Raw genomic sequence first — 461,373 nt, 5'->3', positions numbered from 1 at the left:
GTCTGAACTATTTGCAGCGCGGTGATCAGATTGCCAATACCCAAGGCACCATGGAAATTGAAGATTTAGTGACGAAGTTCATTACTGGCGGTGCCGGTAAATCGTCGGATAGTCAAGAAACTGCCCCAGAACAGGCGACAGTTTCAGAATCGACTGATGCAGAACCTGCATTTGTTGAATAATAGATTGAGGAGATTTCAGTGAAGACTTTAGTAAAACAAACGCTTACAGCAAGCATTCTTTCCACAATGGTTGCTGGTACAGTGTTTGCTGCACCGTCTGAAGCACCACCTGCTTTTATTAAAAAGTGGCAGATGGTTTGATTGAGCGCCTCAAAGCTGATAATGCAAAATTGCAGAACAATCCGGCGCTGGTCAAAGCGATTGTCCGCCAGAATTTGGATCCATACATTGATTCACAGTCTTTCACGCGTATTGTGATGGGGACTTATGCAACGAACCAGTATAGTACGGCTGCACAGCGCGCACAGTTTGAAAAGAATTTCCGTGAAACGCTCATTGAAAATTATGGTTCTGCATTTTCCAAGTTCAGCAATCAGACCTATAGCGTACGTCCATACAAGGCTAGCAATAGCAAAAACCCTGTTGTAACCATCGACTTTAATAATAAAGGCGAAAAAATTCCGGTAGCGTTTCAGCTGGTGGACAAAGGTTCACAATGGAAAATCCGCAACATCAATGTATCGGGTATTGATCTAGGTTTGCAATTCCGTAACCAGTTTGCTGCGACAGTCAAACGTAATGGCGGTAACATAGATAAAGCTATTGCTAACTTCAAACCGGATGCAGAAGCTGCAATCGACAAGAAATAATCAGATAGGTGAGCCGTGATTGTATTCAAGGATCAGGAATTGCAGGTTTCAGGCAAGATTGACTATGCTAATGCGCAGGACTATTACTTAGATGGTCTGCGTGTGGTTCAGTCGCAGAGCAAGTTTCCGCTTGTGGTTAATCTGGCTGGGCTTGAAAGTGGCAGTACTTTGGCTTTGGCAGTATTGGTGCGCTGGTTGCGCCAGACTCCTCAAGCGCAAGGACTACAGTTTAAAGCTGTCCCTGCTAAAATGATGAATATCATTCAGGCCTGTCATTTACAGGATGATTTACAAATCATTCAGTAAATAAAAAAGCACCGAAAGGTGCTTTTTTATTGTTGATACATTTTAAAAGTAAATTCCTTCCTTTATCAAAAGGAGGTTAGGAAGGATTAAAATATGACCTCACCCTAACCCTCTCCTAAAAGGCATAGGTATCTACACATCTATGAGATACCTAATGCCATTGTGGCTATCTCATTGAGTTCATCTATTGAATATTCCGAGAGCAGTTGAAGAGTGTTCAGTAAAATCGAAAGCCCTGCCAATAAGGCAGGTGCACTTTCCAACCTACCTCTTTTCTGCTGCCGACCTGAAAGACGGGTGAGAAATACACGAATTTTCTGATGGTGTTCATCTTCAGAACGCTGGATTCGCCAAGTTAAAACACAAGCCATACAGCTAATCAGTAACCGCCTTAAAATGGCTTCAGGTCTGGTCTGAAGCCATGCTTCAATATCATGACCTGCCTGCTTGAGCAGCTTGAAATAGCATTCAATTGTCCAGCGCCAGTAATACCAGGTCGTCATCTCTACCGTAGTAATCTCTGATGGAACATTGCTGATTAGTGACCATCTTGCGACGGTCTTATCCTGATCATCTTTCACTACGGCAACAATTAATCTGGCTTCAATCGCACTCCCTGGCTGGGGAGCAACCCGTTGGCCTGAATCGTCATTTCTCTTCGGTTTTGCTGCACGTGTTATCCGGATAGCAGTTTCTCCCACATGCAACATATGCCGGTTTCCTTTATAGGCAATCGGCTGGACCTGCTGCGTTTCTACTCGTTCTGCGGCTTCTGCAACTTTGCATGTTTTGCCCTGATGCTCAATTCGATGGCCTTCTTTCGCCCGAATCAGCCATTTAAAACCCTGGCTGCTCATTTCCCTTAGGTGGGCAATGGAGTCACCTTCACGATCAATGATATGAACACATGTTTTCTCAATGGGATATTGTTCAATCACTTTGATTTGTTCGGTAAGTGAATCTAGATGAGATTTGCGCCCAGCAGAGTGTTGACTGAATGTGGAATAGCAGCCTGAGGCATCTGATAGTGTCTGCGCCAGTGGCGCAATAGGTAGTCCCGAGGCTGCATCAACCAGCAGACTGCTTTGCAATTCATAGCCTGAATCATATTGATGGGTTCTTTGCAGGCGCTGAATTTTATGATGGTGTTTCACATACTGTAGCTGAGACCAGTCATGAACAATCAATGCATATTGATGCGGTGATGCCTTGATCTGTTCACATGCAAGATGTTCAATTGGCTGGTTTAACTGACTAAAAGAGATTTTGTCATTATTCAGGAATCGCCAGACCGCTTGTGTGGTTGCGAAACTCGACTTTTGGGCAGAAGCCAGGTCTTTGATTGCCGGAGCAAGTGAAGCAAGAGGGTTCATATTGAGCTTTACAAGGCTGTTATAGCGCTTGACAAGACGCTGATCCAGGCCAGAGATGTTAAATTGAAGAGCATGCTCTTCAATTTAACGCAAAGTTCAGGAATTGTGTAGATACCTATGCCTAAAAGGAGAGGGAACTTCCTCTCTAAATTTATGGAGAGAAATGATATTTTTAAAAACTACTATCTCAATAAATATTGGAAGTGCTCTCTCCCTATGGGAGAGAGTTAGAGAGAGGGTGAAGAAATTAAATCCACTTCTTCCATCTAAAGTAAATCAATGGCCCGATTAAAAAGCCGATCAAAATAATACTGACCATAATGAAGCTCATGGAGCCTTGTGCAAAAGGCAGAACTTCGGTATTCATGCCATAAATACTGGCAATGAGCATCGGCGGTGCAAGCATACTTGGCAGGATCGAGAATCGACGAATCGTATCGTTCTGTTCCGTGTTAATGAATCCGGACGTGGTATCGAGCAGGAAGCGCACTTTCTGAAACAGGAAGGCATCATGTTCAACCAGCGAGCGCACATCTTCACTGAGTTCTCGGATATCCGCATCATAAATATGACTGCCCAAGGCGCGTGGACGAGACAGGAAAGTCAGAACACGACGTAAATCGATCAGACAGAGCTGCGCTTTACCAAGCATATCTTCCAGTTGAGCCAGACGGGTAATCATGTCATCCAGATCGAGAATCTGCTCGCGATGGCGATTATTCAACACTTCAGTTGAATATTTCTCTAAATCTTTATGTACATCTTCCAGAATATCGGCCAGCTCATCCAGTTTGGCTTCGAGCAGGCCCAATAAAATCCAGGTTGGATCTTTATAATCGATTTCATAATCATTGCGGCGCGCACGGGCACGGAAGGCACGAAAGGCCACCAGCTTTTCGCCACGCAAGGTAAACAGACGGTCCTTATGCAGAATGAATGCTACGGTTTGTACCGTCGCCAGCATGCTGGATTCATCTTCGTTTTCGTTCTCGACCTGATAGTTTTTATTTTTGGTTAAAAAATAGGTACTGATATGCAAAATACCGTCATCATCACGGTAAAATCGGGCACTAGAGGAGATATCTTCCAGCGATTTTAAGGTCGGTAAGTTTTGCGCATAGGCATCTAGAATCCATTGCTGCTCTTCTTGTGAAGGTGCAATCAGATCAAGCCATACTAAATCTGGATGCAGGTCGAAATCACCATTAATCGTGATATCTTCTAAGCTACCGCGCTCTGTGGCGTAAAAGGCTTCAAGCATGCTGTCTTTTCTCCCTGGCGCAGTATGTGAATTGGAATGGGTGTATTTTAGACAAGGAATTGAATAAAAACACTGATATTAAGCAGTTATTTTTGGAAAAAACGCGCTTGCAGCGATTTCGTACAATATAGCGTCAATTGGAGAGTGAAATGATGAATTCTATCGCAATTTTTTGTGGTTCAGCACTGGGCTCCGATCCTCTCTATGCCCAGATTGCCGAAAAGGTTGGCCAAACCTTGGCAGCAAGACATCAGACGCTGGTCTATGGCGGTGGTCGTTCTGGTTTGATGGGGATTATCGCTGATAGTGCTTTGGCTGCTGGTGGCAAGGTGATTGGTGTAATTCCAAGACAGTTGGTCAATCGTGAACTGGCGCATCCGCATATTACCGAGCTATTTGTGGTCGATAATATGCACGAACGTAAAACCCGCATGTCGGAACTGGCACAGGGATTTATTGCCATTCCGGGTGGTGCAGGAACGTTGGAAGAAATTTTTGAACAATGGACCTGGGCACAGTTGGGAATTCATAAAAAGCCTTGTGCTTTTTTAAATGTAGATGGTTTCTATGATGATTTACTCAAATTTATCCATATGACGACCGAGAAAGGTTTTACCAAAGCGCGCTTTAGCGATGCTTTAATTGTGAGTGATAATCTGGATGATATTTTGCGCCAGTTTGAAAGTTATCAGCCGCCTGAAGCGAAATGGGGTATGGTCGATCAGACCGATCTTGTAAAATAAGCTGTCCACAGCATGATTTGTAGAAAATAAATGAAAGTGATTACGGTGGCTGCAGCCATTATTTTAAATGAAGCGCAGCAACTGCTGGTGGTTCGTAAAAAAGGGACGTCCTGCTTTATGCAGGTTGGTGGCAAGCTGGAGCCAAATGAAGCACCAGAAGCAACGATGTTGCGTGAAATTCAGGAAGAAATTGGCACACAGGCACAGATTCAGCAATTCATTGGGCGTTTTGAAACCCAGACGGCGAATGAACCAGATCATCAACTGGTGAGTTATGTCTATTGGGTAAGTCTGGATCAAGCACCAAAAATTGAAGCGGAAATTGCCGAAATGAAATGGGTCGATCTGGATGAAAAAGAGCTACGACTCGCACCCTTGACCACTGAAATTGTGATTCCTTGGGTGAAGTCGCAGTTACTCGCCCAAGCTTAAATTTTCAGATTTGAGCACCTGCCAGACAGGCTGCATAAACTTTTTGACAGCCCAGTTGTTCAAGTGTTTGGCTCAGTGCTCGAATCGAGCTGCCGGTCGTCACCACATCATCAATAATCAGCACCCGACGGTAACGCAGCTTGGAAATGGTACTGATCTGGAATTGTGATTGGATGTCTTCAATCCGCTCCAGCCGGCTTAGGCCCTTTTGCGAGTGTTGTTTCATTCGTCGAACAGGTTGCCAGATGGGTACATTCAGCTTTTTCGCCACATGTTTTGCCAGCACCAGAGATTGATTATACCCGCGCTCTGCCAGACGCTCATTCGAGATCGGCATCGGTACAATTGCACTGACTTTAGGCAGGTCTAAACTTAACAGCGCACCTGCCAGTAAATTTTGCAAATGCAGTGTCTGTTCATATTTAAACAGTTGAATCAGCCGGTCCATCGGATAGGCATAGTCGCAGGCAATCTGTAACTGCATTTCCTGCCGTTGAATGGTTTGATGTGCCCAGGGTAATTGTCGCCAGCAATCTTCACAGACTGAATGAATGGACTGATGATCGGTCAGACAGAGCTGGCAGGGCTGTAAGCGGGTCAGCCAGGATTTTCCATGTTGCAGTAATTTAAACATAGGCATAGCGCGGTGCTTCCGGTAGCCAGCGTTGCAATAATGCTTCGGCCTGATCGGGATAATCCTTGAGCATCTGCTGAGCCACATAATGTGCCTGATTGAGCAGGTGATCATCACGTTCAAGTTTGGCCACACGGAAATTCATGTCCCCGGTCTGTTTGGTCCCGAGCAGCTCACCCGGGCCACGTAACTCCAGATCTTTCTCGGCAATCATAAAACCATCATTGGTTTCGCGCATGATTCTTAAACGTTCCTGACCATTTTGCGAAAGTGGATGCTTATACAGCAGGGCACAGAAGCTGGCTTTGGCGCCACGACCGACCCGGCCACGTAGCTGATGCAATTGAGATAGACCCAGACGCTCGGCATTTTCAATCACCATAATGGAGGCATTGGGTACATCGACGCCGACTTCGATCACGGTGGTGGCAATCAGGAGCTGTAATTCATTATTTTTAAACTGCTGCATTACCGCCTGTTTTTCATCGGCTTTCATCTTGCCATGTACCAGTCCGATATTCAGCGCAGGAAAGCGCTCGCGAATTTCGGTAAAAGTCGCTTCGGCAGCTTGAGCATCTAGGGTTTCGGATTGCTCTACCAGGGTGCAGACCCAGTAGGCCTGCTTACCTTCAGCACAGTTGCTGGCAATCCGTTGCAAGACTTCTTCGCGTCGATCTAATGGAATGGTCACGGTCTGAATCGGGGTACGGCCCGGCGGAAGCTCGTCAATCACCGAGGTATCCAGATCACCATAGGCAGACATGGCCAGTGTGCGGGGAATCGGAGTCGCAGTCATCACCAGTTGATGCGGAGACATACCATCTAGCCCTTTATTTCTGAGTGCAAGGCGCTGATCCACACCAAAGCGGTGCTGTTCATCAATAATCACCAGACCCAGTTTGGCAAACTCGACATTTTCCTGAAACAGGGCATGCGTTCCGATCACCAGATGGGCGCTGCCATCCCGAATCACCTGTTCCGCTGCGGCGCGAGCTTTACCTTTTTGCTTGCCGGAAAGCCAGGCCACATTTAAGCCCAAAGGCTCAAACCAGCGTTTAAAATTCAGATAATGCTGCTCGGCCAGAATCTCGGTCGGTGCCATCAAGGCCACTTGCCAGCCTTCCTCTAAGGCATGGCAGGCTGCGACACCGGCCACTAGGGTTTTACCTGCACCAACATCGCCTTGCACCAGACGCAACATCGGTTTATTGCTTTTTAAATCCTGCACGATTTCTCTGGATACACGTTTTTGCGCACCGGTCATTTCAAAAGCCAGACTGGCTAAGAGCTGTTTGGCATAGGTTTTACTGGGCGCAAATGAAGGCGCTTCGACTTGCTGAATAAAGGCCCGACGTGTCAATAAACTGATCTGATGCGCCACCAGCTCTTCAAAGATCAGGCGTTGCTGTGCAGGATGCGAGCCTTGTGCCAGCTGCAGCATATTGGCGTTGACTGGTGGATGATGGATATATTCCAGTGCCTGTTTCAGCGCATAACCGTTACTAAATTTTGCTGGCAGCAATTCAGGCAGATGGTCGCTATACTGAGCCAAGGCCTGCTGAATATAATCCCGTATTTTTGGCTGGGTCAGACCTTCAGTCGCAGGGTAAATCGCCGTGAGCTGGGTTTGAGGTAAAGGTGTGTCCTCAGTAATGACTTGCAGTTCGGGATGATACATTTCCAGACCGCGCGCACCAACCCGCACTTCACCAAAAATTCTTAAACGGTTACCCAGTTTGCAGCGGTCAGTAATGCCTTTATAAATATGATAAAAACGTAAAGTGACTTTGCCAAAATCATCATCTAGCAGCACAGCCATGGATTTGCGTTTGCCAGGGGGGAAATCCACACCTTTAACGATGCCTTCCAGCAGATAGCTGTGTCCCACGCTCAATTGATTCATAGGAATGATCGTGCTACGGTCTTCATAGTCACGTGGTAGATGAAAAAGCAAATCATCAGTATTGAAGATATTTAGTTTTTCGAGTAATGCAGCGGCGGCATTGCCAACGCCTTGTAACTGATGGACTGCAGCCATGTCCCCTCAACCAGATTTGTGATTCGGTGCTCAATGCATATTTTATTTATCGGTTATGGTAAAACATCCCGACGTGTGGCTAAACAACTATTTGAGCAAGGTCATCAAATTAGCACAATTAGCCAGAGTCCCAAAACAGATTCATTCGCAACTCATCTGATTCAGGATGTGCATCAACTGGATTTAACAGCAGTTCCTCCGATTGACTGGGTCTATGTATTACTTAGTCCAAAACAAAGTACGGTTGAAGGCTATCAGCAGACTTATCTGGATTCGGTTCAACCTATTGTGGCTGCCTTGAAACAGCATCCGGTGAAGCGGATTATGGTGGTGTCATCGACACGAGGGTATGGACAAGATTCCGGTGAAATCGTAGATGACGAAACTAAAATTCACCCGAATGATGCTCAGGGCAAAATCTTGCAGCAGATGGAGCAGGCTTATTTCACTGCTTATCCTGAGCAATCTACCATCATTCGTCCGAGCGGCATTTACGGTACTTCAGTTGCGCGTCTGCAAAAAATGGCTGCTTCTATGACGTGCTATCCAAATTTGCACTGGTCCAACCGGATTCATATTGAAGATTTATCACGTTTCTTGTCACATATGATTCATGTGGAACATCCGGAATCTTCTTATATTGTGACCGATAACCAGCCAAAATTATTGCATGAAATATTGCAATGGTTCCAACAGCAGCTGGGACTTCCTTTGTTGCAAGTAGAAAGTGAGCAGGTGACAGGTAAGAAACTTTATGCGACTCGAATGCAGAAAATGGGATTTGAGTTAGAGCATCCAGATTGTTATGAGGATTATTTGGGGGTGATGAGGAAAAATAATCCCTCCTAGCCTCCCTTTTTAAAGGGAGGAATCCCCCCATTGCTGTCCCACAATTTTTCACAAGAGGAAGCTCATTTGAGCTTCCTCTTGTTTTATGGGTATTTTATCGGGTGAAAATAAAGCTTTTAAAGTTCTTCTTTCAAACAAATTCACTTGAATTATTCTGAGTAAACGTTGAACTGTCCAACCTGTTTTCCCTAAATGTTGAGCGAAACTCACCAATAAATAGGCGATCATCGCAATCCAGATTTGTGTCTGAATTGCGTTCCTGCTGCGGCCTAGAAACGCTTTTAATTTGAGATTCTGCTTAATCGCCTTAAAGAACAGCTCAACTTTCCAACGATCTTTATAAATCGCCGCAATGGTGGAGGCGGCTAAATGAAAGTTATTGCTGAGAAAGCTAAAGTGCTTGCCACTTTGCTGATCTCTATATTCAATTCTTCTTAACACTGGGGCTTTTCTTTTTAGGGCATGTGCGCTATTCAGCTGAATGGTTTCATCTTTTAGAATACCTTTGGATTCAAGCACTGGATGTTGCTGGATCACCTGATACACAGATTTAGGCCTAAAACGTGTGACAAATCCAATGTTTTGAGCAGTCAGATTTGCATACCATTGGTAATCGACATAGCCTTTATCAAAAACTACAATGCTGCCAGCAGGAAACTGGAATTTTCGGCCTTGTACCATGTCATTTTCTTTGCCATTTTCAACTGCAACAAACTCAGGAATATCATTGCTGTGATTCAATCCTATGCTGAGTTTCATGCTGGCTTTTGAGTTGTGAACTTTGGCCCATTCACATAAGGAAAGCGACAGGTCAATATGACTGGCATCCAAGGAATACAAGGGATTCTTAAAGCGAAATTTATGAGCTACTTTTGAGTGTTCATAGTATTTAAGCAACTTGTAAAATAGCTGTTGATACAAGGCAGCAGGCTGCTGCTCATTGATTCGTGCCAGCGTGCTTCGGGGAATAGACTTTGCTCCGAGATGACTTAGCTTTTCCTGTTGGCACTCCAAATTGGATTGAATATCTCTCAGACTTTGCCTACAAGAGAATTGAGACATCAATATGGCAATAAACTGATCCCACCGGGAAGCCGCTCTAAATTTCTGTCCAACATGGTGTACTTTAGCAAGTTGTTCAAAATCCTGTCGCACAACAGGTTTAATTAGCTCATGAAATACGGTATTCTGATGTGACAAAACCTGAATCCTAGTCGTTAAAGTGTTTGTTTGCACTCATATTTTAACTGTTAGGACTCAGGTTTTTTTATTTAAAGCAAACTATGGGACAGCAGTGGGAATCCCCCTCCTTTTCAAAGCATAGGTATCTACACATCTATGAGATACCTAATGCCATTGTGGCTATCTCATTGAGTTCATCTATTGAATATTCCGAGAGCAGTTGAAGAGTGTTCAGTAAAATCGAAAGCCCTGCCAATAAGGCAGGTGCACTTTCCAACCTACCTCTTTTCTGCTGCCGACCTGAAAGACGGGTGAGAAATACACGAATTTTCTGATGGTGTTCATCTTCAGAACGCTGGATTCGCCAAGTTAAAACACAAGCCATACAGCTAATCAGTAACCGCCTTAAAATGGCTTCAGGTCTGGTCTGAAGCCATGCTTCAATATCATGACCTGCCTGCTTGAGCAGCTTGAAATAGCATTCAATTGTCCAGCGCCAGTAATACCAGGTCGTCATCTCTACCGTAGTAATCTCTGATGGAACATTGCTGATTAGTGACCATCTTGCGACGGTCTTATCCTGATCATCTTTCACTACGGCAACAATTAATCTGGCTTCAATCGCACTCCCTGGCTGGGGAGCAACCCGTTGGCCTGAATCGTCATTTCTCTTCGGTTTTGCTGCACGTGTTATCCGGATAGCAGTTTCTCCCACATGCAACATATGCCGGTTTCCTTTATAGGCAATCGGCTGGACCTGCTGCGTTTCTACTCGTTCTGCGGCTTCTGCAACTTTGCATGTTTTGCCCTGATGCTCAATTCGATGGCCTTCTTTCGCCCGAATCAGCCATTTAAAACCCTGGCTGCTCATTTCCCTTAGGTGGGCAATGGAGTCACCTTCACGATCAATGATATGAACACATGTTTTCTCAATGGGATATTGTTCAATCACTTTGATTTGTTCGGTAAGTGAATCTAGATGAGATTTGCGCCCAGCAGAGTGTTGACTGAATGTGGAATAGCAGCCTGAGGCATCTGATAGTGTCTGCGCCAGTGGCGCAATAGGTAGTCCCGAGGCTGCATCAACCAGCAGACTGCTTTGCAATTCATAGCCTGAATCATATTGATGGGTTCTTTGCAGGCGCTGAATTTTATGATGGTGTTTCACATACTGTAGCTGAGACCAGTCATGAACAATCAATGCATATTGATGCGGTGATGCCTTGATCTGTTCACATGCAAGATGTTCAATTGGCTGGTTTAACTGACTAAAAGAGATTTTGTCATTATTCAGGAATCGCCAGACCGCTTGTGTGGTTGCGAAACTCGACTTTTGGGCAGAAGCCAGGTCTTTGATTGCCGGAGCAAGTGAAGCAAGAGGGTTCATATTGAGCTTTACAAGGCTGTTATAGCGCTTGACAAGACGCTGATCCAGGCCAGAGATGTTAAATTGAAGAGCATGCTCTTCAATTTAACGCAAAGTTCAGGAATTGTGTAGATACCTATGCTTTTCAAAGGAGGGGTTAGGGGAGGATTTTATTTAAAAGACCTCTCCCTATCCTCACTTGCACTTCGTTTTAAAAGCCGTGCTTTAAAACTCGCTCAGGAGAGGGAATACTCATATTTAAATAATGGCATTAGCTTTCCAATTTTCACTTCTTATAAATTCTTAAATAAAAAGAGAGGCCTTAGCCTCTCTTTTTATTTAATTTAAACTTACTTCTTTTTCCGCTTCGCACGTTTCTTGGCTTGTTCAGCCGCAACTGCATCCAAAGCTTCTTTCAGTTCTTCATCCGTAAAGTCGGTGATGTGATGCAACATCTGCAACTTCACTTCATCCAATACCAAATCTGCATATTGCGCCACATTCGTCAGCTGTTCATCAAAGACAATCGCATTGTCTTCATTGGTACACAGATAACCTTTTTGGGTTAAGACTTTAATAAAGCTCTGGAATAGGGCTTTGTCGAAGAACTCAGGTGAGTTGAACTCATATAGCACAGACAGGCGTTGACCAACCAGGTAACTGAGCTCTTCGACCTGACGGGTCGAGATATTGCCAGAACCACGTTGGGTAATCAGTGCCAAAGTCATGTAATAACGTTCCAGACTTTGAGTTACGGGCGCAGCCAGAATTTCAAGCTGATGATGCGCTTCCGTATTCGGTGCCGGTGCAATCAGGTTTTCACCATCTTGTGTAATCAGTTTCGAGGCAATTAAGCTGTCAATATGCGCATTCACTTGATCCTGAATTTCATCTTCATGCCATTTTAAGAACAGTTCGGCTTTGAGGAATGGATACAGGGTACTACTGATATTCACGACATCATGACGGCGAATGGTACCGTTATGTTCAACTAGGGCGGCTATCAGGGAGGGCAGCACAAAAGTGTGCACAATATTATTGCGGAAATAGGTCAGCAGAACGGCCTGATTGTCTTCAATGGCAATGATATCGCCCAGTACATGCTTGACTCGCTTGATCAGTTTCAGCTTCATTGCATAGGCAATAATTTCCTTGCCAGAAAGTGGCGTCACCTGCATGCGCTCATCATAAGGCAGGGCAGCCAGCAAGGTGCGATAGGTATCTAGCTGTTTGATACAGATCTCTTCATCCAGCGTATGTTTCGGCGTAGCCAGCAAGATTAAAGACAATAACGATACCGGATTGATCACCACCGCACTGTTGATATTTTCCAGAATAGCCTGTGCCGAGCTATTCACCGCATCAGAAACCGCTTGTGGAATCGGATCGTCATTCTTTTCGATTTTGATATTTTCTGCGCCATGCTGTTTCAGAATGTCATCCAGAAATACCGGGTTCCCGAAGTTTAGGTGCACCTTGCCAAAAATACGTTCAATCTTGCGCAGGGTTTTCAAAATACCAAAAATAGACTCGGCTTCTTTTGGCTTGCCACTCATCTCACCGACATAGGTACCACCTTCCATTAGGCGTTCATAGCCGATATAGGTCGGTACAAACACAATCGGTTTGGATTTGCCACGTAAATGACCATGCACGGTCATTGCCAGCATCCCGGTTTTTGGCGGTAGCAAACGACCGGTACGTGAACGGCCCCCTTCAATAAAGTACTCGAGCGGGGTATTACGTGACAGGACGCTATACAGATATTCTTTAAACACCGTGGTATAGAGCGCATTGCCGCGGAAAGTACGGCGAATAAAGAAAGCGCCACCACCGCGCAAAATCTGACCGACAAAAGGCATATTCAGGTTATCGCCCGCAGCGATATACGGCACCATCAAGCCACGACGATAGATCACATAAGACAATAACAAATAGTCAATGTGACTGCGGTGACATGGGGTATAGACAATTTCATAATCCTTGGCCAGTTCACGCACGGTACTGAAATTATGCACTTCCACGCCGTCATAAAGCTGGGTCCATAAGCGGGTCAGGGCCTTGTCGGCAAAACGTACGGTAGAATGAGAATAGTCGGAAACGATTTCGTTCAGATAACCGATGGCGCGACGTTCAGACTCCAGCATCGAGATTTTGCTACGAATACTGTCATTGCGAATCGCTGCCTGTACATCTGGTGACTTGATCAGGCCATGCATGACATTACGGCGGTCGGACAGATCCGGCCCGAGAATGACTTCGCGCTGACCATCCAGGTAATCATTTAAAGTGCTGACAATATAGGTGGCCGGCGCTGAATTTGGATACGTCTCTTTAGCAAAGTTAATCAAGGTGCGTAAAGACTGCGATTCATGGAACTCTAAATAAGACTGGCGACCATGCAGGCCGATATTGACCAGTTGTTTGACCCGGCTTGGCGTAGACCAGGTATCGGTAAATAAAAGCTTAAACCAGGAATCTTCTTTCTCCGGTTCACGTCCCCAAAGTACTGTTACCGGTACCAGTTCGACATCCAGTTCAGGATGCTGTTCCAGGATTTCAATCAGGCGTAACAGGCGCGGCGGGAAAGCATGCGGTGGTGAGCTGAGCAGATTATTTTCATCATGATGCTGTAAAAACAGTACTGATGCTTTTTCCTTACTGTTACCGAGTTGCATTGGATCAAGTGCAGCCGGCAATTTTAAGCGGCGCGTTTCTGCATCGACAACCAGTGCATTACTACGTGAATGGTTCTGTAAAACGTAGCAGACCAGCTTTTGCGATTCTGCTGCAGTCTGATCAGATTTAGGTGCTGTCACTTCACTTGGTACTTCCCCAAGAACATGAGGGGTAACCACAAGATCAAGTAACTTACTTGAAAGCTTGCGATACATTTGACCAAAGCCATTCTTGGACATAGCTGCTCCTAATTTTACTGACCAAAACCACAGGACTTCTGAGGGAATTTATTTTGCGGGTTTCTAAAGCGAAACAATATATCTTTTTTTAACAACTTCAACAGAAGTGCTTCAATTTTAGCGTGAAAGCAGGTGCTTTTCCTAGTCACTTATGACATCAGTATGACAGAACAGTCATGCAAACTTTAGAGTTTCGGTCTGATTTTGTGGCAGAATATTCCAGATCAATTATTTAGATCCGTTTTTCCATTTTGGATATCTCCAATATTAGATAGGTTGCTTATGAATGCCTTAACACAGGAACTGGTCGAGCTGCTCAGCTTAGAAAAGTTAGAAGAAAACATTTTCCGGGGAATCAGCCGGAATCTGGTGGGCAAGCGCGTGTTCGGTGGGCAGGTTTTAGGGCAGGCACTACGCGCCGCGTCTTATACCACAGACCGTCCAGCACATTCATTACATGCCTATTTTCTGTTTGGCGGGGATGTCAATGCACCGATTATTTATGAAGTGGATCGTATCCGTGACGGCAAGAGCTTTGTCAGCCGTCAGGTGCGCGCTATTCAGCATGGCCGTACCATTTTCATGTGTATGGTGTCTTTCGCGCATCAGGAAGAGGGCCTGAATTACCAGATTTCAGAGCCTGAATATCCACCGGCAGAAAGCCTGAAAAATGAAGCAGAGCTGATCAAGCAGATTATTGAGTTTATTCCGGAAAATGTTCGTGCATCTTTCACTCGTGATCGTCATGTGGAAATTCGTCCGGTCAATCCGCAAAATCCATTCCAGCCTCAACCTGAAGCACCGTCTTATGCGCACTATATCCGTACGCATGACCGTATTGCTGCAGAAGTCGATCAGATCTCCTTGCATCAGGCCATTGCTGCTTTCTATTCTGACTTTACCTTGATGACCACGGCGCTTCGTCCACATGGTCTGAGTTATATTTCGCCAAGCTTACAATGTGCCAGTATTGACCATGCCATGTACTTCCATAAACCATTCCGTGCGGATGAATGGATGCTTTACGATATGGATGCCACCCAGAGCGCCAGTTCGCGCGGCCTGAATTTTGGCCGGATGTGGCAGAACGGCGAGCTGGTCTGCAGTACCTCTCAGGAAGGTCTGATCCGCTTACGTGAAATCGAAACACAATAAGTTTGTAGTCTGTCAAAAAGCCGAATCCTAGATTGGGTTTTTTGTTTTTAAGCCGGATGAAAAAGGCCATTTGATGCCATGCCTCAACCATGCGTTTATAAAATATTACTCGATTCTATAGACACTGCATGGCATAGTGCGGCTTAAGATCAATATTAAAAATGCATGAAAAGATGAGCTTAAATACGCAAATTTTAATTGCCGCCGTATTGGGGGTGCTGTTTGGATTTCTATTGACGATATTTCCGCAGACCTCATTTTTTGATATCAGCTTATATGGCATCGGCATCGTCAGCAGTATTTTTATTGGCTTGTTAAAAATGCTGTTAGTGCCGCTGATTTTTAGCTCGATCGTGGTCGGCGTATCCAATCTGCAGGCGGGTGGGCAGCTAAGCCGCACCTGGAAAATTACCCTGATGTGCTGTGTGACCACCACTACCTTGGCACTTATTTTAGGTCTGGCGTGTGCGCATCTGTTTGATGTCGGTAAGGGTGTGGATGTGCTGATGTTCCAGGATGCCATGGCACAACATCAAACACCGGATACGCTGACGCCTTCTTCTTTCTTTACCAACTTTATTCAAAATACCTTGATCAATCCCTTTAAAGCATTTTCGGATGGCAATGTCTTGGCGGTGGTAGTCTTTGCGCTATTTGTTGGTGTGGCACTGGTTGCGGGAGGAGATAAATTTCGTACCGTGCGCAAGCTGAGTCACCAGTTTTTCGAAATCATGATGTTGATGATTGGCTGGGTAATGAAACTGGCACCACTCGGTATTTTTGCCTTATTGGCCAAATTAATTGCCACTGAAGATGTTTCGGTTCTTAGTCGTCTGGCTGAATTCGCTGCGGTAGTCACCGGTACGACGATTTTTCATGGCATCGTGGTCTTGCCTTTATTGCTATGGATTTTCGGCAAGATGGATCCGGTCACGTTCTTTAAAGGCACACGTGCTGCCTTGATTACTGCCTTTGCCACCAGTTCCAGTTCGGCCACCATGCCCCTGTCGATGAAATGCGCACAGGAAAATTTAGGGGTACGCCCACATACCGCAGGCTTTGTAATTCCACTTGGGACCCAGTTAAATATGGATGGTACGGCGCTGTATGAAGCAGCTGCAGCTCTGTTTATTGCCAATTTAATGGGGCTGGATCTGAGTCTGGGGCAGCAACTGGTGGTCTGCGCGACTGCGATGATTGCATCCTTAGGTGCACCGGGGATTCCGAGTGCCGGTATGGTGACTATGATTATGGTCTTGCAATCGGTAGGTTTGCCTGCCGAGGCAATTGCCATTCTGTTGCCGATCGACCGTTTACTGGATACCGTACGTACAGTGGTGAATGTTCAGGGAGATATGATGATCAGCGTGGTGGTGGACCGGCATACGCGTGAACCCGATCTTCAAGCTACAGATAGCTAAAACATTTAAAAAAATAAAAAAAAGCAGGTATTTGACCTGCTTTTTTATTTGTACGTTGAGTTTTAATAAATCAAGAATGATCACAGATCATTTAGGTGATATGGTCTTAATCCGCTGAACGCTTATTCTGATTTAGCTCATCTGCCGCTTTAAGCTCGGATTGATCCTGCTCAAGCAATTCCAGCGGTTCTTCAGCTTCATTTAAATCATGAGTCGATACTTCAGCATGCTCAGAATCAGCTTCACTAAGCTCGAGCTCTTCAAGCGGTTCATCAGATTCATTCAAATCATGCGCTGATGCTTCCGGAATGCTGTCCAGATCATATTCAGATGCTTGATCTAAGGTAAAGTTCAAACGGCCACCCATGACGCTGGCCAGTTCTTCTAAACCTTGTTTGTTCATGGAGGAAAACAGTTGAATCGAGAAATCCAGCTTCATCTTTTTCAATGCCGCTTTGACTTCCTGCAAGGCTTTGGATGCAGGACCACGGTTTAGTTTGTCAGATTTGGTCAATAACACATGCACGAACAACTGGCGGGAATAAGCCCATTCCAGCATCATTACATCAAAGTGTTGCAGGGGATGACGGATATCCATCAACAATACCAGGCCTTGCAAGCTTTGACGGTGAATCAGGTAATTTTCCAGTTCTTTTTGCCAGACCAGTTTCATTTTTTCAGGCACAGCCGCATAACCATAACCGGGTAAGTCGACCAGACGCTGATCCGGATTACCCAGGCTGAAAAAGTTGATCATCTGGGTACGGCCAGGTTTTTTCGATGCACGTGCCAACTGTTTCTGGTTGGTCAGGGCATTAATCGCACTAGACTTACCCGCATTCGAGCGGCCGGCAAAAGCAATTTCATAGCCTGTATCTTCTACACAAAGACTGAGTTTGGGTGCACTCATTAAAAATTCGGCTTTGCGTAGCCAGTTGAGTGCGCGCACAGAATATTCAGTAATGGCAGAATCAACTTTTTTCTCGTAGCTGATCTTTTGCTTAGGCGCATGGGCTGTCTTACTGTTTTTGGATTTTCCTCTGCTGTGGTGCATAACTCAACTTCAATAAATGATCTACAATGAAACATTATAAAGGAAGTCGCACAGGCAAGCGAACTTTGCCGCAAGAATAAGTCACAAGACCTGACCCGGAAGACTTTAAAGATTAATCAGGCCGATCGGAGAATTTGTACTGAAACGCGCATTTCGTGGCCTAATCACATCTTTAAGCACATATTGGTCCAGACTGCTATAAAACTGTTCCACCGCATCATCTAAAATACCTTTTAAACCACAGGTCGGACGTAATACGCAGGGTGGGCTATTGCATTCCACTACATTGCTGTCGCGTTGCAGGATCCGCACAATCTGTCCCAGCTGGAGGTTCAGGCTGGCCGGATTTAAACGTATGCCGCCACCTTTACCACGTGTGGTAATCAGCCACTCCTGTTTCGCCATAAAATGCACGATTTTCATGGCATGATTTTGTGAAACCTGTAATCGCTCGGCAAGTTCTGCAATGGTATAGGGGAGATCACGTGGCTGTGCGACATACATCAGAATCCGAAGCGCATAGTCAGTGAATTTATTGAGTTGCATAACGTCAACAGCTAGAAAATGAAAGAATTGAATGTTAAAAGCTCCACGAATGGAGCTTTTAATCAGAATCTGATGCTAGTCTAAACCGTTTTTGCAATTAAAGCTTGAGCGGGGCAGACACTTCAACTACATCACCAACTTTGTAGTGGTCGATCAGTGTCTGTGCAACCGAGAATGCGGTTGGATTTTCTTCCGCTTTCACAGTAATTTGATATTGCTCGTTTTGCGCCTGATCAAAGCTAAACTGTTGTGGTTGACGAATGTGCTGTTCAGGCACCTGTACACGTACTGAAATATGTTCACCGGCTTCAGCACTTGCAATCGCTGCACCATCTTTAGCTTTAAGTGTAAAGATTTTACCTGCGTCGGTATCATTGACTGCTGCTACTTCAAATTCGCGCCAGCCCGCCCAGCCACCATTTTCAGAAGCTAGGGTGGCATATTTAGATTTTTCCACACCAATCAAAATATCTGCCAGTTGCATATACGCTTCTTTCCAGGCTGCAATCAGGTCTGAGTCCATGGGTACATCTAAAACTTCGCTGATCGAGTGCAACAGATTCTCACCGACAATCGCATATTGATCCGGTTGAATATCCAGGCTGACATGTTTAGTGGTAATGCGTTCGATGGCTTTGGCCAAAACGCCCGGATTGGTAATGTTTTCGGCATAGGCAAGTACTGCGGCAGCCAAGGCACGTGGTTGACGGCCAGTACTTTGATGATCCATGTTGAAGGTGTTTTTCAACTCTGGATGGTTTTTCAGCATGCGGTTATAGAAATACGTGGTAAGTGCTACGCCGTTTTCACGTAAAACAGGAACAGTCGCTTGTACAAGTTCAATATGTTGTGGAGTCATGAGAGCCGTCTACAGGTGTTTTTTAAAAGATGTATTTAAATTACATCTTTTAAAATGGCTTTACAATAGCGCATAGTCATAAAACCATAAAAAAATTATGGGATATAAGAATATCCCATAAAAAGTATGATGATGATCGGAAAAGGAGAGGAATTATTTGCGGCCAAACAGCGAACCCAGTAAGCCGCGCACAATTTTCTGCCCAGTACTCCCGCCCAGGCTGCGGGCAGCACTTTTGGCAAAGGTGCCGACAATATCCTGAGTCAGTTTTTCTCGTTGCTTGGCTGCGCGTTCAGCTTCTTTTTGCTGTTCTCGTGCCAGACGTTCCTGTTCTTTAATTTGCTGCTTGGCAAGAGCTGCTTGTTCCTTGCTTTGTTGTTTGGCAAATTCGGCGGCCTGAGCCTGTTGCTGGCGTTCTGCGACCTTGTTTTGCAGCATTTCGTGGGCGCTGTCCCGATCGACTGGCTGCTCATAAATACCGGCGACAATACTTTGCTGCATGAGAGCCTTGCGTTCTTCAAGCGAGATCGGTGTAAAGGATGAATGCGGCGGCATGACCCAGCCACGCTCTACAATTTGTGGAATGCCCTTTTCATCCAGGCAGCTAATTAGAGCCTCACCTACTGCTAACTCGGTAATCACCTGATCGACTTTAAATTCAGGATTGGCTCGGAAAGTCTCTGCTGCGGTTTTCACTGCTTTTTGATCTTTGGGAGGCTTTGTTGCACAAAGATTTGAAATGCAAAGCGCCCCTAATTGAGCCAAATTTAAGGCGTAACTTGGGTAAGTGGTCGACCTAATTCCGTAAATCTGTTAAGGACTGCTACACGTGCATGAATTTCATTCACCTGACTAGGAAAGCTTCTTGCCATTAATTTATCGCCTAATAATTTGATGCAATGCATCTTGGTTTCCACCAAACTGCGGCGATGATAGCCTGACCATTTTTTCCATAATGTCCTGCCTAAACGTTTAACTGTTCGAAGTAATTCATTTCGCTCTAGCGAGCTACTCTTTGTATCTTTCCATGGTTTCGCATTTTTTCTAGGTGGAATCACCGCATGTGCTTGCCGATCTGCAATGACCTGACGGCATTGCTTGGTGTCATAAGCTCCATCGGTATAAACAGAGTCAATCTGCTCATCTTGTGGAATCTGATTAAGTAAATCACCAAGCACCTGTGAATCACTGACATTATTGGTTGTGAGCTGAATAGCGCGTATTTGTAGGGTTTTGGCATCTATACCAATATGTAGTTTACGCCATTGGCGACGATATTCAGCTCCATGTTTCTTGCGTTTCCATTCGCCCTCACCTAGAAACTTCATGCCTGTAGAGTCTACGAGTAGATGCAGCCCATCGCTACTTTTTTGGTAGCTGATTGCAATATCAATATGCTTTTGTCTTCTACAAAGCGTACTGTAATCTGGTGCGGTCCAATTTAATCCGCAAAGTTTAATCAGACTTTGCACAAAGCCAGTGACCATACGTAAAGATAGACGGAATAAGGATTTAATCATTAAGCAGCATTGGATAGCTGCGTCGGAGTAGGTTTGATTTCGCCCTTGTTTGCCTTTTGATGGAGCATACCATTGCGTAGCAGGATCAAACCAAATGGCAATATTTCCGCGACTCATGAGTGCTCGGTTATATGCGGGCCAATTGGTTGTGCGGTAGATTTTGTGTGTAGGCTTCTTCATTTGAAAATTATATCGCTGAAAAAGCCTTTACAGATAGGTTTGTGCAACAAAGCCTCTTTGGGAGTGAAAGCCCGCAAAGCATGTTGAACCCGATTGCCGAGCTGGCCTAAGACACTTTCAGGCAAGTCCAAAGGATTTTGCGTGACAAAATAAATCCCTACACCTTTCGAGCGAATTAGACGCACCACCTGCTCAATTTTTTCTTTCAGGGCAGGGCTGGCATTATCAAACAAGAGATGGGCTTCATCAAAGAAAAACACCAGTTTAGGTTTGTCCAGATCGCCGACTTCGGGAAGCTGTTCAAACAGCTCAGAGAGCATCCAGAGTAAGAACGTGGCATATAGCTTAGGCGTATTCATCAGCTTGTCAGCCGCCAACAAATTGATATTGCCACGTCCTTGACTATCCGTCTGCAAAAAGTCCATCAGATCCAGCGCCGGCTCGCCAAAAAACTGGTCACCGCCTTGGTCAGCCAGTGCTAACAAATTACGTTGAATCGCACCGAGACTGGCGGGTGAAAGATTGCCATATTCAGCTTTAAAGTCAGCCGCATGCTCAGAGACATAACTCAGCATCGCTTTCAGATCTTTAAAGTCGATCAGCAATAAACCCTGATCATCGGCAATCCGAAACACGGCAGATAAAACGCCTTCCTGGGTGTCATTCAGATTCAGTATTTGCGCCAGCAGCAGCGGGCCAATTTCAGAAATGGTAGTGCGAATCGGATGACCCTGTTCGCCAAATAAATCCCAAAACACCACTGGTGAGGCTGCAAAAGGAATGGACTCGATATTGAGACTTTTAATCCGTTCATCAAACTTGGGGCTGCTTTCACCTGCTTTGGCCAGGCTGGACACATCGCCTTTGGCATCGGCGAGGAATACAGGTACACCAATTCGAGAAAAGCTCTCCGCCAATACTTTTAAAGTCACAGTCTTTCCGGTACCAGTGGCACCTGCAATCAAGCCATGTCGATTGGCAAGTTGGGAATGCAGCACAATATCCTGTGTGGTATCCGCAGTTTTTTTAGCAATAACAATTGGTCTACCCATAGCTTTTCCTGTTATTTATTATTCGTTTTTAAGTTTTTTCATTTGTTCTAGTGCATGCTGAATATCTTGAATCAAATCTTCCGGATATTCCAGTCCAATACAGAAACGAACCAGCAAGCCGTCTTTTAAGTGTGAATGTTCCAGCACACGCATGTCTTTTAAGTTATATAGCATGACCAGACTGACAGGGCCACCCCAACTAAAGCCAAGCTTAAACAGTTTTAAGCTATCACAGAAATTCCGGATATCCTGCATTACGTATGTGCTGTCAAAGATCACGCTGACCAGGCCGGCACTATCACCTTGCTTGCAAATTTCTTTCCAGTACTGATGGCCTGCGCTGTCCGGGTCAGCAGGATGCAGCACCTGTACAAACTCGGCTTGCTGTTGAAGCCATGTCATTAATGCCAGTGCACTTTTCGACTGATGTTCATAGCGAAGTTGCATCGAAGCCAGACTGCGTTGTATCTGTGCCACATCATCACCAGAAACACTAATGCCCTGAATGGCATGTGCGCGGAACAGTTTGTGATGCAGGGCCTTATCTCGCGTAACCACCGAGCCCATCAGAATATCACCCCCGCCGCTTGGATATTTGGTCAGTGCATGTACCGTCATATCTACACTTAAATGCTCTTCACTAAAATCAAAGGCATCAAAAGCCAGACCTGCGCCCCAGGTATTATCCAGCGCAGTAAGAATATTGTGTGCCTGAGCTTTTTTCACTAAACCAGCCAGATCCGGAAATTCCAAGGTGACTGAGCCAGCAGCCTCGAGCCAGATCAGTTTGGCTTTATCTGTAGGCTGAAATGTATCAAGCTCTATGGGATTGTAGACCTTAACCGTAATTCCATAACGCTTTTCCAGATTGCGTAAATGTTCCATGTTTGGACCATAGATATTGTCAGCCACCCAAACCTCATCTCCTTGGCTTAAAAAGCAAGAATTCACGAGATTAATCGCGGATAAACCACTCGGTGCGAGCAGGTGATATAAACCACCTTCGAGCTGTGCGATGTTATCGCCCAGCGTAAAGGTCGTAGGCGTGCCATGCGTGCCATAACTATAGTCATAGTCATCGGTCCAATGGCGATTAAACAGGGCATCGGTATTGTTAAAGATAATCGTCGATGCACGATAGAGGGGAGGCTGAATGGTAGAAATCGCTTGAGGAGCCTTTCGTGGTGCATGAATGAGCGCTGTTTGAGGATTTTTTTTCACGTGAATGCTCTCAAATGTAATCAAATATTACTCTAGCTTAAGAGAATCTGTGACTCACTGCCAGTTACGTTGTGAATTGTTTAAAAACAACAAGTCTTATAAAAAGTTGGCTTCATTTTTGCAAAACCTAAATCTATATAGCTAAAAAAATAGGTTGAGGAGCATGAAGTCGTATTTAAAAGTGCATTATTTTCAGCATATTGCTGGTGAAGGTTTTGGTAGTTGTTATGAATTTTTAAAGCAGCATCAGGCGCACATTACAGCGACTGAATTTTTTGCTTTACCCGTGGATCGACCGCTGGAGATCGAGGCGCTGCCTGCAGTGGAAGAGGTGGATTTGCTGATCATTATGGGGGAACCATGAGTGTGAATGATGAAGCAAATTTCCCTTGGTTAAAAATAGAAAAACGCTGGTTGCGTCGCTATCTTTCGCATGGCAAACCGGCAATTGGCCTGTGTCTGGGTGGGCAGTTGATTGCAAATGCTTTGGGTGCAGGTGTTAGTCGCAATCCAGAACAGGAATTGGGGTGGACCACGGTGCACAGAGTGGCGAATCTACCAGAGACGTGTTTTAGCCTGCCGGAGCAGTTTAATATTCTGCAATGGCACAATGAAACATTTGAATTGCCTAAAGGGGCAGTCCATCTGGCAGAAAATGAAGCCTGTCGTAATCAGATGTACCAGTTGGGTAGAAATGTATTGGGCTTCCAGTTTCATCCGGAAATTACCCCAGAAACACTCGAATTGTTTTTAGAAAATGAAGGAGAGCTTGCACAATTTTCAGGAAAATATGTGCAAAATTTATTTGAATTAAAAAAAACCACGAAGCAAAAATTTATTGAAGGAAATCAGATATTAAATCGTGCTATAGAATATGTTTTGGCAAAAACTGCCTAATATTTACACAATAAACTATTGTTTTAAGTCATAAATTGAAAACTTGGATAAAACCATAAAAGAGATTTGCTTATGCATTAAACAATGGCTATAATAAGCGACCCTTCAATAGGAAGGGGGTTAACTGCGAATAAAGTAGTTAACTATCGTTACAGTCGTGGCATCGATCATGACCTTAGTGATATTTCACTGCTCTTGACACTTGCCCACATAAAGTGGGGTGAGATGCGTCAAGAGTGATTCTTTATATATTTGGCTTGGAGTTTACTGGTATGTCTAACCAGAGAATTCGTATCCGTCTTAAGTCTTTTGATCATCGCCTGATTGATCAATCAGCTCAAGAAATCGTAGAAACCGCAAAACGTACTGGCGCACAAGTGTGTGGTCCAATTCCAATGCCAACACGCATTGAACGTTTTAACGTTTTAACATCACCACACGTAAACAAAGACGCGCGTGACCAGTACGAAATCCGTACTTACAAGCGTTTGATCGACATCGTTCAACCTACAGACAAAACTGTAGATGCATTGATGAAGTTAGATCTTGCAGCTGGTGTTGATGTTCAGATCGCATTGGGTTAAGGCTTTCGGGTTAATTAACACTCTAAGTTAATTAGGCCGCTTTTTTAGAGGTTTATGCACATGGCTATTGGTTTAGTCGGTCGCAAGTGCGGTATGACACGTATCTTTACAGATGCTGGTGTTTCTGTGCCTGTTACAGTGATTGAGGTTGATCCTAACCGCATCACTCAAATCAAAACGCTTGAAACTGATGGTTATCAAGCGATTCAAATCACTACTGGTGAACGTCGCGAATCTCGCGTAACTAACGCTCAGAAAGGCCACTTCGCGAAAGCGGGTGTTGCAGCTGGTCGTCTAGTTCAAGAATTCCGTGCTACAGAAGCTGATCTTGAAGGTCGTGAAGTTGGTGGTACGCTTACCGTTGAATTGTTCCAGGTTGGTCAAGTTGTTGACGTAACTGGTCAATCTAAAGGTAAAGGTTTCCAAGGTGGTGTTAAGCGTTGGAACTTCCGTACGCAAGATGCAACTCACGGTAACTCAGTTTCTCACCGTGTTTTAGGTTCTACTGGTCAAAACCAGACTCCTGGTCGCGTATTCAAAGGCAAAAAAATGGCTGGCCATTTAGGTGCTGAACGCGTAACTACACAGGGTCTTGAGATCGTTGCTATCGACACAGAACGTTCAGTTCTAGTTGTTAAAGGCGCGGTTCCTGGTGCTACTGGTGGCGACGTAATCGTTCGTCCTACGATCAAGGCCTGAGGGGAAATAACGTGAATTTAAATACTGTTTCCGGCTCTGCTGTTGAATTATCAGAAGTTGCGTTCGGTCGTGAATTTAATGAAGCTCTTGTTCACCAAGTGGTTACAGCTTATTTAGCTGGTGGCCGTCAAGGTTCAAAAGCTCAGAAATCACGTGCAGACGTTTCTGGCGGTGGTCGCAAGCCATTCCGTCAAAAAGGTACTGGCCGCGCTCGTGCTGGTTCTATTCGTAGCCCAATCTGGGTTGGCGGTGGTAAAACTTTTGCTGCTCGTCCACAAGACTGGTCTCAAAAAGTAAACCGTAAAATGTACCGCGGTGCTATGCAATGCATCCTGGCTGAACTTGTTCGTCAAGATCGCCTAGTTTTAGTTGAAGAGTTTGCTGTTGCGGCTCCAAAAACTAAAGAATTGCTTGCAAAACTTAACGACTTGAATGCGACTCGCGCATTGATCGTTACTGATGCTGTTGATGAGAACCTGTATCTTGCTGCGCGCAACATTCCACACGTTGATGTGGTTGATGCTGCTGCAATCGATCCGGTTAGCTTGATTGCGTTCGACAAAGTTGTTATGTCTGTAGCTGCTGCTAAGAAAATTGAGGTAGAACTCGGATGAACAACGAACGTATCTATCAAGTCCTGCAAGGACCTGTATTCTCAGAAAAAGCACAAGTTTTAGGTGAAACTGCTGGTGTTCAAGTGTTTAAAGTTGCATTAAATGCAAACAAGCTTGAAATCAAAAAAGCAGTGGAACAACTCTTTGGTGTGGAAGTTGTTAAAGTTAACACGACTATCACTAAAGGTAAGTCTAAACGCTTTGGTAAAACATTAGGACGTCGTTCTGATGTTAAAAAAGCATACGTCACCCTGAAAGCTGGCCAAGATGTTGAAATGGCTGACTTGGGCGATACCGCTGAAAGCACAGCGGAATAAGGACGAGAATTATGCCTATTCAAAAATGTAAGCCAACGTCTCCAGGACGTCGCTTTGTAGAGAAAGTGGTTCACGATCACCTTCACAAAGGCGCACCATACTCTCCGTTGGTTGAAGCTAAAAAACGTACTGGCGGCCGTAATAACAACGGTCACATCACGACTCGTCACGTTGGTGGCGGTCACAAGCAGCACTACCGTCTAGTTGACTTTAAACGTAACAAAGATGGTATTCCTGCAACTGTAGAGCGTATCGAATACGATCCTAACCGTACTGCACACATTGCACTTGTATTGTATGCTGACGGTGAGCGTCGTTATATCATCGCTCCTAAAGGCCTTCGCGCTGGCGATAAAGTACAGTCTGGTAACGATGCTCCAATTCGTCCAGGTAACTGCTTGCCGCTTCGCAACATGCCTATCGGTTCTACTCTTCACAACATCGAACTTAAAATCGGTAAAGGCGCGCAGTTAGCTCGTTCAGCTGGTACTTCAGTTCAGCTGTTGGGTCGTGACGGTTCTTACGCTATCGTTCGTCTGCGTTCAGGCGAGATGCGTAAAATTCACGTTGAATGCCGTGCTGTGTTAGGTGAAGTATCTAACTCAGAAAGCAACCTTCGTTCACTAGGTAAAGCTGGTGCATCACGCTGGCGTGGTGTTCGTCCTACCGTTCGTGGTATGGCGATGAACCCAGTTGACCATCCACATGGTGGTGGTGAAGGGCGTAACAAAGGTATTCAACCTGTAAGCCCATGGGGTCAAAAAGCTAAAGGGTACAAGACACGTACCAATAAGCGTACGACTAAGATGATTATTCGCGACCGTCGCGTTAAGTAACAAGTAAAGGAATCTGACAATGCCTCGTTCTCTGAAAAAAGGCCCATTCGTCGATGCGCACTTGTTCGCTAAGGTTGAAGCGGCTATCGCGGCTAATAACCGTAAGCCGATCAAAACTTGGTCGCGTCGTTCGATGATCCTCCCGGATTTTGTTGGTTTAACAATTTCTGTACACAATGGCCGTAACCACGTTCCTGTGATCGTTTCTGAGCACATGGTTGGTCACAAGCTTGGTGAATTTGCACCAACTCGTACCTATCGCGGTCACGGTGTTGACAAGAAATCTAAACGTTAATGGGTGCTATGATGGAAGTAACTGCTAAATTACGCGGTGCCGCTATCTCGGCACAAAAAGCTCGTTTGGTTGCAGATCTTATCCGCGGCAAATCTGTTGCGCACGCTCTTAACATCCTTAACTTCAGCAACAAAAAAGCTGCAGTTCTAGTTAAGAAAGCGTTGGAATCTGCGATTGCAAACGCTGAACACAATAACAGTTTAGATGTAGACGACCTTAAAGTTTCTACGATCTACGTTGATGAAGGCATGAGCCTGAAACGTATTATGCCACGTGCTAAAGGCCGTGCAGATCGTATTACTAAGCGTACTTGTCACATCACCGTTAAGGTAGGGGTTTGATATGGGTCAGAAGGTTCATCCAATCGGTATCCGCCTAGGTGTTGTGAAACGTCATAACGCTAACTGGTATGCGAATCCGAAACAATACGCTGAATACTTGCTTAAAGATCTTCAAGTTCGTGAGTTTTTGATCAAAAAACTTAAAAACGCGATGATCAGCAACATTCTTATCGAACGCCCTACAGGCGCTGCTAAAGTAACTATTAGCACTGCTCGTCCAGGTATCGTAATCGGTAAAAAAGGCGAAGATATTGAGAAACTACAACGCGAATTGACATCTATCATGGGTGTTCCTGCGCAAGTAAGTATCAATGAAATTGATCGTCCAGACTTAGACGCGCGTCTAGTTGCTGAAGCGATCGCTTCTCAATTAGAAAAACGTGTAATGTTCCGTCGTGCTATGAAGCGTGCGGTACAAAACACAATGCGTGCTGGTGCTAAAGGTATCAAAGTAGAAGTTTCAGGCCGTTTAGGTGGTGCTGAGATTGCTCGTACTGAGTGGTATCGTGAAGGTCGTGTACCTCTACATACGCTTCGTGCAGATATCGACTATGCGACTATGCGTGCTGAGACTACTTACGGTACGATCGGTGTTAAAGTTTGGATCTTCCGTGGTGAGATCTTGGGCGGCATGAAACAAGTCATGAACCCAGCTCCAGCTGAAGAACGTCCAGCTAAACGCGGTCGTGGTCGTGGTGAAGGTCAAGAGCGTCGTGGTCGTCGCAATGATCGTTCTGCTGAAAAAGGAGAATAATCCATGTTGCAACCTAAGCGTACTAAATTCCGTAAAGTGCAGAAAGGCCGTAACACTGGTCTAGCACACCGCGGTAGCACAGTATCTTTCGGTACTATTGCACTTAAATCAGTTGAACGTGGTCAAATGACTGCGCGTCAAATTGAAGCAGCGCGTCGTACAATTAGCCGTCGTATTAAGCGTGGTGGTAAGATCTTTATCCGTGTATTCCCGGACAAACCGATTACTTCTAAGCCTCTTGAAGTGCGTATGGGTAAAGGTAAAGGTTCTGTGGAATATTGGGTTTGCCAAATCAAACCAGGTAAAGTCTTGTACGAAATTGATGGTGTTAACGAAGAATTGGCTCGCGAAGCGTTTACGCTTGCAGCAGCTAAACTTCCGTTTAAAACCGCTATCGTGACTCGGACGGTAATGTAATGAAAACTAAAGATCTACGTGAAAAGTCGGTAGAAGAGTTGACAGCTTTGCTTGATGAGCAACAGCTTAACCAATTCCGTCTTCGTATGGCGAAAGCAACTGGTCAATTGGGTAAATCGCATGAAGTTGCACTTACTCGTCAGACTATTGCTCGTATTAAGACCCTCCTTACCGAAAAACAGGGGAACGGACAATGAGTGATAAAACAGTCCGCACGTTAACTGGCAAAGTTGTAAGCGACAAGATGGATAAATCTATCGTTGTTCTTATTGAACGCCAAGTTCAACACCCGTTGTATGGCAAATTAATCCGCCGTTCAACAAAATTACATGCTCATGATGAGAACAACACAGCTAAAGCTGGTGATGTTGTAACCATTAAAGAAAGCCGCCCAATTTCTAAAACTAAGTCTTGGACTCTAGTTGAAGTTGTTGAAGCAGCTGCTGAGTAATTAACGTTCTTGTTGCATCATCGGTCAATTTCGAGTACTCTTTGAGCCTTTCGAAATTTCGACCGGTGTTGCTCGGTTTTGGAGTAGGGCAATGATTCAGACCGAAACTATGCTCGACGTAGCAGACAACAGTGGTGCACGCCGCGTACAATGTATTAAAGTACTTGGTGGCTCGCATCGTCGTTATGCTTCTGTTGGCGACATTATTAAAGTTACTGTAAAAGAAGCAATTCCACGCGCACGTGTTAAAAAAGGTGACGTGATGAATGCGGTTGTGGTTCGTACAAAATTCGGTATCCGTCGTGCAGACGGTTCAGTGATTCGTTTCGACGATAACGCTGCTGTTATTTTGAACAACAACAAAGCGCCGATTGCAACTCGTATTTTCGGACCAGTGACTCGTGAACTTCGTACTGAACAGTTCATGAAAATTATTTCATTGGCTCCTGAAGTTCTATAAGAGGCGATCATGGCTAAGATTAAAAAAGGCGATCAAGTAATTGTGATCGCAGGTAAAGAAAAAGGCAAACAGGGTACTGTTCTGTCTGTTTCTAATGACCGTGTTAAGGTTGAAGGCCTTAACTTGGTGAAGAAGCATCAGAAGCCGAACCGTGCTACAGGCGCTGAAGGTAGCGTTGTAACTCAGGAAGCTTCGCTTCATATTTCAAACGTGGCAGTTTTTAATGCTACAACCCAAAAGGCTGACCGTGTTGGTTACCAAGTGATTGATGGCGTGAAAACTCGCGTATTCAAATCAAATGGTGAATCAGTGGCGGTAGCGAAGTAATAGGTTGATATAGGCCATGGCCAGACTTAAAACACGTTACAACGACGAACTTAAAGCTCAATTACAAGAAGTATTGGGTGTTAAGAATGTGATGGAGATTCCTCGCATCACTAAAATCACGATCAACATGGGTGTTGGCGCAGCTGCTGCTGACAAAAAACTCCTTGATGGTGCTCTTTCAGATATGCAAGCTATCGCTGGTCAAAAACCAGTACTTACGTTAGCTCGTAAATCAATCGCTGGTTTTAAAATCCGTGATGGTTGGCCGATCGGTTGTAAAGTTACTTTACGCGGCGAACGTATGTACGAATTCTTGGACCGTTTGATCTCGATTGCGATCCCTCGTATCCGTGACTTCCGTGGTTTCTCTGCGAAATCATTCGACGGTCGTGGTAACTACTCAATGGGTCTTAAGGAGCAAATCATGTTCCCTGAAATCGATTTTGACAAGATTGATCGTATTCGTGGTATGGATATTACCATTACTACGACTGCTCGCACCGATGACGAAGGCCGTGCGCTTATGCGTGCATTCGGCTTCCCGTTCAAATAAGAGGTCGATATGGCTAAGAAAGGTATGATTAATCGCGAATTGAAACGCGAAGCTACTGTTGCTAAATACGCTGCAAAACGTGCTGAATTAAAAGCTGTTATTGCAAACGTAAATGCATCAGACGAAGAACGTTTCGAAGCGATGATGAAATTACAAGCATTACCACGTAATGCATCTCCAGTACGTCTACGTAACCGTTGTGGTTTAACTGGTCGTCCTCATGGTTACTTCCGTAAGTTCGGTTTAAGCCGTAACAAATTACGTGAAACAGTAATGCAAGGTGATGTACCTGGCGTTGTTAAGGCAAGCTGGTAAGGAGCACTATAGATGAGTATGCAAGATACCGTTGCCGACATGCTAACACGTGTTCGTAACGCACAAATGGCAAAGAAACAAACTGTTTCTATGCCTAATTCTAAGTTGAAGGTAGCAATTGCTAACTTACTTCAACAAGAAGGTTATATTTCAAACGTAGAAGTTGCGGATGCTGAAGGCAAACCAACTCTTACTTTGACTTTAAAGTATTTCGAAGGCAAACCAGTTATCGAAACTGTGAAGCGCGTAAGCCGTCCAGGTCTACGTCAGTATCGCGGTAAAGATGCACTTCCGAGCGTTAAGCAAGGTTTAGGTATTGCAATTGTTTCTACAAGCAAAGGCATCATGACTGATCGCGCTGCACGTGCTGCAGGCGTTGGTGGTGAAGTTATTGCTTTTGTTTCTTAATAGGTGATTCCTCATGTCTCGTGTGGCTAAAGCCCCAGTAACTGTACCTAACGGTGTAACAGTTACTCAGAACGGCCGGCAGGTCGAAGTGAAAGGCACTAAAGGTACATTGTCTTTCAACCTGCATGCGCTGGTCGAGCTTAAACAGGAAGACGGTATTCTAGCTATTGCTCCAGTACAAGAGTCGAAAGACGCTTGGATGCAAGCTGGTACTGCTCGCGCTGTGCTTAACAACCTTGTAAAAGGTGTTAGCGAAGGTTTCGAACGTAAGTTACAGCTTATCGGTGTTGGTTATAAAGCTGCGGTTAAAGGTGACGTTGTTCATCTTAACCTTGGTTTCTCTCACCCGATCGATTATGCACTTCCTGCAGGTGTAACTGCTGAAACTCCAACTGCAACTGAAATCATTCTTAAGTCTGCTGATAAAGCAGCTTTAGGACAGGTTGCTGCAGATATCCGTGGTTACCGTCCACCAGAGCCATATAAAGGCAAAGGTGTTCGTTATTCTGACGAAGTTGTACTTCGTAAAGAAGCTAAGAAGAAATAAGGCGCGAGGTTCTTATGAACGAAAAGAAACAATCCCGTTTGCGTCGTGCGAAAAGCACACGCTTGCACATCCGTGCATTGGGTGCGACTCGTTTGTGTGTAAACCGCACTCCGCGTCACATCTATGCTCAAGTTATCTCTGCAGATGGTGGCAAAGTATTAGCGCAAGCTTCTACTTTAGACGCTACTCTACGTGCGGGTACAACTGGTAACGTTGAAGCAGCTCAAAAAGTAGGTGCTTTAATCGCAGAACGCGCTAAAGCAGCTGGTGTTACTAAAGTTGCATTTGACCGTTCTGGTTTTAAATATCATGGTCGTATCAAAGCCTTGGCTGATGCTGCTCGTGAAAACGGCTTGGAGTTCTAATCATGGCTAAAGTTGAACAAAACGAAGGTCTTGTTGAAAAGCTGGTTGCCGTTGATCGTGTAGCCAAAGTTGTTAAGGGTGGTCGTATCTTCTCTTTCACAGCATTAACTGTTGTGGGTGATGGTAATGGTCGCGTAGGTTTTGGTCGTGGTAAAGCACGTGAAGTTCCAGCTGCTATCTCTAAAGCACTTGAAGCTGCTCGTCGCAATATGATTACTGTTGACCTTGTTGATGGTACGTTACAGCACCCAATTCATGCACGTCACGGCGCTAGCCGCGTATTCATGCAGCCTGCCTCTGAAGGTACAGGTGTAATTGCTGGTGGCGCTATGCGTGCAGTTCTAGAAGCTGTAGGCGTACGTAACGTGTTGACTAAATGCCGTGGTTCTACTAACGCTGCTAACGTAGTAAACGCAACTTTCAATGGTTTGCGTGATATGACTACTCCTGAAAAGGTTGCTGCGAAACGTGGTCTTTCAGTAGAACAAATTCAAGGGTAATCAATCATGAAAACGATTAAAGTTACCCAGACTAAATCTGCATCGCACCGCTTGAAAAATCACAAGCTTAGCCTGCAAGGTTTAGGTCTGCGTCGTATTGGTCATACTGTAGAAGTGTTAGACACACCTTCTAACCGTGGTATGATCAACCAAGTCTACTATATGGTTAGTGTAGAGGAATAAGCCATGACTCTGCGTTTAAATACAATTGCACCTGCAGAAGGTGCTAAACGTGATAACCTTCGTTTAGGCCGTGGTATCGGTTCTGGCGTTGGTAAGACCGGTGGCCGTGGTGTCAAAGGTCAAAACTCACGTAAGAGCGGTGGTACTCGTCCAGGTTTCGAAGGCGGTCAAACAGCACTTTACCGTCGTTTGCCTAAATTCGGCTTCACTAGCCAATTGGCTTTGAAAACTGCTGAAGTACGTTTATCTGAGCTTGCTAAAGTTGAAGGCGACATCGTGTCTCTTGAAACTTTAAAAGCTGCGAACGTTGTACGTAAAGACATGATCCGTGCTCGTATCGTACTTTCTGGTGAAATTACTCGTGCATTCACTGTTCAAGGTGTTGCATTGACTAAAGGCGCTAAAGCTGCTGTTGAAGCTGCTGGCGGCAAAGTCGAGGAGTAATCCCCAGTGTCTATGACTCCTAGTTCTTCAGGTCATGTCAACATGATGAAAGGCCAACCATTTCATGTGAAATACCGTGAAATTATTCGTCGAATGATGTTTCTCATTGGTGCGTTGTTGGTGTTTCGACTAGGAGCGCATATTCCAGTACCAGGCATCAATAATGCTGCGTTAGAAAACTTGTTTAATGCAAACCAAGGTACCATCCTTGGTTTGTTTAACATGTTTTCTGGTGGTGCATTAGAACGAATGTCTATTCTTGCTCTCGGGATCATGCCATACATCTCTGCGTCGATTATCGTGCAGTTGATGTCAACTGTGGTTCCTTCGCTGGAAGCTTTAAAGAAAGAAGGCGAGCAAGGCAAACGTAAAATTAATCAATACACACGACAAGGTACATTATTCTTAGCGCTGGTACAGGCGATAGGTATGTGTGCAGGCCTGATCAGTCAGGGGATTACCCTGAATACTGGTTTGGCTTTTTATGTTCCTGCAGTAACCTCACTGGTTGCGGGGACCATGTTCTTGATGTGGTTGGGTGAACAGATTACCGAGCGTGGGGTGGGAAATGGTATTTCCATGATCATCTTCGCGGGTATTGTTGCCGGATTGCCTAATCTGATTATGCAATCTTTCTCCTCTGTAGATAATGGCCAGACCAGCCTGATTGGCTTGGTAATTTTTGGTTTGTTATCTCTGGGTGTTTTGGCAGCGATCGTGTTTATTGAGAAAGCGCAGCGTCGTATTCCGGTAAACTATGCTCAAAAACAACAAGGTCGTCGTGTATTTACTGCACAGCAGACACATTTGCCATTAAAAATTAATATGGCGGGTGTGATTCCGGCAATTTTTGCCAGCTCATTACTTTTGTTCCCTGCGAGCTTAGGGCAGTGGGTGGGTAGTGCAGATCCAAATGCTGGATTTATTAAGCGTAGCCTGCAAGATGTAGCATTGGTATTGTCGCCTGGTCAGCCGTTGTATTTGGTGCTCTTTGGTGCGTTAATTATCTTTTTCTGTTACTTCTATACAGCACTGGTATTTAGTCCTAAAGAAGTGTCAGAGAACTTGAAACGCAGCGGAGCTTACGTGCCTGGTATACGTCCAGGTGAGCAAACTGCTCGTTACTTAGATCATATTCTCAATCGTTTGACCTTTATTGGCGCGATTTACATCGCAGTCATTTGTTTGATGCCGATGGTATTGCAAAGTTCATTTGGTATTCCATTCTATTTGGGTGGTACCTCTTTGCTGATTGTTGTGGTGGTAGTGATGGACTTTATGGCTCAGCTGCAATCACACCTCACTTCGCACCAATACGATAATCAAACGTTAATGAGAAAAACGACTGCTCATCCTAAGGGATAAGCGCACTTGAGGTTTCATCATGAAAGTACAAGCTTCTGTTAAGAAAATTTGTGGTAGCTGTAAAGTTATCCGTCGTAATGGGGTTATCCGCGTAATTTGTAGCGCAGAACCTCGTCATAAGCAGCGTCAAGGTTAATCTGATTAAGACCTGTTGATTTCTGTAGGCGAATTAGGTTATTATCCGCCCCTCAAGATTTTTGTGGGGCGGTTGATTATCTACTGCCTTTTTGGAGAAAATTGAATGGCTCGTATTGCCGGTGTAAACATTCCGGATAACAAGCACGCTGTTATCTCTCTAACGTATATCTTTGGTATTGGTCGCCATACTTCAAAAGCTATCTTAGCTGCTGCTGGTATTGCTCCAACTACTAAGATCCGTGAATTAGATGACGCTCAGCTTGATGCGATTCGTGCAGAAGTTGCTAAGGTTCCGACCGAAGGTGATTTACGTCGCGAAATTTCCATGAACATTAAACGTTTAATGGATTTAGGCTGCTACCGCGGTCTTCGTCATCGTCGCAGCTTGCCTGTCCGCGGTCAACGCACCAAAACTAACGCTCGTACCCGTAAAGGTCCGCGCAAACCTATTAAGAAATAAGATTTCTGGAAGCTAAAAGATGGCTAAAGATACTCGCGCACGCAAGAAGGTCACTCGTACCGTCTCTGAAGGTGTCGCACACATTCACGCTTCTTTTAATAACACCATTGTGACTATTACCGATCGTCAAGGTAATGCACTGGCTTGGGCCACTTCAGGTGGACAAGGCTTCCGTGGATCACGTAAATCAACTCCGTTCGCTGCTCAGGTAGCTGCTGAAGTTGCTGGTAAAGCTGCTTTAGACTACGGTTTGAAAAACTTGGACGTCCTTGTAAAAGGTCCTGGTCCTGGTCGTGAATCTGCGGTTCGTGCTTTAGGTGCAGTGGGTTATAAAATTAACAGCATTACCGATGTGACGCCAATCCCGCACAACGGTTGCCGTCCACCTAAAAAACGTCGCGTGTAAGGAGAAACATTCATGGCTCGTTATATTGGTCCAAAATGCAAACTCTCTCGTCGCGAAGGGACAGACCTGCAACTTAAATCAGGCGTTAAACCGTTTGATGTTAAGACAAAAAAACATGCGAAAGTTCCTGGCCAACACGGCGGGGCTCGTGGTGGTAAACAATCTGAGTACTCACTACAATTACGTGAAAAACAAAAAGTACGTCGCATGTACGGTGTTTTAGAGCGTCAATTTAGTAACTACTATAAAGAAGCTGCTCGTGTTAAAGGCGCAACTGGTGAAAACCTGTTGAAGCTACTTGAAAGCCGTCTTGATAACGTTGTTTATCGTATGGGTTTCGGTTCTACTCGTGCAGAAGCTCGTCAGTTAGTATCTCACCGTAGCATCACTTTGAATGGCCGTCGTGTTAACATTGCGTCTATCCAAGTTAAAGCGGGTGATGTGATCGCAGTTCACGAAGGCGCTAAGCAACAATTACGTATCAAAAACGCAATTGAATTAGCTACTCAACGTGGCATGCCTTCTTGGATGGAAATTGACCATTCTAAATTAGAAGGTACGTTCAAAGCTGCACCGGATCGTTCTGATTTACCTGCTGAAATCAACGAAAGCTTGATTGTAGAATTGTATTCTAAATAATCCTTGAGGAAGCAATATGACGCGTACTGCAAATGAGTTTCTAACTCCGCAAGCGATCAAGGTCGAAGCGGCAAGCGGGACCTCGGCAAAAGTTATTCTAGAACCATTAGAGCGTGGCTTTGGTCATACTCTTGGTAATGCTTTACGTCGCATCCTTCTTTCTTCTCTACCTGGCGCAGCTGTGGTAGAAGTTGAGATTGAAGGGGTCGAGCACGAGTACAGTACTTTGGAAGGCTTGCAGCAGGACATCGTCGAGCTCTTGCTGAACCTAAAAGGATTGTCGATTAAGCTGTTCGATCAAAATGAAGCTTATTTAACATTAGAGAAACAAGGTGCAGGCGACGTAACTGCGGCTGACCTTCGTTTACCTCATAATGTTGAAGTGGTTAACCCTGAACATTTGATCGGTACTTTAAGTGCCTCAGGCTCATTGAAAATGCGTCTGAAAGTGGCTCAAGGTCGTGGCTACGAGACTTCTGATTCACGCTTCCCTGAAGGCGAAACTCGCCCAGTGGGTCGCTTGCAGTTAGATGCGTCTTACAGCCCAATCAAACGTGTTTCATACACCGTGGAAAACGCGCGTGTAGAACAACGTACTGACCTTGATAAACTGATCATTGATCTTGAAACTAACGGTACTGTAGATCCTGAAGAAGCGATCCGCAAAGCTGCAACTATTTTGCAGCAACAAATTGCGATCTTCGTTGACCTTCAGAAAGATCAAGCACCTGTTGCTCAAGAGCCTCGTGAAGAAGTTGACCCAATCTTGCTTCGCCCAGTAGATGATCTAGAGCTAACTGTTCGTTCTGCTAACTGTTTGAAAGCAGAAAACATTTACTACATTGGTGATCTTGTACAGCGTACCGAAGTTGAGTTGCTTAAAACTCCTAACTTGGGTAAAAAATCGCTTACTGAGATCAAAGATGTTCTGGCTTCTAAAGGCTTACAACTCGGCATGCGTTTAGAGAACTGGCCACCGGCTAGTCTCCGTATGGACGATCGTTTCGCCTATCGTAGCCGTTAATTAAGTAGGACTATCACCATGCGTCATCGTAATAGTGGTGTGAAATTAGGCCGTACAAGCAGTCATCGTAAAGCGATGTTCCAAAACATGGCTAACTCTTTGTTCGAGCACGAGTTGATCAAAACAACTGTGCCTAAAGCAAAAGAGTTACGTCGTGTAGCTGAGCCTTTAATCACTTTAGCTAAAAACGATACAGTAGCAAACCGTCGTTTGGCGTTTGCTCGTACTCGTTCAGCAGCAACTGTTGGTAAATTATTTACCGTTCTTGGCCCTCGTTACAAAGAGCGTAACGGCGGTTATCTACGTGTTCTTAAAGCGGGCTTCCGTGCAGGTGATGCTGCACCGATGGCTTACGTTGAGCTAGTAGATCGCGAAGTTAACTAATTTCGTGAAGAATAACGTAAGTTGTTCGAAAAGGTCGGTTGAATAAACCGGCCTTTTTTAATGCCTGTATATTTTAATTTAAAGTGATTGAGTTCAACATAACTGATCTGGCCTGAAAAGATAAAAAAATAGTGGCTTTTTAATGAACTTGACATTGTGTATTGTCAGTTTTGTGATTTAATAAAAACAGATAGCATCGCTTAGGTAAAAGAACAACATGGAAAAGCAGGTAGATATTTTAATTGTGGGTGCAGGGATCTCGGGGATTGGTCTAGCAGCACATCTTTCTAAACATTGTCCGCAACGCTCTTTTGAGATTATTGAACGCCGCGAAAGTATTGGTGGAACTTGGGATCTGTTTAAATATCCGGGAATCCGTTCTGATTCGGATATGTCGACTTTTGGTTTTAATTTCAAACCCTGGAAGAAAGAAAGCGTGCTTGCCGATGGCGCATCCATCAAAAATTATCTGGCTGAAGTGGTAGAAGAGTTTAAACTTCAGCCAAAAACCCATTTCCAGCATCGGGTTCTGAGTGCTAATTATGATTCTGCCACCTGCAAATGGTCAGTAGAGATTGTGGACGCACAGGGTAAGACGCAGATCTGGATCGCCAACTTTATACTGGGTTGTACCGGTTATTATAATTATGATCAGGGTTTTCAGCCGGAGTTTCCAAATCAAACTGCATTCAAAGGTGAGTTTATTCATCCGCAACATTGGCCGGAAAATTTAAACTATAAAGGCAAAAAGGTGGTCATTATTGGTAGTGGTGCGACCGCGATTACCTTGGTTCCTGCGATGGTCAAAGGTGGAGCAGGTCATGTGACCATGTTGCAGCGTTCACCGACTTATATTGCCTCTGTGCCTTCGGTCGATTTTATTTATTCAAAAATGCGTAAATATCTGCCTGAGGAGGTCGCCTACAAGCTGACACGTGCGCGTAATATCGGCATGCAGCGCGGGATTTATGCTTTGGCACAGAAACAGCCAAAATTATTAAAATCACTTTTGCTTAAATCGGTGCAATTCCAGCTGAAAGGTAAAGTGGACATGAAGCACTTTACCCCGAATTATGAACCTTGGGATCAGCGTCTCTGTGTGGTGCCGGATGGGGATCTGTTTGAAATTTTACGTGAAGGGCAGGCATCGGTTGCAACGGATCAGATAGAAACCTTGACCGAAACTGGAATTCAGCTGAAATCAGGTCAACATCTGGATGCTGATATTATTGTTTCTGCAACGGGTCTGAATATTCAAATCCTCGGCGGGATTCAGGCGACGATGGATGGTCAGCCTATCGATACCTCACAGCATATGCTGTATAGAGGCATCATGGTCAGTGATATACCAAATATGGCGCTGATTATTGGCTATATTAATGCCTCCTGGACACTTAAAGTCGATATTGCAGCTGAGTATATTTGCCGTTTGTTGAACTATATGGATCAGCAAGGTTATGCGCAGGTGATTCCTCAGGGAGATCAGAGCGAATTGCTTCAGGATACCGTCATGGGTAGTCTCAGTTCGGGTTATATTGCCCGTGCTGCGGATGTGATGCCAAAGCAGGGTAAACATGCTCCGTGGAAAGTCAGCAATAATTATCTCGCAGACCGCAAGGAACTCAAACAGGCTTCCTTTGAAGATGGGGTGCTGAAATTTAGAAAAAACAGCAATGCTTTAAAGCATAAACCGCGTCTGGTTTCTTAAAGTTATATTTTTGCATACAGAAAAAGGAGTCCTAAGAGACTCCTTTTTTATGAATCCATTTTAAAGTGAACGGGCGATGAGTTCTTTCATGATTTCATTGGTACCCGCATAAATCCGATTGGCACGGTTGTCGATATAGGCACGGGCAATCGGATATTCCAGCATATAACCATAGCCGCCATGCAATTGCAGACATTCATCTACGACTTTGCTGTACATTTCTGAAATCTTGTATTTGGCCGCAGCAGCGGCATCTACGCCCAGTTCGTGATTGAGTTGCAGCTGCATACAGCGATCCAGATAAGTGCGGCACACATCGATCTCGGTACGTAGTTCTGCCAGTTTAAAACGGGTATTTTGAAAATGGCTGATGCTCTTGCCAAATGCCTGACGTTCCTTGGTATATTTCACTGTATGGGCAAAAGCGGCTTCAGCGCCTGCCTGACAGATAATCGCCACAATCAGGCGTTCCCAAGCCAGTTCTTTCATCAGCATCATAAAGCCCATGCCTTCCAGACCGAGCAGGTTTTCTGTGGGTACCCGAACATTGTCAAAGAAGAGTTCGCAGGTATCCTGACCTTTCATGCCAATTTTATTCAGCGGCTTGCCTTTACTAAATCCGGCACGCTCTGCTTCGACCATAATCAATGAAAGATTGGCTGAACCTTTGTCATTATTGCCGGTTTTACAGACCACAATCGCCATGTCACAGAGATAGCCATTGGTAATAAAGATTTTGGAACCACTAATCACATAGTCATCGCCATCGAGTACTGCCGAGGTACGCACTGCTTGCAGGTCAGAGCCAGTTCCCGGTTCGGTCATGGCAATCGCGGTGACGACCTCTCCAGACGCCATTTTCGGTAACCATTGTTGTTTTTGAGCTTCATTACCAAAATTCAGCAGATAATTGGCAACAATATCTGAATGCAATGAAAATCCAGTCGCTGAATCTCCGGCATAGGCCTGTTCCTCAATCAAAATCATGCTATACAGCCGGTCTACGCCAGAGCCGCCATATTCTTCGGGCATGGTAGCGCAGAGCAATCCAAGCTCACCGGCTTTATTCCACAGCTCTCGATCTACATGCTGTTGACTTTCATAACGCTCGGTATATGGAATGACTTCTTTCTCATAAAATTTACTTACCGTCTCGCGAAAAGCCTCATGTCCGGTAGTAAAGAGTTGGCGCGGCAGCATCGGGGCAAGTGGACGAATGGCTGCAGATTGCATCTTGTTATTCCTTATTTTGATCTGTTTGGTTTAAAGTTAGGCCAAGCCAGGATCGGCAGCAATGAGCGAAATGTTCAAATGAGCTAAATCTGCTGATGCTTTTGGTCATTTCTCTGAAATCCCTCGAAATTCAGCAGGCGCTTCAGGTAAACTGTCCGGGTTTATAACGAGTTGGGGAAATTCGATGACTGATGACATCAGCTTAGAAGAGCGCAAAGTGATTTATCGTGCGCGTCGTGGTCTAAAAGAACTGGATGTATATTTTGATCCCTACGTAAAAAACCATTACCTGAATGCTGAGCCTTTCGAAAAACAGATGTTTGCAGAACTGGTTGAGCAGGAAGACCCGGATTTGCTGGACTGGTTTATGGAAGTGTCTGAGCCGCCGCGTCCTGAACTAAAAGATTTTATCAAGAAGCTTAAATTTTACGTTCATGGATAATCGTTGCTTCAAGCTGAAACGCAGTCTGTGTGCATTGGCGTTTCAGCTTTTTATTTTTGCACTGCTGATGTATCTGTTGTATCAGTTATTACCGATTGCACTTTGGGCAGTGTGCGCTGTCATAGGCTTGGTGATTTATCAGCTGTTTTACCGCAAGACACCACAGATTGAACAGTTTGAATATCTGGATGGACGTGAATGGTCATTGACCGCTAAAGCACGATCAACCCGTCGGGTATGTATTAGTCACGTGATTGATCATCAGGCGTATATTGTGGTGTATTTCCAGCATGCCAAGGCGCGACCTCTGCTGATCTGGTGTGATCAATTGCCCTTCAAACAATGGAAGTCCTTAAAATTATTGACTAAATTAATTTAGTTGTAAGACAAATACATTTTAATGATTTGATTAAAATGCACATAAAACAAATATTTAGATCAACTTCCTATTTTTATTGTCAGACAAAAATTACGGTTAATCTATGACTTAGAGAAATTGTCTGACAATTTATTCCCTATGTTTTATTTTTAGCCTGTACATTTAACTCACCAACAGCAACTACGGGATACCTTACTGGAATTTCCAGTGTGGATGTTTCTGATCGTAGCGATTGTTTTGGCTCTGGTAATCGGACGACTCGGGACGGTACTGAAGGATAAATTTTCATCTTAATCAAGCAGGGTTTTATCATTTTTCTGCTTGTACAGTTAATAAGTAGCATGTGCTGAACCGTCGCAATGCTACTTTTTTTTGCCCAAAATTTGGGATTCTCCTAAATACAGTCAATTGCAGCGCGGCCATTTAATGGCAAAGTGTCTCGTCTAAATTAGAGTAAATACTCTTTTATTCACAAAATGCTTCTGATATCTTTAGCAGAAAGATGGACATAATCACAATTATAGAGGACAGGAAAATGTCAGGCGTCCGTAAAATATGCCAAGGTATGGCGACCATTGCAATAACAACAACAGTTTTGACAGGGTGTTCTCAGGTCATTAAAACCGGTGCCAATGTTGCACTGGGTTTCACCGAAAACCATATTGTCCCGCCGATTTTAGCGATGGATGATGCTGAAATGGTGTGTAATTCAGGGAATTCTTTAACGCCGGCCATTATGGCGACCAAAGAAATGGGGGCGGATCCAACGCGGGTGGCCGTGCTGATGTATTCGGCTGCCGGTATTTGTGCCGAGCAAAAAGCGCTGGAAGCCGAGTTACGCTATTTACGTGCTTCAAAAACCAATCAGGTGGCAGAAGCCCAAGATGCCCGAATCGAGCAGAAGCGCTGGGCAGCACTGGCGGCACAGCGTCAATATACTGGTTATCAGCTGTTCCAGAGCCGTTATGAAAAGAAATATCAAAAAGCCCTGGGTGAAGAATGCCCACGCATGAACAGTGATATCGAGCAAACGGTTTATCTGTTGGGTATGCTCAGTGGCTTGCAGGCCATGACCAATGATATTAACTCGGGTGGTGCAGTGCATGTACCGAAAGATATTGCTGCCGTGGTCGAGCGTGGCATGGTGTGTCTGGATAACGCGAAATTCTGGGGTGCGCCGAATGCCACCCGTGCGGTGATCTGGACTTTGTTGCCAGGCGCAGGGGAAGGCAAGCCTGACCCTTACCAAACATTAAAACAATCTACACAAATTGGCGAGCAAAAAGGTGTACGTTTATCTCATGCCTTGTATGCCGTAGCGGCTCAGGCCAGTGGGGATGATGCCAAAGTCCGGGATGCCTTAAAAACCTTTGCTCAGGCACGTACCGAGGAAAAACCGGTGAATCCGCAATTCAAGCTGATCGACAGCATGGCTGCAATTATGGTCAGTGGCATATCGGATCGTTACTGGACAGAAAATACCGGTATACGCAGTGGCGATGATGGCATGCAACGTTTCTGGGATGAATCCGACAGTTCTTCCGAGCTCGATGATCTGTTCAGTGCGGATCTGTAATGCAGATACTATACATGAATCTTCAGGGATGAAGTCAAATTAGATGGTCAGGGAGGACAATAGGCCGATGCTAGATCAACATTTTCGACGAAAAATTATTTTTCTAGCGGCTTTTGTCTCTCTCTCTGCATGTCTGCAAATTTTTCAGGATTATTTCATCTATTGGCAAGAGAGCCTGCTGGGTGAATTCTGGCGACTCTGGACAGCGCACTGGGTGCATGTGGGCTGGCTTCATTATTTCCTGAACATTCTTGCCTTTCTCTGTTTGCCTTTCATTTTTCCACGCGCCACCGTCTGGCATTTCTGTGCCATTTTACTGATCTTGCCACCGTTGATCAGTTTAAGTTTTTATTTTTTCTTACCCAATATTGAAGCCTATGCCGGCTTGTCAGGCGTACTGCATGGCGCCTACGTAGCAGTGGCCTGTGTGCATTTGCTGTATAAGCGGGAACGCGGTTTTGCGGCGCTGGTGTTGTTTTTGATCTTTGCCAAACTGGTCTGGGAAAACACCATTGGCAATGTCGGGACGACGCAGCTGATCGGTAGTCCGGTTTTGGTTGAGGCACATTTACTTGGTGTGATTTGGGGCGTTATTCTGGCGCTGATCTATATCGTGAGCAATTATTTTCGGGATAATTAAAGTGCAGAGATAAATCATTTTCTTGGCAGAAAATACAAAAAGAAAATATAAATTGTCATTTTTATTGTGCCAATTTTCATGCAAAGTCAAAACATAGAATAAAGATCCTGACCTTTGAAAAGGAATTTTCGGGGCAGAAGGGAAGATCGGCGTCCTAGACCAAGCATCAGGCCGCTAAAATAAAAATAGGAATACACATGCAAAATGATGATCAAAACAGATCAGGATTAGGTCTGTTGCGTTATATATGGACAGAGTGGATCTCGACCTTCGTCGTGCTGGTTTTACTTTTGCTCACTTTGATTATTGGCACCGGGGAAATGATTCACGGCCAGTTGCTGCGTATGGGCGAGCGTATTTACGGCGATCCGGCAACCGCAATGCAATATTCATTTCTAAGGGCTGAACCGACGCGTCCACAATGTGAACGCAATATCAATGTTGATCAGCGTGTTCAGCAGCAGATGAAAGCCGATGCAGCCGATGAATATGCTGATTTCTTCGGGGTGCGTTCGGAAGCGGATGTCCGTGCTGCGGTGTTACAGGCACAGCAGGTCTGTGAAGAATCCTACCTGTTCTATGATAAAGCCATTCAACATGTGGAAGCTCATCCAAGTATTCGGGCTTATCGGACGTTTGAAACCTCTTTCTTTGGTATCTTCAAGTTTGGTACAGAAAACCGGGCTTTGCTCTTGGTTATCATGGTGGTCTTTGCTGCGATCAGTGCCACCCTAAAAACTCATCATATTGGTTTACGTAGCGCGAGCACACGTATCGACTTTAAAGTTTATTCGGTCGCCATGCTGGTTGCTAATGCTTTCCTGGCATTTTCATCCTATAGCCAATATCAGTCCGTATTGAACTCGGGCGTGCCGATGGGAGAGATGAAATACATCTACTGGTTGTGGATGATTCTGTTCAGCACCCTCACATTGATCAGCTTGTATCAGGTGATCAAACAACCAAAACCAACGCGTGAGGGCGGCAGTTTTGGTCTGGCCTTTCTGAGTGTACCGCTATATGCCTATATGGCCATTACGACCGGAATAAATTTCACTTTCTTTATGGACTATCCAATGGGACAGGGGATTTACCTCGGTCAATTGGTAGAGTTTTCTAGTATCTTCCTGAATCTGGCCTTGTTTATCTGGGCCGGTATGTTGCTGAAACAGACCCGTGTCGTGGACATGTTCCTGAACATTCTGCGTCCCTGGAATTTGGCACCTGAAACCCTGACCTGGCTAATCTTGCTGGCAGCTGCATTACCGACTGCCTATACCGGAGCATCAGGGATTTTTGTAATTGCCGCAGGTGCGATTATTTATAAGGAAGTCTGGAATGCGGGTGGACGCCGTCAGTTTGCACTGGCAGCCACCGCAATGTCCGGCTCAATGGGCGTAGTCTTACGTCCTTGCTTGCTGATTGTCGTCGTGGCATCACTCAATAAAGAAGTGACCACCGACTTGCTCTATCACTACGGGATTTATGTCTTCCTGCTCAGCTCGACTTTATTCCTGGTAATTTCCCTGTTCTTTGCAGAAAACAAATTCCGCATTGCTGCGCCTACTGTGGCTGCTCCTCAATCCGGTCGTGCCTTCATGGCGATTATTCCATATATCGTGATTTTCATTCTGATCTGGTTATTCTATAAATATGCCTTGTCGACTGACCTGAATGAATTTACCGCACCGGTGATGATGCCAGTCATTCTGCTGATGATTGTCCTGTTCGATAAGTTACGCCATGAACCTGCGCCGTTGCCGGCAGTGGGGCATTGGGATGAAACCTTGACCGCAACTTTAAACTCAAGATCGACACCTGAACTGGCGACAGCCGGTGCCGCGGCCAATGCAGAATATCGTGAAGCTGAACATAGCGAACAACCAGGCAAAGAGCTGGTTGTTGATCATGCTGTGCAGCGTTCAAAAGCGACTGAAATTTTGCGTCATGTCGGTTTCTGGAAGTCCATGCATATTTCGACCAGTGAGACCGTGGGACATATTGGTGCTCTGGTCATCCTGATGGCACTTTCGGTGAGTGTCGGTGGCTTGCTAGAACGTATGGAAATTATGGAAGCCTTCCCGACCGATATCAGTAGTACCATTCTGGTGATTTCACTGATTGTCGGCTTAATGATTTTTGTCGGGATGATCATGGATCCATTCGGTGCGGTGATTCTGATCTCGGCGACCGTGGCTCCAGTGGCCTATCAATACGGCATTCATCCAGTACATTTCTGGATGATTACCCTGATTGGTTTTGAGCTGGGTTATGTGACGCCACCGGTTGCGCTGAATCATCTGCTGGCCAGACAGTCGATTGGCGATGCCGAAGTGGCCGAGGCGGATGCAGAAGTACGACACTTGTCTTTCTACTACCGTTATGAACGCTGGATTTTGCCGGTGATAGTATTGCTGCCTGCGATGCTGATCATTGCCTATGTGCCTTATATCTTTAAGCTGTTCGGCTGGTATCAATAAGAGAAATACAATAAAAAAGCACCTACGGGTGCTTTTTTATTGTATTTAATTTGAATTCTTTGATCAGATCTTCGATGAATTCAAGCGCTTTTGCAGGATCGGACTACACAGTAGAATCGCACAGAAAATCAGCCCCAGCCCAATCAGGCTATAAAGGTCTGGAACTTCCTGCCAGAACAGAAAGCCCCACATGCCGGCAAAGAAAATCGCCACATAGTTGACCGGTCCAATCTGTCCTGCCGGAGCCAGCTTGTAGGCATTTGACATAAATAGTTGGCTGAAATTGGCCAGGATGCCGGCAGTAATCAGATAGCTGAGTTCTGTCAGAGTATAAGGCCGCCATAGCCAGAACATCGGAATCACTGAAATCAGGGTGCCAATAAAGCAGAAATAAAATACAATTTTTTCCGGAGACTCGGTTTTAGTCAGTGCCCGAACCGTGACAAATGCCATCGCCGCTAGAAAACTCGCACTCAAACCAATGACCGACATCAGGTTAATTAAACCCGAATCCGGTTTGGCAACACAGAGTACCCCGATGAAACCAATTGCAGCGGCGACTAACATGCTTGCTGTTATTTTTTCCTTGAGAAATAGCCAGGCAATCAAAGGAATAAAAATCGGAGAAGAGTAGGTGAAGACCATGGCATTGGAGAGTTTTAAATGGGCAATGGCATAGAAAAAGCCGTACATGGCAGTCAGTCCGACCACTGCGCGCCAGGTGTGCATCCATAGTTTTTCAGTTTTGAAAAAACCAATGCCTTTATTGAAAATGAAGGGCAGGAAAATAAACAGCCCGACAAAATTGCGAAAGAAGACCACGGTGGCGTTATCAACCGTTGCTGAGGCATAACGGATACACACGCCCATGACTGAAAAGAGAAAAGCAGAGCAGGTCAGTAACAGAATGGCTTTAAGCAGATGCGGAGCGGCTGGGGCAGACATGGAAACAACTGAGCTAGAAGATCTGACGATATTCTAGCTGAAATGCTGCCGAGATTTACTGGCTTTGAGCAAGTTGTGCTTCAAGTAACTTGATCTGTTCCTCTTTCAGTTGGATCAACTGGTCGGCATCGCTATGCTGCGCATCCAGTGTGGCTTTTTGTTCATTGAGCTGAACTTGGATGTCATCTAATTTAGCCACTTCTTCTTTGGCCAAACTGGCATTCTCCGGCACCGGTGCATCTAACAGCTGATCTGATACCAGTGCTTTAGTTTCGATCGCCTCAGCTGCTTTCGCTGCAGCCGTATCTTCTTCAGTTTTCGCCGCAGGTTTTGCTGCCGGAACAGCCACGATATCTTCCTGATGCATGCGTTCCGCTTCACCGGAAGAGGCATTCAACCACTGATATAGCAATACCAATGCAACGACAGTAACTAAAGCCCCCATAATCCCCATTAAAAGTTTGGGGTTATTTCTTTGTTCTACTGACATAGCTTGAACCTTGATTTTTATTTTACTGAACGAGGTTTAAACTGAATCACGCCAACTTCATCTGGAACAGCTGGTGTTTCTGGTTGATCAACATGTGTGGGACGATTTTCTTCATAACCACATTCAATACATTCGATCCATTCATCTTCACCAGAGGTCAGCATGACGACGCGATCTAACGCCTGACATTTTGGACATTTTGCGCCTGCAATGAAACGACGTTTAATGGTCATCATACTCACCTTGTGATCAACTTAAAAAGCTAGTTTAAGCGTTTTTAGAGGGGTTCGTCCAACCTTGATGACGCAGCAACGCATCTATTTTTGGCTCGCGTCCGCGGAAATTGATAAATGCGTCAAGTGCTGTGTCTTTTCCGCCAACTGCGAGGATATTTTCCCGAAACTGCTTTCCGGTAGTGGTATTAAAAATACCTTCATCTTCAAAGCGGTCGAAGGCATCACTGGCCAAAACTTCGGCCCATTTATAGGAATAATATCCTGCTGCATAACCACCGGCAAAAATGTGACTGAAGCTGTGCTGGAAACGGTTATAGTCAGTGGTCGGTAGGACCGCATACTTTTCACGGATCTCATTCAGAGTAGCCTGAACCTGTGTTGCATTTAAAGCCGGATTGGCTCGGTGAATCCTCAGGTCAAACAGGGCAAATTCAAGCTGACGCAGGGTTTGCATGCCAGACTGGAAGAAACGTGCATCGAGCAAGGCCTTGAGCAGTTCAGCCGGCAAAGATTCTTGAGTTTCGATGTGCTCGCTGAGCAGATCCAGACTTTCCTGATCCCATGCCCAGAATTCCATAAACTGGCTTGGCAGCTCAACGGCATCCCAAGCCACGCCATGGGTACCTGCTACCGCAATATTGTCCACTTCTGTCAGCATATGATGCAGGCCATGGCCAAATTCATGGAACAGTGTAATCACTTCATCATGGGTCAGGAGTGCAGGGCGATTGCCTACAGGTGGGGTAAAGTTACCGACCATATAGCAAATCGGTTTTTGCAGGCCATCACTGGTCTGCATACGGGAACGGAAACCACTCATCCAGGCACCGCCACGTTTGCCTTGGCGTGCATACAGGTCAAAATAGAAGCCGCCAATCACCTGACCTTGATCTTCCAGTTCAAAATAACGTGCATCCGGATGCCATACAGGCGCTTCGCGTTCAATGACTTGAATGCCATACAGGCGATTGACAATATTGAACAGGCCTTGCAGAATTTTCGGTGCAGGGAAGTAAGGTTTAAGCGCTTCCTGTGACAAATTAAATTGCTGCATTTTTAGCTTTTCAGAATAATAGCCGCTGTCCCACGGTTGCAGATCACGGATGCCATCTTCAGCGGCAATCGCTTTCAGTTCAGCGATTTCTTGCTCTGCCGGTGCGCGGGCATGCTCTGCCAGAGCACGCAAGAACTCGTCTACAACCTCTACACTCGGTGCCATTTTGCTGGCTAAGGACAATTCCGCATAATTATTAAAGCCAAGCAGTTTTGCCATTTCCAGACGCAGACTCAGGATTTCTTCGATCAATGCAGTATTGTCAAACTCGCTCTGTTCAGCCTGATCTGACGCACGCGTGGTATAGGCTTTATACAGTTCTTCACGCAGAGGACGATTTTCTGAGTGGGTCATGATCGCCAGATAAGACGGGAAATCCAGCGTAGCCACCGGTTGATCCAGCTCGCGTTGCTGACCATATTGTTTTAACAGCTCAATATTACTCGAAGATAGACCCGCTAACTCATCTTCATTCAGCGGTCTGAAATAGGCTTGAGTCGCATCTAGCACATGGTTGGAGAAGTCGGAAGATAATTGGGATAGACGTGCAGAAATTTCCGCATAACGTTTTTTCGCCTCACCCTTTAATGCTACCCCAGATAATTTAAAGTCACGTAAGGCCAGTTTAATTGCGCTTTGCTGTGCTGCCGGGAGTTCATTATAAATCGACGCATCGTAAATATGCTGATAGGTTTGATACAGCGCCGTATGTTGACCCAGTTGCGTATAGTATTCGCTAAGACCCGGTAAGAGTGCTTGATAGACATCACGGGTTTCGGCATTGTTCATGACGGCATTTAAATGCGACAGGATGCCCCAAGACTCACTCATATTATTTTCAAGCGTGTCGACATGTTCCAGTGTAGTTAGCTGCTCCTGTACTGAAGTAGGTGTTTCGGTGAGTTCATTCAGGAACTTTTGCCCTTCAGCGATACAGCTTTCAATTTTTTGTTTTAGCTCAGCCAGCGTAATCTGATCAAATTGTGGAACAGGCAAAGTTGCCTTTTCTAAAGTCATGTCGGTCTGCCGATTTATTTCCTATGATAAATCTAGATGTAGGGGTTATGAGCTAGGAAATCAAGCTATCTACAGTTTTTTCTCGATCTTTTGATTTAAGGTTATTAATGATTTATTGATATTTTTTAATTGTTCTAATAATCCTCCATTGGATGCTGGAAGTGATTCTAATTCATTTATATCAATTGTAGAGATGTCAGTGATTTTTGTTTTCCAAAGATTCAAAGGGTGTTTATACAAATATGTAATAGTGAATGTTATAGGGGAATTATCTAATGAATCTTTTAAGCCCCCATATTTCCCCCAATCGTATATATAGCTCTGATTGGGTGGGAATACTTTGACTCCATTTTTAAAAATTCCAGTTTCAAAATATTGTTTTTCAGAATTTAATTTTTCAATTCCAAATGCTGCACGAGGGATTAGTCGATCACTAGATATTTTCACATTATGAGCGATGGATTTTCCAATATTTTTAACATGAAGTTGGATTACGGATTCTTTCCCATAATGAGGCGTAGCAAAAATAATAATTTGTGGTTGCTGATCGGATTTAAATACTGCGTAGGTTACGAGCAGAGCCATAAGAGAAATGATTAATGTTAGAATATTAATAACTTCCAATTTATAATTCCTTTTTATTTCTAATTAGTATCTTGATTATAAATAAAAAAGAGCGCCGTAGCACTCTCTTTTTGATCATCAAAAATTATTCAGTCTTGGCTTTTGCATTCGACTTTTTCTTTTTGACCTTGGCCTTTTTCTTTACTTTATCTTTAACCTTTGCTTCAGACTTTCCTGCAGATGGTTTAGCAGACTTTTTACCGTAAGAGCTGGGTTTTCCTTTTCCTTTTTTGCGTCGTATGGGCTGTTCTCCATCGGCGCTCAGGTTGGATTTAGATTCACGTTCATTGTTGCCAAACACTTCTTCTGTAGCTGCTGGACGTGATACTGGTTTTTTCTCGCTCACGCGCGGTGCACGGGCACGAACTGCACGGCCGGCATGACTGAGTTGTTGCACCAGTTCAAAGTCGATCTTGCGTTCTTCCAGATTGACACCGGCAACCTTGATTTTGACTTCATCGCCCAGACCAAAGACCTGACCACGGTTCTGGCCGATCAGATTCTGGCTGCTTTGATCAAAGACAAAGAAGTCATCCCCTAGCTGGCTGACATGCACCATACCATCGACATACAGGTCTTTTAGCGTGACAAACAGGCCAAATTCTGCCGTTGCACTAATAATGCCGACAAATTCTTCACCCAGATGCTGCTGCATATAATGGCATTTCAACCAGGTCGTTACCGAGCGTGATGCTTCATCTGCACGACGTTCTGTGGCAGAGAAATGGTCACCAGCTTCATCTAAAGCACCACCTGAAAGTGGAGATGGCTTGTTATTTAAATGTGCTTTGATTGCACGATGCAATAACAGATCCGGATAACGGCGAATTGGTGAAGTGAAATGTGTATAGGCTTCATAAGCCAGACCATAATGGCCTGCATTACTCGCACCATAGTAAGCCTGCATCATGGAGCGTAATAACACCGCATGAATACTTGGTGCATCAATCCGTTCTTTGGTCGCTTCAATCACCGCCTGATAATCTTTCTGAGTCGGCTGTTCCGGGAAATTCAAACCCAGCAGCTTGACGAAGTCACGGACTTTCTGGATACGTGAGAACTCAGGTGGCTCATGCACGCGGTACAACATTGGCATTTCATTTTTCAATGCATATTCTGCGGCTGCCACGTTGGCTAGCAACATACATTCTTCAATCAACTTATGTGCATCATTACGGCTACGCGGCAAAATTTCTTTAATTCCGCCTAGTTCGTCGAAGGTCATGTAAGTTTCAACGGTTTCAAATTCCATGGCATGACGTTCAGCACGTAAACCTTTAAGAACTTGATAGAGTTGGAACAGGGTGTTGATCGACTTGCGAACTTCGCGATCTTCGGTAATCGCCTGGCTGTCGCCTTCCAGATACTGTGCGACCTGATCATAGGTCAAACGTGCCTTGGAATGCATGACAGACGGATAGAACTCAAAACCGGTGACTCGGCCAGCACGTGACAGTTTTAAATCACACACCATACATAGGCGGTCAACGTTCGGATTTAACGAACACAGGCCATTCGACAATGCTTCAGGTAACATCGGTAAAACAAAGTGCGGGAAGTAGACTGACGTCCCGCGTTCCTGCGCTTCATCATCCAGTGGTTTGCCTGGACGTACATAATGACTAACATCAGCAATGGCCACGACCACGCGATAACCACCGCCGGGACGTTTTTCGGCATAAACGGCATCATCAAAGTCACGCGCATCTTCACCGTCAATAGTAACCAATGCTAAATCACGCAGATCAATACGGCCTTCACGGTCTTTGGCCGTTGGCTCTTTAAAGCTTTCGGCCTCTTTAACCACTTCTTCCGGGAATTCATAAGGCAAACCATATTCTAAAATGGTTTGTGGAATGATGATTTCAGTATCGGCCTTGTCCGCCATGGACTGCACAATATGTCCGGTCGCGAATTCTTCACGGGTCGGATAAGTATCAATCGCCACACGAATCGAGTCACCCAGATTGACCTGGGCATGTTCAATCAATTCTTTTTCAAGGGTGATTGGCTGATGTGCATTTGGGTTGGCTGGCTGGATAAAGTATTCACCATCATACTCTGACACTTTACCAATGATCTGTTTGACACGATGCTGCACAACTTCCGTAATATAGCCCCAGGCCTTACCTTTACGGTCTACCGAAGTCTGACGCACTTTAACGCGGTCACCATTAAAGACCAAGCGCAGTTCACGCTCAGCCAATAAGAGGTCGTCCTGGCCGGAAATGTTGGCAGTTCCCATCCCTCGGGAATTGATATAAACCGTCGCTTCGGATTCAGGTTGCTCGACGGCAATCTGAAACTTGTAGCCATCTTTCATCAGTTGCCCGTCACGCACCATCGCAATTAAACGGTGGCTCAGAGCATCAATACTTTTTTGATCTGCAATTTCAAAATGTTCGACCAGGTCTGCATGGGACTGGGCATTGTTCTTTTCGATGGTTTCTAAAATGAGCGTGCGGCTAGGGATAGGGTTGTCATAACGTTCGGCTTCAGCTTTTGCTTCAGGATCGACCCAGTTTTTCATCATGTCTTTAAATTTATCTTAGGAGATAGGTTTAGCATAAAACATGTGTGCGCAGACTGCACGTAAATGATTGCAATAATCCATTTAAGTTTTCAATTTTCTGTTAATTTTCGATAACTGGAAATTTATGCAGTTTTTTTGCCATCAAAATGCACGAAAAATCGAGGAATTGCTTAAAAAGTATTTAAACGAGCAAAAATATGCACTTTTTTTTGATGCTGCGCTTGCAGTGCCATGCCGAAATTTGTATTATGGCCGCACGTTACGGTGAGATGGGTGAGTGGCTGAAACCACGTCCCTGCTAAGGACGCATACGGGTAACTGTATCGAGGGTTCGAATCCCTCTCTCACCGCCACGCTTACTTACATCGCGCGCTCATAGCTCAGCTGGATAGAGCACTTGGCTACGAACTAAGGGGTCGGGAGTTCGAATCTCTCTGAGCGCACCAAGTAGGTTAAGCAGAAAAAACGTATCGCCAACCGAGGCACACAAGTTACGCGCTCATAGCTCAGCTGGATAGAGCACTTGGCTACGAACTAAGGGGTCGGGAGTTCGAATCTCTCTGAGCGCACCAACTTGAACAATTAACCGCACATGTTGCGGTTTTTTTGTGCCTAAAATTTACAGAAATACCAGACATCACGTGCTAAAAATAAGTCTCAGGCGAGTGAATAAAAATAAAGGCAGTCGTGATGAGAAAAATCATTGTCCAGGAATTTTTGACCCTCGATGGTGTGATGCAAGGGCCCGGCGGTCCAAAAGAAGATATATCTGGTGGTTTTCAATATGGTGGCTGGGTGGCGCCGTATTTTAACGCAGAACCAGATCCGGCATTTGATGTCATCATGCAAAAATGGATGCAGCCCTCCGATATTCTTTTAGGGAAACATACTTTTCAGATTTTTGAATCTTACTGGCCCACACATACTGAAGACTGGCCGGGAATCAATGACGTCAATAAATATGTTCTTTCTACCAGTCTGGAGCATTCCGACTGGCAAAATACCCTTTTTCTGAAAAGCATTGATGAGATAATCAAGCTTAAAGCATCAGGAGAGGGAGATATTCGAGTTTATGGCAGTGCTGCAGTGGTACAGGCGCTTTTCAAATATGAACTTGTGGATGAACTCCGTCTGCTGACTTTTCCAATTATACTGGGTGTTGGCAAACGCCTGTTTAGTTATGAAGCAATACCCGCCGCTTTTCAATTGATAGATCATCTGGCCAGCTCAAATGGTATTGTGTTTACGCATTATCAAAGGGCAGGAGAAGTAAAGACTGGAACAATAGGCGAGTGATAAAGTGTACAAGGATGATGGTCGTTTTATATTTGAATTCTATTCTGGCTGAATACCTGGTTAAGAATACTTAAGGCTGACCCATTGCGTAGTGATGGAATTTTTGGAAAATACAAGCCTCTTGATTGAATTAATTAAGTGTTTTTAGCTCTAAATCCGCAGAAATTTTCAGCAGAAAACTATAAATTTTGATACATCGTTTAATTACTGTACATTCAGTTGTGATTTTATTAAAAAACACTTAACAAGACTGAAAAAGCTCGTATAATGCACCCCATCAAGACGTCGCGCTCATAGCTCAGCTGGATAGAGCACTTGGCTACGAACTAAGGGGTCGGGAGTTCGAATCTCTCTGAGCGCACCAATCTTGATAAGAATTCTGAAAAAACCGCACGTTGATGCGGTTTTTTTACGTCTGTGATTTTTAACTATTTTTCATATAAAAAACCAATAACTCTCTGCTTCCTACTCATCTTAATTTCTGCTGCACTTTCAGTGCATAAACGGTATTACCACCCACTGCTGGTAAAATATCATGATAGGGCATGCTACGCATGGCTCTTAATAAGAACGGCGCCTGATCGTGAATTTTCATACTGCTGGTGATTTGAAATAAGGTACCTTGTGACTGCGGCAATAAGCGCATACCACCTTTCACAAACTTCAAGTCACCGCCATTGGCATTGAACTGGTTTTGCAGGGAATCAGGTTGGTAAAAATGCATCTTAAAATTAAACGGGATCTGAATCACGCCCAAACCCACCGACACCTTATAGTTGGCATCTATATTCTGAGTATTGACCGGATTCAGTTCGACTTTCTTGATCTGCCGAGGAAAAAGCTGCTGCGTCGCTTCAGCCGCTAACCACGGTCGCAATTTTTCGACCGGATGCGCAAAATATTGATAGGTGCTGCTAAATCTTAAATTTTCTGAGGCTTTTCCTTCTTTGACCTGATAGCTCGGTAAAATGAAACTGACCGGTTGCCCTGATTTTTGGCTGATCTGGGCAATTTTTTGTAGCTGTTGAGGGTTGAATCTCATCTGCGGAATTGGAGTTGCTAGTGCCGCTGTATGATCGGTTTCAAAGCGCTGTTGTAGTGCTTCCAGTAGAAATGCATTGGTACTCGGCGGAATGCCGAGTTTGGCTTCAGGCAGCGCATTCAGGATTTTACTGAATAAAAAGCCTTTGGGCTGATTCAGGTCGCCCCATTGGGTGACAGTCACCAGCGTTTTATGCGGACCCAGTGCAAACCATTCCAGTTTTCCCGCACCATAGGGAATCGGCGCATCAATAATTAAGGTGCTGATGCTGTTTTCGCCCAGATGATGCTGCATCACTACAGTTTCTTTAAAGTTTAACACCGGAATCGGGGTCGGGATATGAACCTGATATTTAATCTGCTGAATCGAACCCTGCTGCTCTAGCACTTTGGCTGACTTTAAAGTTGGAAACAGACCCACATAATTTGGATAATGGCGCAGCAATTTTTCAACTTGAGCTTCAGCCACAGGCAATACCACAGCTGCACTATAAAACTGTGTCTTGCTGGCTGCATTATTGTTTAAGGTGGGGAGCTGGGTTTTACTGGTTGGATGCGCATAAATCAGAATCCGCTCGCCGGTTAATTCTGCCAGTTGCTGGGCATTGCCCTGATAAGCACTCAGACTGCTCGGCAATTCGGCATTCCAAGGAATAATCTTGGCCAGTGCTGGGACAGAAACTGCCAAACAAACACCGATGAGCATGCATTGCTTTAATCCTTTCATTCAACATCCTGCAACATCCTGTTGCGTATTTTTTGTTTTAATTGCTGTTTATTTAAAACCAAATGCACGTATTTCCAAAGCAAAGTTATGTAATTGATGCGACAGGCCATAAGCGCTATGGATATTTTGGTATAGTATTGGGCAAGATTTTATTTTTGATGTGATGCTATGACTGAGTCAGCACCGACTTTATCGACCCGTTATTTTCTGACTTTAGAAGAATCTCAGGATGGTTTTGCCCTGGCGACGTTTGGTAAAAAGCAGATTTCACGTTTTCTGACGCCTCTGGTCAGTATCGGGATCATCATCTGGGGTTTCTCGATGGGTTTTGATGGCGTCGGACGTTATTACGTGGCTTTGGGCGCATTTTTTCTGCTCCTGCAAGGTATTATGCGTTACTGGTTCCTGCCGATGATGTTTAAACGTCAGTTTGTTAAATATCAGTTTGGTAAAAGCGAACAGGGTATTGATTTGTATCAGGACTATGCGGAAATTTTTAATAATGATCGTAGTAAGTTGGTGCCATATAGCGAAGTGCAGAATTTTGCTGTCGGTAAACTCACTTATATGCTGGAATTAAAAAACCGTACCGTGGTTATTGTGCCGAAGCGTGCATTTAAGGACGGCACTGAACAGAGTATGTTCGAGCATACATTTAAAAAATAATTCAGATATCTATAAAAGGAAAAGGGAAGTTTTGATCATGAGCACACGTCCATCCAAAATCGTTTGCGTGGGTCGCAGTTATGCCGATCATGCCAAAGAACTCGGCAATGCGATCCCTGATCGTCCGGTATTGTTTATCAAGCCACCGAGTGCCTTAAGTTCGCTCGAAGCAGGCATTGAATGGAATCCGGAATGGGGCAATTGTCATTATGAATGTGAACTCAGCTTGCGCATTGACCGGACTTTAAGCAAAGAAAGCGATCCTGTGAAATCACTTGAAGCTGTGGGTGCGGTGACTTTAGGTCTGGACTTAACTTTGCGTGATTTACAGGATGATCTCAAGAAAAAAGGCCAGCCTTGGGAACGTGCCAAAGCCTTTGATGGCTCTTGTCTGTTGTCGGACTGGGTGCCTGTCGCCGATGTAGTCACGGACTGGAAAGATGTGCATTACACACTGCAAGTCAATGATGAGCTACGTCAAAAAGGTGATACCGCTTTATTGATTTTTGATATTGCTACCTTGCTGGCTGACATCAGTCAGGTCTTTACTTTGGAAGAAGGGGATGTGGTGATGACCGGTACCCCGGCAGGTGTTGCAGCATTGCATTCAGGCGATCAACTGAAAATGACCCTCAAAGGGCAGTCTCAGGATTATGTCTGGACGACTTTTGTGAAATAACCAAGATTTTGAATCAAAGGAGCCAATGGGCTCCTTTTTCATATGCATCATTTTATTCATTAACAGTATAACGCTTGCGAAACTGATCTGGGGTGCTTCCCATCCAGCGTTTAAACATGTTGATAAATGCCGAGGCATTGGCATAGCCCAGATCAAAGGCAATGCTTTCAACGCTATGCGCTGCATTTAATAAAGACATGGCCTGCATCACTTTCAGGCGTTGCCGCCATTCATGTAGTGACATTCCCAGTTCTTTCTGGCTATATCGCGCTAGCGTCCGCTCGGTTAAATTGACGCGTTCTGCCAGTTGCTGCAGCGAGCTCTGATCTGCTGGATGCTGATGTAAATAATCTAAAATCTGTTTCAGCAATGCATGTTCTGAATGCGGTAAATAACTGCTGACCAGTTGGGCTTGCTGGAGCTGATCGAGCAGCACCTGTAGCAGACGCTGATATTCAACTGAATTCTCGAGTGCTGGATGGTCTTGCTGATACAGTTGTTTCAGGTGGGTGAATAAAGCGGGGACCAGAGGTGCACTGAGCAGGATGCCGGGTTGGGTGGGCAGTTGGCTGCATAGTGATTCATGCACATACAGGGTGCCATGAGAAACTGCGGTACGGTTCAGACCACGATGTTCTAAATTTGGCGGGAGCCAGATGCCGTGAGGTGAAGGTGTCACATAATTTATATGATTAATATTCACTTCCATCACGCCATGAAAAGCATAGACAAATTCTCCCCAGGCATGGCCATGCAGCGGATAAACAGATTGCGCGGGATCCTCCCTGAAACTGAGCCAGAGCGGTGCTTTAATCAGATCATGGGTCGGAAGTTGCTTGAGCGAAGCTGAATCTGCTTGGATTTTTTTATGCATCACCGAAATTGCCTGAATAACACCATCATTTGTCTACTTTGAAGTATATCTTTTATTTCTGACGCTTTTATAGTGTACCTTCCAAATGAGCAACAGGACCGTATGTGAGCCAGCGTCAGGCATTAGATGCCAAAGCATCTGCCATCATGTTTGTATTGTGTATGTTGTGGGGTTTACAACAGGTGGTATTGAAATGGGCCGCCAGTGATATTTCAGCCCTGATGCAAATTGCCTTGCGTTCAGCCTTATCTGCGCTGATGGTTTATCCCCTGATTCAGCAGAGCGTGCGCCGTCAACTCTGGAATGCACGCTATTTACCTGCAGGATTACTAGTCGTTGTGTTGTTTGCAACCGAATTCTATCTGATTGGTGAGGCACTGCGTTATACCTCAGCCTCGCATACGATTGTTTTACTTTATACCGCGCCGATTTTTGTGGCTTTGGGTTTACACTGGAAATTGCCGGCAGAGCGTTTGTCTTCTGTGCAATGGGGCGGAATATTTCTTGCCTTTAGCGGAATTGTAGTCAGTTTTCTGTTACGTCCACAGACAGAATCAACTTTACAAACTGATGCCTTGTGGGGAGATTTTCTGGCTTTGCTTGGCGGCGTATTCTGGGCAGCCACCACAGGCAGTGTACGTCTGAGCCGGCTGGCTGAAGCACCTTCAACCCAGACTTTGTTCTATCAATTATTGATAGGTGGAATCCTGTTATTGCCTCTGGCTGTTCTGACTGGACAAGCAGCCATTCAATGGACAGTGTTGTCTATTTCCAGTCTGGTTTTTCATACCGTGGTGATTTCCTTTGCCAGTTATCTGATCTGGTTCTGGATGCTGAAACATTATCTGGCATCACGTCTGGGCGTATTTTCCTTTTTGACCCCTGTATTCGGCATGCTGTGCGGCGTGCTGATTCTGGATGAACATATCGAAATCAATTTTATTATCGGCACCTGTATGGTCATGCTGGGTGTGATTCTAGTGAGTTTGCAGGGATGGCTGAAAAAACCGAATATCAATAAAAGCATTCAAGAGCAAGCATGAAAATCTGGTCTGTAAATTTAGCGACCTGGATTGGTCTGTCTTCTATTCTGATCTGGGCCAGTCTGGTCGCCGTAGTGAAACTGATTACTGAATCCACCAGTGCAGTGCAGGGGATTGCTTTAATTTATAGTTTTAGCAGTCTGGCGATTTTTGCGTTCACCGGCTTTCCAAAAATCACGCAAATGTCCAAGCGTTATCTGCTCGGTTGTGGCGCTTTATTTGTGGCTTATGAGATTCTATTTCTGGTTGCTGTGGCATGGTCGGATAATCGTGAACAGGTGATGCTGATTGCCATGATCAATTATCTGTGGCCACCCTTGATGATTGTTTTTTCGATTTTTGCCCGACAGTTGCAGGCCCGCCTCTGGGTGATTCCAGGATTTCTGCTCGCTGTGATGGGACTGATGCTGGTGGTCAATCCAGAAATCACTAATCTGCCGAAGTTCATGCAGGTTTTAGCTGAAAATCCTTGGGCCTATGGCTTTGCCTGCCTCGGCGCTTTGTTATGGCCTTGCTATTGCGTTCTGACCAGAACCTACGGCCGCGGACAAAATGGCGTACCGATTTTCTTTTTGGTCGCTGTAATCAGCTTATGGCTCTTACATTTAGGATTAAATGAACCTTTTATCATGCCCACATTCAAGCTATGGCTGGGAATTGCAGTGGTGGGAAGTCTGATTGGTATCGCCTATAGCAACTGGAATCAGAGTATGCAATTCGGCAATATCAAGGTGCTGATCTTAGCCACTTACTTTATGCCGATTCTTTCTTCGGTCATGTCCATGCTGATTTTGGATGTCAGCCCCGAACTCAGTTTCTGGATCGGGACTACTTTGGTAAGCGTGGGTGCGATTGTTTGCTGGAAATCTACCGCTATCAGTTAAAAAAAATCCTCTCAAGCGAGAGGATTTTTTTATTTATGTCGGAACAGTTCGGACAATGGAAAATTGAGTTTTTCTTCCAGATATTGATCAGTTTCCTGTAATCTAGGTGAGAAATTTTGCATCCAGATGTCATCAGTCTGGGCATTGGTGAGATGGTTTTTGCGTGGCAGTGGATAAGGCAATTGCAGATAAAAATTCCAGAAGCTGACCTGATCCAGATCGCGAACCAGCACATATTCATTCTCATCGGTGCGTTTGATTAGATTCTGCTTTTCAAACATGGCGACATAGCTCGGCCAGCGGCCAATTTCATCCCGGCCCAGCACTTCAAGCGCTTGTGCTTCACTGATGCTTTCACCGGTTTTCTGTTTTTTATAAAAGAGTTCTAACAGATCCAGCAGCATGACGATCGGATGACGTTTATTGTCCTGCCCAGATTCAAACGCCGTCAGGGCATAACTGATTTCAACCCCCAATAATACAATGATCCACGACAGATAAATCCAGAGCAGGAAAATCGGTACGGCGGCGAATGCGCCATAGACAATTTCATAACTGGTGAAGTTTGACATGATATAGCCGAACAGGTTTTTCAACAGCTCAAACACCACGGCACTAAACAGACCGGCAATAAAGGCAGATTTAAGCGGTACACTACGATTCGGGATGGTCCAGTTCAAAATGAAAAATCCGAGTACAGTCAAAGAAAAGGAAATCGCCCAGAGGACAAAGGCGCCGTCCAGCTCATAACCGGCAAAGTTATTGCTGAGAATGCTCATGGATGCCACGGTCGAAGAAATCACAAACGCACTGCCCAGTAAAATCGGCCCTAGCGAAATGATGGTCCAGTAACGCATAAAGCCCATAATCCCGCCTCGCGTTTCAGTCACACGCCAAATGCGGTTAAACACCGTTTCGATACTGCTGAGCATCAATACTGTCGTCACAAACAAGAACAGAATACCAATGATGGTGAGATTGCTGGATTTATCGGTAAAGGCATTCAAGGCTTTATCAAAGGCAATGGTGGTTTTGGGCAAAAAATTACTATAGATGAGCTGCTGTAATTGCTGCCGCGCAGGTTCCAGCGCTTTAATGGAAGAGATAATTACCAGAAAAACCGTCAGCATCGGCACCACCGCAAACAAGGTAGTGTAGGTTAGGGAACCTGCCTGTTCGCGACAGCGGTCTGCTTCAAAGCGTCGAAGTACAAATAAAACAAATTGAAACCAGTGTTTTTCATAGAAAGGTAATTTCTTTAAATACTTAACAATCATCTGCATCCAATCTCAATTTTTTTAATCATCATGAATTTTCATCATCAGCTTAACCAAAAAACTTGCAAAGTATCGTATAGTTTTATTTTTTTAAGTAATGAATAAGAACCATGATGCAACCTTATGTCCTTGTTTTATATTACAGCAAATATGGCTCAACCAAAGAAATGGCGCATCTGATTGCCAATGGAATTGAAGCGGCAGGCGTGGCAGTAAAAATCAGGACAGTTCCAAATATTTCCAGTATGGTAAAAGTTGCTGAACCGAGTATTCCGGCAGAAGGGGATATTTACTGTACTCTGGATGATCTAGCGCAGTGTGCCGGCCTGGCGCTCGGTTCACCGACCCGTTTTGGCAATATGTCCTCTGAAATGAAATATTTTTGGGATCAGACCACGAGTCTGTGGCTGAATGGAGCGCTACACGGTAAACCGGCTTGCGTGTTTACGGCATCAGGTTCCATGCATGGCGGACAGGAAAGTACTTTACTCACCATGCTGCCGCCGTTATTTCATCATGGCATGATGATCATGGGGCTTAGTAACGCAACACCGGCACTATCGAATACCAAAACTGGTGGTACACCTTATGGTGCTAGTCATGTCAGCGGCCCGCGGCATGATCAGGGCCTGAGTCAGGATGAAAAAATTCTATGTGAAGTACAAGGCAAGCGTTTAGGTGAAGTGGTACTGAAACTCAATTGAGTCTGAAAAACACTCACAGGAAATGAAGGATGAACTTCATTTCCTGAATTTTATTAGGCTTTTTTTTGATCTTTTTGATCTTTTTGATCTTTTTGACTAAATCTGTATTTGCATTTCAGACATTGATAATCCTGAAACAGATTACGGTCGACAGAAACCCCGGCCTTTTTCCCCAGAAAATTACCGACCACACCGCCGGTAATCCCGACACTGATTGCACCGACAAAAGTGCCTACGGTTCCGCCGACAATTACACCTAAAGGTCCGGCTACAGTACCAATCGCAGCACCAATCGATGCACCTGAAGCAGCGCCACCTACAGTCCCTGCAGTTGCACCCGCTGAACTCATGAGAATGCCGCCAATTTTCTTTAAATTCTGTTCATGATCGCGCTGTTCGATATCGGCTGAGCCACATTTAGGACATTGCATAGATTGTTCCATTAAGGATTGAGATGTGCTTGTTTTAGGTTTGTCGGGAATAGGATGTGTGCCCTGATCAGCACTTATTCATAACATACAACAACACACTAGATAAGTTTTGAATTCGCAAATCAGAAACATTGCATACTCACTTGATTCTAGTTGAGTTCACGCTAAAACATTGTATTTCAGCTGTAAATATATGCCTTCTTGGTTGATTAACGCAATTCTTAACCTGTCATTGAGGAAATGGCAAATCTCAAGATCATCAGAAATGTTCTTCTCTCATCATTCTAAATATTGTGCTTTTAGCTCTTAGAAAGACTATTTCTGGAGTTGAGATGAAAAAGGAAAGGAAGTCGAAAAATATGTAAACGAGTTCTTATGAGGTCTATTAAAATTTTTCAGACAAAATACACCTGAATATTGGTGTTTCTTTATAAGTCACCTTCATTGTAATTGATTAATTGTATTTTAAACAAAGTGTGACATTTATCGTTATTAAATAGAAGTTCTAATAAAATAAAAATTTACGGTCTTTAAAATGTAAAAAGCATAATAATTCTAATCTTTATTAGATAAATTTTTGATTATTACTAATATAAAAATATATTATTTTAATCAAGTTTTTTATATGAATTTTATATTCAAAATTTTTTATATAATGATTTCTTACAAATCACAAATAATAAACAAATATATATTATTTAAATAAAAACAATAATTTATATTTTTAAATAAAATAAAAAAATATGTGAATAGGGATAAGTTTTACATTTTATAATTTTATGTGATTTAATATTTTTCAGATAAATTTAATCTTATTAAATGAAAAATTAAATAAATATCTTAAATCAGAGGATATTAAGATTATGAGAATGTTAGTTATCAATCTGGGTTTATTATGTTTATGTTTTCTAAGTAACGCTTATGCCACTTCTGATGAGTGGACTCAGCGTTGGAAATCATCCAGTGCCCGTTCCAATGAGAATCTAGTTCAAGCCAATCTAATCGAACTTAAGGAGTCAGACTATTATTCCGGATTAGGTAAAACCACCGTTCATAGCACCTCAACCACTTCCATCGGGACGGTAAATACCCCGACCAACAATATCAATGTAGAGGGTACAGACAACAATATTGATATTACGAGTGAATTGCTGAATGAAGCACCAGTCAATTCAAATACCAACCAAAATCCTCAGCGCTGTCTTAATTTAAGTAACAGACCAGGAGAATCACAATGCTGAATTTCTCCTCGACCAGAAGACATTTATCTTTCGTAAGTGTCACCGTCCTTTTTAGTTCTTTTTTAACAGGCTGCACAGGTTTAGCACCCTCAAACAAGAAGCCAGTTAGCCTGGTGCAAGGTCCCCCAATTACCGATATTTTTACCCCTTTTGATATGGCTTTATCCTGCCTAAAAGGACAATTACGTAGTGATGTGAGTTTCTCCGTGGGGGCAATTCTGGATCAAACCGGTAAGGATGTAGTTACCAATGGTGGTAGCGGAAAAATGGTGACCCAAGGTGCGGGAGATATGGTGCAATCTGCCTTGTTTCAGGCGGGGGTAAGCTTAATGAACCGGCGTGATCCCCGGATTATTGAAAGCGAAGCCAAGTGGGGCATTCGTGATCCAAGACAAATCCAGGCTTCTGATTATTATGTGACAGGCAGTATTAACAGTCTGGATTTTATTCCGGGTGGTGGTTTTGACATGCAGATCGCTGGTGTCGGTCCGAATTATAGTCAAACCCGGATTATGGTCGGTCTGGATTTATCTTTGACTGATACCCGCAGCAGTAAAGTCGTGGGCAATGTTTCATTGCAGAAGCAAATTGCTGCACAGGATTATGGCTTAAGTGCAGGCAGATTCGCTGGTCGTACACTCTTAAATATTCAGATTGGAAAAGGAGAACGAGAGGCAACTAACTTTGCCTTGCGGCAAATGTTGAATCTGGCCACTTTTGAATTGCTGAGTCAGGTTGTCCCACCCGCCGTATTTGAAAGTTGCCGTGCGCAGATACCGCCAGAGTTTGGTCAATTGAACTTAACCCGAAGTTCTGTCGCTCTGCATAAATACAAGAAAAACCAGCAACAAAATAGTACAGCTTCAAGCAGTGTTGTTCAGGAGTCAGTCTCAAGCCAGGCAGACTCATCCAATGAAAAAAATAAGTCAACCAACTCCCCGAGTAAAGATACAAAACCGCCTAAACAGAAAGAGTCCGAGGTGATTCAAAACCCTGAAGCAGAGCCTGAAATGAGTAAACAGGACTTGATTAAATATATCAGCAAGAAGCAGCGTCAACCTTCTTCAAATGAAAAGAATGAAGAAAAAGATACTCAAGAAGAAGCTGCTAAAGAACAAGAAGATGAAAAAACCACAACGCTATGGGAGGTTAATCCTGATGTGGTCGAAAATTACTGGTCTAGCACCCAACGTGATTAAGAATATTTAAAAATGGGCTCGCTCCCATTATAAGAAGGAGTACTTAGCGAGAGGTACTTCAAAACAAAAGTAGGAAGAACAACGATGAAAAATACGATCAAAACAATCGCTTTATCCGTCGCCTTTCTGTCTAGCGCAGGTATGGCATACGCCCAAGATGGTGAAACACCTACTGATGTCACCGTAGATACAGGCTTACAAGCTACCCTGGATTCTATTTCTCAGCAGGTTGAAAATGGTTCTGCTTTGAATCTTGCTGTGAATACAGGTGATGTTGATGCAAGTGTCGATTTAGAAGCAATTGCAGAAGCTACAAGAGAAGCACCAGACGCCATTAGTTCAATTGAAGGTACAATTGAAACTACTGCGATTGGTGCCGCGAATACAGGTAGTATCAGTATTGAGCAGGGTAGCTACAATAAGGTGGTATCAGACATATCAGATGCAACGGATAACTACGACTACAGTGTAGTAACGAGTGCAACTAATAATTCTGAAACTCTAGAGGAGCTATCAGAGGTTGCGGATAGTTCAGATATCTCGGAAGTTGCGAGTTCAACACTAAGTACTGACTATAGTGAGGAAATCAATGAAACCTTAAGCAATTATAGTGTAGCGAACATTGCTTATAATGCGGGTGCTATTGATGCATCTGTCAGTGCCATTGCAGAAGGAACTCAAACTGCTATTAACAACAGCATCACAACTACCGCTATCGGTGCTGTGAATAGCGGTAGTATCACTGTGACTGTTAAATAAACTCTTTTTTCGAGGTGAACATAGGCCTAACTATTGGCAGATAGTTAGGCCTCTTTATTTTATAATAACATCCACATAAATTGTTGTTTATTCATCGGATAAAAAAGTACTTATTTGTTTGACACTCTCTATTTCAGAAATTGAATAGTCTGGAGCTTAAGATTAAATCATTTATCTAGGATCAAATCTGGAAGAATAAATAAGAACTTAGGCTGAGCTATAGTTGAGCTTTGAATATTTTAAATTTATATCATCAGAAAAACGCAATAAAAAAAGAGCGCATCAGCGCTCTTTTAAAATTTATTGGCGAGTTTCTTAGTCGCGAACAAACTCAACAGTGCCATTTGTCAAAGACTTTACGCGTGCCAGTGATTCAACACGATAGCCTTTTTCAAGCAGCAGATCACGACCTGGCTGGAATGATTTTTCAATCACAATGCCAATACCGACTACTTCTGCATTTGCCTGATGAATCAGATCTGCAAGACCTAAAGCTGCTTGACCATTAGCCAAGAAATCATCGATCACTAAAACCTTATCGGTTGAGCTGATGTGTTTATTTGAAATCGCGATTGTGCTTTCAGTTTGTTTAGTAAATGAAAAGACTTTAGAGCGATATAAATCATCTTTCAGGGTCAGAGACTGGTATTTACGTGCAAAGATCACAGGTACGCCAAGCTCTAGGCCGGCCATTACTGCAGGTGCGATACCTGATGCTTCAATCGTAATAATTTTGGTAATACCAGCATCCTTAAACAGACGCGCAAATTCTTGACCAATCAGTTGCATCATGACTGGATCAATCTGATGGTTTAAGAAAGAATCTACTTTCAAAACTTCTTCAGAGAGAACGATGCCTTCAGCCAAGATTTTCTGTTCTAGTGCATGCACGGGAGAATCCTCAAGAGCAGGTGCTTTTTCAAGCAAAAGCGTATTGTAAAAAGCACCCGGAAAAAATCAAGTGAAATTCGCCAAAAACTTAGTTGCTTGCACCTTTATAGTCAGTTAACAGTAAACCATAGGAGGTTTTCTTGTCGACATGCGAAACTTTGACTGGAAGATAGTCAAGTTTTGGTGCCAGCCAGAAAATGGTTTCACGACCTGGTTTGCTATGTTTCATCACCACTTTAATGGTATTAAAAGATCCGTATTTGGTACTTATAGTCTCTGAACCCTGTTTGACAAACTTACGGCCTTCAATTTCTTTGGCATCAGCGATATAGTAATTTGTTTTCAGGCCTGAATTTTTTAAGTCTTCACGAATTTGCAATTCTGCATTCAACTCATCCAGAACATCTGCTCTCCAGGCAAAAGAACGTTTTTCATCGTCTTTCTTGGTACTGATAGTTTTGCTGGAAGGATTAAAATTAATACTCATGGTGTTGTTATGCACCAGTACTTTACTGCTGCGACTGAAACTGCTTGATCCGATCTTGCCATTATTAAAAGTAAAGCGGCTGGTTTCGGTTGCAGAGGCAATACCCCCGGCTTTTGCAGCAAAGACATAAGTCCAGTTATTGCCAGATTTGCTTAAAGTCCGCGTTGCAGAACCCATATTCTTGCCATTATAGCTAAATTGATAACTGGCCTGGAAAGGAGTCATGGCAAAAGCTTGGCTAGAAATACCAGTGAACAGTATCGCGCTGCTCAGACCCGTGGTCATCGCTAAAGTTTTGAATACAGTCTTCGCCATCAGTTATTTTCCTATATTGATTCAACGGGCAAAACATATCACTTATTGCACCCTTTATTATTTGGGCAAAATATGGAAATTGAAGGGATATTTCTGCCAAAAATGTATATTTCATGTAGTTTTATGGAACTTTTGTTCAAAAACTACGTTCGGCATGATTTAAGAAGGATCTTTCTGTTTGATGGGGGTGACCCGGTTGTCATCCATCTCGTCTTCATCCCAGTTCTCCTCCTGATCTTGGGAGAGTTTTCTAAACAGGGCGGCCAGATTGACGTTGCCAATCACCACCAGTTCGGCTTCACGAAGTACTGCGTGATTCACATGAACTTTGCCCAAGGTATCAATGACAGATCGGCTTTTACCTAACCAGCGATTTAAATCCAGATAGAGCAAGTCATCGATGACTTTAATCACGCCCAGTTTTTCCAGAATCATTCCCAACGGATCTTTATGTAAGATACGTTGATAGAAGAACAAGCCAAAACGCACGCCCAGTTTATACAGCATATTTGGATATTTGGCTTCAATCAGCTGAGTATCACTAATTTGCTCGAACACGATCAACTGGGTAGTTTTATTCAGTTCCATCTGTACCAGTTTCAAATCAACCGATAAAGTGACAATCAAGCCTTTATAATCTAGTGTTGCATATAAACGCAGCCAGTCTTCATGTAAATCTGCATGTAAATCTTTCAATGCATCGACATTGTCTGTGACAAAGCGCTGAAAGGTTGCATTCAGGAAGACTTGCGATAAGGGGAATTCACGCTCATCTTCAATAAATCCTTCCGCCCTCTGATACACTTGGCGGATTCGGTTGGAAATATTGGAAATTAGCGTTTGCATACTGAAGCGTCCTGGCAACTTTATTTTTGACTCGGGATGTATCTTGTCGAATTGTATGAAAAATACAAGCGTTCATGCTTGAAGTTTAGCAAAATAAATAGCACCATTTTTATAGTTTTAGTTATGTAACGTTGAAGATTTGATGGATTTGGCATTTTAAAAAGATAAATGACGAATCCGTTTATTTTAAATCTTTCAAATACTTTTTGGGGAGCTGAACTCATTATTGAGTTTGGGCGAATGTGAAAAAACGATGATACTCATGCCTCTGGTCAGAACTTGGTGGAAAGATCCAGTGTTTAGCAGTGCGGTGCTTGCCGCAGGCATTCTGCATTTGATCGTGCTAACTCTGGAATTTGGTATGCCGCAAGATCGGGATACCAGTACCAAAGAAATCGCAGTCAGTTTGCGACAGACTGATGAAAAAATTGAGCATGCCGATTTTTTGGCTCAAACGGACCAGCAGGGTTCCGGCCAGTTTAGAGAGGCGCATCGCATGTCGAGTGATATGCCATCGCCGTTAATGGAGCAACATGCAGGCGAAGAACTGCAAGAAAGTCTGGATATGCTGCAACAGCAACAGGAACTCAGTTTTGAAGAAAAAGTCCTGATGACCACCTTGAGCTGGCAAAAGCAGGCGGAAGAAAATCAGCGTAAAAAAATGCAGGAGCAATTACAGAGCCAGTTTCAGGCCAAAGCGGCCATGGTCGCCAGTCTGGAAGCGCAATATTTACAGCGTCAGCAAAATTTCAGTCGTCAGCAAAAAATTAAGACTGTGGATGGTATTCAGTCCAAGCAGGATGTTTCGGCCGCATATCTGGAAAAGTTCCGTGAAAAAGTGGAATTTTATGGGAACCGCTACTATCCGGAAGCAGCTAAGCAGCAGAATCTGGCAGGGGAAGTACGGCTGATGGTGATCCTGAACCAGAATGGCGGAATTCGTGCCATTCGGCTGATTGACAGTTCAGGACATGCCATGCTGGACGAAGCAGCCAAATCTTCCGTGCGTAAGGCAGCACCATTTGGTGCTTTCGACAGTAAAATGAAAGAAATTTCCGAGCTGCGGGTGATTCGTACCTGGCGATTTGATCCGGCTGAAGCAGAGTTTGAAGTGCGTTAAAATTGATATTTACCAAGACCTCTCCCTAACCCACTCCTAATAAGGAGAGGGAACTATATCTATAATGTTTAACAATCATAGGATTCTAATGAATGTTCTCCCTCCCTCTGGGAGGGAGTTAGAGGGAGGGCAACTTTGAATAAAAAAAGCGAGCCTTGGCCCGCTTTTTTAATGAAAGAATTTTAGTTCTGTTCCAGATAAGGATTTTCAAAACCTAGCTTGGCCAGAATCTCAATTTCAATGCTTTCCATTTCTTCTGCATCTTCATCTGAAGTTTCATGATCATAGCCCATTAGGTGCAAGGTGCCATGAACCAGCATATGGGTAAAGTGAGTCAAAGGCGCTTTGCCCTGTTCATTCGCTTCACGTAATACCACCGGAATACAGATCACCAGATCACCAATGGGAAATGCATCCAGAAACTGCGCCATTTCATCTGGAAGTTCACTCGGGAAAGACAGGACATTGGTCGGTTTGTCTTTGCCGCGATATTCCAGATTCAGTTTATGACTTTCGTCATTGTCGACACAGGCAATTCCGATTTCGCAATCACTTTGAGTGCCGATATGACGTAAAGTGGTTTCTACAACTTTTTTAATATAGGCACGTTTCAGCACCAGTTCAGGCGACTGAAAGTCCTGTTGTAAGGAAAGACTAAGTTTCAACACAAATCCTTAAGTTTAAAGCTTAATGCTGTGCATCTGCAGCAGCATCATTTTCAGCGATCAAGGCATCCTGACGTGCTTTTCGTTCGGCACGTGCTTCAGCACTTAAGCGCTGCTGTTCACTGTCCCAGCCTTCATAGGCTTCGACAATTTTCTGTACCAGCTGATGACGTACCACATCACGCGAATGAAAACGGGTGATATGAATTTCAGGAATTTTATCAATCACGCGCAAAGCATGTGACAGGCCGGATTGCTGACCTCGCGGTAAATCTACCTGAGTTACGTCGCCAGTAATCACCGCTCGTGAGCCAAAACCTAAACGGGTCAGGAACATTTTCATCTGTTCTGGGGTGGTGTTCTGCGCTTCATCCAGAATCACGAAAGAATGATTTAGGGTACGGCCACGCATATAAGCAAGCGGAGCGACTTCAATCACTTGACGTTCGATCAGCTTGGCCACTTTTTCAAAGCCGAGCATTTCATACAGCGCGTCATACAAGGGACGTAAGTACGGATCAATTTTCTGGGTTAAATCCCCCGGCAGGAAACCGAGTTTTTCACCGGCTTCAACCGCAGGACGAACCAGCAGAATACGCTGGATTTCATTGCGCTCCAGCATGTCGACTGCAGCCGCAACGGCGAGATAGGTTTTACCTGTTCCGGCAGGGCCAATACCAAAAGAAATATCACTTTGCAGAATGCGCTGTACATAGCGTTTCTGGTTAGCACCACGCGGATTGATCCGACCCTTACGGGTTTGCAGCCAGACATTGTCCAGCCCCGTATGTTCCTGATCGTCCAGATCTTGCTGAAGTTCACGGTCAGTCTGGCTACCCTGAATCATCAGATGTAAAGTATCTGCACTAATCTGCTGACTATGTTCAGATTCTTCATGAAGACGTTGTAAGAGCATTTCGGCTCTCTCAACGGCATCGATTCCACCATCAATAATAAAACTTTCTCCGCGATGGGAGATTTTGACGTCTAAACGTTGTTCAATTTGCTTCAAATGGCCGTTATAGGCACCTAACATGGCTTGTATACGGTCCATCGAAATTCCAGGAAAAGCTACTGTACGTCGAATCGCTGCAGTCAAGAGTGTTCCTTATGAAGTGTGCGTTATATGCTCTACATTACGCCACGTCAGGCTCAAGATTCAAGAGCTCACCGTAAACTAAATTCAAAGTTTTAATTTCGGTAATTTCAATCTCGGCAAAGCGGCCTACCCAGGCAGGGTCACCAATAAAGTTAACATAACGGGTATTGTCCGCCGTACCAACCAGAATATTCGGATCTTTATCAGAAACTTTTTCGATCAGTACACGCTGGATAGTCCCAAGCATGGCATCCGTCTTGTCAATGCTTGAACGCTTAATCCATTGCTGAACTTTGGCCAGACGTTCTTTTTTCACATCTTCAGAAATCGTATCTTCCAGTTCTGCCGCAGGCGTACCCGGACGTTTTGAATAGATGAAACTATAAGAATGGTCGAAGTCTAAATCCTGAATAAACTGATAAGTTTCTTCGAAATTCTCATCAGTTTCACCCGGGAAACCAATGATAAAGTCTGAAGATAGGTGCATGTCAGGGCGAACTGCACGTAATTTTTTGATTTTCTCGATGTAAACATCAATCGTATGGTTGCGCTTCATGGCTTGCAACACATCATTGGAACCGCTTTGTACCGGCAAATGCAGATGTGAAACCATTTGTGGTAGGTCACGATAACACTGGATCAGGTCGTCATTAAATTCCAGCGGATGCGAGGTGGTATAACGAATCCGGCCAATACCCGGAATATCCGCAACCAAACGTAACAGATCGGCAAAGGTACAGATATTGCCTTCAAAATTTTCACCACGGTAGCCATTTACGTTCTGACCCAAAAGTGAAATTTCACGCACGCCTTTTTCTGCCAAACCCGCAATTTCTGCGAGGACATCATCCAGTGGACGGGACACTTCTTCACCACGCGTATAAGGCACCACACAGAAAGAACAGTATTTAGAACAGCCTTCCATAATCGAAACAAAGGCTTTATAGCCTTCAACACGCGGTTCAGGCAGGAAGTCGAATTTCTCGATGTCCGGGAAGGAAATATCCACCAGTTTGATTTTTTCTTTTTTCGGCTTTTCGATCTGCTCAAAATGCTGATCCAGCATTTGCGGCAAACGGTGCAGGGTTTGCGGGCCAAAGATCATGTCGACATAATTGGCACGTTTCTGGATGTTGTCGCCTTCCTGAGACGCTACACAACCACCGACACCAATAATCAGGTCAGGATTTTTATCCTTTAGTTTGCGCCAGCGGCCCAGCTCGGAGAATACTTTCTCCTGTGCCTTTTCACGGATCGAGCAGGTATTCATCAGCAGAATATCGGCATCTTTAGGATCGGTGGTCAGCACATAGCCATGAGAATCGCCTAACAGGTCTGCCATACGGTGACTGTCGTACTCATTCATCTGACACCCTTGCGTTTCGATGTACAGTTTTTTGACTGAAGCATCGCTGGCTGGGGTATGCGCTGGCTGGGTAACAGTGTTTTCTGAGGCAGCTGGGGCACCATTCGGAATGAAGGTTTGAACCGTCATGTAGGCTCCTACAAGGTAATACGTTGAAAGAGTGAACGAATAGCCTGATTGATGCATCAAACAGGTGAATAAAAATTCAATTCACGGACTGAAATCTTGGAAAGGCGCATATTTTAGCAGGAAAGTCGCTTAAACTTATAGCCCAAATTAACTGTGGAAAAATATTGATTTGTGGGCAAAAATTGTCTGTAGATTAATATTGCTTAATCATAAGGTTACATAACTGAACAATAGAGTGGGTTATAATCTTCAAACTAGCTCTTATTATATGCAACATGGGCTAAGCACAAAATCGATGATAGAAGGCAAAGGGATGTTGAAACACACTAAAACTATGTATAAATACTATAAATTAATTACTTTAAGTGTGGCATGTATCTGTTCAGCGAGTACACAGGCAGCAGAAGAACAATTTAATGATGCCTTGCGTGCAGCCAATGCAGGTAATACTGAACTGTTACAGCAATATCGTCTGTCTATGCAGAATGATGCCTTGGGCTATTATCCGGAATACTGGATTTTAAACCAGAATCTTGCCATGCAGCCTGTCAGCCAGATTATCAGCTTTGCCCAGCGTTACCCTCAATCTGCTATGGCTGAAAAGCTGGCAGCAGACTATGTCGAAGAAAAAGTAAAAATGGCAGACTTTAGCACTGCCCAACCGGTATTGCCTTATGTGACCAATGCCGATCCTGCCGAAGCCTGTGCAGTGGCACAAGTGCGCGCCAAAGCTGGCGATGAACTGGTCTATGCCGAGTTTAAAGAAGTCTGGTTAACCACCAATAGCCAGCCTGATTCTTGTACTGGTCTAGGTCGGATGATGCTATCCAGTCCACTCATGACCTCAGAAGACCGTCAGCAGCGACTCTGGGGGCAACTTCGTGCCGGACAGTCAGGTCAGGCCATTGCGACAGCGCAAGGCATTGGTCTAAATCTGTCTCTGGCACAACTGAATTCGATTCAGGCCAATCCCACCAATTATTTGTGGTCTGCGGCTAAAAGTACTGCGGCAGAGCATGCCTATCTGATTTATGCGCTGGGACGTCTGGCCGATAGCGATTTGGACTCAGCGTTGTCTATTGTCAAACGGACTGCCGAAGGTACACCGGTACAGGTACAACGCGCCTTATATCGTGCTGTCGGTTATATCGGTGGTACTACAGTCATGAAAAACAACTTCAATCGGGAAGTGTTGAATGCGCTAGATGTCAGCTATGGCCTGCCATTTAGCCCGGAAGAAGCCGAGATTTATGCACGTCAGGCAATTCGTTTTAGTGCCTGGGAAAGCCTGATTCGTGCCATTGATAGCATGAGTGTTAACCAAAAGCAGGAAGACCGTTGGCAATATTGGCTGGCGCGTGCCAGCGAACAACGTACTGATCGTGCTTCCAAACAGGCAGCAGAAAGTATTTATCGTAAGCTGGCGACCGGAGATGACTATCACAATCTTCTGGCACGCGACAAGCTGGGGCAGGTGACTGCGAGTACACCAAATCCAGCGCAGCCATCCAATCAGGCTATGCAGCGCTTGAATCAGGATATTCATTTCCGCCGTGCTTTCACCTTACGTAATATCAGCGCCCCGGAGAACTATATTAACCGGGAATGGAACTGGGCAGTGCGTCAGGCTTATCTAAAGAAGGATGATGACCTGTTGCTGGCCGCGGCAAAACGTGCCATGGATATGGGCTGGTATGATCGTGCCATTTATGCCGCTGACCGTACCGCGAACAAACATAATTATAACTATCGTTATCCAATGCCACATCAGAATTACGTGGTCAGCCATAGTCGCAATGCGGGGGTTGATCCGGCCTGGGCCTATGGTTTGATGCGTCAGGAAAGCCGTTTCAATACGGTGGCACGTTCACATGTCGGGGCGGGTGGTCTGATGCAGATTATGCCGGATACGGCCAAGCTGGTGGCGCGTCAAATGGGTGAGGCTTATAACCCGGCGGCACTCACCGATATGAATACCAATATTCGCTATGGAACATTCTATTTATCTACGATTCAGCGTCAGCTTAGCGATAGTCCGGTGCTGGCAACAGCAGGCTATAATGCCGGTCCAAACCGTGCCCGCCGCTGGCAGCCGGAATTTCAGGGGATTGCCGCAGATCAATATACTGAAAGTATTCCTTTACTCGAAACCCGAGATTATGTGAAACATGTCATGACCAATGCCACGCATTACGGTATCTTGTTAGGACAGGGGGCACAGTCAGTGGGTAAACGCATGCAACTGATACCATTACGTAATACACAATAAAATTAAAATTATTGGGGGATGGTAATTTATTCATGAAAATAATGAAGGATCGTCGAGTCTGGGCTGGATCGGTTACGCTTGTGGTTTTGGCCAGTAGTCCGGCAGCGTTTGCTACGCCGACAGACTATGTCATGGATGTACAAATGGTCCCGGCCCTATGTAGCCTGTACCCTGAATATGCCAAGAAACGAAAATGTCTGGAAGGTTATTCGCTGAATATCTCCGGCTTATATCCTCAGACCACATCACAAAATTGTACGACCAATAGCTCTGCGAAACTGTCACCACTGCAGTCCAAGGTAGTGGCCAGGATCATGCCGGATGACAATACCCGGACAATTTTATGGCGCAATATCGGTGGCTGCGTGCCGATGAATGCCAGTCAGTATTTCCGGACGATTATCAATTATGCAGATCGTCTCAAAGTGCCTGCGGAACTGACGGAACAGGAAAATATCACGATTTCTGTCGATACATTGCGGGCCAAATTCCTGAAAATTAATCCACAATTACCGGGCAATGCCTTGCGATTCAACTGCCAGCAGACCCAGTCAGCCAGCGTACTTACCTCGATCAAGGTCTGTTATCGCCCCAATGGCAATTACAAATCCTGTCCTGCCAACATTATTAATACATGCCCAAAAACTGTCACAATAAAAGGAACATACTGAGCTTTTTTGCCGATTTAATTTATATTTCCTATCAGACTTTAGGTGAAATCCGTCCTCTTTTATATGCATCTGACAAAGGATTGGAGTACAATCTTTCGCGTTTACGATTATTAGATTAAATACTAACTATTTAATCGCATTGAATATCCTCAATTGGAGATAATTAGATGAAGCAAGCAGTTCGTGTTGCCGTTACTGGCGCTGCAGGTCAAATTGGTTACAGCCTATTATTCCGTATCGCAAGCGGCGAAATGCTAGGTAAAGATCAACCAGTGATTTTGCAATTGCTCGAAGTTCCTTTTGAGAAAGCTCAACAAGCGCTTAAAGGCGTAATGATGGAGCTTCAAGATTGTGCATTCCCATTACTAGAAGACATGATCGGTACTGATGATCCTAAAGTTGCATTCAAAGATGCTGACTACGCGCTTCTAGTTGGTTCACGTCCACGTGGTCCAGGTATGGAACGTGCTGACCTGCTTAAAGTGAACGGTGAAATCTTCATCGGTCAAGGTCAAGCATTGAACGAAGTGGCGAGCCGTGACGTTAAAGTTCTAGTTGTTGGTAACCCTGCAAACACGAATGCTTACATCGCAATGAAATCTGCTCCAGATCTTCCAGCGAAAAACTTCACTGCAATGTTACGTCTTGACCACAACCGTGCTGCATCTCAAATTGCTGCTAAAACTGGTAAAGCGGTTAAAGACATCAAAAATCTTACAGTTTGGGGTAACCACTCTCCAACCATGTATGCTGACTACCGTTTTGCAACAATTAACGGCGAAAGCGTTAAAGACATGATCAACGACCAAGAATGGAATGCAAATACATTCCTTCCGACTGTTGGTAAACGTGGTGCTGCGATCATCGAAGCACGTGGTTTGTCTTCTGCTGCTTCTGCTGCTAACGCTGCAATCGACCATATGCGCGATTGGGCTCTTGGCACAAACGGCGAATGGGTAACGATGGGTATTCCTTCTGACGGTTCTTACGGTATCCCTGAAGGCGTAATGTTCGGTTTCCCTGTAACGACTGAAAACGGTGAATACAAAATCGTTCAAGGTCTAGAAATCGACGAATTCAGTCAAGAGCGTATCAACTTCACGTTGAACGAACTTGAAGAAGAGCGCGCAGCAATTGCTGACATGCTTAAATAATTTAATCTTCTTAGATTAAGTTGAAAAAAGCACTCCATTTGGGGTGCTTTTTTTATGCCATTCACTTTAATCAACAAAAAATAACAAGCTGTGAAGGAGAGACAACTGAGTTTTCGCTATGAGCCCTCTAAGGTAGAGACAAGATTATAGATAAAAAGATGGAGGTTCAGATGTTAGAGCAACGCGCCACCTTCGAACTTTTCTTTGAACAATTGGGTCTGGATTCGAGTCCGGAAGCGATTGACGAGTTTATTAGCACGCATCAAATTGGTATGGATGTGCCACTGCATAAAGCTCCTTTTTGGAGTAAATCACAGCATGACTTTCTGATCAGTCACTGGAAGAAAGATGATGACTGGGCCATTTTTGTCGATGTGTTAAATGAACAATTACATATTGAGGCAGAGGGTTCAGGTTCCTGTGACATACCCAGCCATAAATCAACCTAAGAATTCGAATCTCAACACGCTCATAATTTAACGCTACGATGGAGTCTATTTATGCTTACGGAACAACAGTTAACTTTAGAATTATTATTTGAACAATTGGGTTTGCCTTCTGATGAAGCCTCAATTACTCAGTTTACCGATACCCATCAATTACCATCTGAAGTCGCATTGCCAGATGCCGAATTCTGGAGTGAGGGGCAAAGTGCCTTCTTGCGTGAACACTGGCACCAAGATGATGAATGGATTGTCATTATTGACAAGTTAAATCAGCTTTTACATGTGGAAAGCGACAAGCAAAGCTCTTAAATGCATTCATACAAAAAGAAACAACAAACCTAGTCAAATGACTAGGTTTTTTTTGCCTTATCTTATAAGTTAGATCTATAAATAATTACAATTTATCTGATATAAGGAGGGCGCGATGCTCGCAAAGAACCAACCATCCTTAGAGCTCTTGTTTTCTCAGCTCGGTCTCGCCAATAGTCCTGCGGCTATTGAATTGTATATACGCACCCATCAACTGCCAGCAGGGCTATCCTTGCACGATGCGCCGTTCTGGAATAAAGCCCAACGTTCTTTATTGATCAGCCATTTGGTACAAGATGATGATTGGGCAATTTGGGTCGATGAACTGAATCAGCAATTGCACATGGACGCTTATAGACGTCAACCTGCTTGATCATTTTTTCCTGAGCCTTTCTAATATTTAGAATAAGACGATATAGCTTGCATTAAAAAAATGCCTCATCTGAGGCGTTTTTGTTCTTTGGCTTAATGCATTTTGCTTTTTAATATTTTGTTAAACCATTCGTGCTGACGATAATCATTAAAAGCGTGATGCTGCTGTAATAATTCCAGCTCAAATTCGGCAGTCATAGTGTATTTACCTAACCAGTGACGGGTCAGGGCCGGCTCATTTTTACTGGCACTGGCATAGGCCAAGAAGAAATAAATATCACCATGTTCATAGCTGGCCATCGGTTTTAGAATTTGCTGGGTAATCAGAGCGAAATGGTGCTCTTTGGTCAGTTCAAAGAACATCATATAGGCCTTGGCCAGATGCAAAGATAGATTGATATACATGCGCAGCGGCATTTCTTCAAATTCTACCCGGCCTTGTTCCAGCAACACTACGGCTTCTTGCAGGAAATGTCGCTGTTCCTGACGCAGTTCACTTAAAGTCACCAGCTGTAAACGAAGATCAGCACGTTCAAGCGTTAATTCTGGCGTATTGCCTTTTAAATACAATTGGTCAGTTTCACCCAGACGTTGAATAATCTGTTTGGTCGTTAATCGCATCAACGCAATCCTCATTTCTCAATAATGGCTATATGAGGCTAAAAATTAAAATTTAAAGCGGCTAGCCGTCTTAGAGTAGTGAGGTATCACTTCTTAGCCAGGCGGTAATGGATAGGCGTTGCTGTTTAGAGATTAAAACTTCATGTAATAAATCGCTCTGGAACAGCGCCATTCGGTTCGGTTTTGGCTGGATAATATGCCACTGGCCATGTTTGTCCTGCAGGCGCAGTTCACCGCCCCAGTCCGCCTGCCATTGTTCATGTAAATAATACACACTGGAAATCATCCGGCCATTTTTATCTTGAGGATTGTCGCGGTGCAGGGCATAGAACTCACCCGCGTGATAGCAAGCGAAATGTGCTTCGACATCTTTGATACCTAAATAAAACGCGCGGTTTAAAATTTGGGAAAATTGTTGAAGGGTTTGGATGTGTAGGTGGGAAATTTGAAATTCAGGTTGTAACCAAAGAATATGATCACTACGGATGTTGTTAACGACACCATTTTGAATGGCTGCATTGCGAAATTTGTTTAAGTGGCTTAAGCATTCTTGACTCACAGCATGTTGATATTCGCTAGAATAAGCATCGTCAACAATACTAAAGCCATGTTGATCTAAATCATCTAAGATTTGATCAACATTCCAATCCCCTGGGATGATAACTGCTTCCATTTTTTCAATTCTCGATAGTGTGGTAAAAAAAGGTCCGCTATTTTAGTGCAATAATCGTTTCTGAACGAAATAGTTTTTCATGTTAAAATAGCAATTGATCTTAGGAATAATTGAAACATGAATTACCGTCACTCTTACCACGCAGGCAACTTTGCCGATGTCATGAAGCACGTTTTATTGCTTCAGTTGTTGACTCGACTGAATGCAAAAGACAAACCTTATCGCTATGTAGATACGCATGGTGGTGCAGGTAAATATGATTTGTCGACTGCCGAAGCGCAAAAATCAGGTGAGTTTTTAAACGGTATTCATCGTCTGGTTAAGCTGGATGATTCAATCAAGCGTAATGCACCTGAAGGCGTACAACAATACTTGAAAATTGTTGAAAACATGCGTGAAAACTTTGGTAAGGGTGCTTATCCGGGTTCACCGTGGTTTGCGCTAGAAGGCATGCGTGAGATTGATAAAGCGACCATTTTTGAAATGCAGCGCGATGTATTTCAGCAACTTCGTCATAATATTTTTGACAAGCGTGCGGGTTTGCATGAGCGTGATGCATACGAAGGTCTTTTAGCAGTCATTCCACCAAAAGAAAAACGTGGCCTGGTGATGATCGATCCGCCATATGAACTGGAACGTAAAGATTTTCCGCAGTTGGTTGAACTGCTGGTTGCCGCGTATAAGAAATGGCCGACAGGTGTATTCGCCGTTTGGTATCCAATTAAAGACCGTGCCATGATCGAACGCTTCGAGAAGAAAATGTTTAAGACCGGTATCCGCCGTCAACTGGTTTGTGAAGTCTGTGTATGGCCGGATGATACCCCAGTAGGCTTGAACGGTTGTGGTTTGCTGGTGATTAACCCACCTTGGAAATTCTCTGAAGATGCAGATGAAGCGTTACAGTGGTTATTCCCGCATCTTCGCATGAGTGAAAATGGTGGTCACGCTGCAGTTCGCTGGTTAGTGGGCGAATAATTTTTTCAAAGATCAGGTCATAGCTAGGATCGACAAGAATGACAAATATAAGCAAACCGGAACGTGACTCTTCAACTGAAGTGCCTTTCGATGGCATCACCTTCGAGGTGGAAGAAGAGGAGCATACCCAGGAAGGGCAAAAAGTTAAGCGTCGAGGCATCTATCTATGGCCGAACCTGATTACAACCGCAGCGTTGTTGTCAGGTTTCTACTCGATTATTGCCAGTATGAATGGTGATTTTCAGCAAGCTATTTATGCGATCTTTATTGCGGCATTACTGGATGGACTAGATGGCCGTGTGGCACGTGCCATTGGTGCACAAAGTCCGTTCGGCGAACAGTTCGATTCCCTTTCTGACATGCTGGCTTTTGGTGTGGCTCCCGCTATTTTGATGTATAGCTGGGGCTTGAGCGATTTGGGTCGTATTGGTCTGGCAGCCTGTTTTGTCTATACCGCATGTGCTGCGTTCCGTCTGGCACGTTTCAATGTGCAGATTGGTGTGGTCGATAAACGTTATTTTATCGGTGTCGCAAGTCCTCTGGCTGCCATCATGATTGTATCATTGGTCTGGGTCGGTCTGGATTTTCCAGAAATCTTTGATATTCGTGAACCTTCTCTTCAGGTCATTAATGCAGTGGTCATTATTGCGGTGGGCTTGTTGATGATTTCCAATATCAAATACTATTCATTTAAAACTGTAGAACGTAAACGGGTTCCATTTTTTGTCCTACCAATTGCCGTATTCGTCTTTGCAGCGATGACTTATAATATTCCTGTCGGCATTCTGGTCATTTCTATTCTCTATGCCTTGTCTGGTTTTATCACCACCTTTATGGCAAAAAGATCGAGTACATTATAAAAAGATAAGGAGTCTGAGATGCGGTTTCTTCAAGATTTTCTAGATCGTTCGAAACAGCTAAATCAGACTCCTGCTGTTTCACAGCACAATCTTGCCTATCATGGGCCAAACCAGAAATATAAAATTATTCATCAGGGTTTGATGATCCCCGGGCTTCCGACACCGCTCTATTATTTAAACTTTCTGAGTATTATCGGGCAACCCAATGCCCCCATGCTGGCAAACCCGAGTGCAATCGAAACCACAGCCCTAGATACCGCCACCGTGATTTGCAGTGCGAGTCCGCATATGGTGGGGCAATTGCATCACTATTCGGTCAAGCAGGACTGTCATTTTAGATCGGGTCTGTTTCAGTTTCTGGATCGGGAGCAATTGAGCGGAAGTTTTCCAAATTTTCGTTTGCAGCGTTCTGACTCGGAACTCAGTTTTGACTTAAATATTCAGACCACTCAGCTGATTTCTCATTTTACCCAAATGCGGTTTTCCTTGGCAGATCACTGGTCTTTGTTATGTCATTGTCAGGGAACGGTGAACTATAAAGCGCAGCAATATGCGATCGATGGTCTTGGAAGCTTTGAATACGCGCGGAGTTTTAACTTTCCTTATTTACCTTTGGTCTTCCTAACTTATCAAATTATTAATCTCAGTGAAAACCGGCAACTGTTGTTGGCGCAAATCCGGGATGGTTTTAATAGCATTGTTCAGTCGCGGATATATCTACGTGATTTAAAAAACATGCGGACCCAAATGTTCGATCGCAAAGTTTATTTTAAAGTTCATCGTGTTTATCCGCGTGTCACTACCCCCAATGGGCAAAGTATGTATTTGCCACGTGAATTTGAATGGTGTTATGAAAATGCAGACGGCACTTGTATCTGGGTGCAAGGCCAAAGTCGCGGAGATTTTAAATTTGGCCTGGCTGCGGGCTATGTGGGAAGTTTTAGTTATCAAGTAAAAATAAATGAACAGACCGAAAATGGGGAGGGGGCTATTGTGAATACATAGATTGCCGACCTTTACGCTTTCAGGAACAGAATAAAACTGAAAAAAGATTAAGTCATTTATCCAATTCAGTCCCTTTACTGCTCAAGAAATAAATAAAAGCGCGATTTTTGTAGAATAAATAAACAGTCGTGATATTTTTGCTGAATTATTTAAAAATAGGGGTTGTATTGGGTTGGGAATCCTGTAGAATGCACATCCATCGGCGGTGATGAAGATTAAAACTTCTGATAAAACAGTGACTTAGTTGAGTTTAATTGAGTTCGGTTTTAGAAAGAAAGTTTAAAAATAGTTTTCATTACTGGTTGACTTTCTAGAGATAGAGAGTAATATAGCCGACCTAGCTTGCTGGTGACGAATTAGCAAGAAGATCATTAAGAGATTATGAAGAACAACTTGTGTGGATTTTTACTGATTGATTGATCGAAATTATTTTCATTGATTGATGGTAGAAATTACTCGAAGTTTATTTGAGAAATATTTGTCAGAAAATTGATGAGCCAAGATTGGTGCCCTTTAAGGCACTACATAGTATTAAACTGAAGAGTTTGATCATGGCTCAGATTGAACGCTGGCGGCAGGCTTAACACATGCAAGTCGAGCGGGGAAGAGTAGCTTGCTACTTGACCTAGCGGCGGACGGGTGAGTAATGCTTAGGAATCTGCCTATTAGTGGGGGACAACATCTCGAAAGGGATGCTAATACCGCATACGTCCTACGGGAGAAAGCAGGGGACCTTCGGGCCTTGCGCTAATAGATGAGCCTAAGTCGGATTAGCTAGTTGGTGGGGTAAAGGCCTACCAAGGCGACGATCTGTAGCGGGTCTGAGAGGATGATCCGCCACACTGGGACTGAGACACGGCCCAGACTCCTACGGGAGGCAGCAGTGGGGAATATTGGACAATGGGGGGAACCCTGATCCAGCCATGCCGCGTGTGTGAAGAAGGCCTTTTGGTTGTAAAGCACTTTAAGCGAGGAGGAGGCTACCGAGATTAATACTCTTGGATAGTGGACGTTACTCGCAGAATAAGCACCGGCTAACTCTGTGCCAGCAGCCGCGGTAATACAGAGGGTGCAAGCGTTAATCGGATTTACTGGGCGTAAAGCGCGCGTAGGTGGCCAATTAAGTCAAATGTGAAATCCCCGAGCTTAACTTGGGAATTGCATTCGATACTGGTTGGCTAGAGTATGGGAGAGGATGGTAGAATTCCAGGTGTAGCGGTGAAATGCGTAGAGATCTGGAGGAATACCGATGGCGAAGGCAGCCATCTGGCCTAATACTGACACTGAGGTGCGAAAGCATGGGGAGCAAACAGGATTAGATACCCTGGTAGTCCATGCCGTAAACGATGTCTACTAGCCGTTGGGGCCTTTGAGGCTTTAGTGGCGCAGCTAACGCGATAAGTAGACCGCCTGGGGAGTACGGTCGCAAGACTAAAACTCAAATGAATTGACGGGGGCCCGCACAAGCGGTGGAGCATGTGGTTTAATTCGATGCAACGCGAAGAACCTTACCTGGTCTTGACATAGTAAGAACTTTCCAGAGATGGATTGGTGCCTTCGGGAACTTACATACAGGTGCTGCATGGCTGTCGTCAGCTCGTGTCGTGAGATGTTGGGTTAAGTCCCGCAACGAGCGCAACCCTTTTCCTTATTTGCCAGCGGGTTAAGCCGGGAACTTTAAGGATACTGCCAGTGACAAACTGGAGGAAGGCGGGGACGACGTCAAGTCATCATGGCCCTTACGACCAGGGCTACACACGTGCTACAATGGTCGGTACAAAGGGTTGCTACCACGCGAGTGGATGCTAATCTCAAAAAGCCGATCGTAGTCCGGATTGGAGTCTGCAACTCGACTCCATGAAGTCGGAATCGCTAGTAATCGCGGATCAGAATGCCGCGGTGAATACGTTCCCGGGCCTTGTACACACCGCCCGTCACACCATGGGAGTTTGTTGCACCAGAAGTAGGTAGTCTAACCTTAGGGGGACGCTTACCACGGTGTGGCAGATGACTGGGGTGAAGTCGTAACAAGGTAGCCGTAGGGGAACCTGCGGCTGGATCACCTCCTTAACGAAAGATTGACGATTGGTAAGAATCCACAACAAGTTGTTCTTCATACGATGTATCTGAGGGTCTGTAGCTCAGTTGGTTAGAGCACACGCTTGATAAGCGTGGGGTCACAAGTTCAAGTCTTGTCAGACCCACCAAATCTGACTAAGGAAGCATGAAAGTGCTGAAGCAAACAGAACAGAACGATACATTGACTTATTGATAAGCTGGGGACTTAGCTTAGTTGGTAGAGCGCCTGCTTTGCACGCAGGAGGTCAGGAGTTCGACTCTCCTAGTCTCCACCACGTATCCTTCGGATACGGAATAAGCAAACGGTTTGATAGCTTATAGAGCTTAGTGATAAAGCAGCGTATAATGCGCGGCATTGTTATTAATCTCTGTGATTTATCACAGTTTCCTGACCTGACGAAGGCTGGAAAAATCATTAACAGAATATATTTGAGTTGAAATAATTTGTTCAAACTCGTTTCAAGTAGGCAACTACAAGAAATGAGTTCTAGCGAAATTAACTGAATCAAGCGTTTTGGTATATGAATCTAATTGAAGCTGTACAGTAGTTAAATCTACGAAACGCCAACTGTATGAGCGTGATGAGAGATCATCACAATCTGTTGCTTATCCTACTTGTAAGGATAAACGACTGTTTGGGGTTGTATAGTCAAGTAATTAAGTGCATGTGGTGGATGCCTTGGCAGTCAGAGGCGATGAAAGACGTGATAGCCTGCGAAAAGCTCCGGGGAGGCGGCAAATATCCTGTGATCCGGAGATGTCTGAATGGGGAAACCCACTTACCATAAGGTAGGTATTGCAACATGAATACATAGTGTTGCAAGGCGAACGAGGGGAAGTGAAACATCTCAGTACCCTTAGGAAAAGAAATCAATTGAGATTCCCTCAGTAGCGGCGAGCGAAAGGGGAAGAGCCCATTAAGTCATATAAGTTCTAGTGGAACGCTCTGGGAAGTGCGACCGTAGACGGTGATAGTCCTGTACACGAAAGGGCTTATATGATGATGTCGAGTAGGGCGAGGCACGTGAAACCTTGTCTGAATATGGGGGGACCATCCTCCAAGGCTAAATACTCCTGACTGACCGATAGTGAACCAGTACCGTGAGGGAAAGGCGAAAAGAACCCCTGTGAGGGGAGTGAAATAGATCCTGAAACCGCATGCATACAAGCAGTGGGAGCCGGCTTAGTCCGGTGACTGCGTACCTTTTGTATAATGGGTCAGCGACTTATATTCAGTAGCAAGGTTAACCGCATAGGGGAGCCGTAGGGAAACCGAGTCTTAATAGGGCGTTTAGTTGCTGGGTATAGACCCGAAACCAGGTGATCTATCCATGAGCAGGTTGAAGGTTGGGTAACACTAACTGGAGGACCGAACCCACTGTCGTTGAAAAGCCAGGGGATGACTTGTGGATAGGGGTGAAAGGCTAATCAAACTTGGTGATAGCTGGTTCTCCCCGAAAGCTATTTAGGTAGCGCCTCGGACGAATACCATTGGGGGTAGAGCACTGTTTCGGCTAGGGGGTCATCCCGACTTACCAAACCGATGCAAACTCCGAATACCAATGAGTACTATCCGGGAGACAGACTGCGGGTGCTAACGTCCGTAGTCAAGAGGAAAACAATCCAGACCGCCAGCTAAGGCCCCAAAATTATAGTTAAGTGGGAAACGATGTGGGAAGGCATAGACAGCTAGGAGGTTGGCTTAGAAGCAGCCACCCTTTAAAGAAAGCGTAATAGCTCACTAGTCGAGTCGGCCTGCGCGGAAGATGTAACGGGGCTAAAACTATATGCCGAAGCTGCGGATGCATAATTTATTATGCGTGGTAGGGGAGCGTTCTGTAAGCCGATGAAGGTGGATTGAGAAGTCTGCTGGAGGTATCAGAAGTGCGAATGCTGACGTGAGTAACGACAATGCGAGTGAAAAACTCGCACGCTGAAAGACCAAGGGTTCCAGTCCAACGTTAATCGGGGCTGGGTGAGTCGACCCCTAAGGCGAGGCCGAGAGGCGTAGTCGATGGGAAATTGGTTAATATTCCAATACTTCTGTGTAATGCGATGAGAGGACGGAGAAGGTTAAGTCAGCCTGGCGTTGGTTGTCCAGGTGGAAGGTTGTAGGCATGTATCTTAGGCAAATCCGGGGTACTCTATGCTGAGAACTGATAGCAAGCTGTACTTGTACAGTGAAGTGGCTGATACCATGCTTCCAGGAAAAGTCTCTAAGCTTCAGTTACACAGGAATCGTACCCGAAACCGACACAGGTGGTCAGGTCGAGTAGACCAAAGCGCTTGAGAGAACTCTGCTGAAGGAACTAGGCAAAATGGTACCGTAACTTCGGGAGAAGGTACGCTGTTGTCTGTGATAGGACTTGCTCCTTGAGCGGGCGACAGCCTCAGAAACCAGGCCCCTGCAACTGTTTATTAAAAACATAGCACTCTGCAAACACGAAAGTGGACGTATAGGGTGTGATGCCTGCCCGGTGCTGGAAGGTTAATTGATGGGGTTAGCGTAAGCGAAGCTCTTGATCGAAGCCCCAGTAAACGGCGGCCGTAACTATAACGGTCCTAAGGTAGCGAAATTCCTTGTCGGGTAAGTTCCGACCTGCACGAATGGCATAATGATGGGGGCGCTGTCTCCAGCAGAGACTCAGTGAAATCGAATTCGCCGTGAAGATGCGGTGTACCCGCGGCTAGACGGAAAGACCCCGTGAACCTTTACTGCAGCTTGACATTGAACTTTGATCTTACTTGTGTAGGATAGGTGGGAGGCTTTGAAGTCGCGACGCTAGTTGCGATGGAGCCGTCCTTGAAATACCACCCTGGTAATATTGAGGTTCTAACTCTGTCCCGTTATCCGGGACGAGGACCATGTCTGGTGGGTAGTTTGACTGGGGCGGTCTCCTCCTAAAGAGTAACGGAGGAGTACGAAGGTGCGCTCAGCGTGGTCGGAAATCACGCGTAGAGTATAAAGGCAAAAGCGCGCTTAACTGCGAGACCCACAAGTCGAGCAGGTACGAAAGTAGGTCTTAGTGATCCGGTGGTTCTGTATGGAAGGGCCATCGCTCAACGGATAAAAGGTACTCTGGGGATAACAGGCTGATACCGCCCAAGAGTTCATATCGACGGCGGTGTTTGGCACCTCGATGTCGGCTCATCTCATCCTGGGGCTGAAGCAGGTCCCAAGGGTATGGCTGTTCGCCATTTAAAGAGGTACGCGAGCTGGGTTTAGAACGTCGTGAGACAGTTCGGTCCCTATCTACCGTGGGCGTTGGAAATTTGAGAGGATCTGCTCCTAGTACGAGAGGACCAGAGTGGACGAACCTCTGGTGTACCGGTTGTCACGCCAGTGGCATCGCCGGGTAGCTATGTTCGGAAGGGATAACCGCTGAAAGCATCTAAGCGGGAAGCCTACCTCAAGATAAGATTTCCCCGAGACTTTATGTCTCCTAAAGAGCCGTTGAAGACTACGACGTTGATAGGTTGGATGTGGAAGCATAGTGATATGTGAAGCTGACCAATACTAATTGCTCGTGAGGCTTGACTATACAACACCCAAACAGTTGTTGTACGAACTTCGAAAGAAGTGAAGCTCAATTGATTCGATATTAAACAAAGTGACTTGATTTAGTTACGCTAAACGAACAAACTACTGCAACTCAGATATACCTGTTAATGAACGATGTTCAAAACACTGTTTTGAACGAGTGCAAGATTTGGAAAAAGCATTGGCATACACTGAAAAGTGACTAAATAAGACCAAAGCAAGTATCCATAAACAGTTGTGCTGGCGACCATAGCAAGAGTGAACCACCTGATCCCTTCCCGAACTCAGAAGTGAAACCTCTTAGCGCTGATGGTAGTGTGGGGTTACCCATGTGAGAGTAAGTCATCGCCAGCTCATTATTCCAAAACACCCCCTGTCAAATGATAGGGGGTGTTTTTTATGCGCGAAATAATCGTCTTATATATGTCATATATAAATTTAACATCAACATTGCTCAATATTAGACTAGAGCAAGAACTAATTTTAAAGCGTAATAGGTTTATAGCTCCTTTATAGCAATGCATCCAACTGACGTCGAGCATGTTTAAATGCCGTTCTGAGTCCTTCTTCCAAAGTCGGATGATAAAAAGGTTTGGCTAGAATCTGATGAATATCCTGATTGGCATCAATCATCCAAGCCAGTAAATGGGCCAGATGTTCTGCTTGTGAACAGAATAGTTCTGCGCCAAGTAATTTACCGGAGTTTTTATCAAAATAAACTTCTATTCCACCTGAGTTTTCTCCCAAAACTAGAGCACGTCCTTGGTTTTCATAAGAGACGAATCCCCGAATAAATTCGACGTGTTGATCTTCTAGCTGTTTAAAATTTTTTCCGACAATCGCCATTTCAGGATGACAAAATACAATCGCCAATGCGGTTAAGGCAGGAATAGGCTTTACATCCGGATAATTTAAACAGTTATAAACCGCCTGTTTACCCGCATGCGCGGCTTCATGTTGAATAGGGGTATCAAGTGCGGCATCACCGACTATAAATATAGGTAGGTTTGCAAGTTGTTTGGTTTCTTTATCGATAGGAAGGTTTTTGATGTCCTTGAATGTTGAATTGAGTTGATCTAGACCTAAACGATCTATATTGCTTTGTCGACCTGTGGCAGCTAAGACATATTCAACTTCAATATTCTTAGTCTGATCATTTTCTGTAAAGTTAATTTTTACTTTATCATCCTGTATTTCAACTTTATCTGGCAAAATTTTAAATTTGATATTCAGTTCTTTACTTAATTGCTCTTGTGCTAGTTTTTGTAAGATCGGGCTAGTTAAAGCACCTACTTTTTGACTACGCGCAAACATTGTGGTTCGTACACCCAGTCGTTGCATGGCTTGAGCTAATTCAATTGCAATGATGCCACTCCCGATTACTGCTAAAGACTTAGGTAATTGGGAGAATTCAAATATTTCATTGGAAGTGATGTATTTGTCTGTTAATTTTTTCTTTAAAGTTTCATCAATATTGGGGCGTGAGCCTACAGCGACAATAAAACTTTTGGCCCGATAGTATTGTCCATTGACTTCGATCGTTTGGGAATCAATAAATTTGGCTTTTCCGGAAATTTTATGTGAGCTGTCCCATTGATCGACACCTTTCAAGGTTGCGAGAATAAAACGTTCTCTAAAGACATGCACACGTTGCATCACATCTGAAGGATCAATGACAGCATTATGTTGTAAAGCAAGGTCTTCAGCAGTTTGAATATCATGCATGCGATTTGCAGAGGAGATTAGCAATTTACTTGGCATACAACCTACACGGGCACAGGTTGTATCCCACGGGCCATCATTGATAATTAAAATATTTTGGGTATATTCGACGGCTTCGTTATAAGCACTGATTCCTGCAGTGCCTGCGCCAATAATGATGAGGTCGTACATTATATTAAAATCATGTCGTAATATTTTACCACTATACAAAAAAGCCCTCAAAACAAGAGGGCTTTGTAGCAATTCATTACATTAAAGTAAACATACTCAAGTGAGCAAAAGATAACTAAACATCAACATCTACTTGAAGGATTTCAGTTAATTTATTTACTTGTCATCTATTTGGACTTAAATATATTTCATTTTAAACTTAAGCAAGTTAAATCGATGTTCCCACACTTACACCCACAGTCGGCTTCAAATTCATCGAGCTACAACCGGCAAAAGCCAAACTACAACATAAAATAATCAATAACTTATTCATGAATCAATCCTTGAGATTTAGCCTGATTAAACAAAGCAGCTGAACGTGTGCCACTACGGCAAACCATCAAAATTGGTTTAGGCAGCTCATTATAATATCGAGCAAATTCTTCAATATTCGCCTGAGAAAGCTGGCCACTCACCACAGGCTGATAAATCACACTAACTTGAGATTTCTCCGCAATGGAGCGTAATTGACTTACCGTGACATTATTACCAGTTTCCTGATCAGGACGATTTACAATCACAGATTTGAAACCTTGCTGAATCAATTGCTGAAACTTGCTTGGTGTCATTTGCCCTGTGACACTCACCGTAGAGGTCAGCGCACGGCTAAGATCATTTGCAGCAAAAACAGGTGTAATACAGCTAAAATATGTTGTTAGCAACACCCCTTTCCAAAACGACTTAGTCATCCAGCAGATCCATCTGTTTTGCCAGTTGATATAAGTTATTCGAGCGGTTTCCGGTGCGGCAGAACATCAAGATCGGTTTTGGTAACTCATTATAATGATTGACAAAAGTGCGTACATCAAGCTCCGTAATCTGACCGGCTACTACTGGCTGGAATACATAATCCAGACCGGCATTGCGTGCAGCTTCCTCGATTTGTGCACTGGTTGGCTGCTCGGAACCACCTTCCATGTCCGGACGGTTGTTGATAATCGATTTAAAACCTTTCTCAACCACTTGAGTTACGTGTTCCGGACCAATTTGACCAGCAAAACCTACATTTTCGCTCATGACGCCACTCCATCATTTCATTTATATCGATATGCTTTATGATAGCATTAAGCTGAAAACATGCTGAACCTGTTCTGAAATTTTTATAAATGATGATAACCATAAGATAACGCAATGGAGCGCGTATGCAGGCTTATACAGTTGAACCACTGTATGTCAAAAGCGGTCAGGAAGTGATTGCTGCAGATTTTTATCGGCCTAAAAATATAGAAAAACCGGCCGTAATCCTGATGGCTCATGGTCTGGCTGCCTTACGTCAATTTAAACTGGTGCAATATGCCCAGCGTTTTGCCAGTGCCGGCTATGCGGTGGTTTTATTTGACTATCGCTATTGGGGCGGCAGCACTGGGCGTCCACGTGAACTGGTGTCGATCAATGCCCAGCTCGATGACTGGCGAACCATGATCAGACATATTCAGGAACGCAAATCGATTGACAGTAAACGGATCGTGCTCTGGGGTACGGCCTTAAGTGGTGGGCACGTATTGACACTTGCAGCAGAGCTGAAAAATATTCAGGCGGCGATGGTACAGGTGCCTTTTGTCGATGGGGCTGAAAGTGCCCAACTATATCCTTTACAACAACTCCCCAAGGCGCTTAAAGTTTCCAGTCAGGATTATATGGGGGCCAAGGTTGGTATGGCACCAAAAACCTTACCTGTAGTTGATCCGCCTGAGCTATGTTTTATGCCGACACAGGACAGTTATGAAGGTTATCTGTCGATTGTCAATCCGGATTATTACTGGAGTGGTCATATTCCTGCACGGGCATTCTTCAAACTGATGCGCTATCGACCGATTCAGGAGGTAAGAAAGATTAATATTCCAGTACTGTTTATTGCGGCAAAACGGGATAGTCTGATTCCAATTGAATCGAGTCGGGAAACTGCCACCAATATTGCACCATTTGTGCAATATCATGAGTGGAATATCCGACATTTTGATATTTATCATGGGGAATGGTTTGAAAAAGCAGTTTCGACCCAATTAGAATTCTTACATCAACATATTGGAGTGCGCTAGATGATTATTGTATGTCCGGAATGTCTGGCCAAAAACCGTGTCCCTGAAGATAAACTCACTGCCAACCCTGCTTGTGGTCAATGTCATCAAGCCCTGATTCCACTGGCACCGATTGAAATAAATGAGCAGAATTTCAGCCAGTTTGTCACGCATAGTGACTTACCAATCCTGATTGATCTCTGGGCAGAGTGGTGTGGTCCCTGTAAAATGATGGCACCGCATTTTGCGACTGTCGCAAAACAATATCCAAATGTGGTTTTTGCAAAAATTGATACAGAAGCGAATCCTCGCTTAAGTTCGGCATTTAATGTTCGCAGTATTCCGACGCTGGTGTTGATGAATAAAAGCAACGAAATTGCTAGAATAAGCGGTGCATTACGATCAAGCGAGCTGCAAAAATGGCTTGATCAGCAGTTAAATACCCAACCCTAATTCAAATGCTTGGAGTGAAAGTGTCAGATTCTCAAGTAAGACCAGAGGGGATTCTTTCCCTACAGACGATCGCAATGCCTGCAGATACCAACTGGAGTGGTGATGTCTTTGGTGGCTGGATCGTTTCACAAATGGACTTGGCAGGCGCGATTCACGCAGAACGATTTTCAAAGGGACGTTGTGCCACGATTTCGATTAACCAGATGACTTTTCTGGTACCGGTAAAAGTCGGAGACGTGATTAGTTGTTATACCAAAATTTTAAAAGTAGGCAAGACCTCTATCCAGATGGAAATCGAGGTTTGGGACAGTCATGATGATTCACGCCCACCGATTCGGGTGACCGAAGGGGTATTTACCTTTGTTGCAGTAGATGTCAAAGGCAACAAACGTCTGATTCCAGAAGACGCGAAACAGAAGCTTTTAGAATCGCAATCAGCCTAATAATGGCTTGAAATAAAAAATCCCAGATTTAATATCTGGGATTTTTTTGTCTAAAAGAAGAAATTATGATTTCTTAAGCTGGCTCTTGGCAATCCAGGCCCAGAGCATTTCACATTGAATCGGAGCTTCACCTGATTCATCACTTACCACAACTTGAACCAATGTTTCGCCTTTATCTGAACTTTGCATCAAGGCTTGCTGCTCGGATGTAAGCGTAGCAATCGCAGTCATGGCACCGCGCGTCGGGCGTTTAAAATCAATCTTTAAACTTTTGATCAGCACAATTGCCGTATCCGGCACATTCATTGCAGTGACAAAACCAGTCGCGGTTTCTGCCAGTAAAGCCATGGCACAGGCATGTACCTGACCAATATGGTTTTGCATAGCTTTATGATTGGCGATTGTGACCACGACTTTTGCCGGACTCAGCTCTACATAGCGAATCTTGGCAGAGCCTACCATGGGAACCACACGGCCAAAAGTTTTACTCAGTAAAGCACTGCGTATACCTTGTGGTAATCTGGAAGTGGCGTTCACCAGTTTGGTCAGTCGATTGCGATGCGTCATAATTCCTACTTTAAGACACAGAACGGTCTTAATCTTTAAAGTTGTTGAACTGTAAAGGCAAACCAAATTGCTGTTCTTTCAAGAATGCCATTACTTGTTGCAAGGTATCGCGTTTTTTATCAGTTACACGAATCTTGTCGCCCTGAATCGAAGATTGCGCTTTAATCCCACTTTCTTTAATGGCTTTATTAATTTTTTTTGCGGTATCTGAGTCAAGTCCATCTTTAAGCTTGATCACCTGAATCACATTTTTGCCAGAAGCCGTCATTTTTGTGGATCAAGCGCCTGAATATCGACTTTGCGTTTAAAGAAATGACTTTCCAGCATGCTATAGACTTGTTCACACTGGAAATCGCTTTCAGTCGAGATTTTGATTTCCTTGTTTTTTTCATTCAGTTCAATAGAAACGTCCTGACCACGGAAATCAAAGCGGGTCGCGATTTCTTTTTGGGTGTTTTGAACTGCATGATTTACTTCAAAAATTTCTAATTCAGAAACAATATCGAAAGAAGGCATAGTTTAGACCTTTACAAAGGGAAAGAATATCTGAGATGCTAGGGATGTTTTCTTCATTTGCCAAGTGTTGTTTACATCAAAGGAGTGCGCAATGATCCGTAAACAAGAAATTACAACATTTGAGTTCCCAGAAAATGCAATTATCTGGGATGTACGCGATTCAAGTGCTTTTGCTGAAGCACACGTGAAAGGGGCGGTGAATCAGCCCATTAACGATCTTTCAGCAGAAAGCCTAACTCAGGTGTCAGCGGATCAACCCATTTACATCTTGTGTGGTGGGGCAGTAAAGCTCCACGTGCTGCGGAAAAACTAGAGGGTTTTGACAGCTCACGTGAATATGTCATTCTGATGGGTGGTACTCGTGCTGCCCGTGATGCAGGCTTACCGCTTGAACAGGGTGCATAAGCATTCTGTCAAAAAAAGCGCCGCAAGGCGCTTTTTTAATGGGGCTAATATTTTTCCCTCTCCTTTTAGGCATAGGTATCTACACAATTCCTGAACTTTGCGTTAAATTGAAGAGCATGCTCTTCAATTTAACATCTCTGGCCTGGATCAGCGTCTTGTCAAGCGCTATAACAGCCTTGTAAAGCTCAATATGAACCCTCTTGCTTCACTTGCTCCGGCAATCAAAGACCTGGCTTCTGCCCAAAAGTCGAGTTTCGCAACCACACAAGCGGTCTGGCGATTCCTGAATAATGACAAAATCTCTTTTAGTCAGTTAAACCAGCCAATTGAACATCTTGCATGTGAACAGATCAAGGCATCACCGCATCAATATGCATTGATTGTTCATGACTGGTCTCAGCTACAGTATGTGAAACACCATCATAAAATTCAGCGCCTGCAAAGAACCCATCAATATGATTCAGGCTATGAATTGCAAAGCAGTCTGCTGGTTGATGCAGCCTCGGGACTACCTATTGCGCCACTGGCGCAGACACTATCAGATGCCTCAGGCTGCTATTCCACATTCAGTCAACACTCTGCTGGGCGCAAATCTCATCTAGATTCACTTACCGAACAAATCAAAGTGATTGAACAATATCCCATTGAGAAAACATGTGTTCATATCATTGATCGTGAAGGTGACTCCATTGCCCACCTAAGGGAAATGAGCAGCCAGGGTTTTAAATGGCTGATTCGGGCGAAAGAAGGCCATCGAATTGAGCATCAGGGCAAAACATGCAAAGTTGCAGAAGCCGCAGAACGAGTAGAAACGCAGCAGGTCCAGCCGATTGCCTATAAAGGAAACCGGCATATGTTGCATGTGGGAGAAACTGCTATCCGGATAACACGTGCAGCAAAACCGAAGAGAAATGACGATTCAGGCCAACGGGTTGCTCCCCAGCCAGGGAGTGCGATTGAAGCCAGATTAATTGTTGCCGTAGTGAAAGATGATCAGGATAAGACCGTCGCAAGATGGTCAATAATCAGCAATGTTCCATCAGAGATTACTACGGTAGAGATGACGACCTGGTATTACTGGCGCTGGACAATTGAATGCTATTTCAAGCTGCTCAAGCAGGCAGGTCATGATATTGAAGCATGGCTTCAGACCAGACCTGAAGCCATTTTAAGGCGGTTACTGATTAGCTGTATGGCTTGTGTTTTAACTTGGCGAATCCAGCGTTCTGAAGATGAACACCATCAGAAAATTCGTGTATTTCTCACCCGTCTTTCAGGTCGGCAGCAGAAAAGAGGTAGGTTGGAAAGTGCACCTGCCTTATTGGCAGGGCTTTCGATTTTACTGAACACTCTTCAACTGCTCTCGGAATATTCAATAGATGAACTCAATGAGATAGCCACAATGGCATTAGGTATCTCATAGATGTGTAGATACCTATGCCTTTTAGGAGAGGGGCAGAAAGGTAAAATATTTTCACAATAAAATAAAACCCTCACCCTAGTCCTCTCCCGCAGGAACACCCTTAAAATAAAATTCTATATTTGAGGCTTAAAATACGGTTTCTTCATTTTCACTTTCTTCTGAAAACGCGTCACACTGAGTTTTTTGACGAGACTCGATGGTATCGGACAGGCTTCTCCCAGAATCTGGGCTGCCAGAATTTCACTACAGAGCGGCGCAAACAGAAAACCTTTGGAGCCTAGACCGGCAAAGCTGTAAATTTCCTCATCCGCTTTCATCTTGCCGAGCAAGGGGAAATAATCCTGACTTTGCGCGCGTACCGAGGCACGACCTTGCCAGGTCTCGGTAGAAGCTAATGATTGTGCATATTCAGGAAAGACACTGTGGATCAGTTCGTAGTTGTGTACATGGTCTTCTGCCAGTACCTCTGCATCATCCCGACCTGGATAGAAAGAAGCGCCCAAGATCAGATGTTCTGCATCCAGTTGCATACAATAACCGCCATAGCTATAGGCAATATTTTCACTTAAAGGCTGGGCTTGATTATTCACCCAGCTGACCTGTCCGCGAATCGGTTTCAAAACCGGATAATCTGCAAAAAATTGTACTGTTTCTAGCGCAGTACAGACAATGACATGATCAAATTCACCTAGATTCTGTTCATCTGAAAAGAGCTGAGGTTTTGTAGCCGCTTCAATATAACTAATTTTGGCCTGTTTATATTGAATATTCGGATGCTGCAAAATTTCATCACGCAATTGATGAGGAGAAACCGCACCAGCTGCTAACAGTTTTAAACTTGGAAATGCAGTTTGAATCTCTTGATCTTCTGTATCTTGTACAGCCAGAATTTCTTCAGGATATTCCTCTGCTAATTCCAAAAGCTGTTCAGGGTTTTTTAAGGCCAGTTGATTGACCTGAATCGGGCGGAAAGCCTTGAATTTTGCATAGTGCGTCAGAGCCTGTTGCCAGGCCAAGGTCATTAAATGCTCTGCACTTTGCTCAACCGGACAGAGTTTGGGATTGAGCAAAGCCAGTGGATTGCCAGAACCTCCGGAGAGGGGCGCTGACTGGTCGTAGATCGTGACTTGATGACCGCGTTGAGCGAATGCCCATGCGCTACTTAAACCACCGATTCCAGCGCCAATCACAGCGATTTGACGAGGTCTGATATTGGTCTTTGTATCTCGCTCAGTTTTTTTTTGAGTTGTTTCCTGCGCTGAAGATGGGTTGCTTTCCTCAGCCGGATTCCAGATCGCTTTCAGCATTTCACGCTTATGCTTAAAACCACGTGGGCGGGAAATTGAAATCCCATGATTTTTTAAGCCACGTTTTAAGACGCCAGCAACACTGAAAGAGGCGAAAGTGGTACCGATCTCGGATAAACGTACAATATTATTTAAAACATTTTCTTCCCACATGTCTGGATTGCAGGAAGGCGCAAAACCATCCAGGAACCAAGCGTTCACCGGCGCAGTTTTTTCAATTACCGGGAAAACATCATGTGCATCACCCAGCCATAGATCCAGACTGAATCGCTCTTCAGGAAAACTGAGACGATGACAGCCGGCAATTGGCATCGGATATTGAGAGATGAGTTGATGAGCTAAAGGCTTGAGTTCTGGCCAGGCATTTAAGGCTCGAATCAGATCGGTTTTAGAAAGAGGGAATTTTTCAACTGAAATCGCATGCAGATGACTGTGATTGTCCGGACGCACCTGTTGCCAGAGCTGCCACAGGGCCAGAATATTTAAACCAGTACCAAAACCCGTTTCACCGACACAGAAATATTCAAAAGGTTTTAAATCTGCCAGACGCGTACTGAGATCATTGCCATTTAAAAAGACATGCCGGGTTTCCAGCAAGCCATTGTCTTTGGAAAAATACACATCACCAAATTGCTTGGATACAGGCACATCAATACCATCCACCAATTGCCAATCCAGATCAGCAGTTTGAATTGCGTGTGACAAAACGGGTACAACCTTAAAGATATCGGGAAGGGCTATAGCTTACCATTGACGGCGACGTTTGGTATAAACATAGCTCGCGATCAGGAAGCCGAGCAATACCCCCACAGCCAGGGTTGCAGCGCCGTAGAGGAACATCTGGGCACTGCGTTCGCTTTGCAGTACTTGTACCTGAACCCCTAGATTGTCATTCTTGAGCTGCAATTCCTGATTTTGCGATAGTGCTTCCAGATTGGCTTTTTCCAGTTGCTGCAAACGGGTGGCCTGATCTTTGACTAAGGCTTTTACCTTGGCATCTTGCTGGGCTTTGAGCTTGGCGATTTCTTCTGCGGTTAACGGTTTATTTTCAGCAGGTGTCACCGATTGGGCAGAAGACGCTACGGCAGGAATAATGGCAGGTTTCGGCGTAGACTGGGTTTGGACAGTCACCGCTGTCCCTTGAAGTTGTGCTGTCTGATTTCCCTGAGTCACAGGAGCAGGCGCAACTTCGACTGCCCATACTGGAGAAATCATAAAACATAGGCCAATGATACTGGCAGTAACAACACGCATGAACCTTATCCTTGAGGGAATGCTTTATTGAATGGTTTGACATCGATGTGTTCGTACACACCTTCTTTTAAGAAAGGTTCATCCTGTAGCCATGTATCCAGCGCTTCACGACTGTCAAAGTCGACAATAATGGTACTGCCATAAAAACCGGCCTGTGGATTGGCTGGATCTTTAGGCATGGCACCTGCAACAATTAGGCGGCCTTCAGCATTTAACTGTTCCAGACGTGCAAGATGTTGTGGACGAATCGCGAGGCGTTTTTCAACTGTACCTTCCCGATCGGTACAGCTAACGACGAATAATGGCATGATGACTCTCAATCGTTTGTAGTTGGACTTATTCAGCGGTCTTAAAGTATTTGCGCAATACAATAAACTGAATAATGATAAAGGAAAACATCACGATCATGTCACCGAATGCGGTAAATTCGCCCCAATATTTTCCATCCATCCACAAATAGGCGAAAAAGGTATGCAGAAATGACATCAGTACGAACATGGCAACCCAAGCATAGTTCAGCTTGAACCAGCCTTTTTCACTTAGATTGAATACTGGACCAAATAACCGCTGGATCAGAGGCTTTTTATCCTTGCTAAACCAAGGGGACAGGAAGAATACACCTGCAAAGACCAGATTCAATAACACGGCTTTCAGACGGATATAGAAATCATCACTGAGGATCAGGGTGATGCCACCAAAAATCACCGTCATGAACAAGACAATCCATTGCTGCTTGTCCAGACGGAATTTTTGCATGACAAATAACGCACCATAGACGACCAGCATGGAAATAATCAGACCTGTGGTTGCAACAAGAATATTATTATTGTCGACACCCCCCGCAGAACCGATCAATTGCAGCAATTGATGGTCAGTGTCTTTTGGATCTACAGTTTTATATAAATAAAAGAAAATAATGAGTGGCACAAAGTCTAAAAGTGCTTTCATGTTAGAGTATCTAAATCTGATCAAATAAATGTCATAGTATAGAGATGCACGGCGTAGATTTACATACACATAGTAATATTTCTGATGGAACTTTCAGTCCTCAGCAATTAGTCGAAGCGGCTGTGGAAAAACTTGTCCATACTTTGGCCCTGACGGATCATGACACCATGGACGGTTTGGCATTGGCTGAGGAAGCCGCTAAAAATCATGAGATTAAGATCATTTCAGGGGTGGAAATATCCAGCCAGTGGTTACGTCCTGCCACCAAAAAAAACTATGGCGTGCACATCGTCGCGCTAAATATGCAAAATCCTGAGCCTTTACAAAAAGCCCTCAATCAGCAAAAGAAAATCCGGGCTGAACGCTCTAAACAGATTTGTGATCTGCTGACACCTTTAATTGGTGGGGATATTTATGCTGATGTACTGACCAAAGTCGACAATATCCCTGATCGGGTGACACGGACACATATTGCCAAAACGCTGGTAGAAAAGGGGATTGTGACCCGTCCGCAACAGGCCTTTGATAAATACATCAAGGAAGGCAAGAAAGCTTATGTCAAATTTGATGGCTTGAGTCTTGAAGACACGATTCAGGTGATTCATGAAAGTGGTGGCTTTGCGATACTGGCACATCCGACCAAATATGATTTATCTGCGACCAATATTCGCTACCTGATCGAGATCTTTGCCAAGTTCGGTGGAGATGCCGTCGAGCTGCCACCGGCGATTGAACCAAGTTCCACCCGGCAGATGGTGGATCGAATGATTACTGAATATGATCTTAAAGTTTCGATTGGCAGTGATTTTCATGGCGATCACATGCCTTGGATTAAACTCGGTAATGTCCCGAGCCTTAAACCGGGTCAGATCGGGATTTGGGAGAGTTTTGTTTAGTCATTCCTTTACCTCGATCTTTTTTATTTGAGAGAAGATTTTCCTTTCGCTACTAATAGCAAAGGGCGAGGAAAGAATTATAAATTATAGCAAATTATGATCTTGAGCCTGAATCGGTGGTGGTGTTGGTTTACCTAAAGTCCCTAACAGTTCAATTTCAATAGTACGTACCATTGAGTCCAGTGGCAAGTCATTGCTTTGGGTACCAAAAGGTTCCTCAATTTCTGAACTTAGCGCATCTAGTCCCAAAAAGGTATAGGCCAAAATGCCGACCAGCAAAGGTGTAAACAGACCGAGCGTTGAACCCAGACTAAAAGGTAAAATAAAACAGAAAAAATAGACGGTACGATTCAGCAAGACCGAATAGGCAAAAGGCAAAGGTGTGGTCGCAATCCGGTCACAACCGGTCTGGACAATACTTAGTTCTGCTACATGATTATTCATCTGCATATAGATGATGTCGGAGATTTCACCTTCTTTGAGCGCCTGCATCAGCTCCCACTGAATCAGGCTCAATGTATATTGCGGCGCATTGGCCTGCTGATAAAGTTGGGTTACAGCCTGTTGGCTCATGCCACTGGTTTCTACCAGCTCAGTCGGATTGGCTGTCTGATGGCGAAGGCGATCGCGGAGTACATTGGCAAAGACAATCACATGCTGAATCACACGTTCACGGCGACCTTGAGACAGCATCCTGCAATCACGGTCAAAATGACGTGAATTGGCAATCAAAATGCCCCAAAGTTTGCGCGCTTCCCACCAGCGGTCATAACAGGCGGTATTTTTAAAACCAAGAAAAATAGACAGTACCACTCCAATCAGGGTAAAGCCAACCAAGGGTAATTCTGGAAAATGAAAATAACCAATATGTGACAAGCCACCAATGATGGCTGACATCAGCATCACCACGCCCAAAGGCGGTAAAACTTTAGGTAAAATCGTCCCCCGCCAGGAAAACAGCAGTTTAAAAACAGTCGGCTGGTCACGTACGATCATTTATTGGAATCATCACAATTTTTTTCATGATCTTGTGGAGTTGTGCCTGCTTTGTCAAGTGCTATTCAATACTGCATTTCCGGTTTGATGAGTTGCTGCTCAGCAAAGGAAAAACTGCCTTCCAAGGCGATGATGCAATGGTCAATTAGATGGATATCCACCAGCTGGCAGGCCTGTTGAATCTGATGGGTCAATGCCAGGTCGGCCTTGGATGGAGAGGGCCGACCCAGCGGATGATTATGCGCAATGACAATCGAGGTCGCCTGTTGGCTAATGGCATAACGTAGTAATTGATTAATAGAAATATCACATGCATTCACTGAGCCATAAAACAGTTTTTTAAAGGCAATTTTTCTTAAACTGGCATCCAGACACAGCACGGCAAACACTTCCTGAGTTTCACCGAGCAGTTCAAAACGTAAGTAATCTCTCAACCGCTTGGAATTGGTAAGTTCCAGTGCATCCTGTTTCAGGTGCTCGGCTATGTAACGCCGTCCCAGTTCCTTGACGGCCATCAGTTGGGTATATTTACTGATGCCCATGCCATGAAACTGGCTGACTTCCTGTAAAGGTGCATCGAGCAACGCAGTCAAATGACCAAAATGCTGAATCAGCAAGCGCGCCAGATCAACTGCCGAATGTTGCTGGGAACCGGAGCGCAGAAAAATAGCCAGTAGCTCGGCATCGGACAGACTTTCTGCGCCATATTGAATTAAGCGTTCTCGCGGCCGTTCTTGTTCTGGCCAGTTTTTAATAGAAAATTGCATAGTTATTAGACTTATTTATTATGAATTATCAGTTTTCCCGCAAGCCGATCTCTTGGGAATGCGATTATTTAATGCTATTGTGAGCCCCACTGCAACAGCAAGGTAATCTGTTTGTGAGCTTTGATCTAAGTGTAATTCCTCATAAAAATATAATTTTGGCCGTCACTGGCGGTATTGCTGCCTATAAAAGTGCAACTCTGGTTCGCCGTCTGAAAGATGCCGGATTCGATGTGCGGGTCGTCATGACTCACGGTGCACAGGCTTTTATTACACCTTTAACCTTTCAAGCCTTATCGGGCAATCCCGTACATACCGAATTGCTGGATACTGAAGCAGAAGCAGGCATGGGCCATATCGAACTGGCACGTTGGGCAGATCTGTTGCTGGTAGCACCGGCCAGCTGTGACACCTTGGCAAAGTTTGCCGCAGGTCTGGCTGATGATCTCTTAAGTACTTTATATCTGGCGACGAAAGCACCCGTCTGGGTGGCGCCTGCCATGAACCAGCAAATGTGGGCAGCCAAAGCAACGCAGCGCAATCTTGCGACACTGATCGAAGATGGTGTGCATGTGATCATGCCGGATGCGGGATCACAGGCTTGTGGTGATGTAGGTTTGGGCCGGATGCCTGAGCCGGAAGATTTAGCGCATCAGGTGACTGAATATTTCCATAAAGTCCAACGTGCGATTGCGGAAAAATTTGGCCTGCTTGCGGGCAAACAGGTCACGATTACCGCAGGCCCCACCCGCGAAGCGATTGATCCAGTGCGCTATATTTCCAATCACAGTACCGGAAAAATGGGCTTTGCACTGGCTGCAGCCTGTTATGCGGCCGGAGCTAATGTGACCCTGATAGCAGGGCCGGTCAGTCTGGACACCCCAAATGGCGTGCAACGTAAGAATGTTTCTTCTGCCGTGCAAATGCTGAATGAAAGCATGCAAATGCTGGAAAATGGTTGCGATATCTTTATTGCGACCGCTGCGGTAGCCGATTATCGTGTGGCACAGGTTGCCGAACATAAAATCAAGAAAGCCGGAGATGAGTTGAATGTCGCTTTAGTGAAAAATCCGGATATTGTCGCCACCATTGCCCAGCAGGAAAAACGTCCATTTATGGTCGGCTTTGCTGCAGAAACCCGCAATATTGAAGAATATGCTGCCGGAAAGCTGGTCGCGAAAAAGCTGGATATGATTGCCTGCAATGATGTTTCACGTGCGGATATTGGTTTTGCTTCGGATGAAAATGCCATGACAGTATTCTTTGCCGAGCATTATCAGCTGGACAAACGTGATCTGGAAAAAGCCTCCAAGCAGGAAATTGCCCAGCAGTTGATCGAAGCCATTCATGATGCCTTACATCGTGATCCATCCAGTGATGATGATTTTTAAAACGATCTGTATCGAAAAAACCCTGAATCCATCAGGGTTTTTTTATGGCTGATTTTTTATCATTAATTCAAAAAAACTATAGAAACCATAAATATTTAGTCTTAATCGAAGCGCCGTTTGTTTATTGTTTTTGCAAAAAAGCATAAAATGGATCACAGAATAAGCAAAGATAAAAATACTGCGTATATCAGCTATAAGCAGGAAGTGGAAAGAAAAAAAGATGGGCGCTATGAAAAAAATCATGATGTTATGGATGGTCGCCTGTCTGACTGGATGCAGTTATTTTGTCTCGATGGATGAGCTGGCCAAAAATATTCAAACGCAGATGCAACGTGAATTTAATTCCAATCGAGATTATCAACACTATCGTTTTACCGTGAAAAAGGTCAAAATTGTCCAGCGTCAGGGGAATGAGTTTCAGGCTATTTCTCATCTGAATTATCAGGGTGAGGAATATCCCATTCATGTAAAAGTCTTTAAGGTGGATGGGGGGTATAGTTGGTCGATTGAAGATGATGCCTTTGCTTTTATTGATGAAATTGAAATTGAAAAATATCGTCAGCAACTGGATCGAGAATTACAGCAACTGGCCTCAGCCTTGGATGATCTGGAACCTGTAGATGAACCAAACCAGAATGTCTCCGGCTCTCTGATCACACCCGTGGCTGAACCCGCATTACAAGATGTTTCTTATCAGGAAGAGCCGATTCCGGTCGGTAATATCACGGCGTATACGCAATAACTCATGCGCAATCGCTATAAAAAAGCACCGATCATCGGTGCTTTTTTTTTGTTTATGATTCCACTTGTTGATGCTCACGTACATAATCTTCGGTACGCTGCATGGCTTCCTGAATATTAAAGAGTGCAGTTTCTACATCTTTCAAGGTTTTAGCATTACCACCGCTTAAAGCCTGACGCCATTTGCGTGCACCCGGCAAGTTCTGGAATAGTCCCAAAATATGACGGGTAATAATGGATAAAGGTGCACCTTCGGTCATGCGCTGGGCAATATAAGGCAGCATCTGTTGCATAATTTCAAAACGATCTGGTGCATCCAGATTCCACAGTTGGCCCAGTTCAGCCAGTAAGTAAGGATTATGATAGGCTTCGCGGCCAATCATCACCCCATCCACATGTTTGAGATGTTCCAAGGTTTCGGCATAGGTTTTAATCCCGCCGTTGATCTCGATCAGCAGATCAGGACGCTCCTGTTTTAAACGGTAGACATCTTCATAACGTAGAGGTGGCACGTCACGGTTTTCTTTAGGCGAGAGACCTTTTAATAAGGCAATCCGCGCATGCACGATAAAATTATTACAGCCGGTTTTGGCCACGGTATCGACAAAATGCAGCATCTCCTCATAAGAGTGCATATCATCAATTCCGATCCGGTGTTTTACGGTCACTGGAATATCCACCGCATGACGCATTTCAGCAATACATTCTGCGACCAGATCAGGCTCCGCCATCAAACAGGCACCAATTTTATTATTCTGTACCCGGTCACTTGGGCAACCTACATTTAAATTAACTTCGTTATAGCCCCAGTCCTGTGCCATCTTGGTACAAGTGGCTAGATCTTTATGGTTTGAGCCGCCAAGTTGTAGCACGATTGGCTGTTCTTCCGTATTAAAGTCCAAATGACGTTTGGCATCGCCATAAATGATCGCACCTGTGGTGACCATTTCGGTGTACATAATCACATTCGGGTTAAACAGACGCGCAAAGAAACGATAGTCTTTGGTGGTCCAATCCATCATCGGCGCAACACTGATTCGTGGTTGAAGTTTATTTTCAATGGTGGTCAGATCAGTCATTCAAAATCACGCCTTAACGAAATGGAAGAAAGAAGAAGCAATCCATGCGAGCACTCAGCGATTGGTTTTTGGCTAAAACCGGATCGGCTGACGTCGCAAAAAGAGGGCGTAATACTAGCATAAAATCAGAAAAACCACCCGGCGAACTTGAGCTAGGTCAGTAAATCCAAGGAATGAAACAAGAAATAAAATTGGAATTCCCAGTCAGGTTGGAATGGTATATTTTGATAGGAGAAAGATGAAGATAAAAATTTTAGAAATAAGGAGAATAATCATGTTGTTATTGGAGGAAATTTATAAAAGCCATAAAGCACAAAATTCGGCACATTTTAATTTAAGAATTCATCGGGGCTTAGGCTGGTTTAAAAAATCGCTAGATCTGGATCAAGATCTGGATTTTAAGTTTATCAGCCTGTGGATCAGCTTTCAGGCGATTTATGCAGATGAGCGTGATCTTGTTCAAGATCAGAGCAAGCTGCAGCAGTTTCTGGAAACACTCTGCCAAAAGGATCTGGATCAGAAAATTAATCATATTCTCTGGGAAAAATACAGCCAGCCGATTCGCTCACTCTTGGCCAATCCCTATGTGGAGCAAAGCTTTTGGGATTATCGTCATCAGAAAATTAGTCTGGAAAGCTGTCAAGCTGACCTGGAAACACAGAAACAGAATATAGAGAATGCTTTAAAAGAACGAAATTCTATCGAAATTTTAGCTGGAATATTTCAGCGCCTATCTACCTTGCACCATCAGATAATGCAGGGTGGCGCCACGTATCACAGCTCGCTGAATTATAAATCATTAGAGGAGAGCTGCCGGATTCTGGCAGCCTTATTGCCGGTTCTTATCTGTATTTTATTAGAAAACTCACAAACTCTTGATCTGAATAAGCCTTATTATCCAGCGATGCAAGTCAGCTAAATATAGTCAAAATACTTATGCGGTTGTCTTAGTCTTAGCCTGATGCCATTGATCCAGCAGGGCGAACAAGGTAGCGCACAAAGCTAGCCCAAGTCCTGTCATACAGGTCATGCTCCAGCCCCCGTGATGCCAAGCATAAACCCCTAAGGCTGAACCACAGGCACCGCCTATAAAATACAAGGTCATATACAGTGAATTGACCCGTGATTTGGCATCCGGGCGCAGGCGGAAAATCACGTTCTGGTTACAGCTGTGCGTAATCGCGAGCCCCAGATTTATCAGTCCATAACCCAGAATATAACTGAGCAAGGATACCGCACCAAAATATAAAAACAGCCAGCTTCCCATCAGGATAGAACAACCGATCCAGCTCAGTGTTTTGATATGGCCACGATCGGCCCATTTGCCAATGAACTGCGTGGAAAGTGCGCCAAATACACCCACCAGCGTGACCAGTCCGACCATGACATCAGAAAGCTGAAAAGGTTCCTGCGTCAACAGCAGAGCGATGGTGGAGAACAACATACTCATGGCAGCAAAAGCACAGGCGCCTGTAAGTGAACGCAATACCAGACGTGGTTCCTGCTTGAGTAATATCCCCATAGATTTAAAAATTGCTGCATAGCTGATTCTCAGACGTGGCAGGCTCGGTAGTTTTCCTTTCAAATAAAAACTTAAGGCCAGCATGCTTATGCCACTGAGGATATAAATCATTTTCCAGTGAAACAGGTCGGAAAGTAATCCGGCAATACTGGTCGAGAGCAGAATACCGACCAGTAATCCGCTCATCAGGAAGCCCACCACTTCTCCGGTTTTTTCCGGTTTGACCGCCATGGTGGCTAAGGGAATCAGAATCTGTGCAGCCACGGAAAACAGTCCGGCAATGATAGTGCCGACCCAGAGCATTGGCAGATTTACCGCACTGGCACAAATAAATAACCTGAGTTCGACATAAAAATAAATAAAAAAAAGCCTTAGCATCTGTAATATCTTGGTTACGAAGACAAAACATTTCAGAGCAAGGCTTTTTCATGGACTATATTACCGAATTATTTTGTATCTTGGATGATTTCTGCAAAAAGTTTAATGAATCTTTAGAGAAAGCTCTAATTTCTGATCAAAAAACAACAATGAAAAAGTCAGCTTTAAGCTTGTCTGAAGTCATGACCATTGTCATTTTATTTCATAAATCCGGGTTTAGATTTTTCAAATATTTTTATTGTCATATGATCATCCCATTTTGGAAATCAGCTTTTCCCAAGCTTCTTAGTTACAATCGTTTTATTGAAATTATGCCGCGTTGTTTGCAAGCTTTGAGTAGTTTCTTCCATCAAGTTAAAGGAGAAGATACCGGAATTTGTATTATTGATTCGACTAAATTGGTCGTTTGCCATAATCTTAGAATTAAAAGACATCGTGTATTTAAAGGCTTAGCTGGTCGTGGTAAAAGTAGCACAGGTTGGTTTTATGGATTTAAAGTCCATATTGTTATCAACAACTTGGGTGAAATTATTAATCTCAAGATTACATCGGGAAGTGTTCATGATGTTGCTGTACTTGAATCTTTAACCCAAGAGTTAAAAGGTATTTTACTGGGCGATAAAGGCTATCTGAGTAAAGCAAAAACTGAAGCTTTAGCAGCAAGGGGGCTCAGACTATTAACCCCGTCACGCAAGAATATGAAAAATAAACCCATCCAAACTGAAGAAGAAAAACAATTGCTTTGCAGAAGAGGATTGATCGAAACAGTGAATGATCAGTTAAAAAACTTACATCAAATTGACCATTCACGTCATCGTTCGGTGAATAACTTTATGGTGAATATTATGGCTGCTATAGTGGCTTATTGCTTAAATCCAAATAAGCCAACTTTCCAAAACTTGCTAAAAAGCTAAAATATTTCATCGAACTCAGGTTAAATAAACCTGCTGCTGCACCCAGCATGAGAAAGGGGATCAGTTTGGTTTTATTCAGCATGTCACCTAAAGGCACAATAAACAGCAGGCCCAAGGCATAAGAGATTTGAGCAAAAGTGACCGTGAGCGCCACTTGTGATTCAGGTACCTGATAATACTGCTGAATCGATGAAATCAGTGGCTGGCAATAATAGTTCGCGCCAGCACATAAACCGCATGCAATCGCCATTAGCCATAATAAGCGCTTATTTTGACTAATATCGAGAGGCGTGTGCATAGGGCTAACCTTGTATTCAGACCGGAAGAATTGAAATGAGGAATAAGAATAATGTTCAAATTTAGGGCACTATAGGCCAGAAGTTCTCGCTTTAAAAGTAGAGAAATATTGCCAGCATTGAAAATTGTCAGAACTCAGGCAGCTTAAAGAAAGAAGTGCAATTTTAAATAGAAAATATGAGTGAATGTTTGCAGAATTTTTTATCTTTTGATAATGGGGTTGCTTCATTAAAGCGCAACTTAAAGTAAAAACAATAAAAAAGAGCACTGAGGTCAAAAAAGTGGAATATTTACTCTATTTTATTGCGCAAATTTGGTGCGAAAATGAGATTTTCCATTTTGAATCAAGTTCAGTACATTAATATAATAAATAGTCATCCAGCTTTTTTTCTACCCTTTATCTGCCTGTTTGAGACCTGAGTCTTATAAAATTTTAGCGATTACTTTTTGTCAGATCTATTAATTGTGTCTGATGAAGATCTGCTCAAAACAAATTCTATCATTTCATAAAATACGATTTTAACATCTAAAACCAGTGCTCTTGCTTGAGTGCTAAATCTGTCAAAAAAGTCAAAACTAAAAAAACGGCGCAGCTAAAGTGCCGCTATCTATAGGGACTAGAGAAATTGAAAGTCTGCTTCTAAATCAGGAAATACAGCAATCATTGTCAGAATCATCAATGTAACAAAATAAATCAGAAATTCGCGCTTATTTACACCAGCAAAATCTGGATATTTCATTCAGTGGAATGAATGTCGTTTATAAAAGCATCGAATATGAATAGCCGTTAAATTAAATAAATGTGCTATCACAGCATCATTTTTATGAATCATCAGTTCAAAATATAGGTATTTATTAAATAAATAGTAGGTGGTAATTTCAAACAGTTTGATTAGAATCCAAAAATTCAACAAGAACACATCCTGAGGGGAAGCATCGTTTAGGCGATGTTTACTTAAGAAAAATTAGCTTGAGGAACGCTCATGCAGATCGGAATTCCAGCCGAAACTGTTGTCGGTGAAAATCGCGTCGCTGCGACGCCAGAGACAGTAAAGAAATTGATCAGCGCAGGACATAGCGTGATTATCGAACGTGGTGCAGGGGTTAAAGCTGCCTATATCGATAGTGCCTATGAACAAGTTGGTGCCAAAATTACGGATGATGCCTATACTGGCAGTCAGTTGATTTTAAAAGTTCGTGCACCGAAAGGTGATGAAATTCAAAAACTCAACCCGAATACCACTATCGTGGCAATGTTTGATCCTTACCGTAATACTGAGCTTGACCAATTCGCGGCACAAAACGTGTCTGCATTTGCATTGGAACTTTTGCCACGAACCTTGTCTCGTGCGCAGAATATGGATGTCTTGTCTTCTCAAGCCAACCTTGCAGGTTACAAGTCGGTGCTTTTGGCTGCGGCTGAATATCAGCGCATGTTCCCGATGCTGATGACTGCTGCGGGTACGGTTAAACCGGCTCGTGTGGTGATCATGGGTGTCGGCGTAGCGGGTCTGCAAGCGATTGCCACTGCAAAACGTTTAGGTGCCATCGTTGAAGCCACGGACCTGCGTCCAACTGCCAAAGATCAGGTTGAATCTTTAGGTGGTAAATGGTTAGACGTACCGATGTCTGCTGAAGAGCAGCAAAAAGCGGCTGATGCGGCTAAAAATGGTTATGGCTGGATGCCGGGTGAAGAATACATTCGCGATCAGGCTGCAATTGTTGATAAAGCGGTATCGAATGCTGACATCGTGATTACCACAGCGCTTTTACCGGGTCGTGATGCACCACGTTTAATCCGTGCTGAAACAGTTGCGAAAATGAAACCGGGTTCAGTGATTCTGGACATGGCAGTAGAATCTGGCGGCAACGTCGAAGGTTCAAAATGTGGCGAAACCGTGCATACCGACAACGGCGTCAAAATTCTCGGCATTCCAAATATTCCATCGACGGTATCGACTGAAGCCTCTGCTTTATACGCTCGTAACGTATTTAACTTCGTGGAAACATTATTTGATGCAGATAAGAATTTTGTCCTGAATCAAGAAGAAGAAATTCAAAAAGCCCTACTTGTCACTCATGGCGGCCAAGTGCTGCTGAAACGTGGTTAAGGAGAAGACTCATGGTTGAAACAATTACGATTTTTGTCCTTGCCATTTTCGTAGGTTACTACGTGGTGTGGGGTGTAACACCAGCATTGCATACGCCGTTGATGGCGGTCACCAATGCCTTGTCATCGATCATTATTGTCGGTGCAATGATTCAGACTGTTGGCCTGCCGGTGATCGGCGTTGAAGGTAGTGTGGATTTCCAGACCATTAACGTGGTGAGCGTGCTTGGTGCAATTGCGGTATTCCTGGCCAGTATTAATATTTTCGGTGGCTTTGCCGTGACTGCACGTATGCTGGAAATGTTTAAACCTAAGCAAAAGAAAAAAGAGGGTTAATCCATGGAAATGATTCGAGAATATGCGGATTGGTTCTACCTGATTGGTGCCGTTCTTTTTATCCTGACGCTACGTGGTTTATCAGGTCCTAAAACTGCGATTGCTGGTAACCGTTACGGAATGATCGCGATGGCCATTGCGGTCGTGACCACCTTCTTTGTGGCTGAGAATCCAGTGGTCTGGATGATCATTGGCGCAATGGTGCTGGGTGCAATCGTGGGTATTGCCCGTGCACGTACAGTTCCAATGACCCAGATGCCTGAAACTGTAGCGTTGATGCACTCATTGGTGGGTCTGGCTGCGGTCCTGATTGCTGTCGCTGCCATTATTCACAACAACAAACTGATCGAACTTGGTCCAGACCTATTGGCTGCCAATGGTGTCAATTTCCATGAAATGAGCCGTGTTCATTTATTTGAACTGTTTGTGGGCTGTTTCGTAGGCGCGATTACCTTCACTGCATCAGTCTTTGCTTACGGCAAACTGGCTGCAAAAAAATGGGCAAAAACCATTTCAGGTGCATGGGTGAAACCGGTTCAGGCGATCATCTTTATTGCAATGTTAGGTTTTGGTGTTCACTTCTTCCTGACTGGCAATATGACCTCGTTCTGGGCGATGACAGGCCTTGCGCTGGCATTCGGCTGGGTATGGATTGCACCAGTCGGTGGTGGTGATATGCCAGTGGTGGTATCGCTACTCAACTCATTCTCGGGTTGGGCAGCAGCTGGTATTGGTTTTACCCTAGAAAACAACATGTTGATCGTTGCAGGCTCACTGGTGGGTTCTTCAGGTGCCATTCTGTCTTACATCATGTGTAAAGCGATGAACCGTTCAATCATCAACGTTTTGTTTGGTGGTGCGATGGGCGGTGCAGCTGCGCCGATAGCAGGAGCAGGTGAACAGGTTCAACGTAATCACCGTTCTGGCTCGGCAGATGACGCAGGCTTCCTGATGTCAAATGCAGACAGCGTAGTGATTGTACCAGGTTATGGTATGGCACAAGGCCGTGCCCAAAATGCGGTAAAAGAATTGGCTAACTTGCTGAAAGAGCAGGGCGTAACGGTTCGTTTTGCGATTCACCCTGTAGCAGGTCGTATGCCGGGTCATATGAATGTATTGCTTGCTGAAGCGGACGTACCGTATGAAGATATCTTGGAAATGGATGAGATCAACTCGGACTTCCCGGCAACAGATGTGGTGCTGGTGATTGGTGCCAACGATGTTGTGAACCCTGCGGCGAAAGATGATCCAACCTCACCAATTTATGGTATGCCGATTCTGGAAGCGCATAAGGCACGTACGATTATGGTGATCAAGCGCTCTATGGCAACCGGTTATGCGGGTCTGGACAATGACTTGTTCTATAACGACAAGACCATGATGATCTTTGGTGATGCCAAGAAAGTGGTGGAAGATATGACTAAAGCCATTAATGGTACAGGTCACTAATCATCTAAATCATTAGAATTCCCCCTAAGTCCCCCTTTAATAAAGGGGGATTTTTTATTTTATATCTTGGAAAAAGGATGATTGAGTGGTCATCGAACGTCTATGTTTATGATGAATTGATCCTAAAATACCAATCAAATCGGTGCATAAGACAAGATGAAAATTAAAGAAAAATAGCGAACAGATTGAGTTGTATTAATGCTTATAAAGTTAGATGAACAGGCAATAAAAAAGCGACCTACACAGGTCGCTTTTTTGAATATTTGGTTTTTACGCTACAGAGTCAGTATCTGTAGGATTGCGCCATAAGCTTTCTAGGTCATAGAATTTACGCGCTGTTGGAAGCATACAATGAACCACAACATAACCAAGGTCGATGAGGATCCATTCAGCATCACGTTCGCCTTCAATACCAAGAGGGCGGAAGCCAGCTTTACGTGCTTCTTCAGCAACGTTATTGGCCAATGATTTGATGTGACGTGTCGATGTACCGCTTGCAATGACCATAGCATCAGCCACATTACTGATACCGCTGACATCAAGCTCAACAATTTCTTTTGCTTTTACATCTTCAAGTGCAGCATGTACGACTTTTAAGCAGTCCTCTACAGCTTGAGAATTTGAATTCATAGTAAGATCGTGAGAATTAGAAGCGCTGGGCGATGGTTCTAAATTCATGGGGAGTGTAATTTCCTAACAATTATGCATGGTCTAATATAGCGGTTTTAGTCCTGAATTTCAAATGAAGCCGCAGTCCACTCAGTCATGCTCCGGAAAGAACTCAGCTTTCCAGTCAAAGGAATCATTGGAATGTCCGCTGGGTTTATACTCGGCAGCAACATAACCTTGATATTGACTATGTTTTAACCACTGAAATATATCATGATATTGAATTGAGCCCGTATTGGGTTGATGCCGTCCCGGACAATCCGCAAACTGGATATGACCAATCGAGGCAATATTTTCTTGCAAAGTTTCCAGTACATCTTCGCCCATCATTGCCATGTGGTAACAGTCGTACTGCATTTTTAAGGCCGGATGATGTACCGCTTCCAGCATTTCCTGTGCTTGAGCAACATTTTGAATCAAAAAACGTGGCATATCGGTGCCATTGATCATTTCAAAGACCAGTTCAATTTGATGTTCAAGCAGCATTGAACAGGCCATTTTCAGGTTACTCGCCAGCGTATTCAGGCAGGGTAAAAGATCACAGTCAAGGGGTTGTTTTCCTGCCAGAATGTTCACCCGGGGTACATTCAACGCCGTGGCATACTGGATGGCCTGCTCAACAGCATGACGAAACTCAATTTCCTGTCCTGGAATGCCGGCCAGACCATGACCGCCCTGCATCAAATCGCCTGCTGGCACATTAATCAGGCACAAGTTCAGCTGATGCGTGCTGAGCTGGTTTTGAATCTGGCCAATTGTGAGCTCATAAGGAAACTGGATTTCCACATGATTAAAGCCCTGTGCATGAGCTAGCGCGAAGCGTTCGATCAGCGGCACTTCGGTAAAAATCATCGACAGGTTGACGGCAAGTTTAATCATGTATGTCTCTTCAATATTCAGGGCTGCATCAATCAAGCGTTATGAATGTTTTAGTTGCTGGATTACAGTAGCCAGATCTGCTTCGGCAAAGCCTTGAGCCTGATGGGCCTGTAACTGTGATAATGCCTGAGTCGCGACTGGAACATCCAGATCAAAGCTTTGTGCCAGTTGCACGGCATTATTCAGATCCTTGGATAAAGTCTGCACTTTCCATTGCACCGGTTCAAAAGTTTGCGTGGCCATACGGGGGGCCAGAATCTGAAAGGGCTTGGAGTCAGCAAAACCACCCGCCAGCGCGGGCGCTAGTAATCGTGTATCCACCCCGGCAAGTCCAGCCAAGGCGACCGCTTCTGCGATCAAGGTGCTATTCGCCGCCACAATTAGCTGATTACAGATTTTGGTCGCCTGACCGGTACCCGTATCACCCATACGGGTGACGCGCTGTGAAAGTACTGCATAGATCGGATCAAGATCTTCAATAGTCGCGGCATCACCACCGGCAAAAATCACTAGACTGCCTTGTTCGGCTCCAACTGTACCACCTGAAACAGGAGAATCAATCCAGGTTACTTTCTTGGCCTGTGCTTGTGCGGCAAGTGTTTGGGTTTGCTGTACTGAAAGGCTAGAGAAGTCCACAATGACTTGCTCCGCAACCAAATACGGTTCGATCTGAGCAAAAACAGATTGCACTGCCTGATCATCTGCCAGGCAGGTCAGAATCACCGGGTAATCTGTAATCTTATCCAAAGATAGCGTAGTTGCACCTAGATCCAGCAAGGGCTCACAGGCAGATGGTGTGCGGTTCCAGACTGCCACCTGAAAACCTGCTTGAAGCAGACGTGTGGCCATGCGAGTGCCCATCAGCCCCATACCTAAAAAGGCAATTTTAGTATCGCGATTCAACTGCATGCTTTGGTTTATTCCTTTCCTAGATTCAGACTGGGTTTATTTGTATTGGCGCGGTACAAACTGAACCTCTGGGTTTTTGTCCTTTTTACGGGCCAATTGACTGTTTTTACCCAGTAATAATTTCAGCTGCCATATTTTTTCCATACGCAAGGATTTATTTGGACGATGCTGCATGGCATCCAGTACAAATTTAGAGGCCATCAGCGCATCTGGAGAACGTTGCAGCATTTCTTCAGCCAAGGCTTGTGCTCTTCCTAGTGGCTGTTCATCGACATGGGTGATCAGACCGATTTCTTTGGCATATTCACCATCAAAAATCCGGGCAGTTAAGGTCAGCTCTTTGGCCAGATCAATACCAATCAGGCCTTTCAGGGAGCGGCTGAGTCCCATGTCTGGCACCAGTCCCCAGCGGGTTTCCATAATCGACATTTTGGTCTCAGGATGGGCAATGCGGATATCTGCGGCTAATGCCAGTTGCATCCCGGCACCAAAACAGAAGCCCTCCATTGCGGCAATCACCGGGACTGGCAATTCCTGCCAGACCAGAAATGCTTTTTGAAATAAGCTTTGACCCGGACGGATCAGTTCCCATGCGGCATAAGCACGATTTTTAGGATTATTTAAATCTGCCAGATCAATACCGGCACTAAAGACCTGGGCTTCTCCCGTTAAAATCACACATCGGATGCTTTTATCTTTTTTGATTTTTTGTGCAGTCGCGACCAGTTCGCGCAGCAGGGCAAAGCTCATGGCATTGCGTTTATCCGGACGATTCAGTGTAACAGTGGCAATGCCGTTATTTTTTTCCAAGCGCACGAGTGACATGGCATTCTTCCTTATTTTTCCTGGCTTGAGCATAGCATGCAGCCTTTAGGCTTGCATGACAGCTCAGTCACACTTCTTAAGTCATGGACTGAGCCACTTCAGAGGTTTAATTCAAATGTTGCTTCAAAATTTGCTGGGCAGCCTGTTCAACCTGTTCAACCACGGCTTTGAGTTCATCAAAATATTTCAGCACGTCCTGAACAAAGTTTTCATCGGCCTTACGGCGTTCTTTGCGCAGGGTTGAAACGAACTGTTCAAAGCCACCGGTGACTTTCTGTAAAGTCGGTGCACCGACATAGCGGGTCGCGCCGTATAAACGATGCAGCACATGTTCCAGTTGTGGGAAATCTTCCAGTTCAATCAGTTGCTGCATTTCATCGAGTTCATCCGCAAAGCTGTCCACCAGCATGCGTAACAGATCTACCGCCAGATCTTCCTTATTGGCTGCCAGTTGCAGGCTTTGCTGCCAGTCCAGAATATTTGGATCCAGAGCATCAATCACATTGGCACGTTCCAGTACCGGAATCCGTTTAAAATGCTCGGTGGTCCAGTGCGTCAAAATTTGGATAATCTGCTCGATCTGGATCGGCTTGGTGACATAATCATCCATGCCGTTTTGCAGCAGTTTATGTTTTTCATCAGAAAGTGCATGCGCCGTCAGTGCAATAATCGGCAGGCGGCTATGATTTTCAAAGGTCGATTCCAGCGAGCGAATAGCACGGGTGGTATCGATCCCCGACATGACTGGCATCTGAATGTCCATAAAGACCAGATCAAATGCTGGCTGTTCCTGTTCATAACGGCGCTGAATAATATCGATCGCTTCCTGCCCGCTGAGGGCTTTGGTCGTGGTGACATTGAGTTCAGCCAGCAAGGCTTCCAGAACAATCAGGTTGGGTAAGTGATCATCCACGGCCAGAATATGCAGGCCTTGACCATTAAATTCTTCATGCTGTTCCTGGTCGAAGACCGGCTGATTGCCGAGTAACTGAATCAGCGCGCTGCGGCTGAGTGGCTGATGCAGGGCACGGGCACGATGGTCATTGAGCATGCTTGGATCCAGTTGCATCTGATAACCATAGACAGCCAGATGACCCTGATAACGTGAACGGATTTCGCGTAACAAGACTTCACTGTCACCACTATGATCGACGATCAGCCAGGTATTTTCGCTATTCTGTAAATGATTCAGACGGCTAAACAGATCCAGAATTGATGCACATTCAATATGTTTAACCTGATAATTTTCCAGATAATGCCGCAGCACATTCGCAGTTGCCGGATGTGCAAGATAAGACACCACGGTCAATTCGCTAAAATCTGGATGCTCAATCACGGTATCTTCATCGACCAGGAACTGGGCAGTAAACCAGAAAGTAGAGCCTTTTTCGGTTGGAGCACGTTCCTGATTGTCTTCAAAACCAATCTGGCCATGCATCAGGCTGACCAGCTGTTTGGAAATTGCCAGACCAAGACCGGTACCGCCAAACTGACGGGTCACCGAGGTATCACCCTGCGAGAAGGACTCAAACAGCTTTTTACGGTCGGTACCACTCAGGCCAATGCCGCTATCCTGTACACTAAAATGCAGCACACACTGATCCATTCCATCATGTTCCATGCGTGCCCGGACAATGATTTCTCCATCCGGAGTGAATTTGATCGCATTGGAAATCAGGTTGGTCAGAATCTGTTTAAATCGTAGCGCATCACCAATAATGTGTTTTGGCACACCATCTGCATAATAGAAGGCCATATCAATATGTTTTTGTGCTGCCAGAGGTGACAACATGTCCATCACATCAAAAATCGCTTCTTCCAGATCAAAAGGTGCCGTTTCTAATTCCAGTTTGCCGGCATCAATTTTGGAAAAATCCAGAACATCATTGATCAGTGCCAGCAAATGCGCCGAAGACTTACGAATGGTCTGCAAATACAGGCTCTGCTCGTTGCTGAGATTGCCCTGACGTAACAACAGATGAATAAAACCATCAATACTGTTCAGCGGGGTGCGCAATTCATGGGAAATATTGGCCAGAAACACCGACTTGGCCTGGTTGGCCGAGATCGCCTGGTCGCGTGCCTGACGATAGGTAATATTCTGGACTTCTAAAGTGTCGAGGGTGCGGCGTAAATCGTCTTCGGTCTGTTCGGTATGTTCACGCAGTTCCAGAAAGCTGAAATGCAAACGTTTCACCACATTGGCGATATCACGTTGCAATAAACGCAGCTCGCCGGTGCTGTTAATCACCATATGCTGGCCGAGGGTATCGGCATTCAGGCGTTGCAATTGCATGCGAATCTCATACATTGGGGCGATCCAGCGCCGTGAGTAGAAATTCAAGCAAAGTAATAACAATAATAAGGTCAGTAATCCGGTCGCAATCAGTACGATCAGTACTCGGTAACGGGCAATTGCTAGCGGCTGGTTATCCAGTTCGATCGCCAGCCAGCCGGTAGAAAAAGTGTTTTCATTCACTTTAATGGCATAGATATGATTATCTTGATGCAGAATCGGACCAACAAAATTGCCGCTTTTCTCAAATTCTGGCCAAGGCGCCTGTTCCTGAAAACCAATGCCCAAACGGTTCTTGCCATTTTCATCCAGAACTGCTGCCCGAACCAGATGCTTTTCATTCAGCATGTTCTGCATGGCGTTGTGAGCTTGGTCATATTGCCATGGATACAGGTTCAAGATATCCAGGGCATATTCTGAAGTGCCTTGAAAGCGAGTCAGAATCGCAATGGCCATCTGCTTCTGCTGGGCACGTGCGGCATTCGAGGTCTCAGTCAACACCAGCATGGCACCGACACAGGCCAAAATGGTAATCGGCACAAAAATCAGCGCAATCAGCTGTCCATAGGCATGATTTAAGTGTAGGCGTTTAAACAGCTTTTTGTTGATCGTTGACATGATTTAAGCAGTATTTTCTTTATGCCTGGCATATTAGCATGCTTTAAATCGACAGTTAAAATTTAAGCATAATTTTTATAAAGCTTCGGATTAGCAGTTAAAAATACAAGAGATTTCAGTTAATTTTGCTCAGGTACAGCAAGACTAAGACGCACGAAATTTCAATCTGTAAAAGTGCCAGACTGAAATAGTATTTTCATCTTCATTAGCGAGCTGCTTCACCTGGCTAAATTATCGGGAAATGTAGTTTATGGCTTGATAGTGTGTGAGTTTTAGTGAGTTTTCTGAAAAAGCCTTGCTAAATGGGTGCAGGGAAAAGCATTTTTTCATACAATAGCCGCACCTCGATATAGGTGCAAATAATGAGTAATACCATCCCTGATTTTCAAGCAGATGAATTTTTGTTAGACCATTATGTAGGCAAAACGCCGCTGGTGCGTTTACAGCGTCTGGCAAGTCACACTCAAGCTACAGTACTCGCGAAACTCGAAGGCAATAACCCAGCAGGTTCGGTCAAAGACCGTCCGGCCTATAATATGATCATGCAGGCCGAGAAGCGTGGGCAGATCAAACCGGGTGACACCCTGATTGAGGCAACGAGCGGAAATACGGGGATTGCATTGGCGATGGTCGCAGCAATGCGTGGCTATAAAATGAAGCTGATCATGCCGAACAATATGAGTCAGGAACGTAAGGACGCGATGCGTGCGTATGGTGCCGAGCTAATTGAAGTAACCAAAGAGCAGGGCATGGAAGGTGCACGTGATCTTGCTGCTCAAATGCAGAATGATGGTGTGGGTCTAGTGCTGAATCAGTTCGGAAATCCGGACAATGTCGAAGCGCATTACCTGACCACGGGTCCAGAAATCTGGCAGCAAACCGGTGGCAAAATTACCCATTTTGTCAGTTCTATGGGTACCACCGGCACCATCATGGGTGTGTCGAAATACCTGAAAGAAATGAATCCTGATATTCAGATCGTCGGTTTACAGCCATCTGATGGTTCAAGCATTGCCGGAATCCGTCGCTGGCCAGAAGAATATCTGCCAACCATTTTCGACCGCAGCCGAGTCGATCGCATTATTGATATTCCACAAATCGAAGCTGAAAAAACCATGCGTAAGCTGGCACAGAAAGAAGGCATTAGTGCCGGAACATCTTCTGGTGGGGCAGTGTGGGCCTCGATTAAACTGGCGGAAGAACATCCGGATGCAGTGATTGTGTGTATTATCTGTGACCGTGGTGACCGTTACTTGTCTACAGGGTTATTCTCTGTACAAGATCCTGAATAATTATTTGAGCACTGTTTTATGCGCCTGCCTGTTTTAACTTTCGATATTGAAACCCAAACCGATCTCAAATCAGGCGCGCATCTGTTTGGTCTGGACCTGCCTGAAGCAGATCTGGATCAGGCCTTGACCAAACTGCGCCGTCAGGATTCAGGCTCTGATTTTCAGCGTCCGCCCTTGCATGAAATTGTCTGTATTTCCGGTTTATGGATCGATGAGCAGGGCATGAAGCTGTTTTCCTTTAGCCGGGAACAGCATTCCGAAGCAGAAATTTTGAAAAAATTCTTGTCCATTTTTGACAAGCGCCATCCAACTCTGGTCAGCTGGAACGGCTCACAGTTTGATTTACCAGTGATTTTATACCGCGCCATGTATCATGGACTCTCTGCACCGAGTCTGTTCGATCAGGGCGAAATTGATACGCAAAAGCGTTATAATAACTACCAGAATCGTTACCATCATCGTCATGTTGACCTGATGGATGTGATGGCCATGTTTCATGCCCGTCATTTCCAGAAGCTGGATGATGTGGCACATTTGCTGGGTTATCCAGGCAAGCGCGGTGACGGAGCCTATCGGGTTCCGGAATATGTCCGCAATCAGCAATGGACCGAACTGACGTCTTATTGTGAAGGTGATGTCCTGAATACCTGGCTGGTGTATATCCGCTGGTTGCTGTTAAAAGGCCAACTGTTATTGCCGGATTATCAGCATTTGATGCAAAGCACGATTCAATATTTGCATACTCAACCGCAGCATGCGGACTTTTTATCAGTTTGGCGTGAGACTTCGCAACGAACTGAATTTACCCAATTTGATTTTCCCATCTCCACACCCTAGGTTTTCATGAAACATCGAGCACAAGCACGTCCTACCCAGCAACCCGAGTACATTTTTCAGGTTGAGTCACTATCGCATGAGGGACGTGGCATCGCTCATTATGGTTCACATCCGGATCATCCGCAGCATAAACATGGCAAGAAAGTCTTTATCCGTTATGCCTTGCCGGGTGAAACCGTGCGTGCCCGCATTACCCGAGAAGTTAAAAAACTCGAAGAAGCCGACAGCCTTGAATTGTTGAGCGATGCTTCCGAGATTCGCGTAAAACCAGTGTGTCCGCATTTTGGGATTTGCGGTGGCTGTAATATGCAGCATATCGCTGCGGATGCGCAGATTGAACTGAAACAGAATGTGCTGAAATCGCATCTACAGCATTTTGCTGGAATCCAGCCTGATCAATGGCTACCGCCTTTACGTTCACAACGTGAAGATTATCGCCGTAAAGCCCGGATTGGGGTGCGTTATCTACCTTCCAAGGATCAGCTGGTGGTGGGTTTTCGTGAGAATCAGTCCAACAAACTGACACCGATTGATCGCTGTATGATCTTGGATCGCGAGTTTGGCTCGGTTACACGTCTTAAACAATTGCTGCAAGGTCTGAATGGTAAGGCCGACATCGGTCATATAGAATTGGCCATGGGGGATCAGGACATTGCGCTGCTGGTGCGTGAAACTGCAAAATTATCTGCCGGTGATGTCAACCAATTGCGCGAATTTACGTTACAGAAAGGCTGGCAATTGTATCTGCAGCCTGCTGGCAAAGAAACGCTCTCGCGGATAGATGATCCAGAAGCGTCTGCACGCTTACACTATGGTCTTGATGACTTTGATGTGAAATTCGGCTTTAATCCTCTGGACTTTACCCAGGTAAATTCAAGCATTAATCCGCAAATGGTACGATTGGCATGTGATTTGCTACAACTGCAACAGGGTGAACGGGTTCTGGATCTCTTTTGTGGATTAGGAAACTTTTCCTTACCTCTTGCGCGCTGTGTTGGTGCGTCGGGTCAGGTGATTGCGGTCGAGGGAAGTGATGAAATGGTTCGACGTGGGGCGGAAAATGCCAAAAACAATGGTATTGCACAAATAGCGTTCTATTCACAAGATTTAACCAAAGATTTCTCGCACCACACTTGGGCAAATCAAGGTTTTGATGCATTATTAATCGACCCGCCACGTGCCGGGGCAGAAGAAGTCATGCATTATATCCCTCAGTTTGGAGCTAAAAGAATCGTTTATGTGTCATGTAATCCTGCGACACTCGCCAGAGATGCAGGACTCTTGGTACAACAGGGCTATCGTCTCACCCAAGCGGGCGTGATGGATATGTTTACACATACTGGACATGTTGAATCAATCGCATTGTTCGAAAAAGAAAATCAAATAAACGATTAAAGAAATGATGTTTTTAAAAGTAGGAGACGGGTATGGTCACAGTACGTGAGCAACTCCCTGGACGACTCAATGACTTGTCACAGGAGACGACTGTAGAACATGCCGAACAAGCACACCAGGATCTGACTGAATGGTTGGATCGGGTTCGTGGCATATTAGATGGCGCACCTTTAACGCAGCTCGAAGAAGTCGCCCACTTAACATTAGAAAGAGAGCTGCAAAGTACGGTTCAGCACCGCTCCAATACCTTTTATACCGGTATTGAGATGGCGGATATTCTGGCGCATCTGCATGTCGATGAAGATACTTTGTCCGCAGCCATGTTGTATCGTGCTGTTCGTGAAGGCGTCATGCCACTCAGTGAAGTACTAGAACAGTTCGGCGAACAGGTGCATAGCCTGGTCAAAGGTACGCTTGCCATGGGTAAGCTGTCTGAGCTGATCGAAAAAAATAAACGCTTGGAAGATCATTTCAATAATAACCAGCGTGAACATCTGTCTGGCATTTACAAAATGCTGATCTCGGTCACCGAAGATGTACGTGTCGTTCTGGTCAAGCTGGCCGAACGTACCTATGCCTTGCGTGAACTGGCCAATTCCTCGCGTGAGCGTCAGGAACGGGTGGCCCGAGAAATTCTGACCATTTACTCGCCACTGGCACACCGCTTGGGCATTGCTCAGTTGAAGTGGGAGCTGGAAGATCTGGCTTTCCGTTATCTTGCGCCGGAACGTTATAAAGAAATTGCTTCCTTACTGAATGAAAAGCGTCTGGAGCGTGAACAGTATATTCAGTTTGTGATTGATAAATTACGCAATGAATTGGCTGAGCATGGCATCGAAGCTGAAATTAATGGCCGGGTGAAACACATTTATTCGATTTATCGAAAAATGAAAAGCAAGAACCTGAGCTTTGACCAGCTCTATGATATTCGTGCGCTACGGGTACTGGTGAAAAGTGTACCGGAGTGTTACCACACTTTAGGTATTGTGCATCAGATCTGGCGCCACATTCCGCATCAGTTTGATGACTATATTACCAATCCGAAAGCCAATGGTTATCGTTCTTTACATACTGCGGTGATTGCCGAGAATAAGTCACTTGAAGTTCAGATTCGTACCCATGCAATGCATGACGAAGCTGAACTTGGGGTGTGTTCACATTTTAATTATAAAGAAGGCGCAAAAACCACAGATCGCTCCTTTAACCATCGTCTGCATTCCTTACGTGCGGTACTTGAGCATTATCAAGAACGCAATGAAAGCAGTGCACATAAAGAATCTGAAGATGAAATCGAGAATTTTGAGCATATTCAAGATTTTGAAGGCTTCGAAAAGATCTATGTGTTTAGCCGTGATGGTGATATCAAAGAGCTACCACGTGATTCAAGCGTGCTAGACTTTGCGTATCATGTGCATACCGAAGTCGGGAACAAGTGCTATGCTGCACGGGTGAATCAGCGCTATGTGCCGCTGACCTATACCCTGAAAACCGGTGAACAGGTCGAGATTCTGACCAAAAAAGACCGGGAACCGAACAGGGACTGGCTGGTTAATTCGCTGGGTTATATCAAAACGGCCCGGGCGAGAGATAAATTGCGTCACTGGTTCCGTCAGCAGGATCGCAGCAAGAACCTGGAAGTCGGCCGTGAAGTGCTGAACAAGGAATTGTCACGTCTGGCAATTCACCCGAAATCGATTGATTTGAGTGATTATTGCAACCACTTTAATGTCAAAACCGGTGATGACATTCTGGTGAATCTGGTCAATGGCGATATCAGCCTGCATGCCCTGATTAATCAGGTGAATCGTCATATGCATCTGGATCAGGACGAACCTGAACTGGTGCTGAAACCAGCCTTGAATCCACGTGCCAGCCATACGCTGTCAGCACACGGGATTCTGATCGACGGTCTGGATAACGTGGAACTGCATGTCGCGCAATGTTGCCAACCGGTGCATGGTGAGTCGATTGCCGGCTATATCACTCTGAATCGGGGGGTGAGCATTCATAAGGTGGCCTGTCCGGACTATGTGCGCATGATCACTCAAGAGCCTGAGCGTGCGGTAGAAGCCGATTGGGAAATGCAGCCGACTCGTGGTCAGAGCGTACAGATTGTGGTGGAAGCTTATGATCGACGCGGTTTGCTCAAAGATCTGACGCAAGTGATTTTCTCGGATCAGATCAATATCCGTCAGGTGAATACCATTTCGGAAGCGGACGGTATTGCCAATATGAAGCTGCTGATTGAAGTCAAAGGTCTGGCACAACTTTCCAAACTGCTGGCCCGTCTTGAGCAGCAACCAGGAATTATCAGCGCGCGTCGTCTGGTACAGGGTACTTAATTCCTGTTACCTAAGTTTAAAAAGCCTGCAATTCAATTGCGGGCTTTTTTATTGTAAGGTATTTAAATTACATGCATAAAAAAATAGACCAACAGACCGAGATGAGCGCGACTGAAATATTTGAACGTAGACGAAATAATCTGGCCAAGGTCATTGATCTGCTGATCGAGACACAGCAATTTAAAACTGGCAAAGAAATCTGTGAGCATTTCGGTTTGTCAGCCTCATATATTGCGCAATTGCTGAATAGCAAACGTCAGATCGGGGAGAAGGCAGCAAGGGAACTGGAACAACAACTGGGTCTAGATGTGCTCATTCTAGATCAGTCGACTGAACCAAAAGTTGAATTATCTCCAATTCCAGCGCAAGGTGTACTGTTGCAAATGCAGGTGGTGCAACAGCAGGCATTCGCACTTATCTCCCTGGATTCACCGCTCTCATTCAATCAGGATATTTTTCATCTGCAAGCACAGCATTATGCGATTCAGGTAGCAGGGCCGTATTATTTTCCCAGCTTAAAACCGGGCTGGTGGCTGGTTTGTGACAAACAGGCCGAGTTATCCACTGCAGGCATACTCTGTGTGTATCTGCTCAATGGCCTGCAGCTCATTTTACAGTTGGTGAGCGAAGCTCGGGATCATTATGAATTTCAAAGCCTGAATGAAAGCAGAAAGGTGGTTTTCCAAAAAACCGATATTGAGAAAATCCATCCAGTCATTGCGATTCTTCCCACTGCCACATATTCAAACGGCAGAAATAATTCAGCCCATCATAAGACGGGCTGAACGATGAACATGAAACAGAACAGATTATGGAATCTGGTTCTCGTCTTCAAATTCTGGCTTCACCTGAACAATAAAGTCCTGACGGTTTAGACCACGCCACAAGGCAAAGGCTGTACCAATATAGATCGACGAATAGGTCCCGACAAAGACACCAACAAACATCGCGATCGAGAACCATTTCAGACCATCACCACCCATCAGCATCATGGCAAGCACCACGAGCAATAAGGTCATAGAGGTATGAATGGTACGACGCAGGGTTTCAGTCAGGGCAATGTTAATGATTTCGACCGGTTCTGCACCACGAATCTTACGGAAGTTCTCACGGATACGGTCAGAGACCACGATATTATCATTCAGTGAGAAACCGATGATTGCAAGGAGTGCTGCAAGTACAGTCAGGTCAAATGGCCACTGCATCATCGCAAAAATCCCGAGGGTAACGATGATATCATGGAACAGTGACAATACTGCACCCATAGCCAGCTTGACCTCAAAGCGGATGGTGACATAGACCAGCATCAGCAGGAGCGCAAGTGCCACAGCACCGCCAGAACGGACATAGAGCTCATTACCGACCTGACCACCGACGACATCAACCTTGGGTACTTCTGCCGCATTATTTGGCAGTTGAACCGCTGCTGTAACAGCCTTGGTCAGGTCTTCAGCTTCGATATCTTCCTGAACCGGCATACGCACCATCAGGTCACGTTCAGAACCTAAAGTCTGAACCACAGCATCATTAAAGCCTGCCTGGTTCAATGCCTTGGAGACATCTTCAGGTTTGACCGGATTAGTATAGTTTAATTCGGCTGCCACACCACCGGTAAAGTCCAAACCCAGGTTCAGGCCTTTGGTGGCAATAAAGAAGATACTGGCAACGGTTAAGAGAATTGAAAACAATGCCGCAGGCATCGCAATCTTCATAAACGGAATAATGCGTTCGTCTTCCGGGCGACCGTACTGTTTTTGATTCAGTTGAGTATTTTCAGTCATCAGTGATCTCCTTAAATGCTCAACTTTTTCAAGTTACGTTTTTTGCCATAAATGAGCTGTACCACGGCACGCGTTACTGTAATGGCAGTAAACATCGAGCAGACAATACCAATCATCAGGGTTACGGCAAAGCCTTTGATCGGACCTGTACCAATCGCGAACAGAATGAACGCCACCAGGAATGTGGTCAAGTTCGAGTCGAAAATGGTGTTATAGGCACGATCATAACCGGCCACAATCGCCTGTTTTGGCGAAGCCCCCCATTTCATTTCTTCCCGTATTCGTTCACAGATCAGTACGTTGGCATCGACCGCCATACCAATGGTAATGACGATACCGGCAATACCTGGAAGGGTAAGGGAAGCGCCAATCCAAGACATGACTGTCAGAATCATCGCCAGGTTAAAGACCAGTGCAAAGTTGGCAATCACACCAAACAGACGGAAGAATACCACCATCCAGATTGCGACTAAGAGGAAACCGATCTGAGTTGAAAGTACACCTTTGTCGATGTTTTCTTGACCCAGACTTGGACCAATCACACGTTCTTCTACAAAGTACATTGGCGCAGCCAACGCACCTGCACGCAGCATCAAGGCAAGTTCAGCAGCTTCTTGCGGTGAGTCCAGACCAGTAATACGGAACTGAGAACCCAGTACTGCCTGAATGGTTGCAGCGTTAATCACGACAGATTCAGTATACGGGGTACGAACTTCAGTTTGAGTGCCGGTCGCAGGGTCTTCCACATAATTAATGCGCTGTTTGTTCTCGATGAACAAGACGGCCATACGTTTGCCGACCGCATTACGGGTGGCATCCGACATCAGTTTGCCGCCTGCGCTGTCCAAGGTAATGTTAACTTCAGCACCGCCTGTGTCTTGGCTAAAGCCACTTGATGCATTCTGAACACGTTCACCGGTTAAGATACGGTTACGGTTCAAGAGGAGCTGACGACCACTGTCCAGTGACTCATAAGCAAAGACTTCTGTGCCTGGTGGCAATGCACCCGTTGCCTGACCGGTATATGGATCAATATATTGATCATTCAGGTCAGACACCAGACGGAACTCGAGGTTCGCGGTACGACCTAAGACACGTTTCGCTTCAGCGGTATCCTGCACACCAGGAAGCTCAACCACAATACGGTTGCTGCCCTGAGTTTGAACCAGTGCTTCTGCCACACCTAACTCGTTAATACGGTTACGTAAAGTGGTCAAGTTCTGATTGACAGCATAAGATTCAATTTCTTGCTTACGCACATCAGTATAGTTTAGTCGTAAGGTCGAACCGGTCTCGGTCGCAACAGCCTGCTGGGTAAACTCATTGCCATTACGGCGCAAGAAGTCCATCGTTGCAGAACGATCATCATTGTTGGCAAACTGCATCACAATGGTGTTGTTGCTTAAATTCAGGCTATTAAATTTCAGGTTGTTATCACGCAACTGACGACGTAGATCCGTCGCAGAGGTTTCCATGCGCTGGGAAATGGCCTTGTCCATATCCACTTCAAGCAAGAAGTGAACACCACCACGTAAATCCAGGCCGAGCTTCATTGGTTTGGCACCAATTTTTTGCAGCCATTCTGGGGTGGTCGGGGCGAGGTTCAATGCAACCACGTAATCATCACCTAAACCACGACGTAAAGCCTCTTTAGCTTTAAGCTGCGATTCACTTGAATCTACACGTAATAAAGCTGCATTGTTGCCAAAGCTATTGTCATGGGTGGCAATATTTTCAGTTTTTAAAATTTGCTCTGCTTTTTGTACGATGCTTGCATCAATTTGAGTACCGGCTTTGGCACCCGAAATCTGTACAGCAGGTTCATCTGGATACAAACTTGGCAGGGCATATAAGGTACTGATCACCAGGACAACCAGGATCAGTACATATTTCCATGCTGGGTAACGCATTCGTTTTCTTCTTAAAATGAAAAAGTCGTGCGAGGGCACGACTATTTTTGATTAAAGGTTATTTAAAGTGCCTTCAGGGAGGACTGAAATCACACTTGCACGTTGAACTTTGACTTCTACACCACGGCTCAATTCAACCACTGCGAAGTCACCTTCAATCTTGGTGATTTTGCCCATTAATCCGCCTGCAAATACCACTTCACTGCCAATGCCAAGGCTGTCGACCAAAGCACGGTGTTCTTTGGCACGTTTAGATTGAGGACGCCAGATCAAGAAATAGAAGATTGCAATAAAAACAGCAATCATCAAAAGGTTCGCCATCATGCTTGGTTGTTGTGCAGCTTCACCTGCAGCGTGAGCAGTCGAAATAAAAAGGCTCATTACATTTTCCTAAAATAAAAAACTGGTGATCAACTCGATAATAAATTGACATATTCTTGCAATTTACATTGTCTTTTTCCTCAGCGCAAATGCTGATGGATTAATCTTGCGGACAAGGTGGCACTTCCAGGCCACGGCGGGCATAAAAGTCATGAACAAATTCGTCAAATGTACCGTTGTCTAATGCATCACGCATCGCTTCAGTCAAACGCAGGTAATAGCGCAGATTATGAATCGTACCGAGCATAGAGCCGAGCATTTCTCCACATTTTTCGAGGTGGAATAAATAGGCGCGGGTGAAGTTGGTACAGGTATAGCAATCGCAATGTGGATCGAGTGGGCTTTGATCATGACGATATTTCGCATTACGGATCCGTACCAGACCGTCTGTCACAAAATAGTGACCATTACGTGCATTCCGGGTTGGCATCACGCAGTCAAACATATCGACACCACGACGTACCGCTTCCACAATATCTTCGGGCTTGCCGACACCCATCAAATAACGCGGTTTATCTGCCGGCATTTTTTCTGGAAGATAATCCAGAACCTTGATCATTTCCTCTTTGGGTTCGCCAACGGACAGACCGCCAATCGCATAACCATCAAAGTCGATTTCAAGCAGGCCTTTTAAAGATTCATCACGCAAGTCTTCATACATGCCGCCCTGAATAATCCCGAACAGTGCATTACGGTTTTTCAGCACGTCATGATGCTGGGTTTTACAGCGTTTCGCCCAGCGTAAAGACAATTGCAATGATTTTTGCGCTTCTTCATGCGTCGCAGGGTACGGCGTGCATTCATCAAAAATCATTACAATGTCAGAATTCAGCGTATGCTGAATATCCATTGAAATTTCAGGCGATAAAAATACTTTTGAACCATCGATTGGTGAGCGGAAGGTCACACCTTCTTCTTTAATTTTACGCATTGCGCCCAGACTGAAGACCTGAAAGCCGCCTGAATCGGTCAAAATGGGACTATTCCATTTCATGAATTCGTGCAGGCCGCCATGTTCACGAATCACATCCAGTCCTGGACGTAGATACAAATGGAAAGTATTGCCCAGAATGACTTGAGATTTGATCTCTTTAATGTCGCGTGGCAACAGGCCCTTGACCGTACCATACGTACCCACAGGCATGAACATCGGGGTTTCCACCACACCATGTTCAAGCGTTAAACGACCACGACGGGCACGGCCCGACTGACCTAATTTTTCAAACTTCATAGGAGTTCCACATCAAGGCGAAAAAACAGTTCGCTGATTGTTATAGCTAAAGGGCGCTATTTTCCTTGATTCTTACACTAAACGCCAGCATTGTAGAGCATTCGCTCTGTAATTTTATTTATCGCTGAAGCTAGAGAACATCCGGAGATATTGGCGGATGGGCAGAAAACTGCTGCAAGCGCTGCTGGATATCTTCCCGGCTAAGGGCGCAGCTGCCATCCGGCTCAGAGGCCATTGCAGCGATATGCTGGATCAGTTTCTGGATATAATATTGCTATCGACAAAGTAGGATTCCAAGGTCAGCAAATAGGCATCTTGTGCCACTTGCAAATAGTCATAAGGCTCCATCACCAGCATCTGCTCTAGATCAATCAAGATATCTTTGTCGTTTTGCGAGAGTTTCAAGCGTTTCTGTATGGCAGGTAAATGAGTAGTTTGTCTGGATGCCAGAAATTTCTGTAAATGAATATGCTCAGGATTAAGTGTCTGTGCAGATTGGCATTCAAATTCGACTTGGGTGGGCAGGCTCATGAAAAAAAGGATGCCATCCAGATCCAGACCATAAGCCTCAGAAAGACGATGTTTGGTCTGTTTAAAACTCTCCAGCAATAAATCCAGATGCGTCGCGTGCAGCTGTTTTTGTTGTGCCAATACCGGATGGCCAAAGCTGTGCTGGGTTTTAAAATAATCGGCCAGCAAGGTTTTAAAGGGAATGAGTCCAGAGTGGGGCAAAGCATGTGCCCGATAACGCCATTTCCGGACATTCCAGCGATCCTGTTCCGCCAGATATTGCTGAGGATCTTCCGGATCTTTAAAAAATACTGCGTTCAGTCGAAATGGCCAGATCATCTAGTAGTAAAAATTCGTCAAAGACCAGACTACAGGCATAGATTTGATCATCCTGATAACGGTCATACAGCCGATAAAATTCCTCGACCAGCGTCTGTTGCAAGTGCTCTAAATAATCCAGCATAATTTTTATTCTTTATTTTATAAGTTTTAGATAGGTACAGCCGCATCCTTGGCTATTTTTATAATAAGTTAATGCGCCAAGGATGCAAAATTTTATCAGATCTTGCTGTTCACTCAGTGAAAGTTCGGACGGTAATCAAAATTCTGTGTCACGCTTTGATCACGGAATGGACGTACCACTTTTTTTCTGAGCAACATATTGTTAATGATGTTATGCGGAAAAATCTGGATCTGGTTGTTAAACAGTTCGACATTGCGATTATAAATCGTAATCGCCGCACCGACATTTTCATTCTGTTCTTCAATTTCAGCCATCATTTTCAGATAGATGTCATTGGCTTTCAGTTCCGGATAATTTTCAATCACGACATTCAGGCTATGCATTAACTGTTTGTTCAGACTTTCAATGCGTTGTAATTGTCCAATATCGGCATCCTTGATATTCAGGTTCATGATGTTCTGACGCAGTTCGGTGACTTTTTCCAGCGTGCCTTTTTCGAAACTCGAGTATTGCTCGACCAGCGGTTGCAGCCCATCCAGAATTTTCAGTTTTTGCCGTTCGTAACTGGCGACATCCGACCAGGCACGAATCGTAGCGTTATGATGACGGATAATACTGTTGCGGATCATGATAATCGTGACAATCAGCGCCACAATGATCAAACATAAAATCAAAAATCCCATCCGAGATCTCCCCAAGCTATATCTATATTTAAAAAATGATGCGAAAAATTTATTTTAAAAACTGCAGCAGATCATGTTGTAAGTTTTCGAGCTGTTTTAATTTAAACGTTCTCAGGTGGCCGCGCAATGTGGAAATATCGCTAATATTCTGCTGCTTGCTCGATACCTGAAATAAATCATGGGGTCCCAGATAGCACAGCATTTTATTTTCTGGGTGAAACAGTAAATCACCCTGACGCTGTTCAAAAAAGTCGGCCAGTCGCAGCACAAAACCCGGACTGAGTAATTTGGCAGTTTGCATCGGATCGCTGCCATAAAAGCTTAATCTCTGGTTGGTGCGAATATCGCTGCTGTGCCAGGGATAGCTATAAGGATAATAAAATTTCTTTCTGGAAGTGGTGACCGCCAGTCCCTGAATCTGGATATCAAACACAAATACGCCCCACAGGTCTTTGTGGACCTGCATCAGTTTAACCGGTTGGCCCTCTTTGTTTCTGGCCTGTACTTCATCAATATAGTGGTATTGGAAGAGTAGTACCTGATGTTGCTGGCCGTTTTCATCTTCCCAGACCGTGCTGGCATAACGCTGAATCTCATTACTCAACGAACCTTGATTGAATACTGGAAATAATTGTTTTAAATGCCGGATAAAGTGCAGGGGATTAAGAGGCATGGAAATATGCTGTGGCTGTTTTTGAAAGGCAAGCTGATATTTCTTGGCCAGTGCTTGTTCTTCCAGAAAAGCAATGACTTCCTCTAATGGCTGCTGTTGTTCATAGCAAATATAGGCCCAGAAGATGCAGAGACAGCCGAGAAAAACACTGCTCTGAATCCAGATATTTCCCGGAGCAATAAAAATGCTACCAATCAGAAAAAGGCCAATTCCGGCAAGCGCAAGCGGCAGGTTATTTTCAAACTTGAGCGTAATCGGGCCATTCCAGGGATGCAGCCCATCCAGCAATTGCTGATGCGTTTTGGCCTGTTGACCCAGATCCCAAAGCCGAGCGATATTTTGAAACACCACTGCATTTTTCTTGCGGCGAATATGAATGGACTGTTGTACAGACTCGATCGGCATGGGCAATGGTTCTCGCTTATTTCGCCTGATCAATCAGCATGGCATCGCCATAACTGAAGAAGCGATACTTGCTGTCTACTGCATGCTTATAAGCATTGAGAATATTGTCACGGTTGGACAAGGCAGATACAAGCATTAACAGGGTCGATTCTGGTAAATGGAAGTTAGTGATCAAACGATCGACCACTTTAAACTGATAACCCGGATAGATGAAAATCTGGGTATCACCTGTCCAGGCTGCCAGTTCACCGTTATGTGCTTGTGCTGCACTTTCGACTGCACGGGTGGCAGTCGTGCCTACAGAAATGACTTTATTACCGCGGGCTTTAGTCTGACGAATCATCTCGACCGCAGTTTCAGGGACATCGCACCATTCACTGTGCATGATGTGATTTTGAATATCATCAGTACGCACTGGCAGGAAAGTACCTGCGCCGACATGCAGGGTCACAAAGGTTTTTTGAACTCCTTTGGCTTCCAATTTTGCCAGCAGGTCAGCATCAAAATGCAGGCTGGCAGTAGGTGCTGCAACGCTGGCCAGTTTGGTTGGGTCATTAAACACGGTTTGATAACGTTCAGTATCAATCTCTTCCGCTTCACGGTTGAAATAAGGCGGAATCGGCAAGGCGCCGTATTGATCCAGCACATCGAGAATTGGTTGTGAAAATTCTACAATAAACAGATTTTCATGACGGCCTTGTACGATCACTTTCACTGCATCCGGGCCAATAAAAAGCTCTGCACCGGCTTTCGGAGTATTACTGGCCTTGATATGGCAATAGGCAATAAAGCGATCTTGCATACGCTCAACCAGCACTTCTACCGCACCGCCTGAAGCACGTTTACCTTTTAAACGGGCCTTCATGACTTTGGTGTCATTCAATATCAACAAGTCGCCGTCTTCAAGTAAATCCAGAATGTCAGTAAATTGATGGTCATGATATTGACCTTGGGTATCGAGGTGCAGCAGGCGAGAGGCACTGCGGGTTTCCAGTGGATAGCGAGCAATTAGCTCATCGGGGAGATCAAAATTAAAATCAGAAAGTTGCATGATGATTTACGCTAAAAAAACTGCGGCTAGTATAAACTTTTTTCTTTTTTATAGCGGGAATTGCTCGATTTTAAAACGAAAAAATGCCATTTGTTTTAAAAATAAACAAATGTAAATATTCTGCGTTGACAGTGCCGAGAAATCGCGTATTATACCTTTCATCCACTCCCGAGGTGGTGAAATTGGTAGACGCGGCGGACTCAAAATCCGCTGTCAGAGATGACGTGTCGGTTCGAGTCCGACCCTCGGGACCAAAATTCTAAAAAACCCCAAGCACATTCAGTCTTGGGGTTTTTTATTGTCTGTATATTTAAAAGTATTTATTTTCATCATTTCTTAAAATGGTTTTTGACTGAATTTGAGTGGTTTTGTCAGTAAGATGATGATTTATATCTATAGCGAAAAATAGATTAATTGAATAACTTTGATACATCAATCAGAAATAAAAAAACCGGCGCCTAGACGCCGGTTTTGTTATTTTACATTACTGATCAAGTCAGTTTTGCAAAAGCTTAGATCGTAGCAAGTGCTGCATTCAAAGTAGCACTTGGACGCATCACTGCATTTACTTTTTCTTGATCAACAGCGTAGTAACCACCGATGTCTACTGATTTTCCTTGAACTTCTGCAAGCTCAGCAACGATTTTCTCTTCATTTTCAGCTAAAGTTTTTGCAAGAGGTGCAAACTTCGCTTTCAATTCAGCATTTTCGTCTTGAGCAGCAAGTTCTTCAGCCCAGAATTTCGCCAGGTAGAAATGGCTGCCACGGTTATCAAGCTCACCTGTACGACGAGAAGGTGACTTGTCGTTATCCAGTAATTTACCAGTTGCACGGTCTAAAGTTTTGGCAAGTAACTTGATGTTGTCATTGCCTTCTTTAATACCCATTTCTTCTAAAGATACCGCCAACGCCATGAATTCACCGAGTGAATCCCAACGTAAGTGGTTCTCTTCAACTAACTGCTGTACATGTTTAGGAGCAGAACCGCCTGCACCTGTTTCGTACATGCCGCCACCCGCCATTAACGGCACGATAGACAACATTTTCGCAGATGTACCCAATTCCATGATTGGGAACAAGTCAGTCAGGTAGTCACGCAGGATGTTACCTGTTACCGAAATAGTATCTAGACCGCGTGCAACACGTTCAAGCGTATAACGCATTGCACGTACTTGTGACATGATCTGGATATCAAGACCAGTGGTGTCATGATCTTTCAGGTATTTTTCAACTTTCTTGATCAGTTCGTTTTCGTGTGGACGGTACGGGTCAAGCCAGAAGATTGCTGGCATGCCAGAGTTACGTGCACGAGTAACTGCAAGTTTCACCCAGTCACGAATCGGTGCGTCTTTCACCTGACACATACGCCAGATATCGCCTTCTTCCACGTTTTGTGACATCAACACTTCGCCTGTTTCTAGGTCAGTGATGTTCGCAACACCTGCTTCAGGAATTTCGAAAGTCTTGTCGTGTGAACCGTATTCTTCCGCTTTTTGCGCCATCAAACCAACGTTAGGTACAGTACCCATGGTTTTTGGATCGAAGTTGCCATTCCATTTACAGAAATTGATCATTTCCTGGTAAATACGTGCGAAAGTTGATTCAGGCATGACTGCTTTACAGTCGTAAGGCTTGCCGTCAGCGCCCCACATTTTACCGCCACCACGAATCATTGCAGGCATAGAAGCATCTACAATCACGTCGTTTGGTGAATGGAAGTTAGTGATGCCTTTTGCAGAATCAACCATCGCTAAAGCTGGACGGTGTTCTTGACAAGCATGTAAATCAGCAATGATTTCTTCACGTACAGAGGTTGGTAAAGTTTCAAGCTTTTCGTAAAGACCCGCCATACCGTTATTGACATTAATGCCAAGCTCATCAAAAAGCTTGCCATGTTTTTCGAATGCTTCTTTGTAGTAGATTCTTACACAGTGACCAAATACGATTGGGTGAGACACCTTCATCATGGTTGCTTTAACGTGTAAAGAGAACAGGATGCCTGCTTCACGACAGTCTTCAAGTTCTTTCTCGTAGAAGTCGCAAAGTGCTTTCTTGCTCATGAACATTGAATCGATGATTTCGCCGTCCAGAAGCGCAACTTTTGGCTTAAGAACAATCGCTTCACCAGACTTGGTGATCAATTCCATTTTTACATTCCGTGCGCGGTCTAAAGTCATCGACTTTTCGCCGTGGTAGAAGTCACCTTCGTCCATGTGTGAAACGTGAGTTTGCGACCACTGTTTCCACTCGCTCATAGAGTGCGGGTGTTTTTTCACGTAGTTTTTAACGGCAGCAGGTGCACGACGGTCTGAGTTACCTTCACGTAGAACAGGGTTTACTGCTGAACCAAGACATTTGCTATAACGTGCCTTGATTGCTTTTTCTTCTTCAGTGGTCGGGTTTTCAGGATAGTCAGGGATTGCATAGCCTTTAGACTGAAGTTCCTTGATACACGCTGTTAGCTGGCCAACAGAAGCACTGATATTTGGGAGTTTGATAATGTTCGTGTCTGGATCTTGTGTAAGACGACCTAGCTCAGCTAGAGTGTCAGGCACCTTTTGCTCTTCGCTTAGGTAATCTGTAAATTCGGAGAGCACGCGCACAGCTACAGAGATGTCACTTTTGACGATCTCAACGCCAGCTGGCTTAGTAAAGGTCTCAATGATCGGCAGCAGAGAATAAGTCGCCAGTAATGGCGCCTCGTCGGTCAGTGTGTAAATGATAGTTGACTTTCCACCAGCCATATATAGCCCCTTGCGTTGGATTGAGTTTCTGAGGACCGAACTTTTGGCCCAGCCTCTTTGAACCGATTTGCTTAAATAAAAACATTGAGAGTATCGTCTTTCAGCGCATTTCAGTCAACGAAATATGCCTTTAGATTGAAATTTGGGTGAAAATTTGTACAGATTTGTATGGTTTAGCCGTGTTTATATTTTGTACAAAAAAATAATCATCTTCTGCTGTAAATCCTGATGAAAATGATCGGAAATGATTCGCTAGCCAATTGTATTCACTGAAAATGGTTTTTTGAGTCCGACATAGACTTAAACTGATCCTCGAGATGTATATCGGTACCGAATGACTTCATGCTGTTTTGCGCAAATTCAGTCAGGCTGATGATGCAAATTTGTCCTTGGCAGATGGCTACATCATCATGGAATAGCTTTGCGCTATACTGGCAAGCATTAATGAAATGATCTTAAAGATTGACACTAACAAGGAAATGTAATGCCCAGCCTGTTTATTGTAATGCTCGGTGGTCGTCATGCCCGTGCCAATACAGAAGTTCATGATGTGGTTTTGGCTGTGGGGGAGAGTCTGGAAGATACCTATCCGCAATTAAAAAATGCCTGGTTTGCGGAACAGAAAGGCTTGCATATTGATGCCTGGGCGCAAATCAACGGGCTAGAGTTCGAGGGCAAGTCCTATGTGCTGCAATTTACTGATGCACAGCCACAGCAATCCGATGAAAAACTTTGGCTGATTAATCTGGGTGGTTATGATCCACGTGAGTTTGGTGAGTTACATCGTTATGTGTTGGTGGTTGCGCAGAATGCTATGGTCGCTAAACAGCGCGGTAAAGCTTACTTCGCCCGGCACTGGCAAAAACAGCATACCGACCGCGTGCTGGATGTAGATGACTGTATTGCCATCGATCAGGTTTATGGCCACTACGTCCAACTGCTAGAGGGTAGTTTTAGCGGCAATCGCTGGGAAAATACCTATCTCACGATTTAAAGCAGTTTGCGATTGAATTAAACTTGCGGCTGGCTTGATGATTCGATAAGCGGTTTAAAAAATCTCTTTATCAAAATTTAATAATTGGCATAATACTGCCAAGGAAAAACAGTTTTGACTGAGATGGAATGTCTTAAATGGATTTAATTCAGGCAAATGGACAACCACGTTATGGACGTTTCAAGGAGCTTCCAAAAAGTATTGACTATCAGGCATATCAATACAAAAATCCTTATGGTCATGTGCTGTCAGGCTGGCGTAAGCATCTAAAATATAAAAAATTCAAATTCTGTAGTATTCAGCACGAGCATTATACGATTGGATTGGCAATTGCCGATATCGCATGGGCAGGGCATGGTTTTGTCTATGTCTATAACCATATGAGCAATGAAGTGCTGGAATGGAATGCGATTAATTTCCTGTCACGCAACACTGTGCTGGATGAACAGCCACTGTTTAATCATAGTTATTTCCATAAGTCACCTTTTCAGATCGATATCCAGCATGCCAACGGCGTGCGTTATATCAACGTCAGCAAATACGGCGAAATTAAACTCAGTGCCCGGATTTTCTGTGCCGGAACCGATCCACTGAGTATGTGCAGTCCGACCGGCATCAATGGCTGGACCTATACTCAGAAACTGACCACTTTGGGCTGTGAAGGCTTTTTCATTAACAAGCAGGGTGAAACCATTCAGTTTAATGAACGCAGCTTTGCTTCTCTGGATGATACCTGTGGCTTTTTGCGCCCGGAAACGGCCTGGTTCTGGTTGTCCTGTAATTTCTGGGATGTGAACCATAATCGGATTGGACTTAATCTGGCTTCAGGTGTGAATGAAAGTTTTGGCAATGAAAACTGTCTGTGGATCAATGGCAAGATTTATCCGTTGGCCGATGTGCTGTTCCAGCAGGAATCGGAAAACCAATGGACGATTCAGTCGCTGGATGAAAAATTGAATCTGATGGTGAGTACAGGCTGGCGCCGTTATGAAAATCTGAACCTGCGTCTGGTCGGAAGTCAGTTTAGTCAGTGGCAAGCCAAGGTTTCCGGAACGATCCAGCAGGATGATCAGGAAATTATTTTACTGAATGAATATGCCTTGCTTGAGCAGCATTATGCCAAATGGTAAAAGTGCAGGACATAAGACCTAATTTAAAAGCCTTCAATTTTTGAAGGCTCTTTTGATTTGAGCTTAATCTTTGGCGGCCTGCCAGAAGGCTTCACCTGCTTGAATTGGATCATTGGTTTCGGCTAAGGTTTTTACCCAGACATCGTATTGCGCAATCACAGGATGTTGACTGGGATGAAAATCTTTTTTAAACCAGTCCCGATATTGTGGGCCCATACGGGTCAAGGTACCGTTACGGCCAAACAACCAGGGCAGTCCTTTCAGGTTCATTTGCAAACGCTCTAAGACACTGAACCCATCATGTTTCAGCATGACATTGGCGCGATAGGCAGTATAACTAAACATCAAAAATGTCGTGCTGAGCAGGGTCATTTTGCGCATCCATTCAGGTGTTTTTGCAATATCTTTCATCACGTCAAAAGCCACATCACGATGTTCCATTTCTTCAATCGCATGCCAGGCAAACATGGCACGTACATAAGGATGCCCGTCTTTTAAGGTGGATTTTTGACCGTAAAAAGTTTCAGCCATCAGCGCAGTCAAGTGTTCTGCCGCTGCCGTCGTGGCAATATTGAACTGTGCTGAACGATGTTTGAGGTCATGAGCGAACATATTATTCAGACGCTCAATAAAATCATCGACAGGCATGCCTTGTTCACGCATCAGCTGGTTCATTTTCTCATGGGCAATGCCGTGCTGTGCTTCCTGACGAATAAAATCTGCCACACGTTTTTGCAGCTCCGGGTCTGTGATCTGATCTCGGAACAGGCGCACACTCTGAATAAAATAACGCTCGCCATCTGGAAAGGTCAGGCTCAAGGCATTGAACATGCGGGTCAGAAAGGGGTCACCGCCAAACCAGTAGCGCGGGATTTCATCCAGTTTAAAATCAAGCTGGGTCCGGACCACGGGCTTTATTGAAGATTTTAATACTGCATTCATCTTATGAATTCTTTTTTGTGACGATGCTGACAGTATGTCGGGGAATGCCGTAATTGTTTTGACAGTGCTTGCCAATTTTTATACATTTTATGCCAAATGAAAATAAAACTGCTTAGACTAAAGCAGGCAGCGGGAAGCGCGCATGCAAGAAATTAAAATATCCAATGGTTATATTCAGCTTTGGGCGACTTATCTGCGCAGTCTGCAAATTGAGCCTTTGGAAGCTGACTTTCTGCAAGATGTACATGAAGCGCTTGTCCCCCTGATTGATCAGCCTTTTGCCACGCAAGTGCCGCTGGAATTATTAAATCAGCTTCTGTTAAGAACCCGGCAACATTTAAACTGTCCACAACTAATTTTCGAGATCGTGCAGGTTATTCGTCCAGAACATTTTGGCGTGCTCGGTTATATGGCTTCGCGAAGCAGCAGCGTTGCGGAAATGATCCGGCATATCATTCGCTTTCAACGACTGGTGATTGATGGCAGTGAGTTTGTACCTTTGCAATTGAAGCAGCGTGAACACAGTCTTGAATTATTTTGGGCCTATCTGGATGAAAAATATAATCTGTTAAATGAGCTGACCATGGCCGCGATGGTGCAGTTGGGGCATGTCATTTTGCAGGATCATCAACTGTTACTGCACTGTGTACGTTTTGCCCATGCGCCCGACAGGGGGCAAATGCATTATCAAAAGTTTTTTGCCAGTGAGGTGAGATTTTCTCAGGACTATTATGGCATAGAGCTGGATTTGCAAGGACTGGCACATGGGTCTGAGCAGGCTGATCCAATCCTGTTGCAGCTACTGGTTCATCAGGCAGAACAGGCGATTGCAGCCAAGCCGCCCCTTGAAAATCATTTGGAACAGGCGCAGCAAATGATTGCCGAACAGCTGCGGACCCAGCATCAGGCCATTAAAGTTGAACAGCTTGCCCGGCAGTTGTTGATGTCGACACGTAGTTTGCAGCGCTTATTCAGTACACAGGGCACTTCATTTAAAAAACTGCTGGAACAGCAGCGGATTAAACGTTGCGAGCTGTTGTTGCAGCAGGGATTAGGTCTGACCGAGATTGCCGAGCAGCTGGATTATTCTGATCAGTCGGCTTTGGCACGGGCCTATAAGGCAGCCACCGGACAGACCTTGTTAGAGCGAAAAAGGCAGTTACACAAAGCACGAAGCTGAAAAAAGCGACCGGTATCGGTCGCTTTTTTATTTTCGCAGGATGATGGATTAAGTGCTTGCTTTCACCTGAGGGAATCTAAACGCGATCGCAGCAATCGCAAAAATGGCCAGAATCCAGCAATAGTACACACCACCAATCAGTTCAACCGGCGAGATTTTTGCAATGGAACAGGCCAGTAGTAACTGTGCGCCATAAGGAATTAAACCCTGTACCACGCAAGAGAAAATATCCATCAGTGCCGCAGAACGCTTGGGATCCACCCCGTATTCTTTGGCGACTTCACGCGCCATATCACCAGACAGAATAATCGCCACGGTATTATTGGCCACAAAGATATTCGAAAACACCACCAGAAAACTAATCCCGATTTCGCCGGCACGTTGCTTCCCAACTTTAAATAGACGGGTCAAGCTATAAATGCGCTCGATCAGCCAACGTAAACCGCCTTCTCGTTGCATGATCGCCGAGAGGCCACCCAGGAACATCGACAATAACGCCACTTCAAACATGCCGACAAAGCCATCATAAATTGAAGTATTCAGTTTGAGCAGATCAAATTCAGCTGTGGCAAACAGGCCAAACAAGCCGGAAAGTAACACCCCAATGGTCAGCACAGCGAGAACGTGTAAACGGCTAAAGGCTAAAATAAATACGGCGATATAAGGTAAAACCAGAAGCCAGTTAAAATCCTTGTATTCCACTGCATTGCTACTACTGGTACTCAACACGTAAATCAAAATAGTGACGATTGAGGCTGGAACCGCAATCCAGACGTTGACCCTGAACTTGTCACGCAGTTGTACGCGTTGGCTGGTGGTCGCCGCAATGGTGGTGTCTGAGATCATGGACAGGTTATCACCAAACATGGCACCACCGACCACTGCACCAATCGCATAAATCACATCAATATCGGTAACCTGGGTGAAACCAAAAGCGATTGGCGCACAAGCCGCAATGGTGCCCATGGAGGTACCCATCGCCGTGGCAATAAAGGCCGAGATCACAAATAACATCGGCAGAATAAATGTGGGTGGAATCACCGACAGGCCCATCTGCACGGTGGCGTCGACGCTGCCAATGGCGCTACTGACGCTGGCAAAGGCGCCGGCCAGCATAAACACCATAAACATCAGAATTAAGTTTGGATGACTGGCACCTCTGAGGAATTCCTCAATGCCCTGGTTGAGTTTGCCGCGATACACTAATGCAGCCAAGATAATCGCAGGCAGGGCAGCCACAGGCGCTTTCACCTGATAGAACGCGAACTCGGTTCCGATCAGGGAATGATAGATCCCGCTACCCAAAAATATGGTTAAAAATACAATAAGCGGCAGCAGTGCAATGGCGCGTGCCTGCACTGTAGCCTCAGAATCAGTCTGCATAGGAGATAAAAAAGTAAGAGAATAGGACTAGTATAAAGCAGGTTTTGCTATTTCAGAAAACTTTAAATGAATGCGCTAACATCTGCATTTTTATTAATTTTTATATGATAAAAATAAGTTTATCTAAATATTCAGGATTTTAGGTAATAGCAAAATTAGGCATCTTTGATCATTGAGAAAAAAATCAAAATAATCGTAAATAGACCCTTCCGAATTGTTTTGAAATCTTCGCACAGGAAATGAAGTACTCGAGGTCGGTATCGCAGACTGTTCATTGGACAAAAAATAGCGTTACAATGCGATGTCTTGTATTTCTACATAGTCAATGCCTCAAGTTTGAAACACGTTAAGGAAAATACCACCCTATGTCACGTTTAGCCACACGATTTGGACAACTTAAATCTCAACAGCGTAAAGCTTTAGTTTCTTATGTCATGGCGGGTGATCCGCATCCAGAAGTCACAGTGCCTTTGCTGCATGAGATGGTGGAAGCGGGTGTCGACGTGATTGAGCTGGGACTTCCTTTCTCAGACCCGATGGCGGATGGGCCGGTGATTGCGCTAGCTGCCGAACGTGCTTTGGCAGGTGGAACCAATACGCTAGATGCCCTGCAGATGGTGAAAGAATTTCGTTTGAAAGACCGCGAAACACCGGTGGTGCTGATGGGTTATCTGAATCCGGTTGAAGTAATTGGCTATGAAAAGTTTGTGGCTTATGCCTATGAATGTGGAGTAGACGGTGTGCTGCTGGTGGACTTGCCACCAGAAGAAGCACAAAGTCTGGGTGAAGTACTGGAAAAATATGACATGGATCAGATTTTCCTGCTGGCACCCACTTCAACCGATGCACGTATTCAACATGTAGCAAAACAGGCCAGCGGCTTTATTTACTATGTGTCACTGAAAGGCGTGACCGGTGCAGCAACTTTAGATGTCTCTGAAGCCGCTGCACGCATTCAAAAGATTAAAGCTGTGACTGATGTTCCTGTAGGCGTAGGTTTCGGTATCAGTGATGCTGCATCTGCGAAAGCGATGGGTGTTGCTGCCGATGCAGTTATTGTGGGTAGTGCGTTTGTAAAGCAGTTTGCAACGCTCGCACCAGAACAAGCCGTTATTGCAACGGTGAATAAAGTCAAGGAGCTTCGAGCAGCGCTCGATGAGTTAGTATGAGTCAACAACTGAAATCAGGCAAAATTCTGAGCCCATCGACCCCATGGACGGAGCGTACTGTTCCGGGCATTCAGGTACCCGATGAGCAAACGGCATATAAAGCGACATTTACCGAGCCTACGATTGAGTGCCCTGAATGTCATGCATTGGTGACCCGTACTGCGATGTCATTTAATGCTTATGTCTGTCCGCAATGTGATGAACATTTGCGCATGAAAGCCCGCGAACGTCTGAACTGGTTCTTTGATCAGGTACAAACAGAATTGGGTCAGGAATTTATAGCCAAAGATCCGCTGAAATTTGTCGATAGCAAAGCGTATCCCGATCGTATGGCTGAAGCGCAAAAGAAAACCGGTGAAACTGAAGCACTGGTGGTAATTCAGGGTTTGCTGAAAGGCGTACCGATGATTGCCTGTGCGTTTGAGTTCGACTTCATGGGCGGTTCTATGGGCACAGTGGTCGGTGACCGCTTTGTTCAGGCTGCAGAACATGCGATTGAAGCTCGTCAACCTTTGATCTGTTTTGCTGCTTCGGGTGGTGCTCGTATGCAGGAAGGCATGTTGTCCCTGATGCAAATGGCGCGTACTTCGGCTGCGATCCAGCGTTTAAAAGAAGCAGGTCTGCCTTATGTAGTGGTATTGACTCATCCAGTGTACGGCGGTGTGACCGCATCATTGGCAATGCTGGGTGATGTACATATTGCTGAACCGAAAGCGATGATTGGCTTTGCCGGTAAACGTGTGATCGAACAGACTGTACGTGAAAAACTGGAAGAACCGTTCCAGCGCGCGGAATATTTGCTTGATCATGGGGTAATCGATCAGATTGTTCACCGTCATGCATTACGTGATACAGTTTATCGTATCGTTACGAAGTTGATGAATTTGCATTGAACACAGCACCCTTAGCAACAGATTCTTTAAATACATGGCTCGATTATTGGAGCCATGTTCACGTTACGGGTATTGATTTAGGTCTGGAACGGGTTATTCCTGTGGCTGAAAAGCTGGGCGTGACATCTCCAGAGGCCAAAGTGCTGACGGTGGCAGGAACCAATGGTAAGGGTTCGACCACCACCACGCTGGCCGCGATCCTGAATGCGCAAGGCTTCAAGGTCGGGCTATATCAATCCCCTCACGTGTACCGTTTCAATGAGCGTGTTAAATTGCGCGGCATTGAAGTGGAAGATCAGTTGCTGATTGATGCTTTTGTTCAGGTCGATCAGGCTCGTCGCGAATGCGGTTTGAGCCTGTCTTTCTTTGAAGCCACGACACTGGCTGCTTTTGTGATTTTTAAAGATCAAGGCTGTGATGTCTGGGTACTGGAAGTGGGTTTAGGCGGCCGTCTGGATGTGGTCAATGTGGTCAATCCAGATGTGGCGGTAATTACCAATATTGGTCTGGATCATACCGACTGGCTTGGTGACACCATTGAGAAAATTGCTTTTGAAAAGGCCGGAATTATTCGCCCGGATATTCCCGTGGTATTTGGTGGACAGCAACAGATCCCGCAAGCTATTCTAAATAAAGCCCAAGAATGTAAAGCACCCTTGTATGCAATCAACCGGGATTATTTTTATGAAGCCTTTGAAGATGGCCAAAGCTGGGCTTTTGCTTCATCAGGTACGACCTTAAAACTCCCTACAGGTTCACTGGCATTAGATAATATTTCTACCGCCGTGGCCGCCATTCTGCTGAGCGAATTAAACGTCAGCCAGCAGGCAATTGCACAAGGCATTCAAACGGCAAAATTGCCGGGACGTTTTGAAATCCGTCAAATCCAGAATAAAACCGTGATTTTTGATGCAGGACATAACCCGCATGGGGTGGAATTTCTGCTGAAACAATTACGAGATTATTTAAATTACAATCAAAAATATAATGAAGTCATTTGTGTATTTTCAATGCTGGCAGATAAAGATATAAATTCTGTCGTCAAGTTATTGAAAGACACGGTTCAATTGTGGAAAATTGCACCATTATTCGTCCCACGTGCGGCAGAGGTCACAGTTTTGGCTGATGCTTTAAGCGGTGAGGCGGTAGAACAATTTGACAATGTAAAATTAGCTTTTAAATCAGCACTGGATCAAACAGATAATAATCAGCTGATTTTGGTATGTGGATCATTTCATACCTTAGAAGCGGTATGGGAGTATTTGGAAGAATGTCAATGAATAACAAACAGCGCTGGATGGGCGGTGTTGTTTTACTCGGTGGTGGTGTTTTATTGGCAGCATTACTCCTGAAAGGCCAAGATGAAATCAATCAGGACCGTCAGCAAAATCCGGCACAGGCTGCGGAAGTTGAAAATAAAGAGACAGGCAATCATTCGCTCGGTTCTTTGACGGTCGATGTGGAAACAGAAAAGCGTTTACTTGAACAGCAACGTCGTGACCGGGAAAAATCGGTTGCAGAGCAGGAAGCACGTGCAGCCGAATTTTTAGCGATGCAACAGCAGGCTGAAGCAGATGCTGCGCGTAAAGCGGCTGAAGAATATGCTGCCCTGAATGCACACCGCCTGGGACAGCAAAGTTCCGATAATATTCCGCCAGAACTGGTTGAAGACGAACAGGCCAAGCAGAAACGTCTGGCTGAAGAAAAAGCGGTGCAAGAAAAAAAGTTAGCCCAGCAGCAGCTGGACCAACAAAAAGCCAATAGTTCTACTGATGCAGCCAAGAAAGAAGCAGAGCGTAAAGCTGCTGAAAGTAAAGCCGCTGAAGAAAAACGCAAGTTAGAACAACAGCAAAAAGCCGAAGCAGAACGTAAGGCGGCTGAAGCAAAACGTAAAACCGAGGAAGAGCGTAAAGCGGCTGAAAAGAAAGAAGCTGAACGTAAAGCAGCCGAAGAAAAACGTAAGGCCGACGAAAAGCGTAAAGCTGAAGAAGCTAAGAAAAAGGCTGCAGCCGAAGAAGCCAAGAAGAAAGCAGAAGCTGAACAGGCGCGTAAGTTACTGGAAGGTGAAGAGGACAAGCAATGGATGGTGCAGGTGGCACTGGCAGCGAATGAAGCCAATGCGGATGCTGTAGCAGCCAAACTGCGTGCCAAAGGTTATAAGGTCACCAAAAGCTCAACTTCTAAAGGTGTACGCATCATGGTGGGGCCGTCCAAAGACCGTGAGACTGCAGATGCACTTCGTAAGAAAATTGCGTCTGATGCCAGCCTGAATATGAAATCAGCTTGGGTGAATGACTGGGTGCCGCTGGATAAGCGTTAATTCTTTGTATTAACCAAAGTTTCTGTAAATGGATTCGTGAGTTGCTCGCGAATCCATTTTACATTTTCAGGGGTGAATAGATTGTCAATATTGCGCCAAATGGCATGAAAGCCATAACCGCCATGTTTCATTTCCTGTAGTGCCTGCTCAATCGGCCAATGTTCAAAAATAATCCGGTACATGGCGACACTGGCACCGGTTCGGTCTGAGCCGTGATAACAATGCAGGAGCACCTTTTGATGATTTTGTTGTGCTTGCTGAATCAGTAGCATAATTTTCAATAAATCTTCCCGATCAATTGCCCAGGTATGTATGGGTACATGATGCAGCTGAAATTTTTCATTGCTCAAAAGAAAGCTGTCTTTATCCCGTGAACGTAAATTAATAACCACATCGATCTTATGCTGTTTTAATAAAGGAATGAGTTCAGTTGAAGGCTGCTCACTACGATAGACAAAATTGCTGATTTGATGAAAATTATGATTCTGATGAATGGGCTGTCCCCAATGCTGAGGACGTTGAGGTTCAGGCAGGGCCGGCGTGGTCATACAACCTGTCAGGAGGCAGCTCATCAGGATTGGAAATATGCAGATTTTCATACAGAGCATAGATGTTGTTTTTGTTATTTCAAGTTTAAAGTGGATATGGAATTTTGAATATAAAAAAGCCTATCCGAAGACAGGCTGTATCAACAAATCGAATCCGTGGCACGTCAATGTCGTATTCGATAAAACATAAAATCTGGAAAAATAGAGTTTCTCTTATTCTTTACTACGAGCTCCATCTTATCCTGTGCTACGCGCTTCGCTTGTCTTGCGCAAAATTAAAAAGGAGTCCTTTTAATTTGTTGCTCGAAGCATAGCTTCTCACCTTGCGCAAGGGCAGAGCAGTGCTCTGCTTATCCTTGCTCAGGATGGGGCGTTAAGCGCAGGTAAGGCGTGACCGCTGTATAACCTTTTGGAAAACGTTGCTTGATTTCTTCCTCATCTTTCAGTGAAGGGATAATCACAACATCATCACCATGCTGCCAGTTCGCAGGCGTGGCCACTTTATGTTTATCGGTGAGTTGAAGTGAATCCACCACACGCAAGATTTCATGGAAATTACGGCCGGTCGATGCAGGATAAGTAATAATCAAACGGACTTTTTTATTGGGATCAATGACCACTAAAGAACGAACCGTTAGAGTTTCACTGGCATTTGGATGAATAAAGTCATATAGCTCGGAAACTTTACGATCCTGATCGGCAATGATCGGGAAATTCACCGTGGCGTTCTGGGTTTCATTAATATCTTTAATCCAGCCATGATGCGACTCCACATCATCAACTGACAAGGCAATCGCTTTAACACCACGTTTTGCAAACTCATCTTTCAGTTTTGCGGTATAGCCAAGTTCAGTCGTACATACCGGTGTATAGTCGGCAGGGTGTGAAAATAAAATGCCCCAGCTATCACCCAGAAAGTCATAAAAATTAATCAGGCCTTCACTGGATTGCTGTTCAAAATTCGGTGCGGTATCGCCTAGACGTAAACTCATCTTTTTAGCCTCAATTGGTCTTTTAGTGTCGAGATAGGATTTAATATGAACCAATTTTTTTATGATTAAAAATAGTGTTTTTTGCTTTCTTTATGAGTAAATTGCATAAGTAGGATATCCATCTATCCAGAAGCGCAAAAATCAGTCACTTAATTGACTATGTTGCACAGGGAAAATTTGCTACATTACTTTGCCTTAGATCTTAGGGCTAGAACTAAGGATCAGATTTTTTTAGCGGTTTTACAGCAAAACCCTTGTAGTTCAAATTTCTAGCACCATAATAACGACTAAGAACATATTCATTTGACAAGCAAGATTTAGAGAGTCTATTCATGTTGGCAAGTCTGATCGGAGGAATCTTCGGTACCAAAAATGAGCGCGAACTCAAACGCATGCGTAAAATCGTAGACAAGATTAATGTGCTCGAGCCGACGATATCTACCCTTAGCGATGCAGACTTATCTGCAAAAACTGAAGAATTCAAACAACGATATAATAAGGGTGAAACCCTCGATAAATTATTGCCTGAAGCATTTGCAGTCTGTCGTGAAGCGGCGAAGCGGGTGATGGGCATGCGTCATTATGACGTGCAGCTGATCGGTGGTATTACCTTGCATGAAGGCAAAATCGCAGAAATGCGTACCGGTGAAGGTAAAACCCTGATGGGTACTTTGGCCTGTTATCTGAATGCCATCAGTGGTCAGGGCGTGCATGTCATTACCGTGAACGATTACCTGGCGCAACGTGATGCCGAGTTGAACCGTCCATTATTTGAGTTTTTGGGTTTAAGCATCGGCATTATTTATTCCATGCAAAATCCGATGGAAAAAGCTGAAGCTTATCGTGCCGATATTACTTACGGTACCAATAACGAATTTGGCTTTGACTACCTGCGTGACAACATGGTGTTCTCGCTGGCTGAGAAAAAGCAGCGTGGTTTGACCTATGCGATTATCGATGAGGTCGATTCGATCCTGATTGATGAAGCACGTACCCCGTTGATTATTTCCGGTCAAAGTGAAGATTCTTCACAGCTTTATGCAGCCATCAATAATATTCCACGAAAATTACAGGCACAGAAAGAAGAGAAAGTGCCGGATGGCGGTCACTTCTGGATTGATGAAAAACAGCGTTCAGTTGAAATTACTGAAGTGGGTTTTGAAACCATTGAAAGTGAATTGATTGAAATGGGCTTGCTGGCAGAAGGCGAGAGCTTGTATTCAGCGTCGAACCTGAACCTGTTGCATCATGTCACTGCAGCGATCCGTGCCCATTATCTCTATCAACGCAATGTGCAATACATCATCAACGATGGTGAAGTGATTATTGTCGATGAAAATACCGGTCGTACCATGCCGGGACGTCGCTGGTCTGAAGGTTTGCATCAAGCCGTAGAAGCCAAAGAGGGTCTGGAAATCCAGCCGGAAAACCAGACTCTGGCAACCACAACCTTCCAGAACTATTTCCGTCTGTATAAAAAATTATCCGGTATGACCGGTACTGCTGATACTGAAGCAGCGGAAATGAAAGAAATTTATGGTCTGGATGTGGTGCTGATTCCGACCCACCGTCCAATGATTCGTCAAGACCATAACGATTTAATTTATTTAAATCGTGAAGGGAAATATAACGCGATTATTCAAGAAATTCAGCGTGTGCATGAAGCTGGTGTCGCACCAATTTTGATTGGTACAGCCACCATTGAAGCTTCTGAGATTCTGTCGGATAAGCTAAAAGCGGCAGGGATCCAGCATGAAGTACTGAATGCCAAACAGCACGAACGTGAAGCCGATATTATTGCGCAGGCCGGTGCGCCGCGTGCAGTGACGATTGCCACCAACATGGCCGGTCGTGGTACCGATATTCTCTTGGGTGGTAACTGGAAGGCGTTGCTGGCTAAAATTGAAAACCCGACTCCTGAAGATGAAACGCGTCTGAAAGCAGAATGGGATGTTAATCATCAGGCTGTGCTGGATTCAGGCGGTTTGCATATTATCGGTTCCGAGCGTCATGAATCACGCCGTATCGATAACCAGCTGCGTGGTCGTGCCGGTCGTCAAGGTGACCCAGGTGTATCGCGTTTCTATCTGTCACTTGAAGATGACTTGATGCGTATTTTTGCCGGTGATCGCGTAGTCGGCATGATGCGTGCCATGGGCTTGCAGGAAGATGAAGCGATTGAGCACAAAATGGTGTCTCGCTCGATTGAAAATGCGCAGCGTAAAGTGGAAGCACGTAACTTCGATATTCGTAAGAATTTGCTGAAATACGATGACGTCAATAACGAACAGCGTAAGATCATTTATAGTCAGCGTGACGACATTCTGGCAGAAAATTCACTGCAGGATTATATTGAAGAAATGATCCGTGAAGTGATGCAGGGTGTAATCGCCAACTATATTCCGCCTGAATCGATTCATGACCAGTGGGATAGTGAAGGTCTGGAACTGGCGCTGCGTGAAGATCTTTCGATGGATCTTCCTATCGGACAATGGCTGGAACAGGACCGTCGTCTGGATGAAGAAGCTTTGGTGGTGCGCATTACCGATGAAGTACTGAACCGCTACCGTTCACGTCGTGAACAAATGGGTGAAGAATCTGCAGCTTCGCTTGAACGTCACTTTATGCTGAATTCTCTGGATCGTCATTGGAAAGAGCATCTGGCGGCTATGGATTATTTGCGTCAAGGTATTCATTTACGTGGTTATGCGCAAAAGAATCCAGAGCAGGAATATAAAAAAGAAGCTTATAACCTGTTTGTAAACATGCTGGGTACGATTAAGTCCGATGTCGTGACAGATCTGTCACGCATCCACGTACCGACACCTGAAGAGCTGGCGGAAATGGAAGCACAGCAGCAGGCACAGGCTGAGGCAATGCGTTTGCAGTTATCTCATGAAGAGTTTGACGGCTTGCTGGCAGGTGAACATGAGGTGACGACCGAGCAAAATGTTCAGGCGAATCCTGTAGCACCAGTCTTTGAAGCACCGGCAAGTCGTAATGCACCTTGTCCATGTGGTTCAGGCCTGAAATACAAACAGTGTCATGGCAAGATCTAAACAGTGTTAAAAAAAATCAGAGCCACATGGCTCTGATTTTTTTATGTATGAAGATTTTTCAGAAATTGAATACTGTTTGCAGTCTTAGGAATTAAATGCTATTTAATGGCTCATTCAACACCTCAAAGTGGAATAACCTGAATGAAAAAAGTATTAAAAACGCTCATGATTGCCGCTTTGGCAATACCTGCCTTAAGTTTTGCACAAACTGCAGCGACCACAACAATTGATAAAGTTCAGCAAGCGGTAGGTACTAACACTGCTCAAGTACAACGTACCGATGCGCAAGTGACTGTAGCAAGCCCACGTACCGGCATCCGTTATACCTTTGCCAACCAGAACCGTCCGATTGTATTGCAGACCGCTGCGATTGCAGCTGCTAATGCGGCAAATGCAGACCGTATTGTTGCTACTAATCCTGCACTTTCTAGTGCAAGTCAACAACAAGCGAAACAGGCTTTACTAAGCGAATCTGGACAACTTGCACAAAATTAAAAATATCTTAATTTTAAAAACGTAGAAACCAGTCTTGATGACTGGTTTTTTATTGTGAAAACCCATAACAAATCTCAGGCTGGCTCAGGCTTTGGCTCGATTTTTTGTTGCAGATCAACTAAGCTGTATTTTTCTAAAACTTCAATATTGGACTTTAAAATGGCAGTTGGTGACGTATCTATGCCACAGATGCATGTGGTGAAAGGGGTTAAAATTGGTTCGGCTGAAGCCTATGTGCGCTATCAGAACCGACGTGACCTGGTGATATTTGAACTGGCTGCAGGCTCCAATGTTGCTGGGGTGTTTACCCAGAATGCCTTTTGTGCAGCACCTGTGCATGTATCCAAAGCACATTTGCAAGCGGGAAATCCACGTTACCTGGTAATCAATACCGGCAATGCCAATGCAGGAACAGGTCCTACAGGCATGGCAAATGCAGAAGCCACCTGTGCCAAGTTAGCTGAACTTGCAGGCGTACAGGCTGCTGAAGTGTTGCCATTCTCGACTGGTGTGATTGGTGAGCAGCTTCCAATGGAGCGTTTGCTTACAGGTTTACAGCCTGCGCTGGATTCATTGCGTGATGATGCCTGGGGCGATGCAGCGACTGGAATCATGACCACAGATACCACTCCGAAAGGTGCGTCAGAACAGTTCGAGCTGGATGGTGTGACTTATACCATGACCGGTATTTCCAAAGGTGCAGGCATGATTCGCCCGAATATGGCGACCATGCTGGGCTATGTTGCGACGGATACACCGATCAGCCGTGAACTGGTTCAACAGTTATTAACTGAAACAGTCAATGTATCGTTTAACCGTATTACAATTGATGGCGATACCTCAACTAATGACTCGTGTATTTTTATTGCCACAGGTCAGGCCGGTGGTGCTGAAATCACTTCGACTGAAGATCCACGTTATGCAGTGGTGCTAGACGTATTGACACGTACCATGAAACGCCTTGCGCAACTGATTGTACGTGATGGTGAAGGTGCGACTAAATTCATTACCGTGACTGTAGAAGGTGGTGGCAATACTCAAGAGTGCTGCGATATTGCCTATAGCATTGCGCATTCACCGCTGGTCAAAACCGCAATCTTTGCTTCTGACCCAAACTGGGGCCGTATTCTGGCAGCGATTGGTTATGCCGGTGTGCCAAATTTAGACGTTGCAAAAATTCAGGTTTGGTTAGATGATGTACAAATCTGCAAAGATGGTGGTGCGGCAGCAGACTATACTGAAGCAGCCGGTGCACGTGTGATGGCCCAGGCTGAAATGACGATTCGTGTTGATCTTGGACGAGGTCAGGCAAAAGATACGGTTTATACCTGTGACCTGTCGTATGACTACGTAAAAATCAATGCAGATTATCGCTCATAATTCAGATTGTTTATAAAGCCTCCGTTGTGGGGCTTTTTTATACTTAATGATTTTTAATGACTGGTCAAAAATAGCATTTCGCCAGAGATGACCGGGATGTAGGGTGAAAGGTTCATTGAATAGTGAACCATGAGGGTAGAGTAAGAGTTGTTATGAATGATGCGACCAAATTAATAGCCAATGAAGCTAAATCGATTGTGCAGGCGCATTTAGATCGTTTAGGTGTTCCACAAGAACATCAAATGAGCCAGCAGGAAAAATTGGACAAATTTGCACAGATCAAGGCAGAGCTGGAAAAACAGGATGCTGTTTTGGTGGCGCATTATTATTGTGATCCTGAAGTGCAAGAACTGGCTGAACTGACGGGGGGCTGTGTTTCCGATTCACTGGAAATGGCGCGTTTTGGTCGCGATCATCCAGCTTCAACGCTTGTGGTAGCTGGTGTGAAATTTATGGGCGAAACCTCTAAAATTCTTTCACCCAATAAAACCGTGCTGATGCCAACTTTGGAAGCGACCTGTTCACTGGACTTAGGTTGTCCTGTCGATGAGTTTACCGCTTTTTGCGATGCGCATCCGGATCATACCGTGGTGGTTTATGCTAACACGTCAGCGGCTGTGAAAGCCCGAGCCGATTGGGTCGTCACTTCAAGTTGTGCAGTGGAAATTATCGAACATCTGGACGGTCTGGGCGAAAAAATCATCTGGGCACCCGATCAGCATTTGGGTCGTTATATCCAGAAAAAAACCGGTGCAGAGATGTTGCTCTGGGATGGTGCTTGTATCGTACATGAAGAATTCCGTTCACGCGGTATTGCCAATATGAAAGCACTCTATCCAGATGCTGCGGTTCTGGTACATCCTGAATCACCGATGTCTGTAGTCGAGATTGCCGATGCCGTGGGTAGTACCTCACAATTAATTAAAGCAGCACAGACTTTGCCGAATCAACGTTTAATCGTTGCTACTGATCGCGGTATTTTTTATAAAATGCAGCAGGCAGTGCCGGATAAAATTCTGATTGAAGCACCAACCGCAGGAGAGGGGGCAACTTGTCGTTCTTGTGCGCATTGTCCTTGGATGGCCATGAACGAGCTGAATGGTATCTTGCATGTGTTACAGCATAAAGATCAGGAAGTGCATGTCGATCCGGTACTTGCTGAACGAGCTAAACTGCCTCTAGATCGCATGCTGAACTTTAGTGCCGGACTAAAACGTTAAAATTTGTATAAAAAATGTCTGAAGCGATTGATAAATAAACGCTTGAAGCGTTTTTTCGGTTTTTTTTAAATATAGGTGTTGACGTCTCCGGGCGTCGCGCCTAGAATGCACACCGTACCGAACGATGTTCGATACGAAAGCTGAGATGAATCGGAGCATAGCACAGCCTGGTAGTGCACCTGGTTTGGGACCAGGGGGTCGTAGGTTCGAATCCTACTGCTCCGACCAATTCTTCAAGGCAAATGATGTTTGCATCAGTAACGCGCTTGTAGCTCAGTTGGATAGAGCATCCGCCTTCTAAGCGGATGGTCACAGGTTCGAATCCTGTCAGGCGCGCCATTTGGTCGCTTGATGTTAAGAATCAAAATGATGGTGGATGTAGCTCAGTTGGTAGAGCCCTGGATTGTGATTCCAGTTGTCGCGGGTTCGAATCCCGTCATTCACCCCAACTTTTAAAGTTGAAATCGGAGCATAGCACAGCCTGGTAGTGCACCTGGTTTGGGACCAGGGGGTCGTAGGTTCGAATCCTACTGCTCCGACCATCTCCTTCAAGATGGTCGAGATAAAAGATACCGCGTTAAGCGGTTTTTTTATGCCTGAAATTCAATGTGAATAAAAAATATACAATTGTTATCGGTGGCTATCATGATGAATGCTCGAATTCCTATTAAATTATTTTTCATCTAATAAAACTGTGCATTGAAGATTGCTTTCTTCTCGCATTGCTTCACTCTTAATTTTAATCATTCAACAATTTAACCAGAGTTCATCTATAGAGTGATTATCTTGTTGAATGGAATTTTAATGGATGGATGAGGATTATATTTTTAAAATGGGTAAGGGATTCCATAGTAAATCTATTTTATTAACTCATCTGTTGTGTTTGATCTGAAATAAAGACAATAAAAAATTTTTAGATAGATATAGCAATTAAATTAACTAGAAATACCCATTGATAAGTAAATAAACTACTTTAAAACATCAATAATTGAATAAATTTTGAGTGAAAAATAGAAAAACCTGTATTTTTTGTAGAATAAATAAACAGTCGTGATATTTTTGCTGAATTATTTAAGAATAGGGGTTGTATTGGGTTGGGAATACTGTAGAATGCACATCCATCGGCGGTGATGAAGATTAAAACTTCTGATAAAACAGTGACTTAGTTGAGTTTAATTGAGTTCGGTTTTAGAAAGAAAGTTTAAAAATAGTTTTCATTACTGGTTGACTTTCTAGAGATAGAGAGTAATATAGCCGACCTAGCTTGCTGGTGACGAATTAGCAAGAAGATCATTAAGAGATTATGAAGAACAACTTGTGTGGATTTTTACTGATTGATTGATCGAAATTATTTTCATTGATTGATGGTAGAAATTACTCGAAGTTTATTTGAGAAATATTTGTCAGAAAATTGATGAGCCAAGATTGGTGCCCTTTAAGGCACTACATAGTATTAAACTGAAGAGTTTGATCATGGCTCAGATTGAACGCTGGCGGCAGGCTTAACACATGCAAGTCGAGCGGGGAAGAGTAGCTTGCTACTTGACCTAGCGGCGGACGGGTGAGTAATGCTTAGGAATCTGCCTATTAGTGGGGGACAACATCTCGAAAGGGATGCTAATACCGCATACGTCCTACGGGAGAAAGCAGGGGACCTTCGGGCCTTGCGCTAATAGATGAGCCTAAGTCGGATTAGCTAGTTGGTGGGGTAAAGGCCTACCAAGGCGACGATCTGTAGCGGGTCTGAGAGGATGATCCGCCACACTGGGACTGAGACACGGCCCAGACTCCTACGGGAGGCAGCAGTGGGGAATATTGGACAATGGGGGAACCCTGATCCAGCCATGCCGCGTGTGTGAAGAAGGCCTTTTGGTTGTAAAGCACTTTAAGCGAGGAGGAGGCTACCGAGATTAATACTCTTGGATAGTGGACGTTACTCGCAGAATAAGCACCGGCTAACTCTGTGCCAGCAGCCGCGGTAATACAGAGGGTGCAAGCGTTAATCGGATTTACTGGGCGTAAAGCGCGCGTAGGTGGCCAATTAAGTCAAATGTGAAATCCCCGAGCTTAACTTGGGAATTGCATTCGATACTGGTTGGCTAGAGTATGGGAGAGGATGGTAGAATTCCAGGTGTAGCGGTGAAATGCGTAGAGATCTGGAGGAATACCGATGGCGAAGGCAGCCATCTGGCCTAATACTGACACTGAGGTGCGAAAGCATGGGGAGCAAACAGGATTAGATACCCTGGTAGTCCATGCCGTAAACGATGTCTACTAGCCGTTGGGGCCTTTGAGGCTTTAGTGGCGCAGCTAACGCGATAAGTAGACCGCCTGGGGAGTACGGTCGCAAGACTAAAACTCAAATGAATTGACGGGGGCCCGCACAAGCGGTGGAGCATGTGGTTTAATTCGATGCAACGCGAAGAACCTTACCTGGTCTTGACATAGTAAGAACTTTCCAGAGATGGATTGGTGCCTTCGGGAACTTACATACAGGTGCTGCATGGCTGTCGTCAGCTCGTGTCGTGAGATGTTGGGTTAAGTCCCGCAACGAGCGCAACCCTTTTCCTTATTTGCCAGCGGGTTAAGCCGGGAACTTTAAGGATACTGCCAGTGACAAACTGGAGGAAGGCGGGGACGACGTCAAGTCATCATGGCCCTTACGACCAGGGCTACACACGTGCTACAATGGTCGGTACAAAGGGTTGCTACCACGCGAGTGGATGCTAATCTCAAAAAGCCGATCGTAGTCCGGATTGGAGTCTGCAACTCGACTCCATGAAGTCGGAATCGCTAGTAATCGCGGATCAGAATGCCGCGGTGAATACGTTCCCGGGCCTTGTACACACCGCCCGTCACACCATGGGAGTTTGTTGCACCAGAAGTAGGTAGTCTAACCTTAGGGGGGACGCTTACCACGGTGTGGCAGATGACTGGGGTGAAGTCGTAACAAGGTAGCCGTAGGGGAACCTGCGGCTGGATCACCTCCTTAACGAAAGATTGACGATTGGTAAGAATCCACAACAAGTTGTTCTTCATACGATGTATCTGAGGGTCTGTAGCTCAGTTGGTTAGAGCACACGCTTGATAAGCGTGGGGTCACAAGTTCAAGTCTTGTCAGACCCACCAAATCTGACTAAGGAAGCATGAAAGTGCTGAAGCAAACAGAACAGAACGATACATTGACTTATTGATAAGCTGGGGACTTAGCTTAGTTGGTAGAGCGCCTGCTTTGCACGCAGGAGGTCAGGAGTTCGACTCTCCTAGTCTCCACCACGTATCCTTCGGATACGGAATAAGCAAACGGTTTGATAGCTTATAGAGCTTAGTGATAAAGCAGCGTATAATGCGCGGCATTGTTATTAATCTCTGTGATTTATCACAGTTTCCTGACCTGACGAAGGCTGGAAAAATCATTAACAGAATATATTTGAGTTGAAATAATTTGTTCAAACTCGTTTCAAGTAGGCAACTACAAGAAATGAGTTCTAGCGAAATTAACTGAATCAAGCGTTTTGGTATATGAATCTAATTGAAGCTGTACAGTAGTTAAATCTACGAAACGCCAACTGTATGAGCGTGATGAGAGATCATCACAATCTGTTGCTTATCCTACTTGTAAGGATAAACGACTGTTTGGGGTTGTATAGTCAAGTAATTAAGTGCATGTGGTGGATGCCTTGGCAGTCAGAGGCGATGAAAGACGTGATAGCCTGCGAAAAGCTCCGGGGAGGCGGCAAATATCCTGTGATCCGGAGATGTCTGAATGGGGAAACCCACTTACCATAAGGTAGGTATTGCAACATGAATACATAGTGTTGCAAGGCGAACGAGGGGAAGTGAAACATCTCAGTACCCTTAGGAAAAGAAATCAATTGAGATTCCCTCAGTAGCGGCGAGCGAAAGGGGAAGAGCCCATTAAGTCATATAAGTTCTAGTGGAACGCTCTGGGAAGTGCGACCGTAGACGGTGATAGTCCTGTACACGAAAGGGCTTATATGATGATGTCGAGTAGGGCGAGGCACGTGAAACCTTGTCTGAATATGGGGGGGCCATCCTCCAAGGCTAAATACTCCTGACTGACCGATAGTGAACCAGTACCGTGAGGGAAAGGCGAAAAGAACCCCTGTGAGGGGAGTGAAATAGATCCTGAAACCGCATGCATACAAGCAGTGGGAGCCGGCTTAGTCCGGTGACTGCGTACCTTTTGTATAATGGGTCAGCGACTTATATTCAGTAGCAAGGTTAACCGCATAGGGGAGCCGTAGGGAAACCGAGTCTTAATAGGGCGTTTAGTTGCTGGGTATAGACCCGAAACCAGGTGATCTATCCATGAGCAGGTTGAAGGTTGGGTAACACTAACTGGAGGACCGAACCCACTGTCGTTGAAAAGCCAGGGGATGACTTGTGGATAGGGGTGAAAGGCTAATCAAACTTGGTGATAGCTGGTTCTCCCCGAAAGCTATTTAGGTAGCGCCTCGGACGAATACCATTGGGGGTAGAGCACTGTTTCGGCTAGGGGGTCATCCCGACTTACCAAACCGATGCAAACTCCGAATACCAATGAGTACTATCCGGGAGACAGACTGCGGGTGCTAACGTCCGTAGTCAAGAGGAAAACAATCCAGACCGCCAGCTAAGGCCCCAAAATTATAGTTAAGTGGGAAACGATGTGGGAAGGCATAGACAGCTAGGAGGTTGGCTTAGAAGCAGCCACCCTTTAAAGAAAGCGTAATAGCTCACTAGTCGAGTCGGCCTGCGCGGAAGATGTAACGGGGCTAAAACTATATGCCGAAGCTGCGGATGCATAATTTATTATGCGTGGTAGGGGAGCGTTCTGTAAGCCGATGAAGGTGGATTGAGAAGTCTGCTGGAGGTATCAGAAGTGCGAATGCTGACGTGAGTAACGACAATGCGAGTGAAAAACTCGCACGCTGAAAGACCAAGGGTTCCAGTCCAACGTTAATCGGGGCTGGGTGAGTCGACCCCTAAGGCGAGGCCGAGAGGCGTAGTCGATGGGAAATTGGTTAATATTCCAATACTTCTGTGTAATGCGATGAGAGGACGGAGAAGGTTAAGTCAGCCTGGCGTTGGTTGTCCAGGTGGAAGGTTGTAGGCATGTATCTTAGGCAAATCCGGGGTACTCTATGCTGAGAACTGATAGCAAGCTGTACTTGTACAGTGAAGTGGCTGATACCATGCTTCCAGGAAAAGTCTCTAAGCTTCAGTTACACAGGAATCGTACCCGAAACCGACACAGGTGGTCAGGTCGAGTAGACCAAAGCGCTTGAGAGAACTCTGCTGAAGGAACTAGGCAAAATGGTACCGTAACTTCGGGAGAAGGTACGCTGTTGTCTGTGATAGGACTTGCTCCTTGAGCGGGCGACAGCCTCAGAAACCAGGCCCCTGCAACTGTTTATTAAAAACATAGCACTCTGCAAACACGAAAGTGGACGTATAGGGTGTGATGCCTGCCCGGTGCTGGAAGGTTAATTGATGGGGTTAGCGTAAGCGAAGCTCTTGATCGAAGCCCCAGTAAACGGCGGCCGTAACTATAACGGTCCTAAGGTAGCGAAATTCCTTGTCGGGTAAGTTCCGACCTGCACGAATGGCATAATGATGGGGGCGCTGTCTCCAGCAGAGACTCAGTGAAATCGAATTCGCCGTGAAGATGCGGTGTACCCGCGGCTAGACGGAAAGACCCCGTGAACCTTTACTGCAGCTTGACATTGAACTTTGATCTTACTTGTGTAGGATAGGTGGGAGGCTTTGAAGTCGCGACGCTAGTTGCGATGGAGCCGTCCTTGAAATACCACCCTGGTAATATTGAGGTTCTAACTCTGTCCCGTTATCCGGGACGAGGACCATGTCTGGTGGGTAGTTTGACTGGGGCGGTCTCCTCCTAAAGAGTAACGGAGGAGTACGAAGGTGCGCTCAGCGTGGTCGGAAATCACGCGTAGAGTATAAAGGCAAAAGCGCGCTTAACTGCGAGACCCACAAGTCGAGCAGGTACGAAAGTAGGTCTTAGTGATCCGGTGGTTCTGTATGGAAGGGCCATCGCTCAACGGATAAAAGGTACTCTGGGGATAACAGGCTGATACCGCCCAAGAGTTCATATCGACGGCGGTGTTTGGCACCTCGATGTCGGCTCATCTCATCCTGGGGCTGAAGCAGGTCCCAAGGGTATGGCTGTTCGCCATTTAAAGAGGTACGCGAGCTGGGTTTAGAACGTCGTGAGACAGTTCGGTCCCTATCTACCGTGGGCGTTGGAAATTTGAGAGGATCTGCTCCTAGTACGAGAGGACCAGAGTGGACGAACCTCTGGTGTACCGGTTGTCACGCCAGTGGCATCGCCGGGTAGCTATGTTCGGAAGGGATAACCGCTGAAAGCATCTAAGCGGGAAGCCTACCTCAAGATAAGATTTCCCCGAGACTTTATGTCTCCTAAAGAGCCGTTGAAGACTACGACGTTGATAGGTTGGATGTGGAAGCATAGTGATATGTGAAGCTGACCAATACTAATTGCTCGTGAGGCTTGACTATACAACACCCAAACAGTTGTTGTACGAACTTCGAAAGAAGTGAAGCTCAATTGATTCGATATTAAACAAAGTGACTTGATTTAGTTACGCTAAACGAACAAACTACTGCAACTCAGATATACCTGTTAATGAACGATGTTCAAAACACTGTTTTGAACGAGTGCAAGATTTGGAAAAAGCATTGGCATACACTGAAAAGTGACTAAATAAGACCAAAGCAAGTATCCATAAACAGTTGTGCTGGCGACCATAGCAAGAGTGAACCACCTGATCCCTTCCCGAACTCAGAAGTGAAACCTCTTAGCGCTGATGGTAGTGTGGGGTTACCCATGTGAGAGTAAGTCATCGCCAGCTCATTATTCGAAAATCCCCCTCCGCTAAGGCAGAGGGGGATTTTTTTGTGCGTGGAATTTTAGATAAGATATTTAACATATCTATATCGTAAGCGTCCGCTGAATCCCATGCCTATTTTTTAATTTTGGTCGGATTTCCAGCGGTGTGGCAGTAATTCTTCTATTTGGGTCACTTTATGTGTCGGCAACCTTTTCAGCACATCACTTAAATAGGCATACGGATCCAGCCCATTCAGCTTTGCTGACTGGATTAAAGTCATGATATTGGCTGCTCGTTGACCACTGCGCAGCGAACCTGCAAATAGCCAGTTCTTTCGTCCCAAGGCCCAGGGGCGCATTGAGTTCTCTGCCCAGTTATTGTCAATGGGTAGATTGCCATCATCCAGATAGCGGCTTAAAGCTGGCCAACGCTTCAGACTGTAATTGATGGCCTTGGCGGTTGGAGAACTCGATGGCACCGTCAGATAATGTTGGTTGAGCCATTCATACAGTTGTTGCATCACCGGTTGGCTGTGCTGTTGCCGGTATTCGCGGCGGTCTTCCGCTGTACTATCGGTCTTTTTCCTGAGTTCTGCTTCTATCCCATACAGTTTCTGAATCAGCACTAATGCCTGTTCAGCGACCTGACTTTTCCCGGTCACATGCAGTTCATGGAATTTACGACGTGCATGGGCCATGCAGCCCACCTCAATGACCTGGCCTGATTTAAAGCGTGCTTTATAACCACTGTAATCATCACAGACCAGATGGCCCTGCCAGCCATTCAGGAACTCTTCAGCATGCTGACCTGAACGGCTATCCTGAAAGTCATAGATCACCGCTTGAACTGGATTGTACTGTGTGGTGGCATAGGCCCAGACATAACCTTTCTTCGGTTTTTTCTCATTCTCACCCATCCGCATGATGGTGACCGGCGTTTCATCGGCATGGATCACCCGCTGTTGCAACACCACCTCTTTTAAGGCATTAGCCAGAGGTTCCAGTTCCACACCGCAGCGACCAATCCAGTCAGATAAAGTGGATCTGGACAGATCAATGCCAGCCCGCTGATAGATTAGGCGCTGACGGTACAGCGGCAAATGATCGGCATACTTCGATACCAGCACATGGCTGAGCAATTCAGGTGAAGCAATGCCTTTATCAATCACATAGGCGGGCATCGCTTGCTGAGTCAGAGTGTCGCACTGATCACAGACCCATTTGCCACGGACATGCTGTTCCTTGTAGAACTGTGCCGGTCTGAAATGCAGTTTTTCACTGATATCTTCGCCGATACGACGTAACTGGCAGCCACAACTGCATTGGGTTGATGCAGGTTCATGCTCAATACGGATGGTGTGTAGATGATCTGGCAGCAGTCGACGTTTAGGTTTGTTGACTGTGGCTTTCTGTGTCGCTGCATCGGTTTTATCTGCATTTAATCGTTCTAATTCTAGATCAACGGCTGCAATATCTTCTTCGACCGCTTCATCCCAGAGATGGATTTGTTTTGCGGTGAGATGTTCGTTTTTACTGCCGAATTTGTGCTTTTTAAACAGCGCCAGTTCATGCTCGTATTTTTGATTGAGAATGGAAAGATGTTGGTTGCATGCTTCAAGATGCTGAACTTTGGTATCTAATTGTTGGTTATCTTCTGCGAGTTGTTGATGCTGCATTGCCAACTGTCTGGTAAATTCCAGCAGTTGTTCATGGGTCAGTTGGCTTAAGTCAGGCAGCGTATTCATGACCGCAGTATGCCTGAGGTCATGACGCAGAGGAAATAGAACGTTTGGAGAATAGCAGAATGGACCAAGCTAGTTTAGAGCATTGTGACCACTTGCTGTCGTCCAATGCGCTGCCAAGGCAAACCCTGGATCAGTGCCTGTAACTGTTCCGGGCTGAGGGCTACGCTTTCACCCTGGTGAACTTTAGCCCAGTGAAATTTGCCCTGTTCCAGCCGCCGGGCACACAGCCAGATCCCCAGTCCATCATGCACCAGTACTTTCATGCGATGGCCACGTTTATTACAGAACAGGTAAGCACAATGCGGTTTGATGTAGCCAAAGGCTCTCACCACCTGAGCCATGATAGTATCCATCCCTGCTCGCATATCCAGAGGTTGGGTAGAAAGCCAGATTTCATCGATACGGATCATGTTGCCAGTGCCTTGAGTAATTCTGCTAAAGCAGATATTTCTGATACTTGCCATTTCAAGCCAATTTCTGCTTTTGAGTGGGGTAAAGTAATTTGAACCTTTAACATGTCAGTAGGAGTAGGATCTAATGGTGCAGAGCAAGATAAGGCAATAAATGCAGGTTTATTCGGTAGTGGTGAGCGATCATTCCCTGGCTTAGCATCAATTAAGCGAATCCATTTGGATACAAGATTTGTATTCAATCCATGTTGCAAAGCGACTGAAGCAATTGAAACGTCCGGTGCTTTACAAGCCTGAACGATCTGCTGTTTAAATTCAGCACTGTATGTTCTTCGTTTTTTCGCAAGAGATGCGATGGATGTCTGGTGATTTGTAGTCATAAATTTTAGTCCCCACTTGTTTTTAAGTGGGGACTAAATTAAGGCTTATAGGATGAATTCAGAAGGTGTGTTCAGCGGACGCTTACTCTATATCTCAAAGTTGATCAGATTCTTCTGAGACAGAGAATTCCTGTTAATTTGTTTGACCTATTGGGATCTCTGTAAAACTAGCGGTATAAGAGTTTACAAGCTGATCTTATAAACCTTACAAAATAAAAAACCAGCGAATCGCTGGTTTTTTATTGCAGACTATTTTAGCCAAACACGCGCATTACGGCTGCGATTAATACCCAAAGAATGACAATCGCCACGATGGGTTCAACAATCTTTGCCCATGTTGGGGTATTGATAACAATGACTTCTTCGACATCTTGATGCTGCTGATTCTGGCTTACCATTTGATTAAACTCCTTCATTGATGCTTCCAATGATAGCTCTTCTTGCACAATTGGTTTAGAGCCTTTGAGTTCTGTTAGCTTGTTTGTTGTCCAAACCCAATCATCTGCTTGACCAGATAAATGTTCAATTTGCCCGGTCAGTAATTCCTGAATGCTATGGATATTATGGTTGCCGGTATCATGCAGTTGTTTTAATTCAATAAGCTGTAAATGAAAAATTTCTGAAGTGCTGTGCTCAAGCTGGGCTCGATCCAGAGTAGATTGATTTTCCGGACTGGTAGCGAGATGACGCACGATTTCCAGGATATATAATTCATCAGGATGATTGATTTCATTATAAATTTTTTGTGGGTTATGACGCCATTCAGTAATAAGTTTTCCTAAAGTTAAGGCATTGATTTCTGATATATATTTTCGTCTTTCTTCTTTTGTATATTCTTTTAGAAGCTCAGGCTTTTGAGTCTCTATCTGTTCAACAAAATATTGTACTAAATCAAAAGCCATTCACTTGCTCCATTATTTTTAATCTAATAGTCTTAAAGTCGGTTTTTTCTTTGGTTGTTCAGTTTGTTCTTCAGTGCTTGATTTTAAAGCATCTTCATCATTTTGTGTATGCTCATATTCACCTGGATCAAAGAATAAACCTTGACTATTTTCACGTGCATAAATGCCGAGTACTGCTGCCATAGGCACATAAATATCACGAGAAACGCCACCAAAGCGAGCCGAGAAGCTAATGGCATCATTGCTCATATGCAGCGCATGCACGGCATGTGGCACAATATTCAGAACAATCTGTCCATCTTTAATAAACTGCTCAGGAACCATGGTATTTGGGCGTGTGGCATCCACCAGCAGGTAAGGCGTCATATTGTTATCGCAAACCCACTCATAGATTGCACGTGCCATATAGGGACGGGTAGGGCTAAGGTTGAATTCTTGTTCGGACATGATGTTTCTCTATGGATGTTTGAGTTGCACTGAATAACGGTTCTTTTCCTGCAATGTCATGGATTTTACAAAGGCAGGACGACTAAAAATTCGTTGGCAATATAAATAAAACGGACGGCATTGCTGCTGTGGTAATTCTACGCCCATCTGTTTCAGACGGATAAAAATTGGTGCCAGCATACAATCCAGGATACTAAATTGTTCAGACATAAAATAGGGAAAATGTTGGAATAGTGGCATCAATGAAATCAGGATATCCTGTAACTGTTTTTGTGCCTGAGCTTTGGCTTTCTTATCCAGCGTATCAGGATGGCGTAACATGATATCAGCCAGCTTCAGCCAGTCATTTTCAAAGCGCCAGATGTATTGTCGTTGCTCTGCCCGGGGCATCGGAGCATCGGCATACAGTTTGTTCTGACGATAACGATCATCTACATATTCAGAGATAATTGAAGTATTAAATAATTTGAGTTCATTTTCGATCAGCATCGGCAATTGATTATAAGGATTGAGACTGGCCAGATCCTCATCATCGGCATCCACCAAAATCAGGTTATATTTAATCTGTTTTTCGGTAAGCACATAGCGAATCCAATGGGAACGAAAGTCATCGGCATGACTATAGAGAGTGATTCCTTGAAGAGGCGCGCTTTCGACTGACATAAATCCTGATGAGCTTCTAATGAATAGACTAGGATACTAAAATTCAACCTAAAAAGCACCAAGCATCAAAGATCAATCGGCTTGAGCCGAGGTAGATTATAAGAAAAACAACTGGAGGAAAATAAGATGCTGATCAAGCTTCCTGTCATTTTGCTGTTTATCTGTATTGGGATCGCAAATTATTATTTGATGAAGTCATTCTGGTGTCATGAAGGGGTGTGGGGTAAGGATGTGCATGAACAATAACAAGGAAAAAGGTCTAAATTACCAATTAACTACCATAAAAAAACCCTGGAAAATCCAGGGTTTTTTGTCCGAGTCGGTAAACGAATTAACGTTTAGAGAACTGAGGACGTTTACGAGCTTTACGTAAACCAAGTTTCTTACGTTCAACTTCACGAGCATCACGAGTAACGAAACCAGCTTGACGAAGAGCAGGTTTTAAAGTTTCGTCAGAAGCGATCAATGCACGAGTAATACCGTGACGGATAGCGCCTGCTTGACCACCAATACCACCACCAGCAACAGTGATGTAAAGGTCATATTTGTCAGTAGCTTCAAGAAGCTCAAGTGGTTGGTTAACAACCATACGAGCAGTTTCACGACCGAAATACTGTTCAAGAGTACGGTTGTTAATTACGAGTTTACCAGTACCAGCTGATAGGAAAACACGTGCAGTTGCGGTCTTACGGCGACCTGTACCATAATTAGTAGCCATGTGCTGTTATCCCTTAGATGTCCAAAACTTGTGGCTGTTGAGCAGCGTGTGGATGCTCAGTACCTGCATACACTTTCATTTTCTTGATCATTGCATAACCAAGAGGACCTTTAGGTAACATACCTTTAACAGCTTTTTCTAGAACTGCTTCTGGTTTGTGAGCGATTAACTTTTCAAAGTTAGTCTCACGGATACCACCAGGGAAACCAGTGTGGCGATAGTATTTCTTATCTTGTGACTTTTTACCAGTCACAGTGATTTCTTCAGCATTGATAACAACGATGTAGTCGCCAGTGTCAACGTGAGGAGTATAAGAAGTTTTATGCTTACCGCGTAAACGACGAGCGATTTCAGTCGCAAGGCGACCTAAAGTTTTGCCAGAAGCATCAACAACGTACCAGTCGTGTTGAACTTCAGCTGGCTTAGCGCTGAGAGTTTTCATTAAACCACTACCTATTATAGTTGGTTTGGACTATGGAATCTGTCCAAACTAAAGGAGACGCGATTCTAAACGAATACGTGAAGAATCACAAATGAAAATTAAAATTTCAAGCGCTGTATTTTATCTAATCTCCCTGGTGAAAGAAAGACCTAAGCCTTTATATGCTACAAAAACTGCAACTATATTTGTAACCATAGTTTCAATGGTATCAAAATATTGATTTATAAGTACTCTTTGCAATGATTACTACAGCGTAGGCGTGATCGGGTTATAATATTTCTCAGCTTTGCCAAATTGAGAAGATGATGCTGCCTTTATATGTCACCAGTGGGGAACCTGCCGGAATTGGTCCTGATATTTGCCTGAGTCTTGCAGATCGTGTTGATGAGCGCCCAATTGTGGTATTGGCGGATATTCATATGCTCGAGCAACGTGTTCAGATACTCAAATTATCGGTTGAGCTGATTGAATATCAAGGACAGGAGTCATCTTCAGGCATCGGTCAGCTATTTGTAGAGCATGTTCCCGTGCAGCAAGACGTCGTATTGGGTGAGCTGAATCCGAACAATGCGGCTTATGTACTGGAGCAACTGCGTCGATCCGCAGACTATGCCATGTCAGGAAAAAGTGTCGGCGTCGCGACTGCGCCTGTACAAAAGTCCGTGATAAATGAAGCGGGCATTTCTTTTAGTGGTCATACCGAGTATTACCAGGAATTTGCTGGTGTTCCACGTGTAGTCATGATGCTGGCCACCAAAACTTTACGCGTGGCCTTGGCCACTACCCATCTTCCGCTTCGTGCCGTGGCAGATGCGATTACGCCTGAACGCTTGCATCAGGTGATTGATATTCTGATTCACGACCTGAAATCCAAATTCAAGATTGAACAGCCGAATATACTGGTTTGCGGTTTAAATCCGCATGCCGGGGAGGGCGGTTATTTGGGGATGGAAGAAATTGAAGTGATCAATCCGGTACTCGAAAGCTATCGTGCCCAAGGTATCAACATGAGTTTAAGCCTACCTGCTGATACTTTATTTACTCCAGAAAACCTAAAAGATGCTGATGCTGTTCTGGCGATGTATCACGATCAGGGCTTACCTGTGTTAAAATCACAGGGCTTTGGTGAAGCCATTAATATTACCCTCGGCTTACCGTTTATTCGAACTTCTGTTGATCATGGCACAGCACTCTCCCTTGCGGGGACGGGACTTGCGAAAAGTTCCAGCCTGCACGTTGCTGTCGATTTAGCCCTCGATCTGGCGCGCCACTGATTATTGTTCATCACTCACGTTGGAAATGTTTTTATGTATCAAATTAATGCCTTAAACCCAAAAGATGAAGGGCATCAGGCTCGAAAAAGATTTGGTCAAAACTTTTTACATGACCAGCGTGTCATTGCCAAAATTGTACGCTCAGTCAATCCGCGTCCAGGTCAGAACATTCTGGAAATTGGCCCGGGTCTGGCCGCTTTGACTTCACCTTTAATTGGTGAATGTGATGCCTTAACCGTACTTGAGCTGGATCGTGATCTGGCTGCTGGCCTGCCGGGTCGTGTGCCGCATCCGGAACGTTTAACCATTATTGAAGCCGATGCCTTGAGATACGATTATTCTCAGTTGTTCCAGGAAGATCGTCCATTACGTGTGGTCGGTAACTTGCCCTATAATATTTCAACGCCACTGTTATTCCATCTCTTGGAATTTGGTGACAAAGTGCAAGACATGCATTTCATGCTGCAAAAAGAAGTGGTAGACCGCATTACCGCATCACCCAATACCAAAGAATATGGCCGTCTGTCGGTGATGATTCAATATTTCTGTAAACCGACTTTCTTGTTCGAAGTGCCACCTGGATCTTTTAATCCGCCTCCAAAAGTAACTTCTGCGGTATTCCGTTTAGAGCCTTATAAAGTTAAACCGATTGTGGCGAAGAATGAAAAAGCGCTGGCACGTCTGGTATCTCATGTCTTTACCCAGCGTCGTAAAACCTTGCGTAACAGCTTGAAGGGTATGCTGGTCGAAGAGGGTTTTGAAAAAGCGGGTGTTGACCCGATGGCGCGTCCAGAAACCCTGACCCTTGAACAGTTTGTTGCACTTTCAGATCAAATGGTGGCTTAAATTACGATGAACCGTACTGCTCGATATAATTATGTGATTGGTGATGTTCAAGGCTGTTTTGAGGCCTTGAAAGCTTTACTCAAGGAAATCCAGTTTGATGCAGAACAAGATTTTATCTGGTTTGCTGGAGATTTGGTGGCACGTGGTGAAAACTCCATTGCTGCACTGCGGTTTATCAAAAAGCTGGCTGAACAGGGTGCGGCTGCGACGGTCTTGGGAAATCATGATTTGACTTTGCTGGCCTATGCCCGCGGCATTAAACCGGTGAAAGAAAAAGACAATGTCCGTGATGTGATTGATGCCATCGACAGTGATGACCTAATTGACTGGCTGCGTAAACAGCCACTGTGTCTATTTCCAAATGAGCAGACCATCCTGACGCATGCAGGGATTCCGAATATCTGGAGTGCAGAAAAAACTATTCAATTGGCACAAGAAGTTGAAGCGATCATTGCTCATGATGACTTTGAGGTGTTAGATGATTTTCTGAAAGAAATGTTTGGGAAAGAGCCGGCACTTTGGTCGGATCAGCTACAAGGCCATGAACGTATTCGTTGTATTGTGAATTACTTGACCCGTATGCGTTTAACCGATGCTGAGGGACGTCTGGAATATAGCTTTAAAGATGCGCTGGATGATCCGATGCCGGAGGGTTTTAAACCCTGGTTTGAGTTTGAATCACAGGCAGCACAAACTCATCAGATCCTGTTTGGTCATTGGGCCGCCTTGAATGGTAAAACCATTTCGAACAAGATTCAGAATGTAGATGGCGGTTGTGTCTGGGGCAATCAACTGATGGCATTCCGCCTGGAAGATCAGCAGATGTTTGCAGTGGATAATCCGGTGATGTAAGCACATTCCATAAAAAAGCCACGTGATTACGTGGCTTTTTTAGTTTTAAAAATTTAGTCTGCTCGAATCCAGGTCTGGTTACGGCCTAGAACTGAAACGCCCATACTGGCACGTAAGGTTAAACGTTTACCTGTATTGTTTAAACGCATTTTTGCATCATAAATTTTACCTGCCAATGGATCGATAATACGACCTTTATCATAATTCTTGGTACCTTCAACCAGTTTTAGGCCTTTTAAAATGGTCATGCCTAAAATAGGCTGATTGGTATAAGGTGCAGGGCAGTTATTGCATTTTTCACGTGGGTTATAGTCTGGGCGAGGCGTGATTTTTACAATTTTGCCTGAATAGGTATTATTTGCTTCTTTGCTAATGACGATAATCGCTTTAGCCGCCCCCGTTTTATCATCAATTTGTTGCCAGGTCCCGGTAATATCGTCTGCCCAAAGATTGGTCATACATCCTGCTGTAAGCGCGGCAAGTAATATTTTTTTAAACATAGAGAGTCATTCCAAAGAATTTTTATCATCGCCCGCTCATGTTAGAAATCTTACTAAAATAGTCAACACTTATCTGCATACTATAGAGTTGATACACTAAAAAAAAGCTGCCAAGTTAGCAGCTTTTTTGAATAATGAGAATTAGGTACTAATCTTGGCGAATCCAGGTCTGGCTACGGCCTAAGGCGGACACACCGACATAACCACGCAAGGTTAAACGTTTACCATTGGCATTTAGACGCACTCGAGCATCATAAATTTTACCTGCCAATGGATCAATCACTTTACCTTTTTCATAATTATTGGTGCCTTCCACATGTTTTAAGCCAGTCAATACATCCATACCCAGGATCGGTTGATTGGTATAAGGCGCAGGACATTTATTACAGGTCTTCTGTGGGGTATAGCCTGGACGTGGAGTCACTTTGATAATTTTTCCAGCAAAAGTTCCATTATCATTTTGACGAATTTCAATAATCGCTTTTGGTGAGCCGGTTTTATCATCAATTTGCTGCCAGATGCCAGTCAGATCCTGTGCATAAGCAGTCCCAGTCATCAGTGCAGCGATGAACATTAATCCTAATTTAGTTTGTTTCATTATATTTATCCCTTTTTTATAGATGAATAAAATATCCCCAACACAAAAGTGCTGTTTTTATTAGGGTGTGTCCTCATTTGGCTTTGCACCAAATAAATATACAGGCTATACGAATCATAGATTTATAATTGCGTGCCAGTTTATCAAATCGAGTTGCAATAGCACGGAAATGTTTTAATCTCGCAAAAGCATTTTCAACTAAATGTCTTAATTTATATAGATATTTATCAAATTCCTTATTCGATCTCTTACTGTTTGATCTCAATGGAATAATGGGAATCATATTCTTGTTCTTGGCATATATTCTAATGTGCTCAGCATCATACCCCTTATCAGCAATGAGATAAGTTGCCTCGTCTACCGTATCAATCAGTTGTTTTGCAACTTGACTGTCGTGGACGTCACCCCCAGTGATTTTAAAATCAATCGGTAATCCATTCGCGTCGGTTGCAAGATGTATTTTTGTTGTTCGTCCACCACGTGATTGTCCAATTGCTCTTTCGAAACCATGCCGAGCTCCACTTGCATGTTGATGCACGCGTATGTAACTTCCGTCAATGAATACCCATTCTTGATCCAAGACGCCTCGTAATCTAAAAAAAATTTATCCCACAATCCCTTGCTTGCCCAACGATTAAAGCGATTGTAAGCAGTTTGCCAAGGACAAAATTCTTGGGGAATATCACGCCATGTGGCGCCTGTACGCAGTTTCCATAAGATCGCTTCCATGATATTTCTACTATTCTTTGAACAGTAACAACCGTGTAATCGCATAGTATCTTGAATTTGCTGCCAGATATCATCGGTGAGAAGAGTACGTGCCATTGAAAAAATATAGAAATCAAAAGAGCTTAAAGGAGGATTTTAAGTATTTAAAACCAATTTTTCAAATGAGGACACGCCCTAATCCTGGCGAATCCAGGTTTGTGTGCGACCAATTGCAGATATCCCGATATATCCACGTAAAGTCAGTCGTTTCCCATTGGCAGAAATCCGCCCTTTTAAATCATAAATTTTGCCGGTGAGTGGATCGAGTACCCGGCCATGTGCATAGTTATTTTTGGTGGTGGGTTTCAGTCCTTTAATAACGTCTAATCCCAAAATCGGTTTATCGGTATAAGGTGATGGACATTTGACACATTTTTCTCGTGGTGTATAACCTGGGCGAGGTGTGACTTTAGTAATCGTTCCGGTATAGGAGCCATCAGCCTGAGTTTTCATTTCAATCAATGCTTTAGGTGAGCCGGTTTTATCATCAATCTGTTGCCAGAGACCAGATAACTCCTGAGCAAAGGCCATAGAGCCTGTGAATAAAGAAGCTGAAAAAACAGTTAAAATTGCGATTTTATACATGCGATATCCTTATCCTTCTTTTTTTATGAACATTCACCTAATTCCATGTGGTGAATGTTGATGCAAACTACGTTAATGCACTTTCATAATCTATATTGCATGAAAAAAGCATATGTTTAATATTCATACAACTTAATGCATTAAAATGCAAGCTTCTATCTACTAAAGCATAACCCCGTCACATTTTATTTAATAAAGCAGGAATTAATCCTGCTTAATCCAGGTTTGACTACGGCCTAGCGCTGAAACGCCGATATAGCCACGTAGGATCAGACGTTTCCCATTGGCACTTAATTTTGCCTTGGTGTTATAAAGATTCCCTGATAATGGATCAAGCAGCTTGCCTTGAGCAAAACTGTTATTGCCGACGTGCTTTAAGCCAGTGAGTACATCCAGACCAAGAATAGGTTTATTGGTATAAGGTGCGGGACAGGACACACAATTTTCTTTCGGAGTATATCCAGGACGCGGGGTGATTTTTGTGATCTTGGCAGCATAGACGCCGGAAGCCGTCTCACGAATTTCCAGGAATGCTTTAGGCGAACCGGTTTTGTCGTCAATACTTCGCCATGTTCCTGAAATATCGGAAGCCAAGGCCAGATGGCTGAAAGAGGCTAAAAGTAAAGTTGAAAAAAATTGAACCTTATTCATATATCTGTTCCTAGGTTGGATTAGTGTTCTTACTCTATAGTAAGAACGATTACCACATAAAACAAATGAATAATTTGATTCACTAGGGTCTGTTGACATTTTCTGTTCAAAAAAATAGCGAGAAAGTAAAATTTAATCGCCAAACTAAATTTACTTCTCGCTATGCCTCGTACAATGCTGAATGATCAACACTGGTCTAAGTTACTTTCTATTTTCCGAAATTTTGATATCTATTTCAAATCTAATTTGAGAAATTTTGTCGAAGCAATACTTTATAGAATAAGAACAGGCTGCCCATGGCGTGATTTGCCTAAAGAATTTGGTTCGTATAACTCAATCTTTAAAAAATATAATCGTTGGTGTAAAAATGATAAGTTAATGAAAATATTTAAATTAATTTCTTCAAGTGCTGATATGGAATGGGTTTTTATTGATGGTAGTCATGTTCGGGCACACCAACATTCTGCTGGAATAAAAGATCAGGATATTTCTAAAAGCATTGGTGGAAATAGTTCTAAAATACACTTAGCTGTTGATGCGGATGGCAATCCAATCGAAATTATTATCTCCGATGGAACGATACATGATGTCAAGATTGCTCCCAAAATGATTGAAAAACTTGATTTGAGTGAAACGGAAGTATGTTGTGCAGACAAAGGATATGACTCTGAATCATTAAGAGAACAAATATCTGCGAAAAAAACTAAAGCGAATATTCCAAGAAAATCAAATACTCAGTCAAATAATGATCATATGGATTGGTATTTATATAAAATCAGACACTTAGTTGAGAATGCATTTTGTAGGTTAAAGCAGTTCAGAGGAATAGCAACACGATATGATAAGCTAAAGTGTAGCTATGAGGGGGCAGTTGCATTATCTTGTATATTTATTTGGCTACCTTTATCGGGTAAATTCTATACTTGAAATGTCAACAGACCCTAGTCACATTTTTTGCAAATAAAGTATAAAAGTTGGCAACCAGATCGCGGTAAAGACCGCATTTACCGCCATGCCAAAAGCAGCATAACGACCTGCAACACTGCCGCGCTGCCAGGCCTGAGCTGTGCCAATAGCATGTGCGGCCAGTCCTAAAGCCAGTCCGGAAGCACGTTCATCATTGATATGTCTCAGAATAAATGGAGAAAAGGCTGCACCAATCACGCCGGAAAGAATCACGATTAGAATGACCATGCTAATAGGTGCATCCAGCAAGGTGGCAATATTGATGGCAATAGGTGTAGTTACTGCGCGGGTAGCAAATGCCATAATATCGGCAGAAGACATGTGCAGTAGATAGGCCAGTCCCATCGGCAAGGCCACAGCACTGATGCTGGCAAAAACCAGAATGCCGATAATGGCTTTCAGTGGCAAATCGTCATAGCGCATTGCGGCCAACGGAATGGCCAAGGCAACAGTCACATAGCCAAGTAAATGGTTGAAAAGCGGATTAACTTCATCCATGTAATTTTCATAGGGAATGCCCAGCACAAATAAAATCACCAGTACAAAGAACATGCTGAACACGATGACGGGAATTTGCGGTATGAACCGGTTACAGGGTTTGGCAATCAGATAGGCGCTGAGCGTAACCGCAAAGCCATACAAAATAGATAACATGCGGAACTCCTATAACCAGCGCTTGGCCATTTTGGCGTAAATCCATAAAGGAATCAGGGTGCTGAAAAACATGATGAACAGAAAGGCCGGAATTTTCTGGCCCATATGTACCAGCATCATCAGTGCACCTGCACTGACAGGCAGGAAAGCAAAGGCACTTTCCTTCATCAGTTTGTTATTGGTATCCACGAGGCGGGCGGGGAGTTTGCCGAAGTAGCGCCAGGTAAACAGCGCAATTAAAAGGCTCAATAACCCGACCAGATTGCCTAATTCAGGATGATTCAGTTGGGTCATTAACCAGACCGAAGCTTCCCGAAAGACAATAATAAGTAACAGGGTGCCAATCCATGCTGGCCAATCTATTCGTTTTATCCAGTTCATTGCTATGATCATTAATATTAATAAGTTTACTTATCAAGTTTTACTCGATCTTTGACTGGATTTCAAACGCTTCCAGTGGACGCTGAAATTGCTGCGCCTGTTTGCCTAGAATTTCATCTAAAGGTAAATGCGCCTGTTTAATCAACTGTTCCAGTTTTTGTGGGGCAATTCGAATATGCAGATGTAGCTGACCTTCATCATCATAATGTTCAGACTGGATCACATTCAAACTATAGAGCTGGTTACGCAGCTTGCCATAAGCGGGTTTCAGGATTAAATCGAAGGACTGTAGTTGCCCCATCAAGGACTCATGTACCGCTTTACGCAGCAGGTCGATACCTTCGCCACTATGTGCCGAAACATAGACCCGTTCCGGTTCACCTGGACGTCGATAAATAATTTTGGCTTCTTCACCGCTACAGTCAATTTTATTGTAAACCTGCAGGATCGGAACATCGGCTCCAATTTCTTTCAGCACTTTTTCTACAGCTTCAATCTGCTCCAGCATTTCTGGGCTGCTTGAATCAATGACATGCAGTAACAGCGTGGCTTCTACGGTTTCCTCCAAAGTTGCTTTAAAGGATTCCACCAGAGAATGTGAAAGATTACGGACAAAACCGACCGTATCGGCCAGCACCAGATTGCCGATCCCATCCCATTCCAGACGCCGTAAAGTAGGGTCCAAGGTTGCAAACAGCTGATCGGCTGCATAGACATCGCTGTTGGCGAGTAAATTAAAGAGGGTCGACTTGCCGGCATTGGTATAGCCGACTAAAGATACTGTTGGAACAGCTGCTTTTTGACGGGCAACACGGCCTTGCATCCGGGTCTGGCGGACTTTATCAATGCGTGCCTTGAGTTGTCCCATACGGATACGCAGCAAACGGCGGTCTGTTTCAAGCAGGGTTTCACCCGGGCCACGTAAACCGATCCCGCCTTTCTGGCTGTCGAGATTGCCACGACTACGAATTAAACGTGAAGATAAATGTTGTAACTGTGCCAGTTCGACTTGCAGCTTACCTTCATAGGTACGGGCACGCTGGGCAAAAATATCCAGAATCAGTTCAGTACGATCGACCACGCGGCATTTAATCACCTGTTCCAGATTACGGGCTTGGGCTGGGGTTAGGGCATGGTCAAAAATGACCAGATTGGCCTCCAGCTCTTCAACACGTTCAGCGATTTCTTCTGCCTTGCCGGAGCCGATAAAAAATTTGGCATCGGGTTTCACCCGCTGAGAATAAATATGTTCCAGAATTTCAGCATCTGCAGACTGGGCCAGCAAACGAAACTCTTCAGCATCAAGGTCATCCAGCATTTGTACGCTGACACTCACCAGAATGACGCGCTCTTTCCCTCGATGTTGTTGTAAATATTCCACTCAGGCCAATCTCCACTTGAAAACTTTAGTGTAGTTGAAAAAGGGCTGAGCAGATACTGAATTAGCGCGGCTTTGGTTTAAAGTGCGCTGATAAACAGTTGTGCAAGTGTTACCAGTAGCACGGCATAGATGCAGGTGCCGCCCAAAATATATTTGAGCACTTGTAAAGGCGGAGGTGTGTCGTTCGCGGGCTGGGTTTGATCTGGCATAGCTACGATCCTTTTCAATCTAATATTTCGATAGTTTTATTTTGAATGATTTTTTAATCCAATTAAAATTGAAGATATAGATGCTATTGGTCGATTTTTATTATCAATGCAAGTTGCGAATGAACAGTATAGAATGAGTTTAATTCGTGGATATTCCCTGTATCTCGCTTAGGATTTAATGACGTTTTTATGAATTCAACTGTACAAAACCAGACTCCAGATATCGAAGGCTTGGCCAAGTTTTTCCTGTATAGCCGGAAAATCACAGCTTCATTGGCTACCATTAGTGAAGGGTTTTACTTGGTTTTTCGTCATGGCTTATATAAAAATCCGAATAACCCGACCAATACGCGCTATGTGCAACATTTTTGCCGCCAGTTATGCAAAGTATTCAATATCGAAGTTCAGGTACATGGCGAGATTCCGCGTGAACCCGCCTTATGGGTCAGTAACCATGTGTCCTGGCTCGATATCGCAGTTCTGGGTTCCGGAGCACGGGTATTTTTTCTGGCAAAAGCAGAAATTGAGAACTGGCCGATTTTAGGGAAATTGGCCAAGGGAGGGGGTACCTTATTTATTAAACGTGGTTCAGGAGATTCCGTCAGGATTCGTGAACAAATTACCGGTTTCCTGAAACAGGATATTCCGGTGCTGTTCTTTCCTGAAGCGACGACTTCTGATGGGCGAGCCATCAAAAAAGTGCATGGCCGGATTTTAGGCGCCGCGATTGAAGCGCAGCGTCCTGTACAAATCTGTCTGATTTGTTATGTGAATCAGCAGGGCGAACTGGATATGGTTGCGCCGTTTGTCAATGACATCAGTTTTGCCGCCCATGTCAAAAAAGTACTGGAAATGCCGCAAGTCATTGCACATTTAGTGGCTTTACCTGCAATTGCCACTGAAGGGCATACGGTTGAAAGCCTCACGCGTGTGGTCCAGGAAAAAATGCAGACTGGCCTGGTTGAACTTCAGTCACGGGTATTAAAAAAGCCTCAATAAGAGGCTTTTTTATGGTTTCTGTTCAAAGAATCCAGCTTACATAAAACCTTCAATTGGCAGCCACGACACCAGTTTAAGTCCAGCTTTCTGATACCATTTCATTTTTGGCTCTTTGGTAAATGTTTGAACGTCACCATTGGCTTTCTTGATTTTCCAGTTAATGTTCTGATTCGCATCCAGCACCAGTTTATAGGCATATTTACTCAAGTTCTGATCCATGGTCTCATGCACTGCACGTGCCAAGGACGGACTGTTCAGCAACACACCAATTTCAGTATTCAGATAAGCTGAACGCGGATCAAAATTAAAAGAACCAATAAATACCTGTTTTTGATCGATTGCCATCAACTTGGCATGCAGGCTAGAACGACTCAGTCCTTTCAGGCTGACTTTGGCTTTTTTTGAAATTTCCTCAGTATTGGCATTTAGGTGATTAGCTTCTGGCGCTGCCAGAAACTCATACAACTGCACATCATTTTCCAATAGATCCTGACGATATTTGGCATAAAAAGCATGCACCACGGCAACGTCATTGGCCTTAAAAGAGTTGGTCAGGACGCGAACCTTGATATTTTCATTCGCCAGTTTCTTTAAACGGTCTGCGCCGATTTTTTCCGGAACGAAATAGGCAGAGACAATATCCACACTTTGTTCAGGTTTTTCCAGACGCTGTAATAACTGGAAATTCAGGTGTTCTTCGGTTTTGGCTTTGGCCTTGATTTTGCTCGGTGGATCTTTGACTACTTCGGCCTCAACCCAATCTAGCTGAATATTTTGTTCCAGCCATTGGTCAAAGGCTCTGGAACGATTGGCCAGATCCAGATAATTTTGAGTCGCTGGATCCTGACTATGGGTTTCTAGCTGCTGTTTTAAGCTTGGGAAACGTAAGCCATGATGGCGCGGATTGACAACCTCTTGCACCGGATAGGCATAATCATCATTCCAGTATTCATCGAAGGAATGAATGATTTCATCCGATGCCGCACCGACCAGCATCACATCGACATCGGAGAACTGATAGCTTTCACTGACATTATAATACTGGTTACTCATATTGCGGCCGCCAATCAAGGCAATCTGGTTGTCGGCAATAAAGCTTTTATTATGCATGCGGCGGTTAATGCGTTTTAAGTCCAGCACCATGTCCATGGCGCGGTATTTACGGAAGCGATAGGGGTTATACAGTTTGACATCGATATTTTGATGCTGGTTTAAGGCCAGATAAATTCCTTCCATTTTCTTGGCATTATTATCATCCATCAACAGGCGTACTTTTACGCCACGATCTGCTGCCTGAATAATCGCATGCAGGGCAAGGGCACCGATTCGGTCATTATCCCAGATGTAATATTGCAGATCCAGACTGCGTTCCGCTTTATTAATCAGCTGGATTCGCGCAGCCAGTGCTTCAAGCGGATCATAGAGCACCCGATAACCGGTCAGCCCGATATTTTGTACACGTAAAGGTTCAACAATCTGTGCCAGACTGGTTTGCGATGTATCCGTTTCAAATGCCATCTGGCTCGGCTGTTCGGTTTGTTTGGGTAAGGTGCTACATGCAGGCAGACCCAGAACCAGGCTACAGCTCAGTAAAATGCCGGCTTTATAGCGATGAGTGCGTATAAAACTTGAGGATTGAAGGTGAACTTGATCGCGGGGAGCAGTGGCCATATAAGTCGAAGAATGAAAAATTAGAATTGAGTATAATTGCCAGCTATGAAAAGATAAATATAAAGCCAGTAATCTGCTGCTCGACTGAATAAGGCCAATTTATGTGGGATTCAAATTCCGTACTGTTTTATTTTTATCTAGGAATGGCGATTTTAGCCATCTGGGCGGTGGCTCAGGCATGGTCGAGCCAGTCACGTACCGAAACCATTCATCCCTTTAAAGCTTTTGGTCATTTGCTGGCGTTTTATCTTGCCTATTTATTAATCCCTTTGGTTTTCTTCAGTATTTATGCTGGATGGACGGGGTATTATTCTCTGCATGAAGCCATTTTTGTATTTTTACTCAGTGGGGTTTTGACTTATGCACGCTTTATCGAGCCGCATCTAATTCAAGTGAAAACGACAAAATATCAGATCAATGCAGATAAACGTTTAAAGCAGCCAGTAAAAATCGCCCTGATTGCAGATTTGCATATCGGTCTGTTTTCGGGCCATGAGCGGCAGTTGCGACAAATTGTACACAAATTAAATCATATTCAACCTGATTTGGTGGTGGTTGCTGGCGACTGGACTTACGAGCCAGAAAATAAACTGGCACAGGAACTGGCGGTTTTAAAAGAGATTCACGCTCCGGTCTATTCGGTCAATGGCAATCATGACGAACAATATCCCGGACCGCCGATTCGGGAACTGTTGCACTATGCACTACAAGTCAATCAGGTCATGGATATTGAAGGTCAAATTGTCGAATTTGATGAATTCCGACTTTTGGGCGTGGGTGATCTCTGGGCTGGAAAAGCCGACATGCGCAGTTTGCCAGACTTGCCTCAGGACAAGCCTTGGGTCATTCTTTCGCATAACCCGGATACGGTCGATATGATTCCGAAACTGCCGACACGTCCTTTAATGCTGTCCGGGCATACCCATGGCGGACAGGTGGAGCTGCCTTGGCTGACCGATTACGTCATGAAAAAGGTTTCAATTTTGGGACATAAAAAGGGCATGTACCGTCATGAACATGCAGATGTGTTCGTGACTGTCGGTACCGGTTTGGTCGGTGTACCTTTCCGTTTCCGGGTGCCGCCTACCATTGATATTATTGAACTGATTTAAATTCAGCCGGCATTCTGTACCGCGTTAACTGATGATCCAGACCAGAATCAGCAAGACCACTGCGACGGCCGCCATCATCCAGATTTTCTTTTCAATTTTTCGGGTTGGCACATTTTCACGTAATTGTTGCGCAGTGATTTCAGCTTCTGTGGATGTGCTCAAACTAGGATGGGTGGGGATTTCCAGTGGCGGTGTCACCAGGTCGATATCACCGGCATCATCACTAAAGCGTGGACCGGTACTTTCATGCTTCATGACCACATCATGTTCCCGCACAATTTCATCAATCACTTGCAGCGCCTGAGCTTCATCCAAGGGTGTATTCTCGGTGATATAGCGAACAGCTTCTAATTTTTTATCATCTTCCAGCAAAATAATGATATTGACCAACTGCTCCTGCGAGAGGTATTCAATAAGATCCTGCATGGCCTTGCCTCATTTTTTTAAATTGAGTTCATTTGATTGTTGAGCAAATTTAACGAGATAAGTAGCCGAGTTTTGTTGTGAAATGATAAAAAAAGCCAGCATCAAGTGCTGGCTTTTGAATCAATCTAAAATCTTAGATCTGATTATTTACATCATCATTCTTGGTTTCACGAATCAGCAAAAACGCGACAAGCGATAGGATAGATGCTGCGGTCAGGTAATAACCGACTGCAGACAAACCATAGGCTGTTGCCAGCTTGGTTGCGATTAACGGTGCAAATGATGCGCCGAAAATGCCTGCCAAGTTAAAGGTCAATGCAGAACCCGTGTAACGTACTGAAGTCGGGAAGATTTCAGACAATACAGTACCGATTGGCCCATAGGTTAAGCCCATAATCGCCAGACCAATACACAAGAACAGGAACACCACCAAGGTGCTGCCAGATTCAAGCATATCTGCAAAGAAGATACCGAAGATCGCAGAAATGACACATACCGCAATGGAAGTAGTCTTACGGCCAAATTTCTCTGCCAATACTGCTGAAAGCGGGATGAATGCAGCAAAACACAGGGTTGCAACTAACTGCAATTGCAGGAATTCTTCACGAGAATAACCGAGTTGTTTGGTTCCCCATTGCAATGCAAATACCGTAGTAAGATAGAACACAACGAATGTACAGATTGCAGCAATCGTACCCAGAACCAGCATACGAGAATGCTTTTTAAACACCTGAACAAAAGGAACGTTCACTTCTTTTTGTTTATCCAGCACTTTCTGGAAAGCAGGGGTTTCATGCAATTTTAGACGAATCCATAAACCGACAATTACCAACAAGGCACTTGAGATAAACGGAATACGCCAGCCCCACGCCATAAAGTCAGCTTCAGACATGAAAGCGCCAAGGGTCAGGAAGGAACCTGTCGCCAGAATAAAGCCGATTGGAGCACCCAGTTGCGGGAACATGCCATACCAGGCACGTTTGCCTTCAGGGGCATTTTCGGTGGCAAGCAGTACCGCACCTGACCATTCACCACCCAGCCCCAAGCCCTGACCTAAACGGCACAGTGCAAGTAACAATGGCGCAGCAATTCCGATTTGCGCATAAGTTGGTAACAGGCCAATCGCAACGGTTGAAATCCCCATAGTCAGCAAAGCTGCGACCAAGGTGGCTTTTCGTCCGATCCGGTCACCTAAATGACCAAATAATGCTGCACCAATCGGACGGGCAATAAAGGCAATGGCAAAAGTCGCAAGAGACTGAATGGTTGCGGTCATCGGATCTGTACTGGTAGGGAAGAACAGATACGGAAAAATAATGACAGCAGCGGTGGCATAAATATAAAAATCGAAGAACTCGATTGTGGTGCCTACCAAGCTTGCTGTTAAAACGCGAAATTTTGAATTTTGTGCTGGCTGAGCAGCAGAATTAGACGACGCCATGGAAAACCTTACACTTACTAAAAATAAAAAAACTTAGTTTTAAAAGCGTAATCTTTTTAAAAAAGGCGTAATTTTTTAAAAAAACAACTGCAATCTTCTCGCTTCAACTCGCTCAGGGTCACTGAAATGAAAAAGGAGATGATTAAATCACGTAAAGATAGATAGACAGAAAATGTGATCCTGCGCCTATCAATACAAATATGTGCCAGATAGCGTGGGTATATCTTACTCTTTTTAAAGCGTAAAACAATGCACCCACGGTATAAGCGAGTCCACCAATGATGAGAAAGGTTAAAGATTGAGCACTTAAATATTGCTGCATGTCATCAATCACCAGCAGCGCCAGCCAGCCCATGGCCAGATAAGCCGCCAAAGAAAGTTTCTGGAAACGATGAATGAAAACGAACTTGAAAAGCGTGCCAAGAAGGGCAATCACCCACAGCGCAATCAATAAATACTGGGCTTTGGCGGTCGGAATGGCAATTGACAGGAAAGGGGTATAGGTTCCGGCGATTAAATAATATATCGCAGTATGATCGACTTTTTTATAAAAATAACGGCGGTCTGCTGCAGTGGCCATGTGATAGAGCATAGAAGCAGAAAACAGCAGAATCATGCTCAGTGCATAAACCCACAGTCCAATCCATTGTCCAGTACTTAGGTAAGACCCTTTAATAATCAAAAGAATACCAGCAACAATGGATAGCCCGGCACCTAGGCCATGACTAATATAGTTAATCCGTTCCTCATTTTGATCATAATCTGGAACCAGTGGAGCATTCTGCATGATTGTCATTCTTCTTCAAATATACACTTGTATAGTAATTCAATTTTGCTTTTAGGTTAAGAAGATTTAAACTTGATGCGCAATTCATTTCAGGTTTTATCTATGTCAACGTTGGCAACTCTCTCAGATCAGGAACAGCAATTCTTGGACACCTTTCAGCAAGCTGTTGAAAGGGATCAATTTGATCGCCTGATCTTAAGCCAGTATAAAGGTGAACTGCAGGATTTAGAGAAAATGACCTTGCGAGTCATTACGTTAAATGAACAGCGCGTATTGAGCTGCCTGTATCGTTACAAGACACAGGATGTCACCAAAAATTATCCTTTAGAGGAGGCACTGTTGCAGGTGACTATATTGTTAGCATGTTGCAAACAGGCCAATCTGATGACAGTAGATGAAGAATTACAGCTGAAAAAAAACAAGAAAAAAGCTATGTTAACGCGTAGCAAACATAAAGCCACGATGAATCAGGTGAAGCCTGCTGAACAAGGCCATGACCGGATTAAACAACGTTATGTCGATCAGGACAGCATCTTTCTCCAATATCTCGGTATTACCGATCAAAAAGCGCAAATCATTCAGAGCATGGCGCGTAAATGGAAGCAGATTAATAAGTTTGTAGAAATCTTCTCAGGTGCATTGGCACAGATTAAGCCACAGGCTGAAGGCCTGCGCGTGGTGGATTTTGGTTCGGGTAAGGGCTATCTGACTTGTGCTTTATATGACTATATGCAAAAACATGGTCAAACGCCGTATGTCACCGGGGTAGAGCTTAATCCGAAAATGGTTGAATTCTGCCAGAATGTCGCGCAGCAATCCGATTTTGATCAGCTGGACTTTTTCCAAGGGGATGTCCGTACTTATACACCGGAACGTCTGGATGTGATGATTGCTTTGCATGCCTGTGATGTAGCAACAGATTTTGCGATTCATAGCGGAATTCGCCTGAATGCACAGATGATCATGTGTGCACCATGTTGTCATAAGGAATTACGTCCACAGTTACAAGCACCGAAAGTCCTCAGCCCGATGTTACAGTTTGGCATTCATGCCGGACAGCAGGCAGAAATGCTGACCGATACCATACGTGCTTTACTGCTCAAAGCTTATGGTTATGAAACCAAAGTTTTTGAATTTGTGGCGCTGGAACATACCAGTAAAAATAAAATGATTCTGGCGACAAAACGCAAAGACTATCAACAACCTGATCAGGCGGTTCTGGCACAAATCCAGGCCTTGAAAGAGATGTATGGTATCCAGAAACATTCACTGGAATTGTTGCTTAATGATCAATGGGATCAGCAGGGAATCGGATCTAAATGCTAAATAGCCCAGAACTTAAAATAATTTCCGGGAGCTGGAAGGATTTGGCAGCGCATGCCAAAGTGATTCGTGAAGTCGTGTTTATTCAAGAACAGCATATTGCAGCTGAAGATGAGTGGGATGCTGAGGATGCGGTTGCTGTACATTTCATTGTTTTTCAGCAGGATCAGGCGATTGCTACAGCACGCTTATTGTCAAATAACAGTATCGGTCGGGTTGCAGTCCTAACCACAGCACGCGGTTTAGGTGTTGGTCAGCGCTTGATGCAGGCCGTGATTGACTATGCGCGTGCAGAGCAGCGTAAGTTGGTAAAGCTGTCTTCGCAAGTGCACGCCATTGGCTTCTATCAAGCGCTGGGATTTGAAGCTCAAGGCGAGGAATATCTGGATTGTGGAATTCCGCATATTGATATGTATTTAAAGCTTTAATTTTCAGCCATTCAAATACGAAAAAGCGAGGCATTGACCTCGCTTTTTTATGCATAGACTGAATCTGGATCAGTGGCCATGTGCTGCATTTGAGCTGTGCTCGGCATTATCCATATTGGCATGTTCTTCAGCTGACATATTGTGTTCAGCGGCTGTCGTACCTGGATGAGCAGTATTGGCAGCTTCACGTGCTTCACGATCTGCTTGCGCTTTGGCAATGGCTTCTGGAGACATCGTCGGTGCATTTTTAAAAGCGTGTTGCTGGGTAGTTTGTTTATTTTGCTGGCTTGGCATGTAATCCGGTTCATTACTTATCGCGAGCCAAAAAATAAGCATGAATAATCCACCTAAAATACAGAAGATGATAAGTGCTTTCCAGCCCCAAGGAGATTTTTCAGGTGAACTGTGATCAGTCATAGGTCTTACCCACGTGGATATCAAACTTATGTAACTTTATAACATAAATTGATCAAAAAGCAGATCGAAATCTGTCATCAGATGAGTCTATCCAGTGCATTAAGCAAATCCAGAAGATAAAAAAGAGGAAACACGTTCCTCTTTTATTTAAGTGCCTAAGTTATTGAATCGGCTGGGCGTGTGCTGCGCGATCTTTGAGGAGTTGTGGGGCTTTGAAGCGTTCGCCATATTTATTTTCAAGTACTTTGGCACGGGTCACGGCTTTGGCTAAACCATACTGATTCAGGAATTGCACAGCACCGCCCGTCCAGGCGGCAAAGCCAATACCAAAAATAGAACCGACATTGGCATCGACCACAGATTCCAGGACACCTTCTTCCAGACAGCGCACGGTATCTAATGCCTGTACAAACAGGAAGCGGTCAATTATTTCCTGTTCAGAAATATCGTTGTCTTTTTTCCAGTGGCTGAGACCAGACCAGAGCTGCTTTTTGGCATCGGCCGGATAATCATAAAAACCTGCGCCTGCAGCCTTACCTTTACGGTTAAATTCGTGAATCATGCTGTGAATCACGTCATCAGCGGGTGATTTAGTGATGGTCTGACCTTGTGCTTCTAAAGCTTTGTATCTTTCATTGGCCACATGTTCAGACAGGGTCAAGGACACTTCATCCTGAATCGCCAACGGACCCACCGGCATACCGGCTTTGAGTGCAGCCATTTCAATTCGCGCCGGATGTACACCTTCTGCCAGCAGGCGTAAACCTTCCTGCACAAAGGTACCAAACACGCGGCTGGTAAAGAATCCCCGGCTGTCATTCACCACAATCGGTAATTTGCCAATTTGCTGCACGAAATCGAAAGCTTTGGCCAGCGTTTCTGCCGAGGTATTTTTACCTTTGATAATTTCCACCAGCTGCATTTTATCGACCGGACTGAAGAAATGCAGGCCGATGAAGTTCTGATCATTTTTTGAAGCCTGGGCTAACTCTGTAATCGGCAGGGTCGAGGTATTCGATGCCATCACGCCGTTGCTGGCAAGATATTGCTCTACCTCTTGCGTGACTTGAGCCTTGAGCGCGGGATTTTCAAATACGGCTTCAATGATTAGGTCGCAACCGGCTAGATCTGCATTAGATGCAGTTGTTTGAATCAGGCTTAAAAACTGATCTCGTTTCTCGGCTGATAAACGCCCTTGAGCGACTTTTTTATCCAGCAGTTTCTGGCTATAGGCTTTGCCTTTTTCAGCCGCTTCTAATGAAATATCTTTCAGGACCACTGGAATGCCTGTGCTGGCAGTCGCATAGGCAATCCCAGCACCCATCATGCCCGCACCTAGAATACCGACTTTAGTGGCTTTCCACCTTTCAATACCTTGAGGGCGACTGGCACCGGACTTGATTGCATTCAGACCATGCCAGAAAGTGCCAATCATATTTTTAGAAATTTGACTGGTCGCCAAATAAGTAAAGTAACGCGATTCAATGGTCAGGGCAGTATCGACATCGACCTGTGCACCTTCTACCGCAGCCGACATGATCGCTTCAGGCGCAGGATAACAGCCTTTGGTTTTATCGCGCAGCATCGCCGGAGCAATTGCCAGCATCTGGGCAACTGCTGGTGTCGAAGGGCTACCACCCGGAATTTTATAGCCTTTTACATCGAATGGCTGCTGAGATTTTGGATTGGCTTTGATCCAGGCAATGGCCTTTTTCAACAGTTCATCGGTACTGTCTGCGACCTCATGAATCAGCCCTAAAGATCTGGCTTTATCGACTCCAAACTGTTTGCCTTCCATCAATAAAGGAAGGGCATTTTGCAGACCGAGCAGGCGGACGCTACGGACGATCCCACCGCCCCCTGGTAATAAACCCAGTGTAACTTCAGGCAGGCCAAATTTGCTTTTAGGGTCATTCAGGGCAATACGATGATGGGCACACAGGGCAATTTCCCAGCCACCGCCAAGCGCCGTACCATTCAGTGCAGCAACGACAGGAATACCGCGAGTTTCGATATAGCGTAGTTTGGCTTTCATCTCTTCAATCATATTGAAGAATTCAGTTGCATGTTCAGGAGTGGCTTGAATCAGTTCATCCAGATCGCCGCCAGCAAAGAAAGTTTTTTTCGCTGAACGGAAAATAATCCCGGCAATATCTTTATCTGCTTGTAACTGGGTAACGACTTCATCCAGTGCCGTGCGAAAGTCGGCATTCATGGTATTGGCAGACTGGTTTGGAGAATCAAACGTTAAAATAACAATATTATCTTCATTTTTTTGATATTGAATTGCGCTCATTATTTTTCTCCTTATACCAGTTCAATAATGGTTGCGATGCCCATACCACCACCCACGCAAAGTGTGGCTAATCCACGTTTTTTCCCCTGGCGTTCCAGCTCATCCAGCAAAGTGCCTAAAATCATGGCTCCAGTCGCACCGAGTGGATGTCCCATGGCAATTGCACCGCCGTTGACATTCACCTTAGCAGAATCAACCTTCATCTCATTGATAAAGCGCATCACCACTGCAGCAAAGGCTTCATTAACTTCAAACAGGTCAATATCATCAATGGTTAAACCCGCCTTAGCCAAGGCCTTACGAGCAGCCGGGGCAGGGCCAGTCAGCATAATGGTTGGATCTGCACCGACCAGTGCAGTGGCCAGCACTTTGGCACGTGGCTTCAGACCTTGTTCTTTTACTGCTTGTTCCGATGCGATCAAAACCACCGCTGCACCATCGACAATGCCTGAAGAATTCCCGGCATGATGCACATGATTAACAGCACCGACTTCAGGATATTTTTGCAGGGCAATTGCATCAAAGCCCATTTGCCCCATAGTGGCGAAACTTGGATTGAGTTTGCTCAGGCCTTCTGCTGTTGTTGTCGGTTTGATGAATTCATCTTTGTCCAGAATCACTACACCGGCTCTGTCTTTTACCGGGATAACAGAAGCGTTGAAATAACCATTGGCTTGAGCAGCCGCTGCTTTCTTTTGTGATTGTTCGGCAAACTGATCTACATCTGCACGGCTATAACCGTCAATCGTGGCAATTAAATCTGCACCGATACCTTGCGGAATAAAGTCACAGGCCATATTGGTCTCAGGGTCAAGCGCCCAAGGGCCGCCATCAGAACCCATCGCTACGCGGGACATGGATTCGACGCCGCCTGCAACGACCAGATCTTCCCAGCCAGAACGGACTTTTTGTGCGGCCAGATTGACAGCTTCGAGTCCGGAAGCGCAGAAACGGTTGATTTGCACGCCAGCGACATCATTGTCCCAACCCGCAGCAATGGCAGCGGTCTTGGCAATATCGGCCCCCTGATCACCAATCGGGGTGACACAACCCAGCACAATATCATCGACTTTTGAGGTGTCCAGTCCGTGACGGTCTTTCAGTTCATTGAGTAAACCAGTCAGTAATGAAATGGGTTTTACTTGATGTAAAGATCCATCTTTTTTGCCTTTTCCGCGTGGCGTACGAATGGCGTCAATAATATATGCCTCGCTCATAGCATGTTCCTTTTATTGATTTAATGAAAATTATTCTAATGATTCGAGTGTAATCCTTAATTTTTGAAGTGCAATGACGAGAACGGGCCAGATCATTTGAGCGATTTAGCCAATTTTAGCTATAAAAAAGCCTAAGCTTTTGCTTAGGCGGAGAGAACTGGTTTTAATTTTTAAATGTTATTTCGCAACATCATTTGATTAATGATAGCCATGCAATTGACGATACAGACCCGGGGTTACACCGGTCCATTTCTTGAAGGCGCGGTGGAAAGTACTAGTTTCACTGAAACCGACTTGTTGTGCAACATCTTCAAGGGTTAGATCCGGATTAAGTAATAAGTGAATTGCAGCATCACGGCGTAAGGCATCTTTTACGCCTTGATAGCTTTTGCCTTCGGCTGCCAGACGGCGGCGCAAGGTTTGTGGTGATAGATATAACATCGACGCGACATCGTTTAATGTCGGCATTTCTTCCCCAATCTGGCTCTTCAGCACATCACGAATCCGTGAAGTCAGCGAGTTGGTGTTTTTGAATTTCACTAGCAATTGTGCCGGCGCAGCTTTCAAAAACTCTTCTAAGGTTTCTTCATTCTGACGAATTGGCAGGTCCAGATAGTCCGCAGCAAAAGTAATTTCGGTACGTGGCATATCGAACTGCATTACCGGCGCAAAGAACAGGGCATCATATTCATCGGCATGGGCTGGACGTGGATAGCTAAAATGCACGCGTTCCAGTGGCAGGCGACGTTCAATGAGCCAAGACGCCAAGCCATGCCAGATCATCAACATGCTTTCAGTAATAAAATGATCCGGATCCATTGCATTTGGAATGAGTGGAACAAGACGAGCTTCGTGTTTGTCACGCTCCAGGGTCACCGACCATTCATCACCAAAGAGTTTGTAGAACTGGGAAGAAAGTTCTAGTGCATCACCGAGGGTTTTGGCATGAATGATGAGCTGGCACATGATCGCAAAAGTACCCAACCGGCGTTGCTGTTTGTCAAAGCCGACATGCTCGTCCTGGGTCACCATCCACAGCATTTTAATAAAGCGGGTATATTGTTCAGGCGAAATACGCGCTTTGGGCTGATGCAGCAGTTCTGCTTCAATCCCGACGTGAGACAATAAAGTATCGACATCCATGCCCAGACGCTTAACGCCAGATAAGGCTGCATTGACGAAATGGATACTGATCGTATCGCGACTCATGTTTAATCCTTCAGTCTCTTTAATGTTCACTAATAATTGACCTAAATGACGAAAAATAATAAAGCAATGGCAATTTATAAGAACACCTTGCCATTTTCTTACATATTAGATTGCCGAAACTATCAAGGTAAATGGCTGAACATGACATTGTTTTTGTTCATTCATGTGCCTATGATGCTGAAAAAAGCAATATAAGTAGAGCAAATACTCCAATGTCATATGCATTAAAAGGATTGAAAATCCTCGATTTTTCTACACTTTTACCCGGCCCGTTTGCTACATTATATCTTGCTGATTTAGGTGCAGAAGTTGTGCATATTGAATCACCAACCCGACCGGACCTGTTGCGATTAATGCCACCCTTTGCCAATGGACAGGCCACTTCACAGAGTTATCTGAACCGAAACAAGCAATCGGTTGCTTTGGATTTGAAAGATCCTGCGAATATTGAACTGGTTAAATCCAAGATTGCAGATTATGACATTGTGATTGAGCAATTCCGTCCCGGGGTGATGCAACGTCTAGGGCTAGATTATCAAACCTTAAGCGAAATTAATCCGAAACTGATTTACTGTTCCATTACAGGTTATGGCCAAACTGGCACATATAAAGATAAGGCAGGGCACGACATTAATTACCTGGCTTTATCTGGAATTGCTGGACACAGTGGTCGGATTGAAAATGGCCCACCTGCCTTGGGAATTCAGGTCGCTGATGTTGCGGGTGGTTCCATGCATGCCGTGATTGCGATTCTGGCCGCAGTGATTGAACGCCAGCAAAGTGGCAAAGGGCAATATATTGATATTTCCATGACCGACTGTGTGGTGACGATGAATAATCTGGCGGCTTCTGCCAGTCTGGCCGGTAATCAGCATCAACGGCCAGAATCGGGGTATCTGAATGGCGGGACTTTTTACGACTATTATGAAACTCAGGATGAGCGTTATCTGTCGATTGGCAGTCTGGAACCACAATTTATGCAGGGATTGGCTCAGGCTTTAGAGCTGCCGATTCTTCTGGAAAAAGGCGCTTCTTATGCCGCTGAAGATCATGCTGCAGTGAAGCAGGCGATTCAGAATAAAATCAAGACTAAGTCTTTATCTGAATGGCAAACGCTGTTTGCCGCGTTGGATGTCTGTGTTGAACCGGTGCTCAAACTTGAAGAAGCGTTACATTCTGATCTGGCCCAGCAGCGGGCATGGGTCGTACAAGTGCCACTCAAATCCAATAGTCAGCAGACCGAAGCACAATTGGCTTGTCCGATTAAATTTTCACGTTCTACGATACGCTATGAGTTTGTAGGACAGCAATTGGGAGAAAGTCAAAATTGGTAATATTCTTAACGTGTTAATTAGATTATTAATGAAATGAGAGGAAATTTTTCCTATATGAAAATAAGTAATAATAATTGAAGATTTTCATCATTATTACTTTAAATTTAATCCAGTGCTGTAAATACTGAGATCCGTGAAACTTTGACAGGCTTATCAATAAAACCGCTATGAAATATGTATAAAAAGCATTTTATTGATAGGTTCAATCTCGCTATCCTTGCCGGCGATATAATAGAAACTACTAGCTGTACGCCATGTATTTATATACTGATTTCGATCAGCAACTGATTAATGAACGTGTTGCACAGTTCCGTGACCAAACGGAACGTTATTTAGCCGGTAAACTCACTGAAGATGAGTATCGTCCGCTTCGTCTGCAAAATGGTCTGTACGTACAGCGTTATGCGCCAATGTTACGTATTGCCGTGCCTTATGGTTTGATGAACTCAAAACAACTTCGTAAAGTGGCTGATTTGGCAAAAGAATATGACCGTGGCTACGCGCATATTTCGACCCGTCAAAACATCCAGTTTAACTGGCCTGCGCTGGAAAATGTGCCGGATATGCTGGCTGAACTGGCCACTGTGCAAATGCATGCGATTCAGACTTCAGGTAACTGTATCCGTAATACCACGACGGATCAGTATGCCGGTGTGGTTGCAGGTGAAATTGCCGATCCACGTCCGACTTGTGAATTGATCCGTCAATGGTCAACCTTCCATCCGGAATTTGCTTTCTTGCCACGTAAATTCAAGATTGCAGTCTCTGCGCTTGAAGAAACTGACCGTGCAGCCACTGCATTCCACGATATCGGTGTGTATATTGTGCGTAATGAAGCAGGCGAAATGGGCTATAAAATCAAAGTCGGTGGTGGTCTCGGCCGTACGCCAGTGATTGGTAGCTTTATCCGTGAGTTCTTGCCGCGTGAAGACCTGATTGCTTATCTGGAAGCAGTCCTTCGTGTGTATAACTTGCATGGCCGTCGCGACAACAAATATAAAGCACGTATCAAGATTCTGGTAAAAGCTTTAACACCAGCAGTATTTGCCGAGAAAGTTGAAGCTGAATTTGCGCATACGATTAAAACACTGAAAATCGATGCAGACACCTTGGCGAAAATGGATGAGAACTTCACGCCATTTGACTACCAAGATTATGCAGATGAAGATTTCACTGAACTATTTGCACAATATCCAAAATTCAAACAGTGGTTCAACATCAATACCAATGCACATAAAGTGAAAGGTTATCGTATCGTGACGATTTCACTGAAACGTGCCGGGATTGCACCGGGTGATGTCAGCACAGAAGAAATGAACCTGATTGCAGATCTTGCCGATCAGTACACTTTCGGTGAGCTGCGTACCACGCATGAACAAAACATTTCCCTGGTCGATGTACCACAAAAAGATTTGTTCGCTGTATGGCAAACCCTTGACCAAAATAACCTGGCACGTGCGCATATCGGTTTCTTGACCGACATTATTTGCTGCCCGGGCGGTGATTTCTGTTCATTGGCGAATGCGAAATCGATTCCGATTTCTGAAGCAATTTCACGCCGTTTTGATGATCTGGATACGATTTATAACCTAGGTAAACTGGATCTGAATATTTCAGGCTGTATGAATGCCTGTGGTCACCACCACGTTGGTAACATCGGTATTTTAGGTGTAGACAAAAAAGGCGCTGAGTTCTACCAGATTACGCTTGGTGGAAATGCGGATCATGATGCGTCGATTGGTGACATTCTTGGCCCATCATTTGCAGCCGAGGTCGTACCAGATATCGTAGAAGAAATTTTGAATACTTATCTTGACCTGCGTCAGGAAGGTGAAGAGTTTATCGATACTTATCGCCGTGTCGGCATTCAACCATTTAAGGAGCGTGCATATGCTTAATACCGCACTTCAAGTACTCTCTAAAGATGGCACGATTGCAGACAATACCTATCAATTGATGGGTGAAGATGGTGTTTTGCCTCAGGGTGATGTGGTATTAACTGTTGAACAGTTAGATCAAATTACCAATGTGACAGGCAAAAAAGCATTGTACTTAACTGTAGATGCTTCGCCTGAAACCAATGATTTTCCGCTCGATCAGCTCGATGCAATCTTTATTGAGTTTGCAGGTTTTAATGATGGCCGTGGTTATTCATTTGCAGCACTTCTTCGCCGTCAGGGTTTCCAGGGCGAATTGCGTGCTACTGGAGATGTATTCAAAGATGTACTGAATTACATGAAGCGTTCTGGTTTCGATACTTTTGTGATTAAAGAAGGTAAGGATATTCAGGAAGCTGCTGCTGGTTTGAATGATTTCAGAAATCCGTATCAGGCATCGACTGCGGTTGCACAGGCACATTATCAAACAGGTGCATAATTTAAATTAAGTTACTGTCAAAAAGCCGGATTGATTCCGGCTTTTTTATGTCTTGATAAAAACCTTTAATTTTCTTCAAGTTGACAGTTGATCATCCAGTGGATTCCAAACTGATCGCTAAAGGCGGCATAAAGTGCGCCCCAAAAGGTTCTTTCTAGCGGCATCTCAATTTGACCATTCACCGATAAAGCATCAAAGAGTCGTTGTGCTTCAGCTTGTTCGCTAGCGTCTAAGTTAATGGAAATATAGTGGTTATTACCTTGCGTAAACACGGTATTGGTTTGCGCGCAAAATTGATCATTCGTATCGGATGCCATCAGTTCTGTAAATTCGTTAATGGGAAGTGAGATATGCAAGATTTTATTTTTATCCACTTCCGACAGTGTGACACCTTCTTCAGTTGGCATTTCACCATAACGACTCAGACTTGAAAATTCGCCTCCAAAAACTGATTTATAAAAGTTAAAGGCTGCTTCAGCCTGACCTTGGAAATTGAGGTAATGATTCAGTTGCATGGGAGAACTCCCTTTTTATTTTGCTTGCTTTAATTTACGCCACTTTGTGGTATTTTGCGCGAGCAAGCTTTATCAAAATGTAAGCGAAAAAAATCCTCCAGATCAGGAGGATTTTTAACTCCCTCTCCCTATGGGCATAGGTATCTACACAATTCCTGAACTTTGCGTTAAATTGAAGAGCATGCTCTTCAATTTAACATCTCTGGCCTGGATCAGCGTCTTGTCAAGCGCTATAACAGCCTTGTAAAGCTCAATATGAACCCTCTTGCTTCACTTGCTCCGGCAATCAAAGACCTGGCTTCTGCCCAAAAGTCGAGTTTCGCAACCACACAAGCGGTCTGGCGATTCCTGAATAATGACAAAATCTCTTTTAGTCAGTTAAACCAGCCAATTGAACATCTTGCATGTGAACAGATCAAGGCATCACCGCATCAATATGCATTGATTGTTCATGACTGGTCTCAGCTACAGTATGTGAAACACCATCATAAAATTCAGCGCCTGCAAAGAACCCATCAATATGATTCAGGCTATGAATTGCAAAGCAGTCTGCTGGTTGATGCAGCCTCGGGACTACCTATTGCGCCACTGGCGCAGACACTATCAGATGCCTCAGGCTGCTATTCCACATTCAGTCAACACTCTGCTGGGCGCAAATCTCATCTAGATTCACTTACCGAACAAATCAAAGTGATTGAACAATATCCCATTGAGAAAACATGTGTTCATATCATTGATCGTGAAGGTGACTCCATTGCCCACCTAAGGGAAATGAGCAGCCAGGGTTTTAAATGGCTGATTCGGGCGAAAGAAGGCCATCGAATTGAGCATCAGGGCAAAACATGCAAAGTTGCAGAAGCCGCAGAACGAGTAGAAACGCAGCAGGTCCAGCCGATTGCCTATAAAGGAAACCGGCATATGTTGCATGTGGGAGAAACTGCTATCCGGATAACACGTGCAGCAAAACCGAAGAGAAATGACGATTCAGGCCAACGGGTTGCTCCCCAGCCAGGGAGTGCGATTGAAGCCAGATTAATTGTTGCCGTAGTGAAAGATGATCAGGATAAGACCGTCGCAAGATGGTCACTAATCAGCAATGTTCCATCAGAGATTACTACGGTAGAGATGACGACCTGGTATTACTGGCGCTGGACAATTGAATGCTATTTCAAGCTGCTCAAGCAGGCAGGTCATGATATTGAAGCATGGCTTCAGACCAGACCTGAAGCCATTTTAAGGCGGTTACTGATTAGCTGTATGGCTTGTGTTTTAACTTGGCGAATCCAGCGTTCTGAAGATGAACACCATCAGAAAATTCGTGTATTTCTCACCCGTCTTTCAGGTCGGCAGCAGAAAAGAGGTAGGTTGGAAAGTGCACCTGCCTTATTGGCAGGGCTTTCGATTTTACTGAACACTCTTCAACTGCTCTCGGAATATTCAATAGATGAACTCAATGAGATAGCCACAATGGCATTAGGTATCTCATAGATGTGTAGATACCTATGCCCTATGGGCGAGGGATGGGGTGAGAGAATAGGTTAAAGTAATTCAATCGCCACAGCTGTCGCTTCACCACCACCAATACACAGGGCTGCAATCCCTTTTTTTCCACCGGTACGTTTTAGTGCATGAATCAAAGTCAGGATAATACGTGAACCGGTTGAACCCACAGGATGACCGAGTGCACATGCACCACCGTTAATGTTGACTTTTTCAGGATCCAGCTTGAACTCATCCATTGGGCACATGGTCACCATGGCAAAGGCTTCATTGATTTCCCAAAGGTCGACATCAGAAGCGGCCCATCCAGTTTTATCTAGCACTTTCTGGATTGCACCGACTGGAGCAATGGTAAATTCAGATGGATGTTGCGAATTCGATGCATAGGCAACAATTTTAGCCAAAGGATTCAACCCTTTTGCTGCTGCATTGTCAGCCGAGGTAATTACTAAAGCTGATGCACCATCTGAAATCGAGCTGGCATTAGCCGCCGTAATCGTACCGTCTTTAGCGAAAGCAGGACGCAAAGTTGGAATTTTATCGATGTTGGCATTGAACGGCTGTTCGTCTTTATCAACGACTACATCACCTTTACGGGTTTTAACTGTTACAGGCACGATTTCATCAGCAAAGTAGCCTTCATTGACCGCAGTTTGCGCACGCTTTAATGAGCGAATCGCAAAATCATCCATCTGCTCGCGGGTATAACCTTTGGTATTTGCCATATCTTGGGCAAATGAGCCCATCAAGCGACCTGTTTCAGCATCTTCCAAGCCATCCAGAAACATATGGTCCTTGATTTCACCGTGACCCATACGGAAACCGCCACGTGCTTTTGGCAATACATAAGGAGCATTGGTCATGGATTCCATGCCACCTGCAACCACGATATTTGCAGAACCGGCTTTAATCATATCTGCAGCTTGCATGACGGCTTTCATGCCTGAACCACATAATTTATTAATGGTTACAGCGCCAGTAGAATCTGGAAGACCAGCTTGACGCATGGCTTGACGTGCAGGGCCCTGCTTTAAACCTGCCGGAAGGACACAACCCATAATGACTTCTTCAATATCTTCTGGTTGCAGACCCGCACGGGCAATTGCTTCTTTAATGGTGACCGCACCGAGTTCTGGCGCAGTTACACTGGCAAGACTCCCCTGAAAGCCACCCATGGCTGTACGTGCACCATTGACAATTAGGATGTCAGTCATTGTTCTCTCTCCGTATGAGTTTTAATCAATTTTTTCAAACTTAAGCAGTATATTGAAAAAAACTCAGGATTGAAGCGTTAATCGCAGCGAAGCATAAACTGGATAGTTCTGTTAGCAAGACGAGAGACTTTCAATCCGGATATGCCCCATTTTGCTGAGTACAATACGCTGTTGATTAGAAAGATGGGTAGAACAATAATAAAAACTACCATTTGAACCAATCGGCAGGGCAGTGTGCGCTTGATAAGTGACACTCGGTAAACTTAAAGCTCCTCGCCAACTCAGGTTACCGTATTTGAGGTTAAGTACATCAATTTGTAAAATTTGTTCGCCTGTATCCACTTGCCTGTTTTTATTTTTATCAATAAAGACCAGTATATTTTTATTCCATTGATTGGGGTGACAGCTGAGTGAATCCTGACTGGGACAGATCACAATATTCTGGTGAAACACGGCAGCCTGACTACGTGCATAACGGTTAACCGCAGATAATTTGATAGGAATCTGTTTGGCTTCCTGTCTGGACTGATATTTATGAAAGTAAGGCAGGGCAATACTGGTCAAAATTGCAAGCACTGCAACACAAATAATTAATTCAACAATAGTGAACGCTCTTGTTATTTTTCTATACATAGAGTTACCTGATTTATATATTATTTTTATAGGAAACATGTTATTAATTATGCGTTTTTTATGCTTTGTTGAGCGTGTAATTTAGCTGTTACTCAAAATTCAAGAAAGCTATTAAAAAATAATTGGCAATCACAATAGGTCATTCAGAATAAAAAATTGAGTAAAAAATTACTGAATTACAACGGAAATTGTAAGTAATTTTGTCAATAATTTACTTGATTAAATTAATCAAGCACTTGGAAAAATAATAAAGTGTTTGTATGATGCCATGTGAATAGCTTAAGAATAAAACTGGGGTAATAAAAAGCCTATCTCAGGATGGCCTATTACGGGCTTGAGCTTGAACAACAATTGTTATCTCTGGAGGATAAATCCATGAAAATGAGTCGTATTGCTTTAGCTATGCTTGTAGCTGCACCTTTTGCTGCTGCAAATGCAGGCGTAACTGTTACTCCGTTGATGTTAGGTTATACATTCCAAGACACTCAGCACAATAATGGCGGTAACGATGGTGAGTTATTAGTTTCTAATCAAGGTGAAATGCAAGACGATTTATTCGTTGGTGCTGCGATTGGTGTTGAATTAACTCCATGGTTAGGTTTTGAAGCTGAATATAGCCAGGTTAAAGGCGATGTAGATTATGCAGCTCCTGGTGCAGAATACAAAGGTCAGAATATTGCAGGTAACTTCTATGCAACTTCTGATGTATTCACTGGTAACTATGACAGCAAAGTAAAGCCATATATGCTTTTGGGTGCGGGTCACTACAAATACGAATTTGAAGGTGTAGATCGCGGTACTCGTGGTAATGAAGAAGAAGGTACTTTAGGTAATGCAGGTATTGGTGCGTTCTGGCATATCAACGATGCATTGGCACTACGTACAGAAGCTCGTGGTACTTACCACTTTGACGAAAAATTCTGGAACTATACAGCACTTGCTGGTCTTAACGTAGTTCTAGGTGGCCGTTTGAAACCAGCTGCTCCAGTAGTAGAAGTTGCTCCAGTTGAGCCTGTAACTCCGGTTGCACCAGCTCCACAAGAGTTGACTGAAGACCTGAACATGGAACTTCGTGTGTTCTTTGATACAAACAAATCAAACATCAAAGATCAATACAAACCAGAAATCGCGAAAGTTGCTGAGAAGCTAGTTGAATATCCAAACGCTACTGCTCGCATCGAAGGTCACACTGACAACACTGGTCCACGTGCATTGAACGAACGTCTATCTCTAGCGCGTGCTAACTCTGTTAAATCTTCACTTGTGAATGAATACAACGTAGATGCATCTCGTTTGTCTACTCAAGGTTTTGCTTGGGATCAACCGATTGCTGACAACAACACTAAAGAAGGTCGTGCTATGAACCGTCGTGTATTCGCGACGATTACTGGTAGCCGTACTGTTTTAGCTGAACAACCAGTTGCTCAATAATTCATTATTGAACACTCATTAAAAAGGCAGCTCTTCGGAGCTGCTTTTTTTGTGTCTGTATTTTGACTACACTTAGCCTGTTAAGATGTCGTTGAGTAAAAATATGAGTGTCGAAATTCCTGAAGATTTGCAAAATCTGGAAGCCAATAGCGGAATTTTTGCAATATGGATGATTTTTCATCATTATGGCATTGATTTGAATATTCCTGATTTAACTCAGCTCTGTCAACATGACCCTGAAATGGGAAGCTCAAGCATCGCACTTGCAGTTGCTTTAAAGACATTGGGTTTGGATGTCAATTTTTGTACTGAATATGATGCAGATAAACAGCCAATTGAAGTCGATTTCTATCAACAAGCACATCGCTTAAATATTCCTGTTATAGAACAGCCATTGTCTTATGCAGAAATTCAGGAAAATGTAGAAGCAGGCCGTTTTGTGATTGTGTTCTATGACACCTTAGAGGGAGTAGGGAATCATTCCCTGATATATGAAATTGATGAAAATGAAATTAGCTTCTTTGATAGTTTTGAGTCTATGCCTAAAGAGATATTTGAGCAGCAACGTCGGGTAGACGGAATTTGCCAGCAAGTGATTGTGATTGATGATCGCAATTTCGTGATGCGTCATAGTTAATTCAAGAAATAAAAAATCAGCCCGTAAGCTGATTTTTTTAATGAATAATTTTTTATTCCTGATCAAGTTTCATCGGCTGCACATCCATCTCTTGATAAGAGACCAGTTTGGTTTTTTTCTTCCATTTGTAGCCGAACCAAATCGCTAGGAATAGCGGAATACTGATATAGGTCGATAACACACCCATCCATTGACCGGCCAAAACATCCTGATAGTTCTGTCCGAGAACAACAATCGCACACAGAATAAATGCAAACCAAGGGGCGAAAGGAAAGAATTTAGCGCGATAAGCCAGATCTTCGAGTTTATATCCTTGTGCCAGATAACCTTTACGGAAACGGTAATGGGAAATGGCAATCCCGAGCCAGACAATAAAGCCACACATCCCTGACATGTTTAGCAGCCAGTTAAAGACTTCCTGTTCACCAAAGAAAGTAGTCAGGAAGCATAGAGCTGCGATCGCCGTAGTGGCATAGAGTGCATTCATCGGCACACCACGCGGGTCCAGACGCGCAAACATTTTAGGTGCACTACCTTTACGCGCCATATCAAACAGCATACGGGTAGATGAATACATGCCCGAATTACCCGCAGATAGAATAGCGGTCAAGATCACCGCATTCATGATACTGGCGGCAAAGGCAAAACCGGCTTTTTCATACAATAAGGTGAATGGCGAAAGCGCAATATTATCTGTTGCAGCGGCCTGTAATAAACGTGGGTCATTATAGGCAATCAAGGTGCCGATAATGAAAATACATACAATATAAAACAGAAGGATACGCCAGAAAATCTGTTTGATGGCCACCGGAATAGTTTTCTTTGGATCTTTTGATTCACCTGCCGCAACACCGACCATTTCGGTACCCTGGAAAGAGAATCCGGCAATCATGGCCACGCCAATTAATGCCTGGAAACCACCGACAAAGGGTGCATCACCAATGCTCCAGTTGGCAAATGCTTCCGCACCCGGGGTGAGCATGATCTTCACGATCATCCAGATTCCGATGATGATAAAGGCAATGATCGCGAGAACTTTCACCAGAGAAAAGAAAAATTCGGATTCGCCAAAGCCTTTTACTGTCAGGGCATTAATCCCGAAAATAATGGCCAGGAAAATGGCGCTCCAGTACACGCCCGGAATATCGGGAAACCAGAATTTCATAATGAACTGAACGGCAACCAGCTCAAAAGCCACGGTAATGGCCCAGTTGTACCAGTAATTCCAACCTAAAGCGAAACCAAAACCACCTTCGACATATTTGGTGCCGTAAGTGAAAAATGCACCTGAGGTCGGATTGTGCGTGGCAAGTTCACCCAAGCTGGTCATCAGGAAATAAATCATGATCCCAATCAGTACATAGGCAAGTAGTGCACCGCCTGGTCCAGCGTTGGCAATAGTCGCACCTGAGGCCAGGAATAGACCTGTACCAATTGATCCACCAATGGCGATCATATTCAGATGACGAGCACCCAGCTTACGCTGCAGCTGCATCGTGTTTTGCGTTTCGCTCATCATGATTCCTTAACATTTTTTTGAGTGCTGGCGAAGAGCACTTTAAAGCCTTGTTGATCTGCTTTTACTGTGCAGCGACCAAAGTTTTGTTCAATCAGGGTCGGGTAGTTCAAGAAACGGTTGGCCACAATCCAAAGCTCACCGCCCGATTTTAAATGACGACGCGAGGTTTTACATAAGGTTTCGCTGGCCGTGTAATCGGTCTCGATTCCCAGATGAAAAGGCGGATTACTGACAATCGCATGCAGGAACAAGGGTGCATCCTCAATGCCTGTAACCGCTTTGATTTCAATTTGTTCAGGAGTAAGCTGATTTTCTTCAAAGGTCATTTGTGTAGAAGCCAGTGCAAAGGCATCAACATCCATGGCAAAAATCCGGTTTTTCGGATTCAACTTTGCCAGATACGCGCTAATCACACCCGCACCACAACCAAAGTCAGCGATTTTACCTGAGGTGACTTGTGACAAATAAGGTAATAGTGTGGCAGTTCCCACATCCAAACGGTTTTGACTAAATACGCCTGGAAGTGCACAAATATTCAGGTCGCCATTTGGTGTCGATACGGTATAGCGCTGTGCCCAGTCTGCAAGTGCTTTTTTCTCGACCGTATGCTCTAGAACCAATTGCCAAAGTTGGCAATGACGTGCGCTGTCAAGTTTGAGTGTTTTACCAAAAGGCTGCAACTGTTTGGCTGCGCGTTCTATCCCGCCTTTCTTTTCACCGACCAGAAAAATACTGCTGCCCGGTTTAAGCTGCGCTGCCACGGTGTGCAGTAAATAATTCAACAGTTCTTTAGACTTGGGTACAAAAATAACCGCCTGATCAAACTCAGCTTCAGGCATCTCTGCACCAAAATGCACATCTGCTTGTTGTGACTGGAAATATTGAAAATCGTTAAAATTCCATGTCCAGACAGCGGGATTGATAGAGGCATCGAATTCAGCGAGCAGATCATCTGTTGGTGCATTAATCAGTAGGATGCGACCCGACAAAAAATCATATTGTCTTAATAAAACTTCGCTTTTAGGATCCATAGGTATCTCTCCAATATAAAGAACACTGCCTAAGCCTGACCTAGACAGTGTTCTTTGGACATGAAATTACTTCTTTGTTTCAGGAAGTACAACATTAAGAATAAGGGCCGCGATACCACCAGTAGCAACGCCTGAGCTAAAGATATTACGGAATAACTCAGGAAGATGCTCAAGAATTTGTGGAACTTGTGCAACACCTAAACCCAGCGCCAGTGAAATCGCAATAATCAGCAGGGCACGACGGTCCAGATGGACACCAGACAGAATGTTAATACCAGATGCTGCGACTGCACCAAACATCACCATCACTGCACCACCCAGTACCGCTTGCGGAACGGCCTGAATAATACCAGCAACTGCAGGCAGCAAACCAAGAATAACCAGCAAAGCAGCAATCCAGATACCGACATAACGACTTGCTACGCCCGTTAACTGGATTACGCCATTATTTTGTGCAAATACGGAACTCGGGAAGGTGTTAAAAATACCGGCAAGGAATGAATTCGCGCCATTTACCAGTACACCGCCTTTAATGCGCTGCATCCATTTTGGACCATCAACTGGCTGGTTGGAAAGCTTTGAAGTCGCAGTGATATCACCAATCGCTTCTAAAGAGGTCACCAGATAGATGAATGCCATCGGAATAAACAGACTCCAGGAGAAGCTTAAACCGAAATGCATTGGGGTTGGAATCTGTACCAGTGGTGCATCTTTCAGACCAGAGAAATCCAGATGGCCCATAAAGCCTGCCAGAACATAACCACAGATCAGGGCGATTAAAATGGCAGAGCTTTTTACCCAGGTAATCCGGATCCGGTTCAGGATAATAATCAACGCCAGGACGGTACAAGACATGATCAGGTTGTCGGCATTGGCAAAAGTTTTATCGCTCATGGCCTGATAACCACCGCCCATGCTGATTAAACCTTCTTTAATTAAGGTTAAACCAATCAGCAGAACCACAATACCGGTGACCAAAGGGGTAATCAGTTTTTTGATCCAAGGCAGAATTTGTGACACGCCCATTTCAATAAATGCACCTGCAATCACCACACCAAAAATAGAAGCCATGACTGCTTCTACAGGTGTGCCTGCAGCCACCATAGCTGAACCAATACCAATAATTGGACCGATGAAGTTAAAGCTGGTTCCTTGGACAATCAGCAGACCGGCACCAAAAGGTCCGACTTTTTTAGACTGTAAAAAAGTCGCGATGCCCGAGATCACCAAGGACATGGATAAAATCATGTTGGTGTCTTCTTTGGAAACACCAAGCGCCAAACAAATCAGCAGACCAGGGGTCACAATCGGGACAATAATTGCCAGTAAGTGCTGGAATGCAGCTAAAAAAGCAATCAGTGGTTTTGGTCGATCTTCCAGACCATATACCAGGTCGAGTTGATCTTTAGAAGGAGGAGATTGATTAAAATCAGACATGTGTCAATGCAAATTAAGGCTGGGTGGCGCTATTCTAATCGAGTTACACGTCTTTACAAAATCAAAAAATCCCCAACGGAGCAAAAAAAGTTGAGGAGTGTGGTTACAGTGACTATAAAAGTTTTGTATTTTTCTGTATAATTTGCCCTCAAATTACATACGCATTGAATTTACATGTCAGATATTAAAACTCTCCGTAACATCGCCATTATTGCGCACGTCGATCATGGTAAAACCACTCTTGTAGACAAACTTTTGCAACAATCAGGTGCTCTCGGTGATCGCGCGGGTGAGATCGAGCGTGTCATGGATTCTGGCGCTATTGAAAGCGAACGTGGTATTACCATTCTTGCAAAAAACACTGCAATCAAATGGTTAGATGAACGTACCAATACTGAATACCGCATTAACATCGTGGACACCCCGGGACACGCCGATTTCGGTGGTGAAGTTGAACGTGTAATGTCGATGGTTGACTGCGTACTTCTTCTTGTAGACTCACAAGAAGGCCCAATGCCACAAACTCGTTTCGTAACGCAAAAAGCGTTCGCACGTGGTTTGAAACCAATCGTGATTATTAACAAAGTCGACAAGCCAAGCGCGCGTCCAGACTGGGTAATTGACCAAGTATTTGATTTGTTCGATAACTTAGGTGCTTCTGACGAACAGTTAGACTTCCCAGTTGTTTATGCTTCAGGCCTTCGTGGTGTTGCTGGTCCTTCTCCAGAAGAACTTGCTGAAGATATGACTCCGTTGTTCCAAACGATCGTAGACATCGTTGAACCACCAGCGGTTGACGTTGACGGTCCATTCCAAATGCAAGTATCTTCACTTGACTATAACAGCTTCGTAGGCGTTATCGGTATTGGTCGTATCCAACGCGGTTCAGTGAAATTAAACACACAAGTAACTGTAATCGATAAAGATGGCAAAACACGTAACGGCCGTATCTTAAAAATCATGGGTTATCATGGTCTAGATCGCGTTGACGTTGAAGAAGCTTCTGCAGGCGATATCGTTTGTGTAACGGGTATCGATGCACTTAACATTTCTGACACCATCTGTGATCCGAAAAATGTTGAAGCTTTACCGCCATTGTCTGTAGATGAACCTACAGTATCGATGACATTCCAGGTAAACAACTCACCGTTTGCTGGTAAAGAAGGTAAGTTCGTAACTTCACGTAATATCCGTGAACGTCTAGACCGCGAATTGATTCACAACGTAGCATTACGTGTTGAAGATACTGACAGTCCAGACCGTTTCAAAGTATCTGGTCGTGGTGAGCTTCACCTTTCAGTTCTGATTGAAAACATGCGTCGCGAAGGCTTCGAAATGGGCGTATCTCGTCCACAAGTAATCATCAAAGAAATTGATGGTGAAAAACAAGAGCCATACGAAAACGTTACTTTTGACGTTGAAGAACAGCATCAAGGCGCTGTAATGGAACAAATGGGTCACCGTAAAGGCGAAATGACCAATATGGAAGTCGACGGTAAAGGCCGTATCCGTATTGAAGCCACTGTTCCTTCACGCGGTCTGATTGGTTTCCGTTCTGAATTCCTGACCATGACTTCTGGTACAGGGATCATGACGTCTAGCTTCTCGCACTACGGTCCAATGAAGCAAGGTACTGTTGCAAAACGTCAAAACGGTGTATTGATTTCTATGGTTCAAGGTACTTGCTTGGGCTATGCACTGTTCACACTTCAAGACCGTGGTCGTCTATTCGCGAAACCACAGTTAGAAGTTTATGAAGGTATGATCATCGGTATTAACTCTCGTTCAGACGACATGACAGTTAACCCGACTAAAGCAAAACAGTTAACGAACGTACGTGCTTCTGGTACTGATGATGCGTTAACGCTGGTTCCTGCGATTGAATATACACTTGAGCAAGCGCTTGAGTTTATTGAAGATGATGAACTAGTAGAAGTAACACCTAAGTCAATCCGTATCCGTAAGCGTTTCTTGACTGAAAACGAACGTAAACGTAACCGTTCAGGTAAATAATCGCTAGATTATTTCGGGTTTTCAAAAACCGTAATTTTTTCGAAGATTACGGTTTTTTATATTTACGTTATGCTTAAATCATAATTTACTAAAACGCATTAAACTAAGTCAAAATTAAAAGTATTTATTCAGGTATAATTTGACCCAAAACTTGAAAATAAAATATGGGAGCAGTTATGAGCATTATTCAAGAATTTAAAGAGTTTGCGATCAAAGGCAACATGATGGATCTGGCGATTGGTGTCATCATCGGTGGCGCTTTTAGCAAGATCATCGATTCATTGGTGAAAGACATTATTATGCCTTTAATTACCGTGATTACCGGTGGTGGCGTCGATTTTACGCAAAAATTCTTTATCTTAGGAAGAAACCCAGACAATTTACAATCTTTAGATGCCTTGACTAAGGCGGGTGTGAATGTACTGACTTACGGTAACTTTTTAACGATTTTAATTAATTTCTTAATCTTGGCCTGGGTCGTATTCTTGTTGGTTAAATTCATGAACCGTTTACGTAAACAAGAAGGCCCAGTCGAGGAAACTCCGACCACCCCAGCCGATATTGAATTGCTGCGTGAAATTCGTGATGAATTGAAAAAGCGTCCACCTCAAGTCTAATTTTTCTAATCCCCTAAATCCCCTTTATAAAAAGGGGAACTTCTCCCTTTAACAAAGGGAGGTAGGGAGGGATTTATAAATATTAAAAATCCATCCGAAACTTGATTTCGACCAAATGAAAACCAAACTGGCTTTTGATCGGGCCATGTAATACACGTTCTGCTGCAGTGAAAACCAGTTTATCAATGACCGGAACCAGTTGACCTTTCTTTACTTCACCTAGCTCACCGCCACGTTTGGCAGAATTACAGGTTGAATACTGTTTGGCGATTTTATTGAAGTCGGCGCCACTTAAAATCTTCTTTTTAAGCTGTTCAGCAGTTTCTCTATCTTTGACCAGAATATGACGCACAATGGCTGTTTTCATGACTTTTTCCCTCGTACAGTTGCCACTTTTTTGACAGGGAGCTGGATCTTTTTCAAAGGTTGGCACTCAGGACAAAAAACTGAAGCGCGTTGTCCCAATTTGATATTTTCAAGCGTGGTCTCGCAGTTCATACACATTTCACCGGCACGACCATAAGCCAGCAAGGTTTGCTGGAAATAGCCATTTTCTCCCATGGCATTGGTGTAGTCTCTTAAGGTTGAACCACCCAGATCAATCGCCTGTTTCAAGATGCGCTTGATTTCCAATACTAGCTTTTCGATCTGAATCAAGCTTAAAGTCGAGGCCGGTTGTGCCGGATGAATCCCCAGATTAAACAGACTTTCGGTCGCATAAATATTGCCTACGCCCACCACCACATGGTTATCCATAATTGCAACTTTGGTGCCAACATTTTTATTCTTCAATTTTTCAAATAAATACTCGGCATTAAAGTTCTCGCTTAAAGGTTCTGGCCCCAACGTGTCAATCAATTTGCTTTGTGATTGTGCATCCAGCCAAAGAATGCAGCCAAAACGGCGAGGATCATGATAACGCAGTTCGATATCTTCAAACTGAATGATTAGATGGTCATGTTTGCGTAATTCTTCATTGCTCTCGCATAGACGGAAACTCCCCGACATGCCTAAATGCCAGAGCATGGTGTCGTGTTCAAACTCCGCCAGAATATATTTAGAACGGCGAGTGAGCTTCAGTAATTTTTGCCCCACCAGCTTTTCTATATTTTCTGGAATGGGCCAGCGCAAACTTGACTGACGCACTTCAACACGTTGGACGCGTTGTTCCAATAAGGGTAATAAACTGGTTTTGGTGGTTTCAACTTCTGGTAATTCAGGCATAACGCATCAGTGGCGAGGGAGATGCAGCTAATATTGGGTGAATTGGCTGGGATTGCAAGCGTTAATCTGGGTGAAATCGCTGGAAAAGGACTGGGTATTTCATCTTTATTTAAACTGGAATTGTTTAAAGAATAAACTAGGTTTCTATGTTTTTATAGCGAATTTTCTTAGAAGTAAATCGAATGGAAATTATCAATACATTATAAGCTAATAGGACTTACGCATTGACGGATTCAAAAAAGTATTAAAATACTTTATAAAGTATCTGTGATCAGACGAATTAAACATGCTTCTACAGCAACTTGTACATTACCCATTTATATGGGCTTTCTCATGACAGAACCGAACTCTATTAGCTGCACACAACTTGCCGAGACTTATAATATCTCGCATGATAGTGTAAATCGCTTTCTAGAGCGTGAAGACTACACACCTCACGACCTATATCAAGAATCAATTCAACATATTGATAATAATAAACTTATAGTCAGCATTGATGATACTGTTTTAGATAAACCATATAGTCAACATATGGACTTGGTTAGCTATTTTTGGTCAGGCAAACACCATCGATCCGTCAAGGGTATTAGTCTCATTACCTTGTATGCGACAGATCAAAATGGTCAAAATATTCCAATTAATTTCCGAATTTATGACAAATCTGAAAGTAAAACCAAGAATGATTACTTTATGGATATGTTAAGTGAAGTACTCAGTTGGGGTGCAAAGATTCAATTTATTACAGGTGATAGTTGGTATTCATCGACTGGAAATCTAAAAACCATAAGAAAATATGGTATTCGATTTATGTTTGGTATCGACTGTAACCGTAAGGTTTCCCCAGAAAAAGGACAATGGTTTCAACTGCGTTTATTGCCAGATTTCCATCAGGGTCAAGTGGTCTGGCTCAAAGATTTTGGCTTTGTACAATTATTTAAGACTCAGTTAAAAGAACAGCAGAGGTTTTATATTGTGCATCAAGATGAAGATGATTTATTGTCCTTTGAGGGTTTTCATGAATTGCATTCAAGTCATTGGAAAATAGAGCAATATCACCGGGTGATTAAACAGGTTTGTCATATTGAAAAGTTTCAAGTAAGACGATCTAAACTGATTTTGAATCATATTTTTTCAGCCTTGATGGCCTACGTTGAGATACAAAAGAACCAGTTTGAGCGGATCTTTGAAAATGTATATCGTTGGCAGAAGAAATTATTTAGACCAGTTATCAAAAACTTCATTGATGACTTTATTCTCGATAAAAATCATCTGCTACCACAGAGAATCTATAAATAATAGTGCGTAAGTCCTAGCTAATGAAAAATATATAAATAATTTAAGATTTTTTAAATAAAAATTATATTTTTATGTTTAAGACATAACTAAAAGTTTAATGAGTAATAAAAAAATGCTGGGAATTTGTATGAAAAGTTATGTAAATTCATGCACCTAATAGCAATTTAAAAACCTTGCTTGTTTTTCTCTCCGAATGTTTAGGTTTTACATGAAATATTTAGGTCTAGCTCTATTGCCTTTAATGGCTGCCATGACAACCGCTCAGGCGGAATCTGCATTTGATCCACAAGGTCAGTATTTACTGGGGGACTGGAATGGTCAACGTACAGAACTGGCCCAACAGGGAATTAAATTTGAAGCCAATCTGTTAACCGATACCGCCTATCTTGCTGATGGTGGTCGTAATGAGGGCGCAGATCCATTAACTTCTGCCCAATTATGGCTGGGTACTCAACTGGATATGGAAAAGCTGGCAGGATGGAATGGCGTCACCGTACGTGCCGCGATGACTGCACGTCAGGGTCAAAGTACCTCTGTCCGTGACTTGCAGGATCTTAATGCACCACAGCTGGCCAATGTACAAGGCACTTTTGGGCGTGGTAATCAGGATAGCCGTCTGAGCGAGCTGTCTATTGAAAAGAATTATAAAGACCAAGGACTCAGTATTAAGGCGGGTCGTCTTGGTCTGGGCATGGACTTTAATGTCATGGCTTGTGATTTTGCCAGTACGGCATTTTGTGCTGCTCAGATGGGTAAATGGCAGGGCAATATCTGGATGAATACGCCTGTAGCACAATGGGGTGCGCGCGTGAAGCAGCAACTCAATCCTGAACTTGCGGTACAAGTCGGTGTGTATGAGTTTAATCCGGATAATGGTAATGGCGCTAAAGAAGGTCAGGGCTGGAGTCTGGATACCGACCATGCAGATGGCGTGACAATTCCGGCAGAAGTAATCTGGACACCGAAATCATGGGTGAATGGCCTGCCAGGCAGCTACCGTGTCGGCGGGATGTACAATACTGCCGATGATGTTGCCAACCAAAAAGATATTGCCAATCCTACTGATGCCAAAAACCGTACCTTTGCTGGTTGGTTAGCTGTAGAGCAACAGTTAACGTCTACAGGTCAGGGCCGTCAGGGTTTGCATTCATTTGCCAACTTTACTTGGCATGACCGCGATACCAATAAAGTGGATAATTCACAACAAATCGGTGTGAAATATATCGGTCTTGCGGACAGCCAGCCGAATGATATTTTAGGTCTGGCGGTCAATCGTGTACATATTAATGACCGGATCAAGAATCTGAATTTTGATGCGAGTGCAGAATACAATATTGAACTGAACTATAGCTATAACGCAACAAAGTGGCTAATGCTGCGTCCAAACCTGCAATATGTCATTAATCCAGGTTCAAGCAACAATGTGGATGATGCACTGGTACTCGGTTTGACTACACGAATCATCTTCTAAAGTTTGATCGTTCACGTTATAACTAAACAGGCTCTTGGGAGCCTGTTTTTATTTCTAGAGTGAAACTGTGCAATAAAAAGAGGAAATACAGCGTGGCATTACTATTTCAACCTATTCAATTTGGATCACTGCAACTTCAAAATAAAATCGTAATTGCGCCGATGTGTCAGTACTCTGCAACAGAGCAGGGGGAAATTACCTATTGGCACGAGCAGCAATGGGCCAACTATGCCTTATCGGGTGCAGGTTTATGTATTGTCGAAGCGACTGCGGTACAGCCAGAAGGCCGGATCAGTTATGCCGATCTGGGCTTGTGGAATAACGAACAGGCAAAGCAGATCAAGACCTTACTGGAAAAAGTCAAATCCATTTCCCCGATGCCTTTTGCGATTCAACTCGCACATGCAGGGCGTAAAGCTTCAACAGATAAACCATGGGCAGGTAAAGGTCAGTTTAAGCCGGATGAAGCACATGGCTGGCAAACTGTTTCTGCCAGTGATATTCCTTTTCAGGCCGATGAACATCCACCCAAAGCCTTAAGCCAGTCGGAAATTGAGCAGGTCATTGCTGACTTTGCAGAAAGTGCCAAACGTGCAGTTGATGCCGGTTTTGACCTGATTGAGCTGCATGCAGCGCATGGTTATTTACTGCATCAGTTCATGTCACCACTTTCAAATAAACGTGATGATCAGTATGGCGGTTCACTGGAAAACCGGATTCGCCTGACTCTGGAAGTATTACAAGCCATGAAAGCGGCGGTTCCAGAAGGTTATCCAATTGGAGTGCGTATTTCAGCCAGCGACTGGATGGATCAGCCAGATAGCTGGACTATTGATTCTTCAATTGAGTTGTCCAAAGCACTGGAAGCTGCGGGTGCTGCCTATATTCATATTTCCAGTGCCGGCTTACATGCCAAACAGAACATTGAGGTGAAACCGAATTATCAGGTGCCTTTTGCAGATGCGATCAAGAAAGTCGTGAATATTCCCGTGATTGCCGTCGGTTTGATTACTGAACCTAAGCAGGCAGAAGATATTTTACAAAAGGGCCAAGCGGATGCCATCGCACTGGCTCGTGCCATTCTTTATGATCCCCATTGGCCTTGGCATGCAGCGGCAGCACTTGAGGAAAAAATCAAGATTTCACCGCAATATCTGCGCTGCGCACCGCATGGTTTGAATCACCTATTTGAGCCTTTTTAACACTGCTTTAGTCTCAGAAATTCTTATAATGGAATATCACTGGCAAGAGGATACTGCATTATGATTTTTGCGGTCATTGTGCCCATATTTTTATTATTGGCACTGGGTTATCTGACTGTAAAGAGTCAAGTGTTAAGCAAGGAGCAGGTGGGGACGGTCGGTGCTTTTGTGATTAAAGTAGCCTTGCCGTTGCTGTTCTTTCAGTCCCTTGCCTCCAAAGACCTGCATGAAATCTGGTATTTTGAATACTTTGCCGTGTATAGCAGCGTGACCTTGCTGCTCTATGGTAGCGGTTTCTGGATCATGCGCCGTCATTTTCAGAATACGCATTCGCAAAGTGCAGTGCTGTCGCTGGGCGCTGCAATGTCGAATACCGGCCTGATTGGTACAGCTGTGCTTAGCTTATTGATTGGGCAACAGGCGATGACTTATACCTCTCTAGTGGTCATTATTGAAAGCGTGTTGCTGATTCCACTGGTGCTGGTCATGGCGGCGTTGGGCACACAACATCAGGCAAATCTCGGCGCCATTTTAAAAAGTGTGCTACTGACCTTGCTAAAGAATCCCTTATTTATGGGAGTGATGCTGGGCATGGTCTGTGCAGTTTTCCAGATTAAAATTCCAGTCTATCTCGATCAGGTCTTTGCCTTGATTGGTCAGACAGCCTCACCATTGGCCTTGTTTGCCATTGGCGGCGGGATCGTGGGAATGAGCCTGAAATATGTCAATCTGCAAAGTTTCTATCTGGTATTTTCCAGCAATATCATGATGCCGCTGTTGATGTATCTGGGACTGAGCCAGTTAACTGATTTAAGTCAGGAAATGGTCCATGCCGGTACGCTCATTGCAGCTTTGCCGATGCCGACGATTTTTGGCATGTTGGGACAGGCGTATGGTCTGAATGATCGAACTTTAACGCCATTGTTGATGAGTACCATTGTCGGTTTTATCGTGACCAGTGGCTTAATTGCCTTGTGGTGGGGATAATTTTTTAGCAGATGAATGCTCTGCTATTAAAAAGCCCCAAATTGCATGGGGCTTTTTAATGTTTGAGTTTTATCGGTTCACTTAACTTTTCTTCGCAGGTGCTTTTTTCTGCTCAGCCAGCATTTTGTCTACTGCTGCCAAAGACTCTTTGGCCTGCGGAACATTTTGCTGCGCCAATGCAGCAAAGATTTTCTTCGCTTCTGGCAGATTTTGCGGAACAATACTGCCATTGGCAAACATATTACCTACTGCCATCAGCGCCGGAATATAGCCTTTTTTTGCCAGTTCCTGAATGCTGCTTAGGCCTTGCTGAATCGGTTTTTCATCTTTGTTTTTGAAACCGCTGCTGATGTCATATAAGGCTTTGGCATGAATGGCCTGCATATTACCTTTGCTGATCAACGGTTGCAGCTTTTGCAGTCCGGCTTTATTCGATGCTGCTGTATTTTCAGAAAACAGCAGTATGGCCAGATCAATGCTGGCATCATCAAACTTGGCTGCCGAAGCGCGTTCCAGATGCTGTTTGGCTTTGGTCAAATCCTGTTTGAGTCCGAGTGTGCCGGCTGCATAATTTTTACCCAATACATAATTGGCCACCGGATAGCCTTTGCTGGCAGACTGCTCATAGAGCTGAATGGCTTTTTTCTCGTCTTTGGTTGTACCTTGGCCGGTTTGGGTTAAATAGCCTAAGTTATATAAAGCTTGGGCATTTCCTTGACTGGCCAATTGATTTAAAGCGTCATAGGCACCTTTAAAATTATTGGCTTTGACCATGGCCTCAACTTTTTGGAATTGGGGATCGACTTGATCTTTTACGGTATTTGCCAGAGCGAATTGTGCAGAAAGGGCAAGAACTGTAGCGAGTACTAATTTTTTCATGGTTCCTATAACCTTATTATTGCTGGCACCTTATTCCTTGGTGCGATTTTAATCATTTTCACTTACATCATAAAAGGATTTTGTGCTTTGTAAATATACAATTTGTCACTAAATACAAATCATCGAAGCGCAATATACCGATTAAATCGATGCATGATTTGGACAGGTTTCTGATCAATCCTGCAGATATCAAAAGGATTACTTTGCTTCAGCCGACTTCTCTGATTAAATCTCGGCTTGAATCAGACTCCCAGGATTTAACCATGTTTGTCAAAACCATTAAACGTCACTATGACAGAATCAATGCTGATGAATCGATTGCCGATGAAGACAAGATTGATGCGCTGCTGATGAAACTTGGTGCAGAGTTTTTGATGAGTCAGGAAGACCGAGTATATGTCTTTCAAAAAGGTGAACTCACGGCAAAGTTTGATGCCAAACATGCGCGGGCCTATCATTTTAAAGATTATGTGGTAAAAGACATGAACAAGCTGTTTCATGGCTTCTAAAATAAAAAAGCCAAGAATTTTATCTTGGCTTTTTTATGAGTTATGCAGTGATTATTGCGGACGCGCTACATCACCGCTCAAAGCTTCGGGAAGCTCCAGAACTTCGAGACCTAGCTCGTTCAATGCTTCAGGTTTTGCCACGACTAGCGCTTTATAACCATTTTCAATCGCGATGCTATTGACGACTTCTACATCATTATTTAGTTTTGTCGCCACAGCAGGTGTGGCACCTGTACCTTGAACCAGATGTAACCAGTGTTTTGGCTTGGCTTTAAACCATAAGCGCGCAATCACTTCCTGACCCAGATAGCAGCCTTTGTCATAGTGAATGCCTTCGCGTTGATGCAAACGCAATTCCTGAGGTTGAAACAGATTGGCGGTAGCCGCCTGGATCCAGGCCTGACCTGATTCAATGGCTTGCTGCTCCCAAAGGGTGGCATCGGTTTCAGTCGTAACGAAGTCAGTATGAATGCCATTAATGACTGGATAAACCGGACCGACCAGTTCCAGTTTCATTTTTGAAAAGGCGCCAAATTTTTTAATATGATTGGCCAGTTCCGTAGCCTGATCTGCAATGCTCACGATTTCAAAGCTTTCCGGACTGATTTTTTTAAGCCATAAGCCAAATTGGATGCGTCCTTTCAGACTACAGATTGCAGTATAGCGTGTCTGGTTTTCCGCCAAAGTTTCAGTATTCAAAGTCACCTGACCTTGAAGGAATTTTTGTGCATCTACACCATTCAGACTAAACAATGTAAAAGCAGGAGACGCTGCCATAATAAGCCCCGGTTTGAATACTATAAATCAATGCAGTTATTGTGCAGCAAGCATCAAATAGAGGCAAACAAAAAAGCCAACAATCGAAATCATTGGCTTTTAGCGAGCAGATCTTTAGTGGTGATGGCTAGCCGGTAATGGCGAATCACAAGGGAATTTGCCTCCACAGACCCGTACGGTTTCCATCATGCCCTGATCTTCATGGTCGAGGATATGGCAGTGCTGTACGAAGTCACCTTCAAATTTCTTGTAATGGCTGCGCACAATATAGGTATAGTTTTGTTTTACAAAAAGCGTGTCCTTAAACTGTCCTTTCATGCCACGGTATTGCACATCATCCAGAACTGGATTCACCGGATCTTCTGGGGCTACTGCCTCACTGACATCCTTACCTTGAGGATTCAAAATTTTAACAATCTGGAACGGGTTAACATGAATATGGAACGGATGACCACCAAAACCAGCGCTGGTCAGTTCCCATTCATCAGTCTGTCCAACTTGTAACTGACGGACATATTCGCCATCTACTGAACTATCTCCATCAAAGAAATCTCCGAAACTCAGTGTATCTCCATCTTTTTTATGTCGGAAGCCAAATTTGAATATGCCAGTTCTAGGGTCGGGGCCGAGCGAAAAAGCACTATATTGTTTTGGTTGGGCAGCAACTACTTTATCAATTTCCGGCGTCATCAGTGATGGATGATCACTAAACGCAGAAAGATTAAGCTGAGATAACTGGCTCTGGAGGTCTTCGCTTAAACCAATTTTTTGTGCCCGATCTTTCAGGAACTGTGCAGCAGTCTGAGCCTTGGTTTTGGCTGCTTTTACATTAACCCATCCCAGCAGTTGGGCATTGAAGCGATGATTTGGAGCAATTTGAGGACCTACATTCGGTAATGGCGCGTTAATTTCATCATCGATATTCAATTTGGTGTCAAAAAGGCAGTATCTATTGGTGGTCGGAAAGGCGACCATTGCATCATGACGATAGCCTGGATGGAACACGGACAGGATTCTGGTCTGTACATGATTCATGGTCAAGCCATCTTGCGCGATAGTATGCACATTCAGGCTATTCAGTTTCTCAAATTCAGCTTTCTTGTCTACCTCCTGATAGACTGTACAGGCTTTAATGGTTTGTTCTGCAGTAAATTTACTGGAGTTAGGAATTTCCTTAATGATTAAACCAATGGTATCGCGTACACCACCATGAATCATGCGCCAGCGGTTAAACTGATTCTGTTCTGCTTTGATCTCACCTAAAATTTTACCATTGATAGAGGTGTAGTAGTTATTGTCGCCCCAGGAGGCAAATGCAGCGAGGTCATTATAATTTTCCAGCATGCCTATACCTACACCTTCACAGTTATTGGGAACAGCGAATGTGATATTAGGATCGGGATTACTACAGCGATATTGGATTTGCTGGAACAACAGGATGTTTTCGTTCGGGTAACTGTTTTTTTCTTTCCAGAGAATATCCATATCTCCAGTTGAGGTGACTTTGCCATTTTTGACTTTTGGTGTTCTTGAGCCTTCAACAATTAATGGGCCTGCCATGCCATTCGACACCTGAAGAGCAGTTGAGCCATGCAGATGGGCATGATACCAGTAAGTCCCCGCGGGATGATTCGGTTCCATTTTGAACTGATAATCAAATTTTTCCTGAGGTTTGAATTTCAGGAAAACATTATCACTATTGCCTTGAGGACTGACCCAGAAGCCATGGGTATGCAGGTTGGTGGTATTAAAGCAGTGAGGTTCATTGACATTCTCAACATGAGTTGAACAAGTTGCTTCTGACTCGGGTGGCAGCTGGTTATTCAGGTTAACCGCCATGGTTTCACCCTGTTTGACCCGAATCTGTGGTCCGACCAATTGATCCTCAACATATTCACCAGTTTTTTTCTTATCAAATAAACTGGGTTTGGTTAGATAGCCTCTCAGCAGCACCTGATCCCATAAGCCATTTCTGGGGTTATAGAGTTTGCTGGTTTTATAGGCCACGATCAGCTCATATTTGCCTTTGGCACTTTTTGGTAACAGGGGTGGATTGCTAATCAAGCTGTCTGATGTGGTCGGAACGGGATGTGAGGGTTTGGGTGGAGGTGTGGGGTATGAGGGATGAGAGGGGTGGGACGGGTTAGAGGGATTGGATGGCGGCGATGGATTTTTTGTTCCATCCCAACCGCGAGCTAAGAGCGTCAAAATGGCGGCTATAGCTCCGAATATTGCGATTTTCAACATTTCAGTTCTGCCTGTTATGGTTATTGTTTTAATGTGAGGATTGCGAATAATGTGACATGCGTCACACTGAGCTTCTGATAGTTTTGGAAAATCTGCTATCCCAAATTAGGGGATTGAAATTTTGCTAAATGCGGCGACAGGACAGGCCTATGAAAACCAATCAGACTATATTTTTTCATCTTTAAAAAAATGCACATAAAATTAATTATTTATTAATGATATTAGTGGTTTAGATTAATATTCAAATAAAAAGATAGAGAAATATTTTGCAACATAAGACTAAAGAATAAGGCGAATTATTCAGATTTTTTTAGCAAAAGACCGCTTTAAAGCAAAAATTCTAAAGTCTATGTAACAAATTTTTGCGAAAATACCATTTTTTATAATTAAGTGTTTGAAAAATATAAAATTTGGGAAATGCTATTTGTGCAGCGTACAATGCTGCTATTACAAAAGTAACTCATCGATATCTATTGATGAATAAAAATAGAGATAAACGAGGGCAGGCAAGCTTATGAACAACAACTACCGTAAACCGCTGCAATCCACCCAGCTGGAATATTATGACGTGCGACAGGCCGTAGAAGATATTCAGCCAGGCGCATATGCCAAACTTCCTTATACTTCTAAAGTCCTGGCAGAGCAGTTGGTGCGTCGTTGTGATCCTGCCATTCTGGAACAGTCTTTACGTCAGCTGATTGAGTGTAAACAGGAACATGATTTTCCCTGGTATCCGGCACGTGTAGTGTGTCATGACATCTTGGGACAAACGGCACTGGTGGACCTTGCCGGTTTACGTGATGCGATTGCAGATCAGGGCGGTGACCCGTCTAAAGTCAATCCGGTAGTACCAACCCAACTGATTGTCGATCATTCACTGGCAGTTGAGTTTGGTGGTTTTGATCCGGATGCCTTTGAGAAAAACCGTGCCATTGAAGACCGTCGTAATGAAGACCGTTTTCATTTTATTGAATGGACCAAAACCGCGTTTGAAAATGTTGATGTGATTCCTGCGGGCAACGGCATCATGCACCAGATCAACTTGGAGAAAATGTCTCCGGTGATTCAGAACCGTGATGGTCTGGCATTCCCGGATACCTGTGTTGGTACAGATTCGCATACACCTCATACAGATGCATTGGGCGTGATCTCGATTGGTGTTGGCGGCTTGGAAGCCGAAAACGTGATGTTGGGCCGTGCATCGTGGATGCGTCTGCCAGATATTATCGGTGTGGAATTGGTCGGTCAGCGTAAGCCGGGCATTACCGCAACGGATATCGTCTTGGCACTAACCGAATTCCTGCGTAAAGAACGTGTGGTTGGCGCATATTTAGAATTCTTTGGTGAAGGTGCTGACAGCATGTCAGTCGGTGATCGTGCCACGATTTCCAACATGACCCCGGAATATGGCGCAACGGCTGCGATGTTCTATATCGATCAGAACACGATTGATTATCTGACCTTGACCGGCCGTGAGCCTGAGCAAGTCAAACTGGTAGAAACTTATGCCAAAGAGATTGGTCTTTGGGCATCGAATATGACCCAAGCGGAATATCCACGTGTATTGCGTTTCGATCTATCGACTGTGACACGTAATATTGCAGGGCCATCAAATCCGCATGCACGTGTATCTACGGCTGACCTGAAAGAAAAAGGCATTGCCGGTAATTTAGAAGCAGCTCGTGCACAAGAAGCGGAAGGCTTGATGCCAGATGGCGCGGTGATTATCGCGGCGATTACCTCTTGTACCAATACATCTAACCCACGTAATACCGTGGCAGCAGGTTTGCTGGCACGTAAAGCCAATGAACTGGGCTTGATGCGTAAGCCTTGGGTAAAATCTTCTTTTGCACCGGGTTCTAAAGCGGCTGCTTTGTATTTGGAAGAAGCAGGTGTACTTAAAGATTTAGAAAAACTGGGCTTTGGTATCGTGGCCTATGCATGCACGACTTGTAACGGCATGTCGGGTGCGCTTGATCCAAAGATTCAGCAAGAAATCATCGACCGTGACCTGTATGCAACAGCGGTGCTTTCGGGCAACCGTAACTTCGATGGACGTATTCATCCATATGCGAAGCAGGCATTCTTGGCTTCACCGCCTTTAGTGGTGGCTTATGCGATTGCCGGTACGATTCGTTTTGACATCGAAAAAGATGCTTTAGGAAATGATAAAGATGGCAACCCGATTTATCTAAAAGATATCTGGCCATCGGATGAAGAAATTGATGCGCTGGTAAAAGTTGCTGTAAAACCAGAACAATTCAAAAAAATCTACATTCCAATGTTCGACTTGGGTGTGAATGAAAAGGCAACAAGTCCGCTGTATGACTGGCGTCCGCAAAGTACGTATATTCGCCGTCCGCCGTATTGGGAAGGGGCTTTGGCTGCACCGCGTACCTTGTCAAATATGCGTCCGCTTGCGATCTTGGGCGATAACATCACCACCGATCATTTGTCACCATCGAATGCTATTGTTTTAGACAGTGCTTCAGGTGAATACCTGAAAAAAATGGGCGTGCCTGAGGAAGACTTTAACTCCTATGCAACGCATCGCGGTGATCACTTGACTACGCAACGTGCAACATTTGCCAATCCGAAACTGTTTAATGAAATGGTGGTACGTTCTGATGGCACCATCAAACAGGGTTCGAAAGCACGTGTGGAACCTGAAGGTGAAGTGATGCGGATGTGGGAAGCGATTGAGATCTACATGAACCGTAAACAACCGTTGATTATTATTGCCGGTAAGGATTATGGTCAGGGTTCGAGTCGTGACTGGGCAGCAAAAGGTGTACGTCTGGCGGGTGTAGAAGCGATTGTAGCAGAAGGTTTTGAGCGTATTCACCGTACCAACCTGGTCGGTATGGGGGTATTGCCGCTTGAGTTTAAGCCGGGTACAGATCGTAAGACTTTAGGTCTTGATGGTACAGAGCTGTATAGCGTGATTGGTAATATTGCGCCACGTTCGACGTTGACTTTGGTGGTTGAGCGTTCAACCGATGATGGTAAGAACCAGATTATTGAAGTGCCAGTCACTTGCCGTTTAGACACTGAAGAAGAAGTACATGTGTATGAAGCGGGTGGGGTATTACAGCGCTTTGCACAGGATTTCTTGGAAGGGAATGTGGCTTAATCTTTTTTTAATCACCCCTAGCCCCTCTTTGAAAAAGAGGGGAACTCCCTACTTTTTTAAGGAGGGTTGGAGTGGATTAAAGTTGTTGATATTGTTTAAAAAAGACCCTACTGTGAAGTGGGGTTTTTATTTAGAGCATTAATGTCTTTATCAAGAAAATACAAACAGGTACTTTTCTTTTTAAACTTAAGCAATTGAGCTTCCTCAATGATTAAAGACGTCTATAACTTTAAGGGAATATAAAATTTCATATGGCTATGGCGATAATTTTGTATTAACGCACTGCGCTATACTTGACCTTATGCATCACTTATCTCAATGTTATTAAACTAAGGCGTGTCCTCATTTGAAAAATTGGTTTTAAATACTTAAAATCCTCCTTTAAGCTCTTTTGATTTCTATATTTTTTCAATGGCACGTACTCTTCTCACCGATGATATCTGGCAGCAAATTCAAGATACTATGCGATTACACGGTTGTTACTGTTCAAAGAATAGTAGAAATATCATGGAAGCGATCTTATGGAAACTGCGTACAGGCGCCACATGGCGTGATATTCCCCAAGAATTTTGTCCTTGGCAAACTGCTTACAATCGCTTTAATCGTTGGGCAAGCAAGGGATTGTGGGATAAATTTTTTTTAGATTACGAGGCGTCTTGGATCAAGAATGGGTATTCATTGACGGAAGTTACATACGCGTGCATCAACATGCAAGTGGAGCTCGGCATGGTTTCGAAAGAGCAATTGGACAATCACGTGGTGGACGAACAACAAAAATACATCTTGCAACCGACGCGAATGGATTACCGATTGATTTTAAAATCACTGGGGGTGACGTCCACGACAGTCAAGTTGCAAAACAACTGATTGATACGGTAGACGAGGCAACTTATCTCATTGCTGATAAGGGGTATGATGCTGAGCACATTAGAATATATGCCAAGAACAAGAATATGATTCCCATTATTCCATTGAGATCAAACAGTAAGAGATCGAATAAGGAATTTGATAAATATCTATATAAATTAAGACATTTAGTTGAAAATGCTTTTGCGAGATTAAAACATTTCCGTGCTATTGCAACTCGATTTGATAAACTGGCACGCAATTATAAATCTATGATTCGTATAGCCTGTATATTTATTTGGTGCAAAGCCAAATGAGGACACACCCTAGTTAACTTGAAAAAAATAATAAATTATCACTTAATTAATGAGTTATTGAATAATAATTAGAAATACTACTTTGCCCAAATGCCATCATCATTTACAAAAATGGACAATAGACATTCATCACTAGAGGGTTATACTAGATAGACCATTTCTAAAACCATGGAGAACAAAGATGGTTACTGCTGGCGAAAAACCCGGAACAGGCTTCTATTTTTGTGTTCAATGCGGACACCGCACCTACTTAGAAATTGGTACTGATCGTTTACCACCGTGTACCAAATGCCAAGGCAATCAATTTAACAATAAGAATGCCTAAGCAAAACAACTCAAACAGTTACCCTCTGTTTTGAACGAAAGCCCTATTACTCGATAGGGCTTTTTGCTGTGGTATCCAAATCTCATACATAGAAATAAAAAATTATTATGAGAAAACAGTTTTATATCGGGAGGAGAATCTTGGTTTAAAGTAAAAAATTATAATAAATTCAAAAAATTATTTGAACTATTGTTATAAAAGGTATAGGTTGTCTGCTTTAAAAATTAGCTAACCACTTAGAATTAAGGTTAGATATTTCCGGGGGGAAACAATGAAAAAATTTACAGCTTTAGTAATAGGAAGTGTGATGTTATTTACTTCAGGCTGTGCGACGATGTTTAATGGTTCAACACAAACTGTGAATATCCGTAGTAACGATGAATTGGCTAAGTTATATGTCAATGAAGAATATATGGGTCAGCGTAATACTGTTTATACTTTCAAAAAGAAAGAAAATTATGTAATTAAAGCAGAGAAGCAAGGCTGCCAAACCAACATTGTTATTCCACAAAAAACTTTTGATCCAACAACTCTATTAGGTGTTTTCTTGGATTGGGGAATTATCTCTATTCTCGTTGTGGATGGTGCTGCTACTGGTGCATGGCAAAAATTCAGCCAGACAAGTTTTGTAGTGGATCCTAATTGTTAAATAGTTCACTCCGATTTAAAAAATATCCCATTAAATAATGGGATATTTTTTTTATAGATTTTATTTTCTTAAAATATTATTGTTTGAAAATTAACCAATAAAACCCCATATAAAACCCTAGATTCATCGTGTTTAGGGCAGCTCAATTGCAATATTATCTTGATCTTAATCATGACTCAGGTGTTGCCAATTACGAGATTGGTAACGAGTTTATTCGGGTTCAATTTAAGAAAACCTCGAAAGTTTATACCTACAGCTATAGCAGTGCCGGCTATCAGCATGTCGAAAACATGAAACAGCTTGCCCAATATGGCGATGGGCTAAATGCCTATATCAATCATCATACTCGACAGCTTTTTGTACGTTAAAACTGGTCTGCTTCTTGCTTCAATGAAAGTCCTAAAAGGCAAATATTTTCTAAAGAGTAAATATCTGCCTAGAAATAGTGCAAGTGCATATATTAAAAAGAGGGCTATCACCTATGGATATTCAACAGCACGCACCAGAGTCAGGAAAATTAGATAAAAAAGCCCATTTCTGTTCTGCATGGCCACTGATCCTGATTCTTTTTGGGGGCGCGATTGGCACCTTTTATGCTGTGATCGCCTATCTACTTAACCTGAAAATTTATAGTTCTGAACTGACCAGACTCAACAAGGTTTTGGCTAATCTTCTTTGCGGGATGTCCGCGATCAGTGCCTGGTGGTTTAGTGCGCAATGGATTCAGGGGACATTCTTTCAATAAAACAGCAATCCCGTTCTGAATATAAATTGCAATAAAGTCTAATTTTGGCGAATAAAAAAGCGTAAAAAATCAGAAATGGAATTTATTTCTCTATATTAAGGTTTATAGTGAAATAAATTTTCATATTTAATGCAAATTAAAAAAACATAGGAAATTAATCCCGTCCATCTTTGCCTAATATAGCTTTCAAGGGTGTGATGGGATCGGAAAGAGTAGCATGCTGTGAGCGGCGCAAAACGCGAGTGCAGTACGAACCCAAAAGGTCTCGATTCGGCTTAGGACGCTATAGACCAAAAGTTTATAGGCTATAAGATCAGGTCTTACAAAGAATGATAGTTGAAGTAAACCATTGCGAGTTTTCCCAACACCCTAAAAAATTCTCTAGCGATACACGCAGAATAAAAAATTAAAATAAATATAAATCATAAATTTAAGAAAAATATTTATCCAAACAAGATACAAATCAGTCCTTCATTTCTCAACATGATCTGTTATTTTAAAAACATCAGCTGCCCCCTAGGGGAATCCTCATGAATCTCGATATCTGGTGTCGTTTTTTATTGTTTTGCACACTCATTAATTATGTCATTCTCATGATCTGGTTCGTAGTCTTTGTCTTTGCCCGAAACTGGATGAAGCAGGTGCATGGAAAATGGTTTGGGCTGTCAGATACCAGTTTCGATGTGATTCATTATTCAGGAATGGCTGTGTATAAAATTGGCATTCTGCTGTTTAACCTGACACCGTTAATTGCAATCTATCTGATGAATCAAGGCTAAGTGCTAGGTTGATTAAATCTTCGAGTGATAAAAATAAGATTGGATTAGTATCATTTTATCGCTACTTGATAGCGTGACAGGATCAATAAGAACGAAAAAAGATTTCAAAGGAGTTGAAGGATGAATCAATTCAAACCGGCCCTGATTTTAGGTGCCTTGATTTGCTTAGGGATGATTATTGCCGGATGGATTCTGGGTAATAGCGCGCTGAAAATTAAACAATATGAACGTATAGTTTCGGTCAAAGGCTTGTCGGAACGTGAAGTCAAAGCCGATGTGGCGGTATGGCCAATCCGCTTTAATGCCGGCAGTCAGGATCTGGCTGAATTGTACGATACCATGCAAACCAATACCCAGGAAATTCAGACCTTCTTAAAAAATGAAGGATTTAGCACGGAAGAAATTACCAGTGCTTCACCGAGTATCACCGATAAATACGCGCAGCAATATGGTGGGGATGCCAATGTTGCTCTGCGTTACACCGCCAGCCAGACCATTACAGTCTATACCCATAAAATAGATGCAGTGCGTGCGGCACAAAGTCGTCTGGTGGCTTTGGGTAGAAAAGGCATTGCCTTTGCAGGGGATGATTCCGGGCAAAGAACAGAATATTTATTTACCAAGCTGAATGACATCAAGCCGGCGATGATTGAACAGGCCACCGAAAATGCGCGTAGTGTAGCCGAAAAATTTGCTGCCGATTCAAAGAGTAGTCTGGGCAAAATAAAGTCCGCCAATCAGGGGCTGTTTAGTATTGAAGATCGCGACAGCAATACACCGTATTTGAAGAAAGTACGCGTGGTCTCGACGGTCGATTATTATCTGGCAGATTAAGCTGAGCTGGTCAAGCACGGTAATTGACAGCCCAGAAACCGCTTGTTATTTTGCGCGCATTGTTCCAGATGCTGTACCCTTAAAATGCCCATCAATAACGACTTTGTCTATTGTCCACCGCAAGAACCGCTGCATATTGTTTATGAAGACGATGATCTGGTGGTGATTGAAAAGCCGGCCGGATTATTGTCAGTTCCAGGGCGTTTACCTGAGCATCATGACAGTGCCTATTTACGTGTTCTGGATCAGTATCCGCAGGCCAAAATTACCCATCGTCTGGATATGGCGACTTCCGGTATTTTGATGTTCGCCAAACACCGCGATGCAGAAGTGGCGGTGAGTAAAATGTTTCAGGCACGTACGGTGCATAAAAATTATGTCGCGCTGGTACAAGGCAAACTCGAAGGTGAGGGCAGTGTCGAAGTGCCTTTGATTACCGACTGGGAAAACCGTCCGCGCCAGATGGTGCATTTTGAACTGGGCAAGGCCGCCAAAACCTTGTATCAAGTCTTAGAATATCTACCCCAGCAAGACATTAGCCGGGTGTTGCTGACTCCCATTACCGGCCGTTCCCATCAGCTACGCGTGCATATGCTGCATATCGGTCATCCCATTACTGGCGATAAAATTTATCATCCTGAACCCCAGCGCAGCCCTTTAAATCGTATGGCCTTGCATGCCAGTTATCTGGCCTTTACTCAGCCCTTGAGTGGTGTCCCGATCGAAATAAAGGCAGACATACCGTTCTAATTTGATTCTGCTTAATAATCAGAGCCAGCCGGACACATGCTTTTTAAGCTCATAAATATGATGAGGATCAAGCCCTTAAACTTGGCAACCTCAATAAAAAGTGTGAGAATTTATTTCGAGAGCAGCTTGGAGATGAGTGGCTTTACAAGCATGTTCAAATGAAATTTTCTACTGCTCCATTGCCTGATCGGTTGTCACTACCGAACATAAATTTTTAATGTTTGGTTTATCTCTTGATGATGAGCCTAGAGAATTTTTATTCTTTTATCTCCTGCCATAGGCCTGATGCCTTTATTTTTATGATTTTTTAACTTTCCTTTCATTATTTTTAAACTTTCCTTTCATTATTTTTAAACTTTTAAATTATATCCTTTGATATAAAAAATATCGTAAGTTGTTTCAGAATGGATTTGACTTGAGCCGGAAAGTAGTCAGTCATACATGACTTGCCCATAAAAATTTTATAGAAAAATAAAATGAATAAATGACTTAGTGCTGATCAACGGCTTTGATTATCTGGCCGAAGTGATGCAAAATTAATCATTACTTTATAATAAATTTTTAATTTGATGGTTTAGGGCGCTGCCCGGGGTTAAAGGAAAGAACGATGCTCAGTATGGCTCTCTTCGTTCTCGCGAGTATTTTAATATGTGCATTGCTATGGAGCTTGAAGGTACAGGCTTCATTACGCAGCAATATCCAGTTTTTACAGGAAAACCTGGATCATTCCCGCAGCAAATTGGCAGATTATGAAACTCAAGTCGATGAATTGAATTATGAAACTACCCAATTGCGGGTACAGAATGGCAGTTTAAACATTGCCCTGAATAAATATAAAAAATATCAGGATATCTGGGATATCGAGCAATATATTATTAACCGGACCTTGCAGGCCGAAAACTTTGTTGAGGTGACCAAGCTGGATGCTTCGATCATGATCGATGATCTCAAAGCCTATATCGCAAGAGTAAAAGATTATCTTGCCCAGTTTCAGGCGCAAGCCCTGGCCGAGGTCGAGCAGCAGGCCCGACAAAGTTTGCACGGTTATTATGAACAGGCCAAGCAACAGCATCGCTTGCAAGAGGTATTGAGTGCTTTAGAGCATAAAATACAAGCCAAACGCTTCGGCTTGCAGCTTCCCGCAACACAGGTTTTAGAGCAGATGATTGAGGGTTATAGCGAAAAGGATGCGGTTCGGCATTTACGCAATGTCCGTGACAGAATTCAGCAGGCCATAGAAACACAGCAGGTGGCGAGCTGTAATTATGTCGACGACAATCGCTGTCGAAGTACTATTGAAATCCTTAGTCTGGCTTTCAACTGTAAGGCAGATTTATATCTCACCCAATTAAGCACAGAAAATCTGGGCGAGATGCTGCAAGCCTTAAAGGATGATTATGTCTTGCTGAATTATACCGGGCAGGCACTGAGTCAGGCGATGATTCAAGAATCCTATCTCAATCTGCGTTTAGAGGAGCTCAAATTTGCTGCACTGCTTTTGCAACTGAAACAGGATCATCTGCATCCACACATCGCGTAGATCATGACATTCATAGGTCTAGAAGATTTTTATCAGAGTATTCTGAATGCCATAAGTTGGTTTAGATCCTGATATTTTCAGGATTTTTGGCCTTGAGGAATCTTGAATATATTGATCCCCTTATTTATTTTTATATTTATAAAAATCATATGTTTATTTATGGTTAAAAGATAATATTTTTTGTCTGTATCTCGATAATTGTACAAAAATCAGCTAATCTTAAATGCAGAATAAAACAGCATCATAATAAGGATACTTCTATGTCACGTGATTACAATCAATTCCCTGACGATGAAAACGGCAATGTACTGTGGCAAATGCAGCAGGATGGCGACGACTTGCAGGAAGCACATGAAATTGAATTTTCGATTGCCTTTGCGGATGAAGCACAGGCGGATCGTTGTGCCTTGCATCTATTAAAAGAAGAGCAAAAAATTAGCCTGTTTCAGGATGAAGAAAGCGATACTTTGGAATGGATCATCACGATTTATGTGTATATGGAGCCTGCCTACGAAGATATCGTGGATCTGGAACAATGGTTCAGCAAAATCGCTGCACAATTTCAGGGCGAATATGATGGCTGGGGTTGCATGGCCTATGTCTATGATGATGAGCTAGATGACGAAGAGAGCAGTCTGCGTAGTAGCTGAGCATGCTTGTATTTAAATGATTTAAAGTAAGAAACCTGGTGCTGCCGGGTTTTTTTTATTACTCTTTAATTGCTATACGAAGGTTTGAGCTTGAGTATAGATACATACTCATTATATATAGCCAGCTCAAAACTGGATAAAATAACTCAGATGAGTACTTAACTCAGGCTGATGATGCTGAGGATTTAGTTACAACAAATGCAGGGAATATCCCGCAATAAAAAATAATAAGAACAAAGGACAAGAAAAAATGAGTTACACCTTAAAAATGCATCGTGTGTTCAGCGCACCACCGGAGCGGGTGTATCGTGCCTTTGTGCATCCGGATGCACTGGCCAAATGGCTGGCACCACATGGCTTTATTGCCAAAGTAGAACATGCGGAAGTTAAACCCGGCGGCAGCTATAAAACCACCTTTACCAATTTTTCTACCGGGACCCAGCATCATTTTCATGGTGTTTATCATGAGGTCATTCCCAATCAGTTGCTGCGCTATACCGATCAGTTTTCTACCCCCGAATTGCAGGGTGAAATAGAGGTCACGATCATCTTTGAAAAAGTGTCAATCGGTACCGGTTTACACATTATTCAGGTGGGTTATCCGGATGTGGTGCCGCCAGCGGTATGTCATTTGAGTTGGCAGGAATCACTGCAACTCCTGTCTTTGCTGGTTAATCCGCAGATTTCAGACAATTAATTCCTTGGATCTCCTGTGTTGGTTTCATCCCAATGTCCTCTCCATCAGCGCGCCTGACAAAGATGCTATACTGTGCGCTTATTTGTTTCATTTATTTTATTTTTCTCTTTTTTTCGAGGTTCTTATGGGTCTGCCAAACTGTCCAAAATGTCAATCTGAATATACCTATGCAGATGGCGATCTACTGATCTGTCCAGAATGCGCACACGAGTGGAAAGAAGGTGAAATCACTGAAGAGCAAGTGATCATTAAGGATGCCAATGGCAATGTGCTGGCGGACGGTGATAGCGTAACGGTGATTAAAGACCTGAAAATCAAAGGTTCATCTTCAGTGGTGAAAGTGGGCACCAAAGTCAAAAGTATCCGCTTGCTGCCTGATGCTGCCGATGGGCATGATATCGATTGTAAAATCGAGGGAATCGGCCCGATGAAACTGAAATCCGAATATGTCAAGAAAGCTTAAATTTAGCCTTAGACTAAAATTCTGACGAGAGAATAATACGGTTGATTAATCGTATTATTCTCATTATTGCTGAAATTCGGGGCTGATCATTTTCCTGTCGCCTGATCCTCACATTTCGATTTGAGATCCCTTTAATGCCGCACCTGCATCTGGAATATTCTGACAATCTGCAACATACCGAGATCAAACCCTTATTGGTTGCTATCCATCAGGCACTTTTTAACGCCGGCCATGTCACCGATCCCAATGATTTAAAAAGTCGTGCGATTATGCAGCAGGATTATGTGATTGGACTGAATGTTGTTACAGATCAGGCCTATGTGCATGCTAAAGTTTCACTGTTGAGCGGGCGCAGTGTCGAAGTTCGTCAGGCAATTTCCGAATTGGTGCTCGACGTCATGCAGCAATATATTGCGGCCCAGCCAGACTTAAAAATACAGCTTTGTGTCGAAATCATTGAAATGCCAAAGCAGACCTATAGTAAAGCCATTATCTGAATGATGGCTTTTATCTGTTGATATGGCATGGATCAAATGCCTTAAAACTTTATTAATGCCATACGAAATTTATAAACAGATCGACTTGGTCTGTAACAGCCCGCTATCTTATTCAGATCTAAAATTATTTCTATTTTTAAATGACGCTTTATGTCATTTACAGGCATGCAATAAAAGTTCTAAAGTAACTTTTAATCGCTGCTGATTTTTGAATCATCCAATTTAGAAACAGCATATTCATCCTGATTGAAATAAAAATAATTTAAAAAATAATCTTCAGGTGAGCTGTATCCAATCCGGCAGTGGGAAGAGCAAAGCGAGAATAACGCTTTAGCATAGGCAAAATAATAAGAACAAAAGATCAGAAATCGGGTGAGTTGATTGAATCCCAGATTTCAGGTCTGACTTGTCCGATTGAGGAAAATTTAATGCAGGTTTTTGGGGATGAAAAATTGGCTCAGGAAGTCATGGCATTTCTTCAGGAGTGGGATAATGCCGTAGCCAGACTTGAAATTCAGGATATTGTTCAATTATGCCGACCCGATATCCGTCTGGTCGATGTCAGTATGGAAGTGAAAGGTGTAGAAGCCTATCAGGCACTCTGGCAGCAATATCGGGCATTTATACCGGAAGGCATACGCATCGAACGCCAAGACCTTAATATTCATGTCACTTCTGATCTGGCTGTAGTCGATGGTTATGTACGGGTGAGTTATGCGGTGATTGAACCGATTTTCCAGTTGGGCTGGTGTCGGGTCAGCATGTGCCTGAGCAAGCAGCAGGGCAAATGGCAATTGCTGCATCAACATACTTCAGTCCCTGTGCAACTCGAAACCCGGAAAATGCGCCGGATCAAAAGCGTGAGTTAATCTATTTACCTGAAAAGATTTAAGTGAAATATCTTTGCAAATGATTACAGGAATACCTTTGTAACAAAAATATAGAAAGTCCTAAATTATGTTGAAGGAATAATATTTTAGGACTCTTCAGGTGGATAACAACAAGAACAGTCAAGTAAAACCAAGACAGGTCAACCTGCAACAACAGACTGAAGTATTGATGCCGGATCAGTCCGAGCGGCAGCGCACCCAACATGCACTCAGAATGATGGCTGGCTTTGTAATTGCTGCTGTGGTCATGACGGCATTGTATTTTGGTCGTGATATTTTTATTCCGCTGGCTTTGGCCATTCTGCTGGCATTTTTACTTTCTCCTCTGGTTTCTCGCTTAAAGCGCTGGGGCTGTCCCCAATGGGCGGCGATTGGCTTGGTCATGTGCCTGACCTTGTCATTTCTAGGCGGCACTGCAACTTATTTGGGAGTACAACTCGGCAAGTTGAGTCAGGAACTGCCGCAATATCAGGACACCATCCAGCAAAAACTGAAAATGCTTGAAAACTATCGTCAAGGACCGAGTATGTGGGATGGCGCGATCCAGACCTTTGACACGGTAGAAAATTCGATAGACGCACCCGAACAGGAAACAGAAGACCCGAATGTGCAGAATGTCAAAGTCGTGGGCCTGGAACCAACGAGTGAAGAGGCTGCGCTGGACTGGTTGAATAAAATTCTGAATCCACTGGCGATTATCGGGATTGTGTTCCTGTTTATGGTATTGATTTTATTCAATGGCAAAGACTTGCATGACCGTTTTCTGAAACTCTTGGGCGGTAATCTGAATATCGGCACCGATGCGCTGGATGATGCCGGCAAAAGTATCGGAACCTATTTGCGCATGCAGCTGCTGGTCAATGTCACTTATGGTATTCCCATGGCGATTGGGCTGTTATTGATTGGCGTGCCAGCAGCGATCATGTGGGGGCTGGTCGCGGTGGTTATGCGTTTTGTACCCTATGTTGGCCCGATCGTTTCAGCTATTTTCCCGATTACACTGGCTTTCGCCGTTGATCCGGGCTGGGACATGGTGCTCTGGACTGTGGCCTTGATACTGGTGCTGGAACTCATCAGCAATAACGTGATTGAACCGTGGCTCTATGGGGAAAGTACCGGTCTGTCTACTTTGGCAATTATTCTGGCTGCTACGTTCTGGACCACCCTCTGGGGACCGGTAGGGCTGATCTTGTCGACGCCTTTGACTGCCTGCCTGCTGGTTTTGTCCAATTATGTACCGGCACTGGGTTTTGTCAAAACCTTACTTGGCAGTACGCCAGTATTGTCACCCTCCGAACGCTTTTACCAACGACTGGTGGCTGATGAAGTCAATGATGCAATGCAGGTAGCCAATGATTACATCTGTGCGCAATTACCGAAAAAGCCCAGTGCAGAGGAGGTGGCCCGTCGGGTACAAATGTTCTATGGCGAAGTGGCCATTCCAGCCATTCGGATTTATTCTCAAGGACATGATACCGATGTCACTGCCGAACACCGGTTGCGTCTTTATCAGGGCTTGCAGTTCTTTAATCATGCGTTTCAAAAAGCCTATCCGAGTAAGATGAGTGCCGAGCAGCCCGAAGTTTATTGTGTTGGTGCGCGTTGGGAAATTGACACCTAGATTTCTGCCATGTTGGCGCATGCCCTAAATCTCAAAAATATTGCTGCCCGAAATGATCTGGATGTGCTGATTCAATCGAGTGAATCAGGAAAGGGTATTGTATTGCCAGCTTCGATCAAGATTTTATGTGTGTCGATTTTTCATCATGCGCCTGCGGCACAGATTCGTTTGCTGAAATATCGATTGGCACAGCAATATCCTGAACTGAAAATCATTTTTGCGACTTGGAGCGTGATGCAGCTGGAGCTTCTGGATGAACTGCAACAACGTTTTGAGCTGGAGGCACTGGTCAATAATGTCGATGATCTGATTCTGACTATCGAAACTTATACCTTGAATGAAGGGGAAAGCTGGTTTGAGAATCTGGAGATCAAGAATGAAAAAGAACGGCAGCAGGCTTTAAATGAGTTGGGTTTATTGGATCACCGTCATCAGATCCTTTATAAACAATATATTGAAGAAGCTCGTCAGGCCTTTGACGTTGATTACGCACAAATTTCCTGGATGAATCAGCACGAAATGTATATTCCAGTCAGTCCTTTTACCCAAGAACCTGTAGCAACCCGACAAATGTGCAAGGATTCAGTCTGTACCCATCTGCTCTATCAAAACGAGCCTTTGGTGATAGAAGATTTGCAACGTGACCCGCGCTTTCCACATTTGTCAGAGTTAAGACAGCATCATATCCGTTTCTATGCCGGTGTGCCCTTAAAAGATAAAAATGGAATTGCGCTTGGGAGTCTGTGTCTGCTGGACAAGCAGCCGAGACAGATGCAGGCCGAAGATATGATTCTGCTTAAGGCTTTGGCACAGGATTTAATGGCGACTTTGAGCAACGAGCGTAAGAAAAAAGATAAACAGAAGCAGATTGAGCAGATGCAGCCAGCCACCTCGGCAAGCATTTTAAATAAGGACTAAATGATGAAACAAAAATGGATCTACAGCATCAAAATCATGAGTGTCACATTTGGTCTAGCCAGTATCAGTTCATGGAGTCTGGCTGCTATTCAGGGACTGCATTTTTTACATAAAGACTGGGAAATTTCCTGTGATAATACCGGCACCTGCCGCGCTGCCGGTTATCAATCGGATCAAGATATTGATCAGCCGGTTTCGGTGCTACTAGAGCGTGCTGCGGGTGCAAACAGTAGTATCAAAGCCCAAGTCCAGATTTTACCCTTAGCTGCTGCCACACCTACACGACAGCTTCAGCTACAAATTGCCAGCACACCTTATGGTGTGATTGGTCTGAATCGGGAGGGAATAGGGCAACTCAGTACTGATCAAACGCGAGCCTTGCTAAAAGCTGTACAGGGAACAGCTCCGGTTGTATTTAAGAATACGCAATCACGCTGGAACCTGTCGACTTCCGGTGCCAGTGCCGTTTTACTCAAGATGGATGAATTTCAGCGTCGACTTTCTACGCCCTCAGCCTTGATCAGGCCGGGGAAAAAATCCAATCAGGCGGTGCTCAAAGCTGCAGCGATACCGAAAATTCAGATACCAAAATATCAGTCAGGCAAAGTCACTCAAGCAAAACTGAATACGGCAACAAGTCAGCAGATGATTCGAAAACTGCAAGTCACCACCAAGGAAGATCAATGTGATTTGCTGTTTAGCCAGCGTTTTCTGGATGATGATGTTATGACCATTTATCCCATTAATGCCCAGAATCAACTGATTCAGATTCCATGCTGGCGTGGGGCTTATAATATGGGTAGTGGCTTCTGGCTGATGGATCGAAACAAGCAATTTAAACAGTTGGTGACGACCTCGGGAGAAACATTTAACCAAGGCCAGATATTTTCCGGGCATAAAGTGCGTGGTTTGGGCGATTGTCTGAGTCAGAACGAATGGGCCTGGAATGGCAAGAAATTTGTCAAAAGCTTCAGTGGTCTGACCGTACAATGCAAAGGCTTCGCCGGTGGTGCTTGGAATTTACCGACCTATGTAAGCAAAATCATTTATCAGGCCAAATAGTATTGTTTAAAAAATAGCAGTGATAAAAAAGCCTGAATGACTCAGGCTTTTTTAGTTTTGATTTTAAGAAGTGTGATCTTAAAAACGCTTTGGAATTCTCTGGCCATTTGGAACAGGAATTTCAGCATTTTTTAATACCCCAAATAACCAGGTTTCAGCATGCTGTACCGCAGTTTTCAACTGATCACCCATGGCCAGACGTCCGGCAATGAAACTGGCCAGTGAACAGCCTGAACCATGATATTCACCTGGCAGACGTGGACAGCGAGTTTCGTTGACCAGCTCACCTGCGATATATAGGCTGTTCTGAATGTAATCTGGCGTATCTTCATGGCCACCTTTGACCAAAACTGCCTGTGCACCCATTTCAAATAATTTTTGAGTGGCCAGTTTGAGGTCTTGCTCACCCGTCAGGGCGCGTAGTTCAACCGTGTTCGGCGTTAAGATAGTGGCTAATGGAATCAACTGGGTAAATGCTTTGACCAGCGTTTCTTGATTACCCAGCGAACCGCCACTATTCGCGACCAAAACCGGATCCAGCACATACAGATAATCTGGATGTGCAGCCAGAAACTCGGCCAGTGCTGCGATATTGTCTGTGGTGCCTAACATGCCAGATTTTACGCAACGAATGGGCAGGTCATTGACCACCGCATTGGCCTGTGCCAACAGCAATTCTCTGGAAGTGGCTTCGAAACCAAAAACCTGCTGTGAATTTTGAATAGTGAGGGCTGTGCAGGCAATTGCCGCATGTGCACCACTTTGACCAATGGCTTCAATATCTGCTTGAAGGCCGGCTCCACCTGAAGGGTCTAAACCGGAAAAGCAAAGTACGGTAGGGCGCAAAATGATGTCCTTCATTCACTAAAATTGCATTAGTATAGGCAAATTTGAATGAACTCTCGATATTAATTTATATCGGTACTAATGAGAGGGGATGGGCGGTGATTAAGAATATTTTAATTGATCTGGATGGGACATTAACCGATCCGAAAGTGGGGATTACGACGTCTGCACGCTATGGTCTGGAAAAGATCGGTCATCCGATTAGTGACGAGATCAATATCGACTGGATTATTGGTCCGCCCTTAAAAGCCTCGCTTGCCAAAATTTTAAATGTTGAGGCCGATCATGTTCTGGCTGAACAGGCCTTGATGGGTTATCGGGAGCGCTTTGCAGTCAAGGGTCTCTATGAAAATCATGTTTTTGAGGGTGTAGCAGAAACGCTGGCAGAACTGAAACGCCGTGGTTATCGCTTGTTTGTCGCTACAGCAAAACCGACAGTGTATGCCAAACAGATTCTGGAACATTTTGATCTGGCCCAGTATTTTACCGACATTTATGGTAGTGAGCTGAATGGCGAGCGAACCAATAAAGCTGAGCTGATTCAGTATATTTTAGAGCAGCAAAAATTACAGGCCGATCAATGCCTGATGGTGGGTGACCGTGAGCATGACATTTTTGGTGCCCGTCAAAATGGTATTGATACTATTGCGGTAAATTATGGTTATGGTAGTCAGGAAGAGTTAGCACTGGCACAGCCTAAATATCAAATAGACCGCTTTAATCAGTTGCTAGATTATTTTAAATAAACCCTAATTTTTGCTTATTTTATTTGAGCTGATTTTTAGAGATATTTTGTCTATAAGCTGCTACATCTATACAGATCAATTCTCTTATTAGATGGTTATCTCAATAAAAATCCCACAGCGTGCGGAATTTTTGCTCTTGGACGAACATTTAAAGCGTCAAAAACCAGGTCGATGCCAACACCACCATAATGATGATCACCAGTAAAATGTTGATGATCGTCATTCGATGTTGGGGTGGAACTTTGGCTTTGGTCAGTGCATTTCCTGCATGGTCAAACAGGATGACATTTTGCACGCTACTTTCATAACCCAGTTCGAGTAACGCGCGCTTTTCAACTTCGGTTAAACCGTCTTCAGGCAGATCCATAATTTGCAGCAGCGCTATAGAGCTAAATAGTTTCTTCATCACTGACGAGGGTAACAGTTGTTTCAGCGTCACCGCGGCTGCATCAAAGTCGGCAATAATACTCTGCGGATGGGCATAAGGCACATCAGGTAGTAAGGTATGCGTAATCGTGCCATCTATATTCATCAGCTGCATTTTATCTTTATAGATTTGCACCCATACAGCATCTGGAAATTTCACTAATTGATCTTGCAGCATGGAGAAAGTCTGATTTTGCTGATATTTAGTCATTAAATAATCGATAACCAAATCCCGTATCAAGACGGGATTTGTAAGGTTCAGTTATTTGGCAGGAGCACCATATTCATTGTTTTGTTGCTTGGTTTCAGTTGCCCACCACCAGATCAGTACCAGTATACCAATCACGGTAAGTGTCAGTAATTGCCACCAACCAGAGCGTCCTACATCATGCAAGCGACGCGCACCAACGGCCAGACTTGGGACTAGAAGTGCAAGATTAAGCAGGCTATTTAACAGCGGTTTAGTGCCTAAAACTGTATCAATTACCTCAGCAACAATGCCTAAAATTACACAAAACAGCATAAAGAACCAAAATTCTTTACGGCGTGCGCGGCCGGAAAAGTTTGCATAGTTGGTCAGACATTTTACAAACCAGTCAATGCTGCTGTAATTTTCCTCGGCCTGATCCAGATTTGAATATTTGCCGAGCTGACTGGAAATTTTGGTGGTGTTTCAAAAAGTATGCTGAAAAAAACAATATGGCTTTTGATAAAATAGAGGTATGAAAATAACGCTACAAATCAAATGTCCTACCTGTCTAAGTAACAATATAAAGAGAAATGGCATCAAAGTAGATGGGAAACAAAACCATCAGTGCAAAGATTGCAAACGTCAATTTATTGGTGATCATGCATTAAGCTATCAAGGGTGTAACTCAGGTATTACCGGCAAGATATTACATTTAATGGTCAGAGGAAGCGGTGTAAGAGATATTGCTGAAGTCGAGCGTATCAGCATTGGCAAGGTATTACGAACCTTAAGTGAATCGATCTATCAGATTCAGCCTAAACAAAGCCACTACGAATGTCTTGAAGTCGATGAACTTTGGACTTTTGTAGGGAATAAGCAAAATAAACAATGGCTTATTTATGCCTACCATCGAGAATCTGGAGAAATTGTTGCTTATGTTTGGGGTAAGCGGGATTTAGCAACGGTTCAACGTCTTAAAGCTAGACTTAAAAAGCTTGGGGTTCAATATGCTCGAATTGCGAGTGATCATTGGGATAGTTTTATCACAGCATTTCAATGTTGCAAGCAAGTGATTGGTAAGTTTTTTACCGTCGGTATTGAAGGTAACAATTGTAGAATTCGTCATCGAATCAGGCGTGGATTTAGGAGAAGTTGCAACTTTTCTAAAAAGCTCGAAAATCATTTTAAAGCCTTTGATTTGACTTTCTTTTACCTTAATAACGGATTTGTTTAACGCCAGCATACTTTTTGAAACACCACCAAAATCTTTATGCAACAAAGCCCCATCAACCATTAAATCCGTATACCCCATTTTTTGACATATTAGATTTTTGATGTGGGGAAATATTACATTTGAGACTATTTAAAAATTTTCTCTGTACACGACAAATTTCACAGAACCCTTATCCTATCAGGGTTCTGCCTTCTTAAAATTGCCAAAATTTCCTTAAACTCTTCTTTTTTCCCAAAACCAATTAAACGCTGAATCGCCATTTGAACATAGTCTAAACCATAGCGAAATAAACTCATTGAGAGTCGTCCATGCTTCTTTATTTTTATCACTTTTTTTTGATCATGTTGCCATTCACCCGTTAAGTAACACCAACAGAAGCTTATAGCTAACACCGCAATCAATTTTTTCACTCGTCTAGCGTCTGTCAAGCGCGTATTTTCAAGATTAAACCCGCGTCCTTTGAGACAACTGAATAAGGTAGGACTTACGCATTGACGGATTCAAAAAAGTATTAAAATAGTTTATAAAGTATCTGTGATCAGACGAACTAAACATGCTTCTACAGCAACTTGTACATTACCCATTTATATGGGCTTTCTCATGACAGAACCGAACTCTATTAGCTGCACACAACTTGCCGAGACTTATAATATCTCGCATGATAGTGTAAATCGCTTTCTAGAGCGTGAAGACTACACACCTCACGACCTATATCAAGAAGCAATTCAACATATTGATAATAATAAACTTATAGTCAGTATTGATGATACTGTTTTAGATAAACCATATAGTCAACATATGGACTTGGTTAGCTATTTTTGGTCAGGCAAACACCACCGATCCGTCAAGGGGATTAATCTCATTACCTTGTATGCGACAGATCAGAATGGTCAAAATATTCCAATTAATTTCCGAATTTATGACAAATCTGAGGGTAAAACCAAGAATGATTACTTTATGGATATGTTAAGTGAAGTACTTAGTTGGGGTGCAAAGATTCAATTTATTACAGGTGATAGTTGGTATTCATCGACTGCAAATCTAAAAACCATAAGAAAACATGGTATTCGATTTATGTTTGGTATCGACTGTAACCGTAAGGTTTCCCCTGAAAAAGGACAATGGTTTCAACTGCGTTTATTGCCGAATTTCCATCAGGGTCAAGTGGTCTGGCTCAAAGATTTTGGCTTTGTACAATTATTTAAGACTCAGTTAAAAGAACAGCAGAGGTTTTATATTGTGTATCAAGATGAAGATGATTTATTGTCCTTTGAGGGTTTTCATGAATTACATTCAAGTCATTGGAAAATAGAACAATATCACCGAGTGATTAAACAGGTTTGTCATATTGAAAAGTTTCAAGTAAGACGGTCTAAACTGATTTTGAATCATATTTTTTCAGCCTTAATGGCCTACGTTGAGATACAAAAGAACCAGTTTGAGGGGATCTTTGAAAATGTATATCGTTGGCAGAAGAAATTATTTAGACCAATGATCAAAAACTTCATTGATGACTTTATTCTCGATAAAAATCATCTGCTACCACAGAGAGTCTATAAATAACAGTGCGTAAGTCCTATAAGGTTTCAATTTCCCAGCGTAATGCATAATCCTCAATAGCATTGGCATTAAACTGAGGAGAAACGACGAGTAAAAGCTCTCCATTTTCTAACTGTAGTGCACTTATATATAGTTTCACCCGACCAACCAAAATCCGTCGTTTACGACATTCAATTTGACCAACTTGAAGATGGCGAAATAAATCACTAATTTTATGATTCTTTCCTAAATGATTGGTGACAATAAAGTTTTTTTAACACGAATGCAGAAGTTGATCTCTTGTTCAATTAACCATGTAAACCACTGCTCACCGATAAACTCTCTGTCTGCGAACACATTCACAATACAGTCTTTACCAAAAATGGATATGAAGCGTTGAATTAAAGCAATACGCTCTTTCGTATCTGAATTTCCCCGTTTATTAAGTAATGTCCAAACGATAGGTATCGCTATTCCACGATAAACGATCGCAAGCATCAGGATATTAATATTTCGTTTTCCCCATTTCCAATTGGTTCTATCTAAAGTCAGTTGGACTTTGTCGAATGAAAATATATTGAAAATCAACTGAGAAATTTGACGATAATCAAAATACTGACCTGCAAAGAAGCGCTGCATACGTCGATAAAATGATTGTGGTAAGCACTTGATGGGCAAGGCTTTAGATGCAGAAGAAAGATTACATGTTTGCTTTAAAATAATCACAAGCATGATGAGCGCAAAGCACTTTAAATGTGACTTGTTCCATTTTAGATATTTGTTTAAGATAAGATATAACTCATTGAGATGTGTCATAGTATTCGTCGTTAGAAAACAATTATTATGACATTATTTCAATGAGTTATCTATTTTTGTCGTGTACAGAGAAAAATTTTATACATCTATAAAAACTATTGATGGCTACAAGCTGATCATTTTATTTAATGAGAATTATTATTATCTTTTTGTATCTTTACTGAGCAATATTCCTTGTTAAACAAAATAAATTCAATGATTTAGTGTTGTTTTTCTAGGTTCTTTTATGGAATTGAAATAGTAAATGATAATAATTATCATTAGTTCTATCTTAACTACAAACTCCCTTGTACTTAAGATGTGTTTCAGGCCTAAAACATTTCGAAAAACAAATTAACTCTTTTGAAAGAGGATATCGGCAGATGCATTCACTTGCTAATCGGTTGGCGTTACAACATTTCGTCAATGCATATACGCAAGAAACTGGCAAAGGTCACTTGCTTCATAAAAGTCAGCAATCTCTTCAACTACAGACGTTTAGCCAAGGTTTGACGCTGTTATCAATACCGATTACCTCTATTCAAGCACGTTGCTTTTTCCCTTTATCTTATGTGAGCTGTGTGGGGCGACATCGCTTAGCAGATCTTCCGCAAATTATCATCGATGAAAAAATTAAGGTATTTAGTCCTGTAGCAATTGTTGGGTTGTTGCTAGAAGAACTTGTTCAAGAAGCCGCTGTTCGTCTAGATGCTGCTTCATTAGTTGAAAAATGGATTCAAAGTCGAGATGCGCTACAACAGTTTTTACAAAATCGTGAATATGAATTTGATGATTTAGTAAAAGCAGGGCAAAGCTTTATTGAAACAGAGCAAGCTTTGATTTTAGGGCATAGTATGCATCCCGCGCCAAAAAGTAGGACAGGCTTTGTTCATGAAGATTGGTTAAACTTTTCTCCTGAAAATAAAGGTAAGACTCAACTTCATTATTGGCTAGTGCACCAAGATTATATTGCAGAAGGTAGTGCGACTGATGAACCTATTTCAGCGCAATTAAAAACTGCGTTACAGTGGTATTTATCTGAAAGTGATCTCAATTTATTAAAGACACATGCGGAATATAAGTTACTTCCTTTACATCCATGGCAAGCGCGTTATTTACAGGGCAAAGCTTGGTTTGAACGATTAAAGCAAACAGGGCAACTGATTGATTTGGGCTTGCGTGGTTGGCAATTCTCTCCAACCACTTCCATACGCACATTAGCGAGCTTCAATGCACCTTGGATGATGAAGCCGTCACTTTCAGTGATGATTACCAATTCTATTCGAGTGAATTTGGCCAAAGAATGTCATCGTGGTGAATTGACACATCGTCTGTGGCATAGTGAGTTTGGGCAAAATATTCTTAAACAGTGTCCAAGTCTAAAAGCAGTCAATGATCCAGCTTGGATCGCTTTAAAAATCGATGATGAAGTGATCAATGAAAGTATTTGTATTTTCCGAGATCAACCATTCCATCCACAACAACAAGTCACTTGTATCGCATCTTTGTGCCAAGATCATCCGATCAAGCCTTTAAATCGTTTTAATGCCTTATTTGCAAAAATTGCGAAAGCCCATCCTGATGCTGAAGTTTCAGAGATTGCTTCAGATTGGTTTAATCGGTTCCTCGAAGTCAGTTTGCAGCCTTTGATGTATCTATACCATCGTTATGGTATGGCATTTGAGTCACATCAACAAAATGTATTATTAGAACTCGAAAACCATTTTCCTAAAACTTTATGGTTACGTGATAACCAAGGTTTTTATTATATTGAAGAATTTGCCACTGAAATTCTGCAAGCACTTCCTGAACTGAAAGAAAAAGCCTTTGCGGTAGGTCCGAAAGCTTTTGTTGATGAACGTTTTAGTTATTATTTCTTTGGCAATACTTTGTTCGGGATTATTAATGCCATCGGTGCAACAGGCTATATCACTGAAGATGAATTGTTAGCGCATCTAACTGGATTTTTAGAAGAGCAATTACAGCAATATCCTGAGAGTACCTTAATACAAGGACTACTGTTCAATTCAACGCTGCCTTATAAAGGCAACTTGCTGACACGTTTGCATGAATTAGACGAGTTGATCGCACCTGTAGAAAATCAATCTGTTTACGTGCAACTGCCAAATCCACTGCGTATTTCACAGAAGGATGTCAGTTATGCTTGATTTTATTGGAATTGGTCTAGGACCTTTTAATTTAAGTCTTGCTAGTTTGCTACAAAACAAAAGCTCACTCGATTACGTATTTTTTGAGCAAAAGGCGCAATTTGATTGGCATGCAGGTATGCAACTACCTAATACGGTATTACAAGTGCCATTTATGGCAGATTTAGTCTCGATGGTTGATCCAACCAGTCCATTTAGTTTTTTGAATTATCTGCGTCATCAGCAACGTTTGTATAAGTTTTACTTTTTAGAGCAGCCACATATTCCACGTTGTGAATACAACCACTATTGCCAATGGGTTGCAGAACAACTTGATTGTATCGAATACCAGTCGCAGGTTCTAAAGATTGAACCTCAAACGATAGGTTTTAAAGTAGTCGTTGAATCAAACGGTGTTCAGCAAAGTTATTTATGCCGTCATTTAGTGATTGGAAGTGGTAATGTGCCATATTTGCCTGAATGTTTGGCAAAGATTCAGAAAGTCCGTCCACAACAATGTCTGCATTCAGCACAGTATATGACGCATGCCGATACAGATTTACATGGCGATGTGGTCGTACTTGGTTCTGGACAATCTGCAGCTGAAGTGTTTATCGACTTATTTGATGAACAGCAAGATACTGTTAATCATCAGTTTGATTTGCATTGGTTTACTCGTTCTCAAGGTTTCTTCCCGATGGAGTATGCGCCATTAGGTTTGGAACATTTTAGTCCAGATTATGCACAGCATTTTTATGATTTGACTGCGCAGCAAAAGGAACAGCAGTTAAAGCAACAAGCCTTGTTATACAAGGGAATTAGTGCAAAAACCATTCGGGAAATTTATCAAAGACTTTATCACCGCAGTATTGCAGGTCAAAGCTTACAGACACATTTACATAGTCAATGTGATTTGAAAGATGCAGAAGCATTGGATACACAAAAAATCCGACTGCATTTCCAGCATCGTGCTACAGCTCAGTCTTTTCATCTCGACTGTGATTTTCTTGTAGCCGCGACGGGTTATTTCACGCCTGATTTTGGTTTTATGCAGTTGCTCAAGCCATACATCGAGTTTGATCATAAACAGCGTTGGCAGATTACAGACGACTATCGTGTTGTACATCGGCTGAATGGTCATATTTTTGTTCAAAATCAGGAAATGCATAGTCATGGTGTCGGCACACCTGATTTAGGTCTTGGTGCTTATCGTGCAGCAAAGATCATTAATCAATTGCTTGCTGAGCCTCTTTATGAATTAGGCAATCAAGCGCAGACATTCCAACACTTTAATCTCTCTCAAAATCCAAAAATTTGTATGGCAGATGACAAAGCACAATCAAACGAGTGCCTTTGCGAAAATTCTCCCAATAAAAACCATTCAATTTTCAAGAAAACAGAACAGAACGTGATGACGGCGCATCCTAATCGTCGTGGTGCAAACACACGTACACAAACTGCTTCTGTACATTCAACATATGAGAAACTGATATGAACTTTGCAACTTTAAAAATTAATCAGCAGCAATGGCGTGCCGCAGGACAACGTCTTATTGAAATGGCGATTGCAGAGTTTCTATACGAAGAAATTATTGAAGTTAAAGCATTGTCAGCAGGGCGTTATCGTTTAGATTTAGGCAATCGTCAGTATGAGTTTCAAGGAAATCAATATCTACTCGGACACTGGAATATTCAGGAAGCTTCGGTACGTGATGTGACTCATAGTCAGGAAAATGATCAACCTGCTTGGAACTTACATGAGTTTATTGTCGCAATGTCTGACAGTTCTAATGTTAAGCCATTTACCAAAGCGTATTTGATCAAAGAAATGAATAATACTTGGCTGGCAGAAGCACATTTGTTCAATGAAACACGTTTGCCAAGTATAGCGGTTTTGACAGAGCCACATTACAAAGTTGAAGGCATGCTACGTGGTCATCCTTGGCTCATCATGAGTAAAGGGCGTATGGGTTTTGGTTATGATGATTATTTAAGCGCTGCACCAGAGCTTTCACCTGAAGTTAAAGTGTTGTGGTTAGCCGTACATCGTGATTTAGCAGAGTATCGAAGTACTGAAGATTGGAGTGCCTGCGGTTTATATCAACATGAATTTGATGCCAATGAACTACAGCAGTTCATCAATATTCTCCAAGAAAAAAACCTAGATCCACAAAATTACTTTTTGATTCCCGTACATGCTTGGCAATGGCATCAATGGCTTGTTCCGACTTATGCCAATGAGATTGTGGATCAGAAAATTATTGAGTTAAATATCAGCCAAGATAGCTATGTGCCGATGCAATCAATCCGCACATTATGCAATACGTCAAACCTACAACGCCATTACATTAAGTTGCCTGTCAGTATTTTTAATACCGCTGTTTATCGTGGATTACCCTCAAAGCGTAATCTAGCAGCTCCAGCAGTGACCGCATGGTTAAAAAGAATTCATCAACAAGATCAAGACTTACAAAATACAGGTGTGATTTTCTTAGGTGAAGTTGCGACTTTAACTATCCATCAGCCGTGTTTTGACCGCATTGACGGTGCACCGTATCAATTTAAAGAGCTGTTCGGTTGTTTATGGCGTGAAAGTGTTGATCGTTATGTTGATCCATCTCATCAAGTGTTATCTCAAGCAGCATTGTTACACCGTGATATTTCAGGTCAATCGATCCTGAGCGTGTTGATCCAAGCATCAGGTTTAAGTCCTTTGGATTGGTTAGCACAATTTGCTCAAGTAAGCATGAGTCCATTATTACTTTGCTTATATCGTTATGGTTTAGCATTTTCACCACACGGTGAGAACACAATGTTGGTACATGAAAATGGTGTGCCGAAAGCAATGGTATTAAAAGACTTCATTGACGACATCAATTTAGTGGATGAGGATTTTCCTGAGTTAACTCAGTTACCATCTGAAGCAGATTTATTACTCCGTCACGAAGCGACCGATCTAAGCCATTTTATTTTCACAGGTCTGTTCATGGTGCATTACCGTTATATCTGTAATGTGTTCTTGCAAGACTATCCTGAATATTCTGAGCTTGATTTTTGGCAGACCATTTCCAACACGATTGTTGAGTTTAACCAAAAACATCCAGAACTGGCTGAACGTGCTGATAAATTCGCCATGCTGCGTCCAAGTTACACCAAAATTTGTCTAAACCGTGTACGTCTATTTACCACAAGTTATAACGATGAAGCAGAACGTCCTGTTCCTGTCTTCCTTGATCCTATTGCAAATCCAGTTAGCCCAGAAACATTGAAAACATGGGCAGAACAACCACGCCAAGCTAAAGCGGGCTAATTTTATTCGTCATTTTATAGGTTCGATATGAAAACTATCTCTCAGCAATTACCAGATTATTTTGAATACTTTGAAGATGGTACACAGTACTACTTACGCCAAGTGCAATATCCACAGGATATTCCTTTATTACATCAATGGATGCATGAGCCACATGTAATTCCTCAGTGGCAGTTAAATAAATCGGAACTAGAGTTACAAGTTTACTTCGACAAAATGTTAGCAGATGACCATCACCGTTTATTAATCGTTGGAATTGATGGCAAAGATGTGGGCTATACCGAAATTTATGAAGGTAAACGAGATCGTTTAGGCCGTTATTACGATGGTGATGACAATGATCTCGGTTGGCATCTCCTGTTTGGTGACAAATCTGTGTTTGGCAAAGGCTTCTTGCGACCAACCATTCGGTTACTCAGCTTTTACATTTTTGAACATTCGAAAGCTAAAAAAATTGTGGGTGAGCCAGATCATACCGTTAAACCATATGCAGCAGTAGTGGCAGAGCTTTGTTATGAAAGCCAACGTTTAATACCGATGCCTGAAAAAACAGCGATGTTGTACTACTGCTTCAGAGAAACTTTCTATAACAAGTTTGGGGATTATTACCAAACATCACAACAACAGCTAGCTAATCAGCCAGCCAAACTCCTGAGTGTTACATGAGCTTATATATCAATGAAATGCATATCTTAGACATGCGCTTTGCGGCGAATGTCTCTGTTGCAGAATTTGAACAATGGTTAGCACGGATTCAGCACTATTTCGAACATCAGCGAAATTTTGTGTTGATCATGCAAACCGATGCAAATACAGAATTTCCGGAGGAATATAGAGCAATCCAAGGCAAATGGTATAAGCAATATAAACAAGATTTTTACCAATATTGTTTGGGTTTTGCTCGTATTGCTCAAGATGAAGAAGATCGTATTCGATTGGATACACCAGCTCTGCACAAAGCTTGGCATGTTCCATATTTTGTGAGCGTAGATAAAGCTGAAGCCACACAATGGGCTTTGCAGAGGTATTTATGAATCAAAATTCATTAAATATTCAGAAAGTCTCAGCCTTGAGCCTGAGTGTCGTGGTGGTTTTATATCTCGCGCATGCCTTACCACTGTATTTTTATAATGTGGCCTTACCTGCGATTCTGCGTCATCAAGGCGTAGATTTACGTTGGATTGGCATGTTGTCGCTGCTCTATATTCCTTGGGCATTCAAGTTTTTTTGGGCACCACTAATTGATCGTTTTTATTTCAAAAACTCGGTAAACGTAAAACTTGGCTTTTGTTTACGCAAATAGCTTTGGTGTTGGGGGTCGTTGCTTTGGCACTTACCCAATTCGATTACGGTCTTGGTGTATTTGTTATTGTCGGTTTATGGATTTCAACTTTTGCTGCAACTCAAGATATCGCAATTGATGGCTATACGGTCGAAACCTTTTCAGAATCTGAGTATCGACTAGGCAGTATGGCGCAAAGTATAGGTGTTGCGCTTGGCAGTATGGTTGGTGGAGCAGCAACTTTATGGCTGTATGAGCTTTATGGTTGGCAAACTGCACTGATTTCCTTAGCCGCTATGACAGCATTGACGATGTTGGCTATTTTCCAGATTAAAGAAAAATCAAATGTAGAGAAAATCTCAAAACAGCCGCCAAGTCTGATCCGTGCATTTAAACGTCCAGAAATGTTATGGGCATTAGCCTTGATCGTATGTTATCGAATTGTCGAAGCACCGGCTATGGCGATGCTGAATCCGATGCTGATTGATCAGAAATGGTCGTTGTCACAAATCGGCGTGCTGATGTCTGTAATAGGTGCAGGGATTGGATTATTAGCCGCTGTTTCAGCTGCATTTTTATTAAAAAAATAGCCGCAACACAATTGCTGATCTGGGCTGGTTGGGCACGCAGTTTGGTTTACGCCTTGTTGGGTGTTGCAGTTTTACTCAGTTGGTTGAATCAATGGCATTTACTTCTTGGTGGCTTTGTCATTGTCATTCTTGCCATCCGCTATATCGCAATGACAGCCTTATATGCACATTTCATGCAGACCAGCTCCAAAGAACAAGCTGGTACTGATTTTACGATTTTAGTTTGCTTCGAACTATTGGTTTATTTTATTGGCGGTGCAGTCTCAGGTTTCTTAGCCAAAGCATTTGGTTATGGAAACTTCTATCTCATTCTCGCAGTTTCATCTGTTTTAAGCGTGTTGCTTAGTCAACTGCTTATTCGCAAAGCAAAACAAACGCAACAACTCATCTAGGGGTCATTTATGAAAGTTCGTTCACTTTCGACATCATTAACACTGCTCAGCTTGGCGATCAGTACGCAACTTTATGCTCAAAATGTCGAGCAGACTTCAACCGTAAATCAACTGGCACCGATTGTTATGACAGCAACTCGCTCAGCTCAAAGTATCGCTGAGATTGCGGGAACTGTTTACAGTATTAGCCAAGAAGACATTGCAAAACAAGCTGCTGCTGGTAAAAGTACCGCAGATATTTTAGGACTGTTGGTTCCATCTTTAACACCAAGTTCAGGTACGACCAGTAACTATGGGATGACCATGCGTGGTCGTACAGTGCAATATATGATTGATGGTGTTCCGCAAACGGGCTCACGCGATAGTTCACGCCAATTAAATAGCATTAGCCCAGACATGATCGAACGTGTTGAAGTCGTGTCAGGTGCAAGTAGTATTTATGGTGCAGGTGCTACAGGTGGGATCATCAATATCATCACCAAAAGAGGTTCGGGTGATGGTGTAAATTTTGAAACCAAACTCGGCGTTACTTCAGGTGATAATTTCAAAAGTGATGCTTTAGCTTATGAAGCGTTTCAGTCTGCATCATTTAACCAAGGGGATTGGAGTGGTTTTATAGGTGCTAGCTATACACAACGCGGTGAAATTCAAGATAGTCGAGGTGATCGTGTAGGTCCAGAAGTTGCACAAACAGATCGTCAAGATACTGAAACTGTAGATGTGAATGGTCGTTTAAGCTGGCAGTTGGCAGATAAGCAAAAATTAAGTATCGGTGCGCAATACTATAACGATGAGCAGGACAGTGAATATGGCGCTGATTATGGTCCAGGCTTATCTGTTTTACTTCTAGGGGCAAAACCTAGTCAAAAAGCTGTAAAAGGTTTAGAGCTTGATACTCAACCACGTACTAAGCGCAGTGCAGTAAATGCACAATATGAAAATCAGGATTTTCTTGGTCAGACTGTAAATGCAGAGGCGTATTATCGTACTGAAAAAGGGCGATTCTTCCCAAGTGCAAATGCTTTAGCACATGCATCCATTCCAAGTGGAAGAACATTTATTGTTACCCAATCAGAAACAGATATTGATGTTTTTGGTGCTCGTTTAGCACTTCAAAGTAAACTCAATCTGGCAGAACGTGCATTAAATCTAACTTATGGTGTGGATTACGATAAGGAAAATGGCAAACAAACAGCACAACTTTATGATCTAAATACTTTTATCAGTAGTAATGGTCTAAAGTTTAAGCCCCTAAATAATTATGCTTTTGGTCCTGAGGTAGATACTGAAAAGCTTGGTTTCTTCTTACAAAGTCAATTTGAAGCAACTGATCGCTTAAATCTACAAGCAGGTATTCGTCATGAGCGCATCGATAGTGATGTTAAAGACTCAGTTCCATATTCTGAAGCAATGGTTGCCGATTTCGTTCCAACATACCAAGCTAAAACCTTAAAAGGTGGTTCAGTTAAGCATGATGCAACACTCTTTAATGTAAGCGCACTTTATCATTTAACTGATGCACAACAGGTGTTTGCAAATTTCTCGCAAGGTGCAAATTTACCTGATGTACAACGTATGCTAAGAGATGTCCCTGCAAACTTTGTCGTAAGTAACCAAACAATTGATCCAATCAAAGTAAATAGTTTTGAGCTGGGCTGGCGTCTACAAGATGATGCGTTAAGCACAGGGATCACTGCGTTTTATAACAAATCTGATAAGTCATTGAAATTTGGTCCTCCAAGTTTTGCAATTGAAGTTATTGATACAGATGAACGCGTGTATGGTATTGAAGGTAATGTCAAATATACCGTTTCAGATGATTGGAATGTAGGTGGGACTTTAGCTTATACACGTGGTCAGTTCAAAAACTCAAATGGTAAATGGCAAGAGTTAGATGCAATTCGTGTAGCACCTTTGAAAGCAACGGTTTATTCAGACTGGCAATTCAATGATGGTTTAGGTTTACGAGTACAAGCTTTGGCTATTGATGGTACGGATGAAGCACGTAAAGATGCGATTGCGAATGGTAGTACTCGTCCTCCAGCAGAAATCAAAGGTTTTGCAGTGATGGATGTGATTGCCAATGCAAAAGCAGGTCCAGGAACTTTAGGTTTTGGTGTATATAACGTGTGGAATACGGACTATAAGTCTGTTTATAGCCAAGCAGTTTCAACGGTTTACGGCGATATTTCGAGCTTGGCTGCTCAAGGTCGTACCTATGGTTTGAGCTACACTCTCAAGTACTAATCTTATCCAGAAGGCATCTTTTAGATGCCTTTTCTTTTGATGAATACTACCTATGCAACAAAATTTTAAATTATTGGCTTGGGCAACTCTAGCCAACGGTACTTGTTTTTCAATGATTTTACCTTTACTTGCCCCATTAATTCGTGAGCTTGGCTTAACAGAAGTACAGGGCGGAGTAATTGTTTCAGCGGGTGCAATTTGTATGGCGATTGCATCTATTCTGATTGCCAGAGGGGAAAAAATACAGACTCCTTATCAATTAATGAATTATGGTTTCTGGGGCATGACCATTACTTGGGCTATATTTACAGCGATTCTTTATTGGGGAATACAACAAACATTACCCGTAATGATAGTTTTTGCTTTGTTGGTGATTAGTCGAGCAAGTACTGGTGGTTTTATGGCTATGCCACAAATAGGTCTACAAAGTTATGTCATGCAACATGTCACAGAGGAACAACAACGCAGTCAAAAAATGGCAATGTATGGTGCGATGAATAGTTTAGGTATGATCGTCGGCCCATTTCTAACTTCAGTGTTATTGTTCGGTGGAATTTTATTGCCAATGTGGATTGCAGTTATTTTATTGGTGATTTTTAGTTTGATTATCACAATGTATTTTAAACATGATGAGGGTAAACAAAACACAATATTGGATCAAAAACAGCCTGTAAAAATAGAGCATTCATTTTCATTAAAACCAGCTATTCCTTGGCTTATTTTAGGATTTACTACCTATATGGCTATCGTGACGCTCAATATGACGGCAGGTTTTTATATTCAAGACCATTTTCATTTAAGCTCACAACAAAGTGCGATTTATTTTTCCCAATGTATGCTCATTGTTGGTTTTAGCTTAGTGATTACTCAGATCCTGATTGTAAAAGTACTTCATTTAAAACTGAAAGCTTTGGTATTGGTGGGTACGTTTAGCATGGTTATTGGACTCATCCTATCTTTAAGTGCAATCCATATTTGGATGTTTCAAATAAGTTATTTATTTTATGGGGTCGGAGTGGCAAGCCTTTTGCCTGCATTTACCACAGGGGCGGCTCAATCTGTTACGCAAGCTGCTCAAGTCAAAATGGCAAGTATTTGTACAGCTACTCAAGCGATTGGTCTCATTGTGGCGCCTTTACTGAGCACTTTTCTATATCAGTTCGGCATTCACTTACCTTTTTATTTACTCTTAATATTGATGGTCACAGTGGCGGTCTACTTGTTGATCATATCCTATTCAAATCAGAATACGATGATAAGCAATAAGGTTAACTCCTAAATCAAATATGCTTGAAAGACAGAGAATATTAAATTTTTATGATTGCAGTCTCGTAATCAATTCTTAGATGATTATTTTTAGTTGGACGTTTGATCGTAAGCGTCCGCTGAACACACCTTATGAATTCATCCTATAAGCCTTAATTTAGTCCCCACTTAAAAACAAGTGGGGACTAAAATTTATGACTACAAATCACCAGACATCCATCGCATCTCTTGGTAAGCATCCGCTGAACGCCATCGCCAAGTTTTAACGGGGTTCAGGTTTCCAGCGGTGAGGTAGTAATTCTTCTATTTGGGGTACTTTATGTGTTGGCAACCTTTTCAGCACATCACTTAAATAGGCATACGGATCCAAGCCATTCAGCTTTGCTGACTGGATTAAAGTCATGATATTGGCAGCTCGTTGACCACTGCGCAGCGAACCTGCAAATAGCCAGTTCTTACGCCCCAAGGCCCAGGGACGCATTTGGTTCTCTATCCAATTATTGTCAATGGGTAGATTGCCATCATCCAGATAGCGGCTTAAAGCAGTCCAACGTTTTAGGCTGTAATTGATCGCCCGGGCGGTTGGAGAACTCGATGGCACCGTCAGCTGATGTTGGTTGAGCCATTCATATAGTTGTTGCATGACCGGTTGACTATGCTGTTGTCGGTATTCGCAGCGGTCTTCCGCTGTACCATCCGTCTTTTTTCTTAATTCTGCTTCTATCGTATATAATTTCTGAATCAGCACTAATGCCTGTTCAGCGACCTGACTTTTCCCGGTCACATGCAGTTCATGGAATTTACGACGTGCATGGGCCATGCAGCCCACCTCAATCACCTGGCCTGATTTAAAACGTGCTTTATAACCACTGTAATCATCACAGACTAGATAGCCCTGCCAGCCTTTCAGGAAGTCTTCAGCATGCTGGCCAGAACGGCTATCTTGAAAGTCATAGATCACTGCCTGAACTGGATTGTACTGTGTGCTGGCATAGGCCCAGACATAACCTTTTTTGGGCTTTTTCTCATTTTCACCCATCTGCATGACCGTCACCGGTGTTTCATCTGCATGGATCACCTGCTGTTGCAGTACCACCTGTTTTAAGGCATTGGCCAGAGGTTCCAGTTCCACCCCACAGCGGCCAATCCAGTCAGATAACGTTGATCTAGACAGATCAACACCTGCGCGTAGAAAGATTTGACGTTGACGGTACAAAGGCAAATGATCGGCATACTTTGACACCAGCACATGGCTAAGCAATTCAGGTGAAGCAATGCCTTTATCAATCACATAGGCTGGCATCGCTTGCTGAGTCAGAGTGTCACACTGATCACAGACCCATTTACCACGCACATGCTGTTCCTTATAGAACTGTGCCGGTCTGAAATTCAGTTTTTCACTGACATCTTCACCGATACGACGCAAGGTACAGCCACAACTGCATTGTGTTGATTCAGGTTCATGCTCAATACGGAGGGTGTGTAGATGATCTGGCAACAGCCGACGTTTAGGTTTGTTGACTGGGGCTTTCTGTGCAGCTGCATTGGTTTTATCTGCATTCAGTCGTTCCAGTTCCAGATCAACCGCTGCAATATCTTCTTCAACCGCTTCATCCCAGAGATGGATTTGTTTTGCGGTTAGATGTTCGTTTTTACTGCCGAATTTATGCTGTTTAAATAGTGCAAGCTCATGCTCGTATTTTTGATTGAGAATAGAGAGATGTTGGTTGCATGCTTCCAGATGTTGAACTTTGGCATCTAATTGCTGATTTGATTGTGCCAAAGACTGATGCTGCATCGCTAATTGCCGGGTAAATTCCAGCAGTTGCTCATGGGTCAGTTGGTTTAAATCAGGCAGCGTTTTCATGACCGCAGTATGCCTGAGGTCATGATGCAGAGGAAATAGAACGTTTGGAGAATAGCAGAATGGATGAGCCTGGTTTAGAGCATTGTTACCACTTGCTGCAGTCCGATTCTTTGCCAGGGCAAACCCTGGATCAGTGCCTGTAACTGCTCCGGGCTGATCGCCATACTTTCACCCTGGTGAACTTTAGCCCAGTGGAATTTCCCCTGTTCCAGCCGCCGGGCACACAGCCAGATACCCAGTCCATCATGCACCAGCACTTTCATACGATGGCCACGCTTATTACAGAACAGGTAAGCGCAATGCGGTTTGATGTAGCCAAAGGCTCTCAGCACCTGAGCCATGGCTGTATCCATCCCTGCACGCATGTCCATCGGCTGGGTAGACAACCAGATCTCATCAATACGAATCATTGAGTCAAACCCTGGATCAGCAACAGTAATTCAGTTACTGACTCCACCGGCCAGTCGATCTCGATCATCTGATCCCTTGCGGAACTTGGTGCCTCATGTAATGGAATCCTGATATGAGCGACAGCTTTCTTCTCTGGCACAGGTGGTAGAGGTGCTTCTTGTTTGACTGGAGTCGGGTGAAGAATGACCGGAAGAAAGTCAGTCTGTGGAATGGATGGGGTTTTTAATGCAGGGGGCATTGATCTGGACTGACGAATCCATTTATGTAGCAGATTGGCATTGATCTGATGTTGCATTGCTACCTTGGCCACTGATGTATCTGGCTGCTGGCATTGCTGAATAAGTTGATGTTTAAATTCAGCTGTGAAGGTTCGACGGGGCTTTTTTAGCGTTGGTGCACTGTCTATAACTGTCTTTAAATCCATAAATAGGTGTCCACTTAAATTTAAGTGGACACTATCGCGGTATTAATGAGTTAGAAAAAGTGGGGTTCAGCGGACGCTTACATCTCTTGCGAAAAAACGAAGAACATACAGTGCTGAATTTAAACAGCAGATCGTTCAGGCTTGTAAAGCACCAGACGTTTCAATTGCTTCAGTCGCTTTGCAACATGGATTGAATACAAATCTTGTATCCAAATGGATTCGCTTAATTGGTAAGCGTCCGCTGAATCCCATGCCTATTTTTTAATTTTGGTCGGATTTCCAGCGGTGTGGCAGTAATTCTTCTATTTGGGTCACTTTATGTGTCGGCAACCTTTTCAGCACATCACTGAGATAGGCATACGGATCCAACCCATTCAGCTTTGCTGACTGGATTAAAGTCATGATATTTGCCGCTCGCTGTCCACTGCGCAGCGAACCTGCAAACAACCAGTTCTTACGGCCCAATGCCCAGGGACGCATTGAGTTCTCTGCCCAGTTATTGTCAATGGGTAGATTGCCATCATCCAGATAGCGGCTTAAGGCTGGCCAACGCTTCAGAGTGTAATTGATGGCCTTGGCGGTTGGAGAACTCGATGGCACCGTCAGATAATGTTGGTTGAGCCATTCATACAGTTGTTGCATCACCGGTTGGCTGTGCTGTTGTCGGTATTCGCGGCGGTGTTCTGCTGTACTATCGGTCTTTTTCCTGAGTTCTGCTTCTATCGCATACAGTTTCTGAATCATCAGTAATGCCTGTTCAGCGATCTGACTTTTCCCAGTCACATGCAGTTCATGGAATTTACGACGCGCATGCGCCATGCAGCCCACCTCAATGACATCGCCTGATTTAAAGCGTGCTTTATAACCACTGTAATCATCACAGACCAGATGGCCCTGCCAGCCATTCAGGAACTCTTCTGCATGCTGACCTGAACGGCTATCCTGAAAGTCATAGATCACCGCTTGAACTGGATTGTACTGTGTAGTGGCATAGGCCCAGACATAACCTTTCTTCGGTTTTTTCTCATCATCACTCATCCGCATGATGGTGACCGGCGTTTCATCGGCATGGATCACCCGCTGTTGCAGCACCACCTCTTTTAAGGCATTGGCCAGAGGTTCCAGTTCCACACCGCAGCGACCTATCCAGTCAGATAAAGTTGATCTAGAAAGTTCGATTCCCGCCCGCTGATAGATCAGACGTTGACGGTACAGCGGTAAATGATCGGCATACTTCGATACCAGCACATGGCTGAGCAGTTCAGGTGAAGCAATGCCTTTATCAATCACATAGGCAGGCATCGCTTGCTGAGTCAGGGTGTCACACTGATCACAGACCCATTTGCCACGCACATGCTGTTCCTTATAGAACTGTGCCGGTCTGAAATGCAGTTTTTCACTGATATCTTCGCCGATACGACGTAACTGGCAGCCACAACTGCATTGGGTTGATGCTGGTTCATGCTCAATACGAATGGTGTGTAGATGATCGGGCAGCAGTCGACGTTTAGGTTTATTTGCTTTGGCTTTGTGTGTCGCTGCATCGGTTTTATCTGCATTTAATCGTTCTAATTCTAGATCAACGGCTGCAATATCTTCTTCGACCGCTTCATCCCAGAGATGGATTTGTTTTGCGGTGAGATGTTCGTTTTTACTGCCGAATTTGTGCTTTTTAAACAGCGCAAGTTCATGCTCGTATTTTTGATTGAGAATGGAAAGATGTTGAACTTGAGCATCTAATTGCTGATTGGATACTTCAAGATGCTGAACTTTGGTATCTAATTGTTGGTTTGATTTTTCTAATTCTTGATTTGATTGTGCCAGAGACTGATGCTGCATTGCCAACTGTCTGGTAAATTCCAGCAGTTGTTCATGGGTCAGTTGGCTTAAATCAGGCAGCGTATTCATGACCGCAGTATGCCTGAGGTCATGAGAAGAATGAAATAGAACGTTTGGAGAATAGCAGAATGGACCAAGCTAGTTTAGAGCATTGTGACCACTTGCTGTCGTCCAATGCGCTGCCAAGGCAAACCCTGGATCAGTGCCTGTAACTGTTCCGGGCTGAGGGCTACGCTTTCACCCTGGTGAACTTTAGCCCAGTGAAATTTGCCCTGTTCCAGCCGCCGGGCACACAGCCAGATCCCCAGTCCATCATGCACCAGTACTTTCATGCGATGGCCACGTTTATTACAGAACAGGTAAGCACAATGCGGTTTGATGTAGCCAAAGGCTCTCACCACCTGAGCCATGATAGTATCCATCCCTGCTCGCATATCCAGAGGTTGGGTAGAAAGCCAGATTTCATCGATACGGATCATGTTGCCAGTGCCTTGAGTAATTCTGCTAAAGCAGATATTTCTGATACTTGCCATTTCAAGCCAATTTCTGCTTTTGAGTGGGGTAAAGTAATTTGAACCTTTAACATGTCAGTAGGAGTAGGATCTAATGGTGCAGAGCAAGATAAGGCAATAAATGCAGGTTTATTCGGTAGTGGTGAGCGATCATTCCCTGGCTTAGCATCAATTAAGCGAATCCATTTGGATACAAGATTTGTATTCAATCCATGTTGCAAAGCGACTGAAGCAATTGAAACGTCCGGTGCTTTACAAGCCTGAACGATCTGCTGTTTAAATTCAGCACTGTATGTTCTTCGTTTTTTCGCAAGAGATGCGATGGATGTCTGGTGATTTGTAGTCATAAATTTTAGTCCCCACTTGTTTTTAAGTGGGGACTAAATTAAGGCTTATAGGATGAATTCAGAAGGTGTGTTCAGCGGACGCTTACCTTAATTGATGCTAAGCCAGGGAATGATCGCTCACCACTACCGAATAAACCTGCATTTATTGCCTTATCTTGCTCTGCACCATTAGATCCTACTCCTACTGACATGTTAAAGGTTCAAATTACTTTACCCCACTCAAAAGCAGAAATTGGCTTGAAATGGCAAGTATCAGAAATATCTGCTTTAGCAGAATTACTCAAGGCACTTGCAACATGATCCGCATTGATGAAATCTGGCTTTCTACCCAACCTCTGGATATGCGAGCAGGGATGGATACTGTCATGGCTCAGGTGGTGAGAGCCTTTGGCTACATCAAACCGCATTGTGCTTACCTGTTCTGTAATAAACGTGGACATCGCATGAAAGTGCTGGTACATGATGGATTGGGCATCTGGCTGTGTGCCCGGCGGCTGGAACAGGGCAAATTTCACTGGACTCAAGTTCACCAAGGTGAAACCGTGGCCCTCAGCCCGGAACAGTTACAGGCACTGATCCAGGGTTTGCCCTGGCAGCGCATTGGACGACAGCAGGTGGTGACGATGCTTTAAACCAGACTGTTCCATTCTGCTATTCTCCAAACGTTCTATTTCATTCTTCTCATGACCTCAGGCATACTGCGGTCATGAATACGCTGCCTGACTTAAGCCAACTGACCCATGAACAACTGCTGGAATTCACCAGGCAGTTGGCGCTGCAGCATCAGTCTCTAGCACAATCAAACCAGCAATTAGATGCCAAAGTTCAGCATCTTGAAGTAACCAATCAGCAATTAGATTCTAAAGTTCAACATCTTTCTATTCTCAATCAAAAATACGAGCATGAACTCGCACTATTTAAACAGCACAAATTCGGCAGTAAAAACGAACATCTCACTGCAAAACAAATCCACCTATGGGATGAAGCGGTCGAAGAAGATATTGCTGCTGTTGATCTGGAATTAGAACGATTAAATGCAGATAAAACCGATGCAGCGACACAGAAAGCCAAAACCAATAAACCTAAACGTCGACCACTGCCAGATCATCTACACACCATCCGTATTGAGCATGAACCTGCATCAACCCAATGCGCTTGTGGCTGCCAACTCCGTCGTATCGGCGAAGATATCAGTGAAAAACTGCATTTCAGACCGGCACAGTTCTATAAGGAACAGCATGTGCGTGGTAAATGGGTCTGTGATCAGTGCGACACTCTGACTCAGCAAGCGATGCCTGCCTATGTAATTGATAAAGGCATTGCTTCACCTGAATTGCTCAGCCATGTGCTGGTATCGAAGTATGCCGATCATTTGCCGCTGTACCGTCAACGTCTGATCTATCAGCGGGCGGGAATCGAACTTTCTAGATCAACGTTATCTGACTGGATAGGTCGCTGCGGAGTAGAACTCGAACCTCTGGCCAATGCCTTAAAAGAGGTGGTACTACAACAGCAGGTGCTGCATGCAAATGAAACACCAGTCACCATCATGCGGATGGGTGAGAATGAGAAAAAACCGAAGAAAGGTTATGTCTGGGCCTATGCCACTACACAGTACAATCCAGTTCAGGCGGTGATCTATGACTTTCAGGATAGTCGTTCAGGCGAGCATGCTGCAGAGTTCTTGAAAGGCTGGCAGGGCTATCTAGTCTGTGATGATTACAGTGGTTATAAAGCACGCTTTAAATCAGGCCAGGTCATAGAGGTGGGCTGCATGGCCCATGCACGTCGTAAATTCCATGAACTGCATGTGACCGGGAAAAGTCAGGTCGCTGAACAGGCATTGGTGCTGATTCAGAAACTGTATGCGATAGAAGCAGAACTCAGGAAAAAGACCGATGGTACAGCAGAACAGCGCCGCGAATACCGACAACAGCATAGTCAACCAGTGATGCAACAACTATATGAATGGCTCAACCAACATCATCTGACAGTGCCATCGAGTTCTCCCATTGCCAAGGCCATCAATTACACGCTGAAGCGTTGGCCAGCTTTAAGCCGCTATCTGGATGATGGCAATCTACCTATTTGCAATAATTGGGTCGAGAATCAGATGCGTCCCTGGGCGTTGGGGCGCAAGAACTGGCTGTTTGCTGGCTCGCTGCGCAGTGGTCAGCGAGCAGCAAACATCATGACGTTAATCCAGTCAGCAAAGCTGAATGGGCTGGATCCGTATGCCTATTTAAGTGATGTGCTGAAAAGGCTGCCGACGCATAAAGTGACCCAGATTGAAGAGTTACTGCCACACTGCTGGAAACCTGAACCGAATTAAAAAATAGGCATGGGGTTCAGCGGACGCTTACGGATCTTTAAAAATTCAAGATCAAACTTTGGATGTCTTTTGGAGCGAAGCTATTAGTCAGAAAAACTCAGATATTCTTGCCCAAAGTGTGTTTGGTTTAAGCCTTTATTCACTTCTTTCTCATTTAGATATATTAACTCACCGTTCTATTTTTAAAGAGATTGAGCCGATATGTTTAGGATGGTTTTTTCAAAAAAAATTAAACGCCAAAACTTTTGAGTGGCAAGAGGGTAAGATTACTAAGATAAGTAAGCATAAGGCTGTATGGACTAATCCTAGTCGTAGCTTATTGACTCTAATGGCCACTTTTGCTGCTTTAAATCTGGATGATGAAAGACCATCGACTTGCCATGGTTTAAATTTTTCAAACTATTTATTAAATTACACGGAAAGAAAAGAAAATTTTATAAAAAAAGCTAACGAAGGCTTTTCTATTACTTACACAGACTTTCTTTGGTTGCTTTCAGACACTGTTGAACGTGATGAAAGTGAAGTCGATAATTGCAAAAGGACTAGCCAAGAAACAATCAATATTTTGCTGAATAGAGAAACTGAGTATAAGCCCAATAACACTTTATTCTTATTGTGGATTGTCTACAGATTTTTTCAAAATGATTATGAATCTAGACCTGAAAACACGGCTTATATGCATGGGATTTACTATGAGTTTTGGGAGTTGTTTTCTAACTTTTATAAAAAGTCAGGTTCTAATACACTAACTAGTCAATGGCCGATGGATTTACAAAAACTCGCTCAACCACCGAGTAGTTGAGCGAGCTGTCATTAAAGGTTACTTACCTTTAGGTGGATTATTGCCACGACCACCGCCAGAAGGATTACCTGTTGTGCTTGGACCATTTACTAGTTTACCCATTGTTTTTTCCTTTGATTTGATTAACTTGGTGAGATAAATATAACTAGAATTTAAAGTTAACTATTCCCCAAAAATCCTCTTTTTTTGATTAAAAAAAATCGTTTGAATATGTTTCCAATTAATTGTGATTTGAATTTTTGATTTATATTTAAAATCAATGGTTTATAAGTATGGTTGGATCTAAGTATATTTATTTCTCACTTCTAATTTCTATAAAAAGAAGAACCTTCTGTTAGGTACAAGATATTGAACCGTACCGGGTTTGTCGGAGAGTCAATATTCTGAGATGAGAAGCATTGCTTCGCAAGACGTAGCGAAGCGTAGTGTCCCGATGACAAAATTAAAATATACCCCTGAAATCAGAGAAAGAGCGGTTCAATTATTGATTGAATCTGAAAAAGATTATCCATCGAATTGGGCTGCGATCACCGCTATTGCTCCCAAGATAGGTTGTACTCCTGAAACACTACGTGTTTGGTATCAAAAATATTTAGATAAACTAAATCCAGTTAAAGTACAGCAGCTTTCAGACCAAGAACGTATCAAACAACTCGAACGCGAAAATAAAGAACTGCAACGCGCCAATGAGATTCTACGTAAAGCAGCCGCTTTTTTCGCCCAGGCGGAGCTCGACCGCCCACACAAATAATGGTGGATTTTATCCATAATAATAAAGAGCTGTACGGAGTCGAGGCGATTTGTAGAATTTTACCGATCGCACCCTCAACCTATTACCGGACTCTAGATCTCTGCGAAAACCCAGAACATCGAGCAAAGCGAGATCTACATGACTTGCATCATGCTGAACAAATTAAACGAATTTGGAAGGAAAGTTCAGGTCGATATGGTGTACGTAAAGTTTGGCAAAAACTGAAACGTGAAGGCTATATTATTGCACGCTGTACAGTTGCTCGATTGATGCAAAAGCTAGGTATACAAGGTGTTTGGCGAGGTAAGAATAAACAAACTACCCATAGCCGAGATGATCAAAAACGAGCAGATGACTTGGTGAAACGCAATTTTAGTGCTGATCACCCTGACCAGCTGTGGGTCGCTGACTTTACGTATATTCAAACAAATTCAGGCTGGGTCTATACCGCCTTTATTATTGATGTGTTCTCGCGAGCAATTGTTGGATGGAAAGTATCAACACGGATGAATACAGACATGGTGCTCGATGCACTGGAGCAAGCATTGCATGATCGAGGCATGCCAAAGAACGTGATTCATCATAGTGACAGAGGTGTGCAATATCTTTCCATTCGTTATACCAATCGTTTAGAAGCAGCAAATTTACGAGCATCAGTCGGTACGACCGGTGATTCATACGATAATGCTTTGGCTGAAACAGTGAATGGCTTATACAAAACAGAGGTGATTGAATATTTAAAAGCAGATTGGCAAGGTTTAGCGGATGTACAACTTGCGACATTAAATTGGGTAGATTGGTTCAATAAAGAGCGTGTACATAGTGCACTAGGTTATGTGCCACCTTTTGATTTTGAAGCAATGTACTATGATAAAATTAATCCGTTAGGTCAGGTGGCCTAACTTAAATAAAAAAGTCTCCGACAAACCCGGTACGGTTCAGTAAGAGCATTATATAAGTCGTTCAATGTCTTATATTCTTTATTAAGACTTTCCTGAGTACTCAAAAGTAGTTCAGTAGGCCATAATTTGGCATTACCCCTAGAATAAAAAAATAAAATTTTTTGCAATAATTCGTCATTGGCTAAGACGTTTTTATCTATCACACGGAATTCAATATTCATAGCTTTTAGAATATTTTCTATATCTCTAATTTTTAATAGATTTTTTTCACTTAATGCTTGAATAGATGGCTTTACCTCATGGATTGCATATGTACCATCTTTATATTTGATGAGGAAGTCAGGAAAAAGAAAGCGATTTTTGGCATGTGGAATTTTAACAGCCTGAGTACGATAGGCCTCTACATTTTGGTTTTGTTCTAAAGATAATGCATAAGCCAACTCTAGTTTGCTTTCAAGCGGTATCATGGCTTGATTTTTTACGCTCGGAAAGAGAGAGGTGCGTTTTCCAATACTGCCTTGTTCGATCTTTCTTTTGCCAATAATTTTCCCAGAGATATCTGCTTTTTGCTGAAATGCAGCAATAATTTGTTTCTTGATATCAGCGTGAACTTTGGAAGAATAGATAGTCGTATTTTGGATATGTTCCATTCCAATGACTCTGTAAAATTGCTAAGAAGTCATTATTTGTTGGAATAGAGGCTACTACAAGATACCTAAAAACAGGAAAAACGGATAATTTGAGGAGAAATATAAAAAATTAAAGCGATTTTTTGACAACATTTGGTTTAAGTTGTTGTTTTATGTTCTAATTTAATATATCACAAAATATTCTTTTGTACATCTTTATTTTTGTTGGTTTTTTGTAAAAAAGTAATATTGGATGTTTTAGATAAGTTTTAGGATGTGAATGCTCTAAAGAATTCTGACTTATAGGAATTCTTATTAGAGCAGTTTTAAAATCTACTTAGAAAAAGTATCAAAAAACAGTATATTGGATAAATATGCAACTTTAGCTTAGGGTTAAAATTTATGGGGAATCTTCCAAAAGATGGGCGTAGTCAAGAAATTGGCCGCTTGGCAGCAAGAGCTTTAGCAAGTAAATTGCCTAAAGCTTGGATTGAAACCCCCATGGCTGGTGACACTGACTTTGGTATAGATTATTCAATTCAACTCAAATCAACTGAAAATTATGTAAATTATAGCTTTTACCTTCAATTGAAAGGCACTACAGTACCCAAATATAATGTGGATAGATCACTTATTTCATATGATTTTGATGTATCAGCATTAAATTACTATTCTCAACAAGAGCCGTTAGTAATGGTTGCTGTTGTTGACTTAAAAGAAAAAGAAGATGATTTATCCAATTGTTCAATCTATTATTTTTGGTTAGAAGAAGATTGGTTTGAAAAAAATAAAGATAAGTTAGAAAGCCAAAAAACTATATCTGTTCAAATCCCAACTGACAACTTGTTAGATTCATCATTAGATATTTATCAATTTTATAAGAAGAGAATTACTGAAAAAAATAGGTTCTTTTCTTTGAAAAGAAGTATTACAGAGCGACAAAAACCTATAGATGAAGTATTAGAAAATTTGGTGGTGTTTCAAAAAGTATGCTGAAACAAAGCAGGTTGAATTTTGATAAAATAGAGAAATGCGAATAACTCTAGAAATCAAATGTCCAACCTGCCTCAGTGACAGTATAAAGAAAAATGGCATCAAAGTAGATGGGAAACAAAACTATCAGTGCAAAGACTGCAAACGTCAGTTTATTGGTGACCATGCTCTGAGCTATCTAGGATGTAATTCAGGCATTACTCGAAAAATATTACAGTTGATGGTCAGAGGTAGTGGTATACGAGATATCGCTGAAGTTGAGCGAATCAGTATCGGTAAAGTTTTACGTACTTTAACCGAATCGACCTACCAAATTCAGCCTAAACAAAGTCATTATGAGTCTCTTGAAGTTGATGAGTTTTGGACTTTTGTGGGAAATAAAAATAATAAACAATGGCTTATTTACGCCTACCATCGAGAAACAGGTGAGATTGTTGCTTATGTTTGGGGTAAAAGAGACTTAGCTACAGTTCAACGATTGAAGACAAAGCTTAAACAATTAGGTATTCACTACACCCGAATTGCAAGTGATCATTGGGACAGTTTCATAACTGCTTTTAAAAACTGCAAGCAAAGTATTGGTAAATTTTTTACTGTAGGTATTGAAGGTAATAATTGCAAAATAAGGCATCGAATTAGGCGCGGTTTTAGAAGGAGTTGTAATTTTTCAAAAAAGATTGAAAACCATTTTAAAGCTTTCGACTTAACCTTTTTTTACATCAATAATGGCTTCATTTAATGTCAGCATACTTTTTGAAACACCACCGAAAATTTAACTACAATAATTAGTGAAAAACCTGTCTTTTTAAAAACTATTGAGCTAAAAAATGAAGCCCCTTGGATTGATAATCCTAAGGGCGAAATTCCAACTGACCTAAAGATTTGCTCAGATTATTTATCAAGTAACCGTATACAGGCTGCAGAAGAAATATTAAACAAATTGGAGACTATAAAAGATAAATTCAATGACCATGAATTGGCAGAATTTTATTATCAAAAAGGTAATCTTTTGTCTTATCAGGGATTTTTTGATGAAGCTGAGACGCAGTTTAAATTTGCACAAGAGAAAAATACGAAAATTCGTTATCGTCTCGCATATTTAGAGTCAAAATTTAAGCTAGACTCAATGCCACCCCAAGATGAGCTTGAAGAATTAGCTAATACGCTAGGTAATGATAGTTTTACAGAATGTGCACTAAAAGCTAAAACTCTAGCAATGCTTAAAAGACCTATAGAAGGTTTGGAATTACTAAAACAATATTATCCAACAGAAATTATGATTCAAATGGTTATATGTACTATAGGTTACCTTCCTGTAGAACTAGATCAAATCATTGAAGAAAATATAGAAAATGATTTTGATGATGATAGAAAGCATTATATTTTTAATGCATTAGCTGCACGAAGGTATTTTCATAAGTCCTCAAATGATGTAGGGATATGTGGAGAGATTCTTCCTATTGAAGGGCGGCCTGATTATGATTTGGAAGGCATGAAGAAAGCTTTTAGTTTCTTACAGAAAGCATGGATTGCAGCTCAAAAGTTAGGATATCCAGCTGACATTACTATTCTAATAGATATCAGTCCTTTAATTTATGGATATTTTAATAAATTAGAAGAGCTTACTTGCTATTTTGATGAGATATTAAGTGAAAGAACAGCGCACTCAGAAATTATAAGAATATATGTCCTTATATTGTTTAACTGTGGACAATATCAAAAAGTTATCGATTTACTTGAAAGATTAGAGTCACTAGACGCTGTTGAGTGCGGTATGCATATTCTTTCATATAATCATTTGAAAAAATCTAGACAATGCCTGTCATTGATTGAGAAATATGAAAGTATTCTATTAAACTCCTCGAGAGAAAATATTCCAGCTATTTTTTGTATTGGTGCTGAAATTGCAGATGCAATGTTTAATAAGGATTTAGCTACGAGATATGAAGAAATTGTAAAATCATTCCCTGATGGTGAGGCATTTATTGCGATTCAAGATTTTGTCAAAAAATCTAATGAGGATAGAAGTAGACATAAGGAGTTTACCCAAGATTTATATCAAAAATATATAAATCTAGGTAAACCTTTAGTTATTGCAGAACAACTAATTAGATATTTAGATCCTCAAGAAAGTATGGCTGCTAACCAATTAATAGAGTTGGCAGAGACAGTATTAGAAAGAAGAGAATTTAGTGAAGAAAGGTATTTAGATCTTGCACAAGCGTTTATCACTACAGAGCGCTGGGCTGATGCAGAAAGATTGGCTATAAAAAATATTGATAAAGGGTTAGCAGTTTCTAAATGGAGGTTAGTACAGGCAGCAGCATTACAGAATCAAGGGAAAATAGGGGTTGCTTATAAGACTTTTGAAGAGGTAATTAAATCGGAAAATATAGGTAAACAGGAAAAAGATTTTTTTATCAATTTATCTCTTTCATTAGGGTTAATTGATAATGTTGTGGAACTGCTCGAAGATAATCTAATAAATTCTACTAATGTGCTAGATAAAATTTTTATCATTAGACGACTTATTGCTATTTATATGAACAGGGCTGAATATGAGCAAAAATTAAAGGCTGCTGTTTTAAAGTACGGAGAATTTATTGATCACAATAATTGTGATCAAGAGGGTGATTACTTGCAGTTATGCACGCTCTTATGTCCATTCGAAAATGATGAACAAGTTTCAGATTATACTGAAAGACGAGATAAATATTTAGAAAAATTTCCTGATTCAACAGTCTTTAAAATGGGGAATATTAATATAGATGAAGGTGCAGAAGGATTATTAGAGTCTTTAAGAAATATGCTTGGTATTACTCCAGAACAAATTGAATTATGGGAAAGTAATAAGCAAAAGCTCAGAAGTGGTGAATTACCAATACCTTTCTTTATGCGAGGACAGTATTTACAGGATACTAGGGATATTTTTACTACATGGTTTTTGTCAAAATCTGTTACAGACCAAGAACTAGAATTTAAAATTATACATTCCCCTCAACTGCATCAAAATGAGTTTTATGAGCTGATTGATTCATCTGATATTCTGTTAATTGAAGAAACTTCATTGCTAATTCTTAATGATTTAGAGCTTCTTGAAAGTTTCTTACAATCATTACCAAAATTTTCTATTTTAGAATCAGTTCTTCAAAAACTTAATCTTACAACACATTCTCCACTTTCTCCTTATCGTCAGATTGCAGGAGAAATTTTAAGAGCTATACAAAATAATCTTACTAAATTGGATTTAATACGTCTAAATGAGGACAGTTTTTTACAATATGATCAACCCTTGAAGGATAAGAAAGGGGTATTAATTACTGATGATCTTTATTTAAGAAATTTGATTTGTATGGAGAATAATGTTATTCGGACTGGAAATATATTTAATATTCTTGAGTTTTTGAGTGAAAAAAATATTTTTGCAGAAGATGTTTTACAGGAAAAATTAATTCACGTAAGTAAATTAGGTATTGTTAATTTAAATATGAGATTGGATTTTTTGGGTAAATCCCTAAATTATTTTCTAAGTGGATCTGAGGTTTTAGACTACAAAGATACAGATTTCCAATATCTTTTTGATAAGATAATGTTTATACATTCCGGTTTTAAAGATAAATATAAGCTATTTCTGGATATTTTTCTTTATGTTGATATACAAAAAATTAGTGCAAACACATTACTTACTTTAATATATAAACTTCTAGAAGATGAAAATACTTATAAACCAGAATCTGTTATTTCAACTTGGTTTATTTATTGCGGCATTGGGAAAAAAAGTGAGAGAGATCTTGTTACTAAAATTAGTAAAGAACATTTAATTTTATGGGATAAATATTTATCGGTTATGAAAATATTAAATCCTAATAATTTTTCAACAGAATATTTGCTAAAGGCTGTACTAGTAGTGATATCAAGTTTAAATCCAGATATTAAAGGGATAGCATTCAATAATTTAAAAAGTGTATTTGCTTTTGATTCAGTCGAGTTTTCAGTTTTGAGTCAATTGGATAATTATCTTTGTGATAAATAAGTCTCAAAATTATTGCACGAATAACCAAATTAAAAAATAGAGCCCAAAGGCTCTATTTTTTTAATTCTAACGAATGACATACATGTGTCGTAAATGACATTCTATATGTCGTTTTACGAAAAAACCTTACCAGCTTAACGCACCACCAGTTTGGTAATCCGTTACGCGTGTCTCGAAGAAATTCTTCTCTTTACGCAAGTCCATCATTTCTGACATCCACTGGAACGGGTTGTTCACACCAGCGAACTGTTCAGGCAAGCCTAACTGCGCCAGACGACGGTTAGCAATGAACTTCAGGTATTCTTCCATCATGCCAGCATTCATGCCGAGTACACCGCGTGGCATGGTGTCACGTGCGTATTCGATTTCCAGCATCGTACCTTCAAGAATCATCTGGATGATTTCTTCCTGGAATTCAGTCGTCCATAGCCCCGGATTTTCGATCTTGATCTGGTTGATCATATCGATACCGAAGTTCAGGTGCATTGACTCATCACGCAGGATGTACTGGAACTGCTCAGCAACACCATTCATCTTGTTACGACGGCCCATAGACAGAATCTGGCTGAAACCACAGTAGAAGAAGATACCTTCAAGTACACAATAGAACGCGATCAGGTTGCGAAGCAGGATTTGGTCGTTTTCAGGGGTACCAGTTTTGAAAGTAGGATCACTTAAAGATTGAGTATATTTCAGGCCCCACGCTGCCTTACGTGCCACTGACGGTACTTCACGGTACATGTTGAAGACTTCGCCTTCATCCATACCTAGCGACTCGATACAGTATTGGTAAGCGTGCGTATGAATTGCTTCTTCAAACGCTTGACGCAAGATGTACTGACGGCATTCAGGGTTGGTAATATGACGGTAAATCGCCAGTACCAGGTTGTTTGCAACCAGTGAATCGGCAGTCGAGAAGAAACCAAGTGAACGCATCACGATGGTACGTTCATCTTCAGTCAAGCCATTTTCAGACTTCCACAGCGCGATGTCGTGGTTCATGTTGACTTCTTGCGGCATCCAGTGGTTTGCACATCCGTCCAGATACTTCTGCCAAGCCCATTCGTATTTGAACGGTACAAGCTGGTTCAAGTCAGCACGACAGTTGATCATTGCCTTGTCATCAACTTGTACACGTTGCGCACCCATTTCAAGCTCTTCCAGACCTGGAGCAACATCAAGTTGCTCTAGGGAAGCAGATGCTCTTGCCAGCGAATCGGTTGGATTTGATCCTCGGTTTTGAGTGGCTCTAAGGGGTTGTGCAGCTGCCACATCCGGCGATGCGTTGCCTGCATCAGATACCATCTGTGAATTAGTCGCTTTTTGCGGCTCGACGGGCGCAGGCTGCTGTTCAGGTGCAGCCGGTTTTTGCGAATCATCTTCGAAATCGTCCCAACTTAGGATAGACATATCAATTCTCTCAAATTATACGCTTCACTTATGTACATTGGACTATCTGGTGTTTAAAGAAACAACGAACATTTGTTAAGCGAGGCGATTTAGTTTTTAATAAATTTGGAATGTATTGTAGTTTTGATCGCGAAAATTTAATAGGTAATAAGATTTTTTTTGATGAAAAAACGACTATGGTTCTTCTATTCTTTTGTTTTTTAAGTAGAATTTCTTTATTGGTTTTTCCGTTGAAAAAAATAATAAAATCAATCGGTTATAGTTTTTTAAAAACAGAACAACCCCGATTAAATCGAGGTTGTTTTTTAAGAGATAAATTAGCCTTTTATGTTTCTTGGATCATTTCCTGGGGAAATTGTGTCTTTTTGACGAATCAATTGATTAGTACCTTTGATTGTCAATTCTCCTCCGCCAGAGTTTTTTAACATAGTTCTAGCTGAGTTTATTGCATCACGTTGTGTTGAGTGAATGGATGAAGCGGTAGAATTACCATTTGCTTTATTTACCCATTCATTTCCACGTTGATATACCATACGGTCATTTGATTTGCTCATGAGAATACTCCTAAATTTGAGCTTTCAACAAAGGCTAATTTGACGATTGCTTTAAACTAGTTCAGAATATTCCCTAGCTTTTTGGTAAAAAAGTTATCGCCCTAAAGACAGCCTAATGATCTTTAGGGAAAAGGGGAGCATCGTTGACGCGGTGTTCCCTTTTTTCATTTTCGGCAATCAGCTAATCTGCTGACATAATCAAAAGAAGTAATTCGTCTAAAGAAAACTACTTATTTTGTTTACGCTGCTGGCAAACTTTGAGCCAGAAATAAGCAATTGGTAAATAAAAGGTAATGCCAAAGGAAATCAGCAATGCCGCAAGTCCTAACATGTAGTTGTGAGTCATATGGGGCATTGAGGTTTCCTTTGTTTGTTATTTTAATCTCCCTAAATCCCTCTTTTAAAAAGAGGGACTTTCACATGTCAGATGACTGAGCTGTGATTCCCCTCCTTTTAGGAGGGGTTAGGGGAGGTCAAGCGAAGCTTATTGACAAGCTTCACAATCAGGGTTGTCAATCGAACATGCCATTGGCACTGGCGCCGCTTGAGCAAAACCTTCTTCCTCTGCAGGAGCTTCAGGCTTTTGCGCTTCAACGACAGGAGCTGCTGCTACAACAGGAGCCGCAACAGTTGCAGGTTTAACTGCATTCAATGCGCCAGTGTTAATTGTAGATTTCTCAGCAGACGTTGCACCCAATGCACGTAGGTAATAAGTCGTCTTAAGACCACGTAACCAGGCCATCTTGTAAGTGATGTCCAGTTTCTTACCGTTTGCACCAGCGATGTAAAGGTTAAGAGACTGCGCTTGGTCGATCCATTTTTGACGACGTGATGCAGCATCTACGATCCAGCGAGTTTCAACTTCAAACGCAGTCGCGAAAATAGCTTTAAGCTCTTCAGGAATACGGGAAATCTTCTGAACAGAACCTTCAAAATGTTTCAGGTCATTGACCATTACTGCATCCCAAAGACCACGTTCTTTCAACGCACGTACCAGGTACGGGTTAATCACGGTAAATTCGCCAGACAGGTTTGATTTCACATACAAGTTCTGGAAGGTTGGCTCGATTGACTGAGACACGCCACAGATGTTTGAAATCGTTGCTGTTGGTGCAATCGCCATCACGTTCGAGTTACGCATACCGTCTTTTTGAACTTTGGCACGTAACGTGTCCCAGTCCAGACGTTGAGTGCGGTCGACTTCGAACATGCGTTCAGGGCGAGTTTTCGCAACCAGATCAAGCGAGTCGATTGGCAAGATACCTTGATCCCACAGTGAACCTTTGAAGGTTTCATAAGTACCACGTTCAACAGCAAGGTCACTTGAAGTTGAAATCGCGTAGTACGAAATCACTTCCATCGATTCATCAGCAAACTCAACCGCAGCATCAGAACCATAAGCCAGGTTCATCTCATACAGTGCATCCTGGAAGCCCATGATACCCATACCAACCGGACGGTGTTTCAGGTTCGAGTTGCGCGCTTGCGGAACAGCGTAGTAGTTGATGTCAATCACGTTATCGAGCATACGAACGGCTGTTTTAACCGTACGTGCCAGTTTTTCGCGATCAAGAACACCACCTTGAACATGTTGTACCAGGTTAATCGAACCCAGGTTACATACCGCGATTTCTTCTTTGCTGGTGTTCAGCGTAATTTCTGTACATAAGTTAGAAGAGTGAACTACACCTACGTGTTGTTGTGGTGAACGCAGGTTACATACGTCTTTGAATGTGATCCACGGGTGACCAGTTTCAAACAGCATCGACAGCATTTTGCGCCACAAATCTTTTGCACGGATTTTCTTGTGCAACATGTTTGTTTCTTTGGCAATCGCTTCGTAGTGTGCATAACGCTCAGCGAATGCAGCACCAGTCAAATCATGCAGATCAGGCGTTTCAGAAGGCGTGAATAAAGTCCATTCTGCATCTTCGAATACACGTTGCATGAACAGGTCAGGAACCCAGTTCGCAGTGTTCATGTCATGGGTACGACGACGGTCATCACCGGTGTTCTTACGCAGTTCAAGAAATTCTTCGATGTCCAGGTGCCAGGTTTCTAAGTATGCACAAACTGCACCTTTACGCTTACCACCTTGGTTAACCGCAACAGCAGTATCGTTCGCTACTTTCAGGAACGGAACTACACCTTGCGACTTACCGTTAGTTCCTTTGATGTAGGAGTTCAAGGCACGAACTGGTGTCCAGTCGTTACCTAAACCACCTGCCCATTTAGACAGCATTGCGTTATCACGCATCGCGCCATAAATGTCATACAGATCATCATCAATGGTTGTTAAGTAGCAGCTAGACAACTGTGGACGTAACGTACCTGAGTTAAACAGGGTAGGCGTCGAAGCCATGTAATCGAAGCTAGACAATAAGTTATAGAACTCAATCGCGCGGTCTTCACGGTTTTCTTCATTGAGCGACAAGCCCATAGAAACACGCATAAAGAACAATTGCGGAAGTTCGAAACGCACACCATCTGAATGGATGAAGTAACGGTCAAATAAGGTTTGCAGACCCAAGTAAGTAAACTGGTTAGAACGTTCCGGTTGAATCGCAGCAGCCAGTTTCGCCAGGTCAAAGTTCAACAATTCTGGAGAAAGCAGCTCAAGCTCAATCCCTTTTTTCAGGTAAGTTTCCAGCGCATCGCCTTCAACTGTATCTACAGGTAGACCCAGGAATTTCAAACCAGTCGCAACCAGGTCATCACGCAATAAACGTGCAGTCACATACGTATAGTTAGGCTCTTGCTCAATACGGGTACGGGTCGCCATCATCATCGTGGTCGAGATGTCAGACTCTTTTACGCCGTTGTACAAGTTTTTCACAGTCTCATCGACAATCGCTTGTACATCAATCCCTTCAAGGCCTTCTGCTGCTTTAGTAACATGCGCAGTTAAAGCACTTAAATCTAGTGGCTTGAGTTTGCCTTCAGCATCGGTAATTTGCAGGGTCGGGTGATGATGTGCACCTAACTGTTTACGTGCTTCAGAACGTTGTTCACGGTAAATGACATAAGAGCGTGCAACTTTCTGTTCGCCCGTACGCATTAGCGCAAGTTCAACTTGGTCTTGAATTTCTTCAATATGAATCGTTCCGCCAGATGGTAAACGACGTTTAAAGGTATTTAATACCATTTCCGTCAGTTGTTCGATACGATCATGGATCCGGCTCGAGTCAGCGCTTTGTTGGCCTTCAACCGCCAAAAACGCTTTACCAATTGCGACAGAAATTTTTTCTGCATCAAAAGCGGCAACATCACCGGTGCGTTTAATCACCTGAAGTTGACCAGGAGTTGAAGTGATTACGCTCATGTTAGCATAGCTCCGTTGTCATCTATTTTTATGTTTATAGACCGTTTGAACTGGGCAAAATTCATGCCACAGTGTTTGAGGAATAAACACAAGACCTAGTGGTTTTAAAATTAATTGAACACAAGATACGGGAAAATTTAGGGTAGATCAATATTGACATTTAGCTAAATATTTTTCTTAAGTTGTGCTTTAATCCTTGTAAAAATATCGCTATTTTTATTGATTTTTGTATAAGCCTTATCAGGCAAGGCATAGCATAACAAAGTCAAAAGAAAGTGCTTATAGATAACACTGTGGATAACTAAAAAGTGCTGAATCAAGCAGTCATATTTTGTCCATGTAAGAGTTGTGTAAATCGCAAATCAGATCTAAGCCACTGTTTCAAGCATAATTGTCCAAAAAATGCACGATAAAATATTACAAAATGCTATCTTGATGTATCAGTTTGGTGAACGCTATCTTGTTTACAATGTAAACGTGTGTATATTGCAAGCATATTAAAAACGTATCTATTGGATTTCAAAAGGATACGCCTATAGCGTAGATCCACCAAATAAGGGGCAATACATGAGCCAAGAAGAAAAGTTACCCAAGATTTTAATTGTTGAAGATGATGAGCGTCTTGCTCGTTTAACACAAGAATACCTCATCCGTAATGGTCTTGAGGTTGGGGTAGAGCCGGATGGCAACCGTGCTATTCGTCGTATTATTGCTGAGCAACCAGACATGGTGGTTCTAGATGTCATGTTGCCAGGTGCTGATGGTTTGACCATCTGTCGTGAAGTTCGTCCACATTATCATCAACCGATTTTAATGCTGACTGCACGTACTGAAGATATGGATCAGGTCTTAGGTCTGGAAATGGGTGCGGACGACTATGTCGCTAAACCGGTTCAGCCACGTGTCCTATTGGCTCGTATTCGTGCTTTATTACGCCGTACTGACAAAGTGCCTGAAGATGAAGTGGCTCAGCGCATCGAATTTGATGACCTGGTGATCGACAATGGTGGTCGTTCAGTGACCTTAAATGGTGAGCTGGTTGACTTTACCAGTGCAGAATATGACCTGTTGTGGCTGCTGGCTTCAAATGCGGGCCGCATCCTGTCACGTGAAGATATCTTTGAGCGTCTACGCGGCATTGAATATGACGGCCAAGACCGTTCAATTGATGTGCGTATTTCTCGTATCCGTCCAAAAATCGGTGACGATCCAGAAAATCCGAAGCGTATTAAAACAGTACGTAGTAAGGGTTATCTTTTTGTTAAAGAGACCAATGGTCTTTAAGCAAATGTGGTTTGTTGCTTGAACAAGCAGGATAAATTATAGGTGTTTAAACACAGTATATTTTTGCGTATATACGCAGGACTCGTCATCCTTGTCGTCTTGGTGGCGGTGTTCGGCTATTTGTTGGTACAGATTATCAACTATCAGCGTGCGCAAGAATATCGCGAATCCCTGACTGATGGTATGGCATATATCATCAGTGAGGGGGTTGCACGCCAGCCAAATCTCCAGCAAAAAATGGATTGGGTTTCTGATGCCTCCGATTTGCTGGAATTGCCCATTCACTATGTAGAAGCCAGCAAGGTCGACATTACCCGTGCTGAAGGGCGCCGTATTGCCGAACGAAAAGCGGTGGTGCGTTGGGACGCTGAATCGGGTATTGCCTATATTGTAGTTGGGCTGCGCGATGACCCGGGTCATTACCTTTATATTAAGGCCGACAGTATTACTGAGCGCCAGATGAAGGCCTTACCAGTCTTTATCCTGGACTATCTGGTCTACTATCCAGGTCAGGAAAAAGAATATCTGGCTCGTATTCAGGATTATTTTTCTTATCCGGTTTCTATCGAAAATGTCCAGAATCTACCTTTAGACTCCGAGCAAATCGGACGTCTGCGTCTGGACCATAGCATCATTTTATACCGCGATAATGCCTCTATTCGTGGCACCACGATTTCAATTATTTCACCGATTCCTGGTTCGACTTCGCAAGTATTGGTCATGGGGCCGGTACCCTTGTTTAACTGGATGCCATTCCAGTTGGCGACCGGTATTACCTTATTAAGCCTTTTTGTGTTGAGTCTGGGTGTTTATGGTCTTCTGGTTCCGATGCAGCGTAAGTTGCGTGAAGTCAGCTATACCTTAAACAAAATGAAATCGGGTAATATGTCATTGCGTCTTCCTGTGGAAGGTAGTGACGAGATGTCTACACTGGCCTCTAGCTATAACAATATGTCAGATCATATCCAGCGTTTGATCGAAGCGCAGCGTGAGTTGATGCGTGCGGTGTCGCATGAGTTGCGTACACCGGTGGCACGAATCCGCTTTGGTGTGGAAATGATGGCGGATGAAGATGACTATGATTATCGTCTGCAACAGGTGGAACAGATTGATAAAGATATTGAAGCGCTGAATACCTTGATTGATGAGATCATGACCTATGCCAAACTGGAACAGGGCATGCCGTCGATTGAGTTTGAGCAAATCGATCTGTATGACGTACTGAATCAGGTGGCACAAGAAACTGAAGCGCTGAAAACCCAGAAAATCATCGAATTACATCCAATGCCTGTTGCGGTCACAGTAGAGGCGGAGCGTCGTTATCTGCATCGTGTAATTCAGAATCTGGTCGGCAATGCTGTACGTTATTGCGATAATAAAATCTTGATTAGCGGCGGTCTGGATCAGGATGGTCAGGCCTATGTTTGCGTTGAAGATGACGGGCCGGGGATTCCAGAAATAGATCGTGCCCGCATTTTTGAAGCCTTTGCCCGACTGGATGATAGCCGTACCCGTGCGTCGGGTGGTTATGGTTTAGGTTTGTCGATTGTCAGCCGGATTGCGTACTGGTTTGGTGGCACGATTCAGGTGGATCAAAGTCCGACGCTGGGTGGTGCGCGTTTTACCATGACCTGGCCGGCATAACGTTATGTCAAGAAGAGTAAGCGCAAAATGCTGGAAAAAAAGCCAGAGGAAGCGAGTGATCATTTAGCTTGATATTGTGTAAATGATTTTGGTCATAAAAAAACGATGCATCAGCATCGTTTTTTATTGGAAGGGATTTTATTCCTGAATGGTCGCATCAGGTTCAATGAGTGATTTGCCCTCTTTTAAGCTTTGTAGCGCTTCAGGGTTAAAGTCGATCAACAGTTTGGTGTTTTTCGCATCGACATTATAGCGCTGAATCAGTTTCTGGTCGCCTGATAAGGTTTCGACTTTATATTCGTCAGCGATATTCATAATGCCATCCAGATTGATGCTGGAAGAGGCGTGATCCTCTTGAAAAAGTGCGTGGATGTCACGTAAGTCAAAAGCGGCCTGGCTTATACTGGGATTTTTCTGGATGTAATTTTCTATATGTCGAACCAGTAATTGAGCAAATAAAAAATAATTCGGCTTATGGGAAAAGCGTAGAGACATGCAAGGACTCCTTATTGTTACTTTATTAATGTCATGATGTGGTTTAGAAATAGAAATAACATATTCTGAATCAGTCCGTTGAGCATGTTGCAAAAAGACACAATTGCCAATCTAAGATTAGCAAGTGGCTGTAGGGGGTAAATCAGCAGTTAAATGTAAAAAATCACATTAAATCTCAAGTTAAATCAAATGGTTTGGAAGGAAAAATAGTTGTTAAAATAAGTTTTTATCCGATTTAACTTGGATTCAATAGTGAAAAGGACTATATCTAAATGGGTGGGCGAGAAAAGCAGCTCATCGATCAGTCTATTTTCTGATAGTGCAATTTATAGAAAAATTAATAGATAATTAAAATTTAATTTGGGAAAACGATTAAAACGAATTCTGAATGATTAAAGTCAAATTAAATGCTGAAATGTCTAAAAAATCATCCCAAAGACTAAGGCTTATAAACTAGCAAGTGAAATCCAAAATCAGGTACAATTGGCGGGATTAATTTTGTGTTTGGTGTATTTGAAGGCCAATACATACATTCTTTGTTAACAAATAGGCCTGCCAGGAGTTATCCCCGCATGAGTGCTATTACTCCATACGAATGGGCAATTATTGCCTTCGTGATCGGCGTTACATTTTTATGCGTCTTTATGCTGACTGTCCCATTACTCCTCGGGGGTAAATCATGGGGCCGTGCCAAGCAGGAGCAGTTTGAGTCAGGTGTAGTTAGCGCAGGTGGAGCTCGTATCCGCTTGTCTGCAAAGTTCTATTTAGTTGCAATTTTCTTCGTGGTGTTTGATTTAGAAGCACTTTATCTATATGCATGGGCGGTTTCTGTTCGTGAAGTAGGTTGGATTGGTTTTGCAACTGCAGCTATCTTTATCATAGTTTTACTTGTTGGTTTGATTTACGAATTATCGACAGGCGCACTCAATTGGGCACCTTCAGACAGACGTAAGGCAGCAGGAATTAAAGCTAAGATTGGTTCGCCAAATATGGATCTTGCAGAAATTACGCGCTTCAACTCGATTGAAGAATTGGTGATGGATCCAACGGGTCAAATCCCGGCTCAATCATCTGGTTTTGTGAAAAAGTCACAAACTCAATTATCTGATAAGGAGTAAGACGGGATGAAATATACATTAACCCGTGCGAATCCGAATGCTGACCAATATCCACTTCAGGAACGTATTGTTGTAGAAGATCCGTTGCTAGAAGAAGAAGTGAATAAAAATGTATTCATGACTCGCTTAGAGGATGTGGTGCATACAGCAGTCAACTGGGGTCGTAAAAACTCAGTTTGGCCATTTAACTTTGGTACATCTTGCTGCTACGTAGAATATGCAACGACCTTGACCGGCGTGCATGACTTGTCACGTTTTGGTGCCGAGGTTATCCGTGCTTCACCGCGTCAGGCGGACTTAATGATTGTAGCGGGTACTTGCTTCGTAAAAATGGCGCCAGTAATTCAGCGTCTGTACGAACAGATGCTTGAACCAAAATGGGTCATTTCAATGGGTGCATGTGCCAACTCAGGTGGTATGTACGATATTTATTCAGTCGTACAAGGTGTGGATAAAATCATCCCGGTCGATGTGTATATTCCAGGTTGCCCACCACGTCCTGAAGCTTTGATTCAGGCATTGATGCTGTTGCAAGACCAGATTCAACTAGAGCGTCGTCCGCTTTCTGCGGTGATCGGTGATGATCTTAAGCCAGTGTATAAGCCAAAGATGATGCCGGAACGTGACCGTAAGAAAGACCAGCGTGTTGCTGTGAAGAACTTACGCTCTATGGATGAAATTAAATAATTTAAACGACAGGTTGTTTTGTTGTGCACCCGCTATGGGTGTAATTGTCGTTTAGGTTGACTGAATTTGTATTAAATAGGAAGCCAAGCCAATGGCTGAAACTGACATTGCTATGCCAGAATCAACGCCTGTTGATTCACGCCCAGCATTTGCCATCATTGAAGAACTCAAAACCAAATTTGGTGAGAACTTCTTTGTGCAAACGACTTTCGAGGATTTCCCGACAGTCTGGGTTGAGCGCGCACGTGTACAAGAAGTTTTAATGTTCTTGCGTACAGTGTCACGTCCTTACGTGATGTTGTTCGACTTGTCAGCGGTAGATGAGCGTCTGCGTACGCACCGCGACGGTTTACCTGCGTCTGACTTCACAGTGTTCTATCACTTGTTGTCGCTCGAGCGTAATACTGACATTCGTATTAAAGTTGCCTTAGCAGAAAGCGATTTGAATCTTCCGACGGCAACCAATATTTGGCCAAATGCCAACTGGTACGAACGTGAAGCTTACGATATGTTCGGGATTAATTTCGAAGGGCATCCAATGCTCCGTCGTATCTTGTTGCCAACCTATTGGGAAGGTCATCCGCTACGTAAAGAATATTCTGCACGTGCGACTGAATATACGCCGTATTTGCAAGATAAAGCCAAACAGGACTACGAACAGGAACATCTTCGTTTCGTCCCTGAAGATTGGGGTATGAAGCGCGGCAATGCCGATGAAGACTTCATGTTCCTGAACTTGGGTCCGAACCATCCATCTGCGCACGGTGCGTTCCGTGTGATCTTGCAGCTGGACGGTGAAGAAGTGAAAGACTGTGTGCCTGATATCGGTTATCACCACCGTGGTGTGGAAAAGATGGCTGAACGTCAAACCTGGCATTCATTCATTCCGTATACAGACCGTGTCGACTACCTCGGTGGTTGTGCGCAAAACATGCCTTATGTGCTTGGCGTAGAGCAAATGGCGGGTATTACTGTACCTGACCGTGCGCAATGTATTCGCGTGATGATGTCTGAACTGTTTCGTATCAATAACCACTTGCTGTTCATTGGTACTGCGATTCAGGATGCCGGCGGTATGACGCCAGTCTTCTACATGTTTGCTGACCGTCAGAAAATCTATGACGCGATTGAAGCGATCACCGGTTACCGTATGCACCCGGCATGGTTCCGTATTGGCGGTACAGCACATGACCTTCCAAACAACTGGCAGCACCTGATCCGTGAAATCCTGGACTGGATGCCGAAACGTTTGAAGGAATACCATACTGCAGCGCTGAAAAACTCGGTGTTTGTGGGTCGTACCCGTAATGTTGCGCAATACGATGCAAAATCTGCATTGGCTTGGGGTGTAACAGGTACAGGTCTGCGTGCTACAGGTATTGACTTTGACGTACGTAAATATCGCCCATATAGCGGTTATGAAAATTACGACTTCGAAGTGCCGGTTGAGTACGAAGGCGATGCCTATGCACGTGTCATCGTTCACTACCGTGAAATTGAAGAATCACTGAAAATTATCAAACAATGTTTAGATAATATGCCGTCTGGTGCGTATAAAGCAGACCATCCACTGGCTGTTCCACCACCAAAAGACAAGACATTACAAGATATTGAAACCTTGATTACGCACTTCCTGAGTGTATCTTGGGGTCCTGTAATGCCGGCGGGTGAAGCATCTGTGATGGCGGAAGTGGTGAAAGGCGCGTCGAACTACTACTTGACTTCAGACAAGTCAACCATGAGTTACCGTACCCGTATCCGTACACCAACCTTCACGCATTTACAGCAAATGCCTTCTGTGATTAACGGCAGCTTAATGTCTGACTTAATCATTTATTTAGCGACCATTGACGTCGTAATGGCTGACGTGGATCGCTAAGGGGTAAACGCATTATGATGATTTTGACTGATAAAAAGCCACGTGTGAATGTTGAAGGAATTTTGACTGCGGACGAAATTCACGATATCGAACATCACATGGAGCACTACCCATACCCACGTGCAGCGTGTCTAGATGCGCTGAAGTGTGTACAACGCCGTAATGGCTGGGTAGATGATGCGCAAATGAATGCCATCGCACAAATGCTGAGCATGAGCGTTGCAGACCTTGAAGGTGTGGCAACGTTCTATAACCGTATTTACCGTCAGCCGGTCGGTCGTCACGTAATTTTATTATGTGATTCGATTGCGTGTTTCCTGATGGGTGCGGAAACTTTGGCAGAAGCATTCCAGCGCGAATTAGGCATCCAGTTTGGTCAAACGACTGCAGATGGTCGTTTTACTTTGCTGCCAATTTGCTGTCTGGGCAACTGTGACAAAGGTCCAACCTTAATGATTGATGAAGACACGCACGGTCTGGTTGAAGTGACTTCGGTGAAACAGCTGTTGGAGAAGTATGTATGAATACTGAACCAAAACCAATTTATGGCGACGGTAACCCGGAAACGCATCCATTAACATGGCGTTTAAGCAAACAAGCCAACGTACGTAATGCAGATGATTACGAAGCGCTGGAAGGTTATGCAGGCTTTAAAAAAGCACTGACCATGTCGCCTAAAGATGTATTGGAAGTGGTTAAGGCAGCGACTGTAAAAGGTCGTGGTGGTGCAGGCTTCCCGGCAGGTATCAAATGGTCTTTGATGGCGCCAAACGACAACTCAGGTCCACGTTACCTGATTTGTAATGCCGATGAGATGGAACCAGGTACCTTTAAAGACCGTTTGTTGATGGAAGATCTTCCGCATCAATTGATCGAAGGCATGCTGATTGCAGGCTATACGCTTGAAGCAACACACGGTTATATCTTTATCCGTGGCGAGTACATTGAAGCTGCTCAGTACTTAAATGAAGCACTTGAGCAAGTTCGTGCCAAAGGTTACTTAGGGGATAACATCCTTGGTACAGGCTGGAACTTCGAGTTACACGTGCATACCGGTGCGGGTCGTTATATCTGCGGTGAAGAAACTGCATTGATTAACTCGCTAGAAGGTCGCCGTGCCAACCCGCGCACTAAACCGCCATTCCCGCAAGTTGCAGGTGCTTGGGGTCGTCCTACGATTGTCAACAACGTAGAGACCTACAACAACTTACCAGCCATCATGCTGCGTGGTCCTGAATGGTATATCAACTTGTCTGCGGGTAAGTCGAAAGATCCAGGCACCAAGATTTATGGTGCATCAGGTAAGGTAAAATTCCCGGGTCTATGGGAGCTTCCATTTGGTACGACAGCACGTGAAGTGATTGAAGACCATGCGGGTGGTATGCGTGACGGCTTAAAACTGAAAGCATGGTTACCGGGTGGTGCATCGACTGACTTCCTGGCTGCCGAGCATATTGATCTTCCTATGGATGCGGAAAGCATCATGAAAGCAGGTTCGCGTTTAGGGACTTGTTTGTTGATGGTGGTAGATGAAACCCAATGTATGGTTTCAGCGACACGTAACCTCGAAGAATTCTTTGCACGCGAATCATGTGGTTTCTGTACGCCTTGCCGTGATGGCTTACCTTGGGCTGTGAAAGCGCTGAAAGCACTGGAAGATGGCACAGGTAAGAAAGAAGATATCGATCACTTACAAGAACTGACTCGTAAGCTTTGGATTGGTAAAACTTTCTGTGCCCACGCACCGGGTGCAATGGAGCCGCTTATGGGCGCACTCAAATATTTCCGTGGCGAATTTGAAGCGAAGGTTGTGAATGCCGCCGCTCAAACCAGCAACGTAGAACAAGCTTAAGGAATTCGACTATGGCTACAATTCATGTCGATGGCAAATCGTATGAAGTCAACGGCTCGGAAAACTTGCTACAAGCATGTTTGAGTCTTGGCATTGATATCCCATACTTTTGTTGGCATCCATCCTTAGGTTCTGTCGGTTCTTGCCGTCAATGTGCCGTGACCCAGTACGCGAATCCAGAAGATACGCGTGGCCGTTTGGTCATGTCATGTATGACGCCAGCATCTGACAATACCTACATCTCGATTGAAGACAAAGAAGCCAAAGATTTCCGTGCTTCGATTGTTGAATTCTTGATGACCAACCATCCGCACGACTGTCCAGTCTGTGAAGAAGGGGGTCACTGTCATTTACAAGATATGACTGTAATGACGCAGCATGACCGTCGTCGCTACCGTTTCACGAAGCGTACCCATTACAACCAGGAGCTTGGCTCATTCATTTCTCACGAAATGAACCGTTGTATCGCGTGTTACCGTTGTGTGCGTTATTACAAAGACTACGCAGGTGGTACGGACTTCGGCGTGTATGCCAATGCATCACGTGTGTACTTCGGTCGTCCTGAATCAGGTACTTTAGAGTCTGAATTCTCGGGCAACCTGACTGAAGTATGTCCAACAGGTGTATTCACCGACAAAACTCATTCGGCTCGCTACAACCGTAAATGGGACATGCAGTATGCGCCAAGCGTATGCCAAGGCTGTTCTTCAGGTTGTAACATCTCTCCGGGTGAGCGTTATGGCGAACTTCGCCGCGTAGAAAACCGTTATAACGGTGAAGTCAACCAGTACTTCCTATGCGACAAAGGCCGTTTCGGTACAGGTTATGTGAACCGTGAGGACCGTCCGCGTCAACCACAATTCCGTCAAGGTGCAACTGTTGAAACTGTTTCAGTGGATGCAGCACTAGACACGGTCATTGCAAATATCCAGGGCAAAAAAGTATTGGGTATTGGTTCACCGCGTGCATCACTTGAATCAAACTTCGCACTTCGTGAGTTGGTGGGTCAAGAGAACTTCTCAACAGGTCTATCTCAAAAAGAAAAGAATCTGGTTGAGTTGGCAGCTTCTATCATGCAAACCGAGGGTGTTTACAACCCGAACATGCGTGAAATTGAAAGCTACGATGCTGTGTTAATTTTGGGTGAAGACCTCACACAAACTGCGCCACGTATGGCTTTATCTGTTCGCCAGGCTGCGAAAAATAAAGGCAAAGAGATGGCGGCAGAGCGCCGTACGCAAGAATGGTTAGCTGAGCCGGTACAACGTATTGCCCAAGATGCAAAATCTCCGATTTACATCCTGGCTGCGACACAAACCCGTTTGTCTGATGTTGCTGAAGGCGAAGTGGTTGCTTCTCCAAACGACATCGCGCGTTTAGGTTTTGCAGTTGCTGCAGCAGTTGCGGGTGAAACGATTCTTGGTTTAGATGACGATGCCAAAGCATTTGCACAAACCATTGCGGACACTTTAAAAGCTGCGAAGAAACCACTGATTATCTCGGGTACAAGCTTGCAAGATCCTGCCATCATGGAAGCTGCTGCACAAGTTGCACAGAATCTGGGTAATGCAGGTCTGACCTTGACGGTTCCTGAAGTGAACTCGATGGGTATGGCAATCTTGGGTGGTCAAAGCCTAGAGCAAGCATTTGCACAAGATTACGATACTGTGATTGTGGTTGAAAACGACCTTTACCGTCGTCTTCCTGCTGCACAGGTTGATGCTGCACTTGCAGGTAAAGATGTGATCGTACTGGATCATTCTGAAACTGAAACAGTGAAAAAAGCCGACATCGTACTTTCTGCCGCAAGCTTTGCGGAAGGTGATGGTACGGTTGTATCGCAAGAAGGCCGTGCACAACGTTTCTACCAAGTGTATGACCCAAGCTACTACAATCCTGAATTGGCGATCAAAGAATCTTGGCGCTGGTTACACGCTCTGGAAACAGGCGTAAAAGGCAAAGCGATTTCTTGGACTTTACTGGATGACGTAATCGAGTCAGTGGCGAAGAACGTTCCTGCGCTTGAAGGCATCCTGGATGTCGCACCTGATGCGGGCTTCCGTGTTCATGGCTTGAAAGTGGCACGTGAACCACGTCGTTACTCAGGTCGTACTTCAATGCGTTCGCCATTGTCTGTACATGAGCCGAAACAGCCTACAGATCAAGACTCTGCATTAACGTTCTCGATGGAAGGTTATGTCGGAGACCAGACCCCATCTCCACTGGTTCCATTTGCATGGTCTGCAGGCTGGAACTCGCCACAAGCCTGGAACAAGTTCCAGGAAACTGTGGGTGGTTCACTGAAAGGTGGTGATTCAGGCGTTCGTTTATTCGACCGTTTGGCAAAACGTCCGGCACGTACATTCGTTGCACCGGCACCTGTTCTGGTCAATGCTGAAAGCTTCCGTCTGGTACCAATGCACCATATCTTTGGTTCAGGTGAATTCACGGTAAAAACACCAGCGATGGAAACACGTATTCCTGAAGCGGTATTTGCAGTGGGTGAGCAGGATGCAGCGCGCCTGAATGTTCAAGATGGTCAGACAATCACGGTGAAAGCAGGTGAGACGTCAATCGTTCTTCCAGTTCAAGTGATTGAATATTTACCGACAGGTTATATTGGCTACCCAATCGGTCTGGTACCGACGGTATCTCTTGCAGAGCCTGTTTCAGTCGCGGTAGGAGTGTAATTCATGGAACAAGAATTAATCCGTCAAACGCCGCTGTGGGCTGAAAACTGGCCAATTGCCTATTCAGTCATTCAAGCGATTGTGATCTTGCTGGTTGTAGTACTGATCGCTGCGTTGATGTCTTTTATTGAACGTCGTTTACTCGGCTTGTGGCAAGACCGCTACGGTCCGAACCGTGTTGGTCCGGGCGGTATGTTCCAGATTGTTGCCGACATGCTGAAAATCATGTTCAAGGAAGACTGGACACCTAAGTTTGCTGACAAATTGACGTTCCGTATGGCGCCTGCAGTTGCGATGGCAACTGCAGTGCTGTCGTTCATGGTTATTCCTGTATCACCTTATTTAGGTGTAGCAGACATGAACATCGGCCTGTTGTTCTTTATGGCAATGGCCGGTATTGCAGTTTATGCAGTCCTGTTCGGTGGCTGGTCATCAAACAACAAATATGCCTTACTGGGCGGTTTACGTTCTGCGGCTCAGACCATTTCTTATGAAGTGTTCTTGGGTATCTCATTGATGGGTGTGGTGGCAATTGCCGGTTCATTCAACATGCGTGAAATCGTTGAAGCGCAAAAAGATGTATGGTTTGTGATTCCTCAGTTCCTTGGCTTCCTGATCTTTGTGGTTGCGGGTGTTGCGGTAACGCATCGTCACCCATTTGACCAACCAGAAGCAGAACAAGAATTGGCAGAAGGTTACCATGTCGAATACGGCGGTATGAAGTGGGGGATGTTCTTCGTTGCGGAATACGTCAACGTGGTACTGATCTCTGCATTGATCGTGACTTTATTCTTCGGTGGCTGGCTTGCGCCATTCAACCTTGATATTCCGTTCCTTCCAGCAGCATTCTGGTTCATTATCAAAACAGCATTCTTTGTAATGATGTTTGTACTGGCGCGTGGTTCATTAATGCGTCCACGTTATGACCAGGTGATGAACTTTGGTTGGAAAATTTGCTTGCCATTGGCGTTGGTTAACCTTTTGGTAACTGGTGCTGTGATTCTGATGAATCAGGCCTAAGACAGCAGGGAGAACAAAATGTTTAAATTTCTAGCTGGATTCGGGTCAATCGTTCGTTCGTTGTGGATGGTGTTCAGCCACGCAACACGTAAACGTGACACCATTTTATATCCGGAAGTGCCGGCCGAAGAAATCGTGCCACCACGCTTCCGTGGTCGTATCGTATTGACACGCGACCCTGATGGCGAAGAACGCTGTGTGGCATGTAACCTGTGTGCGGTTGCCTGTCCGGTAGGCTGTATTTCACTACAAAAAGCAGAACGTGAAGATGGTCGCTGGTATCCGGAATTTTTCCGTATCAACTTCTCACGCTGTATTTTCTGCGGTATGTGTGAAGAAGCGTGTCCAACCACTGCGATTCAGATGACCCCGGACTTCGAGCTTGGCGAATATGTTCGTCAGGACTTGGTCTATGAAAAAGAACACCTGCTGATTTCTGGTCCCGGTAAATATCCTGACTATAACTTCTACCGTGTAACCGGTATGGCAGTTGCAGGCAAGGACAAAGGTCAAGCACAGCGTGAAAGTGCACCTGTTGATGTACGGAGTCTATTACCATGATGTGGCCATTTTATTTAATGGCCCTCGTGGCCATTGTCTCTACGGTTCGCGTGGTGACTAACGCGAATCCGGTACATGCTTTATTAAGCCTGATCGTGTCATTGCTTGCAGTCGCAGGCATGTTCCTGATCGTCGGTGCGCCATTCGCTGGTGCGCTGGAAGTGATCGTTTATGCGGGCGCGATCATGGTGTTGTTCGTGTTCGTGGTGATGATGCTGAACCTGGGTGAGCAGACCGTTGAACAAGAACGCAAATGGTTGACCTCATCGGCTTGGGCTTATCCGGCGTTGATGAGCTTCCTGATCGGTTTGGTGCTGGTATGGGTATTAAACTCTGATTACACACAAGCTTCACTGGTAATGGGTACAGAAATGGTGGGCCCGAAAGCAGTGGGTCAAGCACTCTTTACGCAATACTTGTTGTTGGTTGAAGTTGCCGCGATGTTATTGCTTGCTGCCTTGGTAGCTGCATTCCATTTGGGTAAACGTGAACCAGATGCAGAAGAGGAAAAAGAATAATGGGCAACATCCCTTTAGAGCATGGTTTGATCGTTGCATCTATTCTCTTTGCACTGGGTTTTTACGGTGTAATGGTGCGACGCAACCTACTATTTATTTTAATGAGCCTTGAAATCATGATGAACGCTGCTGCTTTAGCGTTCGTCCTGGCGGGCAGTGCATGGGCACAGCCAGATGGTCAGATCATGTTTATCCTGATCCTGACGCTTGCTGCGGCAGAGGCTTGTATTGGTCTTGCGATCGTCCTTCAGTTCTATCATCGCTTCCATCACCTGGATGTGGATGCTGCTAGTGAGATGCGCGGATGAGTTATTTATATCTAACAATTTTATTTCCGCTCATTGGTTTTGTCCTGTTGGCGGCGGGGCGTAACAAGCTTCCGGAATCTGTTGCAGCGATCATTGGTGTGGGTGCAGTCGGTTTATCTGCACTGTTCGCACTGATTGCGGGTATGGACTTTGTTAACAATGGTTCAACTGCAGTAGTACAACACCTTTGGACCTGGTTCAGTGTTGGTGGTTTTGCTCCGGGCATCAGCTTGCAACTGGATGGTTTATCTTTACTGATGCTGGGCATGGTGACAGGTGTGGGTTTCTTGATTCACATCTTTGCATCATGGTACATGCGTGGTGAAGAAGACTTCGCACGTTTCTTCTCTTACTTCAACCTGTTCGTTGCTAGCATGTTGTTGCTGGTATTGGGCGATAACCTGGCGTTGTTATTCCTAGGTTGGGAAGGCGTAGGTCTGTGTTCATACCTGTTGATCGGTTATTACTACCAGAACCCTGCAAATGGTCTGGCGGCAATCAAGGCATTTACCGTGACCCGTATCGGTGATGTATTCTTGCTGATTGCCATGTTCCTGATCTTCCAGCAATTCGGTACCTTGAACATTCAGTACATCGTTGAAAATGCAGCGACTGTAATGACACAAAGTTCATCTCTGACCATCTGGACAGCATTGTTATTGTTCTTGGGTGCGGCGGGTAAATCTGCACAGATCCCGTTACAAACATGGTTAGCCGATGCGATGGCAGGTCCGACACCTGTTTCTGCATTGATCCATGCTGCAACGATGGTAACAGCGGGTGTTTACCTGTGCTGCCGTCTGTTCGCAGTCTTTGAACTTGCGCCAGAAGTGATGGTATTTATTTCGATCACAGGTGCGGTGACCTTACTGGTTGCTGGTTTTGCTGCACTGGTTCAAACCGATATCAAACGTATTCTGGCTTACTCAACCATGAGTCAGCTGGGTTATATGTTTATGGCGGTGGGTGCTGAAGCGTATCAGGCTGGTCTGTTCCATATGCTAACTCACGCATTCTTCAAGGCACTCTTGTTCTTGTCGTCAGGTGCGGTGATTCTGGCTTACCATCACGAACAAAACATCTTCAAGATGGGTGGTCTGTTCTACAAGAACAAATTCCTGTTTGCATGTTTCGCGATTGGTGGCGGTGCATTGGCAGCGATTCCATTCCTGACCATTGGTTTCTTCTCAAAAGATGCGATTCTTGCTGCAGTCTGGACGCAAAGTCATATTGCTGGTTTACCGGTATATAACACGCTGTACTGGGTGGGTGTTGCAGGTGCATTCTTAACGTCTATTTATACATTCCGCTTAATCTGGGTTGTATTCTTCGGCAAAGAAAACACGCCTTATCATGAAATCAAAGGTGCAACTTACTGGGCGCCACTGGCGATTCTTGCTGTACTTTCAACAGGTCTGGCGATCGTTCTGAAAGCACCAGTGATGAGTATTCTGGATGCTGCACAAATTCCAGCCTTCATTATTCCTGAAGCGCTTGAAGCGGGTGCACATGGTGCTGAATACATCGCAATCGCTGTTGCGTTAACAGGTCTTGCAGTGGGTGTTGTGTTGTTCGCTTTTGCTTACAATGCAGTCAAACGTTTTGCAGCCACTTCTGTGGGTGCTGGCTTGGTCAATATCTGCCGTAATGCATTAGGTTTCGATACGCTGTATGACATCATTTTCGTGAAGCCATATTTAATGTTCGCGAAGATCTTTGGTCGTGATCCAATTGATGGCCTATGGCTGGTACTTCCTGCACTTGTTAAAGGTGGTCACAGCTTTACAAGTTCACGTCAAACCGGTTCACTGCGTGAATATGCATCTAGTATGGGGCTCGGTGTCGTTGTCCTACTGATGATCTTGATCGTGATTCAGGTCGTGGGGAAATAAAATGGAAGCTCCAAACAATATTATTTTGCCGGCTCTGATCCTCATTCCGTTCATTGCAGGTTTCATATGCTGGTTGGTCGATAAACTCGACCAACACTTACCGCGTTATATCGCGCTGATCGGTATGCTGGTGACGTTGGTTTTGACCATCGTCCTTTGGCAGACTGGTACCTATAACTATGAATTAGGCGGTGCTACACCTTCGTGGGCTGCCGAATTCAAATTGCCTTGGATTCAAACCCTGGGCATTAACATTCACTTGGCAGTGGATGGTTTATCACTTCTTATGGTTGGCTTGACTGCACTCCTGGGTGTGCTGGCAGTAGGCTGTTCATGGGGTGAGATTCAAAAGAACGTTGGTTTCTTCCACTTGAACCTTTTATGGTCGTTGGGTGGCGTCATCGGTGTGTTCCTTGCGATTGACCTGTTCCTGTTCTTCTTCTTCTGGGAGATGATGCTAGTACCGATCTACTTCCTGATTGCCCTTTGGGGTCATAAAGGGGCAGAAGGCAAGTCACGTGTTTATGCAGCTAACAAGTTCTTCATTTACACGCAGGTTGCCGGTTTGGTGATGCTGATTGGTATCCTGGGTCTGGTGACTGTGGGCTATACCATGACGGGTGAAATCCGTTTCGACTACAACTATTTATTAGGTGTGGCGAATACGCTTGATGCTCAGGCGCCAGCGGTTGCTTATGCATTCATGATCTGTTTATTCATCGGTTTTGCGGTAAAACTTCCAGTTTTCCCATTACACGGCTGGTTACCAGATGCACATGCACAAGCACCAACTGCGGGTTCTGTCGATCTTGCAGGTATCTTGATTAAGACTGCGGCGTACGGTTTATTACGTTTCGTGATTCCGTTCTTCCCGGCAGCGTCTGCACAGTTTGCAGACTTCGCAATCATCCTGGGTTTAATCGGTATTTTCTACGGTGCTTGGTGTGCTTTCCAGCAAACCGATATGAAACGCTTGTTGGCTTATACCTCTATTTCACACATGGGCTTCGTTTTACTTGCGATCTACGCAGGTAACATCCTGACCTTCCAGGGTCTGATGATCATGATGTTGGCACATGGTATTTCATCTGCTGCGCTGTTCATTATGTGTGGTCAGGTATATGAGCGTGTGCATACGCGTGATATGCGTTTGATGGGTGGTATGCGTGGTCAATTCCCTTATCTTGCATTCTTCCTGATGTTCTTCGTTGCGGCGCTTGTAGGTATTCCAGGTCTAGGTAACTTCATTGGTGAGTTCCTGATCCTGATGGGTGCTTATGCGAAATTCCCGGCGTTTACCATTCTTGCGGCAATCAGTTTGGTATTTGCGGGTCTGTATGGTTTGATCCTGATTCACAAAGCCTTGTTTGGTGTACCAAATGAAGCGCAACAGCAGCACTATACAAATCCGTTAAAAGATCTAAATGCACGTGAAATCGCATTATTGTTGATCTGTGCGTTTGGTCTACTTTGGCTTGGTCTATATCCACAAAGCTTCCTTGATGTTTCTAACTCAAGCATGGCGTGGTTAGCGAATAGCTACATTCCAGTTCAAGAAGTGGTTGAAGTTGCTGATCAAGTAACGACTCAACTTGAAAATGTGGAGATCCAATAAGCCATGAACTTCACAATGTCTTTTTCTGAGCTTATGCCTCTAGCACCTGTGATGATCGTGTCGTTAACTGCGATCGTCGTGATGTTGCTGACCGCAATCAAGCGTAACCATAACCTGGTGGCTACCACCACGGTGATTGGTTTAAACCTTGCTGCGTTCTATATCATTTTCGTTTTGTTGGCGGGCGTGTTTGCACCTGCCAACGTGATGAATCTGTTCATCGTAGATCCATTTACGATGCTGTACCAGTTTGTGATTTTGATTGCTGCACTTGCATGTGCGACCTTGTCTCACGCGTATATCGAAACCTATAAAGATAACCGTGAAGAGCTGTATATCCTGATGCTGACATCCGTTGCGGGTGCCATGCTGATGGTGGCAAGCTCACACTATGCATCATTCTTTATCAGCCTTGAGTTGATGTCGATTCCTGTATATGGCTTGTTGGCATATACACATCAACGTTCTCAATCGCTTGAAGCGGGTGTGAAATATCTGGTGCTTTCAGCAACTGCATCTGCAATGCTGCTTATGGGTATGGCATATATTTATGCATATACAGGTACTTTAAGTTTCGTTGCTGAACCGGGCAAACTGTTTACTGTATTCAGTCAACCGGCTGTGGTAATTGGTCTGGCTTTAATTTTATTTGCTGTGGCATTTAAATTATCGCTGGCACCATTCCACAAATGGACACCAGACGTATACGCTGGTGCACCAGCGCCAATCGCGACTTTCCTTGCGACTGTTGCGAAAGTGGCGATGATTGGTCTGTTTGTTCGTTATGTATTGTCTTCAGGTTTAATCCTGGCAGACAGCTTCGTCACCATCATTTCGATTATTGCGGTTCTGTCTATCCTTGCAGGTAACTTGCTGGCGGTTCGCCAGGTGAACTTGAAACGTATCTTGGCATATTCTTCAATTGCACACTTTGGTTATTTGCTGGTTGCCATCGTAAGCTCACGTAATACCGACTTCTTGCAAGTTCAAGGTTTCGCGACTTTTGAAAGTGTAAACGTCTACGTGATTACTTATGTATTAACCACGATCGGTGCGTTCGGTGTCGTTACGCTGATGTCTAGTCCGTATAACAATACGGATGAAGCGGGTAGTCTGGCTGAATACCGTGGTCTGTTCTGGCGCCGTCCAGTATTGACTGCTGTATTGACGGTGATGATGCTGTCTCTTGCAGGTATTCCTTTAACTGCCGGCTTTATCGGTAAGTTCCTGGTGATTAAAACTGCAGTTGCAGGCGAAGCCTGGTTCCTGACTGCTATGGTGATTCTAGGTTCTGGTATCGGTCTGTACTACTACCTGCGTGTGATGGTTGTACTTTACATGACACCACCTGAAACACCACGTCTAGATGCGGTGAATCATTGGGGTCAAAAAGTGGGCGGTATCATGGTACTTCTTGCTGCGCTTGCGGTACTTGTGATCGGTGTCTACCCAGATCCGGTGATTGCAGTATCTAAATATGCATTCTTTGCCATGTCACCTGAATTGCAACAGTTCATTTTCACTTTGGTTCAAAGTGGTTTTAACTAATATCTGCAAAGATTGACGTTATTACAAAAAAGCCTCCATGATTGGGGGCTTTTTTATTTATACAAATCAATAAAAGCCTTTATAATAGCGGAAATTTATCTTTAACCTTTTAGGTGTTCTCCCGTGGCAATCCATGAAATCCGTCATCCACTCATTCGACATAAGCTTGGTTTACTCCGTCGTGCAGATATCAGTACCAAGAATTTTCGTGAGTTAGCTCAAGAAGTGACCATGCTTCTAACTTATGAAGCAACCAAAGACCTGCCAATGGTTGAACATGATATTGATGGCTGGAATGGTGCTGTTACAGTTGACCGTATTGCGGGTAAAAAAATCACCGTTGTACCAATTCTACGTGCCGGTATTGGTATGCTCGACGGTTTCTTGAACCTGATTCCAAGTGCAAAAGTATCAGTACTTGGTTTAGAGCGTGATGAAGAAACTCTGGAAGCACGTACCTATTATAAAAAACTGGTTCCAGACGTACAAAACCGTATCGCGATGATCATTGATCCAATGTTGGCGACTGGTTCTTCTTTAGTGGCTGCCATTGATGTACTGAAAGCCAGCGGCTGTAAAGATATTCGTGTGATGGTTCTGGTTGCTGCACCAGAAGGCATTAAGCGTGTAGAAGCTACGCATCCGGATGTGGTGATTTTTACTGCTTCTATCGATAATGGCTTAAATGAAAATGGTTATATCGTTCCAGGTCTTGGCGATGCTGGCGATAAAATCTTTGGTTCAGTTCAAAAAGACTAATTTTTGAATATGATGAAAAAAGGGGCTACTACAGCCTCTTTTTTATATAATGTAGACAGGGCATTTTCAGGATAGGACAATAGCATGAAAGATGAATTGTATCAGGGCAAAATCAAACAGTATGACCCTGCCAAAGGTTTCGGTTTTATTGGCTGCGCTGAGGGAGATGTATTCTTCCATATTTCAGACTTCCCTGCAGCAGAAGGCGAGCCAAAACGCAATGAACGCGTGAAATTTAATGTTGTTGAAAATGGCGATAAGTACAAAGCGATTAAGATTGAACGTGTCGAAGACAACTCAAAGAAAGCTAAAAAAACCAAAGTGGCGACACACAATAAATCAATTACATCGGTATTGTTAAACAACTTCCGCGGTTAATAGATAATCTTCATACTTAAATCGTGTTTAGTCACATTTAAAAAGAGGCTTTCGAGCCTCTTTTTTATAGTGCCACCGCTTACATATTCAAAGAGACAGATAACACATAAAAAATCCACCAAATAGCAACAATGCTGAGCATTTCCTTTGGCTTAGAATACAAATTAAATGAATTCTATAGAGAAAAGTGTCATGTTTACGGATGGAAAAATTAAAACTTACGATTCCGAACGTGGTATGGGTACTTTGGAGTTGGTAGGGGAAGCTCAAGAGTTAAGTTTCAAGTTACAGGATCTACCTTCGCCTGAAATTGAGCCACAAATTGGAAAGCGGCTTAAATTTAGTATCATTCCTCAACAAGAAAGCATGACCTTAGACAACATGGTACGTCTAGATATTAAAGCGCAGGATGAATTTGTGCCAGAAGTCGTCGCCTTGCAATCCTTGGCACCCACAGTCGCTGTTCCTGTACGTAATTCACTTTTCTTTAGTCCGACCCTATGGCTGGCATTGGCATCAGCTGTTGGTTTTATGATTTTTGGCGAAGTATAAATAAAAACAGAAATTTTATTTTTTTACTTTTAACTAGGGATCTATTCTTCCGCCATAAGATGCACTTCTAGTTTTTATGTTTCTGCTTTAGAGAATTTTACAAAAGATTTTCAGTCTCTTTTTGATTACAATCATAAAAAATATTAAAGATAAGAGCGAATTATGTTTCAAGAGGGGAAAATCAAAACCTATAACGAAGATCGTGGTTTTGGTTTTATTCAGATCGAAGGGCAATCCAAAGATTTATTTTTCCATGTCAAAGACTTTCCCAATAAAAATATTCCGCCAAAAATGGGGGAAAAATTAAAGTTTTTGATTGTGGAAGATAATGGAAAGTTTAAGGCAAACCATATTATTCGCTTGGATATTAAGCAAGAAGTTCCTGTTACACAAAACAATGATCTACATGGAGATACTGAAACCAGAGCTTCTCTACGTTATGAAAAGAAAAAATCATCAACTACATCAAAAATAATCACAATATCAGGACTGGTGATTATGGTGATTCTTGCTGTTCTTGTTTATAACAAATACCAAAGCTACCAAGTTCAAAAACAGCAAAAGCTGGAAAGACTGATGGTAGAGCAGCAACGAATTGTCGCTGAGCAGCGAGCAGCGCAAGGTGATCTACCTATGCAAGGATTATCTGAGCAGGGCAGGAAGAACCTGGAAAATCGCGGCACTGAGTTAAGAAGCCAAAGTAACCCCGTTAATCCGAAAACTTCAGAAACGGCTGCACCATCTGTATCTCAATTTAAATGCGATGGTCGAGAACACTGTGGTCAGATGGGTTCTTATGAGGAAGCATTATTTTTTATTCGTAACTGTCCGAATACTAAAATGGATGGTGACGGCGATGGGATACCATGTGAAAGTCAGTTTTGATGAATCATAAAAAAAGCACCTGAAGGTGCTTTTAATATTTTAGCTTTCACAAAAATTCATAAAGGCTCTCAGACCGGGACCCTGATATTTCTGGCGATGTACCAGCATAAACAGAGGACGAGTCAGTGACCAGAATGGTGTATCCAGAATTACCAATTGACCTTTTTCACGTAAAGGCTCAATTGCAAGTTTGGAAATGCAGGACATGCCGATTCCGCCCGCTACGATTTTTAAAATCGCTTCATTATGACCGAGTGTTAGACGGATATTGGCATCCGGCACATCTTTTAAAATGGCATTGTCAAACACTTCACGGGTACCTGAACCTTCTTCACGCAAAATCCATTCTACAGATTTGAAATCTTCAGCGGTTAGTTCACTGTTTAATTGCGCAAGGGGGTGGTCTGGTGCACAGCACACAGCCAGCTCATCATCACGCCAATGGATACATTGGAGCTGTGGCAAATGACATGAACCTTCAATTAAGGCAAGATCCAGCTGGAACTGATTCACCGCTTCAATCATTTGACGGGTATTACCGACTTGAAGCTGTAAATGTGCTTGCGGCTTGATTTTCAAGAAATCGGCCATTAGGTCAGGAATCAGGTAATCTGAAATCGTCAGGGTTGCACCTAAACGTAAATCGATACTTTGAAGCTCACCTTTAGCGACTTGTTCAAAAGATTCACAACGACCTAAAATTTCCAGGGCTTGAGGGAGAAGAAAGCGCCCCAGGTCATTCAGCTGTAAACGTTTGCCTAGACGGTCAAATAGTGGAGCACCCAGACCATCTTCCAGATCTGCTAAAGCCATACTAGCCGCACTTTGTGTAAGCTTGACGGCATCGCTAGCCTTCGTTACGGTACCCTCTTGTGCCACTGCTACAAAAACAGCCAATTGGCGTAAAGTCATGCGCATGAGTAGAGCCTTAACATTTAAAAAATATTAATAAATTATGTTGCCATGCTACCATGAGCACAGTCTTTCATGCCACGTTGAAATCATGTCAATTGAAAAATTTACCCGAGAAAAAGTTTTATCTGTACACCGTTGGACCAATACATTATTTAGTTTTACGATGACACGCCCGGCACATTTTAAGTTTACCGCAGGGCAGTTTGCGCGTATTGGTTTGCAAGTGGGGGATGAACTGGTGGTTCGTGCCTATTCGGTAGTGTCATCTCCTTTTGATGAAACTCTGGAGTTTTTCTCGATTGTCGTTCCAGAAGGTAAATTTACTTCCAATTTACAGCACCTCAAAGTCGGGGATGTGCTGCATCTGGAAAAAATTCCTTATGGTTATCTGACTCTGGCACGTTATCAATTGCCTTTGCCTAAAGACTTGTGGTTACTGGGTACCGGCACGGGGCTGGCACCGTTTATTTGTATGTTGCAAGACTTTGAAACCTGGAGAAAATACGAAAAAATCAATCTGGTTTATAGTGTGCGCACCCGGGCAGAACTCGCTTATGTAGACCGGATTCAGGAAATCGCCGAGACCTTTGGTGAAGGACATACCGGTTTTAAGTTTATCCCGATTATTACCCGTGAGCCTGATGCACCTTTGCACGACCGTTTACCGATTTTGATTGCCAATGGTGAGCTGGAAAAGGCAGCAGGTATCGCGTTTAATCCGGAAACGACGCATGTCATGCTTTGTGGTAACCCGGATATGGTCGATGATACCAAAGAAGCCTTAAAAGCTCGTGGCCTGACCATGAACCGTCGTGGTGAAGGAAATATTGCGGTCGAGAATTACTGGTAAGGTTGAAGGATTTATGAGCAAAACCCCCTGCTTGAAGGCAATGCGGTTCCTTTAACAGGAGCGAGATTGTGATATCTAGGGGATAACGGTTTTTTGACATCTTAACTGTTCGAGGCCTTGTAGGCTTCGAATGCTTCTCCAAAAACAAACTACCTATCCCTGATCTAAGTTCCGATAGAAGTCTCCCATGATCAGCTGGATAATGCTGGTGTCCCTAGTGTTGACCGGTCTGGTGAAATAGCCACTCCACAGGATCTGCACCAAGATGTTTACGTGCTTCGGTTAGACCAATGCGCGTCAGCAAGTCATAAGAGGTTAACCACTTATCGCAAATATTGAGTCTTCTTGCTGCTGCATGGATGAGGACATCACGAAAAATCGCCATTCCAAGAACCAGCCAAAATACCTGATCTGCAGGCAAGCACCGCCTGTGAATAGTCGCGGAACTGCTCAACCTGAGTGTGGACTCGACCCACTCAACGGGGATATTGTGAATAAAAGTACTCAGATTCAAGAGATTAAACAGATTATTAAGATCTAGAATATCCTGCTGAAATACCATAAAAAATCCGATGCCAAACCTGCCATCGGATTCTCTAATAAATTCCATGATGATTCAAATATTTAAGTGAAAAGCATTGCCCATCGCGGAGGTTTTTTCGATTCAAGCTTAATGCACAAACATATCCATGGATTCACGGATTTCCTGAATGGCGGTTTCGACATCGGGGCTGAGCCAGGTCGGTTCAAAGAATCCGGCATAGTGCTCAATACGGTCTGCAGGCACTACCAGACGCACCGGACAGTCTTCTTCTAGTAAGCGCCATGGAATAATCGGCACTTCATTATCCAGCCATGCCGTTACATCTCGAATATCGATAATCATCGCATTGACACAGTCCGGAAAAGGCATCACGGAAAATTCTTCGGTACGACGACGGAAATATTCCAGATCCTGCCAGCGAAGCAGGAAGCTTGGCTTGCTAAATTCAATAATTCCAATCAGATGCTGATCACGACTGTAGTGCAGCGTACATTGATGTGTGACGTCAGTATCAAGATCAAGCGATACACTTTGTTGACGATACGCCATATAACTCGGGTGTATAAATGAGAAGGTGGATAATTATAACGCATTTCATCGCTGAAAGGCAGCGTCTCAACTGTCTTCACTAAAGCCTGCGGAACTGGTATGGCTTATGCATATCTTCAGGGAACAACGATAAAAACAACGAGGTTGCTATGTCAGAGTCAAAAAGTGTGATTGATACCAGTGTGACTGAAACAGCAGTACAAGAAGATTATTTTGCCTTGCGCCAGCTCAAGAAAGGCGCCGTAGGTTGGCTGCTTCTCGTCGGTCTGGGGGTCGCGTATGTGATTTCCGGTGACTTCGCTGGCTGGAATTTTGGTTTGGCACAGGGGGGGTGGGGAGGCATGTTTATTGCGACCATTGTGGTGGCATTCATGTATCTGTGTATGTGTCTGGCCATGTCCGAAATGTCGACCATGCTGCCGACTGCAGGTGGGGGTTACAGTTTTGCTCGTACTGCTTTTGGTCCCTTTGGCGGCTATCTGACCGGGAGTGCCATCCTGATTGAATATGCCATTGCTCCGGCAGCAATTGCCTGTTTCATTGGTGCCTATTGCGAAGCCTTGTTTGGTATTGGCGGCTGGATCATTTATCTGGTGAGCTATCTGGTTTTTATGGGCTTGCATCTGAAAGGTGCAGGTGAAGCACTCAAGATCATGTTTGTGATTACCGCAATTGCTGCGGTTGCCTTGATGGTGTTTATCTTTGGCATGTTGCCTCATTTTAATAGTGCAAACCTGTTTGATATTGCGGTCAGTACGGAAGCGGCGGGTGCAAGCAGTTTCCTGCCATTGGGCTATCTGGGCATCTAGGCAGCAGTGCCTTATGCGATCTGGTTTTTTCTGGCAGTTGAAGGGGTGCCGCTGGCAGCAGAGGAGGCCAAAGAGCCAGCTAAATCCTTGCCGCGTGGCCTGATTGGTTCCATGCTGATTCTGGCATTCTTTGCGCTAAGTATTTTGTTACTCGGTCCTGGCGCAGCAGGTGCAGATACGCTGAAAAATTCCGGTGCACCGCTGGTGGATGCCTTGGTTGCAGTGTATGGCGCCAATACCTGGATGGCAAGTTTCGTGAATTTTGTCGGTCTCGCTGGTCTGATTGCCAGTTTCTTCTCGATTATCTATGCCTATTCCCGTCAAATTTTTGCGCTCTCACGTGCCGGTTATTTACCGAAAAAATTGTCCTTAACCAACAGCAATCATGCACCTTATTTGGCCATCATTATTCCAGGGATTATTGGCTTCCTGTTATCCCTTTCAGGTGAAGGTGATTTGCTGATTCTGATGGCGGTCTTTGGTGCCACTATTTCCTATGTCTTGATGATGATGTCCTACATCAAGCTTAAACTGTCTCGACCAAATCTGGCACGTCCGTATAAAGCACCGGGCGGTATTGTGACTGCGTCCATTGAGCTGGTACTTGCTGCGATTGCAGTGGTTGCAGGCTTTCTGGTCGATCCAAAAGTCTGGTTAATGGCAGCCGCTATTTACGTGGCACTGATTCTCTATTTCCTACTGTATAGCCGTCATCATCTGGTGGCCGGTACACCGGAAGAAGAATTTGTCCGTATCGAGGCAGCAGAAAAGGAATTGAAATAAACCATCTTGCAGGGAGAACTTGCTTATGTTGTATCAGATCAATGTGGCCAGTCAGCATTATGTCTTTGAGGATCTAAAAACCTTATTGGCCAAGGCTACGCCTGAACGTTCTGGTGATCAGCTGGCAGGGATTGCGGCCGTGGATGCAACCGAGCGTGTCGCTGCACAAATGTGTCTGGCAGAGGTACCGTTACAGCAGTTTTTGCAAGAAGCAGTGGTTCCTTATGAAGATGATGAAATCACCCGCCTGATTCTGGATGAACATGATGCTGATGCCTTTTATCCGATCTCGCATTTTACTGTCGTAGATTTCCGTAACTGGCTGCTGAGTGCAGATGCCACCACAGAAAAACTTGCTGCTTTAAAAATGGGCCTGATTCCGGAAATGGTGGCGGCAGTGAGCAAGATTATGCGTAATCAGGATCTGATTCTGGTGGCAAAAAAAAGTCGTGTAGTTACGCGGTTTAGAAATACCATTGGTCTGGAAGGGCATCTTTCCACCCGCTTGCAGCCGAACCATCCGACTGATGATGTGATGGGAATTTCAGCTTCGATTCTGGATGGGCTGATGTACGGCAATGGTGATGCAGTCATCGGAATCAACCCAGCTACAGATAATCTGCAGAATTTGACTGAGCTGCTCAAACTACTCGATCACGTTATTCAGGAATATGATATTCCGACTCAATCTTGTGTTTTGACCCATATTACTTCTGGCATTCAGCTGGCAAATAAAAATGTTCCGATTGATTTAATGTTCCAGTCCATTGCGGGAACCGAAAAAGCCAATACCGGTTTCGGGATCAATCTGGCGCTGTTGCAGGAAGGTTATGAGGCCGCTTTAAGCCTGCAACGCGGCACCGTGGGCCAAAATGTCATGTATTTTGAAACCGGACAGGGCAGTGCCTTGTCTAGCAATGGCCATCATGGCGTGGATCAACAGACCGTGGAAGCACGTGCCTACGCCGTGGCGCGTAAGTTTAATCCCTTGCTGGTCAATACCGTGGTCGGCTTTATCGGACCGGAATATCTGTATAACGGCAAGCAGATTATCCGGGCCGGGCTGGAAGATCATTTCTGTGGCAAGCTGCTCGGTGTACCAATGGGCTGTGATATTTGCTACACCAATCATGCCGATGCCGATGCCGATGCCGATGCCGATCAAGATGATATGGATGTAATGCTGACCTTGCTTGCCAATGCCGGACTGAATTTTATTATGGGTATTCCCGGTTCAGATGACGTGATGTTGAACTATCAGACAACCTCCTTTCATGATGCGCTCTACATCCGGCAATTACTGGGATTAAAACCGGCACCCGAATTTGACTACTGGCTGGAGCATCAGGGAATTTTGGCGCAACAGTCTAATCAGCTGCACTGGCCAACAGAGTTGCCGAAGCAATTTTTACGTCTAATCCTGTCTTGAGGAAGTACTATGAAACTGATTGCCGGTGTGAAATTTGAGTCCCAATTACAGGATAATCCCTGGCAGAAATTAAAAGCCTTTACTGATGCACGGATTGCCTTAGGTCGAACTGGGGGCAGCTTGCCGACTCGACCAAGTCTGGAATTTCAGTTGGCACATGCGCAAGCTAAAGATGCGGTACTGAAGCCACTTGATGTTGAATTCTTAAAATCTGGCTTAGCTAAAACGGGACTGCCTATTCTGGAAATTGAAAGCCAGGCGGTAGAGAAAGATCTTTATCTTAAACGTCCCGATCTTGGGCGTGTGCTTTTAGAACAGTCCAAAACGATATTGCAGCAATACCGGGCCGAACATCAGCAACATTGGGATGTAGCCATTGTGCTGGGAGATGGGCTCTCGGCACGTGCCATTGAGGAAAATAGCCCGCATTTTATTTCGGCGTTGCTGGAGGCTTGTAAAGAACAAGGCTGGCAGATTGCCCCCTTGGTGATAGCCCGTGGCAGTCGTGTGGCACTTGGCGATGAAGTGGCAGAAATTTTACAGGCGAAAATGCTGGTCATGCTGATTGGCGAACGGCCGGGTTTGAGCTCACCGGACAGTATGGGAATTTACTACACTTATAATGCTTTTAAAGGTTGTCATGATGCCTTGCGTAACTGTATTTCCAATGTCCGTCCTGCCGGCTTGACCTATCCACTTGCCATCCAGCGACTGGTGGCATTGATGCGTAAATCCTGTGAGTTACAGCTTTCAGGAGTACAGTTGAAAGATGAACACCAAACCCCAGTCGACATACAACATAGCCCGGCCAAACGGCTATTTTAAAGCAGTAACCAGCAGAGAATTCTGATGGATTAGTGACTTACATCCCGTCACCATCTCACCATGTTTTGTCACAGAAGCCCTATTCACAGCTTGTTATTCTAAAAATCTACTTATGAATAACAAAGAGTGAGAATGGTTATGGTCGATGATTTCAATAAAAAGCCACCTTTAAATCATCAAGCAGACGTGACGCAAAAAAAGCGTATCCCTGTTTATATCTTGATTTTGGTCGGTATTTTTTTACTCGCACTACTGTTCTATATGTTTGCTGACATGAATCCAGATGCGAATGATGCTCCTGCAGGACATCCAAATCCGAATGTACAGCCTGCTACCCCAAATAATTCAACTCCAGTCGGTGAGCCTACACAAGGCACCGCCACCATGAATGATGGAACGGAAGCTACAGCAACCGTGGGTGATGGCACAGAAGCAACAGCAACTGCGACTGATGGACAGGCGACTCAATAACTGAAAATACCTGAAAAGCTCTAGTGAACCACTGGGGCTTTTTTGAAATGGATGGTGATGTTTTAAGGTAGTGCCATCTACCTGGCTTGAGTCTGAAAACATCAAATCTAATATGAATCCGGAAAAAGAAGGGGCTGATTGTTTCAGGGAGATGCCCCCGATTTCAGATAAATAGCTTAATAACAAAGAGGGTAGAACAACATGAATGATTATATGAGAAGCCCGCGTGGTGGCTTCGATGCCATGTACTACTGGGATCAGTTCCATCCCATTCTTAGTGCAATTGCCATATTAGTAATTGGCTGGATCATTGCGTTACTGGTCTCGGCAGGTGTTAAAAAGCTCTTGCAGAAACTGGGCACCAATACACATTTAAATACGGCGACAGGTCATCACTCCAATGTGGAGAGCATTATCGCCCGCGTCGTGTTCTGGATTATTCTGATTATTGCCGTGATTGGTGCGCTGAACGTGCTTAATCTTACCAGTGTCAGCGGTCCATTCAGTAATATGATCCAGCAGTTCCTGTTATTTATCCCGCAGTTACTAGGTGCAATTGCAGTCGGATTCATAGGTTGGATTGTGGCCAATCTGGTCAAGATAGGGCTACAAAAACTGCTAGACCGAACGCAACTCGATGAAAAACTCAGTGCTGAAGTTGGTGTCAGTCCGATTAGTAAAAACATCAGTGAAATTGCTTACTGGTTAATTTTATTACTGTTCTTGCCAATCGTGCTGTCTATTTTGGGTCTCAACGGTCTGTTGTTACCAGTTCAAAATATGCTGACCGATGTTGTTAGTTACTTACCAAACATATTCATTGCTGCAGTCATCATTTTTGTCGGTTATATCCTGGCGAAAATTGTGCGCGGTATTGTTGAAGGACTATTAAACAGTCTGAACGTACAGCAACATGCTGAAAAAGTAGGCATCTTCAAAAACTCGAATGTTTCTCAGGTGATTGGTTCATTTATCTTCGCCGTGGTAATCATTACGGCACTGATCATTGCATTTGAAGCATTAGGTATTGAAGCTATTTCTCAGCCTGCTACAGCCATGCTGTATGAAATCATGAATGCCATTCCAAATATCATCGCTGCTGCGTTGATTCTGATTCTGGCGTATGTGGTGTCTAAACTGGTGGCACGTCTGGTGGTTGAAGTAGTTGCTGGTACAGGTGTTGATGAAATTCCTGCCAAACTGGATATCCAACGCTTTTTAGGCACGACTAAACTTTCAAGTGTAGTCGGTTTCCTGATCGTTTTATTCACCATGTTATTTGCAGTTTCTGAAGCAGCGAACCGTCTGGGCTTTGAACAGATCAGTGGCCTAATTGCAATGTTCATCTACTTTGGTGCCAACATCCTGCTTGGTGCGGTGATTCTGGTAATCGGTTTCTGGCTGGCGAATATTGTTGCGAATATCGTACAACGTGGTGAATATAACAGCTCGCGCTGGTTAGCCAATTTGGTTCGTGTCTTGATCATGGGGCTGGTTGTGGCAATGGGTCTGCGTGCGATGGGTATTGCCGATTCGATTGTTAACCTGGCATTTGGTTTAACTTTGGGTGCTGTAGCAGTGGCATTCGCCTTGGCATTTGGTCTGGGTGGCCGTCAACCTGCGGAACGTGTACTCACGGATTTGATTGATAAAGCCAAACGAGAGGCCAAAGACCCTAACCCAGTCAAAGAAAAAGCTGAGAACAGCATATTTTCTGGATTAGGTGGCAAGACAACAGGTACAAGTGCAACCGACATGTCAGGTACTACAGGTGCGGCGATGGGTATGAGTTCTACAGATAGCTCAATGAGCCAGTCCTCTGGTGGTTCGCAAACTGCTACAGGCACTAGCGATTCTTCAATCACAACTCCAGGAGCAGGCATCATGCCAAATCAGGATTCAGACAAGAATATGCCTATGGGTACGGATTTATCTCATACTACCCCGGCAATCCTTACCACTGCACCGCAGGATGATGAATCATTGGGTATTGATCCGGTCAATCCGGATGCGGATCAAGCCGTACCAGATTCACTAAAAGTCGATCCGACTCATCCGCCAGTCAATAATCCATTTGGTTCAACTGGAGAAAAAGAGCCGAATGTCGATATTGATCGTTCTATTCAGAAAAAAGATGACCTGAAATAACCTGTTATCTTTAAGCAAAATCGACCACGCTCATGTGGTCGATTTTGTTCAGTCATAAGGAAAAATGAATGAATACCAAAAAACCTAACAAAGTTCTGGCTCCTTTAGTCATTGCAGGAATTACGCTTGGCTTTTTTACCGCTGCCTATCGATTTGTTTTTGTGAAGAGCAAACAGGACGAGCAGTCTGAGCGAGAGCTGGATAAGAAAATACCAGAGACAGACGAATTTAACTGAGGAGTCAATCCTGCTCAGTCACCAGGAATAGAATTTATTTTTTAAAAAATATAGAATATTCAAATGAATACTAAAATGATTTTGGTATTTTTCTTGCATTAAAAATATAAAGAAAAGGAGGTCAACACGATGTGGAAAGCACTACAACATAAATTCATGGCATCTTCAGCAGATAACTTGACGCTATGTCTGCGAGAAGCGCAGAAAATGCAGCTGACGATTGACCGTTTAAAAAATACGGCCAATCTCAACCTGTTTAAAACAGATTATCTGGAATGAATAAAGTATCAATCCAGATCATCTATTGATTAAACATATTCCGATGCGGCATGTGCCGATGACCATGCCCATTGGAAATTATAACCGCCCAAATGTCCGGTAACATCCAGCACTTCACCAATAAAATACAAGCCTTTCTGCTTTTTACTTTCCATGGTTTTTGAGGATACTTCCGTGGTGTCTACACCACCCAAAGTCACCTCCGCTGTACGGTAGCCTTCAGTTCCTGAAGGTTTCACTTCAAAGCCATGCAGACGTGCCGCAATCTGTTCCAGCTTGTCATCACTGATATTGCCAATGGCAGTTTCAGCGCTTTCAGTCCAGATTATACTTTGTAATTCAGCCACCACACTTTTCGGTAAATATTCATTGAGGAGTGTACGTAACAAGACTTTGGGCTGGCTTTGTTTTTTGGATTTGAAGAAATCCAGTAAGTCTACACTCGGTAAGAAATCGACCTTAAAGCTCTGCCCGACATTCCAGTAGTTGGAAAGTTGCAGGGAACTTGGCCCACTTAAACCGCGATGGGTAAATAGTAGCGCTTCGGTAAAGCTATTAAGCTCATTCGAGAGTGTTGCTTCTACGGCATTGCCGCTTAAGCGCGTGGTGACTTCTTTAAATCCGTCAGAGAAGGTAAATGGAACCAGTCCGGCACGGGTTGGATAGACGTGATGTCCAAACTGTTTTGCAATCTCATAGCCAATGCCTGAACCGCCAAGCGTAGGAATCGATAAACCACCGGATGCCACGACGACAGATTCAACTTCAAAGTATCCCAGTGAGGTTGCCACCTGAAAGCCTTGATCATCTACTGGATTGACTGCTTTCACTTCGCAGCTGGTTTTGATATCGACCAGACCGGTCTTATCACATTCTGCCAGCAGCATCGACAAGATATCTTTTGCACCATTTAAGGTAAACAGCTGTCCATGTTTGCGCTCTTCATAAGCAATGCCATATTCACAAACTAAGCCGATAAAGTCCCAGTTGGTATAACGCGTTAAAGCCGAAATCACAAAATGTGGATTGTGTGAAATATAATTGCTTGCTTCGACTTCCAGATTGGTGAAGTTACATTTACCACCGCCCGACATCAGGATTTTTTTGCCAACCTTGTTGGCTTTTTCTACTACCACGACTTTGCGCCCACGTTGCGCAGCCATATACGCCGTCATTAAACCTGAGGCACCGGCACCTATGACTAGAACATCGTATTGCTTGGAAGACATTACACACTCAAGGGAGAAGAAAAGGGAAGCATTATAGACAATTTTATTTCAGCTTTCTCTATTCCAGAAAAATCAGTTCTGTGATTGCAGATTTGCAGTGGATTTTAAACATAAAATATTTGAAAGCTGCCTAAAACTCATGCATAGTTTTTGTACAAACTAAAAACCTAATAACAAGGAAAAGCGAATGGCAAGTGTGGAAGATTTAAAACAATATAATCTGATTACATATATTCTTTATATTTTAGGATTTTTTCTTGGTCTGACTCCATTTATTGCAATTGTGATGAATTATATCAAGCGTGATGAAATGCGCGGTACCTGGCTGGAAAGTCATGTCGATTGGCAAATTAAAACCTTCTGGATCAGTTTGCTGGGCTATATCGTCGGTGGCTTATTGACTGTGATCTTGATTGGTTTCTTGATCGTGTTTCTGGTCTTTATCTGGCATATCTACCGCTTGGTCAAAGGGTTAATTGCCTTAAATAACAATCAACCGATTCAAGCTTAAATTGCTATAGAATTAAAGGGAATATTACGACCTTGCAGACCGCCACTATGAATGACCAGCAGTTTTGATCTAGCCGGAAAATAATTTTTCTCGATCAGATCAAAAATCCCCATCAGCATTTTAGCCGTGTAGACCTGCTCTAGTAGAATTGAAAATTCGGCTTCAAAATCCCGGATAAACTGCACCAAGGCTGCACTGGTTTTGGCATAACCACCACAACAATAATCATCGAGAATGTTCCAGTTGGTTTTTTTCGTCAGTTGGGCGACTTCATCTTTTAAAAATGAACCTTTCAGTGCGGAAAATCCTAAGATCTGTTGATGCGCGTGACTGGCTTCGATCAATCCGCTGATGGTGCCACCGGTGCCTACTGCACAACAAATCACATCAAATTGCGCATCGCTATCTTTTAATATTTCCTGACACCCTTGAATCGCCAAAGCATTGGTTCCACCTTCAGGAATCACATAATGTTCAGGAAAGTGTCGAGCGAGTTCGGCCAAATACTCAGGCCGTTGCTTGCGCCGATATTCATCACGACTGACGAAATGCAACTTCATCCCGAATTGCTGGGCGGTGGCTAATGTTGGATTCAATGGTCGATCAGCCAGTTCTTCACCCCGAATCACTCCAACACTCTTAAAACCAAACTGCTGTGCGGCAAATGCAGTGGCGGCAATATGATTGGAGTAGGCGCCTCCAAAACTCAGAATATGCTGATAACCCTGTCTTTTGGCTTCAAGAAAATTGTATTTCAGTTTAAAAAACTTGTTGCCCGAGATTTGCGGATGAACCAGATCCAGACGACGTATTATTAAAGTAATATCGTGAAAACTAATCTGTTGATCTGGAATATTTTGGGCAATGGTTTCAAACATAAAAGTTCGCAAAGTTTATGAAGGAGGCATTATAGCGGAAATGCTAAAAATCAGAGCTTTTGAATAGGCAATAGCGAGCTGATCGCTGTCGAATTGGTTGTAGATTGTCACAAATATTCTGCTGACTATTTAAGCAATAATGCTAATCTAAACAGAGGAAACCCTGAGGAGGGTAGAATAATGAAAATATTATCCTATGTTGTGTTGGTCGGCATGTTGCTCAGTCTGTCGGGCTGTGATGATGCGATGAATAAACCTAAAACAGAAACCCGTACCATGATTATTGGTGGCGTACCTGTACATGAGCAGGATTATCAACTGCTAGACAAGCATTTGAGTGCTCAGGATCAGTTGAAACCTTAAGTAATTGCAAACGTTAAAATTCATGATAAATCCAGAAATTTTTACAGCAAATCTTCAGGTTTTTGCTTAAAATAGCCCTTCAATTTTAAGTCAGGTTATCTCGTGGAATCATTCTGGATTTTAGGTTCGATTGCTTTTGCCCTGATGTTAGGCGCAATGAGTCCCGGGCCAACTTCTATTTATGTAGCAAAAAATTCAATTGCCATTTCACGTAAACATGGTTTATTTACTGCATTGGGTACTGGTCTCGGTGCAGCGATTTTTGGTCTGCTGGCGGTTCTCGGTTTGCAGGCATTTTTACTGGCAGTACCTTCGGCTTATCTGGCCTTAAAAATTTGTGGTGGTTTATATTTGCTTTGGTTGGCGTTTAAAATCATTAAACATGCCAAAGATCCGATCGAAGCGGATACAACCATTAGCAAACAGATGTCTTTACGCCGTGCTTTTACTACCGGTCTAATTACACAGTTGTCCAATCCAAAAATTGCAATTGTGCTAGCCAGTATTTTTACTGCGCTGTTGCCTAAAGAAATTCCAACGTATTTTTATTTTGTTTTGCCAATTCTATGTTTCTTTATTGATGCGGGCTGGTGTTCACTGGTCGCAGTTGCATTATCTGCGGAAAAGCCACGTCGTGTTTATTTGAAGTTTAAGGCCTTATTTGACCGCGCAGCAGGCGCAGTTATGACGGTACTTGGCTTAAAATTAATTTTTGGTATGAAGTAATTAACCTGAGTTCGATGAAATATTTTAGCTTTTTAGCAAGTTTTGGAAAGTTGGCTTATTTGGATTTAAGCAATAAGCCACTATAGCAGCCATAATATTCACCATAAAGTTATTCACCGAACGATGACGTGAATGGTCAATTTGATGTAAGTTTTTTAACTGATCAATCACTGTTTCGATCAATCCTCTTCTGCAAAGCAATTGTTTTTCTTCTTCAGTTTGGATGGGTTTATTTTTCATATTCTTGCGTGACGGGGTTAATAGTCTGAGCCCCCTTGCTGCTAAAGCTTCAGTTTTTGCTTTACTCAGATAGCCTTTATCGCCCAGTAAAATACCTTTTAACTCTTGGGTTAAAGATTCAAGTACAGCAACATCATGAACACTTCCCGATGTAATCTTGAGATTAATAATTTCACCCAAGTTGTTGATAACAATATGGACTTTAAATCCATAAAACCAACCTGTGCTACTTTTACCACGACCAGCTAAGCCTTTAAATACACGATGTCTTTTAATTCTAAGATTATGGCAAACGACCAATTTAGTCGAATCAATAATACAAATTCCGGTATCTTCTCCTTTAACTTGATGGAAGAAACTACTCAAAGCTTGCAAACAACGCGGCATAATTTCAATAAAACGATTGTAACTAAGAAGCTTGGGAAAAGCTGATTTCCAAAATGGGATGATCATATGACAATAAAAATATTTGAAAAATCTAAACCCGGATTTATGAAATAAAATGACAATGGTCATGACTTCAGACAAGCTTAAAGCTGACTTTTTCATTGTTGTTTTTTGATCAGAAATTAGAGCTTTCTCTAAAGATTCATTAAACTTTTTGCAGAAATCATCCAAGATACAAAATAATTCGGTAATATAGTCCATGAAAAAGCCTTGCTCTGAAATGTTTTGTCTTCGTAACCAAGATATTACAGATGCTAAGGCTTTTTTTTATTTATTTTTTATGTCGAACTCAGGTTAATTACTTCATATAGATGCTCTACTGATAAATAAAAAAGGCCCCTAGTCGTAGAGGCTTTTTTTATATCTATTAAAAAGTATTTTCTTCCGAATTAGCAGAAATACGATGAATCGACAAGTCTGCACCATTGAACTCTTCTTCCTCAGTCAGGCGAATACCCATAAAAACCTTAAGCAGGCCATACACCAAAAAACCACCCGCCAAAGCAATGACAATCGCCAGCACTGTACCTATGAGTTGTGAAATTAAAGAAACTCCTCCCATTCCTCCAAGCCATTGCTGACCGAAAATACCTACAGCTAATCCGCCAAAAGCACCGCAAACGCCATGTAAAGGCCAGACTCCCAATACGTCATCTACTTTGAGTTTATTTTGGGTATAGGTAAAGAGTTTCACAAAAATAATACCGGCGCTGATCCCGATAAAAAAGCACCCAAGGGATGAACGACATCTGATCCGGCACAAATCGCCACCAGACCTGCTAAGGGACCATTATGCAGGAAGCCCGGGTCATCTTTCCCCGCAACTTTGGCTGCTATTGTTCCACCGACCATGGCCATCAAAGAATTAATGGCGACCAGTCCAGAGATGGCATCCAGCCGCTGCGCGCTCATGACATTGAAGCCGAACCAGCCAACAATCAGAATCCAGGAACCCAAAGCCAAAAAAGGAATCGATGAAGGAGGATACGCGGTGATCCGGCCATCTTTTTTGTAACGGCCATGACGTGCACCAAGTAGGATTATTGCGGCCAGTGCGATCCAGCCGCCCATTGCATGAACGACAACTGAGCCGGCAAAATCATGAAAACTGGCACCAAATGTATCGGTCAGCCAATCCTGAAAACCAAGGTTGCCATTCCAGATCATACCTTCAAAAAAAGGATAGATCAGCGCAACCAGGAATAGAGTGGCTAAAGCTTGTGAACGCATTTTGGCACGTTCTGCAATCCCTCCAGAGATAATCGCCGGAATCGCTGCAGCAAAGGTCAACAGGAAAAAACAGCGCATTAGATTGTAGCCATGATCGGCAGACAAGGTTGCAGCATCATGGAAAAAGTGCTGACCGTAGGCAATATAGTAGCCCACTAAAAAATAGGCGATCGCAGAAATGGCAAAGTCGGTTAGAATTTTACTTAAGGCATTGACCTGGTTTTTATGTCGAACTGTTCCAAGCTCTAAAAAAGCAAATCCAGCATGCATGGCAAGCACTAGAACTGCACCGAGAAGAAGAAATAATAAGTCTATATTTTGCATGGTGCGTTCCAATTTAGTGCGCGGGATCACAAAAGAAAATCAGTATATAGAGGCGAATGGATTGTAGAAGAGGGCTAAGCAAGGGAAATTTTGATGAAGAATTTCTTGAAATTGATAAGACTCGATATAAAGCACAATACAATTTTTGTGCACCAAACTAAGACATGGCAGGAGTTCATAAAATTAAAATTTATATTATATTTTTAGGTATTTATATTTATCGTAAGAAAAACGGTGCTAAAAAAGCATGCTAAAGGTGCACATGAAAAATGAAAGATTTTTAAGAAAAAATTTAAAAATAAACGAAACTATTGCTTTTAAATCTCAAAGCGTCACTCAAGTTTTAAATTTACCAAGTCATAGGGAATCTGGCTGAAGGGTATTTAAAATAAATGAAACCCTAAAAAATTAGGGTTTCATGCTTAGATAAAATTATTGAAGTATTCAATTAATCTTTAAAATGTACCGGAATCCATTGATAGCTTTTATTGTCTTTAGAATAAATATGTCCAATCCCCGGAAATGGCAAATGTGGTGCTGCTACCGTCTGACCGTTTTTCGCATATTCAGCAAAATACTTTAAGCGGGTTTCGATCGCCTTTTTCGGATCGACATCAAAGTCAACGCCGGTCTGTGGGCGATCAAACTGCAGCGTATGTGAGTGCACAATATCTCCAATAAACACCATCTGCTGACCTTGTGATTTTAAGCTAAAACCAAAATGCCCCAGTGTATGTCCAGCCGAACTGATGACATCGAAAGCATGGATTTTATCGCCAGTTTTAAAGGTTTTAAGCTGATTCTTGGCCTGATAGGGTGCAATGGCTTTCTTGATTTTATCGACTGTGCCCAAAAAACCTGCCTGCTTGGCTTTTGGTAATTTGTCTGCTGTTTTAGGATTCATCCAGAAATCCAGTTCAGTTTGAGACACATAAATATTGGCATTGGGAAAATTGGCCACGCCATTATTGCTGATGCCGCATACATGGTCAGGATGCAAATGCGTGAGCAGGATGGCATTGACCTGTTCAGGTTTATGCCCTGAAGCCTGTAAATTGGAATACACTGAACCTAGGTGTGGACCATTACAGCTTGAAGTTCCGCTATCGACCAGAACCAGTTCTTTGGCTGTATTGACCAGAAAGGCATTCACGGATGTCTGGATGCCTTTGGCCTGATCGACGTAGTATGTTTTCAAGATCTGATCGGCTTGGGCTGCTGGAATATCTTTAAATAAGGCTTTGGACAGATAATTGCTACCATCCAGCAGGGCAGTAATCTGGTAATCTCCGAAGTTATGCTGATAATACCCCGGAACCTGTTTTTGTTGTTGGGTGCTAGAAACGGTTTGTGCATGTGTTTGAGAGATACCCGTCATTGAACCTAAAGCAAGCAGTGACATGACGAGAGAAGAGGTGAAGTATTTCATGGCTATTCTTATGTAATTAAAGTCAATTCTATGTATTAGCACGGATGCCAGCAAAAAAGAATATGAATATATTTACCATTTTTTTAAATAGCAATGCCGATTTGGCATCTGTACTAAAAATTAAGTCTGAATCTGTATATTGATTTTTTGAAAGTAAAGAATTTATTTTTGATGAAAATATTATTATAAATAAAATGCTTAGATACATTTCACTTTTTATGAAAAGCTCGTTAACATGGGGTATTACGAACAAGCTTTGGGTGTCGCGATGAGTTTTTGGAAAAGAAAAAACAATGCCAGCTTTGTATTTTTCATTATTACCTTATATTCACTACTGGGCTTTGGACTGGGCTATGTGATTTGGGAATTTGTGTTGCAAGGCTAAGTGACCCAGCAATAAAAAAGTCTCTAGAGATAGAGGCTTTTTTATATTTAAAACTTATTTAGCACATTCAGGCTGAGAACGGTCAATCACTTGAGTGCCTTCTACACGATAGCCAATCTGACCAATAATAAATGCTTGATTAAGCTGAGTAATTACCACATCAGAAAGTGCAACAGCACAACGGTCTTTTTCAATTGCGCGATCTACTGCTGTTTTGAAGTTAGGAATACCAAGTGGGAATAAAATCACAGGAACTTTATCTTCGCCTTTAACGCGTTCACCTTTCACAAACTGGTTTGAGTTTAGGTTGTAGTTTTTAGTAGATGCAACTGTCATGTCAGCCATACGTACTGAACAACCTGTAAATGCAATTGTAGACATCGCTAGAACTGAAACTAATAATTTTTTCATGCTTACCCCGAATAATTATAAAAGAATAAAAAAGCGCATTGATTTTATATTGAAAATATTAAAAATCAAGAAATTAAATTTAACTGATGATATAAAAAAGCCCCTACATACGTAGAGGCTTTCTTTGCTTAAAATGGAAATCTTAAGACACTTTATCACCCGGTTTAGCACCAGATTCAGGTGAAATCACCCAAACACCATCGCCATTACCCGCAGCTAAAACCATACCGTTTGAAATACCAAAACGCATCTTGCGTGGCGCAAGGTTAGCCACCATTACCACCAGTTTGCCTTTTAAGTCTTCAGGTTGGTAGAACTCACGAATACCACTGAACACATTACGTGGCTCAGCTTCACCAACGTTTAAAGTGAGTTGAAGCAGTTTTTCAGAACCTTCAACCGTAGCCGCTTCCAAAACTTCAGCAACACGCAGGTCAACTTTCATAAAATCATCAATATTAATGATTTCAGCTTCACCGACTTTAGGTTCAGCTTTCTTTTCAATCTTCTTCTCTTTTTTCTTCTCAGCTTTTGCTGGTTCAGCAGCAGGAGCAGCTAAAGAATCTTTAGATGCATCCACCATTGCCGCAACAGCTTTTGGATCTACACGTTGCATCAACGGCTGGAACAATGCAATTTCATGACCCACTAGAATTGTTTCGCGAGAAGCAAAATCGAAGCTTTCAAGTTGCAAGAAATCTTGAACCTGTTGAGCCAGTGTCGGCAATACAGGTGCTAAATACACTGCCAATTGACGGAACAGGTTAATACCCACAGAACATACGTCATGAACTTGTTGTTCCTGACCTTCCTGTTTCGCAAGTGCCCAAGGCTTTTTCTCATCGATGTACTGGTTGGCTTTGTCCGCAAGTGCCATGATTTCACGGATCGCTGCCGAGAACTCACGGTCTTCATATGCTTTTGCAATAGAATCACCCGCATCAATAAAGCTTTGCACCAGTTCAGGCTCTGCACATGTTGCACTTAACTTGTTATCAAATTTAGTGTTGATGAATTTTGCACAGCGGCTGGCAATGTTGACGACTTTACCAACCAGGTCGGAGTTCACTTTTTGTACAAAGTCATCCAGGTTCAAGTCCGAATCTTCAACTTTGTCTGAAAGTTTCGACGCGAAGTAATAACGTAGATATTCAGGGTTTAAATGCTCTAAATAGGTTTCCGCTTTAATAAAGGTACCACGAGATTTAGACATCTTCTGACCGTTGACTGTCAGGAAGCCATTTACGAATAAGCCTGATGGCGTACGGTAATTTGCACCTTCCAGCATTGCGGGCCAGAACAGGGCATGGAAATACACGATGTCTTTACCAATGAAGTGATAGACCTCATTTTCAGAATCTTTTTTCCAGTAGTCATCAAAATTCAATTCAGGACGTTTGGTTTTGATGTAGTTTTCAAAGCTCGACATATAACCAATCGGCGCATCCACCCAAACATAGAAATATTTGTTTGGCGCATCTGGAATTTCAAAACCGAAGTATGGCGCATCACGTGAGATGTCCCAGTCGTTCAAGCCATTTTCAAACCATTCGTCCAGCTTGTTGGCAATCGATACCGGCAAGCGACCTTCATCACGAGTCCATTTTTGCAGGTATTCACCAAAATTTGGCAATTTAAAGAAGTAATGATCAGATGATTTTTCGACTGGAGTTGCGCCACTTAAAGTGGAATGCGGATTCAACAACTCTGTCGCATTATAAGTTGCACCGCAGACTTCACATGAGTCGCCGTACTGATCTTCCGCCTTACATTTAGGACAGGTGCCTTTAATGAAACGGTCTGACAGGAACATGCCTTTTTCAGGATCAAAAAGCTGGGTCACCGGACGAACTGCAATATTGCCAGCATCACGGTTTTTCACATAGATTTCTGACGCACGGGCACGGTTGGTATCGCTATGCGTAGAATCATAATGATCGAAATGTACGCCAAAACCGTCAAAGTCACGAATGTGTTCTTTTTGCACATTGGCAATTTGCGCTTCAGGTGAAATGCCATTCGCTTCGGCACGCAGCATGATCGCGGTTCCGTGAGCATCATCCGCACAGACGTAAGTCACATCATGACCCATCGCACGCATGGCACGTACCCAAATATCTGCTTGGATATAGCCAAGTAAGTGACCCATATGAATCGGGCCATTGGCGTAAGGAAGGGCATTGGTGACTAAAATTTTACGCACGGATTCACTCTCTCATTCGTATTCATTATGCAATGGGCCATAATTTTACATGATGCCGAGGGGATTACAAAGAAATGCTTTACGGAAACCCTGCGAATAGATGGACTTGGAAAACCGAATACAAAACCTGCATCGTCCTTAGCATATAGCTTTTCAATACGGATTTGACTCAGCTCATGCTACATTCTGCAAATAATAGCAACAACATGTACAGGCTTTGTTGCAGTTTGCTTACTTCGCCCGATTCGCGTGATGCTTTGTGCTAAAAAATGGCTGATTGTTTATATGATATGCCTAAGGAGGGTACCTCATGACTCAGCAGAACCAAAATAATACGTCGAAGCAAAATCAAGATAAAGAACAACATGCACGCGAATTGAATGATCAACTTGCAAAAGAGCAAAAGCAAAATGAGATAGATAAACAGCATAATCAGGAACATAAGAATGGGCAAAGTGCCCAGACCCATGCTGATCAGAAATCTGATACTCAGCACAACGGCAAAGATACAAATGCTGAGCAATCAGCACAAAAAGACAATTCTCAAGAGAATCAGTCAGATAAAAAAACTGAAAGCTTTAAGATGGATGACTTAAAAGCCAAAGCGATTGCGATCGGTGAGGAACTATTGCAAAAAGGTGAAAAGCTTCTGAATGAGCTAAAACATGGCAAATCTGACCACCAGCAAAATACTGAGCAAGGTTCAGATGATGCGAAAAAGGCCAAAGCAGATCATGCCTCTCAAGATAAATCATCTAACAAGTCAGATAAACAGCATGCTAAAGATGGTCAGACCGATCAGCAGGCAGGTATGGCAAATTTAAAAGATGAAGCCATGCATAAGTTTGAAGATACCAGACAGAAAATCACAGACTTAGTCAGTGAAGCATCGGTTAAGTTCGCTGAGCTGAAACAGATGGCAACTGATACGATGAGTAAAATGAAAGATAACCAAGCGAAGGAAAGTAATTCTGATCAGCAGCAAGATGCCAAAGATACAGATTCAAAGAGCAATTCTCAGTCCAAAAAGGATGAATCGAAACAAGATCAGGATAAAAATAAAAAGGATCAACAGGACAAATCTGAAAACAATAAAAATCATAAATAGTCTGTGATCGTAGAGCCACTTTAATCACAGAGGGTTAAAGTGGCTTAACACGCTCGAGATAAATAAAAAAAATTTATTACATCAAAATAGTCCCATCTCTCTTTTAGACCTCTTGCGAAAGTAAAAACTGCCTCAATATAGATTTCATGAAATATCAGAAATTAAATCGTTTTTCAGATTCTGAATTCCAGCGCTTGGTTGGTGTACCTCGAGCAGTTTTTAGTGAAATGGTCGAAGTTTTAAAAGAAGCAGAATCACTTAAAAAGAAATTAGGGCGTCCTCATACTTTAGCTATAGAGGATCAATTATTATTAACACTCAATTACTTACGGAGCTACAACACCCAATTGGAATTGGCGGCAAATTACCATATCGCTGAAAGTAATGTGAATCGAACTATTAAAAAGGTTGAAGATGCATTAATGAAATCAAGACGTTTTACCCTGCCAAAACGAAGCATTACCACAGCAGACGAACAATTTAACTGGGTAATTATTGATGCGACAGAATGTTTAATAGAACGCCCGAAAAAAAAATCAGAGTAAGTTCTACAGTGGTAAAAAGAAGAAACATACGTTAAAAGCCCAAGTGATCTATCATCCGAAGAGCAAACAAATCATAGGAGTAGATATATCGTCTGGCAGTCAGCATGATATTAAATTGGCAAGAAAAACAGTTAAGAAATTCAAACATTGTGACTATGTTATGACCGATTTAGGGTACTATGGGTTAGAGCAAGATGGCTTTAAATTATTGATGCCAATAAAGAAAAAGAAGAATTTACCCTTATTTGATGCTGAGAAAAATTACAATAAAATGATTGGAAAAATACGAGTTGTAATCGAACATATTAACAGTCAATTGAAAAGATTTAGAATACTAAGTGAACGCTATCGAAATAGACGGAAAAGATTCGGTTTACGCATTAACTTAATCGCTGCACTGGTAAACCGGATGAACTTGCAATAACGACTTTCGCAAGAGATCTTTTCTTTCATTATTTCTATTCACCAAGATTTCATAAAATATAGGACTTACGCATTGACGGATTCAAAAAAGTATTAAAATACTTTATAAAGTATCTGTGATCAGACGAATTAAACATGCTTCTACAGCAACTTGTACATTACCCATTTATATGGGCTTTCTCATGACAGAACCGAACTCTATTAGCTGCACACAACTTGCCGAGACTTATAATATCTCGCATGATAGTGTAAATCGCTTTCTAGAGCGTGAAGACTACACACCTCACGACCTATATCAAGAATCAATTCAACATATTGATAATAATAAACTTATAGTCAGCATTGATGATACTGTTTTAGATAAACCATATAGTCAACATATGGACTTGGTTAGCTATTTTTGGTCAGGCAAACACCATCGATCCGTCAAGGGTATTAGTCTCATTACCTTGTATGCGACAGATCAAAATGGTCAAAATATTCCAATTAATTTCCGAATTTATGACAAATCTGAAAGTAAAACCAAGAATGATTACTTTATGGATATGTTAAGTGAAGTACTCAGTTGGGGTGCAAAGATTCAATTTATTACAGGTGATAGTTGGTATTCATCGACTGGAAATCTAAAAACCATAAGAAAATATGGTATTCGATTTATGTTTGGTATCGACTGTAACCGTAAGGTTTCCCCAGAAAAAGGACAATGGTTTCAACTGCGTTTATTGCCAGATTTCCATCAGGGTCAAGTGGTCTGGCTCAAAGATTTTGGCTTTGTACAATTATTTAAGACTCAGTTAAAAGAACAGCAGAGGTTTTATATTGTGCATCAAGATGAAGATGATTTATTGTCCTTTGAGGGTTTTCATGAATTGCATTCAAGTCATTGGAAAATAGAGCAATATCACCGGGTGATTAAACAGGTTTGTCATATTGAAAAGTTTCAAGTAAGACGATCTAAACTGATTTTGAATCATATTTTTTCAGCCTTGATGGCCTACGTTGAGATACAAAAGAACCAGTTTGAGCGGATCTTTGAAAATGTATATCGTTGGCAGAAGAAATTATTTAGACCAGTTATCAAAAACTTCATTGATGACTTTATTCTCGATAAAAATCATCTGCTACCACAGAGAATCTATAAATAATAGTGCGTAAGTCCTAAAATATTTCAAAAAACCAAGTAAAATAGTTGGGAATTTAAGATATCTCTTTCATCTTCTCCAATACAGTGCTTAACCTTCGCCTAAAACCCCGTTAAACTAGGCCATTCAGATGTCGATCTACATTTTTGGAGTAACCTATGTCCTGGCTTTCTTCGCTTAAATCGGTTTTTTCGCCTTCCAAGGAGGTGAACGAAGAAGCTGTGCAGAACGTACTGCAAAACTATATCTTGCCAAATTCTAGCAATGCCTTGAAAGATCGTATTACTCAGGTCAATGTACAGGGTGAAATTCTGCAAATCACTTTGAATACCTATCCAGAAGAAAAAGCGCAGCTGCAACAGATTCATGATGAACTGGCGGAAGCTTTGCAAAAATATGGTATTCAAGAGCTGAATATGCATGTGATTCAGCAGAAAACTGGACATAAGAAAGAAGGTGGTTGCGGGCATAACCATGCTGAAGGTGAAAACTGTTCAAGCGGGCCTAAAGCGGAAGCAAAACCCAATCTTCCGCCTGTGGTTGATGCGTCGGCACAGCCTGCAAAAGCTGAAGAAGCTGATCCAAATAATCCACCTATTCAAAAAGCTGCGCCGCAACAGCGTGATGTTCCAAAACACCCAAGGATTCAAAATGTGATTCTGGTGTCATCCGGCAAAGGTGGCGTAGGTAAATCGACCACGACTGTAAATCTGGCTTTGGCTCTACAGAAATTAGGCCTGCGCGTAGGCGTACTGGATGCCGACATTTACGGTCCAAGTATCCCGACCATGCTCGGCAATGCCGGCAAAACGCCAATGATCGAAGCAGAGCAGTTTGTCCCTATCGAAGCTTATGGAATGGCAGTATTATCAATTGGCCATTTAACTGGAGACCACAATACTCCAGTCGCCTGGCGTGGTCCAAAAGCCACGGGTGCATTAATGCAGTTATTCAATCAGACTCTATGGCCAGACCTCGATGTGCTGATGATTGATATGCCACCTGGCACAGGTGATATCCAGTTAACTCTCGCGCAGCGTATTCCGGTAACGGGCGCAGTAATTGTGACAACGCCACAAAACGTGGCCTTGCTGGATGCGACCAAAGGCATTGAATTGTTTAACCGCGTGCAGATTCCGATCATGGGCGTGATTGAAAACATGTCGACCCATATCTGCTCAAATTGTGGTTTTGAGGAACAGATTTTTGGTACAGGCGGTGGCGATAAACTGTCTGAGCAATATCAAGTCCCATTATTGGGTCGTTTACCTTTGGATGCTAAAATTCGTGAAAATGCCGATGCTGGAACGCCGTCAGTGATCGCGGGAGATGCTGCTGCAGAAAGCTATATGCTGATTGCAGAGAAAATTGCAGCGCAGTTACCTAAAGCAGAGAAAGACCATAGTCGAATTTTTTAATTCTATAGATAATTCAGATATTTAAGCCTTGGCTAAAAGCTAGGGCTTCTTATTTCTTATTTTTAAAATTAGCTCGATTTAAATGATCGAAATTGACTGAAATGACTATCGGGTGTTTATCCTGAAAGCTTATATAAATATTTGAATTAATTAAAATAAATAAATTTAAATTTTAGATCATATGTTCTCTTACAATTATTTTTTTGCAGCACTGACCGAATTCTTCTATGCTACTCGGATTAGAGCGAGGTCAAACTATGATTTCATGGTTTTTTATTGGTTTAGTGGCAACCATTCTTTTAACACCAGGCCCAACCAATACCTTATTGGCATCTTCAGGCATTCAGGTCGGATTTAAAAAAACATTTCGTTTAATTCCTGCGGAAGCCTTTGGTTATCTGATTGCCATTAGCTTATGGGGCATTCTGATCGGAAAAATTTCCGTTCATCTTCCGCTTTTACCGACCATTCTCAAACTTTTTAGTGCTGGCTATATTCTATTTCTCGCTGTGAAATTATGGCGGACTGCAGAAATAAGCGAAAATCTTGAAAATGTCTCGATTCGCGCACGAGAATTATTTTTGGCAACCTTGCTTAATCCTAAAGCACTTTTATTTGCCTCAGCGATCTTTCCTGTCATTGTCTGGAAAAGCGGCCAACATTATGTGACTCATATGCTGGTTTTCTTGCTTCTGTTGATCCCGATTGCATTCTTCTGGACTTTTCTGGGTTCAATCCTGGCCAGAAAAAACAGCCGCTGGCTGAACCAGAAAAACTTGCAAAAAACGGCTTCGCTGGTGCTAATGAGCTTTTCCATTCCTTTAAGCTATTCTGCACTTTTAAGTTTATAAGCTGATCTCAATCAGCAATTTTTTGGTAACTTGAGCTCTAAGACTTTCACTTATTTTCATTAGTGTCAATTTCAGTTAAAGTACGTCGCAATAACTTGTTTTTAAGATTTTTGGATTATATCAATGGCAATTAAGTCTGATCGTTGGATTCGCGAAATGAGCGAAAAACACGGCATGATTGAACCGTATGCAGAAAACCAGGTACGTTTGGATGAAAATGGTCAAAAGCTGATTTCGTATGGCGTATCTAGCTACGGTTATGACGTGCGTTGTGCGCGTGAATTTAAAGTATTCACCAATGTGCATTCTGCAATTGTTGATCCGAAGAACTTTGATGAACGCAGCTTTATTGATATCGAGTCGGATGTTTGTATCATTCCGCCTAACTCGTTTGCTTTGGCGCGTACGATCGAATATTTCCGCATTCCACGTAATGTCTTGACCGTGTGCTTGGGCAAATCGACTTATGCGCGTTGTGGCATCATTGTTAACGTGACTCCGCTTGAGCCAGAGTGGGAAGGACACGTAACTTTAGAGTTTTCAAATACGACCAATCTTCCTGCGCGTATTTATGCAGGTGAAGGTGTAGCGCAAATGCTATTTTTTGAATCTGATGAAGTCTGTGAAACCTCGTATAAAGATCGTGGTGGTAAATATCAAGGTCAGACAGGCGTTACTTTGCCGAAGACCTAATTGTTTTAAAATATTGAATGACGGGACTTTATGTCCCGTTTATTTTTTTGAGATTTTCATTCATCGGAAACTGCTATTTTTCGCCTAATTGGCTTTGGCATCTGTATTAAAAATCAGCATAATGGATTCCGCATAACCATAAAAAATATGCAATGCATTATAAAAAATCAAAGATTGGCGGCTGGGAAGCTGAAGCATAAGGTGCGGAGCATCGAATAAAAAGGAAAGAGTGAGATGGCTCAGATAAAAGATATATTTAAATTTCGCAAAAGTTATTTGGCGATGACAATCGGTTTCAGCCTGTTGCCTTCTGCACATGCGATGCAGGAATTATCAGATTCTTCTCTTTCTGACACCACCGGTGAGGGTGTTGCGCTGGTACTTGATGATTTTAAAATGGTGTTTCAAGGTCCTAAAGATCTTTCTGCTAGTTCTAGTTATGCCAGAGGCATTGAAAACCCCGGACAAGCAGATACAGGCTTTATTCGTATTATCCCGACGGGTGAGAATTACAACCAACTTGGGCAGCGTGTATACGACAAAGTTTATAAATCTACATATGATAATGCTTTTCATGTTGAAAGAACGCAGAATTATGCAACTGAGTATCAGCAAGCCTATGATACCTTAAAAACTGATTTTTATAATGATAACGGCTTTGTTGCACAAACCTATCTGTAAAGGCTTTTTCAGCGATATAATTTTCAAATGAAGAAGCCTACACACAAAATCTACCGCACAACCAATTGGCCCGCATATAACCGAGCACTCATGAGTCGCGGAAATATTGCCATTTGGTTTGATCCTGCTACGCAATGGTATGCGCCATCAAAAGGCAAACAAGGGCGAAATCAAACCTACTCCGACGCAGCCATCCAATGCTGCTTAATGATTAAATCCTTATTCCGTCTGTCTTTACGTATGGTCACTGGCTTTGTGCAAAGTCTGATTAAACTTTGCGGATTAAATTGGATAGCGCCAGACTACACTACAATTTGTAGACGACAACAGCATATTGATATTGCAATCAGCTACCAAAAAAGTAGCGATGGGCTGCATCTACTCGTAGACTCTACAGGCATGAAGTTTCTAGGTGAGGGCGAATGGAAACGCAAGAAACATGGAGCTGAATATCGTCGCCAATGGCGTAAACTACATATTGGTATAGATGCCAAAACCCTACAAATACGCGCTATTCAGCTCACAACCAATAATGTCAGTGATTCACAGGTTCTTGGTGATTTACTTAATCAGATTCCACAAGATGAGCAGATTGACTCTGTTTATACCGATGGAGCTTATGACACCAAGCAATGCCGTCAGGTCATTGCAGATCGGCAAGCACATGCGGTGATTCCACCTAGAAAAAATGCGAAACCATGGAAAGATACAAAGAGTAGCTCGCTAGAGCGAAATGAATTACTTCGAACAGTTAAACGTTTAGGCAGGACATTATGGAAAAAATGGTCAGGCTATCATCGCCGCAGTTTGGTGGAAACCAAGATGCATTGCATCAAATTATTAGGCGATAAATTAATGGCAAGAAGCTTTCCTAGTCAGGTGAATGAAATTCATGCACGTGTAGCAGTCCTCAACAGATTTACGGAATTAGGTCGACCACTTACCCAAGTTACGCCTTAAATTTGGCTCAATTAGGGGCGCTTTGCATTTCAAATCTTTGTGCAACAAAGCCTATCAGATAACTCTTTGACAGAAATTGGTGGCGATGGTGGTTCATGGGGAATCGGTATTCCTATTTATAATTTAAATGCCAATGTTGCGTTGTCTGGAACGACTTATGGAACAGACAATAAGCAAGCAATTGCTTATAACATTATGGCATCTACAGAAGGCTATGGAATTGACAAGAAAACCGGTTTACCAAGCACAACCTCGATTATATTGATTGATGGTAAAAATGGTGAGCATGGTGAGGCTGTTAACTATTATGCTGGTTTTAGGAATATCGATGCTTTGATCAAGTCAGAAGGAATTATTAGTTATAAAGATGAAGGTATTTATATTCGCGCTGATAAGCTGCTGATTGGAGCCAAAGCTGAGCTTGCGATTGGTCAATTACCAGGATCTAAATATAATTGTACCAATGCATCGATCACTAAATGCGGGGGCTATGTGCCTCACGATAATTTTTCTAAACGTGATGATGTCCTGACTAATATTGCTTTTAAACTTGATGGAAATGGTGAACTTCTGATTATTCCTGGTGTAGACCCAACTAGCAGTTCACCAGATACCAACTTCCTGTCATTTAATGCAAACTTTGAGTTTAGACCCCTTACCGCAGAAGAAAATGCCAACAAAGATAATCTGGGAAGCTATTTTAGTATCGCCAATGAAGATATTGATTCAGCCGGGGTATTAAAAACTTCGTCAATTAACTTTAACCGGATGGAAGGTCATTTGGGTGTCAAAGCAAAAGTTCGTGTCAGTGCAGATACAGTGACTTTGGATAATCAGGTCAAACTCAATTATGAAAATAATATTGCAACACCATTTAAGACCAATTTTGCCATGGCGACCAATGGCAATATGCAAAACATGGCAAGTATTGCACTGACTGGTGGAACCATTCGTAGCACGATGGGAATCACACCACGTTAAAAATCAGGATGAGAAAAATGAAAAAAATAATATTAAAAAGTCTAGTGGTAGCTATGATGGGCCTAAGTGGTCAGGTATCTGCATTAACCTCATTGGAAGACCAAGAGCTCTCAGAAGTCAATGGGCAGGCTTTATTGTCAATGGAGGTTCAGTCTGGATTTAACCAGATGGATAATCTAGGAGCTACTTATGACCAGAGTAATATCTCATTTTATAAATTAGGCCTGGAAGCCGAGATGGAAATTAATACCAATATAAAAAAGCTACAACTCGGGTGTGGCGGTGTTAATGGTGCAACCGGCTGTGATATTGATATTGATCATATTGCCTTAAGTGGTAATCCTACGAATGGCGCGGATCGTGCCGCGACTTCAGCTCTGATTACTAATCCATTTGTACAATTTGCCATAAAAAATCCAAATCAGGCATCTACACGTGAAGTTTTAGGTTTCCGTTTAAGTGCGGAAAAGATTTCAGGTCTATTGACAATGGGGACAGAAAATAGTGCTACACCAAATGGTATTAACAGTTTCAGTGGTTATATGAAAACAAAATCTTCATCAGGAGTTGCAACAACCGCTCCTCGTGTCATGGATTATGCTGCAACTGGAATGAATATTGAGGGCACGGTAAAAGGCACTATATTAGGTCAACCATTACCTCTGGATTTACATTACACATCTAGCAATTATGCTTTCCAGTTAAATTCTACAACAGCACCTTTTACTATTCCTGCTACGATAGTGTCAGGAACAAGAATGAAAGAAGTTGTACTAAAAGGGACAGGGACAGTAGGTCGTATTGATTTTAAAGGACCATTAAAAGCAGAATTATTGGATGGAGCATTAAAATTAGATAAAGATATTACAGGCTACTTAACCGGGCTACAGACAGACATTACCGTTAAACAAAATCTCGGACTTATTCATGCTTTATATTTAGATAATCCAGCTTCACTCTCCTTGCAATCCCAAAGCATCTTATGGCCTGGCGCAGCAGTCGCGGCAAAACAAGGATGGTGGATGGCCATGGAAGATGAAGTAGATTTAGGAAGTATTTCACCTTCATATAGTGTGCCAATTTCAGATGCTGTTTTAAAGCAAACTATTACAGGAATTAACCATGATTTAACCACTAATGTGCGAGATTGTGGGAGTCTAGTTTTTGGTTGTGTGCTAGGGAGTGCGCTTGATGTAAAGGAAATTAAAAATCCTGCACTACTTGATTTCCCTCTCACTAATTTAACTTTACAAGGCCAGAATTTTAAACCGAACTGTTTCGGTGGACATAAATTCTGTTAAGGGTGCGATAGCCATAAAAAATCCCGCCAGATGCGGGATTTTTTATAAGAAAGTGAAATTATTTAGCAATCTTCGCCAATAATTCTTCTTTCGAGATATTTACTGATTCAGCATCACGGCGGCCTTTATATTCAAAAGTACCTGCATCTAAACCTTTTTCACCGATCACAATACGGTGTGGAATGCCTGTAAGCTCAAGATCAGAGAATTTCACGCCCGGACGTTCATTACGGTCATCGAGTAACACGTCAAAACCTGCAGCTTGTAATTCAGCATAGAGTGCTTCCGCAGCTTCCATAGTTCGTGGAGATTTGTGTGCATTCATCGGCACAATGGCAACTTCAAACGGTGCAATGGCAGTTGGCCAGATAATGCCCTTCTCATCAAAGTTCTGCTCGATTGCAGAGGCCACCACACGCGTCACGCCAATACCATAACAACCCATTGTTACAGTAAATGGTTTGCCATCTTCACCCAATACTTTACAACCCAACGCTTCAGAGTATTTTTGACCCAACTGGAAGATATGACCTACTTCGATACCACGTTTGATTTGAAGCGTACCTTTACCATCTGGAGATGGGTCACCTTCAGCCACGTTACGTAGGTCATAAACTTCAGTGAACTGTGCATCACGTTCCCAGTTTACACCAGTTGCGTGTTGATCTGCTGCATTTGCACCCGCAACAAAATCAGACAATACGGATGCTGCACGATCAACAATAACGCTTACACCTTTTTCGACCAGACCTTGAGGACCGACAAAGCCAGCAGTTAAGCCAAGGGCTTGCAGTTGTTCTTCAGTAGCAAATGTTAAAGGTGCAGCAATTAAAGGATGTTTTTCAGCTTTAATTTCATTCAGTTCGTGATCGCCACGAAGGAATAAAGCAACCACAGGTGCATCTTGACCTTCTTCAGTCGCAACACCTTGAACCAATAAGGCTTTTACTGAATGAGCAGGGTTCGTACCCAAGAATGCTGATACATCTGCAATGGTTTTTTGATTTGGTGTATCTACCAGTTTGAGTTCTTGTGTAGGTGCCGCACGTTCACCGACAAGTACTGCTTCTGCCATTTCAATATTGGCTGCATAGTCAGATTCAGTCGAAAATGCGATATCATCTTCACCGCTTGAAGCCAGTACGTGGAATTCGTGAGAACCTGAACCACCGATTGAACCGGTATCTGCTTGTACTGGACGGAAATCTAAACCAAGACGGGTGAAGATTTTGCAGTAGGCTGCATACATGTCGTCGTAGGTTTGTTGCAGTGATTCCTGGTTGGCATGGAAAGAGTAGGCATCTTTCATAATGAATTCACGTGAACGCATTACGCCAAAACGTGGCCGAATTTCGTCACGGAATTTGGTTTGTACTTGGTAAAAGTTTGCAGGCAATTGCTTGTAGCTTTTTAATTCGTTACGTGCAAGGTCAGTGATCACTTCTTCATGCGTCGGACCGAGAACAAATGGGTTGCCATGGCGGTCGTTGAAGCGTAAAAGCTCAGGACCGTATTGTACATAACGACCTGATTCTTCCCATAAAGATGCAGGTTGAGTCACCGGCATATAGACTTGAAGTGAACCGACTTTGTCCATTTCTTCGCGAACGATCGCTTCAACTTTATTTAATACGCGAACGCCCATCGGCAACCAGGTGTATAGACCTGAAGCCAACTTACGAATCATACCGGCACGAAGCATGAGCTGATGTGAAATAACCTCAGCATCGTTCGGGGTTTCTCTTAACGTTGCAAATAAAAAGCGACTCGCGCGCATGGAAACTGTCCTAAAAAATTAAGCGTTAAAGCAGGGATTATACAATAAAAAATGAGGTGAGCTTTTGGGAATGTCACCTCATTGTGTTGCATTAAATTATGCCATGATTTTACGTGCCTGACGCAGCATAAAATTCTTAAAGTCATCCAGGTAAGTAAAGATCACCGGCACCACCACCAGGGTCAGCAGGGTAGAGGTAATTACCCCACCAATCACCGCATGCGCCATCGGTGCACTTTGTTCACCACCTTCACCTAGCCCTAGGGAAAGTGGCACCATGCCCATGACCATCGCGCTGGTAGTCATCAGAATAGGACGCAAACGGGTTTTACCAGCGGCAATAATCGCATCATAACGGTCTTCGCCGCGGTCCATGGCCTTCTTGATGAAGTCGATCAGCAGAATCGCATTCTTGGTCACCAGTCCCATCAGCATGATAATGCCGATAATCGAAAATAGATTCATGGTGGAATTAAACAGGAATAAGGCCAGAAACACGCCAATCAGCGACAATGGCAGTGAGGCCATAATTGCTGCAGGATGAATAAAACTGTTGAACTGCGAACCGAGCACAATATAGATAAAGACAATCGACAGGGTAATCGCAGTCAGTGCATAACCTGCGGATTCTGCCATGTCGGCATTGGAGCCTTGAGTGTCGAAACTATAACCCGGTGGCATATCGAAATTTTCTTGCAAGCGGCTGATATCCGTCCCGATGTCGCCTGCAGGACGTCCTGAAGTATTGGCCTCGACCAGAACTTCACGTGCCAGATCACGTCGATTAATCTGCGAGGCGCCCAGTTTTTCTTGAAATTTGGCGACACTCGAAAGCGGGACCAGAACTGGTTGATTATTGGCATCGGTTTTATTCGAGGTGATATACATATTCTGTAAATCGCTAGGCAAGCTGCGCTGGTCTTCGGTCAGGCGCAGATTCACATCATAGGTTTCACCTTTTTCATCCTGCCAGGTCGTGACATCATCACCGGCAATCAGCGGACGCACTACATTGGCAATCTGATTGACCGATAAACCTAAATCACTGGCCAAGACGCGATTGATCTGTACATCAAGAGTCGGCTTGGGTTCTTTTAATGAAGTTTCCAGATCGACAATGCCATTAATCTTCGCCATTTCCGTCATAAAGCGATCGGAAATTTTTTGCAGTTCATCTAGATCCGGACCTTTAATCGAAATCATGATCGGCTTCTGGCCACCTGAAACGGTTTCATCGGCGGATGCCACCGAGGTAATGCTGATTCCTGCAACCGATTGTAGACGCTGGCGGAATTCATTATTCAGGTCATTCAGGGTCTTTTCACGTTCGGTACGCGGCGTTACAGTCACCCGTAAACTGACATGGTTTTTACCGCGGTCAGTTGCGCCATTAATCACCCCATAAGTGGCTTTGACATCCGGATGCTGACGAATAATCTGATCCACCTGCTGCAGTTTGGCTTGTGAATATTCAAGCGATGAATCGACCGGTGTTTCAAACTTGATCCGGATTTCGCCTTTATCCGGGACCGGTACAAATTCGGTGCCGATCAGTTTGGATAAACCCAAAGCACCAAATAATGAAGCGACCGCAATCAGCAGGGTAATAAGCCTAAAACGTAAGGCCAGTTTTAATAATTTTTCATAGACATGGCTTAAGTTATCCAGCTTGCCGGAGATCCAGCTAAAGAAACGTTTCACCCAACCTGGTTTTTTGTTTGGATCTTTTTTCTTTTCTGCCCAGTGTGCAGAAAGCATCGGATCCAGAGTAAAGCTGACAAACATTGAGATCAGAACGGCCATACTCACCGTGACCCCGAACTGGTAGAAGAAACGGCCAATAATTCCGCCCATAAAGGCCACAGGCAGGAATACGGCGACAATGGTCAGTGTCGTGGCCAGCACGGCTAAGCCAATTTCTTTGGTGCCATCGAGCGCGGCAGTCACATGATCTTTGCCCATATCGGCATGCCGAACAATATTTTCACGCACCACAATCGCATCATCGATCAACAGGCCAATACTCAAGGACAGCGCCAGCAAAGTCATCATATTGATGCTAAAGCCAAAGGCCCAGATAAAGGTTAGCGTGCCTAAGAGTGCAATGGGCAGGGTTAAGCCGGTAATCACGGTTGAACGGAAAGAACCCAGAAAAAGTAGGACAATCAGCACAGCCAGTACCGCACCTTCAATAATGGTTCGGGCTACATCGCCAATGGTGCCGCGGATACTTTTAGAGGAATCTACCACTACTTGTAAAGTAGTGCCTTGAGGAAGCTGCGCCTCAATACTTTCTAAAGCTGCGTAGCTCTTGTCGACTACTTCAATGACGTTTGCATCTGAACTGCGCAAAATATCAATTGCCACTGCGGTTTTACCATTCAAAAAGGCAGCCGATTCCAGCTCTGCCTGACTGTCTTGAATATTGGCCACTTGTCTCAGGAAAATCGGTACGCCGTTTTTATTGGCAATGACCAGATCGCCGAAGGCGAGGGGATGCAAGACTTTGGAATTGATTTCAATGACCAGTTCCGAATTACCCGATTTAAGTGTCCCCCCTGGGACTTCGATATTCTCGGCCTTTAAGGTATTGATGACACTGTCCACACCGATGCCAAAGGCTTGCAGTTTTTGCGGTTGCACCTGAATCCGGATCTGGCGCTGTGCATCACCCAGCAGATTAACCGTTCCGACCCCAGGGACTGTGCGCAGTTGTGGCACAATCCGCTGATCCAGATAAGAACTGAGCGCTTTTACATCCATATTGTCGGATTCAAATACGATCGACATCACCGCATTCGCCGTCGGGTCATAACGTTCGACAATCGGTTCCTGAATTTCATCCCGGAATTCAGCAGTCACAGAGGCGACTTTATCCCGCACGTCCTGGGCTGCTGTGGTCGATGTCACATCCAGATTAAATTCGGTGGTGATGATGGACAAGCCTTCACTTGATTGGGAAATCACCTGTTTTAAACCGGAAATGGTATTGATCTGATCTTCAAGTTTTTTGGTGATTTCCGATTCAACCGTTTCCGGAGAAGCACCCGGATAGTTGGTATAGATCACCACAAAAGGGAAATCGACATCAGGAAATTCTTCAACGCCCATGCGCTGCCAGGAAGCCAGTCCCAGTACCATCAGGCAGAACATCATCATAATGGTGAAAACCGGATACTTCACACTAATTCGGGTAAACCACATATCAATGATCCTGTGTGAATGGCTTTAGTTGGCGCGAAGGGTGACAGTTTTTTGCAGATCGGATTCGCTAAACTTAACCCGGCTGACCTGATCGCCATTTTCCAGTCCTTGAACCACGGCAATGTTGTCGCTATAACGCTGTTCTAGAACCTGAACATTGACCTTGATAATTTTATTCTGGCGAATCACCCAGACATAGGGTTTGCTCTGGATATCCTGGACAGTATCTAATGGAATCAGCTGGCCAGAGATCTGTTGTGAACTCAGAATGTTGCCTTCGACAAAGGAGCCAATGCTAAGTGAGGGAATTGTTTCATTTGGCGTGGCAAAGAATTCGATCTGGCGACTGGCCTGATCTGCGATCGGGGAAATCCGGCTAATTACGGCAGTGAGCCGATTTGGATTCCCTTGAATAGTGTATTCGACCTGACTGCCCAGTTTTAAACCTGATTGCAGATCACTGGGTACGCGTGCCTGAATTTCCAGTCGTTTTGGATCAACGATTTCAAACAGGGTTTGTCCAATCGCCACGGTTTGGCCGGGTTCAACCTGACGCTGGGTAATCACGCCACTGATCGGGCTGGTCATGGTGCCATCGCGATCTGCTTTCTGGGCAATATCGACATTGGCTTGCTGGGCGCGGACATTTTCAAGCTGGGCCTGATAATCGACCTGACTTTGTTCATATTCTACTTTTGAAATAAAACCCTGATCGAGCAGGCGCTTTTTACGCTGCATCATGTTGCGAGCCTGATTGGCTTGCGCTTGAGTAGAGGCCAGATTTGCACGTGCCTGTGCCAAGCGGGCTGCATTGTCCTGATTATTCAGGCGTACCAGCACCTGTCCTTTAGAAACAGTTTGACCTACCTGCGCGTTTACGCTGGTAGCAGTAGCAGAGACCTGTGCTTGTATGCTGCTTTGATTGACTGCACGAATAGTGCCGGTGAATGCAGTTTTTTGAACTGAATTGCCAGATTGAACTGCAACTAGATCTTGAGGAATGACTTCAATGGATTTGGGTGTTTCTGCTTGCTGTACGGGTTCATTTTTATCACAAGCCACTAAAAACATATTTAAGCAAAGTGCACTCATGATCAGGATAGAGCGCGGGGAAGGCATATTTAAATCATGAGAATGCGGTGCAGTTTGCATATGAGTCCTTTTAGCGTGCTATGGATCAAAACCACGGCCAGCTATTTGTATTTATTCAAGTGCTTTTAAACGGGCGATAATTTTGTCGTATTCTGCTTCCAGATTTCGATAGCGACTTTGTAAAGATTGAATATTTTCTTTTTGGGAAACGAGATTTTTCTGGTTATTGTCTAATGTTGTTTTCAGGTGTGCCGGTGGGGTTTTACCTTTACGTAAATATTCGCGTTCCTGACGCACAAACATGACCCGATCTTTTTGCAGTTGCTTCATTTGTTCTTGCTGGAAATCAATCTGTTTTTTTAACTGCACCAGGCTGTCATTCTTTTTCTGTAAAGCGGTCTGGCTATTATTATAAGCGCGCTTGAGTTTATGGTCTTCGGCAATCCGCTGCGCCTGTTGGGCACGTTGTGGCGCTTGCCTGATATCCGCTTCGGCATTATAAGGACGCGCTCGCTTAATGACCTGCATATTCTGGTCAAGTGCTTCATAGCCATAACGGATATGATTGGGTGTGACGTTAGTACTGATATTGGCCACACCTTTGCTGTCATAATAACGATACCAGGTGGCTTTTTGTGGGAGTTGGTTACTACTCGCACACGTTAAGCTCACCTGTAACAATAGCAGCGCAACAACAATGAATTGACCAGTCATTTTATTTTTATCAATGACAGCAAGTTTTCTTAAAAACTGACTCATCATTGGCTCCCCGAATTTAAAGTTGACTAAATTACTTATTTTAAAGTAATAATCTTGTTATATTAGACTTAAATTTATCAATAAAAAACTACCGTTAGTCAAAAAAAACCAATAACGATAAGAAAATGTGAAGCTGTTATTAAAAATAAATGATTTTGTCTACTTGTGTAGAAAATGTTCATTGATAATACAAGTGACTTTATGTTAAAAATGTTTATCGATCGTAATAAAATAATCCTATGAGTCTTATGGCATATAGTTTCTAAAATGGGAAGGGTTAAACAAATGGACGATAAATTCCAAAATCTAAAAATTATGGTTATTGATGACTCAAAGACCATTCGTCGTACTGCGGAAACTCTTCTTCAACGCGAAGGTTATGAGGTCATTACTGCAGTAGACGGTTTTGAGGCTTTGTCAAAAATTGCCGAAGCAAATCCAGATATCGTTTTTGTAGATATTATGATGCCGCGCCTAGATGGTTACCAAACCTGCGCCTTAATCAAAAACTCTCAGAATTACCAGAATATTCCTGTGATTATGCTATCAAGTAAAGATGGCTTATTTGATCAGGCCAAAGGTCGTGTCGTGGGTTCAGATGAATACCTGACCAAACCTTTTAGTAAAGATGAATTGCTCAATGCAATCCGTAACCATATTAGTGCTTAATATTTGATTTTTTTGGGGAATTGGCATGGCACGTATCCTAATTGTGGATGACTCACCGACAGAAACTTTTCGCTTTAGAGAGATTCTTTCTAAACATGGCTTTGAGGTGATTGAAGCAGCCAATGGCGCAGATGGCGTCACCATGGCACAGGCAGAATTGCCGGACCTAGTTCTGATGGATGTGGTTATGCCGGGTGTGAATGGTTTTCAGGCAACCCGTCAGATTGCACGTGGTGCAACGACCAAACATATTCCAATCGTGATTGTCAGTACCAAGGATCAGGCCACTGACCGTGTATGGGGCAAGCGTCAAGGCGCAGCGGATTATCTAATAAAACCAGTCGATGAAAAACAATTAATAGATGTAATTAAGCAGCACCTCAATGCAGGATAAGCTCTATGGCAGCAAATGGATTTATCGAATTGCTTCGCATTGCGAAACGGGGGAATAAAAACTACGTTTCCAATGGCAATGAAGTTAACCGATGGTCGGGCATTGCTTTTGAGATGATGGGGCAATATTTTGTTGCCCCGCTGGGGGAGGTATCAGAAGTGATTTATCCCCCAGAATATACGCCGGTACCCAAGACACAAGCATGGGTGTTGGGTCTGGCGAATATCCGGGGAAGACTGTTATCGGTTTCTGATCTGACGCAGTATGTATCAGGGCAGAGCAGTCAATTTTCACCGACTCAAAAAGTATTATGCATCAACCATAATGACCAGTATGTGGGTTTGGTCGTAGATCAAGTTTTGGGTATACAACATTTCAATAAGAAAAGTTTCTTTTCGAAGAAATCTGAATTGGATAAAAACTTACAAGAATATTGTCAGGGGTTTTTCCATCAGCACAACCAGCAGTGGCATGTGTTTTTATTCAGTCGTCTGTTGCAAAATCCAAAATTTATGAACGCATCTATAAAATTTATAAATTAAATGTCGCGCTCGAAAGTAAGCAAGGCGTCAACCGGGGAGAGGCTGCATGGGCTTTAAACTTAAAAAGAAAAATACAGGTGAGAGCACTGGCCGCAAAGGCGGTAATGCTTTTTTAGCTAAGATTCAAACGCAAGTAGATCAGTTATCACGTGTATTTGGTGATAGTGAAAAATCAAAACCGCTGATCTATGGAGCAGCAGGCTGTCTTTTAGCCGCACTGATCACTTTATTGTATCTTTTTTATAGTGTTCCACGTACCAACGAACTCACTTAAAGTCTGGGTGATTTGCGTCTCCTCTCGCAAACGATTTCGCGCCAAGCGACTGAAGCGACAGCTTCGGGTACGCCTGAGGCCATGAAGAACCTCACTGACTCGCAAAAAGCTTTTGCTGAAAATCTTGAGACAGTTAAAAGTATTCACTCTAACAATGATGCGTTGCAAGCTGTTGATAAACAGTGGACAGAAGTGTCGAGCAGTATTGATCTGATTACCTCGCAACAAAAGATTATTAACCAGTTATACGACACCAACATCGCGATTGGTGAAGCGATTCCGGGGATTCAGGCGGAATATAACTTGATGGTCGACCAGATGGCACGTCAAGATATGCCATCGAACCAGGTGGTTATTGCCAAAAACCAGGTATTCATTGCAGAACGTATCTTACGTTCAATCAGTTTGGTACTGACAGGTAATGATGGTTCACGTGAATCTGCGGATGACTTCAGTGCCGATACCGAAACTTTTGGTTCTTATCTGAATGCACAGTTAAATGGTTCTGCTGAACTGGGTGTACAGCGTATTGCTGATCCAACCCTGCGTGAATCTCTGGAAGGCATCAAGGCTGAATATGATGACGTACTGGAATCTGCATCAGCGATTATTCTGAAAAACTCTACACAGATCGTAAAAGTTCGTCAGGCAGCCGCATCTATTTTTTCTCAATCTGATGTGCTTTTGGACAACCTGAATAAATTATCGGGTAACTCAGGTCTTAAAACGGTTGTTCCGGCAGTCCTTCTGATCGCATTATTAGTCGGTTTCTTGCTGTGTGTATTCAAGTTGCTTTCTCTGCGTGGCTTGTCGGACAAGCAGCGTGTAGGCCGTTTACAAGAAGAGTATGACCGTAACCAGAATGCGATTTTGCGCTTACTGGATGAGATTGCCGATCTTGCAGATGGTGACTTGCGTTCATATGCAACAGTATCTGAAGACTTTACTGGTGCGATTGCCGACTCGATTAACTTTGCGATCGATCAGTTACGTGACCTGGTATCGCGTATTACTGAAACTTCACAAGAAGTTGCGCAATACACCGCGACTACACAAAGCATTACCAACCAGTTAGCTGAAGCATCTGAGCATCAGGCACAAGAAATTGCCGGTGCTTCTGCAGCGATTAACGAAATGGCACTGTCGATTGACCAGGTATCTGCCAACGCCGATGAATCAGCAGTGGTAGCAGAGCGTTCAGTACAAATTGCTGCAAACGGTGCAGATGTTGTACATCGCTCAATTGAGGGTATGGACACGATTCGTGAACAGATTCAGGAAACTTCAAAACGTATTAAACGTTTGGGTGAATCTTCTCAGGAAATTGGTAACATCGTAGCCTTGATTAACGATATTGCCGACCAGACGAACATTCTGGCATTAAACGCAGCGATTCAGGCGTCGATGGCCGGTGAAGCAGGTCGTGGTTTCGCGGTCGTAGCCGATGAAGTACAGCGTCTTGCGGAACGTTCAGCTTCTGCAACTAAGCAGATTGAAGGCCTGGTAAAAACCATTCAAACGGATACCAACGAAGCCGTTATTTCGATGGAACAAACTACATCGGAAGTTGTACGTGGTGCGAACTTGTCTAAAGATGCCGGTGTAGCACTAGATGAGATTCAAACGGTATCGAACAACCTGGCGAAACTGATTGCGAACATTTCTGATGCTGCGAAACTACAGTCAGCATCTGCAGGTCATATTGCAACCACGATGAATGTCGTACAGGAAATTACTTCGCAAACTACCAGTGCAACCTTCGATACAGCACGTTCGGTATCTGAACTGGCAAACATGGCCGATGCATTACGTGAATCTGTATCTGACTTTAAACTACCAGAATAAAGTCAGACATGATGGGGAAATGTGTCTTGACCGCGGTTGAGACACATTCAGAAAATACAGATAAAGCCTCGACAAGATGTACTTAACTTCATACGTTAGGTATCGCGTGACGGTCACAATTAAGTTTGAGCGCCCTTCTTGGCGGCATAACGTAAGAAGCATGAGCTATGAAAGAAATATTAAAAAATTTAGTTGAAACGACAACGCTTCCTGAAGATAGTTATCTTGACCAAGATGCAGAAATTCTTGAAATTTTTGTTGAGGAAATCGAAGAGATCTTCGTTGAGTTAAATGCTTTATTTCCAGAATGGTTGAGCAATCCAGATCATCAAGAAAATCTGAAGACCATTCGCCGCCATTTTCATACCCTGAAAGGTTCAGGCCGCATGGTCGGGGCAAAATCGGCAGGGGAAATGGCCTGGGCGGTTGAAGATACCCTAAACCGGGTTTTGTCCGGTTCGATTCAGCTAACACCGACGGTACAGAAATTTGCCCAAGCGGTACTGAATGTCTATCAATATGCTTTATATCCAAAATTCAAACATGTACAGCAATTGGATCTCGATCTGCGTCCAATGGTGCTGTTGGGACAACAATTACAACAACAAATTTCGCCTGAACCTGCATTGGAAGAATTACTGGCATTGGCAGATCATTTGACCGCTGAAGGTCAGATGACAGGTCTTGAGCTTGCAGACAATGAGCCAAGTGAAGTTGAGCTAACAATAGCGCCAGTAGAAGTACCGGTTCGCAGTGATATCGAAGAAACTGTGGCGATCTTTATTGAAGAAGCAGAAGAGCATCTGGATACGATTGCTACCTTCCTTCGCACTGAAGATGAAAAATCACAAGATTATAATGCGCTGATTCGTGCGATTCATACTTTGCGCGGCAGTTCATCGATGGCGCAGATTGAGCAGATTTTTGAAGCCAGTTCCAAGGTGGAACATCTGTTCAAAACTTTGCTACAGGATGAAATTGCTTCTACTTCAAAAGAAACTGCTTTGCTGATTCAGTATGCGGAGTTCGTGAGTGACTATCTGCACCTGCTACGTCAGGGCAATACTGCAAAACTGGATGCGGTATACGCCACCTTTGAGCGTGTCTGGCATGATTATGGCTTTGCAGTTACTGAAACCAATAGCATTCAGACGCAAGGCTTGGTGTCCAAACTGGTTGAGCTGGATATTGATCTGTTATTGGATGCCGAGTTTGAATTTGATAAACGCGCCCAAGTCGATTATCCGGAATATATTCAGGCACTCAGCCAGCAGGCTGCAGAATTGCTAGCACATACAGAAAGCCGGGCAGCGCAGGGAATTCATGAATTCACTGCCGATCTGAAATCGACTTATGATGCGCTGCTTGAAAAGCCAGTACTGCTAAATAGCGATTATGCCTATGAATTGTTCGCACAGGCGCACCAGGAATTTATTCATTTATTTGATACCTTGGCCGCAGGACAGCGCGTCATTCTGAATGATGAGATTCAAAAAATACTCAGTGAACTGTCTGCATTTGTGCAGCAGGATCTCGAGATATTTGCTGAAGATACTAGCAATCAGAATGTTGAGCTAAGCTCAGAGAGCACACAGGTGGCTGAAACTGTCGCGACTGGTAGTGTGGATTTTGCTGGTTTGAGCCAACGTATCGCTGCGGATCGTCAACAGCAGCAAAGTACTGAAACCAACCGTGATTTTGATGAAGAATTATTAAGTATCTTCCTGGAAGAAGCGGATGAATTGCTGGCAGGGATTGATGAAGATCTGAATACCTGGAGTAAAAAACAGGACGATACAACCTCACTGAACAATCTGATGCGTCATTTGCATACCTTAAAAGGTGGTGCAAACATGATTGCAGCTTTGCATATCGGTTTGATTGCACATGAACTGGAAAGTATTTATGAGCGGGTGATCCGTCAGCAAATTGCCGTGACACCTGCTTTAATCCAGATTATTCGTCTGGTTCAGGATAACGTTTCCGATCGTATTCAATCCATTCGAGAAGACGGTATTGATTATCCTGCACCAGAAGCGATTGCGATTCTGCAAAATATTCAGGTGCTGGTGTCTGGACAAGCTGTTGCTGCTGCGGAGAGCGCGAATACTGTAGTTGAAGTTGCAGAGGTCCAAGCGACATCAATTTCTGAGCCGCAACTTGAAGAGTCAGCAACGACTGAACATCCTGCAACTGATCTGGCAGAAGCTGAAGAATTACTGGAAATCTTGGAATCTCCTGAGGCTACTGAAGACATACCAGTAGAACGTTCTGAAGAAGACGAACTGAAATCGATTGTTGAAGAATCTTTCTTGGAAGAATCCGAAGAGATTCTGGCGAATGCCGAGAAGCTCCTCAATCAATGGTTTGATCAGCGTAGTGACCGTAGTTTATTGCTGCAATTACAGCGTGCTGCCCATAGTATCAAGGGTGGCGCACGTATGATTGATGTTGAAGAAGTGGCCAGTATTGCCTATGAGCTGGAAACGACTTTCGAACAGTTTGCGGTCTACCAATTTAACTCGAATGCTTATGATGGCTTATTGCAGAAAACGCTGGTTTGGTTAAGACAGGCGATTTTCCAGCATGACTATAACGGTTTTGATCAGCTGTACAGCAGTCTGAAAAAGATTGCTTATGTGGACGTTACTGCGCAATTGCCTGAGCGTCTGGCGAAAACAGATAATCTGGTGGTCAGCACCGACTTCGGCTTTGTTGAAGGTGATGGTACTGAACCGCCACAGATGATGGGTGAGTGGGCGAATAGCGGCACCAGCGATAGCAATAACGAGATGATCCGTATCTCTGCTGATCTGGTCGAGAAGATGATTGACCTGTCCGGTGAGAACTCGATTAACCGTTCGCGTATCGAGATGGACCTAGGGCAGCTTGGCAATACCTTGAACGAGATGGAATTGGCGATCAAGCGTCTTGCTGATCAGTTACGTCGAATGGAAGGCGAGCTGGAATCACAGATTATTGCCAAACATGGTTCAGAGAACTCGCGCTATGCCGACTTTGACCCGCTGGAAATGGACCAATATTCCTCTCTAAACCAGCTGTCCAAATCACTGGCAGAATCTGCATCAGATTTGGTCGACTTCAAGAGTACCTTAGCCGACAAGATTCGCGAAACCGAAGGACTGTTATTGCAACAATCCCGTATTCAGGCCGAGATTCAGGAAAGCCTGATGCGTACCCGTCTGGTCCCATTTGACCGGATGTTGCCGCGTTTACAGCGTATTGTGCGTCAAACCTCGACCACCTTGAACCGTCCTGCAGAACTGATCGTACAGAATACCGAAGGTGAACTGGATCGTAACATTCTCGAGCGTCTGGTCACACCATTTGAGCATATGCTGCGTAACGCGATTGACCATGGTCTGGAAGATACTGCAGATCGTATCGCACTGAACAAGCCGGAAATGGGTTCGATTGTCTTGAACATCAGTCGTCAGGGAACCGATGTAATCGTGTCCTTTAGTGATGATGGTAAGGGGATCGATGCGGAGAAGATTCGTGAAAAAGCGATGAGTCTGGATCTGATCAAAGCGGATCAAGTTATTGATCAGGAAGAAATCCTGCAATTTATCTTCCATCCTGGTTTCAGTACCGCGAAAGCAGTGACCCAGATTTCTGGTCGTGGTGTCGGTCTGGACGTGGTGCAAAGTGAAATCAAATCTCTTGGCGGCCATGTGTCAGTAAGCTCGGAACTAGGCAAGGGCACCATCTTTACGATTCGCGTACCGACGACCGTGGCGGTCAGCGATGCCTTGATGGTGAAAGTGGGCGATCAGCAATATGCGATTTCACTGGCGCAGATTGACCGAATTGTACGTATTGCGCCGACTATATTGGAAAGCTATTTCAACAGTAAAGATGACTATTTCAAGATCGATGGCGCAAACTATAAGCTGCGTTATCTGTCTGAGTTTGTTGGCAACCAGCCAATTCCACGTCTGAATAATGTTGGGCATTCATTGCCGGTGCTGTTGATCAAAGGAAATAGTGGTCAGACCATTGCCTTACTGGTCGATCAGCTGGTCGGTTCTCGAGCGCAGATTGTGGTGAAACCGATTGGACAGCAGTTTGCCAATGTCAGAGTGGTGGCCGGTGCTACGATTTTGGGTGATGGTCAGGTCTGTCTGATTCTCGATGGACAGAATGTTGCCCGTCAGATTCAGGCGACACAGCGTGTCAAACAGCTCAATGATCAGCGTGATGGTTCGCGTAATGCAAATGCACGTCGTCTGGTAATGATTGTCGATGACTCGGTAACTGTACGTAAAGTGACGTCGCGTCTGCTTGAACGTCAAGGCTATGATATTGTGACTGCCAAAGATGGTGTGGATGCGATCGAGCAGCTTGAAAACGTCAGACCGGATCTGATGTTGCTGGATATCGAAATGCCGCGCATGGACGGTTTCGAAGTGACCAATCTGGTTCGTCACCATGATATTCACCGTGACTTGCCGATTATCATGATTACCTCACGTACCGGTGAGAAGCATCGTGAACGTGCATTCAGCTTGGGCGTAACGCACTATATGGGTAAACCGTTCCAGGAAGCGGAGCTGCTGGCCAATATCCAGCAACTGATTGCTGAAAAACAGGGGTAATATATGAGTCAGACCAATTCGAACAACAAAATGGCTGATCAGATTAGCCAGCAGGAACTTCAGCATCTGATTACGGTATCGACCGGATTTATTGATGCCTATATTATTGACTGTCATGGCAAAGATCCGATGCTATTGCCACAAAATATTGTCCTGTCAGCACTGGATAGCAATACGCAGGTTAAGACAGTGGAGTGGCATGAAGCACAATTGCCAGTTTATGCAGTGAATGATCCTTTACGTCAAAATGGAGTGGCACTGGTGATTGAGGGTGATGAAATCACTCAGCGCTTTGCCTTGATGTGCAATGAAATGCCGAAAACCATCCGGATTCGTATTTCCGAAGTGGTCGATGTCGATCAGCCCGTGAATGATCCTGCCATCTTTCAATATGTGCGTATGAACGAACAGCTTTTCCATATTCCGAATATGACGAATATTCAGGCTTCAATCGGACTGTAATCCAAACTATAAAATATAAAAAAGGAACTCCATGGAGTTCCTTTTTTATTGCGTTATGAATTTACTTAGTTGGCGAGTAAATTCACGAGAATCTGCTCATAGATTTCAGCCAATGGCTCTAAGTCTGCAATATCGACATGTTCATTGATCTGATGAATCGTGGCATTCAATACGCCAAGTTCCAGTACCTGTGCGCCGGTAGGGGCAATAAAGCGGCCATCTGAGGTACCGCCCGAAGTCGATAGTTCAGTTTCAGTCCCCGTCACATTCAGAATGGCGGTTTTAGCTGCATTTACTAGTTCACCAACTGGCGTCAGGAAAGGCAGGCCAGATAAAGTCCAAGAAATGTCATAGTCCACACCATGACGATCCAGAATTTCTAAAGTACGTGCTTTGAGTTCTTCGGCGGTCACTTCAGTTGAATAACGCCAGTTGCACAATAGGTTCATGGTGCCGGGAACAACATTGGTTGCGCCTGTACCCGCATTGATATTGGAAATCTGGAAGGTCGTCGCCGGGAAATATTCGTTGCCATGATCCCAGACTGTGTCGCACAGTTCAGCAATGGCTTTAGAAGCGGTATGAATCGGATTCACGGCCAGATGCGGATAAGCCACATGACCCTGTTTGCCTTTGACTGTAAGGTTGGCATTTAATGAACCACGACGGCCATTTTTGACTATATCGCCCAGTTTATTAGTACTTGACGGTTCACCGACCAGACACCAGGTAATTTTCTCATTACGCGCTTCCAGTGTTTCAATCACTTTCACCGTGCCGTTAATCGATGGACCTTCTTCATCTGAAGTAATCAGGTAGGCAATCGAACCTTTGTGATTCGGATATTTTTCAACAAAACGTTCTGTTGCAACTACCATGGCTGCCAAAGCCGTCTTCATGTCGGCACTGCCACGACCATAAAGTTTGCCTTCACGGATTTCTGGTAAAAAAGGATCTGAGTTCCAGGCATCCAGATTCCCTGTTGGCACGACATCGGTATGGCCAGCGAAACAGAAGACCGGACCTTCTGTGCCTTTGCGTGCCCAGATATTATCTACATCTTCAAAGCGCATGGATTCAATATTGAAACCAATCTTCTTTAAACGTTCAGCCATGATGTTCTGGCAGTCATGATCAATCGGTGTGACAGAAGGCTGACGTAATAGTTGCAGGCTTAAATCGAGGGTAGCGGAAGAGCTCATACGGTATTCAACAGTCGATAATTTTTTCGGTTCTATAATAGGCGAATATAGGCTTGAATGTGAACGACTGATATAAAAAAACCCTATCTGGGATAGGGTTCTGTGAGCGTTTAGGAAAAAACTAGTTTTGACGGATTTCGTCAGAGGTTTTTTCAGCAGTATTGGTTACCGCATCGCCAGCCTTAGACACATCTTTGCCCATGCCTTTTACGGTGTTACAGCCAGTCAATACAAAAGCCATCATTAATGAAGCAGCAAGAATTTTTTTCATCATCATCTCCGTATAATCAATAATAAAATTATTATGATGTGGGACTTAGAGTAGAAAATATACGCTCTAAAAAATATGTGGTTTTCATAGTGCTTCGGTTAATAAATGTAATGCTTTATAGGGGCTTATGCGATGGATGCTGGATCAGCACCGGATTGCGATACATATAAAAGTCATCACTATCGAGTTTTTTATAAAGTCCATCCGTCCACCAGATCGCAGCTGAACTGCTCGGCCGGGCTTGCGGATAAATCCATTCATGTCGTTGCAGACGATAGAAACCGTGCTGTGCAGCAGGAATATGCTGTCCCCATAAGCCCAGACGACGCTCGGTATTGATCCATGAGGGAATTGGCTGATCGGCATGATGTGTAGGCAAATACAGCTGTCCCTTGAGGACGCAAAACCGTCTTTGAATGGGATGCTGCAAAGCCTCATCAAACTGGAATTGTTTTTGTGTGAAATATTTCATTTTTCTGATTAAAGTATCGGTGCGGTTTAGGCCATACCAATGCGGCAGGCTAAAATCTGCTTCGGCCAGATAATATTTCAATGCCACTTCCCAATGTTCAATCTGTCCTGTATCAGTATTTAATAACAGAAAATCTAGCTCCCCCAGGGTTTTGGCGCCTTCAATCTTTTGCAGACTATGAGCAAGCAGCTGATACGGATGATAGGCATCATCGAGTAACCAGAACCAGATCAGCATTTCAAAGCGCAGCCCTAAACGCGTACTTTTCAGTTGCTGCACAAATTCGATTAATTCTTCTGGATGCTGATCAAGAAACTCTAAACGTGGATGGTAACGGTTGAGATAGTGCTGCCAGGCCTGGCTTTCATGCAGTTCAAAGTAATATATAAGCTCAAGTTCATCTGGAATATGGAACAGGATATTCGGACTGCCGACAGCAAACGCCAGTTGCCGCACCAGAGGATGTTGATAACGTTGCCATGCTTCTACAAGATTTTGGTTTAAATTGGAAAAGGGCATAGTACAACCTGTGAAAAGTGCAGAAATACAACGGACAGTATCGGAAAACGCTTTATACTACCTGAATTCTGCGGCTAGGGTTGATGTATGAAAGTGTTGTTTTGGCGAAGTCTGGTGGTGCTGTTTGTGATCCTGGGCTTTATCGGTGCAATCCTGCCGGGTATGCCAACAACGGTCTTTTTGATTCTGGCGGCCTGGGCGGCATCCAAAGGCTGGCCACAAATGGATGACTGGTTATTGAATCATCCCAAATATGGTCCGACCTTAAGAGATTGGCGTGCCCACGGTACTGTACCGCGTAAGGCCAAATGGCTGGCCAGTATCATGATGCTGATCAGCGGGATCATCATGCTGTTTACTACTGCACCCTTGGCCGTAAAAGCCTTTACCAATATTACGATGCTGATCGTCGCGATCTGGTTATGGCGACGCCCTGAACCGAATCAGATCCTTATTCAGCAAAATACAGTTGACCCAGAAAAGACAGATCTACCAACAGCGCCATCTGAAGATAATCAGTTAAACCCTATAAAGCCAAATAAAATAGAGTCTGAGAATAACAAGTCATGAATACCTTGCATCTGGATCAAGCCGATATCCTGATTGATCTTGCCCAACAAAAACTGTATCTGCCCCGTCTAAACAAGCAATATCTGATTTCCAGTGGCAAAAATGGCATTGGTGAAACTGAAAATAGTGGCAAGACTCCTCGTGGCTGGCACAAGATTGCTGAAAAGTTTGGTCAGAATGCTCCCTTAAATAGTGTATTTGTCGCACGTCAGGCGACGGGTGAAATTTATAATCCCCAATTGGCGGCAGAATTCCCGCAGCGGGACTGGATCCTGACGCGCATTTTATGGCTGAGTGGCCTTGAAGCGGGTTTTAATCAAGGCGAGGGCTGCGATACCTATCAGCGTTATATCTATATTCATGGCACCCCAGAAACCGAAAAGATGGGAGAGCCGCTGTCGCACGGCTGTATCCGTATGCGTAATCCGGAGGTCGCTGAATTATTTGACCTGATCAGTGAAGATGCACTGGTCTATATTTCAGAACAGGCATTAGATCTGGGCAGGCTGAATGTTTCGAAAAGCGAATAAAAGTTAGATTTTAAGATTATGTGAAAATGGTTTTGTTTTTATGGACTGAATCTGCTTGGTGGAGACAGCAGAAAAGATTGATTAATCTGATCCAGATGGTATTTTTATCGCATGGAATGGGTTAAATGATTATTTGAAGTTTAGATTTACTGGCATTTTCTGAATAAAAATAAATGACAGTTGAAAGATTACATGAACACAACGTCGAGTATTTTAAAGCTTTGTATAATCCTTAATCAGAATTGGAATATGTCGTGTGGTTAGACTGAAACTTCGCAGGGTAAAACACAAAATTTCGCTTCAATTTTCATTTTGAAAATTAAAAAATTTCGGTAGAGACTTAAAAAATAAACAAAAAGTGTTGTTTTTTTTAACAAACAACCTATTTTTTAATCACTCACACCTAAAAAGTGGAAAACATTCCGAAAAGCGTTTGACAGGCTGTGCAGATTCTCTATAATGCACCCATCAAACGATGATAGACGTTTAGAAAGGGCGCTTAGCTCAGTTGGTAGAGCGTCTGCCTTACAAGCAGAATGTCGGCGGTTCGATCCCGTCAGCGCCCACCAAGCTCTTTCATGTTGAGACCTTATAGTTGCAGCGGTAGTTCAGTTGGTTAGAATACCGGCCTGTCACGCCGGGGGTCGCGGGTTCGAGCCCCGTCCGCTGCGCCACTTTAAGATCTTGATTTTCGTTTGCCACAATAGCGACATTGTGTAAATGCAGCGGTAGTTCAGTTGGTTAGAATATCGGCCTGTCACGCCGAGGGTCGCGGGTTCGAGCCCCGTCCGCTGCGCCATTTATACGATAGACCTTTTGAGGGCGCTTAGCTCAGTTGGTAGAGCGTCTGCCTTACAAGCAGAATGTCGGCGGTTCGATCCCGTCAGCGCCCACCAGATTCTTTTGCGATGCAGCGGTAGTTCAGTTGGTTAGAATACCGGCCTGTCACGCCGGGGGTCGCGGGTTCGAGCCCCGTCCGCTGCGCCATTTCAAAAGAAATTAAATTGAGGTCCCTGAGCCTGAATTTAATAAACTAAAGATTGACACTCTTTATCAGGGCGCTTAGCTCAGTTGGTAGAGCGTCTGCCTTACAAGCAGAATGTCGGCGGTTCGATCCCGTCAGCGCCCACCAGATTCTTACGATGCAGCGGTAGTTCAGTTGGTTAGAATACCGGCCTGTCACGCCGGGGGTCGCGGGTTCGAGCCCCGTCCGCTGCGCCATCTTAAGATGAAAAGCTTGGATTCCTGAGATCTGAGTTTTCAAGATACCAAGACTACATTCCTTGTTGGTCTTGCGTCATTTAAAACAACGTTGTTGTTTTCTCAGGGCGCTTAGCTCAGTTGGTAGAGCGTCTGCCTTACAAGCAGAATGTCGGCGGTTCGATCCCGTCAGCGCCCACCATATCTTCTTGCTTCAACTCTATTTATTCCTTAGAATCTGATTGTATTATAATAATATTAAGATTTCACGACCATGAGAAATCCCTATCAGCGCAAAGCCGCGACCAAATCCCAAAAAACTGCTTTCGATCCTCAACAGCTTTATAAGCAATATAGTGAAGCCATTGTTGCTAATGCTGGCATTTTTGCACTCTATCAGGATGGGTGGGCCTTATGTGCCACGCCGACCGGACAACGCGCATTTGCCTGTTGGCAAAGTAAAGGTCTGGCTCGACTGTTGATTAAAGACAATTGGGAAAATTACGAGATTCAGGAAATTGGTCTCAAGGATTTTGTAGAGAAAGTCATTCCCTTTTTATGTCAGGAAAGTACCATTGTTTCGCTTGACCTGACCCCGGAAGGGCAGAATATTCTGGTGGCACCGGAAAAATTATTACTTGATATTAAAAATTATCTGTATCAGATCTATGTACAAAAGCCGGAACTGTTTAAAAATCCGGATATGCCTTTGCCTAGGCAGATCCGTTTAAATTAAATTTATTGTTTTTAAAACAGCTTGTTTATTGGAACAATGAATATTCATTCAGTAGCCAGCCACTTATCAAAGCAAAATATTCGCGTAACCAGGAATTATAGCGAACATTCTGGGGTGTGCTGGCACTCAGGCTGATGACTTGTTGATAACCCTGATGTCTGGCAATGGCACGGGCACGAGGGCTATGAAAATCGCTAGTGACAATCGCAATGGGCTCATTTCGATCAATATGTTGCTGTTTTAGGATTGCCTGAGAATATTGCAGGTTCTGTTGGGTACTTCTGCTTTGATCTTCTAAGCTAATGGGGTTTTTGAGCTGCGGATAGTTCGTGTAGATATAACTTTGCATGACTTCAGCTTCGCTCTGTCTCTCCCGGAAATTTCGTCCACCGGTCATAATGATTAAAGTATTTGGATATCGTTCTGCATATTTTGCTGCGGTATCCAGACGATTTTTTAAGATGGGTGAGGGCTGACCCTGATTAATGCCACTGCCTAATACTAAAATCGCTGCAGCAGGTCGTGCCGGAATATTCGGGTTGATTGACATCTGGATATAAACAAAGAAAGCCGCGACACTGATTATCCAGAATAAAAATCCGCCCCAGAGACTGTTCCAGAACAAGGTTCTGAATCGGGAATTCTGTTTCCAGCGCTGAATAGATGAAAAAAATAAGGCGGACAGGATGAGTGCCACCCCAATGAAGATCGACAGGGCAATAGCAAAATGCCTCTGACCTTGGCTCAGTAACCAGACGCTATTGATACATAGGATCAAGCCAGAGATCAGGCTAAGACTTCGTTTAAGTTGATTGAGCATCCAGGGTTCCTTTTTTCTTATTCATATTCTTATTATTGCTTTTGCATCTTCAATAAAAACCGGGCCATTGAGCCCGGTTTTTAGCATATCAGGTTATCTTAATATACATCACGGCGATAACGTCCATCCAGGCGTAATTGATCTAGCATTGTTTCACCGAGAATCTCGGTCAGGGCCTGATCCACATCGCTGGCCATACCATTGATGCTACCGCAGACATAAATCACTGCACCTTGAGCAATCCAGGCTTTCAGTTCTTCAGCCTGTTCACGCAATTTGTGATGTACATAGACTTTTTCCTGCTGGTCGCGAGAAAACGCAAGATCGAGACGTTTCAGGGTTCCCATTTGCAGCCAGGCCTGAATGGTTTCTTCAAAGAAGAAGTCATGTTCACGCTGACGTTCACCGAAGATCAGCCAGTTCTGGCTATAGTCCCGACGGTTACGCGCACTGAGCAGGCTTAATAATCCCGCAATCCCGGTACCATTACCAATACAGATAATCGGGCGGTTGTCATCAATCAGGTGGAAAGATTCATTGCTGCGAATACGCAGTGCAATTGGCGTATTGAGAGCCGCATGCTGGGTCAGCCAGCCTGAACCCAATCCCAGATTACCACTAGCATCGGTTTGCTGACGTACCACCAGACGTAAAACCTGCTGGCTTGGAATACTGGCAATGGAGTATTCACGTGTTGCCAAAACCGGTAATTGCGTGAGGAGCTGATCCAGAGAATCAAAAGGTTCAGCCTGAGTCAGATCACGATCCCAGAGTGCCTGTTCAATATTCTGTTGCATAGAAGGTACTTGTGTACCCGCTGCTATCTGGTGCTTTTGCATAAATGCATCGATACGTTCTTGGCTATTCCCTGGCTGAACCTCGGCAATATCACCTGCTTGCCAGACGGCTTCATGCTCAGGGGTCAGTTCGATATTGAAGGCAGGCGCACCCAGACTACCCGGATTGAGGACTTCACGTTTACTCAAACTCCAGTGATCAAAGGTCTTATCGATACTCATCGCTTGTAGCTCAAGTCGAGTGACTTGTTCCAGCGCACTATTCCATTGCTGGATATGCTCGTTATTGGCATTGTCGACTTCAATCGTATTGAATAGCTGCTGGGCACCATTCTGTTTTAACCACTGATCAATACGGTGACCAAAACTGCAATAGCTGTCTGGATATTCCTGAGAACCCAAGGCCAATACCGCATAACTTAAATAACTGAGATCAGCTTGAGCAGACAGGATTTTTTTCTCAAAAGAAGAGGCCAGATCCGGCGCTTCACCTGTGCCATAGGTGCTGGCAACAAATAATACCTGTTCGGTTTGTTGTAAATCGGCTAGCGTCAGTTGTTGTACTGGCTTGACTGTTACCGGTTGACGCGCTTCCTGCAGGGCAGTCGCTGTACGCCAAGCCAGTTGCTCAGAAACCCCTGTTTGTGAGGCATACGCGATGAGCCACGGTTTGGAATTTTCATCTAGGTTTACTAAAGTCGCACCCTGACGTGCTGCCAGCGTTAAGCGTTTCTGTTTGCGACGTTTCAGATAGAGCATCCAGCCGGTCACAAAGAACAACGGCATCAACAAGGCTGCGACCATGGCAAAGAACTGGTAAATTGGGCCGAAGAAGCTGCCACGATGCACCGGTAACATGCTGCTCATGATTTTTTCATTAAGCTTTTATCTTCATACAGCTCGATTTCGGTAAATTCAGCTGTCTGGTAATTATAAGTGGCACTGTTTCGTGCACGTTCATGCTGAGCGACTGGATCGATAAAGCTCAGCTGCATTTCGCCATCCGATTTTTTCGGAAGGTTAAACGTTACGGTAGAATACTTATCTGAAAATTCAGTGTTAAAGCCAATCCAGCTCTGGTCTAGCGCACGGGCAGTAGCTTCAGGGCTGAGACCTTCACGGCCTTCACCACCAGCACCGCGTTCGCCACCTTGGCGGCCTTCGCCTCGTACTTCACCTTCGGCACGCGGACCACGTTCACCGCCTGGACGTCCTTCACCACGGTTATTGCCGGCATTGGCCTGCATTTCCGGTTGCGGGCGTTCCACACCCAGCACTTTAAACATGCCATTGCGCCACCAGTCATAAGACCAGTACAGACCGGTACAGGCCAGAATCAGGTAGAAAATCACCACCCAGGTTCCCACAACAGCGTGCAGATCCCAGATAAAATTACGGCCTTTCAGTTGAGGTTTTACAAAGAACCATTGCTTGATCGAATGACGTTTCGGCCAGCGCAGGTACAGACCTGACAAGACAAAAAAGATCAGCATCAGGGTACAGGCACCGGTAATCTGCTTACCCACCGGACCAACCGTCAAATTACGATGCAGTTGCTGAACAAACTGGAAAAATTCCCGACCCTTAATCTCTGGCAAGACTTCCGCAGTATACGGGTTGATCATGATGTTCTGACCACGCCGTGCGCCTTCTTTGGCAACATTCACAGTACTCGAAGCACTCGGATCTTGTGCCACGGTAATACTGTTGATCTTCATGTCAGGCGCAGTACGGTTAAAGTGCTGATACAGCTCGGCAGGCGTGAGTTTGTCACGTTGCTGAACCTGAACCGTATAACTGTCGCTATTCATCCATTTTAATATTTGTTGTTCATAGGAGTAGATTGCGCCAGTGACCCCCATTATCGAGAGGATTAAACCTGCTGTAATCCCCAGAAACCAGTGGATTTGGAAAAATGTCTTTTTAAACATGGTCGTCAGATTAAGGGTGAGATCTATAAAAGTGGCAAAATTATAACTGAAGTTTGAGCCCGAATTATAGGTGTTGAGGATAATATTTATTCTCATTATCATTTATTATTTTGAGATTAAAAAAACCTCCATGCCGGGGCAGGAGGTTTTTCACTGAAGAAAGAACAGTTTAGATTTGTTTTGCTGCGCCGACTTCTGCTTCCAGATGCTTGCGAATCGTAGCGAAAGAGAAGTTTTTGCTGTCCAGACGTTTCGGCAGGATATAGGCGCCTTGCTGGCCTTTTACTTTGAAATTGACCAACATGAATTCTGGTGTGTTGTACCATTCATAGATGTCTTTCCAGCTAATCGCGCCAACACCTTCCTGCATGCCCATTTTCTGGCGCATCACGATACCATGCGGTTGCACGCCCAGGCGAACACCTTTGATTTCCTGTACCGGAAATTCATTCATCTTGCGTTTAACATACCATTCCAGACCAAAGGTACGGATCAGGTAATACAACACCACACAGACAATGGCCACCCAGCAGAACACGGTAGAATAGTTCTTCAGGAGCAGAATGCCCAGAATAGAAAGTGCAACAACAGCACCCATGATCAGCCATGCTTTCATGCCAATTTTATTGGTACTACGCCAGATCACCAGCTGAGCATGACGCTGCTCGGCTTCTGAAATTTCATAGTTCACAGGCTGTAGGGTATAAGCGTATAAATTTTTCGCGGTCATAATGAAATTAGCAGATTTTAAACTGTAAAAAGTTTAGCACTAATTGTACCAATTCAGTGAGTATATTGTTCCAAAATCAGCCAAATTATAATGAACCTAATTCAGTTGCCTGTTCATCACGCTCATGACTCAAACTTTGTTTCAGTTGGCTCAACTGCTTTAAAATGCTGAACATTAAAGACAGTTGCTGCAAAATGATCAGGGATTTCTGATCTTGCTCCTGATCTTGAGCCAGGCGCTGGCGAATATGGGCAATCATATTTTGCGCACTTAAATCGGGCATTTCATCTCTTAGCAATGCACCACGAATGTTCTCAAGTGCTTTGTCTAGTAAATTCAGAATGTCCTGATCTTCAATTTTTCCCGGTGTGCGCCCAGTGCAGCAATATAACTGATAAAAGTATGGTTCAGACAAAGGAACTCAAAGGCTAGCGATTTTTGTACCGGATCAATATCCGGTTCAGTGGCCAGTGTCGAAATTAGTGAAGCCACCTCGGCATCGGTATTATGGGCCGCACGGCGCACAATCCGATATTTCAGGCCATTATTACGTCCTGATTTATACTGCTCGATTACTTCACTCAAATAATCTGCTTCTGCCTGCAGGCTGCGTTTGATACTTCGCGGCAAACGCCGGAACTTCCAGTCTGGAAAAATAAAGCTGACGCCAAACCAGGCAATCGCACAGCCAATCAGGGTGTCAATCATACGCGGGATGGCCGCAGCATAGCCCATACCATCCAGATTGAAGTTGATTAGGGCTAAAATCGTGATAAAGGCAGTGGCTTGGGCATACTGTTTACTGCGTAATTCAAAGAACAGAATCCCGCTCAATACCAGAAGTAATAATTGTCCTTCGATGGAAGGCACAAAATACAGAATGGCATAACCGAGAATAATACCGACCAACGTACCGACAATACGCAGACGTAAACGCCGTTTGGTGGCGTTAAAGTTCGGCTGGCTGACAAAGAGTGCCGTTAATAAAATCCAGTAACCATATTCAATATTGCTGACCTGTACGAAGATATAGCTGATCAGCAGCACAATCGACAGGCGAATGGCATGCCGGAACAGTACCGACTCGGGTGTCAAATGCTGCTTAATCCGAATCTTGATATCATCCCAGCCTTTCAGGTCATCATCTCTGAGCTGGTTTTCGATATGTTTGAAACGCTCGGATTTGATACTTTGCTCGGTTTCCAGGTTGCGTAACTGGGCATCAATCGATTTCAGGTTTTGAAACAACGCAAACAGGGCGCTAATCCAGACCTGATCATACTGCTGCTCCTGACGTAACTTATCCAGAGACTGTCTCAGGTTGTCAAAGGTATGCTTAAAGCGCTGGTTATGCACATAGGGTTTGCGCATTAGCAAACTTTCACTCAGGTCCTTACAGGCTTTGCCCTGAATTGACATAATGCGCTGGAAGCGGAACAGGATATCGCTATGCTGGAAAATCTTGGTCAGTTTCTGATAATCAATATGCGCTGAATCGGCACGTTCATGAATATCCTGCGCCACAAAATAATATTGTAGGCTGCGACGGGTATCTTTTTGCCCACGGTCGCCTTTCAGGCGAGTCAAAAGGGCAGTTTTCATTTCATTAAAAATCGCAATCAGTTTGCCATTTTCCAGCGAGAGTTCAATCATGCTTTGTTGATAGCTTTTCGGGGTCATGTCCACATCAAACAGATTGGACTTGGCATATAAAAAGTCACCGAGCGCAGAATAGGAAATGGCAAGCTTGTCTTGCGCCAACCGGGCAGGGAAGATCAGGAAACTGAGGGTCGACAGCAGACCGTACCACATCGCGCCGATGACCAATAAACCAGCCTGTTTATACCATTCATCAAACAGCTCTACCCCGAGCATGGAATAAACGGAAATCACCAGACAGCCGTAAGAAATCGTGGCATAGCGTCGCCCTAGTGAACCCAGCAAAATCAGGGCAATACAGGACACAATTAAGGCCAAGGCAAATAGCAGGGGATAAGGAAAGAGCAGATATACGCCCACTGCGGTAATAAAGAAGCCAATGTAGGTATACAGCAGATTTAAAATCCGCACCGAAAAGCGGTCATCAATATCACTTAAACCGGCTGCGACCACGCCTAAAGTCAGTGGAATCGTCATCAATTGTTGTCCCATAAAATAGGGAACAAAGGCGGTACCTGCAAATGCCGTCATCATGCGCAGGTTATACATCAAGGTCGTATTATAGGTGGTTTGCTTGAGACGAGTGAGCCAAGATTTCAAAGGTCGTCCTTTATACTGCAGTCTTAGAGCTGAATCTGAATAGGCTAATGAAAATAGTATATTTATAAATCTTCATTTCAGGCTAAATCATACTATGCACTGTGTTAATTTGTCTGCATATTAGCGCTTTAAATCTTCATGCTTATGACATCGAATAAAATAGTACAACAACCTTATGCCATGTCCTGGATTATTTTGCTGGCAACACTGAGTGCACTCGGGCCTTTATCCATTGATATGTATCTTTCGGCCTTGCCGGCCATGGCAGCAGATTTTGGTGTCAGCACCCAGATGGTTTCTAACAGCCTGCCGGCTTATTTCTTCGGTCTGGCGATCGGGCAACTGATTTATGGTCCGATCAGTGACCGGATTGGGCGTAAACCGCCACTGTATTTTGGGCTGTGTTTATACATTGTGGCAAGTTTGCTGTGTGTCTTTGCGCAGGATGAATGGAGTCTGATCGCTGCACGGATTCTGCAAGCCTTAGGTGGCTGTGTCGGGGTGGTCATGGCACATGCTGCAATTCGTGATCGCCTGGATATGCATTCAGCAGCTCAGGCCTTTGCCAGCATGATGATTGTGACTGCGATTGCACCAATCATCGCTCCGAGTCTGGGGCCTAGGTATTGATGTTTTATGAATGGAATGTGATCTTCTTGGTGCTGATGGGCTGCGGTCTGTTGAGTCTGGCCTGTGTACATTTTCTATTTAAAGAAACCCTGGAGCCAGAACGTCGTCTCAAGCTGAACTTCCAGCAGGTATTAAGTTTGTACCGTACTATTTTTCAGGATCCAAGCTTTCGACGCCCGCTCTATGCTGGCTGTTTTTCCGGTGCAGTGATGTTCTGTTATATCAGTGCTTCTTCTACCATTCTGATGGATCGTTATCAGCTGACTGAGCAGCAGTTTGCTTATGCCTTTGGTGCCAATGCCTTCGGGATCATGCTGTTTTCGACCTTGAATAAACGTCTGGCTGGGCGATTCTCGATATTACAGCGCTTGAAAATCGGCACCTGTCTGCAGTTTACCGGTGTATTAGGGTTAATCTTGCTGGGCTGTCTGGACGTCGATTCTGTGTTCTGGGTGTTGTTAGGCATGTTTATTGTGGTGGCATCTATCGGGTTTACTGGTCCGAATGCCATGGCTCTGGCAATGGCTGAACAGGGCGAGCGGGCGGGAACCGCCAGTGCGATTATGGGCAGTATGCAATTTGTCTGTGGCTTATTGGGCGGTGTATTACTGAATTTTCTGATCTGGCATGCCTTATTAAATATGGCATTGATCATGCTGGTTTTTGTAGGTATTTCCGCTTGGGCGATTTTTAAAATCAAGATGCCAATCTTGAAAAATGCATAGATGCTGGGCGTTCTCTAATATATTAAAAATGCTGGATTGAGCAGAGGGCTAAGCAAGTTGGCTTAGCCCTGCTTGCATCACTCATCGATAAATACGGCAAATTCCTCTACGGGAACACGCGGGGTAATAAAGCTGTTAATAATCTGCTCTGGGTCGGCATAACCCAGTGCCATACCGCAGACCAGCTCTTCATCATCAGGTGCGCCGACCAGATCAAGCACGATCGGATGAAAATGATTCCAGGCAGCCTGCGGACAGGTGTCCAGACCGCGGGCTTTTGCTGCCAGCATGACATTCTGGATCATCATGGAAACATCCATTTTGGAACCAATCGCCAAAGAACGATGGACGGTAAAGAACAGGCCGACAGGCGCATCAAATAATTCAAAATTACGCAGCTGCTGACGCGCCATTTTTTCCTTTTCGCCTTTCTGAATATTCAGCAAGCCATATAAACCCCAGCCATTTTCACGACGACGTTCAATAAATGGCGAGATCCATTGTTCAGGATAATAGGCAAAAGTTTCCTGATACTGCTGCGACAATTCCGGATTTGCATAGATTTGCATTTGTGCCTGACAAACCTGCTGCACGAGTTCATCACGCTTTTTACCTGTTACCACATACACTTTCCAGGGTTGGGTATTGGTTCCTGAAGGTGCGCGGCTGGCCACCGCCAGAATCTCTTTTAAGGTGTCTGTACTAACGGGGGTATTTAAAAAAGCACGCACTGAATGGCGAGAAGTGATGGTGTGATCTACAGCATGAACAAGATTTTGATCCATTATGGGGTCCAGTCGAATATCCTTATTGAGTTTGCAATGACTATAAACTAAACAAACAGAACGGAGGATAGGAAAATTTAATTCTTCGCCAGCTGAAAAAACAATTTATCAGCAAAATGACTTGAATAATGAAATTTCGCATTCTTTTAGCTGAGCATAAATCGCCTAAGTGATAGCAATGGATTTAGTCATAAAGTTGGTCTTTGATTTAAAAAATGGCTTAAAACCCAAGTGCTTGAACCATTCAACAATAACAATTTCACACAGAGAACTGGTTTATTTTGACTGAAAATCAAGATAATTTAATTTCAAGATCCCTGTTTCATTTTGTGTCGAGTAAAAGATTAATATTTTTTTTGAATTAAAATATAGATTAATCTTCATATAAAAATGAGAATTTATAATTATTTTTTATAGGTAAATTAACTATTGCTAATAAAAAGAAATAAAACCTGATACGAAGAAACAGCATAATGTACGACTTTTCATCTTAATTCATGCATTTCGTGATTAAGATCTGTTTTAAATAACGCGATTCCAGATGGCTTGAATGAAGTCTTTAGGTTGAAAGCACTCATCAAGCACTGAATGTTTTTTTTGAGCTTAAAACACAGTTTTTTTACCAGCATGCGCATCTGTTTGAAAATTGTCTGCAATTTTACAACAGACTGAGTATCGGAATAGAAAAGGTGTTGCTTTTATAAATCTCTCATTTGTTGAATATGATCGTGATGATGATATTCATAAGTTTGAAAGAGATGATAAATCGGTTTGTTTTTCTAAAGGTGATAGATCAAATCAGGATATTTCCAGATGAACATCTAATGAGCGAGCTAGAAATCTAGCGCACTCCATAACTTTTAGAAAAATAAAAAATTCAAAATCATCTTGGGCAAAAAATTATGGATTTTACTTTTAACGCATTTTATACCTTGATTGCCGCAGTCATTGTTTTGTTACTCGGCCGATTCCTGGTTAATAAAATCGATTTTTTAAAGCGCTACAATATTCCTGAGCCGGTTGCAGGCGGTTTGGTTGCTGCGATTATCTCATTACTGGTGCATTCACTGTGGGGATACAGCATCACCACCAGTTCAGAGCTACAAACCAGTTTTATGCTGATCTTCTTTGCCTCGATCGGTCTGAGTGCCAACTTTTCCAAGTTGCGTGAAGGTGGGATCGGTCTGGTTATTTTCCTGTTTGCTGTTTCGGCTTTCATTATTTTGCAAAATGCGGTCGGCATGAGTCTGGCAACATTATTGGGTATTGACCCGTTGATTGGCCTGATTGCAGGTTCAATTACCTTAACCGGTGGTCATGGTACTGCAGGTGCATGGGGCGAGATTTTTGAGGTTGAACATGGCATTCAGGGGGCGCTTGCACTGGGGATGGCCAGTGCTACTTTTGGTCTGATTATCGGTGGGATTATTGGTGGTCCTTTAGCAAAACTGCTGATTAACCGTCATAATCTCGCAATTGCACGTACGGATCAACAAATCGAAAAGCGTGATAGCACGCCAATGGATATCAACTCGACCGAATATATTCCATTTGAATATCCGCATCAGGTGCGTTTAATTACCGCTGATAATGCAATCACGACCTTGGGCCTGTTCGCAGGTTGTTTGGCTTTTGCAGAGTTTATGACGGGTTTCAGTAAAGGTACTGCGTTTGAACTGCCAACATTTGTCTGGGCATTGGCGGGTGGTGTCATTCTGCGTAATGTACTGGAAGGTATTTTCAAAGTTCAGATTTTCGATCGCGCGATTGATGTGTTCGGTAATGCTTCATTGTCGCTGTACTTGGCGATGGCATTGTTATCATTGAAATTATGGCAATTAGCTGACCTTGCAGGACCACTCATGGTGATTCTGGGTGCGCAAACCATCACCATGGCTTTGTATGCAGCTTTCGTCACTTTCCGCATCATGGGCAAAAACTACGATGCTGCGGTACTTGCAGCAGGTCATTGTGGTTTCGGTATGGGCGCAACGCCAACAGCGGTTGCCAATATGCAGGCGATTACCAATATGTATGGTGCGTCGCATAAGGCCTTCCTGATTGTTCCATTATGTGGTGCGTTCTTCGTTGACTTAATCAATGCTACTGTTATTCAGATGATTTTGAAGTTTTTTGCATAATTTTTATGCCTGATACGATGAGTCATAGGCTCATAAGGATGTGACATGAATGATCAGTTAAATGAAACCTTACTCGGCTGGATTAATGCCCTGAATGGCCCTTTATGGGATTTTCTGGTGGTGTTTCTGGTCGCAGTCGGTATTTTCTACACGATCATGACTGGTGCAGTACAAATTCGTTTGTTCTGGCACAGCATGAAAGTCATGAAAAATAGCCGTGGCAAGGTTCAGGATACGCACGGCATTACCCCGTTTCAGGCCTTTGTCACTGGACTGGCAAGCCGGGTCGGTGTGGGCAATGTCGCGGGTGTCGCCATTGCGATTGCGATTGGTGGCCCCGGTGCCGTGTTCTGGATGTGGTTTACTGCCTTTTTGGGCATGAGTTCTGCTTTTGTTGAATCCTCTTTGGCACAGTTGTTTAAGGTGCGAGATAACAAAAACCAGCAATTCCGTGGTGGTCCAGCTTATTACATTACTCAAGGCCTGAAACAGAAATGGCTCGGGATTGTCTTTGCGATTGCATTGATCACGACTTATGGTTTTGTCTTCAATGCAGTTCAGGCCAATGCCATTACCGGAGCAACCTCTCATGCCTGGGGCTGGGATCAGGCGAATCTGATCTTGCCATTAGGCGGCCTGAATCTGGAAATTTCCTGGGTCGGATTGTTTCTGGTCTTGATGACTGCGGTGATCATTTTTGGCGGAATTAAACGGATTGCAAAAGTTGCTGAAAGCTTTGTACCGTTTATGGCTGTGCTTTATCTGGCGGTAGCTTTGTATATTGCAGTCATCAATTACGATCTGCTCCCATCCATCTTCCAGCTCATTTTCAGTAAAGCCTTTGAATTTGAAGCCGCCGCTGGTGGATTCTTTGGCGCCATGGTATCTATGGCGATGATGATGGGCATCAAGCGTGGTCTGTTCTCTAACGAGGCAGGGATGGGGTCGGCACCGAACGCCGCTGCAGCCTCGGATGTCAAACATCCGGTCAACCAGGGTCTGGTACAGATGCTCGGGGTATTTGTAGATACCTTTGTGGTGTGTTCATGTACCGCGATTATTATTCTGGTCTCAGGACTGTATGAAAATGCAGGCTTTGAAGGCGTGACCTTGACCCAGATGGCGCTTGAAAGCCAGATTGGTGCTTGGGGCGATGACTTCCTGGCTTTGATTCTGTTCCTGTTTGCCTATTCTTCGATTATTGGTAACTATGCCTATGCCGAAGGAAACGTTCAGTTCATCAATAACAATAGCCGGGTGATGTTGATTTTCCGCTTATTTGTATTGGTCATGGTGTATTTCGGTTCCATAGCCAGTGTGCCGTTGATCTGGAATATGGCAGATCTGTTCATGGGTGTCATGGCAAGTATCAACTTGATTGCGATCCTGTTGCTGATGCCATTCCTGCTGATGCTACTCAAAGACTATACCGGTCAGTTGAAGCGTGGTGTGAAAGAGCCTGAATTTAAACTGGATAACCATCCTAAATTTAAAGACAAGGTCAAATCAGATATCTGGTAAGACTTGAAGTAAAAAGCCCCGATCATTCGGGGCTTTTTTGTGCCAAAGTTTTCTTTAGAAGAAATTTAAATAACTTTGATAAAGCACAAAGCCCAAAATCAGGCTGAACCAGACCGGTAGTTTTGAGCGTAGCAGGGCAATCATCACCGCGACAAAAACCAGGTCGGAGCCATAACTAAAATAACGTTGTGAAAGATCCAGCAATAAATACAGCAATAGCCCCACCACCGCAGCATTGATGCCCATCACCGCCTGATGAATATGGCGCTGCTGCATCAACCATGACCAGTAGGGCAAGGTAGCAAAGATCAGAAAAAATGAAGGTAAAAAGATTGCACAGGTTGCTAACAGTGTATTTAGCCAGACATAAGGCGTCCAAGGCAGCAAAGCACCAATATAACTGGCAAAACTGAATAAAGGTCCAGGCATGAGCTGGGCAAATGCATAGCCAAGATCAAAAGATTGGGCACTCACCAAACTAGTCGTGACAAAATCCTGATGCAATAAAGGCAAAATCACATGACCACCACCAAACACCAGCGAACCAGTCTGATAGAAATTGGAAAAAAATTGCAGCTCCGATTCACCCCATAATTTTCCAGCTAAGGGCAGCAGCAAAAATGGTAGGATAAATGCCAACAGCCAATAGGGCGCAGCGGCAGATCGAATATAAGGCGAGCTGATTGCCGTTTTGTTAATTTCTTTGGGTTTCAAATCTGAGTGGGAAAAATGTCCAGCCAAGAGTCCACAGATTGCGCCCAGTATAATGACCAGAATCTGATTAAAACTCACTGAAACGACTATCAGTAATGCCACCGAGAGGATTAAGACAGCGTATTGCCAAGCCGATTTACAGAAGCTTCTCAGCATTTGCCAGAATGCCCAGGCGATTACAGAAAATACAATTAACTGGATGGTATGAAAGCTGTTTGAGTTTAAAATATGAAAATAGCTTTGACCCAATAACGCCACCAAGGTCATCAGAATCATTGAGGGCAGGGTAAAACCCAGCCATGCGATCACGGCACCAGTATAGCCCCGTTGCAGATAACCGATCGACAGCCCCACCTGACTGCTGCTCGGCCCGGGTAAAAGTTGTGCCAAAGCGACCAGTTGACTGTACTGGGTGTTATCCAGCCATTGCAGCTGGGTCACAAATTTTCGGTGAAAAAACACCAGATGCGCCGCTGGACCGCCAAATGAAATGCAGCCCAGTTGCAGGAAAATCAGGAAAATCCGGTACAGTGAGGTTGAAGGCATATTGTTATGGGGAAAAATGAAGATAAAGTAGCTGAACTGTATGACAGTTTTACGAAATTCTACAGACTATTTATGCATGTGTTTATACACTATGCTGCTTTAGATTAATGAGGACATTCTCTGCATGCAGAAATATGTGTTGAGTATGGTGATACTGGGTACATTTGGCCTAAGTGCTTGCCAAATGACCCCCATGACAGCCCAAGCGGCGACCAGTCATCTACAACCTGCTGCACAACGCGGAGAAGCTCAGGCACGTCCGAATCAAATTGATTTTCAAAAGATCAAGCAAACCCAGCAACGTCCGGTAGTTGCTTTAGTTCTGGGCAGTGGCGGTGCTCGTGGCTATGCGCATATTGGTGCGTTGGAAGTACTGGAACAGGCGGGTATTCAACCAGATTTTATTGTCGGAACCAGTGCGGGCAGCATTGTGGGATCCATTTATGCAAGTGGTAAACCGGCGATTGAACTGCGCAATATTGCCCTCAGCATGCGACCGAATGATGTCCGTGATATCAAACTAGCCAGAAAAGGCTTTTTTGATGGCAAGAAAGTTGAAGATTATGTCAATTTGCAGGTCGATCAAACCCCGCTTGAAGCCATGAAAATCCCAATGTTTGTGGTAGCAACCGCGCTGAAAGAAGGCAAGAAAGTCGTCTTTAACTATGGCAATACCGGACAGGCGGTACGTGCTTCGGTCTCGATTCCGAGTATGTTTATTCCGACTCTTATTCAAGGTAAAGAATATGTAGATGGTGGTCTGGTCAGTCCGGTGCCGGTCGATGTGGCACGTGAGTTGGGAGCCGATATTGTGATTGCGGTGGATATTCTGGCACAGCCCATTCACACGGAAACCAGCAATGTCTGGGGGCTATTTAACCAGAACATCAATATTATGCAGCAACATCTGGCGCATGAAGAATTAAAGCATGCAGATGTGGTGATTCAGCCGGACTTACGCGAAAAAGGCCATATCTTTGATGTACGTGGCAGGGAACTCACCATGCAGGCTGGTGCCGAGGCGACCCAGTTAAAGTTGATGGAAATTTCACAAGCCTACCAAAAACATGATTATGCTCAAGGACATCGCATTCCACAGTTTGTGGTACATGAACATCAAGCTCAATAAATCTTTTTTTTGAAATTTCTGTTTATCCCTATATCGCAGGAGCGCAGTATAGGGATATTCAATCAAAAGGATAAAGGATCATCGGCTGTAACGCTTAACTGATTGTTATAAAAGATAAGATGATTGCCTATGTGTATCAGTCAGTCGGAATTATCGCAAAAGATAAAATTAATTTTAAATATAACAAATTGAATTATAAGTATATTGTTTTAAATAATAAGCCTTATTCGTCTTAAATTAAAATTTTAATATTATTATTCGTATACTTAAGTTGATCAAATATTCAAAAGCATCGATGTTCATGCCAGAATGCAGTTTGAAAAGATCACTACACAGATGTAGACATCATGACGCATATTAAAATTGGACAGCAGGTCAAACTGGCACAATTCGAACACTATATTTTTACAGTGACCGCGACCCATCAGGATGGTTCTTTTACCGTTGAAACGACCTTGGATGGTCAACAAATTTTAAGTTATCAGAACGTGGCGCAGGAAATGCTCAGGCCAGTGATGCTTTAAATCACGCAGAGCCTTTCTATTTTCCTGAATTATTTTTGTTCAAAGCTTAAAACAGTGAAAAATTCTCAGTTGCTGTGTGATCAACCCCCAGATAAATAAGTGTTGATTTATTGGCACTTAACTTTCTAACTGAGATTTTAAGCAATTAAATATATTTTTTTCTGTATGAATACATTTTCTATATCAATAATTGTGATGCTTCATTTGCCGAATTGAACATTTTATTCATGTTAAAAACGCTATAATAATAAACGATAACCTTGTCATTCAAAGAGTTCAAAGAAAACGATGGCCCCTTTAGATCAAATTGCAGCAGTGTCGGATGACCAGTCAGAGTTAACGATGTCAGTTCTCATGACGCCAGATATGGCAAATTTTTCAGGAAATGTTCATGGTGGAACCATTCTGAAATTATTGGATCAGGTGGCGTATGCGTGTGCAAGTCGCTATTCGGGTAGTTATGTCGTGACCTTATCTGTAGACAAGGTGAATTTTAAAGAGCCGATTCACGTTGGTGAGCTGGTTACCTTTCTGGCCAGTGTGAATCATGTTGGCCGTACTTCAATGGAAATCGGGATTCGTGTAGAAGCCCAGAATATTCAAAAGAGAACGGTACGTCATACCAATAGCTGTTATTTCACCATGGTTGCGGTGGATGAAAATGGTAAACCAAAACAGATTCCAGCTTTGAACCTGGACAATGACTGGAAACGTTGCCGTTTTGAAGCAGCAGAACAGCGTAAAGTCGCGCGTTTGCAAGAAAATCATCATCCTTCATGCAGCATTTATAAAAAGACTGCACAGAGTTAAGTTAAATCGTGATTGAGAAAAGACCTTCATATGAAGGTCTTTTTTTTGCATCAATTTCAGTTTTTCACTGGAGCTTTGTTATTTTTTACCCTAATATAAAACGATACGTATCGTTTCGATTTTTAGATCTTAAAAGTTAAGTAGAAAAATATGAGCAGTGACGAAAAAAGTTCCCGACGACAGCAGTGCATTTTACAGGCGGTCGCAGATGCGCTGGCAGAATGTGAATATCATCAGCTGACGATTGAAGATGTAGCGGCACGTGCCGGTGTTGGCAAGTCCACGATTTATCGATGGTGGAAACATAAATCGGAACTGGTGCTGTACACTTTCAAACAGCATACAGCTTCGGTATTTGAGCTGGATACCTCTAGAAGCCTGAAAAGCAATCTCATTCAACAACTCGGTTCTTTATCTCAAGCGCTGAATCATCCGGTCGGTCGGGCTTTGCTGGTAGTGATTGCCAATCACCGCGAACTGGCAGGTGAGTTCTTTCAGCAATATCTCTTGCCACGTCGGCAACAGACCCATCAACTGATTCAGCAAGCGATTGAACGGGGAGAAATCCGCGCTGATTATCCTTTTGATTTGATGCTGGATACCTTATACGGCCCGATTCATTACCAGATCATTTTTTTCAACCGGATTCCAGATGAACACTATATCCAAAATCTGGTCGAGTTGGCCTTGCATCCGGTCACTGTTCAAGCCTGAGTTGGTGCTATTTCCCTACAAATTTTAAGAGTTGGTGATTATGTCAGTTAGCGCTGAGCGGTTATGGAATCGCTCATTTATCTTGTGCTTATTCAATAATTTTTTCCTGTTAGTTTATTATTTTGCCTTACTGACCATCTTGCCGATTTACATCATGAAAGATCTGGGCGGTTCGGTAAAAGAAGCGGGTCTGGCGCTGACGCTATTTTTGGCCTCTTCGATTGCGGTTCGGCCATTTTCCGGCATGATCATCAAAAAGCTCGGCAAGAAAATCTCGATGCGCGGTGCAGGCGTGATTTTTGCCTTATTTGCCTTTAGTTATTTGCTGGTAGATAGCATGTGGTCGCTGTTGCTGGTGCGTTTTTTACATGGTATCTGGTTCAGTATTTTGACCACGGTGGCAGTACCCGTCGCTAATGAATTTATTCCTGAACAGCGCAAAGGTGAGGGCATGGGCTATTTCGTCATGTCGACCAATCTGGGTGTGGTTTTTGGGCCCTTGCTGGCATTGACCGTAATTCAGTTCACCAGCTTCAAAGTCTTATTTGGCATTCTTGCCGTTATCATTTCTTTGGGGCTCATTTTCTGTTGGATGCTCAAAATCACAGAGTTACCAAAACCTGAAGCTATAAGCACAGAAAAAACCAGCTTGAGCTTGCAGGATATTCTGGAAGTCAAAGTTCTGGCGGTAAGTTTTGTGGCTTTACTAACCGCTTTTGCCTACTCGGGCATCATGAGTTTTATTACTGCATTTAGTGAAACCAAGCAGCTTTTGGGCTATACCAGCGTATTCTTTATTGTATTTGCAGCATCCATGTTGCTGGTCAGACCTTGGGTCGGGAAGATTTATGACCGTAAGGGACCAAGTGCGGTTATTTATCCTTCCTTTGTTTTCTTTGCCATGGGTCTGGTGATTGTCAGCCTGATTTCCAATCAATGGATATTGTGATTGTCGGCAGTGTTTATTGGCATCGGTTATGGTTCACTATTCCCATGTTTGCAGACCTTGGCCATTCAGTCGGTCGACAAGCAGCGTATGGGACATGCGATTTCAACCTTCTTTACCCTGTTTGATCTGGGTTTAGCCATCGGTTCCGTGGCCATGGGAGTATTGATTGCCTATTGGGGCTTTGAAACTACCTATGTTTTGAGTGCTGTACTCGTTATTGTGACGATATTGGTTTATCGTCAGTATGTTGCCAAAAAGCAAAATAAGCGCCCGGCAAGTTTGGAGTTATAAAATGGAATTAAGACATTTACGTTATTTCGTTACAGTGGCGCAGGAACTGAATTTTACCCGTGCCGCGGAAAAATTAAATACGGTACAGCCATCACTGAGCCAGCAAATCAAGGATCTGGAACGTGAGGTTGGCGTGCAGTTGCTGGAGCGGAATAACCGTAAGGTCGGACTGACTGAAGCCGGTCAGGCGTTTTTAAAAGAAGCTTTACTGAGTCTTGAACATGCTGAACGCGCTATTCAGACCGCCAGACAGATCGCCAATGCACAGCAGGACCAGCTGAATATCGGTTTCGTGCCGGTCGCGGAAATGAAAGTCTTTCCTAATATCATGCTGAATATCCGCGCGCATTTTCCTGAACTGAAAGCTCAGTTTCACAGTCTGACCGATGCAGAACAGTTTAGTGCCTTAAGAAATGGACAGATTGACATTGCCTTTACCCGTTATCCGGGGCAGTTGAGTGAATTTGATTCGATTCGCATTTTTGATGAGCCTTTAACCCTGATTGTGCCGAGAGATTCCCCGGCTGCGGCCTTGCCCTATGTTAGTATCAAGAGTTTTGAAAATCAGGACTTTGTGATTAGTGATGAGCAGTCCTCACCGCAACTACATAAGCTGATTCAGGATTTTTTTAAGCAGTCCAAATTAAAGGTAAATGTGGTGCAGTATTCCACCAATATTCTGCTCAATGTCAATCTGGTAGGGATGGGGGTGGGCTGGAGTCTGGTGCCGGCCTACGTGATTCCATTGCTCGGCGATAATATTGTGGTGAAAAAGACTCTGGAACCTTTGCCGATGATTGGACTGTATGCCAATTATCGCAAGGATCAAAAACATGTGGTGATTGATCTGATTTTAAAAGTATTAAAAGAAAAGTTTTGCGTGGATCTTTTCTAATATCTGCATCGTTGATCAGCCCAGATGAAAAGCCGTGCGACAGAAATGATCTGTAGCACATCCTTTTAAATCGGGACTGCAAATCACTTTATACTGAACCTCTAACAATAAAAAACCGGTTGAAGCAGGATGATGAAGCTCTATAACAACCCGCAATCACGTGGCCTGACCTTGTTGCCTTTGCTGAAAGAATTGCAGATTGAAGACCAGATTGAGCAGGTGGAAGTCGCTTATGAGGATATGCATCAGCAGGCGTATACTCAGATGAATCCGATGGGAAAAGTTCCCTGTCTGGTAGATCAGGATGTCGTCATTTCAGAAATGGCCGCCATTTTTATCTATCTGGCAGATAAATATCGTGACAAAGGATTGGCACCTGCTTTGGATGATCTGAAGCGTGGAGCGTATTTGAAATGGATGTTTTTCTGTCATGGACCCTTCACTGAATATATCGATATAAAAAATTTACAGGTGTCGCTAGAAAATATTGAAAAGAACCGAAGAAGTTTAAGTTTTGGGAATGAAGCAGCCGTATTTGATTTTCTGAAACAGGGCATCGGGCAGGCCAGTCCCTATCTGCTGGGCGAAAAAGTCTCGGCGGCGGATCTCTAAGTGGCTTACTGTTTGATCTTTGCGATCTCTGCGAAAATTTTACCGGCATTTGATGAGTTCAGACCTTTTTTGCAGCAGATGGCTCGTCGTGATTCCCTGAAAGATATCCCGTGGTTTCAGGAATACCGAGTCTAATTCCTCGGTCTATATATTGTCCGAGATATCTAAAAACAATAAAAAAAAACCACGCCGAAGCGTGGTGAAAGGTGACTCTAATATTATTTCAGGTAAAGCTTTTTAAACAGTTGCTGGCTGGTGCTTTCCATCGATTGAGGAATGGCCAGCGCAGCCACGAAACGGTCAGGACGCAAGATCACAACTGAATCAGACGTGTTGCCAAACCATGAACGGATATCTGTGCCGATATCACCAATGGTGATGACATCTTCATACTCTTTGCGCTGGCTATTTTGCAATTGCACTGCCGGGATCACCTGAATGAATTTCACGCCGAGCGTTTTCCACTGTTGCAACGTCTCCGGACTCAGACCCCATTTCGGATCAACACCCCAGGCAATAATCGCAAAATCATTGCCGATCACTTCATCCAGTAATACGGTTTCACCCGAAGCCAGTTGAACTTGAGGCTGGATAAACATCTTACCGACTGGAGAGTTCTTGGCCCCATTACTCAAAAGTGCGCCGTCATGATATTTCGGCATCGGCTTGAAACGCATTTCCAGCAGGTATTGTTTGATCGGCTTGATGTAGTTCAGGGCATAGGCAAATACCATCACGAACAAAACCTTGCCATTTTTTCGGTGGTGCCAGTACGTGACCTGCCATCACCGACAGGCCAATCATCGCCTTGGCATGGTCTTTACGTTCGATCTGATACGAATCTAAAAGTGCTGGGCCAGCTTTGCCTTGAACAACCAGCGCCATTTTCTAGGCCAAGTTAAAGGCATCACGCATACCGCTGTTATAGCCCTGACCTTGCCATACCGGCATAATGTGCGCAGCATCACCGGCAAGAAAAATACGGTCGACACGGAACTTGTCCGCAATACGGGCATTATGAGTATAGACACGCTGACGGATCACTTCGATACCATCCGTGCTTGGTAAAACCTTAGACAGAAGTTTGGCAATATTTTCCGGTTTGCTCAGTTCTTCCTGCGTTTCACCCGGCATAACCATAAATTCAAAACGGCGAATACCATGTGGCAATGCAGCTGATACATAAGGACGAACCGGATCACAACATAAGTAAATATGCGGTGTAGCCAGCGGGTCGTTCTCAAGGTCGATTACAATCCACTGATTTGGTGCAGTTTCACCTTCAAAGGCAATGCCCAGGTTGCGGCGCACATAGGAATTACCGCCATCACAGGCAATCAGATATTGAGCGCGGATGGTTTCTGCATCACCCTCTTTATTTTGCAGGTTAAGTGTTACGCCGTCAGCATCTTGACTAAACTGGGTCAATTGACGAGAAAACAGCACTTGGGTGTTTTTATATTGCTTTAAGCCTTGCAGCAGAACATTATCAACTTGTGGCTGAATAAAGGCATTACGGCGCGAGAAACCAAATTCACGTGTTAAAGGCTGAATATCTGCAAAACAGCGACCTTTAGGCGTCAAGAAGCGCATCGCATGATTCGGAGTGGTATGCGGTAAGACTTGATCGACTAAACCCAAAGATTGAATGGTACGCAAGGATTCATCATCGATCCCAATCGCACGTGGATAATCAATTAAACTATCCAGTTGCTCGACAATCGTGACAGCTACACCTTGCTTGCTCAGATAGTTGGCAATGGTTAAGCCTACAGGGCCGGCGCCCAGAATTGCCACTTCAGTAGTGTAATTAGTATTGCTCATAGCGAATGTCCATTCAATCGACTTGCATTTGATGCTATTAAGGGACAGTTAGAAGCCAGAAACAAGTTAGGCGATAGTAGCTTAAGTATATGGATAATATTGGATTGAAATAGGTAATTTTTAAATAAGTAATTGAATTTAAATATAAAAATAATAAAAATTTGATAGCCTGTATTAATTCTATGATCAGTTTTGACTATGGTTGGAGGCAGATTTTGTGCAATAAAAATGCTGAACCAGCATCAAGCATGATTCAGCATCGAATAATATCGGGGCAGTATAGGACAAAGCCTACTGGAGAATTACTATCCCTGATATCTTCATTGAAGGATTAAACGAGTCGTTCAATTACTTAACGTGCAGTAGGTTTTGCAGGTGTCGTAGTTTCCGCAGCAGCTTCAGAGGCAGCAGGCTGCTCTGCAGATGCGCCTGCAACAGGAGCATTCGATTCAGGTAATTCCTGGGTAGTCACAATCACTTTTTCTTCTGTAGTGGTGGTTTTCGCATCTGTAGTTTTACTATCAGCAAAACTGGTGGCTGCAGCAGCAGTAAGCGTAGTGGCAAGTAAGATTTGTGCATATTTCATTTTTGGCATCCTTTTATTCATGTCATGTAATCTGCCGAGCTGACCATCACATCAATTCGACAGATGCCCATCCTAAGCACTGAAATTTTACTGAGCAAATCAATTAACAAAAGCGACACGCAGGGAATAACCCAGCAGATACAAAACTGAGAAAGTTGTTTTATTTCTGTTAATTATGCGGAGTTTTATTTAATGAAAGTGTGTGTGAATATTTCAAGAATCCAATTTGAAATAAAAGTTAACATAGAAAATTGGTAATTTGGGATCATTCCATTAATTTTTATCTCTGTGATTTTCACGCCGTGTTTGCGAAGAACACGCATTTTAAAGTCACACTGTGCTTTATAATGCAGAGTATTGCTATTTCTATTCAATCTCTTGAGAGTCGATTTTGAAAATTCTGTCAGCGTCGCAGGCTATTCCTGTCCATATCATTTCCGGATTTTTGGGTGCAGGTAAAACCACACTACTCAAACATTTATTACAGCAAAAACCGGAACAGGAAATCTGGGCTGTGCTAATGAATGAATTCGGCCAGATTGGGGTAGACCAGCAGTTATTGCCGCAAGATCAGGGTTATGCGGTCAAAGAGCTGTTGGGTGGTTGTCTATGTTGCAGTAGCCAATTGCCGATGCAGATTGCCTTGTCACGCCTGCTGTCAGAAGTGAAACCGGATCGTCTGTTTATCGAACCTACCGGACTGGGGCATCCTGGCCAATTACTGGAACAGCTGACCGAACCGCACTGGCAGAGTCATTTAAACATGCAGGCATTGGTCACAGTGGTAGATGGTTCACGTTTGCATGATCGAGACTGGACTCAGCAAAACCTGTACGCAGACCAACTCAAGGCAGCGCATATTGTGGTGATTTCACATACTGACTTGATGACAACCGCAGACCACGCAGCACTCACGCAACTTCAGACAGAATATCAACCTTATGCCCAACAGTGGTTGTTCACCGAGCATGGACAACTCGATATCGAACTGATCAAGCAGGACTATCGGGGTTCCGCCCGTCAGATTCAGCCTTTGTTAAAACAGCAACAGATCACCCGTTCAGCAGATACGCCCTTAGTGATTCAGCAAATGCCTTATCATTATGTAGAAAGCGCGCAGGGTTATCAGGTTGCGGGCTGGAAATTGCCAAAACGCTGGCAATTCAATTTTTATGATCTGCTGGATCTGCTCTGTGAACAAAAAGACTGGCTCAGAATCAAGGGAATTTTTAATACGGATCAAGGCTGGAAAAGCTTTAATTTTAATCCTGAGCAGTTTAATTATCAGTCGGCAGATGAAGGCATTGATAACCGGGTAGAAGTGATTTATCAACAGTCACGGGATTGGCTGGCCTTTGAAACTGCCCTGATGCAATGTCGTATGGATCCAGAGAAATAATGGTACTGTTTCTAGTGCGCTGAATGAATTATTGGCCTAAATCTGTTCAGCAAAATAGCGCTAAATCTTATATGCTAGGCGCCAAATTTGAGGATTATGTGATGGCGTTAAAAGCGACGATTTATAAGGTTGATTTGAATATTGCGGACATGGATACGCATCGTTATGCAGACTATCAGCTGACGATGGCGCTGCATCCTTCAGAAACCATTGAACGCTTGATGGTGCGTATTTTGGCCTATGCACGCTATGCCGATGAAGCGCTGGAATTTACCAAGGATCTTTTTGAAACCGATGAACCGGCACTCTGGGAAAAAGATCTGACCGGTCAACTGGTCAAATGGATTGAAGTCGGTAGCCCGGATGAAGATAAAGTCAAAAAGGCCAGTGCGCGTTGCAAGCAGGTCGCAGTTGTCACCTATGGTTCTGCGGTGGATGAATGGTATAAGCGCAGCAGCAAATTAAAAACCTTAAAAAATGTGGAAGTGTGGAAGTTATCTACCGCAACCACCGACGCATTGCCACAATTATGCGAACGCACCATGCAGTTACAGCTCAATGTGATGGATGGTGAATGGACCTTGATCGGTGATCAGGGCCAGGTGCTGGTGGAGTGGGAACAGTTACAATAAGGCCAAATAAGGATGCAAGTCTGGACTTGTATCCTGTAGCTCAAATTGCGTATATCTGAGGGATAAGAATACGCAGGGCTGCACCATGTACCATGAACTTTATGATTTACTGCTGGCTGTCGCGATCGGCGCAATTATTGGTGCAGAGCGTGAGTATCATAGTAAATCTGCCGGACTGCGTACCATGATTATGGTCAGTCTGAGTTCCTGTTTATTTACCATTATCTCTCTGAAAATAGGCGTGGCCAATCCTGACCGACTGGCCGCTAATGTCTTGACTGGACTGGGTTTTCTGGGTGCCGGTGTTATCCTGAAAGATGATAACCGTATTTCTGGAATTACCACCGCAACCACGATCTGGATGACGGCAGCACTCGGCATGGCGGTCGGTGCAGGCTATGAACTCTTAAGTATTTGGGCTACTTTTATTGTCATGGCGGTGCTGGTTCTATTGATGTATGTCCAGCGCGGCATTGAATCTCTGAATCAGGAACGCAGCTATGAAATCGTCTGCCCATTCGATCAGAATGATTCCGATCACTACGAAATGTTATTTAAACGTTATGAGTTAAAAGTGGTGCATTCCTCACAAAAAAAAATTGATCAACAGATTGTCGGACGCTGGATTCTGATGGGATCGGCCAAGAATCATCAAGAATTAACCCAGTATTTACTCAATGATAAGAATATTCAGGAACTCAGCTTTTAACCCATCAATGTCCCAAGCTTAAAAAAACAGAGCAATCCAGTTTATACTGAGCTTTGAATTTTATGCTCCTCTCAGGTAAATAACCATGATCAACGAACTTGAAATTATTGATTTAAAAGTAGGCGAAGGTAAAGAAGCGGTAAAAGGTGCCTTAATTACCACGCACTATACCGGCTGGCTGGAAGATGGAACCAAGTTTGATTCTTCTATTGACCGTGGTAATTATTTTGAAACTGTCATTGGTACCGGTCGTGTGATCAAAGGTTGGGATCAGGGGATTCTGGGAATGAAAGTTGGTGGCAAGCGTAAACTGATGGTGCCTGCACATTTGGCCTATGGCGAACGTAAAATGGGTAAAGTCATTCCAGCCAATTCCAACCTGATTTTTGAAATTGAACTGTTTGATGTAAAAACACGTGATTAAAATGATTTAACTTGCTGAATATAAGTTATATTTTTTATTCAAAGATATACGCTGGTTCCGGTGCAGTTGCTTCAAAATAGGCTGTGCGGATAAGCTACAAAAAACATCTAAAAAGATCTGAAATCAAAAATATTCCTTGTAAATTATAAGAATAATAAAGAATTATCTTGAGATAGAACGTATTTGCATAACTCGATAAGGAATGTCTGTTTTTTTGTATTTGTCTGGGCCTTTAGCTGCATGACTTGGATTACAAGTTCAGCAATCGCCCATGATGAACTCCCGTCGCCGTCATTTCAGCAGCAATCTCACGACCATATTACGGAAGTCAATTTTACCGAACATAGCAGCCGCTCTTTGCAGGGAAAATGGCTGTTTTATCCGAGCCAGTTTATTGTTCAGCCCAATCCCGTACTCGAGTCAAAAACAGTTGAATTGCCAGCCTCTTTTAAAACTCTTGCAGGTTCAAATTCTGGTTATGGTACCTTTATTGGTTATTTTAAAATTCCGAAAGAATTTCTCGGGCGACGTATCGCGATTCGGATTCCCACCCAATACGGCGCCTATCGGGTATATGTCAACGGACAGTTTATTGTTCGGCTCGGGGAAATCAGTACTACACCTGAAAAACAGGTGGCTGAAAAAGCACCGCGTATTGGCTATTTTGTTCCAGATACTGAATATATTACCTTAAGCATTCAGGCTTCCAATTATACCCACTTGCATGGCGGTCTCGAACGACCAATGCAGATCGGCGTTGCAGCTACCATCAATCGCCAATTCCAGCAGCTCATGATGAGTATCGCCATGGTGTGTGGGGCGGTGCTTGGGGTGGGGATGTTTACTATTCTATTTTCGGTATTCAGGGGATCACGAGAACGTAACAGTAAAAGTATCTTTGTTTTTGGCTGGTTTATTGTCTTTTTGGCCCTGCATAACCTGTTTTCTGCACCCTATGCCTATTCGGTATTTACCAATATCAACTGGTTGTGGGGAACCCGCTTAGAGTATCTGTTTACTTTTATTGCTGCCTTCTTTTTTCTCAGTTATATGCACCTGTTTAACCGACGCTATTTAAATCCGGTGATTTATTATATCGCGGTGGCATTACTGGTCTTTAACATTATTTTTACCCTATTTTCACCTCCTGAGATATTTGAACGTCTGGCCCTATTTAGTGCGATTTTTGCCTTGGTCATCATCGGTAATTTTATTTACGGCTTTTATCAAACCTTACGTTATAAAGAGCATTATTCACGTTTAAATCTGATTGCGATTATTTTCCTTTGTGTCACCTTTTTGAATGATTATCTGTTGCTGATCAATGTAATTAAAACCACGCATCTGTTCTTTATCTCAACCAGTATCTATGCCTTATTAATCATGTTTCAGCAGTCCCGACATTATGCACATCAAACTTATGAGACTGAACAGCTGAACCTGAACTTGATCGCCCTCAATAATTCGCTCGATCAGAAAGTCAAAGAGCGTACCCAGCAGCTGCGTGAAGTGAATGCCAAACTGGAACAGCAGATGAATATTGATGCACTGACCGGAGCTTTTAACCGGCGTGCCTTAAATCATGAAATCCAGCAGCAGTTTATACAGACCCAACAACAGCCGCAACATACCTTGATTTTTGCCATGCTCGATGTCGATTTTTTTAAAAATTATAATGACTACTATGGCCACTTAAAAGGCGATGAAATCCTGAAAAATCTGGTCAGGATTATTCAAGGCGCTTTGCCACCGTCTGGCTATCTGGCACGTTATGGTGGTGAAGAGTTTGCGATTCTGCTCACTGGAATGCCGGTTCAAACTGCCCTTAAAAATCTGGAAAATGTGTTAAACCAGATTCGGGAACAGCGTATGCAACATCTGAATCGGCCAGATGAAAAAGATTATGTTACGGTTAGTATGGGCGCGGCCTGGGTTGAACAAAAACATGGCTATGCAGATATTCATGAATTGATGAAAGCGGCAGATGTGCAGCTCTACGCCGCCAAACAGGCCGGACGTGATCAGTTAAAAATTGAAAAAGAGGCCGATTAAAAAACATATTTATACAGATAACGCGATTCATCTTCTGGCTCGGCAGAATGGGGATGAAAGCCGCAGTGCTGATAATAACTTAAGGCAGTTTGGGTAGATTGTATTTCAATCTGATGAATTTTTTTCTTTAATAAAGCACTATGCATTTGATGAAATAACGCGGTGCCGAACCCCAGTCTTTGGCAGTGTTGGGCCACATAATGCATCCGGATTTCTCCAGCATCACTGACCAATAAGAATCCGACGACCTTGTCATAGATGAGATAAACCCAGCAATCGTTATACAGCATATCGACAATCAGGCTGGCATGATCAAACTTTTCTAGCCAGGTTTGAATTTTGCTTTCTTCACGCTGATGATCCAGTACACAGGACTGAATGCTGTCATGAATGACCTGAATAATTTGAGGTATATCTTCGACCCTCCCTTCACGAATCATAATATTATTCATTTTCTCGAACATTTATAGGGAAGGTTTATTTGATAAAAAAGAAGAGGGTAAAAAACAGAACAATATTGTAGTTTTTTGAGAATATTTTCCGTGATTTATCCATGTGAAGATCTGTTCTGTTGCTGATTTGTCCTGTTTGTTTATCTCAAGTTCTTGAATCTCATTAGGGAGTTAAAAATAAAAAATCAAAGTAAATCAATTTTTAAATAAATCGAAGTTCGAATCTGGGTAAAATGAGCAAGCAGAGAAGATAAATATTAAAAATAAGCCTCAAGTTTGCACTGTATAAAAAATAGACGTATGCTGGGTCAAAAGGGACTATTCAAATGAATCTTGATCCTATAACCATAAAAATAAAATTAGTCACATGAGATCATCCACCATGCTGAAATTACTGCTCCTGTTATGTGTTTTATTCATGTTGAATGCTGCCTGGATCGTCGGCAGAAAGATCTATAAAGCTCAGCGCCATCTGGCGCGTCAGCGTCCAGAAAAACCGGCACAGATTTCCAGCATGACAGAGCAAGAGGTCATCGAGCAAGAGCAGCAAGTACATCTGGTGGATGCTTATGAACTGGAACTGTTTGACGATGTGGCACAGCTATTCTTTCAACGGCAGGTGCATATTGAGAATCGGGCACAGGCCGAACAGTTACAGCAAGAACTATTACAAAAAATGCCAATGCATAGTGGCACCCAGATTCGTCAGATGGATTTAGGCGAATGGTCTATTTTCTGGAATTTTTATGATCAGTCACTGGAATATTATGTCGGTCGCTATGGCGTATTCTATGCACATGTCGACCGTTTTGGAGAAGAGCACCGCCATGAAATTCGTAGGGAACTTTTGCATTCTGACTGTGCTTAGAACACCACTTTCAGTCATTTTCTACGACTGAAGATCTTAGGCTACGTACTTAAGCCATTACAATTCAGAAAAGATATCTCATGCCTTAGCTCAGATTTTTTCTGCCCCTTGGCGGAAATAGCCCATATAATTTATCTCCTTTAAGCCATAATCTTGCGCTAGAAAAACCTCAAAACTCGCGAGTCGTATCCTCGAAATAGTCATTTAAAATGTACGAAGTCTGGCGAGCAATGATCCGGACTAAAAAGGCAGAAATACTATGATCATTGATTTTCATCAAGCACAATTACAGAAGTTTATTGCTCTGGCGATGAAGATCCAAGCTGAGCCTGAACAGTATTTGCAGTTTGATTCGGTCTCGGATTTTTATAAGGTTGACTGGTTGCAGGATTTTCCGGTTGGTACAGAATACTATATTTCCGGTCTAGATGATGGTGCCGATGAGTTTCATGCCGTGATTTATTATGGCGAAGCGCAGCTACAGATCAGCTGTGGACAGGCACAGCTTTCAGTAAAACTATGTTGCAAACATTGACCGGGCTGCCGGAATTTCCCGATAAAAGAATAATGACATCCGCTATAAATTTGATATAAATTGCAGAGTCATCTCTGTATCTGATTTTTATTCGCATCAGCCGAGAGTGGCATAGGCGAATATCGTAATAAAAATAAGGAAAAATTAGCATGGCACATCAATTCACCGTGAAAGCAATTATCAATGGCGTGTCTATTGATGAATTTAAGCGTTTGGCCAATGATATTCGTTTGCATGAGGCAGTTTGCCATCGAATTCCTGCGCAAAACTTGGAAATCCTGGTTTCGGAAAAGCAGGGGCATATGTATACCCTGAAACGCGCTTATAATCTAGATGTTAATATTCCGGATATCGCAAAAAAATTACTCAAAGATGCATTTCGTTTGCAACGTACCGATGTCAGCGATCTGAATGAAATGACTTCGACGGTACAACTCGGTGCGAACTTGCCGATCGAGGCCATCTGTCAGCGTGCAGTCACTGGAGATGAAGATCAGATCCAGTTCCAGTTAAACTGGACAGTCAAAGTCAAAGTACCTTTGCTGGGTGGCATGTTAGAAAAGCATGCGGAAGGTGAGATTCGTAAATTTAGTGAAATTGAACTCAGCATCGTCGAAGATGAACTGCGTAAAGGTCTCACCGCTTGAAGCAGTCAAATAGTGTAAGTGACCTAATTTAAAAGCTGGTCAGGTTAGACGCAGGATAGTGGTAGTTGATTGGGTGGTAGATCGCTATTTTCAGTGTATTGCCACTATTCAGAAAACCCAGCTTAAGTGCTGATAAAGTTTGCCGTTACATTAATGCTGATGGCCAGAATGGTGGTATTGAATCCGTAGGCCAAAAGCAAATGTAGGGTATTGAGAACCCGCATGGATTGGCAAGTAATGGATACATCTGCAGTTTGCGCAGAAGTCCCGATAATATAACTAAAATATAGAAAGTCCGGATAAGTCGGTCTGGTGGTATTGGGGAAATCCAGTCCACCTTGTTGCTGTTTGTCGAGCGCCAAATAAAAGTCATGTGCATAATGAATTGCAAAAATCGTATGCATCAAGAACCAGGCTGAAATAATGGTCAGAACTGACAAGATTAAATGACCGGTTCGGATGGTGGTATCTTTGGGTAAGTGATTAATTTCAATAATAATCGCTATAAAACACATGATCAGGGTGATGATCACCAGAAACAGAATGATCCATTTACTGGCATCCTGTTGCATGGCGCGTTGCAGAATATGAGCATGATCAATACGCCAGAGTTTTTTTATGGTCAATAATAAATAAGCGTAAATCGCGATATTCCAGCTGATTAACAGGCAGCTTGACCAGCTCAAAGGGGGACTGTCTGTAAAATCAGATAAAATCCAATAATGGCTGGGAAAATAATAAAGAAATACAGACGGGATTGAAGTGCCGTTTTTATAGATTGAAGAAGCTGCATCATGCCATTTATATTTGTTTTGCTGACTTCTCAAGATCCTAACACAGAACCGTTTGCAATAAAGAAGATTGCAACGGCCTGAGTAGCAGCCTTAGTTATTTCCTCTACGACATTTCTTCCTAAAGGTGTCGAACTAATTTGACTGCGCGGATCGCGCAGCAGGCGTGATCCTCTCGATAAATTTTTTTTTGAACCGATGTTTAAACGGATTGAGCGGGTTGTTGGATTGCAGTGCCATAAGCAAAGACTTCCACCATGCCACCTTGCATACCGAGTTCAGTGGTGCTGAGCCGAATACCCATAATCTGAGTCGCCCCGATTTTTTCGGCTTCGAGTTTTAAACGTACAATCGCTTCACGTCGTGCACGTTCTACTACACTTTCATAGCTGGTCAGACGACCACCAAGTATATTCTGCACATTGGCAATCGCATATTTAAAATAATCATGGGAAATGACCACATTGCTGCTGATCATCTGTCCGGAATATCCAGACACAGCGAAGCGGCTATTATTAACCCGGATATATGCCAGACGTTGTTCCTGTTCATCCAGATAACGAAAATGTTTACCTTCGTTATAACGTCCAAAACCGAAACCGACACAAAACAGAATGGCAAAAATGATGATCTGGAGAATTAAACCATCCATGCTTTAATCTGCCTGCGGAAAAGGGTCGGGCAATTTCGGCATGATCGGATCAACGACTACGGCTGTCCCATAAACAAAGAGTTCAGAAGCACCTTGGGCGATATTAGAGGTCGAGAAACGAATGCCGACAATCGCATTGGCACCCCTACTACGGGCTTTTTCAATCATGCGGTTCATGGCTTCCTGTCGTGATTCTTCCAGCAGTTCGGTATAGGCGGTAAGCTCACCACCGACAATATTTTTCAGGCCGGCCAATAAGTCACGTCCGACATGTTTGCTGCGTACGGTACTGCCATACACCACATCAATTTGCTGGCGAATGGTATGTCCCGGTACAGATTCCAGATTGCTAAGTAACATGTGCATGTTTTCTAAATAAATCGCTGGTCTATGACAATAGGAAAACTGCCTCGAAAATGCAATAAAAAAAGCCCACCGAAGTGAGCTTTTCCTGATCTGTCTGGAATTTATTGCGCTGGTTGTTCTGCCGCACGGCGCTGTTCAGATACAGACGGTGTATTCGGCAAGGTATCCGTCGTATTGACTTTCAAGCCGCCCCCAGGGTTTTGTAGACTTCAACCTGATTGTTCAGATTGGCCTGTTCAAGCAATAACAAACCTTGTTCTGCTGCATAAGACGCACGCTGTGCATCCAGTACAGTCAGATAGCTGTCAATTCCGGCGCGGAAACGTGCCTGCGACAAGCGATAGGTGGTGTTGGTTGCTTCGACCAGACGGCGCTGAGCTGCAAGACGGTCACCAATATTCTGACGTACCGCCAACGCATCATTCACTTCACGGAAAGCAGTCTGAATCGACTTTTCGTAATCTGACAAGGCAATTTGCTGATCGGTTTCAGAAATACGGATATTGGCCTGACGGGTACCCCAATCAAAAATTGGAATATCCAGACTCGGACCAAATGACCAGGCAAAACTACCTGATTTAAACAGGTCGCCTAAATCAGTAGAGGCATAACCTGCTGAACCAGTCAGACTAATTGTCGGGAACAGACGCGCACGCGCTGCCGCAATATTGGCACCTGCCGCAGACAAGCGGTATTCAGCGGCACGGACATCTGGACGGTTAATCAGCAGATCACTTGGCAAGCCTGAACCCAGTGCAGTATTTGAGGTGATGCGGGTTACGCGTTGTGCTGGTAATAAATTCGCAGGTACTTGCTGACCGACCAGCAGGTTTAACAGGTTTTGTGCCTGTGCCACCTGAGTGCGGTAATTCGCAACATCATTACGTGCTGTTTCAACCGAGATCTGTGCCTGACGCACTGGAAGCTCGCTATCGATTCCGACATCAAAACGTTTCTTGTTCAGATTGAAGGATTCAAGCTGGGCTTTCAGTGTTTGTTCAGCCAAAGCCAGATTGGCATTGGCAAATGAATAGCTGAGCCAAGCCTGAGACACCTGACCAATCAAGGCAATTTGCGTCGCATCTCGAGCACTTTGGGTCGCCAGGAAATTATCTAGCGCATTGTCACGCAAGCTGCGGACACGTCCCCAAAAATCTAGTTCATACGCAGTTACACCCAGTCCGACATTATAAGTCGTCACTGCACCACGATTCTGGGAATTCATGGTGTCCTGGCGCAATACGCTACCACTGGCACCAATCGTCGGTAACTGGTTGTTTTCAGTAATCTGATACTGTTGCTGAGCTCGTTGAATATTGAGGGCAGCAATACGCAAATCACGGTTATTGTTTAATGCCAGATCCAGCACCTGTAACAGGCGCTGATCGGCAAAAAAGTTTTTATAACCTTGTTCTGCTACAGAAGTACCAGACGCATTGGTATAGCTGCTCGGGATATCTGCCTGCGCAACCGGCTCTGGACTGCGCATGCTTTGACAGGCCGTCAAAGCAAGCGCAAGGGCAGATACCGCAATGCTACGACCTGTAATAGACCATACATTTTGCATTACGACTTATACTCCTGATTTTGTTGTTTTGGTTTGTATTTAAAGACACTTCGAATCCACACGTAGAATACCGGGATAAAGAAGATACCTAACAAGGTCGAGCTGATCACGCCGCCGAGTACGCCATAACCGACTGAGTGCTGGCTACCTGCACCCGCACCTGAAGCCAGAGCAAGCGGTAATACACCAAAACCAAAGGCCAATGTGGTCATGATAATTGGACGTAAACGCATTTTTGCCGCATGCAAGGTCGCGTCAAACAGCTCTTCACCTTGTTCCTGAAGTTCTTTTGCGAACTCTACGATCAAGATCGCATTCTTCGCAGCCAGACCAATCACGGCAATAATCGCCACCTGGAAGTAAATGTTATTCGACAGGTTCGGATTTTGCAGCAGCACCATTCCTCCATAGGTCATGAGCAATGCGCCGACAATACCCAATGGCACCACCAGAAGTACCGAGAATGGAATAGACCAGCTTTCATACAATGCAGCAAGACACAGGAACACGATCAGTAATGAAAGGGCATACAGGAACGGTGCTTGAGCACCAGATTCACGCTCTTCTAAAGACAGACCTGTCCATTCGAAGTCGAAACCTTGCAAGCCCATTTCTGGTAACTTCGCTATGATCTCTTCCATGGCCACCATTGCATCACCCGAGCTGATACCCGGAGCAGGAGTACCCTGAATGTTCATCGACGATACGCCGTTATAACGTTCAAGACGTGGTGAACCATACACCCATTCGCCCGTGGCAAATGCTGAGAATGGCACCATTTCACCGCGGTTATTACGTACATACCATTGGTCCAGATCTTCCGGCATCATACGCGAGCCAGCTTCCCCCTGAACATAGACTTTCTTGACACGACCGCGATCAATGAAGTCATTGATATATGAACCGCCCCAAGCAATACCCATGGTGCTGTTAATTTCAGCAACACTGACACCGAGTGCACCGGCTTGTGCATGATCGACAATGACACGGTACTGTGGAGTATCTTCCTGACCATTTGGACGCACACCAGCGAGACGCGAGTCTTGTGCTGCCAAACCCAGAATCGTATTACGTGCTGCCAGAAGTTGCTCATGACTTTGACCACTTGCAGCTTTGAGCTGTAAGTTAAAGCCAGCCGATACACCAAGTTCAGGCATCGCAGGAAGCTGCAATGGCATGATATAAGATGCATCTTTGACAATCATGTTCAACGCCATACCACGTTGAATAATGGCACCGACTTGAGCTTCCGGACTGTTACGCTCTGACCAGTCTTTCAGTTTAATAAATGCCAGACCTGCGTTTTGTCCCACACCCGTGAAGGAGAAACCTGCCACACTAAACACGGACTCGACATGCTCTTTCTCGTTTTCCAAGAAATAGTTGGTCATGGTGCTGACCACTTTGTCGGTACGTTCCAAGGTTGCATTTGGCGGTAACTGAACCAGCGTCATGACCACGCCCTGGTCTTCATCCGGTAAGAACGAAGAAGGCAGTTTCTGGAATAACAGCACAATAATACCCAGTACCACGGCATACACCACGCCTGAGAAAATCTTGCTATGAGTCATACGGTTGACGCCGCCCTGATATTTCACAGAAACCTTGTCAAAACTGCTATTAAACCAGCGGAAGAAACGCGCAAATATACCATTACTTTGCGGCTTGTTCGGATCATGCTGTTTCAGCAGGGTCGCACATAGGGCAGGGGTAAAGGTTAATGCCACTATCAGCGACAAGACCATTGCTGTGACCAGCGTAATCGAGAACTGACGATAAATAACCCCGGTGGTTCCACCGAAGAAAGCCATTGGAACGAATACTGCCGATAGCACCGAGGTAATACCAATCAGTGCACCAGAAATCTGTTTCATCGACTTTTCAGTTGCAGAAACCGGATCCAGATGCTCTTCCACCATGACCCGTTCGACGTTCTCGACCACAACAATCGCGTCATCGACCAGAAGACCAATCGCCAGTACCATGGCAAACATGGTTAGGGTATTAATCGAGAAGCCGAAGACATTAATCACGGCAAAGGTACCCAATACCACGACTGGAACTGCCATGGTTGGAATAATGGTAGCACGCCAGTTCTGCAGGAACAGGAACATGACCAGGAACACTAGAATAATTGCTTCGATTAGCGTTTTAACTACACTCTTGATTGACAGTTCAATAAATGGCGTGGTGTCAAAAGCCAGTTGGTCGACCATGCCTTGCGGATAGTTCGGACGTAACTGCTCTAAGCGTTCTTCTACTGCTTGGGCTGTATCAAGCGCATTAGCACCAGTGGCAAGTTTAATTGCCACACCACCAGCTGGTTTACCGTTAAACTTCGAATCAAACTGATAATTATCTGCACCAAGTTCAACCCGTGCAACATCACCCAGACGGACTTGCGCGCCCGAAGTGGTGTTTTTCAGGAAGATATTGCTGAACTGTTCTGGAGTTTGCAGCAGGCTTTGTGCAGTGACAGTCGCATTCAGGACTTGTCCTTCAACAGCGGGTGCACCACCGAGTTGACCCACAGCGACCTGAGCATTCTGGGTACGGATGGCAGTCGCAATATCACTTGGCGTGACTTGCAGGCTCGCCATTTTGGCTGGATCAAGCCAGATTCGCATAGCATAAGAACCACCAAAGACCTGAACTTCACCCACCCCAGCCACACGGCTTAAAGGTTCAGAAATGTTCGAATTTACATAGTCTTTGATATCATCGGCGGTCATGCTGCCATCAGGTGAATAGAAAGCCAATACCTGCAGGAAGCTGGCGCCTGATTTGGTAACACGCACACCCTGACGCTGTACATCTTCAGGAAGAAGTGCAGTCGCAGACTGTAATTTGTTCTGGACCTGAACCTGTGCGATATCAGGATCGACACCTTGTTCAAAGTTCAAGGAAATAGACGAAGAACCGTTACCCGCACTGTTAGATGAGATATAACGCAGTCCATCCAGACCATTCATTTGCTGCTCGATGATCTGGGTTACAGTATTTTCGACCGTTTCAGCAGATGCACCTGGATAAGTCGCAGAAATCGTGACTGTAGGCGGTGCAATGGTTGGATACTGGGCAATCGGCATTTTGGTCAGGGTCAAAATACCTGCCAGCATGATGACCAGTGCAATCACCCAGGCAAAGATAGGACGATGAATAAAGAATTGAGCCATAAACCTTACTCCTTATGCTTTAGCAGCAGGTTTTTGTTCAGATTGTTCTTTTGCATCATCCGCTTTTTGCGCTGCACCTGGTTGTTGGGCAGCAGGTTGTGCAGCACCCTGTGGTGCAGCAGCTTGAGGCTGGTAAGGTTTAGCCACGACCTGTTGTTCCGGTTTTACTTTCGCAATACCATCTACAATCACTTTATCGCCTGGATTCAGACCTTCAGTCACAATCCAGTTGCTGCCTTGAGAACCAACGGTAGTCACTGGACGTGGCGTCACTTTATTGTCAGCACCGACCAGCATCGCCATTGCCTGACCTGTTGGGGTACGAGTCAAAGCTGCTTGCGGAATCAGGAAAGCATTCGGTACTTCACCCTGTACGATTTGCGCAGTGGCAAACATACCTGGAAGAAGCAGATGATTTTTGTTCGGGAATACCGCACGTAAAGTCACGGTACCTGTTTCCGGGTTCACGCTAGCATCAGAGAATGCAAGACGGCCTTCAACCGGGTAGATACTGCCATCTTCAAGCTTTAACTTGACTTTGGTATTGTTAGAGCTGTTCAAGCTGCCTTGATTAAGCTGTTGACGTAAACGTAAAAGCTCGGCACTTGACTGGTTGATATCTACATAGATTGGATCTAGACGCTGAATCGTTACCAATGGCTCTGGCTGATTCGCTGTTACCAAAGCACCCGCCGTCACAGACGAACGGTTGGTCTGGCCTGAAATCGGCGCGCGTACAGTCGAATAGCCCAGGTTGATTTCTGCATTACGCAAAGTTGCGCGATTGGCATTCAAATCAGCTTCAGCCAGTTTGACCTGTGCCGCGATGTCATCATATTCCTGTTTGGAAATGGCATTGGTACCGACCAGTTGACGGTAACGGCCTTCCTTCACACGCAATACGCCCAGATTGGCTTCAGCACGGGCAATCGCTGCACGGGCATTGTCTACTGTAGTGCGGTTGGTGCTTGAATCGATTTCATATAAGGCCTGACCTTCACGCACATAGCTGCCTTCCGTGAACAAGCGTTTAAGCACCACGCCACTGGCTTGTGGACGTACGTCTGAAATTTCAAATGCTGTTGTACGACCTGAGAGCTCTACAGACTGCTCTACACTTTGCGGTTGTGCAACAAGAACACCGACTTCAGTCGGTGGCATTTGTTGTTGAGCACCAGCTTGCTGGCCCTCTTTAGGATCTTTGCTACAACCAACAAGTGCAAGACTTGTTGCCATTGCGCAAGCAGTCAGGGCAGGTGCCCAAAGCTTTGCAGACATCATTATTCCACCTCTAATTAGATTTATATCTAAATTTTCTTATTTGTGAGCCGCGCAATATCTGATCCAGACCATATACCACAACGAAATCCAAATAAAACTGATACTCCAGCCGGATATGACATCTGAAGGAAAATGTACACCCAGATAAACTCTTGAGATCCCCATCATCAACATCCATACCACTGCACCAATCACAGTGAGGGTATAACGGGAATGTTGCCGATGGATGTAAATTGCCAGACACGCCAGACAGGCCGCATAGAGACTATGGGCACTTGGAAAGGAACTTCCAAAGCTTTCAACCAGATGCAAGGATTCTGGTGGTCGGGGTCGGGCAATCGTAAATTTCAACAGCCAAGCTAGGAGAATTCCTCCGATAATTCCGATACATATAAAAATTGCGTTTGTATACTTTTTATACCACAGCAATGCAATACACCATAGTGTGGATAAAAATAATACAAATGGCATGCCACCTATTAGGGATAAGGACTGAGTAATTTGATTCCAAAACTCGGTGCGATACAGACTCATCCATTCCATAGCCTGCAAGTCGAGCTTGCTTAAAGCGGGAATATTCAGGATGAACACACTGAAAATTAAAAATAAAATACCGACAAAAAGTAACAAGTAATGCATGCCAAAAATCCTTGTTCTTTTAACCGTTCGCAGATCGGCCAATTGTCTGAAGCAAAGTGTACTTGTCAGTACACTTTTTTTCAAGTGTGCGTATTTTATGCGAATTCCATTTTTTTCGTAAGGAATTTGTTGCTAAATATACTGTAATTATCTCAGTTTTGAGTTTTTGTCGATGTATGATTTTCGTCAATTTCAATGCTTTGCTTGGGTGGCCAGAAGAAATCACTAGGTCGGGTCAGGAAGTGAGTCATGACCAGTTTTGCCAAAGGTTTCCACTGTTCAAAACGCACCCGGCGCGCGCGTAAGGCTACAATAATCGTCAAAGTGAAACTGACAAACAAGTTGGTCAGGCCAATGAGTAACACACCCAGAAAAGACACTACGATCAAGCCGATATCAGGGCCATTGATGGTAATCAGGCCCTGAATAAAGTTGGCAGAGGCAAAGGCGATATGACGAATATCCAGCGGCAGACCGAGAATAAAACCAATGGTGCCCATACTGCCAAGCATGATCCCGAAAATAAAATTACCCGCCAGTGCACCCAGATTACGTTCGATATAGTCAGCAAAACGGTAAAGACGTTCTTGCCCCATCAGCTGCGATAAACGCACATGGGCTTTCAGTCGCGGGCCGACCTTGCGATAAACGGCCATATTGTCAAAATAACCGGCCAATAATCCGGACAGGAACAGACATACCCCGGCAATCGCTGCATGCGGAATTGCTAACGAAGTAAACGGATTCAGGTCATGCAGGGTTTTGGCCGCCTTGGCATGATTCATTAAAGGTTCATGCAGCGCAAAATCCCACAACAGGGTAATTAATGCTGCTACGGGAATCGCAATCGAAATATTACCCAGAATAGCGACAAACTGGGTGCGGATGATATTTACAATCAGCGCGGCCAGCTCGGCAATCTGAGCCATTTTCGAGCCTTTACGCTGCTGTACAGTAGCCGCCAGTGCGGCAGCAGTCATCGCCGGTTGTTTGGTTGCCACGGTAAAATGCAAGACGTGAATCAGCATAAAGCCTAGTGAATAGTTCATGCTATAGCTAAAGGCTTGCATTAAGGGAGCCATGGTGAGGCGTGTCATTAGAATTTTTAAGGTGGCCATCGTCGCGATGATGGCACCAGCACCTGCAGCTGATTTATACATGGCCAGAAAGCCTTGCTTGTCGGTACTCACATAATGCTCACCGGTCTTGCTGGCATTTTCAGTGACCTGTAAAGCCAAAAGTTCACTATTGGTGGCCAGCAGGGCCCGCACACTGCGTTCGCTATAAATTGCTTCAGTAATGTCCGCCATAAATAGGCCAATGGATTGATAACGCAGGTCATCGTCATCCATGACCATGTTCAGCAGGATTTCGACCCGTTCCAGACACTGTTCTAGCAGTGCCAGCATATAGGTCAGGCTGACACTGACGCCCGTCCGCTTGGTAGAACGGCGAATCTTGGCCACGACATCATGACATTGTTCCAGCATCACCAGCGCTTGTGACGCATCGGGTGGAGTGATCGAATCGACCAAGGTGACTGTGTTATAGCGCTTTTTATATTCCTGAATAAACTCGTTAATCTCACGATTCTGTACCAGAAAAGGAGATTCATATTCCATCAGTTCAGGCTGGGCATTAATAAATTCAGGGTGCAGACCAATACCACTGATCCGGTAAGACAAAATGGTCAGTGCCTTGATCAGCTGATCTTTAATCCGGGTTTTTTCAGGTTGATTGGAATGTCCCTGATTCAGGACTGAAAATAAACGTTGCCAGTCATCTTCATCAAAATAATCCAGCCAGTATTTATCAGTACGTTGATAAAAAACCTTGCGAAATAATTCCTGAAGTTGCTGATGGTCAGGAATCAGCGGCAAGACATGTGCACCAAGGCGCTGGTTTAGCTGGTTCCAGAATCCATCCAGAGACAAAATGCCGGTATCGGAAAACAGACCGGTCTGTTTATAGCGGTTAATGATTCGCAGGGTAAAGGTTTGAAGCGTGGCAACCGCATTCGGGGTGAGTAATAAAGCCCGGATAAATGCATTGAATTTCGCTTCGATCTCTTCGGTATTTCTGCTGTCTTCCGGTCTGATTCTTTCAACCAGTTCAATCAGAAGATTTTCATCCAGCACCGCCCGAGGTTGTTCAAGCTGGTGCTGCATGTTTTGGAAAAGATCTAGAAAATTGATATGCATAGGCGAGTTTAAAAGTTACTGAATTCGGTGTAGGGCCAGTTTGGCCAGATTAATCAGGGCCTGACGATATTCGGAGTCAGGTAATGCCTGCAAGGCATCAATTGCAATTTCAGTTTCTTCTGTAGCACGTTGACGGCAATAATCTAGCGCACCAGATTCATTGACAATTTGAATGACCTGTTCCAGATGTTCCGTACCGCCAGTCGCAATACTGCGACGGATGATTTCATGTTGCTCACCGGTGGTGTTTTTCAGTGCCGCAATCAATGGCAGGGTCGGTTTACCTTCCATGAGATCATCACCGATATTTTTACCGAGCGTGTCCGCATCGGAGGTGTAATCTAAAATGTCGTCAATAATCTGGAAAGCATTGCCGAAATGTCCGGCAAAGGTTTTTAAAGGCTGACGGAATTCGTTTTTATCCGACAAAATGGCAGCACCTTCTGTTGCCAGTTCAAACAGGCGCGAAGTTTTGCCATGAATAATATTCAAATAAGTCGCTTCAGTGGTTTCCGGCTGATGCTGGGATTGCAGTTGCAGCACTTCACCTTCAGCAATTTCACAGGTACCGGTCGAAAAATCTTTGAGCAACACCATGTTGTTCAGATCGACCAGCAAATCAAAAGCACGTGAAATCAGAAAGTCACCCACCAAAACCGCAGTCTGGTTATTCCAGGTCGCATTGGCCGTCGGGCGGCCGCGACGCAGACCGGATTCATCTACTACATCATCATGCACCAGTGTTGCGGTATGCAGCATCTCAATGATTGCAGCCAGTTTGCGGTGCGGTTCTAAATTTTCAGCACCACACGCCTTGGCGGCCAAAAGGCACATAATCGGGCGCATACGTTTGCCACCCGCTTCTACCACATGTTTGCTGACGGCCATCACTAATGCAACTTTTGAGGTAATTCCTTCATTAATGAATGTGTCCATCGCAGCAAAGTCGTTAGCAACAGGAGCGAGAATGTCTTGCTTAAAGTCGATGGTCATGTGAAAGAAAACCTCTAGTCTGGTAAATCGCTGGGCGTAGTTTAACAATTTATAACATGAGTGAAACCTAAGAAATGCATAAACTCCACTAAAAATCATCTTTTTATAGATCTTATGTAGATTCGATCCATATTTCGATCCATAAAAAATCAGGAAAGGTCAGGGGGCGTGGCCCTATTCGTCAGGCTGAGTATATTAATCAAACTGGCCGGATTTCTGCTGTATTATTTTGTTGCTGAATATATCTTGAGTATTTGATTTGATAGAAATTATTTAATAGTTAAATAATTAGCGCATCCTGCTCATTATTATTTCAGTAAAATGGCTTGTTGTTTTTTTGAATATCCCTTAAAATCCTCGCCCTTAGATATCCCCCAGTGGCGTACGTCTTAAGTTCGATATATTCCTTTATCGGCACGACGACACGGGCTTGTTTGGAGTACATTATGTACGCAGTAATCCAAAGCGGTGGTAAACAGCACCGTGTAGTTGAGGGTGAAACCCTTAAAGTAGAATTATTGAAAGCTGAAACTGGCGCGACTATTACGTTTGATGACGTATTGATGCTTGTTAACGGTGAAAGCATTCAAATCGGTGCTCCAGTTGTTGCTGGTGCTACTGTAACTGCTGAAGTAGTTAGCCATGGTCGTCACGACAAAATCCGCATCATCAAAATGCGTCGTCGTAAACACTACCGTAAACAACAAGGTCACCGTCAATGGTTCACTGAGTTGAAAATTACAGCTATTTCAGGCTAATTACGAGGAGTAAATAGACATGGCAACTAAAAAAGCCGGTGGTTCGACTAAGAACGGTCGTGATTCGAATCCTAAGATGTTAGGTGTTAAAGTTTACGGTGGTCAAACTGTAACTGCAGGTAACATCATCGTTCGTCAACGTGGTACTGAATTCCACGCTGGTCAAAACGTTGGTATGGGTCGTGACCATACATTATTTGCTACTGCTGATGGCGTAGTAAAATTCGAAGTGAAAGGTCAATTTGGCCGTCGCTACGTATCTGTTGACGCGTAATCCGCTGAGATAGAAAAAAAGCCCACAGTTATTGTGGGTTTTTTTATGCCTGAAAATTAATGTTCAGATTAAGCGACATTCCATAATGTAAAAATTGTCCTGAAATCTTCATGATGATGAACAAAAAAACCGGTTTCGAATTAATAACAATACAAAAGTTCTTATTTTCTATCATTTTAGCTTTTAATTTTCGTTTAAGATGAACTATCAAATAAATTGCGATCACGCAAAATATAAAGGTGAAATTATGAATATGCTTCGTAAAACCGTCTGTGCTATGGCTCTGGGTGCAGTGACTTTAGCACCGGTGATGAGTACAACCGTGTTTGCTGCACCTGTGGCAGCTTCGGAGCAACAGGCAACAGCCAGTCTGGTCAAACAGCTCAATCATGTGCGTAGCATGACGGCAAATTTCGAACAAAGTACCAAGGTAACCAATCCAAGAGCGACCCAGAAAAAAGGTTTGACCGCACAACATATGAATCAAACCTTTAAAGGGGTGATGAAAGTCGCGCGTCCGGGTAAATTCTATTGGGAAACGACCGCACCGTCGAAGCAAGTCATTGCAACCACGGGTAAAACCGTATGGATTTATGATCCTGACTTGCAACAAGCCGTTCGTCAAAGCTTAGATGAGCAGGTTGCTAATACACCGGCGTTATTGCTGTCAGGAAACACCAGCCAGATTATGCAGTCTTACCGGGTGACTCAGCCAAATAAAGGCAAAACCTATTACACGCTGTATCCTAAAAATACCGATGGTGTGTTTGAAAGCCTGACCATTAGCTTTGGCGCAAACAAAGCACCAAGCTTGATGATCTTGCAGGATTCATTGGGACAAACCACCAATATCAAATTTAGCAATGTAAAAGTAAATAGCAGTATTCCAGCCTCTACCTTTAACTTTACCCCACCAAAAGGTACGGACATCATTGATCAATAAGCATCAATATGAACCAACTGAAAAAGCAACCTTTCGAGGTTGCTTTTTTATTGCCAATCATCGGGATTGTTTTGGACAGGCTACAAGGTTCAGCTATATCTAGACAGGAGAGCGTCTTAGAATAAATAAAAGTCGAGTCAATGAAATTGCAAAATTTTGGGAGCTCAGGATGAAGATTAATCTATTTAAAACTGCTGAAATTTACGCTGTTTTATTACTCACTGTAGGTATGTTGGGTTGTCAGCCTCAATCTAGCTCAGTGGCAACGCTGGCGCAAACAGATCGGGTTGTGCAGATTGAAGGCAAGACCGTTCCTGTGAAAGGGGCAGCCAAAGTGGTATGTGAAATAGAAGGTTGTGTACGCTTTGATCTACAAACGGTGGACAGCAATATTGACTGGATTAATCAATATTTTATTGAGCGCATTCAGCATACCGAACCTGTTGCATTCACCAAAGTTACCCAGAAAAATCCTAAAAAAGCCGATGAACCGCATTATCTGGATCAGCGCTTTATCAAAGCGGAATTTGTCGGTCAGCGTGCCCATCTGGCGACTTTTGCTTTAAAAAGTTCCAATCTGGCAAGGAATAAAAATGCTTCTCTGAAACATGTGGAATATATCAATTTTGATCTAAAACAGAACAAACGTTTGGCTTTGTCTCAACTGTTATTAAATGGCGGTGAGCCAAAACTGCTGAATGCGATGTATCGAACCAATACTCAATGGCTGAATACGCAGGGTATTCAACAACAGCAGTTAAAATTGAGTGATAACTATTATTTTGATACAACAGGTCTGGTGATGGTGTATCCGGCAGGCGAACTAGCTCCGGCAGCAGCAGGAATGCCTGAATTAAAAGTGTCATATGCGGATTTAAATGAAGTGATTCGCCCTGAATATTTAGCCATTTTGCAGCAGACAGCTTCCTAAATATTGTGCTAATAGGACGCAGCCGTGGTCTTGGTCACTGTATTTTTTAATGCTAAGAGCTTACACTATAGCCAGTTTTTTTCTTCTGCAAAGATTGATTATGATCGACCCGAAATTACTCAGAAATAATATTGAGGCTGTAAATGTAGCCTTGGCAAAACGTGGTGTTCAACTCAATGTTGAAGAGTGGGCATCCCTAGAAGCACGCCGTAAAGAGATTCAGTCCAAGACAGAAACACTGCAAGCTGAACGTAATGCCGGTGCCAAACAAGTCGGTCAAATTAAAAAAGCAGGTGGCGACGCATCTGAAATCATGACTCGCATGTCTGCGATTGGTGATGAAATCAAAGCTGCTGAAGCAGCACTGGCTGAACTGCAAGCTGAGCTTGAAGAAAAATTATTATCTATTCCAAACTTGCCCGATGAAGCTGTGCCTGAAGGTAAAGACGAAAGCGATAACGTGGAAATCCTGAAATGGGGTACACCGCGTGAATTTGATTTTGAAATCAAAGACCATACGGATCTGGGCGAAATGATGGGCGGTCTTGAATTTGAAACCGCGACCAAATTAACTGGTTCACGCTTCAGTGTATTGAAAGGTCCATTGGCGCGTTTACAACGTGCCATTACCCAGTTTATGCTGAATACACACACAGACCAAAATGGCTATACTGAAGCCTATGTGCCTTATCTGGTCAATGCAGATTCATTGCGCGGTACAGGTCAACTACCTAAATTTGAAGAAGATCTATTTAAGCTGCAGGGCGAAAAAGAGTTTTATCTGATTCCGACTGCTGAAGTGCCAGTGACGAATTTCGTACGTGATGAAATTATTGATGCAGACCGTCTGCCACTGAAATATGCAGCGCATACGCCATGTTTCCGTAGTGAAGCAGGTTCTTATGGTCGTGATACCCGCGGTTTGATCCGTCAGCACCAATTCGACAAAGTCGAAATGGTTCAAATTGTGAAGCCTGAAACTTCGATGCAAGTGCTTGAAGAATTGACTGGCCATGCTGAAGGCATCTTGCAGGCACTTGGACTTCCATATCGTAAAATTTTACTTTGTGGTGGTGACATGGGCTTTGGTGCGACCAAGACTTATGACTTGGAAGTTTGGGTACCAAGCCAAAATACTTACCGTGAAATTTCATCTTGTTCAAACATGGGTGATTTTCAGGCGCGTCGTATGAAAGCGCGTTACCGTGCTGATCAGAAGAAAACTGAATTTGTACATACCTTGAATGGTTCAGGTCTGGCCGTAGGTCGTACTTTACTTGCAGTGATGGAAAACTATCAGCGCGCCGATGGCTCGATTGAGATTCCTGAAGTATTACGTCCATATATGGGTGGTGCGACTTATATCGACTAATTGTCGATCTCAGCATTCCTAAATGTGCATGAAAATTGCATAGACAGTCAGATTTAAAATTTTGAGGTAGTTTGTGGATATTTTTCCAATCTCGTTAAAGTTGCAACAGCAACCTTGTCTGATTGTCGGTGGTGGACATATTGCATACCGTAAAGCACTTTTACTTCAAAAAGCAGGTGCGATCATTCATGTGATTGCGCCTGAAATTGAAGAGAGTCTGCTGCGAATTGTGCAAAATAGCCAAGGACAATATGTGCAGGCGGCTTTTCATCCTGAAGTTGCATTACGTCCATATCGACTGGTAATTGCGGCAACTGACGATGCAGAGACCAATCGTCAGGTCTTTGAACTGTGTGAAGCGGAAAATGTCCTGGTCAATAGCGTCGATGATCCACCGCATTGCCGCTTTATGGTTCCTGCGATTATTGACCGTTCACCGTTAGTTATTTCTGTAGCCAGTAACGGTACTTCACCGGTGCTATCCCGCCAGATTCGTACCCAGCTAGAAACCACTATTCCGCATGGAATGGGCAAGCTGGCTGAGTTTTCAGGAAAATGGCGCAGTGCGGTTAAGGCTAAAATAGTCAATCCGGATGAACGCCGTATTTTCTGGGAAGATTTATATGCCAGTCCGCTAAAAGAACAGGTGTTCAACGACAATATCGCGGAAGCAGATCGCCTGATCGAGCAAGCATTACAAGCATGGCAACAGCCAAAAGGTGAAGTCTACTTGGTCGGTGCGGGTCCGGGTGATCCAGAATTGTTGACCTTAAAAGCCTTGCGTTTGATGCAGCAAGCCGATGTGGTGATTTACGACCGACTGGTTTCAGCGCCAATTATGGAGCTGTGCCGCCGCGATGCGGAAAAGATCTATGTCGGTAAGGCACGTTCCAATCATGCAGTTCCGCAAGATGGGATTAATGCTCTATTGGTCAAATATGCCAGTGAAGGAAAGCGGGTTTGTCGTCTGAAAGGCGGTGATCCATTTATCTTCGGGCGTGGCGGTGAAGAGATTGAAGAACTTTTTGCGGCAGGTGTTACTTTTCAAGTGGTTCCAGGGATTACCGCAGCTTCAGGATGTTCAGCCTATGCCGGTATTCCATTAACCCATCGTGATTATGCGCAAAGTGTGCGTTTCCTGACTGGTCACTTAAAAGAAGGTTCGCCAGAATTGCCTTGGAGTGAATTGGTCTATGAAAACCAGACCTTAGTGCTTTATATGGGGCTGGTCGGACTGGAAAAAATCTGTGCAGAATTAATCGCTCATGGTCAGCGAGCCGACATGCCGGTGGCCTTGGTGTCTAAAGGTACGACGCCTGAACAGAAAGTTGTAGTAGGAACGCTTGCCGATATTGCATCCAAAGTGTCCGAACATCAGATTCAAGCCCCGACTTTGACCATTATTGGTGAAGTCGTACGCTTACGTGAACAATTGCAATGGCATGAGCGAGGATAAGCAAAGCACTGCTTTGTCCGAGCGCAAGACGAAGGCTGTGCCTGAAGTAAGAGGATAAGCAAAGCACTGCTTTGTCCGAGCGCAAGGCAAAGGCTAGGCCTGAAGTAAGAGGATAAGCGAAGCACAGCTTTGCCCGAGCGCAAGGCGAATGTCCTGTCTGAATTAAATATATTGAGTGAGTAAGCTGTGATCCACGTTGTTTTATATGAGCCTGAAATTCCTGCAAATACAGGCAATATTATTCGTCTGTGTGCCAATACAGGAGCACAGTTACATCTGGTCAAGCCGCTGGGTTTTGAGTTGGATGACAAAAAGCTGAAACGTGCCGGTCTGGATTATCACGAATATGCCAATATGCAGATTTGGGAAAACATCGAAGACTGTCTGGCCGATTTGGCAAGCAAAGGCATTGGGCTGGATGCAATCTATCCATTGACCACCAAAGGTTCTGAAACACCGCATACTTCGGATTTAAACCGTCCTGTGGCCTTGTTAATGGGTCCGGAAACTCGTGGTCTGCCTGAACATGTTCGTATGATGTTTCCGCAAAAGCACTGGATTCGTTTACCGATGGCAGAGAACTCGCGAAGTCTGAACCTGTCAAATGCCACTGCAGTAATTGTCTACGAAGCTTGGCGTCAGCAGGGTTTTAAAACGCTTTAAGCGGAAATTTGTGATGATTCTAAAAGCTGCCTTTGGGTGGCTTTTTTATTTTGTGTAACAAATAGATAAACTGCTTTTCACTTCGTTGTATGCTTGAATTTATAACTTTATCAAATATAACAAAAGGTGCAGCTTTGAAGCCTCTAGTAAAACTTGTCATCGCATGTTGTCTTGGAACTGTTGCGGCTTCCGTGAATGCGGAAGAGGGCAGTGCTGCCACATCGGCAACAAAGGAAGTTCAACCCATTACTCAAGCGGAAATACAGCAGGGTTTGCTCAACATGCAAAAACGCTTAGATACGCGTATTGAAAAATGGGGGCAGAGCCTGAATTCAGATGATTTTCAATGGACCTGGCGGGGGCGTAAATTAAAGCCCGCCAAGCGTGAAGAAGTCTGTGATATTTTTCAGGATGTTGTGGATGAAATGTATCAACTGGCTATCAAAAATAGAGCCCGTTTAGGTCCGGAAGAGCAAAAGTTATTGTCTAATCGCAGTCTGTTTATTGAGAAACTGGGTTATGAAAATAATCGGGTCAATACCCAGATGGGTTTTGATTGTTATTTACATTAGTAAAATCAAAACATGACAGACATAAAAAAGGCGCATGAAGCGCCTTTTTTATTTGAATTGAAACGATATTATTTATCGTCAAATTCATTGTGCTGAGGAGCTGGGTGCTTGAAGCCTTTGGTTTTATAGCCCAAGTACAAGATACCGCCAAATGCCCAGATCAGACCGTATTTAAGCGAAGCTTCATCGACTTCTAGCCACAATGCAAATACTGAAATGAAGCCAAGTAAAGGAACAACGACAAAGTTCATGATCTCTTTAGCACTCTTGGTACGACCATCACGTAATGCATAACGTGAAATCACTGACAAGTTGACGAAACTGAATGCAGTTAAGGCACCAAAGCTGATCAAAGACACCACAAAGTCAAGATCCATAAAGCCAGCAGTTAAAGCCACTGCACCAGCGATTAGGATGTTGTAGGAAGGTGTGTAGTTTTTCGGGCTAATATGACCGAAGATCTTCTTGTTGATCACGCCATCACGACCCATCACGTACATCAGACGTGATACACCCGCATGTGCTGAAATACCAGAAGCCATGACTGTCACAATTGCGAAGTAAAGTACGACTGTCTTAAACGCCACGCCACCTACAGCTTGTAAAATATCCGGCTGTGTTGCAGCGATATCTTCAAAGTAAGTTTTTGGATCATTCGGGAAGAAGATCTGCATAAAGTAAGTACTGATGATGAAGATGATACCTGCCAATAATGCAGTCAAGAAAATCGCTTTAGGTAAGGTTTTCTCAGTATCTTTGGTTTCTTCAGCCAGAGAACTCAAAGAGTCAAAACCTGTGAATGAGAAGCACAGTAAGGTTGCACCGGTAATCAGGGCAGCAACAGAAGTAAACTCATTCCAGAATGGCTCTAAACTCCACAGTTGATACTTTGCATCGACCAGTGTGCCATCTGCATTTACGCCACCTTCCAAAAGTTGGTAAACCATCCAGGTGAAGTATGCAATGACGCCCAATTGTACGAATACAATCATACTGTTGAAGTTGGCAACAAATCTCGCACCGCGAAGGTTAATCGCAGTCATAAAGGCGGTTAAACCAATGACCCAAACCCAATGGTTCATGTCTGGGAAAAGTGCTTCCAGATAAATCACCGCCAGGATGATATTGACCATTGGCGATAACAGGTAATCCAGCAAGGATGACCAACCCACCATGAAACCTACGTTCGGGTGGATGGATTTTTGCGCATAGGTATAGGCCGAACCCGAAGAAGGGTAGCGACGAATCATATGACCATAGCTCAAGGAGGTTAACAAAATTGCAATCAGTGCAAAAATGTAAGAGGTAGGAACGTGGAAGTTACTTTCTTCAGATACCAGACCAAATGTATCGAACAAGGTCATGGGTTGAATATAAGCTAAACCAATAATAATGATGTGCCAGAGTCCCAGCGTTTTTTGCAGTTTAGCTGCCGATTGAGTCCCAGAGATATTAGTCAACGGCGTTATCCTCTTAATCGTTGATCAAGGATCAGTCATATTTATAAGGATCGTTTGAGACGAACGATCCCCCCTACAGTTTTCTATAAAAGTCCGCCAATCTACTTGAAAAGAACGGCTTTTGCTAGCTATTTTTTTGACTTTTGTCCTGCATAAAATGTGCCATTCAAAAAAGAAATCGAATTTTTTCTTATGCAAGATAAAAGCCTGATGTTTAAAAAAACATCAGGCTAGAATTTCGGCTATATTGGCTTATTTTTCAGTAATTACCAAGCCTTTTTTAAGATAGATTTTAAATCTTCCAGGGTGGCTTCTTTCGGGTTATAAATGATGGAACCATCATTCAGGGCTTTCTCTGCCACTTCATCGAGCTGGGCTTCAGAAATCTTACCGGTTTCACGTAATGTGCGTGGTAATTTGGTCAGACTGTAAATCCGGTCACGCATGGTCAGAATCGTCGCAATGGTTTTGTCAGCACGTAGATGCGCTGGCGTTTGTGCATAAATATCGGCACCCGCCAAAGGCAGGAGCAGATCTGCAATTTTATCGCCATTGACCTCTTTGTTATATTCCAGCACATAAGGCAGGAATAAGTTCATGCATAAACCATGCGGCAGGTGTACCACTGCACCCAATGAGTGCCCCAGTGAATGCACAATGCCAACCATCGAGTTGGAAAATGCAATTCCCGCCATGGTCGATGCCTGTGCCAGCTCCAGACGGCCTTGTGCATCGGAAGGGTTATCCAGCACATTAAATAGGTGGGTACTGATCTTTTTGACTGCGGCGGTGGCATAAGCATCCGAAATCGGATTGGCTGCCATGCAGGTATAAGCTTCAACCGCATGGGTCATCGCATCCATTGCGGTCATGGCGGTTAAATGCGGCGGCAAGGTCTGGGTCATGCGGGGATCCAGAATCGCAGCATGCGGCATCAGATAATAAGAGGCGAACGGCATTTTGACGTTCTTTTCAGTGTCCGACACGACAGCGACCATGGTCACTTCTGAACCTGTACCAGACGTGGTTGGAATCACAAAAAACGGTTTCAGCGGTTTAGGCAGGTTGTGAGCACCTGAATATTTCAGCAGGTCATCACCGCCTTCAGAGACCAAAATATTGGTTGCCTTGGAGGTATCAATGACTGAACCACCGCCCACAGCAATGATCGCATCACAATGATTTTCGCGATACAGCTTTGCCGCACTGCGTACTGTACCCAAGCTAGAGTCGGGTGGTACGTCATCAAAAATCGCTACAATTGCAGCATCTGCCATTTCAAATGCAGCTTCAATCGGTGCTAGCAGGTTGTTGGCGCGTACACCTTTGTCGGTAATGATCAGCGGACGTTTTGCCCCCAAAGTCGCAAGTTCAAACGGAATATGTTCTAACGCGGCATGACCGGCAATCACTTTGACCGGACAGAAAAATTCATAATAAGGTTTAGCCATGTTATACACTCCGTTTCAAATAGGATTGAGCGATTTTCAGATAAATACTGCTCGCTTCGCTTAGTTTTTCTTTTAGGCTCAGATTGCTTGGATATTCTTTCACTGCCAGTTGTGCCACCATTTTCGGCAAAATCAGCGCTTCCATTTTATTCAGGCAGCGTACCAGACGAATGGCATTGGAAATATCACCATCAGCAATCATACGGTCATTGGCAAAAGCCTGTGAGGTGCTTTCCTGAAAAGAAAACACCAAAAAGGCATGGTGCAGATGTTTAAAGGTAATGATCAAATCAGGTGCTTTTTCCAGATTTTTGACCAGTTCCAGTTGTTTGTCCTCAGTGACCCGCGCCACAAAGGCCGGGCCATGCGGAAAGACTTTCATGGAAAGAGTAAAATTTTCTGGAAAATGGGCCACTTCCTGTTTGATTTCTTCATCCACCTGGCTTGCCATGACCAGACCTCGGCCAATCACATCCATCATGAGTTTGACATAGGCAAGCTGCAAAGCGGGTTTTACGGATTTAGTCGCAATCACGTGATGATCCCTATCTCAATATTATTAGTTTAGAGTAAATACTCTAATTTATTTGGGGTTGAAATGCAAAGGCTTTATCTTTGCTCGACAGTTACTTGCTTAAAGTACCCGCTGTGACGCAAAGTTTCAATAATTTCAGTGCACAACTGGCTGAATTGGGGTGGTTGTTCGAGCAAATCACTCATGCGTACCATTTCCAGTCCTGCATAGCCACAAGGATTAATGGTATTGAATCCGCTTAGGTCACAATCCAGATTTAGGGACAAACCATGATAGCTACGGCCTTTGCGAATTTTAAAACCAAGTGAGCCAATTTTGCGTTCAGCGACGTAAACCCCGGGGGCATCCGGTTTGGCATAGGCATTAATGCCATATTTTTTAGCAATTCGATCATCAGGTTTTCAGCATAAGACACCAGCGTGCGCACATTCCAGCCCAGACGATTCAAGTCAAACATGAAGTAAGCCACCAATTGACCGGGACCATGCCAGGTCACCTGACCACCACGATCGGTCTGAATCACCGGAATATTGCTTGGTATTAAAATATGTTCCGGTTTGCCTGCCTGACCTTGAGTCAGTACATCCTGATGTTGCAAAATCCACAATTGATCCGGGCTATGTTCATCACGGGTTTCCGTAAATGTTTTCATTTCCAGAAAACGATCTTCATAAGGTGTGAGGTCGTGATATTGACGAATGATCAGCTCGGGCTTTTGCAGCACATCAGTCACAGGAAGTGTCCTTGGTAATTATAAAAAACTGGTCATAATTATAATGATTTCGGCATGAAATAGGGGCGAGATCTGCAATATTTAAGCGCTAGCTCAGTCATTGTACAGGCATAAAAAAACACGCCCGGAAGCGTGTCTTTTGTATTTTCGATTACAATGCAGTTTTAATCAGCGGGCAGGCGGCCAAATCTGCATACACTGCATGCACCTGTTCCAGCTCCAGAAAGCGCAGTTGTGCGGTAATGGAGTGATATTTGCCAGTACGTGATGGTGTAATACTTACGCTATCACCTTCAAAATCTGGAAAATGTTTTAGAAAAATGTCGATGACAGCGTGACGCAATTCATCGCCCGCAAGGCCAATCAGTTTAATCGGATAATCCATAGGGAAAACCCAAAGATGTTCTTGAAGTTCACGAGATGGTGTACGGTCTAACATGGTAGTCCCCCTAATTTTAAACGCCTGCAATCATGCAGGCGTTTGGGTCTGTCTTGGCTACTTAAATGGAGACTGATGATCAAATTTCAAGTCTCCACATCAAGTATCAAATCTTAATCATTCTCAAGGAATGAACGTAAGTGTTCTGAACGCGATGGATGGCGAAGTTTACGCAGTGCTTTGGCTTCAATCTGACGAATACGTTCACGTGTTACGTCAAACTGTTTGCCCACTTCTTCCAAAGTATGGTCGGTCGGCATGTCGATACCAAAACGCATTTTCAGGACTTTGGCTTCACGTTCAGTCAGGTTTTCCAGAACTTCACGTGTTGCTTCTTTCAGGCCTTCAGACGTTGCCGCATCAATTGGTGAAGTGATGTTGCTGTCTTCAATGAAGTCACCCAGATGTGAATCTTCATCATCACCGATCGGTGTTTCCATCGAAATCGGTTCTTTGGCGATTTTCAGTACTTTACGTACTTTAACTTCGTCCATTTCCAGGCGTTCGCCCAGTTCTTCAGGCGTCGGTTCACGACCCATTTCCTGTAGAAGCTGACGAGATACACGGTTGATCTTGTTGATCGTTTCAATCATGTGTACCGGAATACGAATGGTACGTGCCTGATCCGCAATCGAACGGGTAATCGCCTGACGAATCCACCAAGTGGCATAAGTCGAGAATTTATAACCACGACGGTATTCAAACTTGTCTACGGCTTTCATTAGACCGATGTTACCTTCCTGAATCAGATCCAGGAATTGCAAGCCACGGTTGGTATATTTCTTCGCAATCGAAATGACCAGACGTAAGTTCGCTTCAACCATTTCTTTCTTGGCACGACGTGCTTTGGCTTCACCGACAGCCATACGTTTGGCAATGTCTTTAATACCTTTTACATCAAGACCAAGCTCTTTCTCGATATCGGCAATTTTTTGCTGGAAGGCCAATACGTCTGGACGTACTTTTTCCAGATAAGCTTTCTGGTCTGCAGGTGTTTTCGCAATCTGCTCATCTAACCAGGCTGGATTCGATTCCTGACCCGGGAAGCTGGTACGGAACTGGGTACGATCCATACGGCCACGACGTACTGCATAGCGCATCACTTCACGTTCTGCACCACGAATCTGGTCATGGGTACCACGAATCATTTCAGAAATGATATCGAATAGACGCGGGGTAAATTTGAACATCATGAATACAGTTGCAAGTGCCTGAAGAGCTTCTTCAGCCTGTTTGCTGTCACGACCATGTTTTTCAATGGTTGCTTTGGTATTCAGCCATGCATTTTCCAGTTCAGTGAAACGCGCTTTAGCAATTTCAGGATCTGGACCAGAATCTGCTTCTGATTCATCATCAGAATCTGCTTCTTCTTCCTCTTCATCATCGTCCAGTTTTACATCTTTAGTCGATTTTTTCGAGTCAGTCTCATCTTCAGCAAGAACCGCTTCTTCTTCTAGAACTTCAGGAATTTCTTCATCTGATTCAGGATCTAAATAACCTGATAAAAGGTCAGCAAGACGGCGTTCACCCGCTTCATAATCTTTGTATTCTTGCAGTACCACTTCTACCGCATTCGGCCAGTAAGCAATCGAGTGCAAAACATCACGAATACCTTCTTCGATGCGTTTTGCGATGCTGATTTCGCCTTCACGAGTCAGAAGTTCTACTGTACCCATCTCACGCATATACATACGTACAGGGTCAGTGGTACGACCTGGCTCGTTTTCTACCGAGGCAAGTACGGCTGCAGCTTCTTCTTCTGCAACTTCATCCGCCGCTTCTGCAGTATCTTCGAACATCGTATCATCAGATTCAGGCGCGCGATCATGTACCGGAATACCAACGTCATTCAGCATCTGAATGATGTCTTCAATCTGCTCGCTTTCTGTGATGGAGTCCGGCAGATGATCGTTAACCTCAGCGAAGGTTAAATAACCTTGTTCTTTGCCTCGGCTAATCAGAGCCGCTACTTGAGAAGTAGGGGAAGTCATATCGCTCATCTTTTGCTTACTCTTCGTTGAATCTGTGGCAGTAAAAAACCGTACAATGCTGCACGATTTAAGCTCGTTAAATTTAGTGAATAGCCTACATATTTCATCAGTGAATTCAGCATTAAAGCTGTCTGATAAAATATTTAAAATGAAATTCAGTAATTTAAGATGGGGGTGAATTTGTTGTTTTCAAGTTCATCCCATGCGTGTCTGTTTATGACTCAAAAAAGGAGAATCAAAAAACATAAGGACGCAGGGTGGATTATATCATGGCACACAATTGAGACAGAAAAAACCCCTAATTACAAATTAAAAATACGAAAATCCAAATAAAACTTGACTTGTTATTTTAGGCACGATAAATAGCGCTTAAATCCTTTTACATTTTTCACTCATGAGGAAGTTTTAGTGTCTTCTACAGATTTTGAACTAGATGATAACTTCGGTGAAGATGATGTTAATTTCGATGAGGCTTCTAGCAAGCTCAGTGCTAAAGAGTCGTTGGAAAAACGTCGTCTGATCGATGATCTGCTGACCCAACGTCGTTTAGAGCGCGAACTCAAAGATTTTGACTATGACTTCGACGATGATGACGATTTTGACGACGAAGATTAACGAATTCGGATTTAGCATAGCCTGAATAAATGCTATGCTAAACCTTTCGGTTTTCTAAGTTTGGATGTTAGATGAGTGCTTTAGATTTAGACCTGTTGAGTGAATATCTAGATGGTGACCAAAATGAACATGGTCTAGATTTCGCGGCAACCCATGGTTTCTTATGTGCTATTGCAGTAGGCCCAAAATTCGACAAATGGTTAGACGAACTTTTTGATAGTAATCAAAAGAAAGTGCCTGCAGAAATCATCACTCAGGTGCAAGCATGGTTAGAGTCTATTCGTCAAAGCTTAGCCAATGAAGAAGGGATTACGTTCCCGTTTGAAATTGAAGAAGCAGATACTGAATCAAGCTTGGGTGACTGGAGTGTGGGCTTTGTAGACGCCATGTTCCTAAACGAAGACGCTTGGTTTACTGAAGAATTTGAAGAACAACTGGTGGATTTAACCCTGCCAATCATGGTCTTCAGCGGCATTGATGATGAAGATCCACAAATGGAAACTTTCCGTCGCAATGGTCAGTTAATGGATGAACTTGCAGAAGAAATTCCAGAAAACTTAAATGAATTGTATCTGATGTATCACACTCCAGAATAATTCATAAAAAAAGCACCGCAGGGTGCTTTTTTTAGCTTTGGCCTTTTTGCATCTTTGAGATCTACTCGACCCTATTTTCTTTCCAAGCCTGTACGCTTCGCCAGACTATAGCGTGCATAAGCATTGTAGGCGATATGAAACAGCAAGGCATGTAAGGCAATGCTTGCAGCTACCAGGAATGAATTTGTTCCTCTTCCTGTATAGGTGATGGTTCTATAAATCTCATCTGTCTGCGGGTTCATCCAGATGACCACAACTAAAAAGATAAACCCGAATGTCATGGCAATAATAGTGGAGCCCCAGACCAGTTTGCTTTTCTCTTGCTGAGTCGGCAAACGAAGTTCTTTCTTAACAAAGTATCGGGCACTGAGAAAGGCAGAAGCAATCAGGGCAGGAATCAGCAGAATGGCGCCCAGATTGAATACATAGATGAATATGCCTACCAATAGAACCAAGGTCAGATAAACGGTGGCAAAATATTTAAGATAATGCGACATCGTTTTAATCTCCTTAAGGGATCTTCCTCAGGATGGACGATTTTTACGCTGCTGTCTACGGTAGAAAATCCAGATAATAATTACCACAACAATGGCAATAATCACATAACTGACTTTACTGAAAATTTGCTGCATCAAATGCTGGTTTTCGCCAAAATAAAATCCGACACACGCCAAAAATGTGGTCCAGATGATGGTTCCAAGTGCGCTATAAAACATAAATTTCCAGAAGGGCATATGACTCATGCCAGCAGGAATGCTGATCAGCGAGCGAACCGCAGGAATCATGCGGCCAAAGAACACAATCCGGTGACCATAATGCTCAAACCAACTCAATGATTTTTTTACATCTTCTGATTTAATAAATAAATATTTGCCATAACGATCGACAAATTTAAAAATAGAATCATGGTTAAATTTATAGCCAATCCAGTACAGCAAGGCGGCTGCCAGCAGGGAGCCGATACAGCCGGACATGATTACCCCGACGAGTATTAACTCGCCCTGAGAGGCTGAATAGCCCGCGGAAGGCATAATAATTTCGGAAGGGATTGGCGGGAAGACATTATCCAGGAACATGAGCAGAGCAATGCCCCAGTAGCCCAGTTGCTCCATAACGGAAATAATCCATTCGGTCAGATTCATATGATTGGCAAAATAAAAAATACTGCCTGTATCCTAAGCAGTATTTTTTGTGCGGTAAAGTCTTGGAATATAAATGATCAGGCAGAATTAGCTATGCGTCAGGGTATAAATATAAACTTTACGTAAGAAATAGGCCAAGCAGATCGGCAAAATACTTAGCAGGATAAAATGCATGATGCTGGTATTGATATGGTAACCAATGAAAAGCGCCAAGATCGCGCCAATAACGGTTCCCAAGATAACGACGAACAGATGTGATTGCTGTTCAAGCTCTTCAGAAATTTGATGAAGCCGTTGCAACTTTATATTTTCTTTTGGTTGAAATTGAACCAGATTGTCTGAATCTCGAGCAAGTGAGCCTGCCATTTTATATTCCTTTTCACTTAAAAATTTCAGTTAATAATGAAAGACTTAGATTGTAAATTACCGTATCATTAGACTAACAATCTTGTTTGGAAAAAAATGAGGTTCTTGGTAAGGAATTGGTAAGAGTTTTATTGCTGTTGTGATTTTTATGTAAACAAAAACCCTCCGAAGAGGGTCTTTATATATTTCATTACAAAAGGCCAAATTAGAGGCGTTTGCGTTTTGCTGCTAAAATTTGTGATTGACGCATACGAAAACCTTCTTTTTGTTTCTCCGAGGTTTTGTCAATACAGTACACACAAGAGACACCATGTTCATAACTTGGGAGGGCAACTTCTTCTGGAAGTAAAGGCCAGCCACACGCATGACACTTGGTATTTTGGCCTTCTTCAACACCGTGCGTTACGGCAGTACGACCATCAAACACGAAGCATTCACCTTCCCACATGCTTTCTTCAGCCGGGGTTTCTTCCAGGTATTTCAAAATACCGCCTTTCAGGTGATAAACTTCAGTGAAGCCTTCTTGAAGAAGTAAAGAGGTTGATTTTTCACAACGAATACCACCTGTACAGAACATGGCAATTTTCTTGTCTTTGTGCTGTTCCAGATTATTTTTCACGTATTCAGGGAATTCGCGGAAGCTTTCAGTTTTCGGATCAATCGCGCCTTTGAACGTACCTGCTTTGTATTCGTAATCGTTACGGGTATCAACCAGAATCACGTCATCACGTGCAATCAGTTCGTTCCATTCTTTTGGATCAAGATAGTGACCGACTAAATCACGCGGTTTCACTTCCACGCCTAAAGTCACGATTTCTTTTTTTAATTTAATTTTCATTTTACGGAATGGTTTTTCAGAACTGTCAGATTCTTTGTATTCCATTTCGTTAAAACCTTCATTCAGAAGGAACTGGTGAATTTGATCAATCGATGCACGGTCGCCTGCAACCGTACCGTTAATGCCTTCACCTGCCACAATTAGAGTACCGCAAAGGTTGATGGATTTTACCAGGTCCAGAAGACGTTGCTGAAGATCGGCAGGATCTTGAACTTCTTTGAATTGATAAAGTGCGGCAACAACCCAACCAGTCGTCGCTTGCTGTTCTACAGGTGCAAGCTGTTCTACAGTAGCGTTCATGGAATACTCCAACGTAGCATGATAATTTGAAAGGCGCATATTTTAGCTTGATTCGAGTGAATAAGCGAGTAAAACGCAAGTCTTTTAACAGGCTTCAATTCATGGGAGAGAGCGTGTATAGTCATGCCCGGCCCAGGATTTTGTGCAGTGATGCAGATACTGAAAGTTGCAGTATCTTTGGAGTGTGTTTTGAGTTCAGATCGTCGTATTGCGTCTTTAACCCCATGTGCAGGGCGTTGCTCGACCGTATTTGGTGATGCGGTATGTCGTGGTTGTCGCCGTTTTAATCATGAAGTGATTCACTGGAATACGTATAGTGCTGAGCAGCATCGAGCTGTGTGGCAGCGACTGGATGCACAGCTGGATCAGATTCTGGTGCCATTGTTACCGCATGCCGATCTTGTCAAAGTGCAGGCCTTTGTGCTGTCGAAACGGGTGCGCTTGCGTGATGATGCTTCCAAAGGGCGCAAGCTGTATCATGCTTTAAAGCTCTGTGAAAAAAATCGGCATTTTACCGACGATAGTGGTTTAGGCATCCATTATAAGCAGGTGCGTCCGCTCTGGGACGAGTTTGAGCGCCGGATCTTGGCCTTGGCTACCGCCAGTTACGATCTGGCTTTTCTGCGGGCAGACGGTATCAGTCAGCATCTGATTCAGATGGAAGAAGAGGACGAGTAGGTCCTCTTTTTTTATGCTGACTATATTAGACAAGGAGGAATGGGGTGAATATTACCGAATATCTGCTGTATTGTCTGGCCGTAGTAATCATGATCGCGACGCCCGGACCAGTAATGTTACTGGTCGCTAGTGCTGGGCTCAAAGGCGGCTATAAGCATGCCTTGCAGACTATTTTCGGGACTAACTTTGCCTCACTGGTTCTGATTGGTTTATCCATTCTCAGTCTAAAAGGTCTTCTGGTTGTTAACGAAAATTGGCTGAATGGCATTAAGCTACTTGGCTGTTTGTATATTGCCTGGCTGGGAATTCAGATTTTCAGGGAAGTCTGGCAAGGGCAGGGATCAACTGGACCACAAAACCTGCAGCCCGTACAGGGTGGCTTTCGTACCGGTTTTCTGGTAGGTATTTCTAATCCCAAGGATATTATTTTCTTTGCCGCTTTTTTTCCGCAATTTATAGGCATTAGCCCAAACCTCGATTTAAGCTTGGTGATTCTGACAATTAGCTGGATTGTTCTGGATTTTCTCACCCTGTCACTGGTGTATCTGGGTTTTCAGCGATTATCTCGGTCTCAGCTTTATCCGCATTTACTTGGGCTATGTGGCTTGATCTTGTTAATGGTTGCACTGTATGGGATTTATTCCATCTTCAGTTAATTCAATCAATATATACGACACAAAAAATCCCGGACCAAATGCCGGGATTTTCTTTTTAAATAGACTTATATATTGTGTTGCTGGCGGTACTGTACCAGTTCATCAATGGTAATTAGGCTCAGTTGATGCGTCTGTGCATACGAGAGAACTTGAATACCAGAAGCCATGCTGCCATCCGGATTAGTCAGTTCACACAACACGCCGGCAGGTTTTAAACCAGCCAGACGCGCAAGGTCAATAGTACCTTCAGTATGACCACGCCGGGTTAAGACACCACCTTCACGGGCGCGTAATGGGAATACATGACCAGGACGATTCAGATCACTGGCAACTGCGCCGTCTTTAATCGCTGTTTTAATTGTAGTCGTGCGGTCTTTGGCAGAAACACCGGTTGTTACACCCTCTACTGCTTCAATACTTACAGTAAAGGCAGTTTTAAACTGGCTAGAGTTATCTTGTACCATTGGTGGTAACTCTAAATGGTTTGCCAGCTCATCAGTCAGACATAAGCAAACGATGCCGGAACCATCACGAATCATACGCGCCATGGTTTCTATAGTTAAAGTTTCAGCTGCCACAATCAGATCGGCTTCATTTTCACGGTCAAAATCATCCATGACCAAGACAGGTTTGCCTTGGCAGAGATCTTCGAGTGCCTGAAGGATACGTTGTTCAGCAGGGGCTAAAGCAGAAAAGAAAATTTCGGGTTGAATCAAACTTGACATTGAAATGCTCACCTAAACTAAAAATATGATTGAACATTTCAGGACTGAGTGAAAATAGGCTTATAGCAAAAACAGGTGTATGCACGGCATACAGCCTTGGTGCTGCTTTCGTCTTCTTTCATCCGGACTATACCGTCGGCTCTGGATTTGCACCAGATCTGCAGATCAATCGAAATTGACCGCTCGTGGGCTAATTCAAGCCTAATTATAAAAAGCTGAAATTACCACCGGTGGGGAATCACACCCCGCCCTGAAGCGATGTAAGAACATTATAGTCCTGATTTTAAAAAGATGGGATGGTTGAAATGGAAAGTAATTTGCAGAATTTTAGATAAACAAAACAGATAATCTGAATTACCCAGGTTTTTAGCAAAATACTGGAAATATGCTATGGTGTGAGGAAGATTAGAAATCCTTCAATCATTCTAACAATGCATAAAACTGAGCTGATCCGAAATAATCAATTTTCGCCCTTGCTGTTCTGCAATGTAGAAGTACTACGTTATTTAAAAATCTTGGGCTTGGCACTCATCACGGTCAGTTTGCTGTATTTAATGGCAGCGAACTGGTGGATGCTGCCGGATCCGGTTCAGCTGGCAATCCCGATGCTGATTTTACTCTGTAGTGCAACAGCAAGTATTTACTTCGACCAGCAGGAATGGGTGAGACAGAGTCTGGATACAGTATCTGGTCTCATGCTGGGTTTAAGTCTGGCAATGATTGGGCAGATTTATCAAATCAAACTGGCGCAGATAGTTATCTGTTATTTTTGCTCTGGTCAGCCTTGCTCTTACCATGGCTCTATCGCTCCAATATTGGCATTTTTGTCATGCTTTGCGTAGTGAGCCAGCTGACGTTGTATCTGTATTTTAAACAGAGCTTCTGGATGGGAAGAGCAGAAGGGTTGTATTTGCTCGGTCTAAATTTGCTGACAGCACTTAGCTTTGCGTATGCCATGCGCTATTACGCGCTGCTACGTTTTCTGTTTATCGCATTTGTGATCGTGATTTCGATCAGCAGCATGATGCAGTTTATTCATCACTCTAAGCTGATCTATTTAGCTTCTTCAGTTGTTTTACCGACAGGTGCCGCATTTTATTTTTATAGGAAACATCAGGCGCTAGAAGTCATTCTTCTCATTGCAGGTTTGGCTGCCAGTGTGAGCTTATGGGTATTTGAACTGGTTGAAAATCAACTGACCAATTCAGCTACTGGACTATTTGTGCTGGCTGTGCTGATTTTTGGCTGGTTTGCCTTAATTAGTTTTGCTTTAAATAGAATTTTTCCACAAACCAAATTTTCTGTGATTCCTCTGGCACTCGGTGCCTGGATTTCGGGGATTATTCTTGCAGTCCTGTTACTGACTTACTGGGAAGCATTTTCGATTTTAATGGGGATCATTTTTATAGGCATCGCCTGGAAACTGCTGGGTCAGCAGGCTTCAGTTTTTATGCACCAGTTTGCCTATTGCTTGTGGATCTGTGGTCAGGCAGCAGTTTTAATTCATACAGAACTGCTGACCGACAGTATAGTTGTAGTCTGGCTGCTGCAATTATTAATGCTGGGGCTTACTACCATCAAACGGATGCACTGGTCTATTTTGACCCTACAGCTGCTGATGACGCATGCATTAGCAATCGTGGTTCTGGTCTTAGAGAATTCTTTTAAACATGATGACATGGTGATCAGTATCATACTCAGCTTGAACTATGTCATTTTCATCGGAATATTCCTAACAGCGCGTTATTGGCAATCTTCGCATTATCAGAAAAGTATCTTTCTCTGGATGATTGCCATGCTGACAGGTTCAGCGGTGGTTCAGGCGGTGACCGGATTAGAGCACTGGCACAGCATTGGACAGATCAGCTTTGACCAAGTCCTGTTATTTTATATTCTTCCGAGCTTATTGTTGTTCAGTTTTATTTGGCAAAACTGGCAACAATTTTCTGAAAAATGGCTCTGGTTAATTCCGGTTCTGGGTTTATTACTGATCCTGCTGGGCTATTTTGAAATTTTTATCATTATGCTGCTCATGGCCTGGGCTGTAGTCTATCAGCAACGACTGATGCAAGCTCTGTCGATTTTATTGCTGATCTTCTGGTTATGGATGCTGTATTACAATCTGGGGCTGAGTTTCCTGGTAAAGAGCCTAACGATTTTCATCTCAGGTCTTATGGTTTGGTGCATGGTCTATGGCTTAAAGCAGGTAAGGATTAGACCTGGTCAGGAGGAAACTGCATGAAAAAGTTTCTTCCTCTGATTCTGGCCGGATTCAGTATTCTGCTCTTTGTGGGATTGATCCTGAAACATGAACATCATTTAGTGAACAGCCAGTCCATTTTCGTCGAGCTTGCTCCGTTCGATCCGCGCTCAATCTTGCAAGGCGATTATATGGTACTGAATTATGAGCTGCATTTCGAGGGTGATGCTGAAGCGGATCGTGGAGAAGAGGGTAGTTTAGCGGATAAGAAAATTGCAGCCTTAGAAAAGCATATTCAGGATCAGACACATCTTCTAAGCTATGTACAGCTAGATGATCAGCATCGTGTGATTCAAACTAGCATGGATGAAAATCTTTTAAAAACTCATCAGGGAACTTCCGCGCGTTTGCTTCTAAAAAATCCTTCCAATCGATTAGCCAATTTATATCCGGCAGCGAGTAGCTTTCTGTTTGCAGAAGGATTGGAGCCGTGCTATCGCAACGCAAAATATGCCGAGATTAAAGTTAAAGATAATGGACAGGCTTTATTGGCGAATCTGGTGGATCAGAATCTGCGAGCTTTAAATTGCGAAAGCCAAAAAGACTGGGTACAAGGCGGTTAATTAAGATCTATTTTTAGAAGTATTTTTCAATAAAAAAGCCCGCATATTGCGGGCTTTTTAAAATCTTGGACTTAAGCTACTTGCACAGGAATACAGTTCGCTGTGTGGCTGACTGTATTGTTTGGGTTAGCATAAACTAAGCGAGGCTGATGGGCATTCGCTTCAGCTTCAGTGAAATCGCCAAAGGTTGCAATAATCACGATATCGCCTACATCGGCCTGATGCGCAGCGCCACCATTGACTGAGATGATGCCTGAATTGTCTTCGCCACGAATTGCATAAGTTGCAAAACGTTTACCATTGGTCACGTTCCACACATGAATTTCTTCGTATTCACGAATGCCAGCCAAATCCATCAAAACGCCATCAATTGCACATGAACCTTCATAGTGTAGTTCTGCATGTGTAACGTGAGCGCGGTGAATTTTGCATTTTAATAAACGAGATAGCATGGCTAGCGTCCCCTGAGTTGACCTAAGAGTTTGATCATTTGGTTAAATCAATCTTGCTTGCTGTATGGTGAACAATCGAGCAAACGCATTTTGCGCTTAAATAAACTTTCTGGCAAGCGGAATTGTCCAGCAATTTTTGAATGTTTAGTTCGGCTTATATGCGTTGATTTGATTCATGGCTTGCTGTACTTCACCATTCACCAGCATTTTTGTGCGGGCGAGGGCATGGGAAATTGCATCATCCATTAAGTTCTGTTCGCTGCTAGGTGCTTTACTGAGCACATGACCGGAAACACGGTCTTTGGCACCAGGATGACCAATTCCAATACGCAGGCGATGGAAGTTTGAACCAATATGCGGAACGATATCGCGTAGACCATTATGACCACCGTGACCACCGCCAGTTTTCAGGCGAATGACACCAGGATTCATGTCCAGTTCATCATGGGCAATCAGGATCGATTCAGGTGCGATATTGTAAAATTTGGCGAAAGGAACAACACTTTTACCGGAAAGGTTCATAAAGGTTGTCGGTAGAAGAAGACGGACGTCTTGACCTTCGATATTGCCACGACCGCTAAATCCATTGAATTTCGGGTCTTTTTTGAGGACAATGCCATATTGGTCTGCAAGGCGTTCTACGAACCAGAAGCCTGCATTATGGCGGGTTTGGGCATACTCAGAACCTGGGTTACCCAAACCAACAATCAGTGAAATATTTGACACTAATTACACCATTAACACTTATGCGCGTTTGAAGTCAGCGTGCATAGGTGTGTTTTTAGCTGGGTGACGTTGTAACGCTTGGATTTTAACGCTTTCAACTTTACCGTCTACATCAATTTCGATAACTTCTTCAAAGAATGAATTGTTTTCTAAGAATTTAACAAGCTGACGAAGCTCAACAGTAATTGCTACAGGAGCAGCTTCACCACCGTAGATGATTGCAGGAACTTTAGCTTGAAGACGAAGGCGGCGGCTCGCACCTTTCCCTTGAACTGCTTCTTCACGTGCTGCTGCGTTTAATACGAAGTTTGCCATGATAGACATCCTATTTAAGTTAAATGAACCAGACTTGCGACCAGTCTGGTGAGTAAAAGCCCTACCAAATGGCAGGGCTTTGAAAATTCAGCGCTCTATTATAGATAAGAATCAAACATTGCGCTAATAGATTCTTCGTTGTTAATACGACGAATCGTTTCGGCAACCATGCTGGCTACCGAAACCTGGCGAATCTTGCCCAGTGCTAAAGCTTCATCAGAAAGAGGAATGGTATCAGTCACAACCAGTTCATCAATCACAGAATTCTTTAAGTTTTCAATCGCTTTACCAGAAAGTACTGGATGCGTTGCATACGCAACAACCTTGCGAGCACCGAAAGTTTTCAATGCATCAGCAGCTTTGCATAACGTACCAGCAGTATCTACCATGTCATCAACGATGACACAATCACGATCTTTTACATCGCCAATCAAATGCATCACTTGTGATTCATTCGCTTTTTGACGACGCTTATCGATGATTGCAAGATCGATATCGCCCATTTGTTTCGCAACAGCACGTGCACGCACTACACCACCCACGTCAGGTGAAACCACCATCAGGTTGTGATGCGATTGTTGACGCAAGTCAGCAAGTAGCGCTGGTGTACCGTAGATGTTGTCTACAGGGATATCGAAGAAGCCTTGGATCTGGTCAGCATGCAAGTCGATCATCACAACACGGTCAACGCCTACAGTAGTGAGCATGTCTGCTACAACTTTTGCAGTAATTGGAACACGTGCTGAACGTGGACGACGGTCTTGACGAGCATAACCAAAATAAGGAATCACGGCAGTAATACGACCTGCACTTGCACGACGCAAAGCATCAGCCATTACTAAGATTTCCATCAGGTTATCGTTAGTTGGGGCACAAGTAGGTTGTACGATAAATACGTCTTTACCACGAACGTTTTCAGTAATCTCGACAGCAATTTCACCGTCAGAGAACTGACCTACAGAGGCAGCGCCTAGAGGAATATGTAAGTGACTTACGACTTTTTGAGCGAATTGTGGATGCGCAGATCCACTAAAAACGACAAGATTGGGCATGAAGCACCCTTGGCGGTTGGGATATATGGGAATAGATGGCAGGGGTAGCTGGATTCGAACCAACGGATGCCGAGATCAAAACCCGGTGCCTTACCACTTGGCGATACCCCTAATGCGGCAGAACTTTAATATTTTTGCGGTAAAGTGTCAAGGTAAATTAACAGTCTTACAGCAAATGAGTGTTCTGTCTTTTTTCGAGAAAATGGCAGGGGCGGCTGGATTCGAACCAACGGATGCCGAGATCAAAACCCGGTGCCTTACCACTTGGCGACGCCCCTAATTTGATGACTGTAAGATGGCAGGGGTAGCTGGATTCGAACCAACGGATGCCGAGATCAAAACCCGGTGCCTTACCACTTGGCGATACCCCTAATACAGTACATCTACAGGTGAAAAATGGCAGGGGTAGCTGGATTCGAACCAACGGATGCCGAGATCAAAACCCGGTGCCTTACCACTTGGCGATACCCCTATCTACACTTTAAACTGAACTAAAGGTGATTCTTGTAAACTGTTGACCAGGTAAGCTTTACATGGTGCATTTGCAAGAATATCTTCGATATTCAGATTTTCAGTGACTTCAATAAACACACAAGCACCTGTACCTGTAAGCTTTGCTTTTCCGAACTGGTCGAGATATTGCATTGCTTCATCGACTTCGAGATATAAGCTTCTTGCCAGTGGCTCAAAGTTATTTCCAAAATCAGATGGCGTTTCCTGATAGGCGCAAAATTTAGTGCTCTTCGTGTCTCTTGTCAATGCTTTTTGCGAAAAAAGTAGTTGAGTGCTGATAAAACAATCAGGTTTTAACACAATGAATTTTTTTTGATCTAAGTCTATGAATGTTAAGTGTTCACCAATGCCTTCAGCCCAGGCATTTTTACCATGCACAAATATCGGCACATCTGCACCCAGTTTAACCCCGAGATCTGCCAGTTGCTCAACATTTAAACCGCACTGCCAGAGCTGGTTTATCACAATCAGGGTCGTCGCTGCATTGGAAGACCCACCGCCAAGACCTGCACCCATCGGGATATTTTTTTCCAGACGAATTTTTAGTCCGCACGGCGTTTGGGCATAAGGCTTCAACAACTGTATCGCCCGATAGATTAGATTCTGTTGCAGATCGACGGAGGCCAGACCTTCAATCTGAATCGCATCATCGGCGCTTGGTTCAAACTCCAGCCAGTCATACAGGTCAATCAGCTGAAAAATACTTTGCAGCTCATGATAACCATTTTCACGGCGACCGGTGATATGTAAAAACAAATTCAGTTTAGCAGGCGAGGGAACACGAATCATCATGGGCTGGAATCAGGTCAATTAACGGTTTTCAATGATCATTGTAATACGGTTTTCTGCACCATTTCCAAGTGACTGCTTTAAAATCAAACGGTTTGGCATTTTGGCCTGCGCATTATAATTGAGATCGACCGTCCAGCCCTGTTCGATAATCTGGTTAATTCGCTGTGTATCATCTTTTTGTAATTTGGCAGTCGTGGTAGCAGGGCGGGCTTGTACCCAATCGACTAAATAACTGATCGGCGCTTGCCAGCCGGTTGCACGTTGCAGTAATTCTTCGGCACTGGCTGCCTGAATCACACCGGTTTTTGCGCTGTTTAAGGTCACTTGTCCCGGTGTGCCAGAAATCTGGGTTTTACCGACACCTAAGATACCGCTGAGCTCAATATCGAATTCTTCCTGCTGTTGTACCCAGGTAAAGAATGCGCTGCCAGTCTGTTGAGGGGTACGAACGCCAATTTTACCTTGCAGCTGAAATTGATTCTCTGCCTGTACAGACGGGGTGGCAGGCGCTTGAGGCTTGATCATCTGCTGACAGCCAGTTAAAAATAAAGCAGTGGCTGCAAAGGCACAGCAGCCCAATTGGCTCAAATTGCGCATAAATTAATTAACTCGTTTTGGTTTGTGGTGCTAACAATAGCGAATTAAGTTGTTTCAATTCTGGGTCATTTGGATGGTTTTGTTGTAATTGTTGTAACACTTGATGGAAGTGTTGTAGATCACCTTTCATGTACAAGGAACGGGCATAACGCACGCCAATCTTCACATTCGGATTCAACTGATAAGCTTTGTATAACACGTCCGCAGCTGTGGCGAAGTCATTCTGTAAATAACAGATATAACCATAGGTATCCAGAATGGATGCCTGTTCCGGTGCATATTCCAGTGCCTGTTCGACATAGCGGCGTGCTTCTTCGAGACGACGGTTCTGCATCGCCAGGGTATAGGCATAGGCATTCAGATAGGTCGGACTGTTCGGTTCAATTTTAAGTAAAGTGCTAAGTAGTTCATCCAGCTTGATGCGATCCTGATGGGGATCTAGCAACAGGACTTGCGAATAAACCAGTTCAGGGTCATCGGGCAGGTTTTTGCTGGCTTCTTCCAGCAGGCGAATAGCAGCTTTTTTATTCTGCATACGCGTCAAAATATCCGCCTGGGCCAGATAGAGGAAGCTGGCATGTTGTGGATAATTGACTCTTTCCTGTGTTAAGAAACGCAGCGCATCATGCAGCTTATCCTGCTGGGCGAAAATCGAGATCATGTTGCGACGTGAGACGGTGTAAAGACTGCCATCGACCAGACGATAATAGGCTTTAGCCGTTTCATAATGCTGTTTGCGTTCTGCATTGACCGCCAGATAATAATAAGCTTCATTTTGATACTGCGCAGAATAACGCAGTTCGACCAGATATTTTTCGGCTTTCTCGTATTCTTCCAGGTCGATACTGGTTAGTCCGGCAATAAACAGGGCTTCTTCGGCAGTCGGCCATTTTTTTAGAATGTCTTGCAGTTTTTTTAGCGCCAAAGTCGCTTCGTTCAGCTTGACCAGATATTTGACTTCGGCCAGACGCACATCCAGATTATTGCGGTGTTTACGGCTGGATTTTTCATACCATTGCAGTGTCGCCTGAGTATCGCCGAGTGCATTGAGCAGATTGGCTTTCATCAGGATATATCCAGTCGCATTCGGGCGTTTTTTTAAGGCACGGTTAACTGTATTTAGAGCCTGTTCGAGCTGACCATTTTGCGCTTCCAGACCGGCCACCAGCACCAGAATAGACGGGTTGTCCTTGGCTTTGGTGGTACTTAAGGCCTGAATCAGATAAGTACGGTCTTCTCTACCTTCTGGTGAAATCCCTGCGAGAATTTCTTCCAGATCGGCGCTGTCATCAATTTGCAGGATTTTTTCTAAGGTCTCAGCGGCCAGCTCATATTCATGTGCTTTCAGGGCAATATGTGATAAATAAAATAAAGCGGGGACATCTTGCGGCTCTTGTACCACCCAGTGCGTGGAGATATCTAGTGCTGCCTGAAGATCATCATGTTCCAGCGCGACATTCAGCGCACGCTGCTTGACTGAAGTGGAATTGCTCTTGATCGCTAGCACCGTATAGTTGTGCAAAGCGGTCGGAATGTCATGTGCAGCGATGGCAAACTCAGCCATCATACTTTGTTTTATCGCATCATAATTTTGATTTGCATGGTAAACTGCTTCCGCTGCATAGAGATGTGCAGTCGAAGCCATGCTACCCACCAGTAGGAATGTGGTAGAATATTGCTTAATTGTAGGGCCGTTGATACGGCTAATTGTTTGACGCAATTTTTTATTGATCCAAGTAATGCTTTTTATGACACCGATGTTGCACAATAGCATAAATTTAGTGAAATGATGACCTGATATGTCTTTCTTTGCATTGGGTGTCAACCATCAAACTGCCTCTGTAGAACTGCGCGAACAAGTGGCGTTTAACCCTGAAAAGTTAAGTGCCATTCTTGCCGAGCAAAGCCAACACCCTGAACTGAACGACATGGTGGTGGTGTCTACATGTAACCGGACCGAAGTTTACGCCATGTCTGACAATGCTGACATGGTGCTGAACTGGCTCGCCCAGAAAAATGGGGTGGATGTCAAACAACTGCAACATCATGTCTATCGTTATGAAAATGCTCAAGCGGTGACGCATCTGATGCGTGTTGCCAGTGGTCTGGATTCACTGATGCTAGGTGAACCACAAATTCTGGGGCAGGTCAAAACCGCACTTTCTCTGGCCAAAGACTCTCATACCGTTTCGCAAAACCTGAACCGCATTTTTGAATATGCTTTTTATGCCGCTAAACGTGTGCGTTCGGAAACGGCTGTCGGTAGTCATGCGGTCTCGATGGGCTATGCGGTAGCACAACTTGCCTTGCAAGTGTTTAGTCACCCGGACAAGCTGACCATTATGGTGGTGGCAGCTGGAGAGATGAACAGTCTGGTGGCTAAGCATCTTGCAGAAATGGGTGTGGGCAAGATCATCATCTGTAACCGTACCCGCGAGCGTGCGGATATTCTGGCACAGGAAATTGCACATCGAGTTGAAGTCGAAATTATAGATTTTGATCAGCTTGCAGAAAATCTGCATCGTGCCGATGTCATTTCCAGTTGTACCGGCAGTTTGCATCAGGTGATTCACTATCCTGATATCAAGGCAGCATTAAAGAAACGCCGTTACCAGCAGATGCTGCTGGTCGATCTGGCAGTGCCACGCGATATTGATGCCAAAGTAGAAAGCCTGGACGGGGTTTATCTGTATGGGGTCGATGACCTGCAAAGCGTGATTGAGGAAAATCTGGCACAGCGCCGTCAAGCGGCTGTTGAGGCTGAGATCATGGTCAATCAGCTGGCTACAGAACTGATGACCCAGCAAAAGGTCAAACAGGCCGGGGCGACCATTCATGCCTATCGTGACCACGGGGAAACATTACGTCAGGAAGAATTGTCACTGGCAATGCAGCGTATTGCCAAGGGCGAAAAGGCGGAAACGGTACTGGCCGAGTTTTCACATCGTTTAACCCAAAAACTGTTGCATCCAACTTCTATTGTGCTGCGTGAAGCGGCCAAAGCGGAAGATCCTACCTATTTTGAGCTGTTACAGGAAGAACTGGGCAATGTAGTCGCGAAGCGTCGTAAATCCAGGCATTCGTTTTAATCAGCATGATGAGAAGCTTGGTTCTTTGCTGATTTGTACTTCAACATAAAACCCAGCCTGATTATTTGAGAAAATTATAAATAATAATGTGAGCTAGCAGTGACTTCATTGGATTCAAAAGAATCAATAATTTGAAAAATTAATCTTCTAACAGGGTCATTGAGCGTTTGCGGTCAATCTCATAAATCTGCATTTTCAGGTTTTTCATTTCTGCAATACTGTTAAATTTCTTGGATTTAATCTTGTTTTTTAAACACTGATATTGCAGCTTGGTTGAAAAATCAGCCGCGAGCTTATCGGCCTGTTCCGGCGATGAGGTGTAATCGCTGACATTGGCATGCTGCAGAATATGCTGCAGTTCATGATGATGGGCTGCGCAGGCACCGAGCACATAATAGATCGACAGTTCAGGATCATCCGGCAAGTCATCAAAAATCACATTCAGAATATTCAAAATCTTAAACAGCAACTGATCTTCCGCTACTAGCGCGCGCAGTGGTTCAAAATGAATATACAGATAAGGATGATTCATCAAGATCGCAATCACATATTCTTCAGCATCAATTTTGGTACTAAAGCTTAAAGATGCATCTGTATTGACCTTAGGTTGCCATTTACGGTTAAAGCCCAGTTTTTCACGGAAAAATTGCTGCAGCAGATAACGGAAGGAGCCGTGTTTGGGCAGTAATTCGGTCAGATTTTTTAGTTCACCCATAACCTGACTCTTGCCTTCTGGGGTGGTGATATCCTGATTTTGGGTCAGATGGGCAAACACGAAGTCCGACATCAACGGTGCCTGATCCAGCAAGCGTCTGAAGTTTTCTATCCCTTCACGGCGGATCAATGAATCTGGGTCATGGTCAGCGGGCAAAACAAAGAACTTCAGCTCTCGGCCATCATTCAGCAGGGGCAGGGCAATGTCCAAGGTACGGCGCGCTGCTTTTTGACCGGCAGCATCCCCATCAAAGGCAATGGTCAGCCGGTTGCTCTGCTTGAACAGAATATTCAGGTGGTCGGTATTACTCGCTGTGCCTAAAGTCGCCACTGCGCCATGAATGCCATATTGCTGAAGCGCAATCACATCCATATAGCCTTCGACCATCAGCCATTCTTGGGCTTTCTGTTTGCGGCCCTCATAGAGGCCGTAGAGCAACTGGTTTTTATGGAAGACTTCAGAATCTGGCGAGTTGATGTATTTCGGCTTGATCTCGTCATTCAGGGCGCGGCCGCCAAAGCCGACCACACGGCCCTTGGTATCACGGATCGGGAAAATGACTCGTTCACGCAGCAGGTCAAAATCACGGCCACTGTCGCTGGTGCGAATCAGACCTAAAAGTTTTAAGCCCTCAATATCCTGAGGAAAGGCTTTTTCCAGATGTTGCCAGTCTTCAGGCGCATAGCCTAAGCGCCAATAGGCAATGGTCTCTGCAGTCAGACCACGCTGCTTGAAGTATTGCTGGGCACTCGGGCTATTTGGGAGTTGGCGCTCATAGAACTGCGCGATATTTTCTAGCAGGTCGTAGAGGTTACCGTCTTGCTGAACTTCCGCCATCGGTAGGTGTTCAAAAGAAGCAAAAGGGTCACCATAAAAATCCTGTTCGACTGTCTGAAACTCTGCAAATGGATCGAAACTCGCCGTAGATGCAGCATTATTATTTTCTGTTGGAGCGTTATTCTGTTGCGGCTGAGTTTGTGGTGCAGTTTGAGCAGGCACGATTTTGGGTTTGGCTGCTTCACGTTTATATTTTAATTTATTGGAATCAGTATTGTCTTTAGGCAGTTCGATGCCCGTCTGGCTGGACAGGTCTTTCATCACTTCGACAAAATTACGGCTGCCAATGTCCATTAAAAAACGGATGGCATTACCGTTGGCCTGACAGCCAAAACAGTGAAAATACTGTTTGTCACGATAGACGTGGAAAGACGGTGATTTTTCCTGATGAAAAGGGCAGCAGCCTGAATAGGTACGGCCTGTTTTTTTCAGTTTTACGAATTGACCAATCACATCGACAATATCGGTGCGATCGAGAATCTGATCAATCGTATGTTGAGGAATGGCCATGGTCTGCTGAGCTTCTCGTGCTGGAATCTAAGGTCTAAATCACTGAAAAAATGAAAATAGTCTAGTTGGACATTGAATATTTCAAGTTCCTTTGTATACCTTTTGCACGTTTTGTTCAAGCCTGGGCAAGACAACGCAAAAGGGCAAGTATGATACCTTGCCCTTGAGGAAAATGCACCTGTAAAGCGCTGTCTTATTTGCTGATGCTGCCGGCCTTCTTTAGCTTTATTCAGCCGTTTTAGGACGATCCAGCAAACCAAATGAAATGCGATTGGTGATGCTGCGCTTTTCATTTTCTGGCGCATCAGACTGTGCATCGGTGTCGGTTACAGTTTTGGCTTCTTTACCAAAAATACCCAGTGTCGCGCGGTTAAAGAAGCTGCCTTCACTACGCGCTGCACGCAGGTTCACCGTCCCATCTGATTTCACCAGATTCGGATAATTCAGCTTTAATACATCCACATATTGCTGAGAAGTCGCTTTATCACCTAGCTGAGCATAGCCATAAGCAACCGTTGCCAGTGCTTCTGGAATCTGCGGAGTTTGAGGATAATGTTCAATCACCCACAAGCCACGTTCAACTGCTGCCAGATACGCCTTACGCTTGATGTTAAAACGTGCTGCATTCATTTCATGCTCAGCTAGTTCCTGACCGATAAACTGCATACGTTGTGCGGCATCAACTGCATAAGTACTCGATGGATAGCGGCGAATGAAATCAACAAAATTCTGGTAAGCCACTTTCAGGTAGCTGACATCACGATGCGACTGTTTCAGTGAGGTATAACGCAGCAGGCCGTTATAGTTCTGTTCCATATTGGCGACACCGCGTACATAGTAAGCATAATCGACATTTGGATGTTGCGGGTTCAGACGGATAAAACGCTCTGCCAGTGCAACCGCACCTTCATAATCTTTTTGCTGGAATTTCACATACAACAGTTCAAGCTGCGCCTGAGGGGCATACTGACTGGTCGGGAAATAAGTTTCCAGCGCTTCCAACTGTTTTGCTGCATCGGTATATTGATTACGATCTAGCGCTTTCTGTGCTTTTTGAATATAAACCTGTTCGCTAGATTCCGGACCTTTATCCACGACTTCTTTTTTTGGATTACTGCTACAGCCTACCATTGCCGATGCAATGCCTAATGTCACAGCAAGCATTGTCATTTTATAATGTGGTAGCGACATAAAAATTCCTCTGTTAATACGGGCAATGAGCTACAATTGCACTATTAAACCACTTTTGTCTGAATGAGCAAATGAGTCAAGCACAATCTTCCAATTCTAATATCCCTGATACTGATTTCAATTTACTTGAAGATTCTGAGGATGCAGATAACCATACTTCAGAAGCAACTGCAACACGTTTATCGTTGCAATTTCAACTGGATGAAACTTATATCGGGCAACGGATCGACCAGATTGCCGCAATGGTCTGGAGCGATTTTTCTCGAGAAAAATTAAAGCAATGGATTAAAGATGGCAATTTATTGGTGAATGGTCAACCGGTTAAGCCGAAATTTAAAAGTGATGGTTTTGAAACCCTGACTTTAAATGTTGAGCTTGAAGCGCAAACGCGCAGTCTGCCGGAAGATATTCCACTGGATATCATCTATGAAGATGATGACATTATTGTCATCAATAAACCTGTAGGCATGGTGGTACATCCAGGTGCTGGCAATAGTTCGGGCACCTTGGTCAATGCTTTATTGCATCACTATCCGAAATCAGCTGAACTGGCGCGTGCAGGTCTGGTACATCGTATCGACAAAGACACCAGTGGTCTGCTGGTCGTTGCCAAAAATCTGGAAGCACAGTTTTCTCTCAGCAAACAGCTTGAGAAAAAATCAGTATATCGCCTGTATGACCTGGTGGTTTACGGCAATATTATTGCTGGCGGTACCATTGATGAACCAATCAAACGTCATCCGGTAGATCGTGTAAAAATGACTGTACTTCCAGGCGGTAAAGACGCGGTGACGCATTACAATGTCAAAGAGCGTTTCCAGCATTTTACCCGTGTTCAAGCCCGTCTGGAAACCGGACGTACCCATCAGATTCGTGTGCATTTTAGCTATATCGGTTTTGGCCTGGTGGGCGATCAGGTGTATATGCCGCGTGTCCGTATGCCAGCAGGTGCATCGCAATTATTAGATGACACTTTACGTGGCTTTAAACGTCAGGCCTTGCATGCCGTGCAACTGGGTCTGAAACATCCGCGTACCAAAGAAGAAATGACCTTTGAAGCGCCGTGGCCGGAAGACTTTGCCAATCTGGTTGAAGTACTGCGTACCGAAAACAAAGCCTATTAATCTTTTTATTTAGTTCGCGTCAAAGCAAGGAATTGAGATGCAATTTGTACTAGGACTTCCACAAGGTGTATATGTGGGTCAGACCCGCGTTCACCATATGAAAGTGCAGCCGTCCACGCAGCCTGAGCTTGCAGGTTTTAATCTGGCCTTGCATGTGCAGGATGATGCGCAACGGGTACAACAGCATCGTATGGCTTTATTGCAGGATTTCGCTGCGTTTGGCGTAGATAAAATTACCTGGATGACCCAGACGCATAGCACCATTTGCCATTCCATTAATGAGCAGATGCCATTTACCGCATTGGTCGGAGATGGTCTGGTGACGCAGCGTAAGGCGCATGCCTTAATGATGATGACTGCAGACTGTTTACCTGTGGTAATGGGGAATGCGAAAGGTACGGAAGTTGCCAATTTGCATGCTGGTTGGCGTGGTCTGGCGGGTGGAATTGTTGAAAATACCATTGCCGCCATGCAAACTCCGCCGACTTGGGCCTGGCTCGGGGCAGCAATTAGCCAGCCGTGTTTTGAAATTGGTGCTGAAGTAAAAGCAGCTTTTTGCGGTAAATATCCTGAACTGGACAGTGCATTTCAGGCCGGTGAACAGGCAGGTAAATATTATGCCGACCTGTATGCGATTGCGCGTTATATCTTGCAGCAACACGGGGTAAATACTGTTCTAGGTGGGGATCAGTGTTCTTATCGTCAAGCAGAGGAATACTTTTCTTATCGCCGTGAGCCAAAAACAGGGCGTATGGCGACATTCGTGTTTATGGCATGAAAATGTTAAACTTAACTGAATTTTTTGGCTTTTGAGCGTTATGTCCCTATCTTCCAAATCTGTTGCGATTGTTTATCACAGTCCTTATGGACATACGGCTAAAGTGGCAAATTTTATTGCCGATGGTGCACGGGAAACCGGTGTTCAGGTGCATATGATGAATGTCGAACATATAGACTGGGATGTACTGGACGCCGCCGATGCAATTATCTTTGGTTGTCCGACCTATATGGGCAGTCTGACCTCTGCCATGAAGCTGTTTATGGAACAGTCTTCCAAGCGCTGGCTGGCACGTACTTGGCAGGGAAAACTGGCTGCAGCCTTTACCAATGGTGGCGGACTTAGTGGTGATAAGCTGGCGGTCCTGCAGCAAATCAACCTGTTTGCCATGCAGCACGGTATGCTATGGAGTGGTTTACCATTGATGCCGACAGGACGTGCAGTGACGGATCTGAACCGGATGTCGAGCTTTTTGGGTTTAATGACCCAGTCGGATAATGCCCCGGTTGAAGTCACTCCACCTGAGGGCGATTTAAAAACCGCGTTCTGGTTTGGGGAATATATTGCCCTGACTCTGGCAAGACTGGGCGGCAAAGCTTAAAGTTATAAAAAAACCTCCAAATGCGGAGGTTTTTTATATTCAATTTTTAATCCATTATTTATGGAAAATTCGTGCTTTATCACGTTGCCAGTCACGGTCTTTTTCGGTGGCACGTTTGTCATGGAGCTGCTTACCTTTCACCAAGGCAATTTCCAGCTTGGCATGTGGACCTTTCCAGTAACACGCCAGTGGTACGCAGGAATAACCTTTCTGGTTAATTGCACCCATCAACTTTTCAATTTCACGGCGATTCAGCAATAGCTTGCGGGTACGGGTTGCTTCAGGCACCACATGGGTCGAAGCGCTTAATAAGGGCTGAACTTGTGCACCAAACAAGAACGCTTCACCATTTTTAAAGGTAATATAACTTTCTACGATGGTCATACGACCAGCACGCATTGATTTGACTTCCCAGCCTTTTAATGAAAGCCCCGCTTCAAATTTCTCTTCAATAAAATAATCGTGGCGGGCACGTTTATTCAGTGCAATGGTACCGCCATTATTTTTTTTTACTACAATAGATGCTTTCGCCATAATCTGATACTTCCAAACGTGCTGCTATTGTACCGCAACTAGAAATAAGGTGAAGTTTTTTAAATTAATGAGGATTATTCACCAAAAAAACAAGTTTTTGCTAAAATAAGATTCTACATAACAAACAGAGTACAAATGGATGTCTAAAACTCGTGTGATTTATCCGGGGACTTTTGATCCAATTACCAATGGACATATTGATTTGGTAACCCGCGCAGCGCGAATGTTTGATGAAGTTGTGGTAGCGATTGCCATCGGTCATCATAAAAATCCGGTATTTAGTCTGGAAGAGCGTGTCGCATTGGCAAAAGAGTCATTGAGTCATTTGGACAATGTTGAATTTGTAGGTTTTGACGGTTTGCTGGTCAATTTTTTCCGTGAGCAAAAGGCGACTGCTGTATTGCGTGGTTTGCGTGCAGTGTCTGATTTTGAGTACGAATTTCAGCTGGCCAATATGAACCGTCAGCTGGACTCCCACTTTGAAGCGGTATTTTTAACCCCTTCAGAGCAATATTCTTTTATTTCATCCACTTTGGTGCGTGAAATTGCTCGATTAAGAGGTGATGTAACCAAGTTTGTACCACCAAACGTGGTTGCGGCCTTCGAGCGTAAACTTCAACAAGGTTGGTAGCGTGTCTTTATATATCACCGATGAATGCATTAACTGTGATGTCTGTGAACCTGTATGCCCGAATGAGGCCATCTATATGGGTGAACTCATTTATGAGATTCATCCAGATTTATGTACAGAGTGCGTCGGACATCATGATCAACCGCAGTGCCAGTTGTTCTGTCCGGTGGATTGTATTCCACTGGATCCGAATCATGTCGAAACGCAGGAACAGCTGCAAGCCAAGTATGAAAAACTGACTGCTCAAAAAACATCAAGCAATTAGTCTCGATATTTGATACTATGCCGCTTGAAGTGAGCCAGACGATCGCTGCTGTGGAAATCTCCGTGATTGAAGCAGGGGAGGAAAGTCCGGGCTTCATAGGGCAAGGTGCCAGGTAACGCCTGGGCGGTGTAAACCGACGGCAAGTGCAGCAGAGAGAAGACCGCCTTCATTATGTTTTCGAGCAATCGGAATCGAAGGTAAGGGTGAAAGGGTGCGGTAAGAGCGCACCGCATGGCTGGTAACAGTTCATGGCGAGGTAAACCCCACCGGAAGCAAGACCAAATAGGAATCCATTAGGCATGGCCCATGCTGGATTCGGGTAGGTCGCTTGAGCGCATGAGTGATTGTGCGCCTAGAGGAATGATCGTTCACGACAGAACCCGGCTTATCAGCTCACTTCAACAAATTTTGATCAAACAGCACAATATGGGGTTGACGTGATTTACAGAAAATCCCATAATGCGCGCACAGTTTAAGGCTATGTAGCTCAGTTGGTTAGAGCACCGCACTCATAATGCGGGGGTCACAAGTTCAAGTCTCGTCATAGCCACCATATTCTGAAAAAACCCACTCCGATTGAGTGGGTTTTTTTATGCCCCAATTTTATTTTGATTGGTTTGAATATCAGAGATAGCGGATTTCAAAACTTGTAGGCAAATTTTAGCTGTTTGTTCTCTAGGTGAGAATTTTTCAGTCATTTGCTGAAAAGGATGTATGTAATTTCTAAAATCTCTTAATTCTTTGCTAAATCGATATGTATCTTTTTCAATTAAATTAATTGAATGAGATACTTCAATGAAATTATGAAGTGTCCATTGATCGAAGTTTTTTACTTTGCCATCTTTTTTAGGGCTACAGTTTGAAGTATTAAAAACTCTTGGATTTAAAGAAGCAATATTTAAGAATATTCCCTCTAATGTACTACCAGCTAATAACACAACGGAAAGGTATGCTTCAGCTTTAAAAGCTTTTTCAATTTCTATTATTCTACTTTTGATTACAGGCATTAAGGTTGGGATGAGATTTAACTGAGAGTAATCAAACTTAAATTCATGTTTTATAAAGTTATTTTCAATATTTTCATTATCTGATTGGAATTGTTCATCAAGATTGATTTTTGTAATAGGTGTAAGGTTAATTTCAGTGTTGGTTCTAGTAATTTGATATTTGTCGAATTGTAGATATTTATTGAACTCTTTAATTAAATTATCTAGTCGATTTAAGTCTTCAATATAATTTATAGGATTAAATAAGTTTTTAATACATATATCTAATTTTGGTGTGCCATTTATTTGAGAAAGTCGTAGATCTGTGTACATCCATCTAGATGGAAAACCTTGCCCATATACATCTTGATAATCGAACATACCAAAAAAATCGATAATTTTTGGCCCTGATCGGTATTCGGTGATTTCATTGATTAAGTCACGAAGTTTTTCAAGTGTCTTAGTTGATAGATGCATATTTATTCAAAATAATGGTTTGAATTAAATATAATGTTTAGATCAAACTTTGTACATAATTAAGCAGTGATTTCACATCATCCGTTTGCAATTGCTCACGCATTTTTAAAAACTGCTTTTCATCTATATCATAGATTTTTAGAGAGAGTACTTTTTCTATATCTTCTTGTGGAAAACGGTATTTAATAATTTTTGCAGGTACACCACCAACTACAGCATAAGGCGGTACGTCTTTAGCGACTACTGCACCTGTTGCCACCACAGCACCTTCACCCAGCTTTACACCTTGCATAATCATGGCACGAGAACCAATCCAGCAACCATCACCAATCACTGTATCACCAGCAGGCACAAAACTGCGTGTATCGAACGGAAACGCTGAAATCCAATCGGTACGGTGTAACTGGTTACCTCCCATCATAATTACGCATTCAGCACCAAAACAGACAAAATTGCCGATATAGAGCTGGTCAATCGGCTTCTCAGGCGTAGATGGCTTGTCATGTAAATAACGCACCACACAGCGCTCAAAGCCCTGATCCCAATAGGCTGAATAATAAGAATAATTCCCTTTGATATGAATGTTGGGATTCTTCACCGTTTTTGAGATGAACTCAAATTCACACCAATGATTCACAGGAGAATTAATTAACTTTTCAGCCATAAGGAAGATACAAAAAAATAGTGAATAAGAAATTATACCTAATCGGGGTTTAAACTTGCTGAATAATATCTAAAAGACATTCGCGCACGCATAAAACAATGATTAAGCTGTGGTCGATGCTGGAGGAATACGAGCAATCACCTTAATTTCAAAATCAAAACCTGCTAACCACGTGACACCTACAGCTGTCCAATTAGGATAAGGCTTTTGCGTAAACACCTGATTTTTAACTTTCATGATGCTTTCGAACTGCTGTTCTGGATCAGTGTGAAAGGTGGTGACATCAACAATATCATCGAAGCTACAACCAGCTGCTGCCAATGTCGCAGCTAGATTTTCAAAAGCCCGTTCTACCTGTTTCTCGAAATCTGGTTCAGGTGAACCATCCTCACGGCTACCGACCTGACCAGAAACGAAGAGTAAATCTTGCGATTTAATTGCAGCAGAATAACCATGCTGTTCATAGAGGGCATGGCGGTCTTGGGGAAATATCGCAGTTCTAGTCATGTCTATTCTCATTCAATATCTAATTTATAAGTGAGTGAAAGCAACTTAACTTTCACATACGCATCGTATGTAAACATAATTGACATACGGAGCGTATGTCAATTAAAATTTTTATGATGATGAGGTAAAGTAATTCATGTCTGTTCGTGAACAAAAAATGGCGGAAACCCGTAAGAAACTGATAAAAGTAGCGCGCCGTACATTTGCTGAATATGGCTATGCAGACACTTCAATGGATAAACTCACGGCAGAAGCGGGGCTGACTCGTGGAGCGTTGTATCACCATTTTGGTGATAAAAAAGGCTTGTTTGCTGCAGTGGTCGACCAGATCGATTCGGAAATGGCTTCATCTGCCCAGCAGCATCTGGAGCAGCCTGCTGATCTGTGGGAAGGATTGATGCTAGAAGGGCGGACCTATATTCAAAATGCCTTAAATCCGGAATTCCAGCGCATTGTGCTGCGTGACGGGCCGGCTGTGCTGGGCGATCCTGCACATTGGCCAAGTCAAAACAGATGTTTGCAGTCCACGCGTGAATGTGTTGAACAATTATTGGCAGTAGACCGAATTAAAACAGTTGATCCAGAAGCTGCTGCGATATTTTTAAATGGTGCAGCAATGAATGCAGCACTCTGGGTGGCTTCTAGCGAACATCCTGAGCAAGTACTCCCTGAGGCCTTACATGCATTTAATTTATTTGCATCGGGGTTTTTAAAAGAAGCACAGAGCTAATCCATTTGTAAGAGGCGAATAAAGGTAAAAAACCCCTCAATCGAGGGGTTCATGCAAGCTTAAATATCTAAAATTTAGATATATTCAACTTTCACAATTTCGTATTCAACTTCACCGTTTGGTGTATTGATTTTCACATCGTCGCCTTCGTTTTTACCTAAAAGACCACGTGCGATCGGCGAGTTTACAGAGATCTTGTTAATCTTAAAGTCTGCTTCGTCATCGCCTACAATTTTATAGGTTTTCTGCTCTTCAGTATCCAGATTTTCAATCGTGACCGTTACACCAAAAACTACACGACCATTCTGTTCAAGTTCTTTGACATCGATCACCTGAGCTGCACCCAGTTTGCCTTCGATGTCCTGAATACGGCCTTCACAGAAGCCTTGCTGTTCACGTGCTGCATGGTATTCTGCATTTTCTTTTAAGTCACCGTGTTCACGAGCTTCTGCAATTGAAGCTGTAATACGTGGACGATCCACTGTTTTCAGTTGGTGTAATTCTTTCTCTAAGGCAATTTTGCCTTCAGGTGTCATAGGATAACGTTGCATGTTGTCCCTCAAAAGTCAGTTGAAAGATATAAAATCTATAAATAAAAAAAAGCCCGCCACCAAGAAGGTGGCGGACTTCTTGGAAGTGAATTAACCTTTAGTTAGGTCTTGCAAACGATATACATCCATCGGCAATTTAATTGCTAAAGCTTGGCATACTGCATCCGCACCATTCAATGTAGTTGTGTTATACACTTTACCTTGAAGTGCTGAACGACGGATCGAGAATGAGTCTTCTTGTGCCTTTTTGCCTTCAGTCGTGTTAATCACAAGGTGGATTTCGCCGTTTTTAATACGGTCCACAATGTTAGGACGACCTTCAGTTACTTTATTGACACGTTCACATTCAAGACCAGCATCGCTAATCACTTTAAATGTACCATCAGTTGCAAGAATCTTGAAGCCTAGGTCAATCAATTGTTTTGCGATACCCGCCGCACGTGGTTTGTCTGAGTCACGTACAGAGATAAATGCGTGTTTCACTTCGCCTTCAGTTGGAAGACCTGGTAAACGCTCGTTTGCACCTAAAACAGCTTTATAGAACGCTTCACCAAATGTTTTACCAACGCCCATCACTTCGCCAGTCGATTTCATCTCAGGGCCAAGGATCGGGTCAACACCAGGGAATTTGTTGAATGGGAACACGGCTTCTTTTACAGAGAAGTGCTCAGGAATAATCTCTGATGTAAAGCCTTGCGACTCAAGAGATTGACCCGCCATACAACGTGCAGCAACTTTCGCAAGCGACTCACCGATACACTTAGAAACGAATGGCACAGTACGAGACGCACGTGGGTTCACTTCCAGGATGTAAACGTCTTCACCTTTTACAGCAAACTGAACGTTCATCAAACCGATTACGCCAAGCTCTTTTGCCATAGCCACGGTTTGACGACGCATTTCGTCCTGAATCTCTTTAGATAGAGAGTAAGGAGGAATCGAACATGCCGAGTCACCTGAGTGAATACCCGCTTGTTCGATGTGCTGCATGATACCGCCGATCACCACGTCTTTACCGTCAGATACGCAGTCTACGTCAACTTCGATCGCATCATCTAAGAAACGGTCAAGAAGAACAGGCGCTTCGTTTGATGCTTGAACTGCATCACGTAAGTAGCGTTTAAGTTCTTCATCGTTGTACACGATTTCCATCGCACGACCACCAAGGACGTAAGAAGGACGTACGACAAGTGGGTAGCCTACTTTAGACGCTTCAGCCATACCTTCTTCAGCAGATTTTACGATGCTGTTGTTTGGTTGGCGAAGTTGTAGACGTTGAATCATTTGCTGGAAACGTTCACGGTCTTCTGCACGGTCAATTGCGTCAGGCGATGTACCAATGATTGGAGCACCAGCTTCTTCTAAAGCACGAGCCAATTTCAAAGGTGTTTGACCACCGTACTGAACGATAATGCCTTTAGGCTTCTCGATACGCACGATTTCTAAAACGTCTTCTAAAGTGATCGGTTCGAAGTACAAACGATCTGAAGTGTCGTAATCCGTAGAAACAGTTTCAGGGTTACAGTTTACCATGATCGTTTCATAGCCGTCTTCACGCATAGCCAGGGCAGCGTGTACACAGCAGTAATCGAACTCGATACCTTGACCGATACGGTTAGGGCCACCGCCGATCACCATGATCTTGTCTTTGTTCGATGGATTTGCTTCACATTCTTCATCGTAAGTTGAGTACATGTAAGCTGTATCAGATTCGAATTCTGCAGCACATGTATCGACACGTTTGTAAACCGGAGTTACGCCCAGGCTCCAACGATGTTTACGGAATTGCTTTTGTGAAATACCCATCAAGTCTGCAATGCGAAGATCTGATAAACCTTTACGTTTGAATCCACGGATGTTGTCCGCATTCAAGTCGCCAAAACCTAAAGTTTTGATTTGGTTTTCAGTTTTGATGATGTCTTCGATTTGAATCAAGAACCAGCGGTCAATGTTCGTTGCAGCGAATACTTCGTCTAAAGTAAAGCCGTGACGGAATGCATCGCCCACGTACCAGATACGCTCTGGACCTGGCACTTTAAGTTCTTGCAAGATTTTGTCGCGCGCGCCTTCAGCACCCACTTCAATTTTTTCGTCAAAACCAGAAGCACCCACTTCAAGACCACGAAGGGCTTTTTGTACAGATTCCTGGAAGTTACGACCAATCGCCATTACTTCACCGACAGATTTCATCTGAGTTGTAAGCGTTGCGTCAGCTTGTGGGAATTTCTCGAAGTTGAAACGAGGAATCTTAGTAACTACGTAGTCAATTGCAGGTTCAAACGATGCAGGTGTTGTACCGCCAGTGATGTCGTTTTTCAACTCATCAAGCGTGTAACCAACCGCTAATTTCGCAGCGATTTTTGCAATTGGGAAACCAGTTGCTTTAGAGGCAAGGGCAGATGAACGTGATACACGTGGGTTCATCTCGATCACAACCATACGACCAGTATTTGGACAAATACCGAACTGTACGTTAGAACCACCTGTTTCTACGCCAATTTCACGTAGTACAGCTAAAGATGCGTTACGTAGAAGTTGGAATTCTTTGTCTGTCAATGTTTGCGCAGGAGCAACAGTGATTGAGTCACCAGTGTGTACGCCCATTGGGTCAAAGTTTTCAATCGTACATACGATGATACAGTTGTCGTTTTTGTCACGAACAACTTCCATCTCGTACTCTTTCCAACCAATTAAAGATTCATCGATCAATAATTGTTTAGTCGGAGAAAGATCGAAACCGCGTTCACAAATTTCGATGAATTCTTCTTTGTTGTAAGCGATACCGCCACCAGAACCACCCATGGTGAATGATGGACGGATAATCACTGGGAAGCCGAAACGTGCTTGAATTTCTAAAGCATGTTCCATTGACTCAGCAACGTCAGCTTTTGGACATTCAAGACCAATTTTACGCATTGCCTGGTCAAACAGTTTGCGGTCTTCAGCTTTTTCAATCGCTTCTTTGGTTGCACCGATTAATTCAACATTGAATTTTTCTAAAATGCCGTGCTCATCGAGGGCAAGGGCACAGTTCAATGCAGTTTGACCACCCATGGTCGGAAGAACAGCGTCTGGGCGTTCTTTCTCAATAATTGCTGCAACAGTTTGCCAAGTAATTGGCTCAATATAAGTTGCATCTGCCATGGTTGGGTCGGTCATGATGGTCGCTGGGTTCGAGTTGACCAAAATAACGCGGTAGCCTTCTTCACGAAGGGCTTTACATGCTTGAGCACCTGAGTAGTCAAACTCACATGCTTGACCGATGACAATCGGACCAGCACCAATAATCAAGATGCTTTTAATGTCAGTACGTTTAGCCATGATGCTTCCTTAATTACTTCTTAGATGCTTCGATAAGTTCGATGAAATGATCGAACAATGGTGCGCAGTCATGTGGACCCGGGCTTGCTTCAGGGTGACCCTGGAAGCTGAACGCAGGTTTGTCTGTACGATGGATACCTTGGTTGGTGCCATCAAACAGTGAGCGATGCGTTACACGCAACACATCAGGCAGATTGCTTTCATCGACTGCGAAGCCATGGTTTTGAGAAGTAATCATCACTGTACCGTTATCAAGATTTTGTACAGGATGGTTCGCACCGTGGTGGCCGTGAGGCATTTTTAAGGTTTTAGCACCACTTGCAAGCGCAAGGATCTGGTGACCCAGGCAGATACCAAATACTGGAATTTCAGTGGTTTCTACAATTGTTTTTACAGCTTCAATTGCGTAGTCACATGCAGCCGGATCACCAGGACCGTTCGACAGGAACACGCCATCTGGATTCAGTGCAAGTACATCAGCAGCAGGAGTTTGCGCCGGCACAACAGTCAGTTTACAACCGCGGTCTGCGAGCATACGTAAGATGTTGGTTTTGACACCGTAATCGTATGCAACAACATGGAATTTAGCTTCTGGTTGAGAGAAACCTTTGCCTAATGTCCAAGAGCCTTCAGTCCATTCAAAACCTTCAGGGTCGCAACATTCTTTTGCCAGGTCTAAACCGTTTAAACCACCAAATGCACGTGCTTTTTCAAGCGCTTCAGCTTCAGTGATATTTTCGCCAGCAAGGATACAGCCATTTTGCGCACCTTTGTCACGTAAGATACGTGTCAATTTACGCGTGTCGATATCCGCAATTGCCACAACATTGTGTTGTACCAAATATTCAGCTAATGATTGGGTTGAACGGAAGTTACTGTGCAGTAAAGGCAGGTCACGAATGATCAATCCGTTCGCCCAAACCTTATGAATACGACCTGATTCAGCGTCTTCTTCATTACAGCCTGTGTTACCGATATGTGGGTAAGTCAGTGTCACAAGTTGCTGTGCATAACTCGGGTCAGTCAAAATTTCTTGATAGCCAGTCATGGCAGTGTTGAAAACGACTTCACCAGTCGTACTACCCGATGCGCCAATCGAAGTACCTTTAAAGATAGTTCCGTCGGCAAGGGCTAAAATTGCTGGGGTGCTCAAACCAAAGCTCCTGAAATTTAGGCTGTAAAAAAGCGAGAAGACGAAAAAAAAGGAAGGCTATTTTTTAAACCTACCCTCCTATGTCTGCTCGCTTGAACTTAACACGGCATTATACGCAGAATGACCCCTAAAGTCCAACGGCTTTGCAGCGAAAGTATGAGATAAATGGCTTGCTTTTTGCATGGAAGTCTGTTTTGTAAGCAAGGTGAAAAAATGTAAGCAATTAATAATTGTCAGACAAATCAAATCTTAATTTTTATCAAATCTACTAATATAGCTTAGTCGATATAACAATAGGAACAAGACAAATGGCTACAGCACCTAAATCTACTACATCTAAAAAAATCACTCCGAGCGTGGTCACTGAAACTGCCGAGAAGCTTGAAAAAGTAGCAGTCGAGGCTAAAGATCAGGCAATTGGAACCATCGAGGAAAGTAAGGAAAAGCTTGAAGTTGAAGCCAAGCAGTTAAGCGACACTGTGCAGGAACAATTGCGTCAATTTAAGCAGGAGGTGTTACAGCGTATTGATACTTTGAAGGAGCAGATTTTCGGTTCGCAGAAAGAATTAACTGAACTGAAAAGCTTTATCAAGACAGAATTCAACGCTGTCGTCGAAGACTTATCTAATCTGGGTAAAGAGTTGAAAGAGGATGTCAGTCAGATTTCGACCAAGCATAAGGAACATCTGACCGATACTTTTAAACGTTCTAAGGACAGTACCATTGAAGTACTGAAAAAAGTCAAACCCGTGGTGAAAACAGAGAGCTCGGACAAAAGTCCTGAGCTGAAAAGTTAGGCTGCGCTGAAAGGCCGCTATTTAAAAAGGAGAACAATCAAATGTTCTCCTTTGTCTTTATGCAGCAAAACGGACTCACAATAACAATTAAAGGGGGTCACGATGCAACAGCATTTTGTAGGTGTACTTATTTTACTGATATTGATCATGCTACTGAATCTGGAAAGCGGATTGGGGCGCATACTTTATCTAGGTGTAATCGTATTATGTTTGGGAGTGCTGGGACTGGTGTTTGGGACCATTCTTCTGATGATCATTACTTTTGCTTTTATTCTTTATGCTGCTGTGAAATCTATTCAGGAGCAGCATCATCTACATCATTAAAATATGAACGTTGAAAACAATAAAAAATCTAAAATAATTATACAGAGGATCAATCATTTTTGAGCAATAAACAAAAACGTGAGACTTTAAGTCTCACGTTTTATTCGCCTGTTACACTTTAAATAGCTGATGCACAGCGTCAATCTATTTAAAATACATGCAACCAGTCACGTTTATTATGAAAATCTGCCTGAGGACTACTATGCTGCATGGCATAGTATTGATCACCTTGTGAGGTTTTTAAAACAGCAGATAAACCCAGGAACAAGTTTTCCCATTTCAGTTTATGTGTTGCCATAAAATCAGTCAGATCCACACTGACATTGAGACCATAATGCGTACGTTTGAGCTGGTTCAGCTCAATATCATCCGCAGCTTGGGGGGCATATCTTCAGGATAACGGTATTCTTCGAATTGATAAGCCTGCCAGGCCTGAGAAGGGGAAAGATTAATCTCACGATAAAAATCTTCGCCCTGAACCCCAATAAAAATTTCAAAGCAGGTCTGTTCCCACAGGAAATCCTGACGGGGATGTGCCGTCACCATATCGGGCCACAAGATGTACTGATTGGGATCACGGATCCAGAAGCCCACATTTAAATTGTATGGGCCTTGCTGTTCAATGGCGGCAACCAGAGAGATGGCCTGAAAACGGCGATCAAATGCGCTAAGTTCGTAACTTGCCATAAGTCCTGTACTTAGTTAGACAGATGAGCGAAACGGACAAGGTTGGACAATTTTTGGTTTTGTTTCGCAGCTTTCTTGTAAAGCAGCGCAATTTTACCAATAGTTTGAACTACTTCGGCACCAGTCGCTTCTGAAATTTCAGCAATCAATGCTGCACGCGCTTCACGATCCTCAGCTACGATTTTTACTTTAATCAGTTCGTGATCGTTTAAAGCACGCGCCAATTCTTCGATGACATTTTCAGTCAGGCCTTTGTCACCCAGCATAACGACCGGGTTTAAAGCATGTCCGATTTGACGTAAACGCTTACGTTCCTGAATAGATAAAGACGCCATGAGAGATAACCTGAATTTTAAAACGGCTTAGTATAGCAAAAGCAAAAAACAAACGCTTTAAATTATCAGGAAATAATCATTTCCAATATCTCTTCATAACGAGCAAAACTCCTAGATTTAGATACACATGTATACTGCAAAATATGTCTTTTTCACGTACAATTAATAATTAGACGTTTTTTTATTTAGAGAGTTATGGCTACACGCATTACCAACCAAAAGTTATCTAAAAGTAGTCGTGATTGGATGAGAGAGCATTTAGACGATCCTTATGTGAAAAAGGCGCAAAAGGACGGCTATCGTGCGCGTGCAGCATATAAGCTCTTAGAGATGCAAGAAAAGTACAAGATCATCAAACCCGGCATGACTGTAGTCGACTTGGGTGCAGCTCCCGGGAGTTGGTCACAAATCGCAGGTAAGCTAGTCGGTGACAAGGGTTTATTGATTGCATCTGACATTTTACCAATGGATGCATTACCTGATGTGACTTTCTTGCAAGGCGACTTTCGTGAAGAAGAAGTCTTCCAGCAATTGTTAGAAATTTTAGATGGTCGTACTGTAGACGTTGTAATTTCAGATATGGCCCCCAATACATCAGGTAATAAGGCTGTAGATCAACCGCGTCAGATTTACTTGTGTGAACTTGCACTGGATTTTGCCAATAAGGTGCTAGGCCCCAAAGGTCAATTTGTGGTAAAAGTTTTCCAAGGCTCAGGTTTTGACGAATTCCGTAAGCAAGTGGTTGATAGTTTTGATGTTCTGAAAACATCTAAACCTTTGGCATCACGTGCTCGTTCCAAGGAAGTTTTCCTGATCGGGCAGGGACGTAAGAAGGCTTTAAAATAAGTCTACTTGCCAAGTCGTTAAAAATTGTGCATTTTGTACGTTTTCAGATAATTGTAAGTTGATTTACAGCTTAAGTATTAAGGTCACCCTGAACAGGGCATGATCAAATTAGATTGGAATGGGAATAAAGCTTTGAGCGATCTTTTTAAGAATGCCGTATTGTGGCTCGTGATACTGGGTGTGCTGGTGTTAATCTTCAGCAACGTCAGTGACCGCAATCAACCGACTACAATGAACTACTCAGAGTTTGTTGCCGCGGTCAATGCTGGCCAAATTAAACAAGTTGTGATTGACGGCGAAAGAATTCGTGGCGAAAAATCAAACGGTTCAGAGTTTGAAAGTATTCGTCCGGCAGTTCAGGATCCTGAACTGATGCCAAGCCTGATTAAAAATAATGTTGTGGTCGAAGGTGAAGCACCACAACGTCAAGGCTTGCTCATGCAGTTGCTTATTGCAAGTTTCCCTGTACTTTTAATCATTTTGTTATTCATGTTCTTTATGCGCAACATGGGTGGCGGTGCAGGTGGTAAAAACGGCCCAATGAGTTTTGGTAAATCTAAAGCCAAAATGCTGTCTGAAGACCAGATTAAAGTCACTTTCACTGATGTTGCCGGTTGTGACGAAGCCAAGCAAGAAGTCGTTGAAATCGTAGATTTCCTGAAAGATCCAACCAAATTTAAACGTCTGGGTGCGAGTATTCCACGTGGTGTGTTAATGGTGGGTCCTCCAGGTACGGGTAAAACCTTACTTGCCAAAGCCATTGCCGGTGAAGCGAAAGTTCCATTCTTTAGTATTTCAGGTTCTGACTTCGTTGAGATGTTTGTCGGTGTCGGTGCATCCCGTGTACGTGACATGTTTGAACAGGCAAAACGTCATGCGCCATGTATCATCTTTATTGATGAGATTGATGCAGTCGGTCGTCATCGTGGTTCAGGTACTGGTGGTGGTCACGATGAACGTGAACAGACACTGAACCAGATGCTGGTTGAAATGGACGGCTTTGAGGGCAATGAAGGCATTATCGTGATTGCTGCAACCAACCGTGCAGATGTACTGGATAAAGCACTTCTTCGTCCAGGCCGTTTTGACCGTCAAGTTGTGGTTGGTTTGCCAGACATTAAAGGTCGTGAACAAATCCTGAATGTACATTTGAAAAAATTGCCTTCAGTGACAGGTGTGGATGTTAAAGTTCTTGCACGTGGTACACCGGGCTTCTCGGGTGCGCAATTAGCAAACCTGGTGAATGAAGCTGCTTTATTTGCTGCACGCCGTAACAAAAACACCGTCGATATGCATGACTTTGAAGATGCAAAAGACAAGCTGTATATGGGTCCTGAGCGTAAATCGATGGTACTTCGTGATGAAGAGCGTCGTGCGACGGCTTATCATGAAGCAGGGCATGCGATTGTTGCTGAAAGCTTGCCAGGTACAGATCCTGTGCATAAGGTGACAATCATGCCACGTGGCTGGGCTTTAGGTGTTACCTGGCAGCTGCCTGAATTTGACCAGACCAGCCATTACAAAGACAAAATGTTGAATGAACTTTCGATTTTGTTTGGTGGCCGTATTGCTGAAGAAGTCTTCATTAACCAGATGTCGACCGGCGCTTCAAATGACTTCGAACGTGCAACCAAAATGGCGCGTGCGATGGTAACCAAGTACGGTATGTCAGATAAACTTGGTGTTATGGTCTATGAAGAAGATGCACAGCAATCTTTCATGGGCAGTATTGGTAGCCGCAGTATTTCGGAAACTACACAACTAGAAGTCGATCGTGAAATTCGTCGAATTCTGGATGAACAATATAAAATTGCACGTGATATCTTGGAGAGCAAAAAAGATATTGCCCATGCGATGGTGAAAGCCTTGATGGAATGGGAAACCATTGATCGTGATCAAATCCGTGACATCATGGAAGGTCGTGAGCCTCAACCACCAAAAGTCTATGTTGCAGATAATCCTGTGATTGATGTAACGCCAGATGATGGTCCGTTGACTCCTCCGCCATTGCCAGCGAACTAAGCTCAATAAAAAAACCACCTTCGGGTGGTTTTTTATGCTTGTCATTTTTGTCATATCTTTTTGAGTGTTATATTGAGCGATTAAAAATGAATAAGAAAAACAAAAATGAATATGCCTGTTCTGGAATCCAGTGTTTACCAGCTTCGTCTTGAACCGTTGAGCTGGGAACATTTTTCTGATTTAGTGGTTGCATGCGCTGAAGAAAATTTAGGTAAGATTTTATATAATTCGGTGCCTTATCTGCATAACTTAAAAAAATATTTTTCTCAAGCTTTCGAACAACAGGCTCAAGGTGAAAGAATGGTTTTTGCCGTAATTGATTTAAACTCCGGCCAAGCAATTGGAACCACCAGTTATCATGATATTAAAGCGGAAATTCCACGTTTTGAAATTGGTTATACCTGGTATGCCAAGCGCTATCACAGAGCTTATGTAAATCGCGTTTGTAAATATCTTTTGTTAAGACATGCTTTTGAAAATTTAAATGCTCAGGTGGTCGGCTTTCGAACTGATCATTTGAATCTTCCCAGCCAAAAAGCGATTGAGGCATTAGGTGCCAAACGAGATGGCATTATCAGGTGTCATATGCTACGTAAAGATGGACAGACTATTCGAGATAGCTATATCTATAGTATTTTAGAAAGTGAATGGGCAGATGTGAAAGCATTATTACAAACTAGACTGATGCAATATTCCCAAAACAATTACTTCGAAATCTAGGTCCTAGCCTTATTCCACTTTGCTTTATTCAGCGATCCATAAGACAATATCGGGGTTATTTTGAGTGAGTATTGAATCATGCAGCTGATGCCTTTGTTACCACATGTATGGACATTTGGTGATTTAAAATTGGACTTATCCCAGCCGCATGTGATGGGGATTCTCAATGTCACCCCAGACTCTTTTAGTGATGGTGGTCGGCATAATTACAAAGAAGATGCAGTCGCACGTGCGCTTGAAATGATCGCTGAAGGCGCGACCGTGATTGATATTGGCGGTGAATCGACCCGTCCAGGTGCCGCAGTGGTAGAAGTGGAAGAAGAAATTCGCCGCGTAGTGCCTGTGGTGGAAGAACTGGCTAAACATAAGGTCATTCTCTCAATTGATACGTCGCAACCTGAAGTCATACGCGCAGCGGTTCGGGCCGGAGCACATATCTGGAATGATGTCCGTGCTTTGACTCGGCCGAATGCATTGCAGACCGCAGCAGAACTCAATATTCCAGTGATCATCATGCATATGCGCGGTGAGCCGACCACCATGAACAATCTGGATCAATATGAGGATGTCACTAAAGATGTGATACGCGAGTTATCCCAACGTGTTCAGGATGCTTTAGATGTTGGAGTAAAAGCGGAAAATATCATGATTGATCCAGGTTTTGGTTTCGCTAAAAATGCCCAGCAAAATTTAAAGCTGTTGCAAGAGTTTTATAAATTGACAGAAATGGGCTATCCGATTTTGTCTGCTTTATCACGTAAACGCTTTATCGGAGCAGTTTTGGATGGGGCAGAACCACAAGAGCGTGCAGTGGGTTCAGCAACAGCGCATTTGTTGAGTATTCAGCAGGGTGCATGTATGGTACGGGCACATGATGTTAAAGTCACAGCCGATGCGATTAAAGTCTGGCAAGCTATGCAAATGGTTTAAAAATCGAGGCTGGGAAATCCCTACATTGGCAATGTTGTTTGGCTTTTAAGCAACAATATGCTATATAGGCACGCTTAGATTAGATAGTCATCCTTTAGAGTGCCTGTAATGTTTGCAGATTTACTTCTCCCCATGTTCGATGATGAGTATTATCCCGATATTCTGGTTGCTGAAATCAAGCAGCACATCGAACGTTTTGCCCAAAAAGTCGCTAAATCAGGTTTGTCAGATCAAGAAATTTACCAGCTTGCCAATCTGACTGTGGCTGATATCAATATCATGAAACCTCAGTTCGAAGATCTGGATTCGTCTCTGGATGATACTGCCGCGGATTATATTGCCGAAGCCATGATGATGGTGGTGCAAGAGCACGGCCTGTTCGAGATTGAAATGGAAGAACTGATTACCAATCGTGAATGGTGATTTAAGAAAACCCTGCAGATGCAGGGTTTTTTATTGTCTGTTCAAATAATCTTTAAAGCTATTAAAGCGAATTGAGCCGAGTAATTGTTGCTCTTCATTCATGCATTGCTGATAAAGGTTTTGGTAATAAGCCTGTAGATTCGATTGACCTTGAATCTGTTGTGGTGTTTTTGATTTGGATTGTTGATAAGCCCAAAAAGCCAGTTGTCGGAGTTTCTGCAACCTGATCTGGTCAATCGCACTACAGGAACTTTTAAATAAAGGTTCCAGGATGACCACCCCAAAGGAAGAAATCGCTAAAATGATCATACTAATGATGACCAGTACATCCGAATGAATCAGATAAAGGTTGAGCAATAAGCTCAGAAAAATTGGAATTTGCAGATAGAGACAATTTTGCAAACGCTGACTATAGACTTTGGAGCTGAATTGCGCCTGATATTGTGCATGCCAGATATAAGGATAAAGCAGTGCCATCAGCACAATTAAGGTGACATTAAAGGCAATCGTGGCATTCTTGAAAAAATAATATTCCAGAAATACGGAGCTGAGACTACAGGCTACACAGACCAGAAGGGACAGTAAATTAATCGCGATAACAAACTGGATATTTTGCAAGGCATTAAATTTAAAGCGGCTATAACGCAGCTTAAGGAAAAAAGCGTCTGGATGACGTAATTGTAATGTAGCGAGATCAAAGTGTTTTAATTCTGACATGGGGATTTCGCGCTAAAAGAATAAAATTCAGGCACAAAAAAACCAGCCTAATGCTGGATTTTTTATTGCACCATTTTAATAAATATTAAAATGGTGCCCGAGGCCAGACTCGAACTGGCACGCTTTGTGGGCGGGGGATTTTAAATCCCCTGTGTCTACCGATTTCACCACTCGGGCATGTGCGCAATAATAGAGGACGAAATAAAGCTTGGCAAGCAAATTCCGAAATGATTGCTTTCTTTTCAAGCAATTCCGTGGCTTCTATTCTAAAAATCAGCAAATCAACGTTTTTTAAAATTCAATATTTGCAGATCTTTAAGATGGCCAATGAAAAAGGATAGAGAGAACTATGAATTTTCATCCAGATAGCTGTCGACATCTAGATGCTTGATCGTTTTACAATATTGATGCTCATATTTCAGCAGCCGCGTATATAACCCGGCATAGTGATTTAATTGCTGTTTTAGTTCGGCATGCCGAGGATCATGGCTTGAATAAAAACGTAATTTTAGTCGGATCAGACAGGTCTGTTTATAAGCCCAAAAACAGATTTTACGTAATTGTTGTAGCTGATAGTGCTCAGTATTTTTGCTATTTTCCTTGAATAAATTTTCCCGATAAAAGCGCACAAAGCCAAAGCTCACGCCAAAGAAGAATAAGCTCCACATCAGCAAACTGCTTTGTATAAAGACCGGATTTAAGGCTTGCAATAGAATCACAATAGCCATCTTGATTGGAGTATGCCGTAATAACTGATACAGCGAATAAGAAGAATGCTGAATCTGGTACAGAATCAAGGTCTGACTCAACATCAGGAACAGTAGAATGGCCAAAATGGCATAACTCTGTGCCTGAAATTCACTGATTTGCACAAAAGATTGCTGTACCAGATCTCCTAACATCAAACTGATGGGAACAAAAATCATGGCGGCCAAGGCCCAAGGAATGAAGAGCTTGGCTTTATCCCAGATTCCACGGATTTTAATCTGACTGTAAAACAGGTAATTTCCTTTAAATGCAGTCGGATATTGGCGCTTAAGTTGCTGCAGCAACAAAGTCACTTGCGTAGGGGGCATCATCCAGAGATTAATTTAATATATAGATGAAGCACTATAGTCGATTTTGCGCAAAATCGCAGAAGAAATGCAGTTTCAGGTCGTAGCGCTGTTTTAATCATGAAGATTTTGATTTTTTAGCCACGAATTATGCGAAAATAGCCGATTCAAGATTTATTTTTTTAAGGACAGTTTATGACTGATCAATCTCCTCAGGCGTTAAGCGACATCGAAATTTTAGACATCCTGCAAAGTATGAAAAAGGATGAGCTAAATACTGAGGCGCAAGCAGCAATTCGTCAGGGTGGTAAAGCTGGTCGTCAGGAAGCGCATAAAGCAGCCTTAGTAGCATTGAATCAGTCATTTGAAGACAAATTTGTCGAAGCCGTATCTTTGGCTTTGGGTCTGAATGCAGCACAAATCAAAAAAATCCGTTATAAAAAAGACCGAATCCGTATTTTAAAAGCGCGCGGTATTGATTATATGGCGATTGATGGCGCTGAAACTGCGCAAGTGCTGTCACAAATTGCCCAAGCAATTGTGCGTGAAGATGCCATTGTCACCCATGACCTGCATAATATTTTCCCATTCTGGAAAGAAGGCTGGCCAATGGTGCAATTCGATAATGCCTACAAAATTTTAGAAGATGATATCCAGATTCACTATCAAGCCGTTCTTGAGGCTTTATTAGCAAAAATCTAAGCTATAACTAGATCTAAAAAAAAGCACCCAAAGGTGCTTTTTTAATCACGATATATCAGTGCAATCAGCCAGCTGATGGGCAGAATAAATAAACGCCACCACGTGATTAATGGCCAATAAAAATACTCTCCAAATCTCAAGGTCGAGTCGAAACCTTGACGGCGACGTTCATGCGGGTAGGGAATAATGAAAACTGTTAAAACCATCAGAATGATGGCTGCGAGTAAAAGCAGGGGATTCTGTTGTTTGGCAAAGAAGAAGTAAAACAAATACAGGGCTGAATAAAAAAACAGACATGCCAATAATGCAGAAATATTCATCACTCACCTTATGGATTTTTTTATTATAGGACTTACGCATTGACGGATTCAAAAAAGTATTAAAATACTTTATAAAGTATCTGTGATTAGACGAATTAAACATGCTTCTACAGCAACTTGTACATTACCCATTTATATGGGCTTTCTCATGACAGAACCGAACTCTATTAGCTGCACACAACTTGCCGAGACTTATAATATCTCGCATGATAGTGTAAATCGCTTTCTAGAGCGTGAAGACTACACACCTCACGACCTATATCAAGAATCAATTCAACATATTGATAATAATAAACTTATAGTCAGTATTGATGATACTGTTTTAGATAAACCATATAGTCAACATATGGACTTGGTTAGCTATTTTTGGTCAGGCAAACACCACCGATCCGTCAAGGGTATTAATCTCATTACCTTGTATGCGACAGATCAAAATGGTCAAAATATTCCAATTAATTTCCGAATTTATGACAAATCTGAAAGTAAAACCAAGAATGATTACTTTATGGATATGTTAAGTGAAGTACTCAGTTGGGGTGCAAAGATTCAATTTATTACAGGTGATAGTTGGTATTCATCGACTGGAAATCTAAAAACCATAAGAAAATATGGTATTCGATTTATGTTTGGTATCGACTGTAACCGTAAGGTTTCCCCAGAAAAAGGACAATGGTTTCAACTGCGTTTATTGCCAGATTTCCATCAGGGTCAAGTGGTCTGGCTCAAAGATTTTGGCTTTGTACAATTATTTAAGACTCAGTTAAAAGAACAGCAGAGGTTTTATATTGTGCATCAAGATGAAGATGATTTATTGTCCTTTGAGGGTTTTCATGAATTACATTCAAGTCATTGGAAAATAGAGCAATATCACCGGGTGATTAAACAGGTTTGTCATATTGAAAAGTTTCAAGTAAGACGATCTAAACTGATTTTGAATCATATTTTTTCAGCCTTGATGGCCTACGTTGAGATACAAAAGAACCAGTTTGAGCGGATCTTTGAAAATGTATATCGTTGGCAGAAGAAATTATTTAGACCAGTTATCAAAAACTTCATTGATGACTTTATTCTCGATAAAAATCATCTGCTACCACAGAGAATCTATAAATAATAGTGCGTAAGTCCTATATTAGAATAATTTTTTGAATAGAGGGCTAAAAAGAAGAACCAGATTAATCTGATTCTTCTTGAATAACTGAATTGGTTTCGATTAGGCGGGTCACCAGCAACTGGTCAATTTTAAAATGATCGACATCCACCACTTCAAACTTATAAGCACCAAATATCACGGCATCTGCAGGACGTGGAATCTTGCGTAATTTATACATCATGAAGCCAGCGATGGTTTCATAGTTCTCATCATCAGGCATTTCATCAATTTCAAGCGCATGCTTGATGTCTTCAATCGGCGTGCTGCCTTCAATCAGCCAGGAATTATTGTCACGTTTAATAATTTGCTGATCGGCTTCAATAGGCGTCACCCAGTCACCCATCACGGTAATCATAATATCAGAAAGGGTAATCACGCCAACGACCAGCGCATATTCATTAATGACGACGGCAAACTTTTCCTTGGTGGAACGGAAACGGTCCAGAACTTCCGATAAGGTCAAAGTGTCAGGAATGGTCAACACATTACGGATGGTATTTTCATTGAGCTGCAGCAGCGACTGGTTGTTCAGAATACGCACCAGAATGTCTTTGGCATCGACATAGCCAATCACACTGTCGATGTCATTGCTACATACCAGAAATTTGGAATAAGGATATTCTGCCAGCTTTTGCCGAATACTTTCTTCCGGTTCATTCAAGGTGAAGAACACCACATTTTCACGTGTAGTCATACTCGAAGGCACGTTACGCTCTTCCAGCTCGAATACATTTTCAATGAAATGATGCTCCTGTTTCTGGAGCACGCCTGCCTGCGCACCTGCATCCATCACTGCAGAAATATCATCAAAAGTAATATTATCATCCCGGATGGTATTCACTTTAAACAGACGGAACAGCATATTGGCAATCGCGTTAATGAACCATGCCAAAGGTTTACAGACTTTAATGAAAATCTGAATTGGCTCGATGACTGAGACTGCGATCTTTTCTGGCGCAATCATGGCCAGACGTTTCGGCATCAGGTCCGCAAATAAAATAAATAATGAAGTGACGACAGTAAAGGAGAGCGCAAAGCTAATATTGTCAGCCCAAGGTCCTTGGTAAAAGCGGGAAACAAAATTATAAATATAAGGGCGGAAGGCACCTTCACCTAAAATACCGCCGAGAATGGCAACTGCATTTAAACCAATTTGAGAGGCTGCAAAGAAGTCCGCAGAATTTTCTTGTAGATCTAAAACTTTTTGAGCGCGATGATCACCCGACTCAGCCAGAATTTTGAGTTTGACTTTACGGGCACCAGCGAGGGCGATTTCAGTTAAAGATAAAAAACCGGCCCCCGTGATGAGTATTAAGATAATCACGATATTTTGTAAGAGGCTCACAAATCCACCTGTGGATGAATAGTATCTTGGGATATTTTTAACACAAAAAAAGACTTGAGGTGTAACAACGACAGCTCAAGTCTTCAAAGTATAATCTTAAAAAATAAGAATTTAGAAGATTTTGAGTTTAATAATGTGAAAATTGAGAATTATTGCTCAGGAATTCACGGTTTTCTTCTTCAATCATTTGACGCGCAACATACAAAATCAGCTGACGTAACCAGCGATGTGCCGGATGATGATGCAATAAAGGGCACCATGCCATTTTCAATTCAAATTCCGGAATATAAAATGGCGGATCTTTTAGAATTAAATTGTGATTCTTTGCTTGCAGGCGTGCGATGCGTGAAGGAAGTGTTGCGACCAAGTCGACATTGGAAGCCAATAAACCCGGCATCTGGTAATGACGGGTAAAGACCGAAATTTTACGTTTCTGGCCAATCCGCTCTAAAGCCTGATCAATCCAGCCTAAACCGGCCTGTTTTTCAGGATTGACCCCGAAGCCAACCCCCATACCGGTTTTAGAAACCCAGATATGCTGTGCATCCAGGTAACTTTTAAGGTTTAAATTGCTTGCGGCAGGATGCTTGTTATTTAAAAGACAAGAAAAGCTGTCACGCCAGACCAATACCTGATGAAAACTTTGTGGGATTTCATTAAAACGGTTGATTGCCAGATCGACCTTGCCTTGTTCCATGTCACGATACGACACATCACTTGGTGTTAAGAAGTCGAGAACAACATTTGGAGCTTCTGAACGTAGGGCTTTGACGAGACGTGGAACCAGTGTGGCTTCCGCATAATCCGAAGTCATGATCCGGAAGACACGATTTGAGGTATAAGGACGGAACTCGGTACGTGGTTCCAGAATCATCGACAAGTCAGCCAGGGCATCCCGAATACGTGGTTGTAATTCTAAAGCACGTTCGGTTGGGGTCATGCCTTCAGAAGAACGGATCAGGAGGGGATCATTAAATAAATTGCGTAATCGGCGTAAAATATTACTCATGGCAGGCTGGGTAACACCCAATTGTTCTGCTGCACGTGTGACATTTTTTTCGCGAAGAAGTACATCAAGATAAATTAATAGATTGAGATCGACCCGCTCCAGATTCATAAAAGAAATACCGAGAATAAATACAAGAAATTATGATGATTATGCCATAATTGCCGGGCCTTGTGTAAAGCGCCGATGAAAAAAAGCCATGTGCTCACTGATAAAGTTTACAGAATTGACACAGGCTTAAGCTCCATTATTTCGAGTGTACATAAGAAAAAAGATGTACGTTAAATGGATCATCATTTAGCCTTTTTTATAGATTGGGATGAAAACCATATTTTCGGTTTAAAAGAACATGAGAAAGGCTGTTCTTGTATTCAAGATTTGAGTGAAAAGTAAACTAAATTAAAAATTCATTAAGTTGAATAAATCATCAAAGATCAGTATTTTTTAAAAATAAAGGGGCATAGAACTCATGGCCAGACTTAAGTCTAATGAATTATTTTTAAGCAACATGCGGAAATTTTACCCATTTTTATTTTTAAATAAATTTATATAAAACAGTGTATTAATATAATTCATTAAGATTGTACTAAGACTTTGATCTACTCATTTTTTAAATAAATACTGAAGATTCTTGCAGACTATTGGATTAATTTTCATAAGCCCACTAATCTTTAGCTATCCCAACGGATCGTCGAAAATCTGAACAAGTCATTGAGGGTGTGATTTGAGCGGTTCGTTGCAGAAAAATCCTAATATTATTACAGGAATATATCATGACTACATACCAAACAGCGATTGATGCAATCCGCGAATTAAAAGCGAAATTCGGTAACACTTGGGCAGACATCAGTCCTGAAGATGCTGCGCGTATGCAAATCCAAAACCGTTTCAAAACTGGTTTAGACATTGCGAAATATACAGCGGCAATTATGCGTCGTGATATGGCTGCTTATGATGCAGACTCTAGCAAATACACTCAATCACTAGGTTGTTGGCACGGTTTCATCGCGCAACAAAAAATGATTGCGAACAAAAAATACTTCGGTACAACTGAACGTCGCTACATCTACCTTTCTGGTTGGATGGTTGCAGCACTTCGTTCAGAATTCGGTCCACTTCCTGACCAATCTATGCACGAAAAAACGTCTGTTCCTGCATTGATCGAAGAAATCTACACTTTCTTACGTCAAGCTGACGCGAAAGAATTAAACGACTTGTTCCGTGCCCTTAAAAAAGCACAAGAAGCGGGTGACACTGCTAAAGCAGCTGAAATCACTTCACAAATCGACAACTTCCAAACTCACGTTGTGCCAATTATTGCGGATATCGATGCTGGTTTCGGTAACGAAGAAGCGACTTACTTACTTGCTAAGAAAATGATCGAAGCGGGTGCTTGTGCACTACAAATCGAAAACCAGGTTTCTGACGCGAAACAATGTGGTCACCAAGCTGGTAAAGTAACAGTTCCACACGAAGACTTCATCGCGAAAATCCACGCTCTTCGCTATGCATTCCTGGAAATGGGTCTTGACGACGGTATTATTGTTGCACGTACTGACTCTGAAGGCGCTGACTTGACTCAAAAAATCCCAGTGGTTAAAGAGCCAGGCGACATCGCTTCTCAATACATCAGCTACTTAGACACAACTGAAATCGACATTTCAGAAGCGCAAGAAGACGAAATCCTGATCAAGCGTGATGGTAAACTTCACCGTCCTAAACGTCTTGCTTCTGGTCTATACCAGTTCCGTGAAGGCACGCAAATCGACCGCGTCGTACTTGACTGTGTAACTAGCCTACAAAACGGTGCTGACCTGCTTTGGATCGAAACTGCGACGCCTAACGTTGCTGAAATTGCTCACATGGTTAACCGTGTACGTGAAACAGTTCCAAATGCGAAACTTGTTTATAACAACTCGCCTTCGTTCAACTGGACTTTAAACTTCCGTCAACAAGCATATGACCGTTGGGTTGCTGAAGGTAAAGACGTTTCTGCTTACGACCGTGCTAAGTTAATGAGCGCTGAGTACGATGCAACTGAACTGGCTGCTGAAGCTGACGAAAAAGTTCGTACATTCCAGGCTGACGCTGCTCGTGAAGCGGGTGTGTTCCATCACTTGATCACACTTCCGACTTACCACACAGCTGCGCTTTCTACTCATGAGCTTGCTCAAGGTTACTTCGGTACTGAAGGTATGTTGGCTTATGTTGCTGGCGTACAACGTAAAGAAATCCGCGGCGGTATCGCATGTGTTAAACACCAAGCAATGGCTGGTTCTGACATCGGTGATGACCACAAAGAAATCTTCGCTGGTGACAATGCATTGAAAGCTGGTGATGATTCTAAAAACACAATGAACCAGTTCAGCGCTTAATCCGCTCAATTGATTCACCAAAAAACCCTGCAGATGCAGGGTTTTTTGTTTGGAAAAATGCTATTAATAAATAGGGAAGAGCAATCTCAAGAATATGCTCAAGAGGGATTATCCATAATTTCTCCATGATTGGTTTTTATCGCAGTTTTTATGTGTTTAATTCTTGCATTCTAGTGCTATGTCACTGAATATTTCGATATAGCATACTTATGTTCTGCATCAATTTACCCCTATTTAATTAAAAGTGACCCGGACTTATGCTGTCTAAATTTTTTATCCACCGCCCGATCTTTGCTGGGGTACTGGCGATTGTTGTCATGGCAATCGGCTTGTTCGCAGTGATGAACCTGCCAGTGGAACGTTATCCGGACATTGCCCCGCCAAGGATAACGGTGGCAGCAACTTATAGCGGTGCTTCTGCAGAAACTGTGGAAGAAAGTGTGACTCAAGTGCTGGAACAGCAAATCAAAGGCATTGATCATCTGCTGTATTTCAGTTCGAGTAGTGATTCTTCAGGGCGCAGCCGGGTCAGTATTAGCTTTGAAAATGGCACCGACCCAGATACCGCACAGGTTCAGGTACAAAATGCGATTAATGGGGTACTAAACCGATTACCGGAAGATGTACAACGCCAAGGCGTTAATGTCTTTAAATCGCTCGGTGATACCCATATGGTGATCAGCCTGTATGATGAGTCGGGGCGCAGCAACAATATTGAACTTTCCGACTATCTGATGACCCATCTGGAACAGGACATTTCCCGGATTGAAGGCATTGGTGAGGTGGATGTTTTTGGTTCACAATATGCGATGCGGATCTGGCTGAATCCGGCAAAATTAAAACAATATAACCTGATGCCAAGTGATGTGCGTGCTGCGATTGAAGCCCAGAATACTCAGGTCGCTGCTGGTGCGATTGGTGATCTTCCAGCCATAGACGAGCAATACCTGAATGCCAAAGTTACTTCGGGTTCACGGCTAAAAACTGTAGAAGAATTCCAGAATATTATTGTCAAATCGGATCGTGCCGGCAGCTTTATTTATTTGAAAGATATTGCGCGGGTAGAACTGGGTGCTGAAAATTATCAGTCTTATAGTACCAATAATGGTTATCCATCAGCAGGTCTGGGTATTTCACTGGCCTCAGGGGCCAATGCCATTGCCACCTCTAATCTGATTAAGGCTGAAATTGCCCGTATTTCCCAGCAATTGCCTGAAGGCTATAAAATTGCTTACCCACGTGACAATACGCCCTTTGTACAAGAATCAATTAAAGAAGTGATCAAAACCCTGATCGAAGCTGTGATCTTGGTCATCATTGTGATGTTCATTTTCTTGCAGAACTGGCGTGCCACTTTGATTCCCACCGTGACTGTTCCGGTAGTGATTTTGGGTACCATGGCGGTGTTGTATGCACTGGGTATGAGTGTCAACACTTTAACCTTATTTGCGCTGGTTCTGGCGATCGGCCTGTTGGTGGATGATGCGATTGTTGTGGTGGAAAACGTCGAACGGCTGATGCATGAAAAGCAACTGTCTGCCAAGGACGCTGCCCTGGAATCCATGCAGGAAATTAGTGGGGCACTGATCGGGATTACGTTGGTCTTAACCGCAGTCTTTATTCCGATGGCTTTTTTTGGTGGATCGACTGGCGTGATCTACCGCCAGTTTTCTATTACCTTGGTTGCGGCGATGTCGCTGTCCTTAATGGTGGCCTTGATTCTAACCCCAGCATTGTGCGCGCTTATTCTAAAACCGAATCCTAAACCGGCAAAATGGGCGTCCTGGTTTAACCAGAAACTGGAGCATTTAAAATATCGATATCTGAATTTATCTAAACTCACGATTCAGCGTCAGGCGATCTGTTTGCTGCTGTTTGCCGGATTGATCAGTGTTTTTGCGCTGTTCTATCGCGCTTTGCCAACCAGTTTTTTACCGAGTGAGGATCAGGGGATTTTAAGCCTGCAGATTAAATTGCAGGAAGGCGCCCCGATGAAACATACCATTCAGATCGGTGAAGAAGTTCGTAAGTATTTTCTGGATCAGGAACAAGTCAACGTCAATCTGGTGATGATCCGTTATGGGCGAAATTTCTCTGGAACTGGTCAGAATTTGGCGACCGGTTTTGTGGCATTAAAACATTGGGATGAGCGTTCCGGTCAGGACAATACTGCACAAGCGATTCGTGAACGGGCCTTGAAGCATTTTCAAAGTAATCGCAATGCACAAATTAACGTGTCCATGCCAGCTTCAGTCAATGGTCTGGGACAAACCGATGGTCTGGATTTCTGGATTCGAGATATCAATGGCAATGGCCGGCAATATCTGGAACAGCAATTTAAAGCGCTGGAAGCTCGGGCGGGCAACTATACGAGCTTTGAAAATCTGGGCAAACGTTCTAATCCTGACAAAGCAGAACTACGTGTCAATATTGACCAGAAACAGGCCATGGCCAATGGCCTGACCCAATCGGCGATTAACAGTACCTTATCCAGTGCCTGGGGCGGCAGTTATATCAATGACTTTATTGATCGCGGCCGGATTAAACGGGTGATCATGCAGGGTGATGCTGAATTCCGTTCCAAGCCGGAAGATCTGGCACAGTGGCATGTACGAAATGACCAAAATCAGATGGTGCCTTTCAGTAACTTCTCGCAAGTGGGCTGGAGTGGTGGCCCTGAAGTGGTCAACCGTTTTATGGGTTATACCGCATTGCAAATGGAAGCGGATCGGGCCAAAGACAGCAGTTCCGGCCAAGCCATGCAGGATGTGGAAGCTTTGATTGCCGAGCAGGAGGGAGTCGATGTAGTCTGGAGCGGTCTTTCTTTCGAGGAAAAACAGTCCAATAATCAGGCGATCTGGCTGTATCTGATTTCGATCGGTTTTATTTTTCTCTGTCTGGCGGCTTTATATGAAAGCTGGAGCATTCCAACCGCCGTAATGTCAGCAATTCCACTGGGGATTGGTGGCAATATTATTTTCAGTTATCTGGCTGGTTTCCCGAATGATATCTATTTCCAGATTGCCTTGCTGACCACCATCGGTCTGTCCTGTAAGAATGCCATTCTGATTGTAGAGTTTGCTTCATTAGCACAGCAGCAAGGTAAATCAGTAGTAGAGGCGGCACTAGAAGGTGCGTCTTTACGCCTACGTCCAATTTTGATGACTTCTTTGGCTTTTGGCGCAGGGATTTTACCGCTGGTCTTTGCTACAGGCGCAGGTGCGGTGAGTCGTCAGGAAATTGGGGTGAGTGTATTTGGTGGTGTCATTTTTGGAACATTGCTGGTGCTGATTTTTATTCCATTTATGTATGTTTTGATTCGCCAACTCATCATCAAAAAATCGCGTGCTTAAAACAAAGGAAAACTCTAGAGCTTAAAAATCCCCGTTTATACGGGGATTTTTTTATCGTTAAAATTTATCCGATAGCTGGTTGCGTTTTCAGCATGGTGTGAAAATTGCTATAGAAATCATCTATTCATACAAGAATGCGTCGTGAGAATGCATCTGATGGGGATTTTTATTCATGTTGTCACGCTTTTTTATTTATCGACCTAAATTTGCAACCGTGATTGCCATTATCATGATGGTATTAGGAATTTTTGCACTGCAAAAAATTCCGATTGAGCATATGCCGAATATGGATGCACCTGCGTTAGGTGTTTCTGCGGGGTATCGTGGTGCATCTGCGGAAACCGTTGAGCAATCGGTCACGCAAATTTTAGAACAAGCGATAAAAGGCATTGAAGGTTTGGAAAGCTTTCAGTCCAACAGTAGCGTGGGGCGTGCAAATCTGGCCCTGTCGTTTGAGCAAGGCGTGGATCTCGATCAGGCATTGTTGCAAGTGCAAAATGCGGTCAATGGTGTGCTAAGTCGATTGCCTGAAGAAACCCAGCAAAATGGAGTGGCTGTTTATAAACAAGGTTATGATCAATTTGCATTACTGAGTTTATATGATGAATCAGGGAAGGCGACACCGACAGAGCTTGCTGACTATTTAATGGTGCATGTCGAACCGCGTTTTTCCCGTATTGACGGGATGGGTGAAGTGGAGCTTTATGGCGCAGGCTATGCGATGCGCATTTGGCTCAATCCACATAAACTACGCCAATTTAATTTGATGCCGAGTGATATTCGCAATGCAGTCGAGACACAAAATGCACCACTTGTGTCTGGTTCTATTGGTGGATTACCGACAACACAAGATCAATACATGAATGCCAAGGTCAGTGCGGGATCACGTTTAAGTAGCATTGATGAATTTGAAGAAATCATTGTGAAGACAACAGATTCAGGTTCAGTACTGTACTTGAAAGATGTTGCACGTGTTGAGTTGGGGGCAGAAAGTTATAACCATTTAAATTATACCAACGGTCATTTATCCGCTGCATTATCGATTCAATTGGCGCCACGGAGTAATGCCATTGCGGTTTCAGAGCAGATGCAAACGGTATTGAAAAATGCCCAAGCCAATTTGCCTGCACATTATCAATTGCGTATGACTATGGACAGAACCCCATTTATTACCAGTTCAATTGAACAAGTCGCGAAAACTTTGGTCGAAGCGATGGTACTGGTGGTCTTGGTGATGTTTATCTTCCTGCAAAACTGGCGCGCTACTATTATTCCTGCAGTCACGATTCCGATTGTAGTTTTAGCCACATTTGCGGTGCTGTATGTATTGGGAATGAGCTTAAACAGTTTTACCTTGTTTGCCCTGATTTTGGCGATTGGCCTGTTGGTCGATGATGCCATTGTGGTCGTGGAAAACATTGAACGTTTGATGCATGAAGAACATTTGGATGCTCAGGCTGCAGCTTTAAAGTCAATGAAGGAAATCAGCGGTGCATTGATCGGGATTACTTTGGTCTTAACTGCTGTATTTATTCCCATGGCATTTTTTGGCAGTATGACAGGAGTCATCTATCGTCAGTTTTCCATCACGTTGGTCGTGGCAATGCTACTTTCTTTATTGGTGGCACTCATCATCACCCCTACATTTGCAGCGCAACTGCTAAAACGTCAACCACATCAACCAAAATGGGCACAGCGTTTTAATCGTGGCATGGATAAGCTCACCATACGTTACCAAAAGCTTTCTGCACGTAGCATGCAGTTTAAAATGACGATGTTGGCTGTATTTAGTATATGTGTTTTAGGCTTTGGCTGGCTTTATAAAACCTTGCCCGAAGGGCTAATGCCAACGGAAGATATGGGCTTTGTCATGGGTCAAATTGTGATGCCGGGCAATGCACCACGTTCTGAGATAGAAAAAGTAGGGCGTGAAGTCCAGGACTATTTAATGCAACATGAATCTGAGCGCATTCAAAGCATTGGGATTTGGTATAGCGGAAACAATGTTGGGGTTGGGCCTTATCGTGGTCAGCTATTTGTCGTATTAAAGGACTGGGCAGCGCGTAAAAATCCTGAAGATACCGTCTTTGCTATTGTAGATCGTGCACAAAAGCACTTTGCCAATCATGCCAATGCCCAGATTTTCTTTATGGCACCTTCTATGTCAAGTAATGGACGTGTGGTCGACTTCTGGTTACAAGATCTAGATTCACGGGGTAGCGAGTTTTTACAGCAATCCTTCTCTGAGATTGAAACTCGTGCCAAAGCAAAATCATCGATTGAATATTTACAACTTGATGTACCCAAAGAAAGTGCCGAGCTGAATATTAAACTGGATGTAGAACGTTTACTCAAATATGCCGTACCTCAGCAAAGTTTTAATAGTACGTTGGCTGCGGCTTGGAGTGGTACTTATATCAACGACTTTATTGATCGTGGACAAATCAAACGGGTCATCATGCAAGGCGAAGCGGAGTTCCGTTCTAAACCTGAAGATTTGGCACATTGGCATGTTCGTAATAGCACAGGCGAAATGTTATCGTTTAATCAATTCACTACGCTGAATTGGCAAGGTGGACCGAATAGTATCAACCGTTATATGGGCTATAACGCCGTGCCTGTATATGCAGGTATTCCCAAAGATCAATTTTCGAGTCAAACCATGCAAGATGTCGAAGCTTTAGTCGATGAACAAGACGGAGTAAATTTGGCCTGGAGTGGAGCCGCCTTAGAAGAAAAACGTAGCAGTGGGCAAGCTATTTTCTTGTATCTAATTTCGATTGCCTTTATTTTCTTATGTTTAACGGCACTCTATGAAAGCTGGACGATTCCTGCTGTGGTGTTGACCGCGATTCCTCTGGGCGTGGGAGGAAGTATTCTGTTCTGTGTCTGGTTTGGTTTTGCGAACGATATTTACTTTCATATCGCCTTGCTGACGACTATCGGTCTGTCCTGTAAAAATGCAATTTTGATTGTAGAATTTGCTGCACAAGCAGAGCGGGCAGGTCATACTCCGGTTCAGGCCGCGATACTGGCCGCGGGCTTACGCTTGCGTCCTATTCTCATGACCTCCATTGCATTTGCAGCGGGCGTACTGCCTTTGATGTTTGCCACCGGCGTCAGTGCAATCAGCCGGCAGGAGATTGGCAGTAGTGTTTTTGGTGGGGTGCTATTTGCCACTGTCCTGGTACTGCTGTTTATTCCCTTTATGTATGTATTGATTCGTAGTCTGATGATTAAAAAAACGGTTTCTCAATCAGTGGTGATAGAGTATCCATCTTTAGAAAGTGAACAAGCCTGACTCAGTCAGGCTTTTTTATGGCTAAATATCGAGGAATTGATTTATACAAAAAATATCGTCATATTGCAGCATGATCATTAAAATTATTCACATGAAAAAATTAGGATACATAGGGATCAGGACAAACCTCTCTTGACTGCCAGACTTTTATAATGAGCTGCTTATGCCGACAATTTCAGAAAAAATCCAGCATATCCAACAACAATTTCATTCTGAAAATCACGACATCGCTGTAGGTTTACTCAGTCAGCTGAATGTCGCCGATCAGGCACGCATTTTAAGTCGTTTAGATGCTCGGCAACAGGCCCGAATTTTAAAGGAACTGAATGAATCGAGCTTGGTCTATGCTTTTATGCCCCTAGGGCAGCAGTTAAACGTGGCACAGCACTTATCTATTTCAGAACTTGTTCCTATTCTGGATGCAATGCCTTCTGATGATTTTGTCGATATTTATAAGCAGTTTTCGCCGCCGCTACAGCTGCAATTGATGGGCGCATTATCTGAAGAATCCCAGCAGACACTCAAAGATCTGGCCATCTATCCGGAAGGTACAGCAGGTGCCATGATGAGCTCACGTTTTGTGACGCTCTCACCCGATTTAACCATGGATGAAGCGATAAAGGCTTTACGTGTGGTGGCCGCCGGGCAGGAAACCCTGTATCTGATATATATTGTCGATGCAGAAAAACGGCTGATCGGTGTGATTTCCCTAAGGCAGATCATTCAGGCCTTAGCTGAGCTGAGCATTGCCGAAGTGATGCAACGTGACGTCATTTCTGCCCAGGTAACAGATGATCAGGAAATTGTGGCTAGAGCCTTGGCCTATTATGATTTTATTGCCTTGCCAGTGGTTGATGCCCAGCAAAAACTCTTAGGAATTGTCACCTATGACGATGCTATGGACATTGTCGAAGCCGAAACCACTGAAGATATTTTAAAGTCGGGTGCAGTAACCCCGTTGACTGAGTTGAGCCTTAAAACTGCCCCGATTTTGACCCTGTATCAGAAGCGGGTCTTTTGGTTGGTCATTCTGGTTTTTGGCAGTCTGCTCTCTGGAGTCGGGATTGCACACTTTGAAGAGATCATTGCCGCACATATCGTGCTGGTATTTTTCTTGCCACTTTTGGTGGGCAGTGGCGGGAATGCCGGTTCGCAATCAGCCACCTTGATGGTGCGTGCTTTGGCCACAGGCGATGTCGAATTTAAGGATTGGTTTAATTTGCTCAGTCGCGAATCTCTGGTGGCGCTGTGCTTAGGCGGCACTATGGCGATTGCGGTATCCATTCTGGGTTATATTCGGGGAGATATTATGGTAGCTGTGGTGCTGGCCATCAGTATGCTCGGGATTGTGTTGACGGGCTGCCTGATCGGCATGAGTCTGCCTTTTATTTTAAATAAACTCAAACTTGATCCTGCCAGTGCTTCGGCGCCGTTAGTGACTTCTATCTGCGATGCTACCGGTGTGATTCTGTATTTATTCGTTGCTTCCAAATTATTGTTTTAATTCACAGATTGATACATCAGCCTAGAAAAAATACTTTATGCTCAAGAAAATCAGCATTATTTCTGGAATAACTTATGCCTGAGTCTGGACAAAAACCAAAATTAAGCCAACAAGAGGTGATACGTCTGGAACGTGATCTGGCCAAGTTTGCCAATATGATGGACTCCGTGGTGCGTATTCCGTTTACCAAGCAAGGGGTGGGGGCAGACGCGGCTTTGAGTACGATTCCGGTTGCTGGAGATATTGCCGGTTTTATATTGACCTGTTATGCCATTCATAAGGCCAAACAGATCGGGGTGCCGAGTGCCAAACTCAATCCAGTGATGAAGATGGCGGCGATCGATGCGGTAGTAGGATTTATTCCGGTGGCGGGCACGGTCTTTGATATTTTTATCCGGCCCAGTCGCAAGGCACTCGATGTCGTGCACTTGCATATTCGTGAGGAATATCAGATTAGCAGTGACCGGCATGTGGTGCATCCATTTTTGCATGAAAGTCTGGAGCGCAAACAACAGCAATCTGCATTCTGGCGCAATCCCGTGGTGGCCTGGATCTGGATTCATATCCCCGATATTTTAGGTACTTTATTCCTGATTTTATTTATCTTCGCGATCGGGTGGGGTGCTATGGCGCTGTATCAATGGTTCAGCCAATGATAGGTCAGCTAAAGAATAATTGAATCCAATAAAAAAAGCCTGCAATTAGCAGGCTTTTTTTGAATCAAAAATAAAGTTTTACTTAAGCACAATCAAGTTGTTGCAATGCAGCGACACGTTGTTCGATGCTTGGATGCGTCTGGAACAATGCAGCAAGGCTAAAGCCTTCTTCTTTACCCGCAGAAATCGCAAATGCTTTCATTTCTTTCGGCATGGCATCTGGCATTTCAGATTCTGCCTGTAAGCGCAGTAATGCTGAAATCATGGCTTGTTTACCTGCCAGACGTGCACCTGCTTCATCAGCACGGTATTCACGGTGACGAGAGAACCACATCACAATCGACGATGCCAAGATACCGAACACGATATCCAGCACAATAGTAATCACGAAATAGGCAATACCCGGGGCTTCACCTTCTTCACGACCAAAGACATTGCGGTCAATAAAATCACCTGCGACACGTGCGAAGAACATCACGAAGGCGTTCACAACACCTTGGATTAGTGCCAGAGTGACCATGTCACCATTGGCGACGTGACCAATCTCATGCGCCAATACTGCACGAAGTTCGTCTTTGTTCATACGCTCAAGCAAGCCGGTTGATACCGCAACGAGAGCATCGTTTTTGTTCCAGCCAGTGGCAAAGGCATTCGACTGGTAAGAGGGGAAAATACCCACTTCCGGCATTTTAATGCCTGCACGCTGAGAAAGTTGTGCAACTTCTTGGAGCAACCAGGCTTCAGCTTGGTTACGAGGTGCATTCGGGTCAATCAGTTCAGTACCCGTGGTCTTTTTCGCCATCCATTTAGACATGAACAGGGAAATCATTGAGCCGACCATACCGAACACAAAACAGATGACCAACAGGTTGCCTAGATTCAAGCCACCTGCGCCATGGTAACTACCGACACCGAAGAGTGACAAGATAATGCCAGCTACAACCAGTACCGCGAGGTTGGTTAGCAAGAACAAACCAATCCGCATCATTGAGAAATCCTCTTATTACAGAAAAATAATCTGATTATTAAATGTAAATCATTGAAATCAATATGCGGTGAAATCGAGAAGAATTCAAGGAAAAAATAGCATTTGGCTACAAAAACACAGGATATTTTTTGTACTAATTAAAACATAGGTCTTTAAAAACAAAGCTGTTTAGAAATTATTCACTCAAATATATTTTTGCAGATGCTGACGCATTGGCGGTGGCATATGAGCCTGCCGGTGCATCGGTGAAACTGCCATCCGCTTGAGCAATGATCTGACGCTGATACTTGGCAGCCTGAATATTGGAAGCTGTGGTGGTTCCAGTCGAATAATTGTCAGAACTGGCAATCACACGGCCAGTATCAGAAGATGCTGTATAGGCAGCACTATGATTACCTAGACCTTGAGCATATAGGTTCTGATAACGGCTGCTGACACGACGGACATAGTCCTGAGTTTCACGAAACGGTGGTACGCCCTTATATTTGGCAACATTACCTTCACCGGCATTATAGCCGGCCAGTGCCAAGGTGGTATTGCCATTAAAACGTTTCAATAACCAGGCCAGATATTTGGCGCCTGCCATAATATTCTGCTGCGGGTCATAAGCATTGCTGACATTAAACCGACGGGCAGTCGCCGGCATGAGTTGCATTAAGCCCTGTGCACCGACTGGAGAGCGTGCCTGTACATTAAAACCGGATTCGGTATGCATCACGGCTTTAATCAAGCCTTCAGACACGCCATAGGTTTGTGCTGCCTGACGAATAATCGAGTCATAGGCATTTTTATTTCTACTATAGCTAGGCAATACAGAAGCTTCACTCGAGCCCCAGTTGCTATAACTGTGAATATTACTGTCTGGATAATAGGTTTTCTTTTCTACCTGTAGATGATTATAGCGGCTTTTCTTATTGGTCAATAAAGTACTGCCATTACTGTCACGTAATTGATAGATCGTTTGACCGGCATAAGCAAAATGACAACAGCTTGCCAATAGCAAACCACTGATCCCATAACGCCCCAAAACATACACATTTATTTTCATTGTTTATATTAAGTAAACACAAGCGAGAAAAATTCAATAAAGAGTTTAACAAAAAATTACGGAATGAAAAGACTTGTGCGCTGCATTTATAAACGAGTTTGTAAATGCAAGTCATTTTTTACATTTTAGCAGTAGAAAAAAAATATGATTTAATTTAAAACCTTAGGCTTGACAGGGTTAACTAATTGATTTTTATAAATAATTAAATTGATCAAAAATGATCAATTTAAAGAAAAGCCTTATCTTTTGAGCCGGACAAGTTGTCAAGTCTGTTTCAATCCACAAAGTTATCCACAGCTTTTGTGGACAACTGTGGAAAAGTCCAAAAGATAAGCATCTTGACTAAAAAATGAACGCAATCGTTCAATATATCAATCTAAATAAAACATGAAAATGAAACTAATAAGACATTTTCATGAAAATAAATTCTTTTGATGCGATAGCGGTCTGAATCGGCTAAAATTGCGCGGTATTTTTTTATGGGTTAATCTCGTCTATGTACTCGCCAGTTGAGTCCGAACAAGGATTTAATTTCAAACCTGAACTGCCAACAAGCTCAGCCTACTACCGTTTGTTGAAGAAGCTTCGCCGCCAGGTCGGACATGCCATTCGTGACTTCAAGATGATTGAAGAAGGCGATAAGGTCATGGTGTGTATTTCTGGTGGTAAAGACAGTTATACCCTGTTGGATATCCTGCTACAGTTCAAGCGCATCGCACCGATCAATTTCGATGTAGTGGCTGTGAATCTGGATCAGAAACAGCCAGGCTTCCCTGAAGATGTTCTACCGCGTTATTTAGAAGAAAATAACATTCCGTATTACATTCTGGAAAAAGACACCTACAGCATTACCAAAAAACTGACGCCAGAAGGCAAAACCTATTGTGCAGTCTGTTCGCGTTTGCGTCGTGGTTCTTTATACGGTTTTGCGCAGGAAATTGGCGCGACCAAAGTTGCTTTAGGCCATCATCGTGATGATATCTTGGCGACTTTCTTCCTGAACCTGTTCCATGGCGGCAGCTTGAAAGCTATGCCACCAAAACTGTTGTCTTCAGACAAAAAGAACATTCTGATTCGCCCACTGGCCTATGTGGAAGAAAAAGACATCATCAAATATGCAGAAATGCGTCAATTTCCAATTATTCCATGTAATTTATGTGGCTCTCAGGACAACCTGCAGCGCGCAATTATCAATGACATGTTACGTGATTGGGATAAAGCACATCCAAAACGTCTGCACAGCATTTTTGGCGCATTGCAAAATGTTTCGCCATCGCAGCTGGTCGATCGTGAATTATTTGATTTTGAAGTGCTGGACAGTCAGCGTGAATTCGACTTCAAAGGCGGTGATTCAACTGAAGAAGCTGTGGAAGGCGAGAACCGTCGGATCAATATGGTCAATCTGGGCTTTGCTGCAGACTAATTTTAGAACGTGTAGACATCAGCCTGCGGGTTGATGTCTGCTTATAAACATAAATAAAAATAGAACTACAAAAATTGAACGGCGCGTACAAAATTCGTTAGCCTTTGCGCTAATGATCATGATATAACAAAGCACAAGCATAATAGCTTCAACATGATGTCGTCTGGATAGTCGACACAAATGAACAAATAATTTGAGGAAAGATCATGCCTGCTTTTTTAACTGATGATTGGTTTTCAACTGTAGAAACTCTAACTGCGCAAGCTGGCGATTTGAATTTGCCACCAGCTTTGGCGAACCTTGCGATTAATTTGGTTGTAGCGGACACTACAGGTAATACTGAACTATCTTTAGATGGTGGGGCAATCAAAAAAGGTTTGTCTTCAAATGCCAAAACTACGCTGAATATGGATGGCGAAACTCTACGTAAAGTTTTCCTAGAGTTTGATATGGCTGCTGCGATGCAGGCATTTATGACAGGTAAAATCAAAGTACAGGGTGATATGTCACAATTGATGGCACTTCAGACTGCAAAACCAAGTCAGGAACAAAAAGATTTGTTCAAGAAAGTACTTGAAAATACCACGGCTTAATTCTACTAAGACATTAGCCTGAATAAAGACGAAAAAAGCTTACCCTGAGGTAAGCTTTTTTTATGTCATTTTGATTAATGCTAAGGTTTTAGCTTAGATATTCACCAATTGTGGTGTGGTCTTGATATGTTCCAAATAAGCACGAATGCGGGTCACATATTGTACCGCTTGACGGTAGCGACCATTATTGGCTTTATTCTGATCCAGATAGGCATATAAGTTCACCCAGTTATTCGGGTTCTTGCCTTGCGACTGAATGCGCTTTTGCAACTGATTCACTGCACCTGGGCCCATATTATACGCTACCAGTGCAAACCAGTTCCGATCTGGAAAAGGAATATGATCATAGCGACTAAGCATTTGATCATAATACTTGGCACCACCCTGAATGCTTTGAGTAGGATCGGTACGGTTACTCACGCCCATGGCTTTTGCTGTACTGTTGGTCAGCATCATCAAACCACGCACACCCGTCGGAGAAACTGAATTCGGTTTCAGATAAGATTCCTGATAACCAATGGCCGCCAGTAAATGCCAATCCAGGTCATACTGCTGCGCTGTCTGTTTAAAACTCGCTTCATAGATCGGCAGACGGTTGTTCAAATCACGTTGAATGGTGGTCCAAGATTCCTCTTTCACGACATTCTGATTATAAAATGAAGCAAGCTGCTTAATGGCACCACTTTGTTTGCCTTTGCAGACAAAAGCACTGGCCGTCTGGCTCAAAGGATCTGTAGCAGATTTAAACACCAGATTTAAATTGGTATTCAAGCCATTACTCGACAGAATTGATTCATCGCCACAAGTGGCCGAGAACGACGTCAAACGCTTGTTTTCAATGGTGCGTATATCAGTAGTCGTCATAGCCAGATTGGCTTTACCCTGAGCAACCCACTGTAGGGCAGTCTGATTATCAGGAACGATTTTAAAATCGAGTTTTACATTCAGATTGTTAGCATAGTTACGAACCAGATCATAACCGAAGCCATGCAGATGTTGTCCATCCTGGAATACGGTAGTCGGATTTTCAACCGCAACCACGGTCAACTTATTGCTATTGACCACATGATCAAACTGAAGTGTGGTCTTACTTGCATTGATACTGTGTAGGGGAATAAATGCAGTGCTCAGTACAAGTGCTTTCAAAGGGAGAGAAGAAATTACAGATCTTAGGCAAAGCCTCGACCCAGTGGATGAACTACTGTGCATGTTGTCTCCGCTACAAGTAATTTATGCCCTAAAAATCACAGCCAACAAAGCCAGAAATTTTAACAGTTTGATAAATTCAATAAGGGTTGGGCAGTCATGACGTCATTCAAAATGACAAGAGATTTAAAGATAATTATGTAGAAAAACTACATAGATTAAAAAGTAAGCATTTCCGGAAGTTGCTGGCATATTAATGATCTAAAAAACGATTGTCAAATTTTGTACACAAATTATTTTTAAAAATAATTTTAAGATATTGAAATATAAAGTTAATTTTTTTGGAATTTTGCCATTGTGTTAAAATGGTAAATAAAATAAGCTGTTTGTAAGTTAAAACACTGAAAATATGATCAGCAAGACGTATGAAATCCAACTTAATCACCCGTGCTGGACACGATAAATTGGTGGCAGAACTTAAGAATCTCTGGCATGAAGAACGTCCTGAAATTACCAAAAAAGTGAACTGGGCAGCCAGTCTCGGCGACCGTTCTGAAAACGCAGACTACCAATATAACAAGCAAATTTTGCGTAAAATTGATCGACGGGTCAGGTATCTCGGCAAGCGCCTCGAAGAACTGAAAATCATCGATTTTTCCCCGGAGCAGGAAGGAAAAGTTTATTTTGGTGCCTGGGTGGACATTGAAAATGAAGAAGGTGAACAAAAAACTTTACGCATTGTCGGTGTAGATGAAATTTATGATCATCATCCGCAGCATATATCGATCAGTTCACCGATGGCACGCGCATTATTAGGCAAGCAGGTCGATGAGGAGGCCGAGGTATTGACCCCCTCCGGCAAGAAACTCTGGTTCATCAATTCAATTCGTTATGAAAAGCCAGAAAATTCAGCAGATTAATATAATTGATTTTATTTTGTGCAGTTGATGCAGCGAAAGCATAAAAATATTTGCC

At 43.6% G+C, this 461,373-nt stretch carries 412 protein-coding genes, 27 tRNA genes, 6 rRNA genes, 1 other RNA gene, 34 pseudogenes, 1 riboswitch and 1 other annotated feature (1 of these 482 running past the window's edge); of the genes and pseudogenes, 284 read left to right on the top strand and 196 right to left on the bottom strand.

Annotated features, from left to right (window positions below):
* The 3 genes and pseudogenes from HGD77_RS13385 to HGD77_RS13375 form a co-directional block, all read left to right on the top strand.
* On the top strand, positions 1 to 182 hold the final stretch of the coding sequence (locus HGD77_RS13385; protein ID WP_004732312.1) for an outer membrane lipid asymmetry maintenance protein MlaD. It extends 496 nt beyond the left edge of the window; 182 of the gene's 678 nt are visible here — the last part of the coding sequence; its start codon lies off the left edge, out of view; the stop codon is at positions 180 to 182.
* Between the two features lie 18 nt (positions 183 to 200).
* Positions 201 to 832 (top strand): annotated as a pseudogene (locus HGD77_RS13380) (MlaC/ttg2D family ABC transporter substrate-binding protein).
* Between the two features lie 15 nt (positions 833 to 847).
* Entirely contained in the window at positions 848 to 1,138 is a 291-nt protein-coding gene (locus HGD77_RS13375; protein WP_004732307.1) for an STAS domain-containing protein, read from the top strand.
* A 140-nt stretch (positions 1,139 to 1,278) separates the two neighbouring features.
* Here the strand turns inward: HGD77_RS13375 and HGD77_RS13370 are convergent, their stop codons facing one another.
* Both HGD77_RS13370 and HGD77_RS13365 read right to left on the bottom strand, forming a co-directional pair.
* Positions 1,279 to 2,511: a transposase gene (locus HGD77_RS13370; protein ID WP_004730312.1), complete on the bottom strand. Its 1,233-nt coding sequence runs from the start codon at positions 2,509 to 2,511 to the stop codon at positions 1,279 to 1,281.
* 247 nt (positions 2,512 to 2,758) lie between these two features.
* A complete protein-coding gene (locus tag HGD77_RS13365) occupies positions 2,759 to 3,772 on the bottom strand; it encodes a CorA family divalent cation transporter (RefSeq protein WP_004732304.1) in 1,014 nt (337 codons plus the stop codon).
* A gap of 152 nt (positions 3,773 to 3,924) precedes the next feature.
* Here HGD77_RS13365 and HGD77_RS13360 point away from each other — a divergent pair, with 152 nt between their 5' ends.
* Together HGD77_RS13360 and HGD77_RS13355 are read left to right on the top strand one after the other, a co-directional pair.
* Positions 3,925 to 4,515, top strand: a complete 591-nt coding sequence (locus tag HGD77_RS13360; RefSeq protein ID WP_004732303.1) for a TIGR00730 family Rossman fold protein — start codon at positions 3,925 to 3,927, stop codon at positions 4,513 to 4,515.
* A 30-nt stretch (positions 4,516 to 4,545) separates the two neighbouring features.
* The gene (locus HGD77_RS13355) at positions 4,546 to 4,947 is read left to right on the top strand and encodes an NUDIX hydrolase (protein ID WP_004732301.1); all 402 of its coding nucleotides are present in this window, start codon (positions 4,546 to 4,548) and stop codon (positions 4,945 to 4,947) included.
* Between the two features lie 4 nt (positions 4,948 to 4,951).
* Here the strand turns inward: HGD77_RS13355 and HGD77_RS13350 are convergent, their stop codons facing one another.
* Positions 4,952 to 5,587 (bottom strand): ComF family protein, encoded by a 636-nt coding sequence (locus HGD77_RS13350; RefSeq protein WP_004732299.1) that lies wholly within the window; start codon positions 5,585 to 5,587, stop codon positions 4,952 to 4,954.
* On the bottom strand, positions 5,574 to 7,619 hold the full coding sequence (gene recG, locus HGD77_RS13345; RefSeq protein ID WP_004732297.1) for an ATP-dependent DNA helicase RecG: 2,046 nt from the start codon (positions 7,617 to 7,619) through the stop codon (positions 5,574 to 5,576). Before recG ends, HGD77_RS13350 begins: the two co-directional genes overlap by 14 nt.
* Positions 7,620 to 7,652: 33 nt before the next feature.
* Between recG and HGD77_RS13340 the strand changes: the two genes are divergently transcribed.
* The gene (locus HGD77_RS13340; protein ID WP_004732295.1) at positions 7,653 to 8,468 is read left to right on the top strand and encodes an NAD-dependent epimerase/dehydratase family protein; all 816 of its coding nucleotides are present in this window, start codon (positions 7,653 to 7,655) and stop codon (positions 8,466 to 8,468) included.
* Positions 8,469 to 8,516: 48 nt separating this feature from the next.
* Here the strand turns inward: HGD77_RS13340 and HGD77_RS13335 are convergent, their stop codons facing one another.
* The 3 genes from HGD77_RS13335 to plsB form a co-directional block, all read right to left on the bottom strand.
* A complete protein-coding gene (locus HGD77_RS13335) occupies positions 8,517 to 9,668 on the bottom strand; it encodes an IS4-like element ISAbe18 family transposase (RefSeq protein ID WP_005261588.1) in 1,152 nt (383 codons plus the stop codon).
* Positions 9,669 to 9,804: 136 nt separating this feature from the next.
* Positions 9,805 to 11,037, bottom strand: coding sequence for a transposase (locus HGD77_RS13330; protein WP_004730312.1), 1,233 nt, complete (start codon positions 11,035 to 11,037; stop codon positions 9,805 to 9,807).
* Between the two features lie 329 nt (positions 11,038 to 11,366).
* The gene (gene plsB, locus HGD77_RS13325) at positions 11,367 to 13,934 is read right to left on the bottom strand and encodes a glycerol-3-phosphate 1-O-acyltransferase PlsB (protein ID WP_005265571.1); all 2,568 of its coding nucleotides are present in this window, start codon (positions 13,932 to 13,934) and stop codon (positions 11,367 to 11,369) included.
* A gap of 282 nt (positions 13,935 to 14,216) precedes the next feature.
* On the opposite strand from plsB, the gene HGD77_RS13320 reads away from it, so the two are divergent.
* Positions 14,217 to 15,089, top strand: coding sequence for an acyl-CoA thioesterase (locus HGD77_RS13320; RefSeq protein ID WP_004645045.1), 873 nt, complete (start codon positions 14,217 to 14,219; stop codon positions 15,087 to 15,089).
* A 173-nt stretch (positions 15,090 to 15,262) separates the two neighbouring features.
* Entirely contained in the window at positions 15,263 to 16,510 is a 1,248-nt protein-coding gene (locus tag HGD77_RS13315; RefSeq protein WP_017397874.1) for a dicarboxylate/amino acid:cation symporter, read from the top strand.
* A 277-nt stretch (positions 16,511 to 16,787) separates the two neighbouring features.
* On the opposite strand, the pseudogene yihA reads toward HGD77_RS13315, so the two are convergent.
* The 7 genes and pseudogenes from yihA to HGD77_RS13280 all read right to left on the bottom strand — a co-directional run.
* A pseudogene (gene yihA, locus HGD77_RS13310) lies at positions 16,788 to 17,564 on the bottom strand (ribosome biogenesis GTP-binding protein YihA/YsxC); the annotation flags it as partial.
* A gap of 105 nt (positions 17,565 to 17,669) precedes the next feature.
* Entirely contained in the window at positions 17,670 to 18,110 is a 441-nt protein-coding gene (locus tag HGD77_RS13305; RefSeq protein WP_004732285.1) for an RrF2 family transcriptional regulator, read from the bottom strand.
* 97 nt (positions 18,111 to 18,207) lie between these two features.
* Positions 18,208 to 18,969 carry a globin domain-containing protein gene (locus HGD77_RS13300; RefSeq protein WP_004281516.1) on the bottom strand — a complete coding sequence of 254 codons (762 nt, stop codon included), beginning with the start codon at positions 18,967 to 18,969 and terminating at the stop codon, positions 18,208 to 18,210.
* Between the two features lie 153 nt (positions 18,970 to 19,122).
* Positions 19,123 to 19,683 (bottom strand): annotated as a pseudogene (locus tag HGD77_RS13295) (helicase HerA-like domain-containing protein); the annotation flags it as partial.
* Between the two features lie 53 nt (positions 19,684 to 19,736).
* Positions 19,737 to 20,669 (bottom strand): IS5-like element IS17 family transposase, encoded by a 933-nt coding sequence (locus HGD77_RS13290; RefSeq protein ID WP_000743272.1) that lies wholly within the window; start codon positions 20,667 to 20,669, stop codon positions 19,737 to 19,739.
* Positions 20,669 to 21,721: pseudogene (locus tag HGD77_RS13285) on the bottom strand (helicase HerA-like domain-containing protein); the annotation flags it as partial. The pseudogene HGD77_RS13285 and the gene HGD77_RS13290, both read right to left, overlap by 1 nt.
* Before the next feature lie 18 nt (positions 21,722 to 21,739).
* Positions 21,740 to 22,942 carry a PLP-dependent transferase gene (locus HGD77_RS13280; protein ID WP_005249895.1) on the bottom strand — a complete coding sequence of 401 codons (1,203 nt, stop codon included), beginning with the start codon at positions 22,940 to 22,942 and terminating at the stop codon, positions 21,740 to 21,742.
* 163 nt (positions 22,943 to 23,105) lie between these two features.
* Between HGD77_RS13280 and HGD77_RS13275 the strand changes: the two are divergent.
* From HGD77_RS13275 to HGD77_RS13130, 30 genes and pseudogenes are all read left to right on the top strand, one after another.
* Positions 23,106 to 23,839: pseudogene (locus HGD77_RS13275) on the top strand (type 1 glutamine amidotransferase).
* 272 nt (positions 23,840 to 24,111) lie between these two features.
* A complete protein-coding gene (rpsJ, locus tag HGD77_RS13270) occupies positions 24,112 to 24,423 on the top strand; it encodes a 30S ribosomal protein S10 (RefSeq protein ID WP_000070912.1) in 312 nt (103 codons plus the stop codon).
* Positions 24,424 to 24,483: 60 nt separating this feature from the next.
* Complete coding sequence (rplC, locus tag HGD77_RS13265) at positions 24,484 to 25,122, top strand: 50S ribosomal protein L3 (protein ID WP_004645054.1); 639 nt, start codon at positions 24,484 to 24,486, stop codon at positions 25,120 to 25,122.
* Between the two features lie 11 nt (positions 25,123 to 25,133).
* Positions 25,134 to 25,736, top strand: coding sequence for a 50S ribosomal protein L4 (rplD, locus tag HGD77_RS13260; protein ID WP_004281511.1), 603 nt, complete (start codon positions 25,134 to 25,136; stop codon positions 25,734 to 25,736).
* On the top strand, positions 25,733 to 26,053 hold the full coding sequence (gene rplW / locus HGD77_RS13255) for a 50S ribosomal protein L23 (RefSeq protein WP_004281510.1): 321 nt from the start codon (positions 25,733 to 25,735) through the stop codon (positions 26,051 to 26,053). The genes rplD and rplW overlap by 4 nt, the downstream gene beginning before the upstream one ends.
* Before the next feature lie 11 nt (positions 26,054 to 26,064).
* Complete coding sequence (gene rplB / locus HGD77_RS13250; protein WP_004281509.1) at positions 26,065 to 26,889, top strand: 50S ribosomal protein L2; 825 nt, start codon at positions 26,065 to 26,067, stop codon at positions 26,887 to 26,889.
* 19 nt (positions 26,890 to 26,908) lie between these two features.
* Positions 26,909 to 27,184 (top strand): 30S ribosomal protein S19, encoded by a 276-nt coding sequence (rpsS, locus tag HGD77_RS13245; RefSeq protein ID WP_004281508.1) that lies wholly within the window; start codon positions 26,909 to 26,911, stop codon positions 27,182 to 27,184.
* Positions 27,185 to 27,195: 11 nt separating this feature from the next.
* On the top strand, positions 27,196 to 27,525 hold the full coding sequence (gene rplV / locus HGD77_RS13240; RefSeq protein WP_001982638.1) for a 50S ribosomal protein L22: 330 nt from the start codon (positions 27,196 to 27,198) through the stop codon (positions 27,523 to 27,525).
* 1 nt (position 27,526) lies between these two features.
* Positions 27,527 to 28,343 (top strand): annotated as a pseudogene (gene rpsC / locus HGD77_RS13235) (30S ribosomal protein S3).
* Positions 28,283 to 28,696 (top strand): 50S ribosomal protein L16, encoded by a 414-nt coding sequence (gene rplP, locus HGD77_RS13230; RefSeq protein WP_004281506.1) that lies wholly within the window; start codon positions 28,283 to 28,285, stop codon positions 28,694 to 28,696. The pseudogene rpsC and the gene rplP overlap by 61 nt, the downstream one beginning before the upstream one ends.
* Positions 28,696 to 28,893: a 50S ribosomal protein L29 gene (gene rpmC, locus HGD77_RS13225; RefSeq protein ID WP_004281505.1), complete on the top strand. Its 198-nt coding sequence runs from the start codon at positions 28,696 to 28,698 to the stop codon at positions 28,891 to 28,893. Before rplP ends, rpmC begins: the two co-directional genes overlap by 1 nt.
* On the top strand, positions 28,890 to 29,147 hold the full coding sequence (gene rpsQ / locus HGD77_RS13220) for a 30S ribosomal protein S17 (protein WP_004281504.1): 258 nt from the start codon (positions 28,890 to 28,892) through the stop codon (positions 29,145 to 29,147). The genes rpmC and rpsQ overlap by 4 nt, the downstream gene beginning before the upstream one ends.
* Before the next feature lie 91 nt (positions 29,148 to 29,238).
* Positions 29,239 to 29,607, top strand: coding sequence for a 50S ribosomal protein L14 (gene rplN / locus HGD77_RS13215; protein WP_004281503.1), 369 nt, complete (start codon positions 29,239 to 29,241; stop codon positions 29,605 to 29,607).
* A 9-nt stretch (positions 29,608 to 29,616) separates the two neighbouring features.
* On the top strand, positions 29,617 to 29,934 hold the full coding sequence (gene rplX / locus HGD77_RS13210; protein WP_004281502.1) for a 50S ribosomal protein L24: 318 nt from the start codon (positions 29,617 to 29,619) through the stop codon (positions 29,932 to 29,934).
* A gap of 16 nt (positions 29,935 to 29,950) precedes the next feature.
* Complete coding sequence (rplE, locus tag HGD77_RS13205; protein WP_004645057.1) at positions 29,951 to 30,487, top strand: 50S ribosomal protein L5; 537 nt, start codon at positions 29,951 to 29,953, stop codon at positions 30,485 to 30,487.
* A gap of 9 nt (positions 30,488 to 30,496) precedes the next feature.
* Complete coding sequence (gene rpsN, locus HGD77_RS13200; RefSeq protein WP_004732275.1) at positions 30,497 to 30,802, top strand: 30S ribosomal protein S14; 306 nt, start codon at positions 30,497 to 30,499, stop codon at positions 30,800 to 30,802.
* Between the two features lie 12 nt (positions 30,803 to 30,814).
* Complete coding sequence (gene rpsH / locus HGD77_RS13195; protein ID WP_004281499.1) at positions 30,815 to 31,210, top strand: 30S ribosomal protein S8; 396 nt, start codon at positions 30,815 to 30,817, stop codon at positions 31,208 to 31,210.
* 13 nt (positions 31,211 to 31,223) lie between these two features.
* A complete protein-coding gene (rplF, locus tag HGD77_RS13190; protein ID WP_004645059.1) occupies positions 31,224 to 31,757 on the top strand; it encodes a 50S ribosomal protein L6 in 534 nt (177 codons plus the stop codon).
* 14 nt (positions 31,758 to 31,771) lie between these two features.
* On the top strand, positions 31,772 to 32,122 hold the full coding sequence (gene rplR / locus HGD77_RS13185; protein ID WP_004281497.1) for a 50S ribosomal protein L18: 351 nt from the start codon (positions 31,772 to 31,774) through the stop codon (positions 32,120 to 32,122).
* A 2-nt stretch (positions 32,123 to 32,124) separates the two neighbouring features.
* Complete coding sequence (rpsE, locus tag HGD77_RS13180) at positions 32,125 to 32,622, top strand: 30S ribosomal protein S5 (protein ID WP_004281496.1); 498 nt, start codon at positions 32,125 to 32,127, stop codon at positions 32,620 to 32,622.
* Between the two features lie 6 nt (positions 32,623 to 32,628).
* Positions 32,629 to 32,805, top strand: a complete 177-nt coding sequence (gene rpmD / locus HGD77_RS13175) for a 50S ribosomal protein L30 (RefSeq protein WP_004281495.1) — start codon at positions 32,629 to 32,631, stop codon at positions 32,803 to 32,805.
* Positions 32,806 to 32,808: 3 nt separating this feature from the next.
* Positions 32,809 to 33,249: a 50S ribosomal protein L15 gene (gene rplO, locus HGD77_RS13170; RefSeq protein ID WP_004281494.1), complete on the top strand. Its 441-nt coding sequence runs from the start codon at positions 32,809 to 32,811 to the stop codon at positions 33,247 to 33,249.
* A gap of 45 nt (positions 33,250 to 33,294) precedes the next feature.
* Positions 33,295 to 34,614, top strand: a complete 1,320-nt coding sequence (gene secY / locus HGD77_RS13165; RefSeq protein WP_171054339.1) for a preprotein translocase subunit SecY — start codon at positions 33,295 to 33,297, stop codon at positions 34,612 to 34,614.
* 19 nt (positions 34,615 to 34,633) lie between these two features.
* Positions 34,634 to 34,750, top strand: a complete 117-nt coding sequence (rpmJ, locus tag HGD77_RS13160; RefSeq protein ID WP_000867907.1) for a 50S ribosomal protein L36 — start codon at positions 34,634 to 34,636, stop codon at positions 34,748 to 34,750.
* Between the two features lie 105 nt (positions 34,751 to 34,855).
* Positions 34,856 to 35,212, top strand: coding sequence for a 30S ribosomal protein S13 (gene rpsM / locus HGD77_RS13155; protein ID WP_004281492.1), 357 nt, complete (start codon positions 34,856 to 34,858; stop codon positions 35,210 to 35,212).
* A 19-nt stretch (positions 35,213 to 35,231) separates the two neighbouring features.
* A complete protein-coding gene (gene rpsK / locus HGD77_RS13150) occupies positions 35,232 to 35,618 on the top strand; it encodes a 30S ribosomal protein S11 (protein WP_004281491.1) in 387 nt (128 codons plus the stop codon).
* A 12-nt stretch (positions 35,619 to 35,630) separates the two neighbouring features.
* The gene (gene rpsD / locus HGD77_RS13145) at positions 35,631 to 36,257 is read left to right on the top strand and encodes a 30S ribosomal protein S4 (protein WP_004281490.1); all 627 of its coding nucleotides are present in this window, start codon (positions 35,631 to 35,633) and stop codon (positions 36,255 to 36,257) included.
* Between the two features lie 16 nt (positions 36,258 to 36,273).
* The gene (locus tag HGD77_RS13140; RefSeq protein WP_004281489.1) at positions 36,274 to 37,281 is read left to right on the top strand and encodes a DNA-directed RNA polymerase subunit alpha; all 1,008 of its coding nucleotides are present in this window, start codon (positions 36,274 to 36,276) and stop codon (positions 37,279 to 37,281) included.
* A gap of 18 nt (positions 37,282 to 37,299) precedes the next feature.
* Positions 37,300 to 37,665 (top strand): 50S ribosomal protein L17, encoded by a 366-nt coding sequence (gene rplQ, locus HGD77_RS13135; protein WP_004281488.1) that lies wholly within the window; start codon positions 37,300 to 37,302, stop codon positions 37,663 to 37,665.
* 217 nt (positions 37,666 to 37,882) lie between these two features.
* Complete coding sequence (locus tag HGD77_RS13130; protein ID WP_004732270.1) at positions 37,883 to 39,373, top strand: flavin-containing monooxygenase; 1,491 nt, start codon at positions 37,883 to 37,885, stop codon at positions 39,371 to 39,373.
* Positions 39,374 to 39,433: 60 nt separating this feature from the next.
* Here HGD77_RS13130 and HGD77_RS13125 read toward each other — a convergent pair whose 3' ends face one another.
* On the bottom strand, positions 39,434 to 40,606 hold the full coding sequence (locus HGD77_RS13125; RefSeq protein WP_004732268.1) for an acyl-CoA dehydrogenase family protein: 1,173 nt from the start codon (positions 40,604 to 40,606) through the stop codon (positions 39,434 to 39,436).
* A 184-nt stretch (positions 40,607 to 40,790) separates the two neighbouring features.
* Between HGD77_RS13125 and HGD77_RS13120 the strand changes: the two genes are divergently transcribed.
* From HGD77_RS13120 to HGD77_RS13100, 5 genes are all read left to right on the top strand, one after another.
* On the top strand, positions 40,791 to 41,048 hold the full coding sequence (locus tag HGD77_RS13120) for a succinate dehydrogenase assembly factor 2 (RefSeq protein WP_004281484.1): 258 nt from the start codon (positions 40,791 to 40,793) through the stop codon (positions 41,046 to 41,048).
* Positions 41,041 to 41,427 (top strand): hypothetical protein, encoded by a 387-nt coding sequence (locus tag HGD77_RS13115; protein ID WP_004732265.1) that lies wholly within the window; start codon positions 41,041 to 41,043, stop codon positions 41,425 to 41,427. The genes HGD77_RS13120 and HGD77_RS13115 overlap by 8 nt, the downstream gene beginning before the upstream one ends.
* Positions 41,428 to 41,962: 535 nt before the next feature.
* Complete coding sequence (locus tag HGD77_RS13110) at positions 41,963 to 43,003, top strand: hypothetical protein (protein ID WP_004732263.1); 1,041 nt, start codon at positions 41,963 to 41,965, stop codon at positions 43,001 to 43,003.
* A gap of 67 nt (positions 43,004 to 43,070) precedes the next feature.
* Positions 43,071 to 43,643 carry a rhombosortase gene (gene rrtA / locus HGD77_RS13105; protein WP_004732261.1) on the top strand — a complete coding sequence of 191 codons (573 nt, stop codon included), beginning with the start codon at positions 43,071 to 43,073 and terminating at the stop codon, positions 43,641 to 43,643.
* Between the two features lie 197 nt (positions 43,644 to 43,840).
* Positions 43,841 to 46,123 (top strand): TRAP transporter large permease subunit, encoded by a 2,283-nt coding sequence (locus HGD77_RS13100; RefSeq protein WP_168387020.1) that lies wholly within the window; start codon positions 43,841 to 43,843, stop codon positions 46,121 to 46,123.
* 63 nt (positions 46,124 to 46,186) lie between these two features.
* Here the strand turns inward: HGD77_RS13100 and HGD77_RS13095 are convergent, their stop codons facing one another.
* The 6 genes from HGD77_RS13095 to rnr form a co-directional block, all read right to left on the bottom strand.
* Positions 46,187 to 47,068, bottom strand: coding sequence for a DMT family transporter (locus HGD77_RS13095; RefSeq protein WP_086044454.1), 882 nt, complete (start codon positions 47,066 to 47,068; stop codon positions 46,187 to 46,189).
* Between the two features lie 55 nt (positions 47,069 to 47,123).
* Positions 47,124 to 47,558, bottom strand: a complete 435-nt coding sequence (locus HGD77_RS13090) for a hypothetical protein (protein WP_004732253.1) — start codon at positions 47,556 to 47,558, stop codon at positions 47,124 to 47,126.
* A 17-nt stretch (positions 47,559 to 47,575) separates the two neighbouring features.
* On the bottom strand, positions 47,576 to 47,785 hold the full coding sequence (locus HGD77_RS13085) for a YheV family putative zinc ribbon protein (protein WP_171054337.1): 210 nt from the start codon (positions 47,783 to 47,785) through the stop codon (positions 47,576 to 47,578).
* Between the two features lie 40 nt (positions 47,786 to 47,825).
* Positions 47,826 to 49,865 (bottom strand): M3 family metallopeptidase, encoded by a 2,040-nt coding sequence (locus HGD77_RS13080; protein ID WP_004732252.1) that lies wholly within the window; start codon positions 49,863 to 49,865, stop codon positions 47,826 to 47,828.
* A gap of 69 nt (positions 49,866 to 49,934) precedes the next feature.
* On the bottom strand, positions 49,935 to 50,489 hold the full coding sequence (locus HGD77_RS13075; protein WP_004732250.1) for a hypothetical protein: 555 nt from the start codon (positions 50,487 to 50,489) through the stop codon (positions 49,935 to 49,937).
* Positions 50,490 to 50,574: 85 nt separating this feature from the next.
* Entirely contained in the window at positions 50,575 to 53,022 is a 2,448-nt protein-coding gene (rnr, locus tag HGD77_RS13070) for a ribonuclease R (protein WP_004732248.1), read from the bottom strand.
* Between the two features lie 263 nt (positions 53,023 to 53,285).
* Between rnr and HGD77_RS13065 the strand changes: the two genes are divergently transcribed.
* The 5 genes from HGD77_RS13065 to HGD77_RS13045 all read left to right on the top strand — a co-directional run bounded on the left by HGD77_RS13065 (position 53,286) and on the right by HGD77_RS13045 (position 54,682).
* Positions 53,286 to 53,375 (top strand) — tRNA-Ser (locus HGD77_RS13065).
* A 16-nt stretch (positions 53,376 to 53,391) separates the two neighbouring features.
* Positions 53,392 to 53,468 (top strand) — tRNA-Arg (locus tag HGD77_RS13060).
* Positions 53,469 to 53,517: 49 nt separating this feature from the next.
* Positions 53,518 to 53,594, top strand: a tRNA-Arg gene (locus tag HGD77_RS13055).
* A 118-nt stretch (positions 53,595 to 53,712) separates the two neighbouring features.
* Complete coding sequence (locus HGD77_RS13050; protein ID WP_004732246.1) at positions 53,713 to 54,318, top strand: dihydrofolate reductase family protein; 606 nt, start codon at positions 53,713 to 53,715, stop codon at positions 54,316 to 54,318.
* Positions 54,319 to 54,605: 287 nt separating this feature from the next.
* Positions 54,606 to 54,682: transfer RNA gene (locus tag HGD77_RS13045), tRNA-Arg, on the top strand.
* Between the two features lie 105 nt (positions 54,683 to 54,787).
* On the opposite strand, the gene HGD77_RS13040 is transcribed toward HGD77_RS13045, so the two are convergent.
* Entirely contained in the window at positions 54,788 to 56,086 is a 1,299-nt protein-coding gene (locus HGD77_RS13040; RefSeq protein ID WP_004732243.1) for a hypothetical protein, read from the bottom strand.
* 168 nt (positions 56,087 to 56,254) lie between these two features.
* Here HGD77_RS13040 and HGD77_RS13035 point away from each other — a divergent pair, with 168 nt between their 5' ends.
* Positions 56,255 to 56,752 (top strand): YcxB family protein, encoded by a 498-nt coding sequence (locus HGD77_RS13035; RefSeq protein ID WP_004645081.1) that lies wholly within the window; start codon positions 56,255 to 56,257, stop codon positions 56,750 to 56,752.
* 37 nt (positions 56,753 to 56,789) lie between these two features.
* The gene (locus HGD77_RS13030) at positions 56,790 to 57,431 is read left to right on the top strand and encodes a fumarylacetoacetate hydrolase family protein (RefSeq protein ID WP_004732240.1); all 642 of its coding nucleotides are present in this window, start codon (positions 56,790 to 56,792) and stop codon (positions 57,429 to 57,431) included.
* Between the two features lie 52 nt (positions 57,432 to 57,483).
* On the opposite strand, the gene HGD77_RS13025 is transcribed toward HGD77_RS13030, so the two are convergent.
* Positions 57,484 to 58,305, bottom strand: a complete 822-nt coding sequence (locus tag HGD77_RS13025; RefSeq protein WP_004732238.1) for an AraC family transcriptional regulator — start codon at positions 58,303 to 58,305, stop codon at positions 57,484 to 57,486.
* Positions 58,306 to 58,409: 104 nt separating this feature from the next.
* Between HGD77_RS13025 and HGD77_RS13020 the strand changes: the two genes are divergently transcribed.
* Entirely contained in the window at positions 58,410 to 59,348 is a 939-nt protein-coding gene (locus HGD77_RS13020; protein ID WP_168730875.1) for a DMT family transporter, read from the top strand.
* Positions 59,345 to 60,232, top strand: a complete 888-nt coding sequence (gene yddG / locus HGD77_RS13015; protein ID WP_004732233.1) for an aromatic amino acid DMT transporter YddG — start codon at positions 59,345 to 59,347, stop codon at positions 60,230 to 60,232. The genes HGD77_RS13020 and yddG overlap by 4 nt, the downstream gene beginning before the upstream one ends.
* 29 nt (positions 60,233 to 60,261) lie before the next feature.
* On the opposite strand, the gene HGD77_RS13010 is transcribed toward yddG, so the two are convergent.
* Positions 60,262 to 61,509: a YihY family inner membrane protein gene (locus HGD77_RS13010; RefSeq protein WP_004645086.1), complete on the bottom strand. Its 1,248-nt coding sequence runs from the start codon at positions 61,507 to 61,509 to the stop codon at positions 60,262 to 60,264.
* 113 nt (positions 61,510 to 61,622) lie between these two features.
* On the opposite strand from HGD77_RS13010, the gene wrbA reads away from it, so the two are divergent.
* Positions 61,623 to 62,213 carry an NAD(P)H:quinone oxidoreductase gene (gene wrbA, locus HGD77_RS13005; protein WP_017397980.1) on the top strand — a complete coding sequence of 197 codons (591 nt, stop codon included), beginning with the start codon at positions 61,623 to 61,625 and terminating at the stop codon, positions 62,211 to 62,213.
* A gap of 53 nt (positions 62,214 to 62,266) precedes the next feature.
* Here the strand turns inward: wrbA and HGD77_RS13000 are convergent, their stop codons facing one another.
* Positions 62,267 to 62,656, bottom strand: coding sequence for a hypothetical protein (locus HGD77_RS13000; protein ID WP_168730874.1), 390 nt, complete (start codon positions 62,654 to 62,656; stop codon positions 62,267 to 62,269).
* An 851-nt stretch (positions 62,657 to 63,507) separates the two neighbouring features.
* Here HGD77_RS13000 and HGD77_RS12995 point away from each other — a divergent pair.
* From HGD77_RS12995 to HGD77_RS12985, 3 genes are all read left to right on the top strand, one after another.
* Positions 63,508 to 63,885, top strand: coding sequence for a hypothetical protein (locus HGD77_RS12995; protein ID WP_004732227.1), 378 nt, complete (start codon positions 63,508 to 63,510; stop codon positions 63,883 to 63,885).
* On the top strand, positions 63,879 to 65,084 hold the full coding sequence (locus HGD77_RS12990; RefSeq protein WP_121980168.1) for a CsgG/HfaB family protein: 1,206 nt from the start codon (positions 63,879 to 63,881) through the stop codon (positions 65,082 to 65,084). Before HGD77_RS12995 ends, HGD77_RS12990 begins: the two co-directional genes overlap by 7 nt.
* Before the next feature lie 84 nt (positions 65,085 to 65,168).
* Entirely contained in the window at positions 65,169 to 65,843 is a 675-nt protein-coding gene (locus HGD77_RS12985; RefSeq protein WP_004732224.1) for a hypothetical protein, read from the top strand.
* A gap of 315 nt (positions 65,844 to 66,158) precedes the next feature.
* Here HGD77_RS12985 and HGD77_RS12980 read toward each other — a convergent pair whose 3' ends face one another.
* The 3 genes from HGD77_RS12980 to HGD77_RS12970 all read right to left on the bottom strand — a co-directional run bounded on the left by HGD77_RS12980 (position 66,159) and on the right by HGD77_RS12970 (position 68,382).
* Positions 66,159 to 66,734 carry a xanthine phosphoribosyltransferase gene (locus HGD77_RS12980; RefSeq protein WP_004732222.1) on the bottom strand — a complete coding sequence of 192 codons (576 nt, stop codon included), beginning with the start codon at positions 66,732 to 66,734 and terminating at the stop codon, positions 66,159 to 66,161.
* 88 nt (positions 66,735 to 66,822) lie between these two features.
* Entirely contained in the window at positions 66,823 to 67,536 is a 714-nt protein-coding gene (locus HGD77_RS12975; protein WP_004732221.1) for a DUF3108 domain-containing protein, read from the bottom strand.
* A 159-nt stretch (positions 67,537 to 67,695) separates the two neighbouring features.
* Positions 67,696 to 68,382, bottom strand: a complete 687-nt coding sequence (locus tag HGD77_RS12970) for a hypothetical protein (protein ID WP_004732218.1) — start codon at positions 68,380 to 68,382, stop codon at positions 67,696 to 67,698.
* Positions 68,383 to 68,644: 262 nt separating this feature from the next.
* Here HGD77_RS12970 and HGD77_RS12965 point away from each other — a divergent pair, with 262 nt between their 5' ends.
* Entirely contained in the window at positions 68,645 to 69,502 is an 858-nt protein-coding gene (locus tag HGD77_RS12965; protein ID WP_017397977.1) for an energy transducer TonB, read from the top strand.
* Positions 69,503 to 69,684: 182 nt separating this feature from the next.
* On the opposite strand, the gene ybeY is transcribed toward HGD77_RS12965, so the two are convergent.
* From ybeY to miaB, 3 genes are read right to left on the bottom strand one after another with little or no spacing between them, the layout of a single operon-like run.
* Positions 69,685 to 70,167, bottom strand: a complete 483-nt coding sequence (ybeY, locus tag HGD77_RS12960; RefSeq protein ID WP_005265590.1) for an rRNA maturation RNase YbeY — start codon at positions 70,165 to 70,167, stop codon at positions 69,685 to 69,687.
* A 22-nt stretch (positions 70,168 to 70,189) separates the two neighbouring features.
* The gene (locus HGD77_RS12955; protein ID WP_004732214.1) at positions 70,190 to 71,266 is read right to left on the bottom strand and encodes a PhoH family protein; all 1,077 of its coding nucleotides are present in this window, start codon (positions 71,264 to 71,266) and stop codon (positions 70,190 to 70,192) included.
* A 37-nt stretch (positions 71,267 to 71,303) separates the two neighbouring features.
* The gene (gene miaB, locus HGD77_RS12950; RefSeq protein WP_168730873.1) at positions 71,304 to 72,761 is read right to left on the bottom strand and encodes a tRNA (N6-isopentenyl adenosine(37)-C2)-methylthiotransferase MiaB; all 1,458 of its coding nucleotides are present in this window, start codon (positions 72,759 to 72,761) and stop codon (positions 71,304 to 71,306) included.
* Positions 72,762 to 73,095: 334 nt separating this feature from the next.
* On the opposite strand from miaB, the gene HGD77_RS12945 reads away from it, so the two are divergent.
* The 6 genes from HGD77_RS12945 to HGD77_RS12920 all read left to right on the top strand — a co-directional run bounded on the left by HGD77_RS12945 (position 73,096) and on the right by HGD77_RS12920 (position 77,983).
* Entirely contained in the window at positions 73,096 to 75,030 is a 1,935-nt protein-coding gene (locus tag HGD77_RS12945) for a lytic transglycosylase domain-containing protein (protein WP_392389824.1), read from the top strand.
* A 32-nt stretch (positions 75,031 to 75,062) separates the two neighbouring features.
* Positions 75,063 to 75,701 (top strand): hypothetical protein, encoded by a 639-nt coding sequence (locus HGD77_RS12940; protein ID WP_005249945.1) that lies wholly within the window; start codon positions 75,063 to 75,065, stop codon positions 75,699 to 75,701.
* A 167-nt stretch (positions 75,702 to 75,868) separates the two neighbouring features.
* On the top strand, positions 75,869 to 76,855 hold the full coding sequence (locus HGD77_RS12935; RefSeq protein WP_004645103.1) for a malate dehydrogenase: 987 nt from the start codon (positions 75,869 to 75,871) through the stop codon (positions 76,853 to 76,855).
* Positions 76,856 to 77,025: 170 nt separating this feature from the next.
* Positions 77,026 to 77,304 carry a DUF2789 family protein gene (locus HGD77_RS12930; protein ID WP_004645104.1) on the top strand — a complete coding sequence of 93 codons (279 nt, stop codon included), beginning with the start codon at positions 77,026 to 77,028 and terminating at the stop codon, positions 77,302 to 77,304.
* Positions 77,305 to 77,355: 51 nt separating this feature from the next.
* Positions 77,356 to 77,610 (top strand): DUF2789 family protein, encoded by a 255-nt coding sequence (locus HGD77_RS12925; RefSeq protein WP_004732206.1) that lies wholly within the window; start codon positions 77,356 to 77,358, stop codon positions 77,608 to 77,610.
* A 115-nt stretch (positions 77,611 to 77,725) separates the two neighbouring features.
* A complete protein-coding gene (locus tag HGD77_RS12920; RefSeq protein ID WP_004732204.1) occupies positions 77,726 to 77,983 on the top strand; it encodes a DUF2789 family protein in 258 nt (85 codons plus the stop codon).
* A 92-nt stretch (positions 77,984 to 78,075) separates the two neighbouring features.
* On the opposite strand, the gene HGD77_RS12915 is transcribed toward HGD77_RS12920, so the two are convergent.
* Positions 78,076 to 78,603 (bottom strand): hypothetical protein, encoded by a 528-nt coding sequence (locus HGD77_RS12915; protein ID WP_004732201.1) that lies wholly within the window; start codon positions 78,601 to 78,603, stop codon positions 78,076 to 78,078.
* Positions 78,604 to 78,673: 70 nt separating this feature from the next.
* The gene (locus HGD77_RS12910; protein WP_004732199.1) at positions 78,674 to 79,276 is read right to left on the bottom strand and encodes a 2OG-Fe(II) oxygenase; all 603 of its coding nucleotides are present in this window, start codon (positions 79,274 to 79,276) and stop codon (positions 78,674 to 78,676) included.
* A 117-nt stretch (positions 79,277 to 79,393) separates the two neighbouring features.
* On the opposite strand from HGD77_RS12910, the gene HGD77_RS12905 reads away from it, so the two are divergent.
* The 8 genes and pseudogenes from HGD77_RS12905 (at position 79,394) to rrf (HGD77_RS12870) (ending at position 88,090) form a co-directional block, all read left to right on the top strand.
* Positions 79,394 to 80,251 carry a 23S rRNA (adenine(2030)-N(6))-methyltransferase RlmJ gene (locus HGD77_RS12905; RefSeq protein ID WP_004732197.1) on the top strand — a complete coding sequence of 286 codons (858 nt, stop codon included), beginning with the start codon at positions 79,394 to 79,396 and terminating at the stop codon, positions 80,249 to 80,251.
* Between the two features lie 38 nt (positions 80,252 to 80,289).
* Positions 80,290 to 81,111 carry a CDP-diacylglycerol--serine O-phosphatidyltransferase gene (pssA, locus tag HGD77_RS12900; RefSeq protein ID WP_004732196.1) on the top strand — a complete coding sequence of 274 codons (822 nt, stop codon included), beginning with the start codon at positions 80,290 to 80,292 and terminating at the stop codon, positions 81,109 to 81,111.
* Between the two features lie 18 nt (positions 81,112 to 81,129).
* Positions 81,130 to 82,208: pseudogene (locus tag HGD77_RS12895) on the top strand (DUF6670 family protein).
* A gap of 441 nt (positions 82,209 to 82,649) precedes the next feature.
* A 16S ribosomal RNA gene (locus tag HGD77_RS12890) occupies positions 82,650 to 84,186 on the top strand.
* A gap of 60 nt (positions 84,187 to 84,246) precedes the next feature.
* Positions 84,247 to 84,323: transfer RNA gene (locus HGD77_RS12885), tRNA-Ile, on the top strand.
* Between the two features lie 71 nt (positions 84,324 to 84,394).
* Positions 84,395 to 84,470, top strand: a tRNA-Ala gene (locus HGD77_RS12880).
* A 372-nt stretch (positions 84,471 to 84,842) separates the two neighbouring features.
* Positions 84,843 to 87,737 (top strand): 23S ribosomal RNA (locus HGD77_RS12875).
* 238 nt (positions 87,738 to 87,975) lie between these two features.
* Positions 87,976 to 88,090 (top strand): 5S ribosomal RNA (gene rrf / locus HGD77_RS12870).
* Together the 16S, 23S and 5S rRNA genes with 2 tRNA genes alongside form the textbook arrangement of a ribosomal RNA operon.
* 156 nt (positions 88,091 to 88,246) lie before the next feature.
* Here rrf (HGD77_RS12870) and HGD77_RS12865 read toward each other — a convergent pair.
* The 3 genes from HGD77_RS12865 to HGD77_RS12855 form a co-directional block, all read right to left on the bottom strand.
* Entirely contained in the window at positions 88,247 to 89,629 is a 1,383-nt protein-coding gene (locus tag HGD77_RS12865) for a dihydrolipoyl dehydrogenase (RefSeq protein WP_017397643.1), read from the bottom strand.
* A gap of 305 nt (positions 89,630 to 89,934) precedes the next feature.
* Positions 89,935 to 90,357, bottom strand: a complete 423-nt coding sequence (locus tag HGD77_RS12860; protein WP_004733682.1) for a beta-lactamase hydrolase domain-containing protein — start codon at positions 90,355 to 90,357, stop codon at positions 89,935 to 89,937.
* On the bottom strand, positions 90,350 to 90,685 hold the full coding sequence (locus HGD77_RS12855; protein ID WP_004733684.1) for a TIGR01244 family sulfur transferase: 336 nt from the start codon (positions 90,683 to 90,685) through the stop codon (positions 90,350 to 90,352). The genes HGD77_RS12860 and HGD77_RS12855 overlap by 8 nt, the downstream gene beginning before the upstream one ends.
* A gap of 125 nt (positions 90,686 to 90,810) precedes the next feature.
* Between HGD77_RS12855 and HGD77_RS12850 the strand changes: the two genes are divergently transcribed.
* The 3 genes from HGD77_RS12850 to HGD77_RS12840 are packed head-to-tail and all read left to right on the top strand — an operon-like array spanning position 90,811 to position 92,582.
* On the top strand, positions 90,811 to 91,707 hold the full coding sequence (locus HGD77_RS12850; protein WP_004733687.1) for an alpha/beta hydrolase: 897 nt from the start codon (positions 90,811 to 90,813) through the stop codon (positions 91,705 to 91,707).
* Entirely contained in the window at positions 91,708 to 92,139 is a 432-nt protein-coding gene (trxC, locus tag HGD77_RS12845; RefSeq protein ID WP_004733689.1) for a thioredoxin TrxC, read from the top strand.
* A gap of 5 nt (positions 92,140 to 92,144) precedes the next feature.
* Positions 92,145 to 92,582, top strand: a complete 438-nt coding sequence (locus HGD77_RS12840; protein ID WP_415877829.1) for an acyl-CoA thioesterase — start codon at positions 92,145 to 92,147, stop codon at positions 92,580 to 92,582.
* A 63-nt stretch (positions 92,583 to 92,645) separates the two neighbouring features.
* Here HGD77_RS12840 and HGD77_RS12835 read toward each other — a convergent pair whose 3' ends face one another.
* Both HGD77_RS12835 and HGD77_RS12830 read right to left on the bottom strand, forming a co-directional pair.
* A complete protein-coding gene (locus tag HGD77_RS12835; RefSeq protein WP_004733694.1) occupies positions 92,646 to 93,149 on the bottom strand; it encodes a DUF4442 domain-containing protein in 504 nt (167 codons plus the stop codon).
* Between the two features lie 28 nt (positions 93,150 to 93,177).
* Positions 93,178 to 93,665, bottom strand: a pseudogene (locus HGD77_RS12830) (YajQ family cyclic di-GMP-binding protein).
* Between the two features lie 91 nt (positions 93,666 to 93,756).
* On the opposite strand from HGD77_RS12830, the pseudogene HGD77_RS12825 reads away from it, so the two are divergent.
* Together HGD77_RS12825 and HGD77_RS12820 are read left to right on the top strand one after the other, a co-directional pair.
* Positions 93,757 to 94,070, top strand: a pseudogene (locus HGD77_RS12825) (rhodanese-like domain-containing protein).
* A gap of 190 nt (positions 94,071 to 94,260) precedes the next feature.
* Complete coding sequence (locus HGD77_RS12820) at positions 94,261 to 95,493, top strand: transposase (protein WP_168730719.1); 1,233 nt, start codon at positions 94,261 to 94,263, stop codon at positions 95,491 to 95,493.
* Positions 95,494 to 95,606: 113 nt separating this feature from the next.
* Here HGD77_RS12820 and HGD77_RS12815 read toward each other — a convergent pair whose 3' ends face one another.
* Genes HGD77_RS12815 through HGD77_RS12800 form a run of 4 tightly spaced genes read right to left on the bottom strand, consistent with a single transcriptional unit; the run spans position 95,607 to position 99,002 of the window.
* The gene (locus tag HGD77_RS12815; protein ID WP_005266071.1) at positions 95,607 to 97,505 is read right to left on the bottom strand and encodes a bifunctional tRNA (5-methylaminomethyl-2-thiouridine)(34)-methyltransferase MnmD/FAD-dependent 5-carboxymethylaminomethyl-2-thiouridine(34) oxidoreductase MnmC; all 1,899 of its coding nucleotides are present in this window, start codon (positions 97,503 to 97,505) and stop codon (positions 95,607 to 95,609) included.
* 39 nt (positions 97,506 to 97,544) lie between these two features.
* Positions 97,545 to 98,054: a hypothetical protein gene (locus HGD77_RS12810; RefSeq protein WP_004733703.1), complete on the bottom strand. Its 510-nt coding sequence runs from the start codon at positions 98,052 to 98,054 to the stop codon at positions 97,545 to 97,547.
* A gap of 5 nt (positions 98,055 to 98,059) precedes the next feature.
* The gene (locus HGD77_RS12805) at positions 98,060 to 98,362 is read right to left on the bottom strand and encodes a YciI family protein (protein ID WP_004281605.1); all 303 of its coding nucleotides are present in this window, start codon (positions 98,360 to 98,362) and stop codon (positions 98,060 to 98,062) included.
* Positions 98,363 to 98,390: 28 nt separating this feature from the next.
* The gene (locus HGD77_RS12800; RefSeq protein WP_004733705.1) at positions 98,391 to 99,002 is read right to left on the bottom strand and encodes a septation protein IspZ; all 612 of its coding nucleotides are present in this window, start codon (positions 99,000 to 99,002) and stop codon (positions 98,391 to 98,393) included.
* A gap of 44 nt (positions 99,003 to 99,046) precedes the next feature.
* Between HGD77_RS12800 and HGD77_RS12795 the strand changes: the two genes are divergently transcribed.
* Entirely contained in the window at positions 99,047 to 99,898 is an 852-nt protein-coding gene (locus tag HGD77_RS12795; protein ID WP_004733707.1) for a PHP domain-containing protein, read from the top strand.
* An 84-nt stretch (positions 99,899 to 99,982) separates the two neighbouring features.
* Here HGD77_RS12795 and HGD77_RS12790 read toward each other — a convergent pair whose 3' ends face one another.
* Entirely contained in the window at positions 99,983 to 100,894 is a 912-nt protein-coding gene (locus tag HGD77_RS12790; protein WP_004733710.1) for a bestrophin family protein, read from the bottom strand.
* 65 nt (positions 100,895 to 100,959) lie between these two features.
* A complete protein-coding gene (radC, locus tag HGD77_RS12785) occupies positions 100,960 to 101,661 on the bottom strand; it encodes a RadC family protein (protein WP_004733712.1) in 702 nt (233 codons plus the stop codon).
* Positions 101,662 to 101,774: 113 nt separating this feature from the next.
* On the opposite strand from radC, the gene coaBC reads away from it, so the two are divergent.
* The gene (gene coaBC / locus HGD77_RS12780) at positions 101,775 to 103,049 is read left to right on the top strand and encodes a bifunctional phosphopantothenoylcysteine decarboxylase/phosphopantothenate--cysteine ligase CoaBC (protein WP_005266070.1); all 1,275 of its coding nucleotides are present in this window, start codon (positions 101,775 to 101,777) and stop codon (positions 103,047 to 103,049) included.
* Between the two features lie 229 nt (positions 103,050 to 103,278).
* Positions 103,279 to 103,791 (top strand): hypothetical protein, encoded by a 513-nt coding sequence (locus tag HGD77_RS12775; RefSeq protein ID WP_026056560.1) that lies wholly within the window; start codon positions 103,279 to 103,281, stop codon positions 103,789 to 103,791.
* A gap of 52 nt (positions 103,792 to 103,843) precedes the next feature.
* Here the strand turns inward: HGD77_RS12775 and dusA are convergent, their stop codons facing one another.
* A complete protein-coding gene (dusA, locus tag HGD77_RS12770; protein WP_004733717.1) occupies positions 103,844 to 104,869 on the bottom strand; it encodes a tRNA dihydrouridine(20/20a) synthase DusA in 1,026 nt (341 codons plus the stop codon).
* 274 nt (positions 104,870 to 105,143) lie between these two features.
* On the opposite strand from dusA, the gene HGD77_RS12765 reads away from it, so the two are divergent.
* The gene (locus HGD77_RS12765; RefSeq protein WP_004733719.1) at positions 105,144 to 105,788 is read left to right on the top strand and encodes a hypothetical protein; all 645 of its coding nucleotides are present in this window, start codon (positions 105,144 to 105,146) and stop codon (positions 105,786 to 105,788) included.
* Between the two features lie 15 nt (positions 105,789 to 105,803).
* Here HGD77_RS12765 and HGD77_RS12760 read toward each other — a convergent pair.
* Positions 105,804 to 106,727, bottom strand: a pseudogene (locus tag HGD77_RS12760) (MFS transporter); the annotation flags it as partial.
* 92 nt (positions 106,728 to 106,819) lie between these two features.
* Here HGD77_RS12760 and HGD77_RS12755 point away from each other — a divergent pair.
* Positions 106,820 to 107,683 carry an IS982 family transposase gene (locus HGD77_RS12755; protein WP_004729973.1) on the top strand — a complete coding sequence of 288 codons (864 nt, stop codon included), beginning with the start codon at positions 106,820 to 106,822 and terminating at the stop codon, positions 107,681 to 107,683.
* Between the two features lie 22 nt (positions 107,684 to 107,705).
* Here the strand turns inward: HGD77_RS12755 and HGD77_RS12750 are convergent.
* Positions 107,706 to 107,981 (bottom strand): annotated as a pseudogene (locus tag HGD77_RS12750) (MFS transporter); the annotation flags it as partial.
* A 982-nt stretch (positions 107,982 to 108,963) separates the two neighbouring features.
* Between HGD77_RS12750 and HGD77_RS12740 the strand changes: the two are divergent.
* The 3 genes from HGD77_RS12740 to HGD77_RS12730 are packed head-to-tail and all read left to right on the top strand — an operon-like array spanning position 108,964 to position 111,875.
* Positions 108,964 to 110,091, top strand: a complete 1,128-nt coding sequence (locus HGD77_RS12740; protein WP_004733722.1) for a Re/Si-specific NAD(P)(+) transhydrogenase subunit alpha — start codon at positions 108,964 to 108,966, stop codon at positions 110,089 to 110,091.
* A gap of 11 nt (positions 110,092 to 110,102) precedes the next feature.
* Positions 110,103 to 110,426: a proton-translocating transhydrogenase family protein gene (locus tag HGD77_RS12735; RefSeq protein ID WP_004281642.1), complete on the top strand. Its 324-nt coding sequence runs from the start codon at positions 110,103 to 110,105 to the stop codon at positions 110,424 to 110,426.
* A 3-nt stretch (positions 110,427 to 110,429) separates the two neighbouring features.
* Positions 110,430 to 111,875 (top strand): NAD(P)(+) transhydrogenase (Re/Si-specific) subunit beta, encoded by a 1,446-nt coding sequence (locus HGD77_RS12730; protein ID WP_004733724.1) that lies wholly within the window; start codon positions 110,430 to 110,432, stop codon positions 111,873 to 111,875.
* A 270-nt stretch (positions 111,876 to 112,145) separates the two neighbouring features.
* On the opposite strand, the gene rsfS is transcribed toward HGD77_RS12730, so the two are convergent.
* The 5 genes from rsfS to HGD77_RS12705 form a co-directional block, all read right to left on the bottom strand.
* Entirely contained in the window at positions 112,146 to 112,553 is a 408-nt protein-coding gene (gene rsfS, locus HGD77_RS12725) for a ribosome silencing factor (protein WP_004733726.1), read from the bottom strand.
* An 81-nt stretch (positions 112,554 to 112,634) separates the two neighbouring features.
* Positions 112,635 to 113,423: a hydroxypyruvate isomerase family protein gene (locus HGD77_RS12720; RefSeq protein ID WP_168387015.1), complete on the bottom strand. Its 789-nt coding sequence runs from the start codon at positions 113,421 to 113,423 to the stop codon at positions 112,635 to 112,637.
* Positions 113,424 to 113,462: 39 nt separating this feature from the next.
* Positions 113,463 to 114,332, bottom strand: a complete 870-nt coding sequence (locus tag HGD77_RS12715; RefSeq protein WP_004733729.1) for an NAD(P)-dependent oxidoreductase — start codon at positions 114,330 to 114,332, stop codon at positions 113,463 to 113,465.
* Positions 114,333 to 114,368: 36 nt separating this feature from the next.
* The gene (locus HGD77_RS12710) at positions 114,369 to 115,157 is read right to left on the bottom strand and encodes a crotonase/enoyl-CoA hydratase family protein (protein WP_004733731.1); all 789 of its coding nucleotides are present in this window, start codon (positions 115,155 to 115,157) and stop codon (positions 114,369 to 114,371) included.
* Positions 115,158 to 115,263: 106 nt separating this feature from the next.
* Positions 115,264 to 118,071, bottom strand: coding sequence for an ATP-binding protein (locus HGD77_RS12705; protein ID WP_155861558.1), 2,808 nt, complete (start codon positions 118,069 to 118,071; stop codon positions 115,264 to 115,266).
* A 362-nt stretch (positions 118,072 to 118,433) separates the two neighbouring features.
* Between HGD77_RS12705 and cysM the strand changes: the two genes are divergently transcribed.
* From cysM to HGD77_RS12680, 5 genes are all read left to right on the top strand, one after another.
* Positions 118,434 to 119,363, top strand: coding sequence for a cysteine synthase CysM (gene cysM, locus HGD77_RS12700; RefSeq protein ID WP_004281649.1), 930 nt, complete (start codon positions 118,434 to 118,436; stop codon positions 119,361 to 119,363).
* A gap of 18 nt (positions 119,364 to 119,381) precedes the next feature.
* Complete coding sequence (locus HGD77_RS12695) at positions 119,382 to 120,200, top strand: 3'-5' exonuclease (protein ID WP_004733735.1); 819 nt, start codon at positions 119,382 to 119,384, stop codon at positions 120,198 to 120,200.
* Positions 120,201 to 120,206: 6 nt separating this feature from the next.
* Complete coding sequence (gene rlmD, locus HGD77_RS12690) at positions 120,207 to 121,595, top strand: 23S rRNA (uracil(1939)-C(5))-methyltransferase RlmD (RefSeq protein WP_004733737.1); 1,389 nt, start codon at positions 120,207 to 120,209, stop codon at positions 121,593 to 121,595.
* A gap of 32 nt (positions 121,596 to 121,627) precedes the next feature.
* Complete coding sequence (locus HGD77_RS12685; RefSeq protein ID WP_168730872.1) at positions 121,628 to 123,937, top strand: RelA/SpoT family protein; 2,310 nt, start codon at positions 121,628 to 121,630, stop codon at positions 123,935 to 123,937.
* A gap of 101 nt (positions 123,938 to 124,038) precedes the next feature.
* Positions 124,039 to 124,722: a hypothetical protein gene (locus tag HGD77_RS12680; RefSeq protein ID WP_035341482.1), complete on the top strand. Its 684-nt coding sequence runs from the start codon at positions 124,039 to 124,041 to the stop codon at positions 124,720 to 124,722.
* A gap of 24 nt (positions 124,723 to 124,746) precedes the next feature.
* Here the strand turns inward: HGD77_RS12680 and secF are convergent, their stop codons facing one another.
* From secF to queA, 8 genes and pseudogenes are all read right to left on the bottom strand, one after another.
* Positions 124,747 to 125,721 carry a protein translocase subunit SecF gene (secF, locus tag HGD77_RS12675; RefSeq protein ID WP_171064295.1) on the bottom strand — a complete coding sequence of 325 codons (975 nt, stop codon included), beginning with the start codon at positions 125,719 to 125,721 and terminating at the stop codon, positions 124,747 to 124,749.
* Between the two features lie 8 nt (positions 125,722 to 125,729).
* Complete coding sequence (secD, locus tag HGD77_RS12670) at positions 125,730 to 127,628, bottom strand: protein translocase subunit SecD (protein WP_004733746.1); 1,899 nt, start codon at positions 127,626 to 127,628, stop codon at positions 125,730 to 125,732.
* A gap of 51 nt (positions 127,629 to 127,679) precedes the next feature.
* Complete coding sequence (gene yajC, locus HGD77_RS12665; protein ID WP_168730871.1) at positions 127,680 to 128,009, bottom strand: preprotein translocase subunit YajC; 330 nt, start codon at positions 128,007 to 128,009, stop codon at positions 127,680 to 127,682.
* Positions 128,010 to 128,109: 100 nt separating this feature from the next.
* Positions 128,110 to 129,240 carry a tRNA guanosine(34) transglycosylase Tgt gene (tgt, locus tag HGD77_RS12660; RefSeq protein WP_004733748.1) on the bottom strand — a complete coding sequence of 377 codons (1,131 nt, stop codon included), beginning with the start codon at positions 129,238 to 129,240 and terminating at the stop codon, positions 128,110 to 128,112.
* A gap of 130 nt (positions 129,241 to 129,370) precedes the next feature.
* A pseudogene (locus HGD77_RS12655) lies at positions 129,371 to 130,213 on the bottom strand (DUF4303 domain-containing protein).
* A 113-nt stretch (positions 130,214 to 130,326) separates the two neighbouring features.
* Complete coding sequence (locus tag HGD77_RS12650) at positions 130,327 to 130,896, bottom strand: LemA family protein (RefSeq protein WP_004733752.1); 570 nt, start codon at positions 130,894 to 130,896, stop codon at positions 130,327 to 130,329.
* A gap of 49 nt (positions 130,897 to 130,945) precedes the next feature.
* The gene (locus HGD77_RS12645; protein WP_168730870.1) at positions 130,946 to 131,974 is read right to left on the bottom strand and encodes a hypothetical protein; all 1,029 of its coding nucleotides are present in this window, start codon (positions 131,972 to 131,974) and stop codon (positions 130,946 to 130,948) included.
* A gap of 16 nt (positions 131,975 to 131,990) precedes the next feature.
* Positions 131,991 to 133,025, bottom strand: coding sequence for a tRNA preQ1(34) S-adenosylmethionine ribosyltransferase-isomerase QueA (gene queA / locus HGD77_RS12640; RefSeq protein ID WP_168730869.1), 1,035 nt, complete (start codon positions 133,023 to 133,025; stop codon positions 131,991 to 131,993).
* A 167-nt stretch (positions 133,026 to 133,192) separates the two neighbouring features.
* On the opposite strand from queA, the gene HGD77_RS12635 reads away from it, so the two are divergent.
* A tRNA-Leu gene (locus HGD77_RS12635) sits at positions 133,193 to 133,279 on the top strand.
* Between the two features lie 258 nt (positions 133,280 to 133,537).
* Here HGD77_RS12635 and HGD77_RS12630 read toward each other — a convergent pair.
* Entirely contained in the window at positions 133,538 to 135,769 is a 2,232-nt protein-coding gene (locus HGD77_RS12630) for an NADP-dependent isocitrate dehydrogenase (protein ID WP_005252821.1), read from the bottom strand.
* Positions 135,770 to 136,253: 484 nt separating this feature from the next.
* Here HGD77_RS12630 and HGD77_RS12625 point away from each other — a divergent pair, with 484 nt between their 5' ends.
* Complete coding sequence (locus HGD77_RS12625) at positions 136,254 to 136,763, top strand: DUF1543 domain-containing protein (RefSeq protein ID WP_005252819.1); 510 nt, start codon at positions 136,254 to 136,256, stop codon at positions 136,761 to 136,763.
* 137 nt (positions 136,764 to 136,900) lie between these two features.
* On the top strand, positions 136,901 to 137,893 hold the full coding sequence (locus HGD77_RS12620) for a DUF2804 domain-containing protein (protein ID WP_005252817.1): 993 nt from the start codon (positions 136,901 to 136,903) through the stop codon (positions 137,891 to 137,893).
* A gap of 63 nt (positions 137,894 to 137,956) precedes the next feature.
* Here the strand turns inward: HGD77_RS12620 and HGD77_RS12615 are convergent, their stop codons facing one another.
* A complete protein-coding gene (locus HGD77_RS12615; RefSeq protein ID WP_168730868.1) occupies positions 137,957 to 138,835 on the bottom strand; it encodes a metal-dependent hydrolase in 879 nt (292 codons plus the stop codon).
* A 142-nt stretch (positions 138,836 to 138,977) separates the two neighbouring features.
* On the opposite strand from HGD77_RS12615, the gene HGD77_RS12610 reads away from it, so the two are divergent.
* On the top strand, positions 138,978 to 140,015 hold the full coding sequence (locus HGD77_RS12610) for a helix-turn-helix transcriptional regulator (protein WP_086044527.1): 1,038 nt from the start codon (positions 138,978 to 138,980) through the stop codon (positions 140,013 to 140,015).
* Between the two features lie 48 nt (positions 140,016 to 140,063).
* On the opposite strand, the gene HGD77_RS12605 is transcribed toward HGD77_RS12610, so the two are convergent.
* Positions 140,064 to 141,398, bottom strand: a complete 1,335-nt coding sequence (locus HGD77_RS12605; RefSeq protein WP_004645172.1) for a Na+/H+ antiporter NhaC family protein — start codon at positions 141,396 to 141,398, stop codon at positions 140,064 to 140,066.
* A 365-nt stretch (positions 141,399 to 141,763) separates the two neighbouring features.
* Here HGD77_RS12605 and trpA point away from each other — a divergent pair, with 365 nt between their 5' ends.
* From trpA to HGD77_RS12585, 4 genes are read left to right on the top strand one after another with little or no spacing between them, the layout of a single operon-like run.
* The gene (trpA, locus tag HGD77_RS12600; RefSeq protein WP_005252810.1) at positions 141,764 to 142,567 is read left to right on the top strand and encodes a tryptophan synthase subunit alpha; all 804 of its coding nucleotides are present in this window, start codon (positions 141,764 to 141,766) and stop codon (positions 142,565 to 142,567) included.
* Positions 142,564 to 143,460, top strand: a complete 897-nt coding sequence (gene accD, locus HGD77_RS12595; protein WP_005252808.1) for an acetyl-CoA carboxylase, carboxyltransferase subunit beta — start codon at positions 142,564 to 142,566, stop codon at positions 143,458 to 143,460. The genes trpA and accD overlap by 4 nt, the downstream gene beginning before the upstream one ends.
* Positions 143,457 to 144,740, top strand: a complete 1,284-nt coding sequence (gene folC / locus HGD77_RS12590; protein ID WP_005252806.1) for a bifunctional tetrahydrofolate synthase/dihydrofolate synthase — start codon at positions 143,457 to 143,459, stop codon at positions 144,738 to 144,740. Before accD ends, folC begins: the two co-directional genes overlap by 4 nt.
* Positions 144,737 to 145,780, top strand: coding sequence for an SPOR domain-containing protein (locus tag HGD77_RS12585; RefSeq protein WP_005252804.1), 1,044 nt, complete (start codon positions 144,737 to 144,739; stop codon positions 145,778 to 145,780). The genes folC and HGD77_RS12585 overlap by 4 nt, the downstream gene beginning before the upstream one ends.
* On the opposite strand, the gene HGD77_RS12580 is transcribed toward HGD77_RS12585, so the two are convergent.
* Together HGD77_RS12580 and HGD77_RS12575 are read right to left on the bottom strand one after the other, a co-directional pair.
* Positions 145,777 to 146,379 (bottom strand): dual specificity protein phosphatase family protein, encoded by a 603-nt coding sequence (locus tag HGD77_RS12580; RefSeq protein ID WP_005266052.1) that lies wholly within the window; start codon positions 146,377 to 146,379, stop codon positions 145,777 to 145,779. The two genes, HGD77_RS12585 and HGD77_RS12580, sit on opposite strands and share 4 nt — an antisense overlap.
* Positions 146,380 to 146,678: 299 nt before the next feature.
* Entirely contained in the window at positions 146,679 to 147,320 is a 642-nt protein-coding gene (locus HGD77_RS12575; RefSeq protein WP_005252799.1) for a peroxiredoxin, read from the bottom strand.
* Between the two features lie 332 nt (positions 147,321 to 147,652).
* Between HGD77_RS12575 and secA the strand changes: the two genes are divergently transcribed.
* The 13 genes from secA to rrf (HGD77_RS12510) all read left to right on the top strand — a co-directional run bounded on the left by secA (position 147,653) and on the right by rrf (HGD77_RS12510) (position 160,370).
* Positions 147,653 to 150,379 (top strand): preprotein translocase subunit SecA, encoded by a 2,727-nt coding sequence (gene secA, locus HGD77_RS12570; RefSeq protein WP_005252796.1) that lies wholly within the window; start codon positions 147,653 to 147,655, stop codon positions 150,377 to 150,379.
* 141 nt (positions 150,380 to 150,520) lie between these two features.
* The gene (locus HGD77_RS12565) at positions 150,521 to 150,874 is read left to right on the top strand and encodes a hypothetical protein (protein ID WP_004645181.1); all 354 of its coding nucleotides are present in this window, start codon (positions 150,521 to 150,523) and stop codon (positions 150,872 to 150,874) included.
* Between the two features lie 159 nt (positions 150,875 to 151,033).
* The gene (argJ, locus tag HGD77_RS12560; RefSeq protein WP_005252791.1) at positions 151,034 to 152,254 is read left to right on the top strand and encodes a bifunctional glutamate N-acetyltransferase/amino-acid acetyltransferase ArgJ; all 1,221 of its coding nucleotides are present in this window, start codon (positions 151,034 to 151,036) and stop codon (positions 152,252 to 152,254) included.
* A 152-nt stretch (positions 152,255 to 152,406) separates the two neighbouring features.
* Positions 152,407 to 153,474 (top strand): quinolinate synthase NadA, encoded by a 1,068-nt coding sequence (gene nadA, locus HGD77_RS12555; RefSeq protein WP_005252789.1) that lies wholly within the window; start codon positions 152,407 to 152,409, stop codon positions 153,472 to 153,474.
* A 151-nt stretch (positions 153,475 to 153,625) separates the two neighbouring features.
* Positions 153,626 to 153,702: transfer RNA gene (locus HGD77_RS12550), tRNA-Pro, on the top strand.
* A gap of 34 nt (positions 153,703 to 153,736) precedes the next feature.
* A tRNA-Arg gene (locus HGD77_RS12545) sits at positions 153,737 to 153,813 on the top strand.
* Positions 153,814 to 153,846: 33 nt separating this feature from the next.
* A tRNA-His gene (locus tag HGD77_RS12540) sits at positions 153,847 to 153,922 on the top strand.
* A gap of 17 nt (positions 153,923 to 153,939) precedes the next feature.
* Positions 153,940 to 154,016, top strand: a tRNA-Pro gene (locus tag HGD77_RS12535).
* Positions 154,017 to 154,929: 913 nt separating this feature from the next.
* Positions 154,930 to 156,466, top strand: a 16S ribosomal RNA gene (locus tag HGD77_RS12530).
* Positions 156,467 to 156,526: 60 nt separating this feature from the next.
* Positions 156,527 to 156,603, top strand: a tRNA-Ile gene (locus tag HGD77_RS12525).
* A gap of 71 nt (positions 156,604 to 156,674) precedes the next feature.
* A tRNA-Ala gene (locus tag HGD77_RS12520) sits at positions 156,675 to 156,750 on the top strand.
* Between the two features lie 372 nt (positions 156,751 to 157,122).
* Positions 157,123 to 160,017, top strand: a 23S ribosomal RNA gene (locus HGD77_RS12515).
* Positions 160,018 to 160,255: 238 nt separating this feature from the next.
* Positions 160,256 to 160,370, top strand: a 5S ribosomal RNA gene (rrf, locus tag HGD77_RS12510).
* Positions 160,371 to 160,488: 118 nt separating this feature from the next.
* Here rrf (HGD77_RS12510) and tnpC (HGD77_RS12505) read toward each other — a convergent pair.
* The 8 genes from tnpC (HGD77_RS12505) to rplM form a co-directional block, all read right to left on the bottom strand.
* Positions 160,489 to 162,093 carry an IS66 family transposase gene (tnpC, locus tag HGD77_RS12505; RefSeq protein WP_168730867.1) on the bottom strand — a complete coding sequence of 535 codons (1,605 nt, stop codon included), beginning with the start codon at positions 162,091 to 162,093 and terminating at the stop codon, positions 160,489 to 160,491.
* Between the two features lie 74 nt (positions 162,094 to 162,167).
* Complete coding sequence (tnpB, locus tag HGD77_RS12500) at positions 162,168 to 162,503, bottom strand: IS66 family insertion sequence element accessory protein TnpB (RefSeq protein ID WP_159373125.1); 336 nt, start codon at positions 162,501 to 162,503, stop codon at positions 162,168 to 162,170.
* Entirely contained in the window at positions 162,500 to 162,883 is a 384-nt protein-coding gene (gene tnpA / locus HGD77_RS12495; protein WP_004646130.1) for an IS66-like element accessory protein TnpA, read from the bottom strand. Before tnpA (HGD77_RS12495) ends, tnpB (HGD77_RS12500) begins: the two co-directional genes overlap by 4 nt.
* Before the next feature lie 254 nt (positions 162,884 to 163,137).
* Entirely contained in the window at positions 163,138 to 163,785 is a 648-nt protein-coding gene (locus HGD77_RS12490) for a hypothetical protein (protein ID WP_004281678.1), read from the bottom strand.
* A gap of 18 nt (positions 163,786 to 163,803) precedes the next feature.
* Positions 163,804 to 164,232, bottom strand: a complete 429-nt coding sequence (locus HGD77_RS12485; RefSeq protein WP_005248014.1) for a ClpXP protease specificity-enhancing factor — start codon at positions 164,230 to 164,232, stop codon at positions 163,804 to 163,806.
* Between the two features lie 9 nt (positions 164,233 to 164,241).
* Positions 164,242 to 164,895, bottom strand: a complete 654-nt coding sequence (locus HGD77_RS12480) for a glutathione S-transferase N-terminal domain-containing protein (protein WP_005248012.1) — start codon at positions 164,893 to 164,895, stop codon at positions 164,242 to 164,244.
* A gap of 331 nt (positions 164,896 to 165,226) precedes the next feature.
* The gene (gene rpsI / locus HGD77_RS12475; protein WP_004281681.1) at positions 165,227 to 165,613 is read right to left on the bottom strand and encodes a 30S ribosomal protein S9; all 387 of its coding nucleotides are present in this window, start codon (positions 165,611 to 165,613) and stop codon (positions 165,227 to 165,229) included.
* A gap of 13 nt (positions 165,614 to 165,626) precedes the next feature.
* Positions 165,627 to 166,055, bottom strand: coding sequence for a 50S ribosomal protein L13 (gene rplM / locus HGD77_RS12470; RefSeq protein ID WP_004281682.1), 429 nt, complete (start codon positions 166,053 to 166,055; stop codon positions 165,627 to 165,629).
* A 305-nt stretch (positions 166,056 to 166,360) separates the two neighbouring features.
* On the opposite strand from rplM, the gene pdxA reads away from it, so the two are divergent.
* The 3 genes from pdxA to HGD77_RS12455 are packed head-to-tail and all read left to right on the top strand — an operon-like array spanning position 166,361 to position 169,027.
* Positions 166,361 to 167,329 (top strand): 4-hydroxythreonine-4-phosphate dehydrogenase PdxA, encoded by a 969-nt coding sequence (pdxA, locus tag HGD77_RS12465; RefSeq protein ID WP_005252786.1) that lies wholly within the window; start codon positions 166,361 to 166,363, stop codon positions 167,327 to 167,329.
* A 33-nt stretch (positions 167,330 to 167,362) separates the two neighbouring features.
* Complete coding sequence (gene rsmA, locus HGD77_RS12460; protein WP_004645966.1) at positions 167,363 to 168,175, top strand: 16S rRNA (adenine(1518)-N(6)/adenine(1519)-N(6))-dimethyltransferase RsmA; 813 nt, start codon at positions 167,363 to 167,365, stop codon at positions 168,173 to 168,175.
* A gap of 6 nt (positions 168,176 to 168,181) precedes the next feature.
* On the top strand, positions 168,182 to 169,027 hold the full coding sequence (locus tag HGD77_RS12455) for a symmetrical bis(5'-nucleosyl)-tetraphosphatase (protein WP_005252781.1): 846 nt from the start codon (positions 168,182 to 168,184) through the stop codon (positions 169,025 to 169,027).
* A 53-nt stretch (positions 169,028 to 169,080) separates the two neighbouring features.
* Here HGD77_RS12455 and HGD77_RS12450 read toward each other — a convergent pair whose 3' ends face one another.
* From HGD77_RS12450 to HGD77_RS12430, 5 genes are all read right to left on the bottom strand, one after another.
* Positions 169,081 to 169,527 (bottom strand): DUF2147 domain-containing protein, encoded by a 447-nt coding sequence (locus HGD77_RS12450; RefSeq protein ID WP_004645964.1) that lies wholly within the window; start codon positions 169,525 to 169,527, stop codon positions 169,081 to 169,083.
* Positions 169,528 to 169,675: 148 nt separating this feature from the next.
* Positions 169,676 to 170,125, bottom strand: coding sequence for a DUF2147 domain-containing protein (locus HGD77_RS12445; protein ID WP_085064220.1), 450 nt, complete (start codon positions 170,123 to 170,125; stop codon positions 169,676 to 169,678).
* A 73-nt stretch (positions 170,126 to 170,198) separates the two neighbouring features.
* A protein-coding gene (locus HGD77_RS12440) for an IS5 family transposase (protein ID WP_370981754.1) occupies positions 170,199 to 170,950 on the bottom strand; the annotation gives its coding sequence in 2 pieces (ribosomal slippage) (positions 170,199 to 170,716 and positions 170,716 to 170,950; 753 coding nt in all).
* Positions 170,951 to 171,028: 78 nt separating this feature from the next.
* Positions 171,029 to 171,478, bottom strand: coding sequence for a DUF2147 domain-containing protein (locus HGD77_RS12435; protein WP_005248004.1), 450 nt, complete (start codon positions 171,476 to 171,478; stop codon positions 171,029 to 171,031).
* A 204-nt stretch (positions 171,479 to 171,682) separates the two neighbouring features.
* Positions 171,683 to 172,129 carry a DUF2147 domain-containing protein gene (locus tag HGD77_RS12430; protein WP_168730866.1) on the bottom strand — a complete coding sequence of 149 codons (447 nt, stop codon included), beginning with the start codon at positions 172,127 to 172,129 and terminating at the stop codon, positions 171,683 to 171,685.
* 162 nt (positions 172,130 to 172,291) lie between these two features.
* Here HGD77_RS12430 and HGD77_RS12425 point away from each other — a divergent pair, with 162 nt between their 5' ends.
* On the top strand, positions 172,292 to 173,056 hold the full coding sequence (locus HGD77_RS12425; protein WP_005104728.1) for an IS5 family transposase: 765 nt from the start codon (positions 172,292 to 172,294) through the stop codon (positions 173,054 to 173,056).
* An 18-nt stretch (positions 173,057 to 173,074) separates the two neighbouring features.
* Here HGD77_RS12425 and HGD77_RS12420 read toward each other — a convergent pair whose 3' ends face one another.
* From HGD77_RS12420 to HGD77_RS17170, 4 genes are all read right to left on the bottom strand, one after another.
* A complete protein-coding gene (locus tag HGD77_RS12420; RefSeq protein ID WP_004281690.1) occupies positions 173,075 to 173,749 on the bottom strand; it encodes an LrgB family protein in 675 nt (224 codons plus the stop codon).
* A 9-nt stretch (positions 173,750 to 173,758) separates the two neighbouring features.
* A complete protein-coding gene (locus tag HGD77_RS12415) occupies positions 173,759 to 174,130 on the bottom strand; it encodes a hypothetical protein (protein WP_004281691.1) in 372 nt (123 codons plus the stop codon).
* A gap of 40 nt (positions 174,131 to 174,170) precedes the next feature.
* Positions 174,171 to 175,511 (bottom strand): ribosome rescue GTPase HflX, encoded by a 1,341-nt coding sequence (hflX, locus tag HGD77_RS12410; RefSeq protein ID WP_168730865.1) that lies wholly within the window; start codon positions 175,509 to 175,511, stop codon positions 174,171 to 174,173.
* A 77-nt stretch (positions 175,512 to 175,588) separates the two neighbouring features.
* Positions 175,589 to 175,720 carry a hypothetical protein gene (locus HGD77_RS17170; protein ID WP_005252768.1) on the bottom strand — a complete coding sequence of 44 codons (132 nt, stop codon included), beginning with the start codon at positions 175,718 to 175,720 and terminating at the stop codon, positions 175,589 to 175,591.
* A gap of 189 nt (positions 175,721 to 175,909) precedes the next feature.
* On the opposite strand from HGD77_RS17170, the gene HGD77_RS12405 reads away from it, so the two are divergent.
* Positions 175,910 to 176,719 carry a lysophospholipid acyltransferase family protein gene (locus HGD77_RS12405; RefSeq protein WP_005252766.1) on the top strand — a complete coding sequence of 270 codons (810 nt, stop codon included), beginning with the start codon at positions 175,910 to 175,912 and terminating at the stop codon, positions 176,717 to 176,719.
* A 36-nt stretch (positions 176,720 to 176,755) separates the two neighbouring features.
* On the opposite strand, the gene HGD77_RS12400 is transcribed toward HGD77_RS12405, so the two are convergent.
* On the bottom strand, positions 176,756 to 178,390 hold the full coding sequence (locus HGD77_RS12400; protein WP_171526259.1) for a phospholipase D family protein: 1,635 nt from the start codon (positions 178,388 to 178,390) through the stop codon (positions 176,756 to 176,758).
* 101 nt (positions 178,391 to 178,491) lie between these two features.
* On the opposite strand from HGD77_RS12400, the gene HGD77_RS12395 reads away from it, so the two are divergent.
* Entirely contained in the window at positions 178,492 to 179,502 is a 1,011-nt protein-coding gene (locus tag HGD77_RS12395; RefSeq protein ID WP_168730864.1) for a metallophosphoesterase, read from the top strand.
* A 24-nt stretch (positions 179,503 to 179,526) separates the two neighbouring features.
* Here the strand turns inward: HGD77_RS12395 and HGD77_RS12390 are convergent, their stop codons facing one another.
* The 3 genes from HGD77_RS12390 to trhA all read right to left on the bottom strand — a co-directional run bounded on the left by HGD77_RS12390 (position 179,527) and on the right by trhA (position 182,156).
* Positions 179,527 to 179,928: a hypothetical protein gene (locus HGD77_RS12390; RefSeq protein WP_004732173.1), complete on the bottom strand. Its 402-nt coding sequence runs from the start codon at positions 179,926 to 179,928 to the stop codon at positions 179,527 to 179,529.
* 133 nt (positions 179,929 to 180,061) lie between these two features.
* Positions 180,062 to 181,369, bottom strand: a complete 1,308-nt coding sequence (locus tag HGD77_RS12385; RefSeq protein ID WP_004281697.1) for an MFS transporter — start codon at positions 181,367 to 181,369, stop codon at positions 180,062 to 180,064.
* Positions 181,370 to 181,511: 142 nt separating this feature from the next.
* The gene (gene trhA, locus HGD77_RS12380) at positions 181,512 to 182,156 is read right to left on the bottom strand and encodes a PAQR family membrane homeostasis protein TrhA (RefSeq protein WP_168730863.1); all 645 of its coding nucleotides are present in this window, start codon (positions 182,154 to 182,156) and stop codon (positions 181,512 to 181,514) included.
* Positions 182,157 to 182,258: 102 nt separating this feature from the next.
* Here trhA and HGD77_RS12375 point away from each other — a divergent pair, with 102 nt between their 5' ends.
* On the top strand, positions 182,259 to 183,482 hold the full coding sequence (locus tag HGD77_RS12375) for a class I SAM-dependent methyltransferase (protein WP_168730862.1): 1,224 nt from the start codon (positions 182,259 to 182,261) through the stop codon (positions 183,480 to 183,482).
* On the top strand, positions 183,476 to 183,907 hold the full coding sequence (locus HGD77_RS12370) for a GNAT family N-acetyltransferase (RefSeq protein ID WP_168730861.1): 432 nt from the start codon (positions 183,476 to 183,478) through the stop codon (positions 183,905 to 183,907). The genes HGD77_RS12375 and HGD77_RS12370 overlap by 7 nt, the downstream gene beginning before the upstream one ends.
* A 69-nt stretch (positions 183,908 to 183,976) precedes the next feature.
* Here the strand turns inward: HGD77_RS12370 and HGD77_RS12365 are convergent, their stop codons facing one another.
* The 4 genes from HGD77_RS12365 to HGD77_RS12350 all read right to left on the bottom strand — a co-directional run bounded on the left by HGD77_RS12365 (position 183,977) and on the right by HGD77_RS12350 (position 189,046).
* Complete coding sequence (locus HGD77_RS12365) at positions 183,977 to 184,324, bottom strand: hypothetical protein (RefSeq protein WP_005106128.1); 348 nt, start codon at positions 184,322 to 184,324, stop codon at positions 183,977 to 183,979.
* A gap of 160 nt (positions 184,325 to 184,484) precedes the next feature.
* Entirely contained in the window at positions 184,485 to 186,620 is a 2,136-nt protein-coding gene (locus tag HGD77_RS12360; RefSeq protein WP_168730860.1) for a 3-hydroxyacyl-CoA dehydrogenase NAD-binding domain-containing protein, read from the bottom strand.
* Between the two features lie 11 nt (positions 186,621 to 186,631).
* Complete coding sequence (locus tag HGD77_RS12355) at positions 186,632 to 187,837, bottom strand: acetyl-CoA C-acetyltransferase (RefSeq protein WP_168730859.1); 1,206 nt, start codon at positions 187,835 to 187,837, stop codon at positions 186,632 to 186,634.
* 198 nt (positions 187,838 to 188,035) lie between these two features.
* Positions 188,036 to 189,046 carry an AraC family transcriptional regulator gene (locus HGD77_RS12350; protein ID WP_005106131.1) on the bottom strand — a complete coding sequence of 337 codons (1,011 nt, stop codon included), beginning with the start codon at positions 189,044 to 189,046 and terminating at the stop codon, positions 188,036 to 188,038.
* Between the two features lie 212 nt (positions 189,047 to 189,258).
* On the opposite strand from HGD77_RS12350, the gene HGD77_RS12345 reads away from it, so the two are divergent.
* The 3 genes from HGD77_RS12345 to HGD77_RS12335 all read left to right on the top strand — a co-directional run bounded on the left by HGD77_RS12345 (position 189,259) and on the right by HGD77_RS12335 (position 192,756).
* Complete coding sequence (locus HGD77_RS12345) at positions 189,259 to 190,380, top strand: CaiB/BaiF CoA transferase family protein (protein ID WP_121979995.1); 1,122 nt, start codon at positions 189,259 to 189,261, stop codon at positions 190,378 to 190,380.
* A gap of 254 nt (positions 190,381 to 190,634) precedes the next feature.
* Positions 190,635 to 192,278: a nitrite/sulfite reductase gene (locus HGD77_RS12340; protein WP_005106135.1), complete on the top strand. Its 1,644-nt coding sequence runs from the start codon at positions 190,635 to 190,637 to the stop codon at positions 192,276 to 192,278.
* Positions 192,271 to 192,756, top strand: coding sequence for a DUF934 domain-containing protein (locus HGD77_RS12335; RefSeq protein ID WP_005106136.1), 486 nt, complete (start codon positions 192,271 to 192,273; stop codon positions 192,754 to 192,756). The genes HGD77_RS12340 and HGD77_RS12335 overlap by 8 nt, the downstream gene beginning before the upstream one ends.
* A gap of 65 nt (positions 192,757 to 192,821) precedes the next feature.
* On the opposite strand, the gene HGD77_RS12330 is transcribed toward HGD77_RS12335, so the two are convergent.
* Positions 192,822 to 193,271 carry a VOC family protein gene (locus tag HGD77_RS12330; protein ID WP_004281708.1) on the bottom strand — a complete coding sequence of 150 codons (450 nt, stop codon included), beginning with the start codon at positions 193,269 to 193,271 and terminating at the stop codon, positions 192,822 to 192,824.
* Between the two features lie 255 nt (positions 193,272 to 193,526).
* Here HGD77_RS12330 and HGD77_RS12325 point away from each other — a divergent pair, with 255 nt between their 5' ends.
* Complete coding sequence (locus tag HGD77_RS12325) at positions 193,527 to 194,759, top strand: transposase (protein ID WP_004730312.1); 1,233 nt, start codon at positions 193,527 to 193,529, stop codon at positions 194,757 to 194,759.
* 50 nt (positions 194,760 to 194,809) lie between these two features.
* On the opposite strand, the gene HGD77_RS12320 is transcribed toward HGD77_RS12325, so the two are convergent.
* Positions 194,810 to 195,985 (bottom strand): thiolase family protein, encoded by a 1,176-nt coding sequence (locus tag HGD77_RS12320; RefSeq protein ID WP_121980376.1) that lies wholly within the window; start codon positions 195,983 to 195,985, stop codon positions 194,810 to 194,812.
* A gap of 111 nt (positions 195,986 to 196,096) precedes the next feature.
* The gene (locus HGD77_RS12315) at positions 196,097 to 196,618 is read right to left on the bottom strand and encodes a GspH/FimT family pseudopilin (protein ID WP_121980377.1); all 522 of its coding nucleotides are present in this window, start codon (positions 196,616 to 196,618) and stop codon (positions 196,097 to 196,099) included.
* 375 nt (positions 196,619 to 196,993) lie between these two features.
* On the opposite strand from HGD77_RS12315, the gene omp38 reads away from it, so the two are divergent.
* Both omp38 and HGD77_RS12305 read left to right on the top strand, forming a co-directional pair.
* A complete protein-coding gene (omp38, locus tag HGD77_RS12310; RefSeq protein ID WP_121980378.1) occupies positions 196,994 to 198,049 on the top strand; it encodes an outer membrane protein Omp38 in 1,056 nt (351 codons plus the stop codon).
* A gap of 103 nt (positions 198,050 to 198,152) precedes the next feature.
* A complete protein-coding gene (locus tag HGD77_RS12305; RefSeq protein WP_121980379.1) occupies positions 198,153 to 198,686 on the top strand; it encodes a cysteine peptidase family C39 domain-containing protein in 534 nt (177 codons plus the stop codon).
* 52 nt (positions 198,687 to 198,738) lie between these two features.
* On the opposite strand, the gene HGD77_RS12300 is transcribed toward HGD77_RS12305, so the two are convergent.
* The 3 genes from HGD77_RS12300 to HGD77_RS12290 form a co-directional block, all read right to left on the bottom strand.
* Positions 198,739 to 200,202, bottom strand: a complete 1,464-nt coding sequence (locus tag HGD77_RS12300; protein WP_121980021.1) for an amino acid permease — start codon at positions 200,200 to 200,202, stop codon at positions 198,739 to 198,741.
* Positions 200,202 to 201,236, bottom strand: coding sequence for a methyltransferase (locus HGD77_RS12295; RefSeq protein ID WP_005266021.1), 1,035 nt, complete (start codon positions 201,234 to 201,236; stop codon positions 200,202 to 200,204). Before HGD77_RS12295 ends, HGD77_RS12300 begins: the two co-directional genes overlap by 1 nt.
* 66 nt (positions 201,237 to 201,302) lie before the next feature.
* On the bottom strand, positions 201,303 to 202,673 hold the full coding sequence (locus HGD77_RS12290) for a uracil-xanthine permease family protein (RefSeq protein WP_004281715.1): 1,371 nt from the start codon (positions 202,671 to 202,673) through the stop codon (positions 201,303 to 201,305).
* A gap of 174 nt (positions 202,674 to 202,847) precedes the next feature.
* Between HGD77_RS12290 and typA the strand changes: the two genes are divergently transcribed.
* Both typA and mscL read left to right on the top strand, forming a co-directional pair.
* Positions 202,848 to 204,686, top strand: coding sequence for a translational GTPase TypA (typA, locus tag HGD77_RS12285; protein WP_004281716.1), 1,839 nt, complete (start codon positions 202,848 to 202,850; stop codon positions 204,684 to 204,686).
* A 176-nt stretch (positions 204,687 to 204,862) separates the two neighbouring features.
* A complete protein-coding gene (mscL, locus tag HGD77_RS12280) occupies positions 204,863 to 205,303 on the top strand; it encodes a large conductance mechanosensitive channel protein MscL (RefSeq protein WP_004281717.1) in 441 nt (146 codons plus the stop codon).
* An 82-nt stretch (positions 205,304 to 205,385) separates the two neighbouring features.
* Here the strand turns inward: mscL and HGD77_RS12275 are convergent, their stop codons facing one another.
* The gene (locus HGD77_RS12275; RefSeq protein ID WP_005266020.1) at positions 205,386 to 205,670 is read right to left on the bottom strand and encodes a peptidylprolyl isomerase; all 285 of its coding nucleotides are present in this window, start codon (positions 205,668 to 205,670) and stop codon (positions 205,386 to 205,388) included.
* On the bottom strand, positions 205,667 to 206,527 hold the full coding sequence (gene mutM / locus HGD77_RS12270) for a bifunctional DNA-formamidopyrimidine glycosylase/DNA-(apurinic or apyrimidinic site) lyase (protein ID WP_005266019.1): 861 nt from the start codon (positions 206,525 to 206,527) through the stop codon (positions 205,667 to 205,669). Before mutM ends, HGD77_RS12275 begins: the two co-directional genes overlap by 4 nt.
* A 267-nt stretch (positions 206,528 to 206,794) precedes the next feature.
* Here mutM and HGD77_RS12265 point away from each other — a divergent pair, with 267 nt between their 5' ends.
* From HGD77_RS12265 to HGD77_RS12250, 4 genes are all read left to right on the top strand, one after another.
* Positions 206,795 to 207,823, top strand: a complete 1,029-nt coding sequence (locus tag HGD77_RS12265) for a transposase (RefSeq protein WP_168730846.1) — start codon at positions 206,795 to 206,797, stop codon at positions 207,821 to 207,823.
* A 208-nt stretch (positions 207,824 to 208,031) separates the two neighbouring features.
* Positions 208,032 to 209,294 carry a carbohydrate porin gene (locus HGD77_RS12260; protein ID WP_148334941.1) on the top strand — a complete coding sequence of 421 codons (1,263 nt, stop codon included), beginning with the start codon at positions 208,032 to 208,034 and terminating at the stop codon, positions 209,292 to 209,294.
* A 92-nt stretch (positions 209,295 to 209,386) separates the two neighbouring features.
* Positions 209,387 to 210,496 (top strand): NADH:flavin oxidoreductase/NADH oxidase, encoded by a 1,110-nt coding sequence (locus HGD77_RS12255; RefSeq protein WP_005106149.1) that lies wholly within the window; start codon positions 209,387 to 209,389, stop codon positions 210,494 to 210,496.
* 60 nt (positions 210,497 to 210,556) lie between these two features.
* Positions 210,557 to 211,483 carry an AEC family transporter gene (locus HGD77_RS12250; RefSeq protein WP_005266017.1) on the top strand — a complete coding sequence of 309 codons (927 nt, stop codon included), beginning with the start codon at positions 210,557 to 210,559 and terminating at the stop codon, positions 211,481 to 211,483.
* A gap of 81 nt (positions 211,484 to 211,564) precedes the next feature.
* Here the strand turns inward: HGD77_RS12250 and HGD77_RS12245 are convergent, their stop codons facing one another.
* Positions 211,565 to 212,362 carry a tetratricopeptide repeat protein gene (locus tag HGD77_RS12245; protein ID WP_005266015.1) on the bottom strand — a complete coding sequence of 266 codons (798 nt, stop codon included), beginning with the start codon at positions 212,360 to 212,362 and terminating at the stop codon, positions 211,565 to 211,567.
* Positions 212,363 to 212,625: 263 nt separating this feature from the next.
* Between HGD77_RS12245 and HGD77_RS12240 the strand changes: the two genes are divergently transcribed.
* Complete coding sequence (locus HGD77_RS12240; RefSeq protein WP_004645929.1) at positions 212,626 to 212,871, top strand: hypothetical protein; 246 nt, start codon at positions 212,626 to 212,628, stop codon at positions 212,869 to 212,871.
* 51 nt (positions 212,872 to 212,922) lie between these two features.
* On the opposite strand, the gene HGD77_RS12235 is transcribed toward HGD77_RS12240, so the two are convergent.
* Together HGD77_RS12235 and HGD77_RS12230 are read right to left on the bottom strand one after the other, a co-directional pair.
* A complete protein-coding gene (locus HGD77_RS12235; RefSeq protein WP_005266014.1) occupies positions 212,923 to 213,648 on the bottom strand; it encodes a YgfZ/GcvT domain-containing protein in 726 nt (241 codons plus the stop codon).
* Between the two features lie 114 nt (positions 213,649 to 213,762).
* Positions 213,763 to 215,895: a multicopper oxidase family protein gene (locus HGD77_RS12230; RefSeq protein ID WP_121980019.1), complete on the bottom strand. Its 2,133-nt coding sequence runs from the start codon at positions 215,893 to 215,895 to the stop codon at positions 213,763 to 213,765.
* 514 nt (positions 215,896 to 216,409) lie between these two features.
* Here HGD77_RS12230 and acnD point away from each other — a divergent pair.
* The 18 genes from acnD to HGD77_RS12145 all read left to right on the top strand — a co-directional run bounded on the left by acnD (position 216,410) and on the right by HGD77_RS12145 (position 232,611).
* On the top strand, positions 216,410 to 219,028 hold the full coding sequence (gene acnD / locus HGD77_RS12225) for a Fe/S-dependent 2-methylisocitrate dehydratase AcnD (protein ID WP_168730858.1): 2,619 nt from the start codon (positions 216,410 to 216,412) through the stop codon (positions 219,026 to 219,028).
* Positions 219,029 to 219,439: 411 nt separating this feature from the next.
* A protein-coding gene (locus HGD77_RS12220) for an IS5 family transposase (RefSeq protein ID WP_370981754.1) occupies positions 219,440 to 220,191 on the top strand; the annotation gives its coding sequence in 2 pieces (ribosomal slippage) (positions 219,440 to 219,674 and positions 219,674 to 220,191; 753 coding nt in all).
* 181 nt (positions 220,192 to 220,372) lie between these two features.
* Positions 220,373 to 220,516 carry a zinc ribbon-containing protein gene (locus HGD77_RS12215; protein WP_004645925.1) on the top strand — a complete coding sequence of 48 codons (144 nt, stop codon included), beginning with the start codon at positions 220,373 to 220,375 and terminating at the stop codon, positions 220,514 to 220,516.
* Positions 220,517 to 220,823: 307 nt separating this feature from the next.
* Complete coding sequence (locus tag HGD77_RS12210; protein WP_004645924.1) at positions 220,824 to 221,165, top strand: hypothetical protein; 342 nt, start codon at positions 220,824 to 220,826, stop codon at positions 221,163 to 221,165.
* Positions 221,166 to 221,311: 146 nt separating this feature from the next.
* Positions 221,312 to 221,533 (top strand): hypothetical protein, encoded by a 222-nt coding sequence (locus tag HGD77_RS12205; RefSeq protein WP_016806680.1) that lies wholly within the window; start codon positions 221,312 to 221,314, stop codon positions 221,531 to 221,533.
* Positions 221,534 to 221,646: 113 nt separating this feature from the next.
* Positions 221,647 to 221,910: a hypothetical protein gene (locus tag HGD77_RS12200; RefSeq protein WP_005266008.1), complete on the top strand. Its 264-nt coding sequence runs from the start codon at positions 221,647 to 221,649 to the stop codon at positions 221,908 to 221,910.
* Between the two features lie 530 nt (positions 221,911 to 222,440).
* A complete protein-coding gene (locus HGD77_RS12195; protein ID WP_168730857.1) occupies positions 222,441 to 222,689 on the top strand; it encodes a DUF6868 family protein in 249 nt (82 codons plus the stop codon).
* 120 nt (positions 222,690 to 222,809) lie between these two features.
* Positions 222,810 to 223,523 (top strand): SIMPL domain-containing protein, encoded by a 714-nt coding sequence (locus HGD77_RS12190; RefSeq protein ID WP_168730856.1) that lies wholly within the window; start codon positions 222,810 to 222,812, stop codon positions 223,521 to 223,523.
* 84 nt (positions 223,524 to 223,607) lie between these two features.
* The gene (locus HGD77_RS12185) at positions 223,608 to 224,273 is read left to right on the top strand and encodes a pseudouridine synthase (RefSeq protein ID WP_005266004.1); all 666 of its coding nucleotides are present in this window, start codon (positions 223,608 to 223,610) and stop codon (positions 224,271 to 224,273) included.
* A 607-nt stretch (positions 224,274 to 224,880) separates the two neighbouring features.
* A complete protein-coding gene (locus tag HGD77_RS12180) occupies positions 224,881 to 225,813 on the top strand; it encodes a DUF4041 domain-containing protein (RefSeq protein WP_005266003.1) in 933 nt (310 codons plus the stop codon).
* 260 nt (positions 225,814 to 226,073) lie between these two features.
* Positions 226,074 to 226,463, top strand: coding sequence for a ribonuclease E inhibitor RraB (locus tag HGD77_RS12175; RefSeq protein ID WP_005266002.1), 390 nt, complete (start codon positions 226,074 to 226,076; stop codon positions 226,461 to 226,463).
* Between the two features lie 250 nt (positions 226,464 to 226,713).
* On the top strand, positions 226,714 to 227,160 hold the full coding sequence (locus tag HGD77_RS12170) for an SRPBCC domain-containing protein (RefSeq protein WP_005106162.1): 447 nt from the start codon (positions 226,714 to 226,716) through the stop codon (positions 227,158 to 227,160).
* Between the two features lie 124 nt (positions 227,161 to 227,284).
* Positions 227,285 to 227,623, top strand: coding sequence for a zinc ribbon domain-containing protein YjdM (locus HGD77_RS12165; protein WP_064097130.1), 339 nt, complete (start codon positions 227,285 to 227,287; stop codon positions 227,621 to 227,623).
* 134 nt (positions 227,624 to 227,757) lie between these two features.
* Positions 227,758 to 228,120, top strand: a complete 363-nt coding sequence (locus HGD77_RS12160; RefSeq protein ID WP_138743281.1) for a 5-carboxymethyl-2-hydroxymuconate Delta-isomerase — start codon at positions 227,758 to 227,760, stop codon at positions 228,118 to 228,120.
* A 428-nt stretch (positions 228,121 to 228,548) separates the two neighbouring features.
* Positions 228,549 to 228,989, top strand: a complete 441-nt coding sequence (locus HGD77_RS12155) for a YybH family protein (protein ID WP_005252710.1) — start codon at positions 228,549 to 228,551, stop codon at positions 228,987 to 228,989.
* Positions 228,990 to 229,110: 121 nt separating this feature from the next.
* A complete protein-coding gene (locus HGD77_RS17030) occupies positions 229,111 to 230,631 on the top strand; it encodes an AI-2E family transporter (protein ID WP_228747354.1) in 1,521 nt (506 codons plus the stop codon).
* Between the two features lie 9 nt (positions 230,632 to 230,640).
* Complete coding sequence (locus HGD77_RS17025) at positions 230,641 to 231,549, top strand: GAF domain-containing protein (protein ID WP_228747355.1); 909 nt, start codon at positions 230,641 to 230,643, stop codon at positions 231,547 to 231,549.
* A gap of 3 nt (positions 231,550 to 231,552) precedes the next feature.
* On the top strand, positions 231,553 to 232,611 hold the full coding sequence (locus HGD77_RS12145) for a DUF1176 domain-containing protein (protein WP_168730855.1): 1,059 nt from the start codon (positions 231,553 to 231,555) through the stop codon (positions 232,609 to 232,611).
* 78 nt (positions 232,612 to 232,689) lie between these two features.
* Here HGD77_RS12145 and HGD77_RS12140 read toward each other — a convergent pair whose 3' ends face one another.
* On the bottom strand, positions 232,690 to 233,457 hold the full coding sequence (locus HGD77_RS12140) for a hydroxymethylpyrimidine/phosphomethylpyrimidine kinase (protein ID WP_035341206.1): 768 nt from the start codon (positions 233,455 to 233,457) through the stop codon (positions 232,690 to 232,692).
* Positions 233,458 to 233,555: 98 nt separating this feature from the next.
* Between HGD77_RS12140 and HGD77_RS12135 the strand changes: the two genes are divergently transcribed.
* On the top strand, positions 233,556 to 234,203 hold the full coding sequence (locus HGD77_RS12135; RefSeq protein WP_004645903.1) for an HAD family hydrolase: 648 nt from the start codon (positions 233,556 to 233,558) through the stop codon (positions 234,201 to 234,203).
* Positions 234,204 to 234,351: 148 nt separating this feature from the next.
* Here HGD77_RS12135 and HGD77_RS12130 read toward each other — a convergent pair whose 3' ends face one another.
* Entirely contained in the window at positions 234,352 to 234,867 is a 516-nt protein-coding gene (locus HGD77_RS12130; protein WP_168731002.1) for a hypothetical protein, read from the bottom strand.
* A 24-nt stretch (positions 234,868 to 234,891) separates the two neighbouring features.
* Positions 234,892 to 235,293 (bottom strand): annotated as a pseudogene (locus tag HGD77_RS12125) (DUF805 domain-containing protein); the annotation flags it as partial.
* 58 nt (positions 235,294 to 235,351) lie between these two features.
* Between HGD77_RS12125 and HGD77_RS12120 the strand changes: the two are divergent.
* Positions 235,352 to 236,053, top strand: coding sequence for an IS1 family transposase (locus tag HGD77_RS12120; protein ID WP_004730370.1), 702 nt, complete (start codon positions 235,352 to 235,354; stop codon positions 236,051 to 236,053).
* 158 nt (positions 236,054 to 236,211) lie between these two features.
* Here HGD77_RS12120 and HGD77_RS12115 read toward each other — a convergent pair.
* Positions 236,212 to 236,532, bottom strand: a pseudogene (locus tag HGD77_RS12115) (IS4 family transposase); the annotation flags it as partial.
* 55 nt (positions 236,533 to 236,587) lie between these two features.
* On the opposite strand from HGD77_RS12115, the gene HGD77_RS12110 reads away from it, so the two are divergent.
* Entirely contained in the window at positions 236,588 to 237,616 is a 1,029-nt protein-coding gene (locus HGD77_RS12110) for a transposase (RefSeq protein WP_080591915.1), read from the top strand.
* Positions 237,617 to 237,632: 16 nt separating this feature from the next.
* Here the strand turns inward: HGD77_RS12110 and HGD77_RS12105 are convergent.
* Positions 237,633 to 238,408: pseudogene (locus HGD77_RS12105) on the bottom strand (IS4 family transposase); the annotation flags it as partial.
* 362 nt (positions 238,409 to 238,770) lie between these two features.
* Between HGD77_RS12105 and acbA the strand changes: the two are divergent.
* The 8 genes and pseudogenes from acbA (at position 238,771) to actD (ending at position 249,633) form a co-directional block, all read left to right on the top strand.
* Positions 238,771 to 240,555, top strand: a complete 1,785-nt coding sequence (acbA, locus tag HGD77_RS12100; protein WP_005263615.1) for an acinetoferrin biosynthesis protein AcbA — start codon at positions 238,771 to 238,773, stop codon at positions 240,553 to 240,555.
* Positions 240,548 to 242,029 (top strand): acinetoferrin biosynthesis monooxygenase AcbB, encoded by a 1,482-nt coding sequence (acbB, locus tag HGD77_RS12095; protein ID WP_004814635.1) that lies wholly within the window; start codon positions 240,548 to 240,550, stop codon positions 242,027 to 242,029. The genes acbA and acbB overlap by 8 nt, the downstream gene beginning before the upstream one ends.
* The gene (acbC, locus tag HGD77_RS12090) at positions 242,026 to 243,843 is read left to right on the top strand and encodes an acinetoferrin biosynthesis protein AcbC (RefSeq protein WP_004281756.1); all 1,818 of its coding nucleotides are present in this window, start codon (positions 242,026 to 242,028) and stop codon (positions 243,841 to 243,843) included. Before acbB ends, acbC begins: the two co-directional genes overlap by 4 nt.
* A 27-nt stretch (positions 243,844 to 243,870) precedes the next feature.
* On the top strand, positions 243,871 to 244,509 hold the full coding sequence (acbD, locus tag HGD77_RS12085; RefSeq protein ID WP_004814638.1) for an acinetoferrin biosynthesis acetyltransferase AcbD: 639 nt from the start codon (positions 243,871 to 243,873) through the stop codon (positions 244,507 to 244,509).
* Positions 244,506 to 244,877 (top strand): protein ActB, encoded by a 372-nt coding sequence (gene actB / locus HGD77_RS12080; protein ID WP_004281762.1) that lies wholly within the window; start codon positions 244,506 to 244,508, stop codon positions 244,875 to 244,877. Before acbD ends, actB begins: the two co-directional genes overlap by 4 nt.
* Positions 244,874 to 246,107: pseudogene (locus HGD77_RS12075) on the top strand (MFS transporter). The gene actB and the pseudogene HGD77_RS12075 overlap by 4 nt, the downstream one beginning before the upstream one ends.
* A 9-nt stretch (positions 246,108 to 246,116) precedes the next feature.
* Entirely contained in the window at positions 246,117 to 248,354 is a 2,238-nt protein-coding gene (locus tag HGD77_RS12070; protein ID WP_168730854.1) for a TonB-dependent receptor, read from the top strand.
* A gap of 52 nt (positions 248,355 to 248,406) precedes the next feature.
* Positions 248,407 to 249,633, top strand: a complete 1,227-nt coding sequence (actD, locus tag HGD77_RS12065; RefSeq protein WP_005180623.1) for a putative acinetoferrin export transporter ActD — start codon at positions 248,407 to 248,409, stop codon at positions 249,631 to 249,633.
* A gap of 249 nt (positions 249,634 to 249,882) precedes the next feature.
* Here actD and tnpC (HGD77_RS12060) read toward each other — a convergent pair whose 3' ends face one another.
* The 3 genes from tnpC (HGD77_RS12060) to tnpA (HGD77_RS12050) form a co-directional block, all read right to left on the bottom strand.
* On the bottom strand, positions 249,883 to 251,487 hold the full coding sequence (tnpC, locus tag HGD77_RS12060; RefSeq protein ID WP_168730853.1) for an IS66 family transposase: 1,605 nt from the start codon (positions 251,485 to 251,487) through the stop codon (positions 249,883 to 249,885).
* Between the two features lie 74 nt (positions 251,488 to 251,561).
* Positions 251,562 to 251,897, bottom strand: a complete 336-nt coding sequence (gene tnpB / locus HGD77_RS12055; protein WP_000618090.1) for an IS66 family insertion sequence element accessory protein TnpB — start codon at positions 251,895 to 251,897, stop codon at positions 251,562 to 251,564.
* Positions 251,894 to 252,322 (bottom strand): IS66-like element accessory protein TnpA, encoded by a 429-nt coding sequence (gene tnpA / locus HGD77_RS12050; RefSeq protein ID WP_000364662.1) that lies wholly within the window; start codon positions 252,320 to 252,322, stop codon positions 251,894 to 251,896. The genes tnpB (HGD77_RS12055) and tnpA (HGD77_RS12050) overlap by 4 nt, the downstream gene beginning before the upstream one ends.
* Before the next feature lie 85 nt (positions 252,323 to 252,407).
* Here tnpA (HGD77_RS12050) and HGD77_RS12045 point away from each other — a divergent pair.
* Positions 252,408 to 252,548 (top strand): annotated as a pseudogene (locus tag HGD77_RS12045) (transposase); the annotation flags it as partial.
* Between the two features lie 35 nt (positions 252,549 to 252,583).
* Here HGD77_RS12045 and tnpC (HGD77_RS12040) read toward each other — a convergent pair.
* The 3 genes from tnpC (HGD77_RS12040) to tnpA (HGD77_RS12030) all read right to left on the bottom strand — a co-directional run bounded on the left by tnpC (HGD77_RS12040) (position 252,584) and on the right by tnpA (HGD77_RS12030) (position 255,020).
* Positions 252,584 to 254,230 carry an IS66 family transposase gene (gene tnpC, locus HGD77_RS12040; protein WP_168730852.1) on the bottom strand — a complete coding sequence of 549 codons (1,647 nt, stop codon included), beginning with the start codon at positions 254,228 to 254,230 and terminating at the stop codon, positions 252,584 to 252,586.
* A gap of 74 nt (positions 254,231 to 254,304) precedes the next feature.
* On the bottom strand, positions 254,305 to 254,640 hold the full coding sequence (tnpB, locus tag HGD77_RS12035) for an IS66 family insertion sequence element accessory protein TnpB (protein WP_159373125.1): 336 nt from the start codon (positions 254,638 to 254,640) through the stop codon (positions 254,305 to 254,307).
* Positions 254,637 to 255,020, bottom strand: coding sequence for an IS66-like element accessory protein TnpA (tnpA, locus tag HGD77_RS12030; protein ID WP_004646130.1), 384 nt, complete (start codon positions 255,018 to 255,020; stop codon positions 254,637 to 254,639). Before tnpA (HGD77_RS12030) ends, tnpB (HGD77_RS12035) begins: the two co-directional genes overlap by 4 nt.
* Positions 255,021 to 255,316: 296 nt before the next feature.
* Between tnpA (HGD77_RS12030) and tnpB (HGD77_RS12020) the strand changes: the two genes are divergently transcribed.
* The 4 genes from tnpB (HGD77_RS12020) to HGD77_RS12005 all read left to right on the top strand — a co-directional run bounded on the left by tnpB (HGD77_RS12020) (position 255,317) and on the right by HGD77_RS12005 (position 259,807).
* The gene (tnpB, locus tag HGD77_RS12020; RefSeq protein WP_005263609.1) at positions 255,317 to 255,652 is read left to right on the top strand and encodes an IS66 family insertion sequence element accessory protein TnpB; all 336 of its coding nucleotides are present in this window, start codon (positions 255,317 to 255,319) and stop codon (positions 255,650 to 255,652) included.
* A gap of 74 nt (positions 255,653 to 255,726) precedes the next feature.
* Positions 255,727 to 257,352 carry an IS66 family transposase gene (gene tnpC / locus HGD77_RS12015; RefSeq protein ID WP_005263607.1) on the top strand — a complete coding sequence of 542 codons (1,626 nt, stop codon included), beginning with the start codon at positions 255,727 to 255,729 and terminating at the stop codon, positions 257,350 to 257,352.
* 58 nt (positions 257,353 to 257,410) lie between these two features.
* Positions 257,411 to 258,154 carry a hypothetical protein gene (locus HGD77_RS17020; protein WP_228761437.1) on the top strand — a complete coding sequence of 248 codons (744 nt, stop codon included), beginning with the start codon at positions 257,411 to 257,413 and terminating at the stop codon, positions 258,152 to 258,154.
* Between the two features lie 433 nt (positions 258,155 to 258,587).
* Positions 258,588 to 259,807 (top strand): IS3 family transposase gene (locus tag HGD77_RS12005; protein WP_148335363.1). Its coding sequence is split into 2 segments (ribosomal slippage): positions 258,588 to 258,864 and positions 258,864 to 259,807, totalling 1,221 coding nucleotides; the frame shifts between segments, so codons are not numbered across the junction.
* Positions 258,863 to 258,979 (top strand) — a sequence feature (AL1L pseudoknot). Its footprint overlaps the gene before it by 117 nt.
* Here the strand turns inward: HGD77_RS12005 and HGD77_RS12000 are convergent.
* Positions 259,804 to 260,457, bottom strand: a complete 654-nt coding sequence (locus HGD77_RS12000) for a TnsA endonuclease N-terminal domain-containing protein (RefSeq protein WP_168730851.1) — start codon at positions 260,455 to 260,457, stop codon at positions 259,804 to 259,806. The genes HGD77_RS12005 and HGD77_RS12000 overlap by 4 nt on opposite strands.
* A gap of 381 nt (positions 260,458 to 260,838) precedes the next feature.
* Here HGD77_RS12000 and HGD77_RS11995 point away from each other — a divergent pair, with 381 nt between their 5' ends.
* From HGD77_RS11995 to HGD77_RS11985, 3 genes are all read left to right on the top strand, one after another.
* Positions 260,839 to 261,432: a DUF4365 domain-containing protein gene (locus tag HGD77_RS11995; protein WP_168730850.1), complete on the top strand. Its 594-nt coding sequence runs from the start codon at positions 260,839 to 260,841 to the stop codon at positions 261,430 to 261,432.
* 34 nt (positions 261,433 to 261,466) lie between these two features.
* Positions 261,467 to 262,168, top strand: a complete 702-nt coding sequence (locus tag HGD77_RS11990; RefSeq protein ID WP_001223318.1) for an IS1-like element ISPa14 family transposase — start codon at positions 261,467 to 261,469, stop codon at positions 262,166 to 262,168.
* A 237-nt stretch (positions 262,169 to 262,405) separates the two neighbouring features.
* Positions 262,406 to 265,462 (top strand): hypothetical protein, encoded by a 3,057-nt coding sequence (locus tag HGD77_RS11985; RefSeq protein WP_168730849.1) that lies wholly within the window; start codon positions 262,406 to 262,408, stop codon positions 265,460 to 265,462.
* A gap of 126 nt (positions 265,463 to 265,588) precedes the next feature.
* Here the strand turns inward: HGD77_RS11985 and HGD77_RS11980 are convergent, their stop codons facing one another.
* The 4 genes from HGD77_RS11980 to HGD77_RS11970 form a co-directional block, all read right to left on the bottom strand.
* Positions 265,589 to 266,872, bottom strand: coding sequence for a ribonucleotide-diphosphate reductase subunit beta (locus HGD77_RS11980; RefSeq protein WP_004645882.1), 1,284 nt, complete (start codon positions 266,870 to 266,872; stop codon positions 265,589 to 265,591).
* A 317-nt stretch (positions 266,873 to 267,189) separates the two neighbouring features.
* Positions 267,190 to 267,426 (bottom strand): DUF2188 domain-containing protein, encoded by a 237-nt coding sequence (locus tag HGD77_RS11975; RefSeq protein WP_005104088.1) that lies wholly within the window; start codon positions 267,424 to 267,426, stop codon positions 267,190 to 267,192.
* Between the two features lie 226 nt (positions 267,427 to 267,652).
* On the bottom strand, positions 267,653 to 267,781 hold the full coding sequence (locus HGD77_RS17165; RefSeq protein ID WP_005104087.1) for a hypothetical protein: 129 nt from the start codon (positions 267,779 to 267,781) through the stop codon (positions 267,653 to 267,655).
* A gap of 129 nt (positions 267,782 to 267,910) precedes the next feature.
* Positions 267,911 to 270,748 (bottom strand): ribonucleoside-diphosphate reductase subunit alpha, encoded by a 2,838-nt coding sequence (locus HGD77_RS11970; RefSeq protein WP_005104086.1) that lies wholly within the window; start codon positions 270,746 to 270,748, stop codon positions 267,911 to 267,913.
* A 567-nt stretch (positions 270,749 to 271,315) separates the two neighbouring features.
* On the opposite strand from HGD77_RS11970, the gene bfmR reads away from it, so the two are divergent.
* Positions 271,316 to 272,032 carry a response regulator transcription factor BfmR gene (gene bfmR, locus HGD77_RS11965; protein ID WP_005104084.1) on the top strand — a complete coding sequence of 239 codons (717 nt, stop codon included), beginning with the start codon at positions 271,316 to 271,318 and terminating at the stop codon, positions 272,030 to 272,032.
* A 42-nt stretch (positions 272,033 to 272,074) separates the two neighbouring features.
* Positions 272,075 to 273,676 (top strand): sensor histidine kinase BfmS, encoded by a 1,602-nt coding sequence (gene bfmS, locus HGD77_RS11960; protein ID WP_168730848.1) that lies wholly within the window; start codon positions 272,075 to 272,077, stop codon positions 273,674 to 273,676.
* Between the two features lie 138 nt (positions 273,677 to 273,814).
* Here bfmS and HGD77_RS11955 read toward each other — a convergent pair whose 3' ends face one another.
* Complete coding sequence (locus HGD77_RS11955) at positions 273,815 to 274,171, bottom strand: hypothetical protein (protein ID WP_005104082.1); 357 nt, start codon at positions 274,169 to 274,171, stop codon at positions 273,815 to 273,817.
* A gap of 572 nt (positions 274,172 to 274,743) precedes the next feature.
* On the opposite strand from HGD77_RS11955, the gene ndhC reads away from it, so the two are divergent.
* The 17 genes from ndhC to HGD77_RS11870 all read left to right on the top strand — a co-directional run bounded on the left by ndhC (position 274,744) and on the right by HGD77_RS11870 (position 292,433).
* The gene (gene ndhC / locus HGD77_RS11950) at positions 274,744 to 275,289 is read left to right on the top strand and encodes an NADH-quinone oxidoreductase subunit A (RefSeq protein WP_004280779.1); all 546 of its coding nucleotides are present in this window, start codon (positions 274,744 to 274,746) and stop codon (positions 275,287 to 275,289) included.
* 6 nt (positions 275,290 to 275,295) lie between these two features.
* Positions 275,296 to 275,976: a NuoB/complex I 20 kDa subunit family protein gene (locus tag HGD77_RS11945; RefSeq protein ID WP_004280778.1), complete on the top strand. Its 681-nt coding sequence runs from the start codon at positions 275,296 to 275,298 to the stop codon at positions 275,974 to 275,976.
* Positions 275,977 to 276,067: 91 nt separating this feature from the next.
* Complete coding sequence (nuoC, locus tag HGD77_RS11940) at positions 276,068 to 277,855, top strand: NADH-quinone oxidoreductase subunit C/D (protein ID WP_004732074.1); 1,788 nt, start codon at positions 276,068 to 276,070, stop codon at positions 277,853 to 277,855.
* A gap of 14 nt (positions 277,856 to 277,869) precedes the next feature.
* Positions 277,870 to 278,379, top strand: a complete 510-nt coding sequence (gene nuoE / locus HGD77_RS11935; protein WP_005104080.1) for an NADH-quinone oxidoreductase subunit NuoE — start codon at positions 277,870 to 277,872, stop codon at positions 278,377 to 278,379.
* Positions 278,376 to 279,707: an NADH-quinone oxidoreductase subunit NuoF gene (gene nuoF / locus HGD77_RS11930; protein WP_004280774.1), complete on the top strand. Its 1,332-nt coding sequence runs from the start codon at positions 278,376 to 278,378 to the stop codon at positions 279,705 to 279,707. The genes nuoE and nuoF overlap by 4 nt, the downstream gene beginning before the upstream one ends.
* An 11-nt stretch (positions 279,708 to 279,718) precedes the next feature.
* The gene (nuoG, locus tag HGD77_RS11925) at positions 279,719 to 282,397 is read left to right on the top strand and encodes an NADH-quinone oxidoreductase subunit NuoG (protein WP_004280773.1); all 2,679 of its coding nucleotides are present in this window, start codon (positions 279,719 to 279,721) and stop codon (positions 282,395 to 282,397) included.
* 3 nt (positions 282,398 to 282,400) lie between these two features.
* Positions 282,401 to 283,417, top strand: a complete 1,017-nt coding sequence (gene nuoH, locus HGD77_RS11920; protein ID WP_004280772.1) for an NADH-quinone oxidoreductase subunit NuoH — start codon at positions 282,401 to 282,403, stop codon at positions 283,415 to 283,417.
* An 18-nt stretch (positions 283,418 to 283,435) separates the two neighbouring features.
* On the top strand, positions 283,436 to 283,978 hold the full coding sequence (nuoI, locus tag HGD77_RS11915; protein WP_004280771.1) for an NADH-quinone oxidoreductase subunit NuoI: 543 nt from the start codon (positions 283,436 to 283,438) through the stop codon (positions 283,976 to 283,978).
* Complete coding sequence (nuoJ, locus tag HGD77_RS11910) at positions 283,978 to 284,496, top strand: NADH-quinone oxidoreductase subunit J (RefSeq protein ID WP_171054322.1); 519 nt, start codon at positions 283,978 to 283,980, stop codon at positions 284,494 to 284,496. The genes nuoI and nuoJ overlap by 1 nt, the downstream gene beginning before the upstream one ends.
* Complete coding sequence (gene nuoK / locus HGD77_RS11905; RefSeq protein ID WP_004280769.1) at positions 284,496 to 284,804, top strand: NADH-quinone oxidoreductase subunit NuoK; 309 nt, start codon at positions 284,496 to 284,498, stop codon at positions 284,802 to 284,804. The genes nuoJ and nuoK overlap by 1 nt, the downstream gene beginning before the upstream one ends.
* Positions 284,801 to 286,696, top strand: coding sequence for an NADH-quinone oxidoreductase subunit L (nuoL, locus tag HGD77_RS11900; RefSeq protein ID WP_004280768.1), 1,896 nt, complete (start codon positions 284,801 to 284,803; stop codon positions 286,694 to 286,696). The genes nuoK and nuoL overlap by 4 nt, the downstream gene beginning before the upstream one ends.
* A gap of 1 nt (position 286,697) precedes the next feature.
* Positions 286,698 to 288,311 carry an NADH-quinone oxidoreductase subunit M gene (nuoM, locus tag HGD77_RS11895; RefSeq protein WP_004280767.1) on the top strand — a complete coding sequence of 538 codons (1,614 nt, stop codon included), beginning with the start codon at positions 286,698 to 286,700 and terminating at the stop codon, positions 288,309 to 288,311.
* A gap of 3 nt (positions 288,312 to 288,314) precedes the next feature.
* On the top strand, positions 288,315 to 289,859 hold the full coding sequence (gene nuoN / locus HGD77_RS11890; RefSeq protein WP_004732067.1) for an NADH-quinone oxidoreductase subunit NuoN: 1,545 nt from the start codon (positions 288,315 to 288,317) through the stop codon (positions 289,857 to 289,859).
* A gap of 123 nt (positions 289,860 to 289,982) precedes the next feature.
* Complete coding sequence (upp, locus tag HGD77_RS11885; protein ID WP_004280765.1) at positions 289,983 to 290,618, top strand: uracil phosphoribosyltransferase; 636 nt, start codon at positions 289,983 to 289,985, stop codon at positions 290,616 to 290,618.
* Between the two features lie 84 nt (positions 290,619 to 290,702).
* Positions 290,703 to 290,996: a cold shock domain-containing protein gene (locus HGD77_RS11880; RefSeq protein WP_005106209.1), complete on the top strand. Its 294-nt coding sequence runs from the start codon at positions 290,703 to 290,705 to the stop codon at positions 290,994 to 290,996.
* 192 nt (positions 290,997 to 291,188) lie between these two features.
* Positions 291,189 to 291,548 carry a hypothetical protein gene (locus tag HGD77_RS11875; protein WP_005265971.1) on the top strand — a complete coding sequence of 120 codons (360 nt, stop codon included), beginning with the start codon at positions 291,189 to 291,191 and terminating at the stop codon, positions 291,546 to 291,548.
* A 162-nt stretch (positions 291,549 to 291,710) separates the two neighbouring features.
* Positions 291,711 to 292,433 carry a cold shock domain-containing protein gene (locus tag HGD77_RS11870; protein WP_005265970.1) on the top strand — a complete coding sequence of 241 codons (723 nt, stop codon included), beginning with the start codon at positions 291,711 to 291,713 and terminating at the stop codon, positions 292,431 to 292,433.
* A gap of 39 nt (positions 292,434 to 292,472) precedes the next feature.
* Here HGD77_RS11870 and gigC read toward each other — a convergent pair whose 3' ends face one another.
* Entirely contained in the window at positions 292,473 to 293,351 is an 879-nt protein-coding gene (gene gigC, locus HGD77_RS11865) for a LysR family transcriptional regulator GigC (protein ID WP_005265969.1), read from the bottom strand.
* An 85-nt stretch (positions 293,352 to 293,436) separates the two neighbouring features.
* Here gigC and HGD77_RS11860 point away from each other — a divergent pair, with 85 nt between their 5' ends.
* Entirely contained in the window at positions 293,437 to 294,198 is a 762-nt protein-coding gene (locus tag HGD77_RS11860; RefSeq protein ID WP_004732056.1) for a ferredoxin--NADP reductase, read from the top strand.
* Positions 294,199 to 294,418: 220 nt separating this feature from the next.
* Here the strand turns inward: HGD77_RS11860 and HGD77_RS11855 are convergent.
* Positions 294,419 to 294,760: pseudogene (locus HGD77_RS11855) on the bottom strand (transposase domain-containing protein); the annotation flags it as partial.
* A 108-nt stretch (positions 294,761 to 294,868) separates the two neighbouring features.
* Complete coding sequence (locus HGD77_RS11850) at positions 294,869 to 295,291, bottom strand: hypothetical protein (protein WP_004280758.1); 423 nt, start codon at positions 295,289 to 295,291, stop codon at positions 294,869 to 294,871.
* Between the two features lie 149 nt (positions 295,292 to 295,440).
* Between HGD77_RS11850 and eat the strand changes: the two are divergent.
* From eat to HGD77_RS11815, 7 genes and pseudogenes are all read left to right on the top strand, one after another.
* Positions 295,441 to 296,883: pseudogene (gene eat / locus HGD77_RS11845) on the top strand (ethanolamine permease).
* A 25-nt stretch (positions 296,884 to 296,908) separates the two neighbouring features.
* Positions 296,909 to 298,312 carry an ethanolamine ammonia-lyase subunit EutB gene (locus tag HGD77_RS11840; protein WP_005265960.1) on the top strand — a complete coding sequence of 468 codons (1,404 nt, stop codon included), beginning with the start codon at positions 296,909 to 296,911 and terminating at the stop codon, positions 298,310 to 298,312.
* Between the two features lie 9 nt (positions 298,313 to 298,321).
* The gene (gene eutC, locus HGD77_RS11835) at positions 298,322 to 299,137 is read left to right on the top strand and encodes an ethanolamine ammonia-lyase subunit EutC (protein ID WP_005265959.1); all 816 of its coding nucleotides are present in this window, start codon (positions 298,322 to 298,324) and stop codon (positions 299,135 to 299,137) included.
* A gap of 138 nt (positions 299,138 to 299,275) precedes the next feature.
* The gene (locus tag HGD77_RS11830) at positions 299,276 to 299,608 is read left to right on the top strand and encodes a hypothetical protein (protein WP_005106219.1); all 333 of its coding nucleotides are present in this window, start codon (positions 299,276 to 299,278) and stop codon (positions 299,606 to 299,608) included.
* A 201-nt stretch (positions 299,609 to 299,809) separates the two neighbouring features.
* Entirely contained in the window at positions 299,810 to 301,756 is a 1,947-nt protein-coding gene (locus HGD77_RS11825; protein WP_004732045.1) for a mechanosensitive ion channel, read from the top strand.
* A gap of 68 nt (positions 301,757 to 301,824) precedes the next feature.
* Positions 301,825 to 301,992 carry a hypothetical protein gene (locus tag HGD77_RS11820; protein WP_004732043.1) on the top strand — a complete coding sequence of 56 codons (168 nt, stop codon included), beginning with the start codon at positions 301,825 to 301,827 and terminating at the stop codon, positions 301,990 to 301,992.
* Positions 301,993 to 302,121: 129 nt separating this feature from the next.
* Positions 302,122 to 302,271, top strand: coding sequence for a hypothetical protein (locus HGD77_RS11815; RefSeq protein WP_004732041.1), 150 nt, complete (start codon positions 302,122 to 302,124; stop codon positions 302,269 to 302,271).
* Between the two features lie 29 nt (positions 302,272 to 302,300).
* Here HGD77_RS11815 and HGD77_RS11810 read toward each other — a convergent pair whose 3' ends face one another.
* On the bottom strand, positions 302,301 to 303,500 hold the full coding sequence (locus HGD77_RS11810; protein WP_004732039.1) for an NAD(P)/FAD-dependent oxidoreductase: 1,200 nt from the start codon (positions 303,498 to 303,500) through the stop codon (positions 302,301 to 302,303).
* A gap of 187 nt (positions 303,501 to 303,687) precedes the next feature.
* Between HGD77_RS11810 and HGD77_RS11805 the strand changes: the two genes are divergently transcribed.
* The gene (locus tag HGD77_RS11805; protein ID WP_004280743.1) at positions 303,688 to 304,011 is read left to right on the top strand and encodes a DUF4870 family protein; all 324 of its coding nucleotides are present in this window, start codon (positions 303,688 to 303,690) and stop codon (positions 304,009 to 304,011) included.
* Here the strand turns inward: HGD77_RS11805 and HGD77_RS11800 are convergent.
* Positions 304,008 to 304,889, bottom strand: coding sequence for a 1-aminocyclopropane-1-carboxylate deaminase/D-cysteine desulfhydrase (locus tag HGD77_RS11800; protein WP_004732037.1), 882 nt, complete (start codon positions 304,887 to 304,889; stop codon positions 304,008 to 304,010). The two genes, HGD77_RS11805 and HGD77_RS11800, sit on opposite strands and share 4 nt — an antisense overlap.
* A 180-nt stretch (positions 304,890 to 305,069) precedes the next feature.
* On the opposite strand from HGD77_RS11800, the gene HGD77_RS11795 reads away from it, so the two are divergent.
* Both HGD77_RS11795 and HGD77_RS11790 read left to right on the top strand, forming a co-directional pair.
* Positions 305,070 to 305,252 carry an NF038215 family lipoprotein gene (locus HGD77_RS11795; protein WP_004732034.1) on the top strand — a complete coding sequence of 61 codons (183 nt, stop codon included), beginning with the start codon at positions 305,070 to 305,072 and terminating at the stop codon, positions 305,250 to 305,252.
* 102 nt (positions 305,253 to 305,354) lie between these two features.
* Positions 305,355 to 305,978: a LysE family translocator gene (locus tag HGD77_RS11790; RefSeq protein WP_004732032.1), complete on the top strand. Its 624-nt coding sequence runs from the start codon at positions 305,355 to 305,357 to the stop codon at positions 305,976 to 305,978.
* A gap of 24 nt (positions 305,979 to 306,002) precedes the next feature.
* On the opposite strand, the gene HGD77_RS11785 is transcribed toward HGD77_RS11790, so the two are convergent.
* From HGD77_RS11785 to HGD77_RS11775, 3 genes and pseudogenes are all read right to left on the bottom strand, one after another.
* Positions 306,003 to 306,866 (bottom strand): IS982 family transposase, encoded by an 864-nt coding sequence (locus HGD77_RS11785; RefSeq protein WP_168730847.1) that lies wholly within the window; start codon positions 306,864 to 306,866, stop codon positions 306,003 to 306,005.
* 166 nt (positions 306,867 to 307,032) lie between these two features.
* A pseudogene (locus HGD77_RS11780) lies at positions 307,033 to 308,219 on the bottom strand (ammonium transporter).
* Between the two features lie 448 nt (positions 308,220 to 308,667).
* Positions 308,668 to 309,648, bottom strand: a complete 981-nt coding sequence (locus tag HGD77_RS11775; protein ID WP_129717839.1) for an MBL fold metallo-hydrolase — start codon at positions 309,646 to 309,648, stop codon at positions 308,668 to 308,670.
* 268 nt (positions 309,649 to 309,916) lie between these two features.
* Between HGD77_RS11775 and HGD77_RS11770 the strand changes: the two genes are divergently transcribed.
* The gene (locus HGD77_RS11770) at positions 309,917 to 310,033 is read left to right on the top strand and encodes a hypothetical protein (RefSeq protein ID WP_086044934.1); all 117 of its coding nucleotides are present in this window, start codon (positions 309,917 to 309,919) and stop codon (positions 310,031 to 310,033) included.
* A 54-nt stretch (positions 310,034 to 310,087) separates the two neighbouring features.
* Here the strand turns inward: HGD77_RS11770 and HGD77_RS11765 are convergent, their stop codons facing one another.
* Together HGD77_RS11765 and metG are read right to left on the bottom strand one after the other, a co-directional pair.
* Complete coding sequence (locus tag HGD77_RS11765; protein ID WP_004280734.1) at positions 310,088 to 310,444, bottom strand: hypothetical protein; 357 nt, start codon at positions 310,442 to 310,444, stop codon at positions 310,088 to 310,090.
* 142 nt (positions 310,445 to 310,586) lie between these two features.
* Positions 310,587 to 312,647, bottom strand: a complete 2,061-nt coding sequence (metG, locus tag HGD77_RS11760) for a methionine--tRNA ligase (protein WP_004732025.1) — start codon at positions 312,645 to 312,647, stop codon at positions 310,587 to 310,589.
* Positions 312,648 to 312,957: 310 nt separating this feature from the next.
* Here metG and HGD77_RS11755 point away from each other — a divergent pair, with 310 nt between their 5' ends.
* The 10 genes and pseudogenes from HGD77_RS11755 to HGD77_RS11710 all read left to right on the top strand — a co-directional run bounded on the left by HGD77_RS11755 (position 312,958) and on the right by HGD77_RS11710 (position 322,750).
* Complete coding sequence (locus tag HGD77_RS11755) at positions 312,958 to 313,755, top strand: hypothetical protein (RefSeq protein WP_004732024.1); 798 nt, start codon at positions 312,958 to 312,960, stop codon at positions 313,753 to 313,755.
* A gap of 146 nt (positions 313,756 to 313,901) precedes the next feature.
* Positions 313,902 to 314,724 (top strand): IS5 family transposase gene (locus HGD77_RS11750; protein WP_085064288.1). Its coding sequence is split into 2 segments (ribosomal slippage): positions 313,902 to 314,282 and positions 314,284 to 314,724, totalling 822 coding nucleotides; the frame shifts between segments, so codons are not numbered across the junction.
* A gap of 115 nt (positions 314,725 to 314,839) precedes the next feature.
* A complete protein-coding gene (locus tag HGD77_RS11745) occupies positions 314,840 to 315,868 on the top strand; it encodes a transposase (RefSeq protein ID WP_168730846.1) in 1,029 nt (342 codons plus the stop codon).
* Positions 315,869 to 316,023: 155 nt separating this feature from the next.
* Positions 316,024 to 317,283, top strand: coding sequence for an iron-sulfur cluster carrier protein ApbC (gene apbC / locus HGD77_RS11740; RefSeq protein ID WP_005265950.1), 1,260 nt, complete (start codon positions 316,024 to 316,026; stop codon positions 317,281 to 317,283).
* Positions 317,284 to 317,540: 257 nt separating this feature from the next.
* Positions 317,541 to 318,134 carry a LysE family translocator gene (locus tag HGD77_RS11735; RefSeq protein ID WP_004732019.1) on the top strand — a complete coding sequence of 198 codons (594 nt, stop codon included), beginning with the start codon at positions 317,541 to 317,543 and terminating at the stop codon, positions 318,132 to 318,134.
* Between the two features lie 123 nt (positions 318,135 to 318,257).
* Complete coding sequence (gene dcd / locus HGD77_RS11730) at positions 318,258 to 318,827, top strand: dCTP deaminase (RefSeq protein WP_004280726.1); 570 nt, start codon at positions 318,258 to 318,260, stop codon at positions 318,825 to 318,827.
* A 234-nt stretch (positions 318,828 to 319,061) separates the two neighbouring features.
* A pseudogene (locus tag HGD77_RS11725) lies at positions 319,062 to 319,481 on the top strand (hypothetical protein); the annotation flags it as partial.
* Positions 319,482 to 319,535: 54 nt separating this feature from the next.
* On the top strand, positions 319,536 to 320,468 hold the full coding sequence (locus HGD77_RS11720) for an IS5-like element IS17 family transposase (protein WP_080631276.1): 933 nt from the start codon (positions 319,536 to 319,538) through the stop codon (positions 320,466 to 320,468).
* Positions 320,469 to 320,519: 51 nt separating this feature from the next.
* Positions 320,520 to 321,449: pseudogene (locus HGD77_RS11715) on the top strand (hypothetical protein); the annotation flags it as partial.
* A gap of 17 nt (positions 321,450 to 321,466) precedes the next feature.
* Positions 321,467 to 322,750 (top strand): hypothetical protein, encoded by a 1,284-nt coding sequence (locus tag HGD77_RS11710; RefSeq protein WP_004732009.1) that lies wholly within the window; start codon positions 321,467 to 321,469, stop codon positions 322,748 to 322,750.
* Positions 322,751 to 322,808: 58 nt separating this feature from the next.
* Here HGD77_RS11710 and HGD77_RS11705 read toward each other — a convergent pair whose 3' ends face one another.
* From HGD77_RS11705 to HGD77_RS11690, 4 genes are all read right to left on the bottom strand, one after another.
* The gene (locus HGD77_RS11705; RefSeq protein WP_004732007.1) at positions 322,809 to 324,527 is read right to left on the bottom strand and encodes a proline--tRNA ligase; all 1,719 of its coding nucleotides are present in this window, start codon (positions 324,525 to 324,527) and stop codon (positions 322,809 to 322,811) included.
* A 96-nt stretch (positions 324,528 to 324,623) separates the two neighbouring features.
* Entirely contained in the window at positions 324,624 to 327,731 is a 3,108-nt protein-coding gene (locus tag HGD77_RS11700; protein WP_129716297.1) for an efflux RND transporter permease subunit, read from the bottom strand.
* A 24-nt stretch (positions 327,732 to 327,755) separates the two neighbouring features.
* Positions 327,756 to 328,883 carry an efflux RND transporter periplasmic adaptor subunit gene (locus HGD77_RS11695; RefSeq protein WP_004732003.1) on the bottom strand — a complete coding sequence of 376 codons (1,128 nt, stop codon included), beginning with the start codon at positions 328,881 to 328,883 and terminating at the stop codon, positions 327,756 to 327,758.
* A gap of 51 nt (positions 328,884 to 328,934) precedes the next feature.
* Positions 328,935 to 329,582 (bottom strand): hypothetical protein, encoded by a 648-nt coding sequence (locus HGD77_RS11690; protein ID WP_004732001.1) that lies wholly within the window; start codon positions 329,580 to 329,582, stop codon positions 328,935 to 328,937.
* Positions 329,583 to 329,867: 285 nt separating this feature from the next.
* Here HGD77_RS11690 and pilG point away from each other — a divergent pair, with 285 nt between their 5' ends.
* From pilG to HGD77_RS11655, 6 genes and pseudogenes are all read left to right on the top strand, one after another.
* Positions 329,868 to 330,251 carry a twitching motility response regulator PilG gene (gene pilG, locus HGD77_RS11685; protein ID WP_004280711.1) on the top strand — a complete coding sequence of 128 codons (384 nt, stop codon included), beginning with the start codon at positions 329,868 to 329,870 and terminating at the stop codon, positions 330,249 to 330,251.
* 25 nt (positions 330,252 to 330,276) lie between these two features.
* Positions 330,277 to 330,645: a response regulator gene (locus tag HGD77_RS11680; RefSeq protein ID WP_004731998.1), complete on the top strand. Its 369-nt coding sequence runs from the start codon at positions 330,277 to 330,279 to the stop codon at positions 330,643 to 330,645.
* A 5-nt stretch (positions 330,646 to 330,650) separates the two neighbouring features.
* Entirely contained in the window at positions 330,651 to 331,187 is a 537-nt protein-coding gene (locus HGD77_RS11675; RefSeq protein WP_004280709.1) for a chemotaxis protein CheW, read from the top strand.
* 46 nt (positions 331,188 to 331,233) lie between these two features.
* Positions 331,234 to 333,306: pseudogene (locus HGD77_RS11665) on the top strand (methyl-accepting chemotaxis protein).
* A 167-nt stretch (positions 333,307 to 333,473) separates the two neighbouring features.
* Positions 333,474 to 337,925, top strand: coding sequence for an Hpt domain-containing protein (locus HGD77_RS11660; RefSeq protein ID WP_129716295.1), 4,452 nt, complete (start codon positions 333,474 to 333,476; stop codon positions 337,923 to 337,925).
* A 3-nt stretch (positions 337,926 to 337,928) separates the two neighbouring features.
* Positions 337,929 to 338,387 carry a hypothetical protein gene (locus tag HGD77_RS11655; RefSeq protein ID WP_004731989.1) on the top strand — a complete coding sequence of 153 codons (459 nt, stop codon included), beginning with the start codon at positions 337,929 to 337,931 and terminating at the stop codon, positions 338,385 to 338,387.
* A 65-nt stretch (positions 338,388 to 338,452) separates the two neighbouring features.
* On the opposite strand, the gene dapE is transcribed toward HGD77_RS11655, so the two are convergent.
* The 3 genes from dapE to HGD77_RS11640 all read right to left on the bottom strand — a co-directional run bounded on the left by dapE (position 338,453) and on the right by HGD77_RS11640 (position 340,851).
* Entirely contained in the window at positions 338,453 to 339,589 is a 1,137-nt protein-coding gene (gene dapE, locus HGD77_RS11650; protein ID WP_004731987.1) for a succinyl-diaminopimelate desuccinylase, read from the bottom strand.
* Positions 339,590 to 339,710: 121 nt separating this feature from the next.
* On the bottom strand, positions 339,711 to 339,863 hold the full coding sequence (locus HGD77_RS11645; RefSeq protein ID WP_004280704.1) for an entericidin A/B family lipoprotein: 153 nt from the start codon (positions 339,861 to 339,863) through the stop codon (positions 339,711 to 339,713).
* A 112-nt stretch (positions 339,864 to 339,975) separates the two neighbouring features.
* Positions 339,976 to 340,851, bottom strand: coding sequence for a DUF1853 family protein (locus HGD77_RS11640; RefSeq protein ID WP_004731985.1), 876 nt, complete (start codon positions 340,849 to 340,851; stop codon positions 339,976 to 339,978).
* An 87-nt stretch (positions 340,852 to 340,938) separates the two neighbouring features.
* Between HGD77_RS11640 and HGD77_RS11635 the strand changes: the two are divergent.
* The 11 genes and pseudogenes from HGD77_RS11635 to HGD77_RS11585 all read left to right on the top strand — a co-directional run.
* Positions 340,939 to 341,292, top strand: a pseudogene (locus tag HGD77_RS11635) (YbaN family protein); the annotation flags it as partial.
* Between the two features lie 125 nt (positions 341,293 to 341,417).
* Positions 341,418 to 341,951 carry a cell wall-recycling L,D-carboxypeptidase ElsL gene (elsL, locus tag HGD77_RS11630; RefSeq protein ID WP_004731981.1) on the top strand — a complete coding sequence of 178 codons (534 nt, stop codon included), beginning with the start codon at positions 341,418 to 341,420 and terminating at the stop codon, positions 341,949 to 341,951.
* 493 nt (positions 341,952 to 342,444) lie between these two features.
* Positions 342,445 to 342,520 (top strand) — tRNA-Val (locus HGD77_RS11625).
* A 28-nt stretch (positions 342,521 to 342,548) separates the two neighbouring features.
* Positions 342,549 to 342,625, top strand: a tRNA-Asp gene (locus HGD77_RS11620).
* 48 nt (positions 342,626 to 342,673) lie between these two features.
* Positions 342,674 to 342,750: transfer RNA gene (locus tag HGD77_RS11615), tRNA-Asp, on the top strand.
* Between the two features lie 21 nt (positions 342,751 to 342,771).
* Positions 342,772 to 342,847: transfer RNA gene (locus tag HGD77_RS11610), tRNA-Val, on the top strand.
* 14 nt (positions 342,848 to 342,861) lie between these two features.
* Positions 342,862 to 342,938 (top strand) — tRNA-Asp (locus tag HGD77_RS11605).
* A gap of 69 nt (positions 342,939 to 343,007) precedes the next feature.
* Positions 343,008 to 343,083 (top strand) — tRNA-Val (locus HGD77_RS11600).
* Positions 343,084 to 343,095: 12 nt separating this feature from the next.
* Positions 343,096 to 343,172: transfer RNA gene (locus tag HGD77_RS11595), tRNA-Asp, on the top strand.
* 105 nt (positions 343,173 to 343,277) lie between these two features.
* Positions 343,278 to 343,353, top strand: a tRNA-Val gene (locus HGD77_RS11590).
* A gap of 72 nt (positions 343,354 to 343,425) precedes the next feature.
* Positions 343,426 to 343,887, top strand: a complete 462-nt coding sequence (locus tag HGD77_RS11585; RefSeq protein WP_004731979.1) for a DUF2750 domain-containing protein — start codon at positions 343,426 to 343,428, stop codon at positions 343,885 to 343,887.
* 25 nt (positions 343,888 to 343,912) lie between these two features.
* Here the strand turns inward: HGD77_RS11585 and HGD77_RS11580 are convergent, their stop codons facing one another.
* The 5 genes and pseudogenes from HGD77_RS11580 to yccS form a co-directional block, all read right to left on the bottom strand.
* A complete protein-coding gene (locus HGD77_RS11580) occupies positions 343,913 to 344,707 on the bottom strand; it encodes a YdcF family protein (RefSeq protein WP_005265937.1) in 795 nt (264 codons plus the stop codon).
* Positions 344,708 to 344,805: 98 nt separating this feature from the next.
* Positions 344,806 to 346,371: a flavodoxin domain-containing protein gene (locus HGD77_RS17250; RefSeq protein ID WP_415877828.1), complete on the bottom strand. Its 1,566-nt coding sequence runs from the start codon at positions 346,369 to 346,371 to the stop codon at positions 344,806 to 344,808.
* Complete coding sequence (locus tag HGD77_RS17245) at positions 346,368 to 347,435, bottom strand: PepSY-associated TM helix domain-containing protein (RefSeq protein ID WP_415877827.1); 1,068 nt, start codon at positions 347,433 to 347,435, stop codon at positions 346,368 to 346,370. The genes HGD77_RS17250 and HGD77_RS17245 overlap by 4 nt, the downstream gene beginning before the upstream one ends.
* 169 nt (positions 347,436 to 347,604) lie before the next feature.
* A complete protein-coding gene (locus tag HGD77_RS11570) occupies positions 347,605 to 348,165 on the bottom strand; it encodes a YcxB family protein (RefSeq protein ID WP_004280696.1) in 561 nt (186 codons plus the stop codon).
* A gap of 85 nt (positions 348,166 to 348,250) precedes the next feature.
* Positions 348,251 to 350,424, bottom strand: a pseudogene (yccS, locus tag HGD77_RS11565) (YccS family putative transporter).
* A 138-nt stretch (positions 350,425 to 350,562) separates the two neighbouring features.
* Between yccS and HGD77_RS11560 the strand changes: the two are divergent.
* Positions 350,563 to 351,779 (top strand): annotated as a pseudogene (locus tag HGD77_RS11560) (multidrug effflux MFS transporter).
* A 77-nt stretch (positions 351,780 to 351,856) separates the two neighbouring features.
* On the opposite strand, the gene HGD77_RS11555 reads toward HGD77_RS11560, so the two are convergent.
* A complete protein-coding gene (locus HGD77_RS11555; protein WP_004280692.1) occupies positions 351,857 to 352,564 on the bottom strand; it encodes a nitroreductase in 708 nt (235 codons plus the stop codon).
* Between the two features lie 902 nt (positions 352,565 to 353,466).
* Between HGD77_RS11555 and gltS the strand changes: the two genes are divergently transcribed.
* Together gltS and HGD77_RS11545 are read left to right on the top strand one after the other, a co-directional pair.
* Positions 353,467 to 354,705, top strand: coding sequence for a sodium/glutamate symporter (gene gltS / locus HGD77_RS11550; protein WP_005265931.1), 1,239 nt, complete (start codon positions 353,467 to 353,469; stop codon positions 354,703 to 354,705).
* A gap of 45 nt (positions 354,706 to 354,750) precedes the next feature.
* Positions 354,751 to 356,226 carry an alanine/glycine:cation symporter family protein gene (locus tag HGD77_RS11545; protein ID WP_004731963.1) on the top strand — a complete coding sequence of 492 codons (1,476 nt, stop codon included), beginning with the start codon at positions 354,751 to 354,753 and terminating at the stop codon, positions 356,224 to 356,226.
* Positions 356,227 to 356,280: 54 nt separating this feature from the next.
* On the opposite strand, the gene chrA is transcribed toward HGD77_RS11545, so the two are convergent.
* Positions 356,281 to 357,486: a chromate efflux transporter gene (gene chrA / locus HGD77_RS11540; RefSeq protein ID WP_005265930.1), complete on the bottom strand. Its 1,206-nt coding sequence runs from the start codon at positions 357,484 to 357,486 to the stop codon at positions 356,281 to 356,283.
* A 124-nt stretch (positions 357,487 to 357,610) separates the two neighbouring features.
* Between chrA and HGD77_RS11535 the strand changes: the two genes are divergently transcribed.
* From HGD77_RS11535 to HGD77_RS11505, 7 genes and pseudogenes are all read left to right on the top strand, one after another.
* The gene (locus HGD77_RS11535) at positions 357,611 to 358,615 is read left to right on the top strand and encodes a patatin-like phospholipase family protein (protein ID WP_005265929.1); all 1,005 of its coding nucleotides are present in this window, start codon (positions 357,611 to 357,613) and stop codon (positions 358,613 to 358,615) included.
* Between the two features lie 347 nt (positions 358,616 to 358,962).
* On the top strand, positions 358,963 to 359,139 hold the full coding sequence (locus HGD77_RS11530; RefSeq protein ID WP_005265927.1) for a hypothetical protein: 177 nt from the start codon (positions 358,963 to 358,965) through the stop codon (positions 359,137 to 359,139).
* Between the two features lie 288 nt (positions 359,140 to 359,427).
* Positions 359,428 to 359,949, top strand: a complete 522-nt coding sequence (locus tag HGD77_RS11525; protein WP_004280680.1) for an acyl-CoA thioesterase — start codon at positions 359,428 to 359,430, stop codon at positions 359,947 to 359,949.
* A 150-nt stretch (positions 359,950 to 360,099) separates the two neighbouring features.
* Positions 360,100 to 360,663, top strand: a complete 564-nt coding sequence (locus HGD77_RS11520; protein WP_129716293.1) for a TetR/AcrR family transcriptional regulator — start codon at positions 360,100 to 360,102, stop codon at positions 360,661 to 360,663.
* A 40-nt stretch (positions 360,664 to 360,703) separates the two neighbouring features.
* Positions 360,704 to 361,903 (top strand): annotated as a pseudogene (locus HGD77_RS11515) (MFS transporter).
* 1 nt (position 361,904) lies between these two features.
* Positions 361,905 to 362,798: a LysR substrate-binding domain-containing protein gene (locus HGD77_RS11510; protein ID WP_005265923.1), complete on the top strand. Its 894-nt coding sequence runs from the start codon at positions 361,905 to 361,907 to the stop codon at positions 362,796 to 362,798.
* Between the two features lie 132 nt (positions 362,799 to 362,930).
* Positions 362,931 to 363,545, top strand: a pseudogene (locus HGD77_RS11505) (glutathione S-transferase family protein).
* Positions 363,546 to 363,628: 83 nt separating this feature from the next.
* Here HGD77_RS11505 and HGD77_RS11500 read toward each other — a convergent pair.
* Together HGD77_RS11500 and HGD77_RS11495 are read right to left on the bottom strand one after the other, a co-directional pair.
* Positions 363,629 to 365,234 (bottom strand): annotated as a pseudogene (locus HGD77_RS11500) (bifunctional 3-(3-hydroxy-phenyl)propionate/3-hydroxycinnamic acid hydroxylase).
* Positions 365,235 to 365,586: 352 nt separating this feature from the next.
* A complete protein-coding gene (locus HGD77_RS11495; RefSeq protein WP_129716291.1) occupies positions 365,587 to 365,820 on the bottom strand; it encodes a hypothetical protein in 234 nt (77 codons plus the stop codon).
* 391 nt (positions 365,821 to 366,211) lie between these two features.
* Here HGD77_RS11495 and HGD77_RS11490 point away from each other — a divergent pair, with 391 nt between their 5' ends.
* The 5 genes from HGD77_RS11490 (at position 366,212) to HGD77_RS11470 (ending at position 371,036) form a co-directional block, all read left to right on the top strand.
* Positions 366,212 to 367,219, top strand: coding sequence for a CobW family GTP-binding protein (locus HGD77_RS11490; RefSeq protein ID WP_005265917.1), 1,008 nt, complete (start codon positions 366,212 to 366,214; stop codon positions 367,217 to 367,219).
* 101 nt (positions 367,220 to 367,320) lie between these two features.
* Positions 367,321 to 367,851, top strand: coding sequence for a YaeQ family protein (locus HGD77_RS11485; protein ID WP_026056583.1), 531 nt, complete (start codon positions 367,321 to 367,323; stop codon positions 367,849 to 367,851).
* 85 nt (positions 367,852 to 367,936) lie between these two features.
* Positions 367,937 to 368,560, top strand: a complete 624-nt coding sequence (locus HGD77_RS11480; RefSeq protein ID WP_004731934.1) for an MgtC/SapB family protein — start codon at positions 367,937 to 367,939, stop codon at positions 368,558 to 368,560.
* Positions 368,561 to 368,645: 85 nt separating this feature from the next.
* Positions 368,646 to 368,984, top strand: coding sequence for an FKBP-type peptidyl-prolyl cis-trans isomerase (locus HGD77_RS11475; RefSeq protein WP_004280661.1), 339 nt, complete (start codon positions 368,646 to 368,648; stop codon positions 368,982 to 368,984).
* A gap of 240 nt (positions 368,985 to 369,224) precedes the next feature.
* Entirely contained in the window at positions 369,225 to 371,036 is a 1,812-nt protein-coding gene (locus HGD77_RS11470) for a diguanylate cyclase (RefSeq protein ID WP_129716289.1), read from the top strand.
* On the opposite strand, the gene HGD77_RS11465 is transcribed toward HGD77_RS11470, so the two are convergent.
* The gene (locus HGD77_RS11465; RefSeq protein ID WP_129716287.1) at positions 371,033 to 371,500 is read right to left on the bottom strand and encodes a GNAT family N-acetyltransferase; all 468 of its coding nucleotides are present in this window, start codon (positions 371,498 to 371,500) and stop codon (positions 371,033 to 371,035) included. The genes HGD77_RS11470 and HGD77_RS11465 overlap by 4 nt on opposite strands.
* 370 nt (positions 371,501 to 371,870) lie before the next feature.
* Between HGD77_RS11465 and HGD77_RS11460 the strand changes: the two genes are divergently transcribed.
* From HGD77_RS11460 to HGD77_RS11450, 3 genes are all read left to right on the top strand, one after another.
* Complete coding sequence (locus tag HGD77_RS11460) at positions 371,871 to 372,356, top strand: hypothetical protein (RefSeq protein WP_005106287.1); 486 nt, start codon at positions 371,871 to 371,873, stop codon at positions 372,354 to 372,356.
* 259 nt (positions 372,357 to 372,615) lie between these two features.
* Positions 372,616 to 372,891 (top strand): hypothetical protein, encoded by a 276-nt coding sequence (locus HGD77_RS11455; protein WP_129716285.1) that lies wholly within the window; start codon positions 372,616 to 372,618, stop codon positions 372,889 to 372,891.
* A 149-nt stretch (positions 372,892 to 373,040) separates the two neighbouring features.
* A complete protein-coding gene (locus HGD77_RS11450; protein ID WP_004280652.1) occupies positions 373,041 to 373,538 on the top strand; it encodes a DUF2505 family protein in 498 nt (165 codons plus the stop codon).
* A gap of 122 nt (positions 373,539 to 373,660) precedes the next feature.
* Here HGD77_RS11450 and HGD77_RS11445 read toward each other — a convergent pair.
* The 9 genes and pseudogenes from HGD77_RS11445 to sdsA all read right to left on the bottom strand — a co-directional run bounded on the left by HGD77_RS11445 (position 373,661) and on the right by sdsA (position 385,204).
* Positions 373,661 to 374,334: pseudogene (locus HGD77_RS11445) on the bottom strand (DUF1345 domain-containing protein).
* A 197-nt stretch (positions 374,335 to 374,531) separates the two neighbouring features.
* Entirely contained in the window at positions 374,532 to 374,981 is a 450-nt protein-coding gene (locus HGD77_RS11440) for a YbjQ family protein (protein ID WP_129716282.1), read from the bottom strand.
* 3 nt (positions 374,982 to 374,984) lie between these two features.
* A complete protein-coding gene (locus tag HGD77_RS11435; RefSeq protein ID WP_004280648.1) occupies positions 374,985 to 375,341 on the bottom strand; it encodes a YbjQ family protein in 357 nt (118 codons plus the stop codon).
* A 107-nt stretch (positions 375,342 to 375,448) separates the two neighbouring features.
* A pseudogene (gene adeK / locus HGD77_RS11430) lies at positions 375,449 to 376,914 on the bottom strand (multidrug efflux RND transporter AdeIJK outer membrane channel subunit AdeK).
* Positions 376,914 to 380,090, bottom strand: coding sequence for an efflux RND transporter permease subunit (locus HGD77_RS11425; RefSeq protein ID WP_129716280.1), 3,177 nt, complete (start codon positions 380,088 to 380,090; stop codon positions 376,914 to 376,916). Before HGD77_RS11425 ends, adeK begins: the two are co-directional and overlap by 1 nt.
* 12 nt (positions 380,091 to 380,102) lie before the next feature.
* A complete protein-coding gene (locus HGD77_RS11420; protein WP_004814853.1) occupies positions 380,103 to 381,371 on the bottom strand; it encodes an efflux RND transporter periplasmic adaptor subunit in 1,269 nt (422 codons plus the stop codon).
* Between the two features lie 36 nt (positions 381,372 to 381,407).
* Positions 381,408 to 382,010, bottom strand: coding sequence for a phosphatase PAP2 family protein (locus HGD77_RS11415; RefSeq protein WP_129716278.1), 603 nt, complete (start codon positions 382,008 to 382,010; stop codon positions 381,408 to 381,410).
* Between the two features lie 152 nt (positions 382,011 to 382,162).
* A complete protein-coding gene (locus HGD77_RS11410; RefSeq protein WP_129716276.1) occupies positions 382,163 to 384,211 on the bottom strand; it encodes a site-specific recombinase in 2,049 nt (682 codons plus the stop codon).
* A 15-nt stretch (positions 384,212 to 384,226) separates the two neighbouring features.
* Entirely contained in the window at positions 384,227 to 385,204 is a 978-nt protein-coding gene (sdsA, locus tag HGD77_RS11405; RefSeq protein ID WP_005265900.1) for an All-trans-nonaprenyl-diphosphate synthase, read from the bottom strand.
* A gap of 446 nt (positions 385,205 to 385,650) precedes the next feature.
* Here sdsA and rplU point away from each other — a divergent pair, with 446 nt between their 5' ends.
* The 8 genes from rplU to HGD77_RS11365 all read left to right on the top strand — a co-directional run bounded on the left by rplU (position 385,651) and on the right by HGD77_RS11365 (position 392,173).
* Complete coding sequence (gene rplU, locus HGD77_RS11400; protein WP_004280640.1) at positions 385,651 to 385,962, top strand: 50S ribosomal protein L21; 312 nt, start codon at positions 385,651 to 385,653, stop codon at positions 385,960 to 385,962.
* A 19-nt stretch (positions 385,963 to 385,981) separates the two neighbouring features.
* On the top strand, positions 385,982 to 386,236 hold the full coding sequence (rpmA, locus tag HGD77_RS11395; RefSeq protein WP_004280639.1) for a 50S ribosomal protein L27: 255 nt from the start codon (positions 385,982 to 385,984) through the stop codon (positions 386,234 to 386,236).
* 247 nt (positions 386,237 to 386,483) lie between these two features.
* The gene (gene lolA / locus HGD77_RS11390) at positions 386,484 to 387,179 is read left to right on the top strand and encodes an outer membrane lipoprotein chaperone LolA (protein ID WP_004280638.1); all 696 of its coding nucleotides are present in this window, start codon (positions 386,484 to 386,486) and stop codon (positions 387,177 to 387,179) included.
* Between the two features lie 169 nt (positions 387,180 to 387,348).
* Positions 387,349 to 388,110, top strand: a complete 762-nt coding sequence (locus tag HGD77_RS11385; protein WP_005247778.1) for an RsiV family protein — start codon at positions 387,349 to 387,351, stop codon at positions 388,108 to 388,110.
* A 100-nt stretch (positions 388,111 to 388,210) separates the two neighbouring features.
* A complete protein-coding gene (gene serS, locus HGD77_RS11380; protein WP_004645799.1) occupies positions 388,211 to 389,482 on the top strand; it encodes a serine--tRNA ligase in 1,272 nt (423 codons plus the stop codon).
* Between the two features lie 73 nt (positions 389,483 to 389,555).
* Positions 389,556 to 390,938 (top strand): siroheme synthase CysG, encoded by a 1,383-nt coding sequence (gene cysG / locus HGD77_RS11375; RefSeq protein WP_129716274.1) that lies wholly within the window; start codon positions 389,556 to 389,558, stop codon positions 390,936 to 390,938.
* Positions 390,939 to 391,124: 186 nt separating this feature from the next.
* Complete coding sequence (locus HGD77_RS11370) at positions 391,125 to 391,601, top strand: tRNA (cytidine(34)-2'-O)-methyltransferase (RefSeq protein WP_005106302.1); 477 nt, start codon at positions 391,125 to 391,127, stop codon at positions 391,599 to 391,601.
* 89 nt (positions 391,602 to 391,690) lie between these two features.
* Entirely contained in the window at positions 391,691 to 392,173 is a 483-nt protein-coding gene (locus HGD77_RS11365) for a hypothetical protein (RefSeq protein ID WP_129716272.1), read from the top strand.
* Between the two features lie 68 nt (positions 392,174 to 392,241).
* Here the strand turns inward: HGD77_RS11365 and HGD77_RS11360 are convergent, their stop codons facing one another.
* From HGD77_RS11360 to rpoD, 6 genes and pseudogenes are all read right to left on the bottom strand, one after another.
* The gene (locus tag HGD77_RS11360) at positions 392,242 to 393,633 is read right to left on the bottom strand and encodes an APC family permease (RefSeq protein ID WP_004280630.1); all 1,392 of its coding nucleotides are present in this window, start codon (positions 393,631 to 393,633) and stop codon (positions 392,242 to 392,244) included.
* A gap of 266 nt (positions 393,634 to 393,899) precedes the next feature.
* Complete coding sequence (locus HGD77_RS11355) at positions 393,900 to 395,084, bottom strand: iron-containing alcohol dehydrogenase (protein ID WP_004280629.1); 1,185 nt, start codon at positions 395,082 to 395,084, stop codon at positions 393,900 to 393,902.
* Position 395,085: 1 nt separating this feature from the next.
* Positions 395,086 to 395,619, bottom strand: coding sequence for a hypothetical protein (locus HGD77_RS11350; protein ID WP_005106305.1), 534 nt, complete (start codon positions 395,617 to 395,619; stop codon positions 395,086 to 395,088).
* A gap of 74 nt (positions 395,620 to 395,693) precedes the next feature.
* Positions 395,694 to 396,352 (bottom strand): annotated as a pseudogene (gene lipB / locus HGD77_RS11345) (lipoyl(octanoyl) transferase LipB).
* A 151-nt stretch (positions 396,353 to 396,503) separates the two neighbouring features.
* Entirely contained in the window at positions 396,504 to 396,791 is a 288-nt protein-coding gene (locus tag HGD77_RS11340) for a YbeD family protein (RefSeq protein ID WP_004280625.1), read from the bottom strand.
* Between the two features lie 113 nt (positions 396,792 to 396,904).
* Positions 396,905 to 398,839, bottom strand: a complete 1,935-nt coding sequence (gene rpoD, locus HGD77_RS11335; RefSeq protein WP_224215688.1) for an RNA polymerase sigma factor RpoD — start codon at positions 398,837 to 398,839, stop codon at positions 396,905 to 396,907.
* Positions 398,840 to 399,190: 351 nt separating this feature from the next.
* Here rpoD and HGD77_RS11330 point away from each other — a divergent pair, with 351 nt between their 5' ends.
* The gene (locus tag HGD77_RS11330; RefSeq protein ID WP_004280622.1) at positions 399,191 to 399,397 is read left to right on the top strand and encodes a PA3496 family putative envelope integrity protein; all 207 of its coding nucleotides are present in this window, start codon (positions 399,191 to 399,193) and stop codon (positions 399,395 to 399,397) included.
* Between the two features lie 71 nt (positions 399,398 to 399,468).
* Complete coding sequence (locus HGD77_RS11325; RefSeq protein WP_004280621.1) at positions 399,469 to 399,993, top strand: YecA family protein; 525 nt, start codon at positions 399,469 to 399,471, stop codon at positions 399,991 to 399,993.
* Positions 399,994 to 400,064: 71 nt separating this feature from the next.
* Here HGD77_RS11325 and HGD77_RS11320 read toward each other — a convergent pair whose 3' ends face one another.
* The 4 genes from HGD77_RS11320 to HGD77_RS11305 all read right to left on the bottom strand — a co-directional run bounded on the left by HGD77_RS11320 (position 400,065) and on the right by HGD77_RS11305 (position 402,639).
* Positions 400,065 to 400,490 (bottom strand): ABZJ_00895 family protein, encoded by a 426-nt coding sequence (locus HGD77_RS11320; RefSeq protein ID WP_086044565.1) that lies wholly within the window; start codon positions 400,488 to 400,490, stop codon positions 400,065 to 400,067.
* A 27-nt stretch (positions 400,491 to 400,517) separates the two neighbouring features.
* Positions 400,518 to 401,135, bottom strand: a complete 618-nt coding sequence (locus HGD77_RS11315; RefSeq protein ID WP_004731893.1) for a DedA family protein — start codon at positions 401,133 to 401,135, stop codon at positions 400,518 to 400,520.
* An 87-nt stretch (positions 401,136 to 401,222) separates the two neighbouring features.
* Positions 401,223 to 401,501, bottom strand: coding sequence for a hypothetical protein (locus HGD77_RS11310; protein ID WP_004280617.1), 279 nt, complete (start codon positions 401,499 to 401,501; stop codon positions 401,223 to 401,225).
* Positions 401,502 to 401,706: 205 nt separating this feature from the next.
* Entirely contained in the window at positions 401,707 to 402,639 is a 933-nt protein-coding gene (locus HGD77_RS11305) for a rhodanese-related sulfurtransferase (protein ID WP_004645789.1), read from the bottom strand.
* A gap of 189 nt (positions 402,640 to 402,828) precedes the next feature.
* Between HGD77_RS11305 and HGD77_RS11300 the strand changes: the two genes are divergently transcribed.
* Both HGD77_RS11300 and HGD77_RS11295 read left to right on the top strand, forming a co-directional pair.
* A complete protein-coding gene (locus tag HGD77_RS11300; protein WP_086044935.1) occupies positions 402,829 to 403,317 on the top strand; it encodes a DUF1289 domain-containing protein in 489 nt (162 codons plus the stop codon).
* A 44-nt stretch (positions 403,318 to 403,361) separates the two neighbouring features.
* A complete protein-coding gene (locus tag HGD77_RS11295; protein ID WP_086044566.1) occupies positions 403,362 to 403,973 on the top strand; it encodes a LysE family translocator in 612 nt (203 codons plus the stop codon).
* Positions 403,974 to 404,038: 65 nt separating this feature from the next.
* Here the strand turns inward: HGD77_RS11295 and ribB are convergent, their stop codons facing one another.
* A complete protein-coding gene (gene ribB, locus HGD77_RS11290; RefSeq protein ID WP_129716270.1) occupies positions 404,039 to 404,698 on the bottom strand; it encodes a 3,4-dihydroxy-2-butanone-4-phosphate synthase in 660 nt (219 codons plus the stop codon).
* A gap of 106 nt (positions 404,699 to 404,804) precedes the next feature.
* A riboswitch (FMN riboswitch) is annotated at positions 404,805 to 404,959 on the bottom strand.
* 170 nt (positions 404,960 to 405,129) lie between these two features.
* Here ribB and HGD77_RS11285 point away from each other — a divergent pair.
* A pseudogene (locus HGD77_RS11285) lies at positions 405,130 to 406,940 on the top strand (DUF2157 domain-containing protein).
* Positions 406,937 to 407,521, top strand: a complete 585-nt coding sequence (locus HGD77_RS11280) for a GDYXXLXY domain-containing protein (RefSeq protein ID WP_005106315.1) — start codon at positions 406,937 to 406,939, stop codon at positions 407,519 to 407,521. The pseudogene HGD77_RS11285 and the gene HGD77_RS11280 overlap by 4 nt, the downstream one beginning before the upstream one ends.
* 71 nt (positions 407,522 to 407,592) lie before the next feature.
* On the opposite strand, the gene panD is transcribed toward HGD77_RS11280, so the two are convergent.
* From panD to HGD77_RS11225, 11 genes are all read right to left on the bottom strand, one after another.
* A complete protein-coding gene (gene panD / locus HGD77_RS11275; RefSeq protein ID WP_004280606.1) occupies positions 407,593 to 407,973 on the bottom strand; it encodes an aspartate 1-decarboxylase in 381 nt (126 codons plus the stop codon).
* Positions 407,974 to 408,117: 144 nt separating this feature from the next.
* The gene (gene pth / locus HGD77_RS11270; protein ID WP_086044568.1) at positions 408,118 to 408,699 is read right to left on the bottom strand and encodes an aminoacyl-tRNA hydrolase; all 582 of its coding nucleotides are present in this window, start codon (positions 408,697 to 408,699) and stop codon (positions 408,118 to 408,120) included.
* An 18-nt stretch (positions 408,700 to 408,717) separates the two neighbouring features.
* Complete coding sequence (gene rplY / locus HGD77_RS11265; protein WP_004645781.1) at positions 408,718 to 409,014, bottom strand: 50S ribosomal protein L25; 297 nt, start codon at positions 409,012 to 409,014, stop codon at positions 408,718 to 408,720.
* 98 nt (positions 409,015 to 409,112) lie between these two features.
* Positions 409,113 to 410,066, bottom strand: a complete 954-nt coding sequence (locus HGD77_RS11260; protein ID WP_004280601.1) for a ribose-phosphate pyrophosphokinase — start codon at positions 410,064 to 410,066, stop codon at positions 409,113 to 409,115.
* 36 nt (positions 410,067 to 410,102) lie between these two features.
* Positions 410,103 to 410,177 (bottom strand) — tRNA-Gln (locus tag HGD77_RS11255).
* Positions 410,178 to 410,269: 92 nt separating this feature from the next.
* Positions 410,270 to 410,344 (bottom strand) — tRNA-Gln (locus HGD77_RS11250).
* Positions 410,345 to 410,362: 18 nt separating this feature from the next.
* A tRNA-Gln gene (locus tag HGD77_RS11245) sits at positions 410,363 to 410,437 on the bottom strand.
* A 26-nt stretch (positions 410,438 to 410,463) separates the two neighbouring features.
* A tRNA-Gln gene (locus HGD77_RS11240) sits at positions 410,464 to 410,538 on the bottom strand.
* Between the two features lie 2 nt (positions 410,539 to 410,540).
* Complete coding sequence (gene ispE, locus HGD77_RS11235; protein ID WP_086044936.1) at positions 410,541 to 411,368, bottom strand: 4-(cytidine 5'-diphospho)-2-C-methyl-D-erythritol kinase; 828 nt, start codon at positions 411,366 to 411,368, stop codon at positions 410,541 to 410,543.
* A gap of 21 nt (positions 411,369 to 411,389) precedes the next feature.
* The gene (gene lolB / locus HGD77_RS11230; RefSeq protein WP_004645779.1) at positions 411,390 to 411,968 is read right to left on the bottom strand and encodes a lipoprotein insertase outer membrane protein LolB; all 579 of its coding nucleotides are present in this window, start codon (positions 411,966 to 411,968) and stop codon (positions 411,390 to 411,392) included.
* A gap of 7 nt (positions 411,969 to 411,975) precedes the next feature.
* Complete coding sequence (locus HGD77_RS11225) at positions 411,976 to 413,688, bottom strand: tetratricopeptide repeat protein (protein ID WP_165353902.1); 1,713 nt, start codon at positions 413,686 to 413,688, stop codon at positions 411,976 to 411,978.
* Positions 413,689 to 413,767: 79 nt separating this feature from the next.
* Here HGD77_RS11225 and hemA point away from each other — a divergent pair, with 79 nt between their 5' ends.
* Positions 413,768 to 415,057 carry a glutamyl-tRNA reductase gene (hemA, locus tag HGD77_RS11220; RefSeq protein WP_005247745.1) on the top strand — a complete coding sequence of 430 codons (1,290 nt, stop codon included), beginning with the start codon at positions 413,768 to 413,770 and terminating at the stop codon, positions 415,055 to 415,057.
* A 139-nt stretch (positions 415,058 to 415,196) separates the two neighbouring features.
* Here the strand turns inward: hemA and HGD77_RS11215 are convergent, their stop codons facing one another.
* Together HGD77_RS11215 and HGD77_RS11210 are read right to left on the bottom strand one after the other, a co-directional pair.
* Positions 415,197 to 417,119, bottom strand: a complete 1,923-nt coding sequence (locus tag HGD77_RS11215; RefSeq protein WP_004645776.1) for a DNA primase — start codon at positions 417,117 to 417,119, stop codon at positions 415,197 to 415,199.
* 225 nt (positions 417,120 to 417,344) lie between these two features.
* A complete protein-coding gene (locus tag HGD77_RS11210; RefSeq protein ID WP_005106322.1) occupies positions 417,345 to 418,310 on the bottom strand; it encodes an outer membrane protein assembly factor BamD in 966 nt (321 codons plus the stop codon).
* A gap of 71 nt (positions 418,311 to 418,381) precedes the next feature.
* Here HGD77_RS11210 and rluD point away from each other — a divergent pair, with 71 nt between their 5' ends.
* The 3 genes from rluD to HGD77_RS11195 are packed head-to-tail and all read left to right on the top strand — an operon-like array spanning position 418,382 to position 420,813.
* Complete coding sequence (gene rluD, locus HGD77_RS11205; RefSeq protein WP_129716268.1) at positions 418,382 to 419,434, top strand: 23S rRNA pseudouridine(1911/1915/1917) synthase RluD; 1,053 nt, start codon at positions 418,382 to 418,384, stop codon at positions 419,432 to 419,434.
* A gap of 37 nt (positions 419,435 to 419,471) precedes the next feature.
* Positions 419,472 to 420,212, top strand: coding sequence for a peptidoglycan editing factor PgeF (gene pgeF, locus HGD77_RS11200; RefSeq protein ID WP_129716266.1), 741 nt, complete (start codon positions 419,472 to 419,474; stop codon positions 420,210 to 420,212).
* Positions 420,213 to 420,252: 40 nt separating this feature from the next.
* Complete coding sequence (locus HGD77_RS11195; protein WP_004280587.1) at positions 420,253 to 420,813, top strand: flavodoxin family protein; 561 nt, start codon at positions 420,253 to 420,255, stop codon at positions 420,811 to 420,813.
* A gap of 54 nt (positions 420,814 to 420,867) precedes the next feature.
* Here the strand turns inward: HGD77_RS11195 and smpB are convergent, their stop codons facing one another.
* Positions 420,868 to 421,347, bottom strand: coding sequence for an SsrA-binding protein SmpB (gene smpB / locus HGD77_RS11190; RefSeq protein ID WP_004280586.1), 480 nt, complete (start codon positions 421,345 to 421,347; stop codon positions 420,868 to 420,870).
* 139 nt (positions 421,348 to 421,486) lie between these two features.
* On the opposite strand from smpB, the gene coaD reads away from it, so the two are divergent.
* The 4 genes from coaD (at position 421,487) to HGD77_RS11170 (ending at position 422,796) form a co-directional block, all read left to right on the top strand.
* Positions 421,487 to 421,978, top strand: a complete 492-nt coding sequence (gene coaD / locus HGD77_RS11185; RefSeq protein ID WP_004280585.1) for a pantetheine-phosphate adenylyltransferase — start codon at positions 421,487 to 421,489, stop codon at positions 421,976 to 421,978.
* Between the two features lies 1 nt (position 421,979).
* Positions 421,980 to 422,243: a YfhL family 4Fe-4S dicluster ferredoxin gene (locus tag HGD77_RS11180; RefSeq protein ID WP_004280584.1), complete on the top strand. Its 264-nt coding sequence runs from the start codon at positions 421,980 to 421,982 to the stop codon at positions 422,241 to 422,243.
* A 26-nt stretch (positions 422,244 to 422,269) separates the two neighbouring features.
* An RNA gene (rnpB, locus tag HGD77_RS11175) (RNase P RNA component class A) lies at positions 422,270 to 422,647 on the top strand.
* A 72-nt stretch (positions 422,648 to 422,719) separates the two neighbouring features.
* Positions 422,720 to 422,796, top strand: a tRNA-Met gene (locus tag HGD77_RS11170).
* A 37-nt stretch (positions 422,797 to 422,833) separates the two neighbouring features.
* Here the strand turns inward: HGD77_RS11170 and HGD77_RS11165 are convergent.
* The 3 genes from HGD77_RS11165 to HGD77_RS11155 form a co-directional block, all read right to left on the bottom strand.
* The gene (locus HGD77_RS11165; protein WP_129716264.1) at positions 422,834 to 423,706 is read right to left on the bottom strand and encodes a hypothetical protein; all 873 of its coding nucleotides are present in this window, start codon (positions 423,704 to 423,706) and stop codon (positions 422,834 to 422,836) included.
* Positions 423,707 to 423,743: 37 nt separating this feature from the next.
* Complete coding sequence (locus HGD77_RS11160) at positions 423,744 to 424,370, bottom strand: CatB-related O-acetyltransferase (protein ID WP_129716262.1); 627 nt, start codon at positions 424,368 to 424,370, stop codon at positions 423,744 to 423,746.
* Between the two features lie 102 nt (positions 424,371 to 424,472).
* Complete coding sequence (locus HGD77_RS11155) at positions 424,473 to 424,877, bottom strand: RidA family protein (RefSeq protein ID WP_005106330.1); 405 nt, start codon at positions 424,875 to 424,877, stop codon at positions 424,473 to 424,475.
* A 136-nt stretch (positions 424,878 to 425,013) separates the two neighbouring features.
* Between HGD77_RS11155 and HGD77_RS11150 the strand changes: the two genes are divergently transcribed.
* The gene (locus HGD77_RS11150; RefSeq protein WP_086044574.1) at positions 425,014 to 425,607 is read left to right on the top strand and encodes a TetR/AcrR family transcriptional regulator; all 594 of its coding nucleotides are present in this window, start codon (positions 425,014 to 425,016) and stop codon (positions 425,605 to 425,607) included.
* Between the two features lie 74 nt (positions 425,608 to 425,681).
* Here the strand turns inward: HGD77_RS11150 and greA are convergent, their stop codons facing one another.
* From greA to carA, 3 genes are all read right to left on the bottom strand, one after another.
* Positions 425,682 to 426,158, bottom strand: coding sequence for a transcription elongation factor GreA (gene greA / locus HGD77_RS11145; RefSeq protein WP_005103954.1), 477 nt, complete (start codon positions 426,156 to 426,158; stop codon positions 425,682 to 425,684).
* A gap of 90 nt (positions 426,159 to 426,248) precedes the next feature.
* On the bottom strand, positions 426,249 to 429,479 hold the full coding sequence (carB, locus tag HGD77_RS11140; RefSeq protein ID WP_168386993.1) for a carbamoyl-phosphate synthase large subunit: 3,231 nt from the start codon (positions 429,477 to 429,479) through the stop codon (positions 426,249 to 426,251).
* Positions 429,480 to 429,492: 13 nt separating this feature from the next.
* Positions 429,493 to 430,632: a glutamine-hydrolyzing carbamoyl-phosphate synthase small subunit gene (gene carA, locus HGD77_RS11135; RefSeq protein ID WP_004280574.1), complete on the bottom strand. Its 1,140-nt coding sequence runs from the start codon at positions 430,630 to 430,632 to the stop codon at positions 429,493 to 429,495.
* A gap of 308 nt (positions 430,633 to 430,940) precedes the next feature.
* On the opposite strand from carA, the gene HGD77_RS11130 reads away from it, so the two are divergent.
* The gene (locus tag HGD77_RS11130; RefSeq protein WP_129716258.1) at positions 430,941 to 431,429 is read left to right on the top strand and encodes a hypothetical protein; all 489 of its coding nucleotides are present in this window, start codon (positions 430,941 to 430,943) and stop codon (positions 431,427 to 431,429) included.
* Between the two features lie 102 nt (positions 431,430 to 431,531).
* Positions 431,532 to 431,753 carry a hypothetical protein gene (locus tag HGD77_RS11125; protein WP_004280572.1) on the top strand — a complete coding sequence of 74 codons (222 nt, stop codon included), beginning with the start codon at positions 431,532 to 431,534 and terminating at the stop codon, positions 431,751 to 431,753.
* A 148-nt stretch (positions 431,754 to 431,901) separates the two neighbouring features.
* On the opposite strand, the pseudogene HGD77_RS11120 reads toward HGD77_RS11125, so the two are convergent.
* Together HGD77_RS11120 and yhbY are read right to left on the bottom strand one after the other, a co-directional pair.
* A pseudogene (locus HGD77_RS11120) lies at positions 431,902 to 432,440 on the bottom strand (DOMON-like domain-containing protein).
* 11 nt (positions 432,441 to 432,451) lie between these two features.
* Positions 432,452 to 432,775 carry a ribosome assembly RNA-binding protein YhbY gene (yhbY, locus tag HGD77_RS11115; RefSeq protein ID WP_004280569.1) on the bottom strand — a complete coding sequence of 108 codons (324 nt, stop codon included), beginning with the start codon at positions 432,773 to 432,775 and terminating at the stop codon, positions 432,452 to 432,454.
* 195 nt (positions 432,776 to 432,970) lie between these two features.
* Between yhbY and rlmE the strand changes: the two genes are divergently transcribed.
* The 5 genes from rlmE (at position 432,971) to HGD77_RS11090 (ending at position 437,716) form a co-directional block, all read left to right on the top strand.
* Complete coding sequence (gene rlmE / locus HGD77_RS11110) at positions 432,971 to 433,621, top strand: 23S rRNA (uridine(2552)-2'-O)-methyltransferase RlmE (RefSeq protein WP_004645756.1); 651 nt, start codon at positions 432,971 to 432,973, stop codon at positions 433,619 to 433,621.
* A 132-nt stretch (positions 433,622 to 433,753) separates the two neighbouring features.
* On the top strand, positions 433,754 to 435,643 hold the full coding sequence (ftsH, locus tag HGD77_RS11105) for an ATP-dependent zinc metalloprotease FtsH (RefSeq protein WP_004280565.1): 1,890 nt from the start codon (positions 433,754 to 433,756) through the stop codon (positions 435,641 to 435,643).
* Between the two features lie 105 nt (positions 435,644 to 435,748).
* Entirely contained in the window at positions 435,749 to 436,363 is a 615-nt protein-coding gene (locus HGD77_RS11100) for a GNAT family N-acetyltransferase (protein ID WP_155861545.1), read from the top strand.
* A 78-nt stretch (positions 436,364 to 436,441) separates the two neighbouring features.
* The gene (folP, locus tag HGD77_RS11095; protein WP_168386992.1) at positions 436,442 to 437,293 is read left to right on the top strand and encodes a dihydropteroate synthase; all 852 of its coding nucleotides are present in this window, start codon (positions 436,442 to 436,444) and stop codon (positions 437,291 to 437,293) included.
* 108 nt (positions 437,294 to 437,401) lie between these two features.
* Positions 437,402 to 437,716, top strand: coding sequence for a DUF5713 family protein (locus tag HGD77_RS11090; RefSeq protein ID WP_004280560.1), 315 nt, complete (start codon positions 437,402 to 437,404; stop codon positions 437,714 to 437,716).
* A 30-nt stretch (positions 437,717 to 437,746) separates the two neighbouring features.
* Here the strand turns inward: HGD77_RS11090 and HGD77_RS11085 are convergent, their stop codons facing one another.
* The 3 genes from HGD77_RS11085 to HGD77_RS11075 all read right to left on the bottom strand — a co-directional run bounded on the left by HGD77_RS11085 (position 437,747) and on the right by HGD77_RS11075 (position 439,509).
* Positions 437,747 to 438,433: a hypothetical protein gene (locus HGD77_RS11085; RefSeq protein WP_121979613.1), complete on the bottom strand. Its 687-nt coding sequence runs from the start codon at positions 438,431 to 438,433 to the stop codon at positions 437,747 to 437,749.
* A 91-nt stretch (positions 438,434 to 438,524) separates the two neighbouring features.
* A tRNA-Leu gene (locus HGD77_RS11080) sits at positions 438,525 to 438,610 on the bottom strand.
* Positions 438,611 to 438,780: 170 nt separating this feature from the next.
* Complete coding sequence (locus tag HGD77_RS11075) at positions 438,781 to 439,509, bottom strand: hypothetical protein (RefSeq protein WP_121979612.1); 729 nt, start codon at positions 439,507 to 439,509, stop codon at positions 438,781 to 438,783.
* Positions 439,510 to 439,683: 174 nt separating this feature from the next.
* On the opposite strand from HGD77_RS11075, the gene HGD77_RS11070 reads away from it, so the two are divergent.
* Entirely contained in the window at positions 439,684 to 440,190 is a 507-nt protein-coding gene (locus tag HGD77_RS11070) for a hypothetical protein (protein ID WP_004280554.1), read from the top strand.
* Between the two features lie 41 nt (positions 440,191 to 440,231).
* Here HGD77_RS11070 and HGD77_RS11065 read toward each other — a convergent pair whose 3' ends face one another.
* Positions 440,232 to 440,510 (bottom strand): hypothetical protein, encoded by a 279-nt coding sequence (locus HGD77_RS11065; protein ID WP_004645748.1) that lies wholly within the window; start codon positions 440,508 to 440,510, stop codon positions 440,232 to 440,234.
* A gap of 82 nt (positions 440,511 to 440,592) precedes the next feature.
* Between HGD77_RS11065 and HGD77_RS11060 the strand changes: the two genes are divergently transcribed.
* Complete coding sequence (locus HGD77_RS11060) at positions 440,593 to 441,621, top strand: transposase (RefSeq protein WP_079255106.1); 1,029 nt, start codon at positions 440,593 to 440,595, stop codon at positions 441,619 to 441,621.
* 61 nt (positions 441,622 to 441,682) lie between these two features.
* Here HGD77_RS11060 and HGD77_RS11055 read toward each other — a convergent pair whose 3' ends face one another.
* Positions 441,683 to 443,005, bottom strand: a complete 1,323-nt coding sequence (locus HGD77_RS11055) for a hemolysin family protein (protein ID WP_004280552.1) — start codon at positions 443,003 to 443,005, stop codon at positions 441,683 to 441,685.
* Between the two features lie 127 nt (positions 443,006 to 443,132).
* On the bottom strand, positions 443,133 to 444,122 hold the full coding sequence (locus tag HGD77_RS11050; RefSeq protein ID WP_005103940.1) for a LysR family transcriptional regulator: 990 nt from the start codon (positions 444,120 to 444,122) through the stop codon (positions 443,133 to 443,135).
* A 662-nt stretch (positions 444,123 to 444,784) separates the two neighbouring features.
* Here HGD77_RS11050 and HGD77_RS11045 point away from each other — a divergent pair.
* The 5 genes from HGD77_RS11045 (at position 444,785) to HGD77_RS11025 (ending at position 455,200) form a co-directional block, all read left to right on the top strand.
* Positions 444,785 to 446,386 carry an isocitrate lyase gene (locus tag HGD77_RS11045; RefSeq protein WP_121979611.1) on the top strand — a complete coding sequence of 534 codons (1,602 nt, stop codon included), beginning with the start codon at positions 444,785 to 444,787 and terminating at the stop codon, positions 446,384 to 446,386.
* 257 nt (positions 446,387 to 446,643) lie between these two features.
* Positions 446,644 to 449,739: a multidrug efflux RND transporter permease subunit gene (locus HGD77_RS11040; RefSeq protein WP_138742919.1), complete on the top strand. Its 3,096-nt coding sequence runs from the start codon at positions 446,644 to 446,646 to the stop codon at positions 449,737 to 449,739.
* A 172-nt stretch (positions 449,740 to 449,911) separates the two neighbouring features.
* Positions 449,912 to 453,040 carry an efflux RND transporter permease subunit gene (locus HGD77_RS11035; protein ID WP_168386991.1) on the top strand — a complete coding sequence of 1,043 codons (3,129 nt, stop codon included), beginning with the start codon at positions 449,912 to 449,914 and terminating at the stop codon, positions 453,038 to 453,040.
* Between the two features lie 163 nt (positions 453,041 to 453,203).
* Entirely contained in the window at positions 453,204 to 454,544 is a 1,341-nt protein-coding gene (gene mgtE, locus HGD77_RS11030) for a magnesium transporter (RefSeq protein ID WP_168386990.1), read from the top strand.
* Between the two features lie 74 nt (positions 454,545 to 454,618).
* Positions 454,619 to 455,200, top strand: a complete 582-nt coding sequence (locus HGD77_RS11025) for a DUF4112 domain-containing protein (protein ID WP_155861543.1) — start codon at positions 454,619 to 454,621, stop codon at positions 455,198 to 455,200.
* An 82-nt stretch (positions 455,201 to 455,282) separates the two neighbouring features.
* Here HGD77_RS11025 and htpX read toward each other — a convergent pair whose 3' ends face one another.
* Both htpX and HGD77_RS11015 read right to left on the bottom strand, forming a co-directional pair.
* On the bottom strand, positions 455,283 to 456,188 hold the full coding sequence (gene htpX / locus HGD77_RS11020; protein ID WP_004280540.1) for a protease HtpX: 906 nt from the start codon (positions 456,186 to 456,188) through the stop codon (positions 455,283 to 455,285).
* A 175-nt stretch (positions 456,189 to 456,363) separates the two neighbouring features.
* On the bottom strand, positions 456,364 to 457,236 hold the full coding sequence (locus HGD77_RS11015) for a lytic transglycosylase domain-containing protein (protein WP_168386989.1): 873 nt from the start codon (positions 457,234 to 457,236) through the stop codon (positions 456,364 to 456,366).
* 496 nt (positions 457,237 to 457,732) lie between these two features.
* Here HGD77_RS11015 and ttcA point away from each other — a divergent pair, with 496 nt between their 5' ends.
* Both ttcA and HGD77_RS11005 read left to right on the top strand, forming a co-directional pair.
* A complete protein-coding gene (gene ttcA, locus HGD77_RS11010; protein WP_004280538.1) occupies positions 457,733 to 458,659 on the top strand; it encodes a tRNA 2-thiocytidine(32) synthetase TtcA in 927 nt (308 codons plus the stop codon).
* 206 nt (positions 458,660 to 458,865) lie between these two features.
* Positions 458,866 to 459,252, top strand: a complete 387-nt coding sequence (locus HGD77_RS11005; RefSeq protein ID WP_004280536.1) for an SCP2 sterol-binding domain-containing protein — start codon at positions 458,866 to 458,868, stop codon at positions 459,250 to 459,252.
* Positions 459,253 to 459,345: 93 nt separating this feature from the next.
* Here the strand turns inward: HGD77_RS11005 and HGD77_RS11000 are convergent, their stop codons facing one another.
* A complete protein-coding gene (locus HGD77_RS11000; RefSeq protein WP_004731846.1) occupies positions 459,346 to 460,461 on the bottom strand; it encodes a transglycosylase SLT domain-containing protein in 1,116 nt (371 codons plus the stop codon).
* Between the two features lie 362 nt (positions 460,462 to 460,823).
* Between HGD77_RS11000 and greB the strand changes: the two genes are divergently transcribed.
* On the top strand, positions 460,824 to 461,318 hold the full coding sequence (gene greB, locus HGD77_RS10995) for a transcription elongation factor GreB (protein ID WP_004731844.1): 495 nt from the start codon (positions 460,824 to 460,826) through the stop codon (positions 461,316 to 461,318).
* Positions 461,319 to 461,373: the final 55 nt, after the last annotated feature.

The organism is Acinetobacter sp. NEB149, from assembly GCF_012516415.1.
In the GTDB taxonomy this organism is placed as follows: Bacteria; Pseudomonadota; Gammaproteobacteria; order Pseudomonadales; family Moraxellaceae; genus Acinetobacter; species Acinetobacter lwoffii_V.
Note: the sequence above shows the minus strand (reverse complement) of the source record. Positions and strands in the feature narration are given on the sequence as shown.

Bases quoted from the DNA above. Each gene is read 5' to 3' on its own strand.
- HGD77_RS13370 (WP_004730312.1), bottom strand. From the start codon at position 2,511: ATGAACCCTCTTGCTTCACTTGCTCCGGCAATCAAAGACCTGGCTTCT.
- HGD77_RS13365 (WP_004732304.1), bottom strand. From the start codon at position 3,772: ATGCTTGAAGCCTTTTACGCCACAGAGCGCGGTAGCTTAGAAGATATC.
- HGD77_RS13360 (WP_004732303.1), top strand. From the start codon at position 3,925: ATGAATTCTATCGCAATTTTTTGTGGTTCAGCACTGGGCTCCGATCCT.
- HGD77_RS13355 (WP_004732301.1), top strand. From the start codon at position 4,546: ATGAAAGTGATTACGGTGGCTGCAGCCATTATTTTAAATGAAGCGCAG.
- HGD77_RS13350 (WP_004732299.1), bottom strand. From the start codon at position 5,587: ATGCCTATGTTTAAATTACTGCAACATGGAAAATCCTGGCTGACCCGC.
- recG (WP_004732297.1), bottom strand. From the start codon at position 7,619: ATGGCTGCAGTCCATCAGTTACAAGGCGTTGGCAATGCCGCCGCTGCA.
- HGD77_RS13340 (WP_004732295.1), top strand. From the start codon at position 7,653: ATGCATATTTTATTTATCGGTTATGGTAAAACATCCCGACGTGTGGCT.
- HGD77_RS13330 (WP_004730312.1), bottom strand. From the start codon at position 11,037: ATGAACCCTCTTGCTTCACTTGCTCCGGCAATCAAAGACCTGGCTTCT.
- plsB (WP_005265571.1), bottom strand. From the start codon at position 13,934: ATGTCCAAGAATGGCTTTGGTCAAATGTATCGCAAGCTTTCAAGTAAG.
- HGD77_RS13320 (WP_004645045.1), top strand. From the start codon at position 14,217: ATGAATGCCTTAACACAGGAACTGGTCGAGCTGCTCAGCTTAGAAAAG.
- HGD77_RS13315 (WP_017397874.1), top strand. From the start codon at position 15,263: ATGAGCTTAAATACGCAAATTTTAATTGCCGCCGTATTGGGGGTGCTG.
- HGD77_RS13305 (WP_004732285.1), bottom strand. From the start codon at position 18,110: ATGCAACTCAATAAATTCACTGACTATGCGCTTCGGATTCTGATGTAT.
- HGD77_RS13300 (WP_004281516.1), bottom strand. From the start codon at position 18,969: ATGACTCCACAACATATTGAACTTGTACAAGCGACTGTTCCTGTTTTA.
- HGD77_RS13290 (WP_000743272.1), bottom strand. From the start codon at position 20,669: ATGAAGAAGCCTACACACAAAATCTACCGCACAACCAATTGGCCCGCA.
- rpsJ (WP_000070912.1), top strand. From the start codon at position 24,112: ATGTCTAACCAGAGAATTCGTATCCGTCTTAAGTCTTTTGATCATCGC.
- rplC (WP_004645054.1), top strand. From the start codon at position 24,484: ATGGCTATTGGTTTAGTCGGTCGCAAGTGCGGTATGACACGTATCTTT.
- rplW (WP_004281510.1), top strand. From the start codon at position 25,733: ATGAACAACGAACGTATCTATCAAGTCCTGCAAGGACCTGTATTCTCA.
- rplB (WP_004281509.1), top strand. From the start codon at position 26,065: ATGCCTATTCAAAAATGTAAGCCAACGTCTCCAGGACGTCGCTTTGTA.
- rpsS (WP_004281508.1), top strand. From the start codon at position 26,909: ATGCCTCGTTCTCTGAAAAAAGGCCCATTCGTCGATGCGCACTTGTTC.
- rplV (WP_001982638.1), top strand. From the start codon at position 27,196: ATGGAAGTAACTGCTAAATTACGCGGTGCCGCTATCTCGGCACAAAAA.
- rplP (WP_004281506.1), top strand. From the start codon at position 28,283: ATGTTGCAACCTAAGCGTACTAAATTCCGTAAAGTGCAGAAAGGCCGT.
- rpmC (WP_004281505.1), top strand. From the start codon at position 28,696: ATGAAAACTAAAGATCTACGTGAAAAGTCGGTAGAAGAGTTGACAGCT.
- rpsQ (WP_004281504.1), top strand. From the start codon at position 28,890: ATGAGTGATAAAACAGTCCGCACGTTAACTGGCAAAGTTGTAAGCGAC.
- rplN (WP_004281503.1), top strand. From the start codon at position 29,239: ATGATTCAGACCGAAACTATGCTCGACGTAGCAGACAACAGTGGTGCA.
- rplX (WP_004281502.1), top strand. From the start codon at position 29,617: ATGGCTAAGATTAAAAAAGGCGATCAAGTAATTGTGATCGCAGGTAAA.
- rplE (WP_004645057.1), top strand. From the start codon at position 29,951: ATGGCCAGACTTAAAACACGTTACAACGACGAACTTAAAGCTCAATTA.
- rpsN (WP_004732275.1), top strand. From the start codon at position 30,497: ATGGCTAAGAAAGGTATGATTAATCGCGAATTGAAACGCGAAGCTACT.
- rpsH (WP_004281499.1), top strand. From the start codon at position 30,815: ATGAGTATGCAAGATACCGTTGCCGACATGCTAACACGTGTTCGTAAC.
- rplF (WP_004645059.1), top strand. From the start codon at position 31,224: ATGTCTCGTGTGGCTAAAGCCCCAGTAACTGTACCTAACGGTGTAACA.
- rplR (WP_004281497.1), top strand. From the start codon at position 31,772: ATGAACGAAAAGAAACAATCCCGTTTGCGTCGTGCGAAAAGCACACGC.
- rpsE (WP_004281496.1), top strand. From the start codon at position 32,125: ATGGCTAAAGTTGAACAAAACGAAGGTCTTGTTGAAAAGCTGGTTGCC.
- rpmD (WP_004281495.1), top strand. From the start codon at position 32,629: ATGAAAACGATTAAAGTTACCCAGACTAAATCTGCATCGCACCGCTTG.
- rplO (WP_004281494.1), top strand. From the start codon at position 32,809: ATGACTCTGCGTTTAAATACAATTGCACCTGCAGAAGGTGCTAAACGT.
- secY (WP_171054339.1), top strand. From the start codon at position 33,295: ATGAAAGGCCAACCATTTCATGTGAAATACCGTGAAATTATTCGTCGA.
- rpmJ (WP_000867907.1), top strand. From the start codon at position 34,634: ATGAAAGTACAAGCTTCTGTTAAGAAAATTTGTGGTAGCTGTAAAGTT.
- rpsM (WP_004281492.1), top strand. From the start codon at position 34,856: ATGGCTCGTATTGCCGGTGTAAACATTCCGGATAACAAGCACGCTGTT.
- rpsK (WP_004281491.1), top strand. From the start codon at position 35,232: ATGGCTAAAGATACTCGCGCACGCAAGAAGGTCACTCGTACCGTCTCT.
- rpsD (WP_004281490.1), top strand. From the start codon at position 35,631: ATGGCTCGTTATATTGGTCCAAAATGCAAACTCTCTCGTCGCGAAGGG.
- HGD77_RS13140 (WP_004281489.1), top strand. From the start codon at position 36,274: ATGACGCGTACTGCAAATGAGTTTCTAACTCCGCAAGCGATCAAGGTC.
- rplQ (WP_004281488.1), top strand. From the start codon at position 37,300: ATGCGTCATCGTAATAGTGGTGTGAAATTAGGCCGTACAAGCAGTCAT.
- HGD77_RS13130 (WP_004732270.1), top strand. From the start codon at position 37,883: ATGGAAAAGCAGGTAGATATTTTAATTGTGGGTGCAGGGATCTCGGGG.
- HGD77_RS13125 (WP_004732268.1), bottom strand. From the start codon at position 40,606: ATGCAATCTGCAGCCATTCGTCCACTTGCCCCGATGCTGCCGCGCCAA.
- HGD77_RS13120 (WP_004281484.1), top strand. From the start codon at position 40,791: ATGACTGATGACATCAGCTTAGAAGAGCGCAAAGTGATTTATCGTGCG.
- HGD77_RS13115 (WP_004732265.1), top strand. From the start codon at position 41,041: ATGGATAATCGTTGCTTCAAGCTGAAACGCAGTCTGTGTGCATTGGCG.
- HGD77_RS13110 (WP_004732263.1), top strand. From the start codon at position 41,963: ATGTCAGGCGTCCGTAAAATATGCCAAGGTATGGCGACCATTGCAATA.
- rrtA (WP_004732261.1), top strand. From the start codon at position 43,071: ATGCTAGATCAACATTTTCGACGAAAAATTATTTTTCTAGCGGCTTTT.
- HGD77_RS13100 (WP_168387020.1), top strand. From the start codon at position 43,841: ATGCAAAATGATGATCAAAACAGATCAGGATTAGGTCTGTTGCGTTAT.
- HGD77_RS13095 (WP_086044454.1), bottom strand. From the start codon at position 47,068: ATGTCTGCCCCAGCCGCTCCGCATCTGCTTAAAGCCATTCTGTTACTG.
- HGD77_RS13090 (WP_004732253.1), bottom strand. From the start codon at position 47,558: ATGTCAGTAGAACAAAGAAATAACCCCAAACTTTTAATGGGGATTATG.
- HGD77_RS13080 (WP_004732252.1), bottom strand. From the start codon at position 49,865: ATGACTTTAGAAAAGGCAACTTTGCCTGTTCCACAATTTGATCAGATT.
- rnr (WP_004732248.1), bottom strand. From the start codon at position 53,022: ATGATGAAAAACTGGGTCGATCCTGAAGCAAAAGCTGAAGCCGAACGT.
- HGD77_RS13050 (WP_004732246.1), top strand. From the start codon at position 53,713: ATGAGAAAAATCATTGTCCAGGAATTTTTGACCCTCGATGGTGTGATG.
- HGD77_RS13040 (WP_004732243.1), bottom strand. From the start codon at position 56,086: ATGAAAGGATTAAAGCAATGCATGCTCATCGGTGTTTGTTTGGCAGTT.
- HGD77_RS13035 (WP_004645081.1), top strand. From the start codon at position 56,255: ATGACTGAGTCAGCACCGACTTTATCGACCCGTTATTTTCTGACTTTA.
- HGD77_RS13030 (WP_004732240.1), top strand. From the start codon at position 56,790: ATGAGCACACGTCCATCCAAAATCGTTTGCGTGGGTCGCAGTTATGCC.
- HGD77_RS13025 (WP_004732238.1), bottom strand. From the start codon at position 58,305: ATGCATAAAAAAATCCAAGCAGATTCAGCTTCGCTCAAGCAACTTCCG.
- yddG (WP_004732233.1), top strand. From the start codon at position 59,345: ATGAAAATCTGGTCTGTAAATTTAGCGACCTGGATTGGTCTGTCTTCT.
- HGD77_RS13010 (WP_004645086.1), bottom strand. From the start codon at position 61,509: ATGATTGTTAAGTATTTAAAGAAATTACCTTTCTATGAAAAACACTGG.
- wrbA (WP_017397980.1), top strand. From the start codon at position 61,623: ATGCAACCTTATGTCCTTGTTTTATATTACAGCAAATATGGCTCAACC.
- HGD77_RS13000 (WP_168730874.1), bottom strand. From the start codon at position 62,656: ATGGAACAATCTATGCAATGTCCTAAATGTGGCTCAGCCGATATCGAA.
- HGD77_RS12995 (WP_004732227.1), top strand. From the start codon at position 63,508: ATGAGAATGTTAGTTATCAATCTGGGTTTATTATGTTTATGTTTTCTA.
- HGD77_RS12990 (WP_121980168.1), top strand. From the start codon at position 63,879: ATGCTGAATTTCTCCTCGACCAGAAGACATTTATCTTTCGTAAGTGTC.
- HGD77_RS12985 (WP_004732224.1), top strand. From the start codon at position 65,169: ATGAAAAATACGATCAAAACAATCGCTTTATCCGTCGCCTTTCTGTCT.
- HGD77_RS12975 (WP_004732221.1), bottom strand. From the start codon at position 67,536: ATGGCGAAGACTGTATTCAAAACTTTAGCGATGACCACGGGTCTGAGC.
- HGD77_RS12970 (WP_004732218.1), bottom strand. From the start codon at position 68,382: ATGCAAACGCTAATTTCCAATATTTCCAACCGAATCCGCCAAGTGTAT.
- HGD77_RS12965 (WP_017397977.1), top strand. From the start codon at position 68,645: ATGCCTCTGGTCAGAACTTGGTGGAAAGATCCAGTGTTTAGCAGTGCG.
- miaB (WP_168730873.1), bottom strand. From the start codon at position 72,761: ATGACGGTTCAAACCTTCATTCCGAATGGTGCCCCAGCTGCCTCAGAA.
- HGD77_RS12945 (WP_392389824.1), top strand. From the start codon at position 73,096: ATGTATAAATACTATAAATTAATTACTTTAAGTGTGGCATGTATCTGT.
- HGD77_RS12940 (WP_005249945.1), top strand. From the start codon at position 75,063: ATGAAAATAATGAAGGATCGTCGAGTCTGGGCTGGATCGGTTACGCTT.
- HGD77_RS12935 (WP_004645103.1), top strand. From the start codon at position 75,869: ATGAAGCAAGCAGTTCGTGTTGCCGTTACTGGCGCTGCAGGTCAAATT.
- HGD77_RS12930 (WP_004645104.1), top strand. From the start codon at position 77,026: ATGTTAGAGCAACGCGCCACCTTCGAACTTTTCTTTGAACAATTGGGT.
- HGD77_RS12925 (WP_004732206.1), top strand. From the start codon at position 77,356: ATGCTTACGGAACAACAGTTAACTTTAGAATTATTATTTGAACAATTG.
- HGD77_RS12920 (WP_004732204.1), top strand. From the start codon at position 77,726: ATGCTCGCAAAGAACCAACCATCCTTAGAGCTCTTGTTTTCTCAGCTC.
- HGD77_RS12915 (WP_004732201.1), bottom strand. From the start codon at position 78,603: ATGCGATTAACGACCAAACAGATTATTCAACGTCTGGGTGAAACTGAC.
- HGD77_RS12910 (WP_004732199.1), bottom strand. From the start codon at position 79,276: ATGGAAGCAGTTATCATCCCAGGGGATTGGAATGTTGATCAAATCTTA.
- HGD77_RS12905 (WP_004732197.1), top strand. From the start codon at position 79,394: ATGAATTACCGTCACTCTTACCACGCAGGCAACTTTGCCGATGTCATG.
- pssA (WP_004732196.1), top strand. From the start codon at position 80,290: ATGACAAATATAAGCAAACCGGAACGTGACTCTTCAACTGAAGTGCCT.
- HGD77_RS12865 (WP_017397643.1), bottom strand. From the start codon at position 89,629: ATGTACGACCTCATCATTATTGGCGCAGGCACTGCAGGAATCAGTGCT.
- HGD77_RS12860 (WP_004733682.1), bottom strand. From the start codon at position 90,357: ATGACTAAGTCGTTTTGGAAAGGGGTGTTGCTAACAACATATTTTAGC.
- HGD77_RS12855 (WP_004733684.1), bottom strand. From the start codon at position 90,685: ATGAGCGAAAATGTAGGTTTTGCTGGTCAAATTGGTCCGGAACACGTA.
- HGD77_RS12850 (WP_004733687.1), top strand. From the start codon at position 90,811: ATGCAGGCTTATACAGTTGAACCACTGTATGTCAAAAGCGGTCAGGAA.
- trxC (WP_004733689.1), top strand. From the start codon at position 91,708: ATGATTATTGTATGTCCGGAATGTCTGGCCAAAAACCGTGTCCCTGAA.
- HGD77_RS12840 (WP_415877829.1), top strand. From the start codon at position 92,145: ATGCTTGGAGTGAAAGTGTCAGATTCTCAAGTAAGACCAGAGGGGATT.
- HGD77_RS12835 (WP_004733694.1), bottom strand. From the start codon at position 93,149: ATGACGCATCGCAATCGACTGACCAAACTGGTGAACGCCACTTCCAGA.
- HGD77_RS12820 (WP_168730719.1), top strand. From the start codon at position 94,261: ATGAACCCTCTTGCTTCACTTGCTCCGGCAATCAAAGACCTGGCTTCT.
- HGD77_RS12810 (WP_004733703.1), bottom strand. From the start codon at position 98,054: ATGCGTGTTGTTACTGCCAGTATCATTGGCCTATGTTTTATGATTTCT.
- HGD77_RS12805 (WP_004281605.1), bottom strand. From the start codon at position 98,362: ATGCCATTATTCGTCGTTAGCTGTACCGATCGGGAAGGTACAGTTGAA.
- HGD77_RS12800 (WP_004733705.1), bottom strand. From the start codon at position 99,002: ATGAAAGCACTTTTAGACTTTGTGCCACTCATTATTTTCTTTTATTTA.
- HGD77_RS12795 (WP_004733707.1), top strand. From the start codon at position 99,047: ATGCACGGCGTAGATTTACATACACATAGTAATATTTCTGATGGAACT.
- HGD77_RS12790 (WP_004733710.1), bottom strand. From the start codon at position 100,894: ATGATCGTACGTGACCAGCCGACTGTTTTTAAACTGCTGTTTTCCTGG.
- radC (WP_004733712.1), bottom strand. From the start codon at position 101,661: ATGCAATTTTCTATTAAAAACTGGCCAGAACAAGAACGGCCGCGAGAA.
- HGD77_RS12775 (WP_026056560.1), top strand. From the start codon at position 103,279: ATGAAAAAAATCATGATGTTATGGATGGTCGCCTGTCTGACTGGATGC.
- dusA (WP_004733717.1), bottom strand. From the start codon at position 104,869: ATGACTGATCTGACCACCATTGAAAATAAACTTCAACCACGAATCAGT.
- HGD77_RS12765 (WP_004733719.1), top strand. From the start codon at position 105,144: ATGTTGTTATTGGAGGAAATTTATAAAAGCCATAAAGCACAAAATTCG.
- HGD77_RS12755 (WP_004729973.1), top strand. From the start codon at position 106,820: ATGGACTATATTACCGAATTATTTTGTATCTTGGATGATTTCTGCAAA.
- HGD77_RS12740 (WP_004733722.1), top strand. From the start codon at position 108,964: ATGCAGATCGGAATTCCAGCCGAAACTGTTGTCGGTGAAAATCGCGTC.
- HGD77_RS12735 (WP_004281642.1), top strand. From the start codon at position 110,103: ATGGTTGAAACAATTACGATTTTTGTCCTTGCCATTTTCGTAGGTTAC.
- HGD77_RS12730 (WP_004733724.1), top strand. From the start codon at position 110,430: ATGGAAATGATTCGAGAATATGCGGATTGGTTCTACCTGATTGGTGCC.
- rsfS (WP_004733726.1), bottom strand. From the start codon at position 112,553: ATGAATTTAGAACCATCGCCCAGCGCTTCTAATTCTCACGATCTTACT.
- HGD77_RS12720 (WP_168387015.1), bottom strand. From the start codon at position 113,423: ATGATTAAACTTGCCGTCAACCTGTCGATGATTTTTACCGAAGTGCCG.
- HGD77_RS12715 (WP_004733729.1), bottom strand. From the start codon at position 114,332: ATGCAGTTGAATCGCGATACTAAAATTGCCTTTTTAGGTATGGGGCTG.
- HGD77_RS12710 (WP_004733731.1), bottom strand. From the start codon at position 115,157: ATGTCACTCGTGCGCTTGGAAAAAAATAACGGCATTGCCACTGTTACA.
- HGD77_RS12705 (WP_155861558.1), bottom strand. From the start codon at position 118,071: ATGTCAACGATCAACAAAAAGCTGTTTAAACGCCTACACTTAAATCAT.
- cysM (WP_004281649.1), top strand. From the start codon at position 118,434: ATGAGTAATACCATCCCTGATTTTCAAGCAGATGAATTTTTGTTAGAC.
- HGD77_RS12695 (WP_004733735.1), top strand. From the start codon at position 119,382: ATGCGCCTGCCTGTTTTAACTTTCGATATTGAAACCCAAACCGATCTC.
- rlmD (WP_004733737.1), top strand. From the start codon at position 120,207: ATGAAACATCGAGCACAAGCACGTCCTACCCAGCAACCCGAGTACATT.
- HGD77_RS12685 (WP_168730872.1), top strand. From the start codon at position 121,628: ATGGTCACAGTACGTGAGCAACTCCCTGGACGACTCAATGACTTGTCA.
- HGD77_RS12680 (WP_035341482.1), top strand. From the start codon at position 124,039: ATGAGCGCGACTGAAATATTTGAACGTAGACGAAATAATCTGGCCAAG.
- secD (WP_004733746.1), bottom strand. From the start codon at position 127,628: ATGCGTTACCCAGCATGGAAATATGTACTGATCCTGGTTGTCCTGGTG.
- yajC (WP_168730871.1), bottom strand. From the start codon at position 128,009: ATGAGCCTTTTTATTTCGACTGCTCACGCTGCAGGTGAAGCTGCACAA.
- tgt (WP_004733748.1), bottom strand. From the start codon at position 129,240: ATGAAGTTTGAAAAATTAGGTCAGTCGGGCCGTGCCCGTCGTGGTCGT.
- HGD77_RS12650 (WP_004733752.1), bottom strand. From the start codon at position 130,896: ATGGGATTTTTGATTTTATGTTTGATCATTGTGGCGCTGATTGTCACG.
- HGD77_RS12645 (WP_168730870.1), bottom strand. From the start codon at position 131,974: ATGCCGATCGAGTCTGTACAACAGTCCATTCATATTCGCCGCAAGAAA.
- queA (WP_168730869.1), bottom strand. From the start codon at position 133,025: ATGCAACTTTCTGATTTTAATTTTGATCTCCCCGATGAGCTAATTGCT.
- HGD77_RS12630 (WP_005252821.1), bottom strand. From the start codon at position 135,769: ATGGCTGGTGGAAAGTCAACTATCATTTACACACTGACCGACGAGGCG.
- HGD77_RS12625 (WP_005252819.1), top strand. From the start codon at position 136,254: ATGCCCAGCCTGTTTATTGTAATGCTCGGTGGTCGTCATGCCCGTGCC.
- HGD77_RS12620 (WP_005252817.1), top strand. From the start codon at position 136,901: ATGGATTTAATTCAGGCAAATGGACAACCACGTTATGGACGTTTCAAG.
- HGD77_RS12615 (WP_168730868.1), bottom strand. From the start codon at position 138,835: ATGAATGCAGTATTAAAATCTTCAATAAAGCCCGTGGTCCGGACCCAG.
- HGD77_RS12610 (WP_086044527.1), top strand. From the start codon at position 138,978: ATGCAAGAAATTAAAATATCCAATGGTTATATTCAGCTTTGGGCGACT.
- HGD77_RS12605 (WP_004645172.1), bottom strand. From the start codon at position 141,398: ATGCAGACTGATTCTGAGGCTACAGTGCAGGCACGCGCCATTGCACTG.
- trpA (WP_005252810.1), top strand. From the start codon at position 141,764: ATGTCACGTTTAGCCACACGATTTGGACAACTTAAATCTCAACAGCGT.
- accD (WP_005252808.1), top strand. From the start codon at position 142,564: ATGAGTCAACAACTGAAATCAGGCAAAATTCTGAGCCCATCGACCCCA.
- HGD77_RS12585 (WP_005252804.1), top strand. From the start codon at position 144,737: ATGAATAACAAACAGCGCTGGATGGGCGGTGTTGTTTTACTCGGTGGT.
- HGD77_RS12580 (WP_005266052.1), bottom strand. From the start codon at position 146,379: ATGAAAATCTGCATATTTCCAATCCTGATGAGCTGCCTCCTGACAGGT.
- HGD77_RS12575 (WP_005252799.1), bottom strand. From the start codon at position 147,320: ATGAGTTTACGTCTAGGCGATACCGCACCGAATTTTGAACAGCAATCC.
- secA (WP_005252796.1), top strand. From the start codon at position 147,653: ATGTTGGCAAGTCTGATCGGAGGAATCTTCGGTACCAAAAATGAGCGC.
- HGD77_RS12565 (WP_004645181.1), top strand. From the start codon at position 150,521: ATGAAAAAAGTATTAAAAACGCTCATGATTGCCGCTTTGGCAATACCT.
- argJ (WP_005252791.1), top strand. From the start codon at position 151,034: ATGGCAGTTGGTGACGTATCTATGCCACAGATGCATGTGGTGAAAGGG.
- nadA (WP_005252789.1), top strand. From the start codon at position 152,407: ATGAATGATGCGACCAAATTAATAGCCAATGAAGCTAAATCGATTGTG.
- tnpC (WP_168730867.1), bottom strand. From the start codon at position 162,093: ATGAATACGCTGCCTGACTTAAGCCAACTGACCCATGAACAACTGCTG.
- tnpB (WP_159373125.1), bottom strand. From the start codon at position 162,503: ATGATCCGTATCGATGAAATCTGGCTTTCTACCCAACCTCTGGATATG.
- tnpA (WP_004646130.1), bottom strand. From the start codon at position 162,883: ATGACTACAAATCACCAGACATCCATCGCATCTCTTGCGAAAAAACGA.
- HGD77_RS12490 (WP_004281678.1), bottom strand. From the start codon at position 163,785: ATGGCTTTTGATTTAGTACAATATTTTGTTGAACAGATAGAGACTCAA.
- HGD77_RS12485 (WP_005248014.1), bottom strand. From the start codon at position 164,232: ATGTCCGAACAAGAATTCAACCTTAGCCCTACCCGTCCCTATATGGCA.
- HGD77_RS12480 (WP_005248012.1), bottom strand. From the start codon at position 164,895: ATGTCAGTCGAAAGCGCGCCTCTTCAAGGAATCACTCTCTATAGTCAT.
- rpsI (WP_004281681.1), bottom strand. From the start codon at position 165,613: ATGGCTACTAATTATGGTACAGGTCGCCGTAAGACCGCAACTGCACGT.
- rplM (WP_004281682.1), bottom strand. From the start codon at position 166,055: ATGAAAACTCTCAGCGCTAAGCCAGCTGAAGTTCAACACGACTGGTAC.
- pdxA (WP_005252786.1), top strand. From the start codon at position 166,361: ATGCTGCCTTTATATGTCACCAGTGGGGAACCTGCCGGAATTGGTCCT.
- rsmA (WP_004645966.1), top strand. From the start codon at position 167,363: ATGTATCAAATTAATGCCTTAAACCCAAAAGATGAAGGGCATCAGGCT.
- HGD77_RS12455 (WP_005252781.1), top strand. From the start codon at position 168,182: ATGAACCGTACTGCTCGATATAATTATGTGATTGGTGATGTTCAAGGC.
- HGD77_RS12450 (WP_004645964.1), bottom strand. From the start codon at position 169,527: ATGTTTAAAAAAATATTACTTGCCGCGCTTACAGCAGGATGTATGACC.
- HGD77_RS12445 (WP_085064220.1), bottom strand. From the start codon at position 170,125: ATGAAACAAACTAAATTAGGATTAATGTTCATCGCTGCACTGATGACT.
- HGD77_RS12435 (WP_005248004.1), bottom strand. From the start codon at position 171,478: ATGTATAAAATCGCAATTTTAACTGTTTTTTCAGCTTCTTTATTCACA.
- HGD77_RS12430 (WP_168730866.1), bottom strand. From the start codon at position 172,129: ATGAATAAGGTTCAATTTTTTTCAACTTTACTTTTAGCCTCTTTCAGC.
- HGD77_RS12425 (WP_005104728.1), top strand. From the start codon at position 172,292: ATGCCTCGTACAATGCTGAATGATCAACACTGGTCTAAGTTACTTTCT.
- HGD77_RS12420 (WP_004281690.1), bottom strand. From the start codon at position 173,749: ATGTTATCTATTTTGTATGGCTTTGCGGTTACGCTCAGCGCCTATCTG.
- HGD77_RS12415 (WP_004281691.1), bottom strand. From the start codon at position 174,130: ATGAACTGGATAAAACGAATAGATTGGCCAGCATGGATTGGCACCCTG.
- HGD77_RS17170 (WP_005252768.1), bottom strand. From the start codon at position 175,720: ATGCCAGATCAAACCCAGCCCGCGAACGACACACCTCCGCCTTTACAA.
- HGD77_RS12405 (WP_005252766.1), top strand. From the start codon at position 175,910: ATGAATTCAACTGTACAAAACCAGACTCCAGATATCGAAGGCTTGGCC.
- HGD77_RS12400 (WP_171526259.1), bottom strand. From the start codon at position 178,390: ATGGCCACTGCTCCCCGCGATCAAGTTCACCTTCAATCCTCAAGTTTT.
- HGD77_RS12395 (WP_168730864.1), top strand. From the start codon at position 178,492: ATGTGGGATTCAAATTCCGTACTGTTTTATTTTTATCTAGGAATGGCG.
- HGD77_RS12390 (WP_004732173.1), bottom strand. From the start codon at position 179,928: ATGCAGGATCTTATTGAATACCTCTCGCAGGAGCAGTTGGTCAATATC.
- HGD77_RS12385 (WP_004281697.1), bottom strand. From the start codon at position 181,369: ATGGCGTCGTCTAATTCTGCTGCTCAGCCAGCACAAAATTCAAAATTT.
- trhA (WP_168730863.1), bottom strand. From the start codon at position 182,156: ATGCAGAATGCTCCACTGGTTCCAGATTATGATCAAAATGAGGAACGG.
- HGD77_RS12375 (WP_168730862.1), top strand. From the start codon at position 182,259: ATGTCAACGTTGGCAACTCTCTCAGATCAGGAACAGCAATTCTTGGAC.
- HGD77_RS12370 (WP_168730861.1), top strand. From the start codon at position 183,476: ATGCTAAATAGCCCAGAACTTAAAATAATTTCCGGGAGCTGGAAGGAT.
- HGD77_RS12365 (WP_005106128.1), bottom strand. From the start codon at position 184,324: ATGACTGATCACAGTTCACCTGAAAAATCTCCTTGGGGCTGGAAAGCA.
- HGD77_RS12360 (WP_168730860.1), bottom strand. From the start codon at position 186,620: ATGAGCGCAATTCAATATCAAAAAAATGAAGATAATATTGTTATTTTA.
- HGD77_RS12355 (WP_168730859.1), bottom strand. From the start codon at position 187,837: ATGAGCGAGGCATATATTATTGACGCCATTCGTACGCCACGCGGAAAA.
- HGD77_RS12350 (WP_005106131.1), bottom strand. From the start codon at position 189,046: ATGAGTCGCGATACGATCAGTATCCATTTCGTCAATGCAGCCTTATCT.
- HGD77_RS12345 (WP_121979995.1), top strand. From the start codon at position 189,259: ATGTCATATGCATTAAAAGGATTGAAAATCCTCGATTTTTCTACACTT.
- HGD77_RS12340 (WP_005106135.1), top strand. From the start codon at position 190,635: ATGTATTTATATACTGATTTCGATCAGCAACTGATTAATGAACGTGTT.
- HGD77_RS12335 (WP_005106136.1), top strand. From the start codon at position 192,271: ATGCTTAATACCGCACTTCAAGTACTCTCTAAAGATGGCACGATTGCA.
- HGD77_RS12330 (WP_004281708.1), bottom strand. From the start codon at position 193,271: ATGCAACTGAATCATTACCTCAATTTCCAAGGTCAGGCTGAAGCAGCC.
- HGD77_RS12325 (WP_004730312.1), top strand. From the start codon at position 193,527: ATGAACCCTCTTGCTTCACTTGCTCCGGCAATCAAAGACCTGGCTTCT.
- HGD77_RS12320 (WP_121980376.1), bottom strand. From the start codon at position 195,985: ATGACTGACATCCTAATTGTCAATGGTGCACGTACAGCCATGGGTGGC.
- HGD77_RS12315 (WP_121980377.1), bottom strand. From the start codon at position 196,618: ATGTATAGAAAAATAACAAGAGCGTTCACTATTGTTGAATTAATTATT.
- omp38 (WP_121980378.1), top strand. From the start codon at position 196,994: ATGAAAATGAGTCGTATTGCTTTAGCTATGCTTGTAGCTGCACCTTTT.
- HGD77_RS12305 (WP_121980379.1), top strand. From the start codon at position 198,153: ATGAGTGTCGAAATTCCTGAAGATTTGCAAAATCTGGAAGCCAATAGC.
- HGD77_RS12300 (WP_121980021.1), bottom strand. From the start codon at position 200,202: ATGAGCGAAACGCAAAACACGATGCAGCTGCAGCGTAAGCTGGGTGCT.
- HGD77_RS12295 (WP_005266021.1), bottom strand. From the start codon at position 201,236: ATGGATCCTAAAAGCGAAGTTTTATTAAGACAATATGATTTTTTGTCG.
- HGD77_RS12290 (WP_004281715.1), bottom strand. From the start codon at position 202,673: ATGTCTGATTTTAATCAATCTCCTCCTTCTAAAGATCAACTCGACCTG.
- typA (WP_004281716.1), top strand. From the start codon at position 202,848: ATGTCAGATATTAAAACTCTCCGTAACATCGCCATTATTGCGCACGTC.
- mscL (WP_004281717.1), top strand. From the start codon at position 204,863: ATGAGCATTATTCAAGAATTTAAAGAGTTTGCGATCAAAGGCAACATG.
- HGD77_RS12275 (WP_005266020.1), bottom strand. From the start codon at position 205,670: ATGAAAACAGCCATTGTGCGTCATATTCTGGTCAAAGATAGAGAAACT.
- mutM (WP_005266019.1), bottom strand. From the start codon at position 206,527: ATGCCTGAATTACCAGAAGTTGAAACCACCAAAACCAGTTTATTACCC.
- HGD77_RS12260 (WP_148334941.1), top strand. From the start codon at position 208,032: ATGAAATATTTAGGTCTAGCTCTATTGCCTTTAATGGCTGCCATGACA.
- HGD77_RS12250 (WP_005266017.1), top strand. From the start codon at position 210,557: ATGATTTTTGCGGTCATTGTGCCCATATTTTTATTATTGGCACTGGGT.
- HGD77_RS12245 (WP_005266015.1), bottom strand. From the start codon at position 212,362: ATGAAAAAATTAGTACTCGCTACAGTTCTTGCCCTTTCTGCACAATTC.
- HGD77_RS12240 (WP_004645929.1), top strand. From the start codon at position 212,626: ATGTTTGTCAAAACCATTAAACGTCACTATGACAGAATCAATGCTGAT.
- HGD77_RS12235 (WP_005266014.1), bottom strand. From the start codon at position 213,648: ATGGCAGCGTCTCCTGCTTTTACATTGTTTAGTCTGAATGGTGTAGAT.
- HGD77_RS12230 (WP_121980019.1), bottom strand. From the start codon at position 215,895: ATGTTGAAAATCGCAATATTCGGAGCTATAGCCGCCATTTTGACGCTC.
- acnD (WP_168730858.1), top strand. From the start codon at position 216,410: ATGAACAACAACTACCGTAAACCGCTGCAATCCACCCAGCTGGAATAT.
- HGD77_RS12215 (WP_004645925.1), top strand. From the start codon at position 220,373: ATGGTTACTGCTGGCGAAAAACCCGGAACAGGCTTCTATTTTTGTGTT.
- HGD77_RS12210 (WP_004645924.1), top strand. From the start codon at position 220,824: ATGTTATTTACTTCAGGCTGTGCGACGATGTTTAATGGTTCAACACAA.
- HGD77_RS12200 (WP_005266008.1), top strand. From the start codon at position 221,647: ATGGATATTCAACAGCACGCACCAGAGTCAGGAAAATTAGATAAAAAA.
- HGD77_RS12195 (WP_168730857.1), top strand. From the start codon at position 222,441: ATGAATCTCGATATCTGGTGTCGTTTTTTATTGTTTTGCACACTCATT.
- HGD77_RS12190 (WP_168730856.1), top strand. From the start codon at position 222,810: ATGAATCAATTCAAACCGGCCCTGATTTTAGGTGCCTTGATTTGCTTA.
- HGD77_RS12185 (WP_005266004.1), top strand. From the start codon at position 223,608: ATGCCCATCAATAACGACTTTGTCTATTGTCCACCGCAAGAACCGCTG.
- HGD77_RS12180 (WP_005266003.1), top strand. From the start codon at position 224,881: ATGCTCAGTATGGCTCTCTTCGTTCTCGCGAGTATTTTAATATGTGCA.
- HGD77_RS12175 (WP_005266002.1), top strand. From the start codon at position 226,074: ATGTCACGTGATTACAATCAATTCCCTGACGATGAAAACGGCAATGTA.
- HGD77_RS12170 (WP_005106162.1), top strand. From the start codon at position 226,714: ATGAGTTACACCTTAAAAATGCATCGTGTGTTCAGCGCACCACCGGAG.
- HGD77_RS12165 (WP_064097130.1), top strand. From the start codon at position 227,285: ATGGGTCTGCCAAACTGTCCAAAATGTCAATCTGAATATACCTATGCA.
- HGD77_RS12160 (WP_138743281.1), top strand. From the start codon at position 227,758: ATGCCGCACCTGCATCTGGAATATTCTGACAATCTGCAACATACCGAG.
- HGD77_RS12155 (WP_005252710.1), top strand. From the start codon at position 228,549: ATGCAGGTTTTTGGGGATGAAAAATTGGCTCAGGAAGTCATGGCATTT.
- HGD77_RS17025 (WP_228747355.1), top strand. From the start codon at position 230,641: ATGTTGGCGCATGCCCTAAATCTCAAAAATATTGCTGCCCGAAATGAT.
- HGD77_RS12145 (WP_168730855.1), top strand. From the start codon at position 231,553: ATGAAACAAAAATGGATCTACAGCATCAAAATCATGAGTGTCACATTT.
- HGD77_RS12120 (WP_004730370.1), top strand. From the start codon at position 235,352: ATGAAAATAACGCTACAAATCAAATGTCCTACCTGTCTAAGTAACAAT.
- acbA (WP_005263615.1), top strand. From the start codon at position 238,771: ATGCATTCACTTGCTAATCGGTTGGCGTTACAACATTTCGTCAATGCA.
- acbB (WP_004814635.1), top strand. From the start codon at position 240,548: ATGCTTGATTTTATTGGAATTGGTCTAGGACCTTTTAATTTAAGTCTT.
- acbC (WP_004281756.1), top strand. From the start codon at position 242,026: ATGAACTTTGCAACTTTAAAAATTAATCAGCAGCAATGGCGTGCCGCA.
- acbD (WP_004814638.1), top strand. From the start codon at position 243,871: ATGAAAACTATCTCTCAGCAATTACCAGATTATTTTGAATACTTTGAA.
- actB (WP_004281762.1), top strand. From the start codon at position 244,506: ATGAGCTTATATATCAATGAAATGCATATCTTAGACATGCGCTTTGCG.
- HGD77_RS12070 (WP_168730854.1), top strand. From the start codon at position 246,117: ATGAAAGTTCGTTCACTTTCGACATCATTAACACTGCTCAGCTTGGCG.
- actD (WP_005180623.1), top strand. From the start codon at position 248,407: ATGCAACAAAATTTTAAATTATTGGCTTGGGCAACTCTAGCCAACGGT.
- tnpC (WP_168730853.1), bottom strand. From the start codon at position 251,487: ATGAAAACGCTGCCTGATTTAAACCAACTGACCCATGAGCAACTGCTG.
- tnpB (WP_000618090.1), bottom strand. From the start codon at position 251,897: ATGATTCGTATTGATGAGATCTGGTTGTCTACCCAGCCGATGGACATG.
- tnpA (WP_000364662.1), bottom strand. From the start codon at position 252,322: ATGGATTTAAAGACAGTTATAGACAGTGCACCAACGCTAAAAAAGCCC.
- tnpC (WP_168730852.1), bottom strand. From the start codon at position 254,230: ATGAATACGCTGCCTGATTTAAGCCAACTGACCCATGAACAACTGCTG.
- tnpB (WP_159373125.1), bottom strand. From the start codon at position 254,640: ATGATCCGTATCGATGAAATCTGGCTTTCTACCCAACCTCTGGATATG.
- tnpA (WP_004646130.1), bottom strand. From the start codon at position 255,020: ATGACTACAAATCACCAGACATCCATCGCATCTCTTGCGAAAAAACGA.
- tnpB (WP_005263609.1), top strand. From the start codon at position 255,317: ATGATCCGCATTGATGAAATCTGGCTTTCTACCCAACCTCTGGATATG.
- tnpC (WP_005263607.1), top strand. From the start codon at position 255,727: ATGAATACGCTGCCTGACTTAAGCCAACTGACCCATGAACAACTGCTG.
- HGD77_RS12000 (WP_168730851.1), bottom strand. From the start codon at position 260,457: ATGGAACATATCCAAAATACGACTATCTATTCTTCCAAAGTTCACGCT.
- HGD77_RS11995 (WP_168730850.1), top strand. From the start codon at position 260,839: ATGGGGAATCTTCCAAAAGATGGGCGTAGTCAAGAAATTGGCCGCTTG.
- HGD77_RS11990 (WP_001223318.1), top strand. From the start codon at position 261,467: ATGCGAATAACTCTAGAAATCAAATGTCCAACCTGCCTCAGTGACAGT.
- HGD77_RS11980 (WP_004645882.1), bottom strand. From the start codon at position 266,872: ATGTCTATCCTAAGTTGGGACGATTTCGAAGATGATTCGCAAAAACCG.
- HGD77_RS11975 (WP_005104088.1), bottom strand. From the start codon at position 267,426: ATGAGCAAATCAAATGACCGTATGGTATATCAACGTGGAAATGAATGG.
- HGD77_RS17165 (WP_005104087.1), bottom strand. From the start codon at position 267,781: ATGCCCCATATGACTCACAACTACATGTTAGGACTTGCGGCATTGCTG.
- HGD77_RS11970 (WP_005104086.1), bottom strand. From the start codon at position 270,748: ATGAGCGTAATCACTTCAACTCCTGGTCAACTTCAGGTGATTAAACGC.
- bfmR (WP_005104084.1), top strand. From the start codon at position 271,316: ATGAGCCAAGAAGAAAAGTTACCCAAGATTTTAATTGTTGAAGATGAT.
- HGD77_RS11955 (WP_005104082.1), bottom strand. From the start codon at position 274,171: ATGTCTCTACGCTTTTCCCATAAGCCGAATTATTTTTTATTTGCTCAA.
- ndhC (WP_004280779.1), top strand. From the start codon at position 274,744: ATGAGTGCTATTACTCCATACGAATGGGCAATTATTGCCTTCGTGATC.
- HGD77_RS11945 (WP_004280778.1), top strand. From the start codon at position 275,296: ATGAAATATACATTAACCCGTGCGAATCCGAATGCTGACCAATATCCA.
- nuoC (WP_004732074.1), top strand. From the start codon at position 276,068: ATGGCTGAAACTGACATTGCTATGCCAGAATCAACGCCTGTTGATTCA.
- nuoE (WP_005104080.1), top strand. From the start codon at position 277,870: ATGATGATTTTGACTGATAAAAAGCCACGTGTGAATGTTGAAGGAATT.
- nuoF (WP_004280774.1), top strand. From the start codon at position 278,376: ATGAATACTGAACCAAAACCAATTTATGGCGACGGTAACCCGGAAACG.
- nuoG (WP_004280773.1), top strand. From the start codon at position 279,719: ATGGCTACAATTCATGTCGATGGCAAATCGTATGAAGTCAACGGCTCG.
- nuoH (WP_004280772.1), top strand. From the start codon at position 282,401: ATGGAACAAGAATTAATCCGTCAAACGCCGCTGTGGGCTGAAAACTGG.
- nuoI (WP_004280771.1), top strand. From the start codon at position 283,436: ATGTTTAAATTTCTAGCTGGATTCGGGTCAATCGTTCGTTCGTTGTGG.
- nuoJ (WP_171054322.1), top strand. From the start codon at position 283,978: ATGTGGCCATTTTATTTAATGGCCCTCGTGGCCATTGTCTCTACGGTT.
- nuoK (WP_004280769.1), top strand. From the start codon at position 284,496: ATGGGCAACATCCCTTTAGAGCATGGTTTGATCGTTGCATCTATTCTC.
- nuoL (WP_004280768.1), top strand. From the start codon at position 284,801: ATGAGTTATTTATATCTAACAATTTTATTTCCGCTCATTGGTTTTGTC.
- nuoM (WP_004280767.1), top strand. From the start codon at position 286,698: ATGGAAGCTCCAAACAATATTATTTTGCCGGCTCTGATCCTCATTCCG.
- nuoN (WP_004732067.1), top strand. From the start codon at position 288,315: ATGAACTTCACAATGTCTTTTTCTGAGCTTATGCCTCTAGCACCTGTG.
- HGD77_RS11880 (WP_005106209.1), top strand. From the start codon at position 290,703: ATGAAAGATGAATTGTATCAGGGCAAAATCAAACAGTATGACCCTGCC.
- HGD77_RS11875 (WP_005265971.1), top strand. From the start codon at position 291,189: ATGTTTACGGATGGAAAAATTAAAACTTACGATTCCGAACGTGGTATG.
- HGD77_RS11870 (WP_005265970.1), top strand. From the start codon at position 291,711: ATGTTTCAAGAGGGGAAAATCAAAACCTATAACGAAGATCGTGGTTTT.
- gigC (WP_005265969.1), bottom strand. From the start codon at position 293,351: ATGCGCATGACTTTACGCCAATTGGCTGTTTTTGTAGCAGTGGCACAA.
- HGD77_RS11860 (WP_004732056.1), top strand. From the start codon at position 293,437: ATGTCAATTGAAAAATTTACCCGAGAAAAAGTTTTATCTGTACACCGT.
- HGD77_RS11850 (WP_004280758.1), bottom strand. From the start codon at position 295,291: ATGGCGTATCGTCAACAAAGTGTATCGCTTGATCTTGATACTGACGTC.
- HGD77_RS11840 (WP_005265960.1), top strand. From the start codon at position 296,909: ATGTTGTATCAGATCAATGTGGCCAGTCAGCATTATGTCTTTGAGGAT.
- eutC (WP_005265959.1), top strand. From the start codon at position 298,322: ATGAAACTGATTGCCGGTGTGAAATTTGAGTCCCAATTACAGGATAAT.
- HGD77_RS11830 (WP_005106219.1), top strand. From the start codon at position 299,276: ATGGTCGATGATTTCAATAAAAAGCCACCTTTAAATCATCAAGCAGAC.
- HGD77_RS11825 (WP_004732045.1), top strand. From the start codon at position 299,810: ATGAATGATTATATGAGAAGCCCGCGTGGTGGCTTCGATGCCATGTAC.
- HGD77_RS11820 (WP_004732043.1), top strand. From the start codon at position 301,825: ATGAATACCAAAAAACCTAACAAAGTTCTGGCTCCTTTAGTCATTGCA.
- HGD77_RS11815 (WP_004732041.1), top strand. From the start codon at position 302,122: ATGTGGAAAGCACTACAACATAAATTCATGGCATCTTCAGCAGATAAC.
- HGD77_RS11810 (WP_004732039.1), bottom strand. From the start codon at position 303,500: ATGTCTTCCAAGCAATACGATGTTCTAGTCATAGGTGCCGGTGCCTCA.
- HGD77_RS11805 (WP_004280743.1), top strand. From the start codon at position 303,688: ATGGCAAGTGTGGAAGATTTAAAACAATATAATCTGATTACATATATT.
- HGD77_RS11800 (WP_004732037.1), bottom strand. From the start codon at position 304,889: ATGTTTGAAACCATTGCCCAAAATATTCCAGATCAACAGATTAGTTTT.
- HGD77_RS11795 (WP_004732034.1), top strand. From the start codon at position 305,070: ATGAAAATATTATCCTATGTTGTGTTGGTCGGCATGTTGCTCAGTCTG.
- HGD77_RS11785 (WP_168730847.1), bottom strand. From the start codon at position 306,866: ATGGACTATATTACCGAATTATTTTGTATCTTGGATGATTTCTGCAAA.
- HGD77_RS11775 (WP_129717839.1), bottom strand. From the start codon at position 309,648: ATGAAATACTTCACCTCTTCTCTCGTCATGTCACTGCTTGCTTTAGGT.
- HGD77_RS11770 (WP_086044934.1), top strand. From the start codon at position 309,917: ATGAGTTTTTGGAAAAGAAAAAACAATGCCAGCTTTGTATTTTTCATT.
- HGD77_RS11765 (WP_004280734.1), bottom strand. From the start codon at position 310,444: ATGAAAAAATTATTAGTTTCAGTTCTAGCGATGTCTACAATTGCATTT.
- HGD77_RS11755 (WP_004732024.1), top strand. From the start codon at position 312,958: ATGACTCAGCAGAACCAAAATAATACGTCGAAGCAAAATCAAGATAAA.
- apbC (WP_005265950.1), top strand. From the start codon at position 316,024: ATGTCCTGGCTTTCTTCGCTTAAATCGGTTTTTTCGCCTTCCAAGGAG.
- HGD77_RS11735 (WP_004732019.1), top strand. From the start codon at position 317,541: ATGATTTCATGGTTTTTTATTGGTTTAGTGGCAACCATTCTTTTAACA.
- dcd (WP_004280726.1), top strand. From the start codon at position 318,258: ATGGCAATTAAGTCTGATCGTTGGATTCGCGAAATGAGCGAAAAACAC.
- HGD77_RS11720 (WP_080631276.1), top strand. From the start codon at position 319,536: ATGAAGAAGCCTACACACAAAATCTACCGCACAACCAATTGGCCCGCA.
- HGD77_RS11710 (WP_004732009.1), top strand. From the start codon at position 321,467: ATGAAAAAAATAATATTAAAAAGTCTAGTGGTAGCTATGATGGGCCTA.
- HGD77_RS11705 (WP_004732007.1), bottom strand. From the start codon at position 324,527: ATGCGCGCGAGTCGCTTTTTATTTGCAACGTTAAGAGAAACCCCGAAC.
- HGD77_RS11700 (WP_129716297.1), bottom strand. From the start codon at position 327,731: ATGTGGTTTACCCGAATTAGTGTGAAGTATCCGGTTTTCACCATTATG.
- HGD77_RS11695 (WP_004732003.1), bottom strand. From the start codon at position 328,883: ATGCAAACTGCACCGCATTCTCATGATTTAAATATGCCTTCCCCGCGC.
- HGD77_RS11690 (WP_004732001.1), bottom strand. From the start codon at position 329,582: ATGAGTCAGTTTTTAAGAAAACTTGCTGTCATTGATAAAAATAAAATG.
- pilG (WP_004280711.1), top strand. From the start codon at position 329,868: ATGGACGATAAATTCCAAAATCTAAAAATTATGGTTATTGATGACTCA.
- HGD77_RS11680 (WP_004731998.1), top strand. From the start codon at position 330,277: ATGGCACGTATCCTAATTGTGGATGACTCACCGACAGAAACTTTTCGC.
- HGD77_RS11675 (WP_004280709.1), top strand. From the start codon at position 330,651: ATGGCAGCAAATGGATTTATCGAATTGCTTCGCATTGCGAAACGGGGG.
- HGD77_RS11660 (WP_129716295.1), top strand. From the start codon at position 333,474: ATGAAAGAAATATTAAAAAATTTAGTTGAAACGACAACGCTTCCTGAA.
- HGD77_RS11655 (WP_004731989.1), top strand. From the start codon at position 337,929: ATGAGTCAGACCAATTCGAACAACAAAATGGCTGATCAGATTAGCCAG.
- dapE (WP_004731987.1), bottom strand. From the start codon at position 339,589: ATGAGCTCTTCCGCTACCCTCGATTTAAGCCTGCAACTATTACGTCAG.
- HGD77_RS11645 (WP_004280704.1), bottom strand. From the start codon at position 339,863: ATGATGAAAAAAATTCTTGCTGCTTCATTAATGATGGCTTTTGTATTG.
- HGD77_RS11640 (WP_004731985.1), bottom strand. From the start codon at position 340,851: ATGCCCTTTTCCAATTTAAACCAAAATCTTGTAGAAGCATGGCAACGT.
- elsL (WP_004731981.1), top strand. From the start codon at position 341,418: ATGAATACCTTGCATCTGGATCAAGCCGATATCCTGATTGATCTTGCC.
- HGD77_RS11585 (WP_004731979.1), top strand. From the start codon at position 343,426: ATGAGAAATCCCTATCAGCGCAAAGCCGCGACCAAATCCCAAAAAACT.
- HGD77_RS11580 (WP_005265937.1), bottom strand. From the start codon at position 344,707: ATGCTCAATCAACTTAAACGAAGTCTTAGCCTGATCTCTGGCTTGATC.
- HGD77_RS17250 (WP_415877828.1), bottom strand. From the start codon at position 346,371: ATGAGCAGCATGTTACCGGTGCATCGTGGCAGCTTCTTCGGCCCAATT.
- HGD77_RS17245 (WP_415877827.1), bottom strand. From the start codon at position 347,435: ATGTTTAAAAAGACATTTTTCCAAATCCACTGGTTTCTGGGGATTACA.
- HGD77_RS11570 (WP_004280696.1), bottom strand. From the start codon at position 348,165: ATGACCGCGAAAAATTTATACGCTTATACCCTACAGCCTGTGAACTAT.
- HGD77_RS11555 (WP_004280692.1), bottom strand. From the start codon at position 352,564: ATGGATCAAAATCTTGTTCATGCTGTAGATCACACCATCACTTCTCGC.
- gltS (WP_005265931.1), top strand. From the start codon at position 353,467: ATGGATTTTACTTTTAACGCATTTTATACCTTGATTGCCGCAGTCATT.
- HGD77_RS11545 (WP_004731963.1), top strand. From the start codon at position 354,751: ATGAATGATCAGTTAAATGAAACCTTACTCGGCTGGATTAATGCCCTG.
- chrA (WP_005265930.1), bottom strand. From the start codon at position 357,486: ATGCCTTCAACCTCACTGTACCGGATTTTCCTGATTTTCCTGCAACTG.
- HGD77_RS11535 (WP_005265929.1), top strand. From the start codon at position 357,611: ATGCAGAAATATGTGTTGAGTATGGTGATACTGGGTACATTTGGCCTA.
- HGD77_RS11530 (WP_005265927.1), top strand. From the start codon at position 358,963: ATGACGCATATTAAAATTGGACAGCAGGTCAAACTGGCACAATTCGAA.
- HGD77_RS11525 (WP_004280680.1), top strand. From the start codon at position 359,428: ATGGCCCCTTTAGATCAAATTGCAGCAGTGTCGGATGACCAGTCAGAG.
- HGD77_RS11520 (WP_129716293.1), top strand. From the start codon at position 360,100: ATGAGCAGTGACGAAAAAAGTTCCCGACGACAGCAGTGCATTTTACAG.
- HGD77_RS11510 (WP_005265923.1), top strand. From the start codon at position 361,905: ATGGAATTAAGACATTTACGTTATTTCGTTACAGTGGCGCAGGAACTG.
- HGD77_RS11495 (WP_129716291.1), bottom strand. From the start codon at position 365,820: ATGAAATATGCACAAATCTTACTTGCCACTACGCTTACTGCTGCTGCA.
- HGD77_RS11485 (WP_026056583.1), top strand. From the start codon at position 367,321: ATGGCGTTAAAAGCGACGATTTATAAGGTTGATTTGAATATTGCGGAC.
- HGD77_RS11480 (WP_004731934.1), top strand. From the start codon at position 367,937: ATGTACCATGAACTTTATGATTTACTGCTGGCTGTCGCGATCGGCGCA.
- HGD77_RS11475 (WP_004280661.1), top strand. From the start codon at position 368,646: ATGATCAACGAACTTGAAATTATTGATTTAAAAGTAGGCGAAGGTAAA.
- HGD77_RS11470 (WP_129716289.1), top strand. From the start codon at position 369,225: ATGACTTGGATTACAAGTTCAGCAATCGCCCATGATGAACTCCCGTCG.
- HGD77_RS11465 (WP_129716287.1), bottom strand. From the start codon at position 371,500: ATGTTCGAGAAAATGAATAATATTATGATTCGTGAAGGGAGGGTCGAA.
- HGD77_RS11460 (WP_005106287.1), top strand. From the start codon at position 371,871: ATGCTGAAATTACTGCTCCTGTTATGTGTTTTATTCATGTTGAATGCT.
- HGD77_RS11455 (WP_129716285.1), top strand. From the start codon at position 372,616: ATGATCATTGATTTTCATCAAGCACAATTACAGAAGTTTATTGCTCTG.
- HGD77_RS11450 (WP_004280652.1), top strand. From the start codon at position 373,041: ATGGCACATCAATTCACCGTGAAAGCAATTATCAATGGCGTGTCTATT.
- HGD77_RS11440 (WP_129716282.1), bottom strand. From the start codon at position 374,981: ATGGATGGTTTAATTCTCCAGATCATCATTTTTGCCATTCTGTTTTGT.
- HGD77_RS11435 (WP_004280648.1), bottom strand. From the start codon at position 375,341: ATGTTACTTAGCAATCTGGAATCTGTACCGGGACATACCATTCGCCAG.
- HGD77_RS11425 (WP_129716280.1), bottom strand. From the start codon at position 380,090: ATGGCTCAATTCTTTATTCATCGTCCTATCTTTGCCTGGGTGATTGCA.
- HGD77_RS11420 (WP_004814853.1), bottom strand. From the start codon at position 381,371: ATGATGTCTGCAAAGCTTTGGGCACCTGCCCTGACTGCTTGCGCAATG.
- HGD77_RS11415 (WP_129716278.1), bottom strand. From the start codon at position 382,010: ATGCATTACTTGTTACTTTTTGTCGGTATTTTATTTTTAATTTTCAGT.
- HGD77_RS11410 (WP_129716276.1), bottom strand. From the start codon at position 384,211: ATGCATATCAATTTTCTAGATCTTTTCCAAAACATGCAGCACCAGCTT.
- sdsA (WP_005265900.1), bottom strand. From the start codon at position 385,204: ATGACCATCGACTTTAAGCAAGACATTCTCGCTCCTGTTGCTAACGAC.
- rplU (WP_004280640.1), top strand. From the start codon at position 385,651: ATGTACGCAGTAATCCAAAGCGGTGGTAAACAGCACCGTGTAGTTGAG.
- rpmA (WP_004280639.1), top strand. From the start codon at position 385,982: ATGGCAACTAAAAAAGCCGGTGGTTCGACTAAGAACGGTCGTGATTCG.
- lolA (WP_004280638.1), top strand. From the start codon at position 386,484: ATGAATATGCTTCGTAAAACCGTCTGTGCTATGGCTCTGGGTGCAGTG.
- HGD77_RS11385 (WP_005247778.1), top strand. From the start codon at position 387,349: ATGAAGATTAATCTATTTAAAACTGCTGAAATTTACGCTGTTTTATTA.
- serS (WP_004645799.1), top strand. From the start codon at position 388,211: ATGATCGACCCGAAATTACTCAGAAATAATATTGAGGCTGTAAATGTA.
- HGD77_RS11365 (WP_129716272.1), top strand. From the start codon at position 391,691: ATGCTTGAATTTATAACTTTATCAAATATAACAAAAGGTGCAGCTTTG.
- HGD77_RS11355 (WP_004280629.1), bottom strand. From the start codon at position 395,084: ATGGCTAAACCTTATTATGAATTTTTCTGTCCGGTCAAAGTGATTGCC.
- HGD77_RS11340 (WP_004280625.1), bottom strand. From the start codon at position 396,791: ATGTTAGACCGTACACCATCTCGTGAACTTCAAGAACATCTTTGGGTT.
- HGD77_RS11325 (WP_004280621.1), top strand. From the start codon at position 399,469: ATGAGTGCTTTAGATTTAGACCTGTTGAGTGAATATCTAGATGGTGAC.
- HGD77_RS11320 (WP_086044565.1), bottom strand. From the start codon at position 400,490: ATGTCGCATTATCTTAAATATTTTGCCACCGTTTATCTGACCTTGGTT.
- HGD77_RS11315 (WP_004731893.1), bottom strand. From the start codon at position 401,135: ATGAATCTGACCGAATGGATTATTTCCGTTATGGAGCAACTGGGCTAC.
- HGD77_RS11310 (WP_004280617.1), bottom strand. From the start codon at position 401,501: ATGGCAGGCTCACTTGCTCGAGATTCAGACAATCTGGTTCAATTTCAA.
- HGD77_RS11305 (WP_004645789.1), bottom strand. From the start codon at position 402,639: ATGAACGCTACTGTAGAACAGCTTGCACCTGTAGAACAGCAAGCGACG.
- ribB (WP_129716270.1), bottom strand. From the start codon at position 404,698: ATGTCAAGTTTGATTCAACCCGAAATTTTCTTTTCTGCTTTAGCCCCT.
- HGD77_RS11280 (WP_005106315.1), top strand. From the start codon at position 406,937: ATGAAAAAGTTTCTTCCTCTGATTCTGGCCGGATTCAGTATTCTGCTC.
- panD (WP_004280606.1), bottom strand. From the start codon at position 407,973: ATGCTATCTCGTTTATTAAAATGCAAAATTCACCGCGCTCACGTTACA.
- rplY (WP_004645781.1), bottom strand. From the start codon at position 409,014: ATGGCAAACTTCGTATTAAACGCAGCAGCACGTGAAGAAGCAGTTCAA.
- HGD77_RS11260 (WP_004280601.1), bottom strand. From the start codon at position 410,066: ATGCCCAATCTTGTCGTTTTTAGTGGATCTGCGCATCCACAATTCGCT.
- ispE (WP_086044936.1), bottom strand. From the start codon at position 411,368: ATGATTCGTGTTCCCTCGCCTGCTAAACTGAATTTGTTTTTACATATC.
- lolB (WP_004645779.1), bottom strand. From the start codon at position 411,968: ATGCGCAATTTGAGCCAATTGGGCTGCTGTGCCTTTGCAGCCACTGCT.
- hemA (WP_005247745.1), top strand. From the start codon at position 413,768: ATGTCTTTCTTTGCATTGGGTGTCAACCATCAAACTGCCTCTGTAGAA.
- HGD77_RS11215 (WP_004645776.1), bottom strand. From the start codon at position 417,119: ATGGCCATTCCTCAACATACGATTGATCAGATTCTCGATCGCACCGAT.
- HGD77_RS11210 (WP_005106322.1), bottom strand. From the start codon at position 418,310: ATGTCGCTACCACATTATAAAATGACAATGCTTGCTGTGACATTAGGC.
- rluD (WP_129716268.1), top strand. From the start codon at position 418,382: ATGAGTCAAGCACAATCTTCCAATTCTAATATCCCTGATACTGATTTC.
- pgeF (WP_129716266.1), top strand. From the start codon at position 419,472: ATGCAATTTGTACTAGGACTTCCACAAGGTGTATATGTGGGTCAGACC.
- HGD77_RS11195 (WP_004280587.1), top strand. From the start codon at position 420,253: ATGTCCCTATCTTCCAAATCTGTTGCGATTGTTTATCACAGTCCTTAT.
- smpB (WP_004280586.1), bottom strand. From the start codon at position 421,347: ATGGCGAAAGCATCTATTGTAGTAAAAAAAAATAATGGCGGTACCATT.
- coaD (WP_004280585.1), top strand. From the start codon at position 421,487: ATGTCTAAAACTCGTGTGATTTATCCGGGGACTTTTGATCCAATTACC.
- HGD77_RS11165 (WP_129716264.1), bottom strand. From the start codon at position 423,706: ATGCATCTATCAACTAAGACACTTGAAAAACTTCGTGACTTAATCAAT.
- HGD77_RS11160 (WP_129716262.1), bottom strand. From the start codon at position 424,370: ATGGCTGAAAAGTTAATTAATTCTCCTGTGAATCATTGGTGTGAATTT.
- HGD77_RS11155 (WP_005106330.1), bottom strand. From the start codon at position 424,877: ATGACTAGAACTGCGATATTTCCCCAAGACCGCCATGCCCTCTATGAA.
- HGD77_RS11150 (WP_086044574.1), top strand. From the start codon at position 425,014: ATGTCTGTTCGTGAACAAAAAATGGCGGAAACCCGTAAGAAACTGATA.
- greA (WP_005103954.1), bottom strand. From the start codon at position 426,158: ATGCAACGTTATCCTATGACACCTGAAGGCAAAATTGCCTTAGAGAAA.
- carB (WP_168386993.1), bottom strand. From the start codon at position 429,479: ATGGCTAAACGTACTGACATTAAAAGCATCTTGATTATTGGTGCTGGT.
- HGD77_RS11130 (WP_129716258.1), top strand. From the start codon at position 430,941: ATGGCTACAGCACCTAAATCTACTACATCTAAAAAAATCACTCCGAGC.
- HGD77_RS11125 (WP_004280572.1), top strand. From the start codon at position 431,532: ATGCAACAGCATTTTGTAGGTGTACTTATTTTACTGATATTGATCATG.
- yhbY (WP_004280569.1), bottom strand. From the start codon at position 432,775: ATGGCGTCTTTATCTATTCAGGAACGTAAGCGTTTACGTCAAATCGGA.
- rlmE (WP_004645756.1), top strand. From the start codon at position 432,971: ATGGCTACACGCATTACCAACCAAAAGTTATCTAAAAGTAGTCGTGAT.
- HGD77_RS11100 (WP_155861545.1), top strand. From the start codon at position 435,749: ATGAATATGCCTGTTCTGGAATCCAGTGTTTACCAGCTTCGTCTTGAA.
- folP (WP_168386992.1), top strand. From the start codon at position 436,442: ATGCAGCTGATGCCTTTGTTACCACATGTATGGACATTTGGTGATTTA.
- HGD77_RS11090 (WP_004280560.1), top strand. From the start codon at position 437,402: ATGTTTGCAGATTTACTTCTCCCCATGTTCGATGATGAGTATTATCCC.
- HGD77_RS11085 (WP_121979613.1), bottom strand. From the start codon at position 438,433: ATGTCAGAATTAAAACACTTTGATCTCGCTACATTACAATTACGTCAT.
- HGD77_RS11075 (WP_121979612.1), bottom strand. From the start codon at position 439,509: ATGCCCCCTACGCAAGTGACTTTGTTGCTGCAGCAACTTAAGCGCCAA.
- HGD77_RS11070 (WP_004280554.1), top strand. From the start codon at position 439,684: ATGACTGATCAATCTCCTCAGGCGTTAAGCGACATCGAAATTTTAGAC.
- HGD77_RS11065 (WP_004645748.1), bottom strand. From the start codon at position 440,510: ATGAATATTTCTGCATTATTGGCATGTCTGTTTTTTTATTCAGCCCTG.
- HGD77_RS11050 (WP_005103940.1), bottom strand. From the start codon at position 444,122: ATGAATCTGGAGCGGGTCGATCTCAATCTATTAATTTATCTTGATGTA.
- HGD77_RS11045 (WP_121979611.1), top strand. From the start codon at position 444,785: ATGACTACATACCAAACAGCGATTGATGCAATCCGCGAATTAAAAGCG.
- HGD77_RS11040 (WP_138742919.1), top strand. From the start codon at position 446,644: ATGCTGTCTAAATTTTTTATCCACCGCCCGATCTTTGCTGGGGTACTG.
- HGD77_RS11035 (WP_168386991.1), top strand. From the start codon at position 449,912: ATGTTGTCACGCTTTTTTATTTATCGACCTAAATTTGCAACCGTGATT.
- mgtE (WP_168386990.1), top strand. From the start codon at position 453,204: ATGCCGACAATTTCAGAAAAAATCCAGCATATCCAACAACAATTTCAT.
- HGD77_RS11025 (WP_155861543.1), top strand. From the start codon at position 454,619: ATGCCTGAGTCTGGACAAAAACCAAAATTAAGCCAACAAGAGGTGATA.
- htpX (WP_004280540.1), bottom strand. From the start codon at position 456,188: ATGATGCGGATTGGTTTGTTCTTGCTAACCAACCTCGCGGTACTGGTT.
- HGD77_RS11015 (WP_168386989.1), bottom strand. From the start codon at position 457,236: ATGAAAATAAATGTGTATGTTTTGGGGCGTTATGGGATCAGTGGTTTG.
- ttcA (WP_004280538.1), top strand. From the start codon at position 457,733: ATGTACTCGCCAGTTGAGTCCGAACAAGGATTTAATTTCAAACCTGAA.
- HGD77_RS11005 (WP_004280536.1), top strand. From the start codon at position 458,866: ATGCCTGCTTTTTTAACTGATGATTGGTTTTCAACTGTAGAAACTCTA.
- HGD77_RS11000 (WP_004731846.1), bottom strand. From the start codon at position 460,461: ATGCACAGTAGTTCATCCACTGGGTCGAGGCTTTGCCTAAGATCTGTA.
- greB (WP_004731844.1), top strand. From the start codon at position 460,824: ATGAAATCCAACTTAATCACCCGTGCTGGACACGATAAATTGGTGGCA.